Genomic DNA, 461,373 nt, shown 5'->3' on the forward strand with positions numbered 1-461,373 from the left:
GCGCAATCCGCCGTATCCGGGGTAGGCGGTGTGAACTACGTATGTGCAACCGACAACCCGTGGCTCGGCGTCCTTGCTCAGGAGACTAGGGTGTGGGGCTGAGATGGCCGGCGAATTCTGTGGGGCAGCCCGTGCGTGATTACCTGCTGACGCTCTGTGTCACGGCAGCGGTGACCTATCTGCTGACCGGGCCGGTGCGGAAGTTCGCCATCGCGATCGGGGCGATGCCCGCGATCCGGGCGCGTGACGTACACCGGGAACCGACACCTCGGCTCGGTGGCATCGCCATGTTCGGCGGACTGTGCGCGGGGCTGATCGTCGCGGACCACCTGTTCAACCTGAACGGTGTCTTCGAACTCTCCAACGAACCCAGGGCGCTGCTCTCCGGCGCCGCCCTGATCTGGCTGATCGGCGTCCTTGACGACAAGTTCGAGCTCGACGCCCTGATCAAGCTCGGCGGACAGATGATCGCCGCCGCTGTCATGGTCATCCAGGGTCTGACGATCCTGTGGCTGCCCATCCCGGGCGTCGGCACCGTCGCGCTCACCCAGTGGCAGGGCACGCTGCTCACGGTCGCCCTGGTCGTGATCACCATCAACGCGGTCAACTTCGTCGACGGCCTGGACGGCCTCGCGGCCGGCATGGTCTGCATCGCCTCCGCGGCGTTCTTCCTCTACACCTACCGCCTCTGGTACGGGTACGGGATCGAGGCGGCCGCTCCCGCGACGCTCTTCGCCGCGATCCTCATGGGCATGTGCCTCGGTTTCCTGCCGCACAACATGCACCCCGCCCGGATCTTCATGGGTGACTCCGGATCGATGCTGATCGGGCTCGTGCTGGCCTCCGGCGCGATCTCCGTCACCGGCCAGGTCGACCCCGACGCGATGAAGCTCTTCGAGGGCAGCGAGCGGCAGGCGACCCACGCGATGCTGCCGGTCTTCATCCCGCTGCTGCTGCCGCTCACGATCATCGCGATCCCGGCGGCCGACCTGATCCTCGCGATCGTGCGCCGCACCTGGAACGGCCAGTCGCCGTTCGCGGCCGACCGGGGCCACCTGCACCACAGGCTGCTGGAGATCGGCCACTCGCACAGCCGGTCCGTGCTGATCATGTACTTCTGGTCGGCGCTGATCGCCTTCGGCGCCGTCGGCTACTCCGTGCACTCCACGTCGCTCTGGATCGTCCTGGTCATCGTGGGGCTCAGCGCCGTCGGCCTGGTCCTGCTGCTCATGCCGCGCTTCACCCCGCGCACCCCTCACTGGGCCGAGTCCTTCGTGCCGCCGCGCTACCGGCGTCGCCGGCACGACGGCGAGGGGGAGGCCGACGGCACCCCGTCCGGTCAACACGGGGCGGAGGGTTCGCAGATGGCCTCCCCGGAGCCGGAGCGGGCCTCGGTGTCCGTGGGAGTCTCCGGCGTCAACGGAGCGACCGCGATCGGCCCCCGTTCGCGCTTCACGGATCGGGACCGTGCCGACTCACCGCGCTGACTCCCCGGCGCAGAAGTCCCCATACCAGACAATGCGCCGTGATGTTCTGCACACACGGGCGAAGTAACCCTCATGTGTGACAGCTGGCACACTTTCTGAGTAAAGACCTCATCAAATAGTTTGTGATACCGTTCACGAAGCCCGGTGAGGAGGCCGAAGGACCTGAGTAGCACGGTCCTTTGACCCGAAGCATCGACTCGGACCGGGCCTACGCTCGTCCCTGACGACCACTGACCACCCCCTGCAACGCGGAGTAACCGCCATGCCGTCCAACGACGCCCGGACTCTCCTCCACACCGCTGTGCCCACTGCTGCCGCCGGTGTTGTCGCCGTCGCCGTCAGCGCTGCGCTCGCCGGCGGCAAGGGAGCGATCGGCGCTGCGGTCGGGACGCTGGTGGTGATCCTCTTCATGGGGATCGGACTCGGCGTCCTGCAGCGCACGGCGAAGTTCATGCCGCACCTGTTCCAGGCCATGGGGCTGGTGCTCTACACGGTCGAACTGCTGCTGCTCTTCGTCTTCGTCGCCGCCTTCCAGAACACGACGCTGTTCAACCCGAGGGCGTTCGCGGCCTCGCTGATGGCCGCGACGCTCGTGTGGGTCGCGGCGCAGATCCGTGTGCACATGAAGACAAAGATCCTTTACGTCGAGCCGGACTCGTCCGCGGGCAAGACGCCCGAGAACATGGGGTCTTCGACGTGAGGGGTAGGGCCGGGATAAGCGCGCGCTCGAGACCCTGCTATCGTCCGGTGCCAACTGCGGCACTGCGGGCGCGGGCATCAAAATCGGCGCCTGCTTCATCGCGAGGCGTAATGCCTGAGCCGCCCCCCATCCGTAACACCAGTCCAGTGCCGACCAGCGGCTGCTTGCCGCGCCGACACAACGAGGTTGCCGTACCTATGCGCCACGCTGAAGGAGCCCGCGGTGAGTGCTGACCCGACGACGGTGCTCGCCTTCGAGACCGACTGCCATATCTTTGACGGATGCGGCTTCCCGGCTCCTGGCCTGCACTCCTTTGTTTTCGAGCCGATGTTCACCGTTGGCGGCATCGAGATCAACAAGCCGATGCTGCTGGCGGTCCTGAGCACCGTTGTCGTCGTCGGCTTCTTCTGGGCGGCTTTCAACAAGCCGAAGCTGGTGCCCGGAAAGCTCCAGATGGTCGCCGAGGCGGGTTACGACTTCATCCGCACCGGTGTGGTGTACGAGACGCTCGGCAAGCGCGAGGGCAAGAAGTACGTGCCCCTCATGGTCTCGCTGTTCTTCTTCATCTGGATCATGAACCTCTGGGCGATCATTCCGCTCGCCCAGTTCCCGGTGGTCTCGGTCATCGGGTTCCCGGTGGCGCTGGCCGCGATCGTCTACGTCCTCTGGGTCAGCCTGACCTTCAAGCGGCACGGCTTCGTCGGCGGCTGGAAGAACATCTCCGGCTACGACCCGTCGATCGGCCCGGCTCTTCCCTTCGTCATGCTCATCGAGATCATGTCGAACCTGCTGATCCGGCCGTTCACGCACGCGGTGCGACTGTTCGCGAACATGTTCGCCGGCCACGTGCTGCTGCTGATCTTCACCATCGCCAGCTGGTACCTGCTGAACGGCATCGGCATCGCGTACGCCGGTGTGTCGTTCGTGATGACCATCCTGATGACCGCCTTCGAGCTGTTCATCCAGGCGCTGCAGGCCTACGTGTTCGTCCTTCTGGCCTGCAACTACATTCAGGGTGCTCTCGCCAAGGAGCACTGAGCAGTCCAGCACCACCCCCGATAGTCGTCCGGTGGCCAACCCCCACCGGTTCTGAAAGAGAAGGAAGAAACGGCATGTCCGCTCTTGAGACCCTCGCCGCCGTCAACATCACGGGCAACCTCGGTTCCATCGGCTACGGCCTCGCCGCGATCGGCCCCGGCGTCGGCGTCGGCATCATCTTCGGTAACGGCACCCAGGCGCTGGCCCGCCAGCCCGAAGCTGCCGGCCTGATCCGTTCGAACCAGATCCTCGGCTTCGTCCTCTGTGAGGCGCTCGCCCTGATCGGTCTCGTCATGCCCTTCGTCTACCCGGTCGACTAAGTCGCGGCATTCCGACTGCCCGATGCGACGAAAGGCATTGATGTGAACGCCCTACAGCTGGCGGCCGAGGAAGAGATCCAGAACCCGCTGCTCCCGGCGATCCCCGAGATCGTCATCGGCCTGATCGCCTTTGTCATCGTCTTCGGTTTCCTCGCCAAGAAGCTCCTCCCGAACATCGAGAAGGTTCTGGAAGAGCGCCGCGAGGCGATCGAAGGCGGGATCGAGAAGGCCGACGCGGCCCAGACCGAGGCCCAGAGCGTTCTTGAGCAGTACAAGGCTCAGCTCGCCGAGGCACGCCACGAGGCCGCCCGTCTGCGCCAGGAGGCGCAGGAGCAGGGTGCCGTCATCATCCAGGAGATGAGGGCGGAGGGTCAGCGGCAGCGCGAGGAGATCATCGCGGCCGGCCACGCCCAGATCGAGGCCGACCGCAAGGCCGCGGCGTCCGCGCTGCGTCAGGACGTCGGCACCCTCGCCACCGCCCTGGCCGGCAAGCTCGTCGGCGAGTCCCTCGAGGACCACGCCCGGCAGAGCGGCACCGTCGACCGTTTCCTCGACGAGCTCGAGGCGAAGGCCGAGGCCGTCCGATGAACGGAGCGAGCCGCGAGGCGCTGGCCTCCGCACGCGAGCGTCTCGACGCACTGACCGACTCCACGTCGGTCGACGCGGCGAAGCTCGCCGAGGAGCTGGCAGCCGTCACCGCGCTGCTCCACCGCGAGGTATCGCTGCGCCGGGTCCTCACCGACCCGTCGCAGGGCGGCGAGGCCAAGGCCGAGCTGGCCGGACGACTGCTGCGCGGTCAGGTGGGCGGCGAAGCCGTGGACCTGGTCTCCGGCATGGTCCGCTCCCGCTGGTCGCAGTCGCGTGACCTGGTGGACTCGGTCGAGGAACTGGCGAACACCGCAGACCTCACCGCGGCCCAGCGCGCCGGTGCGCTCGACGACGTCGAGGACGAGCTCTTCCGGTTCGGCCGGATCGTCGGCTCCGACGTCGCGCTGCGCTCCGCCCTGACCGACCGGAAGGCCACGGCCTCCGCCAAGAGCCAGCTGCTCCGCAGCCTGCTCGGCGGCAAGGCCCAGCCCGTCACCGAGCGCCTGATCACGCGCCTCGTGACGCAGCCCCGAGGACGTAGCCTGGAAGCGGGACTCGAGTCCCTGTCCAGGCTCGCCGCGGAGCGCCGGGACCGCATGGTCGCCGTCGTCACCTCGGCGGTGCCGCTGTCCGATCGCCAGAAGCAGCGCCTCGGCGCCGCCCTGGCGAAGATCTACGGCCGGCAGATGCACCTGAACCTGGACGTGGACCCCGAGGTCCTCGGCGGGATCTCGGTGCGCGTCGGTGACGAGGTCATCAACGGCACGATCGCGGAGCGCCTCGAAGAGGTCACCCGCAGGATGGCCGGCTGACAGCGCGCAGCGCCCACACCGCACCAACTGAACGAGCAAGAATTGCGGCCCGGTTGGGCCGTGCAGAAATTGCAGAAGATTCCTGGGGGTCGCCCCCAGACCCCTTTGAGAAACTTCGGGCCCAACAAGGAGAGCAGGGAACCCCAGATGGCGGAGCTTACGATCCGGCCGGAGGAGATCCGGGACGCACTGGATAACTTTGTCCAGTCGTACCAGCCGGACGCGGCCTCGCGCGAGGAGGTCGGGACGGTCAGCGTTGCCGGCGACGGCATCGCGAAGGTGGAGGGCCTGCCCTCCGCCATGGCGAACGAGCTGCTGAAGTTCGAGGACGGCACCCTCGGTCTCGCCCTCAACCTCGAGGAGCGCGAGATCGGTGCGATCGTCCTCGGCGAGTTCAGCGGAATCGAGGAGGGCCAGCCGGTGCAGCGCACCGGTGAGGTGCTCTCGGTCGGCGTCGGCGAGGGCTACCTCGGCCGCGTCGTCGACCCGCTCGGCAACCCGATCGACGGTCTCGGCGAGATCGCGACAGAAGGCCGTCGCGCCCTCGAGCTGCAGGCTCCTGGCGTCATGGTCCGCAAGTCGGTGCACGAGCCGATGCAGACCGGCTACAAGGCCGTCGACGCCATGGTGCCGATCGGCCGTGGCCAGCGTCAGCTGATCATCGGCGACCGTCAGACGGGTAAGACCGCTCTGGCCGTCGACACGATCATCAACCAGCGCGACAACTGGCGCTCGGGCGACGTGAACAAGCAGGTGCGCTGCATCTACGTCGCCATCGGTCAGAAGGGCTCCACCATCGCCTCCGTGCGCGGTGCCCTCGAAGAGGCCGGCGCGCTCGAGTACACGACCATCGTCGCCGCCCCGGCGTCCGACCCGGCCGGCTTCAAGTACCTGGCGCCGTACACCGGCTCGGCCATCGGCCAGCACTGGATGTACGACGGCAAGCACGTCCTCATCATCTTCGACGACCTCTCGAAGCAGGCCGACGCCTACCGCGCCGTGTCGCTTCTGCTGCGCCGTCCGCCGGGCCGTGAGGCCTACCCGGGCGACGTCTTCTACCTGCACTCGCGTCTGCTGGAGCGCTGCGCCAAGCTCTCCGACGACATGGGCGCCGGTTCGATGACGGGCCTCCCGATCGTCGAGACCAAGGCGAACGACGTGTCGGCGTTCATCCCGACCAACGTCATCTCCATCACCGACGGCCAGTGCTTCCTGGAGTCCGACCTGTTCAACGCGGGTCAGCGTCCGGCGCTCAACGTCGGTATCTCGGTCTCCCGAGTCGGTGGCTCCGCCCAGCACAAGGCCATGAAGCAGGTCTCCGGCCGTCTCCGTGTGGACCTCGCCCAGTTCCGTGAGCTGGAGGCGTTCGCCGCCTTCGGTTCCGACCTGGACGCGGCCTCCAAGGCTTCGCTGGAGCGCGGTAAGCGCATGGTCGAGCTGCTGAAGCAGCCGCAGTACGCCCCGTTCCCGATGGAGGAGCAGGTCGTCTCCGTCTGGGCCGGCACCACGGGCAAGATGGACGACGTCCCGGTCGAGGACATCCGCCGCTTCGAGAGCGAGCTGCTGGAGTTCCTGCGCCGCGAGCGCAAGGACCTCCTGACCAGCATCGCCGAGGGCGGCAAGATGTCCGACGACACGCTGCAGTCGATCGCCGACGCGATCGCCGCCTTCAAGCAGCAGTTCGAGACCTCGGACGGCAAGCTCCTGGGCGAGGGCTGATCGATGGGCGCTCAGCTTCGCGTTTACAAGCGCCGCATCCAAGCCGTCACCGCGACCAAGAAGATCACCAAGGCGATGGAGATGATCGCCGCCTCGCGCATCGTCAAGGCGCAGCGCAAGGTGGCGGCGTCGATGCCGTACGCGACCGAGCTCACCCGTGCGGTGACCGCGGTCGCGACCGGCTCGAACACCAAGCATCCCCTCACCACCGAGGCCGAGGCTCCGGCCCGGGCGGCGGTCCTGCTCCTCACGAGCGACCGCGGTCTGGCCGGCGGCTACTCCTCCAACGCCATCAAGGCGGCGGAGCGGCTGCGGGAGCGGCTGGCGGCCGAGGGCAAGGAGGTCGACACGTACATCGTCGGCCGCAAGGGTGTCGCGTACTACGGCTTCCGTGAGCGCAAGGTCTCGGAGTCGTGGACCGGCTTCACCGACAGCCCCGAGTACTTGGACGCCAAGAAGATCGCCGAGCCCCTCATCGAGTCCATCCAGAAGGACACGGCCGAGGGTGGCGTCGACGAGCTGCACATCGTCTTCACGGAATTCGTGTCGATGATGACGCAGAACGCGGTCGACGGCCGGATGCTGCCGCTCTCGCTCGACGAGGTCGCGGAGGAGGACACCGGTAAGGGCGAGATCCTTCCGCTGTTCGACTTCGAGCCGTCGGCGGAGGACGTCCTCGACGCCCTTCTGCCGCGCTACGTCGAGAGCCGTATCTACAACGCACTGCTGCAGGCCGCCGCTTCCGAGCACGCCGCCCGCCGCCGTGCGATGAAGTCGGCGACCGACAACGCCGGGGATCTGATCAAGAGCCTTTCCCGGCTTGCCAACGCGGCCCGCCAGGCCGAAATCACCCAGGAAATCAGCGAGATCGTCGGCGGTGCAGGTGCGCTGGCCGACGCGTCCGCGGGGAGTGACAAGTAATGACGACGACAGTTGAGACGGCCGCTGCCACGGGCCGCGTCGCCCGGGTCATCGGCCCGGTCGTCGACGTGGAGTTCCCCGTCGACGCGATGCCGGAGATCTACAACGCCCTGCACATCGACGTCGACGACCCGGCCGAGGCCGGCGCTCGTAAGACGCTGACCCTGGAAGTCGCCCAGCACCTGGGTGACGGCATGGTCCGCGCGATCTCGATGCAGCCCACCGACGGTGTGGTCCGCCAGGCCCCGGTCACCAACACGGGCGAGGGCATCACCGTCCCCGTCGGTGACATCACCAAGGGCAAGGTGTTCAACACCCTCGGTCAGATCCTGAACGAGCCGGAGGCCGAGGCGCAGATCACCGAGCGCTGGCCGATCCACCGCAAGGCCCCGGCCTTCGACCAGCTCGAGTCCAAGACCGAGATGTTCGAGACCGGCCTGAAGGTCGTCGACCTGCTGACCCCGTACGTCAAGGGCGGCAAGATCGGTCTGTTCGGTGGTGCGGGCGTCGGCAAGACGGTCCTCATCCAGGAAATGATCATGCGTGTGGCGAAGCTGCACGACGGTGTGTCGGTGTTCGCCGGTGTCGGCGAGCGCACCCGTGAGGGCAACGACCTCATCGACGAGATGACCGACTCGGGCGTCCTGGAGAAGACCGCGCTGGTCTTCGGCCAGATGGACGAGCCGCCGGGCACCCGTCTCCGGGTCGCGCTGTCCGCCCTGACCATGGCGGAGTACTTCCGCGATGTGCAGAAGCAGGACGTGCTGCTCTTCATCGACAACATCTTCCGCTTCACGCAGGCCGGCTCCGAGGTCTCCACGCTGCTCGGCCGCATGCCGTCCGCGGTGGGTTACCAGCCGACCCTGGCCGACGAGATGGGTGTGCTCCAGGAGCGCATCACCTCGACGCGTGGTCACTCGATCACCTCGATGCAGGCGATCTACGTTCCCGCGGACGACCTGACCGACCCGGCCCCGGCCACCACGTTCGCCCACCTCGACGCGACGACGGTTCTCTCCCGTCCGATCTCCGAGAAGGGCATCTACCCGGCCGTGGACCCGCTGGACTCCACGTCCCGCATCCTGGACCCGCGCTACATCGCGCAGGACCACTACGACACGGCCAGCCGTGTCAAGGGGATCCTGCAGAAGTACAAGGACCTCCAGGACATCATCGCGATCCTCGGTATCGACGAGCTGGGCGAGGAGGACAAGCTCGTTGTCCACCGTGCCCGTCGCGTCGAGCGCTTCCTGTCGCAGAACACCCACGCCGCCAAGCAGTTCACCGGCCTGGACGGTTCGGACGTTCCGCTCGACGAGTCGATCGCCGCGTTCAACGCGATCTGCGACGGGGAGTACGACCACTTCCCCGAGCAGGCGTTCTTCATGTGCGGTGGCATCGAGGACCTCAAGGCCAACGCCAAGGAGCTCGGCGTCTCCTGAGCCTCCGGCTCACCGAGGGGGGTGGGTGTGTCCCGCCCCCCTCACCACGCCCCGTAGAATTGAACCGACACCCGGCACGACCGCCGGGTGGTGACCCGAGGAGCCACCCTTGGCTGCTGAGCTGCATGTCGAGCTGGTCGCCGCGGACCGCAGTGTCTGGTCCGGCGAGGCCACCCTCGTTGTCGCACGTACCACGTCCGGCGACATCGGCGTCATGCCCGGTCACCAGCCGCTCCTGGGTGTGCTGGAATCGGGCCCCGTGACGATCCGTACGAGCGACGGCGCGACTGTTGTCGCCGCTGTGCACGGCGGTTTCATCTCGTTCGCGGACAACAAGCTCTCGCTGCTGGCGGAGATCGCCGAGCTTGCTGACGAGATCGACGTCCAGCGCGCCGAGCGTGCGCTGGAGCGCGCGAAGTCGGAGACGGATGCCGGTGCCGAGCGCCGCGCGGACGTGCGACTGCGTGCGGTGGCGGCGCACTGAGCGTCCCCACGAGGAGTTTTTGACTCAGCCGCGGCCCGAGCTGGAGAGATCCAGACCGTGTCGCGGCTGAGGCGATGCAGGTGCAGTCCGGTTCGGCCGGTTTCGGTATCCGTTACTCGACGATGCGAGGAGGTCGGTGGAGATGGTCCTCGCTCTGTGGGTTGGCGGTCTGGTCGTCGTACTGGTCGCGGTGGGTCTGTTCGTCTTCGGCCTCCGCAGGCGGCTGATCCAGCGCTCCGGCGGAACCTTCGACTGCAGCCTGCGCTGGGACGTGTCCGAGGAGCCGGATCCGTCCGGCAAGGGCTGGGTGTACGGGGTCGCCCGCTACAGCGGTGACCGTGTCGACTGGTTCCGGGTCTTCTCCTACTCGCCCCGCCCGCGCCGCGGCCTGGAGCGCTCCGCCATCGAGGTGGTCGCGCGCCGGCTGCCCGAGGGCGAGGAGGAGCTGGCGCTCCTGTCCGATTCCGTCGTGCTCGGCTGTCTCCACCGGGGGACCCGCCTGGAGCTGGCGATGAGCGAGGACGCCCTGACCGGCTTCCTCGCCTGGCTGGAGGCAGCGCCGCCCGGCCAGCGAGTCAATGTGGCTTAGACAAAGGGTTCTCGCTGGTTGGGGGTCCCCCCCCGGACGGAGTCTGGGGGAGGGTGAACGTCGCCTGAGAGCTTGTGGACATGCGAAAACCGGGGAGACAGGGGGCGGACCTGTCTCCCCGGCGCTTTTTCGGGGTTGCGACTGCCTCGTAGGGGTTAGTTGAGGCCGTTGTCCATCGCGCTCACCAGCTCACCGTTCGCGGTGTCGCCGCTGAACTCCCAGAAGAACGCTCCGCCCAGCCCCTGGCTGTTCGCCCAGGCCATCTTGGACGTGATCGTCGCCGGGGTGTCGTAGCTCCACCAGTTGGTGCCGCAGTGGGCGTACGCCGTACCGGCGATCGTGCCGGTGGCCGGGCAGCTGTTCTTGAGGACCTTGTAGTCCTCGATGCCGGCCTCGTAGGTCCCCGGGGCCGCCCCGGTCGCCGTTCCGCCGGGTGCCGCCTGGGTGACGCCGGTCCATCCGCGTCCGTAGAAGCCGATGCCCAGCAGGAGTTTCTTCGCCGGGACGCCCTTGGCCTTCAGCTTGGCGATGGCGGCGGCGGAGTTGAAGCCCTCCTGCGGGATGCCGCTGTACGAGTTCAGCGGGGAGTGCGGGGCGGTCGGGCCCTTGGCCTCCCAGGCGCCGAAGAAGTCGTACGTCATGACGTTGTACCAGTCGAAGTACGCCGCGGCGCCCGCGTAGTCGGCGGCGTCGATCTTGCCGCCGGCCGAGCCGTCCGCGGTGATCGCGGCGGTGACCAGGTTGTTCGTGCCGAACTTCGTGCGCAGCGCCGAGGAGAGGTTCTTCAGCGCGGCGGGCCCGCTGGTGTCACAGGTGAGACCGCAGGCGTTGGGGTACTCCCAGTCGATGTCGATGCCGTCGAAGACATCGGCCCAGCGGGGGTCCTCGACCAGGTCGTAGCAGGACTGGGCGAACGCGGCCGGGTTCTGGGCCGCGGCACCGAAGCCGCCGGACCAGGTCCAGCCGCCGAAGGACCAGATGACCTTGATGTTCGGGTACTTCGCCTTGAGCTTGCGCAGCTGGTTGAAGTTGCCGCGCAGCGGCTGGTCCCAGGTGTCGGCGACGCCGTCGACCGACTGGTCGGCGGTGTAGGCCTTGTCGTAGTCGGCGTAGGCGTCACCGATGGTGCACTTGCCGCCCTGGACGTTGCCGAACGCGTAGTTGATGTGCGTGATCTTCGCGGCGGAGCCGGAGGTCACGAGGTTCTTGACGTGGTAGTTGCGCCCGTAGACGCCCCACTCGGTGAAGTAGCCGAGGTTGACCTTGTCGCCGGGGCCGGGGCCCGGGTCCGTGGTGCCGGTGGTGCGGACGGCGACCGAGGCGCTGACCGGGCCGGTCTGGTCGGCGGTGTCACGGGCCTGCACCGTGTACGAGTAGTCGGTGCCCTTGGTGAGGCCGGTGTCGGTGTACGTCGTCGTGGTCACCGTGGCGACCTTGGCGCCGTCGCGCAGGACGTCGTAGTTCTTGACGCCCTTGTCGTCGGTGGCGGCGCTCCAGCTGAGCTTCGCCGAGGTGTCGGTGATGTTGCTCGCGGTGGGGGTGCCGGGCTTGGACGGGGCGTTGTCGCCGGGGACGCTGCCGCCGTCACAGGAGGCCCCGTTCAGCTTGCAGCCGGTGGGGGAGCCGGTGCCGGTGCCGTTGAAGCCGAAGCTGATGCTGGCGCCCGGGGCGACCGTGCCGTTCCAGCCGAGGTTCTTGGCGGTCCAGTGGGTTCCGGAGCTCGTGACGGAGGCGTCCCAGGCGGAGCCGACCGCGGTGCCGGAGGGGAAGTCCCACTCGATCGTCCAGGAGGAGAGCGCGGTGGTGCCGGTGTTCTTGACCGTCCACTGGCCCTCGAAGCCGGTGCCCCAGTCGGACTTCTTGACGTACGTGGCGGTCGCGGAGGTGGCGGCCTCGGCGGGAGATGCCAGGCCGACCATCGCGGCGAGGGGAAGCAGGAGCGCGGTGAGGGCCGCGACCGTCCTCGACCTGGTGGAGGCTGTGCGTCTCCATCTGAGACGGGTGAGGGGTACGGGGTTGTCAGTGCTCAACGGTGCTCCTCGGGTGAGGTCCGGCAATCGGGATGGTCCGTCAAACCCTGCGTCGCCCTGAGCCCGCTTTGTCATGGCGTACTCACCGCAGTGTGTCCGGTGAGATTAGGAAGGTCTGGACCAATCGTCAAGAGGTCCAGACCAAAGATCCGCCCCAGGGTCAGAGACCCAACTCCTGCGCGAGCACCGCCGCTTGTACTCTGCTCCGGAGCTCCAGCTTGCCCAGCAACCTGCTGACGTGCGTCTTCACCGTCGCCTCCGCCATCTGGAGCCGCCCCGCGATCTCCGCGTTCGACAGCCCCTCCCCGAGACAGCCCAGCACCTCCCGCTCCCGGGGCGTCAGCGGGGCGAGCACCTCGCGGCCCGCTCCGTCCGCCCTGCGTGAGGCGGTGGCCCCGGCGAACTCCGCGATCAGCCGCCGGGTGACCGCCGGGGCGATCAGGCCCTCCCCGCGCGCCACCGTGCGCACCGCCTCGATCAGGTCCTTCGCGTCGGTGTTCTTCAGCAGGAAGCCCGACGCGCCGGCGCGCAGCGCACCGAAGACGTACTCGTCCAGGTCGAAGGTGGTCAGCACCAGCACGTCCGCGAGCCGCTCACCCACGACCTGCCCCGTCGCGGACACCCCGTCGAGCCGGGGCATCTGCAGATCCATCAGCACCACATCCGGCCGGAGTTCACGGGCCAGGCGCACGGCCTCCTCCCCGTCGGCCGCCTCGCCCGCCACCTCGATGTCCGGAGCGCTGCCGAGGATGAGCACCAGCCCCGCACGCACCGCCGACTGGTCCTCCGCGACCAGCACCCGGATCGTCATGAGCGGTACGTCCTTTCCTCGACGGGCAGTTCGGCCCGCACCAGCCAGATCTTCGTGCCGTCACCCCGGGGTTCCGGCGCCGCCTCGATACTCCCGCCCAACAGCGCCACCCGTTCCCGCATCCCCACCAGACCGGCCCCCGAACCGGGTGCGCGCGGTCCCGGCCGATCGCCCAGCACGCTGCTCACCTCGACCGTCAGCACCTCGCGCGAACGCTCCAGACGGACCGTCACCGGACCGGGCGCCGCATGCTTCAGCGCGTTCGTCAGGGACTCCTGCACGATGCGGTACGCCGCCAGCTCCACCGGTGCGGGCAGCGTCCCGGCCTCCTCGCGGGCGTCGTCCAGGGTGACGGTGAGCCCGCTGGACGCGGAGTTCGCGCCCGCCTGCCCCACGAGGACGTCCAGGGAGGCGAGGGTCGGAGCCGCGCTCGGCGGCCCGGCCGCGCCGCTCTCCCTCAGCAGTCCGATCAGGCGCCGCATCTCGGCCAGCCCGTCGACACTGTTCTGCCGGATCACCCCGAGGGCGTCGCGGGAGGTGCCCGGATCGTCGATGGAGAGCGCGGCGGTGGAGTGGATGGCGATCGCGGAGAGATGGTTGGCGACCATGTCGTGCAGCTCGCGGGCCATCCGGGAACGCTCGGCGGTCACCGCCTGGGCCCGGTCCATCTCCGCCAGGAGCGCGGTCTGGTCGGCGCGCAGCCGGGCCGCCTCGGCGGCGTCCCGGTGGCTGCGCACGGCGGCGCCGGTGAGGGCGGGGCCGAAGGAGACCATGCCGACGACGATCCCGATGAGTACGGCGTCCGCCGACGGGGCCCAGGCGATGAAGCCGACCGTCGTCGCGACCGTGACGAGCAGCGTGATCACCGGGATGCGGCGTGAGGCGGCGGGCGTGGAGTACAGCACCGCCGCGTACACGAGGTCCGTGAACAGCAGCACGGTCGCGAGGCTCCCCACCGTGAACTGGTCGGCCACCAGGGCGAGGGTGCCGACCGCCAGAGCGGTGAGCGGGGCGCTGCGCCGCAGCAGTTCGAGGGCCGACATCACCACGAGCGGCAGCAGGGACACCCAGGGGGCGTCGAAGAGCCGGCCGTTCTGGATGTGGATGCCGATCAGCCACAGGATCACACCGCCGGTCAGCCCGGTGACCGCGAGCAGGACGTCGTCGCGATGCGGGCGCGCAAGGGAGAACACCCCCTCATCCAACACGGCGCCGGTCCGCACCACGTCCGTACCCGGGGCGAGGTATGGGTACATCGAAGGATGCAGTCACGTTTCGTCACTGCTGACGACGATCCGGCGCCGTACGGGAGGGATTCTGGAGGCGACGGAAGGGGAAGTGCCGTGATCGTCACACTGATCGTGCTCTGCGAGGTCGGGTTCTGGGTGCTGCTGGCCGCCGGACTCGCGCTGCGGTACGTCGCGCGGAAGCCGCGGCTGGGCGCCGCCGTCCTGCTGTGCGAGCCCCTGCTGGAGGTCGTCCTGCTCGTGGTGACGGCCGTCGACCTGAAGAACGGCGCCGAGCCGGACTGGAAGCACGGCCTTGCCGCCGTCTACATCGGCTTCACGGTGGGGCTCGGCCACTCCACCATCAAGTGGGTCGACGCGAGGGTCGCCCACCGCTTCGCGGGCGGCCCGCCGCCGGTGAAGCCCCCGAAGTACGGGATGGCGCGGGCCGCACACGAGTGGCGCACCGCCGCCCGCTGGATCCTGGCCGCGGTAACGGCCATGGCCCTGCTCCAGGCGGCGGTCTGGTACGTCGGCGGGGACGGCGACACCGGCTCGCTGCAGATGTGGCAGCAGAAGATGCTCTGGGTGATCGGGATCAACCTGATCATCGCCGTGGGCTACACCGTCGCCCCGAAGCAGGAGCCGAGAGACCGGGTCGGGGCGGGCCGCTGATCAGCGCTCGCCGCCCGGCACCCACAGCACGTCGCCGACCTCCTTGTTCGCCGTCCTGGCGAGGATGAACAGGAGGTCGGAGAGGCGGTTGAGGTAGGTCGCCGTCAGCGCGTTCATCACCTCGCCGTGGACCTCCAGCGCCGCCCAGGTGGACCGCTCCGCCCGCCGGACGACCGTGCAGGCCTGGTGCAGCAGCGCCGCCCCCGGGGTCCCGCCCGGGAGGATGAAGCTGCGGAGCTTCTCCAGCTCCTCCAGGAAGGTGTCGCAGTCCGCCTCCAGCTTGTCGATGTAGGACTGCTCCACCCGCAGCGGCGGGTACTCCGGGTCCTGCACCACGGGCGTGGAGAGGTCCGCGCCCACGTCGAACAGGTCGTTCTGCACGCGGACGAGGACCTTCACGACGTCCTCGGTGAGGTTCCCGAGCGCGACGGCCGTACCGATGACGGCGTTGGCCTCGTTGGCGTCGGCGTAGGCCGAGATCCGCAGATCGGTCTTGGCGGTCCGGCTCATGTCACCGAGGGCGGTGGTGCCCTTGTCGCCGGTACGGGTGTAGATGCGCGTCAGATTGACCATGGGGTCAGCGTAGTTAGGCTCCGGCCCTGCGGAAGACACGCGTGCCGACCGTCACAGCCAGAAGGGCGAACGCGAACGCCACCAGCACCCCGTACAGCATGTGCGCCGTGGCGTACGAGCCGACGTACGCGTCCCGCACCGCGTCCACCAGGTAGCGGAACGGCGTGAAGTGCGACAGGACGTCCAGCCAGGTGGGGCCGAGCGTCATCGGCAGCATCAGGCCGGAGAGCAGCATGGCCGGCATGGTCAGCGAGTTGATCACCGGCCCGAACTCCTGCGGCGTACGCACCTTCATGGCCAGGGCGTACGACAGCGAGGCCAGCGAGACGGTCAGCAGGCCCACGAACGCGAAGCCGACGATCACCCCGGGCAGCGGCGCGCGCAGCCCCATGACCAGCGCGGCGAGCACCAGCAGCACGGCCTGGAACATGAACAGCAGGGCGTCCCGCAGGACCCGCCCGAGCAGGAGGGCCAGCCGGCTGACGGGGGTCACGCGCATGCGCTCGACGACCCCCGTCGACTTCTCGATGATGATCGAGAAACCGGCGAACGAGGCGCCGAAGAGTCCCAGTTGGAGCAGCAGCCCGGGCACCAGGACCTGCCAGGAGTCACCGGTGGAGCCGAGCGGGAGACCCGTGAGGAGCGGACCGAAGAAGAGCAGGTAGAGCAACGGCATCAGGATCCCGAAGAAGATCTGGAACCGGGAGCGCAGGGTCTGCCGGACGTACCGGCCGAAGATCAGCGACGTGTCGTGGAGCAGCATGGGGCGTCCTATACGGCGATGGGGGCGGCCTCGGCGGCGGCCGGGGCGCGCCCGGTGATCGCGAGGAAGGTCTCGTGGAGCGAGGCGTCGGGCGAGCCGGCGTGCTCGGTCTTCAGCGCGGCCGGCGCGCCCTCTGCGACCACCAGGCCGCCGTCGATGACGACCAGCCGGTCGGCGAGGGCGTCGGCCTCGTCGAGGTAGTGGGTGGTGAGCACGACCGTCGTGCCGAAGTCGTCCCGCAGGCCCCGGACCAGGCCCCACAGGTCCTCCCGGCTGCCCGGGTCGAGCCCGGTGGTCGGCTCGTCGAGGAAGAGCACGGCGGGGCGGTGGGTGAGGCCCATAGCGATGTCGAGGCGGCGGCGCTGGCCGCCGGAGAGCGCGGCCGTCCTGCGGTCGAGCAGGTCGCCGAGGCCGAGGCGGGCCGCCAGCTCGGCCGTGCGCGCGATCGCGTCGGCCTTGCTCAGCCGGTAGAGCCGCCCCTGGGTGACCAGCTCCTCCCGCACGGTGACGTGCGGGTCCACCCCGCCGGACTGGGCGACGTAACCGCACTTCTCGCGGACCCCCGCCGGGTCCGCCGTCAGGTCGCAGCCGGCGACCGTGGCCGCGCCGCCGGTGGGGGCGAGCAGCGTGGTGAGCATCCGCAGGGTGGTGGTCTTGCCCGCGCCGTTGGGGCCGAGGAGACCGACGATCTCGCCGGGCATGACGGCCAGGTCGACCGAGCGCACGGCGTGGACCGGGCCCGCCTTGGTCGTGAAGGTCCGGGCGAGCCCGGACGTACTGATGATTGGCATAGCGACCACAAAAACAGAGTGACTTAAAAATTGCAATCCCTCCAAAATTTCAGGGACACCATGTGCTCCGTAGGATGGGTCCATGGCTGAGGGACTGAGGGAGCGGAAGAAGCGCCGGACGAGGCAGCACCTCTCGGACGTGGCCACCTGGCTCTTCGTCGAGCGGGGCTTCGACGCGGTCACGATCGCCGAGATCGCCCAGGCCGCCGACGTCTCGGTGAACACGGTCTACAACTACTTCCCGGCCAAGGAGGACCTCTTCCTGGACCGCAGCAGCGGCATGGTCGACCGGCTCCCGCGCTTCGTCCGGGGCCGCGACCACGGGGAATCGGCGGCCGAGGCCGTCCTGCGCGAACTGCGGATCCTGGTGGAGGGTGTCTCGCCGACGGTCGGCCTCATGGACGGCTACGCGAGCTTCATGCGGGTCATCGAGGGCGCCGACACCCTCAAGGCCCGGCTCTGGCACATCGGGCAGGAGGCCCAGCTCCGCCTGGAGGCGACCATGCGGGAGGAGTCGGGGGCGGACGACGGCGACCCGGTCCCGGATCTGGTGGCCGGTCAGCTCTCCTGGGTGCACAGCACGCTCATGGCTTACATCGGGCACGAGATGGTCGCGGGCCGCAAGCCGGAGGAGGTCTCGCGCGACGCGCTCGGCCTGCTCGACGACATGGAGGAGCTCCTCGGCGAGAAGGTGCTCAACTACGCGCGGCGCGCCGCCGCGTGACACCGGACGGTGTGATGTCCGTCATGTGAGACGTGACGCGCATCTCTTCGGGGCCTCACGGCCCCTCACGGGTACTAATCTCCGCCGGAGAGCATGCGAACAACTGAGATGCATTGGGGTGCGAAACGTGGCCAGGAAGCTCGCCGTCATCGGCGCCGGACTCATGGGGTCCGGTATCGCGCAGGTCTCCGCCCAGGCGGGCTGGGACGTCGTGCTGCGTGATGTCACGGACGAGGCCCTGGCGCGCGGGCGCGGCGGCATCGAGGCCAGTTACGGCAAGTTCGTCGCCAAGGGCAAGCTGGACGCGGCCGACGCCGAGGCCGCGCTCGCCCGGATCACGACGACCACCGACCTCGACGCAGTGGCGGACGCCGACGTCGTCGTCGAGGCCGTCTTCGAGAAGCTCGAGGTCAAGCACGAGATCTTCCGCACGCTCGACAAGGTCGTGCGGGAGGACGCCGTCCTCGCCTCCAACACCTCCGCAATCCCGATCACCAAGATCGCGGCCGTGACGGAGCGCCCGGAGCGGGTCGTCGGTGTGCACTTCTTCTCGCCGGTCCCGATGATGCAGCTCTGCGAGCTGGTGCGCGGCTACAAGACCAGTGACGAAACGCTCGCCACCGCGCGGGAGTTCGCCGAGTCCGTGGGCAAGACCTGCATCGTCGTCAACCGCGACGTGGCGGGCTTCGTCACCACGCGGCTGATCTCGGCGCTGGTCGTCGAGGCGGCCAAGCTGTACGAGTCGGGCGTCGCCTCGGCCGAGGACATCGACACCGCGTGCAAGCTGGGCTTCGGCCACGCCATGGGCCCGCTCGCCACGGCCGACATGACCGGCGTGGACATCCTCCTGCACGCGACCGGCAACATCTACACCGAGTCCCAGGACGAGAAGTTCGCCGCTCCGGAGCTGATGCGCCGGATGGTCGATGCAGGTGACATCGGGCGCAAGAGCGGGCAGGGCTTCTACACCTACTGATCACGATCCGGGTCCCCGGCTGCCTGATGCGCCGTCAGTCAGAGCCGGGGACCCGGGATCCGGCGCCGTCCGGCGCGCGGATCCAGCGGGTACTGCCGGACCTGCTTCACCCCTCGGGGTGAATTCGGTATCGGTTCGCTTACAGACGGCAACTTCCCTGTCGCTGCGGCAGTCAGTTGTGGCAGAGGCAGAAAGAGAAAACCAGACAGACCGACCATGCTGCGGAGAGTTCCGGGGAGCGCATATGCACATCAGGGGCGACCACGCCGAGCTGGTCGTCGGGGGCCGCCTCGACGTCCGAAGCGCGGCGGACGCCCGTACGGTTCTGCACTCGGCCGTCGACGACGGAGCCGGCGACCTCGTGCTGAACCTGACCGAGCTGGACTCGTGGGACGCCACCGGACTCGGCGTCATCATGGGCGCGCACCGCAGAGCCGGCCGGGCCGGCCGGCGGCTCGTCCTGCGCGGTGTGCCGCCGCAGATGCAGCGCCTGCTCGTGGCGACGAGGCTGCACAGGATCCTGGCCATCGAGGGCGGGCTCGCCGCGGACTCCCTGCCACGCGTCTGAGGGATCCGCGGGGCCCCGCCCGGCCCGAGCCGCCCCGGAGCGGCGATACACGCACAATCCTCACGAGAATGTGATGTAGGGAGCCGCGCGGCCCCCCACTGGATCGTAGATACTGTGCGAAGGTTTAGGGTTCGGCCGTCTGCCGATCGACGAGGACCCACTGGCGGACACCGGACCGGGAGCGACAGCGGGGCGCGAGGCCGGAGGGGGCAACCGCGCGCTGCGCGTCTGGGGGACTTTGACGATGGACCCGACCAACCGGGGACCGGAAGAGTACGGCCAAGGCGCCGACCGTTCCGGCGACGACGCCGGGCGGCGGCGGCAGTCCCGCGACCCGCTGACGCCCGACCTCGGGCACCAGACACCTCAGCAGTCGCGCACGGTGCAGCTGATATCGGGCGACTTCCTGCTCACCGTCAATCCGGTCGACGGCAGCGAGATCGAGGCCTGCCGGCCGGGGGAGCGGCCCGAAGCGCCCGTACGGCACACCGCCGACCGGCGTGTGGAGCGCGAACGCGCCGCCGCACCCCCCGTACCCCCGGGGCCGCCCGCGCCGCAGATGCCCCTCCTGGAACGCCAGGAGGAGCGCGAGCGGCTGGTCCGGCTGCTCGCCCGGGGCCGCTCGGTCTGCCTCACCGGCCCGGCCGGGTCCGGGCGCACAGCCCTCCTGGACGCCGTCGCGGCCGACTGCGCGGACCTGGCACCGGACGGCGTCGTACGGCTCTCCGGATACAAGCGGACCGCCACCGAGCTGCTGTACGGGCTCTTCGAGGCCGTCTACCGCGCCCCGCTGCACCGGCCCGACCGCGAAGGGCTCCTCGCGCTCGTCCACGGCATCGGCGCCGTCGTGGTCGTCGACGACCTGGAGCTCGGCGGCGCCGCGCTCCAGGAGCTGCTCGACGCCACCCCGGAGTGCGCCTTCCTCTTCGCCGCCACCCCCGATGTGCCCGCGCCGGGCCCCGACGCGAACCTCGAAGAGGTCTTCCTCACCGGTCTCGGCCGCAGCGCCTCGATCGAGCTGATGGAGCACGTGGTGGAGCGCCCGCTCACCGACGACGAGGCGAACTGGGCGGGCGACCTCTGGTTCGAGTCCGAGGGGCTGCCGCTGCGCTTCGTCCAGGCGGGCGCCCTGCTGCGCCAGCGCGACGATCTGCGCCCCGGCCAGAGCGCGTTCGACGGCTACGACGACGATCCGGCCGACGCCCCCTTCGGCCGGGCCGAGCCCGCCGGTCTCCCGCTGCCCAGCCTCGGCGAGGGCGCGGCGCCCGCCGCCCTGCTCGCCGCCCGGCTGAGCGAGGCCGCCCGCGAGACCCTGCGCTTCGCCGTCGCGCTCGGTGGCGAGGTGCCGCACCAGGCGCACCTGCCGGCGCTCGTGGGGGACACCCACGCCGACGCCGCCCTGGGCGAGCTGGCCCTCAGCGGCCTGCTCTCCCCGGCCGGCCCCCGCTACCGGCTGGCCGCCGGGGTCCTGGCACAGCTGGAGGCGAGCGGCTACGACGAGAGCGCGGACGCCCACGCCCGCAGCGCCGCCCAGCACTACGCCTGGTGGGCCGGCCACCCCTCCGTCACGCCGGAGCGCGCGGTCGCCGAGGCGGACGCCCTCCTGGCCTCGATGACCCGCCTCATCCCCGGCGAGGCACCGGGACAGGCCAGCGTGGCCGTCCTGCTGGCCCGCAGCGCCGCACCCGCCTTCGCGGCGGGGATGCAGTGGGGCGCCTGGGAGAAGGCCCTCAGAGCCGGCCAGGAGGCCGCGAGGATCGCCGGTGAGGTGGCCGAAGAAGCGTACTTCCACCACGAGTTGGGCATCCTCGCGCTCTGCACCGGGAACCTCGACCGCGCCAGGGCCGAACTGGAGACCTCCATCGGCATGCGCGGGGCGCTCGCCGACAAGCCCGGCGCGGTGGCCGGACGCCGGGCGCTCGCCCTCGTCGGTGACCGCTCGGGCGAACCGGTACACAGCACCCCGGCGGGCGAGGAGGTGCCGGCCCCGCGTCATGACGAGTCGGTCTCACCCCCCGGCGGCATCCCGGCGGCCATGCCCCTCTTCCCCCGGCAGACCGAGACGTCCGCGACCCTGGTCACCCGGCAGTCCCCGCCGGCCGTCGGCCTGTCCGGCGGCGGGCGTGCGGGGGTGCTCCGGGGCGCCCGGCGCAATCTCGTCGCGGTGGGAGCGGGCGCGCTGCTGGCGGCCGTCCTCGGCACCGTGGTGACCCTGGGGGCCACTTCGGGGAGCGAGGAGCCGGACGGCCAGAACGTCACGACCGAACAGTCGGCGAACGAGGACGACAGCGAGAACGGCCTCCCCGCCGACGAGCCGGCCGACGACCCCGCCACCGACGAGGGCACCGCCGACGGCTCCGAGTCCCCCGGCCCGTCAGGCACCGCCACCCCGTCCGGGAGCGGCAGCCCGTCCCCGGGCACCTCGAGCCCGGGACCGAGCACCTCGTCCAGCGAGGGCCCCAGCGACTCGCCGACAGAGAGCAGCCCCACGCCGACGAAGAAGCCGACGGGCAAGCCGACGAAGACGCCGACCACGCCGCCCGACGAGTCCGAGACCCCGACCGAGGAGCCGACCGGAACCCCGACCGAGGAGCCGACCCCGACGGACACCCCGACGGAGCCGGAGAACTCCACCTCGGCGAGCGGCCCGGCGGAGTCCGTCACGGCCTCGGCGACGGAGAGCGGGCCGGCCTCCCCGACGGTGGCCTGAACGCGAAATCGCCGTACGGCTCCGGAGACCGGGGCCGTACGGCGATCAGGAAGCGGGCAGCGGCCCCAGGTCAGAACAGCCGCAGCTTGTCGTCCTCGATGCCCCGCATCGCGTCGTAGTCGAGGACCAGGCACCCGATCCCACGGTCCGTCGCCAGCACCCGGGCCTGCGGCTTGATCTCCTGCGCCGCGAACACACCCCGCACCGGCGCCAGATGCGGATCACGGTTGAGCAGCTCCAGATAGCGGGTCAACTGCTCCACACCGTCGATGTCACCCCGCCGCTTCAGCTCCACGGCCACCGTCGCACCGTCCGCGTCCCGGCACAGGATGTCGACCGGGCCGATCGCGGTCGGGTACTCACGGCGGATCAGGGTGTAGCCCTCGCCGATCGTCTCGATGCGGTCTGCGAGCAGCTCCTGGAGGTGCGCCTCGACGCCGTCCTTGATGAGCCCCGGGTCGACACCCAGCTCATGGGACGAGTCGTGGAGGATCTCCTCCATCGTGATGATCAGTTTCTCGCCCGCTTTGTTCACCACGGTCCAGACGCCCTCGCTGTCGTCGGCGCCCTCCTTCAGGGTGCACGGCGGGGACATCCAGTTGAGCGGTTTGTACGCCCGGTCGTCGGCGTGGATCGACACACTGCCGTCCGCCTTCACCAGGATCAGACGGGGGGCGGAGGGCAGGTGGGCAGTGAGCCGGCCCGCGTAGTCGACGGAGCAACGGGCGATGACGAGACGCATGGTCGGCAACGCTACTCGACGACCCACGGTCCACGCGATTCCCGCCCTCCTCAGGCGCACCTCCCGACCGAGGCCGATCGGTCTTGCCCCTCTTTGCGACCGTTCGTTATTGGCCGGTTGTGTTCCCAATCTCCTGGTGCGGCCCGGACTGCGCCCTTAACGTGGAAGCAGGAGGTCGCCGTCTGTGTACGCAGCGTCGCCGTCCCGCCCTGCCCGTAAGGCCCCGGCCGTCCGTCGGGGTCGCGAGAGGAGAACCCATGTCGCTCGACGTCTCACCGGCGCTGTTGGAACAGGCCGAGCGAGGCGAGGTCGACGAAGCCGACTTCGTCGACTGCGTCCGGACCTCCCTGCCCTACGCATGGGAGATGATCAGCTCCCTGGTGGCCCAGCTGAAGGTCGACGGTGGAGAATTCGCCGACAACCAGACGCCCCCGCCGGACGAGCAGGCACGTGGTCAGCTGCTGCGTGCGCTCGCGAGTGATGCGATACGCGGCGCGCTGCAGCGGCACTTCGGAGTGCGCCTGGCATTCCAGAACTGCCACCGCGTCGCGGTGTTCCCGCTGGACGACTCGGTCGACGAGCGACTGGCCCGATTCACCTCGGTGAGGGGCCAGTTGCTCAACCAGTCGCCCGAACTACGGGACTGCTGAGCGCTTCTGCTGCCGCTTCGGGCCGCGGGAGGTGCAACTGGCTCCGGGGCGGCAGCTCCCGCACCACCGCACCACCGCACCACCGCACCACCAGGATTACCAGCGTGAACAGCTCACTCCAGCAACGGCAGCACTTCCGTGCCCAGCCGCTCCACATTGGTCTCCGTCGCCGCGAGATCGCCCGACCCCTCGACCATGAGGGCGAAGCGGGTGATGCCCGTGCGCTCCGCCGTGGCCGCGAGCCGGTCGGCGGCGAAACGGGGCGGGCCCACCGGATGCAGGCCGCAGAGGAACTCGGTGTAGGCCACGGGGTCGCGCATCACACGGTGCCGCCCGTCGACCGTCACATGGGCGTCGAGCCCCTGCCGCAGCCACCCCGGCATCGCCTTCACGAGCGTCTCCACGGCGTCCGCCGGGCGGTCGGAGATCTGGGCCACTCCTGCGGACACATGTGCTACCCGCTCCGCGACCTCCGCCGGCTGACCGGCCTCCCGGGCCGCCGAACGCCAGAGAGCGACCATGTCGGCCTTCTCCTCGTCGCCGCAATGCATCCCGAGGAGCATCGGCAAACCCTTTTCAGCGGCGAGTTTCACGCTTTTCGGCGACGTGCACGCGACGATCACCTCGGGGCCCGGCGGACCGTCCCCGAGGAGCTCGTCGGCACGGGGCACCACGGCCACCTCGCGGAAGCCGTAACGCTCCCCGCCCCCCGCCACCCGGGGCTTGTCCAGCCAGTCGAGCAGCAGCTCCAGCGCCTCCGGGAAGCCCTTCTCGTACGCCTCGAGGCCGCCGCCGAACACCTCCAGGTCGACCCACGGCCCCCCACGCCCCACCCCGAGGGAGAAGCGCCCGCCGCTGGTCAGATGCAGCAGCGCGGCCTGCTCGCCGAGCGCGACGGGGTGCTGGTTCGGCAGCACGCTCACCGCCGTGCCCACGCGGATCCTGCGGGTGCGGCCGAGCAGCAGGGCGGCCAGTGTCGTGGCGGACGGGCACACCCCGTACGGCACGAAATGGTGTTCTGCCAGCCAGACGGAATCGAGACCGGACTCCTCCGCGACCTCCGCCGAGCGGACTGCCCGGTGCAGGGCCTCACCCTGCCCCTGGCCCGGAAACTGAGCTGCCAGTACGAACGTTCCTACGCGCATCGCCTGTTGCCTCCTTACGGCCGACGCGGCTGTGCCTCTACCGGCAACAACGTCTGACACGTGCCAAAGGCACGGTCCACGGCGAAGTTGTTGCGATTTTCCGGTTACCCACCCGCCCCTCGGGTGCACATCCGCCACTCCCGACACTGGTCAGCCGCCGGTGGCTCTAGGCTGGACGGAACAAACCGCCCGTGCCCGCCCCGTGAGGTGTCCCGTGTCCCCGCGCCGCAACCGCCCCCGAGGCGGCGAGAGTCCTACCGGCAGCCCACGAGAGGCGGGGGAGCGGTACGGAGGGGGCGGCGCCACGGAGAGCTGGCAGGGCGAGGAGTGGTCGGTGCGCCCCGTGAGCGGCGCGAGCGCGGCGGGCAAGCGCTACCGCTGCCCCGGCTGCGACCAGGAGATCCCGTCGGGGGTCCCGCACCTCGTCGCCTGGCCCGAGTTCGGCGGGATCGACGACCGCAGGCACTGGCACAAGGCCTGCTGGAACGCGAAGGACCGCCGCACCACACGGGTACAGCGGTCCAGGAACGCTCCGCGCTACTGAGGGACGGCCTCCGGGTCAGACGTCCCGCCGGTCCAGCGAGGCGAGGGCGCCGGCCATGGCGACCGCGGTGACGCCGATGATGATCCACAGCGGCTCCCAGCCGGTCGGGCCGGACGCGGTCACCGACACCTCGTACATCGCGCCGAGCTGGTTGGGGATCGAGTACTCGAAGAGCGCCTGCTGCACGGGGGCCAGCGTCGGCGTGAACATGAAGATCGCCAGCACGAGCGGGAGCAGCACCACCCCGATCATGATCGTGATGGCGCCCGCGGAGTGCCGGATGAGCGCGCCGAGCGCGAGCGAGAGCAGCCCGAGCGTCGCGACGTAGAGGCCGACCCCCACCGTGGAACGCACCCAGTAACCTGCGTCGGGCGTGGCGCCGTCCAGCATGGCCGTCTGCAGGACGCCGACGATCCCCGTGGTGACCGTGGTGATCGTGAAGGCGAGCAGGAAGAAGACGATCGACTTCGCGATCAGCATCCGCGCCCGGCTCGGGCACGCGGTCAGCGTCGTGCGGATCATTCCGGTGCCGTACTCGGACGCGATGGTGAGCACGCCGAGGGTGATCACGCAGATCGACCCGAGCAGCACGCCGAAGAAGCCGAGGCTGAGCACGGGGGTGCCGTCGAGAGGCGCGTCCGAGACGCTCACGGTGAACGCGGTGAGCAGACCGATGCCGACCAGGAGCACGATCATCACGCCGAGCGTCCACACCGTGGAGCGCACAGAGCGGATCTTCGTCCACTCGGATGCGATCGCGTCACCGAGGCCGGGGGTGCGCACCGGAATCGGCGAGGCGTACAGGCCGGCCGGGCCGCCCTGACCCGGCCGGGGCTGCGGCTGCGGGGGAGCCTGGTGCGCCTGCGGGGGCGGCGGCATCGTCATCGGGAGTCCTCGCTGGTCTTGCGCTCGGGCCGGTCCGCGGTCTGCGCGGGCGCGGGTCCGGCCGGCGGTGCGGCGGCGTACGGGTTCTGTCCAGGGGGCGGCGGGGCGTACCAGCCCTGCTGCGGGACCTCCGGCGGGGGCGCGGGCGCATGACCGGGCGGTCCGTAGCCCTGGGGCCCGTAACCGGCCTGCCCGGGGCCCGGGTGGCCGGGCTGTCCGTAGCCGGGCGGCGGCAGCTGCAGCCCTTCCTTGGCGTCCGCCGTCGAGCGGTAGTCCACGGCGCCCTGCGTCATCCGCATGTACGCCTCCTCCAGCGACGCCTGGTGCGGCGAGAGCTCCCACAGCCGGACGTCGGACGCGTGGGCGAGGTCGCTGATCCGGGGCAGCGGCAGCCCGGTGACGCGCAGGGCGCCGTCCGGCTCGTGCATGACCCCGGCGCCCGACTCCGTCAGGGAGGCCGTCAGTTTCTCCCGCTCCTCCGGCCGGTCGTCCGGGACCCGCACCCGGGCGAAGTCGGCCGAGTTGGCGGAGATGAAGTCCTTGATGCTCATGTCGGAGAGCAGCTGCCCGCGCCCGATCACGATCAGGTGGTCGGCGGTGAGCGCCATCTCGCTCATCAGGTGGCTGGAGACGAAGACCGTGCGGCCTTCGGAGGCCAGCTGCTTCATCAGGTTGCGGACCCAGAGGATGCCCTCGGGGTCGAGACCGTTGACCGGCTCGTCGAAGAGCAGCACCTGCGGGTCGCCGAGCAGCGCCGCCGCGATACCGAGCCGCTGGCCCATCCCCAGGGAGTAGCCCTTGGACCGCTTCTTCGCTACGTCCTGGAGCCCGACGACGCCGAGGACCTCGTCCACCCGGGCCGCCGGGATGCCCGCGAGCTGGGCCAGGCACAGCAGGTGGTTACGGGCGCTGCGCCCGCCGTGCACGGCCTTGGCGTCGAGCAGCGCCCCGACCTGGCGCGGGGCGTTGGGAAGGCTGCGGAAGGCGTGGCCGCCGATCGTCACATGCCCGGACGTCGGCCGGTCCAGGCCGAGCATCATGCGCATGGTGGTGGACTTGCCCGACCCGTTGGGACCGAGGAACCCCGTGACGGCTCCCGGCCGCACCTGGAAGGAAAGGTTGTGCACGGCCGTCTTCGCGCCGTAGCGCTTCGTCAGGCCGACTGCCTCGATCATTCTCCAGCCCCATCGACTTATCTGTCGTCGGGGCCCAGGCCCGCGGCCGCACGCCCCCGTAAGAGTTAGGAGGATAACCAGCCGCGGGCGGTTCCGGCCAAGCCGTACAAGGAGCGACGGCCGCTAAGCGTCGCGCTTCTTCAGCACCAGGTAGCCGCCGATCAGCGCCGCCACCACCCACAGCGCCATGATCCCCAGCCCTGCCCACGGCCCGTACGGCGCGGGGTCGCTGTTCATGGCGTCCGGGACCACCTGCATGATCTTGGAGCCGGCCTGGTCGGGGAAGTACCGGGCCACGCTCTTGGCGCCGGGGACCGCCGAGAGGATCTGCGAGACGAGGAAGAAGAACGGCATCAGGATGCCGAGCGACAGCATGGAGCTGCGCAGCATCGTGGCCACGCCCATCGAGAAGATCGCGATCAGGCCCATGTAGACGCCGCCGCCGAAGACCGCGCGCAGCACGTTCTCCGCGCCGATGTCGGTGCCGCGGTCGCCCAGCATGGCCTGGCTGAGGAAGAACGTCACGAAGCTGGTGGCCAGGCCGACCACCAGCGCCAGGGCGCCCGCCACCGCAATCTTGCAGAAGAGGAACGACCCGCGCTGCGGCACGGCCGAGAGCGAGGTGCGGATCATGCCGGAGCTGTACTCCGTACCCACCACCAGGACGCCGAAGACGACCATCGCCAGCTGCCCCAGGACCGTTCCGGAGAAGCTCACGAACGTCGGGTCGAAGGTGGCCTGCTCGGCCGCCGAGAGGTCGTCGAACTGGCTGTTCAGCAGGGCGCTCAGGGCCGCGCCCATGGCGACCGTGACGACGAACGCGGAGATCAGCGTCCAGGTGGTCGAGGAGACCGTACGGATCTTGGTCCACTCGGAATTCAGGACCGCGGGTACCGATGTCATCGCCGTCACACCCCCTTCGTGCTGTCGCCGGCGAGGCCGCCGGTCTGCTGCTGGTTCCACTGTTCGCCCCAGTGCGGGCCCACCGGCGGTGGCTGGGCGCCGTCGCGGTCGGAGTGGGCGTGGTATTCCACGGAGCCCGCGGTCATCTGCATGAAGGCCTCTTCCAGGGAGGCCCGCTGGGCGCTGAGCTCGTGCAGCACGATGCCGTGCCGGCCGGCGAGGTCACCCAGCCGCTCCGGGGCCTCGCCGTCGATCTCCAGCGTGCCGTTGCCCGACTCGACCGCGACGACGCCCTCCGCGTGGAGCAGGTCGCGAAGGCGCTCCTGTTCCGGGGAGCGCATCCGCACGAAACTGCGGGAGTTCTCCTGGATGAAGTCCGCCATCGAGGTGTCCGCGAGCAGCTTCCCCTGTCCGATGACGATCAGATGATCGGCCGTCAGCGCCATTTCACTCATCAGGTGCGAGGAGACGAAGATCGTCCGGCCTTCCGACGCGAGGGTCTTCATCAGGTTCCTGATCCAGTGAATTCCCTCCGGGTCCAGACCGTTGACGGGTTCGTCGAACATCAGGATCTCGGGGTCGCCGAGCAGCGCCGCCGCGATTCCCAGCCGCTGGCCCATGCCGAGGGAGAAGCCCTTGGACTTCTTCTTCGCCACCGCGGTCAGGCCGACCGTGTCCAGCACGTGCGCCACCCGGCTCTCCGGGATGCGGTTGCTCTGGGCGAGACACAGGAGGTTGTTGTACGCGCTGCGCCCGCCGTGCATCGACTTGGCGTCCAGCAGCGCCCCGATGTGCTTGAGCGGCTCCTGGAGGTCGCGGTAGTGACGGCCGTCGATCCGCACCGTGCCGCTGGTCGGATTGTCGAGGTCGAGCATCATCCGCATGGTCGTGGACTTGCCCGCCCCGTTCGGGCCGAGGAATCCCGTCACCATTCCCGGTCTGACCCTGCATGAGAGATGGTCGACGGCAACCTTGTTGCCGAAGCGTTTGGTGAGGCCGTCGAGCTCGATCATGCGCTCACGCTAGAACGGCCGCGCGCCCGGCGCCACCACAAAGGCAGAACCGGGCGCGCATGGGGTACAGCTGATGTACGTGGTGTCGCTCAGCGGGTCTGCTGGGCGGGGACCCCACGGGTGGCGGAGTCGTCCTCCGCCGGGGAGCCGGCGGCGGCGACCGCGGCACCCGTCAGCGTCGCCAGCATCTCGCGGACGTTGGTCAGCTGGGCGTTGATCGAGTCGCGGCGGTTGGTGAGCGCCGCCAGCTCGCGCTCCGACTCGCTGCGGATCCGGTCGGCCTTGGCGTTCGCGTCGGCCACGATGTCCTCGGCCTGGCGCTGAGCCGTCTCCACCGTCTGACGGGCCCGGCGCTCGGCGTCCGTACGGAGCTTCTCGGCCTCCAGGCGGAGCTGCTCCGCGCGGTGCTCGATCTCGGCGAGGCGCTTCTCGGCCTTCGCCTGACGGGACGCGAGGTCGCGCTCCGACTGCTCGCGGCGCTTGGCGAGGTTCGTCTCGAAGTCCGCGGCGGCCTGGGCGGCCTTGGCGCGGGTCTCCTCGAAGAGGGCGTCCGCCTCCTCGCGCTTCTGCTGGGCGTCCTTCTGGGCGTCGGTGCGGAGCGTGCTCGCCTCGCCCTTGGCCTTCTCGACGATACGAACGCCTTCGTCCTCGGCCTTCGCCTTGCGCTCCGCGGCGAACGTCTCCGCGTCGTTGCGCACCTGCTGGGCGGCCGACTCGGCCAGCTCGCGGTGCTGCTCGGCCGCGCGGCGGGCCTCCTCACGCAGGTCCTTCGCCTCCTCCTCGGCGAGACGGAGGATCTTCTCCACGCGGGCACCGAGCCCGGCGTACGACGGCTCGGCGTCGTTGACCTGGGCCTGGGCGTTCTGCGTTTCGAGGTGGAGTTCCTCGATGCGCTTTTCCAGAGAGGTGATTCGGGCGAGAGCGCTGTCACGGTCGGCGACGATTTTGGTAATGCGGTCGTCCACCTGACCGCGGTCGTATCCACGTCGCACGAGCTCGAAGCCGAAGGGGGAGGAAGGGTCGCTCATGGGGTTCCTGTCGAATGAGACCGGTGAGGTGTTAGAGGGAATCCTAGGGGCCAGAACGGCGTGTCAACGTGAAGATGCCGCTTTGGTATGGAGAATGACACCCCTTTTGAGTGGCTGACCCCCGGAGGGCTTGCGACCCGAAGGTTTGAATGTTCATGGCGAAGTACGTCGACGGCTACCCGTCCGACGACTTGCCTCCCGACCGGTTGCCCGCCGCCGCACCGGCCTTGACGCCCCCGGAACCGCCACCCGATGCCTTACCCGTCCCGCCCGGGGCCTCGAAAGACTCCAACGCCTCGAGGACGTCCTGGACACGGGAGATCTCCGTATTGATGTCCTCGCGCCTGCGGACCAGCAGGTCCAGCTCCCGGCGGCCCTCGTCGACCATCTGCTCCGCCTCGGCCTGGGCGTCGGCGCGCAGTTTCTCGGCCACCCGGGTCAGCTCCGCCTTCTTCGTCTCGGCTTCCTTGAGGAGCGACTCGGCGCGCTTCACGGCGGCGATACGGACCTTGCTCGCCTCCGAATTCGCGTCCGCCAGCAGCTCCTTGGCCTGGGCCTCGGCCTCGGCGCGCTGTTCCGTCGCGGCCTTCATCAGCTTGTCGACGCGCTCGCCCGCGGTCTTCATCTGCTCCGAGGTCTCACGCCGGGCGCGCTCGTGCAGCTCCTCGATCTCGCTCTCGATCCGGGCCCTGAGCTCCTCCGCCCGCTCCCGGGTGGCGGTGGCGTCCCGGCGGGCGCCGACGAGCAGCTCGTCCGCGTCCGTACGGGCCCTCTCCACCAGGGTATTGCCCTCGACCGTCGCCTCCGAGGTGATCCGAACCGCCTCGTTGCGCGCGGCGCCGACCATACTGTCGGCCTGCTGCTCGGCCTCGGTGGCGGCGCGCAGCGCCTCCTCCTGGGCCTTCGCCACGAGCTGGTCGGCCTGTTCGGCGGCGTCGGCACGGCGCTTCGCCGCGGCCTCGCGCGCCTCGTCGAGCAGCCGGTCCGCCTCCTGACGGGCCTCCGCGCGCAGCTGCTCCGCCGCGGACTCGGCGTCGGCGCGCAGCCGCTCCGACTCCTCGCGGGTGCGGGCCGCGTGCTCCTGGGCCGAACCGACGGTCTGCGCCGCCTCCGCGCGCAGCCGCTCCGCCTCGTCGGTCGCCTCTCCGACGAAGCGCTCCGACTGCTCGGCCGCCTCGACGCGGATCCGCTCGCTCTCGGTCGTCGCCTCGGCCATGAGCCGGTCGGCCTGCGCCGCCGCCTCGGACCGGATCCGGTTGGCGTCCTCACGGGCCTCGGCGCGGGCACGCGAGGCGTCCTGCTCCGCCGACGCCAGGGCGTCGGACGCCTCCGTACGCATCCGCTGGCTGTACTCCGAGGTGTCCGAGCGCAGCTTCTCCGACTCGGCGATGGCCTCCGAGACGGTCCGCTCGGCCAGTGCCTTGGCGGCGTCCGCCTCCTCGTGCGCGACCCGGCGGACGCGGTTGGCGTCCTCGGTGGCCCGCTCGCGCTCGGCGTAGGCGTCGGACCTGACCCGGTCCGCCTCCTCCTGCGCCTCGGTCCTCGTCCGCTCCGCCGAGTGCTCGGCGGCGGAACGCAGCCCGGCGATCTCCTCCTCGGCCTGCTCCTGCAGCCCGGCGACGGAGTCCCGCACCTGCTGGGCGGTCTGCTCGGCGGCCGAGACCAGCTCGGAGGCCCTGCTCTCCGCCTCCTCGACCAGCCGGTGGGCCTCGGCCTGGGCCTCCTCGACCCGCTTGCGGGCGGAGGCGAGTAGCTCCTCGCTCTGCGTGCGGGCGCGCTCGCGCTCCTGCTCCGCCTCGGCACGTGCCGAATCGAGTGCCTCCTCGGCGGCCCGGCGGCGGCGGTTGGCCTCCTCCTGGGCGGCGGCCAAGGCCTCGGCCGCCTCCGCGCCGACCCGCTCGGCGGCGGCTGCCGCCTCGGAGCGGACCCGGTCGGCGCTCTCCTGGGCCTCCGTCTTCAGCCGCTCCGCCTCGGCCGCGGCCTCGCTGCGCAGCCGTACGGCCACGGACTCGCCCTCGGCGCGGGACTGCGCGGCGTCGGCGGCGGCCTCGGTACGCAGGCTCTCGGCCTCCGTCGTGGCCTGCTCCTGGAGCGCACGGATCCGCTCCGCGGCCTCCGCGCGCAGCCGCTCGGACTCCTCGCTCGTCTCGCGGCGGATCCGCTCCGCCTCCGTACGCGCCTCTCCGAGCGCCTCCTCCGCGGCGGAGACCCGGGACTCGGCCTCGCTGTGCAGCCTGGCCAGCTCCTCGGCCGCCTCGGTCCTGCGTGCCTCGACCCCGCGCTCGGTCTCCTCGCGCAGCGCCTCGGCGGCCTCTTCCGCCGCGGTGGTCAGCGCGGTGGCCTGCTCCTCGGCCTCGGCGCGCACCTTCTCCGCCTCGGCGCGGCTGCGTTCCAGCGCTTCCTCGGCCTGCTTGCGCAGGGTGGTGGCGCGCTCGGCCGCCTCGGCCCTGACGCGCTCGCTCTCGGTGCCGGCGGAGGTCCGCAGCTCCTCGGCGTCGGCCTTGGCCTTGGTGAGCAGCTCCTCGGCGGTGCGGGCACCCTCCTCGAGCTGCTGGACGGCCTCGCGGCGGGCCTCGCCGCGGATCCGCTCGCCCTCGGCGACGGCCTCGGAGCGCAGCTGCTCGGCCTCGCCGCGGAGCCGGCGGGCCTCCTCCTGCAGCTCGACGGTCTTGGCCCGGTACTCCTTGGTGTCGTCCTTGGCCGCGCCCTTGAGCTGGTCGGCCTGCTCGGCGGCCTCGCCGCGGAGCCGGTCCGCCTCGGCCTCGGCCTCACGGCGGATCCGGTCGGCCTCCTCACCGGCGGCCCTGGTGGTCGACCTGGCGTCGTCGGACGCCTTGGTCAGGACCTCCTCGGCGCTCCGGGCGGCCTTCGCGAGCTGGGCCGCGGCGTCCTCGGCGGCGAGGGTGCGGGCCTTCTCGGCCGCCTCCGCGACCACCCGCTCGGCCTCCGCACGGGCGTCGACGAGCGCCTGCTCGGCCTCTTCCTTGAGCGACTCGGCCTGCTTCGTGGCCTCGCCGACCAGGCGGGCGATCTCCGACTTGGCCGTACGGGTGCGCTGCTCGTTCTGCGACTCGGCCCCGGCCAGCCGCTTGACCGCGGCCTCCTTCGCCTCGGCGAGGACCTTCTCCGCCTCCAGCCGGGCCTCGCGCAGCCGGGTCTCGGCCTCCTGCATGCGCTGTTCGGCGGCGCGGTTCAGCTCCGCGGTCTGCTGCCGGGTCTGCTCGGTCTCGGAGGTGGCCGTCGAGCGCAGCTGCTCGGCGTGACTGGTCGCCTCCTGGGCCTGGGTGGAGGCGGCGTCGAGCAGCCGCTCGGCGTCCCTGCGGGCCCGGAGCAGTGTGGCCTCGGCCTCGGCACGGGCCGACTCCGCCTCGGAGTTGACGCGCCGGCGGGTCTCGTCCGCGAGCCGGGCGGCCTCGGCGCGGGCAGCGGCCAGCGACTGCTCGGCCTCCGTACGCGACTCGTCCAGGAGACGGCGGGCCTGGGACTCGGTCCTGGCCCGCAGCTGCTCGGCCCAGGCGACGTTCTCGTTGACGTGGGACTCGACGGTCTGCCGGCGCTCCGCCAGCTCCTGGTCGAGCCGCTGGCGCCGCTGCACGGCCTCGGCGTGCAACTCGGCCTGCAGCCGGGCCTGGTGCTCCGCGTGCTCCTGCAGGATCCGCTGCGTCTGCGCCCTGGCCTCGCGCAGCTCGCGTTCGGCGTCGGTCCGCAGCTGGTCGGCCTGGATCTGGGCATTACGCAGCATCTGTTCGGCCTGGTAGCCGATGTCCGCGCTGTCGTGTGCGGGACGGGTCGCGAGATTGCGCCGCGCCTCGTGCAGCTTGGCGCGCAAGACCTCGACCTGGTAGCCGAGGTCCTCGGCGTGCTGGACGGCCTTCTCCCGGTCGGTCTTCAGCCGGTCCATCTCGGCTTCGAACCTCGAGAGATGGTCGTCGTCAGCTCGGTGGCTCTGCTGGCCTTCGTAGCCCCGCACTGCGCGGTCCCATCCTTCCCCGAGCTCTCAACTTCTTCCCCAAGCTCTCAACTTCGTTCGAGCGGGGAATGCCCCACTGAGCAGGGGAGGCCCCAACCCTGGTCGCAATTCTCCATGCGAGAACCGCTCGCCGGCGAGCGGTCCCCCCGGGGAATGGTGACAGATCAACGGCGAGGACGCGGCACGGCCCCGACCCGGCTCCGGCCCGGAACCGCCCACTCTACCGGGCCGGGTATCGGTCGGGTCAGTGCTCGGCCGCCGAGGTGACCAGTTCGGTCAGCACGCCGTGGCAGTCCTTGGGGTGCAGGAAGGTGATCCGGGAGCCCATCGACCCGGTCCTGGGCTCGTCGTACAGCACCCGCACGCCCTTCCCGCCGATGTCCGCGGCGTCCGCGTCGACGTCGGCGGTCCCGAACGCGATGTGGTGCACGCCCTCACCGTTCTTTTCCAGCCACTTGCCGACGGCGGAGTCCTGCCGGGTCGGCTCCAGGAGCTGGAGGTACGAAGCGCCTCCGTCCGAAGTGTCGTTGATCTTCAGCATGGCCTCCCGCACACCCTGCTCCTCGTTGATCTCGGAGTGGTACACCTCGAAGCCGTAGGTCGCGCGGTAGAACTCGACTGTCCTGTCGAGGTCGAAACAGGCGATTCCGATGTGGTCGATTCGCGTCAGCATGGAACCAGTGCAGCGCCCCGGGGATGGTTACGCAACGTGCGCGCGATCACACCCACTGCCGGATGACGGGCGCCGTACCGCTCAGTACATTCAGGTAAACCCTCGTTCACAACCGATCCCAAGGGGCTGCGCCTCATGTCAGGAACGACCGGAACCACCTCAGTGATCGTCGCGGGCGCGCGGACGCCCATGGGCCGTCTCCTCGGCTCGCTGAAGAGCTTCTCCGGGGCCGACCTCGGAGGCTTCGCCATCAAGGCGGCGCTGGACCGGGCCGGCATCGGCGGGGACCAGGTCGAGTACGTGATCATGGGCCAGGTGCTCCAGGCCGGGGCAGGGCAGATCCCGGCACGCCAGGCGGCCGTCAAGGCCGGCATCCCGCTGAACGTCCCCGCGCTCACCGTCAACAAGGTGTGTCTCTCGGGGCTCGACGCGATCGCCCTCGCGGACCAGCTGATCCGCGCCGGCGAGTTCGACGTCGTGGTGGCCGGCGGCCAGGAGTCCATGACCAACGCCCCGCACCTGCTGCCGAAGTCCCGCGAGGGATACAAGTACGGCGCGGTCGAGATGCTCGACTCGATGGCGTACGACGGTCTGACCGACGCCTACGAGAACATCCCGATGGGCGAGTCCACCGAGAAGCACAACACCCGACTGGGCCTCGCCCGCGCGGACCAGGACGAGATCGGGGCGCTGTCCCACCAGCGCGCCGCCGCCGCCCAGAAGAACGGCATCTTCGAGGCCGAGATCACCCCGGTCGAGATCCCGCAGCGCAAGGGAGACCCGGTCCTCTTCGCCAAGGACGAGGGCATCCGCCCCGAGACGACCGCGGAGTCCCTGGGGAAGCTGCGGCCTGCCTTCACCAAGGACGGCACGATCACGGCGGGCACCTCCTCGCAGATCTCGGACGGCGCCGCCGCCGTCGTCGTCATGAGCAAGGCCAAGGCCGAGGCCCTGGGCCTGGACTGGATCGCCGAGATCGGAGCCCACGGCAATGTGGCGGGTCCGGACAACTCGCTCCAGTCGCAGCCGTCCAACGCCATCCGGCACGCCCTGAAGAAGGAGGGCATCGGCGTCGAGGACCTCGACCTCATCGAGATCAACGAGGCCTTCGCTGCCGTCGCGGTCCAGTCGATGAAGGACCTCGGCGTCACCTCCGACAAGGTCAACGTCAACGGTGGCGCGATCGCCCTCGGCCACCCCATCGGCATGTCCGGCGCCCGTGTGGTGCTGCACCTGGCGCTGGAGCTGAAGCGCCGCGGCGGCGGCACCGGGGCGGCGGCGCTGTGCGGCGGCGGCGGTCAGGGCGACGCGTTGATCATCCGCGTACCGGGCAAGTAGTCCGTACGAGCGAGCGAGGAGGCGAGTGTGAAGGTGGACGTCCCCACCCTGGTCGAGCAGGCACGTGAGGGCAGGCCGCGTGCGGTGGCCCGGCTCATCTCCCTGGTGGAGGGTGCCTCGCCGCAGCTGCGTGAGGTGATGGCCGCCCTGGCACCGCTGGCCGGCCACGCCTACGTCGTCGGCCTGACCGGATCGCCGGGTGTCGGCAAGTCCACCTCGACCTCGGCGCTGGTCTCCGCCTACCGGAAGGCCGGTAAACGGGTCGGCGTCCTGGCCGTCGACCCCTCGTCGCCGTTCTCCGGGGGCGCGCTCCTCGGTGACCGGGTCCGGATGTCGGAGCACGCCTCCGACCCCGGCGTCTACATCCGCTCGATGGCCACCCGGGGGCACCTGGGCGGCCTCGCCTGGTCGGCGCCCCAGGCGATCCGGGTGCTGGACGCGGCCGGCTGCGACGTGATCCTCGTGGAGACGGTGGGGGTGGGCCAGTCGGAGGTGGAGATCGCCTCCCAGGCCGACACCTCCGTCGTCCTCCTCGCCCCGGGCATGGGCGACGGCATCCAGGCGGCGAAGGCCGGGATCCTGGAGATCGGCGACGTGTACGTGGTCAACAAGGCCGACCGGGACGGCGCGGACGCCACCGCCCGCGAGCTCAACCACATGCTGGGCCTGGGCGAGTCCCGGGGGCCCGGCGACTGGCGGCCGCCGATCGTGAAGACGGTCGCCGCCCGGGGCGAAGGGCTCGACGAGGTGGTCGAGGCGCTCGAGAAGCACCGGGCGTGGATGGAGGAGCACGGCGTCCTGGCCGAGCGGCGCACCGCGCGTGCGGCCCGTGAGGTCGAGACGATCGCGGTCACCGCGCTCCGCGAGCGGATCGCCGATCTGCACGGCGACCGCCGGCTGGACGCCCTCGCGGAACGGATCGTGGCCGGAGGCCTCGACCCGTACGCGGCGGCGGACGAGTTGGTCGCGGGGCTCACCGGCGGGAACTGACGGCTCCCGGGCGGCGTGCGGGCCGCCCGGGAGCCGGGCCCGCCGATCCGAAGGGCAGCGCCCACCTGACAGGGCGTGAAAAGATGCCGCGCACGGGGCGCGTGCGGTGCGCGTTCCGGTCATGCACCTCGGGGGGACGCATGCTGGGGCCGCTGCGCGAGGACTCACCGAGACGCATAGGGCCGTACGCCGTGCTGGCGAGGCTCGGCGCGGGCGGCATGGGAGAGGTCTTCCTCGGGCTGCGCGAGGGCTCCAGCGACGACGTCGCTCCGGTCGCCGTCAAGACGGTCCGGCGCGACGTGGCCCAGGACCCCGGATTCAGGCAGCGCTTCCGCCGCGAGATCGAGGTCGCCAGGTCGGTGACCGGCCCCGCCCTGGCCCCCGTGCTGGACGGTGACGCCGACGCGGACGTGCCCTGGCTGGCCACGGGCTACGTCGCGGGCCCGACCCTGTCGGCCGCGGTGCGCCGGTCGGGTGCGCTGGACGAGGAAGAGGTCCGGATGCTCGGGGCGGAGCTCGCCCGGGCCCTGGACACCGTCCACGGGGCCGGCGTCGTGCACCGGGACGTGAAGCCCGGCAACGTCCTGCTCGCCGCCGACGGGCCGCGCCTGATCGACTTCGGGATCGCCCGCGGCGCGGACGCCACCCCGCTCACGACCACCAGCCGCATGATCGGCAGCCCCGCCTTCATGTCCCCGGAGCACGTCGCGGGCAGCGGACGCGTGGTCCCCGCCTCCGACGTCTTCTGCCTCGCGTCCGTCCTCTGCTTCGCGGCGACGGGCCGCGACCCGTTCGGCGACGGTCCGGTGGCCGCGGTGCTGTACCGGGTCAAGTACGTCGAGGCGGACCTCGACGGAGTGCCCGTGGCCCTGCGCGCGGTGCTCCGGGACTGCTTGGTGGCCGACCCCTCCGCCCGCCCCGCTCCCGCGGAACTCGCCGCCCGGCTGGCCCCGGAAGGCTCGGTGGGGTGGCCCGGCCCGGTGGCGGCCCACATCGCCGAGTACGAGCGCGAGCTGGCCTCCGTCCGGGCACCGGGCGGCACGCTGCTGCCGGGCTACACCCCGACGGAGGCCGTAGGCAGCCGGACGCCCGCCGACCCGTTGCCGGACCGGGAACGTGGTACGACGCCGGTGGACCAACTGCCCACCCAGGGCCCCGGCCTGCCGTCCGGCACGACCCCGGCCCGTCCCGCACGCCGCCGTCGCCGCCTCGGTGGGGTCCTGGCCGCGGTCCTCCTGGCGGGGGCGGCCACGGGAGGTCTGCTCGCCCTGCGGGACGGCGGCGGTGGCGGTGAGGCCGAGGGCGGCAGCAGCCCCACGCCCTCCGGTCCCGTCGGCTGGAGGGCGTGGCACGCAACCTTCTCCGGCACCCCGCTCGGCTGCGCGGCCGGCCAGGACGCGGTGGTCTGCCGTATCGCGGACGGATCGTACGAGGCGCTCTCCGCGTCCGACGGCAAGAGCCTCTGGACGTACGCGGCCGTCGAGGAGCAGGGGGCCGGGGGCGCCCGGATCAGCCCCACCGGGCAGTTCTTCATGCCGGGAGGCTCCACCCGCCCCGTGGTGGACGCGGGCTCGGCGTACTTCGCCACCGGTAACCGCCTGCTCGCGGTCGACGCGAAGACCGGCACGTCCCGCTGGGAGGCCCGGGCCGGCTGAGCCCACATGGCGTGGAGCTCACCGCGGGTGGCGGACGGGATGGTCTTCGCGGACATCGGCGACCTGCCCGACGGATCCGAGATCGCCGCCTTCGACGTGCGGGACGGCACGGAGAAGTGGCGGAAGCCGCTCGTCGGGCAGGACCTGGCCCAGGCCGAGCGCGGCGATTTCTGGCCGCTGGGCGCCCAGGACGGGGTGCTGTACGTCAGCAACGAGAAGGGCCTGCAGGCGTTCGGCACGAAGGACGGTGCGAAGCGGGACACCGGCTGCCCCGAGGAGACGCCGCCCGACTTCGTCGTCCACTGCCCGGAGACCCAGGACGGCACCGGCCAGGAAGAGCCGCCCGCCGGAGTGGGCGCGTACGCGTCCGTGGTGGCGGAGACCGACCAGGTGACGGTCTACCGGACGGGCGCGTCGGCGCCGGCGGGCGAGGACGCGGCAGCGGACACCGAGGAACCGGAGATCGTCCTGGTCGGGCGGGCCGACGGCAAGGTCCTGGGCCGCTACGGCCTGGGCGAGGACGCGGAGGCCCGCGAGGAGAACCCGGCCTCCGCCCCGGCACTCGTCGACGGCACGCTCGTCTGGGCGGACACCGACGCGCTCCACAGCGTCGCGCTCGGTGACGGGGGTGGCCCGGGGCCCCTGAGGCGGACCCCCATCGAGGACGTACCGGTCCCCGAGATCGAAGACCCGTACGACCCCGACTACGGCATCGCGCTGGGCAAGGAGAACACGCCCCCGGAGATCTTCCCGGTGGGCAGGGTCGTGCACATCGTCTACCGCCACGGCTTCGCCGTCTCCGTCGCGATACCCGGCCCGGACGCGTCATGATCGGACCCCTGCCTCCCGGGAGCCGCACCCGCATCGGTCCCTACCGGCTCCTCGGACTGCTCGGCGCGGGCGGCATGGGCGAGGTGTACCTCGCGCGCGAGGACAGCGCCACGCCGGTCCCCGGCGCACCGCTCGCCGGGCTCGTGGCGCTCAAGACCGTGCTCCCGGGACTCGACCTCGACGACGGATTCCGGATCCGCTTCCGCCGCGAGATCGCGGCGGCCGGTGCGGTACGCAGTCCCCACTCCGCAGCCCTCGTCGCGGGGGACGCCACCGGCCCGACACCCTGGCTCGCCACGGAGTACGTCCCGGGCCCGTCGCTCGCCGAGGCGGTCAGCCGCACCGGCCCGCTGCCCGAGGCCGTGGTGCGGGCCGCCGGTTCGCGCCTCGCCCTGGCACTCGCCGACATGCACGCCGTGCGGGTGTTGCACCGGGACCTCAAGCCGGGGAACGTCCTGCTGGGTGCCGACGGGCCCAAGGTGATCGACTTCGGGATCGCCCAGGCATTCGAGGCCACCCAGCTGACCCGGACCGGGGTGGTGGTCGGCAGCCCCGGCTACATCTCGCCCGAACACGTCAACGGCTCGCGTGCGCTGGTACCGGCCTCGGACGTGTTCTGCCTCGGAGCGGTCCTGGCCTTCAGCGCGTGCGGACGCGGCCCGTTCGACGACCCGGACATGGCCGCGGTCATCTTCCGGATCGCACACGGTGAGCCCGCACTCGACCGCGTACCGGCCGGGTTGCGTGCGGTGGTCGAACACTGCCTCTCCACCCGCCCCGAGGACCGGCCCACCCCGCACGAACTCGCCGAGATGCTCCTCCCGGGAGGTGTGCCCGGCCCCTTTCCGTGGCACGACGCGCTCCGGGAGCAGTTCGCCGCCCACACCGAACAGGCCTCGCGCTGCGCGGCGTCGGTGCGGGTGGCCCCGCCGAGGCCGTCCGCACCACCGCAGGAGCCACCCGCGCCACCCGCGCCCACCCGGCGGCGGGGGCCGCTGGTGGCGACGGCCGCGATCGCTGTGGTCTGCGCTGTTCTGGGGGCCGTGTACCTGCCCGGCCTGCTCGACGGCGACGGCGACGACGGCGGCGGTCCGGCCGCAGGGCGGCCCGGTGCGTCGGCCACGGCGTCCGTGCCGGCGTCCCCCTCCGGGCCCGCGGTCGTGCCCGGGGCGGACGCCGGCCGTACCGACGACTTCGGGTCCCGCGACGGGACGCTCGCCGCGCGGCCGGCCGGCTGGAAGCCCTGGAAGTCCGAGGAGGGCACGGGCGAGTACGGCTGTGTGCTGTCGGCCGACACCCTCGTCTGCTCCGGTGAGCAGGGCGTCACAGCTTTGGACGCCGCGACCGGCGCCGAGCGATGGAACGTCCCGGACGAGCGGGGGGCCGGCGCCGGTACGGACGGCCGGTCCATCGCCGCGGTGGAGGACGGCACGGTCTACGCCTTCGTGCGGGACGAGTTGGTCGGGCTGCGCCTCACCGACGGCAAGCGGGTGTGGCGGTGCCCCCTGCCGGACGGCCGGCTGGGGACGGGCGCCGTGTACGCGAACGGGGTCGTTCACTACGTCGCCCGGGTGAAGGGCGGATCGGCCGGCACCCTGGTGGCCCAGCAGATCACCGGCGAGAAGAAGGCCCAGAAGTGGGCGGTGGACTACGACGAGTTCGAGTTCACGCTCCTCGCCGGTGACGGCCGGCTGGTGGCCGTGGGCAGCGACGTCCGGGTCTTCGACGCCGGGACGGGTGAACGCCTGCCGGGTGACGGAGAGGAGAAGGCCGGGTGCGGTCATCCTGTGCTCAAGGACGGCGAGCTGATCTGTGTCGCCGGGGACAGCCTCACGGTGACGGACCTGTCCGACCCCGGCCGCCGTCGCGTCCTGGCCGAGGGCGTGGAGGGCGCGATGAAGCCGGCCGTGGCGAAGGACGGCACGGTGGTGGTCTCGACGCCCGGCCAGGTGCGGGCCATCCGGCTGAGCGACGGTGAGGAACGGTGGCACTACGTCGACACGCTGCTCGACGAAGCGGCCGGGGACGTCTCCATCGTGGGCTCCAGCGCATTCGTCCACGCGGACACCACGGTGGACTCCTACGAACTCGACGCCGACGGCGAGAATCCTCCCGGCCCGGGCAAGATCTTCTCGCCGCCCGTCCGCGGGGCCACGCCCGCCCTGATCGCCGTGGACGAGGCCCTGTTCCTCTCCTCACCCGACGACGGCACGGTCCTCTCCGGCTTCGCGCCCTGAGGCGGAGCCGGACAGGACCGTGACCCGGGGGACGGATCAGTCGTCGTCGCCGTCGTCACCGGCGTCGTCGTTGTCGTCATCGTCGTCCTGGTCCACGGTGACCTTGCCGCTCTTGGCATCGACGTGCAGCTCGTGCTGCTTGCCGTCCTTGCCCGCGACGTCGACGTCCCAGCGCAGCGCACCGCGCTTGCCGTCGTCATCGTCGTCATCGTCGTCCAGGTCCACCGACGTCACCGTGCCGGGCTGCGCGCCGAGCGCCGCCTTCACCGCGGCGTCCAGGGACACGGCCGCCGAGCGGGGCGCGTGCCGGTCGCGGTCGTCGTCGTCGTCCTCGCGGTCGGACAGCACCTTGCTGTTGCGGTCGTCCACGGTCACGTCGTGCCAGACCTTGTCGGAGCCGTACACGTCGAGCTCCCAGACCGTACGGCCGCTGTCGTCGTCATCGTCCAGCTCGGCCTCGGTGACCGTGCCGGGGACGGCCTTCAGCGCGGCGCCGGCGGCCTCGTCGACGGTGGTGCGTCCGGTCCGCTGCTCGCCGGTGCCGTCCGCCGCCCGGTCCGCCGTGACCGTCCGGTCGTCCTTGCCACTGCTGTCGGAGTCCGCGAACGCGGCGGTCGTGGCGAGCCCGCCACCGACCAGTACGGCCGCGGTGAGGGTGGCGATGGCGATCTTGCGCTTCATGGTGGGTTCCTCCCCGATGGGGTCTGCTGTGCTGTTCGACGGGAACCACACTGGCCCGGCGATGCTGAACGCAGCCTGAAGCCACCTGAAGGCCTCTTCAGGTTCGGTTTGCGAAGCTGTCCCCATGCGCCTGTTGATCGTGGAGGACGAGAAGCGTCTCGCGACGTCCCTCGCGAGGGGACTCACCGCCGAGGGCTTCGCCGTCGACGTCGTGCACGACGGCCTGGAGGGCCTGCACCTGGCGGGCCAGGGTGTCCACGACCTCGTGGTCCTCGACATCATGCTGCCCGGGATGAACGGCTACCGGATCTGCGCCGCCCTGCGTGCCGCGGGGCACGAGATGCCGATCCTGATGCTGACCGCGAAGGACGGGGAGTACGACGAGGCGGAGGGCCTCGACACCGGCGCCGACGACTATCTGACCAAGCCGTTCTCGTACGTCGTGCTCGTCGCGCGGGTCCGGGCGCTGCTGCGCCGCCGCGGTGGCTCCGCCTCGCCCGTGCTGACCGCCGGCACGCTGCGGATGGACACCGCCGCCCGCCGCGTCCACCGGGGCGAGGAGGAAGTCACCCTCACCGCCAAGGAGTTCGCCGTCCTGGAGCAGCTCGTGCTGCGGGCGGGCGAGGTGGTGAGCAAGGCGGACATCCTGGAGCACGTCTGGGACTTCGCCTACGACGGCGACCCGAACATCGTCGAGGTCTACATCAGCACCCTCCGCCGCAAGCTCGGCGCCGCGTCGATCCGCACCGTACGGGGCGCGGGCTACCGGCTGGAGGCGCTGTGAGGTCCGTACGGGCCAGGGCCGCCCTGGGCGCCACCCTCGTCGTCGCCGTCGCGCTGACCGTCGCGGGGCTGGCCGTGCTGCTGGTGCTGCGCGGCAACCTGACGGACCGGGCCGGCCTGGAGGCCGAGGTGACCGCGCGGGAGGTGGCGGGGGAGCTGGCGCTGGGCAGGGCGTACGCGGAGCTGGAGGCGGGCGACGAGGACAGCAACCCCGTCCAGGTGACCGACGAGGAGGGGCGCGTGGTGGCCGTCTCCAAGGACCTGGAGGCGATCTCGGGGACGGGCACGGCACAGGTCGTACCGGTCTCCCCGGCGCCGGTCCCCAGTCCCGGCGACGACGATGACGACGATGACGGCGACGGGACCGACCCGCCCCGCAGTGAGGTCTCCTCCGACCCTCCGGACTTCACGAACGGCACCGCCACGGTCGACGGGGAGACTGCGGACTACCGCTTCGCCTCCGTCGAGGTGACCACGGAGGAGGACGTCACCCTGACCGTCCACGCGGGCGCCCCGCTCGCGGCCGAGCAGGAGGCCGTGAACACCGTACGCAACTCCATGCTGACCGGGCTTCCGGTCATGCTGCTCGTCGTCGCCGGGGTGACCTGGCTGGTCACCCGGCGGGCCCTTCGCCCGGTGGAGGGCATCCGGCGGGAGCTGGCCGCGATCACCGCCTCCGAGGATCTCGGGCGCCGCGTACCCGAGCCGGACTCCCGGGACGAGATCGCGCGGCTGGCCCGTACGACCAACGAGACCCTCACCGTGCTGGAGGCCTCGGTCGACCGGCAGCGGCGCTTCGTCGCCGACGCCTCGCACGAGCTGCGCAGCCCGATCGCCTCGCTCCGCACCCAGCTGGAGGTGGGCGAGGCCCACCCGGAGCTGCTGGACGTGCCCGGCGCCGTCGCCGACACCGTACGGCTGCAGGTGCTGGCCGCCGACCTGCTGCTGCTCGCCCGGCTGGACGCGGGGGAGCGCCCGGGGCGCACGGCGGTCGACCTGGGCGCGCTGGTCCGCGAGGAGGTCTCCCAGCGTGCGGCGGACCGGATCGCGCCGGAGGTTTCCGTGGCGGACGCCGAGCAGCTCGAAGTCGGCGGTTCACGCGGCCAGTTGGCCCGGGTCGTCGGCAATCTGCTGGACAACGCCGAGCGCCACGCGGAGCGTTCGGTCGCCGTCTCGGTGCGGGCGGAACGGGGCGACGTGCTCGTCGAAGTCACGGACGACGGAGCGGGCGTGCCCGAGGCCGAACGGGACCGGATCTTCGAGCGTTTCGTACGCCTGGACGACGCCCGCAGCCGCGACGACGGCGGGGCCGGGCTCGGCCTGGCCATCGCCCGTGATGTGGCCTCCCGGCACGGAGGCACACTCACGGTGGGCGAAGGGGCGGGCGGCGGCGCGCGGTTCATCCTGCGGCTGCCGGGGCGGCCTGGGGCGGAAGCGGCCGGCGGCGGCTGAGGGCCGGTCGCGCTACGGCTTGCCGCGCCGTCCGCGCAGGTGCTCCGCGATCGGGGTCAGCGCCGCGTGCAGTGCGGAGAGCTCCTCGGGGGAGAGCAGGTCCATGAAGTGCCGCCGCACCGATTCGACATGGTGCGGCGCGACCTTCCGCATCGTCTCGCCGCCCAGGTCGGTGAGGACCGCGAACAGTCCGCGCCGGTCCGACTCGCAGTGTTCGCGCCGGACCAGGCCGGCGTTCTCCATGCGGGTGATCTGGTGCGAGAGCCTGCTCTTGGACTGCAGCGTGGCGGCGGCGAGATCGCTCATCCGCAGACGCTGGTCCTCCGACTCCGAGAGGTTGACCAGGATCTCGTAGTCGTTCATGGTCAGGCCGAACGGCTGGAGGTCCTTCTCCAGCTGATGCGTCAGCAGCCTGCTGACGTCCAGGTGGGTGCGCCAGGCGCACTGCTCCGCATCGGTCAGCCAGCGGGTGGCCGTCTCGGTCTCCATGTATGGATTCTACCTAAGATGTTGAAAGCCGGACGAAGTCTGGGAGTGTGACTCCTCGCACGCACTGACGGGCGTCACACTCCGCAGACTACCGTTCACAGCCCGAAGCGACGCTGGAGGTCCCCCAGCTGACCGGGCATGCGAGGTGTGGAGCCGTGTTGACCGCCGCCGCCCGGCACACCCGGCTCGTGCGGGACGACGCCGGTCGCCTGCTCCGGCATCAGGGCCTCGGACGACTGGAGCAGCACCGTGCCCGCCCCGACGAACTCGAACTGGTGCTCCTCGCCGGAGGTGCCGCCGATCCCGGTCAGCGAGCGCAGGCCGCCCATCAGGCCCGTCATGTAGCCGTGGTCGTAGTGGTGGCACGGCGAGGGGCAGTCCGCCCACCCCACCAGCGCCTGCGGATCCACCCGGAGCGGCGGCTCCATGAAGACCACCGGGCCGTTGGACGCGGCGACGAACTTCCCCGTCCCGATCAGGGTCAGGAAGCCCGGCACGATCGACTGCTTCAGCGCCAGCGTCGGCTGGTAGGCCAGCAGATTGCCGGACCGGATCGTCAGGTTGCCGTTCTCCAGGTCGAAGGAGTTCACGTCGAAGGCCCGGTCGGCGAGCAGCATCTTGCCGCTGCCCTCGGCCACCACCCAGTCGCTCGCGTGCAGCGGGGAGTGGAAGCTCGTGCGGATCAGCCGCTCGAAGCGGCCGTGCCCGATGCCGTTGAAGTCGATCTGCCCGTAGTAGGCGATCATCTTGCCCTTCTGCAGGAACCACTGGCTCCCCTTGAGCTCCACGCAGAAGGTGTACGCGTTGACGTTGTCGTCCGACGGCAGCGTCATCGGGTCGAAAATCACCGGCGTGCTCACAGCTTCTCCTCCGACGCCTGGACGTACACCGCTCCGTTGCCGCTGAGCTCCAGCTGGAACGCCTCACCGGAACCCCGTCCCACCATGTCGCGCCAGCCGAGCGCGGTGGACAGCTTGTTGGTCACGTCCCCGTGGTGGGCGACATAGGCCTGCGGGTCCACATGGACCGGCCTCCCCGGCGTGATCGGAAGCTCGATCACGCCGCCGTGCGCCATCACGGCGACCGCGCCGTGCCCCTTGAGCGTCGTCGTGAAGAGGCCCTGCCCGGTCACCTGGCCGCGCACCATGCCCATCACACCGCCCTGGGAGCCCATGAACATGGTGCCCTGCCGGAGCGTCCCGTCGAAGGCGAGCAGCCGGTCGGCCTCCACGTACAGGGTGTCGCCGGCGAGGTCGATCACCTGGATGTGGTGGCCGCCGTGGCCGAACATCACCGTGCCGTTGCCCTCGACGGTCATCAGCGGGGTCGCCTCGTTCGCCACCCGCCGGCCGATCATCGACCCCAGGCCGCCCTGACCGCCCTGGATGTCCGGGGTGAACGAGACGTCGCCCCGGTACGCGAGCATCGCGCCGCGCTGGCTGTACAGCGTCCGGCCGGGACCCACCACGGCCTCGACCATCTTCGAGTTGATCTCACGGAACGGCATCAGACCTCGCCTCCGACGGTGTTCCGCTCGCTGGGCTGCACGTAGACGAGGCCGTCGCCCTCGAAGCGGATCTGGAAGGACTCGCCGGAGCCCTCGCCCATGAGCGTCCGGAAGTTGACCCCGGACTGGAAGTGCTGCTGGAGCCTGCCCTGGTGGGCGATGTAGGCGCCGGGGTCGACGTTCAGCGGGTACTGGGGTGTCACCCGCAGCACCACGGCGGAGCCGTCCGACATGATCGCCGCCTGGCCGGTGCCCTCGACGGTCGTGGTGAACAGGCCGTTGCCGCTCGCCCCGCCCCGGAGCCCCGTGAAGGTGGTGCCGGTGCGCAGCCCGGCGTCGGTGGCCAGCAGATTGCTCGCCTCGACGTACAGCGTCTCGCCGTGCAGCGAGACGAGGTTGATCTCGCTCGCCCGGTCGGCGAAATAGCAGGTGCCCTGCCCCCTCACCTCCATCATGACCATCTGCTCGCCGGTCAGCCGGCGGGTCACCATGCCGCGGAGGCCCTCACCGCCGCCCGACATCTTCTTGAACGCCATCTGGCCGTCGTACGCGACCATCGAGCCGTTCTTCGCCTTGACGGCATCGCCTGTCAGGTCGACGGCGAGCGTCTTGCTGCCTTGGAGTCGGAACATCGCCACAGTGCGACGTTAGCCGCAGGAGAGCCCGGCCGGACAGGGCCCGGCGGCCGATCCCGACCCCGATACGACCCTGATATGCGCGGATACGTGCCACGGGGCCCGGACGCGGACCCCCTGCCTGGAGGGGCCGGGAACGATGCCACAATGGATGTGCTTGTGCCTGCTTTCACAAGCTGACACGCCCCTCCCACCCACCGAAGGTGCCCTCGTGGACATCAAGACCGCTTCCGCCCTGCACCGGCTGCGCCTCATCTCGCTTCCCGAGGCGCTGTCCTTCCCGGCGCTGATCCTTTTCGGCTCGGTGCTCAGCCGGGTCTCGGACATCGACTTCCTGATGATGCCGCTCGGCATGCTGCACGGCATCCTCTTCACGATCTACCTGGTGTTCCTGCTGGACGTGTGGGCCAAGGCCAAGTGGCCGTTCAAGCGTGTCGCCCTGTTCTTCCTCCTCGCCGTGCTGCCCTTCGGCGGGCTCTACGGCGAGAAGCTGCTCAAGAAGTACGAGGCCGACGGTGTCATCGCCGCCCGCGCCCGCGCCGAGGGGACGGTCAGCGCATGATCGTCGCCTTCTCCGTCACGCCCCTGGGCGTCGGCGAGGACGTCGGTGAGTACGTCGCCGACGCCGTCCGTGTCGTCCGGGAGTCCGGGCTGCCCAACCGCACGGACGCGATGTTCACCTCCATCGAGGGCGAGTGGGACGAGGTCATGGACGTCGTGAAGCGCGCCGTGGCCGCCGTCGAGGCACGTGCGGGCCGCGTCTCCCTCGTGCTGAAGGCCGACATCCGGCCGGGCGTCACCGACGGTCTGACCTCCAAGGTCGAGACGGTGGAGCGGCACCTGGCGGGCTGACGCCCCGTCCGCGCACCGGCCGCACGCGCACGACGAGCCCCCGATGCCTTCCGGCGCCGGGGGCTCGTTCCGTTCGGGCGAAGAAATCCGCTCACTCGGACCTGCCGGGTCGCCGCCCCGCAGGTTCTCCCCTTCTGTGGGGACACCGGCAAATTCGACCGTTGGAGGCGCGATGCCGTCGGAAAGACGTGACCACGACCGGGGCGGCAGCCGCGGTCTGCCTGCGGGGCCTCTCGCGGAACGGCCCGCGACCGGGTACCGGGTGCGGTACCGCGGCCTCCTCCGCACCGGGTGGCACCGAATACGAGCGGTCCTCCCGCTGACGCTCGCCCCCGTGTCCGCAGGGCTCGTGCTGCTCTTCCTGGTCCTGCCCGCGCACCGGGCCGTGCGCGGGAACGGCCAGGCGTGGCTCGGTCTCGCCGACTCCGTGACCGTGGCAACGCTCGGCCTGGTCGCCGTGTTCGCACCGGTCGGCCTCGCCCTGGCCCTGCACGCCGTGACGGTGGCCAGGGACCCGGTACCGGTGACGCCCGAACCCGGCACCCGGGTCGCCTTCCTCGCCACGTACGTACCGGGCAGGGAGCCCCTCTCCGCGGTGCGCGCCAACCTGGAGGGTGCGGCACGGATGCGGCACCCCGGGCCGCTGGACGTCTGGCTGCTCGACGAGGGCGACGACCCGGAAGCCAGGATGCTCTGCGCCGAGCTGGGCGTGCACCACTTCACCCGCCTCGGCGTGCCCGAGTGGAACCAGGAGGAGGGGCCGCACCAGGCCGGCACCGAGCACGGCAACCGCAACGCCTGGATCGCCAAGCACGGTGACGCGTACGACCTCCTCGCCTCCGTGGACACCGGTCACGTCCCGCTGCCCGGCTTCCTGGAGCGGACGACGGGCTACTTCCGTGACCCGGACACCGCGTTCGTCGTCGGCCCGTGGCTCGCCGGGGACCACGACTTCCACGCGCTGGTGCAGCGGGCGGGCAACCGTTACGGCGCGCCCGTGCTCGCCGGCCCCGGAAGCGTCGTACGCATCGCGGCACTGCGCCAGGCCGGCGGCTTCCACGGCTCCGGCACCGAGGACACGACGACGGGTTTCGAGATCCACCGGCGCCGCAACCCGGGGACCGGGCAGTACTGGCGCTCCGTCCACACCCCGGACGTGCCGGCCTCCCGCGAGGGGCACGTCACCCCTTCGGACCGCCACGGCCGGTGGCCGCACCGGTCCCGGGCGGAGCTGCTGCGGCAGTACGGGAAGGCGCTGTTCCGGGTGCCGCCCGGCCGGCTCATCGGCTACACGCTGCTCCTCGTCCACCATCCCGTGGCCACCGTCGCCGGGCTGCTCGGAGTGCTGAGCTGCCTGGCGGCCACCGTCCACACGGCGGCCCGCGGCTGGGCGGTGCTCGCGCTGCTGATCGCCCTCGCGCCGCTCGCGGTCCGGTCCTTCACGATGCTGCGGGAGCGCGGGTACGGAGGCGGCGCACGGCACCGGTCCCGCGTGCCCGCTCCGGGCCAGGAGACGGAGCCCGCGCTCGCCACTGCCGCGGGGAACCCCGCCGCGGGGAGCTGACCCGCCTGCCCGGACACCGGACCTACGGCTCCTGCGCCGCCAGCGCGATGCCCAGCGGGGTGCGCTCGTACAGCACCTGGTGGCCGTAGCGCCGCGAGGTGAGCAGACCCGCCGCGCGCAGCGCCGACAGATGCGCGGACACGGAGGACGGGGCGAGCGAGAGCCGGTTCGCCAGCGCGCTCGTCCCGGCCGGTTCACCGAGGGCGCACAGCACGTCGGCGCGGCCCCGCCCCAGCAGCCGGGCGAGCGCGTCCGGCGTCCGGCCCGCGGACTCCGTCCACAGCCCGCCGATGCCACGCGCGGGGTAGACCACCGCGGGCTGCCAGGGGGGCTCGAAGCCGCCGACCACATCCGGCCAGGTGAAGACGCTGGGCACCAGGACGAGCCCCTGCCCGCCCAGGACCCGGCTGTGGTTCCCGACGGTGCCGACCACGGTCAGCGTCGAGTCGGCCCATTGCAGCCGCGGACTGACCTCGCCGAGCAGCCGCTCGAAACCGACCTCGGCGAGGCGCCGCGAGTGGTAGGCGATGTCCGCCTCCAGCAGGGCGCGCAGCCGGGGCCAGTGCGGCTCGACCATCAGCTCCCACGCCCGCTCCAGCAGGTCCGCCAGCTCCCGGACCGCCCGTGCCGGGTCGGCCAGCATCCGCTGCCCGGCGGGGGAGCGCAGGCCGCCCGGGGTGTCGGCGAGCGCGTGCGCCATGTCGTCGCGGGCGGCCGCCGGATCCATCGCGCGTACGGTCGCGATCTCCTCGGCGAAGGTGGCGAGCGGCCCGAGCGGCGGCGGGCAGATGAAGTCCGGGTTGTAGCCGCCGTCCGGCATCAGCAGCCACAGCGGCGTGAGGTCCAGCCCGGCGGCGTCCTTCCTGACCCGCCGGAGCCAGGGCAGGTGGTAGCCGTGCCGTCCGGGGCGGCGGAGCAGGCGCACGGCCTCCTGCGTCTCCCAGAGCGGGGAGAGCGCGAAGCGGCAGCGGAGCAGATCGCTCTCGTCGAAGTACAGATGGAACGGCATGGATGCTCCCGCTCGGACTTTCGGCGTGAGCCGAAAGTCTAGGGAGAGGCCGGACCGTTCGCTCAAGCTGCCTCCATGTCGAGCGACACCACCACCCCGGCGGGTGCACCCCGCGAAGAGCCCGCCGAGAAGGCGCTGTCCCCGGCCCTGCCCCCGGAGCGCGCCTCCTCACCCGACCCGGGCCGCGCTCCGGAGGCAGATCCCGGCACCGCTGCCGGGGGATACCGCGCGGTCTTCGCCGTACGGGAGTTCCGGGTGGTCTTCGCAGCCCATCTGTTCTCCCTCCTCGGCGTGATCGTCAGCGAGCTGGCGCTCACCGTGCTGGTCTACGACCTCACGGGCTCGCCCCTTCTGTCCGCCCTCACCTTCGCGCTCGGCTTCCTGCCGTACATCGTCGGCGGCACGCTCTTCGCGGGGGTCGCCGACCGGTACCCCGCCCGCCGCGTCCTCGTCACCTGCGACCTGGTCTGCGCCGGCTGCGTCGCCGTGATGGTGCTCCCCGGCACACCCGTCGCAGGGCTTCTCGCGCTGCGCTGCCTGGTGGCCGCGATCGCGCCCGTCTTCACCGGGACACGGACGGCGGCCCTCACCGACATCCTCGGGGAGGGCGACCTCTACGTCCTCGGCCGCTCACTGCTGCGTCTGGTCTCGCAGAGCGCCGTGCTCGTCGGCTTCGGGGCGGGCGGGCTGCTGCTCACCGCGCTCTCCCCGCGCGGGGCGATCACCGTCACCGTGGTGACGTTCCTCTGCTCGGCTGCGCTGCTGCGCCTCGGCACCCGGGACCGGCCCGCCCGCACGGGAGGGGGCGCCGGCGGCACGCTGCTCAGGGAGTCGCTCGCCGGGGCCCGCGCCGTCCTCGGCGACCGTGAGATCCGGGGGCTGCTCCTGCTCTTCTGGGTGCCGGCCTTCTTCGTGGTCGCCCCGGAGGCCCTCGCCGCTCCGTACGCGGCCGGGATCGGCGCCGGTCCGGCCGTCGTCGGACTGCTGATGTGCGCGATGGCCGTCGGCCACATCGGCGCCGAGCTGTATGTGGCGACCGCGCTCGGCCCCCGCTCCCGCACCCGGATCGTGCTGCCGGCCGCCGCGCTGGGGCTGCTGCCCCTCGTGGTGTACGCGTTCCGCCCGGGCGCCGCCCTGACCGTGGCGGTCCTCGTGCTGACCGGGGCCGGGGCGTCGTACATCATCGGGCTCGACCAGTGGTTCGTGGAGGCGGTCCCCGAGCATCTGCGGGGCCGGGCGATGACGCTCCTCACTGCCGGGCTGATGACGTTCCAGGGGCTCGGCATGACCCTCGCGGGGCTGGCGGCGGAGTTCTTCCCGGTGCACCGGGTGGTCGCGTACTCGGGTGCGGTCGGTACCGTCTGCACACTCCTGCTGGTCGTCGAGGTGCGTAGAACACGCGTCCGGTACCGAAGTGCGAGACGGTGCTGACCGCCATGTGACCAGTGGGTAAGGTCGTGGCCGTGCCGAAGCCGCTCAGCCTCCCCTTCGATCCCATCGCCCGTGCCGAGGAACTCTGGCACCGGCGCTGGGGGCCGGTGCCCTCCATGGGCGCGATCACGTCGATCATGCGTGCGCAGCAGATCCTGCTCGCCGAGGTGGACGCGGTGGTGAAACCGTACGGGCTGACGTTCGCCCGCTACGAGGCGCTCGTCCTGCTCACCTTCTCCCAGGCCGGCGAGCTGCCGATGTCCAAGATCGGCGAGCGCCTGATGGTGCACCCCACCTCCGTGACGAACACCGTCGACAGGCTGGTGCGCTCGGGGCTGGTCGACAAGCGCCCCAACCCCAACGACGGCCGCGGAACCCTCGCCTCCATCACGGACAAGGGCCGCGAGGTCGTCGAGGCGGCCAGCCAGGACCTGATGGCGATGGACTTCGGGCTCGGGGCGTACGACGACGAGGAGTGCGCCGAGATCTTCGCCATGCTGCGCCCGCTGCGGGTGGCCGCACAGGACTTCGAGGACAAGTAGCCGCACCGCCCGGGGGTGGCCTCGCGAGGGGCAGGGCGCCGCAAGATCGCCCCGGCCGTCCGGTTACGCTCGATGCCATGAAACGCAGTGTGCTGACCCGCTACCGGGTGATGGCCTACGTCACCGCCGTGATGCTGTTGATCCTGTGTGTCTGCATGATCTTCAAGTACGGCTTCGACACCGGTGAGGGTCTGACGCTCGTCGTCTCGCAGGTCCACGGTGTCCTCTACATCATCTACCTGATCTTCGCCTTCGACCTCGGTTCCAAGGCGAAGTGGCCGGTCGGCAAGCTGCTCTGGGTGCTGATCTCCGGGACGATCCCGACCGCCGCGTTCTTCGTCGAGCGCAAGGTGGTCCGGGAGGTCGAACCGCTGATCGCCGACAGCTCCCCGCAGGCCGTCAAGGCCTGATCCGCACCACCCGAACCGCCCCGCGCGAAGCGCCGGGCGGTTTGCCGTCGACATTTACTAGGACGTCCTAGTAAATTTGTCTCCATGGACGCTCATGCGATCGAGGAAGGCCGCCGCCGCTGGCAGGCCCGTTACGACAAGGCCCGCAAGCGCGACGCGGACTTCACCACGCTCTCCGGTGACCCGGTGGAGCCGGTGTACGGGCCGCGCCCCGGCGACACGTACGAAGGCTTCGAGCGGATCGGCTGGCCCGGCGAGTACCCCTTCACCCGGGGGCTCCACGCCACCGGCTACCGGGGCCGTACCTGGACCATCCGCCAGTTCGCCGGCTTCGGCAACGCCGAGCAGACCAACGAGCGGTACAAGACCATCCTGGCCAACGGCGGCGGCGGACTCAGTGTCGCCTTCGACATGCCCACCCTGATGGGCCGCGACTCCGACGATCCGCGCGCACTCGGCGAGGTCGGCCACTGCGGTGTCGCCATCGACTCCGCCGCCGACATGGAGGTCCTGTTCCGGGACATCCCGCTCGGTGACGTCACCACCTCCATGACGATCAGCGGACCCGCCGTCCCCGTCTTCTGCATGTACCTGGTCGCCGCGGAGCGCCAGGGCGTCGACCCGGGCGTGCTCAACGGCACGCTCCAGACCGACATCTTCAAGGAGTACATCGCGCAGAAGGAGTGGCTCTTCCAGCCGGAGCCCCACCTGCGCCTCATCGGCGACCTGATGGAGCACTGCGCCCGCGACATCCCCGACTACAAGCCGCTGTCGGTCTCCGGCTACCACATCCGCGAGGCCGGGGCCACGGCCGCACAGGAGCTCGCGTACACCCTCGCCGACGGCTTCGGCTACGTGGAGCTCGGTCTCTCCCGGGGCCTGGACGTCGACACCTTCGCTCCCGGGCTCTCCTTCTTCTTCGACGCGCACCTCGACTTCTTCGAGGAGATCGCCAAGTTCCGCGCCGCCCGCCGGATCTGGGCCCGCTGGATGAAGGAGACGTACGGCGCGAAGACCGACAAGGCGCAGTGGCTCCGCTTCCACACCCAGACCGCGGGTGTCTCGCTCACCGCCCAGCAGCCGTACAACAACGTCGTACGCACCGCCGTGGAGGCGCTGTCCGCCGTCCTGGGCGGCACCAACTCCCTGCACACCAACGCCCTGGACGAGACGCTCGCCCTGCCCTCCGAGCAGGCCGCCGAGATCGCGCTGCGCACCCAGCAGGTGCTCATGGAGGAGACCGGGGTCGCCAATGTCGCCGACCCGCTGGGCGGTTCGTGGTACGTCGAGCAGCTCACCGACCGCATCGAGGCCGACGCCGAGAAGATCTTCGAGCAGATCAGGGAGCGCGGCACCCGGGCGCACCCCGACGGCAAGCACCCCATCGGACCGATGACCTCCGGAATCCTGCGCGGCATCGAGGACGGCTGGTTCACCGGCGAGACCGCCGAATCCGCCTTCCGCTACCAGCAGTCGCTGGAGAAGGGCGAGAAGCGGGTCGTCGGCGTCAACGTCCACCACGGGTCCGTCACCGGTGACCTGGAGATCCTGCGCGTCAGCCACGAGGTCGAACGCGAGCAGGTGCGCGAGCTCGCCGGGCGCAAGGAAGGCCGCGAGGAGGCGAAGGTCCGTGGCGCGCTGGACGCGATGCTGGCCGCCGCGCGCGACGGCTCGAACATGATCGCGCCGATGCTGGAGGCCGTACGGGCGGAGGCGACCCTCGGCGAGATCTGTGGGGTGCTGCGCGACGAGTGGGGCGTCTACACGGAGCCGCCGGGCTTCTGACGAGCGGTCAGTCCTCCTGCGAGGCCGCCGCTCCCAGTCCCGAGAGCAGCAGCAGGGTGAAGCGCTGGGCCCAGTCGGTGTCGACGGGCTCGGCGCTCACCAGCGCGCGGTGCACCACGGCGCCGGCGATCACGTCGAAGATCAGGTCGGCGGTGCGGGCCGCCACCACCGCGTCCGGCTCGACGGGCAGTTCACCGCGCCGCTGCGCACGCTCCCGTCCCTGGAGGACGAGGTGCTTCTGGCGGGTCACGATCGAATCGCGTATACGGTCCCGCAGCGCCTCGTCCCGCGTCGACTCGGCGACCACCGCCATCAGCGCCGTCTTGGTCTCCGGACGTTCCAGCAGGGCCGCGAACTGGAGGACCACCGCCTCCACGTCGGCCGCGAGGCTGCCGAGATCGGGCAGCTCCAGTTCGTCGAAGAGGACGGCGACCGCGTCCACCACCAGCTCGTTCTTGCCGGCCCAGCGGCGGTAGAGAGTCGTCTTGGCGACCCCCGCCCGCGTCGCCACGTCGCCCATCGTCAGCTTCGACCAGCCGAGGTCGACCAGCGACGCACGGGTCGCCTCGAGGATCGCGGCATCGGCTTCGGGGCTGCGGGGTCGTCCGGAACGGGTGGGTCCGGTTGGGCTGCGGCTCAGCATGCGGCGACCATACCGGCCGGTAAGTAGTACTGACCGGCCCGGGAGCCCGTGAGACAGATCACCGGGCGCTCTTGCCCCGGAGGGGGTCCTGCCAGTTACGCTACGACCCGTAGCGTAAGAAGCGACGGTCCGTCCGTCGTGACGCCACGACCGATCGACAGCCACAGGCACCGGGTGGGGACCCGGCGCCGAACACGGGGTTTTTCAGGGCCCCGGGACCGTTTCCGTCCGCCCGTCGCGCACTCCGGCGCGGCTGTGGACGGAACCGGTTCGCGGATCGCTTTCCGGAACAGTGCGCGCAGGGGGGAGGATGTACGTATGCAGCCTAGGAACATGTCCATGAGCGGCGTCGTCGACCTCGCCGCTGTGAAGGCGGCCGGCGACGCCAAGGCGAAGGCGGAGCAGGCCCGCGCGGAGTCCGCCCGGCAGGGGGGCGGCGGCGCCGTGACCCCCGCCTCCCTGGTGATCGACGTCGACGAGGCGGGTTTCGAGACCGACGTCCTCCAGCGCTCCACCGAAGTCCCCGTCGTCATCGATTTCTGGGCCGAGTGGTGCGAGCCGTGCAAGCAGCTCGGCCCGCTCCTGGAGCGCCTCGCCGTCGAGTACAACGGCCGCTTCGTGCTGGCCAAGGTCGATGTCGACGCCAACCAGATGCTGATGCAGCAGTTCGGGATCCAGGGCATCCCGGCGGTCTTCGCCGTGGTGGCCGGACAGGCCCTCCCGCTCTTCCAGGGTGCGGCCCCCGAGAGCCAGATCCGCCAGACGCTGGACCAGCTGATCCAGGTCGGCGAGGAGCGGTTCGGTCTCACCGGGATCGCCGTCGACCCGGACGCCGCAGCGGGCGACGAGGAGGGCGCCCCCGCAGAGGTGCCCGCGGGGCCGTACGACGCGCAGCTGGAAGCCGCCGCGCAGGCGCTGGACGCCAATGACTTCGACGGCGCGGTCCGGGCCTACAGGAGCGTCCTGGCCGACGACCCGGTCAACACCGAGGCGAAGCTGGGCCTCGCCCAGGCCGAACTGCTGGGCCGCGTCGCGGGCATGGATCCGCAGCAGGTCCGCAAGGAGGCCGCGGAGAACCCGGCCCAGCCGGCGGCGCAGATGGCCGCGGCGGACCTGGACCTCGTGGGCGGGCACGTCGAGGACGCCTTCGGCCGCCTCGTCGAGACGGTCCGCCGCAATTTCGGCGACGACCGCGACGCCGTACGGGTGCGGCTCCTGGAGCTCTTCGAGGTGATCGGCCCCGACGACCCCCGGGTCACCGCCGCGCGGACAGCGCTGGCGCGCGTCTTGTTCTGATGTGACAACACGGCCGTGGTGCCCTCCGGGCACCACGGCCGTTTTCGCGGGTGAACGACAACGGACACACGCGCTTTACCAAAACTTGATAAAAGTACGCACTGTTACTCGCAGTAAATCGCCTCCATCGGTCTGTCCGGTTTCGGGTCGTAATCCCGCTGTTCGCCCGGCACCCCGGTGCCACCCTGTGTGGCCGGGCGGTACCGCCCTGTCGTGTACTGGTTATCGGGTCGTTACTAGTCAGTAACGACCCCCCTTGTATCCAGGCCGCGAATGCACCACGATCGGCCACGCTCGGTCCAATACCCCCCAGCCCGACGGCCAGTCGCGCAGGAGGGTCTTTTGGGTCCCCACCGGGTGGTCGGCGGCAGTGGCGCCGATCGCGGACAGGGGGGTTCCTGCCCCTGGGCAGGGCCTGTCCGAACCGGTTGCGCAGACGCGCGGCCAGTGGTTGTCGCTCGGGGGTGATCGCCGGTGATTCGGATGCGGTACGCGCCTCCGGTCCGGGCGCTCTCCTTCCCGAGGACGTAGCACTTCTCCCATCCCAGGGCGGGCACCATGCCCGTACCGGAGATGTACGTCCGAGAAGGAGGAAATTTATGAGTTCGCAGGTTCGCGGTGGTACCAGATGGAAGCGTTTCGCTCTGGTCATGGTGCCGAGCGTCGTCGCGACCGCAGCGGTCGGCGTCGGCCTGGCGCAGGGTGCGCTGGCGGCGTCCTTCAGCGTCTCCGGCCAGAGCTTCAAGGTCAGCACCGACAAGCTCGTCGGCGAGAACTTCGTCCAGTACGGCAGCGTCGCTGTCGGCAAGGACATGAAGGGTAACGACGCGGCGCACCCGGTGGCCGTGTCGGGCTTCAGCAAGGCCACGATCACCAACATGTGCCAGTCGGTGGTCACGCCTGACCTCCCGTTCGGTCTCGGAAGCGTCAGCCTGCAGCTGAACGCGGGTACCGACCCGAAGAAGCCTGTCGAGGCGACGAACCTTTACCTCGACGTGGCCCAGCTCGACGCGGACGCGTACTTCGAGAACATCGACATCGGCGTCGCCGCCGGTTCGGTGGGTAAGCCCGGTATCCAGTCCGGCACCGAGAAGGCCGTCAACCCGAACGGCTTCGCGCAGCGGGCCGAGAAGGCCACGCTGTCCAACGTGGAGCAGACGGCGTGGGCAACCACCGCCGGCACCTTCAAGCTCAGCAACCTGAGCCTGAAGCTGCACAAGGGCGTCAAGGAGTGCTTCTAGCACTCGCCCGGGGCGGCCGGAGGGTTCCGTGAGGACCTCCGGCTGCCCACCCCTTCTCTTCTCACAGCAGTACCGGTTCCAGGGAGCTGTTTTCCATGAGCCCCGAGTCCACAGGGCAGAACGAGCACCACCTCACCGTCTACCGGCGGGGATTCCGCACCTGGCGGGGTAACCGGCCGTTCTGGGCGGGCCTGTTCACCATCCTGGGTGGTCTACCCATCGCGTACTTCCCGTACGCCAACATGCACCTCGGCAACATGACGATCGCGATGTCCACCACCGCGGGTGCGGGGTCGCTGATCATCGGAATCCTGCTGATCACGCTGGGATTCACGATGTGGTTCCACCACATCGTGCGGGTGTTCGCAGGCGTCGCCGCGATCCTGCTCGCGCTGATCTCCATACCGGTCGCCAACATAGGCGGCTTCATCATCGGCTTCCTGTTCGCCCTTCTCGGCGGAGCGCTGTCGATCGCCTGGGCCCCGGCCGAGGCGAAGAGTCTCCCGGCCTCCGAGGCCCACGAGGCGCAGATGTCCAGGGGTGACGCCCCCGAGGCGCCTGAGCACCGTCAGGAGCCCCACGGCACGGCTGAGGCCCCGCGGAGGCCGATGCTCTTCAAGGCGGCGGCGGAGGCCGACGGTGGGAGGCATCGTGCGGGGTGACGACAGGCAGATGAACGACTTCGGTCCGGAGGACCTTCCGGAGCGGAGCGGGCCCCGCCACGCGGCGCCCAGGAAGTCACTCCTGACGAAGCTGCACATGCCCGCAGGCAAGAAGGCGTTCGCGCTCGCCGCGATGCCGACGGCCGTCTTCGTGGGCATGGGGCTCACCCCCAAGCTGGCCATGGCCGATGACAACTCGGACATACCCTTCGCCCCCGGGCCCTGTGTGACCCGCTCCGACGAGCCGTCCGAGTCGCAGGAACCGGAGACGGAGCCGACCCCGAGCGCCTCGCCGTCCGACGACGCCGGCAAGGACGACGACGCAGGCAAGGACGACGACACCGGCAAGGACGACGACACCGGCAAGGACGACGCGGGCAAGGACGACGCGACCGCGACGCCGGCTCCCTCCGCGAGTGCGAGCGCGTCCGAGGACGAGAAGTCCGCGGAGACCTCCGCGGACAAGGCCGCCACCTCGGCCACGCCCACGCCCACGGAGTCGAAGAACCCCCTCGACCCGCTGGGTGTCGGGGACGCGCTCAAGGACCTCTTCGACGGACCGGACAAGGAGACGGCCGAGCCGTCCCCCAGCGCCACCACGGAGGCCCCGAAGCCGACGGAGAGCGCCACCACGAAGCCCGTCGAGAAGGCCACGGACGCGGTGAAGGGCACGGTGGACAAGACCACCGACGCCATCCGTGACGCGGCCGAGAAGGCGGGCGAGGACGTCGAGGAGCTCGACGACGACGTCAAGGGCCTCGACCCGGTGAAGGACGAGGACATCCCGGACGGCGCCAAGGAGCGCTTCCCCTGCCCGACCGCCGACCCCGAGGCGCTCGCCGCGGCCGACCTGGAGGAAGGCCTCCCGCTGCTCCCGGACGACCCGTGGACGCTGGAGACGTCGAAGCTCACGCTCACCGGGCTCGACTACGCGGGCATCGTCGAGGTGAAGACGTACAACGGCAGCGTCAAGAAGGTGCTGAAGTTCACCGCCGACACCATCGACATCAAGGACCTGCACCAGTTGACGAAGGGTCCGGCCGGCACCACCGGCCACGTCAAGGCGGAGGAGGGTTCCACCTCCACCATCCGCAACGGCCAGGTGACCATGTACACCGAGAGCCTGAAGGGCAACCTCTTCGGCCTCATCCCCGTCACCTTCAGCCCGGAGACCCCGCCGCCGCTGAACGTGCCCTTCGCCTTCTTCACCAACGCGACGGTGACCCAGGCCGGCCAGTTCGGCGGCTCGCTCAAGGTCCCCGGACTGCAGAACTACTTCACCGGCGGCAACAGCTGACCCAGGACCCGTTCGGGAGCCGCACAAAGGCCGTGGCCCGCACCTCCGTGAGAACGGGGGTGCGGGCCACGGTCGTCGGTGCCGTACGGCGCGTCAGGCGTGCTCGCCGCCCAGGTGGTGCACCCGGACCATGTTGGTGGTGCCGGGGACGCCGGGAGGCGAGCCGGCGGTGATGACCATCGTGTCGCCGTCGTTGTAGCGGTTCAGCTTCAGCAGCTCCGCGTCCACCAGGTCGACCATGGCGTCCGTGTTGTCCACGTGCGGCACGACGTAGGACTCGACGCCCCAGCTCAGCGCGAGCTGGCTGCGGGTGGACTCCTCCGTGGTGAAGGCCAGGATCGGCTGAGCCGTGCGGTAGCGGGAGAGACGGCGGGCCGTGTCGCCGGACTTGGTGAAGGCCACCAGCGCCTTGCCGTCCAGGAAGTCCGCGATCTCGCAGGCCGCGCGGGCCACCGAACCACCCTGCGTACGGGGCTTCTTGCCCGGCACCAGCGGCTGGAGACCCTTGGAAAGGAGCTCCTCCTCGGCGGCGACGACGATCTTCGCCATCGTCTTGACCGTCTCGATCGGGTACGCGCCGACGGAGGACTCCGCCGACAGCATGACCGCGTCCGCGCCGTCCAGGATCGCGTTGGCGACGTCGGAGGCCTCGGCGCGGGTCGGGCGCGAGTTGGTGATCATCGACTCCATCATCTGGGTCGCCACGATCACCGGCTTCGCGTTGCGGCGGCACAGCTCGATGAGGCGCTTCTGCACCATCGGGACCTTCTCGAGCGGATACTCGACGGCGAGGTCACCGCGGGCGACCATCACACCGTCGAAGGCGGCGACGACGCCCTCCATGTGCTCGACGGCCTGCGGCTTCTCGACCTTGGCGATGACGGGGACCCGGCGGCCCTCCTCGTCCATCACCTTGTGCACGTCCTTGACGTCCTCGGCGTCCCGCACGAAGGACAGTGCGACCAGGTCGCAGCCCATCCGCAGGGCGAACCGCAGGTCCTCGACGTCCTTCTCGGACAGTGCGGGGACGTTGACCGCCGCCCCGGGGAGGTTGATCCCCTTGTGGTCGGAGATGACACCGCCCTCGATGACGATGGTGGTGACCCGGGGGCCGTCGACCGAGACGACCTTCAGCTCGACGTTGCCGTCGTTGATCAGGATCGGGTCACCCTTGGTGACGTCGCCCGGCAGCCCCTTGTAGGTGGTGCTGCAGATGGACTTGTCGCCGGCGACGTCCTCCGAGGTGATGACGAACTCGTCCCCGCGGACCAGCTCGACAGGACCCTCGGCGAACTTCCCGAGGCGGATCTTGGGGCCCTGGAGGTCGGCGAGCACGCCGACCGCACGGCCGGACTCGGCGGCGGCCTTGCGGACGCGGTCGTAACGGCCTTGGTGCTCCTCGTGGGATCCGTGACTGAAGTTGAAACGGGCCACGCTCATGCCGGCCTCGATCAGAGCGACGAGCTGCTCATGGGAGTCGACGGCGGGACCGAGGGTGCAGACGATTTTGGAACGGCGCATGAGGCGGATCCTATCGGTTTGTTTCACTGCGGAATATTCCGTCTGGTGGAAGATACAAAGGGGCGCGGCCCCGCTCAGTTGTGGACCAGGTCGAAGGTCTGGCCGGCGATCTCCAGCTCCTCGTCCGTAGGCACGACGGCGACCGCCACCCGGGCGCCGTCGGGCGAGACCAGCCGCGGTTCGCCGGACCGTACGGCGTTGCGGCCGGCGTCCACGGCCAGGCCGAAACCCTCCAGTCCCGCGAGCGCAGCCTCCCGCACCGGGGCCGAGTTCTCCCCGACCCCCGCCGTGAACACCACGGCGTCCACCCGGCCGAGGACGGCCGAATAGGCGCCGATGTACTTCTTCAGCCGGTGGATGTAGATGTCGAACGCGAGCGTGGCGCGCTCGTCGCCCTCGTCCACCCGGCGCCGGATCTCCCGCATGTCGTTGTCGCCGCAGAGGCCGACCAGGCCGCTCTTCTTGTTCAGCAGGACGTCGATCTCGTCCGCCGACATCCCCGCCACCCGCTTCAGGTGGAAGGTGACGGCCGGATCGATGTCCCCGGAACGCGTACCCATGACCAGCCCCTCCAAGGGGGTCAGTCCCATCGACGTCTCCACGCACCGGCCGCCCGCCACCGCGGAGGCCGAGGCACCGTTGCCCAGGTGGAGCACGATCACGTTCACGTCGGACACCGGCCGGCCCAGCAGCTCGGCCGTCCTGCGCGAGACGTACGCGTGCGAGGTGCCGTGGAAGCCGTAGCGGCGGATCCGGTGCGCGTCGGCGGTCTCGACGTCGATCGCGTACCGCGCCGCGTACTCCGGAATCGTCGTGTGGAACGCCGTGTCGAAGACCGCGACCTGAGGCAGGTCCGGGCGCAGCGCCTGCGCCGTACGGATCCCGGTGATGTTCGCCGGGTTGTGCAGCGGGGCGACGGGGACGAGCCGCTCGATCTCCTTCAGCACCTCGTCGGTGATCACGGTGGGCTGGCTGAACTTCAGCCCGCCGTGCACCACCCGGTGGCCGATCGCCGCCAGTTCGGGGGAGTCCAGACCCAGCCCGTCGGCAGCCAGCTCGTCGGCCGCGGCCTCCAGGGCCTGGGAGTGGTCGGCGATCCTGCCGGTGCGCTCGCGGGGCTCCCCGCCCTTCAGCGGTGTGTGCACCAGCCGGGAGGAGGACTCGCCGATCCGCTCGACGAGGCCGGTGGCCAGCCTCGATCGGTCGCGCATGTCCAGCAGCTGGTACTTCACCGACGAGGAGCCGGAATTCAGCACGAGTACGCGGTGCGCGTCATTCATGGAGCGGAAGCCTTCGCTGGTCGGGTCGGTGGTCATCGCGTCATTCCTCGCCCTGGGCCTGGATCGCGGTGATGGCCACCGTGTTGACGATGTCCTGGACCAGCGCGCCGCGGGAGAGGTCGTTGACCGGCTTGCGCAGCCCCTGGAGGACCGGGCCGACCGCGACCGCGCCCGCCGAACGCTGGACCGCCTTGTAGGTGTTGTTGCCGGTGTTGAGGTCCGGGAAGATCAGCACGGTCGCGCGGCCCGCCACCTCCGACGCCGGCAGCTTGGTCGCGGCGACGGTCGGCTCGACCGCCGCGTCGTACTGGATCGGCCCCTCGATCCTCAGGTCCGGCCGGGAGGCGCGTACCCGCTCCGTGGCCTCCCGCACCTTGTCGACGTCGGCGCCCGTGCCCGAGGTGCCCGTCGAGTACGAGAGCATCGCGATCCTGGGGTCCACACCGAAGCGGGCGGCGGTGACCGCCGACTGCACCGCGATGTCCGCGAGCTGCTCCGCGTCCGGATCCGGATTGACCGCGCAGTCCCCGTAGACCAGGACCTTGTCGGCGAGGCACATGAAGAAGACCGAGGAGACGATCGAGGCGTCCGGCTTGGTCTTGATGATCTCGAAGGCCGGGCGGATCGTCGCCGCCGTGGAGTGCACCGAGCCGGAGACCATGCCGTCCGCCAGGCCCTCCTGGACCATCAGCGTGCCGAAGTAGTTGACGTCCGAGACGACGTCGTACGCCAGCTCCACCGTCACCCCGCGGTGCGCGCGCAGCACGGCGTACCGCTCGGCGAAGCTCTGGCGCAGCTCGGAGGTCTGCGGATCGACGAGCTGCGTCTCCGCGAGGTCGATGCCCAGGTCGGCGGCCTTCTTGCGGATGACGTCGGTGTCCCCGAGGAGGGTCAGGTCGCAGACGTCGCGGCGCAGCAGCACGTCCGCGGCGCGCAGGACGCGCTCCTCGGTGCCCTCGGGCAGGACGACGCGGCGCCGGTCCGAACGCGCCTGCTCCAGCAGCTCGTGCTCGAACATCATCGGGGTGACCCGGCCGCTGCGGGCCACCGAGACCCGTTCCAGCAGCGCGCCGGTGTCCACGTGGCGCTCGAAGAGGCCGAGGGCGGTCTCCGCCTTGCGGGGCGTCGCCGCGTTCAGCTTTCCTTCCAGCGCGAAGAGTTCACCCGCCGTGGGGAAGGACCCGCCGGTCACCGCGACGACCGGGGTACCCGGTGCGAGGCGGGCCGCCAGCCGGAGTATCTCCTCGCCGGGGCGCTCGTTCAGGGTCAGCAGGAGGCCCGCGATGGGCGGCGTGCCGGCGCTGTGCGCGGCGAGCGAACCGATGACCAGGTCCGCGCGGTCGCCGGGGGTGACGACCATGCAGCCCGGGGTCAGGGCCTTGAGGAGGTTCGGCAGCATGGCGCCGCCGAACACGAAGTCCAGTGCGTCCCGGGCGAGGCCCGAGTCGTCGCCGAGCAGAACCGTTCCGCCCAGGGCGGTGGTGATCTGGGCGACGGTGGGCGCGGAGAGTGCCGGATCGTCGGGCAGCACGGAACAGGGGACCGGGAGCTGCGCCTTCAGCCGCTCGGCGATGTCCGTACGGTCCTCGGACGCCACCCTGTTCACGATCATGGCCAGGACGTCGCAGCCGAGGCCGGCGTACGCCCGGTAGGCGTTGCGCGTCTCGGCCCGCACGGACTCGGCGTCCTGGTCCTTGCCGCCGACCACCGCGATCACCGAGGCGCCGAACTCGTTGGCGAGCCTCGCGTTCAGGGCCAGCTCGTCGGGGAGCTGGGTGGCGGCGAAGTCGCTGCCGAGGACCAGCACCACCTCGTAGTCGCGGGCCACCCGGTGGAAACGCTCGACGAGGAGTGAGACCAGTTCGTCCGTCCCCTTCTCGGCCTGGACGGCCGAGGCCTCCTGGTAGTCCAGGCCGAAGACCGTCTCCGCGCTCTGCGAGAGCCGGTAGCGGGCCCGCAGCAGCTCGAACAGCCGGTCGGGTCCGTCGTGGACGAGCGGCCGGAAGACACCGACCCGGTCGACCTGACGCGTCAGTAGCTCCATGACTCCCAGATCGACGACCTGACGGCCGTCTCCCCGGTCGATCCCGGTCACGTACACACTGCGCGCCACGCGTGGTCTCCCGTCCTGTTTGGCTGGCATTGTCCCTTTGACGATACCTACCGGGGCAGGTGAGCCGCCCGCCGGGCAGGGTGCCCGGGGCGGGCCGCCACCGGGCCCGTACCGTCCTTGCGACGCGGTCGGAAGCGCGGGGGCCCGGCTCGGCGTGGGACAATCGTCGTGGCTCACGGTACGGGGGTTTCACGACGGTCCCCGGAATGCATGGCACTAGCGAGCAGGAGACAGAGCAGGATGCGCATCGGAATTCTCACCGCAGGCGGCGACTGCCCAGGCCTGAACGCTGTGATCCGGTCGGTCGTGCACCGAGCCGTGGTGGGCCACGGCGATGAGGTCATCGGCTTCGAGGACGGCTTCAAGGGGCTGCTCGACGGCCACTTCCGGCCCCTCGACCTGAACGCGGTCAGCGGCATCCTGGCCCGCGGCGGCACGATCCTCGGCTCGGCGCGGCTGGAGCGCGACCGGCTGCGCGAGGCCGCCGAGAACTGCGCGGAACTCTCCCTCCGTTACGGCATCGACGCGCTCATCCCGATCGGCGGCGAGGGCACGCTCACCGCGGCCCGCATGCTGTCCGACGCCGGGATGCCCGTCGTCGGCGTCCCGAAGACCATCGACAACGACATCTCCGCCACCGACCGCACCTTCGGGTTCGACACCGCCGTGGGCGTCGCAACCGAGGCCATAGACCGGCTCAAGACCACCGCCGAGTCGCACCAGCGGGTCATGGTCGTCGAGGTCATGGGCCGCCACGCGGGCTGGATCGCGCTGGAGTCCGGCATGGCCGGCGGTGCCCACGGCATCTGCCTGCCGGAGCGGCCCTTCCAGGTCGACGACCTGGTCAAGATGGTCGAGGAACGCTTCGCACGCGGCAAGAAGTTCGCCGTCATCTGCGTCGCCGAGGGAGCGCACCCGGCCGAGGGCTCCATGACGTACGCCAAGGGCGAGATCGACCAGTTCGGCCACGAGCGCTTCCAGGGCATCGGCAACCGGCTCGCCGCCGAGCTCGAACGGCGGCTCGGCAAGGAGGCCCGGCCGGTCATTCTCGGCCACGTGCAGCGCGGTGGCACGCCGACCGCGTACGACCGGGTGCTCGCGACCCGCTTCGGGTGGAACGCCGTGGAGGCCGTGCACCGCGGCGACTTCGGCCGGATGACGGCGCTGCGCGGGACCGAGATCGTGATGGCCCCGCTGGCGGACGCCGTGACCCGGCTGAAGACCGTCCCCAGCGACCGGATGTACGAGGCCGAGTCGGTCTTCTGACACTCCGCCCCGGCCGGACCTCTTCGGGCGGCCGGGGCTCTCCCGCGTACGCCGGCTCAGATGCCGGCCGTCCGCCAGAACTCCTCGACCACCCGGTCCAGGAACTCCCGTCCCTCCTCGCCCGCCGTCCCGGCCCGGTCCCGGCCCGTGGTGTTCCAGCTCAGCGTCGACACCATCAGCGACTGGTAGTCGGTGTGCAACTGCTCCAGCACGTCCTGGACCAGGATCCGGTCCAGCGGTACGAGCTTGTCCACCGGGCGCACGTACGCCTGCCACCGCGTCGTGACCGCCCTGGTCAGCAGGTCCGCCAGCTCCTCGTTCCGGCCGGTCGCCGTGAGGAACTGCGCCACCGACATGTCCAGCGCGTCGCAGAGCGCCAGGGCCTGGCGCTCGTTGCCGCGCCAGCGGCCCGACTCCTCGATCCGCTGATACGCGGCGGCCGTCATCCCGAGCGTCCGCGCCAGGTCGTCCACCGCGACCTCCCGGCCCAGCCGGTGCTCGCGCAAGGTGCTCGCGGCGGCCAGCAGTTCGCCCGGCGCGCACCACAGCACACCGGCCAGCGCCATGAGTTCGCGTTCGCCCGGCAGCGCCGTGCCGCGTTCCCAGGCCATCACGGTCTCGGCGGTGATCCGAAGTCCATACTGGGCGCCGAGCCCGTACGCAACATGTCCGGGAGCCATTCCCAGCGCCTCGCGCAGGCGGCGCGCGGCGGGGGCGTTGAAGGGCGGGGTGGGGTGCACGGCCCCACCGTAGAAGGCCGGGAACGGCCTGGCTACAGGCTGTTCCTATCAGTTCACCCTTCGTGTGATCCTCCTAGGGCGCCCCGGAGGGACGGGCCGGACCATCAGCGGGTTTCAGCCACCCAGTGGTAGTGCAGCTCGGGCCGGCCGACCTGACCGTAGCTCGGCCGCCGCACGGCGCGCCCCACCGTCACCAGATGCTCCAGATAACGGCGGGCGGTGATCCGGGAGATTCCCAGCTCCTCCCCGGCGGCCGCCGCGGTCGCCCCCTCAGGTGCCTCCCGCAGGGCCCGGGTCACCGCCTCCAGCGTCGGTCCGCTCAGCCCTTTGGGCAGCGTGGCCGGGTCCGAGACCCGCAGCGCGCCCAGTGCCCGGTCCACCTCCTCCTGGCCACTCGCCTCTCCGGCCGCCGCACGGAACTCGGCGTACCGGACGAGCCGGTCCCGGAGCGTGGGATACGTGAACGGCTTCAGCACGTACTGCACGACGCCGAGCGACACGCCCTCCCGCACCACCGCCAGATCGCGCGCCGACGTCACCGCGATGACATCCGCACCGTGCCCCGCCGCGCGCAGTGAGCGCAGCAACTGCAGACCGTGCCCGTCGGGCAGATAGAGATCGAGCAGCAGCAGGTCCACCTCCGTCCGGTCCAGCGCACGTACGGCCTCCGCGCGGGAGTGGGCGACGGCGGCGACCTCGAAACCCGGCACCCGGCCCACGTACAGCTGATGGGCGTCCGCGGCCACCGGATCGTCCTCCACGACCAGCACCCGGATCACGGGGCCACCACCTCCGTGATCGCCTTAAGGCCGGCGAGCGGCAGCCGCACCGTGAACTCCGCGCCGCCGCCCTCCGCCCGGTCCAGCGCCACCGTCCCGCCGTTGCGGTGGACCGCCTGCCGGACGAGCGCCAGGCCCAGGCCCCGGCCGGTGCCGTGGGTCGTCCAGCCGCGCCGGAAGACCTCGTCCGCGTCGTCCGGGCCGATCCCGGCGCCGGTGTCCGCCACCCGCAGGAGCAGCTCGCCGGAGTCCGTCCGCGCGGTCACGGTGACCAGGGCCCGTGTCGCGGTGCGCTGCGCGGGGACGCCGGCGCCCGTCGCCGCGTCCGATGCGGCGTCCACCGCGTTGTCGATCAGATTGCCGAGGATCGTCACCAGATCCCGCGGCGCCAGTGAGCGCGGCAGGGCCCCGTCGTCGATCAGGCTGTCCTCGGCGAGCACCAGCTCCACACCGCGCTCGTTGGCCTGCGCCGCCTTGCCGAGGAGCAGGGCGGCGAGCACCGGCTCGGCGACAGCGCCCACGACCCGGTCGGTGAGGACCTGCGCCAGCTCCAGCTCCGCAGTCGCGAAGTCCACCGCCTCCTCGACCCGGTCCAGCTCGATCAGCGACACCACGGTGTGCAGCCGGTTCGCCGCCTCGTGCGCCTGCGAGCGCAGCGCCTGGGTGAAGCCGCGCTCCGAGTCGAGCTCGCCCGACAGCGCCTGCAGCTCCGTGTGGTCCCGCAGCGTCACGACCGTCCCGCGCCGCTCGCCGCCGACCACCGGGCTGGTGTTGACGACGATCACCCGGTCCGCCGTCAGATGGACCTCGTCCACCCTCGGCTCGGACGCCAGGAGCGCCCCGGTCAGTGGTGCCGGCAGCGCCAGCTCGTCGACCCGGCGCCCGACCGACCCGGGGGCCAGCCCCAGCAGCTCCCGGCCCGCGTCGTTGATCAGGGCGACCCGGCGCTGGCCGTCCAGCATGAGGAGCCCCTCGCGCACCGCGTGCAGCGTGGCCTCGTGGTAGGTGTGCATCCGGCTCAGCTCCCGGGCGTTCATCCCGTGCGTGTGCCGCCGCAGCCGGGCGTTGATCACGTACGTCCCGAGCGCGCCCAGCGCCAGGGCGGCGCCCGCAGCCGTCCCCAGGGCCCCGAGCTGCTCGCGCACCTGTGTGGAGACCCGCTCGACGGTGATGCCCGCGCTGACCAGGCCGACGATCCTGTCGCCGTCCCGGACGGGCGTGACGACCCGTATCGAGGGGCCGAGCGTGCCGGTGTACGTCTCCTCGAACGTCTCGCCGAGCAGGGCGCGCTCGGTGTGTCCGATGAAGCCCCTGCCGATCTGGGCCGGGTCGGGGTGGGTCCAGCGGACCCCCTCCGGATTCATGATCGTGACGAAGGCGATCCCGGTGTCCTCGCGGACCCGCTCCGCGTAGGGCTGGAGTACGGCGGACGGATCGGGGGTACGGATCGCCTCCCGCACCGACGGCGATCCGGCCATGGCGAGGGCGGCCGCCCGCACCTGGCGGGCCGCGGTCTCCTCCGCCTGGGAACGGCCCGAGGCGTACGCGAAGAACGCGCACCCGGCCACGACCGCGGCCACGAGCAGGGCCTGCATCGCGAACAGCTGGCCGGCCAGGCTGCGGGGGAGGGTACGGGGCAGGCGCATGCCTCACAGTCTGCCTGGCGGGGACCGCGGGCCCAAGGTGGCCGATAAGCGTCCGTGAACGATATGAACGCAAGGGTGACGGCCGTCACAGGGGCGTGAATAGTCACCGGGGCCCCCAGGGACGGGGAGCCGCCGCACACCCGAGGAGACCCCCGTGGCAGAGAAAGCCGCACGACGGGACCGCACCCACTATCTCTACATCGCCGTGATCGCCGCCGTGGTGCTGGGCATCACGGTGGGCCTCGTGGCTCCGGACTTCGCCGTGGAGCTCAAGCCGATCGGCACAGGCTTCGTCAACCTCATCAAGATGATGATCTCGCCGATCATCTTCTGCACGATCGTGCTGGGGGTCGGCTCCGTACGGAAGGCCGCCAAGGTCGGCGCCGTCGGCGGTCTGGCCCTCGGCTACTTCCTGGTGATGTCGACCGTCGCCCTGGCCATCGGCCTGGTCGTCGGCAACCTCCTGGAGCCCGGCTCCAGCCTCCACCTCACCGAGGCGGCCCGCGCCGCGGGCGAGGCGCAGGCGGGTGAGAGCGAGTCCACCGTGGACTTCCTGCTCGGCATCATCCCCACGACCATGGTGTCGGCCTTCACCGAGGGCGAGGTCCTGCAGACCCTGCTCATCGCCCTGCTCGCGGGCTTCGCGCTCCAGGCCATGGGCTCGGCCGGCGAACCCGTCCTGCGGGGCATCGGCCACATCCAGCGCCTCGTCTTCCGCATCCTCGCCATGATCATGTGGGCGGCGCCGGTCGGCGCGTTCGGTGCGATGGCGGCGGTGGTCGGTGAGACCGGCGTCGACGCCCTGAAGTCCCTCGCGATCATCATGGTCGGCTTCTACGTCACCTGCGCGCTCTTCGTCTTCCTGATCCTGGGAGCGATCCTGCGCCTGGTCGCCGGGGTCAACATCTTCTCCCTGCTGAAGTACCTGGGCCGTGAGTTCCTGCTGATCCTCTCCACCTCCTCGTCCGAGTCGGCCCTGCCGCGGCTGATCGCGAAGATGGAGCACATGGGCGTCAGCAAGCCCGTCGTCGGCATCACCGTGCCGACCGGCTACTCCTTCAACCTCGACGGCACCGCGATCTACCTCACGATGGCCTCGCTCTTCATCGCCAACGCTACGGGCGACCCGCTGAGCATCGGCGAGCAGATCTCGCTGCTGGTCTTCATGGTGATCGCCTCGAAGGGCGCGGCGGGCGTCACCGGCGCCGGCCTGGCCACCCTTGCGGGCGGTCTCCAGTCGCACCGCCCCGAACTGGTCGACGGTGTCGGCCTGATCGTCGGCATCGACCGCTTCATGAGCGAGGCCCGCGCCCTGACCAACTTCGCGGGCAACGCGGTGGCCACGGTGCTCGTCGGCACCTGGACCAAGGAGATCGACCGGGCCCGGGTGGACGAGGTCCTCTCCGGTGCCCTCCCGTTCGACGAGCAGACGATGACGGACGACGCCCACGGCGGCGAGCCGCACGTCCCGGAGGCCAGGGAGGGCGACGGGGAGCAGCCCTCGCTGGCAAAGGTGTAACGAGCGACCGAAGCGGCCGGTACGGGACCTCCCGTACCGGCCGCTCGCGTTTGCCCCGCCCCTCGATGTGCGGACAGTGTGATCGTTCCGTGCTGGCGCCGTGCGGTCTCTCCGAGCAGCATCACTCTCCTGGGCAGGTGCAGGAGGTGCCTGACCAGGCACAAGGGGTGGGGACGCTGAAGACCGTACGATGCCGAAGAGCCATGATCACGCTGCTGCTCCCGGTTCTCATCGGCACAGCCGGCTGCGGCGCGGGCGAGAAAGCCCCGGCAGGGGAGGCGGTCTACGGGCAGCCGCTCGCCGAGCAGTTCCAGGCAGCGACGGACGCCACCCGGGAGGAGGGCACCGCCGCTTTCGTCTCGACGCTGACGTACGGCACAGCGGGCGGCGACGCCGTGCAGCGCGCGCGGGGGAGCCAGGACTACGAGAGGGGCACGGCACGGGCGGACCTCGACCTCGACGCACCTCGCACGTTTCCGAAGGGCACGCTGGAGCTCCTCAGGGGATCGGCTCCGGAGGGCAAGCAGGTGCTGGCCACGGCCGACGACGACGTCTACGTCCGCAGCGGAAGCTCCGCCTGGCTGAAATTCACCCCCGAGGCCGTCAGCAAGCTCGGTGAGGCGACCGGTGAGGTCGCCGGGCACGCGGCCGGGGATGCGGCGCCGTACAGCGGGACCCTCGCGGACCTCGTTCCGCGCGCGATCCCCCGGGAGGCCCCCGAGCGCCGCGCGGACGGCAGCCGGGTCTACCGGGTGGACCTGCTGCCCGAGGTCGCGGCGGAACTTCTGCCGCGTCACCTGCGCGGTGCCGGTGAAGCCTGGGGGGCCAAGTCCGTCGGGCTGACGGTGAAGCTGGACGCCGACGGCAGACTGGCCTCGGCCGCCGCCGACCTCGCGCCCGTGCTGGCTGCCCTTCACGAGAAGGGCCTGCTCATCGACGTGAAGCGGCTGCGGGCGGCGTACGGACTCGCCGCCTTCGGCGAGCCGGTGAAGGCCGAGGGGCCCGCCGGTGGCGGTGAGCCGGTCGAGGACGCCGGTGAGGTGCTGGCGCCCGTCGCCACGTTGAAGGCCGGCCGGTGCGCGATCACCGGCGACGCCGGGCTCGGCACGGAGGAGATCGTCCGGCCCGTGGACTGCGCGGACCGGCACGACCTCCGGGTGCTGGGTCAGGTGGAGGTGGACCGGGTCTACCCCGGCCAGCCGGAACTCGGGAGCAACGACCGTTACGGGGAGGAGGAGTGCGAACGCGCCGATGCCGCCGCGCCGAAGGACTGGCGGCGCGGCGGCCGTTACGCGGACGGGTTCAGAGTGCAGGGGGAGTCCGAGGTGAGCGTGTCGGTCGCCATGGACGGGGAACCCGGCAACGGGACGGAGACGACGGTGACGGGCTCCTACACCTGTTACCTCACCGTCGCCCGATGAGTGTCAGCCGAACGGGATGCGGATGACCGACTGGTTCCCGGTGCCCACGGTGCTCGTGCCGTTGCCGATGGCGTTCCAGATCTCCACCTTCACCTTGCCGTTGACCAGGTTGCCGTGGCTTCCGGTGGACGACCTGAGCCCCTTGGCCTGCGTGTAGTGCTCGTACCCGTTGACGGGATCGGTGGCGAAGTAGTTGTACGTCTCCGTGCGGTCCCAGGACCCGTCGCCCGTACGGTCGTAACTCACCCGCACCTGTTGCCCGTTGGCTATGGCTGTGCCCGAGTCGGCGAACACGTCGAACTGGGTGGAGCCGCCGTCGTAGGCCCGGGTGATGCCCGTCGCCGTGAACGTCTGCGGACTGTGCGGGGTGCCGTCGTAGTTGCCGCCGCCCGCAGAGGCGACCGTCACCGACGAGGCGGCGGACTGGGCGGCGCCGAGGCCGCCGGCGCTGCGCAGGACGAGGGTGGAGGAGCCGGCCGGCGGATCCGTGGGCGGGTCGGTGGTGCCGCCGCCGCCCCGGGTCCAGACGCCGACGTAGTCGACCAGCATGGGCCGGCCGGGGACCGTCCCGGCGGTCGGGGTGGAGCCGCCGAGCGCGTTCGGGAAGGCGCCGCCGATCGCGAGGTTCAGCAGGAGGAAGTACCCGGCGTGGTCCGTCATGTTCGCCCACGTCGTGGCGTCCAGTTGGCTCTGGTCGACGCTGTGGAAGAGCTGGTCGTCGACGTACCAGCGCAGGGCGTTGGGCGTGACGGCCCGGTCCCACTCGAAGCGGTAGGTGTGGAAGGCGGACTGGCAGCTCGCGCCCGGGCAGACGCGGCTGTTGCCGAGGCCGGTGGTCTCGTTGCAGGGGCCGCCCGGGTTGACCCCGCAGTGCAGCACGCCCCAGACGGAGTTGATCCCGTTGACGTTCTCCATGATGTCGAACTCGCCGATGCCCGGCCAGTTCCAGTAGTTGCCCCGGTAGGGCGAGCCCAGCGCCCAGAAGGCGGGCCAGTAGCCCAGGGCCGCCTCGCCGGTGACGTTCGGCATCTGGACGCGGCCCTCGATGCGCAGGGTGCCGCCGGCCGGTGCCTTGAAGTCGGCCCGCTTGGTCTCGATGCGGCCCGAGGTCCAGTTGCCGGCGCCGTCGCGGAGCGGGGTGATGCGGAGGTTGCCGCTGCCGTCGAGGCTGACGTTGTCGGGGCTGGCGGTGTAGTTCTGGACCTCCCCGGTGCCCCAGTTGCCGGGGCCGCCGGGATAGCCGTGACCGGTGTCGATCTGCCAGTTCGCGGAGGACGGCAGGCTGCGGTTCGCGCCGTTGAAGTCGTCGCTCCACCGGAGGTCCCAGCCGGGCGTCGTCGGCACGTCACCACGGGCGGGCCCGGAACCGGCGACGGTGATCACTGCGGCGAGGGTGAGGGCGAGAGCGGTGAGGGCGGCCAGGACGGTCGTTCGGCCGTGGGGTCTGTGGGGGGTGGTGCGGCTCGTACGCAAGGGAACCTCCGGTGGGGACGTGCCGGGAAGGTTGTTTGTGAGAGCGCTCTCAGAGTTATTTAGATGCACCGGGGGCGCCCGTCAATGGGCCCGGCCGCTCCACTTCCTGAAGGCGGCGCCCTGCCCTGTGCTCACCTGGCGCTTGCCTTGACGCCGACGTCAAGGATTACCGTCGCGGTATGCGAATCGGGGAACTGGCCGAACGCGCCGGGACGACGACACGGACGCTGCGGTACTACGAGTCACGGGGCCTGCTGCACGCACGCCGCGCGGACAACGGCTACCGGACGTACGACGAGAGCGACCTGCGGCTGATCCAGCAGATCCGGACCCTCCAGGACTTCGGGTTCGACCTGGAGGAGACCCGTCCCTTCGTCGACTGCCTGCGTGCAGGCCACCCGGCGGGCGACGCCTGCCCGGCCTCGCTGGCCGTCTACCGGCGCAAGCTCGGCGAGCTGGACGCGCTCATCGGCCAGCTCCAGTCGGTCCGTACGGAGGTGGGCGCACAGTTGGCCCGCGCCGAACTGGAGGCGTCCGCCGGGGTGCCGGGCGGGCCCGAACCACGATGTGAACTGAACTGGGAGGACGACAGATGATCCACGCGGAAGGTGTCGCCGAGGTGACCGACACGACGTTCGACACGGAGGTCCTGGGAGCCGGCCTGCCGGTCCTGGTCGAATTCACCGCCGACTGGTGCGGGCCCTGCCGCCAGCTCGCCCCGGTGCTCAGCGCGATCGCCCGGGAGGAGGCCGGCCGGGTCAAGGTCGTCCAGCTCGACGTGGACCACAACCCGGGTGTCACCAGCCGCTACGCGGTGCTGTCGATGCCGACGCTGATGGTCTTCCAGGACGGCGAACCGGTGAAGTCGATGGTGGGCGCCCGCCCGAAGCGCCGCCTGCTCCAGGAGCTGGAGGACGTGCTCCCGGCGGCGGTCTGACCGCCGGGCGGTCGTCGGGCGGTTACGGACACATCGCGGGGCTGTACGCCCTGCCCGGCCCTCCGTGCCGTCCCGTCGACCGGCCTCGACGAACCAGAGGCCCGGAGTGAGATCACGGACCGACGCCGCCCCGGAAGCCGAGGCCGCGGGGAGCCGCGTGTCCGTGACCTCCCTTCCACCCGGCGGGTCAGGCCTTGGGCGGTTGCCGCTGCGCCACCCAGCAGGCGACCTCGGAGCCGGCGGCACGCTGCAGGACCGGCTCGTCGGTCCGGCAGCGGTCGACGGCGAGCGGGCAGCGGGGGTGGAAGCGGCAGCCGGGCGGGGGGCTGCCCGGGTCGGGGACCTCGCCCGTCAGCGCCCGAGGGCGGGCGCCGGTGCCGTCCGGCACCGGTACGGCGGCCAACAGGGCCTGTGTGTACGGGTGCTGCGGCGCGTTGAATATCTGCTCGACGGTGCCCGTCTCGACGACGCGGCCCAGGTACATGACGACCACCCGGTCGGCGAGCGCGCCGACCACCGCCAGGTCGTGCGAGATGAACGCGAGGGCGATGCCCTCCTCGCGCGACAGGTCCCGCAACAGATTCGCCACTGCCGCCTGCGCGGAGGCGTCGAGGGCCGACACCGGCTCGTCCGCGACGATCATCTTCGGGCGGGAGGCGAGCGCCCGGGCGATCGCCGCCCGCTGCCGCTGCCCGCCGGAGAACTCGTGCGGATACTTCTCCGCCGCTCCGTCCGGAAGGCCGACCCGGCGCAGCGCCTCGACGGCCTCGCGCGCAGTCTCCGGATCGCGGCGCCCGCGCCTGGCGCCCAGTGCGCGCTCGCGGGCGACCACGACTTCCTGGATCTGCGCGCCGACGGTGCGCCGCGGGTTGAGCGAGGCGTTCGGGTCCTGGAAGACCATCTGCAGCGGCAGCAGGCCGGAGGCGCGGCGGCGCCGTCCCATGGCGCCGACCGGTGTGCCGTCGAAGGTGACCGAGCCGGCGTGCGCTGGGGCGAGCCCGGTGACGGCGCGGGCCAGGGTGGACTTGCCGCAGCCGGACTCGCCGACGATGCCGACGATCTCACCGGGGGCGACCTCCAGACCGACCCCGGCCAGGGCACGCATCGGGGGCTGCCCCTTGCGGGGATACTCGACGACCACGTCCTCGACGCGGAGCAGTGGTGCGGCCGGGTGGCCGGCGTACACGGTCATGCCTTCCTCCTGGAGGGGGCATCGGCCGCGAGGACGGGGCCGGGAGTGGAGGGGGTGTCGGCGGGGCGGACGGCACCGGGCTCGGCCAGCACGCAGGCGACCGTACGGGCCGGGCCGATGCTGACCGGTACGGGGCGCGTACGGTCGCAGCCGTCGACGGCCGACGAGCAGCGCGGCCGGAACGGGCAGCCGGGTACCGGTGCGTCGGCGGCGGGGGCCGAACCGGGGATGGGGCGCAGCGGCACGGCGTGCCCGACGGCGGAGCGCTCGCCGAGCGACGCGTGCGGCAGAGCCTGCAACAGGCCACGCGTGTACGGGTGCTGGGGAGAGCCGATGACCTCGCCGACGGTGCCGGTCTCGATGACTCGGCCGGAGTAGAAGACGGCGATCCGGTCAGCTATGGAGGACAGCACTCCGAGGTCGTGGGTGACCATGACGACGGCCATGCCCGTCTCGCGCCGCAGCTCGTCGAGGAGTTCGACGATCCCGGCCTGGACGGTGACGTCGAGGGCGGTGGTCGGCTCGTCGGCGATGAGCAGACGCGGGTTGCAGGCCAGGGCGGAGGCGATGGCGATGCGCTGGCGCATGCCCCCCGAGAACTGGTGCGGATAGCGGGCGGCGGCCGAGGCCCCGCCGGGGATGCGCACCAGGTCGAGCAGCTCGACCGCGCGGGCCGCCGCCTGCTTGCGGCTGACGCCCTGGTGACGGCGGACGTGGTCGGTGATCTGCCGCCCCACGGTGAGCATCGGATGCAGGGCGGAGGACGGGTCCTGGAAGACGACCGCGATGTCCCGGCCGCGTACCTGCCCCCACTCCTTCTCGGGGAGCCCGACCAGCTCGCGCCCGTCGAAGCGGACCGAGCCGGTCACCCTCGCACGTTCGGGGCCGAGGCCGACCAGGGTCATGCCCGTCACCGTCTTGCCGCTCCCGGACTCCCCGGCGATCCCGAGGATCTCCCCGGGGCGGACGGCGAGACCGACACCGTCGACGAGCCGGATGTCCCGTCCGGCCCGGTGCAGGGTGACCGTCAGGTCCCGTACGTCGAGGAGAGGCTCGACGGCCGTGACGGAACCAGTCGTACCGGTACGTGCTGTGCCCGTACCCGCTCGGGAGTCCAGCGGGGTGCGCGCGCCGAGGGTGTTGTCCCCACTCATCATCGTTCTCCAGCGGTCGAGAGCTTGGGGTCGAGCCGGTCGCGCAGGGCGTCGCCGAGGACGTTGAAGGCGACCACGACCGTGACGATGGCGAGGCCGGGAACGACCGCGAGCCACCACTGGTTGAAGTACTGCGAGGCCTCGGAGATCATCGATCCCCATTCGGCGGCCGGCGGCCTGGCACCGAGCCCCAGGAAGGACAGCCCGGCGAGCAGCAGGATCGCGCCGCCGACATCCAGCATGGCGAGGACGAGCAGCGAGCCGGCGACGCCGGGCACCAGGTCCACGAGGATCGAGCGGACCGAGCCGACCCCCGCGAGCCGGTTGGCGTGCACGAAGTCCGACTCGCGCAGCGAGAGCACGGTGGAGCGCACGGTGCGCGCGTACCCGGGCCACCAGACGAGAGCGCCCGCGAGGACGGAGTTGGGCAGGGACGGGCCGAGCGAGGCGGCAACGGCCATCGCCAGGATGATCACCGGGAAGGCGAAGACGACGTCGGTGATCCGCATCAGGACCTCGTCGACCCAGCCGCCGAAGAAGCCCGCGACAAGACCGACGACCGTGCCGATCACGGCGGTCGCGGTGATGAGCAGCAGCCCGACCGGGACGGAGAGCCTGGCGCCGTACAGGACGCGGGAGAGCACGTCCCGCCCGGCTGGGTCGGTGCCGAGCCAGTGCGCGGACGACGCGCCATCGAGGGGCACCGCACTCTGGTCGAGGGGGTCGTACGGCGCGAGCACGGGGGCGAGGAGGATGACGATCAGCCACAGGAGCAGCACGCCGACGGCGACGCCCTGTGCGGGGTTGCGGCGTGCCCAGCGCCAGGCGCCGGCCACCCGTCCCGTACGGAGGCCCGGAGCGGTGACCGGGGTGAGGGTGGCGGTCATGACAGGCGGATCCTCGGGTCGAAGGCGGCGTACAGCAGGTCGGCGACCAGGTTGACCACGACGAAGACCAGGGCGATGAGGATGGATACGCCCATCACGGCGGGCAGGTCGAGGTTGGTCGAGCTGCGGAACGCGTACTGGCCGATGCCGTTCCAGGAGAACTGCTGCTCGATGTAGACGGTCGCGGCGAGCAGCAGGCTGAAGGAGAGGGTGGTGGCGGTGATCAGCTGACCGGAGGCCGAGCGCACCGCGTAGCCCCACAGGACACCGCGCGCGCGAAGTCCCTTGGCGCGCCCCGCCTTCACGAAGTCGGACGAGAGCGCTTCGAGTACGGCGCTGCGGGTGAAGCGCAGCACCATGCCGATGACGGACAGGGCGAGGACCGATGCCGGCAGGACGAGGTGGGCGGCTGCCGAGGCGAAGGCGTCCAGGTCGCCGGCGAGGAGCGCGTCGGCCGTGTAGAAGCCGGTGATCTGGGCCGGTGGATCGAGGGCAGGGGCGAGCCGCCCGGAACCGGGCAGGATGCCGAGGTTCTTGACGAACAGCACGGCGGCGACCATCCCGATCCAGAAGGTCGGCAGGGAGACCCCGGTGAGCGAGAGGGTGCGGGAGATCCGGTCGAGCCGGCCGCCGCGCCCCTTCGCGGCGAGTACGCCGAACAGGACACCGATGACGATGGCCATCGCGGTGGCGACGACGACCAGTTCGAGGGTGGCGGGCAGCTTCTCGGCGAGGTCGTCGAGGACCGGGCGCTGGGTCTGCTGCGAGGTGCCCAGATCCCCGGTGAGCAGGTTGCCGAGGTACGAGGCGTACTGCATCGGCAGCGACCGGTCGAGGCCCTGGTCGGCGCGGTAGCGGGCGACGATCTCGGGGTCGTCGAGGGCGCGCTGGCCGAGGTTGGCGGTGGCGGGGTCCGCCGGGACGACGGAGCTGAGCAGGAACGTCACCAGGGTGACGCCGAGGACGATCAGCACCGAGGACGCGACGCGGCGCAGCGCGTACGCCGCCAGCGGCGGCATCCTGCGGCGGGCACGGGGAGTGTCCTTCGCGGTGTCCGGTGGGCCCGCGGGTGCGGGGGCCGGTCCGGCGAGGGCCGTGCCGGGGGCGGTGTCGGCGGTGTCGGTCACTGGGTCATCCCTCCGAGCGGCCGAGCGCGGCCAGATCGAGGTAGTAGAGCGGGTTGCGGACCAGTCCGGTGACCTCGGACGAGGCGACGGTGACGAAGTTCGGCTCCAGCAGCGGGACGAAGGGACCGTCCTCGTTCATCGCCCGGTTCCACGCCGTGTAGGCGGTGAGCCGGTCCTGCTCGTCGACCGAGCCGTACGCCTTCTCGGTGAGGGCGGCGAGTCCGGGAGCGGCCTTCGCCGGCCAGTGCACCCGCTTGGAGAGGAAGTCGCCGGGCGCGAAGCCGAGCACGTTCTGCGGATCGAGGTAGTCCGGCGGGTAGGACCACAGGGCGAGCTGCGTCCTGCCGTCCACGTACCGCTGCAGGGAGGTCGACGTCGGCGAGGGGCGGAGCGTGACGGTGATCCCGATCTTCCCCAGGTCGCTCTGTATCCGCTGGGCCATCACGCCGTAATCGAGACCGGCCAGCCGGTGGTAGTCACTGGCGTAGTCGAGGGTCAGCTCGATCTTCTTCAGGCGCTGTTCCTTCTTGGCCTTCTCGACGAGGGCGCGGGCGGCTCCGGGGTCGTGGACCACGGCGTCCCCCTTGCCGAGACCCCCGGTGAAGACGGTCGGCAGGATGCCGGTGGCCTGGGCGGAGCCGGGCCCGGCGACCTCGACGAGGCCCTCGTAGTCGATGCCGAGCCGGATGGCCTTCCGCACGTCGTCGGAGGCCGTGGGGAGGCTCTTCGCACGGCTGACCGCGAGGTAGAGCACCTCGGCCGCCCTGCTGTTGTCGACGGTGAGATCGGCGCCGTGCAGGCCCTTGGTCTGCAGCGCCGAGATGTCGAGGGCGATCTGCGAGTCACCGGACTGCACCCCGAGCAGCTGCTGCTGCGCGGACGGAACGTTCCGGATGATCACCCTGGGGTAGGCCGGTGCGTCACCGGAGTACTCCGGGTTGGCCTCCAGGACGATCTGCGAGGAGTTGCTGTAACTCTTCAGCCGGTACGGCCCGGAACCCGCCGACGCCGTGTTCAGCCAGGTCTCGGCCTTGTCCTCGGTGACCGCGTTCTTCGCGTCGGTGCCGCCGTGCGCGCGCACCGCGTCGGCGTTGAGCACCCCGAACTGCGGGGTGGCGAGCATGGCGGGCACGTCGGCGCGGGGCGACTCGGTGGTGACGACGACGGTCCGTGCGTCCTTCGTCTCGACGGAGATCCCGGCCATCAGATAGGCCGGGCTGGCGTCGACGTGGCGCAGCCGGTCGAAGGAGAAGACGACGTCGCTCGCCTCGACGGGGGTGCCGTCGGAGAACCGGGCGTCCTCCCGGAGGGTGAACGTCCAGGACTGCCCGTCCCCGGAGTTGGACCAGGACGCGGCCAGACCGGGCACCGGCGTACGGAGGTCGTCGCCCCGGTAGGTGGTCAGCGTCTCGTACAGCGCGTGGTCGACGAGGTAGTCGGTGGGCTGGTAGACGCGGGCGGGGTCGATGGACTTGGCGTTGAACGCCGTGTCGACGACGAGGGTGTGGCGCGCGGCTTCGACGGACACGCCCGCGGTCGCACAGGAGGTGAGCGAGGCGGTCAGGGCGGCGGTCAGAGCGAGTGCGGCGAGAGTGCGCCGCCGGGGCCGGGGCGCGAGGGGACGGTGGGGCATCGGGGTCTCCACTCGGAGAGACGGGCAGGGAGGAGGCGGGGGAGTCACTCCTGGGTGGCGTCCCGGGGCGTGGGGCTCGCTCCGGGTGCGTACGGCGTCCGACGGGTACCTCGGTGGGGCCCGGCGGCGGTTGGCGGTCCGCCACCGGGCCGGGTGGTCAGGCCGAGGCGGTCACGGGCACGGCCGGCGGGCCGCCCTGCAGGTCCACGTCGATGGTCTGCTTGTACAGGCGCAGCCAGTTGCCGCCGCACAGCTTCTCGACCTCGGCGGGTGAGAAGCCGGCCTTGGCCAGCCCGTCGGGGATGTTGCCGAACTGGGCCGCCGTCTCGAACCACTCCGGGTCCGGCACGACCGGCGACTGCCCGGGCTTGCCCGCCCCGTACTCGGGGCCGCGGGTCCAGTGGCCCTTGCGCATCTCCACCATGTGCTCCTCGGTGAGGAAGCGGCCGAGGTCGGAACCGACACCGACGTGATCGACGCCGATCCGCTCCACGGTGCGGGCGACCAGCTCGCACCAGCTGTCGACGGTCTCGCTCCACTCCCCGGCGATGTTCGGATACATCGTCAGGCCGAGCACCCCGCCCCGCTCCGCGAGCGCGTCGATGACCTCGGGCCGCTTGTTGCGGGCATGGTCGAAGAACTCGCGCGGGTTGGCGTGGTTGACCGCCACGGGGACGGCCGAGGCGTGGATCGCGTCGTACGAGGTCCGGTCGCCGACGTGCGAGCAGTCGACGAGGACGCCGCAGCGGTTCATCTCCTGGACGGCGTTGCGGCCGAAGCGGGTCAGGCCGGCGTCGGTGGTCTCGTAGCAGCTCGCGCCCAGGGTGTTCTGGATGTTGTAGGTGAGCTGCATGACCCGCAGGCCCATGCGGGCGAACAGCTCGACGTAGTCCAGCCGGTCCTCGATCGGGGAGGCGTTCTGCGTCCCCATGAGGACGGCGGTGCGGCCCTCGGCGGCAGCCGACTCGATGTCGGCCGTGGAGTACGCGATCCGTATGAGATCGGCGTTGTCGCGTTCCATCCCGTACCAGTCGGCGAGGGCCTGCATGGTCTCCGCCGCGTTCTCCCAGAACGCGATGGTGTTGGTCACGCAGTCCACGCGCCCGGCGCGCAGCTCCTCGAAGACCGTCCGGTTGAAGACGCCGCACTCGAGTCCGTCGATGTTCATCGCTGCTCTCCCTCGTTGATGGAGCTGATGGAGTGGATGGCCGTGCCGCCGACGAAGTCCACGTCGTCGGTGAGGTCGGGTTCGATCACGCCGTTCTCGTCGACGGCCGTCGCGCCCGCGTGCTTGAGAGAGGTCACCGACTCCGTGGACAGCGCGTGCGCGGAGTCCTCGAAGAGCGACCACCACAGGGCGGCGGGGGTCTCCACCCCGGCGTGTACCGCGCGGGCCGCGGGCAGCGATCCCACGAGCGGCAGCAGCCGCAACAGTTCGCTGTCGTCGGGCAGTTCGGGAGCGCGGCGCTCCATGACGAGGAGTACGCCGTCGCCGGCCAGGGCCTCGGGCAGCGGAGGCAGCCCGGCGGCCGGCGCGGCGTCCGAAGGGATGGGCGTCATCGTGATCACCACGCCCCGGTCGGTGCCCTGGTGCTCCAGTACGGCGGTGAGTCCGGCGCGCTCGATGTGCCCGGCCCACAGGGTGACCCGCTTGCCAGGCTCGGCCTGGAGCAGGTCGAGCAGTGCGGGGGCGACGACGAGGGCGCTCTGCCCGAGGCAGTCGACCACGAGTGCGCCGGGGGCCTCGGCGGCGATCTCCACCCGGCCCGAGCCGGTGCGGTCGGCGGCGCTGAGCCCCTCGGAGAGGAACTGGAGCGCGGGCAGCCCGGCGGCCTGGGCGTGCAGCACCAGGTCGCGTACGGCGGGTACGGCGCCGAGTGCGAGGCCCTGGGCCTGGAGCAGGCGCTCGGTGATGAGCCGCAGTTCGCGCAGTGACAGGTGGAGGGTCTCGGCGTCGGAGGCGTTCTGCCAGGTGCGCCCGAGGCGGTCGGCGGCGCCGTCGCTCCCGGTGCCGCTGGTGAGCGTGGCGGAGGTCATCGGGTGGCTCCGTTCGAGGGGGCGGGCGCGTCGAGGAGGACGGTGCCGGCGGGGCGCGGCACGGCGGGCCAGAACCACGGGCCGGTGCCGGCACCCTCCAGGTCGGCGGCGGTGGGAGCGCCCTGGAAGATCACGCCGCGCAGGTCACGGCCGAGGTAGTCCTTGGTGCGTTCCAGGCCGTAGAGGGCGGCGTTCGCCAGGCGGATGATCCGCGCGGGGACGAAGTCGGCGTCACGGATGTTGGTGTGCGGTACGGCGTAGGGGTGCCCGGCGAGGGACTGGAGGCGCTCGACGGCTCCCCGCAGATCCGGCCGGCGTGCGAGGAGGCGTCCGACGGGCAGGGCCGGGTCCTCGGCGGCGAGTACGCCGTCGAGATGCTGGACCATGCCGGGGATGTCCACGGTGAGATCGACGGTGCCCTCGGGCAGTTCGGCGGTGGCGCCGCACCGGGGTTCCTCGGCGGACCGGGACTTGTACCAGGTGTTGGCGATCGCGCCCGGCGCCGTCCGGTCGACGGCGAGAGCCCAGGCGTACCGGTCGGTGAGCAGCGCGCGCAGCTCACCGGCGGCCATCGAGCCGTCCCGGCGGAACGTCTCGTTGACCGTGAGCCCTGCCGCGAGCCGGTCAGACTCCGCCGGATCCAGCTCGGTGAGCACGGAGTTGACCACTTCTGCGGCCTCGTCGCAGACCCCCTCGACGCCGTCGACCAGCTCGGCCACCGTCGGCACCCGGCCTTCCGCCTCGGCAGCGGCTGCGCGTCCGGGGATCGCGTCGAGGATCCGGCGCAGGTCGGCGGCGATCCGTGCGGCGGGGGTGAAGCAGGTGTACTCGTTGACGTCTTCGCTCTGGTAGAAAGCAGCCCGCTCCAGCAGGGTGACCAGCGTGTCCGCCACACCGGAACCGGGCGCCGCCGCGAGGCCGCGGGCGTGGGCGAGGGCCTGCTCGCGCAGCGAGATCCAGCGGTCCACCAGCACCGGGTGGTTGCCGACCCACAGGACCAGGCCGAGCGCGGAGCTGTTGCCGACGCCGAGGAAGCGGCGCACCTGCGGATCGAGGGCCACAGCCGTCTCCGAGCGGCGGGCGGCCAGCGCCTCGACCAGGTCCGCGCTCAGCTCACGCATCATGTACGCGGACAGCAACTGGGCGTGGTACGGCACCGCGAGCGGGTGGTCGTCGCCGTACGCGAGGAACGTACGCGTGCCGAAGGTGCCGTTGCCGTCGAGGCCGATGTTGCGCATCAGGTAGCCGACGCGGGCGAGAGCGACGGTGTCGGGCTGCCGGCCCGCCGCCAGCGCCTCGACGACGTGCTCGAAGACGCGCAGCGAACGGTTGGCGCGGCACCAGGTGAGCGTGTGCGCGGTGGCGCGGCCGTGGTAGAGACGCGGCATCTCGTTGCGGGTGTGCTCGACGTCCCCGGCCGTCGCGGGACCGTCGAGGAGGGCGCCCATCATGTCCCAGCCGAGGTCGAAGATGCGCAGGGTGCGCTCCTGCGACGACGGCGGGAAGGCGAAGGCCACGAAGTCCATCACGCGGTCCGCGGCGTGGATGCGGTAGACGGCCTCGCCGCTGCCGTCCGCCTCGACGGTCAGCGAGCGGCGCTCGACGCGCCAGTCCTCGCGAAGCATCCGGTTGACCAGGGAGCGGGCCGAGGAGAGGCGCCCGGCCTGCAGGGAGGAGAGGGCGGTCGAGGTCATGATCTCGGCGGCCGGCCGGCCGGCGGGCCCGGCCGGACTGGGCTGTGGTGCCACGGATGGTTCCTTTCGTGCGGGTCTTGCGGTGCGGTGCCGCCGCGGGGGAGCGGCGGACGTCGTCGGCGGGGCCGGCGGGACGGCCCCGGCGGGCGGCAGAGCGGGTGCGGGCAGGGCAGGGCGTCGGGACAAACCCGGGGCCAGACATGGGTATTCACGGAGGGGCGCCGGCAGGGGGTGAGGTCCGGTCGCGCGGGTGGTGCGGGGTGACGGCGCGGCGGGGCACGCCCCGGTCGGGGACGGCGGCCCGGGGTGCCGCGGGGGCCGGGTCCGGGCGGACGAGGGCCGGGGCCGTGCGGGAAGGGAGGGATGCTGCGGACGGGGTCCGGGTCAGGGCCCGGCGGGGAGGGATCCGGCGGCGGCGGTCATCTCCTCCCGGAGACGATCTTGGTGACACGGGCCGCGCAGGCCACGGTGTCGGCCGCCGCCGCCTCGGCGTCGAAGCGGACCATCGGGCCGACCACGGACAGCGCCGCCATCACGCGATGCCGGGCGTCGAGGACCGGGGCCGCCACGGCGACCGTCGGCTCCAGCCGGTTGGGCAGCGAGATCGCGTAGCCGAGGTCCCGGATGCGCTCCAACTCCGCGTCACCGGCGGTCGGTACCCCCGCCTCGCGCAGCGCCTCCAGATCGTGCGGCAGCGCCCAGGCGGTGAGCACCCGGCCCGAGGCGGTGTCCGAGATCGGCATCCGCGCCTCGATCCGGGAGTCGACACGCAGCAGCCGGTCCACCTCGACCCGCTGCACTATCCGCGCCGAGTCACCGTCGAGGACGGCCAGCGAGACCGTCTCGTCGACCAGGGCGGCCAGTTCCTCCATCGCCGCGGTGGCCCGGTGACCGAGTCCGGCCTGGGCGAACGCGGCGTCGGAGAGCCTGGAGACACGGAGACTGAGCCGGTAGGTCCCGTCCTCCGCCTGCTCGGCCCACCCACCGGCGCACAGCGTCACCAGCTGCCGGTGCACATAGCCCCGGCTGCCGCCGGTGCGACGGGCGAGCTCGGACACCCCCACACCCTGCGGCTCGTCGGCCAGGGCTGCGAGGACCTCCAGCGTCTTGAGCGAGGAGGTGAGGATCTGGGTGGCCAATGTGCTGTCTCCTATAAGAGGACACTGTCTCCGATCGGGATGCGTCACTAAAACACCGCACTCGTCAGGCCGTCAATGGTTGCCTGAAGAAAAACAACAGACACACCCTCAGGTGCGGTATTCACCTGTGTATGCCTTGGATTTCATTCCGATGAGCGCATCTGGCTTACGAATATGAGGCTACGGCGAGTTCGGTGCGTCACCTCCGTGTGTCTTCCATACGGAGACGGCGCTGGGGCCGCGCCACCCTGTGCGGCTGACTACGATCTTCCCGGACCCGGAACGTGTCGAGCGCGCCGGGGGACATCGATCATGGGGGAAGCAATGCGCAGGACACTTACCGCGACGGCCTTCGTTCTGGCGGCCGCTCTGCTGACGGGCTGCGGTGGTGACGCGGAGAAGCCGGCCGACGCGGGCAAGGGGAGCAGCCCCGCCGCTCAGGGATCGGCGAAGCCGGAGGAGGGCGGCGGAGGTGCCGTGGAGGAAGGCGCCTCGCACGAGGTGACGATCAAGGTCGAGGGGACGGGCAGGAGCAACGTCATGTACACCCTCGACGACTCGGACTTCGCGGAGGTGGACCTGCCGTGGACGAAGACGGCCACCATCGCCCCGCGGGGCGCGGAGCGCGAGGTCGGCCGGCTGGTGCTCGTGACGCCGGGCAACACGACCGGGGCCGACGGCATGCTCGTCGCGGCGGGGTGTTCGATCACCGTCGACGGTAAGACGGTCGTCGAGAACGAGGGTGGCAAGACGGGCAAGCCCTGCTCGTACACGCTCAAGTAGGCAGGGACACGCGCTCAGTCAGGGTTGCGGGGCGCGCGGTGGCGGTCTCGCGACGTCCGTGCGATCTCGATGTCGGACCGAAGGGCGCTGAGGCGCACCGGACTTCGCGAATCGTCCAGCACGGCCACACGCAACTGGTCGCCGATCCGTGGCGGCGGTACCTCCTCCGACCACCACGAGGGGTGCTTCGCCTGGTCGATGAAGCCGGGGACGGCGGCTCCGGCCACCTCCACCGCGGAACCGACCGGAGCCACCGCGCTCACGGTGACGTCGGCCTCCTGGTCGTTCACGAGCCGCGTGGAGACCGGCCGGCCGGCGGGCCACAGGACTGCCGAGAGGACCGTCCCCTTGGCGAGTCCCGCGGTCGGTCCACCGGAGAGCGTGACGCGGGCCGTGTGGGGAGGGTCCAGGAACGCGACCTCCCGCCCGTAGCACTCGATCCTGGTGACGGTGAGCGGGCCGGCGGGTGCGGGCCCGGCGGAAGCGGCGGGGGAGAGGAACGGCTGACCGGCCCGGGCCACTCCGCTGAGGCACCGGACGATGCAGACGCCCCCGAGGTCGTCCCCGTACTCGACCTCGTAGATCCGCAGCGTGCAGCCGAGCTCGTGGACCGGCTCCGGCTCCACCGGCCGTTTCTCCGTGCTCACCGCGAGGACCGCCCTGTGTACGTGGCCGCTGATACACGCATGGCCGCAAGGTAACGCACATGGGTGACGCGTCGACGGGAAAGGGGCGGCGCACCCGGAGGTCCGGACGTACCGCCCCTGTCCCGTTCGCTCAGGCCGGCCGCAGCCAGACCGTCGCCAGCGGCGGGAGCGTCAGCGTGATGCTGGTGTCCCTGCCGTGCGCCTGTACCGCCTCCGGCTTCAGCGGCTCCTCGTTGCGTACGTCGCTGCCGCCGTAGCGTGCCGCGTCCGTGTTCAGGACCTCGACCCAGGCCTCCGGGCCGTCCGGCACGCCGATCCGGTAGTCCTGCCGCACCACCGGGGAGAAGTGGGAGACGGCGATCAGCGGTGATCCGTCCGCGTCGTAGCGGACGAACGCGAACGCGTTGTCCTCCGCGGCGCCGCCGTCGATCCAGCTGAAGCCCTCTGGCGAGGTGTCCCGCTGCCAGAGCGCGGGCAGGGCGTTGTAGACCGCGTTGAGGTCCGTGACCAGGGAACGTACGCCCCGGTGGTCGCCGGAGGCCTCGTACGTCTCGTCGAGCAGCCACCAGTCCGGGCCGTGGCCCTCGGACCACTCGGCGCCCTGTGCGAACTCCTGCCCCATGAAGAGCAGTTGCTTGCCGGGGTGGGCCCACATGAAGCCCAGGTAGGCGCGGTGGTTCGCCCGCCGCTGCCACCAGTCGCCGGGCATCTTGGTGACCAGGGCCTGCTTGCCGTGCACCACCTCGTCGTGCGAGATCGGCAGCACGTAGTTCTCGCTGTACGCGTACACCATCGAGAAGGTCATCTCGTTGTGGTGGTACTTGCGGTGGATCGGCTCCTTGGACATGTACACGAGGGAGTCGTGCATCCAGCCCATGTTCCACTTCAGACCGAAGCCCAGACCGCCGTGGTCCGTGGCGCGGGTGACCCCTTCCCAGGCGGTCGACTCCTCCGCCATCGTGACGACGCCCGGGTTGCGCCGGTAGACCGTCGCGTTCATCTCCTGGAGGAAGGCGACCGCGTCCAGGTTCTCCCGGCCCCCGAACTCGTTCGGCGACCACTGGCCGTCCTCGCGGGAGTAGTCGAGGTAGAGCATGGAGGCGACCGCGTCGACCCGCAGCCCGTCGATGTGGAACTCCTCGCACCAGTAAGTGGCGTTGGAGACGAGGAAGTTACGGACCTCCTTGCGACCGTAGTCGAACTCCAGGGTCCCCCAGTCCGGGTGCGCGGCCCGGTTCGGGTCGGAGTGCTCGTACAGCGGGCGGCCGTCGAATTCGGCGAGCGCCCAGTCGTCGCGCGGGAAGTGCGCCGGCACCCAGTCCATGAGGACGCCGATGCCCGCCGCGTGCAGCGCGTCGACCAGGAAGCGGAAGTCGTCCGGGGTGCCCATGCGGGACGTCGGCGCGTAGAAGCCGGTGACCTGATAGCCCCAGGAGCCGCCGAAGGGGTGCTCCGAGACCGGCATCAACTCCACGTGTGTGAAGCCGAGTTCCCGTACGTAGGCCGGGAGCTGGGAGGCCAGCTGGCGGTAACTGAGGCCCGGCCGCCAGGAGGGGAGGTGGATCTCGTAGACGGAGAACGGGGACTCGTGGACCGGCCGGTCGCCCCGGTGGGCCATCCAGTCGGCGTCCTGCCACTCGTGGCGCGAGGCCGTGACCACCGAGGCGGTGGCGGGCGGGACCTCCGTGTGCCGGGCCATCGGGTCGGCCCGCTGGGTGTGAGACCCGTCGGGCCGGCAGATGTCGTACTTGTAGACGGCGCCCTCGCCGACACCCGGGAGGAAGACCTCCCAGATGCCGGTGGAGCCGAGCGAGCGCATGGGGAAAGCGGTGCCGTCCCAGTAGTTGAAGTCGCCCGTGACGCGGACCCCGCGCGCGTTCGGCGCCCAGACGGTGAACCGGGTGCCGGACACCCCCTGGTGCTCCATCGGCTGCGAGCCGAGGGCCTTCCAGAGCTCCTCGTGCCGGCCCTCGCCGATGAGGTGCAGATCGAGTTCGCCGATGGCGGGCAGGAAGCGGTACGGGTCGTCCACCTCGATCGTGTTGTCGTCGTAGGCGACCTGGAGGCGGTACCCGTCCGGCACGGCGGGCAGCGGCAGGACGCCCGAGAAGAAACCGTCGCCGTCGCTCTGCAGCTCGGCCCGCTTGTCCCCGGCCAGCACCGTCACCGTGCGGGCGAAGGGGCGCAGCGCCCGGAAGAGCACTCCGCCCGAGGTCGGGTGCGCGCCCAGGAGCCCGTGCGGATCGTGGTGCTCACCGGCGAGCAGCCGGCCCCGGTCCGCGTCGTCCAGGGTGGTGGCGGGCAGCACGTTCTTGCTGCCCCCGCCGCGCCGGGGACGGGGCGGGGCGCCGGTGGCCGCGGCCGCCGTCCTCCTGGCCCGCGCGCGCTTCACCGGGGGCGGCGGGGGCGGCGCGTCCGCGGGTGCGTCAGCGGGTGCTTCGGCGGGGGCGGGAGCCGCGGCGGGTGGAGCCGCGGGGGCGGTGACCTCGGTGGTCACCGGCTTGGCGGTGGGAGGGACCTCGATGGGGTCGGAGGGCTTGCGGGACGGCTTGCGGGCGGTCACAGAGACTGCCTCCTCGGAAGGCTCGGGGGGGTGAGTGGTGGGAGCGGAGGTCACGCGGTCGTGCCGGCCAGGCGCTGGATGGCGGCCATCGGCACCGGCAGCCAGTCGGGACGGTGGCGGGCCTCGTACAGCACCTCGTACACCGCCTTGTCGGTCTCGTGGGCGCGCAGCAGCTCCGGCTCGGCGCGTGGATCGGAACCCGCCGCGCCGGCGTAGCCCTCGCAGTACGCGGCACGGCAGCGGGCCGCCCATTCGGGGTTCCACGGATGGTGCGAGCGCGCCGCGTAGTCGAAGGACCTGAGCATCCCCGCGACGTCACGCACCGTCGGCTGCGGGGCGCGCCGTTCGGGCAGCGGTCTGGCCGGCTCGCCCTCGAAGTCGATCAGTGACCAGAAGCCGTCCTCCGCGCGCATGGTCTGGCCGAGATGCAGATCCCCGTGGACCCGCTGCGCCGCCCAGCCGCACCCCGTGTCGCCGAGCGCCGCGACCGCGTCGAAGGCGGTGCGCAGCCCAGGGACGTACGGGACGAGGGCCGGGACCGCCTGGGCGGCGGCCTCCAGCCGCTCCACCATCCCGGCCACCAGGTCCCTGGTCCGGTCGTGGGCCAGGGGTGGCGTCGGAAGTGCGGCGGCGAGCGCGATGTGCACCTCGGCGGTGGCCTGGCCGAGCGCCCGCGCCTCCGGTACGAAGTCCCGGCCGGCGGCCAGCGCCGCGAGCGCCAGCTGCCAGCCGTCCTGAGCGCCGCGCAGGAACGGCTGCAGCACCCCGAGCGTGAGCGGCTCAGGGCCCGTCGTCGCCTCGAACCAGGCCACCGGGGCCGGTACCCGGCCGCAGCCCTCGCGGCCGAGCGCGAGCGGAAGTTCGAGATCGGGGTTGATGCCGGGGAAGACCCTGCGGAAGATCTTCAGGATGAAGGCGTCCCCGAAGACGAGCGAGGAGTTGGACTGCTCGGCGTCCAGGACGCGCGGGGCCAGGCCCAGCGGGATCGGTTCCGCCCGGTCGAAGCGGAGAGGGCCGAGGGAACCGGGGTTACGGAATCGTTCCAGCAGCAGGTCGGCGACGCGCGGGTCGTGCAGTCCCTCGTACAGGGTGCGGCCGGCCAGCGGCCCGTCCGTGACCTGCCCGATGCGGGCTCCGGCCAGGCGCGGGGGCAGCGTGGTGCGCACGCCGAGCAGCAGCTGGTAGCAGTCCCCCTGGGCAGGCGCGGGGCGGCCGTCCGGCTGGTGCACCCGGACGAGCAGGTGCAGCAGCCCGGGGCCCGCGCCCGCGGCGTCCAGAGGCAGTATCTCGGTGGCCGCGACGAGGGAGAAACCGGTGACGGCCCGCCCCTTGCCCGCGAACCACCGCTGCCGGGGCACCCACTCGTGGAGCAGCGGGGCGAGCGACGGCAGCAGGGCGGTTGTGCCCGTGGTGCTCGTCGAATGTCTTCTTGTCGTCTTTCTCGATGTTGTGCTCTTCGCCAGGGCGACTCGAGTGGATGCAGCCTCCGACATGGCATCGCGTCCTTTCCCCGGGCACACCACAGGATGCGAAGAGTGTCCCGGATTGCGGCAATGGCTGTCCGGCTGTGCGGGACGTGTCGGGTGAGGAAAAGTCCGTATGGACTCGATCAATGCTCGATCAATGGGCCACAAGTGCCCGGAAGAGCCAGGAAGTGCTCGATATCGGTGAGAGTGCCCCGTGCGGGGCGGCGGAAACCGCCCCGCGGGTGACGCCCCGGATATGAGGCGCCGTCAGCACCCCTCCCTCTGGGGTCAGCCGACCGGAGCGTCCTTCCGCAGCCGGAACCAGTAGAAGCCGTGTCCCGCGAGAGTCAGCAGGTAGGGCCACTGACCCACGGCGGGGAAGCGCACCCCGCCGATCAGCTCCACCGGATGACGCCCGTCGAAGGCCCGCAGATCGAGCTCGGTCGGCTGCGCGAACCGCGAGAAGTTGTGGACGCACAGCACGAGATCGTCCTTGTATTCGCGGGTGAACGCGATCACCGCGGGGTTCGACGACGGCAGTTCGCTGTACGAACCGAGACCGAAGGCGGGGTTCTGCTTGCGGATCTCGATCATCCGCCGTGTCCAGTGCAGCAGCGACGACGGCGAGGCCATCGACGCCTCGACGTTGGTGACCTGGTAGCCGTAGACCGGGTCCATGATCGTGGGGAGGTAGAGCCGCCCCGGGTCGCTGGAGGAGAAACCGGCGTTGCGGTCGGGCGTCCACTGCATCGGGGTGCGCACGGCGTCACGGTCGCCCAGCCAGATGTTGTCGCCCATCCCGATCTCGTCCCCGTAGTAGAGGATCGGGGAGCCGGGCAGGGACAGCAGCAGCGCCGTGAACAGCTCGATCTGGTTCCGGTCGTTGTCCAGGAGCGGCGCGAGACGCCGGCGGATGCCGATGTTGGCCCGCATCCGCGGATCCTTGGCGTACTCCGCGTACATGTAGTCGCGCTCTTCGTCCGTGACCATCTCGAGCGTGAGCTCGTCGTGGTTGCGCAGGAAGATGCCCCACTGGCAGCCCGACGGGATCGCCGGGGTCTTCGCCAGGATTTCCGAGACCGGGTAGCGGCTCTCACGCCGCACGGCCATGAAGATGCGGGGCATCACCGGGAAGTGGAACGCCATGTGGCACTCGTCGCCGCCGGCCGTGTAGTCGCCGAAGTAGTCGACGACGTCCTCCGGCCACTGGTTGGCCTCGGCCAGCAGGACGGTGTCCGGGTAGTTGGCGTCGATCTCCTTGCGGACCCGCTTGAGGAAGCCGTGGGTCTCCGGGAGGTTCTCGCAGTTCGTCCCCTCGCGCTGGTAGAGGTAGGGGACGGCGTCGACGCGGAAGCCGTCGATACCGAGGTCCAGCCAGAAGCGCAGGGCCGAGATGATCTCCTCCTGCACCGCCGGGTTCTCGTAGTTGAGATCGGGCTGGTGCGAGAAGAACCGGTGCCAGTAGTACTGCTTGCGGACCGGGTCGAAGGTCCAGTTGGACGTCTCCGTGTCGACGAAGATGATCCGCGCGTCCGGGAACTGCTTGTCGTCGTCGGCCCAGACGTAGTAGTCGCCGTACGGCCCGTCCGGGTCGGTGCGGGACTGCTGGAACCAGTCGTGCTGGTCGCTCGTGTGGTTCATGACGAAGTCGATGATCACGCGCATGCCGCGCTGGTGCGCGGCGTCGACGAACTCCACGAAGTCGGCGAGGTCGCCGAATTCGGGCAGCACGGCCGTGTAGTCGGATACGTCGTAACCACCGTCGCGCAGAGGTGACTTGAAGAACGGCGGCAGCCACAAGCAGTCGACGCCCAGCCACTGCAGATAGTCCAGCTTGGCGGTGAGGCCTCTGAGGTCACCGACGCCGTCCCCGTTCGAGTCCTGGAAGGACCGCACGAGTACCTCGTAGAAGACGGCGCGCTTGAACCAGTCGGGATCGCGGTCCTTGGCGGGAGTGTCCTCGAACAGGTCGTGGACAGGCTCATTGACGATCATGGTGTGGGTGACCCTCCGGTCGGCGGGGACGGTCGCAGGACCACGATGTGCGCGGGTGTGACACCCGGCTCCAGACGCACATAGAAGGCCCTGCCCCAGTGATAGGTGTCGCCGGTGAGCTCGTCGCGCACCGGCACGCTCTCGTGCCAGTCGAGGCCGAGACGCGGCATGTCCAACGAGACCGTGGCCTCCTGGGTGTGGTGAGGGTCGAGGTTGACGACCACCAGAACGATGTCCGAACCCGAGCGCTTGCTGTACGCGATCAGCGCCTCGTTGTCGACCGAGTGGAAGTGGACGTCGCGCAGTTGCTGGAGCGCCGGATGGCGACGCCGGATCCTGTTGAGGGAGGTGATCAGGGGAGCGAGCGAGCGGCCCTCACGTTCCGCCGACTCCCAGTCCCTGGGCCTGAGTTGGTACTTCTCGGAGTCCTGGTACTCCTCGCTCCCGGGACGCACCGGGGTGTTCTCGTACAGCTCGAAGCCCGCGTACACGCCCCAGGAGGGGGACAGCGTCGCGGCCAGCACGGCCCGGGCACCGAAGGCGGGACGGCCGCCGTCCTGCAGGTAACCGGGAAGAATGTCGGGCGTGTTCACGAAGAAGTTGGGCCGCATGTACGAGGAACTCTCGCCCGAAAGCTCCGTGACGTACTCGGTGAGTTCCTGCTTCGTGTTACGCCAGGTGAAGTACGTGTAGGACTGCTGGAAGCCGACCGAGGCCAGCGTGCGCATCATCGCGGGGCGGGTGAAGGCCTCGGCCAGGAAGATCACGTCCGGGTCGGTGCGGTTGATGTCGGCGATCACCTTCTCCCAGAAGACCACCGGCTTGGTGTGCGGATTGTCGACGCGGAAGATCCGTACGCCGTGCTCCATCCAGTACCGCAGGATGCGCACGGTCTCCGCGACGATCCCGGGCAGGTCCTTGTCGAACGCGATCGGATAGATGTCCTGGTACTTCTTGGGCGGGTTCTCGGCATAGGCGATCGTCCCGTCGGCGCGGTGGTGGAACCACTCCGGATGCTCCGTCACCCAGGGGTGGTCCGGGGAGCACTGGAGGGCGAAGTCCAGCGCGATCTCCATCCGCAGCGTGCGGGCCGTCGCGACGAAGTGGTCGAAGTCCTCGATCGTGCCGAGATCCGGATGGACGGCGTCGTGCCCGCCTTCGGCCGAACCGATCGCCCACGGCACCCCCGGGTCGTCGGCCCCGGGGGAGAGACTGTTGTTGGGGCCCTTGCGATGGGTGGTGCCGATGGGGTGGATCGGCGGGAGATAGACCACGTCGAACCCCATCGCGGCGACGGCCGGAAGTCGCTCGGCGGCGGTCCGGAACGTGCCGCTGAGCATCCGGGGAACCGGCGGCGGGAGCTGCTCGGTGACAGCCGCCGGGGCCTTCTTACGGGTGGCGGCCGTCTTCGCGGTCTTAGTGGCCCGTGGCTTCCGGGCCGGCTTCGGGGGCTCCACCGGCTCCGGCCGGGCGCCCTCGGAGCGCGGGAACATCTCGTACCAGGAGCCGTACAGGGCGCGCCGGCGCTCGACGGTCAGCGGCAGCGGCCGGGACGCGGTGACCAGTTCGCGCAGGGGGTGGCGGCCGAGCGCCTCGTCCACCTCGGCGGTCAGCGCTGCGGCGAGCCGGGAGGCCGCGGGGCGCTTCGTGTCGCGCAGCGCGTCGACGGCGGCCAGCACCGCCTCGCGGCCGTCCTTCTTGGGCACCCCCTCGGCGGCGCGGGCGTACAGCTCGGCCCCCTCCTCCAGGACCAGCGCGGTGTCGATGCCCGCCGGGATCTTGATCCGCGCGTGCGAGCGCCAGGTGGTGACCGGGTCGCTCCACGCCTCGACGGTGTACGTCCAGTGGCCCTCCGACCCCGGGGTGACGTCGGCACCCCACCGGTCCGTGCCCGGGGCCAGCTCGCGCATCGGCGTCCAGGGGCCGGGCCGTCCGCTCGGGTCGCACAGGACGACATTGGCGGCCACGGCGTCGTGGCCCTCGCGGAACACGGTGGCGCTGACCTCGAAGGTCTCACCCTCGACGGCTTTGGCGGGCCGTCTGCCGCAGTCGACGAGCGGACGGACGTCCAGGACGGGAATGCGACCGATCATGGAATCACCTGGGGGTCGGAGCTCGGCATGCACGGCGCGCGACGTGGGCGTGAAGGGTTGACCGCGCGCGCCGCGATGGTGGGGTTGCGTCCTTTGTAGCTGCTCGGTTGTGGGCTGGCGGGCTGTGGGCATGGCCGCTCCTGTCCGCGTTCACTCGAATGGCACTCGAATGGCAGGCGCGCGGGGGATTCGTGCTCCGACCGGGGCACCTGGGATGTGCAGCGCGGGGATTACCGAGGGAGCCTTCCCACCGTTTTCGGGTGGCCAACCCGGCGGTGTGTTAACTCCTGGGTGCAACCGGAGCACGCGCTGTGGGCCGCGCGCCGGTCCCCCGGCCGACGAGCGGGCACCCCCGAAGCCTTCCCTGAGGTGTGGGGTGCCACAAGTCCGCGTGAGGTGAGGAAATCAGCCATATCGCCCGTGACAGACGGGTACGTAACTGGCGCATCTGGCCCATGGGGCTAGAGGGGTCCGAGAGACCGGCGGGGCCCCGGTGACAGGAGGCATCCAGGAGTCGGCTGAGGGAGGGCGCGCGCGGTGCAGCGCGGGGGACGGGAGCGGGTGGGCCGCCCCGCGCCGTACCCACTGAGCCGGTCGCGCGCCGTGGTTGCGTACGGCGGCACACCGCTACCGTCGAGGGTGACGGAGAGGGCGCCCACCGTCGTGCGTCCCCTCGGATCCGTACGTCCCCTGTAAAGGTGGGATACGTGAAGGCCATTCGTCGATTCACCGTGCGTCCCGTCCTCCCCGAACCCCTGCGACCGCTCAGCGACCTCGCCCGCAATCTGCGCTGGTCCTGGCACACCGAGACCCAACAGCTCTTCCAGGCGGCCGACCCGGAGGGCTGGCGGCCCGCGGACGCCGACCCCGTGCGTCTGCTCGGCGCCGTCTCCGCCGCACGCCTCGCCGAGCTGGCCGGGGACCAGCACTTCATGCGCCGGCTCACCGAGGTGTCCGAGGGCCTCCGGGACTACCTCGGCGGCCCGAGGTGGTATCAGAACCAGCTCTCCCAGGGCGCGGAGCTCCCCGCGGCCATCGCCTACTTCTCACCCGAATTCGGTGTCACCGCCGCTCTGCCCCAGTACTCGGGCGGGCTCGGCATCCTGGCCGGCGACCACCTCAAGGCCGCCAGCGACCTCGGCGTACCGCTCATCGGGGTTGGCCTGCTCTACCGGCACGGCTACTTCCGCCAGAGCCTGTCCCGGGACGGCTGGCAGCAGGAGCACTACCCCGTCCTGGACCCCAACGAGCTGCCGCTCACCCTCCTGCGGGAGGCCGACGGCACCCCCAGCAGGGTGGTCCTCGCCCTGCCCGGCGGACGGTCCCTGTACGCCTCGGTCTGGCAGGCCCAGGTCGGGCGCGTCCCACTGCTGCTCCTCGACTCCGACGTCGAGGAGAACGCACCGGGCGAGCGGGACGTCACCGACCGGCTCTACGGCGGCGGCAGCGACCACCGGCTGCTGCAGGAGATGCTGCTCGGCATCGGCGGGGTGCGCGCCGTGCGCACCTACTGCCGGCTGACCGGGCACGCGGCCCCCGAGGTGTTCCACACCAACGAGGGGCACGCCGGATTCCTCGGCCTGGAGCGGATCCGGGAACTCTCCGAGACCGGTCTGGACTTCGACGCCGCCCTGGAGGTCGTACGGGCCGGCACGGTCTTCACCACGCACACCCCGGTACCCGCCGGGATAGACCGCTTCGAACGGAACCTCGTGGCCCGTCACTTCGGTGACGACGGGGAGCTGCCCGGGGTCGGCGTGGAGAAGATCCTGCGCCTCGGGATGGAGACCTACCCCGGAGGTGAGCCCGACCTCTTCAACATGGCGGTGATGGGGCTGCGGCTCGCCCAGCGCGCCAACGGGGTCTCCACCCTGCACGGAGCCGTCAGCCGGGAGATGTTCTCCGGGCTGTGGCCGGGATTCGACCCCTCCGAGGTGCCGATCACCTCGGTGACCAACGGGGTGCACGCCCCGACCTGGGTCGCGCCCGAGGTTCTCAGGCTCGGCGCCGGCACATTCGGCTCCGAGCGCGCGGAGAACGCCCTCGCCGGAGCCGAGGTCGGCGTCGGGGCCGGCGCCGACGGCCGTACGCCGGGAGCGGGGGTCACTCCCAGACGCTGGGACGCCGTGACCGCGGTCCCCGACCGCGAGATCTGGGACCTCCGCAGAGGGCTGCGCGAGCAGCTCGTCACCGAGGTGCGCAAGCGTCTCTACGCCTCCTGGCGCCGTCGCGGCGCCGGCACCGCCGAACTGGGCTGGATCGACGGTGTGCTCGACCCGGACGTGCTGACCATCGGCTTCGCCCGCCGGGTGCCCTCGTACAAGCGGCTGACGCTGATGCTGCACGACCGCGACCGCCTCCGTGAGCTGCTGCTCCACCCGACGCGTCCGATCCAGATCGTCGTCGCCGGCAAGGCCCACCCGGCCGACGACGGCGGCAAGCGGCTCGTCCAGGAGCTGGTGCGGTTCTCGGACGACCCGAGGGTGCGCCACCGCATCGTCTTCCTGCCGGACTACGGCATGGGGATGGCCCAGAAGCTCTACCCGGGCTGCGACGTGTGGCTCAACAACCCGCTGCGCCCCCTGGAGGCCTGCGGAACCAGCGGCATGAAGGCGGCGCTCAACGGCTGCCTCAACCTCTCCGTGCGCGACGGCTGGTGGGACGAGTGGTTCGAGCCCGACTTCGGCTGGGCGATCCCCACCGCCGACGGCTCCGCCACCGACGAGGAGCGGCGCGACGAGCTGGAGGCCAACGCCCTCTACGCACTGATCGAGGACCGGGTCGCCCCCCGCTTCTACGACCGCGACTCCGACGACCTGCCCCAGCGGTGGATCGAGATGGTCCGCCGCACCCTGGTCACCCTGGGTCCCAAGGTCCTCGCGGGCCGCATGGTGCGTGAGTACGTCGAACGGCTCTACGCCCCCGCCGCGCAGTCGCGCCGGGTGCTGGAGCCGGCGGCCGCCCGCGAACTCGCCGCCTGGAAGGCCAAGGTCCGCGCGGCCTGGCCGCAGGTGGCGGTCGACCATGTGGAGGCCTCCGCCGACACGGTCGTCGGCGGCTCCGCCGAGCTGGGGTCCACCCTGGCGCTCCGGGTCCGGATCGCTCTGGGCGGCCTCGACCCGGAGGACGTGGAGGTGCAGGTGGTCGCGGGCCGGGTCGACTCCGGGGACGCGATCGCGGAGGCCCAGACCTACCCGCTGAAGCCGACGGGCGGTCACGACCTGGAGGACCGCTGGCTGTACGAGGGGCCGCTCGCCCTCGACCGTACGGGCCCCTACGGCTACACCGTGCGCGTCCTGCCCTCGCACCGGCTGCTCGCCTCGGGCGCGGAGCTGGGCCTGGTCGCGGTGCCGAACGCGTCCACGGGCGACGGCGGCGGGGTCCTCCTGCGCTGACTCCCCCCCCGCTCACGGTGGGCCCGGCGTGCTTGCGCGCCGGGCCCACCCGCGTGTCCTGCGGTCCACCTGGTACCGGCAGGGGTGCATTCGGCGTGATCTCGCTAACATGACAGCCCTGCCGGTGTGGCCCTGAGGTCACCGACACGACAGCGAGGCGTCCCACCGGGCGCGAGTGGAGGTCAGCACGGTGAACGGCGGCGGAGGCCGAGCGAGACGCCTGACCCGTCGGCTGGCCGCGCAGAACGGCACCTCACGGCAGTTGCACATCCGCCGGCCGGAACCCGCGGGACCGCCGCGGGGGGACCGCTTCACCAACGCGGCGCGGATGCGCTGGCTCAACGAGGCGAGCACCCGGATCGGCACGACGCTCGACCTGGAGCGAACGGCCCAGGAGCTGGCCCGGTTCAGCGTCCCGCGACTGGCCGACGCCGCCGCCGTCGATCTGCTGGAGTCCGTGCTGCGCGGCGAGGAGGGTGAGCGCGTCACCGGCGCCGCGGTGCCCGTCACCCGTGCCATGGCGGTGCGGGCCATCGACGCGCTGGACGGACTCGAACCCGCCCCGGTGGGCGAGGTGGTCGACCGCCGGGAGCGCCGCGAGACACTGCTGACCACCGAGTGCCTGCGCAACGGCCGGCCCGTGCTGGTCAGCCGGATGACCCCCGAGGACTACGAGCGCGTCGCGCCGACGCCGAGCGCGGCGGAGGCGATGCGCCGTCAGCGCGTCCACAGCTACATGGCCGTGCCGCTGACCGCCCGTGGTGTCCTGCTGGGCTCCGCCGACTTCGTACGCGCCGGTGACAGCCCGCCCTTCAGCCGCGTGGATCTGGACCTGGCGGGTCAGCTGGCCTCCATGGCGGCCGTGTTCATGGACAACGCGCGGCTCTACGGACGCGAGCGCGAGCATGTCGTCTCGCTCCAGCGCTCCCTGCTCCCGCGCGCCACACCGCACACCCCCGGACTGCGGGTGCACGCCCACTACGCGCCGGCCGTCGACGCGCACGGGGTGGGCGGTGACTGGTACGACGTGGTCGCGCTCCCCAGCGGGCGTACGGCGCTGCTCGTCGGCGACGTCACCGGGCACGGCCTGCCCGCCGCCGCCACGATGGGCAGGCTGCGGGCCGTCGCCCGTACGCTCATGATGCTGGACATCGCCCCCGACCGGCTCCTCGCCCGGCTGGACCTGGCCACCCGCGATCTGGAGGACGACCAGGTGGCCACGTGTCTGTGCGCGGTCTACGACCCGGCGGACTCCAGCTACACGATCGCGAGTGCCGGCCATCCGCCGCCGCTGCTCGTCGAAGCGGACGGGACCGCCCGCTATCCCGACGTGCCGGTCGGAGCGCCGCTGGGTGCCGGGGTCATCCCGTACGACCCGTTGAGACTGCGCGGACCGGCCGGCGGCCGGCTCGTGTTCTACACCGACGGGCTGATCAAGACGCGCACCGACGACGTGGACGTACAACTGGAGGGGCTGCGCGCCTCCGTGGCGGCGATGGCGCCCGAGAAGCTCGACGCCGGTGGCCCGCTCACCTCGCCGCGGCAGGACGACGGCCGGTTCGACGAGGCGGTGCTGCTGGTCGCGGGGGGCCACGAGCTCGCCCCCGACGTCCGGTTGCGGGAGTGGGACCTGCCCACGGAGGGCAACCCCGCCTCCACCGCCCGCAAGCTGGTCACCGAGCAGCTCGCCCGGTGGGGCCTGGACGAACTCGCCGATGTGACGGAGCTGGTGGTCAGCGAACTGGTCGGCAACGCCCTGCGCTACGGCGGCGGACCCGGCCGGCTCAGGCTGCTCTGCGACGAGCGGCTCCAGGTGGAGCTGGCCGACACCGGACCCGACCTGCCGCAGATCCAGCACGCCGACCTGAGCGACGAGGGCGGCAGGGGGCTCCAGCTCATCAACCTGCTGTGCCGCAGCTGGGGTTCGTGCCGGACGGCGACCGGAAAGATCGTCTGGGCCGAGCAGAACATTCCCGGCCGGGACGCTAACTCCCCGCACTGACACGCGGAACAGCCCCGGGGAGGGTGCTCCCCGGGGCTGTTCCACTGCTGCCGCGCGTTCCGTGGCGACGCCCTGATCAGCGTCCCCGTACGGTGCTCAGAAGGTGAGCTTGACGCTGTTGAAGGTGCCGGTGTCGCCCGAGTAGACGTCCTGGACCTTGAGGTTCCACGTGCCGTTGGCCGTCTCGGACGAGGCGTTGACCGTGTAGGTCGCCACCACGTTGTCCGCGGAGTCGCTCGACGAGGAGTTCTTCAGGCGGTACGCCGTGCCGTCCGGGGCGACCAGGTCGAGGACGAGGTCACCGCGGTAGGTGTGGCTGATGTTCACCGCCACCGACAGGTCGCTGGGCGCGTTGCCGGTGAGACCGCTGACGACGACGGGGAAGCTGGTGGTGCTCCGGTCGGCGATGGCCTTGACGGTCGTGTTCTGGAAGACCGTGCCGCCCGGGTCGGTGCCGCCGGGACGGGAGCCGACGGCTATGCCGGCCCAGGCGTTGGCGACCGCGGTGTACTCGGCGCTCGTCGTGCCGTACAGCTCACCGGCCACGGCGAGGGTGCCGGTGCGGGCCGCGGCGTAGTTCGTGGTGGAGGTGAACTTCGTGGTGAGCGCCTTGAACCAGATCTGCAGCGCCTTGTCCCGGCCGATGCCGGTCACCGGAAGGCCGTCCGACGTCGGGGAGTTGTAGGAGACCCCGTTGACGGTCTTGGCGCCGCTGCCCTCGGAGAGCAGGTAGAAGAAGTGGTTCGCCGGCCCCGAGGAGTAGTGGACGTCGACCGAGCCGAGGCCCGAGTACCAGGAGTCCTTGGACGCGCCGTCCTTGCTGGGCTTGTCCATGTAACGCAGCGGCGTGCCGTCGCCGTTGATGTCGATCTTCTCGCCGACGAGGTAGTCGCCCGGGTCCGTGGTGGTGTTGGAGTAGAACTCCACGCCGGCCGCGAAGATGTCCGAGGTGGCCTCGTTGAGACCGCCCGACTCACCGCTGTAGTTGAGACCGGCGGTGTTGGAGGTGACGCCGTGCGTCATCTCGTGCGCCGCCACGTCGAGCGAGGTCAGCGGCGCGGCGTTGCCGCTGCCGTCGCCGTACGTCATGCAGAAGCAGCTGTCGGACCAGAAGGCGTTGACGTAGCTGTTGCCGTAGTGGACACGGGAGTACGCCCCGACACCGTCGCCCTTGATGCCGGTGCGGCCCATGACGTTCTTGTAGAAGTCCCAGGTCTCCGCGGCGCCGTAGTGCGCGTCGGCGGCGGCCGTCTCCGTGTTCGACGCGCTGCCGTTGCCCCAGACGTCGTCGGGTCCGGAGAACAGGGTCCCGGTGCCGGAGGTGCCGCGGTTCAGGTTGTACGTCTTGTGGTTGCCGCGCGTGGAGTCGGTCAGGTTGTACGAGCTTCCGGAGCCCGAGGTGCCCAGCGTCACCTGGCCGCTGTACTGCGTGTTGCCCGTGCCGGTCTCGATGGCCTGCCACTCGAAGACCTTGGCGCCCGAGGTGGCGTCCGTGATGACGTGCAGCTCGTTCGGGGTGCCGTCGTGCTGGAGGCCGCCGACCACGGTCTCGTACGCGAGCTGCGGGGTCCCGCTCGCCGCCCAGACGACCTTGCGCGGGGCCTTGCTCGCCTCGGTGCTCTTCGAGCCGTCGGCCCGGGCCGCGGTGAGCGCCTGCTTCTCGGCGGTGGCCGGTGCGACGTCCGCGGTGGTGCCCACCGCCTTCAGCTGCGCGCCGGTCGCCCTGGACGCCTTGGTGACGCCCTCGGTCTTGCCGGACTTCGACTCGGCCACGACCAGGTCGCCGCCGAGGACGGGGAGACCGTCGAGCGTGCGCTCGTAGCGGGTGTGCGTGGTGCCGTCGACGTCCTTGACGACATCGCGGACGACGAGCTTCTCCGTGGCGCCGAGACCGAGTTCGTCGGCGGTGGCCGCCTTGGTGGCGTTGGCCTCGCGGAGCAGTTCGGCGCGCTGGGCGGGGGAGAGCTTCGCGGGGAGCGCGCCGGGGTCGGCGCCCTTCACCGCGGCCGCCGGGGCGGCGCTCGCGGCTTCGGGGGCGGCCGTTGCGGCGCCGCCCTGCATTCCGACGGCGAGGAGGGCGGCTGCGGCTATCAGAGCGCCGGTCGCGGTGGCACGACGGCTGGGCGTGGGTCTCACGCGGACTCCTTCTGCGAGGGGGTGCCGGTCGACTGGGTGAGCCGGCCGGGCAGAGCAGGCGGTGCGTGGAACGGGGGAAGAGTGTCAGCCGGAACAGGTGCGTGTCAGGACCGCGTCAACACATTGGCCGGAAGTCGTCCGTTGCCGGAATGGTCATGTTCGTTAAGCGGACGTTTCGCCGTGTGTCGTCGGTGTGGCGCAGGAGGTTGCTGGGATTGTCATCTGCCGTACACCGCAGGGCAGAGAGGGGTTTCCGTCGGTATCCCCCGTGGCCGGGATGCGCGGGCGGAAGCGGACGGGGACCACGTGCTGAGACGGTGCGAGGTATGGCCGGTTCCGGGCCGGGTGCCGGAGACCGCGTCGTGCGGTGTCGGCTCTCCGGCCGACGCGGTGGCTCGGTCGGCCTGGTCGTCTCACTCCGGAGGGGCGGTCAGGGTGCAGAAATTTCCGTCGCCGGGGTCGCCGATGCAGCTCCAGAGCTTCGGTGCCTCGCGGTACCGCAGCGCCCCGTGGTCCTCCACGACGGCGCCGGTGTCGGACGACACCGCGACGATGGTCAGGTTCCCCCTGCTCCGAGGTCTCCCGGATCCGTCCGGCTTCAGCTCCAGCGTGCCGCCTCGGGTGTCGGTCCATACCGCAGCCGTCCGGGCCGGACTCAGAACGGTCGGTTCCCCGCCTGGGGCCGGTACCAAGCTCACCACTCCGCAAGCGGTCAGGATGAGGGCGGACGCGACCGGACGAGCCGGTCGTCCGGTCGCGTCCAGGAGCGTGAACCAGGAGGTCGGGGCGTGGTCAGCCGGGTGGCTGTCGCCGCGGGCCCCGGCCCGGCGAGGGAGCCGGACCGGGGGAGCGCCGCCGCCGTCGATGCAGGAAACACGGTTCCGTGAGCAGTGGCTCCTGCTGCGATCCGGCTTTCCGCGCCCCGTGAGCACCGCCTTCGACAGCCGATCATGAGCAGAATGCACGAGAGGCTCTCACCGGTCCGTCGCTCTGAGTGCGGCGTGCTGCTGCCGGCCACCGGGGGTGGGTGGCGCTGCTTTCGGATGCGCTCTCCTGTGTGCTGTGCCGTCCTGCAGAAGGCGCGTCGGCCCGAGCGGAGTTGGGGTGGGGGAGGTTCAAGTGTCGCGACGATCGCCGGCTTCTGAAACCGGTGGTCGTCGTCCATGTTCCCTGGGCGATGCGGAGCGGGCACGGCCTACGGGGAGGGGCGAAGGCCGCTGGAGGCCGGCGCTTTACCTACGTGCCCTTGCGCTGTGACTGCTGTGGCCGTGCATGGGCTCGGTGCCAGGCCGGTGTTGGAGCCGGAGGCTGATCAGCGCGGTGATCGTGAAGGCGGCGGCCTGGTAGAGCATGGCGTGCCGGAACGCGGCGTCCGCATCGGCGGCGGGGGCGTAGTAGGCGAGTCCGGCCGCGGTCACTCCGATGGATCCGCCGAGCTGCTGTGCTGTGGGCAGCAGACCGGAGACCGAACCGGCGGCGGGGCCGTGCACCTGGGCCAGGACCTGGGTGAACACCGACGCGGTGAAGGCGCCGAACGCGGCTCCGCCGACGGCCAGCACGGGCAGTGTCGCCTGGCGTCCAGTCGCCGAGCCGACGAGGGGGGCCAGCGCCAGGCACATCCCGGCGAGGACCAGGGGGGCGACGGTGAGCACCTTCGGACCGTGCCGGCGGGTGAGAGCGGGTGCGGCTCTGCTGCCGACGACGGCGGCTGCGGCGAACGGTGCCGACGTCAGTGCGGCAGCCAGGGCCGAGTACCCGACGGCGGACTGAAGGTGGAGGAAGAGCAGGTAGGTGAAGGAGGGCACGCCCGTGTTGAACACGAACACCAGCAACGTGCCCCTCCGCGCCGACCGGTCACGCAGCACCGCGGGATGGATCAGCGGGTCCGGCCGGTGCGGGAGGGTCCGGACGAAGTGGCCGAGGGCGGCCACAGCCACGGCGAAACCGGCCCACGTCCACCAGGGCCAGCCTGCTTCCCGCCCCAGGGCCAGGGGCAGGACCAGCGCGCCGGCTCCCATGGTGACCAGCAGCGCACCCGGTTTGTCGACGCGGAGTCCGTCCGCCCCGCGGGTGCTGGGCAGCGCGGTCGCTCCGGCCAGCGAGGCGAGTGCCACCGGCACGGTGAGGAGCATCACCGGCCGCCAGCCGAGGCCGAAGAGGTCGGCGCTGAGGACGAGGCCGCCGATCAGCGGCCCGGCCAGTGACGCCACGGCCATGGTGGCGCCGTACAGGCCGAGGGCGCGTGGCCGGCGTGTCGCGGGGGTGGCGGTCTGTATGAGCGACAGGACTTGGGGGGCGACCAGGCCACTGCCCGCGCCCTGCAGCAGCCGGGCTGTGATCAGCGATGCGGCGTCGGGGGCGCATGCACCGGCCACCGACCCTGCGGTGAAGACCACGGTGCCTGCCACGAACAGCCGGCGGTAGCCGTACCGGTCGCCCAGACGTGCGGCGGGGATGAGCAGGCACGCGTACGTCAGGGTGTATCCGGCGAGGACCAGTTGCACAGCGCCCGGGCCGGCGCCCAGACCGGCTTGGATCGCCGGCGCAGCCACCTGGGCGACAGTGACGTTGAGCAGTTGCACGAAAGTGGCGCTGAGCACCACCGGCAGCACGAGGCGTCCGCCGCTCACGGCAGCAGAACCGCGGCGAGCTCACGGGGCCGGGCGGCGAACGGGCTGTGGCTGCCCGGGAGGGTGCGCACGGTGAACGGGTTGCCGGGCATGGCTCGGTCGGCTTCCGCGATCATCAGATCCTGCACGGCCGTGGGCAGCGCCCGATCGTCCGCGCAGCGCAGGAAGGTCCGCGGGACGCGCCCCCAGCGTTGCGGAGTCACGGTGACCGGGGTGGTTGGGATCGCCAGCGGCAGATCGGGGCTCAGTGCCGAGCGCCAGCGGTCGAAGTGCTCCGGTGCGGTGTCGTGGTAGTGAGTCTGCCGCAGTTCCTCGACATAGGCGGGATCCTGCGAGAGCGGGTTTATCCGCACGGCGCCCAGTTCCCCGGGGTCACCGAGGTTGAGACTCTGGCCCCGCGCCGTGGCGTGCTCGGGCGAGCCGAGATAGTCGACGAACCGGGGCCGTCCGGCGGGCACGAAGGCCGAGAGGTAGACGATCTCGTCGACGAGTTCGGGTGCGCGCTCGACAGCCAGCGACGCGGGGCCGCCGCCCGCACTGTGCGCGACAAGTACGACGCGACGGTGGTGTCGGGCCTGGCGCAGCGTGTCAAGCACAGCCTCGGCGCTGTCGTCCATCGTCACGGTGGCGAGCGCGGACTTCTCTGTCAACAGGCCCGGCTGGCCCGGCTGGAGGTATCCGGTGGGCAGTGGCGCCTGGAAGCCGTGCCCCGGCAGATCGATGGCCATGCTCGCGGCACCGAGTGCGGCGAGTGCGCGCTGCGTGGCCGCCCACTGCCCGGAGCCGTGCCAGGCCCCGTGCACGAAGACGAAGACGGTGTCTGTGGAGGAAGAATCGGTCATGACCGCATTCCACGCGACCCAGCCCCCGGTCATCTAGTGAAAGATCTGACAGGCTGGTTGACGATACACGTGAGATATGACTGGGAGGCTGACATGGAGGCGCGGCACCTGAGGTACGCACTGACCCTTGCCGAGCACGCACACTTCGGCCGGGCGGCCGGTGCGCTGGGCATCGCGCAGCCTCCGCTGTCCAAGCAGATCGCCGACCTCGAACGGGAAGTGGGCGCCCGCTTGTTCGATCGCACCCGCCAAGGGGTGTTTCCGACGGTTGCCGGCGCGGCCTTCCTCTCCCGGGCGCGCAGGGCGCTCGACGAGATCGCGGCGGCCTCGGTCGACGCGGCCAGGGCGGCGCGCGGCGAGACGGGACGACTGCGCCTGGGTTTCATCGCCTCGGCGCTGCTCGAACCCCTGCCGGACGTCCTTGGCCGGTTCGGCCGCGAACGGCCCGACGTGCGGCTGGAACTGGACGAGATGGCGACCAACCGCAGCACGGCCGCGCTCATCGCCGGCGAACTGGACATGGCGATCGGCCTCGGCCCGCCACGGGGCGTCGGGGCCGAGCAGTTGGTATCGGTCCCGATCGGACACGACCACCTGGTCGCGGTCGTAAGCAGCACGCACCCGTACGCGGGTCAGTCGTCGGTCGACGTGGACCAGTTGCGGCGACAGCCGCTGATTCTGGCGCCGGGCGAGGACGAGCCCGCCGTCGTCACCGGACTGAGGACCCTCCTGGGCAAGGACTCCCCGGCGCTCTCCGGCGCGACCGTCGCGAGGGACATCCACACCATCATCGGCCTCGCCGCCTGCGGGATGGGCGTCGGCCTGGGACCCTCTCGCATGCTGACGGCCCCACGACGGGGCACGTGGTTCTGCGAGGTGACTCCGCGCACGCCTCTGCCCGATCTGGTCCTGTCCTTCAACGCCCGGGACAGTTCCCCTGCACTGAACGCCTTCCTCGACGTCATCCGCACGCACTGCCCCGATGCCGGTGCCGCGCTCGACCACCGGCTCGGCCCGCCGGGACCACAAGAAGGCGACCGCGACTCGACCCCTGCCTGACTGCGCCTCGCCGGACGAAGGCGAGGCCCTGGGCGCTCTGCTGGGCCAGGACGCGCCCATCAGGCAGCGGCCCGCGCCGGACGTCCGATCGGTGCTCATGATGACGCGGAAGTGCGCACGGAACTGCGGAACCTACAGCGCGGGCACCTCAGGCCAGGCTCTCCCGCCACGCTCGGTGCAGGCCCGCGAACCGGCCCGTACCGCCGATGAGTTCGGCCGGTGAGCCGTCCTCCACGATCCGCCCGTGCTCCATCACCAGGACCCGGTCCGCGATCTCCACGGTCGACAGGCGGTGCGCGATCACCACCGCCGTGCGGCCGTGCAGCACCGTGTCCATCGCCCGCTGCACCGCCCGCTCGCCGGGGATGTCCAGCGAACTCGTGGCCTCGTCGAGGATCAGCACCGCCGGGTCCGCGAGCAGCGCCCGCGCGAAGGCCACCAGCTGGCGCTGGCCCGCGGAGATCCGGCCACCCCGCTTGCGGACGTCCGTGTCGTACCCGTCGGGCAGGGAGCTGATGAAGTCGTGCGCCCCGATGGCCTTGGCCGCGTGCTCGATCTCCTCCGGCGTCGCCTCCGGACGGCCGATCGCGATGTTCTCCGCGATCGTCCCGGAGAACAGGAACGCCTCCTGGGTCACCATCACCACGCCCCGCCGGAGCTCGGCCGTCGCCAGGTCGCGCACATCGGCGCCGTCCAGGAGGACCCGGCCCTCCGTCGGGTCGTAGAAGCGCGCCAGCAGCTTGGCCAGCGTCGACTTGCCCGCGCCCGTCGAACCGACCACGGCCACGGTCTGGCCCGCGGGCAGGGTCAGATCGAAGCGCGGCAGGACCTCGCCGCCCGTGCGGTAGGCGAACCGCACCCCGTCGAACACGACCTCCCGGCCCGGGTGCTCACCGGCGAGGGTGGGCAGCACCTTCGGGGTCACGGGCTCGGGCACCGAGGGTGTCTGCGCCAGCAGGCCGGCGATCTTCTCCAGCGAAGCGGCCGCCGACTGGTAGGAGTTGAGGAACATCGCGAGCCGGTCGATCGGGTCGTACAGCCGCCGCAGATAGAGCACCGCCGCGGCCAGCACGCCGAGCGCCAGCGTGTCCGACGCCACCCGGTACGCGCCCCAGAGCACCATGGCCGCCACGGCCGTGTTGGCGACGAGCCGGGAGCCCACGACGTAGCGGGCCATCTCCAGCAGCGCGTCGCCGTTCCTCCGCTCGTGTCGGCGGTTGAACACCGCGAAGTCCTTGTCGTTGGCGCGCTCCCTGCGGAACGCCTGCACCGGGCGGATCCCGTTCATCGTCTCGGCGAACTTCACGATGACCGCGGCGATCGCCGACGAACGGGCCGAGTACGCCTTCGCCGCCCGGCGCCGGTAGGCCCGCACCAGCAGATACAGCGGAGCGAAGGACGCCACGGCGATGGCGCCGATGCCGAGGTCGAGCCAGAGCAGCATCAGGGAGATCGAGACGAACGACAGGACCACCCCGATGAGTTCCTGCAGCCCCTCGCTCAGCAGCTCCCGCAGGGACTCCACATCCGTGGTCGAGCGGGAGATCAGCCGGCCCGAGGTGTAGCGCTCATGGAAGTCCACACTCAGCGCCTGCGCGTGCCGGAAGATCCGCCCGCGCAGATCGAGCAGCACGTCCTGGTTGATCCGGGCGGCCGCCCGGATGAAGGCGTACTGGAGCAGCCCCCCACCGACCGAGCACACCGCGTACCCGACGCCCACGGCGGCCAGCGGGCCGTAGTCGTGGTCCCGGAACGCGGGCACACCGCTGTCGATGGCGTACGCGACGAGCAGGGGACCCGCCTGCACGGCGGCCTGCTGGACGAGCAGCAGGAGGGAGGCCACGAGCACCCTGGCCCGCAGCGGTGCGAGCAGGGAGATCAGCAGCGCCCGGGTGGCACCCCGGGGAGCGGGCAGGGCGTCGGCGTCGAAAGCGTCACCGTCGCCTCCGGCCGGACCGGGCTCCCTCCCGGGGAGGTCCTCGTCGGCGAGGGCGGGTCCGTCGGCAGTCGTACTGGTCATCGGGTGCTGCCCTCCTCGGGGACGAGAACACCGGTGCTCCGGTCGCCCGACATCAGCCAGGCGTACTCGGCGTTGGTGCGCAGGAGTTCCTGATGGGTGCCCACGGCGCTGATCCGGCCCTCGGACAGCAGGGCCACCCGGTCCGCGAGCATCACCGTGGACGGCCGGTGGGCGACGACCACGGCCGTCGTCTCCTCCAGGACCCGCCGCAGCGCCGCTTCCACCAGCGTCTCCGTATGCACGTCCAGGGCGGAGAGCGGGTCGTCGAGCACCAGGAAGCGCGGCCGGCCCACCACGGCGCGGGCCAGCGCGAGGCGCTGCCGCTGGCCGCCTGAGAGGCTCAGCCCCTGCTCGCCGACCTGGGTGTCGATGCCCTGCGGCAGCTCGTGCACGAAGTCGGCCTGCGCGACCGACAGGGCCCGGCGCAGCTCCTGTTCGCCCGCGCCCTCCGCGCCCATCAGCACGTTCTCCCCGACGGTCGCCGAGAAGAGGGTGGGTTCCTCGAAGGCCACCGAGACCAGCTCGCGCAGCCGCGGCCGCTCCATGGTGGTGATGTCCTCGCCGTCCAGCAGGATCCGGCCGCCGGTGACCTCGTGCAGCCGGGGGACGAGCGCCGTCAGCGTCGTCTTCCCGGAACCGGTGGCGCCCACCAGCGCCATGGTCTCGCCGGGCCGGATCCGGAGGTCGACGCGGGCCAGGACCGGCGGTGAACCGGGCTCGGCGTCGGGGTAGCGGAACTCCACCCCCTCGAAGACCATGCCCTGCCCGGCGGTCCCGGCCGCCTCTCCCGGGGTCCCGGACTCCGGCTCCTCCGCGACGTCCATGACCTCGAAGTAGCGGTCGGCGGCCGTCGCCGACTCCTGGCTCATCGCCAGCAGGAAGCCGATCGACTCGACGGGCCAGCGCAGCGCCAGAGCCGTCGAGAGGAACGCGACGAGCGTGCCCGCGGACAGATCGCCGTCCGCGACCTGGATCGTGCCGAGCACCAGCGCCGCACCGATCGCCAGCTCCGGGATGGCCGTGATGAGCGCCCAGATCCCCGCGAGCAGCCGGGCCTTGCCCAGCTCCGTGGTGCGCAGCCGCTGCGCGAGCGCGCGGAAGGCCAGCGCCTGGCTGCGGTTGCGGCCGAAGCCCTTGACGATACGGATGCCCAGCACGCTCTCCTCGACGACCGTCGTCAGATCGCCGACCTGGTCCTGGGCCTTCCGCGCCACCAGGGCGTACTTCGTCTCGAAGAGCGAGCACAGGACCATCAGGGGGACGGCGGGCGCGAGCAGCACCAGCCCCAGCGACCACTCCTGGGCGAACAGGATGACGAAACCGACCAGGATCGTCGTGGTGTTGACCAGCAGGAACGTCAGCGGGAAAGCCAGGAACATCCGCAGCAGCATCAGGTCCGTCGTCCCGCGTGAGAGCAGCTGCCCCGAGGGCCAGCGGTCGTGGAACGCCACCGGAAGCCGCTGGAGATGACGGTAGAGATCGGCGCGCATCGACGCCTCGACACCGGCCAGCGGCCGGGCCACGAGCCACCGGCGGAGGCCGAACAGCCCGGCCTCGACGATCCCCAGCAGCAGCAGCCAGAGCGCCCCCAGCCATACCCCGCCCGGATCGCGGTCCGCGACGGGACCGTCCACCATCCACTTCAGGACCAGGGGGATCACCAGCGTGAGACAGGACGCGATAACCGCCACGAGCGCCGCGCTGATCCAGCGCAGCCGCACCGGTCTGACATAGGGCCACAGTCGCAGGAGGGAGCGCACGGCGGACCGGTCCGTGGGCTCTGCAGGTTTCTCGGGCATCAGGACCGAGCCTAAGGTTCACCACTGACATCGATCACGTGGTTTTCCGGTCACACGCCGCTGGTCGGAGGGACCGGTCAACCGATCGGCTGATGCGAGGACGGGCGTGACGGCGGATACCGGCGGCGGCCGCCCACCGGAATCCTTACGGCATGGCAATCATCGAAGTACACGGGGTGCACAAGGCCTACGGCGGCCGCCCCGCGGTCGACGGGGTGAGCTTCACCGTCGACGAGGGGGAGATCTTCGGGATCCTCGGCCCCAACGGAGCCGGCAAGACCACCACCGTCGAATGCGTCGAGGGACTGCGGATCCCCGACTCCGGCACCGTCCGGGTCGCCGGACTCGACCCCGCCGTCGACCGCGACGAGGTCACCCGGCTGCTGGGCGCCCAGCTCCAGGAGAGCGAGCTCCAGCCCAAGCTGACCGTGCGTGAGGCGCTGGAGCTCTACAGCGCCTTCTACCCGCGCCCCGCCGACCGGCAGGCGCTCGCCGAACGGCTCGGTCTCGACGGCCACCTCGACCGCCGCTTCGCCAAGCTGTCCGGCGGCCAGAAGCAGCGCCTGTTCATCGCCCTCGCCCTCATCGGGAACCCGCGCGTGGTCGTGCTGGACGAACTGACCACCGGCCTCGACCCCCGGGCCCGCCGGGACACCTGGCGGCTGATCGAGGAGATCCGGGCCGGCGGGGTGACCGTCCTGCTGGTCACCCACTTCATGGAGGAGGCCCAGCGGCTCTGCGACCGGGTCGCGGTGATCGACAAGGGCCGTGTCGTGGCGCTCGACACCCCCGGCGGACTGATCGGCGGAGCGGCGGGACCGACCGCCATCTCCTTCACCCCCTCGGAGCCGATCGCGTACGCCGAACTCGATGCGCTGCCGGGCGCCGTCTCCGTCGACGTGACCGATCCCGGCGGGCGGGTGGTCATCCACGGCACGGACGACACCGCCAACGCCGTGATCACGCTCCTGGCCCGCCACCGCATCACCGCCCGTCAACTGCGCGTCGCCGAGGCGGGCCTGGACGACGTATTCCTCGACCTCACGGAACAGGCCTCATGACCATGACCACGACCGTAGCCACGACCGCGTCCCGTCCGGCCCCGCTCGCCGCCGTCCTCAGGACGGAGACCCGGCTCTTCCTGCGTGAACCCGGCAGCCTGTTCTGGATCCTCGTCTTCCCGACGGCCCTGATGACGATCCTCGGTCTGATCCCGTCGTTCCGGGAGGCCGACGACGCCCTCGGCGGACGCAGCGTCATCGACCTGTACGTACCGGTGGCCGTCCTGCTGGCGATGATCATGGCCGGTCTGCAGGCCATGCCGCCGGTCCTCACCGGCTACCGCGAACGCGGCATCCTCCGGCGGATGTCGGCCACCCCGGTACGCCCCTCGGCCCTGCTCGCCGCACAGATCGTGCTGCACGGCGCGGCCTCGCTCGGCTCGGCGGTGCTGGTGATGGCCGTCGGACGGCTCGCTTTCGGCGTACGCCTTCCGGGGCAGGCGTTCGGCTATCTGCTGGCTCTTCTCCTGGCCGTCGGCTGCGTCCTCGCCCTCGGCGCGACCATCTGCGCACTGTCCCGGACGTCCAAGGTCGCGACCGCCGTCGGTTCGGTGGCCTACCTCCTGATGATGTTCACCGCCGGGGTCTGGGTGCCCGTCCAGACCATGCCGGACCTGCTCCGCCGGATCGTCGAGTTCACCCCGTTCGGCGCCGCCTCCCAGGCACTCGACCAGGCGGCTTCGGGGGACTGGCCGGGCTGGGTGCACCTCGGGGTCATGGTGGTGTGGACCGTGGTGCTGGGCAGGGCGGCGACCAGGCTCTTCCGCTGGGAGTGACCGGCATGAAGACTGTCCCCATGGGGACGGCACCGGAAAGCACGACGGTCGAGCAGCGCTTCTTCCGGTTCGGCCCGTACACCCTCCTCGGCCTCGCCGTCCTGATGGCCGCCCTGTCCTCGGGGCTGACCGGGATGTCCGCGGCGGACAAGTACACGGCGGGTGTCCTGACCGGGGCGGCCTGCGGGCTCCAGCTGTGGTGGGGCCGCGTCCGGCCCGCTGCCACCCCGCAGACGCCGGCCGCCGTCGTCTACTACGTCCTGCGGACCGCGATCGGGTTCGCGCTCTGCTGGTGCAACCCGTTCTTCTCCATCTACGCCATCATCGGCTACTTCGACGTCGCCGAGCTGCTGCCGAAACGCCTCGTCCGCGCGGGAATGCTGTGCACCGCCGTCACGATGGCGGGATCCCAGTCCGGGAGCGGTATGCCGCCGGCCTCCCTCCCCAACTGGGTCGCCTTCGGCGCGCTGTTCGTCCTGCACTCCTCCCTCGCCCTCCTCTTCGGCAACATCGGAGCCCGCGAGGCCGAACGGACCAGGCGCCAGACCGAGACCATCTCCGCGCTGGAACTCGCCAACACCCGCCTGGAACAGGCACTCTCCGAGAACGCCGCCCTGCACGCCCAGCTCCTGCTCCAGGCACGCGAGGCCGGCGTCGCCGACGAGCGGCGACGGCTCGCCGCCGAGATCCACGACACCCTCGCGCAGGGACTGACCGGGATCATCACCCAGCTGCAGGCCGTCACCTCGACCGCCGACCCCGCCCTCGCCCGTGAGCACCTCGACCGCGCGGCGGGTCTGGCCAGGCACAGTCTCGGCGAGGCCCGCCGCTCGGTGCGCGACATGGTGCCCGCCGCACTGGAGGACGACGACCTGCCCGGCGCGCTGAAGAAGACGGTCACCGGCTGGGCGGAACGCAGTGGCGTGAGGGCGGAGTTCACCGTCACCGGAACCGTCGAGCCGCTCCACGACGAGGTCGGGGCCACTCTGCTCCGGATCGCCGAGGAGGCCCTCGCCAACGCCGCCCGGCACGCCGGGGCGACGCGGGCGGGCGTCACCCTCTCCTACATGGGCGACGAGATCACCCTGGACGTACGCGACGACGGCTGCGGCTTCGACCCGGCCGCCCCGCACCCGCACAGCGGCACGGGCGGCTTCGGCCTCGGCGGGATGCGGGCCCGTGCGGGGCGGATCGCGGGCACCGTCGAGGTGGAGTCCGAGCCCGGCCTCGGCACCGCCGTGTCCGCCCGGGTGCCGCTGGTCCGGCGCGCCTGAAGGGACGTAGCCTGGTGCCGATATGACCGATGCCCCCGGAACCGCGCGCGTCATCACCCTCCTCGTCGTCGACGACCACCCCGTCGTACGGGACGGCCTGCGCGGCATGTTCGCCTCGGCCCCCGGCTTCGAGGTGCTCGGCGAGGCCGCCGACGGAGTGGCCGCCGTCGAGCTCACCACCCGCCTCGACCCCGACGTCGTGCTGATGGACCTGCGGATGCCGGGCGGCGGGGGCGTGGCCGCCATCGCCGAGCTCGCCCGGCTCGGCACCCGCTCCAAGGTGCTCGTCCTCACCACGTACGACACCGACTCCGACACCCTGCCAGCCATCGAGGCGGGCGCGACCGGCTATCTGCTCAAGGACGCGCCCCGCGACGAGCTGTTCACCGCCGTACGCGCCGCAGCCGACGGCCGGACCGTGCTGTCGCCGGCCGTCGCCTCCCGGCTCGTCTCACGGGTGCGCACCCCGGCCGGGCCCGGCCAGGAACCGCTGTCCACGCGTGAGCGTGAGGTGCTCCGGCTCGTCGCCAGGGGCACCTCGAACCGGGAGATCGCCGCCGAGCTGTTCATCAGCGAGGCGACCGTGAAGACCCACCTCACCCATGTCTTCGCCAAGCTGGGCGCGAAGGACCGCGCGGCGGCCGTCGCCGTCGCCTACGAGCGCGGCATCCTCGGCTGAGGCCTGCCGGCCCGGCCCGCCCCTCACTCCGCCACCCGCAGCAGCAGCACCGACCTGCCCTCCACCGTGAGCTCCGTGCCGCCCCGGTGGAGCGTGCCGGGGGCCGTGGACTGGTCCTCGCGCGAGGTGTCCAGCACCAGTTCGTAGGCCTGCGCCCACGGCGGGCCCGGGAGCCGGAAGTCGCAGGGGCGGTGGTCCGCGTGCAGGACCGCCAGGAAGCTGTCGTCGGTGATCTGTTCACCCCGGGCGTCCCGGCCCGGGATGTCACGTCCGGAGAGGTAGAGCCCGAGCGTCGCGGCCGGTGCGTACCAGTCGCCCTCCGTCATCTCCGCACCCTGCGCGGTGAACCAGGCCAGGTCCCGCAGGCCGTCCGGGGCCTGCGGCGTACCGGCGAAGAAGGCGCGGCGGCGCAGCACCGGATGGCGGTGGCGCAGGGCCAGGACCCGGGCGGTCAGCTCGGTCAGCTCCCGCCAGCGGGGCTCCTCCAGGAGCGACCAGTCCAGCCAGCTGACCTCGTTGTCCTGGCAGTAGGCGTTGTTGCTGCCGCCCTGTGTACGGCCCATCTCGTCGCCGGCCACCAGCATCGGTACTCCGGTCGACAGGAGCAGTGTGGTCAGCAGGTTGCGCAACTGCCGGCGGCGCAGGGCGTTGATGTCCCGGTCGTCGGTCTCGCCCTCGGCGCCGCAGTTCCAGGCGCGGTTGTCGTTGGTGCCGTCGCGGTTGCCCTCGCCGTTGGCCTCGTTGTGCTTCTGCTCGTAGCTGACCAGGTCGCGCAGGGTGAAACCGTCGTGCGCGGTGACGAAGTTGACCGAGGCGTACGGCCGCCTGCCGCCCCAGGCGTACAGGTCGCTCGACCCGGTGAGGCGGTAGCCGATGTCGCGTACGTCGGGCAGGGCGCCGCGCCAGAAGTCGCGTACGGCATCCCGGTAGCGGTCGTTCCACTCCGTCCACAGCGGTGGGAACGCGCCCACCTGGTAGCCGCCGTTGCCGACGTCCCACGGTTCGGCGATCAGTTTCACCCTGCGCAGTACCGGGTCCTGGGCGATCACCGCCAGGAACGGCGAGAGCATGTCCACGTCGTGCATCGAGCGGGCGAGCGCCGCCGCCAGGTCGAAGCGGAAGCCGTCGACGCCCATCTCCGTCACCCAGTAGCGGAGCGAGTCCGTGATCAGCCGGAGGACCTGCGGCTGCACCACGTGCAGGGTGTTCCCGCAGCCGGTGTAGTCCGCGTAGCGGCGGGCGTCCTGCTGGAGGCGGTAGTAGCCGCGGTTGTCGATGCCGCGCAGGGACAGCATCGGGCCGAGCTCGCCGGCCTCCGCCGTGTGGTTGTAGACCACGTCGAGGATCACCTCGATCCCGGCGTCGTGCAGGGCGCGCACCATCTGCTTGAACTCGCCGACCTGCTGCCCCGCCGTGCCGCTCGCCGCGTAGCCCGCGTGCGGGGCGAAGTAGCCGATCGAGTTGTAGCCCCAGTAGTTGTGCAGTCCGCGCCGCAGCAGATGGTCCTCGTGGGCGAACTGGTGGACCGGGAGCAGTTCGACGGCGGTCACACCGAGACGGCGGAGGTGGCCGATCGCGGCGGGGTGAGCGAGTCCGGCGTAGGTGCCGCGCAGCTCGGGCGGGATGTCCGGGTGGAGCTTGGTGAAGCCGCGTACGTGCAGTTCGTAGATGACAGTGTCCGCCCACGGGGTCTTGGGCCGGCGGTCCTCCGCCCAGTCGTCGTCGTCATGCACGACGACCGCCTTGGGGACGTACGGTGCGGAGTCCCGGTCGTCGCGCACGGTGTCGGCGACGTGCTGCTCGGGCCAGTCCCTCACATGGCCGTACACCTCGGGCGGCAGGGTGAACGAACCGTCCACCGCACGGGCGTACGGGTCGAGGAGCAGCTTCGCCGCGTTCCAGCGGGCGCCGGTCCAGGGGTCCCAGCGGCCGTGCACCCGGTAGCCGTAGCGCTGTCCCGCGCCGATGCCGGGAACGAAGCCGTGCCAGATCTCATGGGTCAGCTCGGTCAGCGGGAGACGGGTCTCGGTGCCCCGCTCGTCGAAGAGGCACAGCTCGACGGCTTCGGCCCCGCCCGCCCAGAGGGCGAAGTTGGTGCCCGCCACACCGTCCGGTCCGACCCGGAAGCGTGCTCCCAACGGCATCGGGGCACCCGGCCATACGGGTGGTTCGTCTCCTCCGCCCTTCAAGGTCGACCGGGCCTCCACCACTCTCCCCGTCGTACGCGGCGTTTCCTCCTGCTCGGCTGTGCTCGACACCTCTAGCCTCCTGCGGCTCGTAGGAGCGGCCACCCGCCGTAGGAGTGCGCGGCGTCCCGGCCGCGGCCTTCCGAGCGGTGTCCTCCCCTCTGTTCTGCCCATCGGCGGGCCCGCACTCACGTTTCCCCGGGGCCGCCACGTCGTTGGGGGGAGCGTGAACCACGTAGCGAAGAGAGCACGGGCGGGTTCGGCCGCCGTGCTGACATGGGCAGGACTGTTCACCGTGCCGGCCGTACTGACGGGCTGCACCGATGCGACGTCGCTCTTCGGGGACAACCGGGCACCCGGCGACGCCATCCGGATCGTCCCCGAGGACGGTGCCGAGAACGTCGGCGCCGACAGCCGGCTCGGAGTGACCGTCCCCGACGGACGGATCGAGCGGGTGAAGGTGACCCGGATGGAGGACGCGGAGCACCAGGAGGTGCCGGGCCGGATCGCGGAGGACGGCCGTTCGTGGGCCCCCCGGGACGACGGATACCGGCTCGGGCTGGCCGGGAAGTACAGCGTGGAGGCCGTCGCCGTCGACGAGGACGGCCATCGCTCGGCCCGCAGCACCACCTTCACCACGCTGGTCCCCAAGGACCGGTTCATCGGCTACTTCAAGCCGGAGAACCGGTCCACCGTGGGCACCGGCATGATCGTCTCCTTCGACTTCAACCGGCCAGTCAAGAACCGGGCCGCGGTGGAGAAGGCCATCAGGATCACCACGGAACCCCGGGTCGAGGTGGTCGGCCACTGGTTCGGCAAGGACCGGCTCGACTTCCGCCCGGCCCGCTACTGGGAGCCGGGCACCGAGGTGACCGTGGACGTAGGCCTGCGTGATGTGGAGGGCGCGCCGGGGGTGTACGGCAGCCAGCAGAAGAAGGTGGCCTTCCGGGTGGGCCGCTCCCAGACGTCCGTGGTGGACGCCCGGGCGCACACCATGGAGGTACGCCGCGAAGGCGAGGTCGTCAGCACGGTGCCGATCACCGCGGGTGCCGCGAAGACGACCACGTACAACGGGAAGATGGTGGTCTCCGAGCTGCACGACGTGACCCGCATGGACGGCAGCACCGTCGGCTTCGGCGGCGAGTACGACATCAAGGACGTGCCCCACGCCATCCGGCTGACGAAGTCGGGGACCTTCCTGCACGGCAACTACTGGGAGTCCCCGGACATCTTCGGTTCCGAGAACACCAGCCACGGCTGCATCGGGCTGCGCGACGTGAAGGGCGGCAGCTCGGACACCCCGGCCGGCTGGTTCTTCGAGCGCACCCTCGTGGGCGATGTGGTCGAGGTGGTCAACTCCACCGACAAGATCGTCGCCCCGGACAACGGCCTCGGCGGCTGGAACATCGACTGGCCGCAGTGGAAGGCGGGCTCCGCCCTGCGCTGACCCCCGCCCGACCAGGGAAGGTCCCGGAGGCGAGCCCTCCGGGACCACCCTCCGGCGGTGCGGCGCGACTTGGGACCGAACAGTGACATTCCGGGGAACTCTTCCTTACGTGCGGTGTGATTATCTTGCGCCGAGCGTGCACGTACGGCGCGCGGGGGTGCGGGCCATGGCGGGGCCAGGCCGTGCGAGGGGAGACGACCACATTGAACGGGCAGCCGATATCGGGGGCATGGGCCGACGCGGGCGGGGAACGGCGCGGGCGCGGAACCCGGGGCCTCCTCGCGCTGGTACTGGGCGCGCTGCTGTTGCTGGTGACCGCTTGCGGGGGCAGCGGCAACGCCGCAGACAAGGACAGCAAGGGGCCGGGCGGGAAGGTCGACGACACCAGTGCCTCGCAGGCGGTGGTGACGATCGCGCCCAAGGACGGCGCCGACGACGTGGCGACCAGCGGGGCGCTGAAGGTCTCGGCGGCCAAGGGCAAGCTGAGCACGGTGAAGGTCGCGGACCCCAAGGGCAAGGCGGTCGAGGGCAAGATCGCCGCTGACGGCCTCAGCTGGGTGCCGGACCGTCACCTGGCCGCCGCCACCAAGTACACCGTGCACGCGGTCGCCAAGGACGACGAGGGCCGCCAGTCGGCGAAGGACACCAGCTTCACGACGCTGGTCCCGCAGAACACCTTCATCGGTCAGTACACCCCCGAGGACGGCTCGACCGTCGGCGTGGGCATGCCGGTGTCGATCCACTTCACCCGGGGGATCACCGACCCGGCGGCCGTGGAGAAGGCGATCAGCGTGACGGCGGAGCCCGCCGTACAGGTCGAGCCGCACTGGTTCGGCAACGACCGCCTCGACTTCCGCCCCGAGAAGTACTGGGCGGCGGGCACGAAGGTGACCGTGCGGCTCGACCTCGACGGCGTCGAGGGGCGGCCGGGGGTCTACGGCAAGCAGGCCAAGACCGTGAAGTTCACCATCGGGCGCAGCCAGGTCTCCACGGTCGACGCGAGCTCCCACCGGATGAAGGTGGTCCGTGACGGCAAGCAGATCAAGGACATCCCGATCTCCGCGGGTGCCCCTGCCACGACCACGTACAACGGTCAGATGGTCATCAGCGAGAAGCTCAAGGTGACCCGGATGAACGGCGACACCGTCGGGTTCGGCGGCGAGTACGACATCAAGGACGTGCCGCACGCGATGCGCCTGTCGACCTCGGGCACCTTCATCCACGGCAACTACTGGGGAGCGTCCAGCATCTTCGGCTCGACCAACACCAGCCACGGCTGTGTCGGTCTGCGGGACGTGCGCGGCGCCTGGGACAGCAAGACGCCCGCCGCGTGGCTCTTCGACAACTCCCTGATCGGCGACGTCGTCATCGTGAAGAACTCCCACGACAAGGTGATCCAGCCGGACAACGGCCTCAACGGCTGGAACATGGACTGGTCGGAGTGGATCAAGTAGATCCGTTCCAGGGAGGCGGGCCCGGTGCTGTGACCAACGGCACCGGGCCCGCAGCCGTTGGTCGTGGGTGGGCCTCTCGTTCGGATCGAGAGGCCCTAACCTGCCTCCCATGACCGTAACCCTCGAAGTACAGGACAACGTCGGCACGATCCGCCTGGACCGGCCGCCGATGAACGCACTGGACGTCGCCGTCCAGGACCGGCTGCGCGAACTCGCCGAGGAGGCGGGCCGGCGGGACGACGTGCGGGCGGTGATCCTCTACGGCGGCGAGAAGGTGTTCGCGGCGGGCGCGGACATCAAGGAGATGCAGGCGATGGACCATACGGCGATGGTCGTACGCTCCAGGGCCCTGCAGGAGGCCTTCACCGCCGTGGCGCGCATTCCCAAGCCCGTGGTCGCGGCCGTCACCGGCTACGCCCTGGGCGGGGGCTGTGAGCTCGCGCTCTGCGCCGACTTCAGGATCGCCGCGGAGAACGCGAAGCTCGGCCAGCCGGAGATCCTGCTGGGGCTGATCCCGGGCGCCGGCGGCACCCAGCGCCTGGCCCGGCTGGTGGGGCCGTCCAAGGCCAAGGACCTGATCTTCACGGGCCGTCAGGTGAAGGCCGAGGAGGCCCTGGCGATCGGTCTCGTGGACCGCGTGGTGCCCGCCGCCGAGGTGTACGAGCAGGCCCGCGCCTGGGCGGCGCGGCTGGCCAAGGGGCCCGCGCTGGCGCTGCGGGCCGCCAAGGAGTCCGTGGACGCGGGGCTGGAGACGGACATCGACACCGGGCTCACGATCGAGCGGACCTGGTTCGCGGGCTTGTTCGCCACCGAGGACCGCGAGCGAGGCATGCGCAGCTTCGTGGAGGAGGGCCCGGGCAAGGCCGAATTCCTCTGACCCAGCGTGAGTTGCGTACAGGGGCACGTACGTTCATCCGTGCGGGCGGATTAGCTGGACCTTAAGAGAACCTTAAGGCGTGGCGCCCGCTCCGCTCGTGCAATTACTCGGCCTCTCGCCCCGCCGCAGGTGGGCATGGCTGAACAGGGCTCCGTTCTGCCCCTGGCATATGCCGGAGAACCGGCGCGGAAGGACTGGTTCCGGTAGAGGGATTCTGCCGGAACGGTCACAGAGAGCGTTCTGTGCGTCCATGATGGGTGGCATGGCGGGCCTGGAGGGTGTGGAGCAGCCGCGACAGCGCAGCGGCGCGACAGCGGCGCGATGGACGACTGCCGTCGAAGACGAACAGGCGTTCAAAGCACTGGAGTTGTTCGGAAATCCGACGGAGGGCGAAGTCCGTCTGCCCTCCCGTCCGGAGTCCGCCGCCACCGCCCGGCGCATCACTTCCTGTGTGATGCTGCGTCACTGGCAGCTTCCTCCGCAGACCGCCGAATACGGTGTGCTACTGGTCTCCGAGCTCGTGGGCAACGCGGTGCGGCATACCGGGGCGCGGGTTTTCGGGCTGCGGATGCTGCGCCGCCGCGGCTGGGTGCGGATCGAGGTGCGCGACCCTTCGCGTGGGCTTCCGTGTCTGATGCCCGTCCATGAGATGGACGTCAGCGGGCGGGGTCTCTTCCTGGTGGACAAGCTCTCCGACCGGTGGGGCGTGGATCTCCTACCGCGCGGGAAGACCACCTGGTTCGAGATGCGCACCGTCGACCGCTGACACGCAGAAGCCCCCGGTCCGCCTGGGTGGTGGCGTGTCGGGGGCTTCTGAGGGGGCCGTGGAATGGGGGGGGGTGTGTCCACGGCCGCACCGGGGACCTGGCTCGGGTCGGAGGAGGTCGCGCCCCCGACTATGGCAGACGGGCGACCTCGGAGCCAAAGCCTCAAAGCGGACAATTTCCAATCTAACTGTCTATTTGGTTTATGAATCGCAGGTGTGATGAGTCACTCGCCTGGCATTCTCTCCGTATCGATCGGTTTCTCTCGGTGATTCATCGATCACCTCATGGAGACGGCCACACGCGGCCACCCCGGAATCTCCACGTGCTCCGCCTTACTGTGTCTCGGGTCTCGGGAAAACAGCACCCGAACCGACCCGCGAGGTGGACGTCCATGAGCGCTCGCAGGACAACGGTGCCCAGACGCAGCGCCCTGCGCACGGCGGCCGGAGCGCTCCTGGCAGGCACATCGGCGGCCGGCTGCGCACAGGACGGGGCAGCGCGCTCTCCGGCCCCGGCGGCCGCGCGGAACGGTGAGAGCGTCCGGAGCGCGCCACGTCCGGCCGCCGCCCCGCGGCGCTTCCCCGGGCAGCCGGTGCAGATCGAGCACGGCCCCCGCGGCCGCCCCCGGGTCGCCCTCACCTTCCACGGCCAGGGCGACCCCGCCCTGGCCCGCACCGTCCTCGCCGAGGCCGAACGGGCCGGCGCCCGGCTCACCGTCCTGGCCGTCGGCAGCTGGCTCGACCGGAACCCCGATATGGCCCGCCGGATCCTCGACGGGGGCCATGACCTCGGCAACCACACCCAGAGCCACCTCGACATCAATGCGATGGACGAGACGCGGGCGTACGAGGAGATCACCGGCTGCGCCCAGCGCCTGCGCCGGCTCACCGGTTCGATCGGCACCTGGTTCAGGCCCTCGCGCGCCCGGTACGCCACCCCGCTCGTCCAGGACCTCGCGCGCCGGGCCGGCTACCCCCACGTCCTCTCCTACGACGTGGAGTCCCTCGACTTCACCTCACCAGGGGTCGCGGCCGTCACACGCAAGGTCGCCGGTGAACTGCGCAACGGCTCCGTGGTGAGCCTGCACTTCGGTTACCGGGACACCATCGCCGCGCTGCCCCTCCTCCTCACGGAGATCGACCGTCGTCGGCTGCGCGCGGTGACCACCACGGAGCTGCTGACCTGAGTCCTCGCGTCCGCGGGCGGGTCCCGGGCCGGGGCCCGGGCGCGGTCGCCCGCCGGATCCGCCGTCCGGGGCGCCGGATAATCTGACCTCCGTCAACGACGCTTAACGAAGGGGCGGAACAGTGGCGGACATCGAGTCGGCACGAGCGGCATTCGAGCGCTTCGACCAGAACAGCGACGGCCGCATAACGGCCGTCGAGTACAAGAGCGCCATGGCGCAGCTCGGTGACCCCTATGTCACCGAGACGGTCGCCCAGGCCGTCATCAACGCCCACGACGGCAACGGCGACGGCGAGCTCACGTTCGACGAGTTCTGGGCCTCGCAGAACAAGGCCTGACCCAATCCGGCAGGTGGCGGTCCGGCCCTTCGCGTCGGCGAAGGGCCTCGGATCCGCCGACCACCCCGTGCCCCTGGCGCTCAGTCCCCCGGAGGACCGCCGCGTTCCCGGCGTGCGCCGACGCCTGCAGCCAGGGGATGGCCGCAGGCCCCTACGTGTTCACCTCGGGCTTCGGCCCCCAGGACGTCGTCGAGGTGACGGCCCACCTCCAGCACCTGCGCCGCGACTTCGCCGCTTACGACGCCGCGTACCGCGCCTTGTTCAAAGCCGTGCGTGCGACAGGCCTCCGCCCCCCGTGGGAACGAGGGGCGGAGGCCTGTGCGACGCGTGTGCGCGGAAGCCGGGGCGCCGATGCCCGAGGGGCGTACGGCTCTCAGGCCTTGCGCTGCATGTCCCGGCGCGCCGGGTTGCCCTGCTCCTGGGCCTTGGGGTCCTTCTCGCCGGCCTTCGCGCGCACGCCCTGCTCGATGCGCTTGCCGATGGTGCCGTCGATGTTCGACCAGTAGGTGAAGGCCCGTTGCAGCACGGGCTCGGTCACGCCGTTGAGCAGGTGGCCGACGACGTTGTCCACCAGCCGGTCCCGCGCCGCGTCGTCGAGGACCTCCCGCACCATGGTGCCGGCCTGCCCCCAGTCGTCGTCCTCGGCGTGGTCGACATAGGCCGCCCGGGTGATCTCACCGTCGGCGTACCAGCTCGGCGGGGTTCCGTAACGCTCGGTGTCGGCCGCCGGGCCGCCCTTGGAGTTCGGCGCGTAGACCGGGTCGGTGGTCTTCCGGTACGCCATCGCTCCGTCCTTGGAATATGTGCGCACCGGGACGACGGGGGCGTTGACGGGCAGCTGCTGGTAGTTGCCCCCGATGCGGTAGCGGTGCGCGTCCGCGTAGGAGAACAGCCGCGCCAGGAGCATGCGGTCCGGGCTCGGGCCGATGCCCGGTACGAAGTTGTTCGGCTGGAAGGCCGCCTGCTCGATCTCGGCGTGGTTGTCGGTGGGATTGCGGTCGAGCGTCATCCGCCCGACCTCGATCAGCGGGTAGTCGCCGTGCGGCCACACCTTGGTCAGGTCGAAGGGATTGAACCGGTAGTCCTTGGCGTCCTCGTACGGCATGATCTGGACCTTCAGCGTCCAGCTCGGGTACTCCCCGTCGCGGATGTGCTCGAAGAGATCACGCGTGTGATAGTCCGTGTCCGCGGAGGCCATCTGGTCGGCCTCGTGCTGGGTGAACGTCTCGACGCCCTGGTCCGTCTTGAAGTGGTACTTCACCCAGAACCGCTGGCCCTGCGCGTTGATCCACATGTACGTGTGCGAGGTGTAGCCGTTCATATGGCGCCAGGTGCGCGGGATGCCGCGGTCACCCATCAGCCAGGTGACCTGGTGCGCAGACTCGGGCGAGAGGGTCCAGAAGTCCCACTGCATGTCGTGGTCGCGCAGGTTGTTGTCCGCCCGGCGTTTCTGGGACCGGATGAAGTGCTGGAACTTCATCGGGTCCTTCACGAAGAACACGGGGGTGTTGTTGCCCACCATGTCGTAGTTGCCTTCGCTGGTGTAGAACTTCACCGCGAAACCGCGGGGGTCCCGCCAGGTGTCCGGGCTGCCCCGCTCCCCGGCGACGGTGGAGAACCTGATGACCAGGTCGGTCGTGGCGCCGGGCTGGAAGAGCGCGGCCTTCGTGTACGCGGAGACGTCCGCGGTCACCTCGAACCGCCCGAAGGCGCCGCTGCCCTTGGCGTGCGGCTGGCGTTCGGGGATTCGTTCACGGTTGAACTGGGCCATCTGCTCGATCAGGTAGGAGTCCTGGAGCAGGATCGGCCCGCCCGGGCCCACGGTGAGCGAATGCTCATCGCTCTCCACCGGGGCGCCGGAGTCGGAGGTGGTCGGCTTGTGCGAGGTGTCGGTCATTGCGTCGTTCCCCTTCGTCTTTGCCGCGGAGATACCGGTGGCGGCTCCGCACCGGGCGCCTCCGGACCGAGCGCTCCGGTGAGGAGCGTCGAGGCGTGGGCGGAGCCGGTCAGGAAGAGCGCTCCGCGCCGCCCGGGCGGGGCCGTGCTCGTCCCCTGCGCATGCACTGGTAACCCTCTACCAATGTAGGCAAACATGGACAACCGGCCAGTCAAGGATCGGTCGGCATCCGTGTGGAGCCCGGCACCCTCCGCCTGTCCGCGCAGAGGGGATTCACACGTGGACGCGGTCTAGCACTCGATGATGTTCACCGCGAGCCCGCCCCGGGCCGTCTCCTTGTACTTCACGCTCATGTCCGCACCCGTCTCCTTCATGGTCTTGATGACCTTGTCCAGGGAGACCTTGTGGCTGCCGTCGCCGCGCAGCGCCATCTTGGCCGCCGTGACCGCCTTGACCGCCGCCATGCCGTTGCGCTCGATGCAGGGGATCTGGACGAGACCGCCGACCGGGTCACAGGTCAGGCCCAGATTGTGCTCCATGCCGATCTCGGCGGCGTTCTCCACCTGCTCGGGGGAGCCGCCCAGGACCTCGGCGAGGGCTCCGGCGGCCATGGAGCAGGCGGAGCCGACCTCGCCCTGGCAGCCGACCTCGGCGCCGGATATGGAGGCGTTCTCCTTGAAGAGCATGCCGATCGCTCCCGCGGCCAGCAGGAAGCGGACGACGCTGTCGTCCTTCTCGGCCTCGGTGCAGCCGCCCGCCGCGAAGTTCATCCAGTAGTGCAGGACGGCGGGGATGATGCCCGCCGCGCCGTTGGTCGGGGCGGTCACCACGCGGCCCCCGGCGGCGTTCTCCTCGTTGACGGCCATCGCGTAGAGGGTGATCCACTCCATCGCGTGCGTCTGGGGGTCGCCCTCGGCCCGGAGCTGCCTGGCCGAGTTCGCGGCCCGGCGGCGGACCTTCAGCCCGCCGGGCAGGATGCCCTCCCGGGACATGCCGCGGGCGATGCAGGCCTGCATGACGCGCCAGATCTCCAGCAGCCCGGCCCGGATCTCGTCCTCGGTCCGCCAGGCCTTCTCGTTCTCCAGCATCAGGGAGGAGATGGACAGACCGGTCTCCCGGGCGAGCCTCAGCAGCTCGTCGCCGGTGCGGAAGGGGTGCTTCAGGACGGTGTCGTCCGGGACGATCGGGTTCTCCCCGGCCACCGCGTCCTCGTCGACGACGAAGCCGCCGCCCACCGAGTAGTACGTCTTCTCCAGGAGCGGGGCGCCGTCACGGTCGTACGCGAGGACCGTCATCCCGTTGGCGTGGTACGGCAGGGCCTTCCGCCGGTGCAGGACCAGCTGCTCGTCGGCGTCGAAGGGGATGTCGTGCATGCCGAGCAGGTTGATGCGCCCCGAGGCGCGGATCTCCTCGACGCGGGCGTCGGCGCCCTCGACGTCGACCGTGCGGGGCGACTCGCCCTCCAGACCCAGCAGCACGGCCTTCGGGGTGCCGTGACCGTGACCGGTCGCGCCGAGCGAGCCGTACAGCTCGGCCCGTATCGAGGCGGTGTGGGCCAGCAGGCCCTCGTTCTTGAGGCGGCGGGCGAACATGCGGGCCGCGCGCATCGGGCCGACCGTGTGGGAGCTGGACGGGCCGATGCCGACCGAGAAGAGGTCGAAGACCGAGAGGGCCACGGGAGTACTCCTAAGGCGTTGGTGGACGTCGTTGTCCGCCGGGTGGTGCGGGGACGGGCCGGTGGGCCCGGGAGCGCGGGGCAAAGGGGTGGGGGCACCGGGCTCACTGTGTTCAGTGTGCGCGGTGCCCCCACCCTGCGTGCAAATCGCGGGTGACTACTTGATGCCGGGGTACAGCGGGAACTTCTCGGCCAGCGCGATCACACGGGCCTTGAGGTCGTCGGCGTCGTACGTGGGCTTCAGGGCGGCCGCGATGATCTCGGCGACCTCGGCGAAGTCCTCCGCCTGGAAGCCACGGGTGGCCAGGGCGGGCGTGCCGATCCGCAGACCCGAGGTGACCATCGGGGGCCGCGGGTCGTTCGGGATGGCGTTCCGGTTGACCGTGATGCCCAGCTCGTGGAGCCGGTCCTCGGCCTGCTGGCCGTCCAGCTCGGAGTTGCGCAGGTCGACCAGGACCAGGTGGACGTCCGTACCGCCGGAGAGGACGGAGACGCCGACCTCGGTGACGTCCGGCTGCACCAGGCGCTCGGCGAGGATGCGGGCGCCGTCCAGGGTGCGCTGCTGGCGCTCCTTGAACTCGTCGGTCGCCGCGACCTTGAACGAGACCGCCTTGGCCGCGATCACGTGCTCCAGCGGGCCGCCCTGCTGACCGGGGAAGACCGCCGAGTTGATCTTCTTGGCGAGCTCCTGGGTCGACAGGATGACGCCACCGCGCGGACCGCCGAGGGTCTTGTGCGTGGTGGTCGTGACGACGTGGGCGTGCGGCACCGGGTTGGGGTGCAGACCCGCGGCGACCAGGCCCGCGAAGTGCGCCATGTCGACCATCAGGTACGCGCCGACCTCGTCCGCGATGCGGCGGAAGGCGGCGAAGTCCAGCTGGCGCGGGTAGGCGGACCAGCCGGCCACGATGAGCTTCGGCTTCGACTCCTTGGCGAGGCGCTCGACCTCGGCCATGTCCACGACGCCGGTGTCGTCGACGTGGTACGGGACCACGTTGTAGAGCTTGCCGGAGAAGTTGATCTTCATGCCGTGGGTCAGGTGACCGCCGTGGGCCAGGTTCAGACCCATGATCGTGTCGCCCGGCTTCAGCAGCGCGAACATCGCGGCGGCGTTGGCCTGCGCACCGGAGTGCGGCTGGACGTTCGCGGCCTCGGCGCCGAAGAGCGCCTTGATGCGGTCGATCGCGATCTGCTCGACCACGTCGACGTGCTCGCAGCCACCGTAGTAGCGGCGGCCGGGGTAGCCCTCGGCGTACTTGTTGGTGAGGACGGAGCCCTGCGCCTCCATGACCGCGACCGGAGCGAAGTTCTCCGAGGCGATCATCTCGAGGGTGGACTGCTGACGGTGGAGCTCGGCGTCGACGGCGGCGGCGACGTCCGGGTCCAGCTCGTGGAGGGAGGAGTTGAGAAGCGACATCAGTGGGTCCCTAAGGTCTCAGTTGCCGGAGAACGCGGTGTACTCGTCGGCGGAGAGAAGGTCCTTCGGCTCCTCCGCGACGCGCACCTTGAACAGCCAGCCGCCCTCGAAGGGGGCGGAGTTCACCAGCGACGGGTCGTCCACGACGTCCTGGTTGGCCGCGGTCACCTCGCCGGTCACCGGCGAGTACAGGTCGCTGACCGACTTGGTCGACTCCAGCTCACCGCAGGTCTCGCCCGCGGTCACCGTGTCACCGACCTCCGGGAGCTGGGCGTAGACGACGTCACCGAGCGCGTTGGCCGCGAATTCGGTGATACCGACCGCGGCCACGCCGTCCTCGAGGGCCGACAGCCACTCGTGCTCCTTGCTGTACCGCAGCTGCTGGGGGTTGCTCATGACCTGAATTCTCCTGTACGCGGGGGAGTGCTGATGAACGGTGGTCTTACGGTGTGAGACACGACTGCGTCACGTGCGGGGGCCAGGTGTCACTTACGGCGCTTGTAGAACGGCAGCGCCACGACCTCGTACGGCTCGTGCTTGCCCCGGATGTCGACCCCGACACCCTCGGTGCCGGGCGCGGCGTGCGCCGCGTCCACGTAGGCCATGGCGATCGGCTTGCCCAGGGTGGGCGACGGCGCACCGGAGGTGACCTCGCCCACGACCTGCCCGCCGGCCACGACGGGGTAACCGGCGCGCGGCACCCGGCGGCCCTCGGCGACCAGGCCGACGAGCTTGCGGGGCGGGGCGCTCTCCGCACGGGCCGCCGCGGCGGTCAGCGCCTCGCGGCCGACGAAGTCGCCCTCCTTCTCGAACTTCACGACCCTGCCCAGGCCCGCGTCGAAGGGCGTCAGCGCGGTGGTCAGCTCGTGCCCGTACAGCGGCATGCCCGCCTCCAGGCGGAGCGTGTCGCGGCAGGAGAGCCCGCAGGGGATCAGACCGTACGGCGCACCGGCCTCGGTCAGCGCCTTCCAGAGCTGCTCGGCATGGGCGGGGGCCACGAAGAGCTCGAAGCCGTCCTCGCCGGTGTAGCCGGTACGGGCGATGAGCGCGGGGACGCCGGCGACCGTTCCGGGGAGTCCGGCGTAGTACTTCAGTCCGTCCAGGTCGGCGTCCGTGACCGACTTCAGTACGGCGGGGGAGTCGGGTCCCTGGACGGCGATCAGCGCGTAGGCGTCGCGGTCGTCCCGCACCTCGGTGTCGAAGTCCCCGGCGCGCTCGGTGAGGGTGTCCAGGACGAGCTGGGCGTTGCCCGCGTTGGCGACCACCATGTACTCCGTCTCGCCCAGGCGGTAGACGATCAGGTCGTCCAGGATCCCGCCGTCCTCCGCGACGATCATCGTGTAGCGGGCCCGGCCCACGCCCACGGTGGCGATGTTGCCGACCAGCGCGTAGCTCAGGAAGGCCGCCGCCTGCGGACCGGTGACGGTGATCTCGCCCATGTGCGACAGGTCGAACAGGCCGGCCCGCTCGCGTACGGCGTTGTGCTCGTCACGCTCGCTGGCGTACCGCAGCGGCATGTCCCAGCCGGCGAAGTCGGTCATGGTCGCGCCCAGGGACCGATGCAGGGCATCGAGGGCGGTGAGACGGGGGGCGGTGCTCGGGGCAGTGCTCATGGACATGGCTCCAGGGCATGACGACAGGGGGTGGTTCCCTCCCCATCTGTCATCGGAACCTGAGAGGTTCGCCGAAAGCCCCTGAAAGGGTCCCGACGGGGTCGGCCCCGTCAGCGTCGGCTTGCACCTTGGGTGGAGCCGCAGAGCGGCCCGCTTTTCAGATCTGCCTCATCCACGCGGTACGGGGCCTGAGAGATTCAAGGGAGGAACTTGCTCCTTCGGCGCCCGGCGCACACGGTGACCGGGACTCTCCCGCGCGGATTCAAACGGCCTGTATGCAGTTGGCGGGGTCATCATCGCACGCATTGCGGGAGAGTGGGGCGTCCAGACCCGGACGGGTGCCGGCACCGACACGTACGGGCGGAAGCGGTTGTGCCGCATTACCTTTTCTTTACACTTCTTGGGCAGGTCGGTGGGTGACTCGGCAGGGGGAAGGCGATGACGTTGCAGCGCTACGCGACAACCGCGGGGGCGGCACGCGGTGCGATGCCCCAGCAGCCGGGCGCACCCGCCCGGGAGCTGACGGGCGGACACGCTCCGGTGGTGCGTGATCTGCGGGGCGGGGGTGGCCGGGGACCGAGCGGCCTGGACTTCGCGGCGGGTGACGTGGTCGTGGTCTCGGGGCTGCCCGGCAGCGGGAAGTCGACGCTGATCCGGCGGGCGGCGAAGGAGCACGCGGTCGACTCCCAGGACACCAGGGACCGCTGGGCGGCGGCCCTGCCCGGTTTACTCCCGTACGCCCTCTACCGCCCCCTGGTGCGCGCCGCGCACTACGCCGGGCTCTGGCGGCGCCTGCGGTCGGGCGGACCCGTCGTCGTGCACGACTGCGGTACGCAGGCGTGGGTGCGGCGCTGGCTGGCGCGTGAGGCCCGGCGCCGGGGCAGCGGCCTCCATCTCGTCCTGCTCGACGTCACCCCCCGGGTGGCCAGGCAGGGGCAGCGGGAGCGCGGGCGCGGGGTCTCCGGATACGCGTTCGCCCGGCACCGGCGCGCGGTGGGCCGGTTGCTGCGCGACACGGAGACCGGCCTGCTGCCTCCGGGATGCGCCTCGGCGGTGCTGCTCGACCGTGAGACCGCGGCGGGCATCGACCGGATCTCGTTCCCGGAGGCGCGGCTCCCGCAGGATTAGACCGCCCGGCGCGTCACCGTTCGCATACGCACAGTTCGCGGACCCCCGGCACGCTGTCCGGAATCTGGACGGTGCGGTGGACAGGGGCGCCGCTTCCGCCTGCGGCTCTGCCCTCCCGGCCCGACCCGGTCTAGAGTTTCAGCCGCACCGCACGGCGAGAAAGGGACACAGACACCGTGGACATTCCGGCTCAGGCCCAGGCGCCGTCGCATCCGTCACAGGGATGGCCGGCCAACGAGCTCGAAGAAGTTCTCAGCGCCTCCCTCGGCGTGCCCGGCGCGGGCGGACGGCTGGTCGAGGTGCTCGGCCGCAGCCAGGTCTGGGTCCCCCTGCCGAACGGCGGGGGGCCCGACAGCATCGGCCTCGACCTGCCGACGGTCGACATCGACGGCGGCGCCTACGTCCCCGTCTTCAGCTCCGAGGCGCAGTTCCTCCAGTGCGTCGGCACCCATCTCTCCTTCACCGTGGCGCCCGCACGCGAGTTCGCCCGTGGACTGCCCCCGCAGCTCGGTATAGCGGTCAACCCCGGCGGTGCCGTCGGGGTGCCCCTGCCGCCCCCCGCCGTCGCCGAGCTCTGCCGGGCCGGGCGGACCCCGCTGGACGGCCCCGCGAGCGGCGGCCGGGTGCGGCTGTACGAGCCGGACTGGAAGGAGGACCCGGTCGACTTCCTCGCCGCGGTCTCCGCCGAATTCCAGGAGACCGCCGTGGTGAACACCGCGCGCCGGGTGCTGGCCAGCATCGAGGGCGACAGCCCCGTCCTCTTCGTCGGCGTCGAGTCCGCCGTGTGGGACGCCGCCGGTCAGAGCGCCCCGCTGGACGCCCTGGGCCGCGCGCTCGGCCGGGTCCAGGTGCCCTGGCCGGTCAATCTCCTGCTGCTCGACGTGGCGCAGGACCCGGTCGGCGACTGGATGCTGGAGAAGGTACGTCCGTTCTACCGGCGCGACGCGTACTGAGAGACGGAGCCCCCGTTGCCACGTGGCGTCAAGCCGGTGTCAGGGGCGGCGCATAAGCTGGTTGGATGACGAGGCCGCCCCGTGTGCCCGGGAGTGGCACCACAGCACCGTGCGGCATGCGGGAACAGCGGAACGAAGAGGGGCGGGACCCAGGGTGAGTGCGTCAGGCACCGCGGCGGCCGGGCTGGTCGAGCACATGCTTCGCCAAGTGACCCCGGGGCGCCTCGACGCGTACGAGTCGCTGTTGCACTCCCTTGCGGACGGCCAGGTCTGGATGCTCCTCTGGCACGGCACGGCGGGCTCCCCCGACGCCCAGTACGGCAACATGGAGGTCGAAGGGCAGGGTTACGCCCCCTGCGTGACCTCCGCCCAGGAGCTCTCCGCCAGCGGCTGGACCAGGGCCCACGAGGTGATCACGGGCCGCGACATCGCCCGCTCCCTCTTCCCCGACCGCTGGGGCATCTGGCTCAACCCGCACGCCCCCGGCGGCGGCGTCGGCATTCCCTGGCTGGACCTGCGCCGCATCGCCACCGGCCTCGACCGGATGCCCGCGGGGCCGCTGCGGCTCACCGAACCCACCATCGAGCTCCCGCAGTTCTACGCCCTGCTGTCGCAGAACGCCCACCGCACCTCCGCCGTCCGCGCGCTGCGCCGCGCCTGGGTGCAGCCCGCGCTCGGCGCCCCGTACCTCGCGATCGGGCTCGACCTCTACGACACCGGCCGGCCGTCCGTCGACGCGGTCCGCGCGATGATGCAGCAGTCCATCGGCGTGGTCCCCGACGGGCTGCCCGTCTCGACGGTCTCACTGTCCGACGAGTACGACCCCGTCGCGATGTGGCTGAAAGCCAACTCACGCCCGTTCTACGACCGCGAGGCACACGCCCCGGCACCCGCGGTCCAGGGTTACGGCTACCCGCCCGCCGCCGGCCCGGCACCGCACGCGTACTGAGAGGGCGTCGGGCTCGTCGCCTCGACGCACGGTCAAATAGTCACCTGAACAACGTGGTTGGGTGACATGCCCCTTAGTGGTGGATTGGTTCCCCGGGGGCCCGCTCAGCAAGCACAGCTGTCCGCATAACGGAAGCCTCTTGGCAGCATCACGTTTGAGCAAACATTCCCCGTCAGGTCTGGCGGGTGATCGCAAAGTGGTTGAAGACTCCACACAGCAGGTGCTCCATGCCCGACGAACCCCTCTTTCAAACAGGGTCAGTTCGGGCATGTGTGATCGCATCTGTCATGTTTTGTTAGAGCCGCTACAGCGGCGGTCACAGGCCGGCCACCGTCGGCCGAGAGGGGTCTCCAGCGCAATGACGGCACCGATCGAGACCACCGGGGCGGATGCGCGGCCCGAAACGGTGCTGGAAGGCGCCGGGCGCAAGGAGATCGAGGGCCGCTCGCTCGGCCGCATCGCCTGGACGCGCTTCAAGCGGGACAAGGGCGCCATGGCCGGTGGCATCGTTGTCGTGCTGCTGATCCTCACCGCGGTCCTGTCCAAGCCGCTCCAGTCGCTCCTCGGGCTCGACCCCAACGCCTTCAACCAGAGCCTGGTCGACCCCGTCATGCTGGCGCCCAAGGGCTCCCTGGGCGGAATCAGCTGGGACCACCCCCTCGGAGTCGAACCGCAGACCGGACGCGACATCCTGGCGCGCATCCTCGAAGGCTCCTGGGTCTCCCTCGTGGTCGCCGTCGGCTCCACGCTGCTCTCGGTCGTCATCGGCGTCGTCATGGGCGTCGTGGCCGGTTTCTACGGGGGCTGGGTGGACAGCTTCATCAGCCGGCTGATGGACACCTTCCTCGCCTTCCCGCTGCTCCTCTTCGCGATCTCCATCTCCGCCTCCCTGCAGGGCAACGCCTTCGGGATGGAAGGGCTCACGCTGCGGATCGCGGTCCTGATCTTCGTGATCGGGTTCTTCAGCTGGCCCTACATCGGCCGCATCGTCCGTGCGCAGACGCTCTCGCTGCGTGAGCGGGAGTTCGTCGAGGCCGCCAGGTCGCTGGGCGCCCGCGGCCCGTTCATCCTCTTCCGCGAGCTGCTGCCGAACCTCATCGCGCCGATCCTCGTGTACGCGACGCTGCTGATCCCCACGAACATCCTCTTCGAGGCCTCCCTGTCCTTCCTCGGCGTGGGTATCGCGCCGCCGCAGGCGTCATGGGGCGGCATGCTCACGCAGGCGGTCGACCTCTACGAGGTGGACCCGATGTTCATGGTCATCCCCGGCATGGCGATCTTCATCACCGTGCTGGCCTTCAATCTGCTGGGGGACGGGCTGCGTGACGCACTCGACCCTCGTGGCAAGTAATCGCGGCAGTGCCGCACCGGACTAGCGAGGGGGCTTTCCTCAGCATGCAGAACAGAAAGACAGCAGCGGCCATAGCCATGGCCGTAGCGGTGTCGCTCGGCGCATCGGCCTGCAGTGGCAGCGATTCGGGCGGTGACAGCAACGGCGGTGGGGGCAACGCCAAGGCCGACGCCGGTCTGACCAGCATCGTCAACCCGACGGACAAGAAGGGGGGGACGGTCACCTACGAGCACTCCAGTGGCCCGGACTCCCTGGACCCGGGCAACACGTACTACGGCTGGGTCCAGAACTTCTCCCGCCTGTACGCCCGTTCCCTGGTGACCTTCAAGCCCGCCGCCGGCAAGGAGAGCCTGAAGGTCGTTCCCGACCTGGCCACCAGCCTCGGCAAGGCCAGCGCGGACGCCAAGACCTGGACGTACACGATCCGCAAGGGCGTGAAGTTCGAGGACGGCACCGAGATCACCTCGAAGGACGTCAAGTACGCCGTCGAGCGCTCCAACTTCGCGCCGGAGGCCCTGTCCAACGGCCCGACGTACTTCAAGGCCTACCTCGAGGGCGGCGACAAGTACAAGGGTCCGTACAAGGACAAGTCGGCCGAGGGCCTCAAGTCCATCGAGACCCCGGACGACTACACGATCGTCTTCAAGCTGAGCAAGCCCTTCGCGGACATGGACTACCTCGCCGCCTTCTCGCAGACCGCCCCGGTCCCGCAGAAGGCCGACACGGGTGCCAGCTACGTCCAGAAGATGGTCTCCTCCGGTCCGTACAAGTTCTCGGCGTACGACGAGAGCAAGGGCGCGACGCTGGTCCGCAACCCGGAGTGGGACCCGAAGACGGACCCGATCCGCAAGGCGCTGCCGGACAAGATCCAGCTGAAGCTCAACGTCAACCCCACCACGGTCGACGACCACCTCCTCAACGACGTGACCACCGCGGACGTCGCTGGCACGGGTCTGCAGTCCAAGACCCAGCCCAAGGTCCTGGTCAAGGCCTCCGAGAAGGCGAAGACGGACAACCCGTACGCCGGCGTCCTGCAGTACATGGCGCTGAACGTGAACGTGAAGCCGTTCGACAACGTGGAGTGCCGCAAGGCCGTCCAGTACGCCGTCGACAAGCAGAGCCTGATCGACTCGATCGGTGGCTCGGTCAAGGGTGACCCGGCCACCACGGTCATTCCGCCGACCGTCGCGGGCTACAAGAAGTTCGACCTGTACCCGACCGAGGGCAACAAGGGCGACATCGCGAAGGCCAAGGAGCACCTGGCCAAGTGCGGTCAGGCCAAGGGCTTCAAGACCACGCTGACGGCGCGTTCGGACCGTCCTGACGAGATCACCGCCGCCACGCAGCTCCAGGGCAGCCTGAAGGCGATCGGCATCACCGCCGAGATCAAGCAGTTCCCGTCGGACAAGTACTTCACCGACTTCGCGGGTGTCCCCGAGTGGGTCCACAAGAACAACGCGGGCATGATGATGATGCAGTGGGGCGCCGACTGGCCGACCGGCTTCGGTTTCCTGGACCAGATCGTGAACGGATCGGCCATCAAGCCGTCCGGTGGCACGAACCTGATGGAGCTCGACGACAAGGGTGTCAACGAGGCCCTCGTCAAGGGCATCGGCACCGTCGACACCACGGCGCGCAACGCCGCCTGGGGCGAGGTCGACCAGAAGGTCATGGAGAACGCCTCGGTCGTTCCCCTCATCTACCGCAAGAACCTGCTCTACCGCCCGGACTCCGCGGCGAACGTCACGGTCACCGACGCGTACCTCGGCATGTACGACTACGTGCTGATGACCTCGACCAAGTAACACCTGTTCATCAACAGCATCCCTTGAAAGGCAGGTGAAGGCGCCGGGCCGGCGGGCGTCACCCGTCCGCCCGCCCGGCGCCGCACGGCTGTGGCTGCGTACATCATCCGACGCGTATTCGCCGCGGTGTTGCTGCTGCTGGTGGTCAGCGCAGTCACGTTCGCGATCTTCTTCCTGGTGCCCCGCCTCGGCGGGCAGACCCTCGACTCGATGGCCGCCCAGTACGTCGGGAAGAGCCCCGACCCGGACGTCATCGCCGCGGTCAAGAAGAACCTGGGGCTCGACCAGCCCCTCTACATCCAGTACTGGGAGTTCATCAAGGGCATCGTCGTCGGTGCCGACTACCAGTTCGGCCCCGACCCGGTCACCTGCAACGCCCCGTGCTTCGGGTACTCCTTCAAGACCCACACCGAGATCTGGCCGCAGCTCGTCGACCGCATCCCGGTCACCCTGTCGCTGGCCGTCGGTGCCGCGGTCATCTGGGTCGTCTCCGGTGTCGCGATCGGTGTCCTCTCCGCGCTGAAGCGGGGCTCGGTCTTCGACCGCCTCTCCATGGGCGTCGCGCTCGCCGGCGTCTCGCTGCCGATGTTCTTCACCGGCCTCGTCGTGCTGGCGCTCTTCGGCAACGGGGAGTACGTCCCCTTCGCGGAGAATCCGGTCGAGTGGGCGGGCAGCCTGGTCCTGCCCTGGTGCACGCTCGCCCTCCTGTACTCCGCGCTCTACGCCCGGCTCACCCGGGCCGGGATGCTGGAGACGATGGGCGAGGACTACATCAGAACCGCGCGCGCCAAGGGCCTCAAGGAACGCAAGGTGGTCGTCAAGCACGGGCTGCGCTCCGCGCTGACCCCGCTCGTCACGATCTTCGGTATGGACTTCGCGCTGCTGCTCGGCGGCGCCGTCATCACCGAACGCGTCTTCTCCTTCCAGGGGCTGGGTGCCTTCGCCATCCAGGGCGTGACCACCGCCGACCTGCCCAAGGTGATGGGCGTGACCCTGGTCGCCGCCTTCTTCATCGTCATCTGCAACCTGCTGGTGGACCTCGTGTACGCCGCGATCGACCCCCGGGTGAGGCTCTCATGAGCGAGGTAAGCAAGACGGACTCCCCGGCGGCGGACACCGTTCCCGCCCCGCGGTCCGGCGACGGCCACGAGTTCCTGTCCGTACGCAACCTCAGCGTCCACTTCGACACCGACGACGGCCTGGTCAAGTCCGTCGACGGCGTCAGCTTCGACCTGAAGGCCGGCCAGACCCTCGGCATCGTCGGCGAGTCCGGTTCGGGCAAGTCCGTGACCTCGCTGGGGATCATGGGCCTGCACACCTCGGAGCGCGCCCGGATCAACGGCGAGATCTGGCTCGACGGCGAGGAGCTCATCGGCGCCGGCCCCGAGCGCGTACGCAAGCTGCGCGGCCAGAAGATGGCCATGATCTTCCAGGACCCGCTGTCCGCCCTGCACCCGTACTACAGCATCGGCGCGCAGATCGTGGAGGCCCACCGGGTCCACAACAAGGTCGACAAGAAGACCGCGAAGAAGCGCGCGATCGAGATGCTCGACCGCGTCGGGATCCCCGAACCGCACCGCCGGTACGAGGACTACCCGCACCAGTTCTCCGGCGGCATGCGTCAGCGCGCCATGATCGCGATGGCTCTGGTCAACAACCCGCAGCTGCTCATCGCCGACGAGCCGACGACCGCCCTCGACGTCACGGTCCAGGCGCAGATCCTCGACCTCATCCGTGATCTGCAGAAGGAGTTCGGCTCCGCGGTCGTCATGATCACGCACGACCTCGGTGTCGTCGCCGAGATCGCGGACCACCTGCTCGTGATGTACGCGGGACGCTGCATCGAGCGCGGCACGGCCGAGAAGGTGTTCTACGAGCCCCAGCACCCCTACACCTGGGGTCTGCTCGGCTCGATGCCGCGTATCGACCGGGAGCAGACCGAGCGGCTCATCCCGGTCAAGGGCTCGCCGCCCAGCCTCATCAACGTCCCGTCGGGCTGCGCCTTCCACCCGCGCTGCCCGTACGCCGACGTCCCGCCGGACAACATCACCCGCACCGAGCGTCCGGAGCTGCAGCAGGTCAGCGACGGGCACTACTCCGCGTGCCACATGTCGCGTGAGCAGCGCGACCGGATCTGGACCGAAGAGATTGCGCCGAAGCTGTGACTGATCTGAACAAGAAGACTCCCGCGTCTGCCGCGGCCGGGTCGGACGGGTCCGGGTCCGAGCCGCTCCTCAAGGTCGACGGCCTGGTCAAGCACTTCCCGATCACCAAGGGCGTGCTGAAGCGCAAGGTCGGCGCGGTCCAGGCCGTGGACGGGCTCACCTTCGACGTGCGTCCCGGGGAGACCCTGGGCGTGGTCGGTGAGTCGGGCTGCGGGAAGTCGACCATGGGCCGGCTCGTGACCCGCCTGCTGGAACCGACCGGCGGCAAGGTCGAGTTCCAGGGCCGGGACATCACCCACATGTCCGCGGGCCGGCTCCGGCCGATGCGCCGCGACATCCAGATGATCTTCCAGGACCCGTACGGCTCGCTGAACCCGCGCCACACGGTCGGCGGGATCGTCGGCACCCCCTTCCGGCTCCAGGGCGTCAACCCCGAGGGCGGTGTGAAGGCGGAGGTCCAGCGGCTGCTGGAGCTGGTGGGGCTCAACCCCGAGCACTACAACCGCTACCCGCACGAGTTCTCCGGCGGTCAGCGCCAGCGCATCGGCATCGCGCGGGCGCTCGCACTGAAGCCGAAGCTGGTCGTCGCCGACGAGCCGGTCTCGGCGCTGGACGTGTCGATCCAGGCGCAGGTGGTGAACCTGCTGGACGACCTCCAGGAGGAGCTCGGGCTCACGTACATGATCATCGCGCACGACCTTTCGGTCATCCGCCATGTGTCGGACCGGATCGCGGTCATGTACCTCGGCAAGATCGTCGAGCTCGCGGACCGCACCTCGCTGTACGAGGCGCCGATGCACCCGTACACCAAGGCGCTGATGTCCGCGGTGCCGGTGCCGGACCCGCGCAGGCGCGGCGCCAAGAGCGATCGCATCCTGCTCAAGGGCGACGTGCCGTCGCCGATCTCGCCGCCGACCGGCTGCCGCTTCCACACCCGGTGCTGGAAGGCGACGCAGGTCTGCAAGACCACGGAGCCGCCGCTGCTCCAGCTGAAGACCGGGCACCAGGTGGCGTGCCACCACCCGGAGAACGGCGAGGACCAGGTCCCGGGTGACGCGCCGCTCGTCGCGGACGTCATCACGGTGAAGTCGGCGGGCGCCGCGGAGCCCGCCGCCGTGACGGAGAAGGCGGCGGCCCCCGAGGCGGCGACCGCCCCTGAGGCGGCGACCGCCCCTGAGGCGGCGACCGCCCCCGAGGCGGCGGACGAGCCGGAGGAAGCCCCCGGGTCCGCAGCCCCGGAAGGGCCGGAGAAGTCCGCCGAGCCCGACCCGGAGGGGGACGGCAAGGACTCCTCCGCGCCGTCCACGGGTGCGGAGGACAAGGCGAAGGAGTAGTACCGGCACAATTGCCCGGTGCTCAACGAACTCTTCACCCCCTCCGTCCAGCATTCGCTCGACATCGTCGGAATCTTCGTCTTCGCGATCTCGGGCGCCCTGCTCGCCGTACGCAAGAACTTCGATGTCTTCGGCATCGCGGTCCTCGCCGAGGTGACAGCGCTGGGCGGAGGGATCTTCCGTGATGTGATGATCGGCGCGCTCCCTCCGGCGGCCTTCACGGATCTCGGCTACTTCGTGACCCCGCTGTTCGCGGCCGCGCTGGTGTTCTTCCTGCACCCGCACGTGGAGCGGATCCAGGTCGGCGTCAACGTCTTCGACGCCGCCGGACTGGGGCTCTTCTGCGTGGCCGGCACGGTCAAGGCGTACGAGTACGGTCTCGGCCTCACCTCGTCCGCCGCCCTCGGGCTGGCCACCGCGGTGGGCGGCGGGGTGCTGCGCGACGTCCTGGCCAACGAGGTGCCGTCGCTGCTGCGCTGGGACCGGGACCTGTACGCCGTGCCCGCGATCGTGGGCGCCGTCATGGTGGTCCTCTGCATCCGCTTCGACGCCCTCAACGACTACACCAGCGGCACCGCCGCGATCACGGCGTTCCTCCTGCGGCTCCTGGCCCTGCGCTTCCACTGGCGGGCCCCGCGTGCCTACAACCGGCGGTCGGCCACGGCGGAGGAGAAGCCTGCCGTCATGTGACGGTAAACAAAAAGCTACCGCTCAGTAATGTGATCGGTGTACCGTGCATGCCATGGCACAGGCAGCAGCGCAGGAGTCGCGCGCGGTACAGGCGACCATCGGTGACAGCGAGTTCGACCGCGACACCACCGTCACGCTCCGGGAGGAAGGCGTCTACGACGCGGAGCTCTCCGCGGGGTGGACGATCATCCACGCGGTCAACGGCGGCTACCTGCTCGCCATGCTCGGCCGCGCGCTCGGTGAGGCGCTCCCGCACTCCGACCCCTTCTCGGTCTCCGCGCACTACCTCACGGCCTCCGTCCCCGGGCCGGCCGTGATCCGCACCCAGGTCGTCCGCACCGGCCGCACGCTCTCCACCGGCGAGGCCTCCCTCTTCCAGTTCGCGGAGGACGGCACGGAGATCGAGCGCATCCGGGTGCTGGCCACCTACGGCGACCTGGACGGTCTCACCGACGAGGTCCGCACGTCGGCCGAGCCGCCGGCCATCGCGCCCCTCGACCAGTGCTTCGGCACGAGCGACGGGACGGCGCCGATCCCCGGCAGCTCCGCCATCACCGAACGGCTGGACATCAAGCTCGACCCGGCGACGGTCGGCTGGGCCGTCGGCGCGCCGTCGGGCAAAGGCGAGATGCGGGGCTGGTTCGCGCTCGCCGACGGCCGCGACGCGGACCCGCTCTCGCTGCTGCTCACCGTGGACGCGCTGCCGCCGACCTCGTTCGAGCTGGGGCTCAAGGGCTGGACGCCCACCATCGAGCTCACCACCCACATCCGCTGCCGTCCGGCCCCCGGGCCGCTGCGCGTCTCCATCACCACCCGCAACCTCGCGGGCGGTTTCCTGGAGGAGGACGCGGACGTCTGGGACAGCGCCGGCCGTCTCGTCGCCCAGTCCCGCCAGCTGGCCCGCGCGCCCCGCGGCTGAGGCCCGCCAGAATGGTCCGGTGAAGTCCGACCGGCTCCTCTCCATCCTGCTGCTCCTCCAGACCCGCGGTCTGGTCCCCGCCGGTGAGCTGGCCGAGCGCCTCGAAGTCTCGGTACGCACCATCTACCGGGACGTCGAGGCGCTCTCGGCCTCCGGCGTGCCCGTGTACGCGGAGCGGGGGCGCAACGGGGGGATCGCGCTGCTGCCCGGCTTCCGGACCGATGTCACCGGGCTCACCGCCGACGAGGCGCGCGCCCTGTTCGTCCTCGCAGCGCAGGGCGCCCACACCGCGCTCGGGCTCGACGCCGCGCTCGGCTCCGCGCTGCGCAAGGTGATGGCCGCGCTCCCGGCCCCGCACCGGCCCGCCGCCGAACAGACCAGCCGCCGCATCCTGGTGGACCCGGTCCGCTGGATGAGCGGTCCACAGGCCGCCGTCGACGTGGGTGAGCTGCACGACGCGGTCTTCGCCGACCGGAGGCTGCTGCTCCACTACCGGCACAGCGGCACGGACACCTTCCGCGTCTACACCGTCGACCCGTACGGCCTCGTGGTGAAGGCGGGCGTCTGGTACCTGACCGCCGACCTGGACGGCGCGCCCCGGCTCTTCCGCGCGGACCGGGTGCAGCGGGCGGCCCTCACCGAGGAGCCCGTGGTGCGCAGGGAGGGCGTCGAGCCCGCCGACGTCTGGGAGGAGCTGCGCCGGCAGGTCGAGGAGCGGCCCGGGGACGTACGGCTCCAAGTGCGCGTGCACCGCTCCCGGCTGGATCTCTTCGTACGCCTGTGCGCGGGGGTGCTGACCGGCCGGCCGGTGCCGGAGCAGGCGTCGGCGGGGGAGTGGCTGCTGGCCGAGCTCGCGGTGCCCGAACTCGGGTGGGCGCGCTCCCTGCTCTCCTTCGGTCCGAACCTGGAGGTGCTGTCGCCTCCTCAGGTGCGCCGCCTGCTCGCCGAGGCCGCGGCCGCGGTCACGGAGCTGTACGCAGAAAACGGGTGAGGGCCGCGGTGAGCTCGGCGGGCGCGTCCTCCTGGACCAGATGTCCGGCCCCCTCGATCAGCCGCACCCCGGCACCCGGGATCATCCCGGCCAGCTCATGGCCGCGGGCGACCGGGATCCAGGTGTCCTCCGTGCCCCAGCACACCAGCACGGGCAGCTCCAGCTCGCCGTAACGGTGCTGGATCTCATCGGTGAACCGCTGGTCGTTCTGGGCGATCTGGCGGTAGAACGCGGGCTGTCCGGCCTCCGTGCACCAGGGGCCGACGAGGCTCTCCAGCACCGCCGGATGCAGTCCCCGGTGGCTGGCCGACCCGACGTACTCCGTCACCAGCGCCCGGTGCAGTCCGGGCGGCAGCTCGCCGAAGACCTCGGACCGTCCCCCGAGCAGCCGGTAGGCGGGTGAGCCCCACGGGGCCAGGGCCACCGGGTCGACGAGGGCCAGACGCCGGTAGCGGGAGCCGTGCAGGAGATGGGCCCGCAGGGCGACGCAGCCCCCGAAGTCATGGGCGGTCACGGCCGGTTCGTCGAGCCCCCAGTGCTCGATGAGCTCGGCGAGCACCCAGGCCTGGGAGCGGAGCGACACGTCCTGGCCGTCGTACTGCGCGGAGGCGCCGTAACCCGGCAGGTCCCACACGTACACACGGTGGTCCTGCGCCAGCCCCCGGGCGATACCCCGCCAGACGTACGAGGAGAAGGGCGTGCCGTGCACCAGGACCACGGGCGGAGCCTGCTCGGGTCCCAGCGCGGCCCAGCGGACCTCGCCCGCGGAACTGATGAAGGTCCGGTCCAGCGTCCAGTCGTTCATGGAACCGACCCTACGGCTTGTCCAGCCAGTGGGCCCGGCCCACCGTGACCAGGCGCAGCCGGCGCCGCGCCACCCGGACGACCTCCTCCTCGCCCTCCGGACCGGCGTCCAGCAGCGCCGACGCGGTCAGCACCATGTGGTCGACGTACAGCCCGCCCAGCATCAGGAGGTCCTCCCGGTCCCAGCCCGCCGACTCCGGCTCCTCGCCGAGGACTTGGGCGACCTCCTCGGCGAAGCCGCGCAGCTGGGCGGCGATGGCCCCGCGGACCTCCCCGACACCGCCGTGCTGCTCGCGGGCGATGAAACGGAAGTGAGCGGGCTGCGCCGCGACATGACGCGCTATCAGCCCGACGCTGCGGTCGAGCCGCTCCTCGCTGTCCCCCGTGTCGGCCAGGATCGCGGCGATCATGCCGTGCAGGCTGCCCAGGGTCTCCTCGACGAGGGCGACGCCGAGTGCCGCCGTGCCGTCGAAGTGGCGGTAGAAGGCGGTCGGGGTCACGCCCACGGCCCTCGTCACCTCACGCAGGCCCAGGCTGCTCAGGCTCTGGTGCTCCAGCAGTCCGAGTGCCGCGTCGAGCAGCGCCTGGCGGGTCTTCAGCTTCTGGGCCTGGCGGATGCCGACGGTGTGACTCATGCCATTCAGTAAACAACCGTTCTCCGAGTTTCGGAAGTGATCCAGGGTCTAGACTTACAAGTCAGTGCACAGTCGTACTCTCAAAGCTCGCAGAAAGGCCCGGACATGTTCGTCCTCGTCGCCGCCCTGCTCCTGCTGGGGGTTGTCCTCGGAGCGGTCGCGCACCTCCCGCTCCCCGCGGCCCTGGCCGCCGCTGCCGTGATCGGACTCTGGCTGGCGGTCTTCGGTGTCCGTGAACGCCTCGCCCGCCGCACCCGCTGACGAAGGAGCCGCACCATGACACTCATCACCGCACACACCGCTCCGCGCGACTCCCGTTCCGACGGGGCGCGTTCCGGTGAGTCCTCTTCGGCCGAAGTGCGTTCCGGCGAGTCCTCTTCGGCCGAGGTGCGTTCCGGCACCCGGGAGGGTGACGGGCTCGCCGTCGCCTCGTTCGTGCTCGGGCTGCTGGGCCTCCTCGTGATGAACATCCTGCTCGGGCCCGTCGCCATCGTCATGGCGATCGTCGCTCTCGCCCGCTCCACCGCCCGCCGGGGCCGCGCGCTGCTCGGGCTGGCCCTGGGCATCGCCGACCTGGTCGTCCTGGCCGTCCTGGTCACGGCCAACGGCACCGTCTCCTGGAGCCTCGCCGGCTGACCCTCCGCGCCGCCGCCCCGAAGGGCTACGCGCGAACCGATCGCCAGATTTGCTCCGGCAGGAGGCGTGCCGCCTCGTCGAGGTCGACGTCGCCGATGCCTGACAGCCACCGGCGGGCGACGGCGACGACAGGCCCCATGACGAGGGACTCGATCAGTGGCGCGGGGAGCGGGGCGAGCTCCCCCGAATCGGTGTGGAGCCGGATCCAGAGGCCCACTTCCGAGACCCTGGCCTCCTGGGCGTCGCGGAATTCCCTGCCCCGCGTCATGCTCTTGCGGTCCGCGAGAGGGGAGTGCAGGAGAAGCGCGGGGCCGTGGTGCTCCTGGACGAAGTCCAGGTAGGCCCGCACGGCGGCCGCGATGCCCTCGCGCGCGGTCTCCGAGTCCCGCAAGCCCTCGGCCAGTTCGCCCAGCAGCCGGTCCAGCCAGCGGTGTCCGAGAGTGGCTATGAGGCCGTCGAAGCTGCCGAAGTGGTGGTATAGGCTGCCCAGGCTGACGCCGCTGTCCTGGACGACGGCGGTGACTGTGAGCCCCTCCTCGCCCGACGCGACGAACACGCGCAGGGCGGCATCCAGGAGCAGCTCGGAAGTGACTTCGCCGCGCTGCTGTTTGGGGCTCATCGAGTGTCGTCCCTGTGATGCTCGAGGCGGGCTCTTCCGCGGTGAATTTCTAGAGCAATTTTCTAGAAGATGCTCCTCTTCCAGTATCCACTGGTCAGACTTCCCCTGGAACCGGAAAAGGCGTGTCACGGGGAGACGGTGTGGGCGTGTTGGACCTGACGGGCAGCGGAGCCAAACCGCTGGAAGCGGATGATCCGGTGCAGATCGGTGGGATTCCGCTCGCGGGCCGGCTCGGCTCCGGCGGAATGGGGCGCGTTTATCTCGGTGTCCACGAGGGCCGGTACGTCGCCGTCAAGCAGGTGCTGCCCTCGATCGCCGGCGAGGACCAGGACTTCGTCCGCCGCTTCGGGCACGAGCTGGACAATCTCGCCGAGCTGCCCGCGGAGGCCACCGCGCCCCTGATCGCCAGTGACCGCGACGCCCGGCCCCCGTGGCTGGCGACCGCGTACGTCCCCGGCCTCACGCTGAGCGACGTCGTCAGGCTGCACAAGGGTCCGCTGCCCGCCGGCACCCTGTGGCTCCTGCTGCGCGAGGCGGCCGCCGGGCTGGTGCCGGTGCACGAGCTGGGCATGGTGCACCGCGACCTCAAGCCGTCCAACGTCATGCTGACGGTCGGGGGCGCCACGGTCATCGACTTCGGCGTGGCCCGCGCCACCGAGCAGAGCCAGCTCACCAGAAGCGGCATGGTCGTCGGCACCCCGGCGTACATGGCTCCAGAACAGGCCACGACGAAGCGGGACCTGACCGGCGCCGCGGATGTGTTCGCGCTGGGTTCGGTCATCGCGTACGCGGCCAGTGGCAGCCCGCCCTTCGGCGAGGAGTCCGGCCCCGCCGTGCTGTACCGCATCGTGCACGAGGAGCCCGACCTGGAGGCGGTGCGGGAGCTGGACCCCGGGCTCGCCGACGTCGTCGCGGCCTGTCTCGCCAAGGATCCCGAGGCCCGGCCCACCGCATCCGAGCTGGTGCGGCGTGCCACGGAGCACGGGCCGTACACGGCTCCGCTGTGGCCGGAGTCGATCAGCGGGAACCTCGCCGAGAAGGCCGCCTTCGCGGCGAACGTCCAGGAGATCGAACTGCCGCCGCCCGTGTCCTTGGAGACGCGGAACCTCGGGCGGAAGCCACGTAAGAAGTTCCGCGACCGTCCGCGGCGGACCCGGGTCTTCTTCGCCGTCCTCCCCGTCGTCCTGACGGTGGGCGGGGCGACACTCGCCGTCCAGCTCCTCCCCTTCGTCTCCGAGCCGGACGACCACAAGGCCGCCGGGCCGTCCGTCCCCGCCACCGCCCCGGCGGTGCCCGGCGCCTCGGCCTCGGGAGCGAGCCCGTCCGGCTCGGCGTCACCGGAGAAGTCGCCGAAGAGCAAGGAGAAGAAGGAAGAGGGAGGCAAGGGAGGAGACGAGGCAGCGGACGGAGGTTCCTCCCCCGCCCCGGGAGCCGGAGACGCGGGCGGCGGTTCCCAGGACGGCTCCGGCGGGTCGGATGCGTCCGGCGGCTCCGGTGGGTCCGGAGCATCGGGCGGCTCCGGTGGTTCCGGCGGGTCCAGTGCCTCCGGCGGTGCCGGTTCCGGGGGCACCGCACCCTCCGGGACCCACCACTATCGCAACGGCGAGAACGGCAAGTGTCTCGTGGCCCCGTACAGCGGCTATCCGACCGTCGGCAACTGTGGAGGGCCGGGTTCCTCCTGGACCCTCAGGACCATCTCCGACGGGTCCTTCCAGATTGTCCACGAGTCGGGCAGGACATGTCTGACCGCGGGGGCCGGAGGGGTCCTGCTGCTCTCGTGCAACGAGGCCGAAACGCGTCGATGGCGCGTGGGGGCGGGAAGCACCCTTGTGAGCGTCGCCACCGGGGGCTGCCTCGGCCTGGGGAACGGGGGAGTCGTGGCGAGCCAGTGCTCGGGAAGGGCTTCCCAGCGCTGGACCGCCGTCTGAGCACGTCGCACGACGGGAGGCCCTCGGGCCGGGCCCTCCCGGGGGTTCGCACCGGCCCCCTGCCGGGCGCGCGCGGCCCATGGCGCGATGCGCCCGGCACGCGCCGTGGCCCGGGCTCGTAGAATCGTCAGCACCATGGCTTACCTCGACCACGCCGCGACCACGCCGATGCTTCCGGAGGCGATCGCGGCGATGTCCGCGCAGCTCGCCGTCACCGGCAACGCGTCCTCCTTGCATGCTGCCGGGCGCCGGGCCCGCCGTACCGTCGAGGAGTCCAGAGAAACCCTCGCCGACACCCTCGGGGCACGCCCCAGCGAGGTCGTCCTGACCTCCGGCGGCACCGAGGCCGACAACCTCGCGGTGAAGGGCCTCTACTGGGCCCGCCGCGACGCCGACCCCCGGCGCACCCGGGTCCTCGCCAGCCCCGTGGAGCACCACGCCGTCCTCGACGCGGTGGACTGGCTCGCCGAGCACGAGGGCGCCACCGTCGAATACCTCCCGGTCGACGCGTACGGACGTGTGCACCCGGACGCGCTGCGCGAGGCGCTCGTACGCGACCCCGACGACGTCGCCCTGGTCACCGTGATGTGGGCCAACAACGAAATCGGCACGATCATGCCGATACATGAACTCGCCGAGGTGGCCCGCGAGTTCGGCGTCCCCATGCACTCCGACGCGGTGCAGGCGTTCGGGCAGCTGGAGGTCGACTTCGCCGCCTCCGGGCTCGCCGCCATGACGGTCAGCGCGCACAAGATCGGCGGCCCCTTCGGCATCGGGGCGCTGCTGCTCGGCCGCGACCAGGCCCCCGTGCCCGTCCTGCACGGCGGCGGCCAGGAGAGGCATGTGCGCTCCGGCACCCTCGACGTCCCCGCCGTGGCCGCGTTCGCCGTGGCCGGGCGGCACGCCGCCGACGGACGCGAGGGCTTCGCCCGTGAGATCGGCGCACTCCGCGACGAGCTGGCCGCCGCCGTGCTGAAGGCCGTCCCCGACGCCCTCCTCGGCGGCGACCCGGCCCCCGGCGGGCGACTGCCCGCCAACGCCCACTTCACCTTCCCCGGCTGCGAGGGCGACTCCCTGCTGCTGCTGCTCGACGCCCAGGGCATCGAATGCTCCACGGGCTCGGCGTGCACCGCCGGCATCGCCCAGCCGAGCCACGTGCTGCTGGCCACCGGCACCGACCCCGCGCTGGCACGCGGCACGCTGCGCTTCTCGCTCGGCCACACCACGACCGGACAGGACGTGGAGGAGCTCGCACGGGCGATCGGTCCTGCCGTCGAGCGGGCCAGGACGGCAGGACTCAGCTAGCCCGTGGACTCTTGGTTCCCGCCGTGGACGCCGCTCGCACCAGCTTCATGTAGCGGGTCCAGTCCCAGTGCGGTCCGGGGTCGGTGTGATCCGTGCCGGGCACCTCGACGTGCCCGATGATGTGCTCCCGGTCCACCGGGATCCCGTACCGCTTGCATATCGCGGCCGTCAGCCGCGCGGAGGACTCGTACATCTTCGTGGTGAAGTCCTGCGGGCGGTCGACGAAGCCCTCGTGCTCGATGCCGATACTGCGTTCGTTGAACGAGCGGTTGCCCGCGTGGTACGCCACGTCGAGCTCCCGGATCATCTGGGTCACGCGGCCGTTCTGCCCGACGATGTAATGCGTGGCCGCCTGGTGCGCCGGGTCCTGGAAGACCTTGACCGCGCTCTCGTAGCTGCCCTGGGTGACATGGATGATCACTCGGTCCACGCCGTAGTCGTCGGGGCGGTCGGCCCGCCGCCAGTTCCCGTCGGAGGCCGCGACCCAGGTCGCCGGTGCGTAGTCCAGCTCGCCGGCCTCGCGGGGCTTCTCCACGCCGGGCACCCGCCACCAGACGCGCCGGACCTCGTCCACGGCCACGGCGGCCGTGGCCGCCGCCGCGGCACCGCCACCGATCAGCAGCGAGCGCCTGCTGATGCCGTGACCAGGCCCCTTTCCCGGCGACCCGGCACTCCCGTTGTTCCCCATGTGCTCCTCAACGCATATCCGCGAGCATTCGGTTCCCGGAGCCCCGTACTCTGGAGAAGCTATGACTCAGACCTCCCAGCGCCCCCTCCGTGTGCTCGCCGCCATGTCGGGCGGAGTCGACTCCGCCGTGGCGGCGGCCCGAGCCGCCGAGGCCGGCCACGACGTGACCGGTGTACACCTCGCCCTCTCCGCGAACCCGCAGTCCTTCCGTACGGGCGCGCGCGGCTGTTGCACCATCGAGGACTCCCGGGACGCCCGCCGCGCGGCGGACGTCATCGGCATCCCGTTCTACGTCTGGGACCTGGCGGAACGCTTCCGTGAGGACGTCGTGGACGACTTCGTCGCGGAGTACGAGGCCGGGCGCACGCCCAACCCCTGCCTGCGCTGCAACGAGAAGATCAAGTTCGCCGCGCTCCTCGACAAGGCGCTGGCCCTCGGCTTCGACGCCGTGTGCACCGGCCACTACGCCACGGTCGTGCTGAACGAGGACGGCACCCGGGAGATGCACCGCGCCTCGGACATGGCCAAGGACCAGAGCTACGTCCTCGGTGTCCTGGACGAGAAGCAGCTCGCCCACGCGATGTTCCCGCTGGGTGACACCCTGACCACGAAGGACGAGATCCGCGCCGAGGCCGAGCGCCGGGGCCTGGCGGTCGCCAAGAAGCCCGACAGCCACGACATCTGCTTCATCGCCGACGGCGACACCCAGGGCTTCCTGGCGGGCCGCCTCGGCGGCCCCGCGGAGGGCGACATCCTCGACGAGTCCGGCGCGAAGGTCGGCACCCACGAGGGAGCCTTCGGCTTCACCATCGGCCAGCGCAAGGGGCTGCGCATCGGCCACCCCGCCCCCGACGGCAAGCCGCGCTACGTCCTGGACATCTCCCCGGTGAACAACACGGTGACGGTCGGCCCGGCCGAGGCCCTGGACGTCACCGCCCTCACTGCCATCAGGCCCCGCTGGTGCGGCACGGCCCCCGCGGGCCCCGGGACGTACACCGCCCAGCTCCGCGCGCACGGCGGCGAGACCGAGGTGACCGCCGAACTGATCGACGGGACGCTCCACGTCTCGTTCACCGAGCCGGTACGGGGCGTGGCGCCCGGCCAGGCGGTCGTGCTCTACGACGGCACCCGGGTCGTCGGCTCGGCCACGATCGCGACGACGGTGCGCAGGGAGAAGGCGGCGGCTTCCCAGTGACCGAGGCGGCCGGAGCGTCTCCGGCAGGCGCCTTGAAGGCTCGGCGCGGCCCGAGGCTCGCGAGGCTCGGGCCGCGTTACCGGCATCCGGCCGGCCACGCGTCCTGGTGGACTCATCGGCTCATCGCGGAGGGCTGGACGGTCGGTGCGGCCGTGGGCTCGAAACCGGCCAGCATCTGTTCCAGGCCGCGCTGGTCCGGGCCGATGAACGGGTCGGCCCCCGGGGCGGCGGCGAGCATGTCGAGGAACTCCGGCCCGCGGCCGGTGGAAGGCGGCAGGTGCGTGCTGAGGATGCGTCCGGGGTCCATCGCGCGCAGCGGTCCGGCCGAGCCCAGGAGCACCGCGGGGTCGATCATGTGCACCCAGGGACTGTCGACCGTCGCCCACAGGAGCTGACCGGTCCGGAGATCGTCCGCCGGGACGGCCGCCACGTCGTCGCAGGTGGCGAGGTCGACGCTGGGCATGGGCGCCCCGAAGCAGTCGGAGCTGAAGCAGGTACGCGTTGCCGTGTCGACGAACCCCACGGTCGCCGGGTTGTCGAACAGCGGCGGCCGGAAGCCGACCAGTGTCCGGTCGCCCACGTCGAGGCTCTGCCCGGGATTGAGCAGGTGGACCCGGTCCGTCGGCAGCGGGCGCTCGGTCGACATGATCCCCGCCCCGAGGAAGGTGGTCACCACCCGTGCCTCGGGGGCGGCGGCGAGAAGCTCGAACAGCGCCCCGGTGTGGTCGCGGTCCGGATGGGTCAGCCAGATCCAGCGCACGTCGGCGACGTCGACGACGGAACCGAGCGCGTCCACGAAGCCCCGGTCGGGAAGGCTGAGCCCCGTGTCCACGACGACGGGCTCGGCGGCGTGCAGCACGAATGCGTTCACCGTCAGGAAGCCGATTCCGGGTATGGGCAGACAGTCGTTGAGGACGGTGACGTCCCGTCCCAGCCGGTGGGTCAACATCTGAGGCCTCCTCGCCCCCACGACATCAACGGTCCGGTGTCGGCTCCGCGCTTTCACCCCCTCATCCGAGTCTTCTCCCGGTCGGTGCGCATATCAAGCCCTGACGGAAGTCCTGCGTCCCTCGAATGGCGTGGCCTGGGTGCGGCCCGGTCACACCGCTCCAACACTGAAGCGGCTTGCCGTCGAGAGAAAGAGGCACCCGTGAGAACGATGCTGGTGATCCACATGGACACACAGAAGTCCAGCCAGATGATCGAGAACAACGAGATGGCGCAGTTCATGCGGTCCATGCTGGAGCGGCTGCAGCCGGAAGCCGCCTACTTCGGGCCGCACAGTGGAGTGCGTACCGCTTTCGTCGTCATCGACCTGGAGGACCCTTCCCAGCTCCCGAGCATCTCCGAGCCGTTCTTCGCGCAGCTCGGTGCCAGGGTCGAGATGTTCCCGGTGATGACGGCCGAGGACGTACGGACGGGTCTGGAGCGATACGCGTCATCCTGAACGTGACCCGCGCAGCCACGTCCGACCCCTGTACGGGCGTGGCTGCGCGGGGGCGCGGTCTCAGGACGCCTGGCGTGCGTGCACAGGCCTGCTGAAGAACTCCGCCAGCACCGGCGCGATCGCGTGCGGGGCCAGCTCGCGGGTCTGGCCGGTCAGGGTGCGGTGCCTGGCCCGGGGGACCGCGGCCGCGAGGGCGAGGGTCGTCTCATGGGCCCGCGCGGTGCTGAACCCACCGGTCACCACCAGGGTGCGCGCGGTGATCGACGCGAGTCTCCCGGCCGGGACCGAGCCGTCGCCCAGCAGGGCGTCGTCGTACGCGAGGGTGTGGGCCACCGCTTCGAGGCCGGACCAGAGCGGGGCCCGGCGCATGCGGGCGATCGTCTCCGCCGGGACCCCCGTCCGCGACAGGTACAGCTCGACGGCGCCGCCCCGGTCACCCGCCGCCAGCAGCCGGTGCAGCAGCGCCGTGCAGCGGGATTTGTACAGGAGGCCGGCAGGGCCCGGGGTGTACGGCGGCTCGTAGACCGCCAGGAGGTCCACGGGCAGACCCGCGGCCTGCGCCTCCAGGGCCAGCGCCCCGCCCGACAGCATGCCGAATACCGAGACGCGCTCACCCGCCGTCGCCGCGACCGCGGCCAGGTCCTCGATCTCGCGGCGGAGCGCGTACGGCCCGCCGTCGCCGCTCGCCCCGCGGCCCCGGCGGTCGTACGTGACGACCGTGAAGCGCGGGGCCAGCAGAGCGGCCAGCGGTGCCTCGTCGGCCGCGGTGCTCAGGGCACCGCCGACCAGGATCACCGGCGGCCCGTCACCGTGGCGGCGATACGCGATCGGCGTCCCGTCACGGGAGAGAGTCTTGTCCATGTGAGGGTGGACTGCCGTGCCCCGCGGAACTCATCGGCTCGGCGGAGAAATATTTCTGACGGTCAGTCGGTGACCACGTCCGTGGCGTAGAAGCAGAAGTGACCCTTGATCGACGCGACTTGCTCCTTGGGCTCCGGGTAGGCCCAGACGAGGTCAGCCGCATCCGGCACCGACCAGTACGACGCGTCGCCCTTGAACGGGCAGTGCGTACGGGTGTCCGAAGGCGTCAGCAGGTCGGTCCGCACATCCTCGGGCGGCAGGTAGTAGCGGTCGGGGCAGCCCGTCTCGCGCAGCACCAGGGGCCGGCGGCTCTCGGCGAGCACCTGCCCGTCGTGCACCGCACGCACGTGCACGGCCTCGGGTCCTACGGTGATGGTGTGTCCTGTGGTGGAGGTCATACCTGGTTCAGCCGAGGGGCAGCCCGGTTTCTTCCCGGGCCCGGGGCCGGTCGTACGGTATCCGCATGAACATCTGCGTCTTCCTCTCCGCCGCCGACCTCGACGACCGCTACACGGGGCCCGCCCGTGAATTCGCCGAACTACTGGGCCGGGGCGGACACACCCTGGTCTGGGGCGGCTCGGAGAGCGGGCTGATGAAGGTCGTCGCCGACGGCGTCCAGGAGTCCGGCGGACGGCTCGTCGGGGTGTCCGTGGACTTCCTGGCGGCCAAGGCGCGGACGAACGCCGACGAGATGGTGATAGCCAAGGACCTGGCCGAGCGCAAGGCGCTGCTCCTGGAGAAGTCCGACGCGGTCGTGATCATGGTCGGCGGGACGGGAACGCTCGACGAGGCGACGGAGATCCTGGAGCTGAAGAAGCACGGCAAGCACACCAAGCCCGTCGTCCTGCTGAACACCGCCGGGTTCTACGACGGCCTGCACCAGCAGTTCCGGCGCATGGAGGACGAGGGCTTCCTGCCGCTCCCGCTGACCGAGCTGGTCTTCTTCGCCGAGGACGGCGTCGGGGCGCTGGCCCACCTGGAGGAGTCGGCCGGCCTGCAGTGATGCGAGCATGAGTCCATGCCTACTCATCTCATCACCGGCGCCGGCTCCGGAATCGGAGCGGCCGTCGCCCGCCGTCTCCTGGAGCGTGGCGACGAACTCGTGCTGCTGGCCCGGGACGCGGGGCGCGCCAGGGAACTGGCCGCGCTCCACCCCGGGGCCCGCACGCTCGTCGGCGACCTCGGCAACCCCGACCGGCTCTCCTGGGCGTTCGGACAGCAGCCGATGCCCGAACGCCTCGACTCGCTGCTGCACATCGCGGGCGTCGTCGAGCTCGGCACGATCGGCGACCTCACCCCCAAGGCCTGGCACTTCCAGCTCAACGCCAACCTGGTCTCCCCGGCCGAGCTGACACGGCTGCTGCTGCCGCAGCTGCGCGTCACCCAGGGGCACGTCGTCTTCGTGAACTCCGGCGCCGGGCTCGCGGCGCACGCCGAATGGGGCGCGTACGCCGCGAGCAAGCACGGACTCAAGGCCCTCGCCGACTCGCTGCGCCACGAGGAGCACGGCAACGGGGTCAGGGTCACCTCCGTCTACCCGGGCCGCACCGCCAGCCCCATGCAGGCCAAGGTCCACCAGCAGGAGGGCAAGGAGTACGACGCCTCGCGCTGGATCGACCCGGAATCGGTGGCCACCACGATCCTGCTCGCGCTCGATCTGCCGAGGGACGCCGAGATCAACGACCTCACGGTCCGCCCCGGCCGCTGAGGACACGCGCCCCGGGCCCGTAGGCTTTCCGCGTGAGCGAGAAGAGCGGGTTCAGCGCGAGTGCAGCCACCGGGATCGGGTCCATGCCGGGGGGAGACGCCCGGGAGGCGGCCAAGACCGTCACCGGATCCTTCGCCGACGGCCAGGGCATGCCGTATCTGGCGGAGCTGCCCGCGCGGGGCCCCGGTGCGGACATGATCGGGCGCACCATCGGCCTGCTCGTCGAGATGTACGGCCATGTCGAACCCAGCGGCTGGCGGATCAGCGACCGTCCCGGCCGCGACACCCGCCGCGCCCGTTCCTGGCTCGGCGAGGACCTTGACGCGCTGGAGGAGTTCACCCAGGGCTACGAAGGGCTGCTCAAGGTCCAGGCCGTCGGGCCCTGGACCCTGGCCGCGTCGCTGGAACTGCGGGGCGGCGAGGCCATGCTGGGCGACCCGGGCGCCTGCCGCGACCTGGCGGGCTCGCTGGCCGAGGGGCTGCGCTCCCACCTCGCGGAGGTGCGGCGCAGGATCCCCGGCGCCGAGGTCGTGCTCCAGCTCGACGAACCCTCCCTGACCGCCGTACTCCAGGGACGGGTCAGGTCGGCGAGCGGCTACCGCACCTACCGTGCCGTGGACCGCCAGGTCGTCGAGGGAACGCTGCGCGAGCTGCTCGCGGTGAACGGCGACGGCCCCACGGTCGTCCACTCGTGTGCCCCGGAGGTGCCGTTCGCGCTGCTGCGCCGCGCCGGCGCCGGCGGGGTCTCCTTCGACTTCTCCCTGCTCACCGAGCGTGAGGAGGAGGCGATCGGGGAAGCCGTCGAAGGCGGTACCCAGCTCTTCCTCGGCGTGGTTCCCGGTGTCGACGCCGCCTCGACCGCATTGTCGGACCCGGGCGGTAGCGTCATGGAGGTCAGGACGTTGTGGAGCAGGCTGGGGCTGAATCCGGGGACTCTCAGCGAGTCCGTCGTGGTCACCCCGTCCTGCGGGCTGGCGGGAGCGTCGCCCGCGTACGCGCGCGCCGCGCTCGCCCACTGCGCCCGGGCCGCGAGGTCGCTCGCGGACAACCCTGAGTAACGGGTCGTCGTAGAGGTCTTAATGGGGCAACGGAGGAACAGTCGATGGCCGGCGAAGAGCAGGCGCAGCAGCTGACCGGTGTGCCGGCGGAGGTGCAGGAACAGCACGCACTCCTCGCCGAGCAGATCGAGGAGCACCGCTTCCGGTATTACGTGAAGGACCAGCCCGTCATCGACGACGCCGAGTTCGACCGGCAGATGCGCGCGCTGGAGGCCATCGAGGACGAGCACCCCGAGCTGCGCACACCGGATTCGCCGACCCAGAAGGTCGCCGGCCCGTACACGACGGAATTCACCTCCGTCGAGCACCGTGAGCGCCTGCTCTCCCTCGACAACGCGTTCGATGACGCGGAGCTCGCGGCCTGGGCCGATCGCGTGGCCAAGGACGTGGGCAGGGGCGGGTACCACTTCCTGTGCGAGCTCAAGGTGGACGGCCTCGCCGTCAATCTCACGTACGAGCACGGCAGGCTGACCCGCGCGGCGACCAGGGGCGACGGGCGCACGGGGGAGGACATCACCCCCAACGTCCGCACCATTGCCGACATCCCGCTCCGTCTCAAGGGCGACCGCGTCCCCGAGCTCGTCGAGATCCGGGGCGAGGTCTTCTTCCCCATGGAGGCCTTCGAGGGGCTCAACGCCCGGCTGGTCGAGGCAGGCGACAAGCCCTTCGCCAACCCGCGCAACGCGGCGGCCGGTTCGCTGCGGCAGAAGGACCCGAAGGTCACCGCCACCCGCCCGCTCCACATGGTGGTGCACGGCATCGGAGCCCGTGAGGGCTTCGACATCGACCGGCTCTCCCAGGCCTACGACCTGCTGAGGGAGTGGGGCCTGCCCACCGCCAAGCACAACAAGGTGGTCGAATCCCTCGACGAGGTGCGGGAGTTCATCGCCTGGTTCGGCGAGAACCGGCAGTCCGTCGAGCACGAGATCGACGGCGTCGTCGTCAAGCTCGACGAGATCCCGCTCCAGGGCAGGCTGGGCTCCACCTCGCGCGCGCCCCGCTGGGCGATCGCCTGGAAGTACGCCCCCCAGGAGGTCAACACCAAGCTGGTCAACATCCGGGTCGGCGTCGGACGCACCGGCCGCGTCACGCCGTACGCCCAGGTCGAGCCGGTCGAGGTGGCGGGATCGGAGGTCGAATTCGCCACCCTGCACAACCAGAACGTGGTGAAGGCCAAGGGCGTCCTCATCGGTGACACGGTGGTGCTCCGCAAGGCGGGTGACGTCATCCCGGAGATCCTCGGCCCGGTCGTCGATCTGCGGGACGGCAGCGAGCGGGAGTTCGTCATGCCGTCCGAGTGCCCCGAGTGCGGGACGGCGCTGCGGCCCATGAAGGAGGCCGACATCGACCTCCGCTGCCCCAACGCCCGCTCCTGCCCCGCTCAGTTGCGGGAGCGGCTGGCCTATCTCGCGGGCCGCAAATGCCTGGACATCGACCACTTCGGCTATGTCGCGGCCGCGGCCCTGACCAAGCCCCTGGAGCCCGCCGAGCCGCCCCTGCTGGACGAGGGGGATCTCTTCGGCCTGACGGTGGAGCAGCTGCTGCCGATCCGGGCGTACGTCCTGGACGCCGACAGCGGGCTGCCCAAGCGTGACCCGAAGACGGGCGAGGAGAAGATCGCCACGGTCTTCGCCAACCAGCAGGGTGAGCCGAAGAAGAACGCCCTCGCCATGCTGGAAGGCATCGCGGCGGCCAGACAGGCCCCGCTCGCCCGGATCCTCACCGGCCTCTCGATCCGGCATGTGGGCCCGGTGGCCGCCGTCGAGCTGGCCCGGCAGTTCCGGTCCGTCGACCGGATCGACGCGGCGTCCGAGGAGGAGCTGGCCGCTGCGGACGGGGTGGGCCCGATCATCGCCGCCTCGGTCAAGCAGTGGTTCGCCGAGGACTGGCACCGCGAGATCCTGCGCAAATGGCGGGAGGCCGGGGTCCGGATGGAGGAGGAGGGCGCCGGCGAGGACGAGGGGCCGCGACCGCTGGAGGGGCTCACCGTCGTGGTCACCGGCACCTTGACCGCGCACACCAGGGACGGAGCCAAGGAGGCGCTCCAGGGCCTCGGGGCGAAGGTCACCGGATCAGTCTCGAAGAAGACCTCGTTCGTGGTGGTGGGCGACAACCCGGGGTCCAAGTACGACAAGGCGATGCAGCTGAAGGTGCCCGTCCTCGATGAGGACGGCTTCGCCGTGCTCCTGGAGCAAGGGCCGGACGCGGCCCGGGAGGCCGCAGTTCCCGCCGAGGAGACCTGATCGAGGCGCGATCGAGATGCCGGCGACGCGTGGTCGTGAGCGACGGGGGAAATAAGGCAACGAGGTGACGCGTGCGGCCGGTCGGCCCGCCCGCATCACCCGTTCGGCGCTTATCAGAAGGTGAGCGGTGGAGGACCGCATTCGGGCAAGAGCTGCAGAGCGCTGCCCGTGGGGGCCCTCGTCGGCCTACTGTTGAACGAGCACCTGCCGTGCCCGGCCGCGTGGTGGGATTTGGGTCGTGGTGGCATGGGAGCGGGGGCCACCATGGGACATCGGCACCGCCGGCTGTGAGAGGGACGGAATGAAACCGACCGAGAGCGCCGCACCGGTGTCGCGTCTGCAAGGTTTCGTGGGCCTCACGTCCAAGGTGGGCGCCGTCGTCGTGGCGGTCGCCGCCGTGCAGCTGGCGACCGGGTTCTACCGCACGTTCCACGACGGACACGCGCTCTTTCCCGCCGGCACCGCCGGCTGGTCGCTCGCCCTGCTCACCGGAATCATCGTGGGCCATCTGGTCGCCCTCGGGCGCGACCGCTGGTGGGGCGGCACCGGTTCCGGCGCCGCCCTCACCCTCGCCGTCCTGCTGCTCTACGGCTGGGTGGCCGCGGGCCTGGTCAGCCTCGTCGTCGTGGTGCTCGTCGGTACGGCCAGGCGGCACCGGTGGTGGCAGGGGCTGCTGCACGGGGCGGTGGACATACTCGGCATAGGAGCGGCCGCGCTGGTCCTGTCCGCCTTCGGCGAGGTCCCGAGCGTCGAAACGCCCTGGCGGCCACTCCACTGGGGTATCGACGCCTTACCGGAAGTGCTGCTCGCCGCCGGCACGTATCTCCTCGTCACCCGCTTCCTGCTCTGGTACGCCAGGGCGTCCCAGGGCGGCGGGCTGCCGACGATCGCCCGCACCGCCCTGCTGCGCCAGGGGCTCGTCGCGGTCGCCCTGCTGGGCATCGCCCCGCTGATCTGCGTGGTGGCCTCGGCCAAGCCCGTGCTGCTGCCGCTCTTCGCCGTCCCGCTGATCGCACTGGACTCCACGCTGTGGATCGCCCGCGCACGGGCCGAGGAGCAGCTGAGGGATCCGCTCACCGGCCTGCCCAACCGCCAGTGGCTCCTGGAGAGAACGTGGACGGCTCTGGAGGAGGCCGGCGGCACCGGCACCCGAACAGCCCTGGTCCTCATCGACCTCGACCGCTTCCGGGCCGTCAACGACACCCTCGGCCATCTCGCCGGCGACCGGCTGCTGCTCCAGATAGCGGAGCGGCTGCGGCTCGCCCTGCCCCGCGGGGCGGAGGCCGCACGGCTCGGCGGCGACGAGTTCGCCGTGCTGCTGCCGACCGCGGACTCGGCAACCAGCGCCCAGCGCATCGCCCGCCATCTGGTCGCCGAGCTCTCCTCGCCCCTCGACCTCGACGGGCTCACGCTCGTGCTGGAGGCGAGCGCGGGGGTCGCCGTCCACCCCGACCACGCGCTGGACGCCGAAGGGCTCCTCAGGCGGGCGGACGTGGCCATGTACCAGGCCAAGCGGGACCGCACGGGCGTGGAGGTCTACGAGTCCAAGCGCGACAGCAACACCCCGGACCGGCTCGGCCTGCTGGGCGATCTGCGCAGGGCCCTGGACGCCCGCGAGGTGGAGCTCCACTACCAGCCCAAGGTCCGCTTCGACGGCCAGGTGGCGGGCCTCGAAGCGCTCGTGCGCTGGGTGCATCCGGAGCGCGGGCGGGTCCCCCCGGACGAGTTCATCGCGATCGCGGAATCCTCCGGGCTGATGCCCCACCTCACCGAGTACGTCCTGGAGACCGCGCTGGCCCAGGTGGCCCGGTGGCGGGCCCAGGGGCTGTTCGTCCCCGTCGCGGTCAACGTCTCGCCGCGCGACGTCCACACCCCCGGTTTCGCGGGCAGCGTCGCCGCGCGGCTCGCCCGGCACGGGGTCCCGGCCGGTGCGCTCCAGCTGGAGATAACCGAGCACGTCCTGCTGGAGGATCCTCAGCGGGCCGCGGACACCCTGGCCGGGCTGACCGGGCACGGCGTGAAGATGTCCCTCGACGACTTCGGCACCGGTTACTCCTCCCTCGTCCATCTGCGGAAGCTGCCGGTCAGCGAACTCAAGATCGACCGGTCGTTCGTCGCTCGGCTGGCCGTGGACCACGAGGACGCCGAGATCGTCCGCTGCACCATCGACCTGGCCCATTCGCTCGGCCTGATCGTCGTCGCCGAGGGCGTCGAGGACGACGAGACCTGGGAGCGGCTGCGGGACCTGCGGTGCGACGCGGTGCAGGGGTGGCTCGTCGCCGCCGCGATGCCGCCGCAGGAGACGACGGCCTGGCTGCGGGCCCGAGGCGAGCACGGGTGGCGGCGGCCCTCCGAGCTGGCGGCGGCGGCGCTGCAGCCCGAGGTGGAGCAGCAGCGGCCGGCCGGCCGGGCGGTGTCGGGTCCGGCGACGGCCTGAGGACCATACGGCCCACCCGGTGGCCGTTTTGTCCCCAATCGCCGGACGGGCCCGATGTGGCCGGACCGGGATTGTGAGGCGGCGGGCGGTAACGCAGTCGGGGCAGTGTCCGGCGACCCCATAGGATTGGGCCAAAACCACACACCAAACCCTGAGGATCGCTGCATGCCTGGCATCACGCGCGAGGAGGTCGCCCACCTCGCCCGGCTGGCGCGTCTGGAGCTGAAGGGCGAAGAGCTCGAACACTTCGCCGGTCAGCTCGACGACATCATCGGCGCGGTCGCCCGCGTCTCCGAGGTCGCCGACCAAGACGTACCGCCGACCTCCCACCCGCTGCCGCTGACCAATGTCATGCGGGCGGACGAGGTCCGTCCGTCGCTCACCCCCGAGCAGGCGCTCTCCGGCGCCCCGGCCCAGGAGCAGCAGCGTTTCAAGGTGCCGCAGATCCTGGGGGAGGACTAACAGCCATGACGGACATCAGCACCATCATCAAGCTCACCGCGGCCCAGATCGCCGCGAAGATCGCCTCCGGCGAGCTGACGGCCGTCGAGGTCACCGAGGCCCACCTGGCCCGGATCGACGCCATCGACGAGAAGGTCCACGCCTTCCTGCACATCGACCGCGAGGGCGCGCTCGCGCAGGCCCGCGCCGTCGACGCCAAGCGTGAGGCGGGCGAGAAGCTCGGCCCGCTGGCAGGCGTCCCGCTCGCGCTCAAGGACATCTTCACCACCCAGGACATGCCGACCACCGTCGGCTCGAAGATCCTCGAGGGCTGGGTCCCGCCGTACGACGCGACCCTCACGAAGAAGCTGAAGGCCGCCGACGTCGTCATCCTCGGCAAGACCAACATGGACGAGTTCGCCATGGGGTCCTCCACCGAGAACAGCGCCTACGGCCCGACCGGCAACCCGTGGGACCTCACCCGTATCCCGGGCGGTTCCGGTGGTGGCTCGTCCGCCGCGCTGGCCTCCTTCGAGGCGCCGCTCGCCATCGGTACGGACACCGGCGGCTCCATCCGCCAGCCCGCGGCCGTCACCGGCACCGTCGGCGTCAAGCCCACCTACGGCGGCGTCTCCCGCTACGGCATGGTCGCCTTCTCGTCCTCCCTCGACCAGGGCGGCCCCTGCGCCCGCACGGTCCTGGACGCGGCGCTGCTCCACGAGGTCATCGGCGGCCACGACCCGATGGACTCGACGTCCATCGACGCCCCGGTCCCGCCGGTCGTCGAGGCCGCGCGCAACGGCTCCGTACAGGGCATGCGCGTCGGCGTGGTCAAGCAGTTCGCGGGCGAGGGCTACCAGGCCGGCGTCGTCCAGCGGTTCAACGAGTCCGTCGAGCTGCTGAAGTCGCTCGGCGCCACGATCGTCGAGCTGGACTGCCCGTCCTTCGACCTCGCCCTGTCGGCGTACTACCTGATCGCGCCGTCCGAGGCCTCGTCGAACCTGGCCCGCTTCGACGCCATGCGTTACGGCCTGCGGGTCGGCGACGACGGCACACGCTCCGCCGAGGACGTCACCGCCCTCACCCGTGAGGCCGGCTTCGGCGACGAGGTCAAGCGCCGCATCATCCTGGGCACGTACGCACTCAGCTCCGGCTACTACGACGCGTACTACGGCTCGGCCCAGAAGGTCCGCACCCTCATCACCCAGGACTTCGAGAAGGCGTTCGAGCAGGTGGACGTCGTCGTCTCGCCGACGACGCCCACCACCGCCTTCCCCATCGGCGAGCGCGCCGACGACCCGATGGCGATGTACCTCGCGGACCTGTGCACCATTCCGACCAACCTCGCCGGCAACTCCGCCATGTCGCTGCCCTGCGGTCTGGCACCGGAGGACGGCCTGCCGGTCGGGCTGCAGATCATCGCCCCCGCCATGAAGGACGACCGGCTGTACAAGGTCGGAGCCGCCGTCGAGGCCGCTTTCGTGGAAAAGTGGGGGCACCCGCTGCTTGAGGAGGCTCCGTCACTATGAGCGCAATGGCTAAGAAGGCCAAGAACTTCAAGAAGTCCAAGTCCGGTGTGTACGTGTCCCTGGGCACCACCGCCTTCGGCGCCCTGAGCGTCGTCAAGCAGGCGAGGATGGCCCGCCAGGACAACGACACGCTGCGGCTGGTCGACGCCGCCGTATCCGCCGCCGCGATCGTGACCGGACTCGCGATCCTCTACCGCGAGCTCAAGCGTCTCGGCGACGACGACGTCCTGCTGGGCTGAGAGGGAAAGTTTCATCGTGACTGTCATCGACCTGGAGTCGTACGAGGATGCCCTCGCGACGTACGACCCCGTCATGGGCCTCGAGGTCCATGTGGAGCTCGGCACCAAGACCAAGATGTTCTGCGGGTGCTCGACCGAGCTCAAGCAGGACGCGAACTCGCAGACCTGCCCGGTCTGCCTCGGACTGCCGGGCGCGCTGCCGGTCGTCAACGAGATCGGCGTCGAGTCCGCCGTCAAGATCGGTCTCGCGCTGAACTGCGAGATCGCCGAGTGGTGCCGCTTCGCCCGGAAGAACTACTTCTATCCGGACATGCCGAAGAACTTCCAGACCTCCCAGTACGACGAGCCGATCGCCTTCAACGGCTATCTGGACGTCCAGCTGGAGGACGGCGAGATCTTCCGCGTGCAGATCGAGCGCGCGCACATGGAGGAGGACACCGGCAAGTCGACGCACGTCGGCGGTGCCACCGGCCGTATCCACGGCGCCTCCCACTCGCTGCTCGACTACAACCGTGCGGGCATCCCCCTCATCGAGATCGTCACCAAGCCGATCGAGGGAGCGGGCGCACGCGCCCCCGAGGTCGCCAAGGCGTACGTCGCCGAGCTCCGCGAGCTCATCAAGGCGCTCGGTGTCTCGGAGGCCCGGATGGAGATGGGCCAGATGCGCTGCGACGTCAACCTGTCGCTGCGCCCCAACGGCACCGAGAAGTTCGGCACGCGCTCCGAGACGAAGAACGTCAACTCGCTGCGCTCCGTCGAGCGTGCCGCCCGCTTCGAGATCCAGCGTCACGCCGCGGTGCTGAACTCCGGCGGGACGATCGTGCAGGAGACCCGGCACTTCCACGAGGAGGACGGCTCCACCACGGCCGGCCGCATCAAGGACAACGCCGAGGACTACCGCTACTTCCCGGAGCCGGACCTGGTGCCGGTAGCCCCTTCCCGTGACTGGGTCGAGGAGCTCCGCAAGGGACTCCCCGAGCTGCCCCGGCTGCGCCGCAAGCGGCTGAAGGAGGAGTGGGGTGTCAACGAGCACGACATGCAGTCCATCCTCAACGCCGGCGCTGTCGACCTGATCGTCGCCACGACGGAGGCGGGCGCCCCGTCCGACCAGGCGCGCAAGTGGTGGATGGGCGAGCTCGCCCGCAACGCCAACGAGACCGGCCGCAGCCTGGACGAGCTGCCGGTCACCCCGGCGCAGGTCGCCCGGGTGGCGGAGCTCGTCGCCTCCGGCGACCTCAACGACAAGCTGGCGCGCCAGGTCCTCGAGGGTGTCCTCGCGGGCGAGGGCGACCCCGACACCGTCGTCGAGAAGCGAGGCCTGAAGGTCGTCTCCGACGAGGGTGCGCTGTCCACCGCCGTCGACGAGGCCATCGCGGGCAACGCCGCCATCGCGGACAAGATCCGCGGAGGCAAGGTGGCCGCGGCCGGCGCCCTTGTGGGTGCGGTCATGAAGGCCACCCGCGGGCAGGCCGACGCGGCGCGAGTGCGTGAGCTGATCCTGGAGAAGCTCGGCGTCGAGGGCTGATCCCCGGCACGCCCCTGGGGGCGGCGCACCCGTTGACCGGGTGTGCCGCCCCCTTCGCGTTGCCCGGGCCGGCCCGCAGGACGTTCACCGCCGGGCCGTACGGCGGTCTTCCCGTAGCCACCCGGCGTGACTAGCTTCCAACCGTAGATACGGAATCGGGAGGCTCACTTGACCACGGACATGTCACGGCGGCGGCTCTTCGCGCTCGGGGGCGGTGCGCTCGGCGCCGCCGCGGCGGGATCGTTCCTGCCCCCGTCGCTCCAGGCGGCGATCGCCGCGCAGCCCGCGGCCGAACGGTCCGGTGGTGCGGGGCTGGACGCCATCGAGCACGTGGTGATCCTGATGCAGGAGAATCGTTCCTTCGATCACTACTTCGGGACGCTGCGCGGAGTGCGCGGTTTCGGCGACCGCAACGCGATCGAACTCCCCTCCGGCCGGTCCGTCTTCGAACAGCCGGGGCCGGCGGGCACGACCGTGCTGCCGTTCCCCGTGCGGGAGGCCGCGGAGGCACAGAAGAAGGACCTGCAGTACATCGGCGCCCTCGACCACTCGTGGAGCGGTGGCTCCAAGGCGTGGGCCGACGGCTGGATGAACGGCTGGGTCACCGCGAAGACCGCCGCGACCATGGCGTACTACGACCGCAGCGACATACCGCTGCACCACGAACTGGCCGACACGTTCACGGTCTGCGACGCCTACCACTCCTCGATCCACACCTCCACCAGCCCCAACCGCAACCACCTGTGGAGCGGCCGGACAGGCGACGAGCCGGACGGCAGGCGGGCGGTGGGCAACGACGCGTACGACGAGGGCACCCACCCCGGATACGACTGGGGCACCTACGCCGAGCGGCTGGAGAAGGCCGGGCGGAGCTGGAAGACCTACACCGAGTGGGAGAACTTCACCGACAACCAGATCGAGTTCTTCGCCACCTTCAAGGCCATCGCCCGCAAGGCCCTGGCGAAGACCGGCGGCCACACCTACATGGAGTCCTTCTACGCCACCGTGCGCGACGCGGACGGTGGCGCCGAGCGTGAGCGGCTGCTGGGCCTGCTCGACGAAGGTGTCGCCGGCCTGACGGCGGCCGAGCGCAGTCTGTTCGAGCGGGGGCTGCGCCGGGTCGAGACGGGCACGCTCGCCCAGGAGTTCGCCGACGACGTGGCGGCGGGGACGCTGCCCGAGGTCTCCTACCTGGTCCCGTCGGCGGTCGATTCCGAGCATCCGAGCGTCTCCTCGCCGGTGCACAGCGCGACCGTCGTCTACAAGATCCTGGACGCACTCGGCAGGCACCCCGATGTGTGGCGGCGCACCGTCGTCCTCATCAACTACGACGAGAACGACGGCTTCTTCGACCACGTGCCCCCGCCGGTCGCCCCCGCGGAAGTGACGGAGGAGCACTGGGAGGGCAAGCCCACCGGGCTCGGCGTGCGGGTGCCGCTGCTGGTCGTCTCCCCGTGGTCCGTCGGCGGGTACGTCTGTTCCGAGGTCTTCGACCACACCTCCGTGATCCGCCTCCTGGAGCGCTGGACGGGGGTCGAGGAACCCAACATCGGCGACTGGCGGCGCAAGGTCACCGGAGACCTCACCTCGGCCTTCGACTTCACCCGTGCGCGACGGCAGCCCGAGACGGAGCCCCCCGCCGCGATCCCGCCGTTCGGCGGCCGCTGGCAGCCGAAGCCGCCCGCCGTCCAGCACATGCCCGTCCAGGAGGCCGGCGTCCGGCCGGCCCGGCCCCTGCCCTACCAGCCCGACGCGCAGGCCAGGCGCGTGGCCCGCGGGCTGCGGCTGGACCTCAGCAACACCGGCAGGTCCTCCGCGCACTTCACGCTCTACCCGTACGCGGGGGAGTTCCCCACCCCGCAGCACCGGGACGTCAAGGGCACGGCACGGTGGACGGTGCCGCTGACCGGTGAGGCGTACCGCTTCACGGTCACCGGCCCGAACGGCTTCCGGCGGGAGTTCGAGGGCGCGTCCGGCGGGGGCGCGGAACTCGCCTCCCGCATCGACGCCCACGAGCGGGACCTGCACCTCACGCTGCGCAACAACGGCAGGCGGACGCTGACCTACACCGTGCGGCCCCTCGGATACGTCGACGAGGACGACCTGCGGAACTGGACCAGGACGGTCCAGGTCAAGCCCGGGCGCAGCCGTACGGTCGTGCATTCGGCGGCCGACGCCCACGGCTGGTACGACATCGAGGTGACGGCCGACGAAGCGGTCTCCTTCCGGCGTCGGCTGATGGGCCACATCGAGAACGGCCGGGCGAGCGTCACCGGCTGAGGGGCAGGAGGCGGGCAGTGGTGGTGGCGGCCGCACGGCGAAAGGGGCGAAGTCAAGCCGTGTGACCATGGCCACGAAAGCGGCAAATGGTCAGGAATGGCTGACAGAGTGAGTCTCTCAGGTCATGCGACTTCGTGGGATGTTCCCGTTATATCCCCCTACGGTCCACGAACCCCAGGAGCACCTCCGTTGGCCGCCATCGCACGCTGGTGTCTCAGGCACCGCCTCGCCACCGTCCTCATCTGGCTGATCGCACTCGGAGGCGTGTCGGCCGCGGCCGGGTCCGCGGGGTCCGCGTACTCCGACGACTACGAGGTGCCGGGCACCGAGTCCGGCCGCGCCGGCGAGCTCCTCCAGGCGGGTTTCGAGGACCTCGGCGGCGAGACCGGCACCGTCGTCTGGCACACCTCCGGCTCCACCGTCCGCGACGCCGGCGTCGAGCGGACGATGACCAGGACGCTGCACGAGATCGGCGCACTGCCCGGCGTCGGTGACGTCAGCGGTCCCTACGGGGCGACGGATCAGGGGCGGATCAGCGCGGACGGGCACACCGCCTACGCGACGGTCACCTTCGACCACCGGGCCGGGGAGATCCCGCCGGAACAGGCAGAGGCGGTCGTCGACACCGCGCAGCGGGCCGCCGGCGAAGGACTCCAGGTCGAACTCGGTGGCACCGCCGTGGCGCCGACCGAGGCGCCCACGCTCCATCTGAGCGAGGCAGTCGGGGTGGCCGTCGCCGCGGTCGTCCTCTTCCTCGCCTTCGGCTCGCTCGCCGCGAGCCTGCTGCCCATCGCCACCGCACTCGTCTCCGTCGGCACCGCGTACGCGGCCATCGTGCTGCTCGGCCACGTCATGACCGTCGCCGACTTCGCACCGATGCTGGGGATGCTCATCGGGCTCGGCGTGGGCATCGACTACGCCCTCTTCATCGTCACCCGGCACCGGCGAGGCCTGCGACACGGCCTCTCCGTGCCCGAAGCCGCGCGGAACGCCGTCGCGACGACGGGGCGCGCCGTGGTCTTCGCAGGAGCCACCGTCTGCGTCGCCCTGCTGGGCATGCTGGTCCTGCGGCTGGGTTTCCTCAACGGGGTCGCGATCGCCGCCTCCCTCACCGTCGTGCTGACCGTCGCCGCCTCCGTGACCCTGCTGCCCGCGCTGCTCTCCTTCATCGGCATGCGGGCCCTGAGCCGGCGCGAGCGCGGCCGGCTCACCGAGCACGGGCCGCAGACCGAACGCGCCACCGGCTTCACCGCCCGCTGGTCGGCCTTCGTCGAGCGGCGCCCCCGGCTGCTGGGAGCGGCCGCGGCCGCCGTCATGGCGGTGCTCGCACTGCCCACCCTCTCCCTGCACCTGGGCAGCTCCGACCAGGGCAACAACTCCGCCACGGCCACCACCCGCCAGGCGTACGACCTGCTGGCCGACGGGTTCGGCCCCGGCGTCAACGGGCCGCTGACCATAGCCGCCCACCTCGACGGAGCCGACGACCGGCTCGCCCTGGACGGCCTGCCCGCCGTGCTGCGGGACACCGAAGGCGTCGCCTCGGTGAGTCCGGTGACGTACAACGGCAGCGGCGACACCGCGTTCCTCACCGTCGTCCCCGACTCCGCTCCGCAGTCGCAGCGGACCAGCGAACTCGTCGACCGGCTCCGCCACGACGTCCTGCCGCCCGCTGAGGACACCACCTCGCTCAGGACTCATGTGGGCGGGGTGACGGCCGGATATGACGACTTCGCCGAGATCATCGTCGGCAAGCTGCCGCTCTTCGTCGGGGTGGTCGTCGGGCTCGGCTGCCTGCTCCTGCTGCTGGCGTTCCGTTCCCTCGCCGTCCCCCTCAAGGCCGCCGTGATGAACGTGGCCGCCGTGGCCGCCTCCTTCGGCGTCGTCGTCGCGGTCTTCCAGTGGGGATGGGGGAGCGAGCTGCTGGGACTCGGCGGCGCGGGCCCCATCGAGCCCTTCCTCCCGGTGATCATGGTCTCGGTGCTCTTCGGACTGTCGATGGACTACCAGGTCTTCCTCGTCGGCCGGATGTACGAGGAGTGGCTGGAGACCGGCGACAACCGGCGGTCCGTACGCGTAGGCCTGGCCGAGACCGGCCGGGTGATCAACTCGGCCGCGGTGATCATGATCTCCGTCTTCCTCGCCTTCGTACTCAGCGGCGACCGTGTCATCGCGATGTTCGGCATCGCGCTCGCCGCCGCCGTCGCACTCGACGCCTTCGTCCTGCGCACCCTGCTCGTGCCCGCGCTGATGCACATGCTCGGGGGAGCGAACTGGTGGCTCCCCGCCCGGCTGGACCGGCTGCTCCCGCATGTCAGCATCGAGCCGCCGGACCGCACGGCACCACGTGCGAGGATCCCTGGGGAGCGTGCGGGGGAGAAGGCCCCGGCGGCCCCGCAGCGCGTTCGCTGAGACAGCACGAAGACCGAGGAGATCCACTGTGTTCACGGTGTCACTGGGGGACGACGGAGCGGAGCTCCGGCCGATCGAGCCCTGGCAGGCCGAGGAGTTCCTGGCCCACATGGACCGGGCGCGCGCCCTGGTCGACCCCTGGATCCCGTTCGCCGCGGCCGCCGAGGACCTCACGTCCGCACGCGCCCTGCTCCAGCGGTACGCGGACAAGCAGGCGGCCGACACCGGCCGGCTCTACGGCATCTGGCTGGACGGCACGCTGGTCGGCGGCGTCCTGTTCCGGATATTCGAGGCGGAGACCGGCAACTGCGAGATCGGCTGCTGGCTGGAGGCGGCGGCCGAGGGCCGCGGCCTGGTCACCCGGGCTTCGCGGAAGCTGATCGACTGGGCCTTCGGCGTACGGGGCATGCACCGCGTGGAGTGGGTCGCGTCCTCGGCCAACAGGCGCAGTGTCGCCGTCGCCGAGCGGCTCGGCATGACCCGCGAGGGTGTACTCCGCGAGGCCTATCCGTATCGCGGCAAGCGTCACGACCAGGAGATCTGGGCCCTTCTGGCGTCCGAATGGCGGCAGAGGAAGGGCTGAGGCGGCCGGTGTCGGCTCGGTCTTAAGGAGGTTCTCATACGGGACCCCTAGCGTGCGGCGCATGAACACCTCCCCCTCCACTCCGACCACTGACGACACCGAGGAGAAGAAGGCGGCCGACGGAACCGCCACCACGCCGAGCGTGACGAAGCAGGCCGGGCCGGCGGAAGACGCCGTACCGGACGGAGTCGCGCCGGGTGTCACCGCGTCCGACGTGACCGCCATGGACGTGGCGGCGACGGACGCGGCCGCGGAGGACGGCCTCGAGACCGACCTGTCGCCCGACCCCTACGCCGAGGCCGAAGCGGCCGCGGCGTCCGGGGCCGGAACCGGCGCCGCCGCCGTGGTGGCCGCCGGGCTGGGCGTCATCTCGCTCTCGGGTGCCTGGACCGGCCGTGTCGCCGCCGAGCGCGAGACCCTGGTCGGCCAGATCAAGACCTCCGGCGGCACCGGCAGCGCCGCCCAGCAGATCTCCGAGATCTACGGCGACGCGTGGCACAGCACGGCCCTCGTCAACGGGGTCTTCGCGCTGCTCGCGCTGCTCGTCGGCGTCTTCGTCCTGGTCCGGCCCTCCTTCGGCACCCCCTCCCTCGTTCCGCAGGCGGGCTGGGTCCGCTCCGTCGCCATGGCGGGCATCGCACTCGGAGTCCTCGGGCTGCTGATCTCCGTGGGGATGTACCTCGACCTCTTCGTCGCGCTGCCCTCCGCGGCCGGCTGAGGACCTGGCGGCACCCGGTTCGGACCGGCCGGCACACGGGAACCGGCCGGTCTAAGGCATCCGCCACCCGGGCCTAAGGCCCCCCACCCGCAGAGATGCGGCACTCGCCCGATGTGGCGGCAACCCCTGGCGGACGAGAGTGGGGGCACGGCAGGAAACCGTGCCCCCACTTTCCGTTCCACCAGGGAGAACACCATGTACGAGTACGAGATCCACCAGCTCGCCGTCGCCGAACTGATCCGCAGGGCCGAGGAGCAGCGGACCGTCCGCCAGGCGGTTCTCGCCCGTCGCGCCGCCCGCCGTTCCGGACAGGACGACACCGAGGGGCGGGTGGGGAAGAACCGGAACTGGTTCGTCCGCGCTGCGTAGCGATGGACCACGATGGACCACCCCGAAAAACGGTCGCCGGGGTGTCGTACGCGTATGCGATGCTCGGCGACGTGGAGACCAACACCGTCAGCCCCGTCTTCGTCGGCCGAGCCGGTGAACTCGCCGCGCTCACCGAGACGCTCGCCCGCGCCGCCGCCGGGGAACCGCAGGCACTGCTCGTCGGCGGCGAGGCGGGCGTCGGCAAGACCCGGCTGGTCGAGGAGTTCATCCGGGCGGCCTGCCGCCGGGACGCCGTCGTGGCCGTCGGCGGGTGCGTGGAGATCGGGGCCGACGGCCTGCCCTACGCCCCGTTCGCGACGGCGCTCCGCGCCCTGCGCCGGGCACTCCCGGAGGAACTGACCGATGCTCTGGCCGGCCAGGAGGGCGAGCTCGCCCGGCTGCTGCCCGAACTGGGCGAGGCCGACCGGGCGCCGGACGACGAGCACGGCACCGCCCGGCTCTTCGAGCTCGCCGCCCGGCTGCTGGAACGCGTCTCCGCCACCCGCACGGTCGTCCTCGTCCTGGAGGACCTGCACTGGGCCGACGCCTCCACGCGCCATCTGCTCGCCTATCTCTTCCGCACCCTGCGCAGCGGCCGTCTCGTCGTGATCGGGACGTACCGTGCCGACGACGTCCACCGCCGCCACCCCCTGCGCCCGCTCCTCGCCGAGCTCGACCGGCTCCGCACGGTCCGCCGTATCGAACTCGACCGCTTCAGCCGCGCCGAGGTCGGCCGGCAGCTCACCGGGATCCTCGCGATGGTCCCCGACGCCGCGCTGGTCGACGACATCTTCGAACGCTCCGACGGCAACGCCTTCTTCGTCGAGGAGCTCGCCCGCAGCGTGGAGTGCTGCGGCGACAGCTCCGGACTCTCCGACTCCCTCCGCGACCTCCTCCTGGTCCGCGTCGAGGCGCTGCCCGAGGACGCGCAGCGGATCGCCCGGATCATCGCCGAGGGCGGTTCCACGGTCGAGCACCCGCTCCTCGCCGCCGTCGTCGGCCTCGCCGAGGACGACCTCGACGAGGCACTGCGGGCGGCGGTCGGCGCCAACCTGCTGCTGCCCGCCCCCGACACGGACGGATACCGCTTCCGTCACTCCCTGGTCCGCGAGGCCGTCAGCGACGACCTGCTGCCCGGCGAACGCACGCGCCTCAACCGCCGCTACGCCGAGGCGCTGGAGGCCGACCCGTCCCTCGTACGCGCCGACGAGCGCGCCGCACGCCTCGCCAGCTACTGGTACGCCGCGCACGACGCGGCCAGGGCGCTGCCCGCCGTGCTCCAGGCAGCGGTGGCGGCCCGGCGCCGTTACGCGTACAGCGAGCAACTCCGGCTGCTGGAAAGGGCCATGGAGCTCTGGGACGACGTCCCCGACGAGGTGCGCGCGACCCTGCGGCCGCTCGATCACGCCGAGGCCTACCCGGGGTGCCGCTGCGATCCGGCGGACCCGCTGGGCTACCTCGACCTGATGGCCGAGGCCACGGTGTCCGCCCGCTTCGGCGGCGACCGCGAACGGGCCCTGGCCATCGCGAAGAAGGCGCTGCGCATCCTGGACCGGGACCGGGACCCGCTGCGCGCGGCGTGGTTCTGGGTGCAGCGTTCCCTCCTGATGCAGAGCCTCTCCCGGGGGGACGGCCGGCAGGAACTGGCCACCGCCGAGGACCTGGTGCGGGGTCTGCAGCCGTCCGCCGTGCACGCGGACGTCCTCGCCTCGGTGGCCAGCTGGGGCGCCCTGCACCGGCCCGGACCCGAGACGCTGGTCGCGGCCGACCGGGCCGTGGAGTACGCCCGGCTCGTGGGCGAGGAGTCCATCGAGCTGCACGCCAGGCTCACCCGCGGCTGGCTCACGATCGACGCGGGCGACGTCGAGGAGGGCGTCGCCGAGATGTACGCCGTCCGCGACCGGTCCGAGGAACTGCACCTGGTGGGCGTCATGAGCCGTGCCGCCGTCAACCTGCCCTCATCGCTCGAATCCTGCGGCCGCTCCCTGGAGGCGGTGTCGGCCGCAGACCACGGCATCCAGATCTGCCACAGCCACGGGGTCCCCGAGTCCGAGGCCTGGACACGCGCCAACCAGGCGCAGTCGTACTACTCGCTGGGGCACTGGAAGGAGAGCCGGGCCGCCGCGGAGGCAGCGGCCCCGCTGGCCCGGTCCCGCAAGTCGAACGCCCTGGTGGCCGCCCGCCGCACCGACCTGGCCCTGGCCACCGGGAACTTCGAGGAGGCCGAGGAACAACTGGCCCTGAACCGCCGCCATCTCGGCCACGACCCGCAGCCGCAGCACCTGATCTGCCCGGTCCGGCACTCCATGGTCCTCGCGGCCCGGAAGGGCGTGCTCTCCGAGGCGCGCGCGGCGTTCGAGGCGCAGTCCGACATCGGGCTGCCACCGGGGACCCAGCGGTACTCCCTGCCGCTGCTCCACGCCGCCGCCGCGATCGAGGCCGACGCCCGCGGGCTGCCCGCCACGGATCCAGGACGGCCGGCGATCCTGGAGCGGATCAGGGGCCACCTCAAGCGGTTGCCGATGCTGGTGCCCGTCTGGGCGGCGTACGGCGTGCTGATCGAGGCCGAACTGGCCCGGGCGGAAGGGGCGGACACCCCGGACCACTGGTGCCGGGCCGCCACCGCCTTCGCCCCGCTCCAGCGCCCCTTCGAGCTGGCCCAGGTCCGTCATCACTGGGCGGAGGCGATCCTCGCCGCCTCCGGTGACCGGACGCCTGCGGCCGGACTCCTGCGTGAGGCCCACGCGGTCGCCGTACGCCTCGGGGCGCGGCCGCTCGCGGAGAGCGTCGAGTTGCTGGCCGGCCGGGCCCGCATCGCGCTCACCGGGCCGGACGACGCGGCCGAGGGCGAAGCCGGACCCGCGCCGGCGGTGGACGCCATCGAGTCGTTCGGGCTGACCTCGCGGGAGCAGGAGGTGCACCGGCTGGTCGCGGCGGGCTACACCAACCGCCGGATCGCGGAGGAGCTGTACATCTCGCCGAAGACCGCCAGCGTGCACGTGTCCAACATCCTGGCCAAGCTCAGCGTCTCCAGCCGTGGCGAGGCGGCCGCCCTGGCGCACCGCTTCCGGCTGTACGTGGCGGGGTGAGAGCGGGCCGGTCCGGCGGCTCTCAGCCGCCGGACCGGTCGTCTTCGCGCCTGTCCTGGGAGGGCCGGTCGTCGTCCTGCCGGCCGTCCTCGGGAGGCGGTCCGGGTGCCGGGCGGCGCAGCGTCACCTTGCCGGAGGTGAGGTCTATCGGGCCCCGAGCCGGGTCGCCGACGCCCAGGTCGACCCGGCTCAGCTCCAGCCGCTTCTGCTCCTCGGCCGTGTGCTTACGACCGGGCGCGAAGAGCTCCTCGAAGAAGTTGAACACCCGCTGTACTCCCTCCGGCCTGCTGCCCGTCCGGCGCGATACGGCCGGCCGGGTCGCCTACAGGCCCGGGACGCCGCTACCGCACCTTCAGGAGCAGGATCCTGTCGTCGCCCGACTTCGCGGAGCCACGGCCGTCCGTGTTGCTCGTGACCAGCCACAGCTTGTCGCCGCCGGCGGCGAGCACCGTGCGCAGACGACCGTACTTCCCCTCCAGGAACGCCTGCGGGGCGGCCAGGGGTTCCCCGTCCGCCTCGCCCGAGAGCGGGATGCGCCAGAGCCGCTCGCCCCGCAGACCGGCCATCCACACCGATCCCTCGGCGTAGGCGATACCGCTCGGCGAGGCCTCGGAGGTCTTCCACTGGGCCACCGGGTCGACGAAGCCCGCCTCCCCCTTCCTGCCCTCGACGTCGGGCCAGCCGTAGTTCCGGCCCGGCTCGATCAGATTCAGCTCGTCCCAGGTGTCCTGGCCGAATTCCGATGCCCAGAGGCGCTTACCGCTGTCCCAGGCCAGTCCCTGCACATTGCGGTGCCCGTACGAATAGACCAGCGAGTCGGCTTCGGGATTGCCGTGCACCGGCTCGCCGTCGGGCGTCATCCGGAGGATCTTGCCCGACGGGGACGCCTTGTCCTGGGCGAGGCCCGTGTCGCCCGTCTCGCCGGTGCCCACGTACAGCATGCGGTCGGGGCCGAACGCGATCCGGCCGCCGTTGTGGACGGCGCCCTTCGGGATCCCCCGCAGGATGGTGTCCGGTGCCCCCAACTGCTGTCCTGGGGGCTTCCCCTCGTCGTACTGGAGGCGGGCGACGCGATTGTCCGACTCGGTGGTGAAGTACGCGTAGATCAGGTGGTCCGCGCCGTAGGTCGGTGCGACGGCGAGGCCCAGCAGACCCCCCTCACCCGCGGGCGCGACCCCCGGCACCGAGCCCAGCAGGGTCTTCTTGCCGCTCTCCCCGTCGACCCGGGTGATCGTCGCCTCGTCACGCGAGGAGACCAGCAGGTCGCCCCCGGGCAGCGCCGCCAGGCCCCAGGGTGACGCCAGGCCGTCCGTGAGCGTCTTCACCACCTCGACCGAGCCCTTGGCCGGCGGCAGGTCCGCCGACGGGCTCGCCGAGGCCGGGGGAGCGGACGTGGCGCTCGCCGGGGGCGATGACGCGCCCTCACCGGCCGCCGGGCCGTCGTCGGACGAACAGGCGGTCAGCAGGAGGGAGGCCGAGGCGAGCAGGGCCACTACCCCCTTGCGCAGCACGGGAGTTTGCACAGCACCGATCCTTTCGAGGGTCGCACGACTATGTTCTTACACCGCCGCTCCGCCCCGGGTTCCCGATCTCCGCCAATTCTCCCGCCCCGGAGCCGGGCCGTCCTCCTGTGCCGGCCGTCTCAGTCCCACGACCCGCGGGCACGCGGCAGCCCGGCTATCTCGGCCAGGTCCCGGTCCGTGAGCGCCAGTTCCGCCGCACCCGCGTTCTCCACGGCCCACAGCTCCCGCTTCGTGCCCGGCACGGGCACCACATGGCGCCCCTGCCGCAGGACCCAGGCCAGGGCCACCTGCGCCGGAGTGGCGCCGTGCCGCTCCGCGATCCTGCGCAGCCCCGCCACCACCGGCTGGTTGGCCGCCATCATCTCGCCCGTGAAGCGGGGATGCCTGGCCCGCGGGTCGTCCGGCTCGAAACCCTGGCCGGGCTTGAGCGTGCCCGTGAGATAACCGCTGCCGAGCGGCATCGCCGCGAGCACCCCCACACCCCGGGCCGAGCACCACGGCAGCAGATCCTCCAGCGCCTGGGGCGACCACACGGAGAGCTCCGCCTGGACCGCGCTGACGGGAAATACCTGCTGCATCCGCTCCAGCTGCCGGATGGTCCCCTCGTGCATCCGTGCCCCCGGCCCGCGCCCGGCCCGGGCCCCCACCGCGCACAGTCCGAGCGCGCGCACCTTGCCCGCCGTCACCAGGTCCGCCATCGCTCCCCAGGTCTCCTCGACGGGCACCTCGGGGTCCGCCCGGTGCAGCTGGTAGAGATCGATCACATCGGTCTGGAGCCGTCGCAGCGATGCGTCACAGGCGCGGCGCACATAGCCCGGACGCCCGTTGGCCACGATGTGCTGATCACCCACCAGCAGACCGCACTTGGTGGAGAGGAAGGCCTCGGAGCGGCGGCCCTTGAGCGCCCGGCCCACGAGCAGCTCATTGGTGAAGGGCCCGTACATGTCGGCGGTGTCGAGCAGTTGGACGCCCGCGTCCAGCGCGGCGTGCACGGTCCGCAGCGAGCGGTCACCGCGCTGCTGCGACGTGCTGTACGCCCAGCTCATCGGCATACAGCCCAGCCCGACCGCACCCACGGCAAGTGCCGCCGCACCGATAGTCCTGCGCTCCAACTCCCCGAACCCTCCCTCGGCCCATGATCACGGGGCCTCCAGCACCCCAAAGTAACCTCTACGGCTTCGCGCCCTTCGCATAGCCTCCTGACCATGACTTCTACATCTGCCACCGACGTATGGCTGCCGTTTCCCGCCGATGAGATAGACGGTCTTCCCGAGGGCCTCGACTACCGCTTCTGGGACGGCGGGCCGGACTACCCGGCGGACCCCTCCGACTGCGCTTTCTACGTCGTTCCCTACATGAAGGGTTCGGAGGTCGCGGTCCGCCCTCTCGAGGGGATGAAGGCCGTCCAGGTCGTCCAGACCCTCTCCGCGGGCATCGACCACGTGGAGCCTGGGCTCGGCCTGCTGCCCGCCGGAGTGCGGCTGTGCAACGCCAAGGGTGTGCACGAGGCCTCGACGGCCGAGCTGGCGCTCGCCCTGATCCTCGCCTCGCTCCGAGGGTTCCCCGGCTTCGTGCACGGCCAGGACAAGGAGGAGTGGCGGTCCGGCTTCTATCCGGCGCTCGCCGACAAGTCCGTCCTCGTGGTGGGTTACGGATCGATCGGCGCGGCCATCGAGGACCGGCTCGAACCCTTCGAGTGCGCGCGGGTGGTGCGCGTCGCGCGCTCCGCACGGACAACCGCGCGCGGCCCCGTACACGCGCTCGACGATCTTCCCACCCTCCTCCCCGAGGCCGACATCGTCATCCTGTCCACCCCGCTGAACCCGTCCACACAAGGGCTGGTGGGCCCCGGCTTCCTCGCCGCGATGCGCGACGGCGCACTGCTCGTGAACGTCGCGCGGGGCGCCGTCGTCGACACCGCGGCCCTGCTGTCCGAACTCGAGTCCGGGCGACTGCGGGCCGCGCTCGACGTGACCGACCCCGAACCGCTGCCCGCCGGCCATCCCCTCTGGCATGCTCCCCACACACTGATCACCCCCCATGTGGGCGGCAGCACCTCCGCGTTCCTGCCCCGGGCCAAGCGCCTGCTGGCCGGACAGCTCACCCGGTTCGCCGCGGGAGAGCCGGTAACCAACCTCGTACTCACCACCGGCTGACACGCTCCGGAGCGGTTCCGGCGCTCTTTGTTCCGACAACACCGCAGGTGGTAACGGAGAGTAGAGAACCTATGTCCCTGAGTGACGGCTCTGGTGTATCGTCCACAAGAGGGCTGCGCCGTGGAAGGGACGGTGCCGGGGGAAACGGAACGCGAGGGGGCGACGGGCATGTTCGGCCAGCGGAGAGACGATCCGGCGCGGCGTGGCGGGCAGGAGAGGCAGGCGGCGGCGAGAGCACCGGGGCATGCCCGTGGAGCTTTCCGGTGAGCGCCCTCGCGACCCTGCTCTCCAGGCGGCCGGCCTCGGGACGGGCCGTGGGGCTGCGCTCCCAGCTCGTCCTCGGTGCCGTCTGCGCCGGATACGCGGTGGGAGCCGCCCTCGGCTGGGGATCGCCCGGAGTCGCCCTGTTCATGGGTGACTTCGGCCTCTGCATCGCCGCCCTGATCGCCGCGGTCTCCTGTTTCCTCTACGCCCGCTCCGGCGGAAGCCGGTTCAGGCCCGCCTGGCTCCTCTTCTCGCTCTCCTCGGCCATGGCCGCCGGGGGCAACGCGGTCTGGGGGTGGTACGAGGTGGTGCTGAGGCGCCCCGTGCCCACCCCCTCCCTCGCGGACCTGTTCTTCCTCTGCTTCGCGCCGCCCGCCATCGTCGGGCTGCTCGTCCTGGCCAAGCGGCCCGTCACGCGGGCCGGCTGGGTCTGCCTGGTGCTGGACGCCTGGCTGATCGGCGGGTCCCTGCTGACGCTCTCCTGGAGCCTCGCGCTGGCGCACACCGCCCATGTCGCCAACGCCGCCGGCGAGAGCGTGGCCAGGGCGGCGCTCTCGCTGGCCTACCCGCTGCTCGACATCGTGCTGGTCTCCATGGTCCTCGCGCTGCACTTCCGGCGGGTCAGCATGAACCGCTCCGCGGTGAACACCGCCATCGCCGGCCTCGCCCTGACCGTGCTGTGCGACGCCCTGTTCACGGCCCCCCTGCTGCGCTCCGCCTACCAGTCGGGCCAACTGCTGGACGCGGGCTGGTTCTCCGGCTCCCTGCTCCTCGCGTACGCCCCCTGGGGCGTCCGCCGCGGGCAGGACAACGCTGTCGAGGCCCCCTCCCTGGAGCCGCGAGCCGTGAGCCGCCCGATCGCGGGGTCCCTCGCCGCGCTCACGCCCTATCTGGCCGCGGCGGTCTGCACCCTCGGCATCCTGTACAACGTCGTGGAGGGCCGCAGGGTCGACCGGGTAGTGGTCCTCACCGGGTGCACGGTCGTGCTCGCGCTGGTCGTCCGGCAGGCCATCATGCTCCTCGACAACATCGCGCTCACCCAGGAACTCGCCCAGAAGGAGAACCACTTCCGCTCCCTGGTGCAGGGTTCCAGCGACGTCATCATGATCGCCGAACCCAGCGGCAGGCTCCGCTACGTCAGTCCCGCGGCGGCCGGGGTCTACCTGCGCGACGCCGAGGATCTCGTCGGCGCCGAGCTGTCGTCGATCATCCACCCCGACGACCTCGGGGGAGTGATCCACGAGCTGCGGCGCTTCCTCGCGGTGCCGTCCCGGGAGGAGCCCACGACCCGGATCGAGTGCCGCTTCAGATCGGGCACGGGGGACTGGCTCCACGTCGAGTCCACCGTCAACCGCCACGAGGGCGGCCTGCTCCTCAACAGCCGCGACGTGACCGAGCGGGTCAGACTGCAGGCGCAGTTGCAGCACAACGCCGAACACGACCCGCTCACCGACCTGCCCAACCGCGCCCTCTTCACCACCCGCGTCGGCCAGGCGCTCGGGGGGCGCCGGGCCGGGGACCCTGGCACCGCCGTGCTCTTCATCGACCTCGACGGCTTCAAGGCGGTCAACGACTCCATCGGCCACCAGGCGGGCGACGAGCTCCTCGTCCAGGCCGCACGCCGGCTCCAGGAGTCCGTCCGCACCTCGGACACCGCGGCCCGCCTCGGGGGCGACGAGTTCGCCGCGCTCATCGTCGGGGACGGCACCCGCGACCAGGCCGCCAGGGAGTACCAGGTCCACGAGATCGCCGAGCGGCTGCGCCTCAGGCTCTCCCAGCCGTACAGGATCGGCACCGGCGAGGTCCGGGTGGCCGCCTCCATCGGGGTCGCCTTCGCGGAGCCCTCCATCACACCCAAGGACCTCATGCGTAACGCCGACCTCGCCATGTACCGGGCGAAGGCGAGCGGCAAGGACCGGGTCGAGCTGTACGCCCCCCAGATGCAGGCGGACATCGTCCGCCGCTCGGAGCTCGCGTCACGGCTCCGCACGGCCCTGCGCGACGGCGAGTTCGCCCTGCTCCACCAGCCCGTCGTCCACCTGGCCAGCGGCACGGTCGCGGCCGTCGCCGCCCAGGCCCGCTGGCGCTCCGCCCAGGGCATCCTGTTCACCCCCGCCGAATTCCTCCGGGTCTCCGAGGGCAGCGACCGCGCCGCCGAGCTCGGCACCTGGCTGCTGGAGGAGGCCGTCGAGCAGGCCGCGGACCGGTCCCGGGCCGGGCATCCGGTCTCCGTGTCGGTGCGCGTGTCGGCCGCCCGGCTCCTGGACCGCGCCCTGCCCCCGGGATCCGTCGAGGCGCTCCTGACCCGGCACGGGCTGCCCTCCGGCGCCCTGATGATCGAGGTGGCCGACAGCGACCCGCGGATCTCGATCGACGAGCTGGAGCGACGGCTGGTCGCGTTGCGCCGTCTCGGCGTCCGGATCGCGCTCGACGGCTTCGGCAGCGGGTACGCCGCGGTCAACGCCCTGCGCCGCCTCCCCATCGACGTACTGAAGCTGGACCGGTGCCTGGTGGAGGGCGTCGTCGAGTCGGCGAGGCTGCACAAGATCACCAGCGGGCTGCTGCGCATCGCCGGAGATCTCGGGATGCAGTCCGTGGCCGACGGGGTGGACGTGCCCGAACAGGTGCGCACCCTGCGGGCCATGGGGTGCACGCACGGCCAGGGGATGGCCTTCGCCGGCCCGCTGGACGAGTACCGGCTGCGGCGCACGCTGATCAGGGGGAAGTATCCCCTCCCGGGCATCGGGCCGGCCGCTCAGCCGGTGCTGGCGGGCGGCGCGATCCCGCTCCAGGGACGCTCACATGATGAGACTCCCGTCCCACCCACTTGACACCGTGTGCGTGCCGGAGAGAGGGTCAATGCCATGCGCACCCGAATTCTCGTACTTGGAAAGCGCGTCGGCTGAAGCAGGGTCACTCATGGACACCCTGCAGACCGCACCGGCGCGCTCCCCTCGCTTGCCTCACGGCACGAGGGGTTTTTTGTTGCACCGGGACCTTTCAAAACCCCGTAAAAACACCGCATAAACCCTCAGCTTCGAGAAGAGAATGCCGATGACCGAGCAGGCCACCGGGGCCCAGCACCCGCAGCCGCGGGCCCGTAACGGCGGACCGTCCTCCGCCACCGTTGAGCACCTCACGGGCGCGCAGTCCCTCATCCGTTCTCTCGAGGAAGTCGGCGCCGACACCGTATTCGGTCTCCCCGGAGGCTGCATCCTTCCGGCGTACGACCCGCTGATGGACTCCACCCGGGTCCGCCACATCCTGGTCCGCCACGAGCAGGGTGCCGGTCACGCGGCCACGGGTTACGCGCAGGCCACCGGCAAGGTCGGTGTCTGCATGGTCACCTCGGGTCCCGGTGCGACGAACCTGGTCACCCCGATCGCCGACGCGGCCATGGACTCGGTGCCCATGGTCGCGATCACCGGTCAGGTGGCCTCCGCGGCCATCGGCACGGACGCCTTCCAGGAAGCCGACATCTGCGGCATCACGATGCCGATCACCAAGCACAACTTCCTGGTCACCCGCGCCGAGGACATCGCCCACACGATCGCCGAGGCCTTCCACATCGCCTCCACCGGCCGTCCGGGCCCGGTCCTCGTCGACATCGCCAAGGACGCGCTGCAGTCGAAGACCACCTTCAGCTGGCCGCCGACCATGGACCTGCCGGGCTACCGCCCGGTCACCAAGCCGCACGCCAAGCAGATCCGCGAGGCCGCCAAGCTCATCACCCAGGCCAAGCGCCCGGTGCTCTACGTCGGCGGCGGCGTCATGAAGGCCGGCGCCACCGCGGAGCTGAAGGTCCTGGCAGAGCTCACCGGAGCGCCCGTCACCACCACCCTGATGGCGCTCGGCTCCTTCCCCGACAGCCACCCGCTGCACGTGGGAATGCCCGGCATGCACGGTTCGGTCACCGCCGTCACCGCGCTGCAGAAGGCCGACCTGATCGTCGCGCTCGGGGCCAGGTTCGACGACCGCGTCACCGGCAAGCTGGACAGCTTCGCCCCGTACGCCAAGATCGTCCACGCGGACATCGACCCGGCCGAGATCGGCAAGAACCGCGCCGCCGACGTCCCGATCGTCGGTGACGCCCGCGAGGTCATCGCCGACCTCGTCCAGGCGGTCCAGGCGGAGCACACCGAGGGCAACACCGGCGACTACGCCGCCTGGTGGAAGGACCTCAACCGCTGGCGCGAGACCTACCCCGTCGGCTACGACCTGCCGGAGGACGGCAGCCTCTCGCCGCAGCAGGTCATCGAGCGCATCGGCGAACTCGCCCCCGAGGGCACGATCTTCGCGGCGGGCGTCGGCCAGCACCAGATGTGGGCCTCGCACTTCATCCAGTACGAGCAGCCCGCGACCTGGCTCAACTCGGGCGGCGCCGGAACCATGGGCTACGCCGTCCCGGCCGCCATGGGCGCCAAGGCCGGCATGCCCGAGCGCGCGGTCTGGGCGATCGACGGCGACGGCTGCTTCCAGATGACCAACCAGGAACTCACCACCTGCGCGCTCAACAACATCCCGATCAAGGTCGCCATCATCAACAACGGCGCGCTCGGGATGGTCCGCCAGTGGCAGACCCTGTTCTACAACCAGCGGTACTCCAACACCGTGCTGCACTCGGGCCCGGACGCGGACGGCAACGCCGCCAAGGGCACCCGCGTCCCGGACTTCGTCAAGCTGTCCGAGGCCATGGGCTGCTACGCCATCCGCTGCGAGGACCCGGCCGACCTCGACAAGGTCATCGCCGAGGCCAACGCGATCAACGACCGCCCGGTCGTCATCGACTTCATCGTCCACGAGGACGCCATGGTGTGGCCGATGGTCGCCGCCGGCACCTCCAACGACGAGGTCATGGCAGCGCGCGGCGTCCGCCCCGACTTCGGCGACAACGAAGACGACTGAGAGACAGAGAGAGACCGACTCCATGTCCACCAAGCACACGCTCTCCGTCCTGGTCGAGAACAAGCCGGGTGTCCTCGCCCGGATCACGGCCCTGTTCTCCCGGCGCGGCTTCAACATCGACTCGCTCGCGGTCGGTACCACCGAACATCCCGACATCTCACGCATCACCATTGTCGTGAATGTCGAGGGCCTGCCCCTGGAGCAGGTGACCAAGCAGCTCAACAAGCTGGTCAACGTCCTGAAGATCGTCGAACTCGAGCCCTCCGCAGCGATCCAGCGGGAGCTCGTCCTGGTGAAGGTCCGCGCCGACAACGAGACCCGCTCCCAGATCGTCGAGATCGTCCAGCTGTTCCGCGCCAAGACCGTGGACGTCTCCCCGGAGGCCGTCACGATCGAGGCGACAGGGGGCGCCGACAAGCTGGAGGCCATGCTCAAGATGCTGGAGCAGTTCGGCATCAAGGAGCTCGTCCAGTCCGGCACCATCGCCATAGGGCGCGGCGCGCGCTCGATCACCGACCGTTCTCTGCGCGCACTCGACCGCACGGCGTGACCCCGCACGGGTCGCCCCGCCGCTCGTATGGCGAGACCCGGCAACGTATCCGACGCACCCCGCCGTACGGTGGGACGCAACACCTGCACACCAAGGAGAAGACCCAGTGGCCGAGCTGTTCTACGACGACGATGCCGACCTGTCCATCATCCAGGGCCGTAAGGTCGCGGTCCTCGGTTACGGCAGCCAGGGGCACGCCCACGCGCTGTCGCTGCGTGACTCGGGTGTCGACGTCCGTGTCGGTCTGCACGAGGGTTCGAAGTCCAAGGCCAAGGCCGAGGAGCAGGGCCTGCGCGTGGTGACCCCGTCCGAGGCCGCCGCCGAGGCCGACGTCATCATGATCCTCGTCCCGGACCCGATCCAGGCCCAGGTCTACGAGGAGTCCGTCAAGGACAACCTCAAGGACGGCGACGCGCTGTTCTTCGGCCACGGCCTGAACATCCGCTTCGACTTCATCAAGCCGCCGGCCAACGTCGACGTCTGCATGGTCGCCCCGAAGGGCCCGGGCCACCTGGTCCGCCGCCAGTACGAGGAAGGCCGCGGCGTCCCGTGCATCGTGGCCGTCGAGCAGGACGCCTCGGGCAAGGGCCTGGAGCTCGCCCTCTCCTACGCGAAGGGCATCGGCGGCACGCGCGCCGGCGTCATCAAGACGACCTTCACCGAGGAGACCGAGACTGACCTGTTCGGTGAGCAGGCCGTCCTCTGCGGTGGCACCGCCGCCCTGGTCAAGGCCGGTTTCGAGACGCTGACCGAGGCCGGCTACCAGCCGGAGATCGCGTACTTCGAGTGCCTCCACGAGCTGAAGCTCATCGTCGACCTCATGTACGAGGGCGGCCTGGAGAAGATGCGCTGGTCCATCTCGGAGACCGCCGAGTGGGGCGACTACGTCACCGGCCCGCGCATCATCACGGACGCCACCAAGGCCGAGATGAAGAAGGTTCTCGCCGAGATCCAGGACGGCACCTTCGCCAAGGCGTGGATGGCCGAGTACCACAACGGTCTGCCCAAGTACAACGAGTACAAGAAGGCCGACAGCGAGTCCCTGCTGGAGACCACCGGCAAGGAGCTCCGCAAGCTCATGAGCTGGGTGGACAACGAGGACGCCTGAGTTCTCGCCGAGGGGCAGGTCCGCACCGGGCCTGCCCCTGGGGCGTGTTTCGAAAGTCCCGCCTGCCACCCGGGTGGACGGCGCTACTTTCGAAACACGCCCCGGCGCAAGGCCGGCCTCACACCCCGTGTCACTGCGGGGAGAGGCGGGTGGCAGGAGACGGCACCGTACGTCTGTACAGACCGTCCACCCCGTGCGGGTGATCCTTCCACCGGGGCGCAGTGTGTGCCCGGCCGCATGACTACACTCTCAACAACACATACACGCGTCAGGGCCCACAGTGTCGTGCGTCTTCCACGCGGCTAGCCCCTCCACCGCCTGCGGCCGTCGGGACGGCCGTCCGCACTGGACTTGTGAGGACACACGTGAGCTCGAAACCTGTCGTACTCATCGCCGAAGAGCTGTCGCCCGCCACGGTCGACGCTCTGGGTCCGGATTTCGAGATCCGGCACTGCAACGGCGCGGACCGCGCCGAACTCCTCCCCGCGATCGTCGACGTCGACGCGATCCTGGTGCGCTCCGCCACCAAGGTCGACGCCGAGGCCATCGCCGCCGCGAAGCAGCTGAAGGTCGTCGCCCGCGCGGGTGTCGGTCTGGACAACGTCGACGTCTCCTCGGCCACCAAGGCCGGCGTGATGGTCGTCAACGCGCCGACGTCCAACATCGTCACCGCCGCCGAGCTGGCCTGCGGTCTGCTCGTCGCCACCGCGCGCAACATCCCGCAGGCCAACACCGCCCTGAAGAACGGCGAGTGGAAGCGGTCCAAGTACACGGGTGTCGAGCTCAGCGAGAAGACCCTCGGCGTCGTCGGCCTCGGCCGCATCGGCGTCCTGGTCGCGCAGCGCATGTCGGCCTTCGGCATGAAGATCGTCGCGTACGACCCCTACGTGCAGCCGGCGCGCGCCGCGCAGATGGGCGTCAAGCTCCTCACGCTGGACGAGCTGCTCGAGGTCTCCGACTTCATCACGGTGCACCTGCCCAAGACCCCCGAGACGCTCGGCCTGATCGGCGACGACGCGCTGCACAAGGTCAAGCCCTCGGTGCGCATCGTCAACGCCGCGCGCGGCGGCATCGTCGACGAGGAGGCGCTCGCCTCCGCCCTCAAGGAGGGCCGGGTCGCCGGCGCCGGTCTGGACGTGTACACCAAGGAGCCCTGCACGGACTCCCCGCTCTTCCAGTTCGACCAGGTCGTCTGCACCCCGCACCTCGGCGCCTCCACCGACGAGGCCCAGGAGAAGGCGGGCATCGCGGTCGCCAAGTCCGTCCGCCTGGCGCTCGCCGGTGAGCTCGTGCCCGACGCGGTCAACGTCCAGGGCGGAGTCATCGCCGAGGACGTGCGTCCGGGCCTGCCGCTCGCCGAGAAGCTGGGCCGGATCTTCACCGCGCTCGCGGGCGAGGTCGCGGCCCGTCTCGACGTCGAGGTCTACGGCGAGATCACCCAGCACGACGTGAAGGTGCTGGAACTCTCCGCGCTCAAGGGCGTCTTCGAGGACGTCGTCGACGAGACCGTCAGCTACGTCAACGCCCCGCTCTTCGCGCAGGAGCGCGGTGTCGAGGTCCGCCTCACCACCAGCTCCGAGTCGCCGGACCACCGCAACGTGGTGACGGTCCGCGGCACGCTGTCGAGCGGCGAGGAGGTCGCGGTCTCCGGCACGCTGGCCGGCCCCAAGCACCTCCAGAAGATCGTCGCCATCGGCGAGCACGACGTCGACCTGGCCCTCGCCGACCACATGGTCGTCCTGCGCTACGAGGACCGTCCCGGCGTCGTCGGCGCGGTCGGCAAGATCCTCGGTGAGGCCGGGCTGAACATCGCCGGCATGCAGGTCTCCCGGCGGGACGCGGGCGGCGAGGCGCTGGTCGTCCTCACGGTCGACGACACCATCCCGCAGTCGGTCCTCAACGAGATCGCCGAGGAGATCGGCGCGGCCTCGGCCCGCTCGGTGAACCTCACCGACTGACCGGTCTCCGCACGTACGACCGCGCCCGGCGGACAGACTTCGCTCTGTCCGCCGGGCGCGGTCGTACGCGGGGCCGGGCACATCTAAAGCCGGGTCTGCTTCAGCGCCATGTGCAGCAGGAGCCGGTCCTCGCCGTCGTTCAGGTCGAGGCCGGTGAGCTGCTGGACCCGGGCGAGCCGGTAGTAGAGCGTCTGGCGGTGGATCCCCAGCTCCGTGGCCGTCCGGCTCGCCTGGCCCGCCAGGTCGAGGAACACCTCGGCGGTGCGTGCCAGCTCCGCGTGAGGCGGGGTCAGCAGGGGACGGACGGCCCGGTCCGGCGCGGTGTCCGGGGTGCGGGGCAGGGCGGTCAGGAGCCGGTAGGGGCCGATGGACGACCAGTCGGCGACCGGGCCGAAGCGGGATTCCGCCGAGGCGGCGCGGGCTGCGGACAGAGCCTCGTGCCAGGAGTCCGCCAGCTCCGCCAGGCCCCGGCGGGCGGCGGCGAGGCCCGCGGTCGCGGCGGGCCCGGCCGTGGTGCGCAGCCGCTCCGCAGCCGTCGTCGCCGGGTCGAGCGCCTCGGGGGAGCGCAGCCGGACCAGGGCGGCCAGGGCATGGCCGCCGGCCCAGGGCGCCGTGGCGAGGGCCGCCGCCGACGGCACCGTACGCACGGACGGGGTCTCGCCGGGCCACGGGGTCACGCAGACCACTGTGTGCAGCCCGTCCGCGTCGGCTCCCAGGACGTCGTGCAGCGCGGCCACCGCCATGTCGCGCTGCCAGCCGCGCCCCGCGACCAGCACCGCGCCGAACTCCCGCGACAGATCCGCGCCCGCCCGCTCCTCGTCGGCGAGCAGGGCCCCGATCCGGGACGCCACGTCCATCGCCGCGGTGAGCTGCCCGTCCGTCGGCCCCGGATCGGCGTCCAGCAGCCACACGTAACCCAGGACGACACCCCTGTGGCGTACCGGAAGGCAGATGCGGTCCCGGAAGACCCCGGCCTCCGGGGCGGCCGGGATGCGGACCGGGCCCGTCGCACGGGTGATGCCGAAGCCCTCGAACCAGGCGCGGACCGCGGGGGTGGAGCGCCGGGTGAGGATCGAGCGCGTACGGACAGGGTCCATCGCGGTGTCGTCGTCGCTGTCGTGGGCCCCGAAGGCGACCAGGCCGAAATCGCGGTTCTCCAGCGTCGCGGGGGCGCTGAGCAGCGCGGAGATCTCGTCGACCAGCTCCTGGTAATCGCCCTTCACCCCGCCATTCTCGCACCCCTTCAGACATATGTCTGAGATCCAGTACACGGATGCGTGACAGCTGTCGATGGCAGGCGGGTACACGGGTCCCTAGATTTCACATTGGTTCTCCGTGCCGTCCCGGTCTGTTCACATGCGTACCGGTCCGGCCTCGTTCGTACTCCGTGGAGGTGCCCCGTGCTGGGTCCCGTGATTCTCGCCGCGTCACGCAGCGACAAGATGCGTCGTTTCATCTCGGCCGCGCCCGGCACCAAGCAGGTCGTCGACCGCTTCATCGCCGGTGAGGGCGTCGACCAGGTCGTCCCGGTCATCCAGGACGCGGCCGCCAAGGGCCTGGAGGTCACCCTGGACGTCGTGGGTGAGGACATCACCACCCCCGAGCAGGCGGCCGCCGCGCGCGACGCCTACCTGGAGCTCATCGGCCGTCTCGAGCAGCTCGGGCTCGGCGCCCGTGCCGAGATGTCCGTCAAGCTGTCGATGTTCGGCCAGGCGCTGGAGGGCGGTCACGACCTCGCCCTCGCCAACGTCCGCCCCGTCGTCGAGGCCGCCGCCGCGATCGGCACCACGGTCACGCTGGACGCCGAGGACCACACCACCCTCGACTCGATGTTCGCCATCCACGAGGAGCTGCGGAAGGACTTCCCGCAGACCGGCTGCGTGATCCAGTCCTACCTGTTCCGCACCGAGGCCGACGCCCGCCGCCTCGCCGCCGCGGGCAGCCGCGTCCGCCTGGTGAAGGGCGCCTACAAGGAGCCCGCCTCCGTCGCGTACCAGAGCAAGCCGGAGATCGACAAGGCGTACGTCCGCATCCTGAAGACGCTGATGCTTGGCGAGGGCTACCCGATGATCGGCTCGCACGATCCCCGTCTCATCGCCATCGGCCAGGAGCTCGCACGCCAGGCCGGGCGCAAACTGGACGAGTACGAGTTCCAGATGCTGTACGGCATCCGCAGTGACGAGCACATCCGGCTCGCGGCCGAGGGCCACCGGATGCGCGTCTACACGGCGTACGGCACCGACTGGTACGGATACTTCATGCGCCGCCTCGCGGAGAAGCCGGCCAACCTGCTCTTCTTCGCCCGCTCCGTCGTCACCAAGGGCTGACCTGCCCGGCCGACCACCCACCTCAACCAAGGAGACAAGGCACTCATGGACGCTGTCACCCAGGTCCCCGCGCCGGTCAACGAGCCGGTCCACTCCTACGCCCCCGGCACCGCCGAGCGAGCCCGCCTGGAGGCGAAGCTCAAGGAGCTCGCCGAGAACCCCATCGACCTGCCGATGACCATCGGCGGCGAGAAGCGCATGGGCGGCGGCGAGCGTGTCGACGTCGTGCAGCCGCACAACCACAAGGCCGTCATCGGTACCTTCGCCGGTGCCACCGAGCAGGACGCCCAGGACGCCGTCGACGCGGCTCTCGCCGCCGCTCCGGCCTGGCGCGCCATGTCCTTCGACGACCGCGCGGCGATCATCCTGCGCGCCGCCGAGCTGCTGTCCGGCCCCTGGCGCGAGACGCTGGCCGCCTCCACGATGCTCGGCCAGGGCAAGACCGCGCAGCAGGCCGAGATCGACTGTCCCTGCGAGCTCGTCGACTTCTGGCGCTTCAACGTGCACTACGCGCGCCAGATCCTCGCCGAGCAGCCGCCGGCGAACTCCCCCGGCGTGTGGAACCGCATGGACCACCGCCCGCTCGAGGGCTTCGTCTACGCGATCACGCCGTTCAACTTCTCGGCCATCGCGGCCAACCTGCCCACCGCGCCCGCACTCATGGGCAACGTCGTGGTGTGGAAGCCGTCCCCGACGCAGACCCACGCCGCCGTGCTGCTCATGCAGCTCCTGGAGGAGGCCGGGCTGCCCAAGGGCGTCATCAACCTGGTCACCGGCGACGGCATCGCCGTCTCCGAGGTGGCGCTGAACCACCGCGACCTGGCCGGTGTCCACTTCACCGGCTCGACCCCCACCTTCCAGCACCTGTGGAAGACGGTCGGCAACAACATCGCCAACTACCGCACCTACCCGCGGCTCGTCGGCGAGACCGGCGGCAAGGACTTCGTCGTCGCGCACCCGAGCGCCGACCGCGCCGTCCTGAAGACCGCGCTGACCCGCGGCTCCTTCGAGTACCAGGGCCAGAAGTGCTCCGCCTCCTCGCGCGCCTACGTCCCCGCCTCCATCTGGAACTCCGGTTTCAAGGAGGAGTTCGCGGCCGAGGTCGACTCCATCACCATGGGTGACGTCACCGACCTGTCGCACTTCATGGGCGCCGTCATCGACGCGCGGTCCTTCGCGAAGAACAAGGCCGCCATCGACCGCGCCGCGGCCGACCCGACGTGCACGATCGTCGCCGGCGGCACGTACGACGACTCCGTCGGCTACTTCGTCCGCCCGACCGTCATCGTCTGCGACGACCCGGCCAACGAGGTCTTCACGACCGAGTACTTCGGCCCGATCCTCGCCGTGCACGTCTACGAGGACGAGAAGTACGACGCCATGCTGGAGCAGATGGAGTCGGTCTCCGACTACGCGCTGACCGGCGCGGTCATCTCCAACGACCGTGCGGCCGCCGCGTACACGATGGACAAGCTCCGCTACGCCGCGGGCAACTTCTACATCAACGACAAGTCGACCGGTGCCGTCGTCGGCCAGCAGCCCTTCGGTGGCGGCCGTGGCTCGGGCACCAACGACAAGGCGGGCGCCCCGCAGAACCTGCAGCGCTGGACGCTGACCCGCGCCATCAAGGAGACGCTGGTCCCGCCGACCGACTACACCTACCCCCACCAGGGCTGACGGCCCTCCGGGGCGCCCCCTCCGGGCGCCCCGCCCCGAACACCGCCTCCCGACCGGCTCCCCCCGCCGGCCGGGAGGCGGTTTCCATTTCCGGGGCCGCCTCGCCCCCTGACGGTGAGGCCTCAGCCCTTCACGGTGAAGCCGGCCCGCAGGAGGGCGTCGTCGGACGAGGACGGACCGACGAGCAGCTCGAAGGCGCCGGGCTCGACGACGCGCCGGCCGGCGGCGTCCACGAGGGTGCACTCGGAGACAGGCAGTTCCAGCAGCACCTCGCGCTCCTCGCCCGGGGCCAGCGTCACCTGCCGGTAGGCCTTGAGCTCCTTCTCGGCCCAGGTCACGGACGTCACCGTGTCGCAGATGTACGCCTGCACGGTCTCCAGGGCGGGCCGCGCACCCGTGTTGCGCAGGGTGACGCGGGCCCGCAGCGTGTCGCTCTCCCCGACGCTCGCGGTGAGCACCTCCAGACCGGAGTACGCGACGGTCGTGTAGCTCAGGCCCTCGCCGAACACGAAGGCCGGACGCTGGGTGAGATCGGCGTACCGGGAACCGTGCTGCCCGCGGATCTGGTTGTAGTACGTCGGCTGCTGCCCCGCGTGCCGGGCGAAGGAGACGGGCAGCCGGCCTGACGGCTCGGCGAGACCCAGCAGGACCTCCGCCACCGCACGGCCGCCCTGCATGCCCGGGTTGAAGGCGTGCAGGATCGCCGCCGCGCCCAGCGCGGACGGCGGCAGCACCAGCGGCTTCGAGCTGATGACCACGACGACCAACGGTTTGCCGGTCGCGGCGAGCGCGTCGAGCAGCGCCACCTGGTCGCCGACGAGTTCCAGGGTCGCGGTCGAGCGCCCCTCGCCGACCAGCTCGATGCGGTCGCCCACCACGGCGACGACGTGGTCGGCGGCCTCGGCGGCGGCGACGGCCTCGGCGATCAGGGTCTCGGAGGGCTCTGCGGGCACGACGACGTCCGGGCGGGGCTGCCCGTCCGGGAAGAACGCGCCCTCCGGGTCGGGACCCACGGAGAGGATCTCGGCGCCCCGCGCGTAGGTGACGTGCCAGCTGTCCGGGACATGCTCGCGGAAGCCGTCGAGCACCGTGCGGATCATGGCGCGCGGGTGGCCGTCCGGCATCCAGTCGGTCTGGCCGGAGGAGCCCGCCCAGTCGCCCAACTGGGTCTGCGCGTCGTCCGCGTTGGGGCCGATGACGGCGACCGTACGCGGCGCGGAGCCCGCTCCGGCCACGGCGCGTCCGTCCTGGCCGGCCGTGAGTCCGCCGGCCAGCGGGAGGGTGCCGTCGTTGGTGAGCAGGACCAGCGACCGGCGGGCGGACTCCAGGTTCAGCGCGGTGTGCCCGGCGCTGCCGATGACGGCGGCCTGCCGGGCGGCGTCGGGGCGGCGGGGGTTCTCGAAGAGGCCGAGCTCGAACTTCAGGGTCAGGACACGCCGTACCGCCGCGTCGATCTCCGCCTCGTCCAGGGCGCCCTCGGCGACCGCGCTCTGCGCACCCTCGAAGAACTGAGGAGTGGCCATCACCATGTCGTTGCCCGCCCGGACCGCCGCCGCGGCGGCCTGGGCGTGTTCGGCGTAGATCTTCTGCTCCCACACCATGCGGCCGACGTTGTCCCAGTCCGTGACGAGCGTGCCGGTGTAGCCCCACTCGCCGCGCAGCACCTCGTTGAGCAGCCAGTCGTTGACGGTGATCGGCACCCCGTCCATGGACTGGTAGCCGAGCATGAACGTACGGCAGCCCTCGCGGGCGACCCGTTCGAACGGCGGCAGGAACCAGGAGCGGAGCTTGCGCCGGGAGATGTCGGCCTCGCTCGCGTCACGCCCGCCCTGGGTCTCGGAGTAGCCCGCGAAGTGCTTGGCGCACGCCAGGACCGCCGTCGGGTCGTCCAGGCCCTCGCCCTGGTAGCCGCGGACCATGGCCGACGCCAGCTCGCCGATCAGGAAGGGGTCCTCGCCGAAGGTCTCGCTGACCCGGCCCCAGCGCAGGTCCCTCGTGATGCAGAGCACCGGCGAGAACGTCCAGTGGACGCCCGTGGCCGAGACCTCGACGGCGGTGGCCCTCGCGACGCGCTCCACGAGCTCCGCGTCCCAGGTCGCGGCCAGACCGAGCTGCGTGGGGTAGATCGTGGCCCCCTCCCAGAAGGAGTGGCCGTGGATGCAGTCCTCCGCGACCAGCAGCGGGATGCGCAGCCGGGTCCGCTCGGTCAGCTCCGCCGCCTCGAGGACATGTGCGGGCGAGGCGTGGACGAGCGAGCCCGCGTGCAGGTCCTCGATGAGGTGGCGTACCCCGTTCTTGGCGTTCAGCTGGAGCATCTGACCGGTCTTCTCGGCCAGGGTCATGCGGCCGAGGAGGTCGTCGACCCGCTCGGCGACGGGGAGAGCGGGGTCGAGATAGGGCAGGGAGAAGGCCACCGGGGGGTCCTTTCGCGACACGGTTCGCCTTCACCATAGAGTCAATACCGACCACCTGGTAAGTATCTCCGGGGCCCAATCTCCGGGGGCCGGACCCCCGGGCGGTTGAATGGGTGTCCGATGGACCGAAGTGCCGGCCTGACCGATGGCCGGCGGACCGGGAGAGTGGCGAGTGTCGGCCGAAGCACCGCGCGGCTACGCGAAGGGCCGCGCCAAGCGGCGCGAGATCCTCGATCAGGCCATGTCCCTGTTCGGTGAGGCCGGTTACCGGGGCGCGTCGCTGCGGGTGATCGCGACCCGCTGCGGCATCTCGCACACCGGCCTGCTGCATCACTTCCCGACCAAGGAGGCGCTGCTGCTCGCCGTGCTGGAGCACCGCGACGACGTGGACGACGAATGGCTCTCGCTCGGCGGCACCACGGGCGTCGAAAGGCTGCGGCGCTTCGCCGAGCTGGCCGCGCTGAACTCCGAGCGGCGGGGGATCGTCGAACTCTTCTCGGTGGTCTCCGCCGAGGCGACGGCCGCCGACCACCCCGCCCACCGTTACTTCGTGCGCCGCTACGAGAACTCGGTCGCGGGTGCACAGCTCACCTACGAACAGGTGCGCCAGGAAGGCGCGTTGAGGGCCGGAATCGCCCCGGACGCGGCGGGCCGGCAGCTGATCGCGCTGATGGACGGGCTCCAGGTGCAGTGGCTGCTCGGCGACTGCACCACGGACATGGAGGGCGTCCTGCGCGCGCACATCGAGGCGCAGCTCACCGTGGCTCTCTGAGCCGCGTCAGCCGGGGCTGGAGCGGCCGTGCCGCCAGTATCCGTGGAACGCGATGTCCGACCTCGGCACGCCCCGGTCGCGTACGAGATGCCGGCGCACCCCGGTGACCAGGCCGGACTCCCCTGCGGCCCAGGTGTAGGAGCGGCCGGAGGGCAGAGTCGCCGCCTTGACCGCGTCGAGTGCGAGCCGGCCGGGGGGACCGTCGGAGCCGTCCCGGGCCAGCCAGTGCACACGGACACCCTCGGGGGCTTCGACGTCCTCGCGTATGTCCGCCGTCTCCGGGACCTCCAGGAAGACCTCCGCGACCAGGGAGGCGGGCGCGCCCTCGAGGATGGCGAGGACCGCGGGTACGGCACTCTCGTCAGCGACGAGCAGCTGTCCTGCCGCATCGGCCGGCGGGAGGTAGGTCAGGCCCATGTCGAATATGCCCGCCGGGTCGCCGGGACGGGCGCCCAGCGCCCAGGAGCAGGCCCGTGTGTCGCCGTGCAGGGCGAACTCGATGTCCAGCTCGTCGAGTTCGGGACGGACCCGGCGGATGGTGTAGTTGCGCACCCAGGGTCTGCGTGACTTGGGCAGGAGCAGCACCTGGGCCATCCACGCCTCGCTGGAGAGGGTGGGCATCGTGAGGCCGGCCTGCCCCGCGCGGGGGAAGAACAGGCGCACGGCCTGGTCGAATCCGGTCGGCAGCAGATGCTCCATGCCGGAACCGCCGAGCGTGACGGTGAGGAAGCTGGGGGTCTCTCTGGCGGTGCGGCGCACCTCCAGCGTGATCATGCGCCGGGACTCGGGGGACTGCACCTTGGGCAGCATGCTGTTCGTGGCCCCTTTCAGAGGTCGAGGACGAGCCGGGGGGACAGGGCCCGGGACACGCAGGCGTACATCCGGCGCGCGGGAGCGCCGATGTCGTCCCGGTGCTCGGGTGCGCCGTCCAGGACGGTGACTTCACAGCTGCCGCAGACGCCTTCGCGACACCCCGACGGGAGGAGGTGCCCGGCGTGGGCCAGGGCGTCCAGCAGGGACTCGTCGGCCGGCACGGCGACGGTGTCCCCGGACCGGGCGCAGACCGCCTCGAACGCCCTGTCGGGGCCGAAGGACCGGGGGACCGGCTGGAACCGCTCGGCGTGCAGCCTCTCGGCGGGGAACGCCGCGTCCGCCGCCGCCAGCATGGCCGCTGGACCGCAGCAGTAGACCAGCGTGTCGGCCTCCAGCCCGGCCGCGAGGGAGTCGAGGTCCGGCCTGCCCCGGTCTCCGGTCTCCACGATCCGCACCCGGTCCCCGTGCGAGCGGCGCAGCTCGTCGGCGAAGGGCATGCTGTCCGCCGACGGCCCCACGTAGAGCAGGGTCGCGGGCAGTCCGGCGGCCGCCACCGCGCGCACCATCGGCAGCAGGGGCGTGATCCCGATCCCGCCCGCGAGGAACAGGTACCGCGGTGCGGGGACGAGGGGGAAGTGGTTACGGGGCAGGGAGACGCCCAGGGTGCGGCCCGGGCGCAGGAACCGGTGGATGTACTCCGAGCCGCCCCGGCTGAGCGGGTCGTACCGCACGGCGACGCGGTAGGCGTCCCGGTCGGCGGGATCCCCGCACAACGAGTACTGCCGGGTCAGCCAGTTGGGCAGGGACAGGTCGATGTGTGCGCCCGGTTCCCAGGGCGCCAGCTCCCCGGCGGTGGTGCGCAGGGTGAGGGCGACGACGCCCTCGGCGACCCGGTCGATGTGCTCGACGACGGTCTGTTGCATGGGTGATTCCTCTGTCGGCCTGAGCGGCCTGGTCAGTAGAGCTTGCGGTAGCCGTCCTCCAGGGACCGCTCGAGCAGGCCCGGGTCCACGTCGACACCGAACTGCGCGGCCGCGATCTCACCGAGCGACGGCAACCCCTCGGCGAGCGCCTGGCTGGCGGGGTCCCACAGCCGGGAGCGGATCAGCGCCCGTCCGCAGTGGAAGTACGCCTCGGCCACGTCGACGACGATCGCCAGTTCCGGCTGCCTGGCCTCGGTGCGCATCCGAACCAGCACATCGGGTTCGTCGGTGACGTATCCGCTGCCGTTGACGCGCAGGACCTCCCGCATGCCGGGGACCAGGAAGCACAGCCCGACGCCGTCGTTCTCGGCGAGGTTGCGGAAGGAGTCGGCGATCTTGTTGCCGGGGCGGTCGGGCAGGGCGAGGGTGTGGTCGTCGAGGACCTTCACGAAGCCCGGATAGTCGCCGCGGGGTGAGCAGTCGGCACGTCCGGCCGCGTCCGCCGTGGCCATCGTCAGGAACGGCGAGTGGGCGATGAAGAAGCGGAAGTAGTCGTCGATGCGGTTCTGCACCTTCGCCCGGACCATGGGCTCGGGCTGCCCGAGCCGTGCCAGCACCTCCTCCGGAGAGACCCGTCGAGGACGTGTGGGGGCATGCGTCATGGCACCTTCCTCAAGTCGGCGTGGGCATGCGGCTGCGGACACTCGAATCCGCATCGCCGCAGTTCATGGCAGTATTGTGAGCAATTAGTCAGGTCGTGCGCTACTCGCTTTCACGGCCCCCCCGCAGGAGGTGTCATGGCGTCCGGCCCCCGTGGACTTCAGCCACGTAAACAGCCCCGTCAGCTCCGGGCCGAGCTGACCCGGCAGCGCATCCTCGACGCCGCTGCTCGCGTTTTCGCCGAGTACGGGTACGCCGCGGGGACCACCAACCGCATCGCGGAGCGGGCCCGGGTGTCGATCGGATCGCTGTACCAGTACTACCCGAACAAAGATGCGATTCTGGTCGAGCTGCTCACCCGGCATCTGGACGCCGGGATCGCCGCGGCCCCGCTGGACCAGGACGAGCTGTTGCCGGAGTCCATCGAGGGCATCATGCGCTTCTATGTGCGAAGCACGATCGAGAACCACCGCGAGGACCCGCAGCTGCTCCGCGTGATGATGGAACAGGGCCCCCGTGCACCGGAGTTGCTGGAGCGGGTCGCGAGCAGCGAGCGGAGGCGGATCGACTATGCCCGCAGGCTGTTCGGGAACCATCCGGAGGTGCGGGTCACGGACGTGGACATCGCCGCCCGGCTCGTCACTTCCACGGTGGAGATGGTGGTGCACAGGGTGATGGCGGGGCCCGGCGAGGTCGACGTCGCGCGGTTCGAGGACGAACTCGTCGCCATGCTCACCCGCTACCTGTCGGGCGACCCCTCGGTGACGCCCGGGGGCTGAGGCCCGGCCCGCCCGTACCGGGCGTCGCGCCCGCCTGTCACGGCGAATCCCCCGTGCGGGCGATGGGGATCGGCCGCCGCCGTCTCAGATAGTAGGAAGTCCGAGTATCTGTAGAGACAGATGGCCCGAGCTGTCCTAGCTTTGTAGGAGCCGAACGAATCGCTGATCCAGCGACCGGCGTGTGTGAGCGTGCCCCGAGCAGGCAACCCCTGCGGCAGCTCCCCGCCCTGCCGGCGCCTCGAAATCCCGATCTCGATATCCGTCGTGCGAAGTCCCGATCTCGAAATCCACGCGATCTCAAGGAGTCGATCCCTCATGGCCGAGACCACTGTCCGCCGCGTCCGTCACAGCTCCCGCTCCGCCGAGTCGGAGCGCAAGAACGCCGCCGCCGCCCTGCAGCGCGCCCTCGACCGCCGGGACAACGGCGGGTCGACCGGCCACTGAGGCCCCGGTCCCACCTCATGGGCACCCGTCCCCCGCCGGGGACACGCGGTGTCCGTATCGTGGACGCCGAATGTCATGGGGTGGGACGGAAGCTAGGGTGCCTGTATGTCTCGCAGCATCGATCTCGCAGTGATCCCCGGCGACGGTATCGGCCAGGAGGTCGTCACCCAGGGCCTCAAGGTTCTCAACGCTGTTCTCCCGCAGGATGTGAAGCTGGAGACCAAGGAGTACGACCTCGGCGCCCAGCGATGGCACCGCACCGGTGAGACCCTCCCCGACGCGGAGCTCGAAGCCCTCAAGGGCCACGACGCCATCCTGCTCGGCGCCATCGGCGACCCGTCCGTGCCGTCGGGCGTGCTGGAACGCGGTCTGCTGCTGAAGCTGCGCTTCGCCTTCGACCACTTCATCAACCTGCGGCCGTCGAAGCTCTTCCCGAACACGGCCACCCCGCTGGCCGGCCGCCCCGAGATCGACTTCGTCGTCGTCCGCGAGGGGACCGAGGGCCCGTACACGGGCAACGGCGGTTCCCTGCGCACGGGCACGGAGCACGAGGTCGCCACCGAGGTCAGCGTCAACACCGCCTACGGCGTCGAGCGCGTCGTGCGTGACGCCTTCGCGCGTGCCGCGGCCCGCCCGCGCAAGAAGCTGACGCTGGTCCACAAGAACAACGTCCTCGTGCACGCCGGCCACCTGTGGAAGAACACCTTCGACAAGGTCGCGGCCGAGTTCCCCGAGGTCACCACCGACTACCTGCACGTCGACGCCGCGACGATCTTCTTCGTCACCCAGCCGGAGCGCTTCGACGTCATCGTCACCGACAACCTCTTCGGTGACATCCTCACCGACCTGGCCGCAGCCGTGACCGGCGGCATCGGCCTGGCCGCGTCCGGCAACATCAACCCGACGGGTGCCTTCCCGTCCATGTTCGAGCCGGTGCACGGCACCGCGCCCGACATCGCGGGCCAGGGCAAGGCCGACCCGACGGCCACGATCCTCTCCGTCGCCCTCCTGCTGCGCCACCTCGGCTACGAGGCCGAGGCCGTGCGCATCGAGGAGGCCGTCTCCGCCGACCTCGCGGAGCGTGACGGGAAGAGCGCACGTACCACCGACGAGATCGGCGACGCGCTCGCGGTACGCGTAGCGAGCTGACCCGACGTCTCCACTTCGAAGCCGCCGGGTCGCAACCGCACCCGGCGGCTTCTTCTCGCGGTCTCCGGGTGCCACCATCGACCCTGGACCGCGTTTTCGCGTCGCGTGAGCGTCGCCGTGAACGTCACCGCAATCACATCATTTCGTGCACAGCCGCCCCCGGGAGATAATCGAACGCGGGACCGCGGCACGCGGTAGAGCTCGGACGTCCTACAACCTGCACGGCTGCTGCCGGGCGGGAGCGGGCGTGAGCGCGGTCCATCACACACAAGACCGGTGAAGGACACGCACTCATGACGACGCCCACGATCGAGCTCAAGCCCTCCTCGCACCCGCTGTCCGACGCGGAGCGCGAGGCGGCCATGGCCAACCCCGGGTTCGGCCGGTACTTCACCGACCACATGGTGACGATCAGCTGGACCGAGGGCCGCGGCTGGCACGACGCGCAGCTCGTGCCGTACGGCCCGCTGTCGCTCGACCCGGCCAACATGACCCTGCACTACGGGCAGGAGATCTTCGAGGGCCTCAAGGCGTACCGGCAGCCCGACGGCTCGGTCGCCACCTTCCGGCCCGAGGCCAACGCCGCCCGCTTCCAGCGGTCCGCCGCCCGCATGGCGATGCCGGAGCTGCCCGTCGAGACCTTCATCGAGGCCTGTGACGTCCTGGTCCAGCAGGACCGGGCCTGGGTCCCGCCGCACGGCGGCGAGGAGTCCCTCTACCTGCGCCCCTTCATGATCGCCGCCGAGGTGGGCCTCGGGGTCCGCCCGGCCAACGAGTACCTCTTCGTCGTCATCGCCTCTCCCGCCGGCGCCTACTTCCCCGGCGGCGTGCAGCCGGTCTCGATCTGGCTCTCCCAGGACCGGGTGCGCGCCGTCCCCGGCGGCGTCGGCGACGCCAAGACCGGCGGCAACTACGCCGCTTCCCTCCTCGCCCAGGCCGAGGCCGCGGAGCAGGGCTGCGACCAGGTCGCCTACCTCGACGCGGTCGAGCACAAGTGGGTGGAGGAGCTCGGCGGCATGAACCTCTACTTCGTGTACGGGCAGGAGGACGGCGGCAAGCGGATCGTCACCCCCTCGCTCACCGGCTCGCTGCTCGCCGGGATCACCCGCGACTCGCTCCTCACCGTGGCCCGCGACCTCGGTTACACCTCCGAGGAGGGCCGCGTCTCCATCGACCAGTGGCGCACGGACACCGAGAACGGCACCCTCACCGAGGTCTTCGCCTGCGGCACCGCCGCCGTCATCACGCCCGTCGGCACCGTGAAGTCCGCGGGCGGCGAGTGGACCCAGGGCGACGGCACCCCCGGCGAGGTCACCATGAAGCTGCGGGACCGTCTGCTGGACATCCAGCGCGGCACCGCCGAGGACACCCACGGCTGGATGCACGAGCTCGGCTAGTCATCCGCCGTACCCACGAAGGCCGCGCCCCCGACCAGGGGCGCGGCCTTCGCCGTCCCTCGAGTTTTGAGTGTCGCTCAAAACCTGGTTAGAGTGCTGCTCCAACCAGGAGGTGCGTGACGTGCGACTGACCCCGACCGAACGCGACCGGCTGCTGCTCTTCGGTGCCGCCGAGCTGGCCAGGGCCCGGCGCGCCCGTGGTCTGCGGCTCAACGTGCCCGAAGCGACCGCCCTGATCGCGGACACCGTCTGCGAGGCGGCCAGGGACGGACGCAGACTGGCCGAGGCGATCGAGGCCGCCCGTGCGGTGCTGGGGCCGGACGACGTGCTGCCGGGCGTGGCCGACGTCGTCACCGAGGTGCAGGTGGAAGCCGTGTTCGACGACGGGTCCCGGCTCGCCGTCGTCAGCGGCCCCCTCGACGGCGGGACGCTCGGCGACGACGCCCCCGGCGCGCTCCTCCCCGGCCCCGCGACGCCCGGACCGGAGCCCGCCGTGCGGCTCACCGTCCGTAACACCGCGACCGTCCCGGTCAGCGTGACGTCCCACTTCCACTTCTTCGAGTCCAACCCCCGGCTCCACTTCGACCGCGCGGCGGCGTACGGGATGCGGCTGGGCGTGCCCGCCGGCTCCTCCGTCCGCTTCGGCCCGGGGGAGACGGCCGAGGCCGCACTCGTCCCCATCGGCGGCGACCGGATCGCGATCGGCTTCGCCGGGCTCGTCGACGGACCGCTCGACGCGCCGGGCGCCAAGGAGGAGGCGCTGCGCAGAGCGGCGGCCTGCGGCTACCTCGGAGCGGGGGTGGGGGAGTGATGGACCCGTACGAATACGCCTCCGTGCACGGGCCGCGCGCCGGGGACCGGATCAGGCTCGGCGACTCCGGGCTGACCGTGCGCGTGGAGTCCGACGCCCAGAAGCAGGGCGACGAGTTCCTCGCCGGCTTCGGCAAGACGGCCCGCGACGGCCTGCACCTCAAGGCCGCCGCCGTCCGGGAGACCTGCGACGTCGTCATCAGCAACGTCCTGGTCATCGATGCCGTGCTCGGCATCCGGAAGGTCTCGATCGGCATCCGTGAGGGCCGCATCGCGGCGATCGGACGGGCCGGCAACCCGGACACCCTCGACGGGGTCGACGTGGTCGTCGGCACGGGTACCACCATCGTCTCCGGCGAGGGCCTGATCGCGACGGCGGGCGCCGTGGACCCGCACGTCCATCTGCTCTCCCCGCGCATCATGGAGGCGTCCCTGGCCTCCGGCGTCACCACGATCATCGGCCAGGAGTTCGGCCCGGTCTGGGGTGTGGGCGTCAACTCCCCGTGGGCCCTGCGCCACGCCTTCAACGCCTTCGACGCCTGGCCCGTCAACATCGGCTTCCTGGGCCGCGGTTCGTCCTCCCACGAGGCGCCGCTGGTCGAGGCGCTCGCCGAGGGAGGCGCCTGCGGCTTCAAGGTCCACGAGGACATGGGCGCCCACACCCGCGCCCTGGACACCGCGCTGCGGGTCGCCGAGGAGCACGACGTCCAGGTCGCCCTGCACAGCGACGGGCTGAACGAGTGCCTGTCCGTCGAGGACACCCTGAGCGTGCTCGAAGGCCGTACGATCCACGCCTTCCACATCGAGGGCTGCGGCGGCGGGCACGTGCCCAACGTGCTGAAGATGGCCGGAGTCCCCAACGTCATCGGGTCCTCCACCAACCCGACACTCCCCTTCGGCCGGGACGCGGTCGCCGAGCACTACGGGATGATCGTCTCCGTCCACGACCTCAAGACCGACCTCCCCGGCGACGCCGCGATGGCCCGCGACCGGATCAGGGCGGGCACGATGGGCGCCGAGGACGTGCTGCACGACCTGGGCGCCATCGGGATCACCTCCTCCGACGCGCAGGGCATGGGCCGGGCCGGTGAGACCGTACGCCGCACCTTCGCCATGGCCGCGAAGATGAAGGCCGAGCTCGGCCCGATGGAGGGCGACGGCCCCGGCGACGACAACGCGCGTGTGCTGCGCTACATCGCCAAGCTCACCGTCAACCCCGCCATCGCCCACGGTCTGTCGCACGAGGTCGGCTCCATCGAGACGGGAAAGCTCGCCGACATCGTCCTGTGGCGCCCCGAGTTCTTCGGTGCGAAGCCCCAGCTGGTCCTGAAGTCCGGCTTCCCCGCCTACGGGGTCACGGGCGACCCCAACGCGGCCACGGACACCTGCGAACCCCTCGTCCTGGGGCCGCAGTTCGGCGCGTACGGGGCCACGGCCGCCGACCTCTCCGTCGCCTTCGTCGCCGAGGCCGCCACCCAGCTGGGCGCCGACCTCATGCCCACCCGCCGCCGCAGGGTGGCCGTCCGGGGCACACGCTCCATCGGACCGGCGGACCTGCGTCTCAACTCCCGTACCGGGACCGTCGGCGTGGACGGCGAGACCGGCCTCGTCACCCTCGACGGCGACCCCCTGCGCTCACCGGCCGCCGAATCCGTCTCCCTCAACCGCCTCTACTTCCTCTAGGACCCGCCATGACCTTCCGCATGCCGCCCGAGTGGGCCCCCCACGAGCGCACCTGGATGGCCTGGCCGGGCCCCAACCCCACCTTCGCCACCGGTGCCGAGCTCGACGAGGCCCGCGGGGCCTGGGCCGACGTCGCCCGCGCCGTACGCCGCTTCGAACCCGTCACCGTGATCGTCGGGCCGGGGCAGGAGGACGGTGCCCGGGAGCTCCTCGGCCCGGACATCGAGACCGCCGTACGCCCCCTCGACGACGCCTGGATGCGCGACATCGGCCCCACGTTCGTCACCGACGGCCGGCGACTCGCCGCTGTGGACTGGACGTTCAACGGCTGGGGCGCCCAGGGGTGGGCCCGCTGGGAGCAGGACCGGCACATCGCGCGCGCCGTCGCCGAGCTCGCCGGCGTCCCCGTGCACAGCTCGCCCCTGGTCAACGAGGGCGGCGCGATCCACGTCGACGGCGAGGGCACCGTGCTGCTCACCGAAACCGTCCAGCTGGGCAAGGAGCGCAACCCCGGCTGGACCCGGCAGGCCGTCGAGGACGAGATCCACGCCCGCCTCGGCACCGAGAAGGCGATCTGGCTGCCCCGGGGCCTGGCCGGGGACTACGGAACCTACGGCACGCTCGGCCATGTCGACATCGTGGCCGCCTTCGCCCGCCCGGGCGTCGTCGTCGCCCACGTCCAGCCGGACCCCTCCCACCCGGACCACGAGATCACCCGCGAGACCGTCCGGATCCTGCGGGCCGCCACCGACGCCCGGGGCCGCTCGCTGGAGGTCGTGGAGGTCCCCGCGCCCACCGTGCTCACCGACGACGACGGCGCGTGGGCGGACTACTCCTACATCAACCACTACCTCTGCAACGGCGGAGTGGTCCTCTGCGCCTTCGACGACCCGAGGGACGAGGAGGCGGCGGCCGTCTTCGGCGACCTCTTCCCCGACCGTACGGTGACACCCGTCGACGCCCGTACGATCTTTGCAGGTGGTGGAGGCATCCACTGCATCACGCAGCAACAGCCCAGGATCTGAACCGTGCCCAGTACCCCGCGCCGTCGCAACATCGCCCCGCCCAGGGAGGACGTGCTCGCCGCCGTCATGGCCACCGTCGCCGAGCGGGGGCTCGACGGGCTCACCATGGCGGGGCTCGGCCGGGAGGTGCGGATGAGCAGCGGCCACCTCCTCTACTACTTCCGCACCAAGGACGAACTGCTGCTGCAGACCCTGGAGTGGAGCGAGGCACGGCTCGGCGCCGAACGCCGGGCCCTGCTCACCGGTCCCGGCACCGCACGCGAGCGGCTGGACGCCTACGTCGCGCTGTACGTCCCCGACGGCCACCGCGATCCGCACTGGACGCTCTGGCTGGAGGTCTGGAACCGCTCGCAGGGCGCCGACGACGACGCCCGCGCCCGGCAGGCCGCCATCGAGGACGCCTGGCACCGCGACCTCACGGAGCTGCTGGCCGACGGCATCGCTCGCGGCGAGTTCCGCGCCCTCGACACCGAGCGGGCCGCCACCCGCCTGCGGGCCCTGCTGGACGGCTTCAGCGTCCATGTCACCGTCGGCATCCCCGGCACCGGACGGGAACAGGTCCTGGACCAGATGCGCAGGTATGCGGACGAGACGCTCACACCTCCCGGACCGGCCGCCCCTGCGACGGACATCACGCCCGCATCCTGAGACGGACCGGGACCCGGGAGCGCCGCTGTGCCAGACTGCGGGCGTGTCCTCGTTCGCCATGATTATCGGCAGCAGGCGCGCCGGTCCGCAGTGACCGTCCCGTACCACCTTGTACGGAACGGACATCGTGCCCCAGACCCGCGCGCAGACCTCTCGCACCCGCGAGGGGTTTTTTCGTTTTCCGGCCCACACCACGGCCGGGGCGAGGCACGCGAGATGATGGGGGCAAGTGGAGCCGATTCGTCCGGATCCGCTCACCCGACAGGAGTCAGATCAGCATGACCACCAAGGCCACGGCCCCCGACGACACCTTCCATGTCTTCGACACCACCCTGCGCGACGGTGCGCAGCGTGAAGGCATCAACCTGACGGTCGCGGACAAGCTGACCATTGCCCGGCATCTGGACGACTTCGGCGTGGGCTTCATCGAGGGCGGCTGGCCCGGCGCCAACCCGCGCGACACCGAGTTCTTCGCCCGCGCCCAGCAGGAGATCGACTTCGAGCACGCCCAGCTCGTCGCCTTCGGCGCCACCCGCCGGGCCGGCGGAAAGGCCGCCGAGGACCCGCAGGTACGGGCACTCCTGGACTCCGGCGCCCCGGTGATCACCCTGGTCGCCAAGTCCCACGACCGCCATGTGGAACTGGCCCTGCGCACGACCCTGGACGAGAACCTGGAGATGGTCCGCGACACCGTCAGCCACCTCAGGGAGCAGGGCCGCCGGGTCTTCGTCGACTGCGAGCACTTCTTCGACGGCTACCGTGCCAACCCGGAGTACGCCAAGGCGGTCGTGCGCACCGCCCATGAGGCCGGCGCCGACGTGGTCATCCTCTGCGACACCAACGGCGGGATGCTCCCCGCCCAGGTGCAGGCCGTCGTCTCCACCGTCCTCGCCGACACCGGCGCCCGGCTCGGCATCCACGCCCAGGACGACACGGGCTGCGCGGTCGCCAACACCCTGGCCGCCGTCGACGCGGGCGCCACCCATGTGCAGTGCACCGCCAACGGCTACGGCGAGCGGGTCGGCAACGCCAACCTCTTCCCCGTCGTCGCCGCGCTGGAACTCAAGTACGGCAAGACCGTCCTGCACGAGGGCGCGCTCGCCGAGATGACGCGCATCTCCCACGCCATCGCCGAGGTCGTCAACCTCACGCCCTCCACCCACCAGCCGTACGTCGGTGTCTCCGCCTTCGCGCACAAGGCCGGGCTGCACGCCTCCGCGATCAAGGTCGACCCTGACCTCTACCAGCACATCGACCCGGAGCGCGTCGGCAACACCATGCGGATGCTGGTCTCCGACATGGCCGGCCGTGCCTCCATCGAGCTCAAGGGCAAGGAGCTCGGCATCGACCTGGGAGGCGACCGCGCACTCGTCCAACGGGTCGTCGAGCGGGTCAAGGAGCGTGAGCTCAAGGGCTACACCTACGAGGCGGCCGACGCCTCCTTCGAACTGCTGCTGCGTTCGGAGGTCGACGGCAGGCCCCGCCGCTACTTCCGCGTCGAGTCCTGGCGGGCCATCGTCGAGGACCGCCCCGACGGCACCCACGCCAACGAGGCGACCGTGAAGCTCTGGGCCAAGGGCGAGCGCATCGTCGCCACCGCCGAGGGCAACGGCCCGGTCAACGCCCTGGACCGGGCGCTGCGGGTCGGCCTGGAACGGATCTACCCGCAGCTCGCCAAGCTGGAGCTGGTCGACTACAAGGTCCGCATCCTGGAAGGCCGCACGGGCACCGAATCCACCACCCGGGTACTGGTCACCACGGGCGACGGATCCGGTGACTGGGCTACGGTCGGCGTGGCCGAGAACGTCATCGCCGCGTCCTGGCAGGCCCTGGAGGACGCCTACACGTACGGCCTGCTGCGCGCGGGCGTCGAGCCGACGGACTGACGGCGGGGCCTACTGGAGCCGCCACTTCTGGTTGGCGGCTCCGGTGCAGGTCCAGATCTGGACACGGGCCCCGTTCGCCGAGGACTGGTCCGTCACGTCGAGGCATTTGTCCGCCGCCGTGTTGACCACGTCCCCCGTCGACGCGTCGTACCTCCAGCGTTGCGCCCCCGAGCCGTTGCAGGTGTACAGCTGGACCTTTGCTCCGTCGGCCGTGGAGCCCGAGGTGACGTCCAGGCAGGCGCCGAGCACCTTGATGCTTCCGTCGCCGCCGACCGTCCAGCGCTGGTTGGCCGCGCCGGTGCAGTCCCAGATCTGGACCGGGGTGCCGTCGGCGCCGGTGTTGCCCGTGGCGTCCAGGCACTTGCCGCCGGTGCCCGCGAGGGCGCCGCTGCTGCCCGGGGAGCCCGACTGGGTTCCCGACCAGGTGAACGTGGCCGAGGTGCGGCCGGGCAGCGAGTAGGCGAACTTCTGCCCGCCCCAGTTGACGGTGACCTGCTGGGCGGACGCCGATCCGTTGTACGCGATCAGGGCCTTCGAGCCGTCCGGGTTGCGCCACGCCACGTTGGGGACGGTGGAACTGCCCGTGGAGGCGATGCGGGCGGCGCCGGGCCGGACGTACTTCGTCAGGTGGCCCATCGTGTAGTACTCGATCGTGTAGTCGACCTGGCCGTGCCTGCTGTCCCCGTTGTGCACGGTGACCAGCCCGTCGCAGGTGCCGCAGCCGCCGTTGTGCGGGCCCCGGTTCTGGTCGACGGCCAGCGACCACTTGGTCACCGACTTCGCCCAGTTGCGCGTGTAGTCGATGATGTTGAGCATGTCCTCGCGCTGCTGGTCGGCGATCCACGTGCCGCCCGAGTGCTCGGTCTGGAAGGCGTCCAGCTCCGGGTACCGGTTGTGCACGGTGGTCTGCTTCGCGATGTCACCGCCGTACCCGTGCCAGGCGATGCCCCCGAAGTTCGGGTGGCTGCGCACCGCCGCGTCGTCCACCGTCGCGGCGGCGTACGCGTCGTAGGTGTCCCAGTTCCAGTCGTGCGCCAGCACCTTGGTGGCCAGACCCGCCGATTGGAGCTTCGGCAGCAGCTCGCTCTTGGTGAAGTAGGCCAGCCCGGAGCCGTTCCAGCTCATCGACGGATAGCCGGAGCAGCAGGTCGGCTCGTTCTGCGCGGTGACGTAGTCGACCGGGACGCCCTGGTCCTTCCAGGCCTGGAGGTACTTCACGAAGTAGTTCGCGTAGGCGCCGTAGTTCTCGGCCTTCAGCCAGCCGCCGTTGAGCTGTCCGTTGTCCTTCATCCAGGCCGGCGCGGTCCACGGAGAGGCGACCGTGGTCAGTGCGGGGTTGAGCTGCTTCGCCTGCCGGGTGAGCGGCAGCACGTCCTGCAGATCGTGTGCGATCGAGAAGTTGGCGAGGCTCGGGTCCGTCCGGCCGGCCGGCATGTCGTCGTACGTGTAGCCGAACCGCGCCAGGTCGGAACCGCCCATGGGATTGCGTACGAACGAGAGCCCGATGCCCTCCGTGGGGGAGAAGAGCTTCTTCATCGTCTCGTCACGGGTGGCCTGGCTCAGCGCCCCGCTGCCCTTCATCAGCCAGGCCGCCGTGTCCGTGAACGAGGCGCCGCCACCGGTGAAGGTCTGGTAGCGCGTGTTCTCGTCGACGGTGATGTTCGTGCCGGAGCCGCCGTTGCCGGAGCCGAAGGCGACCGGCGTCTGCTGCTGGAGACCCCGGGTGACATGACGTCCGCCGGAGTCGTCCGTGGTGGTCAGCACGATGTTCACGGTCTCACCGGCGGCCTGTGCGGTACCGGAGGAGAGTCCGGCCAGTCCCGCGGTCGCGAGCGCCGTCGCGACGAGGACGCTCACCGCTCTGCTTGTCCGAATCATGGGCTGCTGCCTTTCTCGGCAGGGGCGTGGGGGAAGTGCCGTCGAACGAGCCGTGAGTGAACTGCTCTTACGTGTTCGCGTCAAGACCTTCGTCTGTTCAAGAAGTGAACGGAAGCTCCGTCGGACCTGCTTCGATCATGGGTACGGACCAATGTCGGCGTGAAGTATTGACGCCTCTGTTCCGGCGCGGTTAACTCCAGCCGCAACGCCGGTACCGGTTCCGGGACCGGTTACGGAACCGGTACCGAAGCCCGCGCCGCCCCCTGTCCTGCCTTGTCCCTGGAGGCCCCGTTGCGTGTCACCATCGCCGATGTCGCCCGTGAGGCCGGCGTCAGCAAGACGACCGTGTCACGGGTGATCAATCTCAAGGGCGAAGTGGACGGTTCGACCGCCGCCCGCGTTCGTGAAGTGATCGCGGACCTCGGCTACGTACCCAGCTCCGGCGCCGTCGGGCTGGCACGCGGCCGAAGCCGTACGGTCGGCCTGCTGGTGCCCTCGTTCACCTGGCCCTGGATGGGTGAGGTGCTCCAGGGGATCGTCGACACGGTCGAGGCCGCCGACTACGGGCTCCTGCTCTTCACCTGCACCCGGGGCGCGCAGTCCGTCGAGCGCTTCACGACCCAGGTGTCGGCGCGCGCCTTCGACGGGCTCGTCGTCGTCGAACCGGAGAACACGCTCGACCAGCTCACCGCACTGCACCGGTCCGGTCTGCCGATCGTCCTGATCGACGACCGGGGCCACCACCCGGAATTCCCCTCCGTCGTGACCACCAATCACGAGGGGGGCGCGTCCGCCGCCCGCCATCTGCGGGACGGGGGGCGCACCAGGCCCCTGGTAGTCACCGGACCGCGGCACTTCGGCTGCGTCCGCGACCGGCTCGAGGGCTTCCGTTCGGTCCTGCCCACCGACCTGGTCGTGGACGGGGACTTCACCGAGCACCGTGGCCGTCTCGCCGTGGAGGAACTCCTCGCGGCAGGGACGGAGTTCGACTCCGTCTTCGCTCACAACGACATCTCGGCGACCGGGGTCCTGCGAGCCCTGAGGGCCGCCGGCCGCCGCGTACCCGACGACATCGCGGTGGTCGGCTTCGACGACATCCCGATGGCCGAACACACCGAACCGCCGCTGACCACCGTGCATCAGCCCACGCGGCAGATGGGCGAGGCGGCGGCGAGCCTGCTGCTCTCCCACCTCGGCGGCACCGCCGTACCGGACGGACCGGTCGTGCTGCCCACCGAACTGGTCGTGCGCCACTCGGCGCCGTAACGGACCCGGCCCCGCCGGTCACCCGTCCGCATCCCCGAACCAGCCGCACCCGCACACGCCACACCCGCACCCCGCGCGTCCAGCGCTGCCACCACCGCCGGATCTCCCAGACCCGCAGTCCTCCTGGAGTCGCCATGTCCGTACGCCGTCGTCACACTCTGAGAGCGCTCTCAGTCGCCACTGCCGTGGTCGCGCTCGCCACCGGCTGCTCGTCCGCCAACTCGGGTGCCAACAAGGGGGGCGGGGCCGGTGCGTCCGGTGTCCTGACCATCGGCAAGCCGGACGGACCGCAGACGAACAACAGCAACCCGTTCCTCGCGACCTCGGCGAGCGCCACCCTCGGCTACCGCTTCATGATCTACGAGCCGCTGGCGATGACGAACCAGATCCGCCCCACCGACAAGGCGGACCCGTGGCTGGCGACCGCGTGGGACTGGGAGTCCAACTTCACGAAGGTCACCTTCACCCTGGACGACCGGGCCAAGTGGGCCGACGGCAAGCCGCTGACCGCCGAGGACGTCGCGTTCACCTTCGACCTGCTCAAGAAGCACCCGGCGCTCAACGGCAACGGCATTCCGTACGACGGCATCACCGTCGAGGGCAAGAAGGTCGTCCTGACCTTCAAGGAATCCCAGTTCGTCAACCAGAACAAGATCATCACGACGTACGTCGTGCCCAAGCACATCTGGGAGAAGGTCGAGAACCCGGAGACCTGGCCCAACCGCACCCCGGTCGGCTCCGGCCCGTACAAGCTGAAGACCTTCACCCCGCAGACCACCACCCTGACCGCCACGCCCACCTACTGGAAGGGCGAGACCAAGGTCAAGGAGCTGCGCTACAGCACGTACAACGACAACAGCGCCGCGACCACGGCCCTGGCCAACGGCAAGCTCGAGTGGTCGTTCGTCTTCATGCCGAACTACAAGCAGCTGTACGTCGCCAAGGACCCGAAGAACCACAAGCTCTGGTTCCCCTCCGGGCTCGGCATCCACGGGCTGTGGTTCAACACCGCCCGCAAGCCGTTCGACAACCCGGCCCTGCGCAAGGCGATGGCCATGGTCGTCGACCGCAAGGCGATCCACGTGCAGGCCCAGGCGACCCTCTACCCGGAGATCAGCAACCCGACCGGCATCCCGCTGCCCGCCGGTGACCCGTTCCTCGCGCCGGAGTACAAGAGCGCCACCACCGAGCCCGACGTGGACGGCGCCAAGGCGCTCCTCAAGGACGCCGGGTTCCAGCTCGGCGGCGGTGTCCTCAAGGACCCGAGCGGGAAGCCGGTGGAGCTGACCTTCACCGACCCGGCCGGCTGGAACGACTACATCACCGGGCTCTCGATCATCAAGGACAACATCAAGCAGCTCGGTATCGAGGCCAAGGTCAAGACGCAGACCGCCGAGGCGTGGACCAACGACGTCGCCGCCGGCAACTTCGACGCCACCCTGCACTGGACCAACAGCGGCGCCACTCCGTACGACATGTACCAGAACATCATGGACGGGGCGATCCTCCAGCCCATCGGCAAGCCCTCCCAGCTCGGCAACTTCGGCCGCTTCAAGAGCCCCGAGGCCACCGCCGCGCTGAAGGAGTATGCCAACGCCACCGACGACCCCGCGCGCACCAAGGCCATGAACGCCCTCCAGAAGATCATGGTCGAGCAGGCCCCGCTCATTCCGACGGCAGCGGCCCCCATCGGCGCCGAGTACTCCACGAAGAACTGGGTGGGCTGGCCCACCGAGGAAGACCCGTACGCAGCCCCGCAGCACACCCAGCCCGACGCGCTGGAAGTCGTGCTGAACCTCAAGCCCGCCAAGTAAGTACGGGGAACCGGCCATGACCACCGAACCGTCCGCAGACGTGCGCACCGCCTCCGACGTGGTGCTCGAAGCACGCGGAGTCACCAAGCACTTCCCCGTACGGCGCACCGCCGGCGACCTCGTCGCCCGCAGACGCCGCACCGTCCACGCCGTCGACGACGTCTCGCTGAAGCTCCGGCGCGGCACCGTCACGGCCCTGGTGGGGGAGTCGGGCTCCGGAAAGTCCACCGTCGCACGGCTGCTCGCCCAGCTGTACCCGCTCACCGCGGGTGAGATCCAGCTGGGCGGCACGGCGGTGAAGGCCGGGCGTGGCCGGTCCTTCCGCAGATACGTCAAGCAGGTCCAGCTGATCTTCCAGGACCCGTTCGCCTCGCTCAACCCGGTGCACACCGTGCGCTACCACCTGACCCGCGCCCTGAAGATCCACGGCCGGGCGGGGAGCGGGGACGCGGAGCTGGAGACGAACCTGGCGGCCCTGCTGGAACGCGTCCAGCTGACTCCTCCTCATCAGTTCCTGGACAAGTTCCCGCACGAGCTGTCCGGAGGGCAGCGCCAGCGCGTCGCGATAGCGCGCGCGCTCGGCGCCGACCCTCAGGTGCTGCTCGCCGACGAACCCGTCTCGATGCTCGACGTGTCGATCCGGCTCGGCGTCCTCAACCTGCTGCGCGACCTCAAGGAGCGCCTGCACCTCGCGATCCTCTACATCACCCACGACATCGCGTCCGCCCGCTACTTCGCCGACACGACCCTGGTGATGTACGCCGGCCGCATCGTCGAGGGCGGCGACAGCGAGCAGGTCACCCAGCACCCCGCGCACCCCTACACCCAGCTGCTGATCGCCTCGGCGCCCGACCCCGACCGGGTGGCGGACGAGGAGGCGCAGGAGGAGACCGGGAGCGGTGAGCCGCCCTCCCTGATCGCCCCGCCGGACGGCTGCCGCTTCCACCCGCGCTGCCCGAAGGCCATGGAGCGCTGCCGCACCGAACTGCCGCCCCGCTTCGACCTCGCGGACGGCCAGTGGGCCGCCTGCTGGCTGTACGACGGCACGACCGCCGAGGGAGCAGCGAAGTGAAGTACATCCTCCAGCGGATCGCCTTCTACGCGGTCACCGCGTGGGCCGCCATCACCATCAACTTCCTGATCCCGCGCATGATGCCGGGCGACCCCGTCGACGCCCTGATGAGCCGCTACCAGGGGCAGCTCGACACCACAGCCATCGCCTCCCTGAAGGCCCTGTTCGGGCTCGACGAGAACCAGTCCATCTGGTCGCAGTACACCGACTACTGGTCCCACCTGCTCGACGGTGACCTCGGACTCTCCTTCACCTTCTTCCCGACCCCGGTCGGCGAGGTGATCTCCCAGTCACTGCCCTGGACGCTCGCCCTGGTCGGCATCACCACCCTGATCAGCTTCCTGCTCGGCACCGGCATCGGCGTCTACAGCGGCTGGCGGCGCGGCTCCTGGCTGGACGGGCTGCTGCCCGTGACCACCTTCATCTCGGCCATCCCGTACTTCTGGCTCGGCCTCATCGCCATCGCCGTGTTCGCGGTGAAGTGGCAGATCTTCCCGGCCGCCGGAGGCTACGACAACTCCCTGGTCCCGGCCTTCGACTGGCCGTTCGTCTCCAGCGCGCTGTACCACGGGGTGCTGCCCGGCGTGACGATCGTGCTCAGCGCCATCGCCGGCTGGATCCTCGGCATGCGCAACATGATGGTGACCGTCTCCTCCGAGGACTACGTCATGGTGGCGCAGGCCAAGGGGCTGTCCGAGCGGCGCGTGATGTTCTCCTACGCCGCGCGCAACGCCGTCCTGCCCAACATCTCCGGCTTCGCCCTCTCTCTGGGCTTCATCGTCGGCGGCACCCTGCTGGTCGAGATGGTCTTCTCCTACCCGGGCATCGGCTACCAGCTGTTCCAGGCCGTCGGAGCCAAGGACTACCCGCTGATGCAGGGCGTCTTCCTGATCATCACGCTCTCCGTCCTCGCCGCGAACCTGCTGGCCGACATGGCCTACGCCCTCCTCGACCCCCGCACTCGTAAGGAGGCATGACGACTGTGTCCGTCACCGCCACCGACGTCGCCGTACTGGACGACCCTCCCACCCCCGCCGCGGCGGGCCGGGCCAGATTCCGCTTCCTGCGCGGCGGGAAGACCCGCACCGGGCTGCTGATCCTCGCCTTCTTCGTGATCCTCGCCGTGGCGGGCCCCTGGCTCGCCCCGTACGACCCGGACGCGATGAGCGACCAGCTGCTCCAACCGCCGTCCGCCGAACACTGGTTCGGCACGACGCAGACCGGGCAGGACGTCCTCTCGCAGATCCTGGTCGGCACCCGCGGCGTGCTGCTCGTCGGATTCCTCGCCGGCATCCTGGCGACGGTGCTGTCCGTGCTCATCGGGGTCAGCGCGGGTTTCCTCGGCGGAGCCGCCGACGAGATCCTCTCGATGCTCTCCAACATCTTCCTCGTCATCCCGGGCCTGCCGCTGATCATCATCATCGCGAGCTTCGTCGAGGACACCGGGGACATGCTGATCGCCGCCGTCATCGCCCTCACCTCCTGGGCCTGGGGCGCACGCGTCCTGCGCGCCCAGACCCTGTCGCTCCGGCGCCGCGACTACGTGGAGGCGGCGCGGGCCACCGGCGAGTCCACCTGGCGGATCATCCTCTTCGAGGTCATGCCGAACCTCACGGCCGTCATCGCGTCCGGATTCGTCGGCACCGTCATCTTCGCCGTCCTCTCGGAGATCACGCTCGCCTTCATCGGCGTCGCCGACATCTCCCACTGGAACTGGGGCACCGTGCTCTTCTGGGCCCAGTCCAACCAGGCCCTGGCCCAGGGCGCCTGGTGGTGGTTCGTGCCCGCCGGACTGTGCATCGCGCTGCTGGGCACCGCCCTCTCGCTCATCAACTTCGGCATCGACGAGTTCGTCAACCCGCGCCTGCGCACCGCGACGGGCTCCTCCCGCAAGGTCCGGATGCGGGTCGGCTTCACCCCCGTGGCCCGCTCCACCGCGCCCGAGGAGACCGCGCCCGGCTTCACGCCGGTGGCCCGTGCCACCGCGCCCGCCGCACCCGAGTCGCCCGGAACGCCCAGCAAGGAGCACAGCGCATGACCGCCGAGCCGATCCTCACCATCAGCGGCCTGAACGTCGACTACGGCACCGGCGCGAACGGCGTCCGCACCCTGCGGGACATCGACCTCACCCTGCACCGCGGCGAAGTCCTCGGCCTGGCGGGCGAGTCCGGCTCGGGCAAGTCCACTCTCGCCTACGCCGTCACCCGGCTGCTCTCCCCGCCCGGGGTGATCACCGGCGGCGACGTCCACTACCACCGGCCGGGCGGCGGCGAGCCCGTCGACATCCTCTCCCTCACCCCGGACGAGCTGCGTGCCTTCCGCTGGCAGGAGCTGTCGATCGTGTTCCAGGGGGCGATGAACTCCCTGAACCCCGTGCACACGGTCCACAGCCAGCTCACCGATGTACTCACCGCCCACCGGCCCGGCATGCGGGCCGCCGAGCGGACCGCGCGGGCCGAGGAGCTGCTCAACCTCGTCGGCATCTCCGCCGACCGGCTCGCCGCCTATCCGCACCAGCTCTCCGGAGGCATGCGCCAGCGCGTGATGATCGCGATGGCGCTCGCGCTGGAACCCGAGATCGTCATCATGGACGAGCCCACCACCGCGCTCGACGTGGTGATGCAGCGGCAGATCCTGCGCAAGCTGGTGGAGCTGCGGGAGCGCCTCTCCTTCTCCGTCGTGTTCATCACCCACGACATCTCGCTGCTGATCGAGTTCTCCGACCGCATCGCGATCATGTACGGCGGCCGGATCGTGGAGCAGGCCGGCGCGGCCGAGATCTACCGCGACCCCCGCCACCCCTACAGCGACGGCCTGCTGCACTCCTTCCCCGCGCTGCACGGCCCCCGCCGCGAGCTCACCGGCATCCCCGGATCGCCCCCGCACCTCTCCGCGATGCCCACCGGCTGCGCCTTCCACCCCCGCTGCGGCAAGGCCTTCGAGCCGTGTGCCGAGCGGGTCCCGGCGCTCGCCCCGCCGGACGCCGGCCAGGACCGCGAGGTCGCCTGCTGGCTGCACCACTGACCGCCCGCACCGCCGCTCACCACCCCCCAGCAGAACCGGAGTTCGGAGACCCATGAATCTCGTCACGCCCCGCAGCAGCCTGCAGCCCGCCGCCGTCCAGGGACTCCCTGCCGACTTCCGCTGGGGCGTGGCCACCTCCTCGTACCAGATCGAGGGTGCGGCCTCGGAGGACGGCCGCACCCCGTCCATCTGGGACACCTTCTGCCGTGTGCCGGGCGCCGTGCACAACGCGGAGCACGGCGACGTGGCCTGCGACCACTACCACCGGATGCCCGAGGACGTCGAGCTGATCGCGGGCCTCGGCGTCGACACGTACCGCTTCTCGCTGGCCTGGCCACGCATCCAGCCGGGGGGCCGCGGTCCCGCCAACGCCAAGGGCCTCGACTTCTACAAGCGGCTGGTCGACGAGCTCCGGGGCAGGGACGTCACCCCCTGGATCACCCTCTACCACTGGGACCTGCCGCAGGAGCTGGAGGACGCGGGCGGCTGGCCGGCCCGCGACATAGCCCTGCGCTTCGCGGAGTACGCCATGCTCGCCTACGAGGCCCTCGGCGACCGGGTCGAGCACTGGACGACCCTGAACGAGCCGTGGTGCTCGGCGATGCTCGGATACGCCTACGGGGCCCACGCCCCCGGCCGCACCGACATGGGCGACGCGGTGAGCGCCGTCCACCATCTGCTCCTGGGCCACGGGCTCGCCGCCCGGCAGATGCGCGAGGCGGCGGGAAGCAGCCCGCTGGAGCTCGGCATCACCCTCAACCTCGGCACCGCCACCCCGGAGACCGACAGCGAGGCCGACCGGGAGGCCTGCCGCCGAGCCGACGGCATGGGCACCCGCCTCTACCTCGACCCGATCGTCCACGGCCGCTACCCGCAGGACGTCGTCGACGACCTCGCGGCCCAGGGGATCGAACTGCCCGTCCAGGACGGCGACCTGGCCGCCATCGCGACCCCCCTCGACATCCTCGGCGTCAACTTCTACCGCGGGGCCCTGTTCTCCGGGGTGACCGAGGAGGGTTCGCCGACCGACGCCGACGGCCTCCCCGTCGTCCGCGGGGTGGAGCGCGACCTGCCCCGCACCGCCATGGACTGGGAGATCACCCCCACCGAACTCACCGACCTGCTGCTGCGGCTCCAGCGCGACTACGCGCTGCCGACCGTCATCACGGAGAACGGGGCCGCCTTCGACGACACCGTCGCCGCCGACGGCTCCGTGCCCGACACCGACCGCACCGCCTATCTCGCCGACCACATCGCCGCCGTGTCCGAGGCCCGTCGCCAGGGCGCCGACGTCCGGGGCTACTTCGCCTGGTCGCTGATGGACAACTTCGAGTGGGCCTACGGCTACGACAAGCGGTTCGGCATCGTCCGCGTCGACTACGACACGCAGCTGCGGACGCTCAAGGACAGCGCCAAGTGGTACCGCGACACGATCCACCTCACCCGGAACGCCCCCACCGACCGAGCCGTGTAGGAGCACCCCCACATGCCTTCTCGTACGACGTTACTGGTCACCACCGCCGTCGCCCTGGCCGCGCTCGCCACCCCCGTGGCCCTCGCGGCTCCCGCCCCCGACCCCTCCGCCCGGGCCGCCGCAGCGGCCTGGGACACGGACAGAGCCGCGTCCGCCTACGCCTCGAATCCCGGCGCGGTCACCGCGTCCGGCAGCGAGAACGGCGCGTCGGGGCCCGGAGCGGTCGCCGACGGCAACGCCACCACCCGCTGGTCCAGCGACTTCGCCGACGACGCCTGGATACGCGTCGACCTCGGCTCCACCATCCGCATCAACCAGGTCAAGCTGGAGTGGGAGGCCGCCTACGGCAAGAAGTACGTCCTGGAGGTCTCCCGGGACGGCACGAACTGGACGGACTTCTACACCGAGACGGAAGGCACCGGCGGCACCGTCACCGCCCACACCTACCCGCAGGAGGTCACCGGCCGCTACGTCCGGATGCGCGGCGTGGAGCGTGGCACCGCCTGGGGCTACTCCCTCTTCTCCTTCCAGGTGTACGGCGGTGAGCCGGCCCCCGCGTCGACGACCCGCGCCAACCTCGCACTGAACCACCCCGCCTTCGGCAACCTGTACCAGCACGCCGGGAACTCGCCCGCCTACATCACCGACGGCGGCTGGCCCGCCGACCTCAAGGCCGACCGGTCGCGCTGGTCCTCCGACTGGAACGCCGACCGCTGGGTCGGCGTCGACCTCGGTGCCACCTCCACCATCAGCAGCCTCGACCTGTACTGGGAGGCGGCCTACGCCGTCGACTACGAGATCCAGGTCTCCGACGACAACAGGAACTGGCGCACGGTCCACCGCCCGTCCGCCACCGAGGTGGCCGCCAGACGCGCCGACGTGAAGTCCCCCGGCGAGGCCGTCGGACGGCACGACACGATCACCCTGTCCACCCCCGCCACCGGCCGCTACGTCCGGATGCTCGGCAAGGAGCGCCGTTCCTTCCACAACCCGGCGCCCTCCACCGCCCAGTTCGGCTACTCCCTCTACGAGTTCCAGGTCTGGGGCACCGGCGGCAGCGCCGCCGCGGCGTACCCGGCCCTGCCCGAGAACCCCGGCGGCGCGTACACCACGAAGTTCTTCGACGACTTCACCGGCTCGGGCCTCGACCGCTCCAAGTGGCGTGTGGTGCGCACCGGCACGGAGATGGGCCCGGTCAACGGGGAGTCGCAGGCGTACGTCGACTCACCGGCCAACATCCGGACCGAGAACGGCGCCCTCGTCCTGGAGTCGAAGTACTGCAAGGGCTGCACCTCCACGCCCAACGGCACCTTCGACTTCACCTCCGGACGCGTCGACACCAACACCAAGTTCGACTTCACCTACGGCAAGGTCAGCGCCCGTATGAAGCTCCCCGTCGGGGACGGATTCTGGCCGGCCTTCTGGATGCTGGGCAGCGACGTCGACGACCCCGCGGTGTCCTGGCCCGGCTCCGGCGAGACCGACATCATGGAGAACATCGGCTACGGCGACTGGACCAGCTCAGCCCTGCACGGCCCCGGGTACTCCGCCGACGGCAACATCGGCAGGCAGCAGACCTACCCGGACGGCGGCCGGGCCGACCAGTGGCACACCTACGGCGTCGAGTGGACGCCCGAGGGCATGACGTTCACCGTCGACGACCGCGTCGTCCAGCAGACCTCCCGCCAGAAGCTGGAGTCCACCCGCGGCAAGTGGGTCTTCGACCACAACCAGTACGTGATCCTCAACCTCGCTCTCGGCGGCGCCTACCCGGCCGGCTGGAACAAGGTCACGCAGCCCTACTGGGGCCTCCCGCAGTCCAGCGTCGACCGGGTCGCGCAGGGCGGCATCAAGGCCGAGATCGACTGGGTGCGGGTCGAACAGAAGTAGCCGCACCTCCGACACACGGAAGAGAGCCGTACATGCCCCGTCCACCGCACGCCCGCGCCCGCCACCGGGCGAGACCGGCCGCGGCCGCGCTCGCCGCGGCCACCGTCCTCGCGTCACTGCTCGCCGGGGCCGTCCCCAGCGCGGCGGCCGACGCGGAGGATCCCGCACCCGTCCTCGTCGACCGCTTCGAGGGCGAGGTCCCGCTCGGCAGTCCGCCCGCCGACTCCCTCTTCACCTGGGGCGGCGACGCCGACGACCACCCCGCCCTCGCGTTCGAGGAGCGCGCCGACGCCCCCGAGGGGGCCAAGGTCCTCCAGGGCACCTACGACATCAGCGCCTACGGCGGACTCAGCCACGAGTTCGCCGTCGACCAGCCCCCGAAGGACTGGACCGCCCACAAGGGCATCCGCTTCTGGTGGTACGGCCAGAACACCGCGCCGCTGCCGCCCGGTTCGGGCAAGCGGATCAACTTCGAGATCAAGGACGGCGGAGCCAACGGCGGCGCCTCCGAGCTGTGGACCACCTCCTTCACCGACGACTGGGAGGGCTGGCACCAGGTCGAGATCCCCTTCGCGGACTTCGTCTACCGGGCCGACTACCAGCCCGTCGGCGGCATCGACCAGGTCCTCGGCCTGAACGAGATGTGGGGCTACGCACTCACCCTCCCGACCGGTGCCCCCGGCTCCTTCGCCATGGACGCCGTCGAGCTGTACGGCAAGGCCGACCCGGCCCTGAAGTCGAGCGTCGTCGTCGACTCCGCCGTGCACCCGGTCAAGGAGGGTGCGACCGCGGACATCAAGATCTCCGTCGCCACGACCGGCTCCGCCCCCATCGAGGAGCCCGTCACGGTCGCGTACACGACCAAGGGCGGCAGTGCCGGCGCCGGCAAGGACTACACACCGGTCACCGGCACCCACACCTTCCCGGCGGGCACCGCTTCCGGCACCACCCACACCGTCTCCGTGGCCACCGTCAAGGACAAGGGCGCCGAGTCCGCGGAGACGATCCCGCTCGAACTGACCGTCACCGGGGCCAAGGCGCCCAAGGAGAACCCGCAGGTCGTCATCGACGCCCACGGGCTGCCGTACCAGAACGCGAAACTCCCGGTGAAGAAGCGCGTCGCCGACCTGCTGTCGCGGATGTCCCCGGCCGAGAAGGCCGGCCAGATGACCCAGGCGGAGCGCAACGCGCTGAGGTCGCAGGGCGACATCGCCGCGTACGACCTCGGCTCGCTGCTCTCCGGCGGCGGCTCCGTACCCACCCCGAACACGCCCGAGGCGTGGGCGAAGATGACCGACGCCTACCAGCTGCGGGCGCAGGCCACCCGCTTCCAGATCCCGCTGATCTACGGCGTGGACGCGGTGCACGGCCACAACAACGTGATCGGCTCGACGATCATGCCGCACAACATCGGCATCGGGGCGGGCCGCGACCCGAAGCTCGCCGAGAAGACGGGCGCGGTCACCGCCAACGAGGTCCGCGCCACCGGCATCCCGTGGGACTTCGCCCCCTGCGTCTGCGTCACCCGCGACGAGCGCTGGGGCCGTTCCTACGAGGCGTACGGCGAGGACCCGGCGCTGGTCGAGGCCATGGAGACGGTCATCACCGGCATGCAGGGCAGTCCGTCGGGGAAGGACCTCGACCGCAACGACAAGGTGCTGGCCAGCGCCAAGCACTTCGTCGGCGACGGGGGCACGGAGTTCGGCTCCTCCACCACCGGGTCGTACACCATCGACCAGGGCGTCACGAAGGTCACGCGCCAGGAGCTCGAAGCCGTGCACCTCGCGCCGTTCGCCGAGTCCGTGAAGCGGGGCGTCGGCACGGTCATGCCGTCGTACTCCTCGCTCGACGTCCTCGGCGACGACGCGGGCCCCGTGAAGATGCACGCCAACGCGGAGATGATCAACGGCGTGCTCAAGGACCGGATGGGCTTCGAGGGCTTCGTCATCAGCGACTGGCAGGCCATCGACCAGATCCCGGGCGACTACGCGAGCGACGTACGCACCTCGGTCAACGCGGGCCTGGACATGATCATGGTCCCGACGGCGTACCAGGACTTCACGAAGACACTCCAGGACGAGGTCACCGCCGGCCGGATCAGCCAGGCCAGGATCGACGACGCGGTGTCCCGGATCCTCACCCAGAAGTTCCGCCTCGGGCTCTTCGAGAAGCCGTACGCCGACACGTCGAACCTGGACGAGGTCGGATCGGCGGCCCACCGCGCGGTCGCCCGCGAGGCGGCGGCCAAGTCCCAGGTCCTGCTGAAGAACGACGGCGCCGTGCTGCCGCTCAAGGCGTCGCAGAAGGTCTACGTCGCCGGGTCCAACGCCGACGACCTCGGCAACCAGGCCGGTGGCTGGACCATCAGCTGGCAGGGCGCCTCCGGTGCCACCACCCCGGGCACGACGATCCTGAAGGGCATCGAGAAGAACACCTCTTCGGCCACCTTCTCCCAGGACGCCTCCGCCCCGACCGAGGGATATGACGTCGGAGTCGTGGTGGTCGGTGAGAAGCCGTACGCCGAGGGCATCGGGGACGTCGGCAACGGTCACGACCTGGAGCTCACGGACGCCGACAAGAAGGCCGTCGACACGGTCTGCGCCGCCATGAAGTGCGCGGTCCTCGTCGTCTCGGGCCGTCCCCAGCTCATCGGCGACCGGCTCGGCGCCATGGACGCCCTGGTCGCCTCCTGGCTTCCGGGCACCGAGGGCGACGGGGTCGCCGACGTCCTCTACGGCAAGCGGGCCTTCACCGGGCAGCTCCCGGTGACCTGGCCGAAGTCCGAGTCGCAGCTGCCGGTCAACGTCGGCGACACGGCGTACGACCCGCAGTTCCCGTACGGCTGGGGACTGACCACCCTCCGGAAGGCCCCACAGGGCGGCGAGGCCACCCTCACCGGCCTCGCCCTCGCCGCCGGGCTCGCCGAGCGGGCGGGCCTCGGGAGGACCGCGGCGGGCAAGGAGATCGTGGACCGGGCGAGACTCCTGGTCCAGCAGAAGACCGGCGGGAAGCTGACCGCGGCGGTGTCCAAGCCGTTCGCGGAGGCCGACCATCTGCTGCTCACCGGTGACCTGACCGGAGCGGTGGCGAAGCTGCGAACGGCGTACCGAGCCGCGTAACAGCACGGAGGCAACCCGGGCGGGCGACGCATAATTCGCCCGTTCGGGTTACTTTCGGAGTATGCGGAAAAGGCTGTTCGCTCCCTTGTGGGCCTGCCTGCTGCTGATACTTTCGGCGGCCGTGCTGGCGATGATCCCCGCTGCCCAGGCCGCCGCCCCCTCGACGATCGACGATGTGGCCACCGCCCTGCGCGAGGACCCCGTCTACGTCGACCCGGCGGCGTCCGGCCAGCTCTCGGCGGCCCAGGAGGCCGCCCTGGAGAAGAAGATCGAGGACGCCGACAAGCCGGTCTTCGTGGCCGTGCTGCCCGCGACGTCCGAGTACCCGCCCGAGAATCTCCTGCAGAACCTGCGCACCGACACCGGGGTCACCGGTGTCTACGCGGTCCGTCTCGGCGACGGCTTCGACGCGGGCGCCGACCCGCAGGTGATGCCGACCCGGGCCGTCGAGAACCTCACCACCGCCGTGAAGGCACCCGGGACGGACACCGACACCGCGACCCAGCTCAACGCCTTCGTCGACCGTGCCGTCGACGAGGCCAAGGGCAGTGCCCCGGCCTCCTGGTCCGGCGGCGGTGCCGGCGACGGTGCGGAGAACGGGGCCCCGGTGGCCGGTCTGATCGTCCTCGGCGGCGTGGTCCTGGTCGGCGGAGGCACCGCGTTCGCGGTCGTCCGCCGCAACAGGAAGCGCAAGGAGGAGGAAGAGCGGGCCGCCCTGGAGAAGCTCCGGGTCGTCGTGGACGAGGACATCACCGCGTACGGCGAGACCCTGGACCGGCTGGACTTCCATCCCGCCGAGAAGGGCGCGAACGACGCGATGCGCATCGACTACGAGCGCGCTCTCGACTCCTACGAGGACGCCAAGTCCCGCATGGGCGACGCGCAGCACCCCTCCGACGTACGAGGGGTGACCCAGGCCCTGGAGGACGGCCGTTTCTCGCTCGCCGTACTGGAGGCCCGGCGCAAGGGCCGGGCGCTCCCGGCCCGCCGCCCGCCCTGCTTCTTCGACCCGCGCCACGGGCCTTCCGTCGCGGACGTCCTGTGGACGCCGTCCGGCGGAGCGTCCCGCGAGGTCCCTGTCTGCGGCGCCGACGAGGTGCGGCTGCGCGACGGGGAGGACCCCATGAGCCGCACGGTGGACGTGGGCGACGGCCGACGGCGCCCCTACTGGGAAGCGGGCCCGGCGTACGGGCCCTGGGCCGGCGGCTACTTCGGCGGCGGCCTGCTCCCGGGCCTGCTGGTCGGCACCATGCTCGGCTCGATGCTCTCCACCCCGGCGTACGCGGCCGAGTACGGCGGCGGTGACTTCGGCGGAGGCGGCGGGGGCGGTGACTGGGGCGGCGGTGACGTCTCAGGATCCGACTTCGACTCGTCCGGCTTCGGCGGCGGCGGCTTCGGCGACGGCGGTGGTTTCGGAGGCGGCGGCTTCGACGGGGGCGGCGGGTTCTAACCCCCGGGCACTTCAGGCCTTCCCGGCCGCGCCCTCCCAGGTCTCCGGCGCCCACATGCCCGAGCGCTTGAGCGAGGCCGGGCAGTGCAGATAGATCTCGTCGATCTCCACGACCAGGGCCAGGTCGGGGCGCCGGCCCTTCACCGTCATCCCGTCGAAGAAGGGTGCGTCGGTGAGGATGCGGGCGCGGCCGTTGATCCGCAGAACGGTCATCAAGCCGGGTATCAGGTAGAGCAGGCCGACGTGCGGGTTGGACAGGATGTTGTGGAAGCTGTCGCCGCGGCGGTTGCCCGGCAGGTCGGGCAGGGCGAGCGTCCGCGCGTCCAGAACCCGGGTGAAGCCCGGTGCGCCGCCGCGCGGGGAGGTGTCGCAGTTGCCCTCGGCGTCGGACGTCGAGACGGCGCAGAACGGCGCGCGGGCCAGGAGGTCCAGGTCGGCCTCGGTGAGCTCCTCGTGGACCTTGTCGATGACCAGCGGCCACGGCGTACCGAGGATCTCCCGCAGCTGCTCCGCCGACCGCAGGGGCACCGCCCCGGCCAGGGGGTCACCGCCGGGGGAGGGGGCGTCGGTGATGGCGGCCAAGGGCGCGGCGTTCGACAAGGGGTTCTCCGTACCTCGCGGGGGCACAGCAGCGGATCGCTGACCTGGCACTGTTAGGGCAACCTTACTTATGTGCGCGGACGCGCCGGTGCCGGGGCCGCACCGCCCGCGTCAGGTGCCATCTGGTGGCGCGGGGGCCGAACGGGTGACAGGCTTGACCAGGTGGACCGTGACCGTGTGGAGAAACAGCTGCTGGACGGCTTGACCGTCGACACCAGCAGGCCCGAGCAGCCGATCCTGCTCGACGAGGCAGGCCGGCCGATCAGGACCTGGCGCGAGAACTACCCGTACGACCGCAAGATCCGCCGCAAGGAGTACGAGCGGATCAAGCGCATCCTGCAGATCGAGATGCTCAAGCTCCAGCGGTGGACCAAGGACACCGGCGCACGGATCGTCGTGGTCTGCGAGGGGCGGGACGCGGCCGGCAAGGGCGGCACCATCCAGCGGTTCACCGAGCGCCTCAATCCGCGTGGCGCGCGCATCGTGGCCCTGGACAAGCCCACGGACCGCGAGCGCGGGCAGTGGTACTTCCAGCGTTACGTGGCCCACCTGCCGGCGCCCGGCGAGCTCGTCTTCTTCGACCGCTCCTGGTACAACCGGGCCGGAGTCGAACGCGTCATGGGCTTCTGCACCCCGCCCGAGTACGAGCTGTTCCTCAGGCAGTGCCCGGCCTTCGAGAAGATGCTGGTCGACGACGGCATCATCGTGGTCAAGCTCTGGTTCTCCGTCTCCCGCGCCGAGCAGCGCACGCGCTTCGCCATCCGCCAGGTCGACCCGGTCCGCCAGTGGAAGCTCTCGCCCACGGACATCGACTCCCTCGACCGCTGGGACGACTACACCACGGCGAAGGTCGACATGTTCCGCGCCACCGACACCGAGCACGCGCCCTGGACCGTCGTGAAGAGCAACGACAAGCGCCGGGCCCGTCTCGAAGCGATGCGCAGCCTGCTCGCCCGCATCGACTACACGGCGAAGAGTGACGAGGCCGTCGGCAAGCCGGATCCCCTCGTCGTGGGCCCGGCCGCCACCCTGCTGGAACCGGGCGAGGAGGACACCGCCCTTTCGCCCACCCGCCTCGCCCCGCACGCCGAGGGGCCGGGCGAACACCCCTGACGGCTCTCAGCCGCGCGTGGCGGTGACGTCACCGTTGACGGTGGCCAGGGTCATGTCGTGGCCGTTCCGCTTCGTGGCGGAGGGGAACGCCACGGAGGCCCGGCCGTTCCGAGTCGTCGCGTCGACGACGTACGCCGGCGCGTCGTGGGGCAGCGCCACCTGTACCGAGCCGTTCGTCGTGGCGGCGTCGAGACGGGACGGTGAGGTGGTGCTGCCGAGCGTCACGTCCCCGTTGACGGTCTCCGCGTGCAGGCGCTCCGAACTCAGGGTCCCGGCACGCACGGAGCCGTTACGGGTGGCCAGCCGGACGGTGGCGTCGCCGAGGCCGGACCGGGTGACCGTCACGTCCCCGTTGACGGTGGTCAGGTCCAGTGCCGACGCGACGCCGGCCACGTCGATGCCCGCGTTCCTGGCGGTGACCGTGACCGGGACTCCGGCGGGGATGCCGACCGCGGGCATGCGGGGGCACGGCCCGTCCTCGTGATCCCCGTGCTCCTCGTGCGCCTCTTGTTCCTCGTGCCCAGGGCAGGAAAGATCGAGGACCCAGGTGCCGTCGCGGTGGGACCAACGGCTGTCGATCCGGGCCTCGGTGACCGCCCGGTCGTCATCGGCCGGCCGCAGACGCACGCCGTTGTCGGTCGTGATCACCAGGTGCGTTCCGTGGCCCAGGGCGGGTGGTGTCCCCTCCGGGCGTGCGCCGGGGTCCCCGCCGCACGCCGCCAGGAGGGGGACGGCCGCCAGCAGTGCGGCCCATCGCGATCGATGCGTGAAAGCCGTGATGTCCATGCCTGCTCGTGTGCCCTGCGCGAGTCCGTCCCATGGCAGGCGGCGAGGCGGAAACCGACGGTCGTACAGGTTCTAGACTTCTTGAGTGATCGTCAGACTCGCGCGGGAACAGGACCTGGCCGGCTTCATCGCCCTTGCGGCCCGGGTCGAGGACTGGTTCGGGCCGATGGTGGAGGATCCCGGCTTCCACCGTGCGGTGGAGGACCACATCCGCCGGTCCGCGGCGCTCGTCGCCGTCTCGTCGGACGGCGAGACCGTCGGAGGCCTGCTGTTCGGCGCGGAGGCACCGGTTCATCATGTGCACTGGCTCGTCGTCTCCGAGAAGGCGCGCGGGACCGGCGCCGGACGGGCGCTGATGACGGACGCCTTCCGCAGGTACGTGCGGGGGCCGGGCACCGTCGAGGTGGTCACCTTCGGGGCCGACCACCCGGGTGCCGTGGACAGCGGGGCGCGCGTCTTCTACGAACGCCTCGGCTTCATCCCGGCCGAGGCGGCCGAGCCCGGACCGGAAGGCGGTTCACGGCAGGTCTATCGCCGGACCGTCGCCTGAACGCCTGCGACGTCGACCCCGGCGGGGGCACCGAGGGAGAGCCGGAGCCGGGGCGACCGGCCCCGGTCGCCCCGGGCGGCCGCCCCCGCATCAGCTCTCGCCGACCGCCATCTCGCCGAGCAGCGACCAGTCGTCCTGCGGCACCTTCACGTTGACGATCCGGGGCGTCGCCGCGAGATGCGGCGGCAACGCCCGCTGCGCCGCCCGGAAGTGGGCCGAACCCACATGCGCCGCACCGGCCTCGTCGTCCCGGAAGGCCTCCACCAGGACGTATTCCGACGGATCCTCGATACTGCGGGACCAGTCGAACCACAGGCAGCCGGGTTCGGCGCGCGTCGCCCGGGTGAACTCCGCCACCACCTCGGGCCACCGGTCGGCGTGTTCGGGCAGGACGGCGAACTTCACGGTGATGAAGATCAAGGTTTCACTTCCTCTGTCGTTCGGGTCGGACTCAGGGGACGAGGATCGCGCGGCCGCGGATCCGGCCGCTCCCGAGATCGTCCAGGGCGTCCTGGAAACGCTCCAGCGGATACGTCGCGGTGTGCAGGCGTACCCGGCCCTGCGCGGCGAGGACCATCAGCTCGCACAGGTCGTTGTACGAGCCGACCAGGTTGCCGATGAAGTTGATCTCGGCCGAGATGATGTCGATGGTCGGTACGTCGATGTTCTCGCCGTAGCCCACCACGTGGTAGTCGCCCGCCTGCCGCAGCATGCCGACACCGTCCCCGGTGGAGCCGCCTTCGCCGACGAAGTCGATCACCGCCTCCGCCCCCTTGCCGCCGGTCAGTTCACGCACCCTCTCCACCTGGCCGCCGTCGGCGACCACCCCGTGGTCCGCCCCGATGGACACGGCGAGATCCACCGCGCCGGGGTGACGGTCGACGACGACGATCTCGGCGGCCGTGATCGCCTTCAGCACCTGTACGCCGATGTGCCCGAGCCCGCCCGCGCCGATCACGACGCACCGGTCGCCGGGCCGCAGCTTCCGGGCGACCTTGGCCGCGGCGTGGTAGGCGGTCAGCCCCGCGTCCGCCAGTGCCGCGACGTCGGCCGGTTCCAGGGAGTCGTCGATCCGCACGACACTGCGCGCCGACGTCCTCAGGTACTCGGCGTAACCGCCGGCGGTGTCGATGCCGGGGAAGAGGTTGTTCTCGCAGTGCACGTCGTCACCGGCCCGGCACGCCCGGCACAGCCCGCAGGTGATCAGCGGGTGGACGATGACCTTGTCGCCCTCGGAGACATTGGTGACGGCGCTTCCGACCGCGTGGACCCAGCCGGCGTTCTCGTGTCCGATCGTGTAGGGGAGCGTCACCCCGGACTTCTGCGCCCACTGACCCTCCAGGATGTGGATGTCCGTTCGGCACACCCCCGCCCCGCCGATCCTGACGATCACGTCGTACGGGCCGGCGACCTCCGGAGCCGGCACCTCGGCCATCTCGAGGTTCTTGCCGTAGCCGACGACCTGGACTGCTTTCACGAGACGTTCTCCTTCACGAGGTCCCCGGTGCGCGGGGACTGGTCGGCCGCGGACTGCGGATACCGGGTGCGGAGCAGGCCCCGGCAGAAATGGGCGTTGCCGTCGATCGACACCCGGACGGCACGGGCGAAACGCAGCCGGAGCGGGATCTCACCCCGTGGGTAGCGCCGCCCGTCCTCGTCCACCAGGACCGGGTCGGACGGCGCCACCCCCAGGCCCAGCGCCGCGCGCCGACGCAGCAGCGCACCGGACGCGGCCGCGTCGGGGAGGCCGCCGAGGACCACGTCGTGGAGGTCCTCCTCGCCGAGGTCGGGATTCTCGCGGAGCACGAGAGCCAGGACCCGCTCCATGGCGGCCGTATGCGCCTTGCTGCGGAAGGTCAGCCGCAGCGCTTCGAGATCCTTCTCCGCCTCGTCCCCGAAGGTCCCGCGGTAGCCCGCGTCCGCGGCCAGCCCCCGGTTGATCAGGTCCGAGTCGTGGTGGTCGTCGAGCAGCACCACGACGTGCCGCGCCCAAGGCAGCGCCGTCAGCGCGTCCTTGGAGTCCGAGGCCATCAGGTACGCGAAGTTCGGTGAACAGAACGAGGTGGGGAGCCTCAGCCGGACGGTGAGGTCACCGTCGGCGGTCACCGTCACGGAGCGTACGAAGCCGAGGTCGGTGATCGGCTCGTCCAGCTCCGGGTCGAGGACCGCGTCCAGCGCCGCGCGGGCCTCCCGCTCCCATGAGGCGGCGGACATGTCAGGCCACCACCGGTTCGGCGACGCCCAGCCCGTCCGGCACCTCGATGCCGTACATGGCGGCCGCGTTCAGCCCGAGGATCTTCTTCTTCTGGGCCGTCGTGATCGGCGCGTACTCGGTCATGTCCTCGGGGATCTGGAAGTCGACGAACCGCTCGATCAGCCAACGGGGCGTCCACAGCGCGTAGTCGCTGGAGAACTGGATGCGGTTCTCGTCCAGCCAGTAGAGCAGTTCGCCGATGATCTGCGCGAAGTACCGCGGCCGGCTGTGGATGAAGGGCATCGCGACCGCGAGACCGGCGTGCACATTCGGCTCCTGCGTGGCGATCCAGCAGAAGTCCTCCAGCCTGGGCAGACCGCAGTGCTCGACGACGAAGTTCATCTCCGGGAACTGCGTGGCCGCCTTGTCGACGTCCGCGACGTCGAACGCGTCCCGGTCGAGCGGCCGGATCGTCGGCCCCTTGTGGATGTGGATGTTGTTGATCCCGAGCTCCTGACAGGCCTCGAGATAGCGGTACGTCCACGGGTCGTCGAGCTTGTAGCCGCGGCTGTCGCCCTTCCACTCGGCGGTGTACAGCTTCGCGCCCTTGAGCTGGAAGCGCTCGGCGTCCCGCCGCAGCTGGTCGAGTCCCTTCTGCTCGTACCGGGGATCCCAGGAGTGGTTGTACGTCAGCTTGTCGGGGTGCCTGCGGGCGAGCGCGAAGGACTCCTCGGTCTGCCCGAAGCCGTTGCGGTAGAACGCTCCCAGCCGCGCGGGCTGGAAGATGGCGTGATCGACGTACCCCTCGACGAAGAGGTCCTTCATCAGACGCTCGCCGCCGTAGTAGAGGTACTCCTCGTACGGCCACAGCTCCGATTCCGGGCTCAGGTTGCGGTGGTAGTCGTAGAAGCAGTCGATGAACTGCTTGCCGTGGATGTTGAGCTGGTTCTCGGGGCGCGCGTCCCAGAGCGCGACGTGCGCGTCCACGATGAAGTAGTTCTCGCCGTCCTTGGAATACATCTCTCTCCTCAGTTCGCGACGGGTGACCGGCCGGGTGCGGGCTCTCCGCCCCGCGTCAGGAGAACTGGATGCCGCCGTCGATCATGACGGACTGACCGGTCATGTAGTCCGAGTCCCGTGAGGCCAGGTAGGAGACGAAGGAGGCAACGTCCGCGGGCTCCTCGACCCGGCCCAGCGCGATCGCCTCCGCGTACTTCTTGATGGCCCGGCCCTTCTGCAGGCCCTCCTCCTCCGCCAGCCGTTCGTCGATCAGGTCCCACATGTCCGTGCCGACGATTCCCGGGCAGTAGGCGTTGACCGTGATGCCGTGCCGCGCCCACTCCATGGCCGCGGCCTGGGTCAGACCGCGTACGCCCCACTTCGACGCCGAGTAGGTGCCGAGCAGCGCGAACGGGCGGTACGCGACGATCGATGCGGCCCCGATGATCTTGCCGCCGCCACCCTGGGCGATCATCTGCCGGGCCGCCGCCTGGTAGGAGAGGAAGACGCCGCGCAGGTTCACGGCCATGACCTGCTCGAACTCGTCGATCCCCGTCTCCAGCAGCGGGGTGACCCTGGCGATACCCGCGTTGGCCACATAGACGTCGACCCTGCCGAAGTGGCCCGCGACCTGCTTCACGAGCGCGTCGGTCTGCTCCTTGCTGGTCACATCGGCGTGGACGGCGAGGGCCCGGCGCCCCGTCTTCTCGATACCGGCCGCCACCTCGCCGAGCTCCTCGCCCATGCCGGGGAGGTCGGCGACGGCCACGTCCAGTCCGTCCTGGGCCAGCCGCTCCGCGATGCTGCGGCCGATGCCGCGGGCGGCGCCGGTGACGATGGCGGTGCGGGCTGCGGTGCCTGCGGAAGTCATAGGTGCTCCTGTGCTCGACGGGTGAGCGGCCGCACCCTTCGTGCGGTGCCGTTCATCAGCGTGGGGGCGGGAGACGGCGTCGAGTTTTTCAATGTGGAACACCACCGCCGGCGCCCTGATCAGGGCACGGGCCGACACACGGCAAAGTCGTGGCGAACCACCCGTTGACAGGTGCAAACGCGTTCGTAATATGGCGGAAACACGCTCATCGGAGGCGCCATGCTCAGTGACAGCAGCGCGCGGGACCGGACCATCGCACGAGCTCGCCTGAAGTTCCTGGAGACCGCGGAGCTGCCTGCGGCGATCGTGCCCGAGGGGATCCGCAACTCCTGGCAGCGTTCCAAGTACCTCGGGATCGGCACCGACGAGGTGGTCGTCCCCTACCAGCCCGACTACGACCGGGAGAGCCGCCTGGTCCGCGCCGCCACGCCGGTCCTGGACCGCCTGGAACGGGCCCTGGCCGGTTCGGACGCCTGTGTGATCGTGACGGACCGGAAAGGCTGGGTGCGGGACCGTCGCGTCGGCGAGAAGCGGCTCTCGGCTCACCTCGACCGGGTCCACCTGGCGCCCGGCTTCAACTACGCCGAGGAGTTCGTCGGCACGAACGGCATCGGGGTCGCGCTGGAGGAGCGCCGGCCCAACGTGGTCCTGGGCACGGAGCACTTCAACGAGCGCCTGCAGAACGTCGCCTGCGCGGCCGCCCCGATCCGTAACTCGGTCACCGGGCGGGTCGAGGGGGCCATGAACCTGACCTGCTGGAACGGACCAGCGCGCCCTCTCATGGCAGCGCTGGTGCAGGAAGCCGCCGGCGACATCGAGCGCGTGATGTACGAGTTCAGCAGCTCGCACCAGCGCGCCCTGCTGGAGGCGTTCCAGCAGGTGACGCACTACGGGGACCGGCCGGTGCTCTGCCTCGGCCAGGACCTGGTGCTCGCCAACTCCGCAGCGTCTGCCAGGCTCACCGGCGACGACCACAGGCTGCTGCACGAGGCCGCCGCCGAACTGGGACACGCGCCCCGCACCCGCAAGCAGGTGCAGCTCCCCGGCGGCGAGACCGTGTTCATGCGGTGCCGTCAGGTCGACAGCTCGGCGGGCGCGGCCGGATATCTCCTGGAGCTGGCCTTCGAGGACCGGCAGCCCGACACGGCCCCCGGCAGCGGGACCCGCCCCCGCACCGGCCTCCGCTCCCGGGACAGCCAGGACGCGGCCCGGCCCTGGCCGCTGCCGGGCCTGACCGGGACGGACCCGGCATGGAACACCGCCGCCCGTACGGCCTCACGCTGCGCCCGCGACCGGACGCCGCTCCTGCTCCACGGCGAGACCGGGACGGGGAAGTCCGCTCTCGCCCGCGCCGCGCACGCGCTCACCGGGGCCGCCTCGACGCCCGCGGTCCTGAACGCCGGGACCGGACTGACGGCCGCCCTGGACGCGGCACCCAGCGGGCCCGGACGGACCTTGATCCTGCGTAACGTCGACGCCGTGCCCCCCGAGGAGGGCCCCGCCGTCGCCCGGGCGCTGGACGCCGCGGCGGCACAGGGCACCTGGATCGTGGGCACGCTCCACCGTGCGCCGGGCGTACCGGACGCCCTGCGCCGCTGCTTCACCGAGGCGGCGGCGGTACCCGCACTCCGGCACCGCCTCGCCGACCTCCCGGCCCTGGTCGACTGCCTGCTGCGACGCATCGGCGAGGGCGTGGAGTGCGCACCGGACGTCCTGCCCCTGCTCCGCCGGCACGACTGGCCCGGCAACATCCGGCAACTGGAATCCGCGCTCCGCAGCGCATCCGCCGGCCGCCGCACGTACCGGATCGAGCTCCGAGACCTGCCGCCGTCCCTGCACAGCTCGGCCGGCCGCCCCCTGAGCGCCTGGGAGGCGTCCGAGCGGGACACCCTGGTCCAGGCCCTGCTGGAGGCGGACGGCAACAAACTGCTGGCGGCACAGCGGCTCGGCATCTCCCGTACGACGATCTACCGCAAGATGCGCGCATACGCGATCACCCTCCGCTGACTCGTCGGGAAGTCACGGACGGATTTCCGGGTGTGATGTCCGTTTCTCTCGTCCCTCGCCTCCCAACGACAGAACCGTCAGCAGTCGACGGGTGCGGAGTCGACGGTCACGTCGTCGAACCACAGGGTGTCGTCACCCGTCCCGTAGCTCTCCCAGCCCAGCCGCAGGGCCGTGGGCCGGGGAGGGGTGGTGCGGGAGAGCCACTGCTGGTCGATGTCCTGGGTGGGGACACCGTCGGCGTGCAGGCCCGGCACGAGCTCGTCACCGAGCCAGGTGTCGAGACCCGGTGCCGTCGTGTCGATCGCGAAGCGCAGGCACTGCCAGCTCTCCGTCGGCAGCGGTCTGCTCAGCGCCACTCCGACCGAGCTCTGGGCCGGCAGGGTGGCGTCGTCGCTCTCCCGGTTCCACTGCAGGGCGCCGTTCTGGCCTCCGACGCGCAGGCTCCGCCCGGCCTGGGAGGCGTCGGGCAGGGAGACGAACGTGACGTGGGCGGCGGGGAGCGCGGTGGTGTGCCTCACCCACATACGTACGTACATGACCGGGCCGGCCGAGGACAGGTCCGCGGTGGAGGCGACGAAGGCGTGGTTGCAGTAGCCGGCCCGGCCGTCGATCCGCAGCGATCTGCTGCCGCTGTGCGCGACGGCGGTGTCGACGGCAGCCGTGCCGGTGCCCTGGCAGTCCGGTGCGGTGAACTGCCAGGCCCCGGACGGGGCGGGACCGGTCTGGTCCTCGAAGTCCGAACAGATCACCGCGCTGCCGCAGGTGGCGGCGGCCGACGGGGGTGTGGCGGTCTCCGCTCCGCTCGCGGACGTCGCGGTGAAGCCGGACGCCAGCAGTGCGACGGCCATGAGGGCCGCCCTCCGTGGCCGGCGCGGTAATCGTGGGGGAAGGATGCGCACGTGTGCCTCCGAGGCAGGGGGTGAGGTGGTGCGGATGGGAGTGGCGGGGGCGGCTGGGCGCCCCGCCGCAGGTCAGCTGGTGGGGAAGCTGTCCGGGGTGCTGATCCGGTTCTTGAGCAGCGACCCGGAGTCGTTCAGCACGCCGCTGCTGCTGTAGTCACTGCCGCCGCAGGTCCCGGGCCGGAACGCCGCGCTGCTCTCGGGAGCGTCGGAGTAGGTCCAGTTCGCGTAGCTGATCTTCAGCTGATCGAGCAGGTCCAGCCAGGCCGTGGTGCTCGCCTGGTCCATGGCTCCGCCGCCGGTGGCGCTCACGGTGCCGAACTCGGTGACGAACAGCGGAAGTCGCGAGGCGGCTCGGCTCAGCGTGGCGCGGTAGGAGTCCTTGTGGCTCGCGGCGTAGAAGTGGAACGCGTACATGATGTTGGCCGCGTTGACGGGGTTGTTGACGACCTCGCTCTCGTTGGAGCCGTCCGAGACCCCCAGCGAGGACCAGCCGCGGGTGCCGACGATGACGACCGCGTCCGGATCGGCGGCACGGACCACCGGGATGACCTGCTCGGCGTAGCTCTTGATGCCCGACCAGCTCACACCGTTGGGCTCGTTGGTGATCTCGTAGATCACGTTCTTCTTGCCGGCGTTGCGGGCGGCGACGGACGCGAAGAAGGTCTTCGCGCGGTCGAGGTTGTAGTTCGGGTCACCCGGCGTCAGGGTGTGGAAATCGATCAAGGCGTACATGCCGCGGGCCTCGGCCATGTCGACGAGTTCGTTCACCCGAGCCGTGAATCCCGCCGGGTCGGTCTCGTAACCGTCCTCTTGTACGTACATCGAGATGCGCAGCAGGTCCGACTTCCAGTCGTTCGCCAGCGCGTCCAGCGACGCGGCGTTGTAGCAGGCGTCGAACCACTGGATGCCGTGCGTGCTCATGCCCCGCAGCTGGACCGGACGGTCGTACTGGTTGCACAGGTTCACACCGCAGACGTGGAGCGGCCCGTTGATGTCCACGGGGGTGCCGTCGGCCGGAGCGGGCGGGGGCTCTTCGAGGGAGCCCGTGCAGGCGACTCCGTTGAGCTCGAACGCCGTGGGCTTCGGGTTGGCGCCCGTGAAGGTGCCCGAGAATCCCAGGTCGGCCGTCGCGCCGGTGGCCAGCGCGCGGTTCCAGTCGACGCCGACGGCGGTGACCGCGGAGCCGGACTGCGACCAGGTGGCGTTCCAGCCCTGGGCGACCTTCTGGCCGGCGTCCGGCAGGGCGAACTCGAGCGTCCAGCCGTTGGTGGGGGCACCCAGGTTGGTGACCTTCACTCCGGCCTGGAAGCCGCCCTGCCACTGGCTGGCGACGGTGTACTCGACCTTGCAGCCGGTGGCGGCAGCCGCCTCCTGGGGTCCGAGTGCCGCTGTGAGGCCCAGGACTGTCGCGCAGGTCGCCAGTAAGGCGAGTAGGCGTTTCATGGCGTTCCTCCTCGTGCGAAGCGGAAACAGTGGGGGGTGGGAGCGCTCCCAAGGTCCATCGGGCCGAGACCGTACACGGTGTGCGGATGCGCGTACAGACATCCGACCGGCTTCGGTGAGGTGCGGTACGGGAGCCGACGGCCATGGCGTGGCGGCGAGCTGCGAAGACGTCCCTGTCAGGCCCAGGAGGAGGTGCCGTGAATGGTGTCGGCCGACTGCACGGGGCACCCCATGAGTTCCACCGCCGCCAGCACGGCTCGGCGGGCCGCCGCGCTGTCCGCGGGCGGGAACGCGACCCGGAGCTGATGGCCGTAGGCCGACTCGTACGTCAGGAGCCAGCCGGTGGCGTCCACGGCGAAGTGGTCCTGTCGCTGACCGTCGTACTCGTATCCACCACGGTCCGACGTGGGGGCGAGGGTGTCGCGCAGGATCCTCAGGCGCTCGGCGTACGGGCGGGGCCCCTCGCCCAGCCGGACGTACACATGGTCGAGCTCGACCGCGGGGTCGAACCAGGGCGCGAGCTCCGGCTCATGGTGCAGGAGCTCGGAGGTGATGGTGCGGCTCGTCAGGCCGTCCAGGAATGCGCCGGCCCCGCAGTCGAACCGCTCGTAGTCGTCGTCGCGTGACCAGATCACCACGGGCCAGGACTCGGGAGGCCCTTCGGTCAGCCAGCAGACGTGCGCCGCGCTCTCCGTCACGGCCCAGGCGAGCAGCCCGCCGGGCTCCGGAAAGAGAGGGTAGGGGTAATTCTCGGGGGAGAAGTCGCGCAGCGGACCGTAGTCGTCGAGGAGGTCCGCCCTGAGCGGGACCGGGTTGCCGTCACCGAACGGGGTGCAGAGGCACAGCGCGCCCCAGAAGTCTCCGCGTCCGTAGGTCTCGACCAGCTGCTTGTAGTCCTCGGGCAGCCGGGTGCCCAGCGTCCTCTCCGCCTCCGTCCAGTCGCCGTGGCCGTCGACCACCACGGCGGGAGGGCGTACCCGTTCGGTGATCCGGGCGAGCGAGCCGGTCACGCGCGCACCTTCAGACGGCGGAGGTGACGAACGCGGCCCAGGCGGCCGGGGGCACGGTCAGGACCGGGCCGTCGGTGACCTTGGAGTCGCGGATGTGGATGGCGGCGGGGTGGGCGGCGACCTCTACGCAGCTTCCGCCCTGGTCGCTGCTGTAGCTCGACTTGTGCCAGTCGTAGGCGACTTCGAGACAGTCGCCACCTTCACTTCCGCTGTGGCTGGACTTGAACCAGGTGAGGCCTGTGTCGTGTGCCGCTCGCGTCATGACTCTCCAAGCAGGTCGTCCAGTAGGCGCATGCTTTCCTCGGGGGAAATCGCCTGCGAACGCAGCATCCCATATTTCTGTTGCAGCACACTGACCTCGTCGAGGTCGTCGATCAGGACGCTGACGCGCTGTCCCTCGATGTAGGCCAGCTGATCGTGGTCCGGGGTCTCCAGCAACACCATCGGCCCGTCGAGAGCGGCGTGCGTCTGCCGGTTGGTGGGCATGATCTGGAGGCCCAGGAAGGGTAGGTCCGCGCAGCGGCGCAGATGCAAAATCTGCTCGCGCAGAACGGAAAGACCGCCGAGGGGGCGTGCCAGGATGCACTCCTCGATCAGGAAGTTGGCCATCGGCCGGGGCTTTCGGTCGAATACGCGCTGCCTGTCGAGGCGTGCCGCGATGCGTTCCTCGATCTCGTCGTCTTCCAGAGGTGGGTAGAGGCTCGCGAATACGGCGCGTGCGTATGCCTCGGTCTGGAGCTGCCCGGGCACCACCTGGTTCTGATACGACAGCAGCGTCACCGCCTCCTGCTCGTACTCCACGAAGTCCTGCACGAACGCCGGGAACCGCTCCTTCTGCGGAACCTTCGCCACCGCGACCCCCAACGCCCCCTTCGTCTCGAGCAGTTCGTCCAGCTGCGCCGCGAAGTCCGCCTGGAGCGCGCGGCGGCCCTGCTCGATCGAGGCGATCGTGTCCTCGCCCACGCAGAACCGGTCGGCCAGCGATGTCTGTGTGTGCCCGGCCGCGCGCCGGAAGGCGGCGAGCTGGGCGCCGATGACATGCCAGGACGTGACCCGCTTGTTCCTCTTCACCGAGTGCATGACGTGCCTTTCCCCGTACGCGAGCCCCGCCGGACCCGTCAGCGCTCGTACAAACGCGGTGTACGACCTGACGCGGTGACCCACAGTAGTGACGTTCTGTGACAGTCGTCCCGTGAACGAGACAACGCAACTCGCCTCCTTCCGTGAGGCGTTCTACCGCCGTGAGCGCAGGTCGGTGCCGCTCGTGCGCCAGTTCGTCCGGGACGCTCTGGCCGACTGGGCGTGCGAGGTGGACCTCGACGACGTACTCCTCTGCGTGAGCGAGCTGGCGACCAACGCGCTGGTCCACGGCGTCCCGCCCGGCAGGGGCTTCCGGGTCCAGCTCACCTGGGGGAGCGTGCTCCGGATCGAGGTGCACGACAGTGGCGGGGGCCAGGTCCGGGAGCCGGCGGACCCCGGGCCCCTCGCGGAGTACGGGCGTGGGCTCACGCTCGTCGGGGCGCTCGCCGATGCGTGGGGGGTGGGGGAGCGGGACCCTGGGAAGACCGTCTGGTGCGAATTTGCCGGTTCGGCAAGCAGGTTTGTCGAATCGCCGCCCCGCGCGCACCATCTTCCGTAACAGGAGGTGTTCCGCATGAGTGAGACGAACCAGCGGTACGACGTAGTGGTGATCGGCGGTGGCGCCGCCGGGCTGAGCGGGGCGCTCGCCCTGTCCAGGGCCCGGCGTTCCGTGCTTGTGATCGACGCGGGCAGCCCGCGCAACGCCCCCGCGGCCCACGCGCACAACTACCTGGGCCGGGAGGGCGTCCCGCCCCTGGAGCTGCTGGCCATCGGCCGGGCGGAGGCGGCGGACTACGGGGCAGAGATCGTCCAGGGGAGTGTCGTATCGGCCGAGAAGCTGGCCGACGGCTTCCGCGTCGTGCAGGAGGACGGGGGCGCCGTCCACGCCCGTCGTCTGCTCGTGACCACGGGGATCGTCGACGAGCTGCCGGCCGTGGAGGGACTGGCCGAACGCTGGGGCAGCGAGGTGCTGCACTGCCCGTACTGCCACGGGTGGGAGGTGCGGGACAGGCCGGTCGGCATCCTGGCGAGCAGCCCCATGGCCGTGCACCACGCGCTGCTCTGGCGGCAGTGGACCGACGACGTGATGCTGTTCCGCCACGACCAGCCCGACTTCAGCGACGAGGAGTACGAGCAGTTCGCCGCGCGGGGCATTTCGGTGGTGGACGGCGAGGTGGCCGCCGTGGAGGTGGCCGAGGGCCGGCTCACCGGTGTGCGGCTGGCCGGGGGCACGGTGATCCCGCGCGAGGCGCTCGTGGTCCAGCCGCGCTTCACCGCGCGGTCGGCGGTCCTGGAGAGCCTCGGCCTGGTGCCGACCGAGATGACGATGGGCGACCAGGTCATCGGCACCTACATCGCGGCCGACCCCGCGGGGGCGACCGATGTGCCGGGAGTCTGGGTGGCCGGCAACGTCGCCAACCTCATGGAGCAGGTCGTCGGGGCGGCGGCGGCCGGGCTGAAGGCGGCCTCAATGATCAACATGGACCTCGTCACCGACGACACCCGCCGCGTGGTGGAGGCCCGCCGCGCACCCTTCTCGGCCCAGGCCGAGGCCCGGGTCACCGAGCGTGTGCTCGGGGACCGCCGGCACGGACTTCAGGAGACGACACGATGACCACCGAAGACGCCCGCACCGACGCCGAGATGTGGGACGACAAGTACCGCGAGAGCGACCGGATCTGGAGCGGGAATCCCAACGTCGCCCTCGTCCGCGAGGTGGAGGGCCTGCAGCCGGGGCGGGCCCTCGACCTCGGGTGCGGCGAAGGCGCGGACGCGGTCTGGCTCGCCCGGTGGGGCTGGCGGGTCACCGCCACGGACATCTCGCGGGTGGCCCTGGAGCGGGCGGCGGTCCACGCGGCCGAGGCCGACGTCGCCGACCGGATCGACTGGCAGTGGCACGACCTGGGGGCTTCGTTCCCCGAGGGGGAGTACGACCTGGTCTCCGCCCAGTTCCTGCACTCGATGGGCGACCTGCCCCGCGAGGAGATCCTGCGCAGGGCGGCGAGGGCGGTCGCGCCGGGAGGCGTGCTCCTGATCGTTGGGCACGCCGGCTTCCCCTCGTGGGAGCACGACCACCCGGACATGGAGCTGCCCACGACGGACGAGGTGCTCGCCTCGCTCGAACTGCCGGACGGGGAGTGGGAGGTGCTGCTCAGCGAGGAGCACGAGCGGATCCAGAACGACCCCGAGGGCAACCCCACCACCCGCACGGACAACGCGCTGAAGGTCCGCCGCATCCCGGGCCGCTGACGCCGAGCGCCCGCCGTCCTCCCCCCGGGAGGGGGAGAGCCGGCGGGCGCGCTCGGTTCGGGAGGGTCAGGCCTGCGGGGCGGCCTTGATGGCGGAGATGTCGAAGTTCAGCTTGACCTTGTCGCCGACCAGCACGCCGCCGGTCTCCAGCGCCGCGTTGTAGGTCAGGCCCCAGTCGGAGCGCAGGATCTCGGCGCTGCCCTCGAAGCCCACGCGCTGGTTGCCGTAGGGGTCGGTGGCGGAACCGTTGAACTCCAGGTCGATGGAGAGCGGGCGGGTGACGTCCTTGATCGTGAGGTCGCCGGTGACCCGGTAGGTGTCCCCGCCGAGCTGCTCGGCCCCGGTGGAGCGGAACGTCATCAGGGGGAACGTCTCGGCGTCGAAGAAGTCGCCGCTGACCAGGTGGCCGTCGCGGTCGGCGATGCCGGTGTCGACACTGGAGATCTTGACATCGATGGAGGCGGAGGACCTGGAGGGGTCGGAGCCGTCCAGCTCCAGGGTGCCCTCGTGCTCACCGAAGGAGCCGCGCACGTTGGTGACCATGGCGTGGCGCACGGTGAAACCGATGCTGCTGTGGGCCGGGTCGATCGTGTAGGTGCCGGTCAGCGCGGCCAGCGCGGGGTCCACCGCGAGGGTGGCGGTGGCGGTCGGGGCGTCGTTGTTCTTGCGGTTGAACAGAGCCATGGCTCCTCCTCGGGGGACGGATTCAGACGAGTGGCCGTCGAAGAGTTGATTTAACCTTCAACGAGTTCGACTGTAGCCCCATCTTGTTCAAAGTTCAACATCAAGGGTCCAGGCCGGTCCGGAAGTCGCGGAAGGTCTGACGGTGACCCCCGCCGCCCCCTGGCGGACGCGCGTAGAGCTGGGGCACTATCTCCCTGCCCGTAATTGTCATGAGCAGGAGGAAACCCATGCTGACCCGTCCCCGACTCCGCTCGGCACTCACCGCTCTCGCCCTCGTCCTCGGCGTGCTCTTCGCGCCCGGCGTCGGTGTCCTCGGCGGCGGCGCCACCGAGGCGCAGGCCGTCACCAAACTGACCCACTCCCAGGCGACCTCCCGCTTCAGCTCGTCCGGGATCACCTGGTCGTCCTCGGGTGGCTGTTCCAACCGGAACGTCTCCACCTGCACGTCCTTCGACCAGCTCAACCTGACCAGCGCCCAGGGCGCCCAGACCCTGAAGAGCGCCACGGGCTGCGCCCTGAACATCACCGGGGGCACCGAGACCGGGCACGCCAGTGGCACGTACTCGCACTGGAACGGCTACAAGCTCGACTTCGGCAAGACCACCTGCCTGACCAACTACGTGAAGGGCGTGTTCAGTTACATCGGCCTGCGCGGCGACGGCGCCCCCCAGTACAAGTCCGGCTCCGGCAACATCTACGCCGACGAGGGCAACCACTGGGACGTGACGTACTACAACTGCGGCGGCTGCTGACCTCGTGTGCGCAGGCCCGGCCAAGTACGCGGAGGTGCCCCCGTCCGGCCGGACGGGGGCACCTCCGCGTACTTGGCCGGGATCAGACCTGCGGCTCCAGCGCCGGCCCGAGCGAGGCGAACTTCTCCTTGCTGACGATCCGGCGCGGCGGCCAGGTGATGTTCTCCGGCGGCCAGCTCTGGCCCGTCTTCTTGAGGAACCAGGCGGGCGGCTCGTACATCGGCGGCTCGTACCCCTCCGGCAGCGCGGTCTTCCAGGTCAGGCCCTCGGTCCGCTTCTCGAACTCCTCCTTGACGCCCCGCAGCAGCTCCGGCTTCACCAGGAGGTCGACAGCCGTGGCCGCCAGATAGGCCGCGGCGGCCTTGATCGCAGCGTGCGCGGGCGCCGATCCCGCGCAGGAGGCGGTTGACCAGGTGTGCATCTTCGACCCGATGGGGGCCACCGCCGCGCCCATGGAGACGGTCGGCACCTGCCAGCTGATATCGGCCACATCGGTGGAACCGCCGCCCTGGAAGACGGGGTTGGGCGGCGCCAGCTCACCGATCTTGTCGTGCAGGCCGCTCTCGGGCAGCCCCAGCGAGGACTGGAGCTCCTTGGCGAGACGCTGGGCGTCCTCGGAGAAGACCGGGGGCCCGATCTGCCGCATGTTGTCGTACATCAGCTCGGCGAACGCCTTGGAGGGGAGCTGGTTCCAGCACGCCGAGGTGATCCGGTGCCGCACCGACGTGCGGCTGGCGGTCGCGGCCGCCTCCGAGACGGCGATGACCTTGTCCAGCAGCGAGGTGACCCGCTCGACGCTGCCCTCACGGACGTAGTAGGAGATCTCCGCGATCTCCGGCGTCACATTGGGGATGTCGCCGCCGTTGTTGATCACCCAGTGCAGCCGCGCCGAGGGGGCCATGCTCTCCTCGCGGAGGAACTCCGACATGGTCGCCATCATCACGGCCGCGTCCAGCGCGCTCTTGTTGCCGAGCGGGGTGCCGCCGTGGCCGGCGACACCGAGGAAGGTGAAGGTGACGGCCGTCATCGCGTTCGAGGTGCCCCAGCCGGTGGCGTTGCCGGTGGAGGGATGCCAGTCGAGGAAGGCGTCGAGCCCGTCGTAGACGCCCTGGCTGACGGCGTACGTCTTGCCGATCAGCTGTTCCTCGGCGGTGGAGCCGAAGAACTTCACCGTTACATCGAGCTTGTGGCGCCGGGACGCCTCCGCGACGGCCGCGGCGGCGGCCGCCGCCGCGGTCCCGAGTGCGCAGTGGCCGCAGCCGTGCCCGGCCCCGTAACCCGGGGCGAACGGGTCGTGGACGTACTCCTTCGGATCGTGCTCGCCCACCCCCTTGTTCTGGGACAGGCCGGGAAGGGCGTCGTACTCGCCGCTGAAACCGATGACGGGACCGCCCTTGCCCCGGGTGTACGTGGCGGTGAAGGCGGTCGGGAAGCCGGCCGTGCCGAACTCGACGTCGAAGCCCGCCTTGCGCAGGAAGTCGGCCTCGGCGAGGGAGGAGTTCCACTCCCGCAGGCTCAGCTCCGCGTGCTCCCAGATCTCGTCGTTCAGCCCGTTGATCCGGGACGCGTTCCGCTCGATCCAGCCGAGCGCCGTCCGCTTGGCGGCCGAGTCCTGGGCGAGCCCCCCGGGCGGGGTGTAGGAGGTGGCGTCCACCGCTCCGCCCGCGGCCTCGTCCGAGGCCGCCGCCATCGCCGGATCGGCGGTCGCGCCCATCGCCGTGGTGGCTATTCCGGCGGCCCCGAGCATCTGCATGATCCGGCGGCGGCTCAGTCCGTCGCCCGTGTGTACCGCATGGTCGTGGTCGCTGGGGTCGTGCAGGTCACACACGGGCGCCTCCGGGTCCGATGGCATGTACAAGTACAGTGCCCGGCACTCTTCATTCCGGTTGTTGCGAAGTCAATAGCCCGGGATGTCGCCGGAGTTACGCGTTCCGGTGCCGGCGCCGGCGTGAACCGGAGGAGAGGCCCCAAACCGGCGTGCGGAGCCGGGGAGGAATCGCGGCGGCAGGCACATGGTGACCATTCCGGCGAGGATCAGCGCACCCCCGGCCCAAGCCACCGGCGAGAGGTGCTCGTGGAGCAGGAGCACGCCGATCAGCGCGGCGGCCAGGGGCTCGGCGAGGCTGAGGGTTCCGGCCGTGGTCGCGCGCACCTTGGTGAGGCCTGTGGTGAACAACCAGTAGGCGAGGGCTGTGGTCGCCACACCCAGCCAGGCGATCAGGGTGAAGGTGGCGCCCGGCCTGGCGGGAGCGGCGCTGTCGACCATCCAGGGCGTCAGGGGCAGGGCTCCCGCGAGCAGGGAGAGCGCGGCGAGCCCGGGCAGTTGGGCAGCCGGAGCGACGGCAGCCAGCTTCTTGGCGAAGACGGTGTACAGGCCGTAACAGACACCGGCGGCCACGGCCAGGAGCAGGCCCGGCGTGTCCACACCCTCGCTCCCCGGGGTCAGCAACAGGGCGCAGCCGGCGACGGCCCCGGCGGTGCCGGCCATCCAGACGGCCGTCATCCGCTCACCGGTGACCCACCGGGAACACAGGCCGATCGCCGCGGGGGCGACGCCCAGGGCGACCACCGTGGCCAGGGCCGCCCCGGTCCGCGTCACCGAGGACATGAGGGCCGCCTGGAAGACGCCCGTGGATACGGCGCAGATCAGCAGGGGGCGCACCACCGCGCCCGTGGCCAGGGCCCCCAGGGTGTGCCGGCGGACGGTGAACATGGCCAGGACCAGTCCGCCCACGAGCAGCCGCCAGCCTCCCAGGGCCGCCGGCGCCATGGTGCTGGACGCCAGCACCTGGGCGGGACCGACCGTGCCCCACAGCACGGCCGCGCCGAGCACCAGCCCCGCTCCGAGAAACGGCCCGTTCGTTCGTGTATCCATAGTCGCCGACACTAGGCAGATGCCCAGGTAGCACGGGTGATGGCCGCACTTCGTGCACCGTAGGGTCCATTCCATGGAACTTGATGCGCTGGACCGGGCCCTTCTGCGGGAGCTGCAGAACGATGCACGGCAGACCAACCGCGAGCTCGCCGCCAAGACCGGGGTCTCCCCCTCCACCTCGCTCGAGCGGGTACGGCTGCTGCGCGAGCGAGGCGTGATCACCGGCTACCACGCCGCCCTGGACCTCGACGCGGCGAACAGGCCGGTCCAGGCGCTCATCTCGGTGCGCATCCGGCCCCCGGCCCGCCCCGTCATCGAGGGGTTCCGGGAATGGGCAGCGCGCCTGCCCGAGGTGATCGGCCTGTTCGTCACCTCCGGCACGCACGACTTCCTCCTGCACATCGCCGTCCCCGACGTCGACGGCGTGTACGCCTTCGTCATCGACCGCCTCACCGAACGCAGGGAGGTCGCCGACGTGCAGACCACCATGGCCTACGAGCACGTCCAGTCCCGCTGCATCGAGCCGGCCGCCTCCGAGCGGCCGCGCTTCTCACGCAGGGCCGGCTGACCGGCCGGCTCCACAAGCCCACACGGCCGACAGCACCGATGCGGGACGACGCCGAGCCCCGCCGGCCGCGAAGGCGGACGACGGGGCGGAATCGTGGGGGGTGGGCCGGGGGAGGTGGGTCAGGAACCCACGGTCACCGTGAAGCGGCGGGGGTTGCCGTCGTGTGCGGCTCCCGACACGTCCGGCTCGCCGTCCGGGCGTACGTCGTCGTAGGGGAAGGCGTAGCCGATCGGGGAGTTCGCGTGGACGACGCGCGACCAGTGGTTCGTCACCGCGCCCTTGTAGTAGTCCGCCACCGACGTGCCGTTCGGCTGGCTGGGGTGGCTGAGCATGATCGAACGGTTGAAGCCCGCCGCGATCCTGGCCAGCAGGGCCTTCTTGTCGTCGGAGTCCCCGGGGTTGTTGGTGAAGGGGCCGTGGTTGCAGGTGAAGATGTCCTTCGAGGTCGGCTTGACGAACGTGTGGCCGCCCTCGAACGTCAGGGTGTCGCCGCCGACCCGGCCGGCGAGCGTGCCCCGGCCCCCCTGCAGATCGATCCGCAGGTCGGTGGAGCGGTACTTCTCCCAGACCTCGTCGATCTGCGCGGTGAACAGATCCCGGAACGGCATCTCGGCGGGGCGGTCGAAGAACGGCGCCATCAGGTTCTGCGGCGAGACGACCCGCAGGACCTGTCCGTCCGAGCCGCGGGTGACCAGCTTGTCCCAGGGCTGCCCGTCGGAGGCCGCCTGGGCCGTGAGGTCATCGGCGATCCGCTGGACCGCGCCGTCGGGGAGCGGGGCCACCGTGTGCGTGGCGTCGCCCTCGAGGGTCAGCCCGATCGGCAGCGCCGTCACCAGGTCGACGTAGCTGATGTTCGCGTACAGCTGCTGAGGGTTGAAGGTGAACTCGCAGAACGACCAGGTCCTGCCGTAGTTCGGGTCGGTGGGCGTCGCGAAGGCCGGCTCGACCAGGGACGGGCCCGGGTTGAGGTAGAAGTCCAGCTTGTCGTCGCGCACGAAGTAGACCCGTGCCCCGTACATCTGGGGCAGGGTCAGGACGACCGGGCCCGCGCCCGCGGCCTTCAGCGGGATGGCGCAGTCGACCGGCAGTGGGGTCTGCGGGGCGCCGGGGGAGTCGGGGCGGTAGACGCTGCCGTCGGGGCGCAGGAGCACCCAGCGGTCCGTGCCCTGCTCGTGACCGGTGACATAGGCGTGCACCGTGCCGGGCAACGAGCGGTTCTCCAGCGCCAGTTCACACGTCGCGGGGGCGGCCGACGTACGCGGGCTCAGGGCGCTGCCCCAGAGGGGGTAGCTGAGCGCGGTCGCGGAGGCGGCGGCGCCCGTCAGGAACATTCTGCGCGAAATCACGGAGGAACTCCCGAGGTGTGGGGGGACGCAGACAGGGATCAGGGGTGGTGCGGGGAGGTGGAGCGGTGGGGCTGTCTGCGGTGCGCACCACTCTCGCGACGGCTCCGCTGAGCGTCAAGAGTTAGGACTGAGAGCGCTCTCAAGAAGTTGCCGTTCTTCACAACTCGACGCCGTGGGACGGCTTTTGGCCACGCCTGGTCCCTCGCCGTGCGCGTGGAGTGAACAGGTACTGAACGCGGCCGCCGCCGGAGCCCCGGGACCGGAGGTGCCCCGGGCGGTGGGCGGGTGCTGCCGCGCTCACCTCTCGGGGGATGCGAAACTGTGGCACGGAGCCTGCCTCCGTGACCGGAATCCGGCGCCGGCCCCCTGCCATTCCGGTGGGTCCGGTCGCCCGCCCCGGTGGATCCGCGGCGTGGCGCGCGGAGCAGAATGTGGCCGGGGCCACATACCGCGCCTTGTCGAAGCTCTACAACGCGGAAGCCCTGTGAGCTGGCAGATGGGATGCATGGTGCACCGCTTCTGTCAGGTGCCACCAGGAAACCGGGCAGGAGACTGTTCGGTGTGGACGGCAGGAATTTCGCGCTCGGGTTCGTAGGGTCGACGTATGACCGTTGTGGACGAAATCCCGGGCGAGCCGAGTGACACGCGTGGCCGGGTGGCCGAACTGCTGGCACTGCGTGAGCAGGCCCGGCGTGGACCGAGCGACCGGGCGACCGAGGCGCAGCACGCCAAGGGCAAGCTGACGGCGCGCGAGCGCATCGAGCTGCTGCTGGACGAGGGATCGTTCAAGGAGGTCGAGCAGCTGCGCCGGCACCGGGCGACCGGCTTCGGCCTGGAGGCCAAGAAGCCGTACACCGACGGTGTCATCACCGGCTGGGGCACGGTCGACGGCCGGACGGTCTTCGTCTACGCGCACGACTTCCGGATCTTCGGCGGGGCGCTGGGCGAGGCCCACGCCACGAAGATCCACAAGATCATGGACATGGCCATCTCGGCCGGTGCCCCCCTGGTCTCGCTGAACGACGGCGCCGGAGCCCGTATCCAGGAGGGCGTCAGCGCGCTCGCCGGCTACGGCGGGATCTTCCAGCGCAACACCCGGGCCTCCGGTGTCATCCCGCAGATCAGCGTGATGCTCGGCCCGTGCGCGGGCGGCGCGGCCTACAGCCCGGCGCTGACCGACTTCGTCTTCATGGTCCGCGAGACCTCGCAGATGTTCATCACCGGACCGGACGTCGTCAAGGCGGTCACCGGCGAGGAGATCACCCAGAACGGCCTCGGCGGCGCCGACGTGCACGCCGAGACCTCGGGCGTCGCGCACTTCGCGTACGACGACGAGGAGACCTGCATCGCCGAGGTCCGCTACCTGATCGGCATGCTCCCGTCCAACAACCGGGAGAACCCGCCCGTCGTCCCGAGCGACGACCCGGCCGACCGGCGCGGCGACGTCCTCCTGGACCTGGTCCCGGCCGACGGCAACCGCCCGTACGACATGCACAAGGTCATCGAGGAGCTCGTCGACGACGGCGACTTCCTGGAGGTCCACGAGCGCTGGGCCCGCAACATCGTCTGCGCTCTGGCCCGGCTCGACGGCCAGGTCGTCGGCATCGTGGCCAACCAGCCGCAGGCCCTCGCCGGTGTCCTGGACATCGAGGCGTCCGAGAAGGCCGCGCGATTCGTCCAGATGTGTGATGCGTTCAACATTCCCATCGTCACTCTGCTGGACGTACCCGGCTTCCTGCCCGGCGTCGATCAGGAGCACGGTGGAATCATTCGGCACGGCGCGAAGCTGCTCTACGCGTACTGCAACGCCACCGTGCCGAGGATCTCGCTGATCCTGCGCAAGGCCTACGGAGGCGCGTACATCGTCATGGACAGCCAGTCCATCGGCGCCGACCTCACCTACGCGTGGCCGACCAACGAGATCGCGGTGATGGGCGCCGAGGGCGCCGCCAACGTCATCTTCCGCCGGCAGATCGCCGACGCCGAGGACCCCGAAGCCATGCGGGCCCGCATGGTCAAGGAGTACAAGGCCGAGCTGATGCATCCCTACTACGCGGCCGAGCGCGGCCTGGTCGACGACGTCATCGACCCCGCCGAGACGCGCGAGGTGCTGATCGCCTCGCTCGCGATGCTCCGCAACAAGCACGCAGACCTGCCGTCCCGCAAGCACGGCAACCCTCCGCAGTAGTCGCCGGCCGCAGCGGCGACCCCGCCCACCTTCCGCGACCACTGCCCAGAAGACGGAGACATCCATGAGCGTCACCCCCGCCGATTCGGTCCTTCGCGTCGAGAAGGGCCAGGCCGGCCCCGAGGAGCTCGCCGCCATCACCGCGGTCCTGCTCGCCCGCGCGGCCGCACAGCCCGACGCGCCCGCCCACCGCGGCCGCAGCACGGCCGGATGGCGCCGCCTGGAGCGCACCCCCGGTTTCCGCGCCCCGCACAGCTGGCAGGGCTGAGGATCGGCCGCCGAGGCCGCTCCAGGGCCCACCGGGCCTCCTTCACGCCGAAGGCCCCGTACTCCTTCCGAGGAGTACGGGGCCTTCGCCGTGTGCGGCGGCGGGGTCAGCGCAGGCGGGCCATGAGGGCGTGCTCGACCAGGGTGATCAGCGCGCTCTTGGCGTCGGCGCGGTGCCGGGCGTCCGTGGTGAGGATCGGGGTGTCCGGGCCGATCTGGAGGGCTTCGCGTACTTCGTCGGGTGTGTAGGGCTGGTGTCCGTCGAAGCCGTTGAGGGCGATGACGAAGGGGAGGCCGCTGTTCTCGAAGTAGTCGACGGCTGGGAAGCAGTCGGCGAGGCGGCGGGTGTCGACGAGGACGACGGCGCCGATGGCGCCGCGGACCAGGTCGTCCCACATGAACCAGAAGCGGTCCTGTCCGGGGGTGCCGAACAGGTAGAGGATCAGGTCCTGGTCCAGGGTGATGCGTCCGAAGTCCATGGCCACCGTGGTGGTGGTCTTGTCCCCGGTGTGGGTCAGGTCGTCGATGCCCGCGGACGCGGACGTCATCACGGCTTCGGTGCGCAGCGGATTGATCTCCGAAACGGCACCGACAAACGTGGTCTTACCCACGCCGAAGCCCCCTGCCACCACGATCTTCGCCGAGGTAGTGGAGCGGGCCGCTCCGCCGCTAGAGCTTGCGAAGTCCACTGAGCACCCTTTCGAGCAGTGTCACATCTGGTTGGCCGCCGGCGGCCTCGTCGCCGCCGGGCTGATGGATAGCGACGAGTCCGGCCTCGGCCAGGTCGGCGACGAGGATCCGGGCAACGCCGAGGGGGATCGAGAGAAGGGCCGAGACCTCGGCCACCGACTTGATCTCGATGCAGAGCCGGCAGATCCGCTGGTGCTCGGGCAGCTGCCCTTGCAGCCGGGAAGGATCCGCCGTGGTGCTGACCAGCGCCTCGATGGCGAGCTGGTACCGCGGCCGGGTCCGGCCGCCGGTCATGGCGTACGGACGGACCAGCGGGTTGTGAGCCGCGGGCTTCGACGGCTGGGGGGCCTGCCGCTGGACCGGCTGGATGCGCGACGGCGGAGCCTCGTAACGCTGCGGAGGCTGCTGCTCGTGCTGCGGCTGCTGGTAGTGCTGCGGCTGCTCGTGCTGCGGGTAGTGCGGCTGCTGCTGCGGCCACCCTGAGCCCGGCTGCTGAGGCTGCTGCTGCCAGCTGCCCTGCTGGGGCTGCTGGTAGGGCTGATAAGGCTGATAAGGGTCTTGCGAACCCTGTCTGCCGGGCATGGAGGGGTTGTCGAAACGATTGTCACCCTGCTCACCCGGAACCCGCTGACCGCCCTCGTACGAGTGTCCGCCTGTGGGTGCTGCCACGTTTCCTCCTCCGACTGCCGTTCGCCATCCCAGTGGTGCCGCGCCACCGCACCTTATGGCGCGGTGGCGAGAAACGCACTGTCTGTCTATTAGTTAAGAAGACTTCCCTGGAGTTCGGCGCGGAGATCCGGGGTAAGAACACTTCCTGCACGGTCCACGAGAAGTGCCATTTCGTACCCAACCAGACCGATATCGGCGTCCGGGTGGGCGAGGACGGCGAGTGAGGATCCGTCAGAGATGGACATGATGAAGAGGAATCCTCGCTCCATCTCCACAACGGTCTGATTCACGGCGCCGCCTTCGAAGATCCGTGAAGCACCCGCGGTCAGCGACGTCAGACCGGAGGCGACAGCCGCCAGCTGATCGGCGCGGTCCCGCGGGAAACCTTCGGACATCGCCAGCAGGAGTCCGTCGGCGGAGACCACCACCGTGTGCGACACCCCAGGGGTGTTGTCCACGAAGTTGGTGATCAACCAGTTCAGATTCTGCGCCGCCTGGCTCATCGGGCTCACACTAACGCTCCTGGTTGTAGGTATTACTTGCGTCCGACCCCGCGGTCCGTCCCCGCAGGACACCACGCCGCAGGTTGCTCAACCTGCCGCGTACGTCCTCAGGGGCGCGGGAGACCTGTGGGCCGCCCTGCTGGGTCTGCTCCGCCGTGCCCTCGACCAGATTGGCCTTGGGCACGCGCCGGGGGAGTCCGGAAGGGGTGATCCCGCCCGCCTTCGGATCCCGGAGCTTCTCGGCCCGCTCCCAGCGCTCGTCGTTCGATGAACGCCAGTCGTCGGGCCTTTCCCCGTCGGCATGCTCCGTCTGCGGTGCCTGCGGCTGTTCCTGCTGCGGCCGCTGCCGCTGCTCGGGTGCGACAGGCTGATCGTTTCCGCGGCCGGTGGGCTGCCAGTGCTGCTGGCCGGCACCCCGGCGCGGGAGGCCCGCCTCGGTGAGGTCCTGACCGGGGTTCGGGGTGGGCCCCGGGCGGTCGAAGCCTACGTGCTCCTGTGTCTCCGCGGGAGTGCTCGGGACCGCTTCCGCCTGGGGCTCGAACGCCCTCTGGTAGGAACCCTGGTCCGCCCAGTCGCCCTGGTGGGGGAGCCCCTCCTGCGGGGCGAACTGGTCGGCGTACTGCTCCTGCCGGCCGTCCGGAGCGGCGTACGCGGCTTCCGCGTAGGTGTTCTGCTGCGGATCCTGGTAACCGTTCCCGGCGGCGTACGGGTCGTAGCCGCCCTCGTAACCGGGCTGCGCGTACTGCTGCTGCTCGGGGGCGTACTGCTCCTGCGTGTACTGCTCCGGGGAGTACTCCTGCCGCTGCCCGGCGCCGTCGTTCTGGAAGGAGGGACGCTCGCCGCCGGCCTGTGCCTCCAGAGCCGCCCGTCGCTCCTCACGCATGAGTGAACGGTTCACCGGGTCCAGCTGCGGGGAGTCGGCCACCGAGGTCTCGTAGCGCGAGTCGTCGAAGCCGAGCTCCGCCGCCGTACGCATCGGAACCTGCTGCGGCATCGGGTCGAAGGTCTGCTGCTGCTGCTCGGACATGATCGAGGAGACCGTGAAGTCGTCCTGCGGGAGCCCCTCGCCACCGCCACCGTGGGTGATGGCGTCCGGCAGCATGACCAGCGACGTGGTCCCCGCCTGCTCGCCCGAGGGCCGCAGCTGGACGCGGATGCCGTGCCGGTCGGCCAGTCGGCCGACCACGAACAGACCCATCCGCTGGGACACCGCGGCGTCCACGGTCGGCGGGTTGGCCAGCTTGTGGTTGATGTCCGCGAAGTCCTCGGCGGTGAGACCGATTCCCTTGTCGTGGATCTCGACCATGACGCGGCCGTCGGGGAGCCGGGTCGCGGTGACCCGGACCTTGGTCTGCGGCGAGGAGAACGTGGTGGCGTTCTCCAGCAGCTCGGCCAGCAGGTGCACGAGGTCGGTCACGGCCTGGCCGTGGATCTCGCTCTCCGGAACACCGGTGAGCTCGATGCGCTCGTAGGACTCCACCTCGGAGGAGGCGGCCCGCAGCACGTCGACGAGCGGCACCGGCTGGTTCCAGCGGCGGCCGGGCTCCTCGCCCGCGAGGACGAGGAGGTTCTCGCCGTTGCGGCGCATACGGGTGGCCAGGTGGTCCAGCTTGAAGAGGCTCTCCAGCTGGTCCGGGTCCGCCTCGTTGTTCTCCAGATCGGTGATGAGGGTCAGCTGGCCCTCGATGAGCGACTGGTTGCGGCGCGACAGGTTGGTGAAGATCGCGTTGACGTTGCCCCGGAGCATCGCCTGCTCGGCGGCGAGCCGGACGGCCTCCCGGTGCACCTGGTCGAAGGCGCGGGCGACCTCGCCGATCTCGTCCTGGCTGTTGATCGGGATCGGCTGCACCCGGGTGTCCACCCGGCCGGGCTCGGTCCGCGACAGCTGGTCGACCAGCATCGGCAGCCGCTGCTCGGCGATGCCGAAGGCGGCCGTACGCAGCTGGCGCATCGAGCGGCTCATCTGGCGGGCCATGAGACCGGCGATGATGAAGGCGGCCAGCAGCGAGATGATCACGATCGCCGCGTTGACGATGGCGTCGTTCCTGGCGTCGGTCGAGATCTCCGCCGCCTCGGCCACGGCCTTGTCGACGAGCTCGTTCTCGACCGTCGTGTAGCCGTCGAACTTCGCCGTGGCCGCGGCCATCCAGGTCTCGGGGGTGATGCCCTTGGCCTTGAGGGCGTCGGGCTGCTTGCCCTGCCCGATCTGCTGGGCCATGCCGTCGAAGACGGAACCGTCGATGCTCGGAGGCGCCACGAAGGGCTTGCCGGCGGCCTTGGCCTGCGCCTCGGCCTCCTTCATCTGCTTGGCTCCCTCGGCCGCCTTACCGGCCATGACCTGCTTGAGCCGGGCCGCGTCGGCCTCCGTACCACCGGAGACGAACTCGCCGAGGGCGATCTGCTCCAGGTAGTTGTACGAGCTGAACGCCGTGACCTGGCCGCTGAAGTTGCGCTCCTCCTGGCTCGGACGCACCAGCAGGTGCATACCGATCGAGCGCTGGAGCGATTCGGCGGCCTTGGCCAGCTCGATCGCGTACACGGTCCGGCCGTAGCTGGTGATGTTGCCCGTACCCAGGCCGAGCTCGTTGGAGAACTCCATCAACGAGTGCTGGACCTTGGTGTAGCCCTCTTCCGTCTTCACCGGGTCCATCGCCTCGGCGTAGGCGGCCTTGCGCAGCTCGGGAAGGAGCGGCTCCTCCACCTTGAACAGCTTCAGACGGCGGTGGAGGCCCTCCTTGTCCGGCATGTTCTGCACGGCGGCGTCGAACTTCGACGCGGCCGCGTCCGTGGTGGCGCGTACCTGCTCCACCTCGGCGGCGGTGCGCTTGTTGGACAGCAGTGGTTCGGCGGTGAGGTCGCGCTCGTTCAGCAGCGCCTGCCCGTACGCCGCCGCGGCGCGGACGACCAGCGCCGTCTTCTCGGCGTCCTGGGCCTCGTTCCAGGTGTCTATGGACCCCTTCACCTGGAAGCCGCCCATGACAAGGCCGACGAGTGCCGGGATCAGGAGAATCGCGTTCAGCCGGGTCGGCACCCGCCAGTTCCGCGGTGACAGCCGGCTGGTGCTGCCGCCTGCCGGTTCCGCCTCGGACGACGTGTCCGCGGGCGGGGACAGCGCGGCGCGCGGCGGCGGCGTGAAGTTGCCCCGCTCCGGCTGCGCCGCGGAGCCCTCGTTGCTTCGCCTCACTCGACCAACAACCTCTCGGCGTCGGCACCTACGTTGTGCCGGATTATCGTTCAGGAGCCGTACTACTGGGTAGTTCGAGGCATTGCAGCACGCGGACCGGTCGCGTTCCAAACAGTCGGAATGAGTGATTCCGACTGTGACCCGACGTCGATAAAACGGGCATAAAGAGCGAGCCCCGTCAAAAGGCGAGGCTCGTATGAGCGCAGTGGTACCGGTCGTGCGCGTCGGGTATTGATAGGGCTCCAATTCTCTGTCGAAATGTTATGAACACGGGGGCGGATCGTGTCAAAGGACACAGGCCGCCCCCGTGTGACTACAGCAAGTTCCGTAGATCGCTACCGACTTACGGCTACTTCAGCCGGGCCATCAACGCGTGCTCGACCAGAGTGATCAGGCCGCTCTTGGCATCCGCGCGGTGCCGGGCGTCCGTCGTGATGATCGGGGCGTCGGGGCCGATCTGGAGGGCTTCGCGTACTTCGTCGGGTGTGTAGGGCTGGTGTCCGTCGAAGCCGTTGAGGGCGATGACGAAGGGGAGGCCGCTGTTCTCGAAGTAGTCGACGGCTGGGAAGCAGTCGGCGAGGCGGCGGGTGTCGACGAGGACGACGGCGCCGATGGCGCCGCGGACCAGGTCGTCCCACATGAACCAGAAGCGGTCCTGTCCGGGGGTGCCGAACAGGTAGAGGATCAGGTCCTGGTCCAGGGTGATGCGTCCGAAGTCCATGGCCACCGTGGTGGTGGTCTTGTCCCCGGTGTGGGTCAGGTCGTCGATGCCCGCGGACGCGGACGTCATCACGGCTTCGGTGCGCAGCGGATTGATCTCCGAAACGGCACCGACAAACGTGGTCTTACCCACGCCGAAGCCCCCTGCCACCACGATCTTCGCCGAGGTAGTGGAGCGGGCCGTACCGCCGCTAGAGCTTGCGAAGTCCACTGAGCACCCTTTCGAGCAGTGTCACATCCGGCGCGCCGCCGGCCTCTCCGTTGCCCGGCTGGTGGATGGCCACCATGCCGGCTTCCGCCAGGTCCGCCACGAGGATCCGCGCCACACCGAGGGGCATGGACAGCAGGGCCGAGACCTCGGCCACCGACTTCACCTCGCGGCACAGGTGGCAGATCCGCTGGTGCTCGGGGAGCAGGGTCCCGAGGTGGGCGGGGTCCGCTGTGGTGCTGACCAGTGCCTCTATCGCGAGCTGGTACCGCGGCCGGGTCCTGCCGCCGGTCATGGCGTACGGACGGACCAGCGGCTGGTCACCTTCACCGTCGTACGACGCGTGGTGCAGTGCGCCGTACGGATCAGGTGATGAGGGTGGCGGGGTCATAAATCCTCCGGGCGTGACAGCAGGGTGTCGGCTTGCCGTCTGAAGGTGGCCGGTGAGGGGCTGTGTCGGCCGGACGGGTGAGGGTTTTGAGTAGTACCTGGGGGGATCGCGTCAAGTGGCTGCCGCATGGCCGTCTAGTGGAGCAGACTTCCTTGTAGTTCGGCACGGAGATCAGGGGTGAGGACGGTCCCCGCACGGTCGACGAGGAGTGCCATCTCGTACCCCACCAGACCGATGTCCGCGTCCGGATGGGCGAGGACGGCGAGTGAAGAACCGTCAGAGACGGACATGAGGAAGAGGAATCCTCTCTCCATCTCCACAACCGTCTGGCTCACGGCGCCGCCTTCGAAGATCCGTGAAGCACCCGCGGTCAGCGACGTCAGACCGGAGGCGACAGCCGCCAGCTGGTCGGCGCGGTCGCGCGGGAAACCTTCGGACATCGCCAGCAGCAGGCCATCCGCGGAGACCACCACCGTGTGGGACACCCCTGGGGTGTTGTCCACGAAATTGGTGATCAGCCAGTTCAGATTCTGCGCGGCCTGACTCATGGGGCTCAACTAACGCTCCTGCTGGTGAGTGGGGCCGAGTTGGAAACTGCCGGTAGACGAGCCGGTGTTGGCCTGTCGTCCCTGCTGGATGCCCCGGCGGAGATTGGTCAGACGGCCGCGTACGTCATCCGGCGCACGCGAAACCTGGGGTCCGGACTGATGATTCTGCTGTTGAGCAGTGCCCGGCACCAAATTGGCACGTGGGACACGGCGTGGCAGTCCGGAAGTGGTGATCCCGCCGGCGGCGGGCTTCTTGACCCGCTCCGCCTGCCGCACGAGGTCGTCGTTGGGCGAAGCACGCCATGAACTGGTGGCTCCGGTGTCGGCCGCACCGCGCCGCGGCATGGGCGGAGGCGGGTTACCGGCGGGCTGGGGAGCGGCCGGTGCCTGCGGCTCCGCGGCGGGCGGCTGCTGGCCACCCTGCTGCGGTCCGTGGAACCAGTTCGTCTCCAGCGTGTCGTACAGCGGCGTACGCCCGTCACCGGGACCGGCCGGCGGCAGCACCTCAGGCTGCTGCGGCAGGGCCGGGCGCTGCGGCAGTTCACCCGCGGAGGGGGCCGGCGGACGCGGTGCGCCGAAGTCGGCGTTGTCGCGGCGGCGCGGTGCCGGGGCCTGCGGGCCCTGGGCGCCGAAGCCCTGGTCCTGCTGGGGGCGGTTGCCGAAGCCCTGGTCCTGCGGCATCGGGGCGTTGAAGTCCGGGCGGGCGAACTGCGCGGTGCTCGCCGGGTCCTGCCCCTGCGGGACGTGGGGAGCCTGCGGCGCCCGCGGTCCCGAGAAGTCCGGGCGGGCGAACTCCGCCGTGGCACCGGGGCCCTGACGGTCGTTCATCGGCGGACGCTGGTTCGGCGGGCTGAACGGCTGGTTCGGGGCGGAGGTGCCCGGGCGGCTGAACCGGCCGGCCTCGTGCTCCTCGTGACCACGCGGCGAGTCCGGCTGCGTGCGCCGGGGGGCACCCTGCTCCTCGACACCCCAGCTCGTGCTCTGCGGGCGCTGCGGCTGCGGGTTGCCGCCGGGAAGCTCGGCACGGGGGCCGCCGGAGGGCGGCAGCTGACGGCCGGGGCCGCCGGGCTGCTGCGGGCCGCCCTGGCCGGGCTGCTCGCCCTGGCCGAGCTGGGCCTGCTGCGGCTGCGGAGCCTGGCGTCCGGGCTGGCCGCCCTGCTGGCCGGAGTGGCCGAAGAGGTTGGGCCGGCCCGAGTCCGCACCGGCCGAGGGGCCCTGCGGGGGGCGTGCGCCGGGCCGGGCGCCGCCGGCGAAGGCACCGGCGAGGCCGCCGCCCTGGCGGGGAGCGTCGGAACGGCCCTGGCCGGGCAGGCCGGGTCCCTGCTGGCCCGGGTTCTGTTGGCCGGGTCCCTGCGGGGGACGCGGTCCGCTGTCGCGCGTGGGCAGTCCGGCGTCGCGCGTGGGCAGCTCGGCCCTGGGGGCCGAGCCCGCGCCGACCTGGCCGCGCGGGGCGGCCGAGCCCAGACCCTTGGCCGGAGCCGCAGGAGGACCGGAGAGGCCGGGACGCTGGCCGCCCGCGGCGGGAGCGCCACCACCGGCGAGGAGCCCGCCCGGGGCGCCGCCCTGCGGGCCCTTGCCCTGCTGGCCCGCCTTCGACGGCTGCTTGCCGCCGTGCGCGACCTCCATGGGCAGCATGACCAGTGCGGTCGTACCACCGGAGTCGGAGGGCCGCAGCTGGATGCGGATGCCGTGACGCAGGGACAGCCGGCCGACCACGAAGAGACCCATGCGGCGGGAGACCGAGACGTCCACGGTGGGCGGCGAGGCGAGCCGCTCGTTGATCGCGGCCAGGTCCTCGGGGGAGAGGCCGATGCCGGTGTCGTGGATCTCGACGAGCACACGGCCGTCGGGCAGCGCGTGACCGGTGACCCGGACCTTCGTCTGGGGCGAGGAGAACGACGTGGCGTTCTCCAGCAGCTCGGCGAGGAGGTGCACGAGGTCGTTGACCACGCGGCCGGCGACCTCGGTGGCGGGCACCGCGGCCAGTTCGATGCGTTCGTACTGCTCCACCTCGGAGGCGGCGGCACGGAGCACGTCGACCAGCGGCACGGGCCGCGTCCAGCGGCGGCCGGGCTCCTCGCCCGCGAGGACGAGGAGGTTCTCGCCGTTACGGCGCATACGGGTCGCGAGGTGGTCGAGCTTGAAGAGCGAGGACAGCTGGTCCGGGTCGGCCTCGCGGGACTCCAGTTCGGAGATGAGCGAGAGCTGACGCTGGATGAGGCCCTGGCTGCGGCGCGAGAGGTTGGTGAACATCGCGTTGACGTTGCCTCGCAGCAGCGCCTGCTCGGCGGCCAGTCGGACCGCCTCGCGGTGCACGTCGTCGAAGGCCGCGGCCACCTGGCCGATCTCGTCCCGGGAGTGCACACCGACCGACTCGACGGAGGTGTCGACGTCCTGCGGGTCCGTCTCGGAGAGCTGGCGGACGAGCTCGGGCAGCCGGTCCTGGGCGACCCGGGTCGCGGTGTCCTGCAGCCGGCGCAGGGAGCGGATCATGGACCGTGCCACGACGAAGGCGCCGACCAGCGACACACCGAGGACGATCAGGATGATCGCACCGTTGAGGATCGCGTCGCGCTGCGACTCCTCCTTGAGCTCGCGGGCCTTGCTCTCCATCTCACCGAGGAGCGTCTCCTCGATGGTCTTCATGGCCTGGATCTTGTTGGAGCTCTGGTCGTACCAGTCCATGTACGTGCGCGTCTTGCCGCTGCCCTCCATGCCCAGGGGGCTGTCGAGCACCTTCTTCGCGTACATGTCGGCGGCGGTTATCTCGGGATTCCCGTTGTCCAGCGGCGCCAGCAGCTCGGCGGAGCTCTTGCCGGTGGACTCGTAGGTCGTCTCGAAGGTCTTGAGGGTCGTGCCCGCCTTGCCGAGGGCGTTGCGGCCGAACGCCTGGTCGTTGTCGTTCAGGTGCGTCTTGGTGCTGTCGCCGCCAGGCAGGGCCGCGGCGATGATGGCGCGCTCGACGGAGGCGTACTCCTTCGAGGAGGAGAAGGCGGCCAGTGCACGCGTCCGCTTGATCATCTCGGGGCTGCTGGTGGCCTGCGCCATGTCCTGCGAGAGGCTCAGCAGCGACGTGATCAGCTGGCTGTACTGGTCGATCGTGTTGAGACTCGGGCTGTTCCCTGCGTACGCGTCCTTGCGGATGCTGGTGATGTTGCCCAGCTGCGTGCCGATCTGGCTGACGCTCGCGTGGATGCTGTCCAGGGCCGCGTCGCCGGGGGTGTTGCCGATGTCGTCGGTCGCCTCGAAGAAGGCGGCCTTGGCGCGGTCGGTGCGCTCCCGGGGCTGGGTGACCTTGTAGTCGGTCGCCTTCACGCCGTTCGAGAGGGGGCCGGCCGACTTGTCGCGCTCCTCCTGGAGCGCGTTGGCGAGCGCGGTCGCCTTCTTGGTCATCTGGGTCAGCAGCTGCATGTGCTCCAGCTGGTCCATGTCGTTCATGGACTCGTTGATCCGCAGTCCGCCCAGGGTGGTCGCCGCGACCACGGGGAGGGCGAGCAGGGAGACCAGACGGGTGCTGATGCGCCAGTTGCGCAGCGCCAGCCGTGAGCCGGCGGAGGTGGGACCGACCGGCTTCAGGGGCGGCGTGGCCTCCGCGTTGCCGACGCCGGTCGTGCCGGAGCGCTGGGCGCGGTCGCTGCCGTCACCGGACGCACCGGGATTCTGGGCGTGCTGGGGCGAGGAACCGCGGTCGTTCCCGCCGCGCGGTTCCTGATCCGCCGGGGTTTCCCCTCGGCCCTGGCGGGGCTGGGGCGACCCCATGCCATCCCTCTTGAAACGTCCCTGCACTAGCGTCGCAACCTCTGGACCAGGCGTCCCTCCGCGCATGCGCGACGGGACGGTGTCGGCGTCGTGGGGCGCTGGACGCGCCCCATGGTGGTCGTGAGTGACCGGCGTACTTCCCCCTCCCGCCGCCACTCGGCGCTGCGTTGCGCCCCTGCGCGCTGGGCCTGAAACCCGCGGCGGTGCGTGGAATTCCAACACAGTGGAGGATCTCCAACAAGGCCCGCGTACCGGGCTGTGACCTGGATGACACGGTGTGATGGCGAGGTAACAAGGTGTGGAGCGTGTTCAGGGTCAAACCGGTCGATTACGGGTGCGGACCCATGGGGTGACAGGTGTCCCAGACGCCATGATCGGGAGCGGAATAGGAGATTCAGAGCCGTATTGTCTGGTTTGCATCCCATGATCATCTGCCTGCAATGAGCATTTTGTCACCAAGTTCGTGAGCAAACTCACATGATGATCGCCGTCTCATCCCGGCCAAGGCGGGGAATCGGATGTTTAGCCTGACGCTTTACAGGGATAGCGAATCCGACAACCGGCGCACCTCCGGGCAGCGCCCCAGCGGCAAGGACCCATACGGCAGATGAAGACGACGATGATTTTCCGCAACATCGCCAACCCCCGGCGCACCACGCTGGCGCACCTCGAGGACGCGGAGGCGCTGCAGACGCCGGAGCAGCGGAAGCACGCCGTCGAGCTGCCCACCCAGACGGCCAACCCGCGCCGCACCATCCTCATGGAAGCCCCGGTCGCGGCGGCGAAGTAGTGGCCGCCCCCACTGCGTGATGCGCGAGGCCGAGCCCTTCACGCGCGCTAGCCTGGAGCGTCAGTCTTCAGCCAGCCAGCAAGTGAGGGGCGACAGCATCCCGTGCGCATCGCCAGGTTCTCCATCGACGGCAATGTCGCCTTCGGCGCGGTCGAGGGCGACAGCCCCGACAGCCTCGTCCTCGACATCATCAAGGGCATCCCGTACGCCGACTTCGAGCTCTCCGGGACCAAGGTCCCGCTGAAGAAGGTCCGGCTGCTGCCGCCCGTGCTTCCCAACAAGGTCGTGGCCATCGGCCGCAACTACGCGGAACACGCCGCCGAACTGGGCAACGAGGTCCCGGATGTGCCCGTCGCCTTCTTCAAGCCCACCACCTCGGTGATCGGCTCCGGCGACTCGATCGAATACCCCTCCTTCTCCGAGGAGCTGCACCACGAGGCCGAGCTGGCCGTGGTGATCGGCCGTATGTGCCGCGAGGTCCCGCGTGAGCGCGTCAAGGACGTCATCTTCGGCTACACCTGCGCCAACGACGTAACCGCCCGGGACGTCCAACGCCGCGAGAGCCAGTGGGCCCGGGCGAAGGGCTTCGACACCTCCTGCCCGCTCGGTCCCTGGGTGGAGACCGACGTCGACCCCGGCAACCTGGCCATCCAGGCCACCGTCAACGGCGAACAGCGCCAGCTCGGCCGGACGAGCGACATGGTCCGCTCCGTCGAGGACCTGGTCGTCCACATCACGGAAGCCATGACGCTGCTCCCGGGCGACGTGATCCTCACGGGAACCCCCGCAGGGGTGGGCCCCCTGCACGTCGGCGACGAGGTCGCCGTCACCATCGAAGGCATCGGCACTCTCACCAACAAGGTGATCAAGCGTGGTTAACGGACCTGTCCGAGTACGTTTCTGTCCCTCCCCGACCGGCAACCCCCACGTGGGCCTGGTCCGGACAGCTCTCTTCAACTGGGCCTTCGCCCGGCACCACCAGGGCACCCTGGTCTTCCGTATCGAGGACACCGACGCGGCCCGCGACTCCGAGGAGTCCTACGAGCAGCTGCTCGACTCGATGCGCTGGCTCGGCCTCGACTGGGACGAGGGCCCCGAGATCGGCGGCCCGCACGCCCCGTACCGCCAGTCGCAGCGGATGGACCTCTACAAGGACGTCGCCGGGAAGCTCCTGGCCGCCGGGCACGCGTACCACTGCTACTGCACCACCGAGGAGCTCGACACCCGCCGCGACGCCGCCCGCGCGGCCGGCAAGCCGTCGGGTTACGACGGGCACTGCCGCGACCTGAGCGACGAGCAGAAGGCGGCGTACGAGGCCGAGGGCCGCACCTCGATCGTCCGCTTCCGGATGCCCGACGAGGCGATCACCTTCACCGACCTGGTCCGCGGCGAGATCACGGTCCAGCCGGAGAACGTCCCGGACTACGGCATCGTCCGTGCCAACGGCGCTCCCCTCTACACGCTCGTCAACCCGGTCGACGACGCGCTGATGGAGATCACCCACGTCCTGCGCGGCGAGGACCTGCTCTCCTCCACCCCGCGCCAGATCGCCCTCTACCGGGCGCTCATCGAACTGGGCGTCGCCAAGGACACCCCGGCCTTCGGGCACCTGCCGTACGTCATGGGAGAGGGCAACAAGAAGCTCTCCAAGCGTGACCCGCAGGCCTCGCTCAACCTCTACCGCGAGCGTGGCTTCCTGCCCGAGGGGCTGCTCAACTACCTCTCGCTGCTCGGCTGGTCGATCGCCGAGGACCGCGACATCTTCGGCCGTGACGAGCTGGTCGCCGCGTTCGACATCTCCGACGTCAACGCCAACCCGGCGCGCTTCGACCTGAAGAAGGCCGAGCACATCAACGCCGAGCACCTGCGCATGCTCGACGTGAAGACCTTCACCGAGGCCTGCGGCCCCTGGCTGAAGGCCCCCTTCGCCCCCTGGGCGCCCGAGGCCTTCGACGCGGAGAAGTTCGCCGAGATCGCCCCGCACGCCCAGACCCGTGTGACGGTTCTCTCGGACATCACGGCCAACGTCGACTTCCTCTTCCTGGACGAGCCCGTCGAGGACGAGGCGTCCTGGACGAAGGCCATGAAGGAGGGCTCCGACGCCCTTCTCGTCACCGCCCGCGCCGAACTGCTCGCCGCCGAGTGGAACGCCGAGGCGCTCAAGACGGCCGTCCTCACCGCCGGTGAGAAGCACGGTCTGAAGCTCGGCAAGGCGCAGGCCCCGGTCCGCGTCGCCGTCACCGGCCGCACGGTCGGCTTGCCGCTCTTCGAGTCCCTGGAGATCCTGGGCCGCGAGAAGACGATCGCCCGCATCGACGCCGCGCTGGCGAAGCTCGCCGCGTAGCGCCTGGTTCACACGACGGGGTGGCCGCCCGAGCCGGGGCGGGCCACCCCGTCGGCATGTGGCGGATGTGCCGGTAATCTGGCCGGCATGCCGATCCGAGCGGTTCTCTGGGACATCGACGACACGATCTTCGACTACTCCGGAGCCGACCGCGCCGGCATGCGTAAGCACCTGGAGCACGAAGGCTTTCCCGAGGGCTACACCACGCTTGAGCAGGCCCTCGATGCCTGGAAGGCCATCACGGACGTCCAGTGGGCGCGTTTCGCCGCAGGTGAGCTCGACTTCCAGGGGCAGCGGCGCGAGCGCGTGCGGGCGTTCCTGGGGCGGCCGCTGAGCGAGGCCGAGGCCGACGAGTGGTTCGGCCGGCACGCCACCCACTACGAGGCCGCCTGGGCGCTCTTCCCGGACGCCGTGCCGGTTCTGGACCGGCTGGCGGGAAGCTTCCGCCATGCCGTCCTGTCGAACTCCAGCATCCACAACCAGGACCGCAAGCTGCGCGCCCTCGGGGTGCGGGACCGCTTCGAGGCCGTGGTGTGCGCTGTCGAGATCGGGGTCGCCAAACCGGACGCGGCGGCCTTCCACACGGCCTGCGAGGCGCTCTCCCTGGACCCGCACGAGGTGGCGTACGTCGGGAACGAGCCCGACATCGACGCGGGCGGCGCGGTGGCCGCCGGGCTGACGGGGATCTGGCTGGACCGTGAGGGGCTGGGCGGGCGCCCCGAGCTCGTACGGATCACCGGGCTGGAGGAGCTTCCCGGGCTACTGGCGGGCGATACCCGTTTTGGAGCGCCGGACACCTTCAGGTAATGTTCTTCCTGCGCCGCCCGAGCGGGCCGAAAGATCCGGTCGGGAAGCGCAGACAGAAACAGAACCCCCAGGGGTTGCGTTTCAGTGGGCTATGGTGTAATTGGCAACACTACGGTTTCTGGTACCGTCATTCTAGGTTCGAGTCCTGGTAGCCCAGCGCAAGACCGAAGTAACAAGCCCCCGTTGTGTAGCGGCCTAGCACGCTGCCCTCTCACGGCAGTAGCGCCGGTTCGAATCCGGTCGGGGGTACAGATCCTTCCCGCGAGAACATCTGGGTCGCACCCACGTACTCGATGCAGGATCGCTAGGGCCCCCGTTGTGTAGCGGCCTAGCACGCTGCCCTCTCACGGCAGTAGCGCCGGTTCGAATCCGGTCGGGGGTACTTCACCATGGGCTATGGTGTAATTGGCAACACTACGGTTTCTGGTACCGTCATTCTAGGTTCGAGTCCTGGTAGCCCAGCGCAAGTCAGCAGTAACCACGCCCCCGTTGTGTAGCGGCCTAGCACGCTGCCCTCTCACGGCAGTAGCGCCGGTTCGAATCCGGTCGGGGGTACAACACAGCAGTAAGGAAAGGCCCTTCACCCCGGTGGAGGGCCTTTCGCGTGTGCGCCCCTCAGAGCCCGTACCGCTCCGCGGACTCCTCCGCCTGTGCCAGCCGGCGCAGCGACGCCAGCAGCGGCTCGTAGAGCACGGCCGACGCCACGGCGGCCTCCACCCGCTCGGCCTCCGTGGGGAATTGGTCCAGCGCGTCCAGGTCCCGCACCGCCACCTCCCGCATGAGGCGGGCCTGTTGGGCGAGGTACGTCACATCGCAGGGGTAGCCGAGGCGGATGAGCGTGGCCAGCGAGGCCACCAGTGAGCGGTGTACGGGGGAGAGTTCACCGAGCTCCAGTGCCGTGGTCCAGCCCAGTTCCGTGAGCAGCCGGGCGACTTCGGCCCGCGCGGTGGCGGTCTCCGGCGCGTCCTCGTCGGGCTCGGGGCCATGGGGCAGCGCCCACAGGGCGGCGCCCAGCCGGACAGTCCGGCCCAGCGACTCGTCGTCGACGTGCGCAAGCACCTCGCGGGCCGTGGCCACCGGGAGGCCCCCGACCTGGAGCAGGGCCCGCACCAGGCGCAGCCGGCGCAGATGACTCTCGTCGTAGTCGGCCTGTGTGGCACTGATCCTGGCGCCGGCGGGGAGCAGCCGCTCGCGCAGGTAGTACTTGATCGTCGCGGTGGAGACACCGCTCCGCTCACTCAGTTCCGACAGTCGCATCCTCTGTGCCTTCCCTTGCGCCGCCCCGTTGGGTGGGGCCACCATCCCACCCTTGGACAGTCGGGCTCTCCAAGGATGCGACGAGGGCGGTAATCCATGTTCGCGAGGCCGGACGCCGGACGGACCGCGGCGGCGGAGGTGCTGACCGGCTCGCCCAGGACGTACTACGTCGCCCGGTACCGGGAGTCCGAGGAGAAGCTGTACCCGTACGCCCCCGCTCCCGACATGTTCCACCGCAAGGCGTGGGCGAGGATCAACCGCAAGGAGAAGAAGTCCCGGCAGCATGTGGGGCTGTGGCACGAGACCTACGCCGTGCCCGAGGGGTCTACGAATCGATCTACGCCGATATGCCCGCCTACGGGCCGGGCGGCGGCGACCGGTGTGCTGCCGCTGGAGAAGAGGGGCCGCCGGGCGGCCGATCGTTTCGCGCACCGCGCGTCCCGGGAGCGGGCACCGGGGGGTTCCGGGGAGCTGACACCGGAGGATCTTCCGGGGAGCTGACACCGGAAGAGAAGGGGGCCGCCACGGCGCTGGGGCGGCCTCGGTGAAGGAATAAGGAGCGGCGACGACTCGCTTTGCGCGGGCTTCAGCCCGTGCGGCGCAGGGCCTCGCTCAGTCGCGCAGCCGAGTCGATGATGGCCTGCGCGTGCATCCGGCCCGGGTGGCGGGTGAGGCGCTCGATCGGCCCGGAGACGGACACCGCGGCGACCACCCGGTTCGACGGCCCCCGGACCGGGGCCGAGACAGAGGCCACGCCCGGCTCGCGCTCGCCGATCGACTGGGCCCAGCCCCGCCGCCGGACACCCGAGAGGGCCGTCGCGGTGAAACGGGCCCCCTGCAGGCCCCGGTGCAGGCGCTCCGGCTCCTCCCAGGCCATCAGGATCTGGGCGGAGGAACCCGCTTTCATCGTGAGCGTGGAGCCGACCGGCACGGTGTCCCGCAGTCCGGACAGCCGCTCCGCCGCCGCCACGCAGATCCGCATGTCGCCCTGCCGGCGGTAGAGCTGCGCGCTCTCGCCGGTGATGTCGCGCAGATGTGTGAGTACGGGTCCGGCCGTCGCCAGGAGGCGGTCCTCGCCGGCCGCGGCCGCGAGCTCCGCGAGCCGGGGGCCGAGAATGAAACGGCCCTGCATGTCCCTTGCCACCATGCGGTGGTGTTCGAGTGCCACGGCCAGTCGGTGTGCCGTGGGCCGTGCGAGCCCTGTCGCTGCGACCAGCCCGGCGAGGGTGGCCGGACCGGACTCCAGGGCGCTCAATACCAGAGCTGCCTTGTCGAGAACGCCGACGCCGCTAGAGTTGTCCATACGACGATACTCGCGTCTCACTCTGTGAAACGCAAGTTCAATTTTCCCCGGAAGTTGCGAACCTGTACGTGCGGCCTTACAACGGCCCGCGGCCACCGCCCCGCTCGGGGGTCCGGACGGCGGCACCCGAATCTCTAGTTGGGCCGGCGAAGACGCCGGCCGGAGGGAAAGCGATGGGTAGGACACTCGCGGAGAAGGTCTGGGACGACCACGTCGTCCGGCGCGCCGATGGCGAGCCCGACCTCCTCTTCATCGATCTGCACCTGCTGCACGAGGTGACCAGCCCGCAGGCCTTCGACGGCCTGCGCCAGGCCGGCCGGCCGGTGCGGCGTCTCGACCTCACCATCGCCACCGAGGACCACAACACCCCGACCCTCGACATCGACAAGCCGATCGCCGACCCGGTCTCCCGCGCCCAGCTGGAGACCCTGCGCAAGAACTGCGCGGAGTTCGGCGTCCGGCTGCACCCGCTGGGAGATGTCGAGCAGGGCGTCGTGCACGTGGTCGGCCCCCAGCTGGGCCTGACCCAGCCCGGCACCACGGTCGTCTGCGGCGACTCGCACACCTCCACCCACGGCGCGTTCGGGGCGCTGGCCTTCGGCATCGGCACCAGCCAGGTCGAGCACGTCCTGGCCACCCAGACGCTGCCGCTGGCCCGCCCCAGGACCATGGCGATCACGGTCGAGGGCGAACTCCCCGACAGCGTCACCGCCAAGGATCTCATCCTGGCCATCATCGCCCGGATCGGCACCGGCGGCGGTCAGGGCTACATCCTCGAATACCGCGGCTCCGCCATCGAGAAGCTCTCGATGGAAGCCCGGATGACCATCTGCAACATGTCGATCGAGGCCGGCGCCCGCGCGGGCATGATCGCCCCCGACGAGACCACCTTCGACTACCTGCGGGGACGCGACCACGCCCCCGAGGGTGAGGAGTGGGACGCGGCGGTGGAGTACTGGAAGACGCTCCGCACCGACGACGACGCCGTCTTCGACGCCGAGGTGTTCATCGACGGCGCCGAGCTCGCTCCGTTCGTCACCTGGGGCACCAACCCCGGCCAGGGCGCGCCCCTGTCGGCCAACGTCCCCGACCCCGCTTCGTACGAGGACGCCTCGGAGCGCCACGCCGCCGAAAAAGCCCTGGAGTACATGGGGTTGACCGCCGGCCAGCCGCTGCGTGAGATCAACGTGGACACGGTGTTCGTAGGTTCCTGCACCAACGGGCGCATCGAGGACCTGCGCAACGCGGCCTCGATCCTGGACGGCCGCAAAGTCGCCGACGGCGTACGGATGCTGGTCGTCCCGGGCTCGGTCCGGGTCGCCCTGCAGGCGGTCGAGGAGGGCCTGGACAAGGTCTTCACCGCCGCCGGCGCCGAATGGCGGCACGCGGGCTGCTCGATGTGCCTCGGCATGAACCCCGACCAGCTGGCCCCCGGTGAGCGCTCCGCCTCCACCTCGAACCGGAACTTCGAGGGCAGGCAGGGCAAGGGCGGCCGCACCCACCTGGTCTCCCCGCAGGTCGCCGCCGCCACCGCCGTGCTGGGCCATCTGGCCTCGCCCGCCGATCTGTCCGACGTCCGTACGCCCGCCGGAGTCTGAGAGCCATGGAAGCATTCACCGCACACACCGGCCGGGCCGTCCCGCTGCGCCGCAGCAACGTCGACACCGACCAGATCATCCCCGCGCACTGGCTGAAGAAGGTCACCCGCGACGGCTTCGAGGACGGGCTCTTCGAGGCCTGGCGCAAGGACGAGAACTTCGTCCTCAACCGCCCCGAGCGCAAGGGTGCCTCGGTCCTGGTGGCCGGCCCCGACTTCGGCACGGGCTCCTCGCGTGAGCACGCGGTTTGGGCCCTGCAGAACTTCGGCTTCAAGGCGGTCATCTCCTCCCGCTTCGCCGACATCTTCCGTGGCAACTCCCTGAAGAACGGTCTGTTGACCGTCGTCCTCGACCAGAAGGTCGTCGACAGCCTCTGGGAGCTGACCGAGGCCGACCCGACGGCCGAGGTGACCGTCGACCTGGAGAAGCGGCAGGTGCTCGCGGACGGAATCACGGCCGACTTCGAGCTCGACGAGAACGCCCGCTGGCGACTGCTGAATGGCCTCGACGACATCAGCCTCACTCTTCAGAACGAAGCGGACATTGCGACTTACGAGGCGGCCAGGCCGTCCCACAAGCCGCGTACAATTGACGCCTGAGCAGCGCTTTTCCCGAACTGCGCCCCCTGCCGGTAGGCAGGGGGCGCAGTCGCTTGTTGAGACCCCCTCGGGCGACAACTCGCCCCAGATGGCACAATCGGTGCATGGAACGCGACAGCCAACTCGAGCTCTATGGCCAAGTCGCCGACCGATTGAAAGAAGCACACGCAAAGGTGCGCGAACTGCAAGTCCCGGAGGGCGTACGGATGGCGCTGTCCCGGAAGCTGCTGGTCGTCACGGCCGCGGCTAAGCACGATCTCCCAGGCGCGGCAAGGCGTCTGGACCGGTTGATGAAGGACCTCGACGAGGGCCGATTCCCCGAAGGTGACTGACTCTGCGGACAGCGCAGCGGTCGACTTCGTTGCGGCACTAGGGTGATTAGCCCGTTTCGTGTTTGATTTGCGGTATATATCTGCCTAACGTGCGAAAAAGCCTGAACAGTTTCGTTCCGGCAATGTCTCCGAAGGGGAAGACGTGAACAAGGCGCAGCTCGTAGAAGCGATTGCCGACAAGGTCGGCGGCCGTCAGCAGGCCGCAGACGCTGTCGACGTGGTACTCGACGCGATCGTCCGTGCGGTTGTCGCGGGGGACCGGGTCTCGGTCACCGGCTTCGGCTCGTTCGAGAAGGTCGACCGCCCCGCCCGGTACGCCCGCAACCCGCAGACGGGCGAGCGCGTACGGGTCAAGAAGACCTCCGTGCCCCGTTTCCGTGCGGGACAGGGCTTCAAGGACCTGGTGAGCGGCTCCAAGAAGCTCCCCAAGAACGACGTGGCCGTGAAGAAGGCCCCCAAGGGCAGCCTCTCGGGCGGTTCTTCCACCCGTACGACGGCGAAGGCGGCCGCGAAGAAGGCCACCGCCAAGAAGGCCACGGCGCGCAAGACCACGGCGGCCGCGAAGAAGGCGGCCCCGGCGAAGAAGACCACCGCGAAGAAGACCACCGCGGCGGCCAAGAAGACCACGGCGGCGGCGAAGAAGACGGCCCCGGCGAAGAAGACGACGGCCACCAAGAAGACCGTCGCCGCCAAGACGGCGCCCGCCAAGAAGACCACGGCGAAGAAGGCGCCCGCGAAGAAGACCACGGCACGCAAGACCACAGCCAAGAAGGTCACCGCACGCAAGAAGTGAGACCGGGCACCGCTCGTTCCTCATACGCGCCGGGCCGGGCTCCCCTCGGGGAGCCCGGCCCGCGGGCTGTTCAGGGGCGCCCTCAGAGCGTCTGCAGCGTCACCAGGGTGATCCGCAGCGAGGCGCCCTCGCCCTCGGTCTCGATCCGCACCCGCTGCCCCGGGCGCAGCAGCCGCAGCCCTCCCGCGTCGAACGCGGGTGCGTCGAAGTCCACCGGGGTGCCGTCGTCGAGAAGCACGCTGCCGGTGCGGGTCTCGGAGTCGTACGTGAACGAGGTCGCCTGCATGAGCGGCAGCCTATCGGTCCGCGGCAGGCGCCACGGGAGCCGTCAGCGCGGCGGTGAACCGCCCCACTCCCAGTGCCAGCGCGGCCTCCAGGTCGTCGCCCGTGTCCACGTCCCTGCGTATCGAATCGATGCCCGGCAGCGAGATCTCCACCGCCCCCGAAGCCAGGTGCCGCGCCCTCGACGCCCCGCCGAAGGCCGGCCGCAATTCCACCCCGGGTGCCGCGGAAAGAAATGTTGTGCCGATTCCCTGTGCGTCACCGACAAATGCGCGGGGAAATACAGCGGAGAATTCGAGTACCCGCGCCAGATCATCCGGACGCAGTGCGGGAAGATCCGCGTTGAGCACGGCCACCGCCGCACCCCCGCGCCGGCCGCGCGCCGACCGGGCCCCGTGCTCCATCGCCGCGTCGAGCCCGGCCGCCGGGGTGTCGGCCACCGTCCGCGCGCCGAGCGCCGCCAGCGCCGCTCCGGCCACCGGGTCGTCCGTGACGACCACCACATCCCGCACCGCCCGGCAGGACAGCGCGGCCGACACGGTGTCCTGCGCGAACGCCAGGGCCAGGCGCGGACGCAGATCCCCGCCCACCGCCCGGCCGAGCCTGCTCTTGGCCCGTGCGAGCGGTTTCAGCGGGACGACCAGGGACCAGGGGCCGGTCGGGTCGGTGTTCGTGGCGATCTCCCCCTCCGTACGCATCAGCCCTTATTCTCGCCTGCCGGTAAGACAACCCGGAGGTCCGCCCCCACGGGTGAGGCGTACGGTGTTCTCCACACAGGCAGGGGCCCGGGGGCGAGGCAGCACAGCCCGAGCCCCGCGCAGCTCAGGTCCTAGAGGAAGGCGTCCGAGTGTCCCGCCGCAGAATCGGCTTCTGGTACCGCCTGGCGGCGGCCATCGCAAAACCGCCCCTGGTGGTTCTGTTCAAGCGCGACTGGCGGGGAATGGAACACATTCCGGCCGATGGCGGGTTCATCACCGCGGTCAACCACAACTCCTATCTCGACCCGCTGTCGTACGGGCATTTCCAGTACAACACCGGACGCGTGCCGCGGCTCCTCGCGAAGGCCGGACTCTTCAGGACGCCTTTCGTCGGAATGATCCTGCGCGGCACCGGCCAGATCCCCGTCTACCGGGAGACGACCAACGCACTCGACGCCTTCCGCGCTGCCGTGGACGCCATCGAGCGGGGGGAGTGCGTCGCCTTCTATCCGGAAGGCACGCTCACCCGCGACCCCGACATGTGGCCGATGGCCGGCAAGACCGGTGCCGCCCGGGTCGCGCTGATGACCAAGGCCCCGGTCATCCCCGTCGCCCAGTGGGGCGCCAACCTGGCGATGCCGCCCTACGCCAAGGAGAACAAGCTCCAGCTGTTCCCCCGCAAGACCCTGCGCGTGCAGGCCGGTCCGCCGGTCGACCTCTCCCGCTACTACGGCCTCGAACCGACGCCCGACGTCCTGCGCCAGGCCACCGAGACCATCATGGCCGCGATCACCGTCCAGCTCGAGGACGTACGCGGCGAGAAGGCCCCCGCCGAGCTCTACGATCACCGCAAGGCCCGCGCCGAACAGCGGCGCAAGGCAGAGGGAAAGGGAACGACGTGACGCACCCCGCGAAGGCGGCCGTCTTCGGAACCGGCTCATGGGGTACGGCCTTCGCCATGGTCCTCGCCGACGCCGGCTGCGAGGTCACCCTCTGGGGACGCCGCGCCGAGGTCGCCGAGGCCGTCAACACCACCCGCACCAACCCGGGCTACCTGCCGGGCGTGGAACTGCCCGCCTCGGTCCGGGCGACGACCGACGCCGCCGAGGCCCTGCGCGGCGCCGACTTCGCCGTCCTCGTCGTGCCCTCGCAGACCCTGCGCGCCAACCTCGCCGACTGGTCGCGGCATCTGGAGCCCGGCACGGTGCTCGTCTCCCTGATGAAGGGCGTCGAACTCGGCACCGCCAAGCGGATGAGCGAGGTCATCGAGGACGTCACCGAGGTCACCCCGGACCGGATCGCCGTCATCACCGGCCCCAACCTCGCCAAGGAGATCGCCGAACGCCGCCCCGCGGCCGCCGTCGTCGCCTGCTCGGACGAGAACGTCGCCCAGCGCCTCCAGGCCGCCTGCCACACCCCGTACTTCCGGCCGTACACCAACACCGACGTGGTCGGCTGCGAACTCGGCGGCGCGGTCAAGAACGTCATCGGCCTCGCCGTGGGCATCGCCGACGGCATGGGCCTCGGTGACAACGCCAAGGGCTCCCTCATCACCCGCGGGCTCGCCGAGACCACCCGGCTGGGACTCGCCATGGGGGCGGACCCGCTCACCTTCTCCGGCCTGGCCGGACTCGGTGACCTGGTGGCGACGTGCTCCTCACCGCTCTCGCGCAACCACACCTTCGGCACGAACCTCGGGCGGGGGATGACCCTCCAGGAGACCGTCGCCGTCACGAGCCAGACCGCTGAGGGCGTCAAGTCCTGCGAATCCGTGCTCGATCTGGCGCGCAGGCACGGCGTCGACATGCCGATCACCGAGACGGTCGTCGGCATCGTCCACGAGGGCAAGCCGCCGGTGGTCGCCCTCAAGGAGCTGATGTCGCGCAGCGCCAAGCCCGAGCGACGCTGACTCGAGCCCTACCAGCAGGTACGCTCATCGCGATATGAGCAGCCAGAACCTCCCCCAGAGCACTGAGAGCCCGCTGAGCTCCGAGCAGAGCTCCGAGCCGGGCCGCAAGCCGCGCGTGGCCGTCGTGTTCGGCGGCCGCAGCTCCGAACACGGCATCTCGGTCGTCACGGCCGGTGCCATCATGAGCGCCATCGACCGGACGAAGTACGACGTCCTGCCGATCGGCATCACGAGGGACGGACGTTGGGCCCTCACGTCCGACGACCCGGCCCGCATGGCCATCACGGACCGGCAGGTACCCGACGTGGACCAGCTGGCCGACTCCACGCAGGGCGCGGTGACGCTCTCCGTCGACCCCGGCAACCGTGACGTCGTCGTCAGCGAACCCGGCGCGGTGCCCACGGCCCTGGGCGAGGTCGACGTCGTCTTCCCCATGCTGCACGGCCCCTACGGCGAGGACGGCACGCTCCAGGGGCTCCTGGAGCTCTCCGGCGTCCCCTACGTCGGCGCCGGCGTCCTGTCCTCGGCCGTCGGCCAGGACAAGGAGTACATGAAGCGGGTGTTCACCTCCTTCGGGCTGCCGGTCGGCCCGTACGAGGTCGTCCGGCCCCGGGAGTGGGAGTCGGACCGCCCCGCGGCCCGCAAGCGCATCATGGAGTTCGCTGCCGAACACGGCTGGCCGCTCTTCATCAAGCCCGCCCGCGGCGGCTCCTCCATGGGCATCACCAAGGTCGACGACGCCGCCGGGCTCGACGAGGCGATCGAGGAGGCCCGCCGGCACGACCCCAAGTTCCTCGTGGAGTCCCTGCTGCGCGGCCGCGAGATCGAGTGCGGCGTGCTGGAGTTCGAGGACGGACCGCGCGCCAGCGTGCCCGCCGAGATCCCGCCCGTCACGGCCCACGACTTCTACGACTTCGAGGCCAAGTACATCGACTCGGCGGCCGGCCTGGTTCCCGCTCCGCTCACCGAGGAGCAGACGGCCGAGGTGCAGCGCCTCGCCGTCGAGGCGTTCGAGGCGGCCTCCTGCGAGGGCCTCGTGCGCGCCGACTTCTTCCTCACCGAGGACGGCACGTTCGTCATCAACGAGATCAACACCATGCCGGGCTTCACCCCGATCTCCATGTTCCCCCGCATGTGGCAGGCGAGCGGCGTGGAGTACCCGGAGCTGGTCGACCGGCTGATCACCTCCGCGCTGAACCGCTCCACCGGCCTGCGCTGAGCCGTCGAGGGCTGTCCCGCGCGGGACAGCCCTCAGAGACTGTCGGGGACCGTCTTCTTCACTGGCACGGCGAACGCGGACAACGGGGTGATGTCATGGGCGTACTCCGTCCCGAGCGTCACCTCGACATACGCCTTGCGGTAGGTGGTCGTGAACCGCGGGCCGCCGTCGGCGTCATCGGGTTGCTCCAGCAGCCAGTTGACGCCGTCCGCGTCAACGGCCTTCGACTGGGAATCATCCATCCTCGCGGGCCGGGGGACACCGCAGCGCAGTACGATCGCCCCGTCCCCCCAGCCGGCGGTCAGGTCCGAATCCGGTGAGGGATCACTCCGTTCCAGATCGTCGACGGTCTCCGGCAGCTCCTTGTGCAGGTCCTCGCAGTACCCGGCGGCCTCCGGCGACGGCGTGGGGACCGCCACCGAGGGCTGGCCGCCACCGCCGGAACAGCCCGCCACGGCGAGCACGCACAGTGCGGCGGAGGGGGCGAGAACACGGGAACGGGGGGACCGGCGGCGGGTGTGAGTCACCGGACCAGCGTAGACAGGGGTCAGAGGTGGACGACCGGGCAGGTCAGGGTGCGTGTGATGCCGTCCACCTGCTGGACCTTGGCGACCACCATGCGGCCGAGGGCGTCGACCGTGTCGGCCTGCGCCCGCACGATCACGTCGTAGGGGCCTGTGACGTCCTCTGCCTGGATCACTCCCGGGAGCTTAGCGATGGTCTCGGCGACGATCGACGCCTTGCCCACCTCGGTCTGGATGAGGATGTACGCCTGTACCACGGAACCTCCAGAGCGGCCACGAGGATCATGTGGGGGAAAGGGACGCCACGTTATCGCGTTGCCCCGGGCCGAGGGGAGACCTGCGGGCCGGTTGACGCCCACAGCGTGGCGCACGCACCACAGAAGTTGACGTATCTCTTGACGGTACCGACAGCAGTTGGGGCTCGCGACCGCAAGCCCACCGGTGCGGAAGGGCGACAGTGACGCCCGTCCGCCCCGGGGCCACCGGCTCCCGTGGGCCGTCCGCCCACGGTCCGGACCTCCGGCCGCTGAAGCAGCCCGGACAGGTGTCCGGTGCGATAGATGAGAGGTGAGACTCGGTGAAGGGAACCGTGGGCGAGTTGGGGGAGTTCGGGCTCATCAGAGAGCTCACGTCCCGGCTCACCACCACTCCGGCGGTACGGCTGGGACCCGGCGACGACGCCGCGGTCGTGGCCGCTCCCGACCGCAGGGTCGTGGCCAGTACGGACATCCTGCTGGAAGGGCGGCACTTCCGCCGCGACTGGTCGACGGCGTACGACGTCGGCCGCAAGGCCGCCGCCCAGAACCTCGCCGACATCGCCGCCATGGGCGCCGTGCCCACGGCGCTGCTGCTCGGTCTCGTCGTACCGGCCGACCTGCCGGTCACCTGGGCCGCCGAGCTCATGGACGGACTGCGTGACGAGTGCCAGGTCGCCGGTGCGGCCGTCGTCGGCGGCGACGTCGTCGGGGGAGACACCATCACCGTCGCGATCACCGCGCTCGGTGACCTGCGCAACCACGAGCCCGTCACCCGGGCCGGCGCCCGGCCCGGCGACGTCGTGGCCGTCACCGGGTGGCTCGGCTGGTCCGCTGCCGGATTCGCCGTGCTCTCCCGGGGGTTCCGCTCGCCGCGCGCCTTCGTCGAGGCGCACCGGCGCCCCGAACCGCCGTACCACGCGGGCCCCGCGGCCGCCGGGCTCGGCGCCACCGCCATGACCGACGTCAGCGACGGGCTCGTCGCCGACCTCGGGCACATCGCCGAGGCCAGCAAGGTCCGTATAGACCTGCGGTCCGGGCTCATCGACATCCCCTCGCAGATGTCCGACATCGGGCAGGCCGTCGGGGTCGACCCCCTGCAGTGGGTGCTGACCGGGGGAGAGGACCACGCGATCGTGGCGACGTTCCCCGCCGATGTGAAGCTCCCCGCGCGCTGGAAGGTCATCGGAGAGGTCCTCAACCCGTCGGCGCTTCCCCAGGTCACCGTCGACGGAGCGCCCTGGACGAGCAAGGGCGGCTGGGACCATTTCGGATCCATCGAGGACGCCCAGTAGATTCCGGGGCATGACCGCACCTGCCCCGATACCGCCCCGTGTCCTCACCGTCGCCGGATCCGACTCCGGCGGCGGTGCGGGCATCCAGGCCGATCTCAAGACGATGCTGGCACTCGGCACCCACGGAATGAGCGTGCTGACCGCGGTGACCGCCCAGAACTCGCTGGGCGTGCAGGGAGCCTGGGAGCTGCCGGCGGACGCCGTACGCGCCCAGTACCGCAGCGTCGTCGACGACATCGGCGTCCAGGCGGTGAAGACCGGCATGCTGTCCTCGGCCGCGCTCGTCGACACCGTCGCGGAACTCCTCGCGGGGACCGGCGCACCCGTCGTCGTCGACCCCGTGGGGGTCTCCAAGCACGGGGACGCGCTGCTGGCCGCCGAAGCCCTCGACTCCGTACGCACGAAGCTGCTGCCCGTCGCCACGGTCGCCACCCCGAACCTCGACGAGGTGGCCCAGCTCACGGGCGTCACCGTCACCGACGAACCGGGTATGCGCAGAGCAGCCGCCGAGATCCTCGGCTACGGACCGCGCTGGGTGGTGATCAAGGGCGGCCATCTGCCCGGCGAGGCCGTGGACCTGCTGACGGACGGCAGCGAGGAGCACTGGCTGCGCGCCCCGAGGCTCGACAACCGGCACACCCACGGCACGGGCTGCACCCTCGCCTCCGCCATCGCCTGCGGCCTCGCCCGCGGCCAGGACGTCCCGACCGCCGTGCGGGGCGCGAAGGAGTACGTCACCGGCGCGATCCGGGCCGGCTTCGCGCTGGGCGGCGGGATCGGCCCCGTCGATCACGGCTGGCTCACCCGCACCGACGGCTGACCCCCTGCCCGGAAACGTCATCCCTGCGACGCAGGCGGGCCCGGACGGTCCGGGGAACGCGAGGCCGCCGCCCGGCAGTCCACCGGGCGGACGTGACCGCGGCTCCGGGAGCGCGGGGGCCAGGGGCGCGACGGACCCGAGGCGGAGCACAGCAAAAAGCCGGTCCACCGAGGTGGACCGGCTTTTTGGGCAACCGGAAGGCTGCGCTACGACGAAACGTCAGCGCGCGACCTTGCCGGCCTTGATGCACGAGGTGCAGACGTTGAGCCGCTTCGGCGTCCGACCGACCACGGCACGCACGCGCTGGATGTTGGGATTCCAGCGACGGGACGTACGGCGGTGCGAGTGCGAAATGCTGTTGCCGAAGCTCGGCCCCTTGCCGCAAACGTCGCAGTTGGCAGCCACGGGTCACTCCAAAGACTTCAGATGCACTTACAGTGAAATCCGGCGCGCCGGATTCATTTTACTGAAGTGGCGGTACCGGAGGATTGGCCCGACTTTCGTCGGGCAACCGAAGCAGCATACAACGGCTGCGTCGGAGATACGAAACTACCACGGCTCCACGGGCTCTCCGTCCCGCACCTGCACCCGCCGGGCCCCGCGCACGACGGCTACCCTGCGGTGCAGCCAGCCCCCCACGGCCGCCCCAAGGAGGACCAACGGTGCCGCAGTCGCCCGACGATCTCGACGCCGTCGCGGTGCGCACCTGGTGCTCACTGGCCCTGGAGGCCCTGGGCCGGGAGCGGGCGGCCATCGACGCCATCAACGTCTATCCCGTCGCCGACGGGGACACCGGCACCAACCTCTATCTCACCGTCGAGTCGGCGGCCGCGGCCGTCGAGGCGGTCTTCGCCGCCCATGAGACCGGCTCCACCGTGCCCGGCCCCGCCGACGCGGTGCGGGCCATGGCGCACGGCGCGCTGATCGGGGCCCGGGGCAACTCCGGGACCATCCTGGCCCAGCTGCTGCGCGGCATGGCCTCCGTCCTGTCGGAGTCGGGTGACGCCCGTCACCTGCGGACCGCGCTGGCGGAGGCCGCCGCGGCGGCGCGGCTGGCCGTGGCCCATCCCGTCGAGGGCACGGTGCTCACGGTCGCCACCGCCGCCGCCGAGGCGGCCGCGGCCACCGCAGGGAGCGCCCGGCTCACGGAGGTGGCCGAGGCGGCGTACGAAGGGGCGCGCACCGCCCTGGCAGCCACCCCCGGCCAGCTCGCCGTCCTCGGCCGCGCGGGCGTCGTCGACGCCGGCGGGCAGGGCCTGGTGACCGTGCTCGGCGCACTGCTGGAAGCGGTCGGCGGACGTGTGCGGGAGCGCGCCGTCACACCCGCCCCCGACGTCCTTCCGCTGACCGGCGACTGCGCGGACGCGGGCCCGGACAGCGGGCCGGCCTTCGAGGTCATCTATCTGCTGGAGGCGCCCGACGACGCGGTCGCCCGGCTGCGGAGCAGGCTGGACGCCCTGGGGGACTCACTCGTCGTGGTCGGCGGCGACGGCCTGTGGAACGTCCACGTCCATGTCGACGACGCGGGGGCGGCCGTCGAGGCCGGGGTCGAAGCCGGCCGGCCCTACCGGATCCGGATCACCCACTTCGCCGCCGACCGGGGCTCGGCCCACCGTGAACCCGCCCAGCGCGCGGTCGTCGTGGTCGTACCCGGCGACGGGCTCTCCGGCCTGTGCGCCGAGGCCGGGGCGACCACCGTGCTGGCACGTCCCGGTGAGCCGCCCGCCAGCGGCGAACTGGTCGACGCCATCCGCCGGGCGCACGCACGGGAGGTGGTCCTGCTGCCGAACGACGCACAGCTGCGCCACACGGCCGCCGCTGCCGCCGAACAGGCCAGGGGCGAAGGCATCCGCGTCGCCCTGGTCCCCACCCGCGCCGCGGTCCAGGGCATCGCCGCGCTCGCCGTCCATGAACCCGGACGCAGCTTCGACGAGGACGTCGTCGCGATGACGTCGGCGGCCGGTGCCACCAGGTACGCCGAACTGGCAGTCGCAGAAAGGCAGTCGTGGACCATGGCGGGCATCTGCCAGGCCGGCGACATCCTCGGTCTGATCGACGGGGACGTCGCCGTCATCGGTGAGGACGTCCCCGGCACGGCCCGTACGGTGCTGGACCGGATGCTGTCGGCGGGCGGCGAACTCGTCACGCTGATCCTGGGGGAGGACGTGCCCGACGACCTCGCCGACGAGCTGAGCGAACACGTCCGCGAGGGCTACCTCGCCGTCGACACCGTCGTCTACCGGGGCGGCCACCAGGCGGCGCCCCTGCTCATCGGCGTCGAGTGACACGTCGAGCGGGGCGGCGCACGGAGACATCTGTCAGTGGCGTGGTGTGCAATGGACCGCGTGTCCGCTTTCGATGAACCCCTGAAGAAGCTGCTCGGCGGAGCCACCGCGAAGGTGATGGCCGAACACCTCGACCTGCACACGGTCGGTGATCTGCTGCACCACTACCCGCGGCGCTACGAGGAGCGGGGCCGCCTCACGGCGCTCACCGAGCTCCCGCTCGACGAGCATGTGACGGTCGTCGCCCAGGTCGCCGACGCGCGGATCATGATGTTCAACAACGGCCGCGGCAAGCGGCTGGAGGTCACCCTCACCGACGGGAGCGGCCGGCTCCAGCTGGTCTTCTTCGGGCACGGCGTCCACAAGCCCCACAAGGAGCTCCTGCCCGGCCGCCGGGCGATGTTCGCGGGCAAGGTCTCCGTCTTCAACAGGAAGATGCAGCTGGCCCATCCCACGTACCAGCTGCTCGACGCGAGGGACGATGACGACCCGGCCGATGTGACCGAGGCCGTCGACGCCTTCGCCGGGCAGCTGCTGCCGATCTACCCGGCCTGCAAGCAGCTCGACTCCTGGCGGATCGCCAAGGCCGTCGACACGGTCCTGCCCAGCGCGCAGGAGGCGGTGGACCCGCTGCCCCCGGCGCTGCGCGAAGGGCGCGGCTTCGTCCCCCTGCCCGAGGCGCTGCTCAGGATCCACCGCCCGCACACCAAGGCGGACATCGCGGCCGCGCGGGACCGGCTGCGCTGGGACGAGGCCTTCGTCCTCCAGGTCGCGCTCGCCCGCCGCCGCTACGCCGACACCCAGCTTCCCGCGGTGGCCCGCAGGTCCGTTTCCGGCGGTCTGCTCGACGCCTTCGACGCCAAGCTGCCCTTCACGCTCACCGAAGGCCAGCAGAAGGTCACCGGAGAGATCTTCGGCGACCTGGCGACGGAACACCCGATGCACCGGCTGCTGCAGGGCGAGGTCGGGTCCGGCAAGACGCTGGTCGCTCTGCGGGCCATGCTCCGGGTCGTCGACGCGGGCGGCCAGGCCGCGATGCTGGCCCCGACCGAGGTGCTCGCCCAGCAGCACCACCGGTCCGTCTCCGAGATGATGGGCGAGCTGGCCGAGAGCTGGGGGTTGTGGCGCGAAGCGCCTCTCGACGGGCCGGGCGACGGGCGGGCGCTCGGCGGATCCGGCCTGGGCACCAAGGTCGTCCTGCTCACCGGCTCCATGGGCACGGCGGCCCGCCGCCAGGCGTTGCTCGACCTCGTCACGGGCGAGGCCGGGATCGTCATCGGTACCCACGCGCTGATCGAGGACAAGGTCCAGTTCCACGACCTCGGCCTGGTCGTCGTCGACGAGCAGCACCGCTTCGGCGTGGAACAGCGCGACGCGCTGCGCTCCAAGGGCAAGCAGCCGCCCCACCTGCTCGTCATGACGGCCACCCCCATTCCCCGTACGGTCGCGATGACCGTCTTCGGTGACCTGGAGACCTCCGTCCTGGACCAGCTCCCCGCCGGCCGTTCGCCGATCGCCAGCCACGTCGTCCCCGCCAAGGACAAGCCGCACTTCCTCAGCCGCGCCTGGGAACGCGTCCGCGAGGAGGTGGAGAACGGCCACCAGGCGTACGTGGTCTGCCCCCGCATCGGGGACGACGCCGACGAGGCCGGGAAGAAGAAGGGGAAGAAGAAGACCGCCCCCGAGGACGACGCGGAGAAGCGGCCGCCGCTCGCCGTGCTGGACATCGCCGAGCAGCTCGCCAAGGGCCCGCTGGCCGGCCTGCGCGTCGAGGTCCTCCACGGCAGGATGCCGCCCGACGACAAGGACGACGTCATGCGCCGGTTCGCCGCCGGCGAGGCCGATGTCCTGGTCGCCACCACCGTCATCGAGGTCGGGGTGAACGTCCCCAACGCCACCGCGATGGTGATCATGGACGCCGACCGCTTCGGGGTGTCCCAGCTGCACCAGCTCAGGGGCCGCGTCGGACGCGGAAGTGCCCCCGGCCTCTGTCTGCTGGTCAGCGAGGCCCACGAGGCGAGCCCCGCCCGGGCCAGGCTCTCCGCGGTCGCCGCCACCCTCGACGGCTTCGAGCTCTCCCGCATCGACCTCGAACAGCGGCGCGAGGGCGACGTCCTCGGACAGGCCCAGTCCGGTGTCCGTTCCTCCCTGCGGGTGCTCAGCGTCATCGACGACGAGGAGGTCATCGCAGCCGCCCGCGAGGAGGCCGTCCGCGTCGTCGCGGACGACCCCGGGCTCGAACGCCTGCCGGAGCTGCGCACGGCGCTGGACGCCCTGCTCGACAAGGACCGGGAGGAGTACCTCGACAAGGGGTGACCGGGCGGATCCCCGGCGACGCCATATCGTGGGGAGCACAGCACACGTTCCGTCCTGTGTGCCGCCCGCGACCCGAGGAACAGACACCCATGACCCGCGTGATCGCCGGCTCGGCCGGCGGACGCCGCCTGGCCGTCCCGCCCGGCACCGGCACCCGCCCCACCTCCGACCGTGCGCGCGAGGCCCTGTTCTCCACCTGGGAAGCGCTTCTGGGCACCCTCGACGGCGTCCGCGTCGCCGATCTCTACGCGGGCTCCGGCGCGGTGGGCCTGGAGGCGCTCTCGCGAGGAGCGGCCCACGCGCTGCTCGTGGAGGCCGACGCCAAGGCCGCGCGCACCGTCCGCGACAACATCCGCTCGCTCGGTCTGCCCGGCGCCGAATTCCGTGCGGGCAAAGCCGAACAGATCGTGGCGGGACCGGCACCCGCGGAACCGTACGACGTGGTTTTCCTCGATCCGCCGTACGCCGTCACCGACGACGATCTCCGGGAGATCCTGCTCACACTCCGTGCTCAGGGGTGGCTCACGAGCGACGCCCTCGTCACGGTGGAACGGAGCACCAGAGGCGGAGAATTCAGCTGGCCCGACGGATTCGAGCCACAGCGGGCCCGTCGATACGGCGAAGCCACGTTTTGGTACGGTCGCGCCGCCTCTACGTGCGAAGACGCACGATGACCGCACCGGAGAGCGAGGGAACCACGTTGCGCCGCGCCGTCTGTCCGGGGTCGTTCGACCCCATCACCAACGGACATCTCGACATCATCGGACGAGCCTCGAAGCTGTACGACGTCGTGCACGTCGCCGTGATGATCAACCAGTCCAAGAAGGGCCTGTTCACCGTCGACGAGCGGATCGAGCTGATCCGCGAGGTCACGGCGGACTTCGGCAACGTGGAGGTCGAGTCCTTCCACGGCCTGCTGGTCGACTTCTGCAAGCAGCGCGACATCCCGGCGATCGTGAAGGGCCTGCGGGCCGTCAGCGACTTCGACTACGAGCTGCAGATGGCCCAGATGAACAACGGCCTCTCGGGGGTCGAGACGCTCTTCGTCCCGACGAACCCGACCTACAGCTTCCTGTCGTCCTCCCTGGTCAAGGAGGTCGCCACCTGGGGTGGCGACGTGGCTCACCTGCTGCCGCCGGCGGTCCACGAGGCCCTCGTGAAGCGTCTCGGCGAGAAGTGATGCGCTGACCGACCGTCACCAGGTGTCGGACGGGAGGCGACTGGCCTTACAGTCGTCCCGTCCGTCTCCAACAGCAGCAGAGAGTGGCGAGCACACGGTGGACGTGCAGAAGAAGCTCGACGAGATCGTCGAAACGGTCGGGAACGCCCGCTCCATGCCCATGTCGGCGTCCTGCGTGGTCAACCGGGCCGAACTGCTCGCGATGCTGGAGGAGGTCCGCGAGGCCCTGCCCGGTTCGCTGGCCCACGCCGAGGAGCTCATCGGCGGCCGTGAGCAGCTCGTCGAGCAGGCCCGGCAGGAGGCCGAGCGGATCATCGAGTCGGCCCGCGCGGAGCGCGGTTCGCTGATCTCCGGCACCGAGATCGCCCAGCGGTCCCAGGCCGAGGCGGACCGGATCCTGTCCGAGGCCCGCCGGGAGGCCGACGAGGTCCGCGGCGAGGCCGACGAGTACGTCGACAGCAAGCTCGCCAACTTCGAGGTCGTCCTCACCAAGACCATCGGCTCCGTCGACCGGGGCCGGGAGAAGCTCCTGGGCCGGAGCGAAGGCCTCGACGAGCAGGGCTACGAGGACCCCGACTTCGCCGAGGCTCCCGAGCGCAGCGCCGACCCCGAGACGCTCCGCCGCCGCGCCGACGACTACGTGGACACCAAGCTCGGCGCCTTCGAGGCCGTGCTCGCCAAGACCCTGGAGGCCGTCGGCCGGGGCCGCCAGAAGCTGCACGGCCGGGTCGCCACCGACGAGCTCGGCGCGCACATGGCCGCCCAGGACGCGGCGGGCGGCCACCTGCACACCAGCGACGAGGACCACTGGGCGGGCCTTGCCGAGCTCGCCACCTCCGAGCCGCGGCAGAGCCCCCGGCAGCCGTCCTACGCCGAGCCCGCACAGCCGGACTACACGCCGGTCGCCGACTACCAGGACCCGGCGCAGACCGGCTTCCCGGTCCAGGGGCAGCCCGAGACGCAGTACGCGCAGACGTACGGCTACCAGGACCAGCAGCTCCAGGACGGCTACGCCTACCAGCAGCAGGACCCGTACGCCGCCTACCAGCAGCAGCCGTACGACCCGAACCAGCAGCAGGAGTACTGGCCGCAGCAGGGCCAGGTGCCCGTGCAGCAGGGCGAGAGCGCGCTCGACGAGACCAGCCTCTTCGACACCAGCATGATCGACCTGGAACAGCTGCGCCGCTACGAACAGGGCCGCTGACCGGAGCGGGGCGTACCGGATTGGGAGCTGGGCGGTACGTCCAGTATCCTGGCTCTTCGGTCGCGTGTATGTCCGCGATCCCGGCTGCCCTCTTTCCGTCAGGACAGGGGTGGCCCTCCCGAAGCCGCACCACGCACATGATCTCGAAAGCAGGAAAAGCCCTGAACGGCCATCTCGACCACCGCAGCCCTCTCGTGTTCGATACGCGCGAGCTGGGTCGGCGTCCTGGTGCCATGAAGCGGCTGACCCGCACGGTGGAAGCTCCGAAGGACCTCGGTATCGACGGGGTCATCGGTGTGCAGGAGAATGCGCCCCTGGCGCTGGACCTCCGCCTCGAATCGGTCATGGAAGGGGTGCTCGTCACAGGCACCGCCCGTGCGACGGCCGAGGGGGAGTGCGTAAGGTGTCTGGAGCCGCTGGCCCTCGAGGTCGAAGCGGACTTCCAGGAGATGTTCTCGTACCCTGACGCCGATGACCGGAACCGCAGCAGGACCGCGGACCCGGTCGACGACGCCGAGGACGACGAGGACAGGTTCTTTCTCGAGGACGACTCGTTCGACCTCGAGCCTGTGCTGCGTGACGCGGTGGTGCTCGCACTGCCGCTGCAGCCGGTGTGCAAGGAGACCTGTGCCGGTCTGTGTTCCGAGTGCGGAATCAGGCTGGACGAGAATCCGGACCACCACCACGATGCCGTCGACATCCGTTGGGCGGCACTGCAAGGACTCGCCGAGACCGTTCAGGACGGCGAGAAGGACAACATGGGCGGCGCCGAACCGGGCGTCGACGAGAAGCAGGAGAAGTAGCCGTGGCTGTTCCGAAGCGGAAGATGTCGCGCAGCAACACGCGCCACCGCCGGTCGCAGTGGAAGGCTGCGGTCCCCACCCTGGTTTCGTGCGAGCGTTGCCAGGAGCCGAAGCTCCAGCACATTGCGTGCCCGAGCTGCGGCACCTACAACAAGCGCCAGGTCCTCGAGGTCTGAGCGGCTGGTGAGAGGCCCGATGTCTGAGTTGTCCAGTTCCAAGAAGACAGACAACATCAACACAGCCTCGTCCCACACGCTTCTGGAAGGGCGGCTCGGGTATCACCTCGAGTCCGCCCTTCTGGTGCGTGCGCTGACCCATCGCTCGTACGCGTACGAGAACGGCGGTCTGCCCACCAACGAGCGGCTGGAGTTCCTCGGGGACTCCGTGCTCGGTCTGGTGGTCACGGACACGCTGTACCGCACCCACCCCGACCTGCCCGAAGGCCAGCTGGCCAAGTTGCGGGCCGCGGTGGTCAACTCGCGTGCGCTTGCGGAAGTGGGCCGCGGCCTCGAACTCGGCTCCTTCATCCGGCTCGGCCGTGGTGAAGAGGGCACGGGTGGCCGGGACAAGGCTTCCATCCTCGCCGACACCCTTGAAGCGGTGATCGGCGCCGTCTATCTCGACCAGGGCCTCAGTGCGGCCTCGGAGCTGGTCCACCGGCTCTTCGACCCGCTGATCGACAGGTCCTCCAACCTCGGAGCCGGCCTGGACTGGAAGACCAGTCTCCAGGAGCTCACCGCGAGCGAGAGCCTCGGAGTCCCCGAGTACCTCGTCACGGAGACCGGCCCCGATCACGAGAAGACCTTTACTGCTGCCGCTCGCGTCGGTGGTGTCTCGTACGGCACCGGCACCGGCCGTAGCAAGAAGGAAGCGGAGCAGCAGGCTGCCGAGTCCGCCTGGCGTGAGATCAGCGCCGCCGCGGAGGCACGGGAGGCTGCGGCCAAGGCCGCAGCCGACGGAGGGATCGCCGACATCCCTGCCGACGACCCGTCGCCGCAGTCGGACGCGGCTCCGGCCTGAACCGTCCGAGAGCCCCCCGGTGCCCTGTGCGCCGGGGGGCTCTCGCTGTCTTCCCCCCTGTGTCGAAGGAGTCACCGTGCCCGAACTGCCCGAGGTCGAAGTCGTGCGCCGGGGCCTGGAGCGCTGGACCGCCGGGCGCACCGTCGAGGACGTCGAGGTGCTGCACCCGCGTGCGGTGCGCCGGCACCTCGCGGGCGGCCCGGACTTCGCGGCGCGGCTCCGTGGTCTGCGCTTCGGCACGGCGATGCGCCGCGGCAAATACCTCTGGATCCCCCTCGACGAGGTGGAGTCCTCGCTCCTGGGCCACCTCGGCATGAGCGGTCAGCTGCTCGTGCAGCCCGAGGAGGCCGCCGACGAGAAGCACCTGCGGATCAGGGTCCGCTTCGACGACGCGCTCGGCACCGAGCTGCGCTTCGTCGACCAGCGGACCTTCGGCGGGCTCTCGCTGCACGACAACACCCCCGACGGCCTGCCCGATGTGATCGCGCACATCGCACGCGACCCCCTCGACCCGGCCTTCGACGACACCGCCTTCCACCTGGCGCTGCGCCTGCGCCGTACGACGGTCAAGCGCGCCCTGCTCGACCAGTCCCTGATCAGCGGCGTGGGCAACATCTACGCCGACGAGGCGCTCTGGCGCAGCCGGCTGCACTACGAGCGGCCGACCGCGACCCTGACCCGCCCCAGGACGGCGGAGCTGCTCGGCCATGTCCGGGACGTGATGCGGGAGGCCCTCGACCAGGGCGGCACCAGTTTCGACAGCCTGTACGTCAACGTGAACGGCGAGTCCGGTTACTTCGACCGGTCGCTGGACGCCTACGGGCGCGAGGACGAACCCTGCCACCGCTGCGGTACGCCGATGCGCCGACGGCCGTGGATGAACCGCTCCAGCTACTTCTGCCCGCGCTGCCAGCGTCCGCCGCGCGTCTCCGCCGCCTCCTGAGGACGAGACCGCGGCCCGGCCCTCCACGAGCTGGATCAGCTCCGGCTCCCGCCCGTGCGGCGCTCACTCACGGTGAACGCCGCACGGGCGCCGAGGCCGGCGTGTCAGCGGGTCACGACGGAGGTCTCGCTCGCACCCGAGGTGGTTCCGTCGGCGTAGAGGACCGAGACGCGGTAGTAGACCGTGCTCTCCGCCGGGACGGCGGGGTCCTTCCAGTGCCAGGTGGTGCCGGCGCCCTTAGGCTCCGTGCGGACCAGCTCGAAGGCCCCGGTCTGCGGGTTCCAGCGGTGGATGGCGAAGCCGGACACCTCACCGAGGGTCTCGGAGCTGCCGAGGGCCCAGGAGAGCCAGGCGTTCTGGTCGGAGCCGAGGTAGGCCAGCGGGGCGCCCGTCGCCGCCGGGACGGTCGGGCGGAGGTCCAGCTCGGTGACGTCGAGGGCCGTGGCGCCGGCGGCCGGGGTCAGCTGGTTCCCGTACTGGTCGACGGCGACGACGGCGTAGCGGACCTGCTGGCCGTCGGCGGGCACGGCGTCGTGGAACGTCGTCTCCGTGATCTCCCACGGCTGGAAGTTCGAGGGGTGGAGCACGGGGGTGTACGTCCACTGCCCGTCCACGAGGGTGCCGCGCAGCACGCGGTAATGCGCTTGACCGGGGTCGGCGTTCGCCTCCCAGGAGAGCGTGACGCCGTTCGCCTTCGGGACGGCGGTCACCCCGGTGACGGGGGCGGGCGCGGTCTTGTTGCCCACGACGGTGACGGAGAGCGCGGCGGACGGGGTGCCGCCGTTGCCCTCGTGGTCCAGGGCGACGACGTGGTAGGCGTACGTCGCGCCGGCCGGCGGCGCGGCGTCGGTGAAGGAGGTCCCCCTGACGCCCTTGCCGACCTCCGTGCGCGTGGCCGTGCTCGTTCCCGGGCGGCTGGTCCGGAAGACCGAGTAGCCCGCGAAGTCGTCGCTGGTCACCGCCGAGGCCTCCCAGGTCACGGTGACTCCGGCCTCGCTCTCGGAAGCCCGCGCGTTGAGCGCGGTGTCGACCGGGCCGGTGAGGTCGTCGCTGTAGTACACGGCGGTGCCGGAGGACGCGGACTCGTTGCCGTGGGTGTCGACGGCGGTGACGACGTAGTAGTAGGTGTCACCGGTCTGCGGCAGCGGCCCGCTGTAGCCGCCGCCCGAGGAGGCCAGCCGGTTGGCGGCGGTCAGGGCGACCGGCCGTGAGGTCGAGCGGTACACCCGGAACTCGGCGAGGTCGGACTCGTTGCCGCCGTCCCAGTAGAGGGTGACCTTGGTGGGGTTGCCGATGGCCCAGTTGTCCTCGACGCCCTTCGGGGCGGCGGGAGCCGTCCGGTCGACCGTGGTGACAGCGGCGTCGGCGGTGCCCGAGGAGGTGTTGCCCGCCTTGTCGTACGCGCGCACCTCGTAGTAGTAGACGTTGCCGTCCTTCGGCACGGTCGTGTCGGTGTACGAGGTGGACGTCGTGGTCGCCAGCGCCTTCGCCGGATAGGCCGCGCCCTTCAGCCGCCGGTACACGCGGTAGCCGGCGAGGTCCATCTCCCTGTTCCTGGCCCAGCTGACCTTCGTGGACGTGGAAGCCGTGCTGTAGGCGACGGTGGTCCCGGTCGGGACGAGCGGCTTGACCTTGTCGACGGTCGCCGAAGTGCGGGGCGTGTAGGCGAACTTGACGTTGGCGGAGCCGGTCCAGTTCACGAAGTCGACGCGCAGGCTGTGCGTGCCGGACGGGATCGTCAGGTTGACCGTCTTCGAGACGGTCGTGGCGACGTTCTTCCACACGTCGACCTTGCGTACGCCGTCGACGTACACGCGTATGCCGTCACGGGACGACGCGGTGAAGGTGAACGGCCCGCCGGATCCGAAGTCGCGGGTCGTGGACCAGCGGACACCGAAGTTGTCGGAGGGCATGCCCTTGTAACCGGGTGCACCCGTGCCCCAGTTCTGGTCGATCACGGAGTCGCAGTCGGTGCCCTTGGGCGTCCCGGAGAACGTGGTGTTGGCGTAGAACGTCCGCTTGAAGACGGGCGATGCGCAGGTGACGGCTGCGGAGGCGGGGGCGGCTGTGGCGAGCAGGCCGCCTGCGGTGGCGAGCACCACGGCGCTCGCGGTGGCCACCGTGGTGCCTCTGGGTCGGTTCATACGTACCTTCGGTCTTGATCATCCATGGCGGAATGTAGCTGCCGAAAGATCAAGACTCCTGATGGCGGGCCATGGTTGTAGGCCCGGGGCACAGCAAGAGGCCCCTGTCCGTTCCCGACGGGCAGGGGCCTCTTCCGGCACTTCTCAGAAGCCGAAGTCCTGCGTCCACCAGGGGCCGCCGGAGCCGAGGTGGACCCCCACGCCGAGCGTCTTGTAATCGCAGTTGAGAATGTTTGCGCGGTGGCCGTCGCTGTTCATCCAGGCGTCCATCACGGCCTGTGCGTCGGCCTGGCCCCGGGCGATGTTCTCGCCGCCCAGACCCGCCACGCCCGCTGCGGCGGCGCGGTCCCAGGGGGTCGCTCCGTCGGGGTCGGTGTGGCCGAAGAAGTCGCGGGCCGCCATGTCCTCGCTGAAGTCCTGGGCGAGAGCGGTCAGCGAGGCGCTCGTGGTGACCGGGCTGCAGCCGACCTTCGCGCGTTCCTGGTTGACCAGGGTGAGCACGGTGGCCTGAGCGCTGGTGGCGGACGGGCTCGCGGGGGTGGTGGCCTTGCGGCTCGGCGCGGCGGACGAGGTCTTCGGAGCGGCCGGCTTCTTGGCCGCGGGGCTGGACGATGTGGTCTTCTTCGGTGCCGGGGCGGGAGCCTTCGTCCGCTCCGGAGCCTTCGTCGCCGGCTTCGTCGCGGTGGCGGACGGCTTCTTGCTCGGCTTCTCGCTGGGGGTGGCCGAAGGGGACTTCGAGGGTGCGGCTGAACGGCCGGAACCCCGGTCGGCCTCGGCGGACGCGGAGGCGGAGGTGCGTCCGGTCGGCTCGGCGGACGACTCGCCCTGGGTCAGCAGATCGGGAGCACCGCCGGCGTGGACCTGGTCGGCGGCCCCGCCTCCGCTCACGCTGTAGCTGTCTCCGCCGGGCAGCAGGCCCGAGGCCACGGCGACCGCTCCGACGGCCACGGCAGCCGATACGCCGAGGAGCCCGGCGCGTACGGGTATACCGCCTCGCTTCTTCCGGCGAGCGCCGCGGGGCCCGTCCTCCGCGGTCGCCGCGTGCTGCTCAGCGGCGGGGGCCGCGCCTGCGCGTCGATGCCGTCCCATGCGCTGTGCCTTCCTCGTGCTCCGGGGCGTCATTACGACGTCACCGTGTGAAAAGATCAAACTCACCCGTTCGGGTGAAGCTATTGCGAGGGGACCTTACGCCATGGCCGTTTGGGGCGGCGTGCTCCTTGAGTAATTGGGCGGTTAGCGTTCGGGCATGAACGAAGATGCACGACTCGTCGTATGGGTACGCGGCCGAGTACAGCAAGTAGGGTTCCGCTGGTTCACCAGGGCAAATGCTTTGGAGATCGGAAACCTCACCGGCTTCGCCCTCAATCTCGACGACGGCCGGGTACAGGTGGTGGCCGAAGGGCCGCGTGAGAATTGCCACCGTCTGCTCGACTGGCTCGGCTCCGACGACACACCCGGGCGCGTGGACGGAGTCACTGAGATCTGGGACACGCCGCGCGGTGGATATGAGGGGTTCGCCATCCGCTGATCCCGCTCGGGTGAATGCGGGCCGGACGCGCTGCGCGCACGGATGACGGCGAGCGGTGAACAGAGGGCGGGCGAAGACCTCGCACCCGAAATGACCTGGGAGGAAGCCGGTGCCCGGACATGGTTGCCAAGAGCGGCGCGCCGTGCCAGGCTGCGGCATTGACGAAGATCTCCACACCCTTCGGGAACCCGCAGGAGAGTCGCGCCGCATGATCATCAGGCCGCGCACCCCCGGGACACCCGGTCCGCAGGCGTGTGATCGTGTTGACCGTCAAACTTTTTGGTGAGACGCTGAAAACCCCGCGCACCTTAGCTGTTCGGCAGAGCTGGTGACAGCAGAACAGCAGTGAATTCACAGCACTGCCGAGCACCGCGGGTGCGATTCCCTCACGACCCACACCGCATCGGTCGGTCACTCAGTGTGGAGGACCTTTCATCATGGCAAAGGCGCTTCTCGGTTACGTCGGCGGTTCCGATCCGCGACTCCTCGCCGAGATGCGACGGCTCCAGAAGCGCGTCCAGGACCTGGAATCCGAGCTCGTACGGATCCAGGACGAGAACGACGCGCTCAACGCCGCCGCCCAGCACCAGGAGTCGCTGCTCGACAGCATCGACATCGACGTACCCCAGGCGGAGCCCGCGCTGACCTGACCCCAAGGCCCTGCCGGGGCCGGTCGGGCCATACGCCAGCCGCTCGGGATCAACCATCGAAGTCTTCGTCACGGATCGTCGTTCTGGAACACCGAGGACTGCTCGTGATCCGGTCCGCCAGCGATCCGTTACGCAAGACTGTGCTCCAATGACTGCACAGCAGCACCGTGCAGGATTTACAAGGGACGCTCCGGCGTCCCTTCTTTCTTTCCCCCCGGGCCGTCGTCGGCCGCCTATCGCTCTTCGCTTACCGTCTGATGTGCCCTGCACCTTCATCAGCGAAACCGAGAGTGAAAGGTAGAGTCCGGCGGCGTGCACCTCAAGGCTCTGACCCTCCGTGGTTTCAAATCGTTCGCCTCCGCCACGACCCTGCGGTTCGAACCGGGGATCACCTGTGTCGTCGGCCCCAACGGGTCGGGTAAATCCAATGTGGTGGACGCCCTCTCCTGGGTCATGGGGGAGCAGGGGGCCAAATCCCTGCGCGGCGGCAAGATGGAAGACGTGATCTTCGCCGGCACCACGGGAAGGCCGCCTCTCGGCCGTGCGGAAGTGTCGCTGACCATCGACAATTCCGATGGCGCGCTGCCCATCGAGTACGCCGAGGTGACGATCACCCGGATCATGTTCCGCAACGGCGGCAGCGAATACCAGATCAATGGCGACACCTGCCGGCTGCTCGACATCCAGGAACTCCTCTCGGACTCCGGTATCGGCCGCGAGATGCACGTCATCGTCGGCCAGGGCCGGCTGGACTCGGTCCTACACGCCGACCCGACGGGGCGCCGCGCCTTCATCGAAGAGGCGGCGGGTGTGCTCAAGCACCGTAAGCGCAAGGAGAAGGCGCTGCGGAAGCTGGAGGCGATGGGCGCCAACCTCGCCCGCGTCCAGGACCTCACCGACGAACTTCGGCGCCAGCTCAAACCGCTTGGCCGGCAGGCGGCCGTGGCCCGCCGGGCCGCTGTCATCCAGGCCGACCTGCGCGATGCCCGGCTGCGTCTGCTCGCCGACGACCTGGTGAGGCTGCGGGAGGCGCTGCGCGGCGAGATCGCCGACGAGGCCGCCCTCAAACAGCGCAGGGAAGCGGCGGAGGCCGAGCTCAAGGCGGCGCTCGCCCGCGAGGCGGACCTGGAGGACGAGGTGCGCCGGCTCGCGCCGCGGCTGCAGCGGGCCCAGCAGACCTGGTACGAACTCTCCCAGCTGGCCGAACGCGTGCGGGGCACGATCTCGCTCGCCGACGCCCGGGTGAAGAGCGCCACCGCCGCGCCGGAGGAGGAGCGGCGTGGGCGGGACCCGGAGGACATGGAGCGTGAGGCCGCCCGGATCCGCGAGCAGGAGGCGGAGCTGGAGGCCGCGCTCGAAGCAGCCGAGCACGCCCTGGAGGACACCACCGCACACCGGGCCGAACTGGAGCGGGAGTTGGCCGCCGAGGAGCGCAGGCTCCGGGACGCGGCCCGGGCCATCGCCGACCGGCGCGAAGGGCTCGCCCGGCTCACCGGGCAGGTCAACGCCGCGCGCAGCCGCGCGGGTTCGGCGCAGGCCGAGATCGACCGGCTGGCCGCGTCGCGGGACGAGGCACAGGAGCGGGCGGTGGCCGCCCAGGAGGAGTACGAGCAGCTCAAGGCCGAGGTCGATGGGCTGGACGCGGGTGACGCCGAGCTGGCGGAGCAGCATGAGGCCGCCAAACGGGAACTCGCCGGGGCGGAGGCGGCCCTGAGCGCGGCGCGCGAGGCGGTCACCGCCGCCGAACGCAGCCGCGCGGCGGTCTCAGCCCGGCACGAGGCACTGTCCTTGGGCCTCCGTCGCAAGGACGGCACCGGGGCGCTGCTCGGTGCGGGGGACCGGCTCACCGGACTGCTCGGACCGGTCGCGGAACTGCTCACGGTGGCCCCCGGGCACGAGGTCGCGGTGGCCGCCGCACTGGGCGCGGCCGCCGACGCCGTCGCGGTGACGGGTCCGGCCGCCGCGGCGGAGGCGATCCGTCTGCTGCGCAAGCAGGACGCGGGGCGCGCGGCGCTGGTGACGGGCGGATCGGCGGGCGGGCAGGTACCCGCGCAGGGTACGGAGCAGCCGCGGGAGCCCGTCGACGGCCCCGCCGGACTGGTGCCCGGTCAGGCGTCCGGCCCCACGGCCGCCATGCCTTCCGGGGCGGAGCTCGGTCCTGCGGCCGCCACGCCTTCCGGGGCGGAGCACGGTCCCGCAACCGTCACGGTCTCCGGCACGGCATCGGCCGGCCCGGCCCTCGCCACCGGGGAACCCGCCGCGCCCGCCGTCGCGAGCCTGGTGCGGGGGCCCGCCGAACTGATGGCGGCCGTCCGGCGGCTGGTACGCGACATGGTCGTCGTCGGCACCCTGGAGGACGCCGAGGAGCTGGTCGCCGCCCACCCCGGTCTGACCGCCGTCACCGCCGAGGGCGATGTGCTGGGCGCCCACTTCGCCCACGGCGGATCCGCCGGGGCACCCAGCCTGCTGGAGGTCCAGGCATCCGTCGACGAGGCCGCCGCCGAGCTCGCCGAGCTCGCCGTGCGCTGCGAGGAACTCGCCTCGGCCCAGCGGGCCGAGGCCGCACGGCGCGGCGAGGGCGCCGCCCGCGTGGAGGAGCTCGGGGAGCGGCGCCGGGCCGCCGAGCGGGAGAAGTCGGGAGTGGCGCAGCAGCTCGGACGGCTGGCCGGACAGGCCCGTGGCGCCGCGGGGGAGGCCGAGCGGATGACCGCCTCCGCCGCCCGGGCGCAGGAGGCGCTGGAGCGGGCCACCGAGGAGGCCGAGGAGCTGGCGGAACGGCTGCTGGTCGCGGAGGAGACCCCGGTCGAGGAGGAGCCCGACACCTCCGTACGGGACCGGCTCGCCGCCGACGGGGCCAACGCACGCCAGACCGAGATGGAGGCCCGCCTCCAGGCCCGTACGCACGAGGAGCGGGTCAAGGCGCTCGCGGGACGGGCCGACGCCCTCGACCGCGGGGCCCGGGCCGAGCGCGAGGCACGCACCCGCGCCGAGCAGCGCCGTGCCCGGCTGCGCCACGAGGCGGCCGTGGCCGCAGCCGTGGCGTCGGGCGCCCGACAGCTGCTCGCCCATGTGGAGGTCTCGGTCGTACGGGCGGACGAGGAGCGGACCCGGGCCGAGGCGGCGAAGGCCGAGCGCGAGCGGGACCTGGCGGCCGAACGCGGACGCGGCCGTGACCTCAAGAGCGAGCTCGACCGGCTCACCGACTCGGTGCACCGGGGCGAGGTGCTCGGGGCCGAGAAGCGGCTGCGCATAGAGCAGGTGGAGGCCAAGGCACTGGAGGAGTTCGGCGTCGAGCCGGCCGGCCTGGCCGCCGAGTACGGCCCCGACCAGCTGGTGCCACCGTCCCCCGCGGCGGAGGGCGAGGAGCTCCCGGCGGATCCGGAGGACCCGCGCAACCAGCCGAAGCCCTTCGTAAGGGCCGAGCAGGAGAAGCGCCTGAAGGCGGCCGAACGGGCGTATCAGCAACTCGGGAAGGTGAATCCGCTCGCCCTGGAGGAGTTCTCGGCGCTGGAGGAACGGCACAAGTTCCTCTCCGAACAGCTCGAAGACCTGAAGAAGACCCGGGCCGATCTGATGCAGGTGATCAAGGAGGTCGACGAGCGGGTCGAGCAGGTGTTCACGGAGGCGTTCCGGGACACCGCACGCGAGTTCGAGGGCGTCTTCTCCCGGCTCTTCCCGGGCGGCGAGGGCCGTCTCATCCTCACCGACCCGGACAACATGCTGACGACCGGCCTCGACGTCGAGGCCAGGCCTCCGGGCAAGAAGGTCAAGCGGCTCTCCCTGCTGTCCGGCGGCGAGCGATCCCTTACGGCCGTTGCCCTGCTGGTCTCCATCTTCAAGGCCAGGCCGAGCCCGTTCTACGTCATGGACGAGGTGGAGGCGGCGCTCGACGACACCAATCTGCAGCGTCTGATCCGGATCATGGTGGAGCTCCAGGAGAGCTCCCAGCTCATCGTCATCACGCACCAGAAGCGGACGATGGAGGTCGCCGACGCGCTGTACGGAGTCTCGATGCAGGGCGACGGAGTCTCCAAGGTGATCAGCCAGCGGCTTCGCTGAGCCATCGGTTCATCGACTGACGTGCAGTCACATCTCCTTTACCTAACCTTCAACACTTCAACGCACCTTTTGGGCGCTCCTGGGTACTTGTGAGGGACCGCTTCACCCGGACCCAAGTCTTGACTTCGAAACTTGAACGCATAACCTCAGCAATGTTGTTTTTACCTTCAAGTGGTGGTCGGCAGGAAGTTGTGCGCCACTAGGAGGGCTCACCCCCCACACCTGACGTTGCGGCCAGGTACCAGGAGTTCATGTGACCAGCACAGCGCGCGGACCGGAGTCCGGAGCCCGGGAGGCCCACCCGGACCATCTCGGCCATGTCATCTTCATCACCGCAGCCGCAGCGATGGGCGGCTTCCTCTTCGGCTACGACAGCTCCGTGATCAACGGGGCCGTCGAGGCCATCCGCGACCGCTACGACATCGGGTCGGGGACGCTCGCCCAGGTGATCGCGATCGCGCTGATCGGCTGTGCGATCGGCGCGGCGACGGCGGGACGCATCGCCGACCGGATCGGCCGTATCCGCTGCATGCAGATCGCCTCGGTGCTCTTCACCATCAGCGCCGTCGGATCCGCTCTGCCGTTCGCCCTCTGGGACCTCGCCATGTGGCGGATCATCGGCGGCTTCGCGATCGGCATGGCATCCGTCATCGGCCCGGCCTACATCGCCGAGGTCTCGCCGCCCGCCTACCGAGGGCGCCTCGGCTCCTTCCAGCAGGCCGCCATCGTCGTCGGTATCGCCATCTCGCAGCTGGTCAACTACGGCATCCTGCAGCTCGCCGACGGCGACCAGCGCGGTGAGATCGGCGGCTTCGAGGCCTGGCAGTGGATGCTCGGCGTGATGGTGGTACCCGCGATCCTGTACGGGCTGCTGTCCTTCGCGATCCCCGAGTCGCCGCGCTTCCTGATCTCCGTGGGCAAGAAGGACCGCGCCCGGAAGATCCTCGAAGAGGTCGAGGGCAAGAACGTCGACCTCGACGCGCGCGTCAACGAGATCGAGACGGCGATGCGTCGTGAGCACAAGTCGAAGTTCAGCGACCTGCTCGGCAGCCGCTTCGGCTTCCTGCCGATCGTCTGGGTCGGTATCGGCCTCTCGGTCTTCCAGCAGCTCGTCGGTATCAACGTCGCGTTCTACTACTCGGCGACGCTGTGGCAGTCCGTCGGCATCGACCCGACCGATTCGTTCTTCTACTCGTTCACCACGTCGATCATCAACATCATCGGCACCGTGATCGCCATGGTCCTGGTGGACCGGGTCGGCCGCAGGCCGCTCGCCCTCATCGGGTCCATGGGTATGGCCGTCGCCCTGGCGTTCGAGGCCTGGGCCTTCTCCGCGGATCTCGTCGACGGCAAACTGCCCACGACCCAGGGCACCGTCGCCCTGATCGCGGCCCACGTCTTCGTGCTCTTCTTCGCCCTGTCGTGGGGTGTCGTGGTCTGGGTCTTCCTCGGTGAGATGTTCCCGAACCGGATCCGCGCCGCCGCGCTCGGTGTCGCCGCCTCCGCGCAGTGGATCGCCAACTGGGCCATCACCGCGAGCTTCCCGAGCCTGGCCGACTGGAACCTGTCGGGCACCTACATCATCTACACCTGCTTCGCCGTGCTCTCCATCCCCTTCGTGCTCAAGTTCGTGAAGGAGACCAAGGGCAAGGCGCTGGAGGAGATGGGCTAATCCCCGCTGCCCCTCTCCTCGACCACGCTGCCCCGGTCCGGCCCATGCCGGCCCGGGGCAGCGTTCTGCCGTGCCGGGGGGTCAGAACCGGGCCGGTGCGCCGCCCGTCCCGTCCGCCGGGCGCGGCAGCGCCGCGTACACCCCCGCCGCGACGAGGATCGTGGCCGCCCAGCCCAGGCCGTGGCGCCCGATCCAGTAGCCGGCGAGCGGGCCGGTGAACCACTCGACATCGGTGAACAGCAGTCCGGTCACCAGTGCCGCCCCCCAGGCCGTCATGGCCTGCCGGCCGAACCCCCCGGCGTACCAGTAGCCACTGCGGGGACCCGTGTCCATGAGGGCCTCGGCGTCGTACGTACGGCCGCGCAGCAGATCGACGCCGAAGACCCCGATCCACGCGGAGAACGTCACACCGAGCAGGGTCAGGAACGAGAGGAAGGTGCCGATGAAACTCGTCGCCACCATCATCAGGGCCCCGCCCAGCAGCAGGCTGATCGTCGCGTTCACGCCCACGGCCCAGGCGCGGGGCATCGCGAACCCGAGCGTCTGCGCGGTGAAGCCGGCGGAGTACATCGACATCGCGTTGATCAGCACCATGCCGGCCACTGCGGTGAGGAGATAGGGCACCGAGATCCACATCGGCAGCAGCTCGCCGATGAACGCCACGGGGTCCTTCGTGACGGCCAGGTGCGGTGAGCTCACCGCCATGACCGCGCCCATCATCACCATCGGCGCCACCGTGACCAGCGCCCCGCCCACGGTCGCGCCGACCATCGCCCGGCCGGACGCGGAGCGCGGCAGGTAGCGGGCGAAGTCCGGGGCGGAGGGAACCCAGCTGATGCCCCCGGCGGCCAGTGTCCCGATCCCCGCGATCATCATCGCCGCCGGGCCGGGCGGCCGCTCCAGGACGGTCCGCCACGGGGTCGAGCCGATCAGATGGACCAGGACCAGGAGGCTCGCCGCCCCGAAGAGCCGGACGGAGACCCAGGAGGACACCCGGAGTGCCCTGATGCCGAGCCCCGACACGAGGAAGCCCGCGGCGACGAAGGCCGTCAGGACGACCAGGACCAGCGCGTGGCTACGCCGGATGTCGAACAGCAGATCGAGTACGGCCAGGAGGGCGTAGGAGCCGGTGACCGCGTTCACGGTCTCCCACCCCCACCGGGCGACCCACAGCAGGGCTCCGGGGAAGAGATTGCCGCGCTGTCCGAAAACCGCCCTGGACAGTGCCATGCCGGGCGCCCCGCCGCGCTTGCCCGCGATCGACACGAGGCCGACCAGTCCGAACGAGACCACGGGGGCCGACACCGCCACGGCCAGCACCTGCCAGAGATTCAGCCCGTTGAAGACGGTGAGCCCGGCCCCAACGGTCAGCAGCAGCACCGTCATGTTGGCTGTGACCCAGGTGGGGAAGAGGGTGCGGACCCGGCCGGTGCGTTCGTCGTCGGGGACGGGATCCAGGCCGCGGTTCTCCACGGGCAGCAGCGTACCTTTACGCCCAAACGTGGCATACCGTCCATGCGGTCGACACCCGCCGCTCTCCACGGCCGCGCCGGACCACGGCTGTGGCCGATACTGGACGCGTTATGGAAATCGTCATCCTTGCTGTAGTCATCGCCCTGGTCGCGGTCGGCCTGATCAGCGGGCTCGTGGTCAGCAGCCGCAAGAAGAAGCAGCTGCCGCCCTCGGCGCCGTCGAGCACGCCGACCCTCACTCCTCCCGCCGAGCCCCGCGTCGGCGAGGAGGCCGAGACGCCGCGCGACGAAGCGCGGCGCACCATCGAGGAGGTCGGTCTCCCCGGCGCCGGGACTCCCGTCGAGGAGACCCCCGTCGTCATCGAGCCGGAGATCCCCGAGCTCGAAGTCCCCGAGCCCACCGCGGGTCGCCTGGTGCGGCTCCGCGCCCGGCTCGCCCGTTCGCAGAACTCCCTGGGCAAGGGGCTGCTCACGCTCCTGTCCCGCGACAACCTCGACGAGGACACCTGGGAGGAGATCGAGGACACCCTCCTCACCGCCGACGTCGGCGTCGCCCCCACCCAGGAGCTGGTGGAGCGGCTCCGTGAGCGGGTCCGTGTCCTCGGCACCCGTACGCCCGACGAGCTGCGCACCCTGCTGCGCGAAGAGCTCGTCACCCTGCTCGGTCCCGACTTCGACCGTGCGGTGAAGACGGAGGGCGGCGAGGCGACCCCCGGCGTCGTGATGGTCGTCGGGGTCAACGGCACCGGCAAGACGACCACGACGGGCAAGCTCGCCCGGGTGCTCGTCGCCGACGGCCGCAGCGTCGTGCTCGGCGCCGCGGACACCTTCCGCGCCGCCGCCGCCGACCAGCTCCAGACCTGGGGCGAACGTGTCGGCGCCCGTACGGTGCGCGGCCCCGAGGGCGGGGACCCCGCGTCCATCGCGTTCGACGCGGTGAAGGAGGGCATCGCCGAGGGTGCCGACGTGGTGCTCATCGACACCGCGGGCCGGCTGCACACCAAGACCGGCCTGATGGACGAGCTCGGCAAGGTCAAGCGGGTCGTCGAGAAGCACGGGCCGCTCGACGAGATCCTGCTCGTCCTCGACGCCACGACCGGGCAGAACGGCCTCGTCCAGGCGCGGGTCTTCGCCGAGGTGGTCGACATCACCGGCATCGTGCTCACCAAGCTGGACGGCACCGCCAAGGGCGGCATCGTGATCGCCGTCCAGCGCGAGCTGGGCGTCCCCGTGAAGCTCATCGGTCTCGGCGAGGGTCCGGACGACCTCGCCCCGTTCGAGCCGGGCGCCTTCGTCGACGCGCTGATCGGCGACTGACCGGCCGTACCCCGCGTACGTGCGAAGGGCGGTGGACCCCGGGAGGGGTTCACCGCCCTTCGGCGTTCACCACCGGTGGCATATGTAGGCGAGCGTGCCGAGCAGCAGTCGCGCCTGCGGGGGAGCGGCGGCCGTGTCCGGCACCGGCGGGCGCAGCCAGCGGACCGGGCCGAGGCCCCCGAGGTCCGACGGGGGAGCGGTGACGTACGCCCCGCGGCCCAGTGCGCGCAGGTCCAGGTCCGCGTCGTCCCAGCCCATCCGGTAGAGCAGCCCGGGGAGCCCTGCCGCCGCCCCGGGGGCGACGAAGAACTGTGTACGACCGGTCGGTGTCACCGACACGGGCCCCAGGGGCAGGCCCATCCGCTCCATCCGCACCAGCGCGCGCCGTCCTGCGGCCTCGGGGACGTCGAGCACGTCGAAGGAGCGACCCGCGGGGAGCAGCATCGAGGCGCCCGGCACCTCGGCCCAGGCGTCCGCGGCCATGTCGAGGGTGGCGCCCGGCGGCACCTCGCGGGCGAAACCCAGCGGATGGGCGCCGGGGGCGGCGCACGCGGTGTCGCCGCACGAGCAGACGCCCGCCGCGGCACGCGCGCCCGGAGCCACCGCCCAGCCCCAGAGTCCTGTGTACTCGGCCACTGCGGTCGCCCCGGCCGCACGGCTGCGCCGCCGCGTGCCGGACCGCATCTCCCGGATGCCGCCGATCGTGAAGCCCATGCCCCCTCCAACGGGTCCGACTCACCGGTGGTTACGACCCGGAGCACCGGACGTCCTCCGTCGCCGCCGATCCGCCGGAGCGCGGGGGTCGCGTCACGGGGGTGCGTGAGGTGCACCGCGCGCCCCTGAATGCTTCACTCCGCTCGCTGCTGATCGCGGCCTGTCAAGTGAATCGCGGACTGCGCCGAAGGGGTTCACCCGAAGGGGTGGCGAATGGTGGCGTTTCTGCAACGGCCCTCGCCGCAGCGGTGATCGTAGGATTACCGTGGGTACTCGAAGCTGCAATTGCATCTGCAGTTGAGTATGCCGATGGCAATTCGCCGATCTGTTCGATGGGGCGCAACGGGCGTACGGGCAGCACCGAGGCGCGGCATTCTGATAGAGGTTCGCGCGACAGGTTTCAGCGGGATGGGGGCGTTCCAGTGAGTGGCAGCGGCGCAGGCGAGACGAATGCCGGAAAGCGCCCCAACGGGCAATTGGGATCGTGGTTCGTGCGGAGCGGCTGGTCGAAGGGCGAGCTCGCCCGCCAGGTGAACCGGCGCGCCCGCCAGCTCGGTGCCCACCACATCAGCACCGACACCTCCCGGGTGCGCCGCTGGCTCGACGGCGAGCAGCCCCGCGAGCCGATCCCGCGCATCCTCTCCGAGCTCTTCTCCGAGCGCTTCGGCACCGTCGTCTCCGTCGAGGACCTCGGGCTCCGCGCCGCCCACCAGGCGCCCTCGGTGGCGGGGGTCGACCTGCCCTGGGCCGGGCCGCAGACCGTCGCGCTGCTCAGCGAATTCTCCCGCAGCGACCTCATGCTCGCCCGGCGCGGCTTCCTCGGCAGCTCCCTCGCCCTGGCCGCCGGACCCACCCTCATCGAGCCCATGCAGCGCTGGCTGGTGCCCGTCGCCCGCCAGGGGCAGGCGGAACCCGAGCTGCCCACCGCGGAGAGCCGCCCCTCGCGCCTCTCCGGCCCCGAGCTGGACCTGCTGGAATCCACCACGGCGATGTTCCGGCAGTGGGACGCCCAGTGCGGCGGCGGGCTGCGCCGCAAGGCCGTCGTCGGCCAGCTCCACGAAGTCACCGACCTGCTGCAGGAGCCGCAGCCCCAGGCCACCGCCAGGCGCCTGTTCCGCTGCGCGGCCGAACTGGCCGAGCTCGCAGGCTGGATGAGCTACGACGTGGGCCTCCAGCCCACCGCCCAGAAGTACTTCGTGCTCGCCCTGCACGCCTCCAAGGAGGCCGGCGACAAGCCGCTGGGTTCGTACATCCTCTCCAGCATGAGCCGCCAGATGATCCACCTCGGCCGGCCCGACGACGCGCTCGAACTCATCCACCTCGCCCAGTACGGCAGCCGCGACTGCGCCACCGCCCGGACCCAGGCCATGCTGTATGCGATGGAGGCCCGCGCCTACGCCAACATGGGCCAGCCGAGCAAGTGCAAGCGGGCGGTCCGGATGGCCGAGGACACCTTCGCCGACGCCGTTCTCGACGACGAGCCCGAGCCCGACTGGATCCGGTTCTTCTCCGACGCGGAACTCCACGGGGAGAACGCCCACTCCTACCGTGACCTCGCCTATGTCGCCGGCCGCAGCCCCACGTACGCCTCGCTCGCCGAGCCCGTCATGGCCCGCGCCGTCGAGCTCTTCGGCGAGGACAACGAGCACCAGCGGTCCTACGCGCTCAATCTGATCGGCATGGCCACCGTGCATCTCCTCAAGCGCGAGCCGGAGGAGTCGACGGTCCTGGCCACCAGGGCCCTGAAGATCGCCAAGAGTGTCAGGTCGGAGCGCGTCAACACCAGGCTCCGCAAGACCGTCGACACCGCTGCCAGGGACTTCGGTGACATTCCCGAGGTCGCCCGGCTCACCGACCTGCTCACCGAGCAGCTCCCGGAGACCGCCGAAGCGGTCTGACCGGCACTCCTGCCACCGGCCACGACGGCCGCCCCGTACCACCCGACTCGGCTCCCCCATTGCCAGGTCAGCGGGTCTCCGTCGTGGCCGGTTCACGTTCCCGGCCGCTCCGGCCGCGCCGTATGCGGCGCAGGCAGCATGGTAGGCAGCACACCGGGTCCGACACCCCTGGTTCATCGGTACGTAACACGCGGAGCCCAGCCGTCACTGCGGTGAAACATCGTGCGGCATCCGTGGAAACCGCGCTGCGCGAATGTCATGGCGCATAACCGGCCCGCACCTTTTCACCGTGGTCCCGCACCCCCGCACGTGGCCGCACCGACGACGAGGAGACGCCGATGCCCCCAGGCATCACGACGCTTGCCGCAGACGCCCCGGAGCTGTCTGCCGCCAACACAGGGTTCATGCTCATCTGCACCGCGCTGGTGATGCTCATGACCCCGGGTCTGGCCTTCTTCTACGGAGGCATGGTCCGCGTCAAGAGCACCCTGAACATGCTGATGATGAGCTTCATCAGCCTCGGGATCGTCACGATCCTCTGGGTGCTCTACGGATTCAGCCTCGCCTTCGGCACCGACGTCGGCTCCGTCATCGGCTGGAGCTCGGACTTCGTCGGCCTCAGCGGAATCGGCGTGACCGAGCTCTGGGACGGCTACACCATCCCGACCTACGTCTTCGCGGTCTTCCAGCTGATGTTCGCCGTGCTCACCCCGGCCCTCATCAGCGGCGCTCTCGCCGACCGGGTCAAGTTCACCTCCTGGGCCCTCTTCATCACGCTCTGGGTCACCGTCGTCTACTTCCCCGTCGCCCACTGGGTGTGGGGCGCGGGCGGCTGGCTCTTCGAGCTGGGTGTCATCGACTTCGCCGGCGGTACGGCCGTCCACATCAACGCGGGTGCGGCGGCCCTCGGCGTCATCCTCGTCATCGGCAAGCGGGTCGGCTTCAAGAAGGACCCGATGCGGCCGCACAGCCTGCCGCTCGTCATGCTCGGCGCCGCCCTCCTGTGGTTCGGCTGGTTCGGCTTCAACGCCGGTTCGTGGCTCGGCAACGACGACGGTGTCGGCGCCGTCATGTTCGTCAACACGCAGGTCGCCACGGGTGCGGCGGTCCTGGGCTGGCTCGCCTACGAGAAGATCCGCCACGGCTCCTTCACCACCCTGGGGGCCGCGTCCGGCGCCGTCGCGGGCCTCGTCGCCATCACCCCCGCAGGCGGCGCGGTCAGCCCGCTCGGTGCCATCGCCGTCGGTGTGATCGCCGGTGTCCTGTGCGCCATGGCCGTCGGCCTCAAGTACAAGTTCGGTTACGACGACTCCCTGGACGTCGTCGGCGTCCACCTCGTCGGCGGCATCATCGGCTCGCTCCTCGTCGGCTTCTTCGCCACCGGCGGTGTGCAGTCCGACGCCAAGGGCCTCTTCTACGGCGGCGGGCTCGACCAGCTCGGCAAGCAGGCCGTCGGAGTGTTCGCGGTCCTCGCGTACTCCCTGGTGGTCTCCGCGGTCCTCGCCTTCATCCTGGACAAGACGATCGGAATGCGCGTCTCCGAGGACGACGAGGTCTCCGGTATCGACCAGGTCGAGCACGCCGAGACGGCATACGACTTCAGCGGCGCCGGCGGCGGCGCGGCACAGCGCACCACGGGTCCGGCCCCCGGCACCCCGTCAGCCCCGACGAACAAGAAGGTGGACGCATGAAGCTCATCACCGCAGTCGTGAAGCCGCACAGGCTGGACGAGATCAAGGAGGCCCTCCAGGCCTTCGGCGTCCAGGGCCTCACGGTCACGGAGGCCAGCGGTTACGGGCGTCAGCGCGGACACACAGAGGTCTACCGTGGTGCCGAGTACACCGTCGACCTCGTGCCGAAGATCCGTATCGAGGTCCTCGTCGAGGACGAGGACGCCGAACAGCTCATCGACGTGGTGGTCAAGGCCGCCAGGACGGGCAAGATCGGTGACGGCAAGGTCTGGAGCGTCCCGGTCGAGACCGCGATCCGCGTACGGACCGGCGAACGCGGCCCGGACGCACTCTGACCGACGGTTCCTGTGAACGGAAAGGCAGCTGGGTGACGAGCACCGAAGCGACCACCGAATCCGAGGACTCGGGACCCAGCGGCTACGCGGCGGCCCGGCTGCGTCTTCTCCAGGAGAAGACGCGGTCCGGGCCGCCGCGCCGTGCCGCTCTGGCCCGGCTCACCGACGACTGGCTCACCGGGCTGTTCACCGCCGCGGCCGAGCGGGCGGGTGTCCGGGGAGCCGCCCTCGTCGCCGTCGGCGGATACGGGCGTGGCGAGCTCTCCCCGCGCAGCGACCTCGACCTCCTGCTCCTGCACGACGGCACTGCCGACGCCGGAGCCATCGCCACGCTCGCCGACGGGATCTGGTACCCCGTCTGGGACCTCGGCCTCGCCCTCGACCACTCCGTACGCACCCCCGGTGAAGCACGCAGGACCGCGGGGGAGGACCTCAAGGTCCAGCTCGGACTGCTCGACGCGCGCCCCGTCGCCGGAGACCTCGGCCTCGTCGCCGGACTGCGGACCGCGATCCTCGCCGACTGGCGCAACCAGGCCCCCAAGCGCCTCCCCGCCCTCGACGAACTCTGCCGCGAGCGGGCCGAACGCATGGGTGAGCTCCAGTTCCTCCTGGAACCCGACCTCAAGGAGGCCCGCGGCGGCCTCCGGGACGCCACCGCCCTGCGTGCAGTGGCGGCCTCCTGGGTCGCGGACGCGCCCCGCGAAGGGCTCGCCGAGGCCCGGCGCACGCTCCTCGACGCACGTGACGCGCTCCACCTCACCACCGGCCGGGCCACAGACCGCCTCGCCCTGCAGGAACAGGACCAGGTCGCCGGGGCCCTCGGCCTCCTCGACTCCGACGCCCTGCTGCGCCAGGTGTACGAGGCCGCCAGGACCGTCTCGTACGCCACCGACGTCACCTGGCGCGAGGTCAACCGCGTCCTGCGGGCCCGCTCCGTCCGGCCACGGCTGCGGACGATCCTCGGCGGCGCCAAGGCCGCACCGGAACGCACCCCGCTCGCCGAGGGCGTCGTCGAGGCCGACGGCGAGGTGGTCCTCGCGCGCACCGCACGCCCCGAACGCGACCCCGTGCTCACCCTCAGGGCCGCCGCCGCGGCGGCGGAGGCCGGGCTGCCGCTCTCCCGTCACCTCGTACGCCACCTGGGCACCGCGGCGCAGCCACTGCCCGTGCCGTGGCCCGCCCAGGCCCGCGAGGAGCTCATCACCCTGCTCGGTGCCGGCGAAGCCACCGTCGGCGTCTGGGAGGCCCTGGAGGCGGAAGGCATCATCACCCGCCTGCTGCCCGACTGGGAGCGCGTGCACTGCCGGCCGCAGCGCAACCCCGTCCACACCTGGACCGTCGACCGGCACCTCGTCGAGACGGCCGTCCGCGCCTCCCACCTCACCCGCCGCGTCGGCCGCCCCGACCTCCTCCTGATCGCCGCTCTGCTCCACGACATCGGCAAGGGCTGGCCCGGGGACCACTCCGTCGCGGGCGAGGTCATCGCCCGCGACATGGCCGCCCGCATCGGCTTCGACCATCAGGACGTGGGCGTCGTCGCCACGCTCGTACGCCACCATCTCCTGCTGGTCGAGACCGCCACCCGGCGCGACCTCGACGACCCCGCGACCGTCCGCTCCGTCGCCACAGCCGTGGGCAGTGCCTCCACCCTGGAACTCCTGCACGCGCTCACCGAGGCCGACGCCCTGGCCACCGGTCCCGCCGCCTGGAGCTCCTGGCGGGCGTCCCTCGTCTCCGACCTGGTCCGACGCGTCGCCGCGCTCCTGGCCGGCGAGGAACCCCCCGCACCGGAGCCCCTCGCGCCCAGCGCCGAGCAGGAACGCCTGGCCGTCGAGGCCCTGCGCACCCGCGAGCCCGTCCTGTCCCTGCACACCCGGCCCGAACCGGCCGCCGAGGACGGCGAACCCGAACCCGTCGGCGTCGAACTCCTCATCGCCCTGCCCGACCGCCCCGGCGTCCTGCCCGCCGCGGCCGGAGTGCTCGCCCTCCACCGCCTCACGGTCCGCGCCGCCGACCTGCGCGCCGTCGAGCTGCCCACCGAGATGGGCGAGTCGGCCGGCCTGCTGGTGCTCAGCTGGCGGGTCGCGGCGGAGTACGGCTCGCTCCCGCAGGCCGCCCGGCTGCGGGCCGATCTCGTACGCGCCCTGGACGGCTCCCTGGACATCCGGGCCAGGCTCGCCGAACGCGAGGCGGCCTATCCACGGCGGCGCGGGGTGAAGGCGCCGCCCCCCAGGGTGACCGTCGCGGCGGCCGGCTCACGCCTGGCCACCGTGATCGAGGTCCGCGCCCAGGACGCCCCCGGGCTGCTGCACCGGATCGGCCGGGCGCTGGAGCAGAGCGCGGTGCGCGTGCGCAGCGCCCATGTCTCCACGCTCGGAGCGAACGCCGTGGACGCCTTCTACGTCACGGACGGCGACGGTGAGCCACTGGCTCCCGAGCGGGCCGCGGAGGTGGCCAGGGAGGTCGAGAAGGAGCTGGGCTGAGCCCTCGCCCCGGGCCCGTTCGTCACGAGAAACGGGCGAGGGCTTTGCGTTCTCCGGGGTCCGGATACCCTGGAGAGCGACTGACCTGCCACGCCCCCGACCCTGAGGACCGACGAGCGCCGTGTTCGATACTCTCTCCGACCGCCTTAGCGCGACTTTCAAAAACCTCAGGGGCAAGGGCCGCTTGTCCGAGGCGGACATCGACGCCACGGCTCGCGAGATCCGTATCGCCCTGCTCGAGGCCGATGTCGCCCTCCCCGTCGTCCGCGCGTTCATCGCCAACATCAAGGAGCGGGCGCGGGGCGCCGAGGTCTCCCAGGCGCTGAACCCCGCCCAGCAGGTCGTCAAGATCGTCAACGAGGAGCTTGTCGGCATCCTCGGCGGCGAGACCCGGCGGCTCAGGTTCGCCAAGAACCCGCCCACCGTGATCATGCTCGCGGGTCTCCAGGGTGCCGGTAAGACCACCCTCGCCGGGAAGCTCGGTCTCTGGCTCAAGAGCCAGGGGCACTCCCCGCTGCTCGTCGCCTGTGACCTCCAGCGCCCCAACGCCGTCAACCAGCTCAGCGTCGTCGCCGACCGCGCGGGCGTCGCGGTGTACGCGCCGGAGCCGGGCAACGGCGTGGGCGACCCGGTCAAGGTCGCCAAGGACTCCATCGAGTTCGCCAAGGCCAAGGTCCACGACATCGTGATCGTCGACACCGCCGGCCGCCTCGGCATCGACGAGGAGCTGATGCGGCAGGCCGCGGACATCCGCGACGCCGTCAGCCCCGACGAGATCCTCTTCGTCGTCGACGCGATGATCGGCCAGGACGCGGTCAACACCGCCGAGGCCTTCCGCGACGGCGTCGGCTTCGACGGCGTGGTGCTCTCCAAGCTCGACGGTGACGCCCGCGGTGGTGCCGCCCTGTCGATCGCCCACGTCACGGGCAAGCAGATCATGTTCGCGTCGAACGGTGAGAAGCTCGAGGACTTCGACGCCTTCCACCCCGACCGCATGGCGTCCCGCATCCTCGACATGGGTGACCTGCTCACCCTGATCGAGCAGGCGGAGAAGACCTTCAGCCAGGAAGAGGCCGCCAAAATGGCCTCCAAGCTGGCGTCGAGCAAGGGCAAGGACTTCACGCTCGACGACTTCCTGGCGCAGATGGAGCAGGTCAGGAAGATGGGCTCCATCTCCAAGCTGCTCGGGATGCTGCCCGGCATGGGGCAGATCAAGGAACAGATCAACAACATCGACGAGCGCGACGTCGACCGCATGGCCGCGATCATCAAGTCGATGACCCCGAAGGAACGCGCCGAGCCGACGATCATCAACGGCTCGCGCCGGGCCCGTATCGCAAAGGGCTCCGGTGCCGAGGTCTCCGCGGTCAAGGGGCTCATCGAGCGGTTCTTCGAGGCCCGCAAGATGATGTCGAAGATGGCCCAGGGCGGCGGCATGCCCGGGATGCCGGGGATGCCCGGCATGGGCGGCGGCCCCGGCCGTCAGAAGAAGCAGGTCAAGCAGGCCAAGGGCAAGCGCAAGAGCGGCAACCCGATGAAGCGCAAGGCCGAGGAGCAGGCCGCGGCGGCCCGCCGCGAGCAGGCGGCGCAGGGTGGCGCGCTGGGTCTGCCCGCCCAGGAGGACAAGAACTTCGAACTCCCTGACGAGTTCAAGAAGTTCATGGGCTGACCGGCCAGGAACACTGACGAAGGGGCGCCCCGCCCGGCGGGGCGCCCCTTCGCTGTCCCGTGTCGGCCGTTACGACACGCACACCAGGTAGCGGAAGACGTTCGGCATCCACACCGTGCCGTCGGGCCGCAGATGCGGATGCAGGGCTTCCGCGACCTCCTTCTCCACCTGGGTACGGTCCGTCGCCCGTATCGCCGTGTCGAACAGCCCGGTCGACAGCAGCCCGCGCACCGCGCTGTCCACGTCCGCGTAGCCGAACGGGCAGGACACCCGGCCCGAGCCGTCCGGCTTGAGCCCGGCCCGCGCCGCCACCTCTTCCAGGTCGTCGCGGAGCGCGGGTCGCCAGCCGCTCCCGGAGCGCGGGGCGCGCGCCGACTCCGTGAGCCGGGCCGCCACCCTCAGCACCGGAGCCGTGGCACAGCGCTCCGGCGGTCCCCAGCCGGCCAGCACCACCGTGGCTCCCCGCACGGCCAGCGGTACGGCGGAGGCGAGAGCGGGCGCGAGCCCCTCGGAGTCCCCGGCCGCGCAGCCGATCGGCTGGAAGGCGGTCAGCAGGTTGTACGGCGCCCCGCTGTCGGGGGCGGCCGCCGGAATGCTGTCGACGAGCCTCGCCCGCGGCTCCGTACGGCCGGGGCCGGCGTCCTGCCCCTGGCCGGAGGCGAGGCGCTCGCGGGCCAGGGCGAGCCGTTCGCGGTCGGTGTCGACGCCGGTGACGCGCGCCCCGCGTGAGGCCGCGATCAGCAGCGCGAGCCCGGAACCGCAGCCGAGGGAGAGCATCCGCGTACCGCCCCCGACTTCGAGGCGCTCGTACACCGCCTCGTAGAGCGGTGCCAGCATGCGCTCTTGGATCTCGGCCCAGTCACGGGCGCGGGTACCGGCGTCCACCGGGGCGGACGAATCCGCGTACCTGTGGTGCCGGACGAGCGTAGGTGTCATGGAATGCGCCCCAATCCGCCGTGAGGTCGGTCGTGCCCGAGTGAGGTCCCCCATGTCTATTGCTGTGTGTGTGCGCCCACAGCCCCCGTATGTCAGAGAACTCCGCATCGGCGGTCCCGTCCAGAGGTGGGACGGAGTGGGATGGCATTGCTTGCGTGCTCCGGCCGTGCGCCCCCGGGCGCGCCTTTGCGGACGCGGGCGCCGGGAACAGCACGCCTGCTGCTCGCTTCCTCACAGTCTTACCCGACACGCGGGGCGCAGCACGTCGAGCGCCCCGGCCGCCGGTCACGACCGGTGTGCGGCCGTCGCTCCGTGCCGGGTACTGTCACTCGCGGGGCGCCCGTCCACGCCGGTGCGTACGCGTTGCTACGTACCACCTTGGTGCGAGCTGTGAGGCTTCTCCGCTGATCTGCGCACCCGCCCTCGTCCGGACGCATCAAGGGCAACTGACTGGTACGTGCAAATTATTTGAGATGCCCCGGAATAGGAACACCGGAGCACTCAGGCTCGTTGTCACGACGTGAGCACGACACCACCTGTACTTGCCGCAGAGCTGGCACAGGCGTGGGCCGACATTCAGCGGTACCACCCCGAGCTGCCCGATCTTGCCGCGCCAGAGTCCCTGATCGGAGAGTCCTCGTCCGCCTGTGGCGCCGAGCTCTCCTTCGAACGGCTGCTCCATGAGGCAGTCCACGGCATCGCCGCCGCGAGAGGTGTCCGGGACACCTCCCGGGCCGGCCGCTACCACAACCGACGCTTCCTCGCGATCGCCGAGGAGCTGGGCCTCGATCATGCCGAGGAACCCCACCCCAGCAGCGGATTCTCGCTGGTGACGCTGAATCCCGAAGCCAAACGCAGATACCGCCCGACGACCGAACGGCTGCAGCGGGCGCTCAAGGCGCACACCGTGGCCACCGCGGCGGACACCAAGCGCTCGTTCCGCGGTCCTGCCGCCCGGCACGGCTCGTCCGGGGGAGGGGTGCGGGTCAAGGCCGTCTGCGACTGCGGGCGCAACGTCCGCGTCGTCCCCTCCGTCCTCGCGCAGGCTCCGATCGTCTGCGGCGGCTGCGGCAAGCCCTTCCGCATCCCGGAAGCGGCGGTCGCGGTGGGGTGACCCGATGTGGTGTGGCACAATGGTCAGCTGTACTCGACAGTCGCATAGGACCCCTCTCTCCTCCGGCTGACGCGTCCATCGGGCACCCGAGTACCGCAACCCCACGTGGCATCTTTTGTGCCCAACCACGTCAGAGACCAGGAGACACCACTTCCGTGGCAGTCAAGATCAAGCTGAAGCGTCTGGGCAAGATCCGTTCGCCTCACTACCGCATCATCGTCGCCGACTCCCGTACCCGCCGTGACGGCCGGGCCATCGAGGAGATCGGCCTGTACCACCCGGTACAGAACCCCTCCCGCATCGAGGTCAACGCGGAGCGCGCTCAGTACTGGCTGTCCGTCGGCGCCCAGCCGACCGAGCCGGTCCTCGCGATCCTGAAGCTCACCGGTGACTGGCAGGCCCACAAGGGCCTCCCGGCCCCCGCGCCGCTGCTGCAGCCGGAGCCCAAGGCTGACAAGCGCGCCCTGTTCGAGGCCCTGGCCACGGACGGCGACGAGGCCAAGGGTGAGGCCATCACCCAGAAGGCCAAGAAGTCGGACAAGAAGGCGGACGAGGCGGCTGACGCTGCCGCGTCCACCGAGTCGACCGAGGCCTGAGCGTGCTCGAGGAGGCTCTTGAGCACCTCGTGAAGGGCATCGTCGACAACCCCGACGATGTGCAGGTCGCCTCGCGCGACCTGCGCCGCGGACGCGTTCTCGAGGTCCGGGTTCACCCCGACGACCTCGGCAAGGTGATCGGCCGCAACGGCCGCACCGCACGCGCCCTGCGTACCGTCGTGGGTGCCATCGGCGGCCGTGGAATCCGTGTCGACCTCGTCGACGTGGACCAGGTTCGCTGAAAGAGTTGAACACCGGCCGGGGCCGGGGAGGGCTTTCGAGCCGTCCCCGGCCTTTGTCGTCCGTACATGACCGCCTCCTCAAGTAAAAGATCACCGGGAGAATTAGCGTGCAGTTGGTAGTTGCGCGGATCGGTCGCGCCCACGGCATCAAGGGCGAGGTCACCGTCGAGGTGCGCACCGACGAGCCCGAGCTCCGGCTCGGGCCCGGTGCCGTGCTGGCCACGGAGCCCGCCCATGCCGGGCCGCTGACGATCGAGACCGGCCGGGTGCACAGCGGCAGGCTGCTGCTGCGGTTCGAGGGCGTGCGCGACCGTACGGCTGCCGAGGCGCTGCGCAACATCCTGCTGATCGCCGAGATCGACCCGGCGGAACTGCCCGAGGATCCCGAGGAGTTCTACGACCACCAGCTGATGGACCTCGACGTCGTCCTCACCGACGGCACGGAGATCGGCCGGATCACCGAGATCACACACCTGCCGTCGCAGGACCTGTTCATCGTGGAACGGCCGGACGGCAGCGAGGTGATGATCCCGTTCGTCGAGGAGATCGTCACCGAGATCGACCTGGAGGAGCAGCGGGCCGTCATCACCCCGCCGCCGGGCCTGATCGACGAGAGCGAGGCGGTGATCGCCTCCACGCGTGACGAGGACCCCGCCGCCACGCGGGACGAGGACGGCTCCGGGAGCGACGCGGCGGCCGAAGCCGGGAAGGGCGACGCGTGATGCGGCTCGACGTCGTCACGATCTTCCCCGAGTACCTGGAGCCCCTGAACGTCTCGCTCGTAGGCAAGGCGCGCGCCCGGGGGCGTCTCGACGTACACGTCCACGACCTGCGCGACTGGACGTACGACCGGCACAACACGGTGGACGACACCCCCTACGGCGGTGGCCCCGGCATGGTCATGAAGACCGAGCCCTGGGGTGACGCCCTGGACGACGCGCTGGTCGGCGGATACGAGGCCGGGGCGCACTCCCCGGTACTCGTGGTGCCCACGCCGAGCGGCCGGCCCTTCACGCAGGAACTGGCCGTCGAGCTCTCGGAACGGCCGTGGCTGATCTTCACTCCCGCCCGCTACGAGGGCATCGACCGCAGGGTGATGGACGAGTACGCGACCCGGATGCCGGTCATCGAGGTGTCCATCGGGGACTACGTCCTCGCGGGCGGGGAAGCGGCCGTCCTGGTGATCACCGAGGCCGTGGCCCGGCTGCTGCCCGGCGTGCTCGGCAACGCCGAGTCGCACCGCGACGACTCCTTCGCGCCCGGGGCCATGGCCGACCTGCTCGAGGGGCCGGTCTACACGAAGCCCCCCGAGTGGCGCGGACGTGGCATTCCGGAGGTGCTGCTGAGCGGCCACCACGGCCGGATCGCACGCTGGCGACGGGACGAGGCCTTCCGTCGTACCGCTCTCAACAGGCCCGACCTCATCGAGCGTTGCGAGGCCTCGGGCTTCGACAAGAAGGACCGCGAGATGCTCTCCATCCTCGGCTGGTCCCCGGGGCCCGACGGACGATTTTGGCGCAGGCCCGAGGCCGTGGAAGAATAGGCCCGCTGTACGTCCGGCGTGCGCCCCTGCCACAGGGGGAAAGACGCCCGCCCGATGTGATCAGCATCCGAACTTCACTCTCTCCCGTCGATGACCTGTGGCATCGGCGAAGAAAGCAGACAACATGACTTCCCTGCTCGATGGCGTCAACGCCGCCTCGCTCCGTACCGACCTCCCGGCGTTCCGCCCGGGTGACACGGTCAACGTCCACGTGCGCGTGATCGAGGGCAACCGCTCCCGTATCCAGCAGTTCAAGGGCATTGTCATCCGTCGCCAGGGCTCGGGCATCAGCGAGACCTTCACGGTCCGCAAGGTCTCCTTCAGCGTCGGCGTCGAGCGCACCTTCCCGGTGCACAGCCCGATCTTCGAGAAGATCGAGCTCGTCACCCGCGGTGACGTCCGTCGCGCCAAGCTGTACTTCCTCCGTGAGCTCCGCGGCAAGGCCGCGAAGATCAAGGAGAAGCGCGACCGCTGATTCACCTCCGGCGTCCACAGCGCGGCCGGATAGGATTCGGCCCCGATGGACACGGAAGCACAGCACATGGAGCGCGATCGTTCCTCCAGCCCCGCAGAAGGGGCGGAGGAGGGGTCGCGCTCCACGCATGTCCGGGACCGGCCGGCCGGCTCGATCACCTGGGGGCGAACCGTCTTCCTGGGCATGCTGTGCACGGTCGCCCTGCTGCTCTTCAGCGCATTCGTGCTGCAGCCCTTCCTCATCCCCAGCGGCTCGATGCAGCCCACGCTGCGCGTCGGGGACCGGGTCCTCGTCAACAAACTGGCGTACCGTTTCGGCTCGGAGCCCCGCCGCGGCGACGTGGTGGTCTTCGACGGCACCGGATCCTTCGTACAGGAGACGGCGTCCGGCGGGAACGCCGTCGGGGCGCTGCTGCACGGGGCGGCCGCGTCCCTGGGACTGGCCGAACCCGCCGGGTCCGACTTCGTGAAGCGGGTGGTGGGCGTGGGGGGCGACCGTGTGGTCTGCTGCGACAAGCGGGGGAGGCTCGAGGTGAACGGCGCTCCGGTGGATGAGGAGTATCTGCACCCGGGCGATCGCCCGTCCGACGTCTCCTTCGACATCGTGGTGCCCGAGAGCAGGCTGTGGGTGATGGGCGACCACCGCAGCAACTCGCGGGACTCCAGGGACCACCTGGGGCAGCCGGGGGGCGGCATGGTGCCCGTGGAGCGGGTGATCGGACGGGTCGACTGGCTCGGCTGGCCGCTCGGCAGGCTCGGCTCCCTGGAGGGCACCGACGCCTTCACCGGTATACGGCCGGCGGACGCGGACCATGGGTAACCGGGGGCGTACGCGGGGAGGGCCGGACACCGGCCAGCCGCTGCCCACCGGGTCGAGGCCGGCCACGGGCCGCTCATTGCCCACGCGGGCGGAGCGCCGCAAGCTGGCCCGCAAGGTGAAACGCCGCCGGCGCCGGTCCGCGATCAAGGAGATCCCCCTCCTCGTCCTGGTCGCGCTGCTGATCGCGCTCGTACTCAAGACCTTTCTCGTCCAGGCCTTCGTGATTCCCTCCGGGTCGATGGAGCAGACCATCCGGATCGGGGACCGGGTGCTGGTGGACAAGTTGACGCCCTGGTTCGGCTCCGAACCGCAGCGCGGCGACGTGGTCGTCTTCAAGGACCCGGGGGGCTGGCTGCAGCAGGAGACCGCGGCCACCGAGGACCCCCCCGCCGGGGTCAAACAGGTCAAGGAACTGCTGACCTTCATCGGACTGCTGCCCTCCGAGGACGAGCAGGACCTGATCAAGCGCGTGGTGGCCGTCGGGGGCGACACCGTGAAGTGCTGCGGCGCCGACGGCAGGATCATGGTCAACGGCGTGGCGCTCGACGAGCCGTACCTGAATCCCGGCGATGTGCCCTCCACTCTCAAATTCGAGGTAAAGGTTCCCGAGGGCCGTATCTTCGTCATGGGCGACCACCGGTCGAATTCCGCCGACTCGCGATTCCACCTCGACAAGCCGGGGAAGGGCACGGTTTCGGAGGACGAGGTCGTGGGGCGGGCCGTGGTGATCGCCTGGCCCTTCGGGCATTGGCGCAGGCTGGAAGAGCCCGGAACGTATGCCTCCGTTCCCGAGGGCGACGTCGGAGCGACCGCTGCGAAGGCCCCGTCGAATAGTGTGTCCTCCCAGGATCGCAACGGAATGGTCCTGCTCCCGACCCCTGCGGAACTCCCGCTCGTTATGGGAGTGGTGGGCCTGCGCCGAATCGGGCGCGGGCGATGGCACGGAGTGAGGAGTGGATGTGGGGGATTTGGCGGTCGGCGCACGATCCGGACACGACGAACCCGAGGACCGGCCTTCGAGCGACGGGGCCCGGGTGGAGGCGGAGAGTGACGGCGAGTCCCCGGGCGGTGGCAGTACGGCGGTGAAGAAGCCGCGTTCGTTCTGGAAGGAACTGCCTCTCCTCATCGGCATCGCGCTCATTCTCGCGCTGCTGATCAAGACGTTCCTGGTACAGGCGTTCTCGATCCCCTCGGACTCCATGCAGAACACCCTGCAACGGGGTGACCGGGTGCTGGTCGACAAGCTGACTCCGTGGTTCGGTTCGGAGCCGGAGCGCGGAGAGGTCGTGGTCTTCCATGACCCGGGCGGCTGGCTGGAGGACACCGCGACGCCCGAGCCCAACGCGGTGCAGAAGTTCCTGAGCTTCATCGGACTGATGCCGTCCGCCGAGGAGAAGGACCTGATCAAGAGGGTCATCGCCGTCGGCGGGGACACCGTCCAGTGCAAGAAGAACGGCCCGGTGACGGTCAACGGCAAGGCGCTGGACGACAAGTCGTTCATCTTCGAGGGCAACAGCGCCTGCGACGACGAGCCGTTCGGGCCGATCCATGTGCCCGAGGGCCGGATCTGGGTGATGGGCGACCACCGGCAGAATTCGCTGGACTCCCGTTACCACCAGGAGCTTCCCGGTCAGGGCACGGTTTCCACGGACGAGGTGGTCGGTCGGGCCGTGGTCGTGGCCTGGCCCATCAACCGCTGGGCGACCCTCCCGGTGCCGAAGACGTTCGACCAGCCCGGTCTGAACGCGGCTGCCTCGGCGGCCGTTCCCGGAGCACTCGGTGTAGCCGGAGCGCTGCCCCTCGTGTTCTGGCGTCGCCGCAGGCTGACCCGCGGGCATACCGCCGGGTAGGGTGCCGCTCGGATCAGCGATTGTCGATCTCCGATGGGGGAGCGCTGGGATGAGTGGATCAGAACGTGACGACGGCCGCGGCCGGCTCGGCAACGTGTTGTCGAACCTGGCCGTGGCCGTCGGCTGTGTGCTCTTCCTCGGCGGTTTCGCCTGGGGAGCGGTGGTGTACAAGCCGTACACCGTGCCGACCGACTCGATGACGCCGACGGTGAACGCCGGCGACCGGGTCCTGGCGGAGCGGATAGACGGCGGCGACGTGCGGCGCGGAGACGTGGTCGTCTTCACCGACTCGACGTGGGGCGACGTGCCCATGGTGAAGCGGGTCGTGGGCGTGGGCGGCGACAAGATCGCCTGCTGCGACAAGGAAGGCCGGCTCACCGTCAACGGCAAGCCCATCGAAGAACCGTATCTGCGCGGTGAGGGCGCCTCGTCCCTTCTCCCGGCGGACGGGAACGCCCCGGCCTCGCCCCAGAACTTCACGGCCGACGTGCCCGAAGGCCAGCTCTTCCTCCTCGGGGACGAGCGCAGCACCTCCATGGACTCCCGCGTCCACCTGGAGGACCCGGGACAGGGCTCGGTGCCGCGTGGTGCCGTCCAGGCGCGGGTGGACGCCATCGCCTGGCCCATGAACGGCATGATCGGCCGGCCCGGCGCCTTCGCGTCCCTGCCCGGCGGCGTGTCGTCCGAGGGACCGCTGCCGCTGCAGGTGGGCGCCCTGGTGGCGGGTGTGGTGCTGATCCTGGGCGGGGCGTCCTACGGTCCGCTCACGGCGCGCTCCGCACGGAGCAAGAGGCCGAAGGCGTCCGCCGGTGCTCACTGAGGCACGCAAGGTCGCTCGCGTGGTGCTCCTGGACCCGGACGACCGGATCCTGCTGCTGCACGGCTTCGAGCCGGCGAACCCGGCCGAGAGCTGGTGGTTCACCCCGGGCGGCGGCCTGGAGGGCGACGAGACCCGCGAGGACGCAGCCCTGCGTGAGCTCGCCGAGGAGACCGGGATCACGGATGTCTCCCTCGGCCCGCTGCTGTGGACGAGGACCTGCTCCTTCCCGTTCGACGGGCGGCGCTGGGACCAGGACGAGTGGTACTTCCTGGCCCGTACGTCGCAGACCGCGACCGACCAGAAGGGGCTCACCGAGCTGGAGCTGCGCAGTGTCGCCGGTCTGAGGTGGTGGACTTCCGCCGAACTTCTCGCCACGCGTGAGACGGTGTACCCGACCAGGCTCGCCGGGCTGCTGCGCACGCTGCTCGACGAGGGTCCCCCGAGTGATCCGCTGGTTCTCGCCCCCGAAATCGTCTAATCGGCCAGGGGTGCGTGGGGCTGACGCACAATAGGGGGACGCACGGCTGAAGGGGAACATGCCATGAGTGCCGAGGACCTCGAGAAGTACGAGACCGAGATGGAGCTGAAGCTCTACCGGGAGTACCGCGATGTCGTCGGTCTGTTCAAATATGTGATCGAGACCGAACGGCGCTTCTACCTCACCAACGATTACGAGATGCAGGTGCACTCGGTCCAGGGCGAGGTCTTTTTCGAGGTTTCCATGGCGGATGCGTGGGTCTGGGACATGTACAGGCCCGCCCGGTTCGTCAAGCAGGTCCGGGTGCTGACGTTCAAGGACGTGAACATCGAGGAGCTCAACAAGAGCGATCTCGAACTACCGGGCGGCTGACCCCGGCGTGCTCCTCCGATATCCCGGTTCACTCGTCCGAGTGGCCGGGATATTCACATCCGCCGGGTTGTCCACCAAGATCCAATAGATCGGGCGGGGCGCGTCACAGTCGGTGCCGGAGGTGGTGCCGATATGAACGCACGGGGGGCACTCGGGCGGTACGGCGAGGATCTGGCGGCACGGCTGCTGGCCGACGCCGGCATGACTGTGCTGGAGCGCAACTGGCGGTGTCGCGCAGGAGAGATCGACATCGTCGCCAGGGACGGCGACGCGGTGGTCGTCTGCGAGGTGAAGGCCCGCAGGGCGGGCTCCTTCGAGCACCCCATGGAGGCCGTCACACCGGCCAAGGCGGAGCGGCTGCGCAGACTCGCCGAGATCTGGCTCGACCGGCACGGCGGGCCGCCGCCCGGCGGGGTCCGGATCGATCTGATCGGCGTGATCCTGCCCAGGCGCGGCGCCCCGGTCACCGAGCATGTGCGGGGCGTGGCCTGATGGGGTTCGCGCGGGCGTGCTCGGTGGCGCTGGTCGGCGTCGAGGGTGTGGTGGTGGAGGTCCAGGCCGATCTGGAACCGGGCGTGGCGGCGTTCACGCTCGTGGGTCTGCCGGACAAGAGCCTGGTGGAGAGCCGGGACCGGGTCAGGGCCGCGGTCGTCAACTCCGGGGCGGAGTGGCCGCAGAAGAAGCTCACGGTGGGGCTGTCCCCCGCCTCCGTACCCAAAGGCGGTTCGGGTTTCGATCTCGCGGTGGCGTGCGCGGTGCTCGGCGCGGCGGAGCGGATCGACCCCGCGGCCATCGCCGATGTGGTGATGATCGGGGAGCTGGGCCTCGACGGCAGGGTGCGCCCGGTGCGCGGGGTGCTGCCCGCGGTCCTCGCGGCGGCCGAAGCGGGGTACCGGCACGTTGTCGTCCCCGAGCAGACCGCGGGGGAGGCCGCGCTCGTGCCGGGACTCTCCGTCCTCGGCGTACGGAGCCTGCGCCAGCTGATCGCCGTCCTCGGTGACGAACCCGTGCCCGAGGAGCCGGACGCCGACCGGGGCCGCCCCGACGCCATGCTCGCCGGGCTGATGGTGCCCGGAGCGGGCCTCGGCACGGGGCTGGCTCCACTGTCGGCCGACGGCACGGCGCACCGGCCCGATCTGGCCGACGTCGCGGGCCAGGGGCGGGCGCGCAAGGCCCTGGAGGTGGCGGCGGCAGGGGGACACCACCTGCTGCTCTCCGGGCCGCCCGGGGCGGGAAAGACCATGCTGGCCGAGCGGCTCACGGCGATCCTGCCGCCCCTTTCCCGGCAGGAATCCCTCGAAGTGACGGCGGTTCACTCGGTCGCGGGCATCCTCCCGCCGGGTGAACCCCTGATCAGCAGAGCGCCGTACTGCGCCCCGCACCACTCGGCGACGATGCAGTCACTCGTGGGCGGGGGTAACGGCCTGCCACGGCCGGGAGCGGTCTCCCTGGCGCACCGGGGCGTCCTCTTCCTGGACGAGGCCCCGGAGTTCTCCGGCCGGGCCCTCGACGCGCTGCGCCAGCCCCTGGAGTCCGGACACGTGGTGGTCGCACGCGCGGCCGGGGTCGTCCGGCTGCCCGCGCGCTTCCTGATGATCCTGGCCGCGAACCCCTGCCCGTGCGGCAGGCACACCCTGGCCGGGGCGGGCTGCGAGTGCCCGCCCTCCGCTGTCCGCCGGTATCAGGCGCGGCTGTCGGGTCCGTTGCTCGACCGGGTGGATCTGCGCGTCGAGGTCGAGCCCGTCGGAAGGGAGGACCTGATGGGGAGCGGCGGCCGCGGGGAGTCCTCCGCCGAGGTGGCCACCCGGGTGCGGGCAGCCAGGGAGCGCGCCGCCGAGCGGCTCGCGGGCACCCCCTGGACCACCAACAGCGAGGTACCCGGGCACGAGCTGCGGACCAGGCTGGTCGCGGCCCCAGGCGCCCTGATGGCGGCCGAGCGGGACATGGAGCGTGGCGTCCTCACGGCCCGCGGCCTCGACCGGGTCCTGCGCGTGGCCTGGACCGTGGCGGACCTGAGGGCCGCCGACCGCCCGGACGCCTCGGACATCGCGGTGGCGCTGGAGCTGCGTACGGGCATCCAGCGGGGTGTCCCGATGCAGGCGGGCGCCCGGTGAACGCCCCGGCCGCCCACGGCGAGCTCGAGCGGCTGGCACGCGCCGCCCTGACCCGGGTGTTCGAGCCCGGGGACGAGCGCGCCGGCCGCTGGATCCGTGAGATCGGGCCCGTCGAGCTGATACGGCGTCTCACGGGCGCGGAGGGACCGGCCCAGGCGATGGAGGGGATGACGGCGACCCGGTTCGCCGCGTACCGCCTGCGTGCGTCGAGCGCCGCCCCCGGGAGGGATCTGGCGGAGATCGCCGCGGTCGGCGGGCGGTTCGTCTGCCCCGGTGACCGGGAGTGGCCGAGCCAGCTCGACGACCTGGGGGACGCACGGCCGATCGGCCTCTGGGTGCGCGGCCGGTCCGACCTGCGCCTCTGGGCGCTGCGCTCCGTCGCTCTGGTCGGCGCCCGGGCCTGTACGCCCTACGGGGCGCACATGGCGGCGACGCTCGCCGCGGGGCTGGCGGAGCGGGGCTGGGTCGTGGTCTCCGGCGCGGCGTTCGGAGTGGACGGCGCCGCCCATCGCGGGGCGCTGGCCGCGGGCGGCGCGACCATGGCGGTGCTGGCCTGCGGCGTGGACGTGGCCTATCCCCGGGGACACGCCGAGCTGATCGGACGCATCGTGGAGCAGGGCATGGTCATGGGAGAGCTGCCGCCGTCGGACCATCCGACGCGCACCAGATTCATCCTGCGTAACAGGGTGATCGCGGCTCTCACAAGAGGCACCGTGGTGGTGGAGGCCGAATACCGCAGCGGCTCGCTGGTCACCGCGAGAAACGCGCAACGGCTGGGCCGTTTCACTATGGGGGTGCCGGGCCCCGCCACGAGCGGTCTCTCGGCCGGGGTCCATGAACTCCTGCGCGGTGAGGGCGTCCTGGTCACCGACGCCGCCGAGATCTCCGAGCTCGTGGGGGACATCGGCGAGCTGGCCCCGGCCAGACGCGGCCCCGTCCTGCCCAGGGACCTCCTCGACGCCGCCACCGCGCGGGTGCTGGACGCGCTGCCGGGGACGGGCGTGATGGAGGGGCGCGACGTGGCCAGGAGCGCCGGAGCATCCATGGATGAAGTCCTCGGGCGGTTGTACGAACTCCACTCACTGGGGTTCGTCGAACGCGAGGGCGACGGATGGCGGTTGACGCGGGGACGGACACGCAATGGGGACGCGCGGCGAGGCGGTACTTGACCCGGAGCATTCGGGTGAAAAGGTGATGCAGATGACCTCGGCGGCACCCGGTCAGGCCTCCGGGGACCGGTGTGAGCGGTGACGGTCCTCGCCGTCACCCTCGTCAGGTGGAGGGAGAAAAACAAGGGATTTGGCACGCAATCGCACCGCACGGTTCCCTTGTCCTGCGCGCACCGCAACACCTCAGTCACGCTACGCTCACAAGGATTCCGCCCCAGAGACACGTCCCAGCACTTCACAGCAGAACGGCTCAAGGCACCACATGCCCCAGCACACCTCCGGGTCTGACCGCGCGGCAGTACCACCGGCTGCGCGTGGCACTGTGCGTCCTCCCGCCCCCTCCTCGCTCGACGAGTTGTGGCGTTCGTACAAGACCACCGGCGACGAGAGGCTGCGGGAGCAGCTGATCCTGCACTACTCACCGCTGGTGAAGTACGTCGCCGGCCGGGTCAGCGTGGGGCTGCCGTCCAATGTGGAGCAGGCGGATTTCGTCTCGTCCGGCGTCTTCGGGCTGATCGACGCCATCGAGAAGTTCGACATCGAGCGGGCCATCAAGTTCGAGACCTACGCGATCACCCGGATCCGCGGCGCGATGATCGACGAACTCCGGGCGCTGGACTGGATTCCGCGGTCCGTGCGGCAGAAGGCGCGCAACGTCGAGCGCGCCTACGCCACGCTGGAGGCGCAGCTGCGGCGCACCCCCTCGGAGGCCGAGGTGGCCGCGGAGATGGGCATCGCCCTGGAGGAACTGCACGCGGTTTTCAGCCAGTTGTCGCTCGCCAACGTGGTGGCGCTGGAGGAGCTGCTGCATGTCGGCGGCGAGGGCGGCGACCGGCTGAGCCTGATGGACACCCTGGAGGACACCGCGGCCGACAATCCGGTCGAGGTCGCCGAGGACCGTGAGCTCAGACGGCTGCTCGCCCGCGCCATCAACACGCTCCCCGAGCGGGAGAAGACCGTGGTCACGCTCTACTACTACGAAGGGCTCACCCTCGCCGAGATCGGCAACGTCCTCGGGGTCACCGAGAGCAGGGTCAGCCAGATCCACACCAAGTCGGTGCTGCAGCTCCGGGCGAAGCTGGCCGACGCCGGACGCTGAGCGCGAGCGGCTTCGGCCAACCGTCCGCCGACGCGCACCCCCCTTCGAACCGGCCCCGCCGTAGAGTGGAGGGGTGCCCAGGATTCGAGCGGCCTCCGTGGCCGAGCACCGGACCATGCAGCGCGGCGCCCTCCTGGACGCCGCACGCTCCTTGCTGTCCGAGGGCGGTACGGAGGCGCTGACCTTCCCCGCCCTCGCCGAGCGCACCGGCCTCGCCAGGTCCTCCGTGTACGAGTATTTCCGCTCCCGCGCGGCCGTGGTCGAGGAGCTCTGCGCCGTCGACTTCCCGGTCTGGGCCGCCGAGGTCGAGAACGCGATGGAGCGGGCTGGTACGCCCGAGGCCAAGATCGAGGCCTATGTGCGCCGCCAGCTCGACCTCGTCGGGGACCGGCGGCACCGCGCGGTCGTGGCGATCTCCGCGAGCGAGCTGGACGCCGGCGCCCGGGAGAAGATCCGTGCCGCGCACGGCGGGCTGATCGCAATGATCGTCGAGGCGCTCGCCGACCTGGGCCACGCCGAGCCGAGGCTCGCGGCCATGCTCCTGCAGGGCTCCGTGGACGCCGCGGTGCGCAGGATCGAGCTGGGCGCGGCCGAGGAGCCGGGCATCGTGGCGGACACGGCCGTGGCCATGGTCCTGCGCGGCGTCCGGGGCTGAGAGCGACTCCCGTCCGCCTCCGGGAGCGGTACGCCGAACACCGGCAGCAGCCTGGAGGGCCCCCGTCGCAGCAGTGACGGAGGGAGCAGCGACAACGGATCCAGATAGGCGTCCCCGCGCCGCAACCCCCAGTGCAGACAGCCGGAGACGCAGTGGGACGGCTCCGGCCCGACCACCCCCACCACCTGCCCCGCGACCACCTCGTCGCCCTCGGAGACCCTCGCCCGCACCGGTTCGTACGTGAAGCGCAGCGGCGGCTCCCCGCTCCCGGCCACGTCGACGGAGACCACCCCGCGCCCCGCGACCGGACCCGCGAAGGCGACCCGCCCCGGGGCCGCCGCCAGAACCGGGGTGCCCGGCGGGGCTGCGAGGTCGACCCCGCGGTGGCCCGGCGCGTACGGACCGGCGGGCGGCTCCCAGCCCCGTACGACCAGGGGCCAGCCCGCGAGCGGCCATACGCGGTCACCGCCCGGCGGCGCCGCCCAGGCTCTCGCGGAGGCCGGTCCCAGGAGGGCGAACAGCGCTGCGGGCAGCAAGGCGAGCAGGACGGCCACCCGTGCGGCACGCGGCCGGCCGGTGGTTTCTCCAGGTGAGCGGCACATGGAGCAACGATCTCCCGCAGGCCCGTTCCATGGGGATCATGGCCCGGATCTGTGGACGGCCGAGGGGTTGTGGACATCGCCGTCACCCTGGACCCGGCGGGTCCCGTACACTTCTTCTGGCGATCCGGGTCACCGGGTCGACTTCGCACGCCCCGCCACCTCCCTCTCTGCGGACGGTGGCCGCGCTCCTCGGTCCCTCGTGGCACGGCGCGTCGGGGCGTCAGGCGCGACAGCAATCCTGCGGTCGCGAAAACCGAGTACCTCAAGGAGTACGGCCATGGCCGTCGTCACGATGCGGGAGCTGCTGGAAAGCGGCGTCCACTTCGGTCACCAGACCCGTCGCTGGAACCCGAAGATGAAGCGCTTCATCTTCACCGAGCGCAACGGCATCTACATCATCGACCTGCTCCAGTCGCTGTCGTACATCGACCGCGCCTACGAGTTCGTCAAGGAGACCGTCGCCCACGGCGGCTCCATCATGTTCGTGGGTACGAAGAAGCAGGCCCAGGAGGCCATCGCCGAGCAGGCGACGCGCGTCGGCATGCCGTACGTCAACCAGCGTTGGCTCGGTGGCATGCTCACCAACTTCTCCACCGTCTACAAGCGCCTTCAGCGTCTGAAGGAGCTCGAGCTCATCGACTTCGAGGACGTGGCCGCCTCCGGCCTCACCAAGAAGGAGCTCCTGGTCCTCTCGCGCGAGAAGGCCAAGCTGGAGAAGACCCTCGGTGGTATCCGCGAGATGCAGAAGGTGCCGAGCGCCGTCTGGATCGTCGACACCAAGAAGGAGCACATCGCCGTCGGTGAGGCGCGCAAGCTCCACATCCCGGTCGTCGCGATCCTCGACACCAACTGCGACCCCGACGAGGTCGACTACAAGATTCCGGGCAACGACGACGCGATCCGCTCCGTCACCCTGCTCACCCGCGTGATCGCCGACGCCGTCGCCGAGGGCCTCATCGCCCGCTCCGGTGCCGCCACCGGTGACTCGAAGCCGGGCGAGAAGGCCGCCGGCGAGCCCCTCGCCGAGTGGGAGCGCGACCTGCTCACGGGCGAGAAGAAGGACGACGCCGAGGTCCAGTCCTCCGCCGAGACCGAGAAGGCCGCCGACGCCGAGCCGGCCGCCGCCGCCGACGAGCAGGCTGCCGAGCAGGCCGAGGCGCCCGCCGCCGAAGCCCCCGCCGCCGAGGCTCCGGCCACGGACGAGCAGGCCTGACACCCGTCAGTCACGGCTGAATGACGGCGGGGGCCGGTGCACTGGCACCGCCCCCGCCGTTCACCCGTAGATCTTTCAGACTTCGAGAGAGAAACAGACTCATGGCGAACTACACCGCCGCTGACGTCAAGAAGCTCCGCGAGCTCACCGGCGCCGGCATGATGGACTGCAAGAAGGCGCTCGACGAGGCCGACGGCAATGTGGACGGTGCCGTCGAGGCGCTCCGCATCAAGGGCCAGAAGGGCGTCGCCAAGCGCGAGGGCCGTTCCGCCGAGAACGGTGCCGTCGTCTCCCTCCTCGCCGAGGACAAGACGTCCGGCGTCCTGCTCGAGCTGAAGTGCGAGACGGACTTCGTCGCCAAGGGCGACAAGTTCCAGGCCGTCGCCAACACGCTCGCCGCCCACGTCGCCGCGACCTCCCCGGCCGACATCGAGGCGCTCCTCGCCTCCGAGATCGAGCCCGGCAAGACCGTCCAGGCGTACGTGGACGAGGCCAACGCCAACCTCGGCGAGAAGATCGTCCTGGACCGCTTCGCGCAGTTCCAGGGCGCGTACGTCTCCGTGTACATGCACCGCACCATGCCCGACCTGCCCCCGCAGATCGGTGTCATGGTCGAGCTGGACAAGGCCGACGCCGAGCTGGCCAAGGGCCTCGCGCAGCACATCGCCGCCTTCGCCCCGAAGTACCTGTCCCGCGAGGACGTCCCGGCCGAGGTCGTCGAGGCCGAGCGCCGCGTCGCCGAGGAGACCACGCGCGCCGAGGGCAAGCCCGAGGCCGCGCTCCCGAAGATCGTCGAGGGTCGCGTCAACGGCTTCTTCAAGGAGGCCACCCTCCTCGGCCAGCCCTACGCGCTGGACAACAAGAAGTCCGTCCAGAAGGTCCTGGACGAGGCCGGTGTCACCCTGAAGCGCTTCACGCGCATCAAGGTCGGCATCTGAGTCCGTCCGCGAACAACGGTGGACCCCGATAGGGTCTGGTGCAGTCGACGGCCGCACTCAGCCGGACGACCGCAGATCTGACGAGGAGGCCATTGCCGCTGAGGGACAACAGACCCACGGCAATGGCCTTCTTCGTATGTGCACGAGGAGAATCTCCATGAACAAGGGCGCGGACGCCACACAGGGTGACCACAAGCGCGACGACGCGATTTCCGGCCGCTTCATGCTGAAGCTGTCCGGCGAGGCCTTCGCCGGTGGCGGAGGGCTCGGAGTCGACCCCGACGTCGTGCACGCCATCGCCCGCGAGATCGCCGCGGTCGTACGCGACGGAGCGGAGATCGCCGTCGTCATCGGCGGCGGCAACTTCTTCCGTGGCGCCGAGCTCCAGCAGCGCGGCATGGACCGGGCGCGGTCCGACTACATGGGCATGCTCGGCACCGTCATGAACTGCCTGGCGCTGCAGGACTTCCTGGAGAAGGAAGGCATCGACTCGCGCGTCCAGACCGCCATCACCATGGGCCAGGTCGCGGAGCCGTACATCCCGCTCCGTGCCGTGCGGCACCTGGAGAAGGGACGCGTCGTGATCTTCGGCGCAGGCATGGGCATGCCGTACTTCTCCACCGACACGACCGCCGCACAGCGCGCCCTGGAGATCGACGCCGAAGCGCTGCTGATGGGGAAGAACGGTGTGGACGGGGTCTACGACTCCGACCCGAAGGCCAACCCCGACGCGGTGAAGTTCGACGCCCTGGAGTACGGCGAGGTGATCGCCCGGGACCTCAAGGTCGCCGACGCCACCGCCATCACTCTCTGCCGTGACAACCAGCTCCCGATCCTTGTCTTCGAGCTGACCACGGAGGGCAATATCGCCCGCGCGGTGAAGGGTGAGAAGATCGGCACGCTGGTGAGCGACCGGAGCACCCGGGCCTGACGGCCCAGAAGATGGACAACGGCCTGCCGGTCGGACACCGTGCAGGTGAGGACGCGACGCAGGATCCGCAGGACCCGACGATGCCGGGTCCGCTCAAGACACGCAGGAGCACGTGGTGATCGAAGAAATCCTCCTCGAGGCCGAGGAGAAGATGGAGAAGGCCGTCGTGGTCGCGAAAGAGGACTTCGCCGCGATCCGGACCGGCCGTGCGCACCCGGCGATGTTCAACAAGATCGTCGCCGACTACTACGGCGCGCTGACCCCGATCAACCAGCTCGCCTCGTTCTCGGTTCCCGAACCGCGGATGGCCGTGGTGACCCCGTTCGACAAGACCGCGCTGCGCAACATCGAGCAGGCGATCCGCGACTCCGACCTCGGCGTCAACCCGAGCAACGACGGCAACATCATCCGCGTGACGTTCCCCGAGCTCACGCAGGACCGCCGCAAGGAGTACATCAAGGTCGCCAAGACCAAGGCCGAGGACTCCAAGATCTCGATCCGCTCCATCCGCCGCAAGGCCAAGGAGTCGCTCGACAAGCTCGTCAAGGACAAGGAGTCCGGCGAGGACGAGGTCCGCCGCGCGGAGAAGGAGCTCGACGACACCACCGCGAAGTACGTCGCGCAGGTGGACGAGCTGCTCAAGCACAAGGAAGCCGAGCTGCTCGAAGTCTGATGAACGACTCTTCCTGGGGCGCCCCGCAGGGAGCCGGCTACCGGAGCGCGCCCGAGATGGGGGGCGCTCCGGCGGGTCCTGCATACGATGTGCACGGCGCCCAGCAGACTCGGCCCATGCCCATCGTGCCGGACGTTCCCGACGCAGGTAGAGACGCTGACGACCGCGACGACCGGAACGGGGACGCCGCGCGCGTCAGCGGCCCCCTGTTCCGTGACGAGAAGCCGCAGGAGCCCATGTCCACCCCGCTGCCGTCCCCGCCGCCGCCCAAGAAGCGCGCGGGGCGTGATCTGCGTGCAGCCATAGGTGTCGGTGTCGGTCTCGGTGCCCTCGTCATCGGCTCCCTGTTCATCGTCAAGGCAATCTTCGTCGGCGTGGTCGTGCTGGCGGTCGTGGTCGGCCTCTGGGAGCTCACGTCCCGCCTCAAGGAGCGCAAGGGCATCAACGCCCCGCTCGTGCCGCTCGCCGTCGGCGGCGCCGCGATGGTGGTCGCCGGTTATGTGCGGGAGGCGGAGGGCGCCTGGGTCGCGATGGCGCTCACCGCCCTCGCGGTGCTCGTGTGGCGGATGACGGAGCCCCCCGAGGGGTACCTCAAGGACGTCACCGCGGGCGTCTTCGCCGTGTTCTACGTGCCGTTCCTGGCGACGTTCGTCGCGATGATGCTCACCGCGGACGACGGTGCCTGGCGTGTGCTGACCTTCCTCCTGCTGACCGTGGTCAGCGACACCGGCGCGTACGCCGTCGGCTGGCGCTTCGGCACGCACAAGCTGGCACCCCGCATCAGCCCCGGGAAGACCCGCGAGGGCCTGTTCGGCGCGGTCGCCTTCGCGATGGTGGCCGGCGCCCTGTGCATGGAGTTCCTGATCGACGGCGGGAGCTGGTGGCAGGGCCTGCTGATGGGCCTGGCCGTCGCCGCCAGCGCCACGCTGGGGGACCTCGGCGAGTCGATGATCAAGCGGGACCTGGGGATCAAGGACATGGGCACGCTGCTGCCCGGCCACGGCGGCATCATGGACCGGCTCGACTCGCTGCTGCCGAGCGCCCCGGTCGTATGGCTGCTGCTGGTGCTGTTCGTCGGATCCGGCTGAGCGGAGCACCGACTTCCTGCGTCGCTCTTCGACGGGGCCCGCCGTCCACCGGACGGCGGGCCCCGTCCGCGTGTGCTCAGCGACGTCGGGGAAGCTTCCAGCCGTTCCTGCGGAGCCGTACGAGAAGAAACACCGCGAACAGGACCCACACCGCCAGGAACGCCCATTTGAACCACGGGGGACCCTGCCAGCGCCCGGCGAGTTCGGCTGCGACCAACACGTGAGAGGTCATGGGCGTCGTGTGCCCGCATTCCGTGCGGGACACCCGTGTGCGCGGTGAGCGGCTCCCGTACCACCACCGCGGTGGTCAGGCTCCCGCAGCCGGGCCGCTGACGGGGCCGGACCGAGGCGCGCGCACTCCGGCAGGGCGGATCCCTGGCCGGTGCGGTCCGGGTGACCGTTCAGGTGCCGGCGGTGGACCGGGCCGGGCGGGGTATCCGAGGGGTGACAGAGGGTGTCCCGTCGCCCCGGGGAGGACATGCCGTGCGTGTGTTGAAGCTCTGGCTCGACCGTAGTCTCGCCGCGCAAGCGGTGCTGATCTTCGTCCTCGGAGTGGGGGTGAACGCCCTGTTCCGCCGGGACGGGCACCTCGGCTGGTGGGTGATCCAGACAGCGGTCTTCACCGCCGTCGCCATCGGTATCGTGGCCGCCCAGCGCCGCAGGACCGGCCGTGCGGCCGGCGTGGACCCCCGCGGGATCGCCGAGCTCAACCGCCAGATACGGCACCGTGAGGTGCCGAGCGACCCCGAGAAGCGGGCGACCATGCAGAAACTGGTCGCCGAGCAGCTGGGCAGGATGGAGCGGGGCGGCCGGTGGCTTCCGTACTGGCTGGCCTTCATGGGCCTGATCGCGGCCGGCATGCTCGTGCTCGGAGTCGTCACCGGCTCGCTGACCGTCCCGCTGATCTTCGTCGCCGGGGTGGTGGTGTTCTGCTCCTGGGTCTTCTGGATGCGCCGCCGTGCCCTGGAGCACCACCGCCACATGCGGTCCGCCCTGCAGGACCACGGCTGACGCCGGCCGTGCCGGCCCCGGCGTACCGCACGGTTCTCCGGCGGCCATGAGTACCTCGGCGTGTCTGCGACACTGGATGAACCATGCCTAAGCCCGGAGAACTCACTTTCGTCGCGCCCCGTGGAGCCAAGCGGCCGCCGCGGCACCTCGCCGACCTCACCCCCGACGAGCGCAAGGAAGCAGTCGCCGCGACCGGCGAGAAGCCCTTCCGTGCCAAGCAGCTGTCGCAGCACTACTTCACGCGGTACGCGCACGACCCGGTGGAGTGGACCAACATCCCGGCCGCGTCGCGGGAGAAGCTCGCCGAGGCGATGTTCCCCGACCTGATGTCGGTGATGCGCCACATCAGCTGCGACGACGACACCACCCGCAAGACGCTCTGGAAGCTGCACGACGGCACGCTCGTCGAGTCCGTCCTCATGCGCTACCCGGACCGGGTGACCATGTGCATCTCGTCACAGGCCGGCTGCGGGATGAACTGTCCGTTCTGCGCCACCGGGCAGGCGGGGCTCGACCGTAATCTGTCGACCGCCGAGATCGTGCACCAGATCGTGGACGGCATGCGGGCCCTGCGCGACGGGGAGGTCCCGGGCGGGCCCGCGCGACTGTCCAACATCGTCTTCATGGGCATGGGCGAGCCGCTGGCCAACTACAAGCGCGTGGTCGGGGCGATCCGCCGGCTGACCGACCCGGAGCCGGACGGCCTCGGGCTTTCGCAGCGCGGGATCACCGTGTCCACGGTGGGTCTGGTGCCGGCGATGCTCCGCTTCGCCGACGAGGGCTTCAAGTGCCGCCTCGCCGTTTCGCTGCACGCTCCGGACGACGAACTGCGCGACACCCTCGTCCCCGTGAACACCCGCTGGAAGGTCGCTGAGGTCCTGGACGCCGCGTGGGAGTACGCGGAGAAGTCGGGCCGCCGCATCTCCATCGAGTACGCGCTCATCCGCGACATCAACGACCAGGCCTGGCGGGGCGACCGGCTGGGCCGGCTGCTCAAGGGCAAGCGGGTGCACGTCAACCTCATCCCGCTCAACCCGACGCCGGGGTCCAAGTGGACCGCATCGCGGCCCGAGGACGAGAAGGCTTTCGTCGAGGCGATCGCCGCCCACGGGGTCCCGGTCACCGTCCGGGACACCCGCGGCCAGGAGATCGACGGCGCCTGCGGGCAGCTGGCGGCGTCCGAGCGCTGAGGCGGTCCCGCATACGGGCAGGATCCGGCCGGTCCGGCGTGATCCGGCCGGTGTAGCCTGGCCGGGAAATCAACTTCATATTCCGACAGGGGAGCGCCACAGCGCTGAGAGTGCGGCACCGAGGACAGGTCGGCCGCAGACCCTCTGAACCTCGCCCGGGTCATTCCGGGTAGGAAGTTCGGACCTTACTCAAGCTGTTGCGCCCTGCCCGCTCGCCGAGCGGGCAGGGCCGCGTCTCTTCCTGGTCACCTCCAGGAGGACATCACCATGAACACCACGACGAAGTACGCGGCGACCGCGCTCGCCGCCGCGCTCGGAGTCACCGCGCTCGCGGGCTGCGGGGGCTCCGACGACAAGTCTTCCGGTGACACGGGAGCCGGTTCGAAGACCGTCACCCTCGTCAGTCACGACTCGTTCAACGCCTCGGACGCCGTCCTGAAGGCGTTCACGAAGCAGACCGGCTACAAGGTCAAGGTGCTGAAGAGCGGGGACGCCGGGGCAGCGCTCAACCAGGAGATCCTGACCAAGGGCTCCCCGCGCGGCGACGTGTTCTTCGGCGCCGACAACACCCTCCTCTCCCGCGCTCTGGACAACGGCCTGTTCACGCCGTACGAGGCGAAGGGCCTGGACCGCGTCGCGGCCGACGCCCAGCTCGACGCGGACAAGCACCGGGTCACGCCCATCGACACCGGCGACATCTGCGTCAACTACGACAAGAAGTACTTCGCCGACAAGAAGCTCGACCCGCCGAACTCCTTCGACGACCTGCTGAAGCCCGCGTACAAGAACCTCCTCGTCACCGAGAACGCCGCGACCTCGTCGCCCGGCCTCGGCTTCCTCCTCGGCACCGTCGCCAGCCAGGGCGAGGCCGGTTACCAGGACTACTGGAAGAAGCTGAAGAGCAACGGCGTCAAGGTCGTCGACGGCTGGGAGCAGGCCTACAACGAGGAGTTCTCCGGCTCCGCGGGCGGTAAGAAGGCCAACGCCGACAGGCCCCTCGTCGTCTCGTACGCCTCCAGCCCGCCCGTCGAGGTGCTGTACGCCGATCCGCAGCCCAGCGAGGCCCCGACCGGTGTCGCCACCGGCACCTGCTTCCGCCAGATCGAGTTCGCCGGACTGCTGGACGGCGCGAAGAACGAGGCAGGCGGCAAGGCACTCCTGGACTTCCTGATCAGCAAGCAGTTCCAGGAGGACATGCCGCTGAACATGTTCGTGAACCCGGTGGTGAAGGACGCGAAGCTGCCGGAGCTCTTCACGAAGTTCGGGGCCACCGTCGACAAGCCGGCGACCGTCGCCCCGGAGAAGATCGCCAAGAACCGTGAGCAGTGGGTCCAGTCGTGGTCCTCGCTCGTCGTGAAGTAGTCGCGCGGTCCCCGTGGAGGGGGAACGCGGTGCGGCTCGGTCTCATGGCCGTGCCCGGCGCGTTCTTCGCGCTGTTCTTCGCCTACCCGGTCGTCGCCATCGTCGGCCGGGGCCTGAAGACGGACGGAGACTGGCAGTTCGGCCGGATCGGTACGGTGCTGAGCCGGCCGGACATCCTCGACGTCCTCTGGTTCACCACCTGGCAGGCCCTCGCCTCGACCGCGCTCACCCTGCTGATCGCACTGCCCGGCGCCTATGTCTTCGCCCGCTTCGACTTCCCCGGGAAGCAGCTGTTGCGTGCCGTCGTGACCGTGCCGTTCGTCCTGCCCACCGTCGTCGTGGGCACGGCGTTCCTGGCGCTGCTGGGGCGTGGCGGGTTCCTCGACGAACTCTGGGGGGTCCGCCTCGACACGACCGTGTGGGCGATCCTGCTCGCCCATGTGTTCTTCAACTACGCGGTCGTCGTACGGACCGTCGGCGGCCTGTGGTCCCAGCTCGACCCCCGGCAGGAGGAGGCCGCCCGGGTGCTCGGGGCCGGCCGCCTGGCCGCCTGGCGGCGTGTGACCCTGCCCGCGCTCGCCCCGGCCGTGGCCGCGGCGGCTCTGATGGTCTTCCTCTTCACCTTCACCTCCTTCGGTGTCGTCCAGATCCTCGGCGGTCCGGCCTACTCCACGCTGGAGGTCGAGATCTACCGGCAGACCGCCCAGCTGCTCGACCTGCCGACGGCCGCCGTACTGACCCTGGTGCAGTTCGCCGCTGTCGGAGGGATCCTCGCCGTCCACGCGTGGACCGTACGGCGCCGGGAGACCGCGCTGAAGCTCGTGGACCCGGCCCAGACCTCCCGCCGCCCGCACGGCGCAGGGCAGTGGGCGCTGCTCGGCGGGGTACTGCTGACCGTCCTGCTGCTGATCGTGGTGCCGCTCGGTGTACTGGTGGAACGCTCCCTGGACACCTCGGGCGGCTACGGCTTCGGCTTCTACCGCGCGCTGCAGTCGGCCGACGCGAGCGGCTCCACCTTCCTGGTCCCGCCGCTCGACGCCATCGGGAACTCCCTGCGTTACGCACTCGTCGCGACCCTGATCGCCCTGGTGATCGGGGGTCTCGCCGCGTCGGCCCTCACCCTCCCCCACGCTCGGCTTCGCTCGAGCGGGCGGTACCCCCACGCCGGACCGCTGGTGCGTGGCTTCGACGCCCTGCTGATGCTGCCGCTCGGAGTGTCCGCCGTCACCGTCGGCTTCGGCTTCCTGATCACGCTCGACAAGCCGCCGCTGGATCTGCGCACGTCCTGGATCCTCGTGCCGCTCGCCCAGGCGCTGGTGGGCGTCCCCTTCGTCGTACGGACCATGCTGCCCGTCCTGCGCGCGGTGGACGACCGGCTGAGGGAGGCCGCGGCGGTGCTCGGCGCGTCGCCGCTGCGGGCCTGGCGGGAGGTCGACCTGCCGCTGGTGCGGCGGGCGGTGCTGGTGGCCGCCGGCTTCGCCTTCGCCGTGTCGCTCGGTGAGTTCGGCGCGACCGTGTTCATCGCGCGCCCCGACAACCCCACCCTGCCGGTCGCCGTCGCCAGGCTGCTGGGGCGCTCGGGTGAGCTCAACTACGGGCAGGCGATGGCCCTCAGCACGATTCTGATGCTGGTCTGCGCGGTGTCGCTGCTCCTGCTCGAACGTATCCGTACCGACCGATCCGGGGAGTTCTAGAGATGCTGACAGTGGAGTCGGCCACGGTCCGGTTCGGGAGGAGGACCGCGCTGGACGCGGTGGACCTGGAGGTCGCGGACCACGAGATCGTCTGTGTGCTGGGCCCGAGCGGCAGCGGCAAGTCGACGCTGCTGCGGGCCGTGGCCGGGCTGCAGCCTCTGGACGGCGGGCGGGTTTTCCTGGACGGCGCGGACCAGGCACGGCTGCCGGTACACCGCCGCGGGCTCGGCCTGATGTTCCAGGACCACCAGCTCTTCCCGCACCGGGATGTCGGCGCCAACGTCGCCTTCGGACTGTGCATGCACGGCGTCCCCCGCCCGGAGCGCGACCGCAGGGCCGGTGAACTCCTGGACATGGTCGGTCTGCCCGGGGCCGGGCGGCGGGCCGTCGCCGCCCTCTCCGGCGGGGAACAACAGCGGGTGGCACTCGCCCGGGCCCTGGCGCCCCGCCCGAAACTGCTGATGCTGGACGAACCGCTGGGCCAGCTGGACCGGAGCCTGCGCGAACGGCTCGTCGTCGAACTGCGCACCCTCTTCGGCCGGCTGGGCACGACGGTGCTCGCCGTTACCCACGACCAGGGCGAGGCCTTCGCGCTCGCCGACCGGGTCGTGGTCATGCGGGACGGCCGGATCGCCCAGGCGGGCACCCCGCTGGAGGTCTGGCAGCAGCCCGCGTCGGCGTTCGTCGCCCGCTTCCTCGGTTTCGACAATCTGGTGGACGCCACGGTCACGGGTACGGCCGCCGACACCGTCTGGGGCAAGGTCCCGGTGCCCGAGGACTCGCCGCAGGGCGAGTGCGAGCTGCTCGTGCGGCCGGGCGGCGTCCGGATCGGCGGCCCCAAGGAAGGCCTGCGCTGCACGGTGGGCGTACGCACCTTCCGCGGCCACCACGTCACCGTCATCCTGCGTCCCGACGACGGGCCGCCCCTGGAGGCGGAGTGCGCTCTGCGGGACACCCCCGAGGAGGGGGCCACCGTGGGCGTGACCTTCGACCCGGCGGAGACGGTGGTCCTTCCCCCGGAGGCGTAGGGCGAACCGGGCCGGTGCTCACGCCCTCCAGCGCCCTCCGGTGCCGGCAGCGCACGGCCAGGAGGCCCGGCCGGTAGTCGATCTCGACCACCGTGTGCGCCCGAGGGCGTGGCGGCGGTTCGCGCCGGCGTCTTCGCGATGCCCGGCCGCACCCGACGCGCCGTACGACCGGCTGGCGGCGCTTCTCGGGGCGTGATCCCCTGGACACGGGAACCGTCCGGAAGGAGCAGGGGCCATGAAGCGGTCAGCCCGCGAGGGCATCGACATCACCCGCGTCGTCGCGGCTCCCCGCGACCGTGTATTCGAAGCCTGGACGGACCCCGAGGACTTCGCCGCCTGGTACGGCGGCGACGCGGACGTGCCGCTCGACCGGGTGTCGATGGATGTCACGCCCGGCGGTGAGTGGAGCCTGGTCATCGTGGTGCCCGGGGCGGAGATGCCCTTCCACGGCGTCTACCAGGAGGTGTCCGCCCCCGAGCGGCTCGTGTTCACGCTCAAGGACAGGAGCGCACCCGACGGCATCGAGGGCGAGACCGTCACGGTCACCTTCACGGAGAAGAGCCGGAAGTCCACCGAGATGGTCTTCCAGCAGCGAGGCGGCCATCTCACCCACGAGCAGTACGCGGCGGCCGAGGACGGCTGGGAGGCGTTCTTCGACGCCCTCGACGCCCGGCTCGCCGCCGGCTGAGCCCGTCGGAGCGGGGTCAGCCCGTCAGCCGGGCGAGCGCCCCGGCCGCCTCCTCCACCGTGTCGACCAGCGCGATACGGGACTCCATCGGCCGGTCAGCCGCGAGCGCGCTCAGCAGCTGCCAGGCGGGCAGCTTCTCCGTCCAGTGCGCGCGGTCGACCAGGACCATCGGCGTGGGCGCGGAACGCGACTCGTAGTAGTTCGGCGTCGCGTTGTCGAAGATCTCCTGAACCGTGCCGGCGGCCCCCGGCAGGAAGATCACACCTGCGGTCGAGCGGGCCAGCAGCCCGTCCTCGCGCACCGCGTTCGCGAAGTACTTGGCGATGTGGTCCGCGAAGGCGTTCGGCGGTTCGTGGCCGTAGAACCACGTGGGGACCGCGACCGAGGACCCCCCGTCGGGCCAGCGCTCCCGTACGGCGAAGGCCGCCATGGCCCAGTCGGTGACCGACGGGCTGAACGACGGTGCCGAGGCCAGGAGTTCGCAGGCCTTGAGCAGCATCGCGTCGGAGTGCGGAGCCGCGTACGCCCCGAGGTTGGCTGCCTCCATGGCGCCCGGACCGCCGCCCGTCGCCACGGTCAGACCGCTGCGGGCCAGCTCCCTGCCGAGCCGCGCGGCGCCTCGGTACTCCTGCGAACCGCGGGCCATGGCGTGGCCGCCCATCACGCCCACCACCCGGGCCCCGACGAGGTGTTCGTCCAGCGCGTCGGAGACAGCGTCGTCGTGGAGCGCCCGCAGCATCGAGGCGAAGACGTCGCCGTTCGTCCTGGTCAGCTGGAACCAGCCGTACGCCCGTGCGTCGGGGGTGGCGGCGTAGCCGCCCTCCGACAGGCCCTCGTACAGGGCGTCGGGGGTGTAGAGCAGTCCGCGGTACGGGTCGAAGGGGAGGCCGGGCACCGGCGGGAACACGAAGGCCCCGTCCGCGCGTATCTTCGCCTCGGCGCGCGGCTCCATGCGGCAGCCGAGGAAGACCGCGCCCCGGGTGCCGGTCGCGAGCAGCGCGTCGCTCCGGTCCGTCAGGTCGACGGACTGGACACGGTGGCCGGCCAGGGTTCCGGCCGCGACCGCCTGGTCGAATGCGGTGAGCGTCTCGATCTCGACGCCGGGTGCGTAGGTGTTCTCGTCCGGATTTTCCACGCCGCCATGCTACGTACCGCCCCGGCGGCTGCGGTCACTCCGTCAGAGGCAGTGCCGCAAGTTCCGCGATCGCCCAGGTCAGCGGGGCGAAGACGGCCAGCAGCACCAGAGCCCGCAGGGCGGCGGCCGTGCGGAGCGAGGAGGCCGGGGCGCCGAGCCGCAGCAGCGTCCTGGCCGTACGGGCGCGGGCCTGCCTGGCCTCGAGCGCGGTCGTCAGCAGGGTCGCCATGGTGCAGCCGATGACGAGTACGGCGCCGAGCGCGGTGAGCGGGCCGAAGGGACGGGGCCCGTCGGTGTAGAGCACGGAGGCCGCGATCACCCCGGACAGCACCGCGCAGACGATTCCCAGCGGGCGGCCGATCCGGCACGCCTCGTCCATCAGGACCCGGCCCGCCAGCAGCCGTACGGCTCCCGGGCGCACCGCCTGGAGCAGCCGCCCGCACAGATAGGTGAGACCGGGCCCCGCCATGGCCAGCCCGATCGCGGTGAGGATCCAGCCCGCGAGCACGGCGGCCGGGGTGGAGTCGAGCCGGCCCGGCAGCGGGAACGGGCTGCCCGCCGAGCCCCGGCTCGCGTACGCCTCGACCGCGAGCCCGGCCGCGGTGAGCGCGACCCCCCACGGCAGTCCCTTCGGCACCGGGGCGGGCGCGAGGTCCTCCTCGGCCTCCTGGGCGTCGGACGGAGCGACCGGCCTGGAGCGGAGCGCGAGCCCGCCGGCCGCGGACGAGGCCAGCGGCACCAGGGCGAGCAGCGTGAGAGCCGCGGCGAGGGGCAGCGGGGTGCCCGCGCCCAGGAACTCGGCCGCGCCGCCGTCGAACGGCAGGCCGGTCAGATCGCCGCGCAGGTGAAGGAAGAAGAGCAGCGCCACCACCGAGCCCAGCGTGGTGGACACCGCCGTCGAGATCGCGGCCAGCAGGGCCAGACGCGCCGGTCCGAGGCCCGCGGCGAAGAGCCCGGGCCGCGGGCGGGTGCTCGGGTCCGTACGCGCGACCGCCACAGCGAACTGGACGGTCGCCGCGAGCGGAACGGCGCACCACAGCAGCCGCAGCACGGAGCTCGACGCGTGCGCCGGGTGCCCGGAGGCGTACCCCAGGGTGCACAGGAGCAGGAAGCCCACGCCCGCCGACGCCGCGGCGAGGAGCAGCCGCCGCATCAGGACCAGGGGGTGCGAGCCACGGGTCAGACGGAGAGCGAGCACGCCGAGCGGCCTTCCGTATCGGACGCGGCGGGCAGGGAGACGGTGGTGACACGGCGGCCGTCCAGCAGGCTGACCACGCGGTCGGCGAGCCCGGCGACCTCCGCGTCGTGGGTGGCGAGCACGACGGTGATCCCGTGGGACCGTGCCGCCGTCGTGAGGGTGCGCAGGAGCTGTGTGCGCTCGGCGTGGTGCAGCGTCGCGGTCGGCTCGTCCGCGAAGATCACGGACGGCGACCCGGCCAGCGCACGGGCCACGGAGATCCGCTGACGCTGCGACTGGAGCAGGGCGTGCGGCCGCTTCTTTGCGAGCGGGCCGATGTCCAGGCGTTCCAGCCACTCGGTGGCGGCCTTCTTCGCCGCCCGGTGCGAGACGCCCCGCAGCAGCAGCGGCAGGGCGGCGTTCTCCCAGGTGCTGAGCTCGGGCACGAGCTGCGGCTCGGCCCCGATCCAGCCGAATCTCTCCCGGCGGAGCTGCTCGCGCAGCCGGGGGCCCATGGTGTGGACGGGCACGCTGTTGAACCAGACCTCGCCCTGCTCGGGCACCAGCTGTCCGGAGAGGCAGTGCAGCAGCGTCGACTTCCCGCACCCACGAGGTCCGGACACGGCGAGGACCTCGCCGTCGCGGACACCGAGGGAGACACCGCCGAGCCCCGGTGATCCGTTGTGGGAGTGGTGCAGGGAACGTGCCCAGATCACGTCGTTGTCGGGCGGGGCCACCATGGCGTACACCTCGGTTCGGATCAGATTTCCTGTCCCCGGTACGGGGGGACGAATACAACGAGAAAAAAGCCGATCGGTCACTCGGCACGCTAGGCAGCCGGAGCGAGGTGTCGGGACAGTACGCGGCCCGGATGCCCCCCTTCTCACTCGAACGGGTGCATCCGGGCCGCGTGGTCCGTATGAAATGACTGCCGAACCCCTGGTCGGGGCAGCCGGTGTCAGTCGGTCAGAGCTTCGTCCAGGCCTCCGTCAGGACACCGCGCAGAATGCCCTCGATCTCGTCGAAGGTCGACTGGTCGGAGATCAGCGGAGGAGCGAGCTGGACGACCGGGTCGCCACGGTCGTCGGCCCGGCAGTAGAGGCCGTTCTCGTACAGCGCCTTGGAGAGGAAGCCGTACAGGACGCGCTCGGTCTCCTCGTCGGTGAACGTCTCCTTGGTTGCCTTGTCCTTCACCAGCTCGATGCCGTAGAAGAAGCCGTTGCCACGGACGTCGCCGACGATCGGCAGGTCGTGCAGCTTCTGCAGCGTCGTCAGGAACGCGTTCTCGTTGTCCAGGACGTGCTGGTTGAGGCCCTCGCGCTCGAAGATGTCGAGGTTGGCGAGTCCGACCGCGGCGGAGACCGGGTGGCCGCCGAAGGTGTAGCCGTGCAGGAAGGTGTTGTCGCCCTCGTAGAACGGCTCGGCCAGTCGGTCGGAGATGATGCAGGCGCCGATGGGGGAGTAGCCCGAGGTCATGCCCTTGGCACAGGTGATCATGTCCGGGACGTAGCCGAACTTGTCGCAGGCGAACATCGTGCCCAGGCGGCCGAACGCGCAGATGACCTCGTCGGAGACGAGCAGCACGTCGTACTGGTCGCAGATCTCGCGGACGCGCTGGAAGTAGCCGGGCGGCGGCGGGAAGCAGCCGCCGGCGTTCTGCACGGGTTCCAGGAAGACCGCGGCGACGGTGTCCGGGCCCTCGAAGAGGATCTGCTGCTCGATCTGGTCGGCGGCCCAGCGGCCGAAGGCCTCCGGGTCGTCACCGAAGAGCGGCGCGCGGTAGATGTTGGTGTTCGGCACCTTGTGCGCACCGGGCACCAGCGGCTCGAACGGGGCCTTGAGCGCGGGCAGTCCGGTGATGGAGAGGGCGCCCTGCGGGGTGCCGTGGTAGGCGACCGCACGCGAGATGACCTTGTACTTGGTCGGCTTGCCCTTGAGCTTGAAGTACTGCTTGGCCAGCTTCCAGGCCGTCTCCACGGCCTCGCCGCCGCCGGTGGTGAAGAAGACCTTGTTGAGGTCGCCCGGGGCGTGGTGGGCGAGCCGCTCGGCCAGCTCGACCGCCTTGGGGTGCGCGTACGACCACACCGGGAAGAAGGCCAGCTCCTGCGCCTGCTTGTACGCCGTCTCGGCGAGCTCGTGGCGGCCGTGTCCGGCGTTGACGACGAACAGGCCGGAGAGACCGTCCAGGTAGCGCTTGCCCTTGTCGTCGTAGATGTAGGTGCCCTCGCCACGCACGATGGTGGGAACGGGCGCGTTCTCGTAGTCCGACATGCGGGTGAAGTGCATCCACAGGTGGTCGTACGCGGTACGGCTGAGGTCCTTGCTCACGGCTATCGGGTTCCCCACATATAGGTCTGCTTCTTGAGCTTGAGGTAGACGAAGCTCTCGGTGGAGCGCACCCCGGGTATGGCCCGGATGCGTTTGTTGATCGTCTCCAGCAGGTGGTCGTCGTCCTCGCAGACGATCTCCACCATGAGGTCGAAGGAGCCCGCGGTCATCACCACGTACTCGCACTCGGCCATGGCCGACAGGGCCTCGGCCACGGGGTCGAGGTCGCCCTCGACGTTGATGCCGACCATCGCCTGACGCCGCAGACCCACGGTGAGCGGGTCCGTGACGGCGACGATCTGCATCACGCCCTGGTCCAGCAGCTTCTGGACGCGCTGGCGCACGGCGGCTTCGGAGAGGCCCACGGCCTTCCCGATCGCGGCGTACGGCCGGCGTCCGTCCTCCTGGAGCTGCTCGATGATTGCGAGGGAGACGGCATCGACCGCTGGTGCCGATCCGTTCCCGGTCCTGGAGTCTGCGCTGCGACTGGCCACACCCCCACTCTGCACCGGGCCTCGTCTGTCTGGCAAGCCCGAATCGATGAAATTCGTTGTCTGGGACTCTGAATCACACTGAATCCGAAGTTCACGGCGGGTGGGTATGTCGAAAGCGTCACCTAACGGTCTAGGGTGGAAGTCTCACCCATCGGACAGCCGACAGGAGGGGTGGTTGTGACCACCGAGGTGCGCCGTCTGCGCAACTACATCGACGGAGAGTTCCGGGACGCCGCGGACGGGCGGACCATCGACGTGGTCAACCCGGTGACGGAAGAGGTCTACGCGACCTCGCCGCTCTCCGGGCAGGCCGACGTCGATGCCGCCATGGCCGCTGCGGCCGCCGCGTTCCCCGCATGGCGCGACGTGACGCCCGCCGAGCGCCAGAAGGCACTGCTGAAGATCGCGGACGCCTTCGAGGAGCGGGCCGAGGACCTGATCGCCGCGGAATCCGAGAACACGGGCAAGCCGCTGGGGCTCACCCGCACGGAGGAGATCCCGCCGGCGGTCGACCAGATCCGCTTCTTCGCGGGTGCCGCCCGGCTGCTCGAAGGCCGTTCGGCCGGCGAGTACATGGAGGGCCTCACCTCCATCGTCCGCCGCGAGCCGGTGGGCGTCTGCGCCCAGGTCGCGCCGTGGAACTACCCGCTGATGATGGCCGTGTGGAAGTTCGCCCCGGCGCTCGCGGCGGGGAACACCGTCGTCATCAAGCCGTCCGACACCACTCCGGCGTCGACCGTGCTGATCGCCGAGATCATCGGGCAGATCCTGCCCAAGGGCGTTTTCAACGTCATCTGCGGTGACCGCGAGACCGGCCGGCTGATGGTGGAGCACCCGACCCCGGCGATGGCCTCGATCACCGGCTCGGTGCGGGCCGGTATGCAGGTCGCCGAGTCCGCGGCCAAGGACGTCAAGCGGGTCCACCTGGAGCTCGGCGGCAAGGCGCCCGTCGTCGTGTTCGAGGACAGCGACATCGCCAAGGCCGTCGAGGGCATCTCCGTCGCCGGCTACTTCAACGCGGGCCAGGACTGTACGGCCGCGACCCGCGTCATGGTCCACGAGTCCGTCCACGACGAGTTCGTCACCGCGCTCGCCAAGGCGGCGGCCGACACGAAGACCGGGCTCCCGGACGACGAGGACGTGCTGTACGGCCCGCTCAACAACGCCAACCAGCTGGCGCAGGTCAGCGGGTTCATCGAGCGGCTCCCCGCGCACGCCAAGGTCGAGGCGGGCGGCCACCGGGTCGGCGACAAGGGCTACTTCTACGCCCCGACCGTCGTCTCGGGCCTCCGGCAGGACGACGAGATCATCCAGCACGAGGTCTTCGGGCCCGTCATCACCGTCCAGTCCTTCACGGATGAGGCCCAGGCCGTCGAGTACGCCAACGGCGTGGAATACGCCCTGGCCTCCTCGGTGTGGACCAAGGACCACTCCCGCGCGATGCGGATGTCCAAGAAGCTCGACTTCGGCTGCGTGTGGATCAACACCCACATCCCGCTCGTCGCCGAGATGCCGCACGGCGGGTTCAAGAAGTCCGGCTACGGCAAGGACCTCTCCGCGTACGGCTTCGAGGACTACACCCGGATCAAGCACGTCATGACGTCGCTCGACGGCTGACCCGGGTACGGCGGTGACCACGGCCCCGGGCTCCTCGCCCGGGGCCGTTCACGTGCCCGCTCACATGCCCGCGACCCCTCGCCCGGGGCCGTCCACGTGCTCGGACGCCGCCCCGCCGTCGTCCGTCATGGACATGGTGTGCGGGCACGGCGGCTCGCGCTGGACGGTTGGTCCATTGTCCGCCGTGGCCGCCGAGCGGCATCCTGCGCGGGTGCGCTCGATTCCGGACCACCTCATGTCCCGTCGTTCCCTGCTCCGCACCCTCGGCACGGGTGCGGCCGGCGCCGCTCTGGCCGGCTGCGGAGTCCCCGCCGCCTATGTGGAGCCCGGTGACCGCTCGGGCCCCGACCGCTCGGACAGCGACCACTCGCTGCACTTCGCCAACTGGCCCCTCTACATCGACACCGACGACGAGGACGAGTCGAAGCGGCCCACGCTCGACGCGTTCTCGCGCCGGACCGGGATCTCCGTCACGTACACCGAGGAGATCAACGACAACGACGAGTTCTTCGGGAAGATCAGCCCGGCGCTGATGAACCACCAGTCCACGGGCCGGGATCTCGTCGTCATCAGCGACTGGATGGCCGCCCGGTTCGTACGGCTCGGCTGGGTGCAGAAGATGGACCGGGCGCGTCAGCCCCATGTCGCCAGATACCTGGACCCGCAGCTGCGTTCGCCCGCCTTCGACGAAGGCCGGCTGCACAGCGTCCCCTGGCAGTCCGGGATCACCGGCATCGCCTACAACCGCGCGAAGCTCGGCCGGGAGATCCGGCACACGAGCGAGCTCTGGGCGGACGACCTGCGCGGCAGGATGACGCTGCTGTCCGGGCTCGACGAGGCGTTCGCGCTGCTGATGCAGGGCGACGGGGCCGACATCACCCGCTGGACCGCCGACGACTTCCACCGGATGTGCGAGCAGGTGGAGAAGCGTGTGAGGTCCCGCCACATCCGCCGCTTCACCGGCAACGACTACATCAAGGACCTGGCCAACGGCGATGTGCTCGCCTGTCAGGCCTACTCCGGTGACGTCATCCAGCTCCAGGCCGACAACCCGGGCATCGAGTTCGTGGTGCCCGCCGAAGGTGCCGAGCTCTGGTCGGAGTCCCTCATGATCCCCAACCTCGCGGCCCACAAGCGCAATGCGGAGAAGCTCGTCGACCACTACTACGAGCCCGAGGTGGCCGCCGAACTGGCCACCTGGGTCAACTACGTCTGCCCGGTCCCGGCCGCACGCGACATCCTCGCCTCCGCCAAGGACGAGGAGACCGCCGCGCTCGCCGACGACCCCCTGATCTTCCCCGACGACGCCATGCGCGAACGTCTGGCCATCGCCCGTGACATCACCTCCGAGGAGCGCACCGAGTACGCGAAGAAGTGGAACTCCATCGTCGGCCTCTGAGCACCCGCGAAGCGCACCGGACCCAATTTTTGAACGTGTTCATGATGGGCGTACGCTGCGGCCATGAGCGAGCGAGCCCTCTTGCGGCGCATACGCGTGTGGTTGGTCGTCTTCATCGTCTGTCTGGTGCTCAGCGGGCTGACCGCCTTCCCGCTGGTCACCGAACTCCACTGGACCGAAGGCCTGTTGGCGTCGTCGGCCTCCCCTGTCCCCGAGCACTTCCCGGCCCTGATGGAGTGGATCACCCGGGTCAGGACCGGTCTCGACGAGGCCGACGCGAACTACCCCTTCGTGCTGTACGGCACCGACTGGCTGGCCTTCGCCCACCTCGTCATCGCGGTCGCCTTCTACGGCCCCTACCGTGACCCGGTCCGCAACATCTGGGTCATCGAGTTCGGGATGATCGCCTGTGCCGGGATCATCCCGCTCGCCCTGATCTGCGGGCCGATCCGGGACATCCCCTTCTGGTGGACCGTGATCGACATGTCCTTCGGAGTGTTCGGGGTCATCCCGCTGCTCGTCGTCCGCCGCATGATCAAGCGTCTGGAGGCGGTGACCGCGACGGCGTGACGCTCACCCGGCCGAAGGGGCCCCGAAGGCCGCCACCACGATGTCCATCGCCGTGGCATTCATGTCCTGGCCCTTCGCGTCGGTGGAGTTGACGCTGTACACCAGCGTTCTGGAGAGATCGCGGGTGGCCGCCATCAGCGTGTTGTAGCCCCAGCGGCCTCCCGTCTTCCCCCATACCTCACGCCCGCCCAAGGTCTGCACGCTCAGCCCCGCGCTGTATCGGGCGGGCCCACCCGTCAGGTACGTACGCACCGAGGAGGCGGGCAGCGTGAACATCTCCTCCAGCAGCGGCCCGCGCACGACCTTCCCGGCGAACAGCGCACGGGTGAAGCGTTCCAGATCGGCCGTGGTCGAGACGATGTCCCCGGCCGCCCAGGCGTCGGTCACACCCCACACCGTCACGTCCCGCAGCTCCGTGCCGCCGTCCGGGGTGTCGAAGAGCTGATACCCGTGGTTGTGCGGACCCTGGATCCCCGGGTCGGTGCCGGGGAACGACGTGGAGCGCAGGCCCAGGGGGCGCAGGATGCGCTCGCCCACCTGGTGGGCGTACGAGTCGCCGGTCACCTTCTCTATGAGCAGCCCCAGCACCGTGTAGTTGATGTTGAGGTAGTGCTGGCTACGGCCGGGCGTGAACTCCGGGGCCTGCGCCATGGCCGAGGAGACCATCCCGCGCGGTGTGTGCAGGTCGAAGCGGTGGGCGTACGCCTCTTCCAGGGTCTTGCCGGGCATCCGCGCCGCCGGTATCCCGCTGGTGTGATCGAGCAGCTGCCGCACGGTCACCCGGCCGTAGGCCGCCGGGATCAGGTCCGGGAGGTAGTGCCTCGCCGTGCGGTCGAGGTCCAGCTTCCGCTCTCCGGCCAGCTGCAGCGCCGTGGCGGCGGTGAAGACCTTGGTCACCGACCCGGCCCGGAAACGCGCCGCCGGGTCGGCCGGACGGTTCGAGACCAGATCGTGCACCCCTGAGCTCCCACGCCAGCTGCCGTCGGTGCCGCCGACCCGCACGAGGGCGGCGGTGGCGTCGTCGGCGGGCAGCCCGGAGATCGCCGCGCCCAGGGCTTCGGCGTCCGCCTCGGGGACGGTGTGCGTGCGGGCGCCCGCCGCGTGCGGAGCGGTGGCGGCGTTCGCGAAGGCGGCCGGAGCGGCGGGCCCCGCTGCGATACCGAGGACCAGGGCAGCGGCGAGGAGTGTGCGGGCGCGGGAGTTCATGGGATGCCTCCGGGAGAGATGAAGTCCGTAACTGCTCGATGGCTCCATCCTGTTGATCCGGAGTCCCCGGCGGATCACCCGAGCGAGGGGTCCTGGGAGGGAGACCGTCTCCCCCGCGCAGGGGAGGCGGCAGAGGCGCCTCCCTCGGGCGAGGGAGCGACGAGCCCCGTTTCGTAGGCGCAGATGACGGCCTGAATGCGGTCTCGCAGGCCCAGCTTGGACAGCACATTGCCCACATGGGTCTTCACCGTGTGCTCGCTGACCACCAGCGCCGCGGCGATCTCGGCGTTGGAGAGCCCGCGCGCCAGGTGGAGAAGAGTCTCCCGCTCCCGGGCGGTGAGCACGTCCAGCCGGCCCGATCCCATGGCGGAGCGGCCGGGAGACGGCCGTGAGGTGTACTCGGCGATCAGCCGACGGGCCACGGACGGTGCGACCAGTGACTCCCCGGCCGCCACCACCCGTACCGCGTGCACCAGATCGTCCCGCCGGACGTCCTTCAGCAGGAAGCCGCTCGCACCCGCGTGCAGTGCCTCGTAGACGTACTCGTCCGAGTCGAAGGTGGTCAGCATCACCGTGCGGCAGTCGCTCCGGGCGCTGATCGCCCGGCAGGCCTCGATGCCGTCCATGACAGGCATCCTGATGTCCAGCAGTACGACGTCGGGCCGCAGTCCGCGCACCGCCTCGAGAGCCTGCGCACCGTCCCCCGCCTCGGCGACCACCTCGATGTCCGGCTGAGCGTCCAGGATCATGGCGAAACCGCTGCGCACCAGCTCCTGGTCGTCCGCCACCACCACGCGGATCGTCAACTCCCCACCCCCTCGGCCGAGGGTACAAGGGGCGGCGAGGGATCAAGGGGCAGGACGACGAGCACCTGGAACCCCCGGCCGCCCGGTCCCGCCCCGGCCCGAGCCGTCCCGCCGTGAGCGGCGGCACGTTCTCGGATGCCGACCAGCCCCAGGCCCGTGGTGGTGCCCGGGCCGCGCCCGTCATCCGTCACGGTGACCGTCAGCCCGGCGGGGGAGTGGTCGAGTTCCACCGTCACACGGCTCGCACGGGCGTGCCTGACCACGTTCGTCAGCGCCTCCTGGACGATCCGGTAGACCGTGGCCCCGGTGTCCGGGGGCAGCGGCCGCGGCCGGCCCGTCACCGTGTACGTGACCTCCGGGCCACCGGAGCGGACCCGGTCCAGCAGGTCCGGGAGCTCCGCCAGCGCGGGCTGCGGGGCTCGCGGCGCAGGCACGTCTCCGGAACCGTCCTCCCGCAGCACCCCGAGCATGCGGCGCAGCTGCACCATCGCGTCCCTGCCCGTCTCCGAGATGGCGTCGAACGCGGCCTCCGCGCGGTCGGGGGCCGTGCGCACGGCCACCGGGCCGGCCTCCGCCTGCACGATCATCAGACTCACGGCGTGGGAGAGGATGTCGTGCATCTCCCGGGCGATCCTGGCCCGCTCCCGCGCGGCCGCCTGCTCGGCCTCGATCCGGTGGGTCACCTCCAGCTGCCGGGCCCGGTCCTCCATCGCCCGGATGTACGCCTTACGGGTATGGGTGAACCGTCCGAAGGCGTACGCGGCGGCGAAGACGAACAGTGAGAACAGCAGCTCCCTGGCCTCACCGGTGTTCCACGCCACCGACGGGAACACCGCCGTCGTCACCAGTACGGCGACCGCCAGGCGCCGCCGGGGCGGGGACAGCTCGGCCACCGTGTAGAACGCCACCAGCCCGGTGTACGGAAGGGGCTGACCCGGGCCGTCCACGGTGAACCTGTACAGGGCGCCGGCCGCGAGCACCGCGACCAGTACGGCGACCGGCGCACGCCGGCGGGCCACCAGCGGAAGCACGGTCAGCGTCGTCAGCCCGTACGCCGCCCAGGTCGCCGGCGGCAGACCGGCCGAGCGGGGCACCACGAACGGCATGGTCACAGCGGCCTGCACCAGCAGCACGATGCCGATGTCGGTGGCCCAGGCCCCACGAGGGACCCATCGCGCCCACGGCCTCCGCGTCAGGGAACTGCGCGTGAAGGGTCTTCGCGTCGCGGGCCTCCCCATCAGGGCTTCCGGCCCACCGCGCCGAACTGGGCGACCTCGGGGGTCCGGCCCGCGTGGCCCGCCCGCCAGCGGGAGCAGGACACGATGCCCGGCTCCAGGATGTCCAGGCCGTCGAGGAACGAGGCGAACTCGAAACGGCTGCGAGCCGTGATCGGCGGGGTGGCGTTCTCGTTCCAGAAGCGCATGGCGGCCTCGTTGCCCTCGCCGCCCAGCTCCAGCGTGGGATGGGTGAGCACCAGATGGCTGCCGGACGGCAGGGCGTCCATCAGCTTCGTCACGATGTCCCGCGCCTCGTCCGTGTCCAGGACGAAGTTGAGGATGCCCAGCATCATCACCGCGACCGGGCGCCGGAGGTCCAGGGTCTGTCCGGCCGCGCGCAGGATGTGCTCCGGATCCCGGGCGTCCGCGTCGATGTACTCGGTGGCGCCCTCCGGCGAGCTGCTGAGCAGGGAGCGCGCGTGCGCCAGGACGATCGGGTCGTTGTCGACATAGACGACGCGTGCGTCGGGCGCGGTGTGCTGGGCGACCTCATGGGTGTTGTCCGCGGTCGGGAGCCCGGTGCCTATGTCCAGGAACTGGCCGATCCCCGCGTCACCGGCCAGATGGCGCACCACCCGGCCCAGGAACGCCCTGTCCGCGCGGGCCACTTCGCCGATGCTCGGATACATGCCGGTGACCCGGTCGCCCACCGCGCGGTCGACGGAGTAGTTGTCGCCGCCACCCAGCCAGTAGTTCCACACCCGGGCGTTGTGGGCGATGTCGGAACGTACACGGGAGGGTGCGGTGGGACGGCCGGGCTCGGTCACGTCTGCTCCTGGGATCACGGACGATACGGTCCCGCCCATGATGCCGGACCGATCAAGAAGCGCCAGAGTGAAGGGAGTTGGCCAACTGGGTCCGGAGCGAGTCGATCCGGTTGGTGGTGATGGAGTCGACCCCGTACGCGAGCAGCCGGCGCATGGTGCGCCGGGTGTCCGCCGTCCAGGCGGAGAGCAGCAGCCCGTCGGAGTGGACACGGTCGGCCAGCTCGCGGCTCAGGAGCCCGAAACGGTAGTTCAGCCAGCGCGGCCGCACCGCTTCCAGCAGTACGGCACGAGGGGGTGCGAGCGTCGTCCAGGTCAGAGCGATCTCGGCGGACGGATCGGCCGCTCGAACCTTCAGCATCGCGTGCGTGTCCGCGCAGTAGTACACGCGCTCCTCCGCCCCGCACTCCCGCACCACACCGACGACCTCCTTCACCGAGGCGTCGGTCGCACCGGGCAGGTCGACCATGATCCGCCGGTCGCCGGCGGCGGACAGCGCCTCACGCAAGGTGGGCACCCCGCCGCCGGTCCTCTCCTTCAACTCCCGGTGGTCCAGCCGGTCGAGGCGGACGTCATGGCCCCACAGCCGCTCCAGCGTGGAGTCGTGGAGCAGCACGGGCACCCTGTCACGGGTGGCGCGGACATCGATCTCGACCGCGTCCGCCCCCCGTTCCACGGCGGACCGGATCGAGGGGAGCGTGTTCTCACGGGCACGGTAGGGATCGCCGCGGTGTGCCACGGCGGTGACAGTGGTGGTCATGGGGCCATTGTGTCCGGCCGGGGTCACAGGCCGGGGGCCTCCAGCCAGTTCGTCGTGTACGTGTCGATCTCGGCGGCCAGCGTCCGCTTGCCGGCCGGGTCCAGGAAGGAGGCCTCCACGGCGTTCTTCGCCAGATCCGCCACTCCGCGCTCGTCCAGGCCGAGCAGCCTGGCCGCCACCCCGTACTCGTTGTTGAGGTCCGTGCCGAACATGGGCGGGTCGTCGCTGTTGACCGTCACGAGGACGCCCGCCTCGACCATCTCCCTTATCGGGTGCCGGTCGATGTCGGCGACGGCCCGGGTGGCGATGTTCGACGTCGGGCAGACCTCCAGGGCGATGCGGTGCTCGGCGAGATGCGCCAGCAGCTCCGGGTCCTGGGTGGAGCTGGTGCCGTGGCCGATGCGCTCCGCGCGCAGCGCGGTGAGCGCGTCCCAGACGGTCCCAGGGCCCGTGGTCTCCCCGGCGTGCGGGACGGAGTGCAGGCCCTCGGCGATCGCGCGGTCGAAGTACGGCTTGAACTGCGGGCGCTCCACCCCGACCTCGGGCCCGCCCAGGCCGAAGGAGACCAGCCCCTCGGGCCGCAGGTCGACGGCGAGCCGGGTCGTCTCCTCCGCGGCCTCCAGGCCGGCCTCGCCCGGAATGTCGAAGCACCAGCGCAGCACGGTGCCGAGCTCGGCCTCGGCCGCCCTGCGGGCGTCCTCGATGGCCTCCATGAAGCCCTGCTCCGGGATCCCCCGGCGGGTCGAGCTGAACGGGGTCACGGTCAGCTCCGCGTACCGGATGTTCTGCCGTGCCATGTCCCTGGCGATCTCGAAGGTCAGAAGCCGGACGTCCTCGGGGGTGCGGATCAGGTCCACCACCGAGAGATAGACGTCGATGAAGTGCCCGAAGTCGGTGAAGGTGAAGAAGTCCGACAGCGCCTCCGGGTCCGTGGGGACCTTGGAGTCGGGGTGGTGGGCCGCAAGTTCGGCCACGATGCGCGGCGAGGCCGAGCCCACGTGGTGGACGTGGAGCTCGGCCTTGGGCAGCCCCGCGATGAAGGGATGCAGGTCGTTCATCGGATACTCCCCGATCTGATTTGGGCCGGGTGTACCGGCTGCACCGATCATCGTAGGCGGGACCCTGCCGGTGGATGCCGGGCCGTAGCATGGCGGGACCACGATGGGGGAGGCCCATGTCAGACAACACACAGCAGCCCGGGGGCGAGGGCGCGCCGCGCGATCCGTGGGCTCCGCCGGACAGCAGGGTCGAGCTCGGCAAGCAGCCCGCGGACGCCGTCCCGCCCGCCGTGCACAACCAGCCCACGATCACGTCCATGCCGGGCGCCGACCAGGGCACCGGGCCCATACCCGGGCCGGCCGGGACCTTCGGCCCCCAGCAGCCCCCTGTCCCGGCCCCGCCGGTCGGGCCGAACGGGCCGGGGGAGCCCGGGCAGTACGGCTACCCGGCGGCCCCTGCCGCGCCGTCGGCGGCGTACGGCTACCCGGCCGCTCGCGCCGCGCCCTCGGCTTCGTACGGTTACCCGGGATACCCCGGCTACGGCGGCCAGCAGCCCTGGGGCCCCGCGCCCGCGAACGGGCTGGGGACCGCGGCGATGGTCCTCGGCATCATCGCGGTGGTCGGTTTCTGCATGTGGGGGCTGGGGGTCATCCTCGGCATCCTCGCCCTGATCTTCGGGATCATCGGCCGGGGCCGCGCCAAGCGCGGTGAGGCGACCAACGGGGGCATGGCCCTCGCCGGGATCATCCTGGGATCGGTCTCGATCGTCATCAGCGCGGTCTTCCTCGGATTCCTGATCTGGGCCATCGCCAACGACGAGTCGGGCAGCAGCTACGACTACGACGACCCCTACGCCACGTCACTGGTCGTCGGCACCTCCCGCTGACCGACGGCGCACGGCTGCCCGTGGCCGGGCCCGGGACCGAGGCAGGTGTCCCGGGGCCCGGCCACGCGCGTATCACCCCGCGCGCAGCCGCGTCCGCGCCTCCATCAGCGCGAAGCCCAGCAGATTCAGACCTCGCCAGGAAGCCGGGTCCGCGGTACGCGGATCGTCCTTGGTGAGCCCGATGCCCCATATCCGGTCCATCGGACTGGCCTCGACGAGCACACGCTCACCCGTCCCCAGCAAGTACGCCCGCAGCGCCGGGTCCTGACCGAACTTGTGGACGCTGCCCTCGACGACCAGGGCGAACCTCTCCCGTGCCCATATGCCGTCGTCGAAGCCCTTCACCAGCCGGCCCACCTTCTTCGCCGCCGCCGGGCTGCTCGCGGACACGGCCAGGGCCTCGGCCTCGGCGTCCCCGAAGAGCCTGGCCTTGCCGGCCATCATCCAGTGCTCGGCCGTGGCATAGGTGACCGAACCGACCGTGAACGGCGCAGGCCACCACTGACTGAGGCAGCTCTCCCCGAGCCTGCCGTCCCAGCGGGGCCGATGCCCCCAGAACGGCAGGTACTTCACCCTCTCGCCGCTGGCCGCGCGCGCAAGGAGGCCGTCCATGTGGTCCTGTCCCATGGCAGCCCAGTCTGGCATCCGCCACTGACAGCCCGTACAGGGATTTCCGTACGCACGAGACACATCGTCGACAGATTCCGTCGCGTAACCAAAAGGAAACAACGGAATCACTTGTTGGTGGAGGTCCCCTCTGTCAGGATCGGCACTCAATTCGACAAGAAGCTACGCCGCCCCTGGTCACGGGGGCAGCGGAGGAGAACGTCATGGGCAACGCTTTCCAGGTGCGGGACCGCTTCGCCGAGGGTGCGCAGTACATCGGCGGACGGCTGCGTCCCGGAACATCGGGACGCCATCAGGACGTGGTGGACCCCGCGACGGGCAGCACGGTCCTCCGCTACGAGCTCGCGGGCACCGACGACGTCGACGCGGCCGTGGCCGCCGCCAGGGAGGCGTTCCCCGGCTGGTCCGGGCGCACCCCTGGCGAACGCTCGGAGGCACTGCACCGCTTCGCCGCCGTACTCGACGAGCAGGCCGACGACCTTGCGTACGCCGAATCCCTGCAGTGCGGAAAGCCGGTCAAGCTCTCCACCGAGTTCGACGTCCCCGGCACGGTCGACAACGCCTCGTTCTTCGCCGGGGCCGCCCGCCACCTCGAAGGGAAGTCGGCCGGGGAGTACAGCGGCGACCACACCTCCTACGTACGCCGTGAGGCCCTCGGCGTCATCGGCTCGATCGCGCCCTGGAACTACCCGCTCCAGATGGCGGCCTGGAAGATCCTCCCGGCCGTCGCGGCGGGCAACACCATCGTGCTGAAGCCCGCCGAGATCACGCCGCTGACCTCGCTGATGTTCGCGCAGGCCGCCACGGAGGCGGGCATCCCCGACGGCGTGATCAACATCGTCTCCGGCGCCGGCCGGGACGCGGGTGAGCACCTCGTGAGCCACCCCGATGTCGTGATGACCTCCTTCACCGGCTCCACCGCCGTCGGCAAGCGGGTCGCCTCGCTCGCCACCTCCACCGTCAAGCGCCTCCACCTGGAGCTCGGCGGCAAGGCGCCCTTCCTCGTCTTCGACGACGCCGATCTCGAAGCCGCGGTGCACGGAGCGGTCGCCGGAGCCCTCATCAACACCGGCCAGGACTGCACGGCCGCCACCCGCGCCTACGTCCAGCGCCCCCTCCACGACGCCTTCGTGAGCGGGGTCGCCGCCCTGATGGAGAGCGTGCGGCTCGGTGACCCCTTCGACCCGGCGACCGACCTCGGGCCGCTGATCAGCCATCAGCAGCGCGACCGTGTGGCCGGATTCGTCGACCGGGCCCGCGCCTACGCCACCGTCGTCACCGGCGGCGAGGCTCCCGGAGGCGAACTCGCCGACGGCGCCTACTACCGGCCGACCCTGATCACGGGCGCCGCCCAGGACAGCGAGATCGTCAGCTCGGAGATCTTCGGCCCCGTCCTGGTCGTGCTGCCCTTCGACACCGACGACGAGGGAATCCGCCTCGCCAACGACACCCCGTACGGACTGGCCGCCTCCGCCTGGAGCACCGGGCTGTACCGGGCCAACCGCGCCACCCGTGAGCTCAGGGCGGGCTGCGTGTGGATCAACGACCACATCCCGATCATCAGCGAGATGCCGCACGGCGGATACCGCGCCAGCGGCTTCGGCAAGGACATGTCGTCGTACTCCTTCGAGGAGTACACGCAGGTCAAGCACGTCATGTACGACAACACCGCGGTGGCCAGGAAGGACTGGCACCGCACCGTCTTCGGGGACCGATAGCAGCGGCCGCCGGCCGGCGGCCCCACCCACCCGGAAGGGCACACGCGTATGGAGCAGTACGAGCCCGAGCGCCTCTCCGCGCCCCAGCTGGCCGCCATGAGGCGCAGCCTCACGAACGGCAGGGGCGCCCTCACCCGCCGTTCCCTTCTCCGGGTGTCGGGCACGGCAGCCCTCACGCTCGGCGGCCTCGGGGCGCTGAGCGCGTGCGGCATCCCGCCCGCCGGGCGGGAAGGGGACGCCGCGGTCTCCGACGACCACTCGGCGGCGGAGAAGCAGATCAACTTCTCCAACTGGACCGAGTACATGGACGTCGGCGAGGACGAGAAGAGCCGTCCGACCCTGGACGCGTTCACGAAACGCACCGGGATCAAGGTCAAGTACACGGAGGACATCAACGACAACGTCGAGTTCTTCGGGAAGATCAAGCCGCAGCTCGCGGCGGGTCAGGACACCGGCCGCGACCTCATGATCGTGACGGACTGGCTGGCCGCACGCATCATCCGGCTCGGCTGGGCGCAGAAGCTCGACCACGCGAACCTCCCGCACGCCTTCGCCAACCTGTCGGCCCAGTTCCGCAGGCCCGACTGGGACCCGGGACGCGCCTACTCGTATCCATGGACCGGCATCCCGACCGTCATCGCCTACAACGAGAAGGCGACCGGTGGCCGCAAGGTCGACTCCGTCACCCAGCTGCTCGACGACCCCGAGCTCAAGGGCAAGGTCTCCTTCCTCTCCGAGATGCGCGACTCGGTCGGCATGACGCTCCTCGACATGGGCAAGGACCCGGGCACCTTCACCGACGCCGACTTCGACGCGGCGATCGGCCGGATGCAGAAGGGCGTCGACACGAAGCAGATACGCCGCTTCACCGGCAACGACTACACCGCGGACCTGAGCAAGGGGGACATCGCGGCCTGCGTCGCCTGGGCGGGCGACATCATCCAGCTCCAGGCGGACAACCCGGCGATCAAGTTCTCCATCCCGTCCGCCGGTTACATCACGTCGAGCGACAACATGCTGATCCCGGCCAAGGCCCGGCACAAGACCAACGCCGAGAAGCTCATGGACTACTACTACGAGCTTCCCGTCGCGGCCCAGCTCGCCGCCTACATCAACTACGTCTGCCCGGTGGACGGGGTCGCCGGCGAACTGGCGAAGATCGACGAGTCGATGGCGTCCAACACGCTGATCCTCCCCGACAAGGCGATGGCCGCGAAGTCGCGGGCCTTCCGCTCCCTCAGCTCCGAGGAAGAGACGGCGTACGAGGAGAAGTTCGCCAAGCTCATCGGCGCCTGACCGGCCCGTCCCCCTCCCGTTCTCCCCCGACACCACTGGGACCGCGACCCATGACACAGCAGCAGACAGAGGGCGGCGACGTCCGTCTCACCGGGATCAGCAAGACCTACGGCTCCTTCACCGCAGTGCACCCCCTCGACCTCACCGTCCCGCAGGGCTCCTTCTTCGCGCTGCTCGGCGCGTCCGGCTGCGGCAAGACCACCACCCTGCGCATGATCGCCGGCCTGGAGGAGGCGACCACCGGCACGGTCTCGCTCGGCGGCCGCGACATCACCGGCCTGCCCCCGTACAAGCGGCCCGTCAACACCGTCTTCCAGAGCTACGCGCTCTTCCCGCACCTCGACGTCAGCGAGAACGTCGCCTTCGGGCTGCGCCGCCGCGGCATCAAGTCCGTGAAGAAGCAGGTCGGCGAGATGCTGGACCTCGTCCAGCTCGGCGACTTCGCCCGTCGCAAGCCGCACCAGCTCTCCGGCGGACAGCAGCAGCGCGTCGCCGTGGCCCGCGCGCTCATCAACCACCCCCAGGTACTCCTCCTCGACGAGCCCCTGGGTGCCCTCGACCTCAAGCTGCGCCGCCAGATGCAGCTCGAACTCAAGCGGATCCAGACCGAGGTCGGCATCACGTTCATCCACGTCACCCACGACCAGGAGGAAGCCATGACCATGGCCGACACCGTCGCGGTGATGAACGGCGGCCGCGTCGAGCAGCTCGGCGCCCCCGCCGACCTCTACGAGAACCCCCGTACCACCTTCGTGGCGAACTTCCTGGGCACCTCCAACCTCATCGAGGGGGAGATCGTCTCCACGGGTACGGACGTCGTCGTCACGGCAGGCGGCGGGAAGCTCAGGCTGCCCGGCGGGCGGTGCGCCTCCACCGCCCGGAGCGGGGACAAGCTGCTCGTGGGCGTCCGCCCCGAGAAGATCTCCCTCACCCACACCGCCGACGCGGCCGCGATACCCGACGGCCGTAACCGGGTCACCGGCCGCATCACCGATTCCAGCTTCATCGGCGTCTCCACGCAGTACGTCGTCGAGAGCCCGGCCGGCACGGCCCTCCAGGTCTACGAGCAGAACATCGAGCGCGACAGCCGGCTCGTACCCGGCGCCGACGTCGTCCTGCACTGGAACCCCGAGCACACCTTCGGACTCGACGCGGACCAGTCCATCGACGCCGGCACGGAAGGCCTGGAGGAGGTGGCGTGAGCGTCACGAAGGCGCCACCCGCGCCCCCCGCGGAGGCCGTGGTCCGCAAGCCGTCCACCCGCAGGCGGCTCGTCCCCTACTGGCTGCTGCTCCCCGGCATCCTGTGGCTCGTCGTGTTCTTCGCGCTGCCGATGGTCTACCAGGCGTCGACCTCCGTCCAGACGGGATCCCTGGAGAAGGGCTTCGAGGTCACCTGGCACTTCCGGACGTACTGGGACGCTCTGGCCGACTACTACCCGCAGTTCGTCCGGTCCCTGCTGTACGCCGGCACCGCCACGCTCCTGTGCCTGCTGCTCGGCTACCCGCTCGCCTATCTGATCGCGTTCAAGGCGGGCCGCTGGCGCAACCTGGTGCTCGTGCTGGTCGTCGCGCCGTTCTTCACCAGCTTCCTGATCCGGACGCTGGCCTGGAAGACGATCCTCGCGGACGGCGGCGCGGTCGTCGACGTGCTCGACAGCCTGCACGTCCTGGACGTCACCGCCTGGCTCGGCTGGACGGAGAACAACCGGGTCCTGGCCACCCCCATGGCCGTCGTCTGCGGTCTGACGTACAACTTCCTGCCGTTCATGATCCTTCCGCTCTACACCTCGCTGGAACGGATCGACGGCCGGCTGCACGAGGCCGCGGGCGACCTGTACGCCACCCCCGCCACCACCTTCCGCAAGGTGACGCTGCTGCTGTCCATGCCCGGCGTCGTCTCGGGCACCCTGCTGACGTTCATCCCGGCCAGCGGCGACTACGTCAACGCGGAACTCCTCGGCTCCACCGACACCAAGATGGTCGGCAGCGTCATCCAGACCCAGTTCCTGCGGGTCCTGGACTACCCGACGGCGGCCGCGCTCTCGTTCATCCTCATGGCGGTCGTCCTGCTCGTGGTCACCGTCTACATCCGCCGCTCCGGGACGGAGGACCTGGTCTGATGCCCGTACTCCGCATGCTCCGCCGGAACCTGGTCGTGATCGCGGGTCTGCTGACCCTGGCCTACATGATCCTGCCGAACATCGTCGTGATGGTCTTCTCCTTCAACCGGCCGGTGGGGCGTTTCAACTACGCCTGGCAGGAGTTCTCCCTGGACGCGTGGAAGGATCCCTGCGGCGTCGCCGACCTCTGCGGTTCGCTCTCGCTCTCGCTGCGGATCGCGGTCTGGGCGACGGTGGGGGCCACCGTGCTCGGCACGATGATCGCCTTCGCGCTGGTCCGCTACCGCTTCAGGGCGCGCGGCGCGGTCAACTCCCTGATCTTCCTGCCGATGGCGATGCCCGAGGTCGTCATGGCGGCGTCGCTGCTGACGCTCTTCCTCAACATGGGCGCCGAGCTCGGCTTCTGGACCGTCCTCATCGCCCACATCATGTTCTGTCTCAGCTTCGTGGTGACGGCGGTCAAGGCGCGCGTGATGTCGATGGACCCGAGGCTGGAGGAGGCCGCCCGCGATCTGTACGCGGGACCCGTGCAGACATTCGTCCGGGTGACGCTCCCGATCGCCGCCCCCGGAATCGCCGCGGGAGCGCTGCTCGCCTTCGCGCTCTCCTTCGACGATTTCATCATCACCAACTTCAACGCGGGTTCCACGGTGACGTTCCCCATGTTCGTCTGGGGCTCGGCGCAGCGTGGGACACCTGTGCAGATCAACGTCATCGGCACGGCCATGTTCGTCATCGCCGTGGCGGTCGTTCTCGTCGGACAGCTCATTGCGAACCGGCGCAAGAGCAACGCGGGAAAGTGAAAACGAAGGAGTTGGAAACCATGGCGCCGGATGCCATGCGTACTGCAGCACACTCACTCTCCGAAGCGCGCACCCTGTCCTACTGGCTCGACGACCCGGGAAAGCCGGCAGCCCGCCCCGCCCTGACCGGCGACGAGCGGTGCGATCTCCTGGTCGTCGGCGGCGGTTACAGCGGACTGTGGACCGCGCTGATCGCCAAGGAACGGGACCCCGGACGCGATGTCGTCCTCATCGAGGGCCATGAGGTGGGCTGGGCCGCTTCGGGCCGCAACGGCGGTTTCTGCGCCGCCTCGCTGACCCACGGCCTGGCCAACGGCCTGGAGCGCTGGCCGGACGAGATCCGGAAGCTGGAGGAGCTGGGCGCGCGGAACCTCGACGCCATCGAGGCGGCCGTCGCCCGCTACTCACTTGACTGCGAGTTCGAGCGCACCGGCGAGATCGACGTGGCGACCCAGCCCCACCAGCTCGACGAGCTGCGGGAATGGCACCGCCGGGCCGAGGGCCTCGGCCTCGGGGGCCTCGAGTTCCTGGACCGCGACCAGGTGCGCGCGGAAGTCGACTCACCGACATTCCTGGGCGGACTGCTGGACCGGCGCGGCGTCGCCATGCTGCACCCGGCGAAGCTCGCCTGGGGCCTGAAGGAGGCGTGCACCGGCCTCGGCGTACGGATCTACGAGCGCACCCCGGGCCTCGACATCGCCCGGTCGGGCGCGGGCACGGCGGTGCGCACCCCGTACGGCAGGGTGTTCGCCCGGGACGTCGCGCTCGGTACGAACATCTTCCCGTCGCTGGTGCGGCGTGTGCGCCCGTACACGGTCCCGGTGTACGACTACGCGCTGATGACGGAGCCCCTGAGCGCGGACCAGCTCGCCTCGGTCGGCTGGCGCAACCGTCAGGGGCTGGGGGACAGCGCCAACCAGTTCCACTATTTCCGGCTCTCCGCGGACAACCGGATCCTGTGGGGCGGATACGACGCCGTATATCCGTACGGCGGCCGGCTGAACGCGTCGCTGGACCAGCGGCCGGAGACCTTCCTGAAACTCGCCGGGCAGTTCTTCGAGTGCTTTCCGCAATTGTCCGGCGTGCTTTTCAGTCATGCCTGGGGCGGTGCGATCGACACGTGTTCCCGGTTCTCCGCCTTCTTCGGTACGGCCCACCGCGGCCGGGTCGCGTACGCCGCCGGATACACCGGACTGGGCGTCGGAGCCACGCGCTTCGGAGCCGAGGTCATGCTCGACCTCCTCTCGGGGCGGGAGACCGGGCGGACCGCGCTCGGCATGGTCCGCACCAAGCCGATGCCCTTCCCGCCGGAGCCGTTCGCGTGGACCGGGATCGAGCTCACCAAGAGGTCCCTGGCCCGGGCGGACAGCCATGGCGGGCACCGCAACCTGTGGCTGCGGACCATGGACCGGCTGGGGCTCGGCTTCGACAGCTGAGCCCGGCCCCGGGGCTGGTGGTGGGGGCGGCGATTCCCCGAAGGGAATAGTCCGCGGCCGCCCCCACAGCTACAACAGGTGCGTGGACTTTCCCCGCGCGCTTCGCGAACGCCGTACCCGCCTGCACGTCAGCCAACTCGACCTGGCGCTGCGGGCGGGCACGACCCAGCGCCACCTCAGTTTCATCGAATCGGGCAGGTCGGTCCCCGGCCGGAACATGGTGGTGCGGCTGACCGAGTCGCTGGAGCTGCCGCTGAGGGAACGCAACGAACTGCTGCTGGCCGCCGGTTACGCGCCGGCCTATCCCGAGAGCGCGTTGGACGACCCGGTGCTGGCCCCCGTCCGTACGGCCATCGACCACATCCTCCGCGGATACCTGCCCTACCCGGCTCTGGTGGTGGACCGCCGGGGTGACCTCATCGCCGCGAACACCGCGTTCGACCTGATCACCGAAGGTGCCGCGCCGGAGCTGCTCGGCCCGGGAACGAACGTCTACCGCCTCGCACTGCACCCCGACGGCGTGGCGCCCCGCATCCGCAACCTGGCCGAATGGGCGCGCCACATCCTGGCGCGCCTCGGCCACGCGGGAGCTGCGGGACGAGCTCTCCGGTTACGTCCCCGAGCTCGGGCCGTCCGCCGGGCAGCTCGGCTTCGCGGTTCCGCTCCGGCTGCGGTCCTCCTGCGGTGAGCTGCACCTGATGACCACGGTGACGACCTTCGCCACCGCCGTCGACGTGACGCTTGCCGAGCTGAAGCTCGAAGCCTTCCTGCCCGCCGACCAGCCGACGGCCGACGCGCTCCGGGCGGCCGCCGGGCCGATGGCGCCGGCTGCCGCCGGTCAGGCCCCGGGGAACATGTAGTCGGCCTCGATCCGGCCGTCGTCGTCCAGGACCAGGATCTCCGAGCCGCCACCCACGACATCGCCGGTCGCGTCGACCACCGTCTCCCAGCCGAACCGGACGACGCCGTGGAGACGCATCGCATCGGTGCAACGCCTGAACGTGAACCCCTTCTTCTCGACGAACCGCTCGTAACTCCGGGCCACTCGGGACTCGATCGCGTCGTAACCCTGAGCCTCCAGGGCCGTGTGCGCGAAACCGAGTTCCTCGGCGATCTCCCGGATCTCCGCGGGCGGCCGGAGGATGTGGCAGCCGTTCTCGGCCCACAGCCGCTCGATGGCCGCGCGTCGTCCGGCCGCGTCCGGCTCCGTCCACTGGGCCAGGTAGCGGTCGGCCAGGGCCTGTGCGTCGATCTCGATCATGTGCCTCTCCTTGCCGGGTGAGTGGTCCGGGACCAGATCCTGCGGCGCGCGGCGGCGACCGGCAATTCCCCCCGGGGAATGGTGCGACCGCCCTCCGGACGCGGAAGCCGCACCGACGTGACCGGGCTCACTGTCACCGGGGAGGCCGACCCGCGTCATGATCCGGCTCCACCCCCCTCTCCTTCATGTACGCGCCGGCATCAGCCGCCGGTGCCCACGGGAAGGAAGGTGGCTCATGACCCGCACGGGGGCGGAGGCCGCGATCGTCTGGCTCGCATCGGTGGCGCCGGATCCGACGGCCTGCCGGAGGGAGTGGGAGCGCAACCCCCAGGGGATGGCGCTGCTTCCCGCCGGAAGGCGCTGGGACGTGCTGCTCGTTCCGGGGGAGCTGGGCTATCCCACGCTCGATGTGCTGACCCGGCTTCTCGACAGGCCGGGGCCCGTACTCGCGGACTTCGGCGAGTCCCGGATGGGTTTCTTCGTGCCCCCGGGGACGGCGGCCCGCTGGGTCGGGACGGGCATCCGCGGGGTCGGCGACGGGACGTGGATCGTCGTCCCCCGGCCGGGCAGCACCGTGGGCGGGGTGCGATGGCTGATCCCGCCGGACGGCTCGGGCACGCTCACCGACGCGACCCTTCTGGAACTTGCCCTGCACGAGGCCGCGGCGGCCAGGGGAACGCGCGACGGCGGAGGGTGAGGCACCGCCAGAGGTCTTGACAACCCGATTGGTCTGGACCATGTTGTGCACCACTCAATTCCCCCCTGCACGGAGGCTGTTGTGGAACGCACCGGATCCAGACCACCTGTCCGTCTCTCCGGACCCACCGCGGTCTTCTCGGCCGCCCTGCTCGCGGCCGGTGCCCTGGTCGCCACGGCGCCGGCCGCCGGAGCGGCCGACGTGGATCTGGCGAGCAACGGCGGCTTCGAGGCGGGACTGGACGGCTGGAGCTGCACCGGCGGCAGCGGCGCGGCCGTCAGCACGCCCGTGCGCAGCGGCACTTCGGCGCTCAAGGCGACACCGGCGGGCAGCGACAACGCCCGCTGCTCCCAGACGGTGACCGTGAAGCCCGACTCCACCTACACGCTGGGCGCGTGGGTGCAGGGCAGCTACGTCTATCTCGGGGCGTCCGGCACCGGGACCACCGACGTCTCCACCTGGACCCAGTCCGCCGGCGCGTACAAGCAGCTCACCACCAGCTTCAGAACCGGCCCCGCGACCACGTCGGTGACGGTCTACACCCACGGCTGGTACGGCACCCCCGCCTACTACGCCGACGACCTCACCCTGACCGGCCCGGGCGGCGACCCCGTCACCGTGCCCGCCACCCCCACCGGACTGCGGGCCGGCACGGCCACCGCGTCCTCGGTCCCGCTGTCCTGGACCGCGTCCGCCGGAGCCACCGGCTACCGCGTCTACCGCGGCGGTACGAAGATCCTGGACGCCACCGGAACCTCGGCGACCGTCACCGGGCTGACCGCCGCGTCCGCGTACAGCTTCCAGGTCAGTGCCGTCAACGCCGCCGGTGAGTCGGCGAAGTCGGCGGCCGTGGGCGTCACCACCGCCACGGGCGGCGGGGGAGGGGGCGACGCCGGTCTCCCGGCCCACGCCCTCGTCGGCTATCTGCACTCCAGCTTCGCCAACGGCTCCGGCTACACGCGGATGGTCGACGTCCCCGACTCGTGGGACGTCATCAACCTCGCCTTCGGCGAGCCGACGTCCGTGACGTCCGGGGACATCCGCTTCTCGCTCTGCCCCGTGGACGAGTGCCCGAACGTGGAGAGCGAGGCGGAGTTCAAGGCCGCGATCAAGGCCAAGCAGGCCGCGGGCAAGAAGGTCCTGATCTCCATCGGCGGCCAGAACGGCCAGGTCCAGCTCGGCTCGACCGCCGCCCGCGACACCTTCGTCTCCTCGGTGTCCAAGATCATCGACACCTACGGTCTGGACGGCCTGGACATCGACTTCGAGGGCCACTCGCTCTCGCTGAACACCGGTGACACCGACTTCCGCAGCCCCACGACCCCGGTGATCGTGAACCTCATCTCCGCGGTGAAGTCCCTCAAGGCCAAGTACGGCGACGACTTCGTCCTCACCATGGCCCCCGAGACCTTCTTCGTGCAGCTCGGCTACCAGTACTACGGCTCGGGCCCGTGGGGCGGCCAGGACCCGCGCGCCGGCGCCTACCTGCCCGTCATCCACGCCCTGCGTGACGACCTCACCCTGCTGCACGTCCAGGACTACAACTCGGGTTCGATCATGGGTCTGGACAACCAGTACCACTCCATGGGCGGCGCCGACTTCCACATCGCCATGACCGACATGCTGCTCACCGGCTTCCCGGTGGCGGGTGACCGGACGAAGGTCTTCCCGGCGCTCCGTCCCGAACAGGTCGCCTTCGGCCTTCCGGCCTCCACCCAGGCGGGCAACGGCCACACCTCGCCGGCCGAGGTCACCAAGGCGCTGAACTGCCTGACGAAGAAGACCGACTGCGGGAGCTACCAGACGCACGGCACCTGGTCCGGGCTGCGTGGCCTGATGACCTGGTCCATCAACTGGGACCGCTTCAACAACTGGGAGTTCTCGAAGAACTTCGACGCCTACTTCGGCGGCTGACCGTTCCTCGTGCCCGCCCGCAGGGCGAGCAGCAGCACCCCGCCGACGCACCAGGCGGCCACCACGTCCAGCGGCCAGTGGTAGCCGCGCAGCACCAGACCGACGCTCGTCGCCGCCGTGAGCAGGACGGCGGCGACGAGCGTCACCCAGGACCGCTTCAGGTACGGGGCCAGCAGCAGGGCCGCGGCCCCGTACGCCACCATCGCCGTGGTCGTGTGACCCGAGGGGTAGTAGCCCGTCGCCTCGGTCAGCGGACCCTGACGGTCCGTCCACAGCTTGAGGGGGACGACGAGCGCCGGGACGGCCGCCATGGTCACGACGGCGTACACCGCCGCACGCCTGGCCCGGCGGAACCAGGCGAGGAGGACCGCACACGCCAGCACGGGAAGGGCGACCTGCATGTTGCCGAGGTCGGCGAAGAGGTCCGCGAGCGGTGCGGGGCCCCGCCCGGCCAGCTCCAGGCCGAGGCGCTCGTCGGGATCCAGCAGCGGGCCGTCGGCCAGCACCTGCCAGGTGATCACCAGGAAGAGCGCCGGCAGGGCAGCGGGAACGAGAAGAACCGGCCACCGGGGAACAGGGGGGATTGTTCCGAGGTGGCCGGTCGGATCGGGTTGCCGCGCGCCCCGGGGGGTGTGGGGCGAGCGGCCATCCGATCGGTGAGGAGTCCCGGAGCCCGAAGCTCCAGCGGTGTGCGCGATGGCACGGCCGGTACGGCGCTGGGGGAGCCCCGGCCCGGCATCACCCGCAGTCCCCTGCGGGCGGGGTGTTTCTCTCATCTGGGGAAACCGTACGTCAGAGGAAGGAGGCACCGGAAGTGACAACGGTATCCCGCCATCGCCCCCGCACACCTTCTTCACACGCCCTCACCCGGGCTCCGGTCGCCGCCGCCGGGGACGGCGTCCGGAGCCCGGACCGTTCGCACGTGTCAGAGCCGCGCGAACGCCTGCTCGATGATGTCCAGGCCCTCGTTCAGGAGGTCCTCGCCGATGACGAGCGGCGGCAGGAAGCGCAGCACGTTGCCGTAGGTGCCACAGGTCAGCACCAGCAGGCCCTCCGCGTGGCAGGCCTTGGCCAGAGCCCCCGCGGCGGCAGCGTCGGGCTCCTTCGTGCCGGACTTCACCAGCTCGATCGCGATCATGGCACCACGGCCGCGGATGTCCCCGATGATGTCGCCGTTCGGGAGCTTGGACTGCATCTCTGCGAGGCGGCCCTTCATGACCTCCTCGATGCGCCTGGCCTTCCCGTTCAGGTCCAGCTCGCGCATCGTCTCGATGGCGCCGAGCGCGCCCGCGCAGGCCACCGGGTTGCCGCCGTACGTCCCGCCGAGGCCGCCGGCGTGGGCGGCGTCCATGATCTCGGCGCGGCCGGTCACCGCGGAGAGCGGGAGGCCGCCCGCGATGCCCTTGGCCGTCGTGATCAGGTCGGGCACGATGCCCTCGTCCTCGCAGGCGAACCACTGGCCGGTGCGGCAGAAGCCCGACTGGATCTCGTCCGCGACGAAGACGATGCCGTTCTCCTTCGCGAACTGCGCGATCGCCGGGAGGAAGCCCTTGGCCGGCTCGATGAAGCCGCCCTCGCCGAGGACCGGCTCGATGATGATCGCGGCGACGTTGTCCGCGCCGATCTGCTTGGTGATCTCGTCGATGGCCTGCGCGGACGCCTCGGCGCCGGCGTTCTCGGCGCCGGTCGGCCAGCGGTAGCCGTACGCCACCGGCACGCGGTACACCTCGGGCGCGAAGGGACCGAAGCCCTGCTTGTACGGCATGTTCTTCGCCGTCAGCGCCATCGTGAGGTTCGTCCGGCCGTGGTAACCGTGGTCGAAGACGACGACCGCGGTGCGCTTGGTGTACGCACGGGCGATCTTCACGGCGTTCTCGACGGCCTCGGCGCCCGAGTTGAACAGCGCCGACTTCTTGGCGTGGTCGCCCGGCGTCAGCTCGGCGAGCTGCTCGCAGACCTCGACGTACCCCTCGTACGGCGTGACCATGAAACAGGTGTGGGTGAAGTCGGCGAGCTGCGCCGAGGCGCGGCGTACGACGGCCTCGGCGGAGGCGCCCACCGAGGTCACGGCGATACCTGAACCGAAGTCGATCAGACGGTTGCCGTCCACGTCCTCGATGATTCCGCCGCCCGCCCGAGCGGTGAAGACCGGCAGCGTGGAACCCACACCTGCGGCGACCGCCGCGACACGGCGGGCCTGCAGCTCGGCCGACTTCGGGCCGGGGATGGCGGTGACGACGCGGCGCTCCTGCGGGATGTCGGACATGCGGGGCTCCTGGGGGTGTTTCGGACGCTTCTGTTTCTGCAGGCTAGGGGCGGGTGCGGGCCGCGGTCATGCTCCGATCGGGAGTGGTGGGGGCGTGTCCTTGTCCGTGACGGACAGATGCCCCGTCGGCGTCACCGGCGACGCCCCCGCGGGGTCATCCGGCCGCATGGCTGAACTCCCCGTGCCCGGGCACTAGATTGGCCGTGCAGAAGGCGGGACCTGGCTGGTCAGGGGGCAGCGGTTCATGGACACCGAAGGCACGTACGACGCACGCGGCACGGGCGCGGACCGGGTGCCCCGTCCGGCTGGGCCGCCACCCGCGGCGCCACCGCCCCCCGCGTATGCCCCGCACCCCCGGCGCCCGCCCACGGGGGACACCGGTGTCGAGGAGTGGCTGCGCACCCCGCGCCCCGTCCGGGAACCGGGCGTGTGGCGCTACGGGCACACCCCGCGCCCGCCCGAGAAGCCCGAAGGGGTGTCCGACCGCTCGCTGCTGGTCGGGGTGCTCATCTCCGTACTCAGCGGGCTCCTCCTCTGGTCCCTCTGGCGCAACGGGTACATCCCCTACCGGCTCGTCCCGCTGAAGCTGTTCACCCCCGGCGACTGGTGGTACGCCGGTACGTTCGGCGGTCCCCGGACGATCGAGGGCGCCGACGCCCTCACGGTCTACGAGGCCGTGCTCTTCGGGCTGCTGGTCTACGGCTGCGCGCGGCTGGGCAACTGGTCCGAGATCTTCCGGCGCCACGTCGCGGGCCGGGGGCAGCCCCTCCTGGGGCTGGCCACCGCCGCCGGAGGGGCCCTCGCCGAGCTCCTCGTGTGGAAGGACGCCGTGCCGCTCGTCCGGCCGGTGCTGATCCTCGTCGCCTCGGTCGCGGGCGGTGAGATCTATCAGAGCCAGGCCGTCGTCAACGTGATCTACACGCTGATCGCCCTCGGGGTGCTCTGGCCGTTCGCCCGCCTGGGCCACTGGCGCCGGCTCCTCGCCGACCGCTTCGGGAAGGGGACCGCGACGACACCCGAGGCCCCCTCCGCACCCCCGGACGCACCCACCCCCGAGCAGTGGCCCGAGCTCCGCGCGGAAGGCCGGACGGACGCCGCCGACGCCCTCACCGCCGAGGTGCGCACCGGCCGCATGAACGACGTCGACGTCGCACGCCTGCGCCACGCCTGGACCGTCGGCCGGGGGCACCCGGAGCGTCTCGCCGCGCTCACCGAGGCCGTCCTGCGCACCGGCGGCGCCGCCGCGCTCCACCCCTCGGGCGCCCGGGACCTGCCGCGCCGCACCGCCCGGCACGATCTGCTGACCGGCCAGGTCCGACTCGGCAGCTGCGCCGACGACCCGCACAACCCGTACGCCCGGCGCGGCTCCGGACTCGCACTGGAACCCGCGCTGCTCGCCACCTCCCTGCTCGCGGTCGGGCCGCCCGGAGCGGGCAAGTCCGCCCGGCTGGTGCGGCCGGTCGTGGAATCGCTCGCCCTGCAGGCCCTCGCCGGGAAGGCCGCGGTTCTCGCCGTGGGAGGCGCGGGGGCCGAGCTCGGTCCGGACGACGCGTTCGACGTCGTGGTGCGGATCGGTGACCCGGCCTCCGCGCACGACTTCGACCTGTACGGCGGTACGACCGACCCCGACGAGGCCGCGAGCGTGCTCGCGGAAGGGCTGGTCGGCGACGTGACCCACCTGGACAGCAGGCGCGCCGCCACCGTGCTGGCCCAGCTGCTCGGCCCCTACCGCACGGTCCACGGGCACTTCCCCGGGGTGCCGGCGCTCCGCGAGCTCCTGGACGGCGACGTCGCCGCGATCGACGCGCTGCGGGAGGCGCTCGGGGCAGGCGGCCACCAGGCCATGCTGCGCGAGCTGGAGGCCCGCACCCGGCAGAAGGGCGGGGCGGGGGACCCCGGGCCGGTGCTCGCCGACCGGATCGCGCTCCTGGACCGGCCCGCGTTCGCGCCGTTCTTCGCCACCGGCGCGGGGGCCCGGCCCTTCTCACTGCGGTCCCTCGAACACCTGCCGCTCCGGGTCAGGATCGGCCTTCCGGAGCGGGCACACGCCGAGGCGTCACGGCTGCTCACCCGGCTGGTCCTCGCCCAGTTCACCGCCATCGCCGCCGCCCGCACCGACCGGTCGCTCTTCGTCTGCCTGGTGCTGGACGACGCCACGCACGCCGTCACCGCGGAGACCGTCCGGGGGATCCGGCGGCTGCGGTCGGCCAACGCCGGAGCGGTCCTGACCCTCCGCACCGTCGACGACGTCCCCGAGGGGCTGCACACCGCGCTTCTCGGCGCGGTCGGCTGCCGCATGGCCTTCAGCGGGGTCACCACCTGGGACGGCAAGCGCTTCTCCGAGGTCTGGGGCAAGGAGTGGGTGGAGACCCGCGAGGTCGCCCAGCACGCGGTCTTCGCGGACCAGCCGTTCACCCGCGCCCTGCACGGGCTGCGCAAGCTCGTCACCGGCAAGGCCGTGACCAGGGACGCCGTGACCGTGCGACGGGTCGAGCGGGAGCGCTGGTCCGCCTCGGAGCTGGCGTACGAGCTGCCGGCGGGCCACGCGGTCCTGTCGCTGACGACGGTGGACGGCGAGCACGCGCCGCCGCTCCTGGTGGAGCTGGGCGGCTGAGGGGGCCACGAGGTTACGGGGACCCTGCCGCCCTGGCAGAATTGGCCCCGTCCGTCTGTACGGGGCGGCGCATTCGAGCCGCTCGCGCAGAGCGGCGCCATCGAGCCGCCCGCCCGGGCGGTGCCATCGACACCAGAGGTCCGGCGGTCCCATGCCACCCACTCTCGCCTCCCTCGTCCAGCACTCGGCGCTCAAGCTCACCGTCCGGGCCGGCGCCGACCGGCTCGCCACCCCCGTGCGCTGGGCGCACGCGAGCGAGCTGGCCGACCCCGTCCCGTACATGGACGGCGGCGAGCTGCTCCTCGTCACCGCGACCAACCTCGACGCCCGGGACCCGGGGACGATGCGCCGGTACGTACAGCGGCTGGCCGGTGCGGGGATCGCGGGCCTCGGTTTCGCCGTGGGGGTCACCTACGACGAGATTCCGCCGGCGCTCGTGGACGCCGCCGAGGAAGCCGGGCTGCCGCTCCTGGAGGTCCCCCGGCGCACACCGTTCCTCGCCATCAGCAAGGCGGTGTCCGCCGCGATCGCCGCGGACCAGTACCGGTCGGTCACCGCCGGCTTCGACGCCCAGCGGGAACTGACCCGGGCCGCGGTCGCCGGGGACGGACCCGCGGAACTGCTCACCCGCCTCGCCGCGCACGTCGACGGGTGGGCCGCCCTGTACGACTCCTCGGGCGCCGTCGTCGCCGCCGCGCCCGACTGGGCGGCACGCCGTGCCGCCCGGCTCACCCCCGAGGTGGAGCGGCTGAGGGACCGCCCCGCCCCGGCCAGCGTGGTCGTCGGCGACAGCGAGAGCGACGACCGGGTCGAGCTCCAGTCCCTGGGCGCCGGCCGCCGGAACCGCGGTGCGCTGGCCGTCGGGACGGGGGCGGCGCTCGGCACGGCCGAGCGCTACGCGGTGCACTCCGCGGTCGCCCTGCTGACCCTGACCACGGCCCGCTCACGCGCGCTCCAGGGCGCGGAACAGCGCCTCGGCGCCGCGATCCTGCGCATGCTGCTGGCGGGGGAGCCGGACCACGCCCGGGCCGTCGCCGGGGACCTCTACGGCGGGCTGCTCGACGCACCCTTCCGGCTCCTGATCGCGGAGTCGCAGGCGCCCGCCGGGACGGATCTGCTCGCCGAGGCGATGGAGGCCGCCGCCTCCCGGTCCGGCGAGAACCTCCTGATGGTGCCCGAAGGGGAACGCCTCGTGGTGCTGGCCGCGGACGGCGGCGCGGCTGTCGAAGCCGGCGCGGCCCACGCCAGGGCCGCGGACGACCCGCCGGTGCGCGAACCGGGCGCCGACGACACAGACGTGGTCGTCGGCATGTCCGCCCCCTCCGGCCCGATCGCCGTCTCCGCCGCGTACAAACAGGCCGAACAGGCGCTCTCGGTCGCCCGCCGCCGCGGCAGGACCATGGTCGAGCACGAGGAGCTCGCGGCCGGCTCCGTCCTGCCGCTCCTCGCCGACGACGCCGTACGGGCCTTCGCCGACGGGATGCTCCGGCCGCTGCAGGAACACGACGCGAAGGGCCGCGGCGACCTGGTCGCCTCCCTTCGCGCCTGGCTCTCCCGGCACGGCCAGTGGGACGCCGCCGCCGCCGACCTGGGCGTCCACCGCCACACCCTGCGCTACCGCATGCGCCGGGTGGAGGAGATCCTGGGCCGCTCGCTCGACGACCCGGACGTCCGGATGGAGCTCTGGCTGGCCCTCAAGGCGACAGCCGCCTCCTCGGGGACGCATTAACTCCGCCCGGCTACGACAAACCGGCGTAGCGGCCCTCCGCTCCACTCCACAGCGGACAAGCCTCATCCGCCCCTGACCGCCCTACGGTGGGGCCGACGGGTGCCCTCGTGGCACCCGGCGATCGTCGTTCACCACCCCGAAGGGCCGGTACCGCCATGACTTCCACCCATGCCTTCTGGCTGGCCGGCCGCCAGGCCACCGGCGAGGACAGCTTCGACGTCACCAACCCCTGGGACGGCCGTCTCGTCGGCACGGTCGCCGTGCCGACCGACGCCCAGGTCGAGGAGGCCGTCGCCGCCGCGTACGCCGTGCGCGAGGAGTTCGCCGCGACTCCGGCGCACGTACGGGCCGCCGCCCTCGACCACGTCGTACGCCGCCTCACCGAGCGCACCGAGGAGATCGCCCAGCTGATCTCCGCCGAGAACGGCAAGCCGATCAAGTGGGCCCGCGGCGAGGTCGGCCGCGCCGTCTCCGTCTTCCGGTTCGCCGCCGAGGAGGCGCGCCGCTTCAACGGCGGCGACGCCCAGCGGCTGGACACGGACGCCGGCGGGACCGGCCGTCTCGGACTCACCCGGCGCTTCCCGCGCGGCCTCGTCCTCGGCATCGCGCCCTTCAACTTCCCGCTCAACCTCAGCGCCCACAAGGTCGCCCCGGCCATCGCCGTCGGAGCGCCGATCATCCTCAAGCCGGCCCCGGCCACCCCGATCTCGTCCCTGATCCTGGGCGAGCTGCTGGCCGAGACGGACCTCCCCGCAGGGTCCTGGTCCGTGCTGACCGTGCCGAACGACAAGATGCCCGCCCTGGTCCAGGACGAGCGGCTGCCGGTGATCTCCTTCACCGGATCCGGCCCGGTCGGCTACGCGATCATGGAGTCGGTGCCGCGCAAGCACTGCACCCTGGAGCTGGGCGGCAACGGTGCGGCCGTCGTCCTCGGCGACTGGTCCTCCGAGGAGGACCTGGACCACGCCGCGAGCCGCATCGCGACCTTCTCCAACTACCAGGGCGGCCAGTCCTGCATCTCGGTGCAGCGCGTCATCGCCGACGCCACCGTGTACGACCGGCTCGTCCCGAAGATCGTCGCGGCCGTCGAGGCCCTGGTGACCGGCGACCCCTCCGACGCGGCCACCGACGTCGGCCCGCTCGTCAGCGAGGACGCCGCCCTCCGTGTCGAGTCCTGGGTCGACGAGGCCGTGACCGCCGGCGCCACGCTGCTGACCGGCGGCAAGCGCGACGGCGCCACCTACGCCCCGACGGTCCTCACCGACCTTCCGGACACCACGACGATCGCCTGCGAGGAGGTTTTCGGCCCGGTGCTGTACATCCGGAGGACCGAGGGCGAGGCCGAGGCCTTCGCCGCCGTCAACGCCTCCAAGTACGGGCTGCAGGCGGGCGTCTTCACCCACGACCTGCAGACCGCCTTCCGGGCCCACCGTGCCCTGGAGGTGGGCGGTGTGGTCATCGGCGACGTGCCCTCCTACCGCGCCGACCAGATGCCGTACGGCGGCGCCAAGCAGTCCGGAGTGGGCCGCGAGGGCGTGCGCTACGCCATGGACGACTACACCTACGAGCGGGTGCTGGTGCTCACTGGCCTGGCCCTGTAGCCCGGACCCCCGCGACGAACGGCCGGAGCCCGCTGTGCGGGGGCTCCGGCCGTTCCGCGTGCCACCCGACGCCCCTCGCAGGGTGGTGGGGCCGACGCAGATCGGGTAGATACGGACGAGTGGTACCGATCGGCACGCGTACGGCCCGACCCATATCCCGACTCGCGGCGAGGTGAGCTCCTCATGTCCGCCCCATCCGACATCCCCCAGGCCCCCAAAGTCACCGAGCGCGAAGCGCGGCAGGTGGCCGAGGCCGCCCGTGAACAGGACTGGCGCAAGCCGAGCTTCGCCAAGGAACTCTTCCTCGGACGCTTCCGGCTGGACCTGATCCACCCCCACCCCCTGCCGGCCCCGGACGACGTGCGGCGCGGCGAGGCCTTCCTCGCCCGGCTGCGCGAGTTCTGCGAGCACCACGTCGACGGCGCCCTCATCGAGCGCGAGGCCAGGATCCCCGACGAGGTCATCAACGGCCTCAAGGAGCTCGGCGCCCTCGGCATGAAGATCGAGACCAAGTACGGCGGTCTCGGACTGACCCAGGTCTACTACAACAAGGCGCTCGCGCTGGCCGGTTCGGCGAGCCCGTCGATCGGTGCGCTGCTCTCGGCCCACCAGTCGATCGGCGTACCGCAGCCGCTGAAGATGTTCGGCACGCAGGAGCAGAAGGACGCCTTCCTGCCCCGCCTCGCGCGGACCGACATCTCCGCCTTCCTCCTCACCGAACCCGACGTCGGCTCCGACCCGGCACGGCTCGCGACCGCGGCGGTGCCCGAGGGCGACGACTACGTCCTGGACGGTGTGAAGCTCTGGACGACCAACGGCGTCGTCGCCGACCTGCTCGTCGTCATGGCCCGGGTCCCCGAGTCCGAGGGCCACAAGGGCGGCATCACCGCCTTCGTCGTCGAGGCCGACTCCCCGGGCATCACCGTGGAGCACCGCAACGCCTTCATGGGACTGCGCGGCATCGAGAACGGCGTCACCCGCTTCCATCAGGTCCGGGTCCCCGCGGCGAACCGGATCGGCCCCGAGGGCGCAGGGCTCAAGATCGCCCTCACCACGCTCAACACCGGCCGCCTCTCGCTGCCCGCCATGTGCGTCGGAGTCGGCAAGTGGTCCCTGAAGATCGCCCGGGAGTGGTCCGCGGTCCGCGAGCAGTGGGGCAGGCCCGTCGCCCGGCACGAGGCGGTGGGCGCGAAGATCTCCTTCATCGCCGCCACCACCTTCGCCCTCGAAGCGGTAGTGGACCTCTCCTCGCAGATGGCCGACGAGAGCCGCAACGACATCCGCATCGAGGCCGCACTGGCCAAGCTGTACGGCTCCGAGATGGGCTGGCTGATCTCCGACGAGCTCGTCCAGATCCGCGGCGGACGCGGCTTCGAGACCGCGGCCTCGCTCGCGGCCCGCGGCGAACGCGCCGTACCCGCCGAGCAGATGCTCCGCGACATGCGGATCAACCGGATCTTCGAGGGCTCCACGGAGATCATGCACCTGCTGATCGCCCGCGAGGCCGTCGACGCCCACCTCAAGGTCGCCGGCGACATCATCGACCCCGACAAGCCGCTCTCCGACAAGGCGAAGGCGGGCGCCAACGCCGCCGGGTTCTACGCACGCTGGCTCCCCAAGCTGGTCAGCGGGCCCGGTCAGCTGCCCAACGCCTACGGGGAGTTCCGCGTCCCCGGGCACCCCGACCTCTCCGCGCACCTGCGGTACGTCGAGCGCTCGTCCCGCAAGCTCGCCCGCTCCACCTTCTACGCGATGTCCCGCTGGCAGGGACGGATGGAGACCAAGCAGGGCTTCCTCGGCAGGATCGTCGACATCGGCGCCGAACTCTTCGCGATGAGCGCCGCCTGTGTCCGCGCCGAGCACCTGCGGGCCGACGACGACCACGGCCGTGAGGCGTACCAGCTCGCCGACGTGTTCTGCCGGCAGGCCCGTATCCGGGTGGAGGAGCTCTTCAACCGGCTGTGGTCCAACACCGACGACATCGACAGGCGTGTCGTCGACGGAGTCCTCTCCGGGACCTACACCTGGCTGGAGGAGGGGGTCATCGACCCCAGCGGCGACGGCCCCTGGATCGCCGACGCCACCCCTGGCCCGGCCACCGGGGAGAACGTCCACCGCCCCATCCGCTGAACCCGGCACACCCGCGGGGCGCGTCCACTGCCTGGACGCGCCCCGCGGGTACGCCCGCCGCACGGCAAAATGGACGCCCGTGACCGTCATCGACATCCCCGGCTCCAAGTCCGTCACCGCCCGCGCCCTCTTCCTGGCCGCCGCCGCGGACGGCACCACCACCCTCCTGCGACCCCTGCACTCGGACGACACCGAGGGATTCACCGAGGGACTGACCCGCCTCGGATACGGGGTCACCCGCGAGCCGGACCGATGGCACATCGAGGGGCGCCCCTCGGGGCCCGCCGCGACGGACGCCGAGGTCCACTGCCGCGACGGGGCGACCACGGCGCGGTTCCTGCCGACGCTCGCCGCCGCCGCGGCCTCCGGCACCTACCGCTTCGACGCCTCCGCGCAGATGCGACGCCGTCCCCTCGCGCCCCTCACGCAGGCCCTCCGCGCCCTCGGCGTCGACCTGCGCCACGGAGGAGCGGAGGGCCACCACCCGCTCACCATCGAGGCATCCGGCGTCAAGGGCGGCGAACTGACCCTCGACGCGGGGGAGTCGTCCCAGTACCTCACCGCGCTGCTCATGCTCGGCCCGCTCACCACCGAGGGCCTCCGGATCGACGTCACGGAGCTCGTCTCGGCGCCGTACATCGAGATCACCCTCGCGATGATGCGCAGCTTCGGTGTCGAGGTCGTCCGGGAGGGGAACACGTTCACCGTTCCTCCCGGGGGCTACCGCGCGACCACCTACGCCGTCGAGCCCGACGCGTCCACCGCCTCGTACTTCTTCGCCGCGGCGGCCCTCACCGGCCGTGAGGTCACCGTCCCCGGCCTCGGAACCGGCGCGCTCCAGGGCGACCTGCGCTTCACCGACGTGCTCCGCCGCATGGGAGCCGAGGTCACGACCACCGCGGAGGGCACGACCGTACGGTCCTCCGGGCGGCTCTCCGGCCTGACGGTCAACATGCGCGACATCTCGGACACCATGCCGACCCTCGCCGCGATCGCGCCGTTCGCCGGTTCGCCCGTACGGATCGAGGACGTCGCCAACACCCGGGTGAAGGAGTGCGACCGGCTGGAGGCGTGCGCCGAGAACCTTAGGAACATGGGCATCACCGTCCACACCGGGCCCGACTGGATCGAGATCCACCCCGGCACCCCCCGCCCCACCGAGATCGTCACCCACGGCGACCACCGCATCGTGATGTCGTTCGCCGTCGCCGGACTGCGCACGCCCGGAATCAGCTACGACGACCCCGGCTGCGTACGGAAGACGTTCCCCGGGTTCCACGAGGAGTTCGCTGACTTCGTGGCGAGGACCGCGCGGCCGTAATCGCGGTGCGCCCCGGTGCGGGGCGGTCTACGGTCACCCGCATGATGACCCGGAACGACGCCCTGGCCGTCCTCGCCCTGCTGCGCGAAGCGGGCACCGACGTGGTGGTCGCCGGAGGCTGGGGCATCGACGCCCTGCTCGGCGAGGAGACCCGCGAGCACCGCGATCTCGACCTCCTGCACCGCCGTGAGGAGGAGGCCGCCGTCGTGGCCGCCCTGGAGTCCGCCGGATACACCGAGACACTGGACTGGCGCCCCGCCCGCTTCGTGCTCAGCCACCCGTCAGGGCTCGAGATCGACCTGCACCCGCTGGAGTTCGCCGCCGACGGGTCCGCCGTCCAGTCCTCGCTCGACCCCGCGGAGCCCTTCCGCTACCCGGCCGCCTGCTTCGTCACGGGCACCATCGGCACGACCACCGTCCGCTGCATCTCGGCCGAGCAGCAGGCCCTGTTCCACCAGGGCTACGAGCCGGCCGGGCACGATGTGGCGGACATGCGGCGGCTGGGGGAGAAGTTCGGCATCGATACGCACTTCTGACCTCACGATGCCGCACAATCGAGCCTCGGCCGCGATCGGGCACGGGTACCGGCGCGTCAACAGGAGACAGGGGCGGGGATGTTCGGGGTGTACGGGGCGGGCGGCCGGCGGGGTGCCGTGGCGGCGGGATGCGCGGTGGTGGCCCTCCTGGGGCTCACCGGATGCGGTGGCGGGGGCGACGGCGACGGCAAGGGCGGCGCCGCGAGGAGCCCCGCCCCCTCGCGCACGGCGGCGACGGACGAAGGGCTCACCGAGGCGCAGCTCACCGCCGCCGCGTTCACCGACGGGGAGCGGGCCGGCGGCCTCACCGCGTCCGAGTACACCCTGGACGGGCCGCTCGGGGACTCCTACACCGCCGACCCCGCCGCCTGCCAGCCGCTCGTCAGCCTCGCCGGTGACGTCAGCGACTACGAACCCGTCGCCCAGGTCCAGCGCAAGGCCGACAAGCCCGAGGAGATGCTCGGGGTCACCGTCGACGTGACCCTGCGCTCGTACGGCAACGGCGAGGCCGCGAAGGTCATGGAGTCGCTGGACAGGGCCGGCCGGGAGTGCGCCGGGGGCCTCACCGAGGAACGGGCGGTCGCGCGCGCCGCCTACGAGAAGGTCGAACCCGCCGCGCTGCCCGCCTTCGCGGAGGAGGCCGACGAGGCGAAGGCCTACCGCTTCACCGTCCTCGACGTGAAGGGGAAGCTGAAACTGTACGAGTACCTCACGGTCCTGCGCTCCGGCTCCACCACGCTCGCCTTCCGCGCCGAGATCCTGGGCACCCAGGACATCGGCGGGGTCCCGGAAGACGTCATGGCCGCCCAGTGGAAGAAATTCCGTGCCGCGCGGGCCTGAGGCGCGCGCCGACGGGGGCGCGCTGTCACGACGCACAGCGGATGCGGCAACAATGGGGGCCATGAGCGACAGCCCCGCACCCCTCGCCGATCCGCATCTCGTCTTCGACGCGGCGGAAGGCCGCCGGGATCTGGTGATCCTCGGCTCCACCGGGTCCATCGGTACCCAGGCCATCGACCTGGTCCTGCGCAACCCCGCCCGGTTCCGCGTCACCGCGCTCTCCGCCGCGGGCGGCAGGGTCCGGCTCCTCGCCGAGCAGGCGCGACAGCTCCGCGTACGTACGGTCGCGGTGGCCGACGGGGACAAGGTGCCGGCGCTCCGCGAGGCCCTGGGTGAGGTCTACGGGGCAGGGGAGCCGCTCCCGGAGGTCCTGGCAGGCCCCGACGCCGCCACGGAACTCGCGGCGAGCGAATGCCACACCGTGCTGAACGGGATCACCGGCTCGATCGGTCTCGCCCCCACGCTCGCCGCGCTGAAGGCGGGCCGCACACTCGCCCTGGCGAACAAGGAGTCGCTGATCGTCGGCGGGCCGCTGGTGAAGGCCCTGGCGGCCCCCGGCCAGATCATCCCGGTCGACTCCGAGCACGCCGCGCTCTTCCAGGCCCTCGCCGCGGGGAAGCGGGCCGACGTCCGCAAGCTCGTCGTGACCGCGTCCGGCGGCCCGTTCCGCGGGCGTACACGCGCGGAGCTGGCCGATGTCACGCGCGAGCAGGCCCTGGCGCACCCGACCTGGGCCATGGGCCCGGTCATCACGGTCAACTCCGCGACCCTGGTGAACAAGGGCCTGGAGGTCATCGAGGCCCACCTCCTCTACGACATCCCGTTCGACCGGATCGAGGTCGTGGTCCACCCTCAGTCGTACGTTCACTCGATGGTGGAGTTCACCGACGGCTCCACCCTCGCGCAGGCGACCCCACCCGACATGAGTGGCCCCATCGCCATCGGTCTCGGCTGGCCCGAGCGGGTCCCGGACGCCGCCCCCGCCTTCGACTGGACGAAGGCCTCCAGCTGGGAGTTCTTCCCGCTCGACACGGAGGCGTTCCCGTCCGTCGGGCTCGCCCGGCACGTGGGGACCCTGGGCGGCACGGCCCCCGCGGTCTTCAACGCGGCCAACGAGGAGTGCGTGGAGGCGTTCCTGGCGGGACGGCTCCCCTTCAACGGCATCATGGATACGGTCACAGCGGTGGTGGCCGAACACGGCACCCCCGTACGGGGAACTTCACTGACGGTCGCGGACGTCCTCGAAGCGGAGACCTGGGCCCGGTCCAGGGCCCGCGAACTCTCGGCGGAAGCGACAGCGGAGGCGCACGCATGAGCATGACGACGATCCTGATGACGATTCTCGGTATCGCCATCTTCGCCGTGGGTCTGCTGTTCTCGATCGCCTGGCACGAACTGGGCCACCTGTCGACGGCCAAGCTCTTCGGCATCAGGGTGCCGCAGTACATGGTCGGATTCGGGCCGACCATCTGGTCGCGCAAGAAGGGCGACACCGAGTACGGCATCAAGGCCATTCCCGCGGGCGGATACATCCGCATGATCGGCATGTTCCCCCCGGGGCCCGACGGCCGGATCGAAGCGCGCTCCACCTCGCCGTGGCGCGGCATGATCGAGGACGCCAGGTCCGCCGCCTTCGAGGAGCTCGAGCCGGGCGACGATACGCGTCTCTTCTACACGCGCAAGCCGTGGAAGCGCGTGATCGTGATGTTCGCCGGACCCTTCATGAACCTGGTCCTGGCCGTCGCGATCTTCATGGGCGTGGCCATGACCTTCGGCTTCCAGACCCAGACCACCGAGGTCGCGGGCGTCCAGCAGTGTGTGATCGACCAGAGCGAGGACCGCGACGCCTGCAAGGCGTCCGACCCGGTCTCGCCCGCCAAGGCGGCGGGCCTGGAGGAGGGCGACACGATCGTCGCCTTCAACGGCCAGAAGATCGACGACTGGGCCACCCTCTCGGACAAGATCCGGCAGACGATCGGCCCCGCCACCATCACCGTGCAGCGCGACGGCCAGGAACAGACCCTGAACGCCGTGCTCGAGGAGAACGCCGTCGCCAAGAAGGACGCCGACGGCGAGGTCGTGCCCGGAGAGTTCATCGAGGCCGGCTACCTCGGCTTCGCCGCGAAGACGGAGATCCTGCCGCTCTCCTTCGGCGACTCGGTCGTCCGCATGGGCGACATGATCGAGAACGGCGTCGATTCGATCATCGCCCTGCCCTCCAAGATCCCCGACCTGTGGAACGCGGCGTTCAGCGACGGCGAGCGCGCCGACGACTCACCGGTCGGCGTGGTCGGCGCGGCCAGGATCGGCGGCGAGGTGATGAACCTCGACGTCCCGGCCCAGAACCAGATCGCGATGATGCTGTTCCTGCTGGCCGGCTTCAACCTCTCGCTCTTCCTCTTCAACATGCTGCCCCTGCTCCCGCTGGACGGCGGGCACATCGCGGGCGCCCTCTGGGAAGCCCTGCGCCGAAATGTGGCCAAGGTCTTCAAGCGGCCCGACCCCGGTCCGTTCGACGTGGCGAAGCTCATGCCGGTCGCCTACGTGGTCGCCGGGATCTTCATCTGCTTCACGCTGCTGGTGCTGGTCGCCGACATCGTGAACCCCGTGAAGATCACCTGACGTCCCACCTGTCACATGGGTGACGGCCGGCCACACAGGTGGTGTCCGGCCGCCACCCATCGGGCGGTTCGACGGCACGGGTGCGCCCCGTTCTCCTCCGGTGCCGTAACCTCGAAGCCTGGAGCCCGCCGTTCTCGGGACCTCGATCCACACCGATCCACACCTTGGGGATGCTCAGCGCATGACTGCGATTTCTCTCGGAATGCCGGACGTTCCGACCAAGCTCGCCGACCGGCGGGTCAGCCGCCAGATCCAGGTCGGGTCGGTGGCGGTCGGCGGGGACGCACCGGTGTCGGTGCAGTCGATGACGACGACGCGTACGTCGGACATCGGTGCGACGTTGCAGCAGATCGCGGAGCTGACGGCTTCGGGCTGTCAGATCGTGCGGGTGGCGTGTCCCACGCAGGATGACGCGGACGCGTTGGCGACGATCGCGAGGAAGTCGCAGATCCCGGTGATCGCGGACATCCACTTCCAGCCGAAGTACGTGTTCGCGGCGATCGACGCGGGCTGTGCGGCGGTCCGGGTGAATCCGGGCAATATCAAGCAGTTCGACGACAAGGTCAAGGAGATCGCGAAGGCGGCGGGGGACGCGGGGACTCCGATCCGTATCGGGGTGAACGCGGGTTCGCTGGACGCGCGGCTGCTGAAGAAGTACGGCAGGGCGACGCCGGAGGCTCTGGTGGAGTCGGCGCTGTGGGAGGCGTCGCTCTTCGAGGAGCACGGTTTCCGGGACATCAAGATCTCGGTGAAGCACAACGACCCGGTCGTGATGGTGAACGCGTACCGTCAGCTGGCTGCGCAGTCGGACTATCCGTTGCACCTGGGTGTGACGGAGGCGGGTCCGGCGTTCCAGGGGACGATCAAGTCGGCGGTGGCGTTCGGGGCGCTGCTTTCGGAGGGGATCGGGGACACGATCCGGGTCTCGTTGTCGGCGCCGCCGGCGGAGGAGGTCAAGGTCGGTCTGCAGATCCTGGAGGCGCTGAATCTGAAGCAGCGCCGGCTGGAGATCGTGTCGTGTCCGTCGTGCGGGCGTGCGCAGGTGGATGTGTACAAGCTCGCGGATCAGGTCAGTGCGGGTCTGGAGGGCATGGAGGTCCCGCTGCGTGTCGCGGTGATGGGCTGTGTCGTGAACGGTCCGGGTGAGGCCCGTGAGGCCGATCTGGGTGTGGCGTCGGGCAACGGCAAGGGTCAGATCTTCGTGAAGGGCGAGGTCATCAAGACCGTGCCCGAGTCGAAGATCGTGGAGACCCTCATCGAGGAAGCCATGAAGATCGCGGAGCAGATGGAGAAGGACGGCATCGCCTCGGGCGAACCCCAGGTCTCCATCGCCGGCTGACCTCCCGTCGCTCCGTGCCCCGCAGGCCGTGCCCTGCGGGGCACAGCCATGTCCTGCGCCCATCGGCCTTCCCCACCTGGGGCGCACCCCACAGCCTTGTTGGGTACAGTGCGGACATCAGTAGACCGTTTGGTGAGGCCCCAGTGTTGACGCAGACCACTACCCGGGTCCTCGACCCCGGCGAGCTCCCCGCCGCGCTCGCCATCCTCGAGAGCGAACCCGTGGACAACGCGTTCGTCACCTCCCGCGTCCAGGTCGCCGGGCTCGATCCATGGCGTCTCGGCGGCGAGATGTGGGGCTGGTACGCCGACGGCCGGCTGCGCTCGCTCTGCTACTCCGGGGCCAACCTCGTGCCCATCTGCGCCACCCCCGAGGCCGTCAGGGCCTTCGCCGACCGTGCCCGTCGGGCCGGCCGCCGCTGCTCCTCGATCGTCGGCCCGGCCGGCCCCACGGCCCAGCTGTGGCGCCTCCTCGAACCGAGCTGGGGCCCCGCCCGTGAGGTCCGGCCCAACCAGCCCCTCATGGTGACCGACCGCCCCTCGGCCGAGGTGGCGCCCGACCCGCTCGTGCGCAGGGTCCGCAAGGAGGAGATGGACGTCCTCATGCCGGCCTGCGTGGCCATGTTCACCGAGGAGGTCGGCGTCTCCCCGCTGGCCGGCGACGGTGGGCTCCTCTACCAGGCCCGGGTCGCCGAACTGATCACCACCCGCCGGTCCTTCGCACGGATAGAGGACGGCAAGGTCCTCTTCAAGGCGGAGATCGGCGCGGCCACCCCCCACGCCTGCCAGATCCAGGGCGTCTGGGTCGCCCCCGAGGCCCGCGGCCGGGGACTCTCCGAAACGGGCATGGCGGCCGTCCTGCGCTACGCGCTCAGTGATGTGGCCCCCGTCGTCAGCCTGTACGTGAACGACTACAACACCGCCGCGCGCAGGGCCTACAGCCGTGTCGGCTTCCGCGAGACAGGCGCCTTCATGAGCGTGCTGTTCTGACCGGACGGTAAGGCCAGTAGGGTTCCCGCATGGCAGCAGCAATCCCCGCGTCCCCCCGGGGCTCCGGGAACCCTGACATCGTGGTCGGACCGCTCGACCTCGCCGACCGCGTCGACGAGGCACTCACCGTGCAGGCTCTCGCCTTCGGCCTGACCCAGGACGAGATCGACGTACGCCGCCATATCGTGCTGCGGCACCTCGACCATCCGCAGGCACGCGCCCTCGGCGCCACCGCCGCCGACGGACGGCTCGTCGGATTCGTCTACGGGCTGCCGAACAACCGGACGCACTGGTGGTCGACCATCGTGGAACCGTATCTGCGCGCCACCGGATCCGAGAGCTGGCTCGACGACTCCTTCGTGATCACCGAGCTCCACGTCCACCCGGAGTTCCAGCAGCGCGGCATCGGCCGGAGCCTGATCACCACCATCACGGACGCCGTCGACCTGCCCCGTTCCATCCTCTCCGCGATCGACACCGAGAGCCCCGCCCGCGGCCTCTACCGCGCCCTGGGCTACCAGGACCTGGCCCGGCAGGTGCTCTTCCCCAGCGCGCCCAAGCCGTACGCGGTGATGGGCGCGCCCCTCCCGCTGCTCCGCGGCTAGGACCGGCCGCCGCCCCCATGTGCCGGCCGGTCCGAGGAATGGATTTCCGCCCGCGCGGGCCCCCCGGCTAACCTCGGGCTCACCACCCTTCCGAGCAGGAGTTCATCATGGCCCAGGTCCAGCGCATGTCCCGATTGATGATCAAGACACTGCGCGACGACCCGGCGGACGCCGAGACGCTCAACCACAAGCTCCTCGTCCGCGCCGGTTACGTGCGCCGCACCGCGGCCGGCATCTGGTCCTGGCTGCCGCTCGGCAAGAAGGTCCTCGAGAACATCACCCGCGTCGTCCGCGAGGAGATGGACGCCATCGGCGGCCAGGAGGTCCTGCTCCCCGCGCTGCTCCCCAAGGAGGCGTACGAGGCGAGCGGCCGGTACGACGAGTACGGCGACCTGCTGTTCAGGCTGAAGGACCGCAAGGGCGCCGACTACCTCCTCGGCCCGACCCACGAGGAGATCTTCACCCAGGTCGTCAAGGACATGTGCTCGTCCTACAAGGACCTGCCCGTGATCCTGTACCAGATCCAGACCAAGTACCGCGACGAGGCCCGTCCCCGCGCCGGTGTGCTGCGCGGCCGCGAGTTCCAGATGAAGGACTCGTACTCCTTCGACACCACCGACGAGGGCCTGGCCGAGGCGTACCAGCTGCACCGCGCCGCGTACATCCGGATCTTCGAGCGCCTCGGCCTCGACCACCGCATCGTCTCCGCCGTCTCCGGCGCCATGGGCGGCTCCGCCTCCGAGGAGTTCCTCGCCCCCGCGCCCGCCGGCGAGGACACCTTCGTCGACTGCCCGAACTGCGACTACGCCGCCAACACCGAGGCCGTGACCTTCAAGGCCACCGCCGCCGACGCCTCGGCGACCGGCCCGGTCGAGGAGCTGGACACCCCCGACACCCCGACCATCGAGACCCTCGCCGCCCACCTCGGCGTCGAGGCCTCCGCCACCCTGAAGAACCTCCTGGTCAAGGTCGACGGCGAGATCGTGGCCGTGGGTGTGCCCGGTGACCGCGAGGTCGACCTCGGCAAGCTCGGTGAGCACCTCGCCCCCGCCGTCGTCGAGCTCGTCACCGCCGAGGACTTCGTGGGCCGCCCCGACCTGGTGCGCGGCTATGTCGGCCCGCAGGGCCTGGAGAAGGTCCGCTACATCGCCGACCCCCGCGTCGCCGCCGGCACCGCCTGGATCACGGGTGCCAACAAGGAGGGCAAGCACGCGAGGAACGTCGTCGCGGGCCGCGACTTCGAGGTCGACGACTACCTCGACGTCGTCGTCGTCGAGGCGGGCGACCCCTGCCCCAAGTGCGGCACCGGCCTCCAGGTGGACCGCGCCATCGAGATCGGCCACATCTTCCAGCTCGGCCGCAAGTACGCCGACATCTTCTCCCTCGACGTCCTCGGCCAGCAGGGCAAGCCGGTCCGCGTCACGATGGGCTCGTACGGCATCGGCGTCTCCCGCGCGGTGGCCGCCCTGGCCGAGCAGACCGCCGACGACAAGGGGCTGTGCTGGCCCCGCGAGATCGCCCCGGCCGACGTGCACGTCGTCGCCGCCGGCAAGGCGCTCCAGACCGAGCTCGCCCTCGACGTCTCCGAGAAGCTCAACGCCGCGGGCCTGCGCGTCCTGGTCGACGACCGTCCCGGCGTCTCGCCGGGCGTGAAGTTCACCGACTCCGAGCTCATCGGCGTCCCGAAGATCCTTGTCGCCGGCCGCCGTTCGGCCGAGGGCGTCCTGGAGCTGAAGGACCGTCGCACGGGCGAGCGCGAGGAGCTCACCGTCGACGAGGCGATCGCCCGCCTGACCGACCAGGGCTGACCCGGCAGGCAACGGAGAGGGCCCCGCGCACCGCGCGGGGCCCTCTCCCATGTGTGAGGCCGGCTGGGGCCTTCCGTCCGACGGGAGGCCCTACAGCCAGGCCGCGAACTCCAGTGACATCTCGCCGTCCTGCGTGCGTCCCGCCGCCAGCGCGCGCGTGCCGGACTCGACGGCCCGGAACAGCGTCCAGCCGCGCAGCCGCGCCTGGTCGACCTCCAGCGATTCGGCGAGCTTCTTGACCCTGCGGCGGGCGGTCACCGCACCGCCGGGCGAGGCGATCAGGTCCTCCACCCGGTCACGCGCCAGCCGCGCCAGGTCGTACGCACGCTCGCCGGTCAGCGGCTCGGGGCCGACCGCCAGCCACGGGGCACGCTCGCCGGCCAGGACCTTGCTCTGCCGGAAGTTGCCGTGCAGAAGGAAGGTCTCCGGGGAGTCCTGGACGAGCTCGTCGCGGGCCGCGAGGGCCGCCGAGACCAGCGGTTCGAGCGCGGGATCCTGCGAGGCGTCGGCCCGCATGGGTCCCACCTGCCGGGCGGTGCGCTCCTCGACGGTCTCGAAGGCGTGGCCGGCCGGCGGCTCGACCCACAGCCGGCGCACCGTGCCCGCGGCCTCCAGCAGCGCCTTCGCCTCGGGCAGGGAGCGCAGGGACACCTCGTGGTGCAGTCGCTCCAGCAGGAGGGCGTCCTCGGGCCCAGCCGTGTCCGGAGTGGCGAGGAGCTCGACGGTTCCCCAGCCGTGCCAGTGCGCGAGAGCGGCGCTCTCCTGCGCGGGAGCGGCCCCGGGAGGCGCGATCTTCAGCACGGCCGGGGTGCCGTCGCCCCGGTGCACCAGGAGGACGAGAGCGCTCCGCCCGCCGGGGGCGCAGACCCGGTCGAGGGAGACCGAGTGCGCGGACAGCGCGTCGTCGGTGAGTGCGGGGAGCCGCCCGAGCCACTCGGCGGCGGCCGCGTCCCCGTACGTCTCGCCGAGCGCTCGCACCAGACGCTGCGGCGGTTCGAAACCCATACGTGCCTTGTTCCCTTTCAGAGCGTGCTCAGTTGCTCAGTGCGTGACGCCCGTGGCCCCTGCCTCCGCCGTGTTCTCCGGCGGAGCGGCCTTCTCGGTGAGCCCAGGAAAGGCTACGCCGGTGCCGCGCCAGCGCACCGCACGCACAGCGGCCTCCCGGAGCGCGCCCGCCGCGTCCTGCCGCAGCGGCCCCCGGGCAGCCCGCACGAGATCGGAGTACACGCCCGCCACCCGGTCCTCCAGCACGGCGGCGAGCCGTGTCGCGGTCGCGGGGTCCCGCACCGCGAAGGGCAGCGTGTACGCCGCGTGCGCCGCCACGGGCGTCCCGCCCAGGTCGCGCACCGTGCGGGTGAGCGCGTCCCGGCGGGCCCGGTGGGCGTCGCAGGCCGCCGTGGCGTCGTTGCGGCGGCCGCCCTCCAGCCGGCCGCCCAGCGCCCCGTACCCGTACACGGCGGCGTGCTCGGCGGCGAGTGCGGCCTGGGCGGCGCGCAGCGTGCCCTCCGTGTCGTCCGTTCCGGCCTCCTGCGTCATGCCGTTCATGCCGGGGGCTCCTTGGCCAGTTCGGTCAGCAGATACGCGTGGGCGGCGCCGGCCGCGGCGATCGAGGCCAGCAGCCTGGCCAGTTCCGGTTCGGCGGTCAGCAGGGCCGCGGCGCGGCCGTCGGCCACCCTGCGCTCCTCGCCCGCCAGCTCCCTCAGGGCCGCACGCGCGTCGGTGGCGGCCGCCGGCGGGGCGGGGGCGGGGGAGGCGCTCGTGGCCTTCGGCGGCCCGCCCAGGGCCGCGAGGTGCTCCCGCACCGCGGCCCCCATCGGCGCGAGCCCGGGCTCCGTCACCGGGTGGGCGGCCGCGAGCTGTTCGTAACGGGAGAGCAGCGAGGCACTGTCACGGGCCGCCGACGCACGCAGCGCGGTGCCCGCCCGGAGCGAGGCGGCCCTGGCGTCCGCGCCCCCGGAGGCACTCGGCGTCTCCGAACCGTCCCCGCAGCCTGTCAGCACCGCACTCAGGGCCAGGGCACCCGTAGCGGTGAGCGCACTCCTGCGCGTCGTCCCCGTGCGGTGCACTTGTCTCCTTCAGCCTGGTTTTTGACAGTTTCTGACCTGAAGTGATCACCGGACGTGAGCGTACCCGCGGCCGGACGGGAGGCGGACGGCAACACCCCTGCGGACCGGATACCCTTTGACCTGACACGCGACGATCCCCACAACAGCACACGCGGCCGAGGAGTCACCCGGATGAGCACCACCCAGAGCGACAGGCTGCGCGAACTGCTGGAGCCGCTCGTCAGCGCCAAGGAGCTCGACCTCGAGGAGATCGAGGTGTCCCAGGCGGGCCGCCGCCGGGTGCTGCGGGTCATCGTGGATTCCGAGGACGGCGTGGAGCTCGACACCTGCGCGGAACTCAGCCGCGGCATCTCCCAGAAGCTGGACGAGACCGACGCCATGGGTGAGGGCGAGTACGTCCTCGAAGTGAGCTCTCCGGGCGCCGACCGCCCGTTGACCGAGCACCGCCACTACGTACGTGCCACGGGCCGGCTGGCCAGGCTCACCCTGAGTGAGGGCGGCGAGCTGGTGGCCCGCATCCTCGGGGTGGACGACGAGGGACTCGATCTGGAAGTACCGGGCGTCAAGGGCCGCAAGCCCACGTCGCGCCGTGTCACCTTCGACGAGATCGCCAAGGCGCGCGTGGAGATCGAATTCAACCGCAAGGACAAGAAGGAAGAGGAGGCGTAGCCGTGGACATCGATGTGAAGCTTCTGAAGGGCTTGGCGCAGGACAAGGAGATCCCCTTCGACGTGCTCGTCGGGGCGATCGAGTCGGCCCTCCTCATCGCGTACCACCGCACCGACGGCAGCCACCGCCGTGCGCGCGTCGAGCTGGACGCCGGCGGCCATGTCACGGTGTGGGCGAAGGACGACCCGGCCGAGCTCGAGGAGGGCCAGGAGCCCAAGGAGTTCGACGACACGCCGTCCGGTTTCGGCCGCATCGCCGCGACCACCGCCAAGCAGGTCATCCTGCAGCGGCTGCGCGACGCCGAGGACGACAGGACGTTCGGGGAGTACGCGGGCCACGAGGGTGACGTCGTCACGGGCCTGGTCCAGCAGGGCAAGGACCCGAAGAACGTCCTGGTCGACATCGGCAAGCTGGAAGCGATCCTGCCGGTCCAGGAGCAGGTCCCGGGTGAGGAGTACACCCACGGCCTGCGGCTCCGTACGTACGTCGTGCGGGTGGCCAAGGGTGTGCGCGGCCCGTCCGTGACGCTCTCGCGCACCCACCCGAACCTGGTGAAGAAGCTCTTCGCGCTGGAGGTTCCGGAGATCGCGGACGGCTCGGTCGTCATCGAGGCCATCGCCCGCGAGGCGGGCCACCGCACCAAGATCGCCGTACGCTCCACCCGGGCCGGCCTCAACCCGAAGGGTGCCTGCATCGGCCCGATGGGCAGCCGTGTGCGCAACGTCATGGCCGAGCTGCACGGCGAGAAGATCGACATCGTGGACTGGTCGGACGACCCCGCCGAGATGGTCGCCAACGCGCTGTCACCCGCACGGGTGAGCAAGGTCGAGGTCGTGGACCTCGGGACGCGCTCCGCCCGGGTGACCGTGCCGGACTACCAGCTGTCGCTGGCGATCGGCAAGGAGGGGCAGAACGCCCGCCTGGCCGCCCGTCTCACCGGCTGGCGTATCGACATCCGCCCGGACACCGAGACCGACGAGGAGCGCGACGTCGCGGACCGTGAGCGCGCCGAGCGCGCCCGGGAGCGTTCCGAGCGCGGCTGACCCACGGGCCCCCGCCCGGGGCCTGCCCGGGCGGGCCCGCACGGGCCCCTGGGCAGCCATCGGACGGTCTCCGGACGGTCTCCGAAGGAATAGATCGAGGCGCCAGGCCGCTGAGATCACGACAACATCCGTTCGATTTTTGCCCCCAAGGGGTGAGGTCGATGCGGGGAGGTAGACTTAAACGTGTCTGGCCGGACGCACGCCCGCGCTTGCCCCGAGCGAACCTGTGTGGGATGCCGGGAGCGAGCGGCCAAGAGCGAGCTGCTGCGCATCGTGGTGGACGAGGGAGAAGTTGTCCCTGATCCACGCGGTACGCTGCCCGGCCGGGGTGCGTACGTACACCCCGCCTCTGTCTGTCTCGACCTGGCGGTCCGCCGCCGGGCATTCCCCCGGGCCTTCAAGGCCAAGGGGCCGTTCGACTCCGCGGCACTGCAGCGGTTCGTCGAGCGGGTGACACCGTAAGAAAGTGAACGGCACGGGTCCCCGTGCGGTCAGGTACCTCGCGAGTTGGAAGTAGGTCGAGATTGCGATGAGCACTCGATGAGTACGCGATGAGTACGCCCATGAAGTAGCGACGGTCCGGCGGTAACCCGGACCTAAAAGGAGCGAAGTGGCTAAGGTCCGGGTATACGAACTCGCCAAGGAGTTCGGGGTGGAGAGCAAGGTCGTCATGGCCAAGCTCCAAGAACTCGGTGAATTCGTCCGTTCGGCGTCCTCGACTATCGAGGCGCCGGTCGTACGCAAGTTGACTGACGCACTGCAGGGTCCCGGTGGCAACGCCGGCAAGTCCGCTGCAAAGCCTGGCGCGCCCCGCAAGGCCGCCCCCTCGAAGCCCGCAGCGCCCTCCCCGGCCGCTGCGGCACGTCCCGCTGCCCCGAAGCCCGGCGCCCCGGCCCCCAAGCCGGCCGCCGCGGAGACTCCGGCGAGCAGCACCCCCACGGCGCCCTCCGCGCCGTCTGCGGGCCCCCGTCCGGGCCCCAAGCCCGCGCCGAAGCCCGCCCCGGTCACCCCGGTGCCCGCCGCGGAGTTTTCGGCACCGGCTCCGGCCCAGCAGCCGGCCGCGCCGCAGCAGGCCCCGCGTCCCGCGGGTGCCACCCCCGGTCCCCGTCCCGCCCGTCCGGCTCCGGCCGGCGGTCAGCGTGACGGTGGCCGCGACGGTGGTCAGCGTGACGGCGGTCGTGGTGGCGAGCGTGGCGGCGACCGCCCCGCGCGTCCCGCAGGCCAGGGCGCCCCGCGCCCCGGCGGCGCCCGTCCGGCCGGTCCCCGTCCGGGCAACAACCCCTTCACCTCCGGCGGTTCCACCGGCATGGCGCGCCCCCAGGCGCCCCGTCCCGGCGGTGCCCCGCGCCCCGGCGGCGGTCAGGAGCGCCCCGGCGCCCCGCGCCCCCAGGGTGGTCCCGGCGGCGCCCCGCGCCCCCAGGGTCAGGGTGGCGCACGTCCCTCTCCGGGCGGCATGCCCCGTCCGCAGGCTCCCCGTCCGGGCGGTGCCCCCTCGGGTAACCGTCCGAACCCCGGCATGATGCCGCAGCGTCCCGCTGCGGGCCCGCGTCCCGGCGGTGGCCCCGGCGGCGGCCGTGGTCCCGGTGGCGGCGCCGGTCGCCCGGGTGGTGGCGGCGGTCGTCCCGGTGGCGGCGGCTTCGCAGGCCGTCCGGCCGGTCCCGGTGGCGGTGGCGGCGGCTTCGCCGGCCGTCCCGGCGGTCCCGGTGGTGGCGGCGCAGGCCGTCCCGGTGGTGGCGGCGGCTTCGGCGGTCGTCCCGGCTTCGGTGGACGTCCCGGCGGCCCGGGTGCCCGTGGTGGCACACAGGGCGCGTTCGGCCGTCCCGGTGGTCCCGCGCGTCGTGGCCGCAAGTCGAAGCGTCAGAGGCGCCAGGAGTACGAGGCCATGCAGGCCCCGTCGGTGGGCGGCGTCATGCTGCCTCGCGGCAACGGGCAGGCTGTCCGGCTGTCGCGCGGCGCGTCCCTGACCGACTTCGCGGAGAAGATCAACGCCAACCCGGCGTCGCTCGTCGCCGTGATGATGAACCTCGGCGAGATGGTCACCGCCACGCAGTCCGTCTCCGACGAGACGCTGAGGCTCCTCGCGGACGAGATGAACTACGTCCTCGAGATCGTCAGCCCGGAGGAGGAGGACCGCGAGCTGCTCGAGTCCTTCGACATCGAGTTCGGTGAGGACGAGGGCGGCGAAGAGGCCCTGGTCTCCCGTCCGCCGGTCGTGACCGTCATGGGTCACGTCGACCACGGTAAGACCCGGCTGCTGGACGCGATCCGCAAGACGAACGTCGTCGCGGGCGAGGCCGGCGGTATCACGCAGCACATCGGTGCGTACCAGGTCTCCTCCGAGGTCAACGGCGAGGACCGCCGTATCACCTTCATCGACACCCCGGGTCACGAGGCGTTCACCGCCATGCGTGCACGTGGTGCGAAGTCGACCGACATCGCGATCCTCGTGGTGGCGGCGAACGACGGTGTGATGCCCCAGACGATCGAGGCGCTGAACCACGCCAAGGCGGCCGAGGTGCCGATCGTGGTCGCGGTCAACAAGATCGACGTCGAGGGTGCCGACCCGACCAAGGTGCGCGGTCAGCTCACCGAGTTCGGTCTGGTGGCCGAGGAGTACGGCGGCGACACGATGTTCGTCGACATCTCCGCCAAGCAGAGCCTCAACATCGAGGCACTGCTGGAGGCCGTCGTCCTCACCGCCGACGCCTCGCTCGACCTGCGGGCCAACCCGGAGCAGGACGCGCAGGGTATTGCGATCGAGTCCCACCTCGACCGCGGCCGCGGTGCCGTCTCGACCGTCCTCGTCCAGCGCGGAACGCTGCGCATCGGCGACACGATGGTCGTCGGCGACGCGTACGGCCGTGTCCGGGCGATGCTCGACGACAACGGCAACAACGTCCAGGAAGCGGGTCCCTCGACCCCCGTCCTGGTCCTGGGTCTCACCAACGTCCCGGGTGCCGGCGACAACTTCCTGGTCGTCGACGAGGACCGCACGGCGCGTCAGATCGCCGAGAAGCGGGCCGCCCGCGAGCGCAACGCCAACTTCGCCCGCAAGGGTGTCCGGTTCTCCCTGGAGAACCTGGACGAGGCGCTCAAGGCCGGTCTGGTCCAGGAGCTCAACCTCATCATCAAGGGCGACGCGTCCGGTTCGGTGGAGGCTCTCGAGTCCTCGCTGCTCCAGCTCGACGTCGGTGAAGAGGTCGACATCCGGGTCCTGCACCGCGGTGTGGGTGCGGTCACCGAGTCGGACATCAACCTGGCGACCGGCTCCGACGCCATCGTGATCGGCTTCAACGTGCGCGCCGCAGGGCGTGCCGAGCAGATGGCCGAGCGCGAGGGCGTGGACGTCCGGTACTACTCGGTCATCTACCAGGCGATCGAAGAGATCGAAGCGGCCCTCAAGGGCATGCTCAAGCCGGAGTACGAAGAGGTCGAGCTCGGTACGGCGGAGATCCGCGAGATCTTCCGCTCGTCCAAGCTGGGCAACATCGCCGGTGTGCTGGTCCGCTCCGGCGAGGTCAAGCGCAACACCAAGGCGCGCCTGCTGCGTGATGGCAAGGTCATCGCGGAGAACCTCAACATCTCCGGTCTGCGCCGCTTCAAGGACGACGTCACCGAGATCCGCGAAGGCTTCGAGGGCGGTATCAACCTCGGAAACTTCAACGACATCAAGATCGACGACGTCATCGCGACGTACGAGATGCGCGAGAAGCCGCGAGGCTGATCCACGGGGAACCCCGGGGGGTGACCCCCGGGCTCTCCTGCACGGTCGGGGCCGGTCGACGGGTCGTATTTCCGTCGATCGGCCCCGGCCGTTGCGTGTACGGTTCGGATGTTCCCGCCGGGTGAAGGCGGGGCGTGGCTGTGCCAGTCCGGGGGACGACCCCGGACCCCGAACCCGAACCGGCGGGACATCCGGACATACATGTATGTGGGGACACTGTCCTTCGATCTGCTCCTCGGCGACGTACGGTCGTTGAAGGAGAAGCGCTCCATCGTCCGCCCGATCGTCGCCGAGATCCACCGCAAGTTCGCGGTGAGCGTCGCGGAGACGGGCGGCCAGGATCTCTACCGCAGGGCCCAGATCGGTCTTGCCGTGGTCTCCGGGGACACCGGGCACCTCACAGACGTACTCGACCGGTGCGAGCGCATGATCGCCGGCCGGCCGGAGGTGGAGCTGCTGTCCGTACGACGGCGGCTGCACAACGACGAAGAAGACTGAGCACGTTCAAGAAGGAGAAGGACCAGTGGCCGACAACGCGCGGGCAAAGAAGCTGGCGGACCTCATCCAGGTGGTGGTCGCCGAGAAACTGCAGCGCGGTATCAAGGACCCGCGTCTGGGTACGCACGTGACCATCACGGACACCCGTGTCACCGGCGACCTGCGGGAGGCCACGGTCTTCTACACGGTCTACGGCGACGACGAGGAGCGGGCCAGCGCGGCCGCCGGCCTGGAGAGCGCCAAGGGCATCCTGCGCTCGGCGGTCGGAGCGGCGGCGGGGACGAAGTTCACCCCGACGCTGGCCTTCGTGGCCGACGCCCTGCCGGACAACGCCAAGGCGATCGAGGACCTGCTCGACCGGGCACGTGCCTCGGACGCCAAGGTCCGTGAGGCGTCCTCCGGCGCCACGTACGCCGGCGACGCGGACCCGTACCGCAAGCCGGAGGACGAGGACGAGAACGGCGAGGGCTCACCTTCCGCATGACGCAGAACAAAACGCCGGACGGCCTTGTCATCGTCGACAAGCCGTCCGGCTTCACTTCGCACGACGTCGTGGCCAAGATGCGCGGCATCGCCCGGACCCGGCGGGTCGGCCACGCCGGCACGCTGGACCCGATGGCCACCGGCGTCCTCGTCCTGGGCGTCGAGAGAGCCACCAAGCTGCTCGGGCATCTCGCACTGACCGAGAAGGAGTACCTGGGGACGATCCGGCTCGGCCAGGACACCGTCACCGACGACGCGGAGGGCGAGATCACCTCGTCCACCGATGCCTCGGGAGTGACCCGCGAGGGCATCGACGCCGGGGTCGCCGCACTGACCGGCGCGATCATGCAGGTGCCGTCCAAGGTCAGCGCCATCAAGATCGACGGGAAGCGGTCCTACGCCCGGGTGCGCGGCGGCGAGGAGTTCGAGATCCCGGCCCGCCCGGTGACCATCTCGTCCTTCCGGGTCTACGACGTCCGTGAGGCCGTCGCGGAGGACGGCACCCCGGTCGTCGACCTGGTCGTCTCCGTCGTCTGCTCCTCGGGTACGTACATCCGCGCCCTCGCCCGTGACCTCGGCGCCGGGCTCGGCGTGGGCGGGCACCTGACCGCGCTGCGGCGCACCCGCGTCGGACCGTACGGCATCGACGCGGCGCGCACCCTCGACCAGCACCAGCAGGAGCTGACCGTGATGCCGGTGGCCGAGGCCGCCGCATCGGCCTTCCCGCGCTGGGATGTGGACGAGAAGCGCGCCAAGCTGCTGCTCAACGGCGTGCGGCTGGACATGCCGTCCTATCCGCCGGGGCCGGTAGGGGTCTTCGGGCCCGACGGGGCGTTCCTCGTGCTCGTCGAGGAGCAGAAGGGCAAGGCCAAGAGCCTCGCCGTCTTCGCCTGACGTCCCGGTCCGACGAAGGTCACGGGGGCTCCCCATGGGTTCGGCCCGTCGTGGAGCGGGCAGCCCCCCGGTGCGTGCCCGCTCCACGATCCCCCTCCCGCGACCATCCCTGTCCACAAGAACCCGCCGATTCACCCCAATGGACGGGCGCTCGGAGTGACCGGGGGGTGCGAGGGGGGCGCTTTCGCCCCGCGCGTTTCCGGTGGCGATCATCTGGGACCTACCGTCGGACCATGGGCAGCGGGGACCGGTCGAAACTTGTGAAGATCTGCGATCAGGCCGGCCGGCCGCGGGGGACCGGATTCGTCGCGGACGACCGTGGCACGGTCGTCACCAGCCATCAGGCCGTCGCGCGCTCCGTGCCCCTGACGCTGCACTCCGCCGACGGCCTCAGCTGCCCCGTGGGCCCCGACGACATCACCGAGCTGCCCGCTCTCGGCCTCGCCCTGCTGCGCACCGGCGGCCCCGGGACCCTCGGGGTGGAGCCGCTCCCCATCGCCGTACGGGAGCAGATCGGGACGGGCACCTATGTGCGGATCGCCGCCCACGGCTGGCGCGAGGCACGGGTGCTCGGGACGATCCCCGCGACGTACTCCGAGGGCGGACGCGACCACCCCGTGACCGACGCGCTGGAACTCGCCCTCGGTACGGACGGGCGCGACGCGCTGCGGTCCGGCGGCGCCGCCGTCGGAGGGCCCGTGACGGACCCGCGCACCGGTGCCGTCCTCGGCGTGCTCTCGACCGCGCTGAGCGCCGGGCGCGAGACCGCCGGGCTCGCGGTGCCGCTGGCCCCCCAGGACGCTCCGGCGCCGCTGGCCGAGGTGCTCCGGCGCAACGCGAACAGCGTTCCGGGGTACGGCCGCGATCTCAACCTCGCGGGGGCGCTGCAGCTGACCGCCACCTCGCTCGGGCACGCTGACAGCCGGCCCTGCGGCACGGAGGCTGTCGAACGCCCCGACATCAGCGCGGAGTTCACCGCCTTCGAGACCGGCACAGGACCCGTGCTCGGCATGGTCGGCGCCCCCGGGACCGGCCGCACCACGGAGCTCGCCGCACTGGCCGACCGCCGTGCCCGGGGGCCCGTGCCCGCGCTGACGCTCTGGCTGCGCGGGGCCGATCTGCTGGCCGACGACACCTCGGTCACCGACGCCATGACCAGGGCGCTGCAGCGCTCCGGCAGGATCCTCACCGCTGCCGGGGCCAGGGGCGACATGGAGGCGGCCACCCCCGAGCGGGTGGCCCGCCTGGCCGCGGCCTCCGGGAACCCGCTCCTGGTCGTCGTGGACGGCCCGGAGGAGATGCCGCCCCTGCTGGCCCACCGGCTCGCCGGGTGGGCCGTGGCGACGGCCGAGTGGCTGCAGGCCCACGAGGTGCGGATGGTCGTCGCCTGCCGCCCCGAGCACTGGGAGACCGCCGGCGCGCTGTACCCCCCGGGAACACTGCACCGCCCGGAGCGGCCTGCCGGAGGCCTGCCGTCCGCAGTCCGGCTCGGCGACCTCACGGCGGAACAGGCCGAGCGGGCGGCGGAGCGGTACGGCATCCCGCCCGGCACGATCGCTCCCGGCCACGACCGGCATCCGCTCACGCTGCGCCTGCTCGCCGAGGTGCGGGCCGCACTGCCGCCCGACGTGCCCGGCAGGCCGGGCACGGAGGAGGTCTTCGCCGCCCATCTGGATCTCGCCTGCGTCCGGATCGCCGTCCGGATCGGGGTCCAGGCCGAGCCCCGGCTCCGGGGCACCGCGGTCCGCAGACTGGCGGCGAGGGTGGCCGGCCAGGTCCACGAGGCGGCCAGACGCTGCCTCGGGCCGGGCCAGGGCGAGCTGGACCGGGCGGCGTTCGAGGAGATCTTCCCCTGGCGCACGGGCTGGGCCTCGGCCGTACTCACCGAGGGCCTGCTGGTCCCGGCGGGCGCGGGATACCGCTTCGCCCACGAGGAGCTGGGCGACTGGGTGCAGGGCGCGCACCTCGACCTGGACGCGGCGCTGCACTCGCTGGTCCACCGCTGGCATGCGGACGGGGCCTCCACAGAACCCGCGCCCGCCCCGCTGGACCCGGCGGAACCCCACAACCTCCCGGTGCCGCGCCACCGCATCGGCCCCGTGCTCCAGGCGATGCTCCTGCTGGAGCGGCGGCAGGGGCCCGCGGCCCTGGCCCACCGCATGGCTGACCTGATCGAGGCGATGGACCGACTGCCGTCCGGCCCGGGCGCGCAGGAGCGGCTCACCGACGCCGCCTGGTGGGCCGCGCACCTGCTCCGGGAGAGCCTGCTCAGGGTCCCCGACGCCCGGCCCTGCCTCGGGGTGCTGCGGGTGCTCGCCGGCCGGATCACCCGGCGCTCCCTGTCCGGCGGTGGCCCCGCCGCGCTCGGACCCTACGTGGAATTCGGGCCGTGGTTCTGGCGCCGGATCCGGCTGCCGGAGGCTGACCGGATCGATCTCCTGCGCCGTCTCCTGCCCGCCGACGGGGCCCCCCGCGCGGACGGCGGTGAACGGTATCTGGACGCCGTCTCCCGGCGCCTGGCCGCCCAGCCCAGGGCCGTGCAGGCGCTGCTGTGCCGCTGGTTCACCGACGAGAGCCCCCTGCCCGCCGAGGAGGGCCTGCCGATGCGGCTCACCGTGGCCGCCGCCGCGCAGGCGCTCCTGTACGCCCGCCGGGACCTCGCCGTCGACGACCTGACCGAGGCGCTCGTCGACACCCACCACCCGCGCGCCGCGGAACTGCTCACCACTCTCGCCGAGGACGAGCCGGCCGCCCTCTGCCGGGCCGTCGACCGCTGGGCGCGCGACGAGGAGCGGCCCGAGCGGCGCGCCGCCGCGGCGGTCCACGCCACGCTCACCGCCGCCCGCGCCCTGACCTCCTCAGACCGCGCCCTGCTGCGCGGGGCGGCGCTCACCCTGCTGGCCCGGCCGGACGACACACCCCTGCACGCACAGGCGCTCACCGTCCTCGTGCGGGACCCGGGCACAGGGGGCCGGTACCTGCCGCAGGCCCTGAGGCTCTTCGCCGCCGGAGACCCCCGGCTGCCGCTGAGCCTGCTCACGGAGGTGTTCCCCGAACACCCCGAGCCGGTGCTGGCCGCGCTGCGTGCCCGCCTCTCGCTGCCCGGGGAGGCCGCCGACGGGGTCCTGCGGGAGCTGGCCGCCCTGGACACCCCGGCCCTGGCGCTGCACGCCCCGGGTCTCCTACGCCGTTACATCGACAGCCGTGGCGACGGCGAGGACTCCGGGGCGCAGGCCGCCGCCTATGTGGATCTCCGGCTGGAGCACAGTCCCGCCGCCCGGGCGCTCCTGCTGCCCCTGATGACCGGGCTGCTGCGGGACCGGCCCGCACCCCCGTCCGTGCGCGCCGCGCTGGCCCGGGTGCTCGCCGCCACGGGCAGCGCCGCTTCGAGGCCGCTGCGGGCGGAGCTGCTGGAGGTCCTGCTGGAGTTCGAGCAGGAGAAGGGGAGGGACCCGGAGGTCCTCGGCGCCCTGCTGAGGGCGGCCGCGGCCGGCTCCGGCCGCCGCCCCGAGGCCCGTACACGGGCTCTGGTGCACCGCACCGGGATGCTCCTCGTACGGACGCCCGAGGGCGCGGCGCGCTTCGACCGCGGCCTGGTCGAACTCGCCCGGGAGGTTCCCGGGTTCGCCGCCCTCGTCGGCCGCTGGCTGGCGGACGCCCCGCAGGAGTGGGCCGCCGTCGTGGGCCCCGGCGCCCGGCGCACGATGGAGGCACTGGACGGTTCGCGGCCCGGGATCCCTATGCCGATGCAGGCCGCGGGACGTGAGCATGGCAGTCTTAGACCTGCGTAATGGACATACACACGTACACAGGTTCGGGCGAGGAGCGGTCAGAGTGCACTGCTGGCGTGGCTTGGAGGACATCCCTGAGGGCTGGGGGCGCAGCGTCGTCACCATCGGCTCCTACGACGGGGTGCACCGCGGACACCAGCTGATCATCGGCCGTGCCGTGGAGCGGGCACGCGAGCTCGGTGTGCCCTCCGTCGTCGTCACCTTCGACCCGCACCCCAGCGAGGTCGTCCGCCCCGGCACTCACCCGCCGCTGCTCGCACCGCACCAGCGGCGTGCCGAGCTCATGGCCGGACTGGGGGTGGACGCGGTGCTGATCCTGCCGTTCACCTCCGAGTTCTCCAAGCTCTCGCCCGCGGACTTCGTCGTGAAGGTGCTCGTCGACAAGCTGCACGCGAAGCTGGTCATCGAGGGCCCCAACTTCCGCTTCGGACACCGGGCGGCGGGCAACGTCACCTTCCTCGCCGAGCTCGGTCCGACGTACGACTTCCGGGTCGAGGTCATCGACCTCTACGTGAGCGGTGACGCGGGCGGCGGCGAGCCGTTCTCCTCCACGCTCACCCGCCGCCTGGTCGCCGAGGGCGACGTCGCGGGGGCCGCGGAGATCCTCGGCCGCCCGCACCGCGTCGAGGGCGTCGTGGTGCGCGGCGCCCAACGGGGTCGCGAGCTCGGCTTCCCCACGGCGAACGTGGAGACCCTGCCGCACACCGCGATCCCCGCCGACGGCGTCTACGCCGGCTGGCTCACGGTGAACGGCGAGGCGATGCCCGCCGCGATCTCCGTGGGCACGAACCCGCAGTTCGACGGCACGGAGCGGACCGTCGAGGCGTACGCGATCGACCGCGTCGGCCTCGACCTGTACGGGCTGCACGTCGCGGTGGATTTCCTGGCCTATGTACGCGGCATGCTGAAGTTCGAGTCGATCGACGACCTGCTCGTCGCGATGGCCGCCGACGTGAAGCGTTCCAGCGAGCTGGTCGCGGCGTACGAGCGGGCTTGACCCCTTCCTGTGGTGCGCACACCTGCACCGGGGCATGGTCGGGGCAGGAGCCCGTCGAGCCCGGGAGGACGCCCGCCCATGCGTGAACTGCTGTCGCAACTGCGCGACTGGCACACAGCCGGTACGCCCTTCGCCCTGGCCACCGTCGTCGGGGTGCGGGGCAGCGCGCCACGGGCCCCCGGCGCCCTCATGGCGGTGGCCGCGACGGGCGCGGTGGCGGGCAGCGTCTCCGGCGGGTGCGTGGAGAGCGACGTGTACGAGGTCGCCACCGAGACGCTCACCACCGGCCGGACGGAGCTGCGGACCTACGGCATCAGCGACGACGAGGCCTTCGGTGTCGGGCTGACCTGCGGCGGCACGATCGAGGTCCTGGTGCAGCCCTTCGTCACGGCGGCCGACCGGGACGGACTGCGGGAACTCGTCGACACCGTCGCCGCAGGGGAACCCGTCGCGCTCGCCACCGTGGTGTCCGGAGCGGCGCCGCCCGGCGCCCGCCGGGTGGTCCTGACCGGCCGTGTCAGCGGCTCGCTCGGCGACGAGGGTCTCGACGCCGCCGTCACCGACGACGCGCGCGGACTGCTCGCCCAGGGAGCCACGGGCAGCGTCCGGTACGGCGCGCACGGCGAGCGCCGGATGCAGGACGTCACCGTCTTCGTCCAGACGTACGCCCCCGCGCCCCGCATGCTCGTCTTCGGGGCCATCGACCACGCGGCGGCCACCGCGAGGATCGGGTCCTTCCTCGGCTACCGGGTGACGGTGTGCGACGCCCGCCCCGCCTTCGCCACCCGGGAGCGTTTCCCCACGGCGGACGAGGTCGTCTGCGCCTGGCCGCACACCTACCTGGAGTCGACCCCGGTGGACGCGCGCACCGTCGTCTGCGTCCTGACCCACGACCCGAAGTTCGACGTGCCCCTGCTCGCCGCCGCGCTGCGCACACCGGCCGCGTACATCGGTGTGATGGGCAGCCGCCGCACCCACGCCGACCGGATCGCCCGGCTGCGGGAGGCGGGGGTGGGCGAGGCGGAACTGACCCGCCTCGCCTCACCAGTCGGCCTCGACCTCGGAGCCCGTACGCCCGAGGAGACGGCCGTCTCCATCGCCGCCGAGATCATCCAGCACCGCTGGGGCGGCACCGGCCGCCCCCTGGGGGAGCTGGCCGGCGCGATCCACCACGACCGCGGCGGCGCCTAGGAGACGCCCGCCCCCGCGGCCGCCCAGTGGCAGGCCACCTGGGTGCGGCCGTCCCCCTCCAGCACCGGAAGATCCTTCGTGCGGCACGCGTCCGCGACTCCGGCGCGCTCCGCCTCGCCCGAGGCCAGGATCTGGCACCGGGCGTGGAAGCGGCAGCCGGACGGGACCTTCGAGGGGTCCGGCGGCTCGCCCGTCAGCAGCACCGGCTCACCGTCCGCCTCCGGCAGCACCGACAGCAGCGCCTGGGTGTACGGGTGCCGGGGAGCCGTGAGGATCTGCTCGACGTCACCCGTCTCCACGATCCGGCCGAGATACATCACCGCCACCCGGTCCGCGATGTTCCACGCCAGCCCGAGATCATGCGTCACCACCAGTGCGGAGAGGCCCAGTTCGTCCCGCAGCCGCAGCAGGAGCGCGAGGATCTCGCCGCGTACGGAGGCGTCCAGCGAGGCCACGGGCTCGTCCGCGACGATCAGCTCCGGCTCCAGGACCAGTGCGCCCGCGATCACGACGCGCTGGCGCTGACCGCCGGACAGCTCGTGCGGGTAGCGCAGGAAGAACCGCTCCGGAGGCCGCAGTCCCGCCCGCGACAGGGCCCCGGACACGGCCTCCCGCTCGTCGCCCGCGTAGCCGTGGATGCGCAGGCCCTCCGCCACCGCGTCGTACACCGTGTGGCGGGGGTTGAGGGAACCGCTGGGGTCCTGGAGCACCAGCTGCACCCGCTTGCGGTACGCCTTGAGCGCCCGGCCCGCGTAGTCGAGGGGCTCGCCGCCGAACGTGACCCGGCCGGCCGTGGGCGGCACCAGGCCCAGCAGGGACCGGGCCAGCGTCGTCTTCCCGCAGCCCGACTCGCCGACCAGGGCGACGATCTCGCCGGGACGGATGTCGAGGTCCACCCCGTCGACCGCCCGCGCGGTCGCCGCCCCGCGCCGCCCGGGGAACGCGACCTCCAGCGCCTGGGCGCTGAGCAGGGGAGCCGGGGGAGTGGTCGTCATGAGGTGCTCCTTGCTTCCTCGGTACCGCCGTGCGGACCGGGCGTCGCGGCGGCTTCCGGCTCCACCAGCACACAGGCCGCCCGCCGGGACGGGCCGGCCGGCCGCAGCTCCTGGTCCTCGGTGGCACAGGAGTCCAGCGCGGCTGCGCAGCGCGGATGGAACGTACAGCTGGAGGGCAGCGCCGACGGGTCCGGCGGATCTCCCGGCAGGCCGCGTGGCGCGTGCCGCGACGAGAGGTCGCCGATCCGCGGGAAGGCGGCCGACAGGGCGCTGCTGTAGGGGTGACGGGCGTTCTCGTAGACCTTCTTGGCCGGTCCCTCCTCGACGACCCGGCCCGCGTACATCACCGACAGCCGGTCGCAGGTGTCGGAGAGCACCGCCAGATCGTGGCTGATCATGATCAGGCCGAGGTCCTCGTCGCTGACGAGTTGTTCGATCAGCCGCAGGATCTGGGCCTGGATCATCACGTCAAGGGCCGTGGTGGGCTCGTCGGCGATGATCAGCCGCGGGTCGCAGGCCAGCGCCATCGCGATCATCACGCGCTGGCGCTGACCGCCGGACAGCTCGTGCGGATAGGCGTCCGCGCGTGCGGCCGGAAGGCCCACCTGTTCCAGCAGCTCACCGGCGCGCCTGCGGGCGGCCGCCGGGGTTCCCCTGCCGTGCAGCAGGATCGGTTCGGCGATCTGGTCCCCGATGCGGTGCACGGCGTTCAGCGAGTGCATCGCGCCCTGGAAGACGATCGACGCCCCCGCCCAGCGCACGGCGCGCAGCCGCCCCCACTTCATGGTGAGGATGTCCTCGCCGTCCAGCAGGATCTCGCCGCTCAGGGACGCGGTGGCGGGCAGCAGCCTCAGCAGTGCGAGTGCCAACGTCGACTTCCCGCACCCGGACTCCCCGGCGATGCCCAGCTTCTGGCCCGCCTCGACCCGCAGGTCGACTCCCCGTACGGCGGGGACGGCCGAGGCCCCGGAGCCGTAGGTGACATGCAGGTTCCGGACGTCGAGCAGTGGCTGCCCGGTCTCCGGCTTCGGAACGCTCTCGGTCTTCACGGCGGTCAACGGGACACCCCCAGCTTGGGGTTGAGCACGGACTCGATGGTGCGGCCGCACAGCGTGAACGCGAGGGCGACGACCGCGATGGCGAGTCCGGGCGGAGCGAGGTACCACCAGTTGCCGGAGCTGACCGCTCCGGCCTCACGGGCGTCCTGGAGCAGCCCGCCCCAGGAGACGATCGTGGGATCGCCGAGCCCGAGGAAGGCGAGGGTCGCCTCGGTGAGGATGGCGGTGGAGATCACCAACGTGGTCTGTGCGAGCACCAGCGGCATGACATTGGGCAGCACATGGCGGGACATGATGTGGCCGTGCCCGCCCCCGAGCGCCTTGGAGCGCTCGATGTACGGACGGGACTCCACGGACAGCGTCTGAGCCCGCACGAGCCGCGCCGTCGTCGGCCAGGTCGTCACGCCGATGGCGAGGACCGTGGTCCAGAGCGACCGCGAGAGCACGGTGGCGAGAGCGATGGCCAGCACCAGTGTCGGCATCACGAGGAACCAGTCCGTGATCCGCATGACGACGTTGCCGTACCAGCCCTTGAAGTGACCGGCCGTGATGCCCACCAGCGTCCCGATGGCCACCGAGAGGAAGGCGGCGAGCAGGCCGACGGTCAGCGACACCCGCGTCCCCCACACCAGGAGGGCGAGCAGGCTGCGGCCGAACTGGTCGGTACCGAGGGGGAAGTCGGCGCTCGGTGACTCCAGCGCGCCGCCCGGCGCGTCGGTGACGCTCAGCGAGTCCGTGCCGACCAGCAGCGGGGCAGCCAGCGCGGTCAGGGCGATCAGCGCGAGCACGGCGAGGCCGGCCAGGCCCGCACGGTGGCCGCGGTACTGCCGCCAGAAGCGGGCCGCGGCCTGGCGTCGGCGGGTCCAGGTCAGCGCGCGCGGGCCGAGGGCCGGCGCGGCGTCGGTCGAGGTCGTCATCGGCCCACCCGGGGATCGAGGAGCGGATAGATCACATCGGCAAGCGTGTTCATCAGGATCACCGCGGCGGCGAAGATGAAGAACAGTGCCTGCACCAGCGGCAGGTCGGGCACGCTCAGCGCCTGGTAGAAGAGTCCGCCCAGGCCGGGCCAGGAGAACACCGTCTCCACCAGGATGGCGCCCGCCACCGTGTTGCCCAGATTGACGAAGAGCAGCGTCACCGTCGGCAGCATCGCGTTCGGGACAGCGTGCCGGCGGCGTACGAGGTCGTCGCGCAGCCCCTTCGCGCGGGCCGTCGTCAGGTAGTCGCTGCCCATCTCGTCGAGCAGCGAGGAGCGCATCACCAGCAGGGTGCGCGCGTACTCGACGGCGACGAGGGTGATGACCGGCAGCACGAGGTGGTGCGCCACGTCGAGGACGTACGCGAAGCCGCTCTCGCTGCCGGACTCCATGCCGCCGGTCGGGAACATGCCGGGAATGGGCCCGATGCCGACCGACAGGGTGATGATCAGGAGCAGGCCGAGCCAGAACGAGGGGACCGAGTACAGGGTCAGGGCGAAGGCCGTGTGGAAGCGGTCGCCCGCCGAGCCGTTGCGCCAGGCGGACCTGGCGCCCAGCCAGATGCCGATCACCGTGTAGATCACGAACGCCGTGCCGGTGAGCAGCAGCGTCGCGGGGAGCGCCTCGGCGATCTTGTCCATGACGGGGGCACGGAACTGGTACGACGTGCCGAAGTCCCCGGTCAGGGCCTTGCCGCAGTACTCGGTGAACTGCTGCCACAGCGGCAGGTCCAGCCCGAATTCCTTGCGCATCGCGGCGATCTGCTCGGGCGACACCTGCCGGCCGCCGGTCATCTGCTTGACCGGGTCGCCGGGGATCAGGCGGAACAGGAAGAAGCTGGTGACGAGCACGGCGAACAGCGAGACGGCCGCACCGGCCAGCTTGCCCGCCGCATAACGGAGATACGCGGTCGTGCTGCGGGCGCGTGGACTGCGGGCCGACGGCCCGGCCGGAGCCGGGCCGTCGGTCTGCACAGCGTCCACGCCCGCCGCGCCCTTCAGGAGCGCGGGAGTGCTTTCTGTGCTCATGGACTATTCACGGTCTTCCGCGGTGGAACGACGACGCATGGCGAACAGCAGCCCGCCACCGGCGAGGACGACTACGGCGACACCGACACCGATGAGGACTCCGGTGGAGCTGCCGCTGTCGTCGGACGAGTCGCCCGACGCACCGGCGGCCGGAACCGCGGACCACCAGCTCCAGTAACCGTCCTGGCCGTAGATGTTGCCCGCGTCCGAGGGCATGGTCGTGATCGACTTGATCTGGTCGGTGCGGTAGGCCTCGACGGCATTCGGGTACGCCATGACATTCATGTACCCCGTGTCGTACAGCCGCGACTCCATCTGCTTCACGAGGTCGGCCCGTTTGGCGGGGTCGTACTCCGCCGTCTGCTTCGCGTAGAGCTCGTCGTACTGCTTGTCGCAGATGAAGTTGTCGGTCTGCGCGGTTTCCTTCGCCTTGGCCGGCAGCGCGGCGCACGTGTGGATCGACATGACGAAGTCGGGGTCCGGGTTGACGGACCATCCGTCGAAGGCGAGGTCGTACTCACCGGCGTACCAGGGGTCCGAGACGTTGTCCCGGCAGTCGACCTTCAGACCGACGCCGAGGTCGCCCCACCACTCCTGGAGGTACTTGCCGATCGCCTTGTCGTTGGGGTCCGTGGCATGGCAGAGGATACGGAAGTCGAGCGGCTTCCCGTCCTTGCCGGCACGCTTGCCCGCGCTGTTCTTCTTGTAGCCCGCCTCGTCGAGGAGGGCACCGGCCTTCGCCGGGTCGTAGGCGAGCTTCTGCTCGGCCGACGGCTTCCAGAAGTACGAACCGTAGCGCGGCGGGATGTAGCCCTCGCCCTCTATGGCGTAGCCCTGGAAGACCTTGTCGATGATGGTCGTGCGGTCCACGGCCATGAACAGCGCCTGGCGGACCTTCTGGTCCTGCAGGGCCGCGTGCCCGTCGCCGAACTTCTTGCCGTCCTTGGTCTGCGCGCCGGGGTTCGTGGCCAGTGCGTAGAAGCGCCGGCCGGGGGCGTCGTTCACCTTGATGTTGTCGGCGCTCTTCAGCGACGCGGCCTGCGCGGGGGTCAGGCTCGGGCTGCCGGCGACGAAGGAAACTTCACCCTTTCGGAGGGCGGCGACGGCTGCGTCCTGGTCCTTGTAGTACCGGAAGACGAGCTCGTCGAACTTGGGCGCACCGCGCCAGAAGTCCTTGTTGGCCTTCAGCTTCACATAGCTGTCGACCTTGTAGTCCGTCAGGATGAAAGGCCCGTTGCCGACGATCGGGAACTTCGTGTCGTTGTTGAACTTCGAGAAGTCGCCGACCTTCTCCCAGACGTGCTTGGGGACGATGGGCACATCCAGCGCCGTCATCGTGGCCTGAGGCTTCTTCAGCTCTATGACCAGCTTGTCCGGGCTGGGCGCGGTGACCTTCTTGAAGTTGCCGACGAAGCTGCCGTTCGAGGTGGCGGCTCCCTCGTCGGTCATCATCGTGTTGAAGGTCCACGCCGCGTCCTCGGCGGTGGCCTGCTCGCCGTCCGACCACTTCGAGTCGGACCGGATGGTGTATGTCCACGTCAGCTTGTCCGCGGAGGTCTCCCACTTGGTGGCGAAGCCGGGGATCGTGTGGCTGTCCTTGGCGTCGTAGTTGGTGAGGTAGTCGTACATCAGCCGGTGGATGCTCGTGGAGAGCAGCCGCTGAGCGAGGAACGGGCTCAGGGAGTCGACGCTCTGTGCGACCGCGACCGTGAGGGTCGACTTCCCGTCGGCGGCCTGCGCCTGCGGGGCGGGGGTGAGCGGGTTGCCGGGGACGACCGATCCGGCGGCCAGCGCCAGGGCGGCGGCTCCGGAGGCGAGAAGGATACGCAGGCGGCCGCGTGGGCGGGAGGAGCTCGGTGGGAATCTTGTGACCATGGACGTGGACCTCGCGTCATGACTCGCACGGTGAAGGCGGGCAGATCTCTGGTTCGCCAGCTGGTGAAGCGAAGGTTTATCAGCGGCGGTCGAGTCGCGTCAACGGTCCGCCAAACCGCGTGTGGTCTGCGGGAATGCGATGAGGGCCCGCACCGTGTGAACGGTGCGGGCCCTCATTGGTTTAGACCTCTACTGCCTTACTGCTGAGGGGCCGGCGGCGGCTGCGGGGGGTGCTGCTGCCAGCCCGCGGGCGGAACGGGGCCTTGCAGTTCGGGCTGTCCGGACTGATGTGCCTGGCCATCGTGTTGCGCGGGCGGCGGAGGCGGTCCGGCCTGCCCCGCACCGGGCTGCGCCTGCGGGGGCAGCGACTGCTGCCAGCTGTTGTTCTGCGCACCCGGGCCGGCGTGCGGCGGGTACGGCTGCTGCGGCGCGGCGGCCTGCTGGGGCGGAGGCTGCTGTCCTCCGTACGGCTGCTGCCCGCCGTACGGCTGCTGGGGCGGATACGGCTGCTGCGGCTGCCCCGGGTACGGCTGGCCGGGGTACTGCTGCTGCCCCGGGTAGGGCTGACCGGGCTGGGGGGCGTACGGCTGCTGGCCGGGCGTCTGCTGACCGGGCGTCTGCTGGCCGGGCATGGGCGGGGCGAACTGCGGCGGCGGATTGCTGCCGTCGGTCGTCCACAGCCCCTGCTGCTGCTGTGCGCGCTGGAAGTCCTCGGCGACGAGCGCGGAGAGGTTGAAGTAGGCCTCCCGGGTCTTCGGCCGCATCATGTCGAGGTCCACCTCGGCGCCCGCCGACAGGTGTTCGTCGAACGGCACGACCACGACGCCGCGGCAGCGCGTCTCGAAGTGCTGCACGATGTCGTCGACCTTGATCATCTTGCCGGTCTCGCGGACCCCGGAGATGACCGTCAGGGAGCGCTGCACCAGTTCCGCGTAGCCGTGCGCCGACAGCCAGTCCAGCGTGGTCGACGCGCTCGAGGCGCCGTCGACGGACGGCGTCGAGATGATGATCAGCTGGTCGGCGAGGTCCAGCACACCGCGCATCGCGCTGTAGAGCAGGCCCGTGCCCGAGTCGGTGAGGATGATCGGGTACTGCTTGCCCAGGACGTCGATCGCCCGGCGGTAGTCCTCGTCGTTGAAGGTCGTGGAGACCGCGGGGTCCACGTCGTTGGCGAGGATCTCCAGGCCCGAGGGAGCCTGCGAGGTGAAGCGGCGGATGTCCATGTACGAGTTGAGGTACGGGATCGCCTGGACCAGGTCGCGGATCGTCGCCCCGGTCTCCCGGCGCACCCGTCGCCCGAGCGTGCCGGCGTCCGGGTTGGCGTCGATGGCGAGGATCTTGTCCTGCCGCTCGGTGGCCAGGGTCGAGCCGAGCGCGGTGGTCGTCGTGGTCTTGCCCACGCCGCCCTTGAGGCTGATGACCGCGATCCGGTAGCACGACAGCACCGGCGTGCGGATCAGCTCCAGCTTGCGCTGCCGCTCGATCTCCTCCTTCTTCCCGCCCAGCTTGAAGCGGGAGGCGGCGGACGGGGTGCGGCTGCTCTTGGCCTTCTGCTTGCCCCGGACCAGCCGGTCCGACGACAGCTCCACGGCGGCCGTGTAGCCGAGCGGGGCGCCCGGCACGGAGCGCTCGCGCTGGTCATGCGTGACCGGCGTCGGCCAGGCGGCGCCGGTGCGCGGGTCGACCGGCGGGGCCTGGGGCGTGGGCGGCTGGGGCTGGTAGGCCTCGGGCTGCTGCTGCTGCTGCTGCTGCTGCTGCTGCTGTGCAGGCAGGTTCGGCGTGCTCTGGGCCGGCTGCTGGGGGGCCTGCGGGGGGAGCGGGGCACCCTGCGCGGGGAACTGGGGGGGCTGCTGGACGGCCTGCGGAGCCGGGAAGCCGTAGCCGCCCTGGGGCTGCGCGCCCGGGGGCAGCTGAGGCGCACCCTGGGCGGGGTACTGCTGCTGCGGTGCCTGGGGGAACCCGTAACCGCCCTGCTGCGGTGCCTGCGGGAAGCCGTAACCACCCTGCGGCGCGGGCGCGTTGGGCTGAACCGGCTGCTGGGCAACCGGCGGGGACGGCTGCGCGGGCGGTGGCGGCGTAGGGGCCTGCGGGAAGCCGTACCCGCCCGCCGTGCCGGCGGGCGGAGCGGGCGGCTGCTGTGCGGGCCACTGCGGCGCGGGCTGAGGAGCGCTCGGCTGCGGTGCGGCCGGCTGGAAGGCGGGCGGCAGCGGCGGGAGGGCGCCCTGCGCGGGCGGCGCGGGCGTCCACGGGGCCGGCGCGTTCGGCGCCACGGAGCCCTGAGGCGCATCGGCGGACGGCGCGTCCGTGGACGGCGCGTCGGCGGTGGATGCGCCCCCGGGCGGTGTGCCGTCCGACGGTGTACCGCCCGGCGGTGTGCCCTGGGGGCCTGCATCCGTCACGGAGCCCGCCGGCTCGTCGGTCCGTCCGTCGGCCCGTCGCTCGTCCGTCCCGGGCTCGCCGTCGGCTTCCCGTACGGAGACCTGCGACGCCTCCGGCTCCGGGGTGCTCGCCTCCGCAGCGTCGTCCTCGGATGCCGCGGATTCCTTCTCACCCACCGGGCCGGCCGGGGCCGCGCCTTCGGGCTCGGACGGGGCGGCCGGAGGCGTGGGCTCGGCGGAACTCGAGTCCGTGGACCCGGCCCCCGCCCTGGCCTTGGCCGCTTCGCGCTCGGCGATCTCCTGCTTCAGAGCGGCGGGCGAGAACCGCATGGTGGCGCCGCTCTCCACATCACCGCCACCGAAGGCGGCGTCCGTACCGCTCCCGGCGTCAGGCTCCTCGGAGCCCGCGGCCTGGGCGGCCGACGCCGGGGGAGCGGGCTCGTAGGAAGGCGAGGGCGGCTCGGACGAGGCGGCCGACGACGCTTCGGACGGTGCGGCCGGAACCGGCGGCCAGCCGGGCTCGAATCCACCGGAAGCGGGCGGCCCCGGTACGGACAGCGGCGCCCCCTGCGGCGGCGGAGGTGGCGCCAGGTGTGACCCCGCCCCTCCCGAGGAGTCGCCCGGCGCGTTCTGCGTGTACCAGGCGGGAGGGGTGTAGTCGATGGTGAACTCACCCGTCATCTCGGCGGGATCCGCGTCGGACGACTCGTCGACGGGCGTGTTCCATCCCCCGCTGATCTCGTCCCGATCGCCGTTCACTTTGCCTCCTGGTGTGGTCGAGCACCCTTGTGCCGTGGTGGGTGGGGGCGACCGTTCCCGTTATGTCCGGTCCGCCCGGCTCTCCCCCTTGTGACGCGCAGTGCCTGCCCGCAGGTTCCTCTGCCGCGCCCCCACCCACCCTAATCGCCATGGGGCGCACTACGGCAGGCCGTATCACTCGCGACCGCTGTCCCGTAGGTCACGTGCGGCTCCCATACGGAGCGAGCGTGGCAGAACACGGAGGAACGGGCCATGTTCCGCGCACCGGTGCGGGGCCGGAGGCAGCGAAGTCGCGGGACCGGACGACGAGGGGGCGGGCCGCACAGGGCTGAGCGGGCGGGCCGGACACGGCGAAGGGGCGGCGGTCCCCGACCGCCGCCCCCGCGCCGTGCGGTCGCCTACTTGAGGTCGAACTCGCCGTCCCGGGCGCCCAGCACGAACGCGCGCCACTCGGCCTCCGTGTAGCGCAGTACGGTCCCCGGGTCCAGCGACGACCGCATCGCGACCGCGCCCCCCGGGAGGTGGGCGATCTCGACCCGTTCCTCGACGTTCTCGGTACCGGGTGCGCTCAGCCACTCCACATCCGAGATGTCGAGAGCGTAGAGCTCGTCCTTTTCCTGCTGGGTGCCCATGCGCACGTCCCTTCCGTCGAACTGTGTCGTTCCCCGCCATGATCCTGAAAAGCGGCCGGTCCGGGGCGCGAACCGGACGGATTCAGTCCATCCTCCGAGCGGTGCCCAGCAATCCGGTCTCCACGTCCGTCGCGCTGGTCATCACCCAGTGGCGCTCACGGCCCGCCACCCAGAGAGTCACACCGTCGGCCAGGGTGGGCAGCGCCTCGCTCTCGGCCCGTGCGAGCCCCAGGATCCGGCCGATCTGCTGCGCCTCTTCCGGCGAGACCCGCTGAACACCCACGAGGGTCGCCGCCCGCATCAACCGGGGTGCCACGGGGCTCAGATAGGGCAGCAACGTCAGCACCGACTGCCACGGCGAGGACACCACCCGGCCGCGTGGCGGACGCATTCCGCAGTCGCGCACCACCACCACGGGGCTGCCCACGGTCGCACCGGTCGGCGGGACCCGTCCCACGTCATGGAGCGAGATGCACTCGAGACCGGCACCCGCGGCCTGCGCCAGCGTGGTCCACGCCTGGGTACGGCCCGTCTCGACCGCCACCCGCGCACCCGTACCGGCCGCGCGCAGCGCCAGGACCTGCGCGGTCCACAGACCGCCGATCAACAGGACGTCGTACGGCGCCGGCCGGTGGAACCCGATCATCTGCGGGCGCCCCTCGGCGTCGTCCCCGATGATCACGCCGTCGTCCCCCACCGGCAGCGAAAGCGCGCCCAGGTGGTCCGCAGCCAGGGTGTGACCGGCATGGCGCGGCCCCAGGAGCCCCCGCCTCGGAGCGATGTGCTTCGTCACTGTGCGCCTCCCAGCGGGAGCGTGGCCAGGACACCCGGCAGCTGCTCGCGGTCCAGCCGTACGAGACCGACCTCCGCGTGCCGGGCGGCTTGCTCCAAAGTCCTTCGTACCCCGACCAGTTCGGTGTCGGAGCCGCCGGTGATCCGTACGTGGCCGCGCACGGACATGTGACCCTGGTGCGCCCCGCGGCGCACCGTCAGGCTGAACGTCGTCGCGTACGCGGGCACCGAGGTCAGCAGCGCCACGAGCCGCGGCAGCGGAGTCGCTCCCCGGCCGAGCTCGGGCCAGCGGTCCACGGCGTAGGTGGTGTGCCAGCGGTCGTCGCAGCGCCAGACCCGCGTGGTCTCCGTCGTCCGTCGCTGCGGCGCGGCATCCGGACGCCCGGCGCGCGCCGACAGGATGGGATTTGCGCACGCGGACGTGGCCACGGCGGAGTTCAGCTCGTCCTGGTCCAGCACCGAGGCCCGGAACCCCGCGCCGGTGATCCGGCTCGCCACATGGTCGGCGACCCGGACCAGACAGCGCTGAGCGCCTCCGAGCCCGCCACCGCGCGCCTCCACGGCCTCCCGGCACAGCTCCGGATCCAGCTTCACCGCCACCCAGGTCATCCGCAGCGCGGGCGCCCCGGTCCGGTCCTGGAGGGGGGCGTACGACAGCCTGGCCACCGACCTCTCCGGCAGATGCGGCGCCGGAGCGGGCCGCACCTGCTGCACCAACTGCGCGGACTCCAGCACGATGTCGTCCACCGCGAGCGCGTCGCCCAGGAGGGACAGCGGGAGCGCCCGGGCCCCCATGGCCTGACGGAGCGACTCACCGCTCGCCTCGACCCGTACGACGGCGGTCAGGAACGTCCCGTCCCCGATCATGCCAACCGTCCGGCGGGCGCCGTCCACATAGATGTAGGGAGCGAACCCCGGCACGTTCTCCGCCACCGGCGCCAGCTGCGGCTCCGTCTCGGCCGGTGACGCCGTGGCGGTCCGCCTGCGACGGCGGAGGGACGACACGGTCGACAGCCAGTCCTGCACGGCCCGGCCCCGGCGGCGTACCACCGCGAGCAGGATCAGCAGTGCGGCGATCACACCGGCCGGGATCATCCAGGCACCGCCGAGCGCGGCGCCCACAACGGCGACCGCCAGGGCGGCCTCGACGAGCACCAGCTGCCGCAGCGCGGGACCGACGCGGCCGGTCCTGGAGATCGAGTGGAGAGTGGTCGCAGCGGGGGTGTCCCCCGACTGACGGGGAGCCGATCCGTCCGGTCCGTTGCTGCGTTGCCGCCGGGAAGGGGCGGGCGTTCGCTGGGTGGACCGCCTCGTGCGCTCGCCCGTCGCTGCAGCCATCGCCGCGTTGCCCCCTCGTGTCCGTATTCACCGTTTTTTTCACGGGCGTTGATCGGGCGATCACCCTACCTGAGCGGTGAATGCCAAGTGCCAACAGGCATAGTAGGGGTCCCGGTCGGCGGCAGCGGTCCACGGCGGGTGTGGGAACCTGGTCGCCCACTGGGGAGAAGGGGCAGCGCGCACATGGCATCACGGCGGGACGAACTCAATGCCTACACCTTCGCGAAGCGGAGGTTGGTCGCACAGTTCCTGCAGCCCCACCCGTCCGGCTCGGAAGAGGGCGCGCCGCGTCCGCTTCGCGCGGTGGTGCCCGGAGCGATCGTCGGCGTGGTCGTCCTGGCGGTGTTCGGCGCCTGGGGGATGTTCAAGCCCGTGGCGCCCCAGAAGTGGGACACCCCGTACGAGAACGTCATCATCGCCAGCAAATCCACCACCCGCTACGTGGTGTTGAAGACCGACGGCAAGACGCAGCTCCACCCCGTCCTGAACATGTCCAGCGCGAAGCTCCTCCTCGCCCCGGACAAGGGCAAGGTCATCAACGTCGACGAATCGGTCCTCGACAACGGCAAGATCCCGCACGGGGCGACCCTCGGAATCCCGTACGCCCCGGACCGCCTGCCCGACCCGAAGGAAGCCGGCTCCACCAAGCGCTGGGCGGTCTGCGAGCGGCCCGGCGAGGGCGGCAGGGCCATCCAGAAGGCGGCGTTCGTCTTCGCGGAGCGCGAGGAGAAGAAGACCGAAGGCACGGGCAAGCTGCGGGGCGGCGAGGTGATGTACGTCGAGGGCCCCGGCCCGGACAGGACCCGCTACATCGTGGACGCCTCGGGCAAGGCGTACGCGGTGGAGAAGGACGAACTGCTGCTGCGCACCCTGGTCGACCAGAACGCCCCCCAGCGGGTGTCCGCCGACTGGCTCGCCACGCTGCACATGGGAGACGCGGTCACCTTCCCGGCGATCGACGGAACTCCTGGGGCCGACGCGGGCGTTCCGGGACAGCTGCAGCCCGAGGACAACAAGGTGGGCAGGGTCCTCGCGGCCACCGCCGGCACCAGGACCCAGAAGTACGTGGTGCTGCCGGGCAGGGTCGCCCCGGTCTCCGACTTCGTCGCCAAACTCCTGGTCAACAGCCGCACCCTGGTCGACCTCAACCCGAACGGACGGGTGAAGCACGTCAGTGCCGGAGCCTTCGAGCCCGGGGAGGCGTTCGGACAGGCGAAGGACTGGCCCACGAGTGAGCCGGCGCCCGTCAACTCCGCGGACACGTCGAGCGGAAGCCGCAACACCGTGTGCAACGTCCTGCGCAGTGTCTCGGACAAGGACGGCACCAGCACGCTCAGCACCTGGGCGAGTACGGCCTTCCCCGCCACGCTCCCCACCGGCTCCAGCAGCGCCTACGCCACCCCGGGATCGGGGCAGCTCTTCCGCCAGTTCAAGGGGTCCAGCCCCGACTCCGGCCCTCTCTTCCTCGTGACCGACACCGGGCTGCGCTATGCCATGCAGTCCAACGGCGACAGCGTGCAGGGCGACTCAGGCATCGGTGAGTCCGGCACCGATGAGGAGAAGAAGAACAGCCAGCAGGAGGCGCAGCAGGCGCAGAACCATCTCGGGTACAAGGACGTCGAGCCCGCGCCCGTACCCGCCGCCTGGTCCACCTTCCTGCCGACGGGCCCCCGACTGTCGACGGGCGCGGCCCGCCAGCCGCAGGGTTCGTGAGGAGCGACCACGTGACAACGGACACCTCTTCCTCCCAGGCTTGTTCGCGGCGGCTGCTGACAGCCGCGGCCGCCACCGCCGTTCTCCTCGTCTCGCTGCCGGCGCTGCCCGCAGCCGCGGACGACTCCACCCAGTGCAACTTCGGCCCGGACTCGAAGATGTACACGGGCCGGCCCTGGGCGCTCCAACGTGTGCTGATGGACGAACTGTGGGAGCAGTCCACCGGCAAGGGCGTACGGGTGGCTGTCATCGACACCGGCGTCGACATCAAGAACCCGCAGCTCAAGAAGGCTGTGGACGCCGGGAGCGGCCGTAACTACCTGCCGAAGAACATCAAGGACGACAACGGCAACAAGATCGAACGTGGCAACGAGAACGGCACCACCGACGTCGTCGGGCACGGCACCAAGGTCGCCGGCATCATCGCCGCCCGAGAGATGAAGGGCACCGGCTTCACCGGCCTCGCTCCCGACGCGACGATCATCCCGATCCAGCAGAACGACGCCGAGGGCCACGGGACGGCGGGGACGCTGGCGGACGCCATCAACTACGCCGCCGGGCCGGGCAGGGCGAACGTCATCAACATCTCCCAGGACACGGCCGACGCGGTGAAGCCCACGGCCCTCCTGGAGCAGGCGGTGGACGCCGCCCTGGACAAGGAGATCGTGGTCGTCGCCTCGGCCGGCAACGACGGTCTGGGCGGCAACATCAAGAAGACCTACCCGGCCTCGTACGAGGGTGTCCTGTCCGTGGGTGCGTCGGACCGCAACAACGAGCGGGCCGCCTTCTCCCAGTCCGGCGACGTGGGCGTTTCGGCCCCCGGTGTGGACATCATCTCGACGGTCCCCGGCGGGGGACACTGCTCCGACAACGGCACCAGCTTCTCGGCCCCGTACGTCGCCGGGGTCGCGGCCCTCATCAAGGCGAAGCACAAGGACTGGACGCAGGAGCAAATCGTCGCCCAGATCGAGCAGACCGCGGAACGCTCGATCGCGGGCAAGGACCACTTGGTCGGCTGGGGCGTCGTCGACCCGGTGCGCGCGCTGACCGAGGATGACAAGCCCATCGAGAAACCGGTGGCACACGAAGGTGTGAGCAAGGGCGAGGCGCCCTCTCCGGCCGTCGTCCACCTGGGCGAAACCGCCGAGAAACGCAACGCCCGGCTCGCGACGTATGTCGTGGTGGGCGGGGGAGTCCTGGTCGCCGCGATCGCGGGTGCGGCGGTGGCCGTACGCGACAGACAGCGGCGGCTGGGGCGACCTGGCGGTGCATGAGGCCGGGGAAGTTACGTGATGGACAAGACAGTTGGTCCTGTCAGTGCCATTGGCTAGAGTGATGTTATGGGGTCAGTGCTGTTCACGCGGGTGCGATAGCAACGCGAAACGGACTGAGCAAACGGGGAATCGGGGAAGGGCAGCAACGTGAGCAAGGGAAAAGGAGATCTCCGGCGCGGAGTAGGCGCCCTGGAGAAGTTCCAGAAGAGTGTGAACGCGTTGCTGGCGGACCTCGAGAGCTCACCGGCCGGCAAGTCGAAGGTCGCGGCACAGACGGTGTCGCGTAACGCCTTGAGCGGCGGGAACACAAGCTTCGCGGAGGCGGACGGCCTCTACACCCAGTACAACCGCGTCCACGATGCACTCGTCACGCTCTCGAAGTCGCTGGGTGACCAGATCGAGTACCTGAGCCTCGGTGTGCATGCGGCGGCGGTCGGCTTCGACAACGTGGACGACGAAACGCGGCGGCGGTTCTACGAGATCCAGATGCGTCTGGACGCGGAGAGCGAGAAGGCGCGGGCGGAGAAGCACAGCAAGCCTGAGCAGAACGCCGACAAGCAGAGTGACGGGGGATGGGCAGCCGAATGAGCGAACCGAAGAAGCCGGGACCGGGTTCCGAGACGCAGCCGGAGCTCACTCCCGCAGAGCAGCAGAAGCAGGACACGGAGCGCGTCCAGGGGCAGCTGATCGTCACGGATGTGACCCGTCAGATGCAGGGCGTGATGGAGGCATTCGGGTTCGGGAGTCCTGGCGCCTCGGGACGGACGTCCTTCGAGGGCGTTGACCTCAACGTGATGATCGACCTGATCGAGAACTCCAACCCGGAGCACCTCGAGGAGGCTGGTCGGGCGCTGCTGAAGGCGCGAACCGCGATCAGTGACGCGGCGAGGGAGCTGGGCGGTTTCATCAATGGCGTGGACTGGGAGGGCGAGTCCGGAGTCGCCTTCCAGGACTGGGGCACGGACTTGGTGGCCCATGCCGAGAAGCTGGGCGAATTCGCCCAGGCGGCCGGCACGCAGATCACGGTCGCGGGCACCGGCCTCGCCTCGGTGCGTAACTCCCTTCCTCCTCGCGACAGCCGTCTCATCCGCAAGTCCCCCGAGGACATCGAGTCCCCGGCGCGGATCGAGACGAACCCGGAGTACGCGGCGGCGCTGAAGGTCGAGAAGGACCGCCAGGAGGCCATCAACCAGGCGAACCGGCTGGCTTCGTATTACGCGGTCGCGGGGGAGACGCTGGCGTCGCAGGAGCCGCCGCGGTTCGACAAGAAGCTTGATGTGGCGATGCCGCGGCCGGGTGGATACATCAGGCCCACGACTGGCTCGGAAAGCTCGTCAGCGGGTCCCGGAGCGTCGGGGAACGGCGTGTCACAAGAGGGCGCGAGCCATGCACCCTCAAGCAGGGCGGAATCTGGTGGCACCAGTGGCCAAGCAGTGATCGAACCTCCGGTAACGCCGCCTGTCCTGGACAAGGGTGCTTCGACAGAGATCAATAGTGTCTCCACCGCGCCGCCGCCGGTGACTTCTCCGAACACACCATCCCCTGTACCGACTACTAGCCCTGCCGTGCCTGGGGGAGGCCCGAACCTTCCCATGGCGCCTGGCTTCGTGAACCCCGTTACGAATAGTTCGCGGGGCCCCCAGGGCACTACAGGCGCGCCTAGAGCTGTTGGCCAGACAGGACCCGGTGGTTCCCGATCGGGAAGCGGCCCTGCGGCAAACAGCCGCGCCGGTTCTCCGGTGGGGCGCCCAGCGCCGATGGGAGGGGGGTCGGCCTCCGGAACCACCGGACGCCCCGGTGGTGGCCCGCAGGCGCCCACGGCCGGTCGGTCCGGTGTTACCGGTGGCAGGCCCATGGCCGCAGGTCAGGCAGGTACGTCCGGAGCCACCAGTCCGCGTGCGGGTAGAGGCGGCATCGTCGGCGGGACCCCTCAGCGCACCGTTCCCGGCGCGGGGGCATCCGGCGGTACTCGTGGTGTCTCGCGCGGCACGGTGATCGGAGCCGGTGGTACAAGCAGTACATCCCGCCCTGGTGGGCGAGGCACCCCCAGCACCAATGGAGTTGTGGGTACACCCCGCGGAGGGGCTGCACGGCCTGGCGTCGGCGCGAAGGGCTTCACCGCCGGAGGTGCGGGGCTCGTTCGTGGCCCTGCGGGTCGGAAGGATTCCAGAGACGAGGATCAGGACGACGGCACGCCACGCCCGGACTTCCTGACGGAAGACAGAGAGACCTGGGAGGCCGGCCGCCGTGGATCCGCACCGCCGGTGATCGAGTAGGTACAGGGAAGGTTCGGGAGTCGGGATGACAGCAGTAATGAGCCAGACCTGGAAGCGCCATAGCCCTCTCCAATTGCGAGGGCGCTTGCTAGGCACTGTGGCCTTGGCCGCCGCCTGGAGTGTGGGGTTCGCGGGGGCTGCCCCCTCGGCCCTTGCCGCTGACGTGCAATCGAAGCAGTGGTACCTCAGTGCGATGCAGGCCGAGGAGATGTGGAAAGTCACCACGGGCGAGGGCATCAAGGTGGCTGTCATCGACTCAGGCGTCAATTCATCGACGCCGTCCCTGGAGGGGCAAGTCCTGAAGGGGCTTGACGCGACAGGGGCCGACGGTAACGAATACGACGACTATGACGGCCACGGCACCACAATGGCTGAGTTGATCGCAGGAACTGGCAAGGGTGGAGGGCTGAAAGGCCTCGCACCGGGCGCGAAAATCCTCCCGATGCGCATCACCGATACAAACTTCCAAAATGAGCATTCGGTAAATGCTCATGACACCCGAGATGCAATTCGAGCTGCAGCAGACAGCGACGCGCAGATCATCAGCATGTCTTTTGCCAGCGATTTTGCATCTCGGGAAGAGAAGGAAGCGGTCGAATATGCCGAAAGTAAGGGAAAAATTTTCTTTGCTGGTGTAGGGAATAATGCCGAGAAGGACAATAGGGAGCAGTATCCAGCCGCGTATCCGCAGGTCGCTGGTGTCTCCTCGGCGGACCGAGACGGAAAGGTAGCCGAGTATTCCCAAAATGGGAGCATCGTCGATATTGCAGCTCCTGGTAACGACATCCCATATTGGTGTGACGAGAGATTCCAGGCATACTGCGACGGTGATGGCGGAACAAGTGCAGCAACCGCGATCGCATCGGCTTCGGCAGCCTTGGTGTGGTCCGCCCACCCCGATTGGACCGCGAACCAGGTCCTCAACGTACTTTTTGACACCGCCAGCCGAGACTGGAAAAAGGGCACGCTCAGCAAGTACCTCGGCCACGGTCTGATCCGTCCTTCCATGAACATCCTGAAGGGCAAGGGAGCCCCCGGCGCCCCGGACATCAGCCCCCTCACCAAGGAAAAGACGTCCGGCTCCACAGCCTCGCCTGCCGCATCCGCATCAGGTTCGTCACAGCCCGAGAAGAAGGACGAGGCTGAGGACGCCGCCATGGCAGGCTCCAGCACGGAGAAGAACGATGACAGCCAACTGGGCCTGATCCTCGGCGGAGTGGCAGTAGTCCTCGTGCTCGGCGGCGGCGCTTTCGCGCTGGTTCGCAAGCGCCGCAGCGCCTGACCGACCGCAGTTCTTCACACGCACCCCGGCGGGAACGCCGGACCGAACAAGAGCACCAGGAAGGAAGCCAGAACCATGGCAGATCAGAAGCTTTCAGATGAGATGCTCCTCAAGCTCGAGGGTGAACTCAGCAGGCGATTCGACTCCGTGAGGGGCCAGCTGAAGACGCTGCAGGCGACGATCGACAGCCTGGAAGGTGCCTGGAAGGGCATCGGCGCCAACGCCTTCAACGTCAAGCAGGCTGACATCAACGTCAGGATGAGCGGCATCGCCACCCGGCTGGTCAATTTCCAGGAAGCCATCAAGGCGGCGCGCACCATCTCGGGCAACACCGAAGACGAGATCAGGCAGGCCCTCCAGGGCGTGGACGTCGTCGACGGCCACTCCACTGGCTCGGAGGCCAAGACTTCGGCCATCAACTCCCTCTGAAGCTTGCTGTACCCCCGTACCGAGTACGGGCCACCACATCGAACTAGATTGAACTGGAGGACCGTATGTCGACCAACGACGGCACGATGGTTGTCACTTACTCGAGCCTGGAGCAGGCTGCCGGGGACATCGACCGGCAGAGCAGGCAGCTTCAGGAAGACCTTGCGTCGATCAAGCGCATGATCGCCAATGTCTCCGAGCTCTGGGTCGGCGAGGCCAAGACGGCGTACGACGCGGCACAGGCCGGCTGGGACCGCGACGCCACGGGGATCCACACGGCCCTGTCTGAGATCTCTCGCAAGGTGCGCGACGCCGGTACGGCCTACCAGGCCGGCGACAAGCGGGCGCGAGCCAACTTCGAGTAGGACTCGACAGAGAACAAACAGATCAGGGTGGGCACGCACGGGAGGTGCCCACCCTGACGTGTGTCATGGGGGAACGGCGGAACCAGCGCCGCAACAGCCATCATGCCAGCGGCCGCAGCCCTTATCTGGTCATCCAACCCGGCCTGGACGGCCAACCAGGTCCTCAACGTCCACGTCGACACGGGTCGGCTTCCGCCTCGGCTTCGGCCAAGCCTGAGAAGACAGCGAAGGCTGGCGACGCCGCCCTGGCAGGCTCCAGTACCGAGAAGAACCACAACGACCAACTGGTCTACATCCTCGGCGGAGTGGCGGTGGTACTGGCGCTCGGCGCCACCGCGTTCGCCCTCGGCCGCCAACGCCGCCGCACCACCTGAACGCCTTTCAGCAGCCGTTCAGGGGTCACGCAGCCCCGGGGCGAGCGAGCCGCTTTCCGCGGGTGCCCAGGTGGGCCGCAGAACCTCACAGGCCCCGCAGCCCCCGGCGCGCGGCGTGATGCTAGTCCTTCACCAGGGTCCACCACCAGGCGATGCTGGCAATCGGCAGAGGCTGGTCGGCTTCCCTCTCCTGGAAGGGTGAAGCGGCGCTGCCGGCCGGCAGGTCGGCCGGGTTCTCCGGGTTGACGTAGCGATGGGTGGTGAGGGACCAGTCGTAGTCGGCGCGGATCCAGGAGTCGCAGTCCGTGATCCATCGACCGAGCTCGGGGCCGGCGTCACGCAGGATCTGGTCGCGGAGACGGAGGTAGAGGGCCATGGCGCGGGTGTGCATCACGGCGGTCTCGCTCACCGCTTCGTCGAGGGTGCATTTCCGCTCGTACGCGATCAAGTCGACGATGTTTCCGTATCCCTCTTGGCTTCGTTGGCGCTCCTTGTGGTACGACACCAGGTCGTTGGACCAGCCGATGATCGAGGCGAAGATCTCGACGAACCCTCGGATGTCATGGCGCTCGTAGTCCGCAGCGGGGAGGTCGTACCCGTGGATGATCTCGCTGAGGGTCGAGAAGATCTTGACCCCGGAGGAGTCGAGCCGGACCGCCAGGTGGTCGGAGAGCGTGGGGATCCGCCCTGCGGCGCTGTTGGCAGCCATCCAGATCTGTCCCTGGAGGTAGGCGCGGAAACTGGCGGCCCAACGGGCTGTCTGCACCGGGGTGGTCAAGCCGTCGAGCCGCAGACGCAACTCGCGTAGCGCCGCGCTGTAGTTGTCGTCGGTGGGCGCCGTCCAGGGGACTTCGACGATGCGCTGGAGCTTGGTGATCATGAGCAGTGTGGCATCCGGGGAAGCCGCGACGGGCCCCTCGTCGCAGTACTCGTCATCGAAGGCGAAGAGCCACATCAGGAAGTCCGAGGTCCACTGCAACGCAGCGACGCGGCCGGAAGGGGCGCCGCGGCTGGTTATCTCTCCCACGGAGATACGGGTCAGCCGTTCGCGCTGCGCCCGGTCGGAGTAGAGGCCGAACCGATCGAGCCAGGCGGCCGAGCGTTCGTCGATCTCACGCCAACTTGGATGGATCCCCGAGGGGAGCGGAACCCACAGCTGGGGGATCTTCGGCGCTGGTGCTGGGGAGGTCATGTACCGCCCTTTCGCATGTGCTTTTCAATGCCTCTGAGACCCGGAAGTTAGCAAGGTGTACGGGGAACGGGTACAGCCGTTTCAAGCCTGGTTGGCTCGTGGACGGCTGTCGTTTTCAGCCGGGGTCCAGGCCCCTGACAGCGCCTCCGGCGCCCACGGGAGGTGCGAAAGTGGTTGATCACGCATCGTTTGCAGTTGATCGGTCTCTGAGCACAGTTGGCCCGAAAGTGCCTCTTGCCAGTTCAGGATTCATCGATTCGGCGATGGAGCACTGGGTTCCGCCCATCCGGGACCCTCGAAAAGGCCGAGTACGCCCGGTCCACCGCAGTCGTCCGTGCCAGGCGGACCGATCCGCGCAGGGTTGTCTCGGCGGGGATGCGGGGCTGGGAAGGGGAGATCCCTCAGCACGCACCTTCACGGCTCGTCACGGCGAAGTCGTAGTTCGGGACCGTCACCGAGCCGGCTCCACCCGCCACGCCGGGGGACTCGTAGTCTCCGTCCTTCGACGGCGTGCGCACGACGTGTACGCAGAAGGCCGCGTCCGATCCTGCGGCCTGGACCGTGTAGTCGGCGTCCGAGGGCTTGTTCGAGGCTGCACTGCTGGCCCCCACCCCGTCCTGCGAGGCGCCACCGCCGCCGTTCTCGGCGATCTCCTCCTCGATCATTGTCGCGAACTCCTCGTCGAATCCGCTGTCATCACCAAAGATGTCACCGAAACGCGAAGTGCCGTCCAATTCCGCCGTGGCCTGGCTGACCGCGCTGGACAGCTCGTCATCGCTCCACTCCCCATCGGCGACCACGGCCATGAACGGGAACGCCGAAAAGATGCCGATACCCGCCATCCCGAAGAGGACGACGCGAGCCGCTATGAAGGCGGAATCGGGGAGTTCGGGCGCCGAGGGGCTGAACGACTCACGCCACCTGCGGACCCTGTCCGCCTTGACGCAGCCCATGGCGATGAGCCCGGTGGCCAGCGCAAAAACAACCACGTTCAATGTATTCAACGCCTACCTATCCTTTGTGCTCGGGCCACAGGATCGGCGACACAGCTGTCACGTCGCCTCCCTCGATTGTGCGCGATCTTGATATCAGTTCAGCCGCCGCCTGTGCACTGCTTCGAGGAGCTCAGGGCTTTGGTGAACTCGGTGATAATTTTCTTCACTGCATTTTCATTTGCTGTTCCGGGTTCGGGTACCTGAACTACCGCGAATAGTTCATTCCCTGGCCGGATCGGTTCTGCGCACTCCACCTTTCCTACCGCGCCGCGTTTGGAGTAGATGTACCTTCCGTCGTCTGAAAAATTATCAAGCTCTACGTAAGCCTGGCCCTGCGCTATATCTGTCAGATTCGGCCTGTCATTCCACCATTCTTGACTTGCCACTAGCGCAATCTTATTGTCCACCAGGACTTGACAACGCTCGACTCCATCGGCGGGTGATTCGCTCTTCTCAAGCACTTCTTCCCCCCCGGGGAGTACTGGAGACAGCAGCCCCGCCGGCATCGATGTGCCACACAAGGAAGTTGGGACGTTGTATTTTTGTTCCGCTCCCTCGGAGCAGCTCACAAGCGAGACGATGAGAGCGGCAGAAATTGCGGAAATCCATGAAACACTCTTACAGTGGGCAAGGGCTACGCCACGGGTCATAAATTCACTCAATTCATGAACTTGCCGCGAGGGCTCGGGAGGGACTGCCTAGATGTCTGTCTTGAGGTCGGGCCCCATTGCTGCGACGTTGGGGCCGGCGTCGGTAAAACCATCGCGCGCGCCTGTGCGAGCGTACGTGGCGAGATCACCCAGTGGGATCCCGTGGGCCTTTGCGGCTCGGATTGCCGCTTCTTGGCTGTGCTTGAAGTTTGTATCGCGCCCGTTTTCCCAATGTTCGGCCATGACGGGGCCCGCCTCGTTTTTGGCCTCTCCTTCGTAGTCTTTGAAAATTTCTTCCATGAACATTCCGGTTGCGGTTCCAGCTGCTCCTCCAACGGCAGCACCGACCGCCGGGGTAGCAATGAATGATGTACCCACACCGATGCCGATCCCAATGCCTCCGGAGATGGCTCCCTTTGTCTGAGTCAAAGCGTGGTCGTAGGATTTGTCCTTCTCTTCTGCAGCACCTGAGATTTCTTCCTGCCGACCAATAGCGAGTGTTCCGGCTACCTCCCCTGAGGCGTAGGAAATCTGGGATACCGTCAGGTTCTTATCCGAGGAGAATCGCTGATCGGTCGGCAGGTCTGGGTTCAGGTGGTGATCCATCAGGTTCATCATGTATTCTTTTTGGCTGAGTTCCACCCGGGCGTAACCCTCAGGGGTCTGGCCGACTGCCAGTAGGAATCGAGTTGTATCTCTATGGTTTAGATCCGCCGGACTTCCAGCGATCGGGAAGAGGTTGCTGATTTTTCCATCTTCCCCATCTTCCAGCACTCCCGGGTCGTCACTCATTGCTCGATTCATGTCAGGCAAGTATTCGGATGTAATTTGGCCGATGCTGTCACCCATATAACTATGATCCGTCAGGCGTGTTTTATCTTCGGATACTGAGGCGACGAGATCCCCCATGAGCTTGGCCTGCTGTGCGCTGTGTGGTGACGCGTCTTCCCTGGGGCCCTCGCCCGCCGGGTGCCCGGTCGTGGCCGCTTCCAGGGCCAGGGCCATGTTGTTGCGCCCAGCGATGCTGTCCTCGCCCTTGTCGGTCTGGTCCTCCGGCCAGTCCCGCTCTCCGAAGAGGTAGTCGAAGTTGCTGAGCTCCCTCATCCCCATCTTCTTGTCGCCGTCAGTGTCTTCCTTGAACTCGTGGTCCTCCTCCTTCGTCAGGAAGGTGTCGCTGAAGAACTCCGTCGCGGCGTCAGGGCTGCTCGACAGCGCCTTCATGAAGCCGGTCATCGGGTCCATGCCGGAATCGGATCCGGTGCGGTTGAGTGTCGGGTCCATGGGGGCCGGGGTGTTCCAGGTGCCGTGCCTGCCGTTATCGGTGCGTTCCTTCTCGGTTTTGATCAACTCGTTCCCGTACTCGTTGAGGAAACTGTTGTCGTAGTTCCCCCAACGCATGAGATTGCTCATCACTTGGAAGCCGACGGTGCCTGAATTCTTCGAGATGGGCTGGCTGCCGAGCTCTACCATCTCGTGCTTCCACTTCGTCATCCCGGACGAATCACTATGACTGGCAGTGGCCAGGGTGAGACTCAGGTTCTGCTGCAATTCGTCAAACCGGTCGCCCCGGGCCCTCTGTAGGTCGGTAGAACTCGGGGTGTTCAGCTCCGCCCAGAAGTCCAACGTCCCCTGCGCTTCCAGTTGCTCCGCGAAGCGGGCACTGAACAGCTCGTCGCCCGACATCTTCTTGAGCCCGGTGTTCAGCTTGTCGAACTCCTTGGCGGTGAGGTCGTCCGGGTTCTTCTTCGCGATGGCCGCCAGCTCGTCGGCCTGCTTGATCGCCTTGTCAGCGGAGTCCCGGTCCTTGTACTCGGCGCCCGTGAACCCCAGTTCGGACTGGTCCGCGAGGGCCCTGAGAGCTACTGAGCCCGTGTGGTCGCTCTCGGTCGCCTTGTCGAGGATCCCCTGGAGCTCGCCGCGGAGGGCGTTGACATCGCGCTCGCTCTCGCTGGAGCCCGGAACGGTCGGGCCCACGGGCGAGCCCACGGGCGGGTTGACATAGGGGGTACTCGCCGTGACGGTGAACCCCCCACCACTGGTGGCAGCGACCCTGAGGTTCTTCGCCGACCCGCGTTCCAAGGCTTCGTTGAGCTGCCTCTGGTAGGCCTTCAACTCGTCGCGTGTGTCCTTGACGATGTTCCACAGGGACTTCGCCTGCTTGTGGGCGTCATCGAATTCCCGCACCGTCTTGTCGACGAACCCTTTGGTGACGTCGGCGTTGTCGCCCGACCAGTCGGCCTTGTCGGCCGCTGCCTTGAGACCGTCCCGGGCATCGTCCTTCAGGGCGGCGAGGCTGCTCACCATGGTCGACCAGTCGGTGACGGCCGCGTCCAGTTGCCCGAACTTGGCGAAGCGCAAGGTTTCGAAATCCATCAGTTGTCCGCCTTGTTCTTCTCACCCTTGGGTGCGTTGTCGTCGTCGAAGGCCTCGTCGAGCACGGCGATACTGCTGACCCTGCTCCGGACGTATTGGTCGTCTCCGGCGTGCACGTACTTCGTGAAGTCCATGTGGTTGGCGATGTGACCACACGCATCGAGAAGGGACTTGAGCTGGACGTCCCACTTGTTCGCCACGTGCCGGAGCGCGCCACCGAGTTCGAAACCCTGCGTGGTGAGATCGCCCGCCGCTGATTCGCTGGTCGGGACTGCTACGCGGGCCTCTTTCCACAAGCGCGTATTCAGCTTGGAAGCCTCGTTACGGACGCCCGACAGGTCGGTCTGGTTGACGGCGAGGTCTCCCTTCCTGCCCCCACCGCCACCAGGCTCGGCCTTGTTGAGGTGCATCTGCGTGCCGCCCTTGTCGGCCGCGTCTTCCTTCAATTGTTCCCACTCGGCCCATGCCATGCGGAGCCCCCGTCAGTCGGTGCGTACTGGAATGCTGAACGATTCGAACATCTGGCGCGGCGGCGCCACCCCACACGCCGCGGCGGGCGGCAACAGCGGCGCGCATGCGCCTGCCGTCACCGCCCGCCCCGGTACCGCGGTACGCCCTGCCGCTACCCGTCCATGAGACCGGACTGCACCAGCGGATTCCCGCGGCGCCGGGTGACGAACACCCCTCGCCCCGGGGGCATCGGGCGCGGTCGTACGTTGCCGAGGATGTCGCCCTCGATGGGGTCGCCCGAGAGCATCACGCCCTGCGCGCCCAGTTCCAGGATGCGCTGCAGGAAGGGCTCGTACAGTGCGCGGCCTGCTCCCGCCGTGCTGCGGGCGATGATGAACCGCACGCCGACGTCGCGGGCGAACGGCAGCATCTCCGTGAGCTTCGCCAGCGGGTTGCCGCTCGACGTCGAGACCAGGTCGTAGTCGTCGACGACCACGTACACGTCGGGGCCGCTCCACCAGCTGCGATCACGCAGCTCCTGCGCCGTGACCTCGGGCGAGGGGGTGCGGCGCTTCATCAGGTCGTACAGGGCGTCCGCGTGGTGCTCCATGTTGTTGGACATGGGCACGTACTCCGCCAGGTGCGTGGCGGGGGTGACGTCCAGGAGCGCTCGCCGGTTGTCGATGACGAAGAACTTGGCGGCGTTCCCCTCGTACCTCTCGGTCAGTTGCTTGATGAGCAGGCGCAACAGGTTGGACTTGCCGGACTCGCTCTCGCCGAACACCAGGAAGAACGGGTCCCGCTCGAAGTCGAGGAAGACCGGCTCCAGGTTGTTCTCGTCGATGCCGAACGCGATGCCCCGCTCCGGCCGCGCGTAGCCCGAGGGCAGTTCGCGGACCGGGAGTTCGCGGGGCAGCAGTCGGACCGCCGGGGCGGGCGCCGCGGTCCAGTGCCGGGCGACCTCCTGGTTCATGGCGGCCGTGGCCTCGGACAGGTCGCTGTCGGAGTTGATGCCGTCGATCCGCGGTACCGCGGCCATGAAGTGCAGCTTCTCCGGGGTGAGACCGCGACCGGGTACGCCGGCGGGCACGTTGACCGCGGCCTTGCGGTCCAGCTCGGAGTCCATGACGTCACCGAGCCGCAGTTCGAGCCGGTTCATCAGGTGGTCCTTGAGGTTGGCCCGGACCTCCATGGAGCGCGAAGCCGTGACGATCAGGTGGATGCCGTAGCCGAGACCGCGCTGTGCGATGTCGATGGCCGCGGATTCCAGGCCCTCGTAGTCCGTCCGGAAGTTGCCCCAGCCGTCGATCAGCAGGAACACGTCGCCCCACGGCTGGTCCGTCGCCGAGATATCGCCGCGCGCCCGCATCCTGCGGAAGGTGGCGATGGAGTCGATGCCCGCGCTGCGGAAGTACTCCTCGCGCCGCGCCATGATCCCGTACACCTCGGCGACCGTACGGCGCACCCGTTCGGGGTCGAGCCGGGACGCGACCCCTCCCACATGGGGGAGACCGGAGACCGAGGCCATGCCGCCGCCACCGAAGTCGAGTCCGTAGAACTGGACCTCCTGGGGCGTGTGGGTGAGGGCGAAGCCCGCGATGAGGGTGCGCAGCAGCGTGGACTTGCCCGACTGCGGGCCGCCGGTGATCTGCATGTGGCCCGCCGCGCCGGAGAAGTCCCGGTACAGCGTGTCGCGGCGCTGCTCGTACGGCTTGTCGACCACACCCAGCGGTACGACGAGGCGTCCCGAGCCCTCGAACCCGGGCTGGGTCAGCCCGCGCCCCTCCACAGCGGAGAGCCCAGGCAGAAGCTCGTCCAGCGACGGCGGATTGTCCAGCGGAGGCAGCCACACCTGGTGCGCGGACGCCCCCCGGCCCTCCAGCCGGCGCACGATCACGTCGAGCACCGTGTCGGCCAGGGCGTCGTCCTCGGACGTGCGGGCGTCGGGTACGCCGGTCTGCGCCGTCGGCTGTACGTAACGCACCGGCACCGGAGCCGCGGTGAACACCACCGGCCTGCGGTCCACCGGCAGAGGGCCGGAGGCCGCGGCCGGCTGGGCGCCCGAGCGGTACACCCCGGAGACGTACGCCGCCTTGAAGCGCACCATCTCGTCCGTGCCGTACTTCAGATAGCCCGAACCAGGGACATTGGGCAGGTGGTAGGCGTCGGGCACGCCCAGCGCGGCGCGGGACTCGCCGGCGGAGAACGTACGCAGACCGATCCGGTACGACAGATAGGTCTCCAGGCCGCGCAGCCGCCCCTCCTCGAGGCGCTGCGAGGCCAGCAGCAGATGGACACCCAGGGAACGGCCGATACGCCCGATCTGCACGAACATCTCGATGAAGTCCGGCTTGGCCGTGAGCAGCTCGCTGAACTCGTCGATGACCAGGACGAGAGACGGGATGGGCTGCAGCGGCGCACCCGCGGCCCGCGCCTTCTCGTAGTCGTGGATGTTGGCGTAGTTGCCCGCGTCGCGCAGCATCTCCTGGCGGCGGTTGAGCTCACCGCTGATGGAGTCGCCCATGCGGTCCACCAGTGTCAGGTCGTCCGCGAGGTTGGTGATCACCGCTGCGACGTGGGGCATCTGCGCCATGCCGGCGAAGGTGGCGCCACCTTTGAAGTCCGCGAGGACGAAGTTCAGCGTCTCCGACGTGTGGGTGACGGCGAGGCCGAGGACGAGCGTGCGGAGCAGCTCGGACTTTCCGGAACCGGTGGCGCCGACACAGAGACCGTGCGGGCCCATGCCCTCCTGCGCCGCCTCCTTGAGGTCCAGCATCACGGGGCCGCCGTCCTCGCCCACGCCGATCGGCACCCGGAGCCGCTCCGCCTGCGAGCGGGCCCGCCAGGTCCGGCTGACGTCGACCGAGGCGGCGTCTCCGAGATTCAGCAGATCGGTGAACTCCAGATTGGCGAGCAGCGGTTCGTCGTCGTCCCCGCCCGACGCCACGTGGAGGGGAGCCAGCTGACGCGCCAGCGCCTCCGCGGCCTCGTGACTCAGCAGGTCGGGGAGGCCGTCGTACACCAGGCCGTGCCCCGACTCCAGCTGCAGCGAGTGGGGGTCGACCACGATGGAGAGGCCGCCGCGCGCTCCGGTGACCTGGCCCGTGACGATCTCGACGACCGTCACGCCCTGAAGGCCCTCCGCCGACGCGAGCGCCGACGTCGCCGGCACGGACTCGCCGTCGAGCACGACGACGACGTGCGGCTGGTCGAGGATCGGCTGGCCACCCGGCTGGAAGCGAGGCCGGCCGTCGAGACGGCCCGCGAGCATCTCCTCCAGCTCCGCGACGCTCGTCGTGATCAGGCGGCGGCTGCCGGCGCCGTCGATGGAGCCCTGCACCTGGACGTGGGGGAGCCACTTCGTCCATTCCCAGCGCGGAGCGGCGTCGCGACCGGTCGCTACGGCGATGATCAGGTCCTCGGGGGAGTGCAGCGAGGCGAGCGCCCCGACCATCGCGCGGGCCGTGGCACGCGCGGACTCCGCCTCACCGCTGATCGTCAGGTGGTAGAAGGCGCGGAGCGAGACCGCCATCGGCAGCCCGTCCAGCGTGCTGTGGGTCGTCAGGAACTGCTGCATCGCCCCGGCGGTCAGCGGCTCCAGCTCATCGACCGGCGCGGTGTCCGGTGCGACGAGCGGCGTGGCGAGTTCCTGGCTGCCCAGGCCGATCCGCACGTGGGCGAAGTCCGCGTCCCCGACACGGCGCTCCCACACCCGGCTGCCCTCGGCGACGAGCGCCCACAGCTGCTCCGGGGACGGGTGGAGGTAGAACTGCGCGTCGCGCTGCTGCCGGGCGGTCCTCAGCACAGCGCGTCTGGTCTGCGTCAGGTACTTCAGGTAGTCGCGCCGCATGTCCGCGAGCTGACCCTGGGTGCCGCGCCGGAAACGGATGATCATCGCAATGGCCATCGCGACCGTCGACGCAATCATGATCATGCCCATGATCCGCATGATCGGGTTCGGCGTCATGAAGAAGAAGACGACGGAACCACCCATGCCAAGCATCGGCAGCAGCTGCATCATCACCCCCTCCTGCTGCCCACGGGGCAACTCGGGCGGAGGTTGCAACTGCACCTGCTCGCCCGGAACTTCGGAGGGGAGGGCCCGCGGTGGGCGCTTGACGACAATCTGGCTCACAGCTCACCAATTCCCTTGCCGGACGGAACTGTTCCTATCGGCGCCCCCGTGGCGACGGGTTCCGTCCGCGGGAGGATCCTACTGGCGTACCCGTCGACCCGAGGGCGGTAGGGTGTCGCGACGCGTGTACGCATCCGCTAACTACCGCAAAAAAATGGGTCATTCGGGACGCAGCTGGAGCCCTTGGCCCAGGGGTGCGTTCCAGAGGGAACCCAGGAGAAGCATGAGGGGGAGCAGCAGGTGACTATGACGGCCCAAACGGCGGCTACCGGATCCGGTCGGCCGGGTCCCGGAGTTCCGGCCGGCAACGGAACCGGCTTCTGCCGGGTCACGGTCGTCGCGCCCGACAGTCGCGTCGACGTGGCGCTGCCCGAGGACATCCCCGTCGCCGACCTCTACCCGGAGATCCTCCGGCTGTCGGGGCAGAGCCCCGCCCAGGGCGCCCCGGTCGGCTATCACCTGGTGCGGCGTGACGGCACCGTGCTCGACAGCGGGCGCACGCTGGCAGGCCTGCGCGTCCTCGACGGCGAGCTGCTGTCCCTGCGGCCCTTCTCGGAGTCGCTGCCCCCCGCGGTCTTCGACGACGTCTCCGACGCCGTCGCCACAGCCGTCGCCCGGGACCGCACCCTCTGGGGTGACACCCTGATGCGCTCGGCCGGCCTCTTCGGCGGGTCCGTCCTGCTGGTCCTGCTCGGCTTCGTGCTGTGGACCTCCGACGTCCGGCACGACATGCACGGCCTGCCGGGCATCCTGGCCGCCGTCACCGCCCTGCTCCTTCTCGCGCTGGCGTGCGTACGCGCGCGTGTCTACGCGGACCGTGGGTCGTCCATCGCGCTGGGGATCGGCGCACTCGCCAACGCCGCGGTCGCCGGCGCCGGGCTCCTCTCGCTCAGCCAGGGCCAGGGCATCGGCAGGCTCCAGTTCCTGCTCGCCTGTGCCGCCGTGCTGGTGGTGTCGGTGATCCTCATGATCGCCGCCCCCGAGGGCGACGGAACGTTCGTCGCGTTCGTGTTCGCCTCCGCCATCGGCGTGCTGGTGACCTTCATCGCGATCATGACCGGCATGGCGCCGTCCGAGACCGCGGCCGTCTGCGCGCCCCTCTCCGTGGGGCTCCTCGGCTTCCTGCCCGGACTCTCCACCCGCTTCGCCCGCCTCCCGATCGGCTTCGAGCCTCCCCGCACCACCGTCGGCGACTACGGGACGTCCGACCCGGCCCCGCAGGGCCCCGTCGACGCAGACCGCATCGCCGCCCAGGCCCGGCGCGGCCACGAACTGCTCCTCGGCCTGGTCGGCGGATGCGCGCTGGTCGCCGTCGGTGCGGCCGCGGTGCTCGGCTTCTCGGACAGCGTCTGGGGCCAGCTGCTGGCGCTCGCCACCGGGGTCGCGATGCTGATGCGCGCCCACCTCTTCCGCTACACGGCCCAGGTCGGCTGCGCCCTGGGGGCGGGTCTCTCCGCGCTCGTACTCCTCGGCCTCGGGCTGTCGCTCAACCCGCCGGTCGAGCTGTTCCTGGCCGCGCTCAAGGGCGACAGCGCGGGACTCGACATCCGTACGATCTGGCTCACCGCCGCGGTCGCGGGCGTGGCCGCGCTGATCACCGCCATAGGCCTGATCGTGCCGCGCAAGGGCGTCACCCCGTTCTGGGGGCGCTTCCTGGAGGTCGCCGAAGCCTGCGTACTCCTCACGCTGCTGCCGCTGTGCCTCGCCGTTTTCGACGTCTACCACTCGATCCGGGCGCTCACCAGCTGACACCCGTCGGGGGTGTCCCGAAGGGCTGGTACTCTGACCAGTGGCCGTTTGTGTACGCGTCCCCGGATCATCCTGGGGGCTGCGCTCATCGGACCTTCGCCTCCGAGTCATGGAAGCTCCCCTGAGATCAAGACCAGGGGCACTCGTGGGCGCATCGAACATCAAGAGGAGTACGCGTGCCGCTCGACGCCGCTACGAAGAAGCAGATCATGTCCGAGTTCGCCCAGAAGGAGGGTGACACCGGATCCCCCGAGGTCCAGGTCGCCATGCTCTCCCGCCGGATCTCGGACCTGACGGAGCACCTCAAGACGCACAAGCACGACCACCACTCCCGTCGTGGTCTGCTGATCCTGGTCGGCCAGCGTCGCCGCCTCCTGCAGTACCTTGCCAAGAAGGACATCCAGCGCTTCCGTGCGCTCGTCGACCGCCTCGGCATCCGCCGTGGCGCGGCCGGCGGCGCCAAGTAAAGACGCTGTTGAAGGGAGCGGTACCCACTTCCAGGGGACCGCTCCCTTTGCCGTACGTGCGGTACCGGGCCCCGGCTCAGTAACCTGGACGTACAACACCAGACGAGGAGAGGCGCCCCACGGCCGCCGCCGGTCCTCGGTAGTGGCCCCCGGGACAACGCCCGGGAGCTTCGATCGAAGACCGGCCCCGCACACACGGTGCGCTTCTCCGCACCGTCCTCCGCCACACGGGCGGCAGGACGAAAGACGACGAGTATGGAGAAATCACTAGTGGAGAACGAGACCCACTACGCCGAAGCCGTTATCGACAACGGAACCTTCGGCACCCGCACCATCCGCTTCGAGACGGGCCGCCTGGCCAAGCAGGCCGCAGGCTCCGCCGTCGCGTACCTGGACGACGACACCATGGTGCTGTCGGCCACCACCGCTTCCAAGCGGCCCAAGGACAACCTCGACTTCTTCCCCCTCACGGTGGACGTCGAGGAGCGGCAGTACGCGGCCGGCAAGATCCCCGGCTCCTTCTTCCGCCGTGAGGGCCGGCCCTCCGAGGACGCGATCCTCACCTGCCGCCTGATCGACCGCCCGCTGCGCCCCTCCTTCAAGAAGGGCCTGCGCAACGAGATCCAGATCGTCGAGACGATCATGGCGCTCAACCCCGACCACCTGTACGACGTGGTCGCGATCAACGCCGCCTCCGCGTCCACGATCCTGGCGGGCCTGCCCTTCTCGGGCCCGATCGGCGCCACCCGCGTCGCCCTGATCAAGGGCCAGTGGGTCGCCTTCCCGACGCACACCGAGCTCGAGGACGCCGTCTTCGACATGGTCGTCGCCGGTCGCGTCCTGGAGGACGGCGACGTCGCGATCATGATGGTCGAGGCCGAGGCCACCGAGAAGACCATCCAGCTCGTCAAGGACGGCGCCGAGGCCCCGACCGAAGAGGTCGTCGCCGCCGGTCTCGAGGCCGCGAAGCCCTTCATCAAGGCGCTCTGCAAGGCCCAGTCCGACCTCGCCGCCAAGGCCGCCAAGCCCACCGGCGAGTTCCCGGTCTTCCTCGACTACCAGGACGACGTCCTGGAGGCGCTCTCCAAGGCCGTCAGCACCGAGCTCGCCAAGGCGCTCACCATCGCCGGCAAGCAGGAGCGCGAGGCGGAGCTCGACCGCATCAAGGAGATCGCGGGCGAGAAGCTCCTCCCGGCCTTCGAGGGCCGCGAGAAGGAGATCTCCGGTGCCTACCGCGCGCTGACCAAGAAGCTGGTCCGCGAGCGCGTCATCAAGGACAAGGTCCGCATCGACGGCCGCGGCGTCACGGACATCCGTACGCTCGCCGCCGAGGTCGAGGCCATCCCGCGCGTGCACGGCTCGGCGCTGTTCGAGCGTGGCGAGACCCAGATCCTGGGCGTCACCACCCTCAACATGCTCCGTATGGAGCAGCAGCTGGACACCCTCTCCCCGGTGACCCGCAAGCGCTACATGCACAACTACAACTTCCCGCCGTACTCCGTCGGTGAGACCGGCCGCGTGGGCTCGCCCAAGCGCCGCGAGATCGGCCACGGCGCGCTCGCCGAGCGTGCCATCGTGCCGGTGCTGCCGTCGCGCGAGGAGTTCCCCTACGCGATCCGCCAGGTCTCCGAGGCGCTGGGCTCCAACGGCTCGACGTCCATGGGCTCGGTCTGCGCCTCCACCATGTCGCTGCTGAACGCCGGTGTGCCCCTCAAGGCCGCCGTCGCCGGTATCGCCATGGGCCTGATCTCGCAGGAGATCGACGGCAAGACGCACTACGTCGCCCTCACCGACATCCTCGGTGCGGAGGACGCCTTCGGCGACATGGACTTCAAGGTCGCCGGTACGAAGCAGTTCGTGACCGCGCTCCAGCTCGACACCAAGCTCGACGGCATCCCCGCCTCGGTCCTGGCCGCCGCGCTGAAGCAGGCCCGTGACGCGCGTCTGCACATCCTGGACGTCATGAACGAGGCCATCGACGTCCCGGACGAGATGTCCCCGAACGCCCCGCGGATCATCACCGTCAAGATCCCGGTGGACAAGATCGGTGAGGTCATCGGCCCCAAGGGCAAGATGATCAACCAGATCCAGGAGGACACCGGCGCCGACATCACGATCGAGGACGACGGCACCATCTACATCGGTGCCCAGCAGGGCTCGCAGGCCGAGGCCGCCCGCGCCACGATCAACGCCATCGCCAACCCGACCATGCCGGAGGTCGGCGAGCGCTACCTGGGTACGGTCGTCAAGACCACCACCTTCGGTGCGTTCGTCTCCCTGATGCCCGGCAAGGACGGTCTGCTGCACATCTCGCAGATCCGCAAGCTCGCCGGTGGCAAGCGCGTGGAGAACGTCGAGGACGTGCTCGGCGTCGGCGCCAAGGTCCAGGTCGAGATCGCGGAGATCGACTCCCGCGGCAAGCTCTCCCTCATCCCCGTGGTCGAGGGCGAAGAGGACGAGAAGAAGGACGACACCGACAAGTGACGTCCCGTAGTTCCGTGACGACGGCCCGCCCCTCCTCGGAGGGGCGGGCCGTCGCCCGTACCCAAACGCTTCTCAAGGGCAGCAACGGCATCGGCACGGTCCGCCGCACCGTACTCCCGGGCGGTCTCCGGGTCGTCACCGAGACGCTGCCCTCCGTACGCTCCGCCACCTTCGGGATCTGGGCCAACGTCGGCTCGCGCGACGAGACGCCCACCCTGAACGGCGCGACGCACTACCTCGAACACCTCCTCTTCAAGGGCACGGCCAAGCGCAGTGCCCTCGACATCTCGTCCGCGATCGACGCGGTCGGCGGCGAGATGAACGCCTTCACGGCGAAGGAGTACACCTGCTACTACGCGCGGGTCCTGGACACGGATCTGCCGCTGGCCATCGATGTCGTCTGCGACATGCTGACCGGCTCCCTGATCGCCTCCGAGGACGTCGACGCCGAGCGCGGCGTGATCCTCGAGGAGATCGCGATGACGGAGGACGACCCGGGCGACTGCGTGCACGACCTGTTCGCGCACACGATGCTCGGTGACACCCCGCTGGGCCGCCCCGTGCTCGGCACCGTCGACACGATCAACGCCCTGAACCGCGGCCAGATCGCCCGCTTCTACAAGAAGCACTACGACCCCACGCACCTCGTCGTCGCCGCCGCCGGCAACGTCGACCACGCCACGGTCGTACGGCAGGTCCGCAAGGCGTTCGAACGTGCCGGGGCCCTGGGCCGCACCGACGCCGTCCCCACGGCGCCCCGCGAAGGCTCCCGCACGCTGCGCGCCACCGGCCGCGTCGAACTGCTGAACCGCAAGACCGAGCAGGCCCACGTCGTTCTCGGCATGCCCGGCCTGGCCAGGACCGACGAGCGCCGCTGGGCGCTCGGCGTCCTGAACACCGCGCTCGGCGGTGGCATGAGTTCCCGCCTCTTCCAGGAGGTGCGGGAGAAGCGCGGCCTGGCCTACAGCGTGTACTCGTACACCTCGGGCTTCGCCGACTGCGGGCTCTTCGGCGTGTACGCGGGCTGCCGCCCCAGCCAGGTGCACGACGTCCTCAAGATCTGCCGGGACGAGCTCGACCGCGCGGCGACGGACGGCCTCGGCGACGAGGAGATCAGCCGCGCCGTGGGACAGCTCGCCGGGTCCACCGTCCTCGGACTGGAGGACACGGGCGCGCTCATGAACCGCATCGGCAAGAGCGAGCTCTGCTGGGGCGAACAGATGTCCGTGGATGACATGCTGGCGAAGATCGCGGCGGTCACCCCCGACGAGGTCCGGGCCGTCGCGGCCGACGTCCTCGGACAGCGGCCCTCGCTCTCGGTCATCGGCCCGCTGAAGGACAAGCAGGCCGACCGCCTCCAGGAAGCGGTCTCCTAACCACCCCGTAAGGAAAAGAACACATGAGCAAGCTGCGCGTGGCCGTTCTCGGCGCCAAGGGACGCATCGGGTCCGAGGCGGTACGAGCCGTGGAGGCCGCCGACGACATGGAGCTGGTGGCCGCGCTGGGCCGCGGGGACTCGCTGGAGGCCCTCACGGAGAGGGGCGCCCAGGCGGTCGTCGAGCTGACCACACCCGCGTCGGTGATGGACAACCTCGACTTCTGCGTCCGGCACGGGATCCACGCGGTCGTCGGCACCACGGGCTGGACCGACGAACGGCTCGCGCAGCTGAACACCTGGCTCTCCGCCTCCCCGGAGACCGGTGTGCTCATCGCGCCGAACTTCTCCATCGGCGCGGTCCTCACGATGAAGTTCGCGGAGCAGGCCGCCCGCTACTTCGAATCCGTCGAGGTCATCGAGCTGCACCACCCCAACAAGGCGGACGCACCCTCCGGCACGGCCACCCGCACCGCCCAGCTCATCGCGGCGGCCCGGGAGAAGGCCGGAGCGGCGCCGCAGCCCGACGCCACCGCCACCGCGCTGGACGGAGCCCGCGGCGCGGACGTCGACGGGGTCCCGGTCCACTCGGTCCGGCTCCGCGGCCTCCTCGCCCACCAGGAGGTCCTGCTGGGCGGTGAGGGCGAGACCCTCACCCTGCGCCATGACTCGCTGCACCACAGCAGCTTCATGCCGGGCATCCTGCTCGGGACCCGCCGCGTGGTGACCACTCCCGGCCTCACCTTCGGCCTGGAACACTTCCTCGACCTGAACTGACTGGGCCCAACCCCATGCGCGCAAAGCTCACCTACGTCGTCACCGCCGCCGTACTGGTCTTCTACTTCGTCCTGGCCGGCAGCCGCGGCGTCCTGCTCATCAAGCACGGCACGCTGCTCACGGTCACCTTCGGCGTGGCCGTGCTGATCCTGCCGGTGATCGGCATCTGGTTCCTCTGGAAGAACACCCAGTTCGTACGCAGGGCCAACGCCCTGGCCGCCGAACTGGACGCGGAGGGCGGCCTCCCCGTGGACGAGCTGGTGCGCACCCCCTCCGGGCGTATCGACCGCGACTCCGCCGACGCCGTCTTCGCGCGGCGCCGGGAGGAGACCGAGGACAGCCCGGACGACTGGCGCTGCTGGTTCCGGCTGGCGGTGGCCTACCAGGACGCGAGGGACACCCCACGTGCCCGCAAGGCGATGCAGCGCGCCATCGCCCTGCACACGAACAAGCCGGTACGCGCCTGACGGGCGCCGTACCGGCTTGTGAGGTGTCCCGGCGGCCCCGTGGGGGGCCTTCGGGTCAGTGGGTGCGGTATTCGTCGCCCCAGGCCTCGAGAGAGTCCGTGGCACGCTCGAACGCCTCGGCGCGGGCCAGGAAGTCCGCGTTGTGGTCGGTGACCAGCGGCGCCAACGGCTCGCCGCCCTTGCGCACCACGATCAGGGCCTGTCCCTGGACGGTGCGCGGGAGACCGAGCCACTTGACCGGCTGCTGCACCGTGCGCACGGCTGCGGCGTCGGCCCACCGGACGGTGGTCGTGAGGAAGAAACCCACCCGGCGTACGCCGTGCCGGCTCACCCAGGCACCGACCCGGAGCAGCCGCAGCGCACTCGTGATCACCACGGCGGCGAGCACGAAACACACGCTGGCGCCGGAGAGCGATCCGGCGAACGTGATGATCATCGCGGCCAGCAGGACGAAGGACGCCAGCAGCAGCAGGGTGGCTGCCGCCGCGACCCGCCACGGGCCGGGGCGGTAGGGCCGCCGCCAGCTGTCGTGGTCGTCGAACGGCAGCGCGATGTCCTCCGCTTCCGCCTCGAATGCGCGGTCGGCCGTCAGGAAGGGCAGGGGCACGACTGATCCTCACTCACAAGCACGCTCGATTGCTGTGCCCGGTGAGGCTACCGAGCAGCCCCCCGGCCGACCACCCCAGGGGGCCCGTACGGGTCAGCGGTGCTGGGCGGCCTCGGACGTCTGGCTGTGCGACGGCGTCCGGTCGGTGTCGAGAGCGGGCAGGCCGAAGAGCAGCGAACCGGCGAAGCCGGCGATCAGCGTCAGCCCTACGAGGGAATGGGCGGCCAGCTGGGAACGCGTGGCGCGCCGGCGGGGAGGCGGAGTGACATTACTGCGGAACCGGTCGGCCTCGGCAACGAACGAGAACGGGACGGATTCACGCCGGCGGAACATGAGGAAGCTCTCCTTGAACTCTGTGACGGGTGCTGCTAATGAGTCAGACGTACGAGAGGCCTCATCGGTGCCCCGAATCGCCGAACCCGTCCAAAATTTCCCGCTGACGGAGGCCGCTCCCTAGGCCCGTAGAGTGGACGCCGCCCGAGCGACGCCATTGGAAGGACCCCCGCCGGTGACCGACACCCCCGAGCCCACGAAGGCCCACTTCCGCAGCGATGTCACCGTTGACCTGGTGAAATCAGCTGCCGGCGACTCCGACGTGCTGTTCGCAGCCCGCGTGTCGACGGCAGGGGAGCAGTCCCTGGAAGAGGTCGCCAAGGACCCCGAGCGCTCCAAGGGGCTCATCAATTACCTGATGCGGGACCGGCACGGCAGCCCGTTCGAGCACAACTCGATGACCTTCTTCATCAGCGCCCCGATCTTCGTGTTCCGTGAGTTCATGCGGCACCGCGTGGGCTGGTCGTACAACGAGGAATCGGGCCGTTACAGGGAGCTCGAGCCGGTCTTCTACGTCCCGGGCGAGTCCCGCAAGCTCATCCAGCAGGGCCGCCCCGGCAAGTACGAATTCGTTGAGGGAACCCCGGAGCAGCACGAGCTCACCAGCCGCGCCATGGAGGCGTCGTACCGCCAGGCGTACGACGCCTACCAGGAGATGCTCGCTGCCGGGGTCGCCCGCGAGGTCGCCCGGGCGGTGCTCCCCGTCGGCCTGTTCTCCACGATGTACGCCACCTGCAACGCCCGCTCGCTGATGCACTTCCTCGGCCTGCGTACGCAGCACGAGCTGGCGAAGGTGCCGTCCTTCCCGCAGCGCGAGATCGAAATGGTTGGCGAGCAGATGGAACAGCACTGGCAGAGCCTGATGCCGCTCACTCATGCCGCCTTCAACAAAAACGGACGGGTAGCCCCGTAGGCGGTGTCCGTATTGCGACGTTTCGTGAAGTTCATCTAGGCTGATCAAACGGACCCGGCACTGCCTGAACCCCCGAGCAGGCAGTGCCGGGCTCCTCTTCCTCGTCCCCCGAGGGAGCGCGGGGCTCCGAGCAACGAGTAGCGTGTTACCCATGGCTCCGATCTCCACTCCGCAGACCCCCTTCGGGAGGGTCCTCACCGCCATGGTCACGCCCTTCACGGCGGACGGCGCACTCGACCTCGACGGCGCCCAGCGGCTCGCCGCCCATCTGGTGGACGCAGGCAATGACGGCCTGGTCGTCAACGGCACCACGGGCGAGTCCCCGACCACCAGCGACGCGGAGAAAGACCAGCTCGTACGGGCTGTGCTGGAAGCTGTAGGAGACCGGGCCCACGTCGTCGCCGGCGTCGGCACCAACGACACCCGGCACAGCATCGAGCTGGCCCGCACCGCCGAGCGCAGCGGTGCCCACGGCCTCCTCGCGGTCACGCCGTACTACAACAAGCCGCCGCAGGAGGGTCTCCTCCGTCACTTCGGCGCCATCGCGGACTCCACCGAGCTCCCGGTCATGCTGTACGACATTCCGGGCCGCAGCGGTGTGCCGATCGACACAGAGACGCTCGTACGCCTCGCCGAGCACCCCAGGATCGTCGCCAACAAGGACGCCAAGGGAGATCTGGGCCGTTCCAGCTGGGCCATCGCCCAGTCCGGCCTCGCCTGGTACTCCGGCGACGACATGCTCAACCTCCCGCTCCTCTCGGTCGGCGCCGTCGGTTTCGTCTCCGTCGTCGGCCATGTCGTCACCCCGGAGCTGCGCGCGCTCATCGAGGCCCACCTCGGCGGTGACGTCCAGAAGGCCACGGAGATCCACCAGAAGCTGCTCCCGGTCTTCACCGGGATGTTCCGCACCCAGGGCGTGATCACCACCAAGGCCGCGCTCACCCTGCAGGGCCTGCCCGCCGGCCCGCTGCGCCTCCCTCTGGTGGAACTCTCCGCCCAGGAGACGGCCCAGCTCAAGATCGATCTGGCTGCCGGTGGGGTACAGCTCTAACCACGGACTTCACAACTGAATACGCGAGGACACTCGCGGCGGAAACACCACCTGACAACAGCAAGTGCACGAATGACATGCGCGCCACGTGCCCTCAGCGGTACGTGGCGCGCGTGGTAAGGAGAGTCTTTTGAGTCATCCGCATCCTGAACTCGGTACCCCGCCGAAGCTCCCGAAGGGCGGCCTGCGGGTCACCCCGCTGGGCGGCCTGGGCGAGATCGGCCGCAACATGACGGTCTTCGAGTACGGCGGCCGCCTGCTCATCGTCGACTGCGGTGTGCTCTTCCCGGAGGAGGAGCAGCCAGGCATCGACCTGATCCTTCCGGATTTCACCACCATCCGGGACCGCCTGGACGACATCGAGGGCATCGTGCTCACGCACGGCCACGAGGACCACATCGGTGCCGTCCCGTATCTGCTCCGGCTGAAGCCGGACATCCCGCTCATCGGTTCCAAGCTGACCCTCGCACTCATCGAGGCCAAGCTCCAGGAGCACCGGATCCGTCCCTACACCCTCGAGGTGACCGAGGGACAGCGTGAGCGCATCGGCGTCTTCGACTGCGAGTTCATCGCGGTCAACCACTCCATCCCGGACGCCCTCGCGGTCGCCATCCGCACCCCCGCGGGCATGGCTGTCGTGACCGGTGACTTCAAGATGGACCAGCTCCCGCTGGACGGCCGTCTCACCGACCTGCACGCCTTCGCCAGGCTGAGCGAGGAAGGCATCGACCTTCTTCTCTCCGACTCGACGAACGCGGAGGTCCCCGGTTTCGTTCCGCCGGAGCGGGACATCTCCAACGTCCTGCGTACGGTCTTCGCCAACGCGCAGAAGCGCATCATCGTGGCCAGCTTCGCCAGCCACGTCCACCGCATCCAGCAGATCCTGGACGCCGCCCACGAGTACGGCCGCAGGGTCGCCTTCGTCGGACGCTCCATGGTCCGCAACATGGGGATCGCCCGCGATCTGGGCTATCTGAAGGTGCCCGCCGGTCTGGTCGTCGACGTCAAGACCCTCGACGACCTGCCCGACGACGAGGTCGTGCTGGTCTGCACGGGCTCCCAGGGCGAGCCGATGGCGGCCCTCTCCCGTATGGCCAACCGTGACCACCAGATCCGGATCGTTCCGGGCGACACGGTGATCCTGGCGTCGTCGCTGATCCCGGGCAACGAGAACGCGGTCTACCGCGTGATCAACGGCCTGACCCGCTGGGGCGCGAACGTCGTCCACAAGGGCAACGCCAAGGTCCACGTCTCGGGCCACGCCTCGGCCGGCGAGCTGCTGTACTTCTACAACATCTGCAAGCCGAAGAACCTGATGCCGGTACACGGCGAATGGCGCCACCTCAGGGCCAACGCCGAGCTGGGTGCGCTGACCGGCGTGCCGAAGGACCACATCGTCATCGCCGAGGACGGCGTGGTCGTCGACCTCGTCGACGGCAAGGCGAAGATCGTCGGCAAGGTCCAGGCCGGCTATGTGTACGTCGACGGCCTTTCGGTCGGCGATGTCACGGAGACCTCTCTCAAGGACCGCCGGATCCTCGGCGACGAGGGGATCATCTCGGTCTTCATCGTGGTCGACAGCTCGTCCGGCAAGATCGTCGGCGGTCCTCATATCCAGGCCCGCGGCTCCGGCATCGACGACAGCGCGTTCACCGCGGTGGTGCCCAAGGTCGAGGAAGCCCTCAACAAGTCGGCGCAGGACGGCGTGATGGAGCCCCACCAGCTCCAGCAGCTGGTCCGGCGCACGGTGGGCAAGTGGGTGTCGGACACCTACCGTCGGCGTCCGATGATCCTTCCGGTCGTCGTCGAGGTCTGACCCGGACGGCCGCCGGCGGTCGCCGACTGACCGCCGGCAGGCCGCCAACCAGGAGCGGGGTGCCCCGATTTGCATCGGGGCACCCCGCTCCAGTACGTTTGCCACTCCGCCTGAAGGGGAAGCACCTCGCGCACATGTGCGCCGGGAGCCCTTCGAGGAGGCGGGAAATCCGACTCAGAATCTCTGATAAAGTCGGATGCGCCGAAAGGCAAAGGCCACTCCATAGGCCACCGGAATCAAATTCGGACCGGAAACGGAACGGAAAAGAGTCTGGTAAAGTTGGAACCGCCGGAAAGGGAAACGCGAAAGCGAAGAACTGGAAAGCGATTGAGCAGGAACCCGCTTCGACCGGGAATCGGACACGAAAGAGTCTGATAGAGTCGGAAACGCAAGAACGAAGGGAAGCGCCCGGAGGGCCCCGGTGAAACGGGACCGAAGGAAGCGTCCGTTCCTTGAGAACTCAACAGCGTGCCAAAAGTCAACGCCAAATATGTTGATACCCCGGCCCACTTCGGTGGGTTGGTGGTTCCTTTGAAGTCCTACCGGCCCATGTGGCAGGTAGGCAACATCAGCGAGGACGCAGTGGATTGCCAACCCTATTCCGGTTGGTTGTCCCGCTCTTTTGTGGTGCTCTCCCGATTACGGGAAAACATTCATGGAGAGTTTGATCCTGGCTCAGGACGAACGCTGGCGGCGTGCTTAACACATGCAAGTCGAACGATGAAGCCCTTCGGGGTGGATTAGTGGCGAACGGGTGAGTAACACGTGGGCAATCTGCCCTTCACTCTGGGACAAGCCCTGGAAACGGGGTCTAATACCGGATAACACTCTGTCCCTCATGGGGCGGGGTTAAAAGCTCCGGCGGTGAAGGATGAGCCCGCGGCCTATCAGCTTGTTGGTGGGGTAATGGCCTACCAAGGCGACGACGGGTAGCCGGCCTGAGAGGGCGACCGGCCACACTGGGACTGAGACACGGCCCAGACTCCTACGGGAGGCAGCAGTGGGGAATATTGCACAATGGGCGAAAGCCTGATGCAGCGACGCCGCGTGAGGGATGACGGCCTTCGGGTTGTAAACCTCTTTCAGCAGGGAAGAAGCGAAAGTGACGGTACCTGCAGAAGAAGCACCGGCTAACTACGTGCCAGCAGCCGCGGTAATACGTAGGGTGCGAGCGTTGTCCGGAATTATTGGGCGTAAAGAGCTCGTAGGCGGCTTGTCACGTCGGATGTGAAAGCTCGGGGCTTAACCCCGAGTCTGCATTCGATACGGGCTAGCTAGAGTGTGGTAGGGGAGATCGGAATTCCTGGTGTAGCGGTGAAATGCGCAGATATCAGGAGGAACACCGGTGGCGAAGGCGGATCTCTGGGCCATTACTGACGCTGAGGAGCGAAAGCGTGGGGAGCGAACAGGATTAGATACCCTGGTAGTCCACGCCGTAAACGTTGGGAACTAGGTGTTGGCGACATTCCACGTCGTCGGTGCCGCAGCTAACGCATTAAGTTCCCCGCCTGGGGAGTACGGCCGCAAGGCTAAAACTCAAAGGAATTGACGGGGGCCCGCACAAGCAGCGGAGCATGTGGCTTAATTCGACGCAACGCGAAGAACCTTACCAAGGCTTGACATATACCGGAAAGCATCAGAGATGGTGCCCCCCTTGTGGTCGGTATACAGGTGGTGCATGGCTGTCGTCAGCTCGTGTCGTGAGATGTTGGGTTAAGTCCCGCAACGAGCGCAACCCTTGTTCTGTGTTGCCAGCATGCCCTTCGGGGTGATGGGGACTCACAGGAGACTGCCGGGGTCAACTCGGAGGAAGGTGGGGACGACGTCAAGTCATCATGCCCCTTATGTCTTGGGCTGCACACGTGCTACAATGGCCGGTACAATGAGCTGCGATGCCGCGAGGCGGAGCGAATCTCAAAAAGCCGGTCTCAGTTCGGATTGGGGTCTGCAACTCGACCCCATGAAGTCGGAGTTGCTAGTAATCGCAGATCAGCATTGCTGCGGTGAATACGTTCCCGGGCCTTGTACACACCGCCCGTCACGTCACGAAAGTCGGTAACACCCGAAGCCGGTGGCCCAACCCCTTGTGGGAGGGAGCTGTCGAAGGTGGGACTGGCGATTGGGACGAAGTCGTAACAAGGTAGCCGTACCGGAAGGTGCGGCTGGATCACCTCCTTTCTAAGGAGCATCTAGGTTCTCTTCGGGGAATCCAGAGACCATTTCGTCGGCAAATGTTCGACGGTGGTTGCTCAAGGGTGGAACGTTGACTATTCGGCACGATGAGCACGGTTTCGTTAGTACTGCTTCGGCGTGGAAAACGGGAACGGGTTGATCGGGTCGGGCACGCTGTTGGGTATCTGAAGGTACGGGCTCGTTTGAGTCTGTCCCTTTGGTTGCCGGCCCCAGTGAACTCGCCTGTATGGGTGGGGTGATGGGTGGCTGGTCGTTGTTTGAGAACTGCACAGTGGACGCGAGCATCTGTGGCCAAGTTTTTAAGGGCGCACGGTGGATGCCTTGGCACCAGGAACCGATGAAGGACGTGGGAGGCCACGATAGTCCCCGGGGAGCTGTCAACCAAGCTTTGATCCGGGGGTTTCCGAATGGGGAAACCCGGCAGTCGTCATGGGCTGTCACCCGCTGCTGAACACATAGGCAGTGTGGAGGGAACGAGGGGAAGTGAAACATCTCAGTACCCTCAGGAAGAGAAAACAACCGTGATTCCGGGAGTAGTGGCGAGCGAAACTGGATGAGGCCAAACCGTATGCGTGTGATACCCGGCAGGGGTTGCGCATACGGGGTTGTGGGATCTCTTTTTCACAGTCTGCCGGCTGTGAGGCGAGTCAGAAACCGTTGATGTAGGCGAAGGACATGCGAAAGGTCCGGCGTAGAGGGTAAGACCCCCGTAGCTGAAACATCAACGGCTCGTTTAAGAGACACCCAAGTAGCACGGGGCCCGAGAAATCCCGTGTGAATCTGGCGGGACCACCCGCTAAGCCTAAATATTCCCTGGTGACCGATAGCGGATAGTACCGTGAGGGAATGGTGAAAAGTACCGCGGGAGCGGAGTGAAATAGTACCTGAAACCGTGTGCCTACAAGCCGTGGGAGCGTCGCTGTATGTGCTTGCACATGCAGTCGTGACTGCGTGCCTTTTGAAGAATGAGCCTGCGAGTTAGCGGTGTGTAGCGAGGTTAACCCGTGTGGGGAAGCCGTAGCGAAAGCGAGTCCGAATAGGGCGATTGAGTTGCACGCTCTAGACCCGAAGCGGAGTGATCTAGCCATGGGCAGGTTGAAGCGGAGGTAAGACTTCGTGGAGGACCGAACCCACCAGGGTTGAAAACCTGGGGGATGACCTGTGGTTAGGGGTGAAAGGCCAATCAAACTCCGTGATAGCTGGTTCTCCCCGAAATGCATTTAGGTGCAGCGTCGTGTGTTTCTTGCCGGAGGTAGAGCACTGGATAGGCGATGGGCCCTACCGGGTTACTGACCTTAGCCAAACTCCGAATGCCGGTAAGTGAGAGCACGGCAGTGAGACTGTGGGGGATAAGCTCCATGGTCGAGAGGGAAACAGCCCAGAGCATCGACTAAGGCCCCTAAGCGTACGCTAAGTGGGAAAGGATGTGGAGTCGCAGAGACAACCAGGAGGTTGGCTTAGAAGCAGCCACCCTTGAAAGAGTGCGTAATAGCTCACTGGTCAAGTGATTCCGCGCCGACAATGTAGCGGGGCTCAAGCGTACCGCCGAAGTCGTGTCATTCACACATATAGGGCCAACGCCTGTGTGGATGGGTAGGGGAGCGTCGTGTGCCGGGTGAAGCAGCCGCGGAAGCGAGTTGTGGACGGTTCACGAGTGAGAATGCAGGCATGAGTAGCGATACACACGTGAGAAACGTGTGCGCCGATTGACTAAGGGTTCCTGGGTCAAGCTGATCTGCCCAGGGTAAGTCGGGACCTAAGGCGAGGCCGACAGGCGTAGTCGATGGACAACCGGTTGATATTCCGGTACCCGCTTTGAAACGCCCAATACTGAATCAGGCGATGCTAAGTCCGTGAAGCCGGCCCGATCTCTTCGGAGTTGAGGGTAGTGGTGGAGCCGACGAACCAGACTTGTACTAGGTAAGCGATGGGGTGACGCAGGAAGGTAGTCCAACCCGGGCGATGGTTGTTCCCGGGGTAAGGGTGTAGGCCGTGTGGTAGGTAAATCCGTCACACATTAAGGCTGAGACCTGATGCCGAGCCGATTGTGGTGAAGTGGATGATCCTATGCTGTCGAGAAAAGCCTCTAGCGAGTTTCATGGCGGCCCGTACCCTAAACCGACTCAGGTAGTCAGGTAGAGAATACCGAGGCGTTCGGGTGAACTATGGTTAAGGAACTCGGCAAAATGCCCCCGTAACTTCGGGAGAAGGGGGGCCATCACTGGTGATCCGATTTACTCGGTGAGCTGGGGGTGGCCGCAGAGACCAGCGAGAAGCGACTGTTTACTAAAAACACAGGTCCGTGCGAAGCCGTAAGGCGATGTATACGGACTGACGCCTGCCCGGTGCTGGAACGTTAAGGGGACCGGTTAGTGCACTTTCGGGTGTGCGAAGCTGAGAACTTAAGCGCCAGTAAACGGCGGTGGTAACTATAACCATCCTAAGGTAGCGAAATTCCTTGTCGGGTAAGTTCCGACCTGCACGAATGGCGTAACGACTTCTCGACTGTCTCAACCATAGGCCCGGTGAAATTGCACTACGAGTAAAGATGCTCGTTTCGCGCAGCAGGACGGAAAGACCCCGGGACCTTTACTATAGTTTGATATTGGTGTTCGGTTCGGCTTGTGTAGGATAGGTGGGAGACTTTGAAGCGGCCACGCCAGTGGTTGTGGAGTCGTCGTTGAAATACCACTCTGGTCGTGCTGGATGTCTAACCTGGGTCCGTGATCCGGATCAGGGACAGTGTCTGATGGGTAGTTTAACTGGGGCGGTTGCCTCCTAAAGAGTAACGGAGGCGCCCAAAGGTTCCCTCAGCCTGGTTGGCAATCAGGTGTTGAGTGTAAGTGCACAAGGGAGCTTGACTGTGAGACCGACGGGTCGAGCAGGGACGAAAGTCGGGACTAGTGATCCGGCAGTGGCTTGTGGAAGCGCTGTCGCTCAACGGATAAAAGGTACCCCGGGGATAACAGGCTGATCTTCCCCAAGAGTCCATATCGACGGGATGGTTTGGCACCTCGATGTCGGCTCGTCGCATCCTGGGGCTGGAGTCGGTCCCAAGGGTTGGGCTGTTCGCCCATTAAAGCGGTACGCGAGCTGGGTTTAGAACGTCGTGAGACAGTTCGGTCCCTATCCGCTGTGCGCGTAGGAATATTGAGAAGGGCTGTCCCTAGTACGAGAGGACCGGGACGGACGAACCTCTGGTGTGCCAGTTGTCCTGCCAAGGGCATGGCTGGTTGGCTACGTTCGGAAAGGATAACCGCTGAAAGCATCTAAGCGGGAAGCCTGCTTCGAGATGAGTATTCCCACCACCTTGAGTGGTTAAGGCTCCCAGTAGACGACTGGGTTGATAGGCCAGATGTGGAAGCCCGGTAACGGGTGGAGCTGACTGGTACTAATAGGCCGAGGGCTTGTCCTCAGTTGCTCGCGTCCACTGTGTTAGTTCTGAAATAACGAACGGCCGTGTTTTTATCCGGTGTTGGTTAATTTCATAGTGTTTCGGTGGTCATTGCGTTAGGGAAACGCCCGGTTACATTCCGAACCCGGAAGCTAAGCCTTTCAGCGCCGATGGTACTGCAGGGGGGACCCTGTGGGAGAGTAGGACGCCGCCGAACAATTATTCCGGGAAAGCCCCGTGCCCTTGTGGCACGGGGCTTTTCTGCGTTCACGGCAAGGCCTCTCCAGTCCGACCGCAAGCCCTCGAGGGAGGGCAGGCCTGAGGCCAGTCGTGAGGGCCGGGAGGTTCTGCGGAGGCCGAGCCGGCGGCAACGCGGCCTTGGGGAAACGCGAGTGGAAACTTCGAACCGGTGGTTCTGAGCACCCCTGAGTTCGGGGTATGCTTTATTCCGTTGCCGCAAGGCAGCAGGCCCCAATAGCTCAGTCGGTAGAGCGTCTCCATGGTAAGGAGAAGGTCTGCGGTTCGATTCCGCATTGGGGCTCAACACAGAGAAAGGCCCCCGCCGCTGGCGGGGGCCTTTCTCATGTCCGGAGGTTCCCGGGCCTCAGTCGAGCCGGTGTACAGCCCTGAGGAACCGGGCGACCATACGAGCGGCCGACTCCGGCTGGTCACGAACCCTGCCTCAGCGCAGAGCGCGGCGGCCCGGCAGCGGTCGGAATCGGAGGTCAAGGAGCGCGAGGGCGCTGCTGCCCGCCTGCCAGCGGGCGGGGCCTCCGCTGTGACTTGCGGGGCGAAGACCCGCCGACCGAGCCGGAGGAGGTGCTCCGGCTGATTGTCTGGGTGGCCCCGCGGAACGTCACAGGCTTCTCCGTCTGAGGCTCGCAGACGCTGGGTTGCCCGCCACGCCAGCCGCAGCGGGCAACCGCGTACCTCCGGGGCAGGCTTGGCGCCGATCGGCAACGACTCATGCGCGATCACCGGATACGCTTCGACCCGAGGCATTACCGGACAGCCCGACTCATTCAGGGACTCTGGGCGGTGCCCACTGCGGTGACTATGCGGCGCGGTCGTTTCGCAGGGCCTGGGTGAGCCAGGGGTACACCGGGATCAGGTTCGGTACTGCCTGCCAGCCGTTGACGATCCACACCAGCCGCCAGTACCGGTCCACCCTGGGATCGTGCGCCTCCTCGAACTGCTGCGCCATCCAGTCCCGGAATTCCGTGTCAGGGGTGCGCGCGAACACCTCGGCGAAGCGGTGCACGAGGTCGTCGACGACGGGGGCGACCCTGTTGCTGAGCGGGTCGATGCCCGCCCTCCTGGCGTCGGCCACCTTCTGACGGGTGAACTCCATCAGCTCCTCACCTGCGTCGCGCTCGATGCCGAGGGGGCGTCCAGCGGCCTGGCGTACGGCCGTCCGGCGCATCCGGGCGCGGAAATCCTCGTCGCCGACCAGCTCGGCGAGTTCCACCCAGGCGGCGACCTGCTCGCCGGTCGGATCATCGGGGAGGTCGGGAGTGGCAGCGCGCACCATGGCCACTGCGGCCGGGGCGGCATCCACTGTGCCGAAGGTGCCATCCATGAAATCGTCGATCAGACGTCGGCGTTCCTCGCCGGACAACTGCGTGAGCCTGTGCATGAGCTGGGTCTCCTCGGGACTGGACCCGCGGCTTGCCACGACTCGCAGAACGCTCCGGCGCAGTTGCAGTGTCCGGATCTGGACGTCCATGGCGTCAGCGTGCGTCGCGGCGACTTCCGCCACCGAGAGCTCGCGGTCCAGTACCCGTTGAATCGTCGGCAGGTCCATCCCCAGCTCGCGCAGTGTGCGGAGGAGTTCCAGACGAAGCAGTGCGTCGGGGTCGTAGAGCCGATAACCGGCGGGACTACGGGTGGTCGGCGCTACCACCCCCGAATCGGAGTAGAACCGGATGGTCCTCACAGACAAGCCGGTCCGCCGGGAGAGCTCCCCGATCGAGTAGAGGGTCGTAACGTCCATGTCCCCCACTCTGCTGTCTCCAGTCACTGGAGACTCAAGGTCAATGGACAGGCGACACCACTCGCCGGCGGCCTACGGCTGCGAGCCCTTGGACTCAATCGTCTAGACGTTCTGCGGCTCCGGGACGCGCATGGCCAGGATGGCCATGTCGTCGGATGCGGGCTCCGCGGCGAAGCGCTCGACGGCCCGCAGGATGCGCCCCGCCACCGCGCCGGCCGTCAGGCCCGTACACACGGCGAGGACATCGGCCAGGCCGTCGTCGCCCAGCATGCGGGTCCCCTCGCGGCGTTCGGTGACTCCGTCGGTCACACACAGGAGTACATCACCCGGCTCCAGAGTGACCTCCTGCTCGTAGAGCTCGAGGTCCTCGATGACTCCCAGGAGGGGCTGTGGCTCGGCCGCTGCCTCCACGGTGCCGTCCTGGCGCAGACGCAGGGGGAGGGGGTGGCCGGCGCAGACCACCTTCAGGAGGGCGCTGCCGTCCTCCTGCGGCCACAACTCCCCGTAGAGAAGCGTGAGGAAGCGGCTGCGCGCGCCCTCGTCCAGGATGGCGGCGTTGAGCCGCTCCAGCACCGCGGGGCCCCCGAACCCCTCGCGGGCCAGCAGGCGCAGGGCGTGACGGGCGAGGCCGGTGACGGCCGCCGCCTCCGGGCCCGTACCGCAGACGTCGCCGATGGCGAATCCGTAGGCACCGTCGCGGATGGGGAACACGTCGTAGAAGTCGCCGCCGACCTCGTTGCCCTCTCCCGCCGCACGGTAGATGACCTCGATCTCGACGTTGGGCACGTCGGGCAGGCCGGGCGGGAGCAGGCTGCGCTGGAGGGACTGGCTGATGGCCATGCGCTCCGAGTAAAGGCGGGAGTTGTCCAGTGCCAGAGCGGCCCGTCGGGACAGGTCCTCGGCGAGCTCCAGGATCTCCTGGCGGAAGTGTTCGTCGGACGGCTTGCCGAGCGTGAGCATGCCGATCACGCGGTTCCTCGCCACCAGGGGCAGCACCACGGTCTCGCCTCCCACGGCGACCGCGGTGGCCAGCGTCGTACGGGTAGCCGCCCCCATGCTCAGGGGCGCGTCCCTGCCCAGGGTGCGCTTGGAGGTGCGCAGGGCGGCCTGGTGGCCGGCTTCCGCGGGCACCGGCCAGATGCGGGCTCCCGGGGCCGGGACGGGGTCCGGCGGGTCGATGGAGGAGAGCAGGGCCTTGAGGCCGTCGATGCGCTCCTCGTCCTCGTGGAGGACATAGGAGAGGTACGGCTCCGAGGACTGGTCCGCGATGGTGTAGACGGCGCACCAGGTGGCCAGCGTGGGCACGGTCATCTGTGCCATCAGTGCCAGGGTCTGGTCCCTGTCCAGCGTTCCGGCCAGCAGGTCGGACGCCTCGACGAGGAAGGACAGCGAGCCGCGGCGCAGGCGTTCCAGCTCGCCCAGCCTCGCCGACTCGACGGCCAGCGCGATGCGGTCCGCGGCGAACTGCAGCCGCAGCGCCTCCTCGTTGGAGTATCTGCCCGCCGCTTCGGCCGCTACCCCGAGGGAGCCGGTGAGACGGCCCTCGACCTTGAGCGGGACCGTGACGACCGAGCGCATCCCGGTGTCGCTGAGCAGCGGTACGGCGCCCGGGACGACGGTGAGGTCCTCGTGGACGGCGGGCATGCGGGCGGAGCCGTAGCGGCCCGTGCCGGCCTCCACGGGGACCCGTGCGAAGCGCTGACGGGCCGAGGGGAGGCCGGTGGTCGCGCGGACCTCCAGCTCCGTCTCGTCATCGGTGGCCAGCAGCAGGAAGGCTGCGTCGGCGTCCAGCATGTCGCGCGCCCGCTCGACCGTGCGCTGCAGCAGTCCGTCGAGGTCGTCCGGGGCCGGTGAGCCAATGAAGATCTCGAAGGGATCGGCGGTGCGGTTCTCGGCCGAGGTGTCGGACACGGGGGCGCGCACCGGCGTCTGGAGCACGGCGCGCTCGTAATCGCGCACGAGGAGGCAGACGGTGGAAGGCTCCCCGTCGGCATCGCGGACTCTGAGATGCGAGGCGTACACAGGGATGACACGGCCGTCGGCGCCGCGGAGGCCGTAGCTGCCCTCCCACCGGGAGAGCTGCAGTGCGTCGGCGATGCCGGTGTTGGTGCCCGGGGTGTGCGGCCACGCCACGAAGTCGGTGAACTGCTTTCCGTCGACCTGCTCGGCGGCGTATCCGAAGAGGAAGGACGCGTCGTCGTTCCACGAGGCGATGGAGCCGGATCCGTCGATCTGCACGACGGCCACCCGCACACGCTGTTCCGCCACCGGCAGGAGAGCGGTGGGCAGGACCGGACTGGCCGAGCGGATACCCACAGGGCGTTCGGGAAGGTCGAGCTGGAACCAGACATGTTTGTGCGTCGGTGTGTACTCGACGCCCCAACGGGAAGCGAGAGCCGCGCAGAGGAGCAGGCCGCGGCCGCCCTCCCGGTCCGGGCTCCCGAAGTCGAGGCCGGAACTCTGGAGCGGCACCTCCCGCTCCGGGTAGTGGTCGGACACCTCGACGCGTACACCGTCCTCGGTGCGCAGGCAGAGCACATCGGCGGCCGTACCCGCATGCACGACCGCATTGGTCACGAGTTCACTGGTAAGAACGACGGCATCGTCAACGACGTCCGTGTAACCCCACCCCTGAAGGGTGTCGCGGACGAACGCGCGGGCGGTCGCGACCGAGCGTCCGACCGGATCGAAGGTGGCAGCCGCGCGCGCGGTGATCACAGCACTCCCCATTGGTGTCTCGTCGCTTCCCCGAGTCCTGTGCCCGTATATCGCCCGCTCGATTCGTCTGCCAGGCTAGACGTTCGCCAGGTGTCCCGGGTACACGAGGGCGGACTTGGGTACGCACGGCACCCGGTGGTTGTGCGCCCGGCGCACAACTATGGGGCCCCCGGTGAGGGAAATGGGACGACCGTGAGACTGTCCTCGCCCTCCCGCTCCGGCCTGGTACGTTTCAACGATTTGACGACCGCATAGTCACCCGTCAACGGTGTGCTGTGGCGGTGAGCCAAAGTGGAAGTGGGCAAGCTTCCGGCAACGGCCCGAGCGATACGGTCAACCCCTGCGGGAGGGACACGGTGGAGTCTGGCGTGGCGGCGCGGGGTTCAGGAACGCGCACAAAAGGCGGGCAGTCCGTGAAAAAGCAGCGCAATGGGACCATCGACGTGGACGCGGCAGCTCTGAACAGACTGCTGGCGGCCCTCGTGGCGATGCGTGACGGCAACTTCCGCAGGAGGCTCACCGTCTCCGGCGACGGCGTCCTCACGGAGATCGCCGCCGTCTTCAACGAGGTGGCCGACCGCAATCTCCACCTGACGGGCGAGCTCGCCCGTGTGCGGCGTGTGGTCGGGCGGGAGGGGAAACTCACCGAGCGCCTGGAGACCGGCGCCTGTGAAGGCTCCTGGGCAGCCGCGATCGACGCCTCCAACGAGCTCGTCGACGACCTGGCGCGACCTGTGTCCGAAGTCGGACGGGTACTCTCCGCGGTCGCCGACGGTGACCTCGAACAGCGGATGGAACTGCGTACCCACGCGCCGGACGAGACCGTACGCCCGCTCCGCGGGGAGTTCCTGAAGGTCGCCCGCACGGTCAACAACCTGGTCGACCAGTTGTCCGCCTTCACCGAGCAGGTGACGCGGGTGGCGGTCGAGGTGGGGACCGAGGGCAAGCTGGGAGGCCAGGCCCAGGTCCGCGGCATGTCCGGGTCCTGGAAGGACCTCACGGACTCCGTCAACACCATGGCCTACCGCCTCACCGCCCAGGTGCGCGACATCGCCCTGGTCACCACGGCCGTGGCCAAGGGAGACCTGTCACGGAAGGTCACCGTCCATGTGGCCGGTGAGATGCTCCAGCTCAAGAACACCGTCAACACGATGGTGGACCAGTTGTCGTCGTTCTCCTCCGAGGTGACCCGGGTCGCCCGCGAGGTGGGCACCGAGGGTGAACTGGGCGGGCAGGCGACGGTGCCGGGGGTGGCCGGGGTCTGGAAGGATCTCACCGACTCCGTCAACACCATGGCCGGGAACCTCACGTCCCAGGTGCGCGGTATCGCAGAGGTGACGACGGCGGTCGCCAACGGGGACCTGTCCCAGAAGGTCACGGTGAGCGCCCGCGGCGAGGTCGCGCAGCTCGCCGAGACGATCAACCAGATGACCGAGACACTGCGTACCTTCGCCGACGAGGTGACGCGCGTGGCGAGCGAGGTCGGTGGCGAGGGTCTGCTCGGCGGCCAGGCACAGGTGCCGGGCGCCGCCGGCACCTGGAAGGACCTCACCGACTCGGTGAACACGGTCTTCCGGAACCTGACGACGCAGGTGCGTGACATCGCGCAGGTGACCACCGCCGTGGCCAGCGGTGACATGACGCAGAAGGTCACTGTCGACGTGGCCGGCGAGATGCTGGAGCTGAAGAACACCGTCAACACGATGGTGGACCAGCTCCAGGCCTTCGGTTCGGAGGTGACCCGGGTCGCCCGGGAGGTCGGTGTCGAGGGCCGTCTCGGCGGCCAGGCCGAGGTTCCGGGGGCCGCGGGGACGTGGAAGGACCTCACCGACTCGGTGAACACCGCCTTCCGGAACCTCACGGGTCAGGTGCGTGACATCGCGCAGGTGACCACGGCCGTCGCCAACGGTGATCTGTCGCAGAAGGTCACCGTCGATGTGGCCGGCGAGATGCTGGAGCTGAAGAACACCGTCAACACGATGGTGGCGCAGCTGTCCAACTTCGCCGACCAGGTGACGCGGATGGCGCGGGACGTGGGCACGGAGGGCCGCCTGGGCGGTCAAGCACGTGTCGACGGTGTCTCCGGCACGTGGAAGGAGCTCACCGACTCCGTCAACTTCATGGCCGGGAACCTGACCTCCCAGGTGCGCCAGATCGCCCAGGTGACCACGGCGGTCGCGCGGGGTGACCTGTCGCAGAAGATCGATGTGGACGCCCGGGGCGAGATCCTGGAGCTGAAGAACACCATCAACACGATGGTCGACCAGCTCTCCGCCTTCGCCGACCAGGTGACGCGAGTGGCCCGCGAGGTGGGCACGGACGGGCGCCTCGGCGGCCAGGCCCAGGTGCCCGGTGTGGCAGGCGTGTGGCGTGACCTGACCGACTCGGTGAACGGCATGGCGGGGAACCTCACCGCCCAGGTCCGCAACATCGCGCAGGTCGCCACGGCGGTCGCGCGGGGTGACCTGTCGCAGAAGATCGATGTGGACGCCCGGGGCGAGATCCTGGAGCTGAAGAACACCCTCAACACCATGGTCGACCAGCTGTCGAACTTCGCCGAGCAGGTGACCCGGGTCGCCCGTGAGGTGGGCACGGAGGGCATCCTCGGCGGGCAGGCGGAGGTGCAGGGCGTCTCCGGTACGTGGAAGGACCTCACCCAGTCCGTCAACGGCATGGCGAACAACCTGACGCTCCAGGTGCGCAACATCGCGGAGGTGACCACGGCAGTCGCGAAGGGCGATCTCTCCAAGAAGATCACCGTCGACGCCAAGGGCGAGATCCTCGAACTGGTGACGACGGTCAACACGATGGTCGACCAGCTGCTCAACTTCGCCGACGAGGTGACGAGGGTCGCCCGTGAGGTGGGCACCGAGGGGATCCTCGGCGGCCAGGCCCGGGTGCGCGGTGCGACCGGCATCTGGAAGGACCTGAGCGACAACGTCAACCTGATGGCCAACAACCTGACCAGCCAGGTGCGCAACATCTCCAGGGTCTCCTCCGCGGTCGCCAACGGCGATCTGACGAAGAAGGTGACGGTCGAGGCACGCGGCGAGGTCGCAGAACTGGCCGACACCGTCAACACGATGGTGACGACCCTGTCCTCGTTCGCCGACGAGGTGACCCGGGTGGCCCGCGAGGTGGGCACCGAGGGAGAACTGGGCGGCCAGGCGCGCGTACCGGGCGTCTCGGGCACCTGGAAGGACCTCACCGAGTCGGTGAACTCGATGGCGTCCAACCTGACCGGCCAGGTGCGCCAGATCGCCACGGTGACCACGGCCATCGCCAAGGGTGATCTCACCAAGAAGATCGACATCGACGCGCGCGGTGAGATCCAGGAGCTGAAGAACACCATCAACACGATGGTCGACCAGCTCTCCTCCTTCGCCGAGCAGGTGACCCGGGTGGCCCGCGAGGTGGGCACCGAGGGGCAGCTGGGCGGGCAGGCCAGGGTCAGGGACGTCGACGGGACCTGGCGCGACCTCACCGAGTCGGTGAACGAGATGGCAGGGAACCTGACCCGTCAGGTGCGCGCCATCGCGGCCGTCGCCACCGCGGTGACCCGAGGCGATCTCAATCTCAAGATCGACGTCGACGCGGCCGGCGAGATCCAGGTGCTGCAGGACAACATCAATACGATGATCGCCAATCTGCGCGACACCACGCTGGCCAACAAGGAGCAGGACTGGCTCAAGGGCAACCTCGCCCGGATCTCCGGTCTGATGCAGGGCCGCCGGGATCTCGACGACGTCGCCTCGCTGATCATGAGCGAACTGACGCCGGTCGTCTCCGCCCAGCACGGTGCGTTCTTCCTGGCCATGACCACCGGGGACGGCGACGAGGTCGGCTCGGACAGCGGCAGGGAGAGCTCGTACGAGCTGCGGATGCGCGGCAGTTACGGCTATTCCGCGGGCTCCATGCCGACCTCCTTCCGGCCCGGGGAGACGCTCATCGGCACGGCGGCCGAGGAGAAGCGGACGATCCAGGTGGACAACGTGCCGCCGGGGTATCTGAAGATCTCCTCCGGACTCGGGGAGGCACCGCCCGCGCACGTGATCGTGCTGCCGGTGCTCTTCGAGGGCCAGGTGCTCGGGGTCATCGAGCTGGCGTCGTTCCAGCCGTTCACACACATTCAGCGCGACTTCCTCAACCAGCTCGCCGAGATGATCGCCACGAGCGTCAACACCATCAGCGTCAACACGAAGACCGAGAAGCTCCTGGAACAGTCCCAGGAGCTCACCGAGCAGCTGCGTGACCGTTCGCAGGAGCTCGAGAACCGGCAGAAGGCGCTGCAGGCGTCCAACGCCGAGCTGGAGGAGAAGGCGGAACTGCTGGCGCAGCAGAACCGCGACATCGAGGTGAAGAACACCGAGATCGAGGAGGCGCGGCAGGTCCTCGAGGAGCGCGCGGAGCAGCTCGCCGTCTCGATGCGCTACAAGTCCGAGTTCCTGGCCAACATGTCGCACGAGCTGCGTACGCCGCTCAACTCGCTGCTCATCCTGGCCAAGCTGCTCGCGGACAACGCCGAGGGCAACCTCTCGCCCAAGCAGGTGGAGTTCGCCGAGACGATCCACGGGGCGGGTTCCGACCTGCTCCAGCTGATCAACGACATCCTCGACCTGTCCAAGGTCGAGGCGGGCAAGATGGACGTCAGCCCGACCCGGATCGCCCTGGTGCAGCTGGTCGACTACGTGGAGGCGACGTTCCGGCCGCTCACCGCCGAGAAGGGGCTCGACTTCTCCGTACGGGTGTCCCCGGAGCTCCCCGCCACGCTGCACACGGACGAGCAGCGGCTGCTGCAGGTCCTGCGCAACCTCCTGTCCAACGCGGTGAAGTTCACCGACAGCGGCGCCGTGGAGCTGGTCATCCGGCCGGCCGGCGCCGATGTCCCGAACGCCATCAGGGAACACCTGCTGGAGGCCGGCTCGCTGCGTGACGCCGACGGCGACCTGATCGCCTTCTCGGTCACCGACACCGGAATCGGCATCGCGTCGAGCAAGATGCTGGTGATCTTCGAGGCGTTCAAGCAGGCGGACGGTACGACCAGCCGCAAGTACGGGGGCACGGGTCTCGGCCTCTCCATCAGCCGGGAGATCGCCCGGCTGCTGGGCGGTGAGATCCACGCAGCGAGCGAACCGGGCCGTGGCTCGACCTTCACGCTGTATCTGCCCCTGCACCCGAGCGAGCTGCCCCCGCAGGGCTATCCGCAGATGGGGCCCGGCCCCATCGAGGTCCACGCGAGTTCCGCCGAGGGTGCCCTGCACCTGGAGGCGCCTCAGAGCACCGGGACCGAGCAGCCCCTGGGCGACCCCGGAAACTCCGCAGGGGTGTTCAGGCGCCGCCGCAAGGCCCTGGGAGGCACGGCACAGCGCCCCGCACTGGCGAACGGCACCTCCGGAGAGGGAAGCGGCGCGGCGCCGGAGGAATGGGTGCAGAGCACACAGGAGGAGCAGGCCCCCCGCCGGACGTTCCGCTTCCACGGGGAGAAGGTGCTCATCGTCGACGACGACATCCGCAACGTCTTCGCCCTCACCAGCGTGCTGGAGCAGCACGGCCTGTCGGTGCTGTACGCGGAGAACGGGCGCGAGGGCATCGAAGTCCTTGAGCAGCACGATGATGTGACGATCGTTCTGATGGACATCATGATGCCTGAGATGGACGGCTATGCCACGACGACCGCGATCCGCCGGATGCCTCAGTTCGCGGGGCTGCCGATCGTCGCGCTGACCGCCAAGGCCATGAAGGGGGACCGTGAGAAGGCGATCGACTGCGGAGCCTCCGACTATGTGACCAAGCCGGTCGATTCCGACCATCTGCTGTCGGTGATGGAGAAGTGGATGCGCGGAGAGTGACCGTGCGGGGGGCGGCTCGCCGAAATTCGTCGTCCGGCTGTGCGCTGAGGGGTGTGAGTGTGCGGATTCCGGGGAACCTTCTGGTCTTCGACCGCGTTTCCGCTATGTGCACAGTGACATCGCGGTGACAGGGTGTGGTGACGGGCGGGGTGCGGCTACCATGACCGGCACAAGGACGGACGGCGTAAGGGAGTCGTCCCCTGGGGCGGCACCCGGTGCGATTCCGGGGCGAGGAGGACGGGCCATGGTGCAGAAGGCCAAGATCCTCCTGGTCGATGACCGGCCGGAGAATCTGCTGGCGCTGGAGGCCATCCTCTCTGCGCTCGATCAGACACTGGTACGGGCATCGTCAGGGGAGGAAGCGCTCAAGGCGCTGCTCACGGACGATTTCGCGGTAATTCTGCTGGACGTACAGATGCCCGGCATGGACGGATTCGAGACGGCCGCACACATCAAGCGGCGGGAGCGGACCCGGGACATCCCGATCATCTTCCTGACCGCGATCAATCACGGTCCGCACCACACCTTCCGGGGTTATGCAGCGGGTGCGGTGGACTACATCTCGAAGCCGTTCGACCCCTGGGTGCTGCGCGCCAAGGTCTCGGTCTTCGTCGAGCTGTACATGAAGAACTGCCAGCTGCGCGAACAGGCGTCGCTGCTGCGGCTCCAGCTCGAAGGCGGCACCCATCATGGCGCCGACGAGAAGGAGCCGGCGGGTCTGCTGGCCGAGCTCTCGGCCCGGCTCGCCGCGGTCGAGGAGCAGGCGGAGGCCCTCTCGAAGCAGTTGGACGACGAATCGGCGGACGCGGCCGCAGTGGCCACCGCCGCCCATCTCGAGCGCAAGCTCACGGGCCTGCGCCGCGCGCTCGACGCGCTGGAACCCGGGGCGGGCGGTTCCACGGCGCCCCTGCCCTCGCAGAGCTGACCTTCCCCCGCTTGAGGGCGCGTCAGTTCAACGCCTGCGCAAGGGCGACACGGACGGGTGAAGCCGTAGGCACACGTGTCCACCGGCGTCGGCACCGGTAACCTCAGTCACATGGCCTCACGTACGTCCGGCAAGGGTTCCCTGGGTACGGCGGGCACCGCGAAGGGTGTCGGCCGTACCCAGGGACCGGCGAAGAAAGCCGCGCCCGCCAAGAAGGCGGCGGCGAAGAAGACGGTGCCCGTAAAGAAGGCGCCGGCCAAGAAGGCTGCCGCGAAGAAACCCGCGCCCAAGCCCGCACCGTCCCCCACAGGGGGCGTGTACAGGCTCGTCCGCGCCCTGTGGCTGGGTACCGCGCACGGCGTCGGGGCTGTCTTCCGCTCCATAGGGCGCGGCGCGAAGGGACTTGACCCGGCGCACCGCAAGGACGGGCTCGCCCTGCTGCTCCTGGGGCTCGCGCTGGTCGTGGCGGCCGGCACCTGGTCGCATCTGCAGGGCCCCGTGGGCGATCTCGTCGAGATGCTCGTGACCGGGGCGTTCGGCCGGCTCGATCTGCTGGTGCCGATACTGCTGGGCGCCGTCGCCGTACGGCTGATCCTCTATCCGGAGAAGCCCGAGGCCAACGGCCGAATCGTCATCGGGCTCTCCGCTCTCGTCATCGGCGTGCTCGGCCAGGTCCACATCGCCTGCGGATCGCCCAGCCGCGAGGACGGCACCGGTGCCATGCAGGACGCGGGCGGCCTCATCGGCTGGGCCGCTTCCCAGCCCCTCGTCTTCACCATGGGCGAGGTCCTCGCCGTCCCGCTGCTTCTGCTGCTGACGGTCTTCGGGCTCCTGGTCGTCACCGCCACCCCGGTCAACGCCATTCCCCGGCGGCTGCGGCAGCTCGGCGTCAGGCTCGGCATCGTCGACCCGGTGTACGTACCTGGCGAGGAGGACGGGAGCGACGACGAGCGGTACGACGAGCAGTGGCGCGAGGCGCTGCCCGAGCGCACCCGGCGTGCCTCGGCACGTCGCCCGGGGCCCGACGACGTGTACGACCCGGATCAGGCCGAGGGCGATGCGCTGGCCAAGCGGCGCCGGTCCCGCAGGCAGTCCGCCCAGCCTGCGATGAACCGCACCATGGACGCCGTGGACGTCGCGGCAGCGGCGGCGGCCGCGCTCGACGGGGCGGTACTCAACGGCATGCCCCCGTCGCCTGTCGTCGCCGATCTGACCCAGGGCGTCTCCACGGACCGGGACCGCGAGCGGACGGGTACCCCGGTGCCCGGTGCGCGGTCGGCCGCGAAGACCCCCTCCGGTGACGGGCGCGCGGAGAAGAGCACCTCGTCCTCCGAGGACAGCGTCCCCGATCTGACGAAGCCGGTCCCCGAGCGGCCTGAGGGGCTGCCCAACCGGGCCGAGCAGCTCCAGCTCTCCGGTGACATCACCTACTCGCTGCCCTCGCTGGACCTCCTGGAGCGCGGCGGCCCGGGCAAGACGCGCAGCGCCGCCAACGACGCGGTCGTCGCCTCCCTGACCACCGTCTTCACGGAGTTCAAGGTGGACGCGGCGGTCACCGGCTTCACCCGCGGCCCGACCGTCACCCGGTACGAGGTGGAACTCGGCCCCGCCGTCAAGGTCGAGCGGATCACCGCCCTCACCAAGAACATCGCCTATGCCGTCGCCAGCCCGGACGTCCGGATCATCTCCCCGATCCCCGGGAAGTCCGCCGTCGGCATCGAAATCCCCAACTCCGACCGGGAGATGGTCAACCTCGGCGACGTCCTGCGTCTCGCGGACGCGGCCGAGGACGACCACCCCATGCTGGTGGCACTCGGCAAGAACGTCGAGGGCGGCTACGAGATGGCCAACCTGGCGAACATGCCGCACGTCCTCGTCGCCGGTGCGACCGGTTCCGGAAAGTCCTCCTGCATCAACTGTCTGATCACCTCGGTCATGGTGCGGGCGACACCCGAGGACGTGCGGATGGTGCTCGTCGACCCGAAGCGCGTCGAGCTCACCGCCTACGAGGGCATCCCGCACCTCATCACGCCCATCATCACCAACCCGAAGAAGGCCGCCGAAGCACTGCAGTGGGTCGTGCGGGAGATGGACCTCCGCTACGACGACCTCGCGGCCTACGGCTTCCGGCACATCGACGACTTCAATCACGCGGTCCGCACCGGCAAGGCCAAGGCGCCCGAGGGGAGCGAGCGTGAGCTCTCGCCCTACCCGTACCTGCTGGTCATCGTCGACGAGCTGGCGGACCTCATGATGGTGGCTCCGCGTGACGTAGAGGACTCCATCGTCCGGATCACCCAGCTGGCGCGTGCCGCCGGCATCCATCTGGTCCTCGCCACACAGCGCCCCTCGGTCGACGTCGTGACCGGTCTGATCAAGGCGAACGTGCCCTCCCGGCTCGCCTTCGCGACCTCGTCGCTCGCCGACAGCCGGGTCATCCTCGATCAGCCCGGCGCCGAGAAGCTCATCGGCAAGGGTGACGGTCTCTTCCTGCCGATGGGGGCGAACAAGCCGACCCGTATGCAGGGGGCCTTCGTCACCGAGGGCGAGGTCGCGGCCGTCGTCCAGCACTGCAAGGATCAGATGGCGCCGGTCTTCCGCGAGGACGTCGTGGTCGGCACCAAGCAGAAGAAGGAGATCGACGAGGACATCGGCGACGACCTCGATCTGCTCTGTCAGGCGGCCGAGCTGGTCGTCTCCACACAGTTCGGCTCGACATCGATGCTCCAGCGCAAGCTGCGCGTCGGCTTCGCCAAGGCCGGACGGCTGATGGACCTGATGGAGTCGCGCAACATCGTGGGTCCCAGCGAGGGTTCCAAGGCGCGCGATGTCATGGTGAAGCCGGACGAACTCGACGGTGTGTTGGCCGTCATTCGTGGGGAAACCGCTTCGTAAGAGTTTTGCGGGCAACCGTTTCGCCCGGCCGTACGTCAAGTTGAAGGAAGGAGCAGCGGGATGATCCGTCCGGTGCTCCGTCCTCAGTCCTGCCCGAGGGGCTCCCCGGCGAACCCGATGGCGTACAAAGTCGTCGCTCCCGGTTGCCCCACCCTTTCGTACCACCCCTAGACTGAACATCCAGCAGGTGGCTCACGCTCGAAAGGCGCCCCCGTGTCCATCGGCAACTCCCCCGAAGACGACCGCCCTTCGATCGGTCGCGCGCTTCAGCAGGCTCGTATCGCCGCAGGTCTGACGGTCGAGGAAGTCAGCAGCTCCACCCGGGTGCGCATCCCCATCGTGCACGCGATCGAGGAGGACGACTTCTCCCGCTGCGGCGGCGACGTGTATGCCCGCGGCCATATCCGCATGCTCGCCCGTGCCGTCCGGATCGACCCCGATCCGCTGATCGCGGAGTTCGACGCCGAGCACGGCGGCCGCCCCGCGCCCACGCCCGCGGCACCGCTGTTCGAGGCGGAGCGGATCCGCTCCGAACCCCGTCGGCCCAACTGGACCGCGGCCATGGTCGCCGCGATCGTCGCCGTGGTCGGCTTCGTCGGCTTCACGCTCTTCAGCGGCGAGGACGAGGGGTCGGGCGCGGCACAGGTGGCCGAAGGCTCGACCCCCGACAAGACCACTCCCAAGCCCACCACGACCAAGCCCGCCGACCCCAAGCCCGTCCCCTCCGAAAGCGTCATCGCCGCAGCTCCGCGGGACAAGGTGACCGTCAGGCTGAGCGCCGCCGAGGGCAAGAGCTGGATCTCCGCCAAGGATCACAACGGGCGGCTGCTCTTCGACGGTCTGCTGGCCCAGGGCGACACCAAGACCTTCCAGGACAAGGAGCGGGTCGACCTCGTTCTCGGAGACGCCGGAGCGATCGATCTCTTCGTGAACGGCAAGAAGGTCGACGACCAGTTCGAATCGGGCCAGGTCGAACGGCTTTCGTACACCAAGGGTGACCCCGAGGTCGGCTGACCTCTCCACCCGTGTCTTCCCGACGGTGAGTGCCCGGCAGATGCCGGCGCTCACCGTCGTGTTTTCCCTCGTTCTCACCGACTGTTCGGTCACTCCCCGTAGTGGTGAACCCTGCACGGCAGGGTGAGTGCCGGGACAAAGTAGTCTTGAGCCCATGCCCGAACGCCGTACCGTCGCCCTTGTCACTCTTGGCTGCGCCCGTAACGAGGTGGACTCGGAGGAGCTCGCAGGCCGCTTGGCAGCGGACGGCTGGGAGCTCGTCGAGAACGCCACGGACGCGGATGTCGCCGTCGTCAACACCTGTGGGTTCGTGGAGGCCGCCAAGAAGGACTCCGTCGATGCCCTGCTCGAAGCCAACGATCTGAAGGATCACGGCAGAACCCAGGCCGTCGTGGCCGTCGGCTGCATGGCCGAGCGCTACGGCAAGGACCTCGCCGAGGCGCTCCCGGAAGCGGACGGAGTCCTCGGATTCGACGACTACGCCGACATCTCCGACCGCCTGCAGACCATCCTCAACGGTGGCATCCACGCCTCCCACACCCCGCGTGACCGGCGCAAGCTGCTGCCGATCAGCCCGGCCGAGCGTCAGGACGCCGCCGTCGCGCTGCCCGGCCACGCCCAGGAGATCGCGCCGGCCCCCGCGGACCTCCCGGAAGGCGTCGCGCCGGTCTCCGGGCCGCGGGCACCGCTGCGCCGGAGGCTGGGGACCAGCCCGGTCGCCTCGGTGAAGCTGGCCTCGGGATGTGACCGGCGCTGCTCCTTCTGCGCCATCCCCTCCTTCCGCGGCTCGTTCATCTCCCGGCGCCCCTCCGACGTCCTCGGAGAGACCCGCTGGCTCGCCGAGCAGGGCGTCAAGGAGGTCATGCTCGTCTCCGAGAACAACACCTCGTACGGCAAGGACCTCGGGGACATCAGGCTGCTGGAGACCCTGCTGCCCGAGCTCGCCGACGTCGACGGGATCGAGCGCATCCGCGTCAGCTATCTGCAGCCCGCCGAGATGCGGCCGGGGCTGATCGACGTACTCACCTCGACGCCCAAGGTCGCGCCCTACTTCGACCTCTCGTTCCAGCACTCCGCACCCGGGGTCCTGCGCGCGATGCGGCGCTTCGGCGACACGGACCGCTTCCTCGAACTCCTGGACACCATTCGGTCGAAGGCGCCGCAGGCCGGTGCGCGGTCGAACTTCATCGTGGGATTCCCCGGTGAGACGGAGGCCGACCTCGCCGAGCTGGAACGCTTCCTCACCGGCGCACGCCTGGACGCCATCGGGGTCTTCGGCTACTCCGACGAGGAGGGCACCGAGGCGGTCGGTTACGAGAACAAGCTGGACGCCGACGTCATCGCGGAGCGCCTCGCGCACATCTCGCAGCTCGCCGAGGAGCTGACCTCGCAGCGGGCCGAGGAGCGGGTCGGCGAAACCCTCCAGGTCCTCGTCGAGTCCGTGGAGTCCGACGAGGACGGGCCCGTGGCGGTGGGCCGAGCCGCCCACCAGGCGCCGGAAACGGACGGACAGGTCGTCTTCACCGCACGCGAAGGGCTCGTGCCGGGCCGTATGGTCGAAGCGAAGGCAGTGGGCACCGAGGGAGTGGACCTCGTGGCCGAACACCACGAGCTTGCGGAGGCGGCCAGATGACGGGAGCCCCGGCATCCGCGGCAGGCGGCTCCGGCGCGACGCCGGCGACCCGCGGCGGCAAGCTGGGCGGGGCGGCCGTCGACCAGGCCGGCCTGTGGAACATCGCGAACATCCTCACGATGGTGCGGCTGCTGCTCGTCCCGGGCTTCGTCATGCTGCTCCTGCACGACGGTGGCTACGACCCGGTCTGGCGGTCGTTCGCCTGGGCGGCCTTCGCAGTCGCCATGATCACCGATGTCTTCGACGGGCATCTGGCACGCGCGTACAACCTGGTCACCGATTTCGGCAAGATCGCCGACCCGATCGCGGACAAGGCGATCATGGGCGCGGCACTGATCTGTCTGTCCTCGCTCGGGGATCTGCCCTGGTGGGTCACCGGCGTGATCCTCTTCCGTGAGCTCGGCATCACGCTCATGCGTTTCTGGGTCATCCGGCACTCGGTGATCCCCGCCAGCCGCGGCGGGAAGGTGAAGACCCTTGCCCAGGGCATCGCGGTGGGGATGTACGTCCTGGCGCTGACGGGCCCCCTGGCGACCCTGCGCTTCTGGGTGATGATGGTGGCCGTCGTCCTGACGGTCGTCACCGGCCTCGATTACGTGCGCCAGGCCGTCGTGCTGCGCCGCCGCGGGCTCGCCGCCGAGCGGGCCGCCGCCATGGCAGCGATCGCGGCGGCAGCGGACATGGGGGCTCCCGCAGGTGCGCGGATCGCCACCGACGGCGTCGGCGGGACGGCGGACGCTGCGGCGGAACCCGTCGTGGAGCCGACGGCCGAGTCCGTCAGGGAGCCGGCCGGGGAGCGCGTGGCAGGCAGTCACCGCGCCGCGGAGGCGGAGCGGTGACCTCCGCGGCGGCCCAGGTGCTGCGGCAGCTTCAGGAGCGCGGTGAGACGCTCGGGGTCGCCGAGTCCCTCACCGGCGGCCTGGTGGCCGCCGAGCTCACTTCCGTCCCCGGAGCCTCGCAGAGCTTCCGCGGGTCCGTGACGGCGTACGCCACGCCCCTGAAGCGTGATCTGCTGGGCGTCGACGGCGCGCTCCTGGCAGAGCGCGGCGCTGTGGACCCCGAGGTCGCCCAGGCGATGGCCGCCGGCGTGCGCCGGGTCCTGGGCGCGGACTGGGGCGTCTCGACCACCGGCGTCGCCGGTCCCGAGCCGCAGGACGGCAAACCTGTCGGAACGGTCTTCATAGCCGTTTCCGGGCCGGGCGGCGTACGGAAAGTCGCCGAGCTGAGGTTGAACGGCGGGAGGGCGGACATCCGTAAGGAGAGTGTACGGAGCCTGCTCGAACTGCTCTACGGCGAACTCGGCGAAAATGCGAGGGCACAGGATACGGAACAGAACGGGGGGAATTGATGTTTGCAGCCCTGAGTGAACACGACATCGCTCCCCGCACGGCCGCAGCGCAAGGCGGTACGGTGGGGCGTGAAGGATGCGGCTACGCGGTCCGAGGAGGGAGCCACCGATGATTCTGCTCCGTCGCCTGCTTGGTGACGTGCTGCGTCGGCAGCGCCAGCGCCAAGGCCGTACTCTGCGCGAAGTCTCCTCGTCCGCCCGAGTCTCGCTCGGCTATCTCTCCGAGGTGGAGCGGGGGCAGAAGGAGGCATCCTCCGAACTGCTCTCCGCCATTTGCGACGCGCTGGACGTACGGATGTCCGAGCTCATGCGTGAAGTGAGCGATGAACTGTCCCTGGCAGAGCTGGCCGAGTCGGCAGCAGCCAGTGATGCGGTGCCTGTACCAGTACGCCCGATGCTCAATTCCGTCTCTGTTGCGTCGGTAGCCGGCGTGCCGACGGGACGGGTGACCATCAAGGCGCCCGCGGAAGCGGTGGATGTCGTCGCCGCCTGACCGCACGGTTCGTGGTGAACGAAAGCCCCGGCAGACCCTCGAGGGTCTGCCGGGGCTTTCGCGTACCCGGTGTGTGCGGGGCCGTTCGCGGGGAAGGCGCGGAGTGAGGCCGAAGGGTGTTTCTCCGGATCCGGATCTCAGGATCCACGGACCCGTGGAGCAACCACCCGGATGCCCGTTTCGACCCATATGTGACATTGTGGACAAATGATAGGTCGAACAGCTATCTGAAAGGGAGAAGTGCATGTCTGTCGTGAAGAGCGCCCTGTCCGAAGGCGACCGCAAGGTCGTGGGGGACGCGCTGCAAGGCGCGCTGGTCGACCTGGTCGACCTCTCCCTGGTGGCCAAGCAGGTCCACTGGAACGTTGTCGGCCCGCGCTTCCGCTCCGTGCACCTGCAGCTCGACGAGGTCGTCGACACCGCGCGGCAGCACTCGGACACGGTCGCGGAGCGAGCGTCCGCGGTGGGCGTCAACCCGGACGGCCGGTCCCGGACGCTCGCGAAGACCACTGCGATCGATTCCGTGCCCGACGGCTGGATCAAGGACGTCGACGCGGTGCGTGTGCTGGTCGACGCTCTCCGCGTGGTCATCGACCGCATGCGTGAGCGGATCGAGGCGACCGACGAACCGGACCCCATCAGCCAGGACATCCTGATCACGCTCACCGCGGATCTTGAGAAGCACGCCTGGATGTTCCAGGCGGAGAGTGCCTGAACCCGAACTCGAGGAAGGAATCGCCGTGACGGACAAGAAGGCCATGGACAAGCTCAAGGGCAAGGCCAAGGAAGCGACCGGAAAGGTCACCGGAGACCGTCGCAAGGAAGCCGAAGGCAAGTCCGACCAGGCCAAGGCCAAGGCGGAGGGCGCCCTCGGCGCCACGGGCGACCGTGCCAAGGGC

391 protein-coding genes, 6 tRNA genes, 3 rRNA genes, 7 pseudogenes and 2 riboswitches (2 of these 409 only partly in view) are annotated in these 461,373 nt (G+C 70.4%); of the genes and pseudogenes, 260 read left to right on the forward strand and 147 right to left on the reverse strand.

Annotated features, from left to right (window positions below; all coding sequences use genetic code 11):
- The 12 genes from glyA (OG379_RS26355) to OG379_RS26410 form a co-directional block, all read left to right on the forward strand.
- Positions 1-25, forward strand: the end of a protein-coding gene (gene glyA / locus OG379_RS26355; protein ID WP_405665495.1) for a serine hydroxymethyltransferase. 1,256 nt of this gene lie to the left of the window's left edge; 25 of the gene's 1,281 nt are visible here — the last part of the coding sequence; the start codon falls outside the window, past its left edge; it ends in the stop codon at positions 23-25.
- 94 nt (positions 26-119) lie between these two features.
- Entirely contained in the window at positions 120-1,487 is a 1,368-nt protein-coding gene (locus OG379_RS26360; protein WP_405668653.1) for an MraY family glycosyltransferase, read from the forward strand.
- A gap of 262 nt (positions 1,488-1,749) precedes the next feature.
- Entirely contained in the window at positions 1,750-2,187 is a 438-nt protein-coding gene (locus OG379_RS26365) for a hypothetical protein (protein ID WP_405665496.1), read from the forward strand.
- A 222-nt stretch (positions 2,188-2,409) separates the two neighbouring features.
- Complete coding sequence (atpB, locus tag OG379_RS26370) at positions 2,410-3,225, forward strand: F0F1 ATP synthase subunit A (protein WP_393760877.1); 816 nt, start codon at positions 2,410-2,412, stop codon at positions 3,223-3,225.
- A gap of 74 nt (positions 3,226-3,299) precedes the next feature.
- Positions 3,300-3,545 carry an ATP synthase F0 subunit C gene (atpE, locus tag OG379_RS26375; RefSeq protein WP_014048348.1) on the forward strand — a complete coding sequence of 82 codons (246 nt, stop codon included), beginning with the start codon at positions 3,300-3,302 and terminating at the stop codon, positions 3,543-3,545.
- A gap of 42 nt (positions 3,546-3,587) precedes the next feature.
- Positions 3,588-4,133, forward strand: coding sequence for a F0F1 ATP synthase subunit B (locus OG379_RS26380; protein WP_356738314.1), 546 nt, complete (start codon positions 3,588-3,590; stop codon positions 4,131-4,133).
- Entirely contained in the window at positions 4,130-4,945 is an 816-nt protein-coding gene (locus tag OG379_RS26385) for a F0F1 ATP synthase subunit delta (RefSeq protein WP_405665497.1), read from the forward strand. The genes OG379_RS26380 and OG379_RS26385 overlap by 4 nt, the downstream gene beginning before the upstream one ends.
- 147 nt (positions 4,946-5,092) lie before the next feature.
- Positions 5,093-6,664, forward strand: a complete 1,572-nt coding sequence (gene atpA / locus OG379_RS26390) for a F0F1 ATP synthase subunit alpha (protein ID WP_073745255.1) — start codon at positions 5,093-5,095, stop codon at positions 6,662-6,664.
- 3 nt (positions 6,665-6,667) lie between these two features.
- On the forward strand, positions 6,668-7,585 hold the full coding sequence (locus tag OG379_RS26395) for a F0F1 ATP synthase subunit gamma (RefSeq protein ID WP_405665499.1): 918 nt from the start codon (positions 6,668-6,670) through the stop codon (positions 7,583-7,585).
- Entirely contained in the window at positions 7,585-9,027 is a 1,443-nt protein-coding gene (gene atpD / locus OG379_RS26400; RefSeq protein ID WP_401514260.1) for a F0F1 ATP synthase subunit beta, read from the forward strand. Before OG379_RS26395 ends, atpD begins: the two co-directional genes overlap by 1 nt.
- Before the next feature lie 109 nt (positions 9,028-9,136).
- Positions 9,137-9,511: a F0F1 ATP synthase subunit epsilon gene (locus tag OG379_RS26405; protein WP_104789137.1), complete on the forward strand. Its 375-nt coding sequence runs from the start codon at positions 9,137-9,139 to the stop codon at positions 9,509-9,511.
- Between the two features lie 142 nt (positions 9,512-9,653).
- On the forward strand, positions 9,654-10,100 hold the full coding sequence (locus OG379_RS26410) for a DUF2550 domain-containing protein (RefSeq protein WP_014154045.1): 447 nt from the start codon (positions 9,654-9,656) through the stop codon (positions 10,098-10,100).
- Between the two features lie 155 nt (positions 10,101-10,255).
- On the opposite strand, the gene OG379_RS26415 is transcribed toward OG379_RS26410, so the two are convergent.
- The 3 genes from OG379_RS26415 to OG379_RS26425 form a co-directional block, all read right to left on the reverse strand.
- Complete coding sequence (locus OG379_RS26415; protein ID WP_405665502.1) at positions 10,256-12,130, reverse strand: glycosyl hydrolase family 18 protein; 1,875 nt, start codon at positions 12,128-12,130, stop codon at positions 10,256-10,258.
- A gap of 160 nt (positions 12,131-12,290) precedes the next feature.
- Positions 12,291-12,941 (reverse strand): response regulator, encoded by a 651-nt coding sequence (locus OG379_RS26420; protein ID WP_405665504.1) that lies wholly within the window; start codon positions 12,939-12,941, stop codon positions 12,291-12,293.
- Positions 12,938-14,134, reverse strand: a complete 1,197-nt coding sequence (locus OG379_RS26425) for a sensor histidine kinase (RefSeq protein ID WP_405665505.1) — start codon at positions 14,132-14,134, stop codon at positions 12,938-12,940. Before OG379_RS26425 ends, OG379_RS26420 begins: the two co-directional genes overlap by 4 nt.
- Positions 14,135-14,284: 150 nt before the next feature.
- Here OG379_RS26425 and OG379_RS26430 point away from each other — a divergent pair, with 150 nt between their 5' ends.
- Positions 14,285-14,842, forward strand: coding sequence for a hypothetical protein (locus OG379_RS26430; RefSeq protein ID WP_405665506.1), 558 nt, complete (start codon positions 14,285-14,287; stop codon positions 14,840-14,842).
- On the opposite strand, the gene OG379_RS26435 is transcribed toward OG379_RS26430, so the two are convergent.
- The 3 genes from OG379_RS26435 to OG379_RS26445 are packed head-to-tail and all read right to left on the reverse strand — an operon-like array spanning position 14,843 to position 16,969.
- On the reverse strand, positions 14,843-15,415 hold the full coding sequence (locus tag OG379_RS26435; protein ID WP_393760895.1) for a cob(I)yrinic acid a,c-diamide adenosyltransferase: 573 nt from the start codon (positions 15,413-15,415) through the stop codon (positions 14,843-14,845).
- 13 nt (positions 15,416-15,428) lie between these two features.
- Positions 15,429-16,178, reverse strand: a complete 750-nt coding sequence (locus OG379_RS26440; RefSeq protein WP_405665508.1) for an ABC transporter permease — start codon at positions 16,176-16,178, stop codon at positions 15,429-15,431.
- Positions 16,179-16,186: 8 nt separating this feature from the next.
- Positions 16,187-16,969 carry an ABC transporter ATP-binding protein gene (locus OG379_RS26445; protein ID WP_405665510.1) on the reverse strand — a complete coding sequence of 261 codons (783 nt, stop codon included), beginning with the start codon at positions 16,967-16,969 and terminating at the stop codon, positions 16,187-16,189.
- An 82-nt stretch (positions 16,970-17,051) separates the two neighbouring features.
- On the opposite strand from OG379_RS26445, the gene OG379_RS26450 reads away from it, so the two are divergent.
- From OG379_RS26450 to OG379_RS26465, 4 genes are all read left to right on the forward strand, one after another.
- A complete protein-coding gene (locus tag OG379_RS26450) occupies positions 17,052-17,693 on the forward strand; it encodes a TetR/AcrR family transcriptional regulator (RefSeq protein ID WP_405665512.1) in 642 nt (213 codons plus the stop codon).
- Between the two features lie 127 nt (positions 17,694-17,820).
- Positions 17,821-18,669 carry a 3-hydroxyacyl-CoA dehydrogenase family protein gene (locus tag OG379_RS26455; protein WP_104791876.1) on the forward strand — a complete coding sequence of 283 codons (849 nt, stop codon included), beginning with the start codon at positions 17,821-17,823 and terminating at the stop codon, positions 18,667-18,669.
- A 244-nt stretch (positions 18,670-18,913) separates the two neighbouring features.
- Entirely contained in the window at positions 18,914-19,237 is a 324-nt protein-coding gene (locus OG379_RS26460) for an STAS domain-containing protein (protein WP_014154038.1), read from the forward strand.
- Between the two features lie 244 nt (positions 19,238-19,481).
- Positions 19,482-21,947, forward strand: coding sequence for an ATP-binding protein (locus OG379_RS26465; protein ID WP_405665514.1), 2,466 nt, complete (start codon positions 19,482-19,484; stop codon positions 21,945-21,947).
- Positions 21,948-22,017: 70 nt separating this feature from the next.
- Here OG379_RS26465 and nucS read toward each other — a convergent pair whose 3' ends face one another.
- A complete protein-coding gene (gene nucS, locus OG379_RS26470; RefSeq protein ID WP_104789156.1) occupies positions 22,018-22,689 on the reverse strand; it encodes an endonuclease NucS in 672 nt (223 codons plus the stop codon).
- Positions 22,690-22,946: 257 nt separating this feature from the next.
- Here nucS and OG379_RS26475 point away from each other — a divergent pair, with 257 nt between their 5' ends.
- On the forward strand, positions 22,947-23,339 hold the full coding sequence (locus tag OG379_RS26475; protein WP_104789158.1) for an SCO5389 family protein: 393 nt from the start codon (positions 22,947-22,949) through the stop codon (positions 23,337-23,339).
- Positions 23,340-23,452: 113 nt separating this feature from the next.
- Here the strand turns inward: OG379_RS26475 and OG379_RS26480 are convergent, their stop codons facing one another.
- Entirely contained in the window at positions 23,453-24,484 is a 1,032-nt protein-coding gene (locus OG379_RS26480) for an LLM class flavin-dependent oxidoreductase (RefSeq protein WP_393760910.1), read from the reverse strand.
- 214 nt (positions 24,485-24,698) lie between these two features.
- Between OG379_RS26480 and OG379_RS26485 the strand changes: the two genes are divergently transcribed.
- Entirely contained in the window at positions 24,699-25,028 is a 330-nt protein-coding gene (locus OG379_RS26485) for an ATP/GTP-binding protein (RefSeq protein ID WP_104789162.1), read from the forward strand.
- A gap of 15 nt (positions 25,029-25,043) precedes the next feature.
- On the opposite strand, the gene OG379_RS26490 is transcribed toward OG379_RS26485, so the two are convergent.
- The 7 genes from OG379_RS26490 to mce form a co-directional block, all read right to left on the reverse strand.
- Positions 25,044-25,913, reverse strand: coding sequence for an ABC transporter permease (locus OG379_RS26490; RefSeq protein ID WP_405665517.1), 870 nt, complete (start codon positions 25,911-25,913; stop codon positions 25,044-25,046).
- Positions 25,910-27,088, reverse strand: coding sequence for an ABC transporter ATP-binding protein (locus tag OG379_RS26495; protein WP_405665519.1), 1,179 nt, complete (start codon positions 27,086-27,088; stop codon positions 25,910-25,912). Before OG379_RS26495 ends, OG379_RS26490 begins: the two co-directional genes overlap by 4 nt.
- A gap of 123 nt (positions 27,089-27,211) precedes the next feature.
- Complete coding sequence (locus tag OG379_RS26500; RefSeq protein WP_405665520.1) at positions 27,212-27,991, reverse strand: ABC transporter permease subunit; 780 nt, start codon at positions 27,989-27,991, stop codon at positions 27,212-27,214.
- Between the two features lie 5 nt (positions 27,992-27,996).
- Positions 27,997-29,004: an ATP-binding cassette domain-containing protein gene (locus tag OG379_RS26505; protein WP_405665521.1), complete on the reverse strand. Its 1,008-nt coding sequence runs from the start codon at positions 29,002-29,004 to the stop codon at positions 27,997-27,999.
- Positions 29,005-29,093: 89 nt separating this feature from the next.
- On the reverse strand, positions 29,094-30,032 hold the full coding sequence (locus OG379_RS26510) for a cellulose-binding protein (RefSeq protein ID WP_104789169.1): 939 nt from the start codon (positions 30,030-30,032) through the stop codon (positions 29,094-29,096).
- 175 nt (positions 30,033-30,207) lie between these two features.
- Entirely contained in the window at positions 30,208-34,002 is a 3,795-nt protein-coding gene (scy, locus tag OG379_RS26515; RefSeq protein WP_405665522.1) for a polarized growth protein Scy, read from the reverse strand.
- A 244-nt stretch (positions 34,003-34,246) separates the two neighbouring features.
- On the reverse strand, positions 34,247-34,675 hold the full coding sequence (gene mce, locus OG379_RS26520) for a methylmalonyl-CoA epimerase (RefSeq protein ID WP_405665524.1): 429 nt from the start codon (positions 34,673-34,675) through the stop codon (positions 34,247-34,249).
- 135 nt (positions 34,676-34,810) lie between these two features.
- Between mce and OG379_RS26525 the strand changes: the two genes are divergently transcribed.
- From OG379_RS26525 to OG379_RS26545, 5 genes are all read left to right on the forward strand, one after another.
- Positions 34,811-36,013 carry an acetyl-CoA C-acetyltransferase gene (locus OG379_RS26525; RefSeq protein WP_401619101.1) on the forward strand — a complete coding sequence of 401 codons (1,203 nt, stop codon included), beginning with the start codon at positions 34,811-34,813 and terminating at the stop codon, positions 36,011-36,013.
- A gap of 27 nt (positions 36,014-36,040) precedes the next feature.
- Positions 36,041-37,003 (forward strand): methylmalonyl Co-A mutase-associated GTPase MeaB, encoded by a 963-nt coding sequence (gene meaB / locus OG379_RS26530; protein WP_362936533.1) that lies wholly within the window; start codon positions 36,041-36,043, stop codon positions 37,001-37,003.
- Positions 37,004-37,143: 140 nt separating this feature from the next.
- A complete protein-coding gene (locus tag OG379_RS26535; RefSeq protein WP_405665526.1) occupies positions 37,144-38,658 on the forward strand; it encodes a protein kinase domain-containing protein in 1,515 nt (504 codons plus the stop codon).
- 6 nt (positions 38,659-38,664) lie between these two features.
- The gene (locus OG379_RS26540) at positions 38,665-39,489 is read left to right on the forward strand and encodes a hypothetical protein (RefSeq protein WP_405665527.1); all 825 of its coding nucleotides are present in this window, start codon (positions 38,665-38,667) and stop codon (positions 39,487-39,489) included.
- Positions 39,486-41,726 carry a protein kinase domain-containing protein gene (locus tag OG379_RS26545; RefSeq protein ID WP_405665528.1) on the forward strand — a complete coding sequence of 747 codons (2,241 nt, stop codon included), beginning with the start codon at positions 39,486-39,488 and terminating at the stop codon, positions 41,724-41,726. Before OG379_RS26540 ends, OG379_RS26545 begins: the two co-directional genes overlap by 4 nt.
- Before the next feature lie 36 nt (positions 41,727-41,762).
- Here the strand turns inward: OG379_RS26545 and OG379_RS26550 are convergent, their stop codons facing one another.
- Positions 41,763-42,407 carry a PepSY domain-containing protein gene (locus tag OG379_RS26550; RefSeq protein ID WP_405665529.1) on the reverse strand — a complete coding sequence of 215 codons (645 nt, stop codon included), beginning with the start codon at positions 42,405-42,407 and terminating at the stop codon, positions 41,763-41,765.
- A 124-nt stretch (positions 42,408-42,531) separates the two neighbouring features.
- Between OG379_RS26550 and OG379_RS26555 the strand changes: the two genes are divergently transcribed.
- Both OG379_RS26555 and OG379_RS26560 read left to right on the forward strand, forming a co-directional pair.
- Positions 42,532-43,191, forward strand: coding sequence for a response regulator transcription factor (locus OG379_RS26555; RefSeq protein ID WP_405665530.1), 660 nt, complete (start codon positions 42,532-42,534; stop codon positions 43,189-43,191).
- The gene (locus OG379_RS26560; protein ID WP_405665531.1) at positions 43,188-44,642 is read left to right on the forward strand and encodes an ATP-binding protein; all 1,455 of its coding nucleotides are present in this window, start codon (positions 43,188-43,190) and stop codon (positions 44,640-44,642) included. The genes OG379_RS26555 and OG379_RS26560 overlap by 4 nt, the downstream gene beginning before the upstream one ends.
- Before the next feature lie 12 nt (positions 44,643-44,654).
- Here OG379_RS26560 and OG379_RS26565 read toward each other — a convergent pair whose 3' ends face one another.
- From OG379_RS26565 to OG379_RS26580, 4 genes are all read right to left on the reverse strand, one after another.
- On the reverse strand, positions 44,655-45,131 hold the full coding sequence (locus tag OG379_RS26565; RefSeq protein ID WP_104789183.1) for a MarR family winged helix-turn-helix transcriptional regulator: 477 nt from the start codon (positions 45,129-45,131) through the stop codon (positions 44,655-44,657).
- Positions 45,132-45,226: 95 nt separating this feature from the next.
- Positions 45,227-45,991: an AIM24 family protein gene (locus OG379_RS26570; RefSeq protein ID WP_405665532.1), complete on the reverse strand. Its 765-nt coding sequence runs from the start codon at positions 45,989-45,991 to the stop codon at positions 45,227-45,229.
- Positions 45,988-46,638: an AIM24 family protein gene (locus OG379_RS26575; protein ID WP_393760942.1), complete on the reverse strand. Its 651-nt coding sequence runs from the start codon at positions 46,636-46,638 to the stop codon at positions 45,988-45,990. Before OG379_RS26575 ends, OG379_RS26570 begins: the two co-directional genes overlap by 4 nt.
- Positions 46,638-47,270, reverse strand: a complete 633-nt coding sequence (locus OG379_RS26580) for an AIM24 family protein (protein ID WP_393761206.1) — start codon at positions 47,268-47,270, stop codon at positions 46,638-46,640. Before OG379_RS26580 ends, OG379_RS26575 begins: the two co-directional genes overlap by 1 nt.
- Positions 47,271-47,484: 214 nt before the next feature.
- Between OG379_RS26580 and OG379_RS26585 the strand changes: the two genes are divergently transcribed.
- The 3 genes from OG379_RS26585 to OG379_RS26595 all read left to right on the forward strand — a co-directional run bounded on the left by OG379_RS26585 (position 47,485) and on the right by OG379_RS26595 (position 49,689).
- Positions 47,485-47,835: a DUF3817 domain-containing protein gene (locus tag OG379_RS26585; RefSeq protein WP_099174426.1), complete on the forward strand. Its 351-nt coding sequence runs from the start codon at positions 47,485-47,487 to the stop codon at positions 47,833-47,835.
- Positions 47,832-48,125: an MTH1187 family thiamine-binding protein gene (locus OG379_RS26590; protein WP_362931612.1), complete on the forward strand. Its 294-nt coding sequence runs from the start codon at positions 47,832-47,834 to the stop codon at positions 48,123-48,125. Before OG379_RS26585 ends, OG379_RS26590 begins: the two co-directional genes overlap by 4 nt.
- A 334-nt stretch (positions 48,126-48,459) precedes the next feature.
- On the forward strand, positions 48,460-49,689 hold the full coding sequence (locus OG379_RS26595) for a glycosyl transferase (protein ID WP_405665533.1): 1,230 nt from the start codon (positions 48,460-48,462) through the stop codon (positions 49,687-49,689).
- Between the two features lie 22 nt (positions 49,690-49,711).
- On the opposite strand, the gene OG379_RS26600 is transcribed toward OG379_RS26595, so the two are convergent.
- Positions 49,712-50,698 (reverse strand): DUF5937 family protein, encoded by a 987-nt coding sequence (locus tag OG379_RS26600; RefSeq protein ID WP_405665534.1) that lies wholly within the window; start codon positions 50,696-50,698, stop codon positions 49,712-49,714.
- Between the two features lie 75 nt (positions 50,699-50,773).
- Here OG379_RS26600 and OG379_RS26605 point away from each other — a divergent pair.
- From OG379_RS26605 to OG379_RS26620, 4 genes and pseudogenes are all read left to right on the forward strand, one after another.
- A pseudogene (locus OG379_RS26605) lies at positions 50,774-52,151 on the forward strand (MFS transporter).
- Positions 52,152-52,161: 10 nt separating this feature from the next.
- The gene (locus tag OG379_RS26610) at positions 52,162-52,671 is read left to right on the forward strand and encodes a MarR family transcriptional regulator (RefSeq protein WP_356711533.1); all 510 of its coding nucleotides are present in this window, start codon (positions 52,162-52,164) and stop codon (positions 52,669-52,671) included.
- A gap of 77 nt (positions 52,672-52,748) precedes the next feature.
- Positions 52,749-53,081, forward strand: a complete 333-nt coding sequence (locus tag OG379_RS26615; RefSeq protein WP_393760952.1) for a DUF3817 domain-containing protein — start codon at positions 52,749-52,751, stop codon at positions 53,079-53,081.
- A gap of 84 nt (positions 53,082-53,165) precedes the next feature.
- Positions 53,166-54,866, forward strand: a complete 1,701-nt coding sequence (locus tag OG379_RS26620; RefSeq protein ID WP_393760954.1) for a methylmalonyl-CoA mutase — start codon at positions 53,166-53,168, stop codon at positions 54,864-54,866.
- 7 nt (positions 54,867-54,873) lie between these two features.
- Here the strand turns inward: OG379_RS26620 and OG379_RS26625 are convergent, their stop codons facing one another.
- A complete protein-coding gene (locus OG379_RS26625) occupies positions 54,874-55,509 on the reverse strand; it encodes a TetR/AcrR family transcriptional regulator (RefSeq protein WP_405665535.1) in 636 nt (211 codons plus the stop codon).
- 318 nt (positions 55,510-55,827) lie between these two features.
- Here OG379_RS26625 and OG379_RS26630 point away from each other — a divergent pair, with 318 nt between their 5' ends.
- From OG379_RS26630 to OG379_RS26645, 4 genes are all read left to right on the forward strand, one after another.
- On the forward strand, positions 55,828-56,805 hold the full coding sequence (locus tag OG379_RS26630; protein WP_405665536.1) for a tetratricopeptide repeat protein: 978 nt from the start codon (positions 55,828-55,830) through the stop codon (positions 56,803-56,805).
- Between the two features lie 599 nt (positions 56,806-57,404).
- Positions 57,405-58,046 (forward strand): DUF6230 family protein, encoded by a 642-nt coding sequence (locus OG379_RS26635; RefSeq protein ID WP_393760960.1) that lies wholly within the window; start codon positions 57,405-57,407, stop codon positions 58,044-58,046.
- 95 nt (positions 58,047-58,141) lie between these two features.
- The gene (locus OG379_RS26640) at positions 58,142-58,708 is read left to right on the forward strand and encodes a DUF6114 domain-containing protein (protein WP_405665538.1); all 567 of its coding nucleotides are present in this window, start codon (positions 58,142-58,144) and stop codon (positions 58,706-58,708) included.
- Positions 58,698-60,005 (forward strand): hypothetical protein, encoded by a 1,308-nt coding sequence (locus tag OG379_RS26645; protein WP_405665539.1) that lies wholly within the window; start codon positions 58,698-58,700, stop codon positions 60,003-60,005. Before OG379_RS26640 ends, OG379_RS26645 begins: the two co-directional genes overlap by 11 nt.
- 93 nt (positions 60,006-60,098) lie before the next feature.
- Here OG379_RS26645 and pyk read toward each other — a convergent pair whose 3' ends face one another.
- From pyk to pta, 3 genes are all read right to left on the reverse strand, one after another.
- Complete coding sequence (gene pyk / locus OG379_RS26650; RefSeq protein WP_405665540.1) at positions 60,099-61,526, reverse strand: pyruvate kinase; 1,428 nt, start codon at positions 61,524-61,526, stop codon at positions 60,099-60,101.
- A gap of 74 nt (positions 61,527-61,600) precedes the next feature.
- On the reverse strand, positions 61,601-62,842 hold the full coding sequence (locus OG379_RS26655) for an acetate kinase (protein WP_405665541.1): 1,242 nt from the start codon (positions 62,840-62,842) through the stop codon (positions 61,601-61,603).
- Between the two features lie 4 nt (positions 62,843-62,846).
- Positions 62,847-64,919, reverse strand: coding sequence for a phosphate acetyltransferase (pta, locus tag OG379_RS26660; RefSeq protein WP_393760968.1), 2,073 nt, complete (start codon positions 64,917-64,919; stop codon positions 62,847-62,849).
- 240 nt (positions 64,920-65,159) lie between these two features.
- Here pta and OG379_RS26665 point away from each other — a divergent pair, with 240 nt between their 5' ends.
- A complete protein-coding gene (locus tag OG379_RS26665; RefSeq protein WP_104789209.1) occupies positions 65,160-66,185 on the forward strand; it encodes an ATP-dependent 6-phosphofructokinase in 1,026 nt (341 codons plus the stop codon).
- A gap of 56 nt (positions 66,186-66,241) precedes the next feature.
- Here the strand turns inward: OG379_RS26665 and OG379_RS26670 are convergent, their stop codons facing one another.
- The 3 genes from OG379_RS26670 to OG379_RS26680 form a co-directional block, all read right to left on the reverse strand.
- On the reverse strand, positions 66,242-66,865 hold the full coding sequence (locus OG379_RS26670; RefSeq protein ID WP_405668655.1) for a helix-turn-helix domain-containing protein: 624 nt from the start codon (positions 66,863-66,865) through the stop codon (positions 66,242-66,244).
- 164 nt (positions 66,866-67,029) lie between these two features.
- Positions 67,030-67,704 carry a response regulator gene (locus tag OG379_RS26675; protein WP_393760971.1) on the reverse strand — a complete coding sequence of 225 codons (675 nt, stop codon included), beginning with the start codon at positions 67,702-67,704 and terminating at the stop codon, positions 67,030-67,032.
- Positions 67,701-69,350, reverse strand: a complete 1,650-nt coding sequence (locus tag OG379_RS26680) for an ATP-binding protein (RefSeq protein ID WP_405665542.1) — start codon at positions 69,348-69,350, stop codon at positions 67,701-67,703. Before OG379_RS26680 ends, OG379_RS26675 begins: the two co-directional genes overlap by 4 nt.
- Positions 69,351-69,504: 154 nt before the next feature.
- Between OG379_RS26680 and OG379_RS26685 the strand changes: the two genes are divergently transcribed.
- Together OG379_RS26685 and OG379_RS26690 are read left to right on the forward strand one after the other, a co-directional pair.
- On the forward strand, positions 69,505-70,869 hold the full coding sequence (locus OG379_RS26685) for a cation:dicarboxylate symporter family transporter (RefSeq protein ID WP_393760975.1): 1,365 nt from the start codon (positions 69,505-69,507) through the stop codon (positions 70,867-70,869).
- A gap of 203 nt (positions 70,870-71,072) precedes the next feature.
- A complete protein-coding gene (locus OG379_RS26690) occupies positions 71,073-72,290 on the forward strand; it encodes a hypothetical protein (protein ID WP_405665544.1) in 1,218 nt (405 codons plus the stop codon).
- A 3-nt stretch (positions 72,291-72,293) separates the two neighbouring features.
- Here OG379_RS26690 and OG379_RS26695 read toward each other — a convergent pair whose 3' ends face one another.
- The gene (locus tag OG379_RS26695; protein WP_405665545.1) at positions 72,294-73,763 is read right to left on the reverse strand and encodes a glycoside hydrolase family 16 protein; all 1,470 of its coding nucleotides are present in this window, start codon (positions 73,761-73,763) and stop codon (positions 72,294-72,296) included.
- Between the two features lie 179 nt (positions 73,764-73,942).
- Between OG379_RS26695 and OG379_RS26700 the strand changes: the two genes are divergently transcribed.
- Both OG379_RS26700 and trxA read left to right on the forward strand, forming a co-directional pair.
- Positions 73,943-74,359, forward strand: a complete 417-nt coding sequence (locus tag OG379_RS26700) for a MerR family transcriptional regulator (RefSeq protein ID WP_393760981.1) — start codon at positions 73,943-73,945, stop codon at positions 74,357-74,359.
- Positions 74,356-74,700, forward strand: a complete 345-nt coding sequence (gene trxA / locus OG379_RS26705; protein ID WP_393760983.1) for a thioredoxin — start codon at positions 74,356-74,358, stop codon at positions 74,698-74,700. The genes OG379_RS26700 and trxA overlap by 4 nt, the downstream gene beginning before the upstream one ends.
- A gap of 187 nt (positions 74,701-74,887) precedes the next feature.
- On the opposite strand, the gene OG379_RS26710 is transcribed toward trxA, so the two are convergent.
- The 9 genes from OG379_RS26710 to OG379_RS26750 all read right to left on the reverse strand — a co-directional run bounded on the left by OG379_RS26710 (position 74,888) and on the right by OG379_RS26750 (position 85,563).
- Positions 74,888-75,892, reverse strand: a complete 1,005-nt coding sequence (locus OG379_RS26710) for an ABC transporter ATP-binding protein (protein WP_405665547.1) — start codon at positions 75,890-75,892, stop codon at positions 74,888-74,890.
- Complete coding sequence (locus OG379_RS26715; protein ID WP_405665549.1) at positions 75,889-77,046, reverse strand: ABC transporter ATP-binding protein; 1,158 nt, start codon at positions 77,044-77,046, stop codon at positions 75,889-75,891. Before OG379_RS26715 ends, OG379_RS26710 begins: the two co-directional genes overlap by 4 nt.
- Positions 77,046-77,933, reverse strand: a complete 888-nt coding sequence (locus OG379_RS26720; protein ID WP_405665550.1) for an ABC transporter permease — start codon at positions 77,931-77,933, stop codon at positions 77,046-77,048. The genes OG379_RS26715 and OG379_RS26720 overlap by 1 nt, the downstream gene beginning before the upstream one ends.
- Positions 77,930-79,060 carry an ABC transporter permease gene (locus OG379_RS26725; RefSeq protein ID WP_405665551.1) on the reverse strand — a complete coding sequence of 377 codons (1,131 nt, stop codon included), beginning with the start codon at positions 79,058-79,060 and terminating at the stop codon, positions 77,930-77,932. Before OG379_RS26725 ends, OG379_RS26720 begins: the two co-directional genes overlap by 4 nt.
- A gap of 4 nt (positions 79,061-79,064) precedes the next feature.
- Positions 79,065-80,693 (reverse strand): ABC transporter substrate-binding protein, encoded by a 1,629-nt coding sequence (locus OG379_RS26730; protein WP_405665552.1) that lies wholly within the window; start codon positions 80,691-80,693, stop codon positions 79,065-79,067.
- 157 nt (positions 80,694-80,850) lie between these two features.
- Positions 80,851-81,861 (reverse strand): membrane dipeptidase, encoded by a 1,011-nt coding sequence (locus OG379_RS26735; protein ID WP_405665554.1) that lies wholly within the window; start codon positions 81,859-81,861, stop codon positions 80,851-80,853.
- Positions 81,858-82,730 carry a hypothetical protein gene (locus OG379_RS26740; RefSeq protein WP_405665555.1) on the reverse strand — a complete coding sequence of 291 codons (873 nt, stop codon included), beginning with the start codon at positions 82,728-82,730 and terminating at the stop codon, positions 81,858-81,860. Before OG379_RS26740 ends, OG379_RS26735 begins: the two co-directional genes overlap by 4 nt.
- Positions 82,727-84,478: a hypothetical protein gene (locus OG379_RS26745; RefSeq protein WP_405665557.1), complete on the reverse strand. Its 1,752-nt coding sequence runs from the start codon at positions 84,476-84,478 to the stop codon at positions 82,727-82,729. Before OG379_RS26745 ends, OG379_RS26740 begins: the two co-directional genes overlap by 4 nt.
- Positions 84,479-84,843: 365 nt before the next feature.
- A complete protein-coding gene (locus OG379_RS26750; RefSeq protein ID WP_405665558.1) occupies positions 84,844-85,563 on the reverse strand; it encodes an IclR family transcriptional regulator in 720 nt (239 codons plus the stop codon).
- Between the two features lie 324 nt (positions 85,564-85,887).
- Here OG379_RS26750 and OG379_RS26755 point away from each other — a divergent pair, with 324 nt between their 5' ends.
- Positions 85,888-86,346, forward strand: a complete 459-nt coding sequence (locus tag OG379_RS26755) for a hypothetical protein (protein ID WP_405665559.1) — start codon at positions 85,888-85,890, stop codon at positions 86,344-86,346.
- Positions 86,347-86,360: 14 nt separating this feature from the next.
- Here the strand turns inward: OG379_RS26755 and OG379_RS26760 are convergent, their stop codons facing one another.
- The 5 genes from OG379_RS26760 to OG379_RS26780 form a co-directional block, all read right to left on the reverse strand.
- Positions 86,361-86,993: a hypothetical protein gene (locus tag OG379_RS26760; protein ID WP_405665560.1), complete on the reverse strand. Its 633-nt coding sequence runs from the start codon at positions 86,991-86,993 to the stop codon at positions 86,361-86,363.
- Positions 86,994-87,123: 130 nt separating this feature from the next.
- Positions 87,124-89,556, reverse strand: a complete 2,433-nt coding sequence (glgB, locus tag OG379_RS26765) for a 1,4-alpha-glucan branching enzyme (RefSeq protein ID WP_405665561.1) — start codon at positions 89,554-89,556, stop codon at positions 87,124-87,126.
- A 50-nt stretch (positions 89,557-89,606) separates the two neighbouring features.
- Positions 89,607-91,049, reverse strand: coding sequence for a maltokinase N-terminal cap-like domain-containing protein (locus OG379_RS26770; protein ID WP_405665562.1), 1,443 nt, complete (start codon positions 91,047-91,049; stop codon positions 89,607-89,609).
- Between the two features lie 261 nt (positions 91,050-91,310).
- Positions 91,311-93,017 carry a maltose alpha-D-glucosyltransferase gene (gene treS / locus OG379_RS26775; RefSeq protein ID WP_393761009.1) on the reverse strand — a complete coding sequence of 569 codons (1,707 nt, stop codon included), beginning with the start codon at positions 93,015-93,017 and terminating at the stop codon, positions 91,311-91,313.
- Positions 93,014-95,110, reverse strand: coding sequence for an alpha-1,4-glucan--maltose-1-phosphate maltosyltransferase (locus tag OG379_RS26780; protein WP_405665563.1), 2,097 nt, complete (start codon positions 95,108-95,110; stop codon positions 93,014-93,016). Before OG379_RS26780 ends, treS begins: the two co-directional genes overlap by 4 nt.
- 707 nt (positions 95,111-95,817) lie before the next feature.
- Between OG379_RS26780 and glgP the strand changes: the two genes are divergently transcribed.
- Positions 95,818-98,505, forward strand: a complete 2,688-nt coding sequence (gene glgP, locus OG379_RS26785) for an alpha-glucan family phosphorylase (RefSeq protein ID WP_405665565.1) — start codon at positions 95,818-95,820, stop codon at positions 98,503-98,505.
- Between the two features lie 175 nt (positions 98,506-98,680).
- A complete protein-coding gene (locus OG379_RS26790) occupies positions 98,681-100,507 on the forward strand; it encodes a SpoIIE family protein phosphatase (RefSeq protein WP_405665566.1) in 1,827 nt (608 codons plus the stop codon).
- 96 nt (positions 100,508-100,603) lie between these two features.
- Here the strand turns inward: OG379_RS26790 and OG379_RS26795 are convergent, their stop codons facing one another.
- The 4 genes from OG379_RS26795 to OG379_RS26810 all read right to left on the reverse strand — a co-directional run bounded on the left by OG379_RS26795 (position 100,604) and on the right by OG379_RS26810 (position 106,115).
- Positions 100,604-102,643 (reverse strand): M4 family metallopeptidase, encoded by a 2,040-nt coding sequence (locus OG379_RS26795; RefSeq protein WP_405665568.1) that lies wholly within the window; start codon positions 102,641-102,643, stop codon positions 100,604-100,606.
- A 413-nt stretch (positions 102,644-103,056) separates the two neighbouring features.
- Complete coding sequence (locus tag OG379_RS26800) at positions 103,057-103,188, reverse strand: hypothetical protein (protein ID WP_405665569.1); 132 nt, start codon at positions 103,186-103,188, stop codon at positions 103,057-103,059.
- A 687-nt stretch (positions 103,189-103,875) separates the two neighbouring features.
- Complete coding sequence (locus tag OG379_RS26805) at positions 103,876-105,273, reverse strand: MFS transporter (RefSeq protein WP_405665571.1); 1,398 nt, start codon at positions 105,271-105,273, stop codon at positions 103,876-103,878.
- Positions 105,270-106,115 (reverse strand): alpha/beta hydrolase, encoded by an 846-nt coding sequence (locus OG379_RS26810; protein ID WP_405665572.1) that lies wholly within the window; start codon positions 106,113-106,115, stop codon positions 105,270-105,272. The genes OG379_RS26805 and OG379_RS26810 overlap by 4 nt, the downstream gene beginning before the upstream one ends.
- Positions 106,116-106,208: 93 nt before the next feature.
- Between OG379_RS26810 and OG379_RS26815 the strand changes: the two genes are divergently transcribed.
- A complete protein-coding gene (locus OG379_RS26815) occupies positions 106,209-107,174 on the forward strand; it encodes a LysR family transcriptional regulator (RefSeq protein WP_405665573.1) in 966 nt (321 codons plus the stop codon).
- A gap of 148 nt (positions 107,175-107,322) precedes the next feature.
- Here the strand turns inward: OG379_RS26815 and OG379_RS26820 are convergent, their stop codons facing one another.
- A complete protein-coding gene (locus OG379_RS26820; protein WP_405665574.1) occupies positions 107,323-109,194 on the reverse strand; it encodes an ABC transporter ATP-binding protein in 1,872 nt (623 codons plus the stop codon).
- On the reverse strand, positions 109,191-110,993 hold the full coding sequence (locus OG379_RS26825) for an ABC transporter ATP-binding protein (protein ID WP_405665575.1): 1,803 nt from the start codon (positions 110,991-110,993) through the stop codon (positions 109,191-109,193). The genes OG379_RS26820 and OG379_RS26825 overlap by 4 nt, the downstream gene beginning before the upstream one ends.
- 152 nt (positions 110,994-111,145) lie before the next feature.
- Here OG379_RS26825 and OG379_RS26830 point away from each other — a divergent pair, with 152 nt between their 5' ends.
- Genes OG379_RS26830 through OG379_RS26845 form a run of 4 tightly spaced genes read left to right on the forward strand, consistent with a single transcriptional unit; the run spans position 111,146 to position 114,783 of the window.
- Positions 111,146-112,054: an ABC transporter ATP-binding protein gene (locus OG379_RS26830; protein ID WP_405665576.1), complete on the forward strand. Its 909-nt coding sequence runs from the start codon at positions 111,146-111,148 to the stop codon at positions 112,052-112,054.
- A gap of 2 nt (positions 112,055-112,056) precedes the next feature.
- The gene (locus tag OG379_RS26835) at positions 112,057-112,830 is read left to right on the forward strand and encodes an ABC transporter permease (protein WP_405668657.1); all 774 of its coding nucleotides are present in this window, start codon (positions 112,057-112,059) and stop codon (positions 112,828-112,830) included.
- A 5-nt stretch (positions 112,831-112,835) separates the two neighbouring features.
- On the forward strand, positions 112,836-114,104 hold the full coding sequence (locus OG379_RS26840; RefSeq protein ID WP_405665577.1) for a sensor histidine kinase: 1,269 nt from the start codon (positions 112,836-112,838) through the stop codon (positions 114,102-114,104).
- Positions 114,105-114,126: 22 nt separating this feature from the next.
- Entirely contained in the window at positions 114,127-114,783 is a 657-nt protein-coding gene (locus OG379_RS26845) for a response regulator (protein ID WP_405665578.1), read from the forward strand.
- 23 nt (positions 114,784-114,806) lie between these two features.
- Here OG379_RS26845 and glgX read toward each other — a convergent pair whose 3' ends face one another.
- On the reverse strand, positions 114,807-117,041 hold the full coding sequence (glgX, locus tag OG379_RS26850; protein WP_405665579.1) for a glycogen debranching protein GlgX: 2,235 nt from the start codon (positions 117,039-117,041) through the stop codon (positions 114,807-114,809).
- 154 nt (positions 117,042-117,195) lie between these two features.
- Here glgX and OG379_RS26855 point away from each other — a divergent pair, with 154 nt between their 5' ends.
- The 7 genes and pseudogenes from OG379_RS26855 to OG379_RS26885 all read left to right on the forward strand — a co-directional run.
- Positions 117,196-118,416, forward strand: a complete 1,221-nt coding sequence (locus OG379_RS26855) for an Ig-like domain-containing protein (RefSeq protein WP_405665580.1) — start codon at positions 117,196-117,198, stop codon at positions 118,414-118,416.
- A gap of 203 nt (positions 118,417-118,619) precedes the next feature.
- Positions 118,620-119,870 (forward strand): Ig-like domain-containing protein, encoded by a 1,251-nt coding sequence (locus OG379_RS26860; RefSeq protein WP_393761036.1) that lies wholly within the window; start codon positions 118,620-118,622, stop codon positions 119,868-119,870.
- A gap of 109 nt (positions 119,871-119,979) precedes the next feature.
- The gene (locus tag OG379_RS26865) at positions 119,980-120,747 is read left to right on the forward strand and encodes an enoyl-CoA hydratase/isomerase family protein (RefSeq protein WP_405665581.1); all 768 of its coding nucleotides are present in this window, start codon (positions 119,980-119,982) and stop codon (positions 120,745-120,747) included.
- A gap of 250 nt (positions 120,748-120,997) precedes the next feature.
- Positions 120,998-121,513, forward strand: a complete 516-nt coding sequence (locus tag OG379_RS26870; protein ID WP_405665582.1) for an ATP-binding protein — start codon at positions 120,998-121,000, stop codon at positions 121,511-121,513.
- 392 nt (positions 121,514-121,905) lie between these two features.
- A complete protein-coding gene (locus OG379_RS26875; protein WP_405665583.1) occupies positions 121,906-122,700 on the forward strand; it encodes a polysaccharide deacetylase family protein in 795 nt (264 codons plus the stop codon).
- A 121-nt stretch (positions 122,701-122,821) separates the two neighbouring features.
- Positions 122,822-123,037 (forward strand): EF-hand domain-containing protein, encoded by a 216-nt coding sequence (locus OG379_RS26880; RefSeq protein ID WP_393761044.1) that lies wholly within the window; start codon positions 122,822-122,824, stop codon positions 123,035-123,037.
- A pseudogene (locus tag OG379_RS26885) lies at positions 123,034-123,303 on the forward strand (hypothetical protein); the annotation flags it as partial. The gene OG379_RS26880 and the pseudogene OG379_RS26885, both read left to right, overlap by 4 nt.
- A 107-nt stretch (positions 123,304-123,410) precedes the next feature.
- On the opposite strand, the gene OG379_RS26890 reads toward OG379_RS26885, so the two are convergent.
- From OG379_RS26890 to gcvT, 5 genes are all read right to left on the reverse strand, one after another.
- Entirely contained in the window at positions 123,411-124,934 is a 1,524-nt protein-coding gene (locus OG379_RS26890; RefSeq protein ID WP_405665584.1) for a catalase, read from the reverse strand.
- Between the two features lie 290 nt (positions 124,935-125,224).
- A complete protein-coding gene (locus OG379_RS26895) occupies positions 125,225-126,610 on the reverse strand; it encodes an L-serine ammonia-lyase (protein ID WP_362931699.1) in 1,386 nt (461 codons plus the stop codon).
- 156 nt (positions 126,611-126,766) lie between these two features.
- Positions 126,767-128,026: a serine hydroxymethyltransferase gene (glyA, locus tag OG379_RS26900; RefSeq protein WP_393761049.1), complete on the reverse strand. Its 1,260-nt coding sequence runs from the start codon at positions 128,024-128,026 to the stop codon at positions 126,767-126,769.
- Positions 128,027-128,044: 18 nt separating this feature from the next.
- Entirely contained in the window at positions 128,045-128,422 is a 378-nt protein-coding gene (gcvH, locus tag OG379_RS26905) for a glycine cleavage system protein GcvH (protein ID WP_103760283.1), read from the reverse strand.
- A gap of 89 nt (positions 128,423-128,511) precedes the next feature.
- On the reverse strand, positions 128,512-129,639 hold the full coding sequence (gene gcvT, locus OG379_RS26910; RefSeq protein ID WP_393761051.1) for a glycine cleavage system aminomethyltransferase GcvT: 1,128 nt from the start codon (positions 129,637-129,639) through the stop codon (positions 128,512-128,514).
- A gap of 167 nt (positions 129,640-129,806) precedes the next feature.
- Positions 129,807-129,904, reverse strand: a riboswitch (glycine riboswitch).
- 173 nt (positions 129,905-130,077) lie between these two features.
- Between gcvT and OG379_RS26915 the strand changes: the two genes are divergently transcribed.
- The 11 genes from OG379_RS26915 (at position 130,078) to OG379_RS26965 (ending at position 141,924) form a co-directional block, all read left to right on the forward strand.
- Positions 130,078-130,767 carry an AAA family ATPase gene (locus OG379_RS26915; RefSeq protein WP_405665585.1) on the forward strand — a complete coding sequence of 230 codons (690 nt, stop codon included), beginning with the start codon at positions 130,078-130,080 and terminating at the stop codon, positions 130,765-130,767.
- 176 nt (positions 130,768-130,943) lie between these two features.
- A complete protein-coding gene (locus OG379_RS26920; RefSeq protein ID WP_393761055.1) occupies positions 130,944-131,720 on the forward strand; it encodes an enhanced serine sensitivity protein SseB in 777 nt (258 codons plus the stop codon).
- A 154-nt stretch (positions 131,721-131,874) separates the two neighbouring features.
- Positions 131,875-132,669, forward strand: a complete 795-nt coding sequence (locus OG379_RS26925) for an enhanced serine sensitivity protein SseB C-terminal domain-containing protein (protein ID WP_405665586.1) — start codon at positions 131,875-131,877, stop codon at positions 132,667-132,669.
- A 358-nt stretch (positions 132,670-133,027) separates the two neighbouring features.
- Positions 133,028-134,020: an ABC transporter permease gene (locus OG379_RS26930; RefSeq protein WP_356711427.1), complete on the forward strand. Its 993-nt coding sequence runs from the start codon at positions 133,028-133,030 to the stop codon at positions 134,018-134,020.
- Between the two features lie 44 nt (positions 134,021-134,064).
- Entirely contained in the window at positions 134,065-135,825 is a 1,761-nt protein-coding gene (locus OG379_RS26935) for an ABC transporter substrate-binding protein (RefSeq protein ID WP_393761060.1), read from the forward strand.
- A 90-nt stretch (positions 135,826-135,915) separates the two neighbouring features.
- Complete coding sequence (locus OG379_RS26940; RefSeq protein ID WP_393761062.1) at positions 135,916-136,905, forward strand: ABC transporter permease; 990 nt, start codon at positions 135,916-135,918, stop codon at positions 136,903-136,905.
- Positions 136,902-137,990 carry an ABC transporter ATP-binding protein gene (locus tag OG379_RS26945; RefSeq protein ID WP_393761064.1) on the forward strand — a complete coding sequence of 363 codons (1,089 nt, stop codon included), beginning with the start codon at positions 136,902-136,904 and terminating at the stop codon, positions 137,988-137,990. The genes OG379_RS26940 and OG379_RS26945 overlap by 4 nt, the downstream gene beginning before the upstream one ends.
- Positions 137,987-139,324: an ABC transporter ATP-binding protein gene (locus OG379_RS26950; protein ID WP_405665587.1), complete on the forward strand. Its 1,338-nt coding sequence runs from the start codon at positions 137,987-137,989 to the stop codon at positions 139,322-139,324. The genes OG379_RS26945 and OG379_RS26950 overlap by 4 nt, the downstream gene beginning before the upstream one ends.
- Before the next feature lie 18 nt (positions 139,325-139,342).
- The gene (locus tag OG379_RS26955; protein WP_393761068.1) at positions 139,343-140,014 is read left to right on the forward strand and encodes a trimeric intracellular cation channel family protein; all 672 of its coding nucleotides are present in this window, start codon (positions 139,343-139,345) and stop codon (positions 140,012-140,014) included.
- 52 nt (positions 140,015-140,066) lie between these two features.
- Complete coding sequence (locus OG379_RS26960) at positions 140,067-140,933, forward strand: thioesterase family protein (RefSeq protein ID WP_401619312.1); 867 nt, start codon at positions 140,067-140,069, stop codon at positions 140,931-140,933.
- A 19-nt stretch (positions 140,934-140,952) separates the two neighbouring features.
- On the forward strand, positions 140,953-141,924 hold the full coding sequence (locus OG379_RS26965; RefSeq protein ID WP_405665588.1) for a helix-turn-helix transcriptional regulator: 972 nt from the start codon (positions 140,953-140,955) through the stop codon (positions 141,922-141,924).
- Here OG379_RS26965 and OG379_RS26970 read toward each other — a convergent pair.
- Together OG379_RS26970 and OG379_RS26975 are read right to left on the reverse strand one after the other, a co-directional pair.
- Positions 141,896-142,729 (reverse strand): alpha/beta fold hydrolase, encoded by an 834-nt coding sequence (locus OG379_RS26970; protein WP_405665590.1) that lies wholly within the window; start codon positions 142,727-142,729, stop codon positions 141,896-141,898. The two genes, OG379_RS26965 and OG379_RS26970, sit on opposite strands and share 29 nt — an antisense overlap.
- A 10-nt stretch (positions 142,730-142,739) precedes the next feature.
- Positions 142,740-143,363 carry a TetR family transcriptional regulator gene (locus tag OG379_RS26975; protein WP_405665591.1) on the reverse strand — a complete coding sequence of 208 codons (624 nt, stop codon included), beginning with the start codon at positions 143,361-143,363 and terminating at the stop codon, positions 142,740-142,742.
- 105 nt (positions 143,364-143,468) lie between these two features.
- Between OG379_RS26975 and OG379_RS26980 the strand changes: the two genes are divergently transcribed.
- On the forward strand, positions 143,469-143,624 hold the full coding sequence (locus OG379_RS26980; RefSeq protein ID WP_187355833.1) for a hypothetical protein: 156 nt from the start codon (positions 143,469-143,471) through the stop codon (positions 143,622-143,624).
- Between the two features lie 15 nt (positions 143,625-143,639).
- Positions 143,640-143,999, forward strand: a complete 360-nt coding sequence (locus OG379_RS26985; RefSeq protein WP_405665593.1) for a DUF4190 domain-containing protein — start codon at positions 143,640-143,642, stop codon at positions 143,997-143,999.
- Between the two features lie 25 nt (positions 144,000-144,024).
- On the opposite strand, the gene OG379_RS26990 is transcribed toward OG379_RS26985, so the two are convergent.
- Positions 144,025-144,618, reverse strand: a complete 594-nt coding sequence (locus tag OG379_RS26990) for a TetR/AcrR family transcriptional regulator (RefSeq protein ID WP_405665595.1) — start codon at positions 144,616-144,618, stop codon at positions 144,025-144,027.
- Positions 144,619-144,764: 146 nt separating this feature from the next.
- On the opposite strand from OG379_RS26990, the gene OG379_RS26995 reads away from it, so the two are divergent.
- The gene (locus tag OG379_RS26995; RefSeq protein WP_405668659.1) at positions 144,765-146,546 is read left to right on the forward strand and encodes a protein kinase domain-containing protein; all 1,782 of its coding nucleotides are present in this window, start codon (positions 144,765-144,767) and stop codon (positions 146,544-146,546) included.
- Positions 146,547-146,681: 135 nt separating this feature from the next.
- Entirely contained in the window at positions 146,682-147,851 is a 1,170-nt protein-coding gene (locus OG379_RS27000) for a cysteine desulfurase family protein (protein ID WP_405665596.1), read from the forward strand.
- On the opposite strand, the gene OG379_RS27005 is transcribed toward OG379_RS27000, so the two are convergent.
- Positions 147,844-148,539, reverse strand: a complete 696-nt coding sequence (locus OG379_RS27005; RefSeq protein WP_405665598.1) for an N-acetylmuramoyl-L-alanine amidase — start codon at positions 148,537-148,539, stop codon at positions 147,844-147,846. The two genes, OG379_RS27000 and OG379_RS27005, sit on opposite strands and share 8 nt — an antisense overlap.
- Before the next feature lie 61 nt (positions 148,540-148,600).
- Here OG379_RS27005 and mnmA point away from each other — a divergent pair, with 61 nt between their 5' ends.
- Entirely contained in the window at positions 148,601-149,734 is a 1,134-nt protein-coding gene (gene mnmA, locus OG379_RS27010) for a tRNA 2-thiouridine(34) synthase MnmA (protein ID WP_405665599.1), read from the forward strand.
- 112 nt (positions 149,735-149,846) lie between these two features.
- On the opposite strand, the gene OG379_RS27015 is transcribed toward mnmA, so the two are convergent.
- Complete coding sequence (locus OG379_RS27015; RefSeq protein ID WP_405665601.1) at positions 149,847-150,683, reverse strand: MBL fold metallo-hydrolase; 837 nt, start codon at positions 150,681-150,683, stop codon at positions 149,847-149,849.
- A 210-nt stretch (positions 150,684-150,893) separates the two neighbouring features.
- Here OG379_RS27015 and OG379_RS27020 point away from each other — a divergent pair, with 210 nt between their 5' ends.
- A complete protein-coding gene (locus OG379_RS27020; RefSeq protein WP_405668660.1) occupies positions 150,894-151,181 on the forward strand; it encodes a hypothetical protein in 288 nt (95 codons plus the stop codon).
- 60 nt (positions 151,182-151,241) lie between these two features.
- On the opposite strand, the gene OG379_RS27025 is transcribed toward OG379_RS27020, so the two are convergent.
- Together OG379_RS27025 and OG379_RS27030 are read right to left on the reverse strand one after the other, a co-directional pair.
- The gene (locus OG379_RS27025; RefSeq protein ID WP_405665602.1) at positions 151,242-152,042 is read right to left on the reverse strand and encodes an alpha/beta fold hydrolase; all 801 of its coding nucleotides are present in this window, start codon (positions 152,040-152,042) and stop codon (positions 151,242-151,244) included.
- 62 nt (positions 152,043-152,104) lie between these two features.
- On the reverse strand, positions 152,105-152,440 hold the full coding sequence (locus tag OG379_RS27030; protein WP_405665604.1) for a DUF427 domain-containing protein: 336 nt from the start codon (positions 152,438-152,440) through the stop codon (positions 152,105-152,107).
- 65 nt (positions 152,441-152,505) lie between these two features.
- Here OG379_RS27030 and OG379_RS27035 point away from each other — a divergent pair, with 65 nt between their 5' ends.
- The 15 genes from OG379_RS27035 to OG379_RS27105 all read left to right on the forward strand — a co-directional run bounded on the left by OG379_RS27035 (position 152,506) and on the right by OG379_RS27105 (position 172,670).
- The gene (locus OG379_RS27035; RefSeq protein WP_405665605.1) at positions 152,506-153,045 is read left to right on the forward strand and encodes a TIGR00730 family Rossman fold protein; all 540 of its coding nucleotides are present in this window, start codon (positions 152,506-152,508) and stop codon (positions 153,043-153,045) included.
- 15 nt (positions 153,046-153,060) lie between these two features.
- Entirely contained in the window at positions 153,061-153,750 is a 690-nt protein-coding gene (locus OG379_RS27040) for an SDR family oxidoreductase (protein WP_393761096.1), read from the forward strand.
- 32 nt (positions 153,751-153,782) lie between these two features.
- Entirely contained in the window at positions 153,783-154,808 is a 1,026-nt protein-coding gene (locus tag OG379_RS27045; protein WP_405665607.1) for a methionine synthase, read from the forward strand.
- Between the two features lie 44 nt (positions 154,809-154,852).
- On the forward strand, positions 154,853-157,051 hold the full coding sequence (ligA, locus tag OG379_RS27050; RefSeq protein WP_405665608.1) for an NAD-dependent DNA ligase LigA: 2,199 nt from the start codon (positions 154,853-154,855) through the stop codon (positions 157,049-157,051).
- Between the two features lie 301 nt (positions 157,052-157,352).
- A complete protein-coding gene (locus OG379_RS27055; RefSeq protein WP_405665610.1) occupies positions 157,353-159,488 on the forward strand; it encodes a putative bifunctional diguanylate cyclase/phosphodiesterase in 2,136 nt (711 codons plus the stop codon).
- A gap of 165 nt (positions 159,489-159,653) precedes the next feature.
- Positions 159,654-159,950, forward strand: a complete 297-nt coding sequence (gatC, locus tag OG379_RS27060) for an Asp-tRNA(Asn)/Glu-tRNA(Gln) amidotransferase subunit GatC (RefSeq protein WP_014153935.1) — start codon at positions 159,654-159,656, stop codon at positions 159,948-159,950.
- Positions 159,951-159,955: 5 nt separating this feature from the next.
- Positions 159,956-161,458 (forward strand): Asp-tRNA(Asn)/Glu-tRNA(Gln) amidotransferase subunit GatA, encoded by a 1,503-nt coding sequence (gene gatA, locus OG379_RS27065; protein ID WP_393761104.1) that lies wholly within the window; start codon positions 159,956-159,958, stop codon positions 161,456-161,458.
- Positions 161,455-161,697, forward strand: a complete 243-nt coding sequence (locus tag OG379_RS27070; protein ID WP_104789325.1) for a hypothetical protein — start codon at positions 161,455-161,457, stop codon at positions 161,695-161,697. Before gatA ends, OG379_RS27070 begins: the two co-directional genes overlap by 4 nt.
- A gap of 16 nt (positions 161,698-161,713) precedes the next feature.
- Positions 161,714-163,222 (forward strand): Asp-tRNA(Asn)/Glu-tRNA(Gln) amidotransferase subunit GatB, encoded by a 1,509-nt coding sequence (gene gatB / locus OG379_RS27075; protein WP_393761107.1) that lies wholly within the window; start codon positions 161,714-161,716, stop codon positions 163,220-163,222.
- 168 nt (positions 163,223-163,390) lie between these two features.
- Positions 163,391-165,502, forward strand: a complete 2,112-nt coding sequence (locus tag OG379_RS27080) for a phosphocholine-specific phospholipase C (RefSeq protein ID WP_405665611.1) — start codon at positions 163,391-163,393, stop codon at positions 165,500-165,502.
- 189 nt (positions 165,503-165,691) lie between these two features.
- Positions 165,692-167,911, forward strand: a complete 2,220-nt coding sequence (locus OG379_RS27085) for an MMPL family transporter (protein ID WP_405665612.1) — start codon at positions 165,692-165,694, stop codon at positions 167,909-167,911.
- 28 nt (positions 167,912-167,939) lie between these two features.
- On the forward strand, positions 167,940-168,494 hold the full coding sequence (locus OG379_RS27090) for a GNAT family N-acetyltransferase (protein ID WP_405665614.1): 555 nt from the start codon (positions 167,940-167,942) through the stop codon (positions 168,492-168,494).
- A 61-nt stretch (positions 168,495-168,555) separates the two neighbouring features.
- Positions 168,556-169,212 carry a hypothetical protein gene (locus OG379_RS27095; protein WP_405665615.1) on the forward strand — a complete coding sequence of 219 codons (657 nt, stop codon included), beginning with the start codon at positions 168,556-168,558 and terminating at the stop codon, positions 169,210-169,212.
- A 195-nt stretch (positions 169,213-169,407) separates the two neighbouring features.
- Entirely contained in the window at positions 169,408-169,581 is a 174-nt protein-coding gene (locus OG379_RS27100; protein ID WP_187355834.1) for a hypothetical protein, read from the forward strand.
- Positions 169,582-169,583: 2 nt separating this feature from the next.
- The gene (locus OG379_RS27105) at positions 169,584-172,670 is read left to right on the forward strand and encodes an AAA family ATPase (RefSeq protein ID WP_405665616.1); all 3,087 of its coding nucleotides are present in this window, start codon (positions 169,584-169,586) and stop codon (positions 172,668-172,670) included.
- Positions 172,671-172,692: 22 nt separating this feature from the next.
- On the opposite strand, the gene OG379_RS27110 is transcribed toward OG379_RS27105, so the two are convergent.
- The 3 genes from OG379_RS27110 to OG379_RS27120 form a co-directional block, all read right to left on the reverse strand.
- Entirely contained in the window at positions 172,693-172,935 is a 243-nt protein-coding gene (locus OG379_RS27110; RefSeq protein ID WP_405665618.1) for a DUF6191 domain-containing protein, read from the reverse strand.
- Positions 172,936-173,011: 76 nt separating this feature from the next.
- Positions 173,012-174,193 carry a PQQ-dependent sugar dehydrogenase gene (locus OG379_RS27115; protein WP_405665619.1) on the reverse strand — a complete coding sequence of 394 codons (1,182 nt, stop codon included), beginning with the start codon at positions 174,191-174,193 and terminating at the stop codon, positions 173,012-173,014.
- Positions 174,194-174,312: 119 nt separating this feature from the next.
- Positions 174,313-175,269: an aldo/keto reductase gene (locus tag OG379_RS27120; protein ID WP_405668662.1), complete on the reverse strand. Its 957-nt coding sequence runs from the start codon at positions 175,267-175,269 to the stop codon at positions 174,313-174,315.
- Positions 175,270-175,398: 129 nt separating this feature from the next.
- Here OG379_RS27120 and OG379_RS27125 point away from each other — a divergent pair, with 129 nt between their 5' ends.
- From OG379_RS27125 to serA, 6 genes are all read left to right on the forward strand, one after another.
- Positions 175,399-176,349, forward strand: a complete 951-nt coding sequence (locus OG379_RS27125) for a 2-hydroxyacid dehydrogenase (protein WP_405665621.1) — start codon at positions 175,399-175,401, stop codon at positions 176,347-176,349.
- A 263-nt stretch (positions 176,350-176,612) separates the two neighbouring features.
- Positions 176,613-179,444, forward strand: a complete 2,832-nt coding sequence (locus OG379_RS27130; protein WP_405665622.1) for a putative bifunctional diguanylate cyclase/phosphodiesterase — start codon at positions 176,613-176,615, stop codon at positions 179,442-179,444.
- Positions 179,445-179,661: 217 nt separating this feature from the next.
- Entirely contained in the window at positions 179,662-181,518 is a 1,857-nt protein-coding gene (locus OG379_RS27135) for an acetolactate synthase large subunit (RefSeq protein WP_393761124.1), read from the forward strand.
- 22 nt (positions 181,519-181,540) lie between these two features.
- Positions 181,541-182,068, forward strand: a complete 528-nt coding sequence (gene ilvN, locus OG379_RS27140; RefSeq protein WP_104789338.1) for an acetolactate synthase small subunit — start codon at positions 181,541-181,543, stop codon at positions 182,066-182,068.
- Between the two features lie 106 nt (positions 182,069-182,174).
- A complete protein-coding gene (gene ilvC / locus OG379_RS27145; protein ID WP_031091632.1) occupies positions 182,175-183,176 on the forward strand; it encodes a ketol-acid reductoisomerase in 1,002 nt (333 codons plus the stop codon).
- Positions 183,177-183,541: 365 nt separating this feature from the next.
- The gene (gene serA / locus OG379_RS27150) at positions 183,542-185,134 is read left to right on the forward strand and encodes a phosphoglycerate dehydrogenase (protein WP_405665625.1); all 1,593 of its coding nucleotides are present in this window, start codon (positions 183,542-183,544) and stop codon (positions 185,132-185,134) included.
- Positions 185,135-185,217: 83 nt separating this feature from the next.
- Here serA and OG379_RS27155 read toward each other — a convergent pair whose 3' ends face one another.
- Complete coding sequence (locus OG379_RS27155) at positions 185,218-186,357, reverse strand: PucR family transcriptional regulator (RefSeq protein WP_393761129.1); 1,140 nt, start codon at positions 186,355-186,357, stop codon at positions 185,218-185,220.
- A 177-nt stretch (positions 186,358-186,534) separates the two neighbouring features.
- Here OG379_RS27155 and OG379_RS27160 point away from each other — a divergent pair, with 177 nt between their 5' ends.
- The gene (locus OG379_RS27160) at positions 186,535-187,461 is read left to right on the forward strand and encodes a proline dehydrogenase family protein (RefSeq protein ID WP_393761131.1); all 927 of its coding nucleotides are present in this window, start codon (positions 186,535-186,537) and stop codon (positions 187,459-187,461) included.
- A gap of 45 nt (positions 187,462-187,506) precedes the next feature.
- The gene (gene pruA, locus OG379_RS27165) at positions 187,507-189,138 is read left to right on the forward strand and encodes an L-glutamate gamma-semialdehyde dehydrogenase (RefSeq protein WP_393761133.1); all 1,632 of its coding nucleotides are present in this window, start codon (positions 187,507-187,509) and stop codon (positions 189,136-189,138) included.
- 122 nt (positions 189,139-189,260) lie between these two features.
- Here pruA and OG379_RS27170 read toward each other — a convergent pair whose 3' ends face one another.
- Positions 189,261-191,552, reverse strand: coding sequence for a glycoside hydrolase family 3 N-terminal domain-containing protein (locus tag OG379_RS27170; RefSeq protein ID WP_405665626.1), 2,292 nt, complete (start codon positions 191,550-191,552; stop codon positions 189,261-189,263).
- Between the two features lie 145 nt (positions 191,553-191,697).
- On the opposite strand from OG379_RS27170, the gene OG379_RS27175 reads away from it, so the two are divergent.
- The gene (locus OG379_RS27175) at positions 191,698-192,324 is read left to right on the forward strand and encodes a TetR/AcrR family transcriptional regulator (RefSeq protein WP_405665627.1); all 627 of its coding nucleotides are present in this window, start codon (positions 191,698-191,700) and stop codon (positions 192,322-192,324) included.
- A gap of 6 nt (positions 192,325-192,330) precedes the next feature.
- Here the strand turns inward: OG379_RS27175 and OG379_RS27180 are convergent, their stop codons facing one another.
- The 3 genes from OG379_RS27180 to OG379_RS27190 are packed head-to-tail and all read right to left on the reverse strand — an operon-like array spanning position 192,331 to position 194,722.
- Positions 192,331-193,134, reverse strand: coding sequence for a siderophore-interacting protein (locus OG379_RS27180; RefSeq protein WP_405665628.1), 804 nt, complete (start codon positions 193,132-193,134; stop codon positions 192,331-192,333).
- A gap of 17 nt (positions 193,135-193,151) precedes the next feature.
- Positions 193,152-194,060, reverse strand: a complete 909-nt coding sequence (locus OG379_RS27185) for a PDR/VanB family oxidoreductase (protein ID WP_405665629.1) — start codon at positions 194,058-194,060, stop codon at positions 193,152-193,154.
- Between the two features lie 32 nt (positions 194,061-194,092).
- Positions 194,093-194,722 carry an MSMEG_1061 family FMN-dependent PPOX-type flavoprotein gene (locus OG379_RS27190; protein WP_405665631.1) on the reverse strand — a complete coding sequence of 210 codons (630 nt, stop codon included), beginning with the start codon at positions 194,720-194,722 and terminating at the stop codon, positions 194,093-194,095.
- A 135-nt stretch (positions 194,723-194,857) separates the two neighbouring features.
- Between OG379_RS27190 and OG379_RS27195 the strand changes: the two genes are divergently transcribed.
- From OG379_RS27195 to cimA, 9 genes are all read left to right on the forward strand, one after another.
- On the forward strand, positions 194,858-195,499 hold the full coding sequence (locus OG379_RS27195; protein ID WP_405665633.1) for a TetR/AcrR family transcriptional regulator: 642 nt from the start codon (positions 194,858-194,860) through the stop codon (positions 195,497-195,499).
- Positions 195,500-195,814: 315 nt separating this feature from the next.
- Complete coding sequence (locus OG379_RS27200; RefSeq protein ID WP_262346853.1) at positions 195,815-195,943, forward strand: hypothetical protein; 129 nt, start codon at positions 195,815-195,817, stop codon at positions 195,941-195,943.
- A 105-nt stretch (positions 195,944-196,048) separates the two neighbouring features.
- Positions 196,049-197,092, forward strand: a complete 1,044-nt coding sequence (locus tag OG379_RS27205; protein ID WP_401514587.1) for a 3-isopropylmalate dehydrogenase — start codon at positions 196,049-196,051, stop codon at positions 197,090-197,092.
- A 293-nt stretch (positions 197,093-197,385) separates the two neighbouring features.
- Positions 197,386-198,489, forward strand: coding sequence for a branched-chain amino acid aminotransferase (locus tag OG379_RS27210; RefSeq protein WP_405665634.1), 1,104 nt, complete (start codon positions 197,386-197,388; stop codon positions 198,487-198,489).
- A gap of 121 nt (positions 198,490-198,610) precedes the next feature.
- Complete coding sequence (ureA, locus tag OG379_RS27215) at positions 198,611-199,300, forward strand: urease subunit gamma (RefSeq protein ID WP_405665635.1); 690 nt, start codon at positions 198,611-198,613, stop codon at positions 199,298-199,300.
- A complete protein-coding gene (locus tag OG379_RS27220; RefSeq protein WP_405665637.1) occupies positions 199,300-200,982 on the forward strand; it encodes an urease subunit alpha in 1,683 nt (560 codons plus the stop codon). Before ureA ends, OG379_RS27220 begins: the two co-directional genes overlap by 1 nt.
- 8 nt (positions 200,983-200,990) lie before the next feature.
- Entirely contained in the window at positions 200,991-202,007 is a 1,017-nt protein-coding gene (locus OG379_RS27225; protein WP_405665638.1) for an agmatine/peptidylarginine deiminase, read from the forward strand.
- A gap of 3 nt (positions 202,008-202,010) precedes the next feature.
- Positions 202,011-202,655, forward strand: a complete 645-nt coding sequence (locus tag OG379_RS27230; protein ID WP_405665639.1) for a TetR/AcrR family transcriptional regulator — start codon at positions 202,011-202,013, stop codon at positions 202,653-202,655.
- A 278-nt stretch (positions 202,656-202,933) separates the two neighbouring features.
- Entirely contained in the window at positions 202,934-204,541 is a 1,608-nt protein-coding gene (gene cimA / locus OG379_RS27235; protein ID WP_393761152.1) for a citramalate synthase, read from the forward strand.
- A 9-nt stretch (positions 204,542-204,550) separates the two neighbouring features.
- Here the strand turns inward: cimA and OG379_RS27240 are convergent, their stop codons facing one another.
- Positions 204,551-206,419 carry a lectin gene (locus tag OG379_RS27240; RefSeq protein ID WP_405665640.1) on the reverse strand — a complete coding sequence of 623 codons (1,869 nt, stop codon included), beginning with the start codon at positions 206,417-206,419 and terminating at the stop codon, positions 204,551-204,553.
- A 291-nt stretch (positions 206,420-206,710) separates the two neighbouring features.
- On the opposite strand from OG379_RS27240, the gene OG379_RS27245 reads away from it, so the two are divergent.
- The 10 genes from OG379_RS27245 to OG379_RS27290 all read left to right on the forward strand — a co-directional run bounded on the left by OG379_RS27245 (position 206,711) and on the right by OG379_RS27290 (position 221,528).
- Complete coding sequence (locus OG379_RS27245) at positions 206,711-207,685, forward strand: LacI family DNA-binding transcriptional regulator (RefSeq protein ID WP_393761156.1); 975 nt, start codon at positions 206,711-206,713, stop codon at positions 207,683-207,685.
- A gap of 134 nt (positions 207,686-207,819) precedes the next feature.
- Complete coding sequence (locus tag OG379_RS27250) at positions 207,820-209,499, forward strand: ABC transporter substrate-binding protein (RefSeq protein ID WP_405665641.1); 1,680 nt, start codon at positions 207,820-207,822, stop codon at positions 209,497-209,499.
- A gap of 16 nt (positions 209,500-209,515) precedes the next feature.
- Positions 209,516-210,571 (forward strand): ABC transporter ATP-binding protein, encoded by a 1,056-nt coding sequence (locus OG379_RS27255; protein ID WP_405665642.1) that lies wholly within the window; start codon positions 209,516-209,518, stop codon positions 210,569-210,571.
- On the forward strand, positions 210,568-211,548 hold the full coding sequence (locus OG379_RS27260; RefSeq protein ID WP_393761162.1) for an ABC transporter permease: 981 nt from the start codon (positions 210,568-210,570) through the stop codon (positions 211,546-211,548). The genes OG379_RS27255 and OG379_RS27260 overlap by 4 nt, the downstream gene beginning before the upstream one ends.
- Positions 211,549-211,553: 5 nt before the next feature.
- Positions 211,554-212,609: an ABC transporter permease gene (locus OG379_RS27265; protein WP_405668664.1), complete on the forward strand. Its 1,056-nt coding sequence runs from the start codon at positions 211,554-211,556 to the stop codon at positions 212,607-212,609.
- The gene (locus tag OG379_RS27270; protein ID WP_405665643.1) at positions 212,606-213,595 is read left to right on the forward strand and encodes an ABC transporter ATP-binding protein; all 990 of its coding nucleotides are present in this window, start codon (positions 212,606-212,608) and stop codon (positions 213,593-213,595) included. The genes OG379_RS27265 and OG379_RS27270 overlap by 4 nt, the downstream gene beginning before the upstream one ends.
- Before the next feature lie 52 nt (positions 213,596-213,647).
- A complete protein-coding gene (locus tag OG379_RS27275; RefSeq protein WP_405665644.1) occupies positions 213,648-215,069 on the forward strand; it encodes a GH1 family beta-glucosidase in 1,422 nt (473 codons plus the stop codon).
- A gap of 12 nt (positions 215,070-215,081) precedes the next feature.
- Entirely contained in the window at positions 215,082-216,959 is a 1,878-nt protein-coding gene (locus OG379_RS27280) for a discoidin domain-containing protein (protein WP_405665645.1), read from the forward strand.
- Between the two features lie 32 nt (positions 216,960-216,991).
- Positions 216,992-220,078: a glycoside hydrolase family 3 N-terminal domain-containing protein gene (locus OG379_RS27285; protein ID WP_405665646.1), complete on the forward strand. Its 3,087-nt coding sequence runs from the start codon at positions 216,992-216,994 to the stop codon at positions 220,076-220,078.
- Positions 220,079-220,139: 61 nt separating this feature from the next.
- Complete coding sequence (locus OG379_RS27290) at positions 220,140-221,528, forward strand: hypothetical protein (RefSeq protein ID WP_405665648.1); 1,389 nt, start codon at positions 220,140-220,142, stop codon at positions 221,526-221,528.
- A gap of 12 nt (positions 221,529-221,540) precedes the next feature.
- Here the strand turns inward: OG379_RS27290 and OG379_RS27295 are convergent, their stop codons facing one another.
- Complete coding sequence (locus OG379_RS27295) at positions 221,541-222,128, reverse strand: MSMEG_1061 family FMN-dependent PPOX-type flavoprotein (protein ID WP_405665649.1); 588 nt, start codon at positions 222,126-222,128, stop codon at positions 221,541-221,543.
- A 162-nt stretch (positions 222,129-222,290) separates the two neighbouring features.
- Here OG379_RS27295 and ppk2 point away from each other — a divergent pair, with 162 nt between their 5' ends.
- Positions 222,291-223,241 carry a polyphosphate kinase 2 gene (gene ppk2, locus OG379_RS27300; protein ID WP_393761176.1) on the forward strand — a complete coding sequence of 317 codons (951 nt, stop codon included), beginning with the start codon at positions 222,291-222,293 and terminating at the stop codon, positions 223,239-223,241.
- A gap of 6 nt (positions 223,242-223,247) precedes the next feature.
- Here ppk2 and OG379_RS27305 read toward each other — a convergent pair whose 3' ends face one another.
- Positions 223,248-224,027, reverse strand: a complete 780-nt coding sequence (locus tag OG379_RS27305) for a DUF4097 family beta strand repeat-containing protein (RefSeq protein WP_405665651.1) — start codon at positions 224,025-224,027, stop codon at positions 223,248-223,250.
- Positions 224,028-224,112: 85 nt separating this feature from the next.
- Here OG379_RS27305 and OG379_RS27310 point away from each other — a divergent pair, with 85 nt between their 5' ends.
- Complete coding sequence (locus tag OG379_RS27310; RefSeq protein ID WP_405665652.1) at positions 224,113-224,577, forward strand: GNAT family N-acetyltransferase; 465 nt, start codon at positions 224,113-224,115, stop codon at positions 224,575-224,577.
- A gap of 90 nt (positions 224,578-224,667) precedes the next feature.
- Here OG379_RS27310 and OG379_RS27315 read toward each other — a convergent pair whose 3' ends face one another.
- Genes OG379_RS27315 through OG379_RS27335 form a run of 5 tightly spaced genes read right to left on the reverse strand, consistent with a single transcriptional unit; the run spans position 224,668 to position 228,641 of the window.
- Positions 224,668-224,997 (reverse strand): putative quinol monooxygenase, encoded by a 330-nt coding sequence (locus tag OG379_RS27315; protein ID WP_405665653.1) that lies wholly within the window; start codon positions 224,995-224,997, stop codon positions 224,668-224,670.
- A gap of 31 nt (positions 224,998-225,028) precedes the next feature.
- Positions 225,029-226,054 (reverse strand): NAD(P)-dependent alcohol dehydrogenase, encoded by a 1,026-nt coding sequence (locus OG379_RS27320; RefSeq protein ID WP_405665655.1) that lies wholly within the window; start codon positions 226,052-226,054, stop codon positions 225,029-225,031.
- The gene (locus OG379_RS27325) at positions 226,051-226,791 is read right to left on the reverse strand and encodes a metal-sulfur cluster assembly factor (RefSeq protein ID WP_405665656.1); all 741 of its coding nucleotides are present in this window, start codon (positions 226,789-226,791) and stop codon (positions 226,051-226,053) included. The genes OG379_RS27320 and OG379_RS27325 overlap by 4 nt, the downstream gene beginning before the upstream one ends.
- Position 226,792: 1 nt before the next feature.
- On the reverse strand, positions 226,793-227,791 hold the full coding sequence (locus OG379_RS27330; RefSeq protein ID WP_393761190.1) for an amidohydrolase family protein: 999 nt from the start codon (positions 227,789-227,791) through the stop codon (positions 226,793-226,795).
- A gap of 55 nt (positions 227,792-227,846) precedes the next feature.
- Positions 227,847-228,641, reverse strand: a complete 795-nt coding sequence (locus tag OG379_RS27335) for an acetoin reductase (protein WP_405665657.1) — start codon at positions 228,639-228,641, stop codon at positions 227,847-227,849.
- 219 nt (positions 228,642-228,860) lie between these two features.
- Between OG379_RS27335 and OG379_RS27340 the strand changes: the two genes are divergently transcribed.
- The gene (locus OG379_RS27340) at positions 228,861-230,648 is read left to right on the forward strand and encodes a sigma-54-dependent Fis family transcriptional regulator (protein WP_405665658.1); all 1,788 of its coding nucleotides are present in this window, start codon (positions 228,861-228,863) and stop codon (positions 230,646-230,648) included.
- A 77-nt stretch (positions 230,649-230,725) separates the two neighbouring features.
- Here OG379_RS27340 and OG379_RS27345 read toward each other — a convergent pair.
- The 5 genes and pseudogenes from OG379_RS27345 to OG379_RS27365 all read right to left on the reverse strand — a co-directional run.
- A pseudogene (locus tag OG379_RS27345) lies at positions 230,726-231,415 on the reverse strand (cellulose-binding protein); the annotation flags it as partial.
- A gap of 204 nt (positions 231,416-231,619) precedes the next feature.
- Positions 231,620-232,993 carry a cellulase family glycosylhydrolase gene (locus OG379_RS27350; RefSeq protein WP_405665659.1) on the reverse strand — a complete coding sequence of 458 codons (1,374 nt, stop codon included), beginning with the start codon at positions 232,991-232,993 and terminating at the stop codon, positions 231,620-231,622.
- 176 nt (positions 232,994-233,169) lie between these two features.
- Complete coding sequence (locus OG379_RS27355) at positions 233,170-234,003, reverse strand: SMI1/KNR4 family protein (protein WP_405665660.1); 834 nt, start codon at positions 234,001-234,003, stop codon at positions 233,170-233,172.
- 10 nt (positions 234,004-234,013) lie between these two features.
- Positions 234,014-234,265, reverse strand: a complete 252-nt coding sequence (locus tag OG379_RS27360) for a DUF397 domain-containing protein (RefSeq protein ID WP_405665661.1) — start codon at positions 234,263-234,265, stop codon at positions 234,014-234,016.
- Complete coding sequence (locus OG379_RS27365; RefSeq protein ID WP_405665662.1) at positions 234,262-235,083, reverse strand: helix-turn-helix domain-containing protein; 822 nt, start codon at positions 235,081-235,083, stop codon at positions 234,262-234,264. Before OG379_RS27365 ends, OG379_RS27360 begins: the two co-directional genes overlap by 4 nt.
- 112 nt (positions 235,084-235,195) lie before the next feature.
- On the opposite strand from OG379_RS27365, the gene OG379_RS27370 reads away from it, so the two are divergent.
- The 3 genes from OG379_RS27370 to OG379_RS27380 are packed head-to-tail and all read left to right on the forward strand — an operon-like array spanning position 235,196 to position 237,333.
- Positions 235,196-235,642 carry an ATP-binding protein gene (locus OG379_RS27370; protein ID WP_405665663.1) on the forward strand — a complete coding sequence of 149 codons (447 nt, stop codon included), beginning with the start codon at positions 235,196-235,198 and terminating at the stop codon, positions 235,640-235,642.
- A gap of 15 nt (positions 235,643-235,657) precedes the next feature.
- Entirely contained in the window at positions 235,658-236,698 is a 1,041-nt protein-coding gene (locus tag OG379_RS27375; RefSeq protein WP_405665664.1) for an NAD(P)/FAD-dependent oxidoreductase, read from the forward strand.
- The gene (locus tag OG379_RS27380) at positions 236,695-237,333 is read left to right on the forward strand and encodes an SAM-dependent methyltransferase (protein WP_405665665.1); all 639 of its coding nucleotides are present in this window, start codon (positions 236,695-236,697) and stop codon (positions 237,331-237,333) included. Before OG379_RS27375 ends, OG379_RS27380 begins: the two co-directional genes overlap by 4 nt.
- Before the next feature lie 66 nt (positions 237,334-237,399).
- Here OG379_RS27380 and OG379_RS27385 read toward each other — a convergent pair whose 3' ends face one another.
- Complete coding sequence (locus OG379_RS27385; RefSeq protein ID WP_393763819.1) at positions 237,400-238,017, reverse strand: YceI family protein; 618 nt, start codon at positions 238,015-238,017, stop codon at positions 237,400-237,402.
- Positions 238,018-238,244: 227 nt separating this feature from the next.
- Here OG379_RS27385 and OG379_RS27390 point away from each other — a divergent pair, with 227 nt between their 5' ends.
- On the forward strand, positions 238,245-238,769 hold the full coding sequence (locus OG379_RS27390) for a hypothetical protein (RefSeq protein ID WP_405665666.1): 525 nt from the start codon (positions 238,245-238,247) through the stop codon (positions 238,767-238,769).
- 82 nt (positions 238,770-238,851) lie between these two features.
- On the opposite strand, the gene OG379_RS27395 is transcribed toward OG379_RS27390, so the two are convergent.
- On the reverse strand, positions 238,852-240,597 hold the full coding sequence (locus tag OG379_RS27395) for an amidohydrolase (protein ID WP_405665667.1): 1,746 nt from the start codon (positions 240,595-240,597) through the stop codon (positions 238,852-238,854).
- A gap of 69 nt (positions 240,598-240,666) precedes the next feature.
- Positions 240,667-241,644 (reverse strand): DMT family transporter, encoded by a 978-nt coding sequence (locus OG379_RS27400; RefSeq protein ID WP_405665668.1) that lies wholly within the window; start codon positions 241,642-241,644, stop codon positions 240,667-240,669.
- Positions 241,645-241,717: 73 nt separating this feature from the next.
- On the opposite strand from OG379_RS27400, the gene OG379_RS27405 reads away from it, so the two are divergent.
- Positions 241,718-242,212, forward strand: coding sequence for an Lrp/AsnC family transcriptional regulator (locus tag OG379_RS27405; RefSeq protein WP_405665669.1), 495 nt, complete (start codon positions 241,718-241,720; stop codon positions 242,210-242,212).
- Positions 242,213-242,331: 119 nt separating this feature from the next.
- Here the strand turns inward: OG379_RS27405 and OG379_RS27410 are convergent, their stop codons facing one another.
- On the reverse strand, positions 242,332-243,543 hold the full coding sequence (locus OG379_RS27410) for a glycoside hydrolase family 64 protein (protein WP_405668666.1): 1,212 nt from the start codon (positions 243,541-243,543) through the stop codon (positions 242,332-242,334).
- Positions 243,544-244,162: 619 nt separating this feature from the next.
- Between OG379_RS27410 and OG379_RS27415 the strand changes: the two genes are divergently transcribed.
- Positions 244,163-245,746 carry an acyl-CoA carboxylase subunit beta gene (locus OG379_RS27415; RefSeq protein ID WP_104789386.1) on the forward strand — a complete coding sequence of 528 codons (1,584 nt, stop codon included), beginning with the start codon at positions 244,163-244,165 and terminating at the stop codon, positions 245,744-245,746.
- Between the two features lie 64 nt (positions 245,747-245,810).
- The gene (locus OG379_RS27420) at positions 245,811-246,014 is read left to right on the forward strand and encodes an acyl-CoA carboxylase subunit epsilon (RefSeq protein WP_014153860.1); all 204 of its coding nucleotides are present in this window, start codon (positions 245,811-245,813) and stop codon (positions 246,012-246,014) included.
- A 106-nt stretch (positions 246,015-246,120) separates the two neighbouring features.
- Here OG379_RS27420 and OG379_RS27425 read toward each other — a convergent pair whose 3' ends face one another.
- From OG379_RS27425 to OG379_RS27460, 8 genes are all read right to left on the reverse strand, one after another.
- Positions 246,121-246,702 carry an ATP/GTP-binding protein gene (locus OG379_RS27425; RefSeq protein ID WP_014048542.1) on the reverse strand — a complete coding sequence of 194 codons (582 nt, stop codon included), beginning with the start codon at positions 246,700-246,702 and terminating at the stop codon, positions 246,121-246,123.
- Positions 246,683-247,372 carry a DUF742 domain-containing protein gene (locus tag OG379_RS27430; protein WP_393763829.1) on the reverse strand — a complete coding sequence of 230 codons (690 nt, stop codon included), beginning with the start codon at positions 247,370-247,372 and terminating at the stop codon, positions 246,683-246,685. The genes OG379_RS27425 and OG379_RS27430 overlap by 20 nt, the downstream gene beginning before the upstream one ends.
- Positions 247,373-247,461: 89 nt before the next feature.
- Entirely contained in the window at positions 247,462-247,875 is a 414-nt protein-coding gene (locus OG379_RS27435; protein ID WP_006127847.1) for a roadblock/LC7 domain-containing protein, read from the reverse strand.
- 10 nt (positions 247,876-247,885) lie between these two features.
- A complete protein-coding gene (locus OG379_RS27440; RefSeq protein WP_405665671.1) occupies positions 247,886-251,059 on the reverse strand; it encodes a nitrate- and nitrite sensing domain-containing protein in 3,174 nt (1,057 codons plus the stop codon).
- A gap of 349 nt (positions 251,060-251,408) precedes the next feature.
- Positions 251,409-251,990, reverse strand: coding sequence for an ATP/GTP-binding protein (locus tag OG379_RS27445; protein WP_014153856.1), 582 nt, complete (start codon positions 251,988-251,990; stop codon positions 251,409-251,411).
- Positions 251,971-252,378 (reverse strand): DUF742 domain-containing protein, encoded by a 408-nt coding sequence (locus tag OG379_RS27450; protein ID WP_393763834.1) that lies wholly within the window; start codon positions 252,376-252,378, stop codon positions 251,971-251,973. The genes OG379_RS27445 and OG379_RS27450 overlap by 20 nt, the downstream gene beginning before the upstream one ends.
- Before the next feature lie 134 nt (positions 252,379-252,512).
- Entirely contained in the window at positions 252,513-252,926 is a 414-nt protein-coding gene (locus OG379_RS27455; RefSeq protein WP_024495006.1) for a roadblock/LC7 domain-containing protein, read from the reverse strand.
- A 9-nt stretch (positions 252,927-252,935) separates the two neighbouring features.
- Complete coding sequence (locus OG379_RS27460) at positions 252,936-256,685, reverse strand: nitrate- and nitrite sensing domain-containing protein (RefSeq protein WP_405665673.1); 3,750 nt, start codon at positions 256,683-256,685, stop codon at positions 252,936-252,938.
- Between the two features lie 607 nt (positions 256,686-257,292).
- Between OG379_RS27460 and OG379_RS27465 the strand changes: the two genes are divergently transcribed.
- The 9 genes from OG379_RS27465 to OG379_RS27505 all read left to right on the forward strand — a co-directional run bounded on the left by OG379_RS27465 (position 257,293) and on the right by OG379_RS27505 (position 261,181).
- Positions 257,293-257,475, forward strand: a complete 183-nt coding sequence (locus OG379_RS27465; RefSeq protein ID WP_393763838.1) for a hypothetical protein — start codon at positions 257,293-257,295, stop codon at positions 257,473-257,475.
- A 102-nt stretch (positions 257,476-257,577) separates the two neighbouring features.
- The gene (locus OG379_RS27470) at positions 257,578-258,354 is read left to right on the forward strand and encodes a fumarylacetoacetate hydrolase family protein (RefSeq protein WP_362931416.1); all 777 of its coding nucleotides are present in this window, start codon (positions 257,578-257,580) and stop codon (positions 258,352-258,354) included.
- Entirely contained in the window at positions 258,347-259,819 is a 1,473-nt protein-coding gene (gltX, locus tag OG379_RS27475) for a glutamate--tRNA ligase (protein WP_405665675.1), read from the forward strand. Before OG379_RS27470 ends, gltX begins: the two co-directional genes overlap by 8 nt.
- Before the next feature lie 87 nt (positions 259,820-259,906).
- Entirely contained in the window at positions 259,907-260,626 is a 720-nt protein-coding gene (locus OG379_RS27480) for an HAD family hydrolase (RefSeq protein ID WP_405665677.1), read from the forward strand.
- Between the two features lie 85 nt (positions 260,627-260,711).
- Positions 260,712-260,783: transfer RNA gene (locus tag OG379_RS27485), tRNA-Gln, on the forward strand.
- A 19-nt stretch (positions 260,784-260,802) separates the two neighbouring features.
- Positions 260,803-260,875 (forward strand) — tRNA-Glu (locus tag OG379_RS27490).
- A gap of 60 nt (positions 260,876-260,935) precedes the next feature.
- Positions 260,936-261,008: transfer RNA gene (locus OG379_RS27495), tRNA-Glu, on the forward strand.
- Between the two features lie 8 nt (positions 261,009-261,016).
- Positions 261,017-261,088 (forward strand) — tRNA-Gln (locus OG379_RS27500).
- Positions 261,089-261,108: 20 nt separating this feature from the next.
- Positions 261,109-261,181: transfer RNA gene (locus OG379_RS27505), tRNA-Glu, on the forward strand.
- A gap of 60 nt (positions 261,182-261,241) precedes the next feature.
- Here OG379_RS27505 and OG379_RS27510 read toward each other — a convergent pair.
- Entirely contained in the window at positions 261,242-261,883 is a 642-nt protein-coding gene (locus OG379_RS27510) for a MerR family transcriptional regulator (protein WP_405665679.1), read from the reverse strand.
- A 138-nt stretch (positions 261,884-262,021) separates the two neighbouring features.
- Here OG379_RS27510 and OG379_RS27515 point away from each other — a divergent pair.
- Positions 262,022-262,384, forward strand: a pseudogene (locus OG379_RS27515) (monooxygenase family protein); the annotation flags it as partial.
- A gap of 85 nt (positions 262,385-262,469) precedes the next feature.
- On the opposite strand, the gene ndgR reads toward OG379_RS27515, so the two are convergent.
- Positions 262,470-263,186, reverse strand: coding sequence for an IclR family transcriptional regulator NdgR (gene ndgR / locus OG379_RS27520; RefSeq protein ID WP_033303994.1), 717 nt, complete (start codon positions 263,184-263,186; stop codon positions 262,470-262,472).
- A 173-nt stretch (positions 263,187-263,359) separates the two neighbouring features.
- Between ndgR and leuC the strand changes: the two genes are divergently transcribed.
- The 4 genes from leuC to OG379_RS27540 all read left to right on the forward strand — a co-directional run bounded on the left by leuC (position 263,360) and on the right by OG379_RS27540 (position 266,508).
- A complete protein-coding gene (gene leuC, locus OG379_RS27525; protein ID WP_405665681.1) occupies positions 263,360-264,784 on the forward strand; it encodes a 3-isopropylmalate dehydratase large subunit in 1,425 nt (474 codons plus the stop codon).
- Positions 264,785-264,789: 5 nt separating this feature from the next.
- Positions 264,790-265,383, forward strand: a complete 594-nt coding sequence (leuD, locus tag OG379_RS27530; RefSeq protein WP_393763849.1) for a 3-isopropylmalate dehydratase small subunit — start codon at positions 264,790-264,792, stop codon at positions 265,381-265,383.
- A 104-nt stretch (positions 265,384-265,487) separates the two neighbouring features.
- Complete coding sequence (locus OG379_RS27535; RefSeq protein ID WP_033303999.1) at positions 265,488-265,715, forward strand: hypothetical protein; 228 nt, start codon at positions 265,488-265,490, stop codon at positions 265,713-265,715.
- A gap of 142 nt (positions 265,716-265,857) precedes the next feature.
- On the forward strand, positions 265,858-266,508 hold the full coding sequence (locus OG379_RS27540; RefSeq protein WP_405665682.1) for an HU family DNA-binding protein: 651 nt from the start codon (positions 265,858-265,860) through the stop codon (positions 266,506-266,508).
- 82 nt (positions 266,509-266,590) lie between these two features.
- Here OG379_RS27540 and OG379_RS27545 read toward each other — a convergent pair whose 3' ends face one another.
- Together OG379_RS27545 and cofC are read right to left on the reverse strand one after the other, a co-directional pair.
- Positions 266,591-266,794 carry a hypothetical protein gene (locus OG379_RS27545; RefSeq protein WP_147959669.1) on the reverse strand — a complete coding sequence of 68 codons (204 nt, stop codon included), beginning with the start codon at positions 266,792-266,794 and terminating at the stop codon, positions 266,591-266,593.
- Between the two features lie 10 nt (positions 266,795-266,804).
- Complete coding sequence (gene cofC / locus OG379_RS27550) at positions 266,805-267,488, reverse strand: 2-phospho-L-lactate guanylyltransferase (RefSeq protein ID WP_405665683.1); 684 nt, start codon at positions 267,486-267,488, stop codon at positions 266,805-266,807.
- Positions 267,489-267,637: 149 nt separating this feature from the next.
- Here cofC and OG379_RS27555 point away from each other — a divergent pair, with 149 nt between their 5' ends.
- Genes OG379_RS27555 through OG379_RS27565 form a run of 3 tightly spaced genes read left to right on the forward strand, consistent with a single transcriptional unit; the run spans position 267,638 to position 270,616 of the window.
- Positions 267,638-268,390 (forward strand): lysophospholipid acyltransferase family protein, encoded by a 753-nt coding sequence (locus OG379_RS27555; RefSeq protein WP_405665684.1) that lies wholly within the window; start codon positions 267,638-267,640, stop codon positions 268,388-268,390.
- Complete coding sequence (locus tag OG379_RS27560) at positions 268,387-269,397, forward strand: NAD(P)H-dependent glycerol-3-phosphate dehydrogenase (RefSeq protein ID WP_393763859.1); 1,011 nt, start codon at positions 268,387-268,389, stop codon at positions 269,395-269,397. Before OG379_RS27555 ends, OG379_RS27560 begins: the two co-directional genes overlap by 4 nt.
- 34 nt (positions 269,398-269,431) lie before the next feature.
- The gene (locus OG379_RS27565) at positions 269,432-270,616 is read left to right on the forward strand and encodes a D-alanine--D-alanine ligase family protein (protein WP_393763861.1); all 1,185 of its coding nucleotides are present in this window, start codon (positions 269,432-269,434) and stop codon (positions 270,614-270,616) included.
- A 32-nt stretch (positions 270,617-270,648) separates the two neighbouring features.
- On the opposite strand, the gene OG379_RS27570 is transcribed toward OG379_RS27565, so the two are convergent.
- A complete protein-coding gene (locus OG379_RS27570) occupies positions 270,649-271,143 on the reverse strand; it encodes a DUF3515 domain-containing protein (RefSeq protein ID WP_405665686.1) in 495 nt (164 codons plus the stop codon).
- Positions 271,144-271,163: 20 nt separating this feature from the next.
- Positions 271,164-271,397 carry an Lrp/AsnC family transcriptional regulator gene (locus tag OG379_RS27575; RefSeq protein WP_056791028.1) on the reverse strand — a complete coding sequence of 78 codons (234 nt, stop codon included), beginning with the start codon at positions 271,395-271,397 and terminating at the stop codon, positions 271,164-271,166.
- Between the two features lie 320 nt (positions 271,398-271,717).
- On the opposite strand from OG379_RS27575, the gene OG379_RS27580 reads away from it, so the two are divergent.
- Entirely contained in the window at positions 271,718-272,689 is a 972-nt protein-coding gene (locus OG379_RS27580) for a thiamine-phosphate kinase (protein WP_362931441.1), read from the forward strand.
- A gap of 10 nt (positions 272,690-272,699) precedes the next feature.
- The gene (thiD, locus tag OG379_RS27585) at positions 272,700-273,509 is read left to right on the forward strand and encodes a bifunctional hydroxymethylpyrimidine kinase/phosphomethylpyrimidine kinase (RefSeq protein WP_405665689.1); all 810 of its coding nucleotides are present in this window, start codon (positions 272,700-272,702) and stop codon (positions 273,507-273,509) included.
- Between the two features lie 219 nt (positions 273,510-273,728).
- On the opposite strand, the gene rpmB is transcribed toward thiD, so the two are convergent.
- The gene (gene rpmB / locus OG379_RS27590; RefSeq protein WP_003965989.1) at positions 273,729-273,914 is read right to left on the reverse strand and encodes a 50S ribosomal protein L28; all 186 of its coding nucleotides are present in this window, start codon (positions 273,912-273,914) and stop codon (positions 273,729-273,731) included.
- 257 nt (positions 273,915-274,171) lie between these two features.
- Here rpmB and OG379_RS27595 point away from each other — a divergent pair, with 257 nt between their 5' ends.
- From OG379_RS27595 to mutM, 9 genes are all read left to right on the forward strand, one after another.
- Entirely contained in the window at positions 274,172-275,794 is a 1,623-nt protein-coding gene (locus tag OG379_RS27595) for a DAK2 domain-containing protein (protein ID WP_405665690.1), read from the forward strand.
- A 51-nt stretch (positions 275,795-275,845) separates the two neighbouring features.
- Positions 275,846-278,110 carry an ATP-dependent DNA helicase RecG gene (gene recG / locus OG379_RS27600; RefSeq protein WP_405665691.1) on the forward strand — a complete coding sequence of 755 codons (2,265 nt, stop codon included), beginning with the start codon at positions 275,846-275,848 and terminating at the stop codon, positions 278,108-278,110.
- An 89-nt stretch (positions 278,111-278,199) separates the two neighbouring features.
- Positions 278,200-278,784, forward strand: coding sequence for a 16S rRNA (guanine(966)-N(2))-methyltransferase RsmD (gene rsmD / locus OG379_RS27605; protein ID WP_405665693.1), 585 nt, complete (start codon positions 278,200-278,202; stop codon positions 278,782-278,784).
- Between the two features lie 26 nt (positions 278,785-278,810).
- Positions 278,811-279,290, forward strand: coding sequence for a pantetheine-phosphate adenylyltransferase (gene coaD / locus OG379_RS27610; protein ID WP_393764026.1), 480 nt, complete (start codon positions 278,811-278,813; stop codon positions 279,288-279,290).
- Between the two features lie 97 nt (positions 279,291-279,387).
- Complete coding sequence (locus OG379_RS27615; protein ID WP_405665694.1) at positions 279,388-280,494, forward strand: cell division initiation protein; 1,107 nt, start codon at positions 279,388-279,390, stop codon at positions 280,492-280,494.
- 137 nt (positions 280,495-280,631) lie between these two features.
- On the forward strand, positions 280,632-281,297 hold the full coding sequence (locus OG379_RS27620; RefSeq protein ID WP_104789413.1) for a DUF177 domain-containing protein: 666 nt from the start codon (positions 280,632-280,634) through the stop codon (positions 281,295-281,297).
- Between the two features lie 2 nt (positions 281,298-281,299).
- A complete protein-coding gene (gene rpmF, locus OG379_RS27625) occupies positions 281,300-281,473 on the forward strand; it encodes a 50S ribosomal protein L32 (protein WP_003965982.1) in 174 nt (57 codons plus the stop codon).
- Positions 281,474-281,492: 19 nt separating this feature from the next.
- Positions 281,493-282,317 (forward strand): ribonuclease III, encoded by an 825-nt coding sequence (gene rnc, locus OG379_RS27630; RefSeq protein ID WP_405665696.1) that lies wholly within the window; start codon positions 281,493-281,495, stop codon positions 282,315-282,317.
- A gap of 76 nt (positions 282,318-282,393) precedes the next feature.
- Positions 282,394-283,260: a bifunctional DNA-formamidopyrimidine glycosylase/DNA-(apurinic or apyrimidinic site) lyase gene (gene mutM, locus OG379_RS27635; RefSeq protein ID WP_405665698.1), complete on the forward strand. Its 867-nt coding sequence runs from the start codon at positions 282,394-282,396 to the stop codon at positions 283,258-283,260.
- A 104-nt stretch (positions 283,261-283,364) separates the two neighbouring features.
- On the opposite strand, the gene OG379_RS27640 is transcribed toward mutM, so the two are convergent.
- Positions 283,365-285,404: a PA14 domain-containing protein gene (locus OG379_RS27640; RefSeq protein ID WP_405665699.1), complete on the reverse strand. Its 2,040-nt coding sequence runs from the start codon at positions 285,402-285,404 to the stop codon at positions 283,365-283,367.
- 144 nt (positions 285,405-285,548) lie between these two features.
- Entirely contained in the window at positions 285,549-286,493 is a 945-nt protein-coding gene (locus OG379_RS27645; RefSeq protein WP_405665700.1) for a CAP domain-containing protein, read from the reverse strand.
- A gap of 157 nt (positions 286,494-286,650) precedes the next feature.
- On the opposite strand from OG379_RS27645, the gene OG379_RS27650 reads away from it, so the two are divergent.
- From OG379_RS27650 to OG379_RS27665, 4 genes are all read left to right on the forward strand, one after another.
- A complete protein-coding gene (locus tag OG379_RS27650; protein ID WP_073745712.1) occupies positions 286,651-286,932 on the forward strand; it encodes an acylphosphatase in 282 nt (93 codons plus the stop codon).
- A 437-nt stretch (positions 286,933-287,369) separates the two neighbouring features.
- Positions 287,370-287,582 (forward strand): hypothetical protein, encoded by a 213-nt coding sequence (locus tag OG379_RS27655; RefSeq protein WP_033304037.1) that lies wholly within the window; start codon positions 287,370-287,372, stop codon positions 287,580-287,582.
- Positions 287,583-287,894: 312 nt separating this feature from the next.
- Positions 287,895-291,641 (forward strand): AAA family ATPase, encoded by a 3,747-nt coding sequence (locus OG379_RS27660; RefSeq protein WP_405665702.1) that lies wholly within the window; start codon positions 287,895-287,897, stop codon positions 291,639-291,641.
- A gap of 253 nt (positions 291,642-291,894) precedes the next feature.
- A complete protein-coding gene (locus OG379_RS27665) occupies positions 291,895-293,313 on the forward strand; it encodes a sugar porter family MFS transporter (protein WP_405665704.1) in 1,419 nt (472 codons plus the stop codon).
- An 81-nt stretch (positions 293,314-293,394) separates the two neighbouring features.
- Here the strand turns inward: OG379_RS27665 and OG379_RS27670 are convergent, their stop codons facing one another.
- Positions 293,395-294,786, reverse strand: a complete 1,392-nt coding sequence (locus OG379_RS27670) for a purine-cytosine permease family protein (protein WP_405665706.1) — start codon at positions 294,784-294,786, stop codon at positions 293,395-293,397.
- 110 nt (positions 294,787-294,896) lie between these two features.
- Between OG379_RS27670 and ftsY the strand changes: the two genes are divergently transcribed.
- Positions 294,897-296,102 carry a signal recognition particle-docking protein FtsY gene (gene ftsY, locus OG379_RS27675; RefSeq protein ID WP_393763895.1) on the forward strand — a complete coding sequence of 402 codons (1,206 nt, stop codon included), beginning with the start codon at positions 294,897-294,899 and terminating at the stop codon, positions 296,100-296,102.
- Between the two features lie 66 nt (positions 296,103-296,168).
- Here the strand turns inward: ftsY and OG379_RS27680 are convergent, their stop codons facing one another.
- On the reverse strand, positions 296,169-296,816 hold the full coding sequence (locus OG379_RS27680; protein ID WP_405665707.1) for a bifunctional DNA primase/polymerase: 648 nt from the start codon (positions 296,814-296,816) through the stop codon (positions 296,169-296,171).
- Between the two features lie 422 nt (positions 296,817-297,238).
- Here OG379_RS27680 and OG379_RS27685 point away from each other — a divergent pair, with 422 nt between their 5' ends.
- From OG379_RS27685 to ffh, 5 genes are all read left to right on the forward strand, one after another.
- The gene (locus OG379_RS27685; RefSeq protein ID WP_405665708.1) at positions 297,239-298,714 is read left to right on the forward strand and encodes a hypothetical protein; all 1,476 of its coding nucleotides are present in this window, start codon (positions 297,239-297,241) and stop codon (positions 298,712-298,714) included.
- 338 nt (positions 298,715-299,052) lie between these two features.
- A complete protein-coding gene (locus OG379_RS27690) occupies positions 299,053-300,405 on the forward strand; it encodes an ammonium transporter (protein WP_405665709.1) in 1,353 nt (450 codons plus the stop codon).
- A complete protein-coding gene (locus OG379_RS27695; RefSeq protein ID WP_014048583.1) occupies positions 300,402-300,740 on the forward strand; it encodes a P-II family nitrogen regulator in 339 nt (112 codons plus the stop codon). Before OG379_RS27690 ends, OG379_RS27695 begins: the two co-directional genes overlap by 4 nt.
- A 32-nt stretch (positions 300,741-300,772) precedes the next feature.
- The gene (locus OG379_RS27700; RefSeq protein ID WP_405665710.1) at positions 300,773-303,223 is read left to right on the forward strand and encodes a [protein-PII] uridylyltransferase; all 2,451 of its coding nucleotides are present in this window, start codon (positions 300,773-300,775) and stop codon (positions 303,221-303,223) included.
- A gap of 121 nt (positions 303,224-303,344) precedes the next feature.
- Positions 303,345-304,892 (forward strand): signal recognition particle protein, encoded by a 1,548-nt coding sequence (gene ffh / locus OG379_RS27705; protein ID WP_393763906.1) that lies wholly within the window; start codon positions 303,345-303,347, stop codon positions 304,890-304,892.
- Positions 304,893-304,961: 69 nt separating this feature from the next.
- Here ffh and OG379_RS27710 read toward each other — a convergent pair whose 3' ends face one another.
- The gene (locus tag OG379_RS27710; RefSeq protein WP_393763908.1) at positions 304,962-305,828 is read right to left on the reverse strand and encodes a methyltransferase domain-containing protein; all 867 of its coding nucleotides are present in this window, start codon (positions 305,826-305,828) and stop codon (positions 304,962-304,964) included.
- A 520-nt stretch (positions 305,829-306,348) separates the two neighbouring features.
- On the opposite strand from OG379_RS27710, the gene OG379_RS27715 reads away from it, so the two are divergent.
- The 17 genes from OG379_RS27715 to OG379_RS27795 all read left to right on the forward strand — a co-directional run bounded on the left by OG379_RS27715 (position 306,349) and on the right by OG379_RS27795 (position 319,174).
- Positions 306,349-306,942, forward strand: a complete 594-nt coding sequence (locus OG379_RS27715) for a hypothetical protein (protein ID WP_003965961.1) — start codon at positions 306,349-306,351, stop codon at positions 306,940-306,942.
- 155 nt (positions 306,943-307,097) lie between these two features.
- Positions 307,098-307,538 carry a 30S ribosomal protein S16 gene (gene rpsP, locus OG379_RS27720; protein WP_104789428.1) on the forward strand — a complete coding sequence of 147 codons (441 nt, stop codon included), beginning with the start codon at positions 307,098-307,100 and terminating at the stop codon, positions 307,536-307,538.
- 2 nt (positions 307,539-307,540) lie between these two features.
- The gene (locus OG379_RS27725) at positions 307,541-307,780 is read left to right on the forward strand and encodes an RNA-binding protein (RefSeq protein ID WP_014153811.1); all 240 of its coding nucleotides are present in this window, start codon (positions 307,541-307,543) and stop codon (positions 307,778-307,780) included.
- A 107-nt stretch (positions 307,781-307,887) separates the two neighbouring features.
- Positions 307,888-308,502, forward strand: coding sequence for a ribosome maturation factor RimM (gene rimM, locus OG379_RS27730; RefSeq protein WP_405665712.1), 615 nt, complete (start codon positions 307,888-307,890; stop codon positions 308,500-308,502).
- Positions 308,502-309,323, forward strand: a complete 822-nt coding sequence (trmD, locus tag OG379_RS27735; protein ID WP_405668669.1) for a tRNA (guanosine(37)-N1)-methyltransferase TrmD — start codon at positions 308,502-308,504, stop codon at positions 309,321-309,323. The genes rimM and trmD overlap by 1 nt, the downstream gene beginning before the upstream one ends.
- A 124-nt stretch (positions 309,324-309,447) precedes the next feature.
- Complete coding sequence (rplS, locus tag OG379_RS27740) at positions 309,448-309,798, forward strand: 50S ribosomal protein L19 (protein ID WP_033304056.1); 351 nt, start codon at positions 309,448-309,450, stop codon at positions 309,796-309,798.
- Between the two features lie 45 nt (positions 309,799-309,843).
- A complete protein-coding gene (lepB, locus tag OG379_RS27745) occupies positions 309,844-310,617 on the forward strand; it encodes a signal peptidase I (protein ID WP_393763914.1) in 774 nt (257 codons plus the stop codon).
- Complete coding sequence (gene lepB / locus OG379_RS27750) at positions 310,610-311,668, forward strand: signal peptidase I (protein WP_405665714.1); 1,059 nt, start codon at positions 310,610-310,612, stop codon at positions 311,666-311,668. Before lepB (OG379_RS27745) ends, lepB (OG379_RS27750) begins: the two co-directional genes overlap by 8 nt.
- Positions 311,586-312,467 (forward strand): signal peptidase I, encoded by an 882-nt coding sequence (gene lepB / locus OG379_RS27755; protein WP_405668671.1) that lies wholly within the window; start codon positions 311,586-311,588, stop codon positions 312,465-312,467. The genes lepB (OG379_RS27750) and lepB (OG379_RS27755) overlap by 83 nt, the downstream gene beginning before the upstream one ends.
- Positions 312,468-312,516: 49 nt before the next feature.
- Positions 312,517-313,287, forward strand: coding sequence for a signal peptidase I (lepB, locus tag OG379_RS27760; protein WP_405665715.1), 771 nt, complete (start codon positions 312,517-312,519; stop codon positions 313,285-313,287).
- Positions 313,277-313,765: an NUDIX hydrolase gene (locus OG379_RS27765; RefSeq protein WP_405665717.1), complete on the forward strand. Its 489-nt coding sequence runs from the start codon at positions 313,277-313,279 to the stop codon at positions 313,763-313,765. The genes lepB (OG379_RS27760) and OG379_RS27765 overlap by 11 nt, the downstream gene beginning before the upstream one ends.
- Before the next feature lie 63 nt (positions 313,766-313,828).
- Entirely contained in the window at positions 313,829-314,137 is a 309-nt protein-coding gene (locus tag OG379_RS27770; RefSeq protein ID WP_003965949.1) for a DUF2469 domain-containing protein, read from the forward strand.
- A 132-nt stretch (positions 314,138-314,269) separates the two neighbouring features.
- Positions 314,270-314,629 carry a YraN family protein gene (locus OG379_RS27775; RefSeq protein ID WP_393763922.1) on the forward strand — a complete coding sequence of 120 codons (360 nt, stop codon included), beginning with the start codon at positions 314,270-314,272 and terminating at the stop codon, positions 314,627-314,629.
- Positions 314,629-316,251, forward strand: a complete 1,623-nt coding sequence (locus OG379_RS27780) for a YifB family Mg chelatase-like AAA ATPase (RefSeq protein ID WP_405665718.1) — start codon at positions 314,629-314,631, stop codon at positions 316,249-316,251. The genes OG379_RS27775 and OG379_RS27780 overlap by 1 nt, the downstream gene beginning before the upstream one ends.
- Positions 316,248-317,420 (forward strand): DNA-processing protein DprA, encoded by a 1,173-nt coding sequence (gene dprA, locus OG379_RS27785; RefSeq protein ID WP_405665720.1) that lies wholly within the window; start codon positions 316,248-316,250, stop codon positions 317,418-317,420. Before OG379_RS27780 ends, dprA begins: the two co-directional genes overlap by 4 nt.
- 262 nt (positions 317,421-317,682) lie before the next feature.
- Positions 317,683-318,519: an RNA polymerase sigma factor WhiG gene (gene whiG, locus OG379_RS27790; protein WP_099177583.1), complete on the forward strand. Its 837-nt coding sequence runs from the start codon at positions 317,683-317,685 to the stop codon at positions 318,517-318,519.
- Positions 318,520-318,616: 97 nt separating this feature from the next.
- Positions 318,617-319,174 (forward strand): TetR/AcrR family transcriptional regulator, encoded by a 558-nt coding sequence (locus tag OG379_RS27795; protein ID WP_405668673.1) that lies wholly within the window; start codon positions 318,617-318,619, stop codon positions 319,172-319,174.
- Between the two features lie 155 nt (positions 319,175-319,329).
- On the opposite strand, the pseudogene OG379_RS27800 reads toward OG379_RS27795, so the two are convergent.
- A pseudogene (locus tag OG379_RS27800) lies at positions 319,330-319,776 on the reverse strand (peptidoglycan DD-metalloendopeptidase family protein); the annotation flags it as partial.
- Positions 319,777-320,053: 277 nt separating this feature from the next.
- Here OG379_RS27800 and rpsB point away from each other — a divergent pair.
- From rpsB to OG379_RS27825, 5 genes are all read left to right on the forward strand, one after another.
- Positions 320,054-320,989 (forward strand): 30S ribosomal protein S2, encoded by a 936-nt coding sequence (gene rpsB, locus OG379_RS27805; RefSeq protein WP_329233353.1) that lies wholly within the window; start codon positions 320,054-320,056, stop codon positions 320,987-320,989.
- Positions 320,990-321,090: 101 nt separating this feature from the next.
- Positions 321,091-321,927: a translation elongation factor Ts gene (tsf, locus tag OG379_RS27810; protein ID WP_329233355.1), complete on the forward strand. Its 837-nt coding sequence runs from the start codon at positions 321,091-321,093 to the stop codon at positions 321,925-321,927.
- A gap of 157 nt (positions 321,928-322,084) precedes the next feature.
- On the forward strand, positions 322,085-322,858 hold the full coding sequence (pyrH, locus tag OG379_RS27815; protein WP_362931504.1) for a UMP kinase: 774 nt from the start codon (positions 322,085-322,087) through the stop codon (positions 322,856-322,858).
- Positions 322,859-322,973: 115 nt separating this feature from the next.
- On the forward strand, positions 322,974-323,531 hold the full coding sequence (gene frr / locus OG379_RS27820) for a ribosome recycling factor (RefSeq protein WP_031100531.1): 558 nt from the start codon (positions 322,974-322,976) through the stop codon (positions 323,529-323,531).
- A complete protein-coding gene (locus OG379_RS27825) occupies positions 323,531-324,619 on the forward strand; it encodes a phosphatidate cytidylyltransferase (protein ID WP_405665722.1) in 1,089 nt (362 codons plus the stop codon). Before frr ends, OG379_RS27825 begins: the two co-directional genes overlap by 1 nt.
- 76 nt (positions 324,620-324,695) lie before the next feature.
- Here OG379_RS27825 and OG379_RS27830 read toward each other — a convergent pair whose 3' ends face one another.
- Positions 324,696-324,851, reverse strand: coding sequence for a hypothetical protein (locus OG379_RS27830; protein WP_405665723.1), 156 nt, complete (start codon positions 324,849-324,851; stop codon positions 324,696-324,698).
- Between the two features lie 251 nt (positions 324,852-325,102).
- Between OG379_RS27830 and OG379_RS27835 the strand changes: the two genes are divergently transcribed.
- The 6 genes from OG379_RS27835 to OG379_RS27860 all read left to right on the forward strand — a co-directional run bounded on the left by OG379_RS27835 (position 325,103) and on the right by OG379_RS27860 (position 331,592).
- Positions 325,103-325,630 carry a hypothetical protein gene (locus OG379_RS27835; protein WP_405665724.1) on the forward strand — a complete coding sequence of 176 codons (528 nt, stop codon included), beginning with the start codon at positions 325,103-325,105 and terminating at the stop codon, positions 325,628-325,630.
- 83 nt (positions 325,631-325,713) lie between these two features.
- Positions 325,714-326,820 (forward strand): 23S rRNA (adenine(2503)-C(2))-methyltransferase RlmN, encoded by a 1,107-nt coding sequence (gene rlmN, locus OG379_RS27840; RefSeq protein WP_393763934.1) that lies wholly within the window; start codon positions 325,714-325,716, stop codon positions 326,818-326,820.
- Between the two features lie 77 nt (positions 326,821-326,897).
- Positions 326,898-327,014: riboswitch (TPP riboswitch) on the forward strand.
- 73 nt (positions 327,015-327,087) lie between these two features.
- Positions 327,088-328,182, forward strand: a complete 1,095-nt coding sequence (locus OG379_RS27845) for a thiamine ABC transporter substrate binding subunit (protein ID WP_405665725.1) — start codon at positions 327,088-327,090, stop codon at positions 328,180-328,182.
- A gap of 44 nt (positions 328,183-328,226) precedes the next feature.
- On the forward strand, positions 328,227-329,876 hold the full coding sequence (locus OG379_RS27850) for an ABC transporter permease (protein WP_405668674.1): 1,650 nt from the start codon (positions 328,227-328,229) through the stop codon (positions 329,874-329,876).
- 2 nt (positions 329,877-329,878) lie between these two features.
- Entirely contained in the window at positions 329,879-330,904 is a 1,026-nt protein-coding gene (locus OG379_RS27855) for an ABC transporter ATP-binding protein (protein WP_405665726.1), read from the forward strand.
- Between the two features lie 235 nt (positions 330,905-331,139).
- Positions 331,140-331,592 carry an SRPBCC domain-containing protein gene (locus OG379_RS27860; RefSeq protein WP_405665728.1) on the forward strand — a complete coding sequence of 151 codons (453 nt, stop codon included), beginning with the start codon at positions 331,140-331,142 and terminating at the stop codon, positions 331,590-331,592.
- Between the two features lie 16 nt (positions 331,593-331,608).
- Here OG379_RS27860 and OG379_RS27865 read toward each other — a convergent pair whose 3' ends face one another.
- The 5 genes and pseudogenes from OG379_RS27865 to OG379_RS27885 all read right to left on the reverse strand — a co-directional run bounded on the left by OG379_RS27865 (position 331,609) and on the right by OG379_RS27885 (position 336,726).
- Positions 331,609-332,727, reverse strand: coding sequence for an LOG family protein (locus OG379_RS27865; RefSeq protein WP_405665729.1), 1,119 nt, complete (start codon positions 332,725-332,727; stop codon positions 331,609-331,611).
- Positions 332,728-332,761: 34 nt separating this feature from the next.
- Positions 332,762-333,925: a hypothetical protein gene (locus OG379_RS27870; RefSeq protein WP_393763945.1), complete on the reverse strand. Its 1,164-nt coding sequence runs from the start codon at positions 333,923-333,925 to the stop codon at positions 332,762-332,764.
- Positions 333,907-334,560, reverse strand: a pseudogene (locus OG379_RS27875) (ABC transporter ATP-binding protein); the annotation flags it as partial. The pseudogene OG379_RS27875 and the gene OG379_RS27870, both read right to left, overlap by 19 nt.
- A gap of 310 nt (positions 334,561-334,870) precedes the next feature.
- The gene (locus tag OG379_RS27880; protein WP_393763949.1) at positions 334,871-336,250 is read right to left on the reverse strand and encodes an aspartate aminotransferase family protein; all 1,380 of its coding nucleotides are present in this window, start codon (positions 336,248-336,250) and stop codon (positions 334,871-334,873) included.
- Positions 336,235-336,726 carry an Lrp/AsnC family transcriptional regulator gene (locus tag OG379_RS27885; protein ID WP_187355837.1) on the reverse strand — a complete coding sequence of 164 codons (492 nt, stop codon included), beginning with the start codon at positions 336,724-336,726 and terminating at the stop codon, positions 336,235-336,237. Before OG379_RS27885 ends, OG379_RS27880 begins: the two co-directional genes overlap by 16 nt.
- Before the next feature lie 177 nt (positions 336,727-336,903).
- Here OG379_RS27885 and OG379_RS27890 point away from each other — a divergent pair, with 177 nt between their 5' ends.
- The gene (locus tag OG379_RS27890; RefSeq protein WP_405665731.1) at positions 336,904-338,343 is read left to right on the forward strand and encodes a gamma-aminobutyraldehyde dehydrogenase; all 1,440 of its coding nucleotides are present in this window, start codon (positions 336,904-336,906) and stop codon (positions 338,341-338,343) included.
- A gap of 60 nt (positions 338,344-338,403) precedes the next feature.
- Here the strand turns inward: OG379_RS27890 and OG379_RS27895 are convergent, their stop codons facing one another.
- Entirely contained in the window at positions 338,404-338,580 is a 177-nt protein-coding gene (locus OG379_RS27895; RefSeq protein ID WP_405665732.1) for a hypothetical protein, read from the reverse strand.
- Between OG379_RS27895 and OG379_RS27900 the strand changes: the two genes are divergently transcribed.
- Together OG379_RS27900 and OG379_RS27905 are read left to right on the forward strand one after the other, a co-directional pair.
- The gene (locus OG379_RS27900; protein ID WP_405665733.1) at positions 338,579-339,742 is read left to right on the forward strand and encodes a spermidine/putrescine ABC transporter substrate-binding protein; all 1,164 of its coding nucleotides are present in this window, start codon (positions 338,579-338,581) and stop codon (positions 339,740-339,742) included. The genes OG379_RS27895 and OG379_RS27900 overlap by 2 nt on opposite strands.
- 63 nt (positions 339,743-339,805) lie before the next feature.
- A complete protein-coding gene (locus tag OG379_RS27905; protein ID WP_393763959.1) occupies positions 339,806-340,312 on the forward strand; it encodes a hypothetical protein in 507 nt (168 codons plus the stop codon).
- Between the two features lie 3 nt (positions 340,313-340,315).
- Here OG379_RS27905 and OG379_RS27910 read toward each other — a convergent pair whose 3' ends face one another.
- The 6 genes from OG379_RS27910 to OG379_RS27935 all read right to left on the reverse strand — a co-directional run bounded on the left by OG379_RS27910 (position 340,316) and on the right by OG379_RS27935 (position 346,183).
- Positions 340,316-341,518, reverse strand: coding sequence for a serine hydrolase domain-containing protein (locus tag OG379_RS27910; protein WP_405665734.1), 1,203 nt, complete (start codon positions 341,516-341,518; stop codon positions 340,316-340,318).
- 74 nt (positions 341,519-341,592) lie between these two features.
- On the reverse strand, positions 341,593-342,324 hold the full coding sequence (locus OG379_RS27915; RefSeq protein ID WP_405665735.1) for a response regulator: 732 nt from the start codon (positions 342,322-342,324) through the stop codon (positions 341,593-341,595).
- Entirely contained in the window at positions 342,321-343,430 is a 1,110-nt protein-coding gene (locus OG379_RS27920; protein WP_405668675.1) for a sensor histidine kinase, read from the reverse strand. The genes OG379_RS27915 and OG379_RS27920 overlap by 4 nt, the downstream gene beginning before the upstream one ends.
- A gap of 131 nt (positions 343,431-343,561) precedes the next feature.
- Entirely contained in the window at positions 343,562-344,368 is an 807-nt protein-coding gene (locus tag OG379_RS27925) for an SAM-dependent methyltransferase (protein WP_405665736.1), read from the reverse strand.
- Between the two features lie 52 nt (positions 344,369-344,420).
- Positions 344,421-345,125 (reverse strand): glycerophosphodiester phosphodiesterase, encoded by a 705-nt coding sequence (locus tag OG379_RS27930; RefSeq protein WP_405665737.1) that lies wholly within the window; start codon positions 345,123-345,125, stop codon positions 344,421-344,423.
- 23 nt (positions 345,126-345,148) lie between these two features.
- Positions 345,149-346,183, reverse strand: coding sequence for an adenosine deaminase (locus OG379_RS27935; RefSeq protein WP_405665738.1), 1,035 nt, complete (start codon positions 346,181-346,183; stop codon positions 345,149-345,151).
- 116 nt (positions 346,184-346,299) lie between these two features.
- Here OG379_RS27935 and OG379_RS27940 point away from each other — a divergent pair, with 116 nt between their 5' ends.
- Positions 346,300-347,010: a DUF4190 domain-containing protein gene (locus OG379_RS27940; RefSeq protein WP_405665739.1), complete on the forward strand. Its 711-nt coding sequence runs from the start codon at positions 346,300-346,302 to the stop codon at positions 347,008-347,010.
- A gap of 72 nt (positions 347,011-347,082) precedes the next feature.
- On the opposite strand, the gene OG379_RS27945 is transcribed toward OG379_RS27940, so the two are convergent.
- Complete coding sequence (locus OG379_RS27945; protein WP_405668677.1) at positions 347,083-347,622, reverse strand: NADAR family protein; 540 nt, start codon at positions 347,620-347,622, stop codon at positions 347,083-347,085.
- 218 nt (positions 347,623-347,840) lie between these two features.
- Between OG379_RS27945 and OG379_RS27950 the strand changes: the two genes are divergently transcribed.
- The 7 genes and pseudogenes from OG379_RS27950 (at position 347,841) to OG379_RS27980 (ending at position 355,872) form a co-directional block, all read left to right on the forward strand.
- Positions 347,841-349,355 carry a gamma-aminobutyraldehyde dehydrogenase gene (locus OG379_RS27950; RefSeq protein WP_405665740.1) on the forward strand — a complete coding sequence of 505 codons (1,515 nt, stop codon included), beginning with the start codon at positions 347,841-347,843 and terminating at the stop codon, positions 349,353-349,355.
- Positions 349,356-349,403: 48 nt separating this feature from the next.
- On the forward strand, positions 349,404-350,651 hold the full coding sequence (locus tag OG379_RS27955) for an extracellular solute-binding protein (RefSeq protein WP_405665741.1): 1,248 nt from the start codon (positions 349,404-349,406) through the stop codon (positions 350,649-350,651).
- Between the two features lie 50 nt (positions 350,652-350,701).
- The gene (locus tag OG379_RS27960; RefSeq protein ID WP_405665742.1) at positions 350,702-351,853 is read left to right on the forward strand and encodes an ABC transporter ATP-binding protein; all 1,152 of its coding nucleotides are present in this window, start codon (positions 350,702-350,704) and stop codon (positions 351,851-351,853) included.
- Positions 351,850-352,773: an ABC transporter permease gene (locus tag OG379_RS27965; protein WP_405665743.1), complete on the forward strand. Its 924-nt coding sequence runs from the start codon at positions 351,850-351,852 to the stop codon at positions 352,771-352,773. Before OG379_RS27960 ends, OG379_RS27965 begins: the two co-directional genes overlap by 4 nt.
- A complete protein-coding gene (locus OG379_RS27970) occupies positions 352,773-353,576 on the forward strand; it encodes an ABC transporter permease (protein WP_393763982.1) in 804 nt (267 codons plus the stop codon). Before OG379_RS27965 ends, OG379_RS27970 begins: the two co-directional genes overlap by 1 nt.
- Positions 353,577-353,596: 20 nt before the next feature.
- Entirely contained in the window at positions 353,597-355,012 is a 1,416-nt protein-coding gene (locus OG379_RS27975; RefSeq protein ID WP_405665744.1) for an NAD(P)/FAD-dependent oxidoreductase, read from the forward strand.
- Positions 355,013-355,094: 82 nt separating this feature from the next.
- A pseudogene (locus OG379_RS27980) lies at positions 355,095-355,872 on the forward strand (helix-turn-helix domain-containing protein).
- On the opposite strand, the gene OG379_RS27985 reads toward OG379_RS27980, so the two are convergent.
- On the reverse strand, positions 355,851-356,273 hold the full coding sequence (locus OG379_RS27985) for a hypothetical protein (RefSeq protein ID WP_405665745.1): 423 nt from the start codon (positions 356,271-356,273) through the stop codon (positions 355,851-355,853). The pseudogene OG379_RS27980 and the gene OG379_RS27985 overlap by 22 nt on opposite strands.
- 235 nt (positions 356,274-356,508) lie before the next feature.
- Between OG379_RS27985 and OG379_RS27990 the strand changes: the two genes are divergently transcribed.
- Together OG379_RS27990 and OG379_RS27995 are read left to right on the forward strand one after the other, a co-directional pair.
- Entirely contained in the window at positions 356,509-356,970 is a 462-nt protein-coding gene (locus OG379_RS27990; RefSeq protein WP_393763986.1) for a hypothetical protein, read from the forward strand.
- Positions 356,971-357,051: 81 nt separating this feature from the next.
- Complete coding sequence (locus tag OG379_RS27995; RefSeq protein ID WP_405665746.1) at positions 357,052-358,884, forward strand: chitinase; 1,833 nt, start codon at positions 357,052-357,054, stop codon at positions 358,882-358,884.
- Here OG379_RS27995 and OG379_RS28000 read toward each other — a convergent pair.
- Together OG379_RS28000 and gabT are read right to left on the reverse strand one after the other, a co-directional pair.
- Entirely contained in the window at positions 358,869-359,405 is a 537-nt protein-coding gene (locus OG379_RS28000; RefSeq protein ID WP_405665747.1) for a phosphatase PAP2 family protein, read from the reverse strand. The two genes, OG379_RS27995 and OG379_RS28000, sit on opposite strands and share 16 nt — an antisense overlap.
- A 404-nt stretch (positions 359,406-359,809) precedes the next feature.
- Positions 359,810-361,150, reverse strand: coding sequence for a 4-aminobutyrate--2-oxoglutarate transaminase (gabT, locus tag OG379_RS28005; RefSeq protein ID WP_393763992.1), 1,341 nt, complete (start codon positions 361,148-361,150; stop codon positions 359,810-359,812).
- A gap of 244 nt (positions 361,151-361,394) precedes the next feature.
- On the opposite strand from gabT, the gene OG379_RS28010 reads away from it, so the two are divergent.
- The 13 genes from OG379_RS28010 to OG379_RS28070 all read left to right on the forward strand — a co-directional run bounded on the left by OG379_RS28010 (position 361,395) and on the right by OG379_RS28070 (position 379,284).
- Positions 361,395-363,764: an ATP/GTP-binding protein gene (locus tag OG379_RS28010; RefSeq protein ID WP_405665748.1), complete on the forward strand. Its 2,370-nt coding sequence runs from the start codon at positions 361,395-361,397 to the stop codon at positions 363,762-363,764.
- Positions 363,765-363,915: 151 nt separating this feature from the next.
- Positions 363,916-365,493 carry a PucR family transcriptional regulator gene (locus tag OG379_RS28015; RefSeq protein ID WP_405665749.1) on the forward strand — a complete coding sequence of 526 codons (1,578 nt, stop codon included), beginning with the start codon at positions 363,916-363,918 and terminating at the stop codon, positions 365,491-365,493.
- A gap of 155 nt (positions 365,494-365,648) precedes the next feature.
- Positions 365,649-367,094, forward strand: a complete 1,446-nt coding sequence (locus tag OG379_RS28020; protein ID WP_405665750.1) for an aldehyde dehydrogenase family protein — start codon at positions 365,649-365,651, stop codon at positions 367,092-367,094.
- A 183-nt stretch (positions 367,095-367,277) separates the two neighbouring features.
- Positions 367,278-369,224: an acyl-CoA dehydrogenase family protein gene (locus OG379_RS28025; RefSeq protein ID WP_405665751.1), complete on the forward strand. Its 1,947-nt coding sequence runs from the start codon at positions 367,278-367,280 to the stop codon at positions 369,222-369,224.
- A gap of 79 nt (positions 369,225-369,303) precedes the next feature.
- Entirely contained in the window at positions 369,304-370,545 is a 1,242-nt protein-coding gene (aroA, locus tag OG379_RS28030) for a 3-phosphoshikimate 1-carboxyvinyltransferase (protein ID WP_405665752.1), read from the forward strand.
- Positions 370,546-370,586: 41 nt separating this feature from the next.
- Complete coding sequence (locus OG379_RS28035) at positions 370,587-371,081, forward strand: nucleotidyltransferase domain-containing protein (protein WP_393764004.1); 495 nt, start codon at positions 370,587-370,589, stop codon at positions 371,079-371,081.
- Between the two features lie 78 nt (positions 371,082-371,159).
- Positions 371,160-371,921, forward strand: a complete 762-nt coding sequence (locus OG379_RS28040; protein WP_405665753.1) for a hypothetical protein — start codon at positions 371,160-371,162, stop codon at positions 371,919-371,921.
- A 61-nt stretch (positions 371,922-371,982) separates the two neighbouring features.
- The gene (gene dxr / locus OG379_RS28045; protein ID WP_405665754.1) at positions 371,983-373,236 is read left to right on the forward strand and encodes a 1-deoxy-D-xylulose-5-phosphate reductoisomerase; all 1,254 of its coding nucleotides are present in this window, start codon (positions 371,983-371,985) and stop codon (positions 373,234-373,236) included.
- Entirely contained in the window at positions 373,233-374,543 is a 1,311-nt protein-coding gene (locus OG379_RS28050) for a M50 family metallopeptidase (protein WP_405665755.1), read from the forward strand. The genes dxr and OG379_RS28050 overlap by 4 nt, the downstream gene beginning before the upstream one ends.
- Before the next feature lie 181 nt (positions 374,544-374,724).
- Positions 374,725-375,882 (forward strand): flavodoxin-dependent (E)-4-hydroxy-3-methylbut-2-enyl-diphosphate synthase, encoded by a 1,158-nt coding sequence (ispG, locus tag OG379_RS28055; RefSeq protein ID WP_405665756.1) that lies wholly within the window; start codon positions 374,725-374,727, stop codon positions 375,880-375,882.
- 143 nt (positions 375,883-376,025) lie between these two features.
- Positions 376,026-376,871 carry a GNAT family N-acetyltransferase gene (locus tag OG379_RS28060; protein ID WP_393764015.1) on the forward strand — a complete coding sequence of 282 codons (846 nt, stop codon included), beginning with the start codon at positions 376,026-376,028 and terminating at the stop codon, positions 376,869-376,871.
- A gap of 29 nt (positions 376,872-376,900) precedes the next feature.
- A complete protein-coding gene (locus tag OG379_RS28065; protein WP_393764020.1) occupies positions 376,901-377,476 on the forward strand; it encodes a GNAT family N-acetyltransferase in 576 nt (191 codons plus the stop codon).
- Between the two features lie 107 nt (positions 377,477-377,583).
- Positions 377,584-379,284 carry a proline--tRNA ligase gene (locus OG379_RS28070; RefSeq protein WP_405665757.1) on the forward strand — a complete coding sequence of 567 codons (1,701 nt, stop codon included), beginning with the start codon at positions 377,584-377,586 and terminating at the stop codon, positions 379,282-379,284.
- Between the two features lie 90 nt (positions 379,285-379,374).
- On the opposite strand, the gene OG379_RS28075 is transcribed toward OG379_RS28070, so the two are convergent.
- From OG379_RS28075 to OG379_RS28085, 3 genes are read right to left on the reverse strand one after another with little or no spacing between them, the layout of a single operon-like run.
- Entirely contained in the window at positions 379,375-380,289 is a 915-nt protein-coding gene (locus OG379_RS28075; protein ID WP_405665759.1) for an aminoglycoside phosphotransferase family protein, read from the reverse strand.
- Positions 380,290-380,325: 36 nt separating this feature from the next.
- On the reverse strand, positions 380,326-380,820 hold the full coding sequence (locus OG379_RS28080) for a ferritin-like domain-containing protein (RefSeq protein ID WP_405668679.1): 495 nt from the start codon (positions 380,818-380,820) through the stop codon (positions 380,326-380,328).
- Between the two features lie 5 nt (positions 380,821-380,825).
- On the reverse strand, positions 380,826-381,350 hold the full coding sequence (locus OG379_RS28085; protein ID WP_405665760.1) for a hypothetical protein: 525 nt from the start codon (positions 381,348-381,350) through the stop codon (positions 380,826-380,828).
- A 171-nt stretch (positions 381,351-381,521) separates the two neighbouring features.
- On the opposite strand from OG379_RS28085, the gene rimP reads away from it, so the two are divergent.
- The 10 genes from rimP (at position 381,522) to OG379_RS28135 (ending at position 394,640) form a co-directional block, all read left to right on the forward strand.
- The gene (gene rimP, locus OG379_RS28090) at positions 381,522-382,019 is read left to right on the forward strand and encodes a ribosome maturation factor RimP (protein WP_104789488.1); all 498 of its coding nucleotides are present in this window, start codon (positions 381,522-381,524) and stop codon (positions 382,017-382,019) included.
- A 2-nt stretch (positions 382,020-382,021) separates the two neighbouring features.
- Positions 382,022-383,062 (forward strand): transcription termination factor NusA, encoded by a 1,041-nt coding sequence (gene nusA / locus OG379_RS28095; protein ID WP_362937801.1) that lies wholly within the window; start codon positions 382,022-382,024, stop codon positions 383,060-383,062.
- A 183-nt stretch (positions 383,063-383,245) separates the two neighbouring features.
- Positions 383,246-383,524 carry a YlxR family protein gene (locus OG379_RS28100; RefSeq protein WP_014153747.1) on the forward strand — a complete coding sequence of 93 codons (279 nt, stop codon included), beginning with the start codon at positions 383,246-383,248 and terminating at the stop codon, positions 383,522-383,524.
- A gap of 148 nt (positions 383,525-383,672) precedes the next feature.
- Complete coding sequence (infB, locus tag OG379_RS28105) at positions 383,673-386,786, forward strand: translation initiation factor IF-2 (RefSeq protein WP_405665763.1); 3,114 nt, start codon at positions 383,673-383,675, stop codon at positions 386,784-386,786.
- A 201-nt stretch (positions 386,787-386,987) separates the two neighbouring features.
- Positions 386,988-387,284, forward strand: a complete 297-nt coding sequence (locus OG379_RS28110; RefSeq protein WP_056792835.1) for a DUF503 domain-containing protein — start codon at positions 386,988-386,990, stop codon at positions 387,282-387,284.
- Positions 387,285-387,309: 25 nt separating this feature from the next.
- Complete coding sequence (gene rbfA / locus OG379_RS28115; RefSeq protein ID WP_104789492.1) at positions 387,310-387,768, forward strand: 30S ribosome-binding factor RbfA; 459 nt, start codon at positions 387,310-387,312, stop codon at positions 387,766-387,768.
- Positions 387,765-388,661 (forward strand): tRNA pseudouridine(55) synthase TruB, encoded by an 897-nt coding sequence (gene truB / locus OG379_RS28120; protein WP_393766488.1) that lies wholly within the window; start codon positions 387,765-387,767, stop codon positions 388,659-388,661. The genes rbfA and truB overlap by 4 nt, the downstream gene beginning before the upstream one ends.
- Positions 388,662-388,894: 233 nt before the next feature.
- Positions 388,895-392,452, forward strand: a complete 3,558-nt coding sequence (locus OG379_RS28125; RefSeq protein WP_405665765.1) for a serine protease — start codon at positions 388,895-388,897, stop codon at positions 392,450-392,452.
- 43 nt (positions 392,453-392,495) lie between these two features.
- A complete protein-coding gene (locus tag OG379_RS28130; RefSeq protein WP_405665767.1) occupies positions 392,496-393,449 on the forward strand; it encodes a bifunctional riboflavin kinase/FAD synthetase in 954 nt (317 codons plus the stop codon).
- 78 nt (positions 393,450-393,527) lie between these two features.
- Positions 393,528-394,640, forward strand: coding sequence for an XdhC family protein (locus OG379_RS28135; RefSeq protein ID WP_405665769.1), 1,113 nt, complete (start codon positions 393,528-393,530; stop codon positions 394,638-394,640).
- Here the strand turns inward: OG379_RS28135 and OG379_RS28140 are convergent.
- The 9 genes from OG379_RS28140 to eccE form a co-directional block, all read right to left on the reverse strand.
- On the reverse strand, positions 394,637-395,635 hold the full coding sequence (locus tag OG379_RS28140; RefSeq protein WP_393766484.1) for an oligopeptide/dipeptide ABC transporter ATP-binding protein: 999 nt from the start codon (positions 395,633-395,635) through the stop codon (positions 394,637-394,639). The genes OG379_RS28135 and OG379_RS28140 overlap by 4 nt on opposite strands.
- Positions 395,632-396,693 (reverse strand): ABC transporter ATP-binding protein, encoded by a 1,062-nt coding sequence (locus tag OG379_RS28145; RefSeq protein WP_405665770.1) that lies wholly within the window; start codon positions 396,691-396,693, stop codon positions 395,632-395,634. The genes OG379_RS28140 and OG379_RS28145 overlap by 4 nt, the downstream gene beginning before the upstream one ends.
- The gene (locus OG379_RS28150; protein ID WP_405665772.1) at positions 396,690-397,610 is read right to left on the reverse strand and encodes an ABC transporter permease; all 921 of its coding nucleotides are present in this window, start codon (positions 397,608-397,610) and stop codon (positions 396,690-396,692) included. The genes OG379_RS28145 and OG379_RS28150 overlap by 4 nt, the downstream gene beginning before the upstream one ends.
- Positions 397,607-398,698 (reverse strand): ABC transporter permease, encoded by a 1,092-nt coding sequence (locus OG379_RS28155; RefSeq protein ID WP_393766481.1) that lies wholly within the window; start codon positions 398,696-398,698, stop codon positions 397,607-397,609. Before OG379_RS28155 ends, OG379_RS28150 begins: the two co-directional genes overlap by 4 nt.
- A 3-nt stretch (positions 398,699-398,701) precedes the next feature.
- A complete protein-coding gene (locus tag OG379_RS28160; RefSeq protein WP_393766480.1) occupies positions 398,702-400,573 on the reverse strand; it encodes an ABC transporter substrate-binding protein in 1,872 nt (623 codons plus the stop codon).
- A gap of 197 nt (positions 400,574-400,770) precedes the next feature.
- Positions 400,771-403,710 (reverse strand): SCO5717 family growth-regulating ATPase, encoded by a 2,940-nt coding sequence (locus tag OG379_RS28165; protein WP_405665775.1) that lies wholly within the window; start codon positions 403,708-403,710, stop codon positions 400,771-400,773.
- A 398-nt stretch (positions 403,711-404,108) separates the two neighbouring features.
- Positions 404,109-404,342 (reverse strand): DUF397 domain-containing protein, encoded by a 234-nt coding sequence (locus tag OG379_RS28170; RefSeq protein ID WP_104791893.1) that lies wholly within the window; start codon positions 404,340-404,342, stop codon positions 404,109-404,111.
- A gap of 82 nt (positions 404,343-404,424) precedes the next feature.
- Entirely contained in the window at positions 404,425-405,135 is a 711-nt protein-coding gene (locus OG379_RS28175; protein WP_362937838.1) for a hypothetical protein, read from the reverse strand.
- The gene (eccE, locus tag OG379_RS28180) at positions 405,132-406,472 is read right to left on the reverse strand and encodes a type VII secretion protein EccE (protein WP_362937841.1); all 1,341 of its coding nucleotides are present in this window, start codon (positions 406,470-406,472) and stop codon (positions 405,132-405,134) included. The genes OG379_RS28175 and eccE overlap by 4 nt, the downstream gene beginning before the upstream one ends.
- 183 nt (positions 406,473-406,655) lie before the next feature.
- On the opposite strand from eccE, the gene eccB reads away from it, so the two are divergent.
- From eccB to OG379_RS28220, 8 genes are all read left to right on the forward strand, one after another.
- Positions 406,656-408,185: a type VII secretion protein EccB gene (gene eccB / locus OG379_RS28185; RefSeq protein ID WP_405665776.1), complete on the forward strand. Its 1,530-nt coding sequence runs from the start codon at positions 406,656-406,658 to the stop codon at positions 408,183-408,185.
- 11 nt (positions 408,186-408,196) lie between these two features.
- The gene (mycP, locus tag OG379_RS28190) at positions 408,197-409,459 is read left to right on the forward strand and encodes a type VII secretion-associated serine protease mycosin (protein WP_405665777.1); all 1,263 of its coding nucleotides are present in this window, start codon (positions 408,197-408,199) and stop codon (positions 409,457-409,459) included.
- A gap of 147 nt (positions 409,460-409,606) precedes the next feature.
- Positions 409,607-410,047, forward strand: a complete 441-nt coding sequence (locus OG379_RS28195) for a hypothetical protein (RefSeq protein ID WP_405665778.1) — start codon at positions 409,607-409,609, stop codon at positions 410,045-410,047.
- Positions 410,044-411,735 (forward strand): hypothetical protein, encoded by a 1,692-nt coding sequence (locus OG379_RS28200; RefSeq protein ID WP_405665780.1) that lies wholly within the window; start codon positions 410,044-410,046, stop codon positions 411,733-411,735. The genes OG379_RS28195 and OG379_RS28200 overlap by 4 nt, the downstream gene beginning before the upstream one ends.
- Positions 411,736-411,760: 25 nt before the next feature.
- Positions 411,761-413,017 carry a S8 family serine peptidase gene (locus OG379_RS28205; protein WP_405665781.1) on the forward strand — a complete coding sequence of 419 codons (1,257 nt, stop codon included), beginning with the start codon at positions 411,761-411,763 and terminating at the stop codon, positions 413,015-413,017.
- A 75-nt stretch (positions 413,018-413,092) separates the two neighbouring features.
- Positions 413,093-413,446, forward strand: coding sequence for a WXG100 family type VII secretion target (locus tag OG379_RS28210; protein WP_104789510.1), 354 nt, complete (start codon positions 413,093-413,095; stop codon positions 413,444-413,446).
- Positions 413,447-413,511: 65 nt separating this feature from the next.
- Positions 413,512-413,811, forward strand: a complete 300-nt coding sequence (locus tag OG379_RS28215; RefSeq protein ID WP_362937856.1) for a WXG100 family type VII secretion target — start codon at positions 413,512-413,514, stop codon at positions 413,809-413,811.
- Positions 413,812-413,913: 102 nt separating this feature from the next.
- Entirely contained in the window at positions 413,914-414,387 is a 474-nt protein-coding gene (locus OG379_RS28220; protein WP_405665782.1) for a hypothetical protein, read from the forward strand.
- Here OG379_RS28220 and OG379_RS28225 read toward each other — a convergent pair.
- The 6 genes from OG379_RS28225 to eccCa all read right to left on the reverse strand — a co-directional run bounded on the left by OG379_RS28225 (position 414,307) and on the right by eccCa (position 423,980).
- Positions 414,307-415,377, reverse strand: coding sequence for a (+)-(1(10)E,4E,6S,7R)-germacradien-6-ol synthase (locus OG379_RS28225; RefSeq protein ID WP_405665783.1), 1,071 nt, complete (start codon positions 415,375-415,377; stop codon positions 414,307-414,309). The two genes, OG379_RS28220 and OG379_RS28225, sit on opposite strands and share 81 nt — an antisense overlap.
- A gap of 401 nt (positions 415,378-415,778) precedes the next feature.
- Positions 415,779-416,366 (reverse strand): hypothetical protein, encoded by a 588-nt coding sequence (locus OG379_RS28230; RefSeq protein WP_405665784.1) that lies wholly within the window; start codon positions 416,364-416,366, stop codon positions 415,779-415,781.
- Positions 416,367-416,470: 104 nt separating this feature from the next.
- Positions 416,471-417,022, reverse strand: coding sequence for a hypothetical protein (locus OG379_RS28235; RefSeq protein WP_405665785.1), 552 nt, complete (start codon positions 417,020-417,022; stop codon positions 416,471-416,473).
- Between the two features lie 48 nt (positions 417,023-417,070).
- Positions 417,071-419,395 (reverse strand): hypothetical protein, encoded by a 2,325-nt coding sequence (locus OG379_RS28240; protein WP_405665786.1) that lies wholly within the window; start codon positions 419,393-419,395, stop codon positions 417,071-417,073.
- Positions 419,395-419,865: a hypothetical protein gene (locus tag OG379_RS28245; protein ID WP_405665787.1), complete on the reverse strand. Its 471-nt coding sequence runs from the start codon at positions 419,863-419,865 to the stop codon at positions 419,395-419,397. The genes OG379_RS28240 and OG379_RS28245 overlap by 1 nt, the downstream gene beginning before the upstream one ends.
- Before the next feature lie 152 nt (positions 419,866-420,017).
- Positions 420,018-423,980 (reverse strand): type VII secretion protein EccCa, encoded by a 3,963-nt coding sequence (gene eccCa, locus OG379_RS28250; protein WP_405665788.1) that lies wholly within the window; start codon positions 423,978-423,980, stop codon positions 420,018-420,020.
- Positions 423,981-424,226: 246 nt separating this feature from the next.
- Between eccCa and eccD the strand changes: the two genes are divergently transcribed.
- The 6 genes from eccD to OG379_RS28280 all read left to right on the forward strand — a co-directional run bounded on the left by eccD (position 424,227) and on the right by OG379_RS28280 (position 431,299).
- Complete coding sequence (eccD, locus tag OG379_RS28255; protein ID WP_405665790.1) at positions 424,227-425,729, forward strand: type VII secretion integral membrane protein EccD; 1,503 nt, start codon at positions 424,227-424,229, stop codon at positions 425,727-425,729.
- A 176-nt stretch (positions 425,730-425,905) separates the two neighbouring features.
- Entirely contained in the window at positions 425,906-426,196 is a 291-nt protein-coding gene (rpsO, locus tag OG379_RS28260) for a 30S ribosomal protein S15 (RefSeq protein ID WP_003965855.1), read from the forward strand.
- A 270-nt stretch (positions 426,197-426,466) separates the two neighbouring features.
- Complete coding sequence (locus OG379_RS28265) at positions 426,467-428,680, forward strand: polyribonucleotide nucleotidyltransferase (RefSeq protein WP_328904477.1); 2,214 nt, start codon at positions 426,467-426,469, stop codon at positions 428,678-428,680.
- Positions 428,677-430,056, forward strand: a complete 1,380-nt coding sequence (locus OG379_RS28270) for a M16 family metallopeptidase (RefSeq protein WP_393766466.1) — start codon at positions 428,677-428,679, stop codon at positions 430,054-430,056. Before OG379_RS28265 ends, OG379_RS28270 begins: the two co-directional genes overlap by 4 nt.
- 23 nt (positions 430,057-430,079) lie before the next feature.
- Positions 430,080-430,832 (forward strand): 4-hydroxy-tetrahydrodipicolinate reductase, encoded by a 753-nt coding sequence (dapB, locus tag OG379_RS28275; RefSeq protein WP_405665792.1) that lies wholly within the window; start codon positions 430,080-430,082, stop codon positions 430,830-430,832.
- Between the two features lie 14 nt (positions 430,833-430,846).
- On the forward strand, positions 430,847-431,299 hold the full coding sequence (locus OG379_RS28280) for a hypothetical protein (RefSeq protein WP_393766464.1): 453 nt from the start codon (positions 430,847-430,849) through the stop codon (positions 431,297-431,299).
- Between the two features lie 55 nt (positions 431,300-431,354).
- Here OG379_RS28280 and OG379_RS28285 read toward each other — a convergent pair whose 3' ends face one another.
- Together OG379_RS28285 and OG379_RS28290 are read right to left on the reverse strand one after the other, a co-directional pair.
- Positions 431,355-431,906, reverse strand: a complete 552-nt coding sequence (locus OG379_RS28285; RefSeq protein WP_405665794.1) for a hypothetical protein — start codon at positions 431,904-431,906, stop codon at positions 431,355-431,357.
- Between the two features lie 93 nt (positions 431,907-431,999).
- Positions 432,000-432,239 carry a hypothetical protein gene (locus OG379_RS28290; protein WP_104789522.1) on the reverse strand — a complete coding sequence of 80 codons (240 nt, stop codon included), beginning with the start codon at positions 432,237-432,239 and terminating at the stop codon, positions 432,000-432,002.
- A gap of 175 nt (positions 432,240-432,414) precedes the next feature.
- Here OG379_RS28290 and thyX point away from each other — a divergent pair, with 175 nt between their 5' ends.
- The 7 genes from thyX to OG379_RS28325 all read left to right on the forward strand — a co-directional run bounded on the left by thyX (position 432,415) and on the right by OG379_RS28325 (position 442,147).
- Positions 432,415-433,152 carry an FAD-dependent thymidylate synthase gene (gene thyX / locus OG379_RS28295; RefSeq protein WP_393766462.1) on the forward strand — a complete coding sequence of 246 codons (738 nt, stop codon included), beginning with the start codon at positions 432,415-432,417 and terminating at the stop codon, positions 433,150-433,152.
- A gap of 151 nt (positions 433,153-433,303) precedes the next feature.
- On the forward strand, positions 433,304-434,203 hold the full coding sequence (dapA, locus tag OG379_RS28300; RefSeq protein ID WP_405665796.1) for a 4-hydroxy-tetrahydrodipicolinate synthase: 900 nt from the start codon (positions 433,304-433,306) through the stop codon (positions 434,201-434,203).
- Positions 434,204-434,333: 130 nt separating this feature from the next.
- Positions 434,334-436,019, forward strand: a complete 1,686-nt coding sequence (locus OG379_RS28305) for a ribonuclease J (protein ID WP_393766460.1) — start codon at positions 434,334-434,336, stop codon at positions 436,017-436,019.
- Positions 436,020-436,671: 652 nt separating this feature from the next.
- A 16S ribosomal RNA gene (locus tag OG379_RS28310) occupies positions 436,672-438,197 on the forward strand.
- Positions 438,198-438,501: 304 nt separating this feature from the next.
- Positions 438,502-441,627 (forward strand): 23S ribosomal RNA (locus OG379_RS28315).
- 79 nt (positions 441,628-441,706) lie between these two features.
- A 5S ribosomal RNA gene (rrf, locus tag OG379_RS28320) occupies positions 441,707-441,823 on the forward strand.
- Together the 16S, 23S and 5S rRNA genes with 1 tRNA gene alongside form the textbook arrangement of a ribosomal RNA operon.
- Before the next feature lie 251 nt (positions 441,824-442,074).
- Positions 442,075-442,147, forward strand: a tRNA-Thr gene (locus OG379_RS28325).
- A 513-nt stretch (positions 442,148-442,660) separates the two neighbouring features.
- Here OG379_RS28325 and OG379_RS28330 read toward each other — a convergent pair.
- On the reverse strand, positions 442,661-443,599 hold the full coding sequence (locus tag OG379_RS28330; protein WP_405665798.1) for a MerR family transcriptional regulator: 939 nt from the start codon (positions 443,597-443,599) through the stop codon (positions 442,661-442,663).
- Positions 443,600-443,701: 102 nt separating this feature from the next.
- Positions 443,702-446,317 (reverse strand): SpoIIE family protein phosphatase, encoded by a 2,616-nt coding sequence (locus tag OG379_RS28335; RefSeq protein ID WP_393761901.1) that lies wholly within the window; start codon positions 446,315-446,317, stop codon positions 443,702-443,704.
- Positions 446,318-446,730: 413 nt separating this feature from the next.
- On the opposite strand from OG379_RS28335, the gene OG379_RS28340 reads away from it, so the two are divergent.
- The 10 genes from OG379_RS28340 to OG379_RS28385 form a co-directional block, all read left to right on the forward strand.
- Entirely contained in the window at positions 446,731-452,166 is a 5,436-nt protein-coding gene (locus tag OG379_RS28340; RefSeq protein WP_405665800.1) for a HAMP domain-containing protein, read from the forward strand.
- Between the two features lie 244 nt (positions 452,167-452,410).
- Entirely contained in the window at positions 452,411-453,091 is a 681-nt protein-coding gene (locus tag OG379_RS28345; protein WP_405665801.1) for a two-component system response regulator, read from the forward strand.
- A 111-nt stretch (positions 453,092-453,202) separates the two neighbouring features.
- The gene (locus OG379_RS28350; protein WP_405665802.1) at positions 453,203-455,986 is read left to right on the forward strand and encodes a DNA translocase FtsK; all 2,784 of its coding nucleotides are present in this window, start codon (positions 453,203-453,205) and stop codon (positions 455,984-455,986) included.
- 213 nt (positions 455,987-456,199) lie between these two features.
- Positions 456,200-457,000, forward strand: coding sequence for a helix-turn-helix domain-containing protein (locus tag OG379_RS28355; RefSeq protein WP_393761909.1), 801 nt, complete (start codon positions 456,200-456,202; stop codon positions 456,998-457,000).
- Between the two features lie 154 nt (positions 457,001-457,154).
- A complete protein-coding gene (rimO, locus tag OG379_RS28360) occupies positions 457,155-458,633 on the forward strand; it encodes a 30S ribosomal protein S12 methylthiotransferase RimO (protein WP_393761911.1) in 1,479 nt (492 codons plus the stop codon).
- On the forward strand, positions 458,630-459,472 hold the full coding sequence (gene pgsA / locus OG379_RS28365; RefSeq protein WP_405665803.1) for a CDP-diacylglycerol--glycerol-3-phosphate 3-phosphatidyltransferase: 843 nt from the start codon (positions 458,630-458,632) through the stop codon (positions 459,470-459,472). Before rimO ends, pgsA begins: the two co-directional genes overlap by 4 nt.
- On the forward strand, positions 459,469-459,981 hold the full coding sequence (locus OG379_RS28370; protein WP_405665804.1) for a CinA family protein: 513 nt from the start codon (positions 459,469-459,471) through the stop codon (positions 459,979-459,981). Before pgsA ends, OG379_RS28370 begins: the two co-directional genes overlap by 4 nt.
- 109 nt (positions 459,982-460,090) lie before the next feature.
- Positions 460,091-460,474, forward strand: coding sequence for a helix-turn-helix domain-containing protein (locus OG379_RS28375; RefSeq protein ID WP_014153702.1), 384 nt, complete (start codon positions 460,091-460,093; stop codon positions 460,472-460,474).
- A 244-nt stretch (positions 460,475-460,718) separates the two neighbouring features.
- Positions 460,719-461,189, forward strand: a complete 471-nt coding sequence (locus OG379_RS28380) for a Dps family protein (RefSeq protein WP_393761917.1) — start codon at positions 460,719-460,721, stop codon at positions 461,187-461,189.
- A 25-nt stretch (positions 461,190-461,214) separates the two neighbouring features.
- Positions 461,215-461,373 carry the 5' portion of a CsbD family protein gene (locus OG379_RS28385; protein ID WP_104789534.1) on the forward strand. 33 nt of this gene lie beyond the right edge of the window, so only the first 159 of its 192 coding nucleotides appear in the window; it begins with the start codon at positions 461,215-461,217; its stop codon lies beyond the right edge, outside the window.

Source organism: Streptomyces sp. NBC_01166 (assembly GCF_045039765.1).
GTDB lineage: Bacteria > Actinomycetota > Actinomycetes > Streptomycetales > Streptomycetaceae > Streptomyces.

What these genes read in the sequence shown, in the direction of transcription:
- OG379_RS26935 (WP_393761060.1), top strand. Translation starts at nt 134,065, where the DNA reads ATGCAGAACAGAAAGACAGCAGCGGCCATAGCCATGGCCGTAGCGGTG.
- OG379_RS28020 (WP_405665750.1), top strand. Translation starts at nt 365,649, where the DNA reads ATGACTTCCACCCATGCCTTCTGGCTGGCCGGCCGCCAGGCCACCGGC.
- OG379_RS26915 (WP_405665585.1), top strand. Translation starts at nt 130,078, where the DNA reads ATGACGTTGCAGCGCTACGCGACAACCGCGGGGGCGGCACGCGGTGCG.
- OG379_RS26440 (WP_405665508.1), bottom strand. Translation starts at nt 16,178, where the DNA reads ATGCTGCTCCACGACACGTCGCTGATCTTCGGCCGGTACGTCCGGCAG.
- OG379_RS28025 (WP_405665751.1), top strand. Translation starts at nt 367,278, where the DNA reads ATGTCCGCCCCATCCGACATCCCCCAGGCCCCCAAAGTCACCGAGCGC.
- OG379_RS26755 (WP_405665559.1), top strand. Translation starts at nt 85,888, where the DNA reads ATGCGCAGGACACTTACCGCGACGGCCTTCGTTCTGGCGGCCGCTCTG.
- OG379_RS26480 (WP_393760910.1), bottom strand. Translation starts at nt 24,484, where the DNA reads ATGCGCGTAGGAACGTTCGTACTGGCAGCTCAGTTTCCGGGCCAGGGG.
- OG379_RS27985 (WP_405665745.1), bottom strand. Translation starts at nt 356,273, where the DNA reads ATGATCGAGATCGACGCACAGGCCCTGGCCGACCGCTACCTGGCCCAG.
- OG379_RS26420 (WP_405665504.1), bottom strand. Translation starts at nt 12,941, where the DNA reads ATGACGATCCGGGTGCTGGTCGCGGAGGACCAGTCGGCGGTGCGTGCG.
- OG379_RS26960 (WP_401619312.1), top strand. Translation starts at nt 140,067, where the DNA reads ATGGCACAGGCAGCAGCGCAGGAGTCGCGCGCGGTACAGGCGACCATC.
- OG379_RS26410 (WP_014154045.1), top strand. Translation starts at nt 9,654, where the DNA reads ATGGTCCTCGCTCTGTGGGTTGGCGGTCTGGTCGTCGTACTGGTCGCG.
- eccB (WP_405665776.1), top strand. Translation starts at nt 406,656, where the DNA reads ATGGCATCACGGCGGGACGAACTCAATGCCTACACCTTCGCGAAGCGG.
- OG379_RS28380 (WP_393761917.1), top strand. Translation starts at nt 460,719, where the DNA reads ATGTCTGTCGTGAAGAGCGCCCTGTCCGAAGGCGACCGCAAGGTCGTG.
- OG379_RS26820 (WP_405665574.1), bottom strand. Translation starts at nt 109,194, where the DNA reads ATGACCAGTACGACTGCCGACGGACCCGCCCTCGCCGACGAGGACCTC.
- OG379_RS27375 (WP_405665664.1), top strand. Translation starts at nt 235,658, where the DNA reads ATGAGTGAGACGAACCAGCGGTACGACGTAGTGGTGATCGGCGGTGGC.
- gcvT (WP_393761051.1), bottom strand. Translation starts at nt 129,639, where the DNA reads ATGAGCACTGCCCCGAGCACCGCCCCCCGTCTCACCGCCCTCGATGCC.
- OG379_RS28135 (WP_405665769.1), top strand. Translation starts at nt 393,528, where the DNA reads ATGCGTGAACTGCTGTCGCAACTGCGCGACTGGCACACAGCCGGTACG.
- OG379_RS26510 (WP_104789169.1), bottom strand. Translation starts at nt 30,032, where the DNA reads ATGAGCGACCCTTCCTCCCCCTTCGGCTTCGAGCTCGTGCGACGTGGA.
- OG379_RS27545 (WP_147959669.1), bottom strand. Translation starts at nt 266,794, where the DNA reads ATGCAGGCGACCTCGTTCACGTACGACTCCGAGACCCGCACCGGCAGC.
- OG379_RS28050 (WP_405665755.1), top strand. Translation starts at nt 373,233, where the DNA reads ATGAGCATGACGACGATCCTGATGACGATTCTCGGTATCGCCATCTTC.
- OG379_RS27135 (WP_393761124.1), top strand. Translation starts at nt 179,662, where the DNA reads ATGCCGATGACCGAGCAGGCCACCGGGGCCCAGCACCCGCAGCCGCGG.
- gatC (WP_014153935.1), top strand. Translation starts at nt 159,654, where the DNA reads ATGCCTGGCATCACGCGCGAGGAGGTCGCCCACCTCGCCCGGCTGGCG.
- lepB (WP_405665715.1), top strand. Translation starts at nt 312,517, where the DNA reads ATGAGTGGATCAGAACGTGACGACGGCCGCGGCCGGCTCGGCAACGTG.
- OG379_RS27510 (WP_405665679.1), bottom strand. Translation starts at nt 261,883, where the DNA reads ATGCGACTGTCGGAACTGAGTGAGCGGAGCGGTGTCTCCACCGCGACG.
- OG379_RS26980 (WP_187355833.1), top strand. Translation starts at nt 143,469, where the DNA reads ATGTTCGTCCTCGTCGCCGCCCTGCTCCTGCTGGGGGTTGTCCTCGGA.
- OG379_RS28280 (WP_393766464.1), top strand. Translation starts at nt 430,847, where the DNA reads ATGCGCGCAAAGCTCACCTACGTCGTCACCGCCGCCGTACTGGTCTTC.
- OG379_RS27645 (WP_405665700.1), bottom strand. Translation starts at nt 286,493, where the DNA reads ATGGGACGGCATCGACGCGCAGGCGCGGCCCCCGCCGCTGAGCAGCAC.
- OG379_RS28215 (WP_362937856.1), top strand. Translation starts at nt 413,512, where the DNA reads ATGTCGACCAACGACGGCACGATGGTTGTCACTTACTCGAGCCTGGAG.
- OG379_RS27285 (WP_405665646.1), top strand. Translation starts at nt 216,992, where the DNA reads ATGCCCCGTCCACCGCACGCCCGCGCCCGCCACCGGGCGAGACCGGCC.
- OG379_RS27000 (WP_405665596.1), top strand. Translation starts at nt 146,682, where the DNA reads ATGGCTTACCTCGACCACGCCGCGACCACGCCGATGCTTCCGGAGGCG.
- atpE (WP_014048348.1), top strand. Translation starts at nt 3,300, where the DNA reads ATGTCCGCTCTTGAGACCCTCGCCGCCGTCAACATCACGGGCAACCTC.
- OG379_RS28375 (WP_014153702.1), top strand. Translation starts at nt 460,091, where the DNA reads ATGATTCTGCTCCGTCGCCTGCTTGGTGACGTGCTGCGTCGGCAGCGC.
- OG379_RS26730 (WP_405665552.1), bottom strand. Translation starts at nt 80,693, where the DNA reads ATGCCCCACCGTCCCCTCGCGCCCCGGCCCCGGCGGCGCACTCTCGCC.
- OG379_RS27845 (WP_405665725.1), top strand. Translation starts at nt 327,088, where the DNA reads ATGAACACCACGACGAAGTACGCGGCGACCGCGCTCGCCGCCGCGCTC.
- OG379_RS27365 (WP_405665662.1), bottom strand. Translation starts at nt 235,083, where the DNA reads ATGCACTCGGTGAAGAGGAACAAGCGGGTCACGTCCTGGCATGTCATC.
- OG379_RS28205 (WP_405665781.1), top strand. Translation starts at nt 411,761, where the DNA reads ATGACAGCAGTAATGAGCCAGACCTGGAAGCGCCATAGCCCTCTCCAA.
- eccD (WP_405665790.1), top strand. Translation starts at nt 424,227, where the DNA reads ATGACGGCCCAAACGGCGGCTACCGGATCCGGTCGGCCGGGTCCCGGA.
- OG379_RS27185 (WP_405665629.1), bottom strand. Translation starts at nt 194,060, where the DNA reads ATGCAACAGACCGTCGTCGAGCACATCGACCGGGTCGCCGAGGGCGTC.
- gabT (WP_393763992.1), bottom strand. Translation starts at nt 361,150, where the DNA reads ATGTCCGACATCCCGCAGGAGCGCCGCGTCGTCACCGCCATCCCCGGC.
- OG379_RS27850 (WP_405668674.1), top strand. Translation starts at nt 328,227, where the DNA reads ATGGCCGTGCCCGGCGCGTTCTTCGCGCTGTTCTTCGCCTACCCGGTC.
- truB (WP_393766488.1), top strand. Translation starts at nt 387,765, where the DNA reads ATGACGCAGAACAAAACGCCGGACGGCCTTGTCATCGTCGACAAGCCG.
- OG379_RS27460 (WP_405665673.1), bottom strand. Translation starts at nt 256,685, where the DNA reads ATGGGGTCGCCCCAGCCCCGCCAGGGCCGAGGGGAAACCCCGGCGGAT.
- dapA (WP_405665796.1), top strand. Translation starts at nt 433,304, where the DNA reads ATGGCTCCGATCTCCACTCCGCAGACCCCCTTCGGGAGGGTCCTCACC.
- trxA (WP_393760983.1), top strand. Translation starts at nt 74,356, where the DNA reads ATGATCCACGCGGAAGGTGTCGCCGAGGTGACCGACACGACGTTCGAC.
- OG379_RS27920 (WP_405668675.1), bottom strand. Translation starts at nt 343,430, where the DNA reads ATGCCGTTCGTGGTGCCCCGCTCGGCCGGTCTGCCGCCGGCGACCTGG.
- OG379_RS27945 (WP_405668677.1), bottom strand. Translation starts at nt 347,622, where the DNA reads ATGGACGGCCTCCTTGCGCGCGCGGCCAGCGGCGAGAGGGTGAAGTAC.
- OG379_RS27930 (WP_405665737.1), bottom strand. Translation starts at nt 345,125, where the DNA reads ATGACCACCACTGTCACCGCCGTGGCACACCGCGGCGATCCCTACCGT.
- OG379_RS26840 (WP_405665577.1), top strand. Translation starts at nt 112,836, where the DNA reads ATGAAGACTGTCCCCATGGGGACGGCACCGGAAAGCACGACGGTCGAG.
- OG379_RS28075 (WP_405665759.1), bottom strand. Translation starts at nt 380,289, where the DNA reads ATGGGTTTCGAACCGCCGCAGCGTCTGGTGCGAGCGCTCGGCGAGACG.
- OG379_RS26500 (WP_405665520.1), bottom strand. Translation starts at nt 27,991, where the DNA reads ATGACATCGGTACCCGCGGTCCTGAATTCCGAGTGGACCAAGATCCGT.
- OG379_RS27940 (WP_405665739.1), top strand. Translation starts at nt 346,300, where the DNA reads ATGTCAGACAACACACAGCAGCCCGGGGGCGAGGGCGCGCCGCGCGAT.
- OG379_RS28015 (WP_405665749.1), top strand. Translation starts at nt 363,916, where the DNA reads ATGCCACCCACTCTCGCCTCCCTCGTCCAGCACTCGGCGCTCAAGCTC.
- rplS (WP_033304056.1), top strand. Translation starts at nt 309,448, where the DNA reads ATGACTTCCCTGCTCGATGGCGTCAACGCCGCCTCGCTCCGTACCGAC.
- OG379_RS26870 (WP_405665582.1), top strand. Translation starts at nt 120,998, where the DNA reads ATGATGGGTGGCATGGCGGGCCTGGAGGGTGTGGAGCAGCCGCGACAG.
- OG379_RS26435 (WP_393760895.1), bottom strand. Translation starts at nt 15,415, where the DNA reads ATGGTCAATCTGACGCGCATCTACACCCGTACCGGCGACAAGGGCACC.
- OG379_RS27350 (WP_405665659.1), bottom strand. Translation starts at nt 232,993, where the DNA reads ATGAAACGCCTACTCGCCTTACTGGCGACCTGCGCGACAGTCCTGGGC.
- OG379_RS26600 (WP_405665534.1), bottom strand. Translation starts at nt 50,698, where the DNA reads ATGCCGTTCCATCTGTACTTCGACGAGAGCGATCTGCTCCGCTGCCGC.
- OG379_RS27895 (WP_405665732.1), bottom strand. Translation starts at nt 338,580, where the DNA reads ATGAGGTGGTCCGGAATCGAGCGCACCCGCGCAGGATGCCGCTCGGCG.
- OG379_RS26890 (WP_405665584.1), bottom strand. Translation starts at nt 124,934, where the DNA reads ATGACCGACACCTCGCACAAGCCGACCACCTCCGACTCCGGCGCCCCG.
- OG379_RS27035 (WP_405665605.1), top strand. Translation starts at nt 152,506, where the DNA reads ATGAACATCTGCGTCTTCCTCTCCGCCGCCGACCTCGACGACCGCTAC.
- OG379_RS26545 (WP_405665528.1), top strand. Translation starts at nt 39,486, where the DNA reads ATGATCGGACCCCTGCCTCCCGGGAGCCGCACCCGCATCGGTCCCTAC.
- OG379_RS27390 (WP_405665666.1), top strand. Translation starts at nt 238,245, where the DNA reads ATGCTGACCCGTCCCCGACTCCGCTCGGCACTCACCGCTCTCGCCCTC.
- rpsB (WP_329233353.1), top strand. Translation starts at nt 320,054, where the DNA reads ATGGCCGTCGTCACGATGCGGGAGCTGCTGGAAAGCGGCGTCCACTTC.
- OG379_RS26825 (WP_405665575.1), bottom strand. Translation starts at nt 110,993, where the DNA reads ATGCCCGAGAAACCTGCAGAGCCCACGGACCGGTCCGCCGTGCGCTCC.
- leuC (WP_405665681.1), top strand. Translation starts at nt 263,360, where the DNA reads ATGGGTAGGACACTCGCGGAGAAGGTCTGGGACGACCACGTCGTCCGG.
- pgsA (WP_405665803.1), top strand. Translation starts at nt 458,630, where the DNA reads ATGACGGGAGCCCCGGCATCCGCGGCAGGCGGCTCCGGCGCGACGCCG.
- OG379_RS28245 (WP_405665787.1), bottom strand. Translation starts at nt 419,865, where the DNA reads ATGGCATGGGCCGAGTGGGAACAATTGAAGGAAGACGCGGCCGACAAG.
- OG379_RS28140 (WP_393766484.1), bottom strand. Translation starts at nt 395,635, where the DNA reads ATGACGACCACTCCCCCGGCTCCCCTGCTCAGCGCCCAGGCGCTGGAG.
- ligA (WP_405665608.1), top strand. Translation starts at nt 154,853, where the DNA reads ATGGCCGGCGAAGAGCAGGCGCAGCAGCTGACCGGTGTGCCGGCGGAG.
- OG379_RS26555 (WP_405665530.1), top strand. Translation starts at nt 42,532, where the DNA reads ATGCGCCTGTTGATCGTGGAGGACGAGAAGCGTCTCGCGACGTCCCTC.
- OG379_RS27900 (WP_405665733.1), top strand. Translation starts at nt 338,579, where the DNA reads ATGTCCCGTCGTTCCCTGCTCCGCACCCTCGGCACGGGTGCGGCCGGC.
- OG379_RS26460 (WP_014154038.1), top strand. Translation starts at nt 18,914, where the DNA reads ATGCACATCAGGGGCGACCACGCCGAGCTGGTCGTCGGGGGCCGCCTC.
- OG379_RS26735 (WP_405665554.1), bottom strand. Translation starts at nt 81,861, where the DNA reads ATGAACATCGACGGACTCGAGTGCGGCGTCTTCAACCGGACGGTCTTC.
- trmD (WP_405668669.1), top strand. Translation starts at nt 308,502, where the DNA reads ATGCGGCTCGACGTCGTCACGATCTTCCCCGAGTACCTGGAGCCCCTG.
- OG379_RS27095 (WP_405665615.1), top strand. Translation starts at nt 168,556, where the DNA reads ATGAACACCTCCCCCTCCACTCCGACCACTGACGACACCGAGGAGAAG.
- ispG (WP_405665756.1), top strand. Translation starts at nt 374,725, where the DNA reads ATGACTGCGATTTCTCTCGGAATGCCGGACGTTCCGACCAAGCTCGCC.
- OG379_RS28065 (WP_393764020.1), top strand. Translation starts at nt 376,901, where the DNA reads ATGGCAGCAGCAATCCCCGCGTCCCCCCGGGGCTCCGGGAACCCTGAC.
- dapB (WP_405665792.1), top strand. Translation starts at nt 430,080, where the DNA reads ATGAGCAAGCTGCGCGTGGCCGTTCTCGGCGCCAAGGGACGCATCGGG.
- OG379_RS26970 (WP_405665590.1), bottom strand. Translation starts at nt 142,729, where the DNA reads ATGAACGACTGGACGCTGGACCGGACCTTCATCAGTTCCGCGGGCGAG.
- OG379_RS28170 (WP_104791893.1), bottom strand. Translation starts at nt 404,342, where the DNA reads ATGGGCACCCAGCAGGAAAAGGACGAGCTCTACGCTCTCGACATCTCG.
- OG379_RS28160 (WP_393766480.1), bottom strand. Translation starts at nt 400,573, where the DNA reads ATGGTCACAAGATTCCCACCGAGCTCCTCCCGCCCACGCGGCCGCCTG.
- OG379_RS27465 (WP_393763838.1), top strand. Translation starts at nt 257,293, where the DNA reads ATGAAGACGACGATGATTTTCCGCAACATCGCCAACCCCCGGCGCACC.
- OG379_RS27335 (WP_405665657.1), bottom strand. Translation starts at nt 228,641, where the DNA reads ATGACTTCCGCAGGCACCGCAGCCCGCACCGCCATCGTCACCGGCGCC.
- OG379_RS27290 (WP_405665648.1), top strand. Translation starts at nt 220,140, where the DNA reads ATGCGGAAAAGGCTGTTCGCTCCCTTGTGGGCCTGCCTGCTGCTGATA.
- OG379_RS27025 (WP_405665602.1), bottom strand. Translation starts at nt 152,042, where the DNA reads ATGGACAAGACTCTCTCCCGTGACGGGACGCCGATCGCGTATCGCCGC.
- OG379_RS27775 (WP_393763922.1), top strand. Translation starts at nt 314,270, where the DNA reads ATGAACGCACGGGGGGCACTCGGGCGGTACGGCGAGGATCTGGCGGCA.
- OG379_RS26655 (WP_405665541.1), bottom strand. Translation starts at nt 62,842, where the DNA reads ATGACCACCGACCCGACCAGCGAAGGCTTCCGCTCCATGAATGACGCG.
- OG379_RS27990 (WP_393763986.1), top strand. Translation starts at nt 356,509, where the DNA reads ATGACCCGCACGGGGGCGGAGGCCGCGATCGTCTGGCTCGCATCGGTG.
- OG379_RS28225 (WP_405665783.1), bottom strand. Translation starts at nt 415,377, where the DNA reads ATGACCTCCCCAGCACCAGCGCCGAAGATCCCCCAGCTGTGGGTTCCG.
- OG379_RS27975 (WP_405665744.1), top strand. Translation starts at nt 353,597, where the DNA reads ATGGCGCCGGATGCCATGCGTACTGCAGCACACTCACTCTCCGAAGCG.
- OG379_RS26990 (WP_405665595.1), bottom strand. Translation starts at nt 144,618, where the DNA reads ATGAGCCCCAAACAGCAGCGCGGCGAAGTCACTTCCGAGCTGCTCCTG.
- OG379_RS26395 (WP_405665499.1), top strand. Translation starts at nt 6,668, where the DNA reads ATGGGCGCTCAGCTTCGCGTTTACAAGCGCCGCATCCAAGCCGTCACC.
- OG379_RS27535 (WP_033303999.1), top strand. Translation starts at nt 265,488, where the DNA reads ATGGAACGCGACAGCCAACTCGAGCTCTATGGCCAAGTCGCCGACCGA.
- OG379_RS27005 (WP_405665598.1), bottom strand. Translation starts at nt 148,539, where the DNA reads ATGGGGAACAACGGGAGTGCCGGGTCGCCGGGAAAGGGGCCTGGTCAC.
- OG379_RS26865 (WP_405665581.1), top strand. Translation starts at nt 119,980, where the DNA reads ATGACCGTAACCCTCGAAGTACAGGACAACGTCGGCACGATCCGCCTG.
- treS (WP_393761009.1), bottom strand. Translation starts at nt 93,017, where the DNA reads ATGATCGTCAATGAGCCTGTCCACGACCTGTTCGAGGACACTCCCGCC.
- OG379_RS27450 (WP_393763834.1), bottom strand. Translation starts at nt 252,378, where the DNA reads ATGACCCCGCCACCCTCATCACCTGATCCGTACGGCGCACTGCACCAC.
- OG379_RS27960 (WP_405665742.1), top strand. Translation starts at nt 350,702, where the DNA reads ATGACACAGCAGCAGACAGAGGGCGGCGACGTCCGTCTCACCGGGATC.
- OG379_RS28345 (WP_405665801.1), top strand. Translation starts at nt 452,411, where the DNA reads ATGGTGCAGAAGGCCAAGATCCTCCTGGTCGATGACCGGCCGGAGAAT.
- OG379_RS27690 (WP_405665709.1), top strand. Translation starts at nt 299,053, where the DNA reads ATGCCCCCAGGCATCACGACGCTTGCCGCAGACGCCCCGGAGCTGTCT.
- rimO (WP_393761911.1), top strand. Translation starts at nt 457,155, where the DNA reads ATGCCCGAACGCCGTACCGTCGCCCTTGTCACTCTTGGCTGCGCCCGT.
- OG379_RS27695 (WP_014048583.1), top strand. Translation starts at nt 300,402, where the DNA reads ATGAAGCTCATCACCGCAGTCGTGAAGCCGCACAGGCTGGACGAGATC.
- lepB (WP_405665714.1), top strand. Translation starts at nt 310,610, where the DNA reads ATGGGTAACCGGGGGCGTACGCGGGGAGGGCCGGACACCGGCCAGCCG.
- OG379_RS27070 (WP_104789325.1), top strand. Translation starts at nt 161,455, where the DNA reads ATGAGCGCAATGGCTAAGAAGGCCAAGAACTTCAAGAAGTCCAAGTCC.
- mnmA (WP_405665599.1), top strand. Translation starts at nt 148,601, where the DNA reads ATGACTCAGACCTCCCAGCGCCCCCTCCGTGTGCTCGCCGCCATGTCG.
- pruA (WP_393761133.1), top strand. Translation starts at nt 187,507, where the DNA reads ATGGACGCTGTCACCCAGGTCCCCGCGCCGGTCAACGAGCCGGTCCAC.
- OG379_RS26550 (WP_405665529.1), bottom strand. Translation starts at nt 42,407, where the DNA reads ATGAAGCGCAAGATCGCCATCGCCACCCTCACCGCGGCCGTACTGGTC.
- OG379_RS26845 (WP_405665578.1), top strand. Translation starts at nt 114,127, where the DNA reads ATGACCGATGCCCCCGGAACCGCGCGCGTCATCACCCTCCTCGTCGTC.
- OG379_RS27325 (WP_405665656.1), bottom strand. Translation starts at nt 226,791, where the DNA reads ATGTCCGCCGCCTCATGGGAGCGGGAGGCCCGCGCGGCGCTGGACGCG.
- OG379_RS27640 (WP_405665699.1), bottom strand. Translation starts at nt 285,404, where the DNA reads ATGAACCGACCCAGAGGCACCACGGTGGCCACCGCGAGCGCCGTGGTG.
- OG379_RS26945 (WP_393761064.1), top strand. Translation starts at nt 136,902, where the DNA reads ATGAGCGAGGTAAGCAAGACGGACTCCCCGGCGGCGGACACCGTTCCC.
- OG379_RS27860 (WP_405665728.1), top strand. Translation starts at nt 331,140, where the DNA reads ATGAAGCGGTCAGCCCGCGAGGGCATCGACATCACCCGCGTCGTCGCG.
- atpA (WP_073745255.1), top strand. Translation starts at nt 5,093, where the DNA reads ATGGCGGAGCTTACGATCCGGCCGGAGGAGATCCGGGACGCACTGGAT.
- OG379_RS28235 (WP_405665785.1), bottom strand. Translation starts at nt 417,022, where the DNA reads ATGACCCGTGGCGTAGCCCTTGCCCACTGTAAGAGTGTTTCATGGATT.
- OG379_RS26700 (WP_393760981.1), top strand. Translation starts at nt 73,943, where the DNA reads ATGCGAATCGGGGAACTGGCCGAACGCGCCGGGACGACGACACGGACG.
- OG379_RS27905 (WP_393763959.1), top strand. Translation starts at nt 339,806, where the DNA reads ATGAGCGAGCGAGCCCTCTTGCGGCGCATACGCGTGTGGTTGGTCGTC.
- OG379_RS26615 (WP_393760952.1), top strand. Translation starts at nt 52,749, where the DNA reads ATGAAACGCAGTGTGCTGACCCGCTACCGGGTGATGGCCTACGTCACC.
- rlmN (WP_393763934.1), top strand. Translation starts at nt 325,714, where the DNA reads ATGCCTAAGCCCGGAGAACTCACTTTCGTCGCGCCCCGTGGAGCCAAG.
- OG379_RS26475 (WP_104789158.1), top strand. Translation starts at nt 22,947, where the DNA reads ATGTCGCTCGACGTCTCACCGGCGCTGTTGGAACAGGCCGAGCGAGGC.
- rsmD (WP_405665693.1), top strand. Translation starts at nt 278,200, where the DNA reads ATGACCCGCGTGATCGCCGGCTCGGCCGGCGGACGCCGCCTGGCCGTC.
- OG379_RS27650 (WP_073745712.1), top strand. Translation starts at nt 286,651, where the DNA reads ATGAACGAAGATGCACGACTCGTCGTATGGGTACGCGGCCGAGTACAG.
- OG379_RS26875 (WP_405665583.1), top strand. Translation starts at nt 121,906, where the DNA reads ATGAGCGCTCGCAGGACAACGGTGCCCAGACGCAGCGCCCTGCGCACG.
- OG379_RS26630 (WP_405665536.1), top strand. Translation starts at nt 55,828, where the DNA reads ATGCAGCCTAGGAACATGTCCATGAGCGGCGTCGTCGACCTCGCCGCT.
- OG379_RS27055 (WP_405665610.1), top strand. Translation starts at nt 157,353, where the DNA reads ATGAAACCGACCGAGAGCGCCGCACCGGTGTCGCGTCTGCAAGGTTTC.
- OG379_RS27250 (WP_405665641.1), top strand. Translation starts at nt 207,820, where the DNA reads ATGTCCGTACGCCGTCGTCACACTCTGAGAGCGCTCTCAGTCGCCACT.
- OG379_RS26505 (WP_405665521.1), bottom strand. Translation starts at nt 29,004, where the DNA reads ATGATCGAGCTCGACGGCCTCACCAAACGCTTCGGCAACAAGGTTGCC.
- OG379_RS26590 (WP_362931612.1), top strand. Translation starts at nt 47,832, where the DNA reads ATGATCGTCGCCTTCTCCGTCACGCCCCTGGGCGTCGGCGAGGACGTC.
- OG379_RS26385 (WP_405665497.1), top strand. Translation starts at nt 4,130, where the DNA reads ATGAACGGAGCGAGCCGCGAGGCGCTGGCCTCCGCACGCGAGCGTCTC.
- OG379_RS28010 (WP_405665748.1), top strand. Translation starts at nt 361,395, where the DNA reads ATGGACACCGAAGGCACGTACGACGCACGCGGCACGGGCGCGGACCGG.
- ftsY (WP_393763895.1), top strand. Translation starts at nt 294,897, where the DNA reads ATGGAAATCGTCATCCTTGCTGTAGTCATCGCCCTGGTCGCGGTCGGC.
- OG379_RS27565 (WP_393763861.1), top strand. Translation starts at nt 269,432, where the DNA reads ATGAGCAGCCAGAACCTCCCCCAGAGCACTGAGAGCCCGCTGAGCTCC.
- OG379_RS26365 (WP_405665496.1), top strand. Translation starts at nt 1,750, where the DNA reads ATGCCGTCCAACGACGCCCGGACTCTCCTCCACACCGCTGTGCCCACT.
- OG379_RS27970 (WP_393763982.1), top strand. Translation starts at nt 352,773, where the DNA reads ATGCCCGTACTCCGCATGCTCCGCCGGAACCTGGTCGTGATCGCGGGT.
- OG379_RS27410 (WP_405668666.1), bottom strand. Translation starts at nt 243,543, where the DNA reads ATGTTCCTGACGGGCGCCGCCGCCTCCGCGACCGCGCTCAGCTACCCC.
- OG379_RS27175 (WP_405665627.1), top strand. Translation starts at nt 191,698, where the DNA reads ATGGCCGGCGGACCGGGAGAGTGGCGAGTGTCGGCCGAAGCACCGCGC.
- OG379_RS27405 (WP_405665669.1), top strand. Translation starts at nt 241,718, where the DNA reads ATGGAACTTGATGCGCTGGACCGGGCCCTTCTGCGGGAGCTGCAGAAC.
- OG379_RS28110 (WP_056792835.1), top strand. Translation starts at nt 386,988, where the DNA reads ATGTATGTGGGGACACTGTCCTTCGATCTGCTCCTCGGCGACGTACGG.
- OG379_RS26740 (WP_405665555.1), bottom strand. Translation starts at nt 82,730, where the DNA reads ATGACCTCCGCCACGCTCACCAGCGGCACCGGGAGCGACGGCGCCGCC.
- glyA (WP_393761049.1), bottom strand. Translation starts at nt 128,026, where the DNA reads ATGTCGCTTCTCAACTCCTCCCTCCACGAGCTGGACCCGGACGTCGCC.
- OG379_RS27680 (WP_405665707.1), bottom strand. Translation starts at nt 296,816, where the DNA reads ATGGGCTTCACGATCGGCGGCATCCGGGAGATGCGGTCCGGCACGCGG.
- OG379_RS27030 (WP_405665604.1), bottom strand. Translation starts at nt 152,440, where the DNA reads ATGACCTCCACCACAGGACACACCATCACCGTAGGACCCGAGGCCGTG.
- OG379_RS26575 (WP_393760942.1), bottom strand. Translation starts at nt 46,638, where the DNA reads ATGCCGTTCCGTGAGATCAACTCGAAGATGGTCGAGGCCGTGGTGGGT.
- OG379_RS28070 (WP_405665757.1), top strand. Translation starts at nt 377,584, where the DNA reads ATGGCCCAGGTCCAGCGCATGTCCCGATTGATGATCAAGACACTGCGC.
- OG379_RS26640 (WP_405665538.1), top strand. Translation starts at nt 58,142, where the DNA reads ATGAGCCCCGAGTCCACAGGGCAGAACGAGCACCACCTCACCGTCTAC.
- cofC (WP_405665683.1), bottom strand. Translation starts at nt 267,488, where the DNA reads ATGCGTACGGAGGGGGAGATCGCCACGAACACCGACCCGACCGGCCCC.
- OG379_RS27195 (WP_405665633.1), top strand. Translation starts at nt 194,858, where the DNA reads ATGGCGTCCGGCCCCCGTGGACTTCAGCCACGTAAACAGCCCCGTCAG.
- OG379_RS27280 (WP_405665645.1), top strand. Translation starts at nt 215,082, where the DNA reads ATGCCTTCTCGTACGACGTTACTGGTCACCACCGCCGTCGCCCTGGCC.
- OG379_RS28155 (WP_393766481.1), bottom strand. Translation starts at nt 398,698, where the DNA reads ATGAGCACAGAAAGCACTCCCGCGCTCCTGAAGGGCGCGGCGGGCGTG.
- gatA (WP_393761104.1), top strand. Translation starts at nt 159,956, where the DNA reads ATGACGGACATCAGCACCATCATCAAGCTCACCGCGGCCCAGATCGCC.
- OG379_RS26810 (WP_405665572.1), bottom strand. Translation starts at nt 106,115, where the DNA reads ATGACCGATTCTTCCTCCACAGACACCGTCTTCGTCTTCGTGCACGGG.
- OG379_RS28040 (WP_405665753.1), top strand. Translation starts at nt 371,160, where the DNA reads ATGTTCGGGGTGTACGGGGCGGGCGGCCGGCGGGGTGCCGTGGCGGCG.
- OG379_RS27620 (WP_104789413.1), top strand. Translation starts at nt 280,632, where the DNA reads ATGATCTCGAAAGCAGGAAAAGCCCTGAACGGCCATCTCGACCACCGC.
- eccE (WP_362937841.1), bottom strand. Translation starts at nt 406,472, where the DNA reads ATGGCTGCAGCGACGGGCGAGCGCACGAGGCGGTCCACCCAGCGAACG.
- OG379_RS27240 (WP_405665640.1), bottom strand. Translation starts at nt 206,419, where the DNA reads ATGATTCGGACAAGCAGAGCGGTGAGCGTCCTCGTCGCGACGGCGCTC.
- OG379_RS26670 (WP_405668655.1), bottom strand. Translation starts at nt 66,865, where the DNA reads ATGGCTCCCGGACATGTTGCGTACGGGCTCGGCGCCCAGTATGGACTT.
- OG379_RS28080 (WP_405668679.1), bottom strand. Translation starts at nt 380,820, where the DNA reads ATGACGCAGGAGGCCGGAACGGACGACACGGAGGGCACGCTGCGCGCC.
- OG379_RS27360 (WP_405665661.1), bottom strand. Translation starts at nt 234,265, where the DNA reads ATGACGCGAGCGGCACACGACACAGGCCTCACCTGGTTCAAGTCCAGC.
- OG379_RS26625 (WP_405665535.1), bottom strand. Translation starts at nt 55,509, where the DNA reads ATGCTGAGCCGCAGCCCAACCGGACCCACCCGTTCCGGACGACCCCGC.
- recG (WP_405665691.1), top strand. Translation starts at nt 275,846, where the DNA reads ATGGACCGCGTGTCCGCTTTCGATGAACCCCTGAAGAAGCTGCTCGGC.
- whiG (WP_099177583.1), top strand. Translation starts at nt 317,683, where the DNA reads ATGCCCCAGCACACCTCCGGGTCTGACCGCGCGGCAGTACCACCGGCT.
- OG379_RS26580 (WP_393761206.1), bottom strand. Translation starts at nt 47,270, where the DNA reads ATGTTCCGACTCCAAGGCAGCAAGACGCTCGCCGTCGACCTGACAGGC.
- OG379_RS26720 (WP_405665550.1), bottom strand. Translation starts at nt 77,933, where the DNA reads ATGACCGCCACCCTCACCCCGGTCACCGCTCCGGGCCTCCGTACGGGA.
- lepB (WP_393763914.1), top strand. Translation starts at nt 309,844, where the DNA reads ATGGACACGGAAGCACAGCACATGGAGCGCGATCGTTCCTCCAGCCCC.
- OG379_RS27205 (WP_401514587.1), top strand. Translation starts at nt 196,049, where the DNA reads ATGTCTCGCAGCATCGATCTCGCAGTGATCCCCGGCGACGGTATCGGC.
- OG379_RS27950 (WP_405665740.1), top strand. Translation starts at nt 347,841, where the DNA reads ATGGGCAACGCTTTCCAGGTGCGGGACCGCTTCGCCGAGGGTGCGCAG.
- pyk (WP_405665540.1), bottom strand. Translation starts at nt 61,526, where the DNA reads ATGCGCCGTTCCAAAATCGTCTGCACCCTCGGTCCCGCCGTCGACTCC.
- OG379_RS27255 (WP_405665642.1), top strand. Translation starts at nt 209,516, where the DNA reads ATGACCACCGAACCGTCCGCAGACGTGCGCACCGCCTCCGACGTGGTG.
- OG379_RS28150 (WP_405665772.1), bottom strand. Translation starts at nt 397,610, where the DNA reads ATGACGACCTCGACCGACGCCGCGCCGGCCCTCGGCCCGCGCGCGCTG.
- OG379_RS27910 (WP_405665734.1), bottom strand. Translation starts at nt 341,518, where the DNA reads ATGAACTCCCGCGCCCGCACACTCCTCGCCGCTGCCCTGGTCCTCGGT.
- OG379_RS26770 (WP_405665562.1), bottom strand. Translation starts at nt 91,049, where the DNA reads ATGTCGGAGGCTGCATCCACTCGAGTCGCCCTGGCGAAGAGCACAACA.
- OG379_RS27100 (WP_187355834.1), top strand. Translation starts at nt 169,408, where the DNA reads ATGTACGAGTACGAGATCCACCAGCTCGCCGTCGCCGAACTGATCCGC.
- OG379_RS26445 (WP_405665510.1), bottom strand. Translation starts at nt 16,969, where the DNA reads ATGCCAATCATCAGTACGTCCGGGCTCGCCCGGACCTTCACGACCAAG.
- OG379_RS26635 (WP_393760960.1), top strand. Translation starts at nt 57,405, where the DNA reads ATGAGTTCGCAGGTTCGCGGTGGTACCAGATGGAAGCGTTTCGCTCTG.
- OG379_RS26710 (WP_405665547.1), bottom strand. Translation starts at nt 75,892, where the DNA reads ATGACCGTGTACGCCGGCCACCCGGCCGCACCACTGCTCCGCGTCGAG.
- OG379_RS26620 (WP_393760954.1), top strand. Translation starts at nt 53,166, where the DNA reads ATGGACGCTCATGCGATCGAGGAAGGCCGCCGCCGCTGGCAGGCCCGT.
- OG379_RS26780 (WP_405665563.1), bottom strand. Translation starts at nt 95,110, where the DNA reads ATGATCGGTCGCATTCCCGTCCTGGACGTCCGTCCGCTCGTCGACTGC.
- rnc (WP_405665696.1), top strand. Translation starts at nt 281,493, where the DNA reads ATGTCTGAGTTGTCCAGTTCCAAGAAGACAGACAACATCAACACAGCC.
- OG379_RS27305 (WP_405665651.1), bottom strand. Translation starts at nt 224,027, where the DNA reads ATGGACATCACGGCTTTCACGCATCGATCGCGATGGGCCGCACTGCTG.
- OG379_RS28290 (WP_104789522.1), bottom strand. Translation starts at nt 432,239, where the DNA reads ATGTTCCGCCGGCGTGAATCCGTCCCGTTCTCGTTCGTTGCCGAGGCC.
- cimA (WP_393761152.1), top strand. Translation starts at nt 202,934, where the DNA reads ATGACCACCAAGGCCACGGCCCCCGACGACACCTTCCATGTCTTCGAC.
- OG379_RS26690 (WP_405665544.1), top strand. Translation starts at nt 71,073, where the DNA reads ATGATCACGCTGCTGCTCCCGGTTCTCATCGGCACAGCCGGCTGCGGC.
- OG379_RS26565 (WP_104789183.1), bottom strand. Translation starts at nt 45,131, where the DNA reads ATGGAGACCGAGACGGCCACCCGCTGGCTGACCGATGCGGAGCAGTGC.
- leuD (WP_393763849.1), top strand. Translation starts at nt 264,790, where the DNA reads ATGGAAGCATTCACCGCACACACCGGCCGGGCCGTCCCGCTGCGCCGC.
- OG379_RS26450 (WP_405665512.1), top strand. Translation starts at nt 17,052, where the DNA reads ATGGCTGAGGGACTGAGGGAGCGGAAGAAGCGCCGGACGAGGCAGCAC.
- mce (WP_405665524.1), bottom strand. Translation starts at nt 34,675, where the DNA reads ATGCTGACGCGAATCGACCACATCGGAATCGCCTGTTTCGACCTCGAC.
- OG379_RS27270 (WP_405665643.1), top strand. Translation starts at nt 212,606, where the DNA reads ATGACCGCCGAGCCGATCCTCACCATCAGCGGCCTGAACGTCGACTAC.
- OG379_RS28125 (WP_405665765.1), top strand. Translation starts at nt 388,895, where the DNA reads ATGGGCAGCGGGGACCGGTCGAAACTTGTGAAGATCTGCGATCAGGCC.
- atpD (WP_401514260.1), top strand. Translation starts at nt 7,585, where the DNA reads ATGACGACGACAGTTGAGACGGCCGCTGCCACGGGCCGCGTCGCCCGG.
- OG379_RS27455 (WP_024495006.1), bottom strand. Translation starts at nt 252,926, where the DNA reads ATGAGTCAGGCCGCGCAGAATCTGAACTGGCTGATCACCAATTTCGTG.
- OG379_RS27480 (WP_405665677.1), top strand. Translation starts at nt 259,907, where the DNA reads ATGCCGATCCGAGCGGTTCTCTGGGACATCGACGACACGATCTTCGAC.
- OG379_RS26665 (WP_104789209.1), top strand. Translation starts at nt 65,160, where the DNA reads ATGCGCATCGGAATTCTCACCGCAGGCGGCGACTGCCCAGGCCTGAAC.
- OG379_RS28200 (WP_405665780.1), top strand. Translation starts at nt 410,044, where the DNA reads ATGAGCGAACCGAAGAAGCCGGGACCGGGTTCCGAGACGCAGCCGGAG.
- OG379_RS27220 (WP_405665637.1), top strand. Translation starts at nt 199,300, where the DNA reads ATGGACCCGTACGAATACGCCTCCGTGCACGGGCCGCGCGCCGGGGAC.
- rimP (WP_104789488.1), top strand. Translation starts at nt 381,522, where the DNA reads ATGAGCACCACCCAGAGCGACAGGCTGCGCGAACTGCTGGAGCCGCTC.
- OG379_RS27275 (WP_405665644.1), top strand. Translation starts at nt 213,648, where the DNA reads ATGAATCTCGTCACGCCCCGCAGCAGCCTGCAGCCCGCCGCCGTCCAG.
- OG379_RS28035 (WP_393764004.1), top strand. Translation starts at nt 370,587, where the DNA reads ATGATGACCCGGAACGACGCCCTGGCCGTCCTCGCCCTGCTGCGCGAA.
- OG379_RS27210 (WP_405665634.1), top strand. Translation starts at nt 197,386, where the DNA reads ATGACGACGCCCACGATCGAGCTCAAGCCCTCCTCGCACCCGCTGTCC.
- OG379_RS27105 (WP_405665616.1), top strand. Translation starts at nt 169,584, where the DNA reads ATGGACCACGATGGACCACCCCGAAAAACGGTCGCCGGGGTGTCGTAC.
- OG379_RS28350 (WP_405665802.1), top strand. Translation starts at nt 453,203, where the DNA reads ATGGCCTCACGTACGTCCGGCAAGGGTTCCCTGGGTACGGCGGGCACC.
- OG379_RS27830 (WP_405665723.1), bottom strand. Translation starts at nt 324,851, where the DNA reads ATGACCTCTCACGTGTTGGTCGCAGCCGAACTCGCCGGGCGCTGGCAG.
- OG379_RS27125 (WP_405665621.1), top strand. Translation starts at nt 175,399, where the DNA reads ATGACTTCTACATCTGCCACCGACGTATGGCTGCCGTTTCCCGCCGAT.
- OG379_RS27825 (WP_405665722.1), top strand. Translation starts at nt 323,531, where the DNA reads ATGAACGACTCTTCCTGGGGCGCCCCGCAGGGAGCCGGCTACCGGAGC.
- OG379_RS27415 (WP_104789386.1), top strand. Translation starts at nt 244,163, where the DNA reads ATGACCGTTGTGGACGAAATCCCGGGCGAGCCGAGTGACACGCGTGGC.
- OG379_RS26975 (WP_405665591.1), bottom strand. Translation starts at nt 143,363, where the DNA reads ATGAGTCACACCGTCGGCATCCGCCAGGCCCAGAAGCTGAAGACCCGC.
- OG379_RS27770 (WP_003965949.1), top strand. Translation starts at nt 313,829, where the DNA reads ATGAGTGCCGAGGACCTCGAGAAGTACGAGACCGAGATGGAGCTGAAG.
- OG379_RS27200 (WP_262346853.1), top strand. Translation starts at nt 195,815, where the DNA reads ATGGCCGAGACCACTGTCCGCCGCGTCCGTCACAGCTCCCGCTCCGCC.
- OG379_RS26815 (WP_405665573.1), top strand. Translation starts at nt 106,209, where the DNA reads ATGGAGGCGCGGCACCTGAGGTACGCACTGACCCTTGCCGAGCACGCA.
- OG379_RS27655 (WP_033304037.1), top strand. Translation starts at nt 287,370, where the DNA reads ATGGCAAAGGCGCTTCTCGGTTACGTCGGCGGTTCCGATCCGCGACTC.
- OG379_RS27955 (WP_405665741.1), top strand. Translation starts at nt 349,404, where the DNA reads ATGGAGCAGTACGAGCCCGAGCGCCTCTCCGCGCCCCAGCTGGCCGCC.
- OG379_RS26680 (WP_405665542.1), bottom strand. Translation starts at nt 69,350, where the DNA reads ATGCGCCTGCCCCGTACCCTCCCCCGCAGCCTGGCCGGCCAGCTGTTC.
- tsf (WP_329233355.1), top strand. Translation starts at nt 321,091, where the DNA reads ATGGCGAACTACACCGCCGCTGACGTCAAGAAGCTCCGCGAGCTCACC.
- OG379_RS26465 (WP_405665514.1), top strand. Translation starts at nt 19,482, where the DNA reads ATGGACCCGACCAACCGGGGACCGGAAGAGTACGGCCAAGGCGCCGAC.
- dxr (WP_405665754.1), top strand. Translation starts at nt 371,983, where the DNA reads ATGAGCGACAGCCCCGCACCCCTCGCCGATCCGCATCTCGTCTTCGAC.
- OG379_RS27340 (WP_405665658.1), top strand. Translation starts at nt 228,861, where the DNA reads ATGCTCAGTGACAGCAGCGCGCGGGACCGGACCATCGCACGAGCTCGC.
- OG379_RS27380 (WP_405665665.1), top strand. Translation starts at nt 236,695, where the DNA reads ATGACCACCGAAGACGCCCGCACCGACGCCGAGATGTGGGACGACAAG.
- OG379_RS26495 (WP_405665519.1), bottom strand. Translation starts at nt 27,088, where the DNA reads ATGATCGAGGCAGTCGGCCTGACGAAGCGCTACGGCGCGAAGACGGCC.
- OG379_RS26490 (WP_405665517.1), bottom strand. Translation starts at nt 25,913, where the DNA reads ATGACGATGCCGCCGCCCCCGCAGGCGCACCAGGCTCCCCCGCAGCCG.
- OG379_RS28210 (WP_104789510.1), top strand. Translation starts at nt 413,093, where the DNA reads ATGGCAGATCAGAAGCTTTCAGATGAGATGCTCCTCAAGCTCGAGGGT.
- ndgR (WP_033303994.1), bottom strand. Translation starts at nt 263,186, where the DNA reads ATGGACAACTCTAGCGGCGTCGGCGTTCTCGACAAGGCAGCTCTGGTA.
- OG379_RS27330 (WP_393761190.1), bottom strand. Translation starts at nt 227,791, where the DNA reads ATGTATTCCAAGGACGGCGAGAACTACTTCATCGTGGACGCGCACGTC.
- OG379_RS28220 (WP_405665782.1), top strand. Translation starts at nt 413,914, where the DNA reads ATGCCAGCGGCCGCAGCCCTTATCTGGTCATCCAACCCGGCCTGGACG.
- OG379_RS27710 (WP_393763908.1), bottom strand. Translation starts at nt 305,828, where the DNA reads ATGACACCTACGCTCGTCCGGCACCACAGGTACGCGGATTCGTCCGCC.
- nucS (WP_104789156.1), bottom strand. Translation starts at nt 22,689, where the DNA reads ATGCGTCTCGTCATCGCCCGTTGCTCCGTCGACTACGCGGGCCGGCTC.
- OG379_RS27385 (WP_393763819.1), bottom strand. Translation starts at nt 238,017, where the DNA reads ATGGCTCTGTTCAACCGCAAGAACAACGACGCCCCGACCGCCACCGCC.
- OG379_RS26985 (WP_405665593.1), top strand. Translation starts at nt 143,640, where the DNA reads ATGACACTCATCACCGCACACACCGCTCCGCGCGACTCCCGTTCCGAC.
- OG379_RS27040 (WP_393761096.1), top strand. Translation starts at nt 153,061, where the DNA reads ATGCCTACTCATCTCATCACCGGCGCCGGCTCCGGAATCGGAGCGGCC.
- OG379_RS26930 (WP_356711427.1), top strand. Translation starts at nt 133,028, where the DNA reads ATGACGGCACCGATCGAGACCACCGGGGCGGATGCGCGGCCCGAAACG.
- OG379_RS26835 (WP_405668657.1), top strand. Translation starts at nt 112,057, where the DNA reads ATGACCACGACCGTAGCCACGACCGCGTCCCGTCCGGCCCCGCTCGCC.
- OG379_RS27935 (WP_405665738.1), bottom strand. Translation starts at nt 346,183, where the DNA reads ATGAACGACCTGCATCCCTTCATCGCGGGGCTGCCCAAGGCCGAGCTC.
- OG379_RS27190 (WP_405665631.1), bottom strand. Translation starts at nt 194,722, where the DNA reads ATGACGCATGCCCCCACACGTCCTCGACGGGTCTCTCCGGAGGAGGTG.
- OG379_RS26540 (WP_405665527.1), top strand. Translation starts at nt 38,665, where the DNA reads ATGGCGTGGAGCTCACCGCGGGTGGCGGACGGGATGGTCTTCGCGGAC.
- OG379_RS27780 (WP_405665718.1), top strand. Translation starts at nt 314,629, where the DNA reads ATGGGGTTCGCGCGGGCGTGCTCGGTGGCGCTGGTCGGCGTCGAGGGT.
- OG379_RS26525 (WP_401619101.1), top strand. Translation starts at nt 34,811, where the DNA reads ATGTCAGGAACGACCGGAACCACCTCAGTGATCGTCGCGGGCGCGCGG.
- OG379_RS26830 (WP_405665576.1), top strand. Translation starts at nt 111,146, where the DNA reads ATGGCAATCATCGAAGTACACGGGGTGCACAAGGCCTACGGCGGCCGC.
- OG379_RS26715 (WP_405665549.1), bottom strand. Translation starts at nt 77,046, where the DNA reads ATGAGTGGGGACAACACCCTCGGCGCGCGCACCCCGCTGGACTCCCGA.
- OG379_RS27400 (WP_405665668.1), bottom strand. Translation starts at nt 241,644, where the DNA reads ATGGATACACGAACGAACGGGCCGTTTCTCGGAGCGGGGCTGGTGCTC.
- OG379_RS27015 (WP_405665601.1), bottom strand. Translation starts at nt 150,683, where the DNA reads ATGTTGACCCACCGGCTGGGACGGGACGTCACCGTCCTCAACGACTGT.
- ilvN (WP_104789338.1), top strand. Translation starts at nt 181,541, where the DNA reads ATGTCCACCAAGCACACGCTCTCCGTCCTGGTCGAGAACAAGCCGGGT.
- pyrH (WP_362931504.1), top strand. Translation starts at nt 322,085, where the DNA reads ATGAACAAGGGCGCGGACGCCACACAGGGTGACCACAAGCGCGACGAC.
- thiD (WP_405665689.1), top strand. Translation starts at nt 272,700, where the DNA reads ATGACCGCACCTGCCCCGATACCGCCCCGTGTCCTCACCGTCGCCGGA.
- gcvH (WP_103760283.1), bottom strand. Translation starts at nt 128,422, where the DNA reads ATGAGCAACCCCCAGCAGCTGCGGTACAGCAAGGAGCACGAGTGGCTG.
- OG379_RS28240 (WP_405665786.1), bottom strand. Translation starts at nt 419,395, where the DNA reads ATGGATTTCGAAACCTTGCGCTTCGCCAAGTTCGGGCAACTGGACGCG.
- OG379_RS27225 (WP_405665638.1), top strand. Translation starts at nt 200,991, where the DNA reads ATGACCTTCCGCATGCCGCCCGAGTGGGCCCCCCACGAGCGCACCTGG.
- OG379_RS28330 (WP_405665798.1), bottom strand. Translation starts at nt 443,599, where the DNA reads ATGGACGTTACGACCCTCTACTCGATCGGGGAGCTCTCCCGGCGGACC.
- OG379_RS27020 (WP_405668660.1), top strand. Translation starts at nt 150,894, where the DNA reads ATGCTGGTGATCCACATGGACACACAGAAGTCCAGCCAGATGATCGAG.
- OG379_RS27435 (WP_006127847.1), bottom strand. Translation starts at nt 247,875, where the DNA reads ATGAGCCAGGCGGCGCAGAATCTGAACTGGTTGATCACCAACTTCGTG.
- OG379_RS27855 (WP_405665726.1), top strand. Translation starts at nt 329,879, where the DNA reads ATGCTGACAGTGGAGTCGGCCACGGTCCGGTTCGGGAGGAGGACCGCG.
- OG379_RS27420 (WP_014153860.1), top strand. Translation starts at nt 245,811, where the DNA reads ATGAGCGTCACCCCCGCCGATTCGGTCCTTCGCGTCGAGAAGGGCCAG.
- OG379_RS27180 (WP_405665628.1), bottom strand. Translation starts at nt 193,134, where the DNA reads ATGCTGCCCAAGGTGCAGTCCCCCGAGTCCCGGCGCATGATCACGCTG.
- OG379_RS26535 (WP_405665526.1), top strand. Translation starts at nt 37,144, where the DNA reads ATGCTGGGGCCGCTGCGCGAGGACTCACCGAGACGCATAGGGCCGTAC.